391 protein-coding genes, 6 tRNA genes, 9 other RNA genes and 10 pseudogenes (2 of these 416 running past the window's edge) are annotated in these 455,779 nt (G+C 65.7%); 248 read left to right on the forward strand and 168 right to left on the reverse strand.

What is annotated here, in order from left to right:
- From mgtE to ACCQ05_RS06840, 4 genes are all read right to left on the reverse strand, one after another.
- Positions 1-1,026, reverse strand: partial view of a magnesium transporter gene (mgtE, locus tag ACCQ05_RS06825; RefSeq protein ID WP_228963931.1) — the 5' portion only. Its footprint begins 336 nt before the window's first position; the window shows 1,026 of its 1,362 coding nt (coding positions 1-1,026); the start codon lies at positions 1,024-1,026; the stop codon falls past the left edge of the window.
- Positions 1,027-1,323: 297 nt separating this feature from the next.
- A complete protein-coding gene (gene ptsP, locus ACCQ05_RS06830) occupies positions 1,324-3,063 on the reverse strand; it encodes a phosphoenolpyruvate--protein phosphotransferase (protein ID WP_372393318.1) in 1,740 nt (579 codons plus the stop codon).
- Between the two features lie 58 nt (positions 3,064-3,121).
- Positions 3,122-3,391, reverse strand: a complete 270-nt coding sequence (locus ACCQ05_RS06835) for an HPr family phosphocarrier protein (protein WP_104541854.1) — start codon at positions 3,389-3,391, stop codon at positions 3,122-3,124.
- Positions 3,384-3,719 (reverse strand): PTS sugar transporter subunit IIA, encoded by a 336-nt coding sequence (locus ACCQ05_RS06840; RefSeq protein WP_372393976.1) that lies wholly within the window; start codon positions 3,717-3,719, stop codon positions 3,384-3,386. Before ACCQ05_RS06840 ends, ACCQ05_RS06835 begins: the two co-directional genes overlap by 8 nt.
- Between ACCQ05_RS06840 and ACCQ05_RS06845 the strand changes: the two are divergent.
- A pseudogene (locus tag ACCQ05_RS06845) lies at positions 3,600-3,848 on the forward strand (GNAT family N-acetyltransferase); the annotation flags it as partial. The gene ACCQ05_RS06840 and the pseudogene ACCQ05_RS06845 overlap by 120 nt on opposite strands.
- A gap of 430 nt (positions 3,849-4,278) precedes the next feature.
- Here the strand turns inward: ACCQ05_RS06845 and rapZ are convergent.
- The 10 genes from rapZ to ACCQ05_RS06895 all read right to left on the reverse strand — a co-directional run bounded on the left by rapZ (position 4,279) and on the right by ACCQ05_RS06895 (position 11,893).
- A complete protein-coding gene (gene rapZ, locus ACCQ05_RS06850) occupies positions 4,279-5,151 on the reverse strand; it encodes an RNase adapter RapZ (RefSeq protein ID WP_372393319.1) in 873 nt (290 codons plus the stop codon).
- Positions 5,148-6,098, reverse strand: coding sequence for an HPr(Ser) kinase/phosphatase (hprK, locus tag ACCQ05_RS06855; protein ID WP_064507316.1), 951 nt, complete (start codon positions 6,096-6,098; stop codon positions 5,148-5,150). The genes rapZ and hprK overlap by 4 nt, the downstream gene beginning before the upstream one ends.
- The gene (locus tag ACCQ05_RS06860) at positions 6,095-6,553 is read right to left on the reverse strand and encodes a PTS sugar transporter subunit IIA (protein ID WP_228963922.1); all 459 of its coding nucleotides are present in this window, start codon (positions 6,551-6,553) and stop codon (positions 6,095-6,097) included. The genes hprK and ACCQ05_RS06860 overlap by 4 nt, the downstream gene beginning before the upstream one ends.
- 21 nt (positions 6,554-6,574) lie before the next feature.
- Positions 6,575-6,892: a ribosome hibernation-promoting factor, HPF/YfiA family gene (gene hpf, locus ACCQ05_RS06865; protein WP_011037930.1), complete on the reverse strand. Its 318-nt coding sequence runs from the start codon at positions 6,890-6,892 to the stop codon at positions 6,575-6,577.
- A gap of 87 nt (positions 6,893-6,979) precedes the next feature.
- On the reverse strand, positions 6,980-8,413 hold the full coding sequence (locus ACCQ05_RS06870) for an RNA polymerase factor sigma-54 (protein ID WP_506191545.1): 1,434 nt from the start codon (positions 8,411-8,413) through the stop codon (positions 6,980-6,982).
- 40 nt (positions 8,414-8,453) lie between these two features.
- A complete protein-coding gene (gene lptB, locus ACCQ05_RS06875) occupies positions 8,454-9,173 on the reverse strand; it encodes an LPS export ABC transporter ATP-binding protein (RefSeq protein ID WP_104541860.1) in 720 nt (239 codons plus the stop codon).
- A complete protein-coding gene (gene lptA / locus ACCQ05_RS06880; RefSeq protein WP_372393321.1) occupies positions 9,173-9,745 on the reverse strand; it encodes a lipopolysaccharide transport periplasmic protein LptA in 573 nt (190 codons plus the stop codon). The genes lptB and lptA overlap by 1 nt, the downstream gene beginning before the upstream one ends.
- The gene (gene lptC / locus ACCQ05_RS06885) at positions 9,723-10,298 is read right to left on the reverse strand and encodes an LPS export ABC transporter periplasmic protein LptC (protein ID WP_372393322.1); all 576 of its coding nucleotides are present in this window, start codon (positions 10,296-10,298) and stop codon (positions 9,723-9,725) included. The genes lptA and lptC overlap by 23 nt, the downstream gene beginning before the upstream one ends.
- On the reverse strand, positions 10,295-10,843 hold the full coding sequence (locus ACCQ05_RS06890; RefSeq protein ID WP_372393323.1) for a KdsC family phosphatase: 549 nt from the start codon (positions 10,841-10,843) through the stop codon (positions 10,295-10,297). Before ACCQ05_RS06890 ends, lptC begins: the two co-directional genes overlap by 4 nt.
- 48 nt (positions 10,844-10,891) lie before the next feature.
- Positions 10,892-11,893: a KpsF/GutQ family sugar-phosphate isomerase gene (locus tag ACCQ05_RS06895; protein ID WP_228963916.1), complete on the reverse strand. Its 1,002-nt coding sequence runs from the start codon at positions 11,891-11,893 to the stop codon at positions 10,892-10,894.
- Positions 11,894-11,947: 54 nt separating this feature from the next.
- Between ACCQ05_RS06895 and ACCQ05_RS06900 the strand changes: the two genes are divergently transcribed.
- The 3 genes from ACCQ05_RS06900 to ACCQ05_RS06910 all read left to right on the forward strand — a co-directional run bounded on the left by ACCQ05_RS06900 (position 11,948) and on the right by ACCQ05_RS06910 (position 14,024).
- Entirely contained in the window at positions 11,948-12,175 is a 228-nt protein-coding gene (locus tag ACCQ05_RS06900) for a BolA family protein (protein WP_057679285.1), read from the forward strand.
- Positions 12,176-12,429: 254 nt separating this feature from the next.
- On the forward strand, positions 12,430-13,704 hold the full coding sequence (gene murA / locus ACCQ05_RS06905; RefSeq protein ID WP_228963915.1) for a UDP-N-acetylglucosamine 1-carboxyvinyltransferase: 1,275 nt from the start codon (positions 12,430-12,432) through the stop codon (positions 13,702-13,704).
- Positions 13,701-14,024 (forward strand): EF-hand domain-containing protein, encoded by a 324-nt coding sequence (locus ACCQ05_RS06910; protein ID WP_372393325.1) that lies wholly within the window; start codon positions 13,701-13,703, stop codon positions 14,022-14,024. Before murA ends, ACCQ05_RS06910 begins: the two co-directional genes overlap by 4 nt.
- A gap of 498 nt (positions 14,025-14,522) precedes the next feature.
- Here the strand turns inward: ACCQ05_RS06910 and ACCQ05_RS06915 are convergent, their stop codons facing one another.
- The 6 genes from ACCQ05_RS06915 to purM all read right to left on the reverse strand — a co-directional run bounded on the left by ACCQ05_RS06915 (position 14,523) and on the right by purM (position 19,022).
- Positions 14,523-15,206 carry a DUF3108 domain-containing protein gene (locus tag ACCQ05_RS06915; protein ID WP_372393326.1) on the reverse strand — a complete coding sequence of 228 codons (684 nt, stop codon included), beginning with the start codon at positions 15,204-15,206 and terminating at the stop codon, positions 14,523-14,525.
- Between the two features lie 2 nt (positions 15,207-15,208).
- Entirely contained in the window at positions 15,209-16,054 is an 846-nt protein-coding gene (locus ACCQ05_RS06920; RefSeq protein WP_372393327.1) for a DUF3108 domain-containing protein, read from the reverse strand.
- 65 nt (positions 16,055-16,119) lie between these two features.
- A complete protein-coding gene (purN, locus tag ACCQ05_RS06925) occupies positions 16,120-16,788 on the reverse strand; it encodes a phosphoribosylglycinamide formyltransferase (protein WP_372393328.1) in 669 nt (222 codons plus the stop codon).
- A complete protein-coding gene (locus tag ACCQ05_RS06930) occupies positions 16,775-17,407 on the reverse strand; it encodes a DUF2238 domain-containing protein (RefSeq protein ID WP_372393329.1) in 633 nt (210 codons plus the stop codon). The genes purN and ACCQ05_RS06930 overlap by 14 nt, the downstream gene beginning before the upstream one ends.
- A 7-nt stretch (positions 17,408-17,414) precedes the next feature.
- Positions 17,415-17,873 carry a hypothetical protein gene (locus ACCQ05_RS06935; protein WP_372393330.1) on the reverse strand — a complete coding sequence of 153 codons (459 nt, stop codon included), beginning with the start codon at positions 17,871-17,873 and terminating at the stop codon, positions 17,415-17,417.
- A 15-nt stretch (positions 17,874-17,888) separates the two neighbouring features.
- Positions 17,889-19,022, reverse strand: coding sequence for a phosphoribosylformylglycinamidine cyclo-ligase (purM, locus tag ACCQ05_RS06940; protein ID WP_372393331.1), 1,134 nt, complete (start codon positions 19,020-19,022; stop codon positions 17,889-17,891).
- A gap of 22 nt (positions 19,023-19,044) precedes the next feature.
- Between purM and ACCQ05_RS06945 the strand changes: the two genes are divergently transcribed.
- From ACCQ05_RS06945 to hda, 3 genes are read left to right on the forward strand one after another with little or no spacing between them, the layout of a single operon-like run.
- On the forward strand, positions 19,045-20,157 hold the full coding sequence (locus ACCQ05_RS06945; protein ID WP_372393332.1) for a DUF2066 domain-containing protein: 1,113 nt from the start codon (positions 19,045-19,047) through the stop codon (positions 20,155-20,157).
- The gene (locus ACCQ05_RS06950) at positions 20,154-21,320 is read left to right on the forward strand and encodes an AI-2E family transporter (protein ID WP_372393333.1); all 1,167 of its coding nucleotides are present in this window, start codon (positions 20,154-20,156) and stop codon (positions 21,318-21,320) included. Before ACCQ05_RS06945 ends, ACCQ05_RS06950 begins: the two co-directional genes overlap by 4 nt.
- Entirely contained in the window at positions 21,317-22,042 is a 726-nt protein-coding gene (gene hda / locus ACCQ05_RS06955; RefSeq protein WP_372393334.1) for a DnaA regulatory inactivator Hda, read from the forward strand. Before ACCQ05_RS06950 ends, hda begins: the two co-directional genes overlap by 4 nt.
- Positions 22,043-22,272: 230 nt before the next feature.
- Here hda and murU read toward each other — a convergent pair whose 3' ends face one another.
- From murU to ACCQ05_RS06975, 4 genes are all read right to left on the reverse strand, one after another.
- Positions 22,273-23,034: an N-acetylmuramate alpha-1-phosphate uridylyltransferase MurU gene (gene murU / locus ACCQ05_RS06960; RefSeq protein WP_372393335.1), complete on the reverse strand. Its 762-nt coding sequence runs from the start codon at positions 23,032-23,034 to the stop codon at positions 22,273-22,275.
- On the reverse strand, positions 23,031-24,050 hold the full coding sequence (locus tag ACCQ05_RS06965; RefSeq protein ID WP_372393336.1) for an aminoglycoside phosphotransferase family protein: 1,020 nt from the start codon (positions 24,048-24,050) through the stop codon (positions 23,031-23,033). Before ACCQ05_RS06965 ends, murU begins: the two co-directional genes overlap by 4 nt.
- 38 nt (positions 24,051-24,088) lie before the next feature.
- Positions 24,089-24,361, reverse strand: coding sequence for a GlsB/YeaQ/YmgE family stress response membrane protein (locus ACCQ05_RS06970; RefSeq protein WP_372393337.1), 273 nt, complete (start codon positions 24,359-24,361; stop codon positions 24,089-24,091).
- A 427-nt stretch (positions 24,362-24,788) separates the two neighbouring features.
- Positions 24,789-26,282, reverse strand: coding sequence for a M20 family metallopeptidase (locus tag ACCQ05_RS06975; RefSeq protein ID WP_228964585.1), 1,494 nt, complete (start codon positions 26,280-26,282; stop codon positions 24,789-24,791).
- Between the two features lie 157 nt (positions 26,283-26,439).
- On the opposite strand from ACCQ05_RS06975, the gene ACCQ05_RS06980 reads away from it, so the two are divergent.
- The 3 genes and pseudogenes from ACCQ05_RS06980 to ACCQ05_RS06990 form a co-directional block, all read left to right on the forward strand.
- Positions 26,440-26,814 carry a ComEA family DNA-binding protein gene (locus ACCQ05_RS06980; protein WP_005993268.1) on the forward strand — a complete coding sequence of 125 codons (375 nt, stop codon included), beginning with the start codon at positions 26,440-26,442 and terminating at the stop codon, positions 26,812-26,814.
- A gap of 412 nt (positions 26,815-27,226) precedes the next feature.
- Positions 27,227-27,505, forward strand: a pseudogene (locus tag ACCQ05_RS06985) (HutD family protein); the annotation flags it as partial.
- A 132-nt stretch (positions 27,506-27,637) separates the two neighbouring features.
- Positions 27,638-28,054: pseudogene (locus ACCQ05_RS06990) on the forward strand (HutD family protein); the annotation flags it as partial.
- Positions 28,055-28,354: 300 nt separating this feature from the next.
- Here the strand turns inward: ACCQ05_RS06990 and ACCQ05_RS06995 are convergent.
- The 15 genes from ACCQ05_RS06995 to ACCQ05_RS07065 all read right to left on the reverse strand — a co-directional run bounded on the left by ACCQ05_RS06995 (position 28,355) and on the right by ACCQ05_RS07065 (position 44,115).
- Positions 28,355-30,016 (reverse strand): sulfite reductase subunit alpha, encoded by a 1,662-nt coding sequence (locus ACCQ05_RS06995; protein WP_372393338.1) that lies wholly within the window; start codon positions 30,014-30,016, stop codon positions 28,355-28,357.
- Complete coding sequence (locus ACCQ05_RS07000) at positions 30,013-30,987, reverse strand: FAD:protein FMN transferase (RefSeq protein ID WP_372393978.1); 975 nt, start codon at positions 30,985-30,987, stop codon at positions 30,013-30,015. Before ACCQ05_RS07000 ends, ACCQ05_RS06995 begins: the two co-directional genes overlap by 4 nt.
- 361 nt (positions 30,988-31,348) lie before the next feature.
- The gene (locus ACCQ05_RS07005) at positions 31,349-32,152 is read right to left on the reverse strand and encodes a DUF4198 domain-containing protein (RefSeq protein ID WP_228964582.1); all 804 of its coding nucleotides are present in this window, start codon (positions 32,150-32,152) and stop codon (positions 31,349-31,351) included.
- A gap of 163 nt (positions 32,153-32,315) precedes the next feature.
- The gene (locus ACCQ05_RS07010) at positions 32,316-32,831 is read right to left on the reverse strand and encodes a DUF2271 domain-containing protein (protein ID WP_104541903.1); all 516 of its coding nucleotides are present in this window, start codon (positions 32,829-32,831) and stop codon (positions 32,316-32,318) included.
- A gap of 20 nt (positions 32,832-32,851) precedes the next feature.
- Positions 32,852-33,490: a PepSY-associated TM helix domain-containing protein gene (locus tag ACCQ05_RS07015; RefSeq protein ID WP_372393339.1), complete on the reverse strand. Its 639-nt coding sequence runs from the start codon at positions 33,488-33,490 to the stop codon at positions 32,852-32,854.
- Positions 33,491-33,497: 7 nt separating this feature from the next.
- Positions 33,498-34,244 (reverse strand): tetratricopeptide repeat protein, encoded by a 747-nt coding sequence (locus tag ACCQ05_RS07020; protein WP_372393340.1) that lies wholly within the window; start codon positions 34,242-34,244, stop codon positions 33,498-33,500.
- Positions 34,237-34,923, reverse strand: coding sequence for a Fe2+-dependent dioxygenase (locus ACCQ05_RS07025; protein ID WP_372393341.1), 687 nt, complete (start codon positions 34,921-34,923; stop codon positions 34,237-34,239). Before ACCQ05_RS07025 ends, ACCQ05_RS07020 begins: the two co-directional genes overlap by 8 nt.
- A 48-nt stretch (positions 34,924-34,971) precedes the next feature.
- Complete coding sequence (locus tag ACCQ05_RS07030; protein ID WP_104541911.1) at positions 34,972-37,290, reverse strand: TonB-dependent receptor; 2,319 nt, start codon at positions 37,288-37,290, stop codon at positions 34,972-34,974.
- 350 nt (positions 37,291-37,640) lie between these two features.
- Positions 37,641-37,970: a non-heme iron oxygenase ferredoxin subunit gene (locus tag ACCQ05_RS07035; RefSeq protein WP_104541913.1), complete on the reverse strand. Its 330-nt coding sequence runs from the start codon at positions 37,968-37,970 to the stop codon at positions 37,641-37,643.
- Entirely contained in the window at positions 37,967-38,506 is a 540-nt protein-coding gene (locus ACCQ05_RS07040; protein WP_104541914.1) for a GNAT family N-acetyltransferase, read from the reverse strand. The genes ACCQ05_RS07035 and ACCQ05_RS07040 overlap by 4 nt, the downstream gene beginning before the upstream one ends.
- A 300-nt stretch (positions 38,507-38,806) precedes the next feature.
- Positions 38,807-40,051, reverse strand: a complete 1,245-nt coding sequence (locus tag ACCQ05_RS07045; RefSeq protein WP_372393342.1) for a cysteine desulfurase — start codon at positions 40,049-40,051, stop codon at positions 38,807-38,809.
- Entirely contained in the window at positions 40,048-41,310 is a 1,263-nt protein-coding gene (gene sufD / locus ACCQ05_RS07050) for a Fe-S cluster assembly protein SufD (protein ID WP_372393343.1), read from the reverse strand. Before sufD ends, ACCQ05_RS07045 begins: the two co-directional genes overlap by 4 nt.
- Positions 41,310-42,074, reverse strand: coding sequence for a Fe-S cluster assembly ATPase SufC (sufC, locus tag ACCQ05_RS07055; protein WP_372393344.1), 765 nt, complete (start codon positions 42,072-42,074; stop codon positions 41,310-41,312). Before sufC ends, sufD begins: the two co-directional genes overlap by 1 nt.
- A 109-nt stretch (positions 42,075-42,183) precedes the next feature.
- On the reverse strand, positions 42,184-43,641 hold the full coding sequence (gene sufB / locus ACCQ05_RS07060) for a Fe-S cluster assembly protein SufB (protein ID WP_228962838.1): 1,458 nt from the start codon (positions 43,639-43,641) through the stop codon (positions 42,184-42,186).
- A gap of 15 nt (positions 43,642-43,656) precedes the next feature.
- Entirely contained in the window at positions 43,657-44,115 is a 459-nt protein-coding gene (locus ACCQ05_RS07065) for an SUF system Fe-S cluster assembly regulator (RefSeq protein ID WP_104603997.1), read from the reverse strand.
- A 174-nt stretch (positions 44,116-44,289) separates the two neighbouring features.
- On the opposite strand from ACCQ05_RS07065, the gene ACCQ05_RS07070 reads away from it, so the two are divergent.
- A complete protein-coding gene (locus tag ACCQ05_RS07070) occupies positions 44,290-44,757 on the forward strand; it encodes an SET domain-containing protein (RefSeq protein WP_104543498.1) in 468 nt (155 codons plus the stop codon).
- Between the two features lie 104 nt (positions 44,758-44,861).
- Complete coding sequence (locus ACCQ05_RS07075; RefSeq protein ID WP_104543500.1) at positions 44,862-45,404, forward strand: type 1 glutamine amidotransferase domain-containing protein; 543 nt, start codon at positions 44,862-44,864, stop codon at positions 45,402-45,404.
- Between the two features lie 108 nt (positions 45,405-45,512).
- On the opposite strand, the gene ACCQ05_RS07080 is transcribed toward ACCQ05_RS07075, so the two are convergent.
- The 7 genes from ACCQ05_RS07080 to ACCQ05_RS07110 form a co-directional block, all read right to left on the reverse strand.
- Complete coding sequence (locus ACCQ05_RS07080) at positions 45,513-46,109, reverse strand: DUF1439 domain-containing protein (protein ID WP_372393345.1); 597 nt, start codon at positions 46,107-46,109, stop codon at positions 45,513-45,515.
- A 55-nt stretch (positions 46,110-46,164) separates the two neighbouring features.
- Positions 46,165-46,512, reverse strand: a complete 348-nt coding sequence (locus tag ACCQ05_RS07085) for a hypothetical protein (RefSeq protein WP_104543573.1) — start codon at positions 46,510-46,512, stop codon at positions 46,165-46,167.
- A gap of 249 nt (positions 46,513-46,761) precedes the next feature.
- Complete coding sequence (locus tag ACCQ05_RS07090) at positions 46,762-47,064, reverse strand: DUF3861 domain-containing protein (protein WP_372393346.1); 303 nt, start codon at positions 47,062-47,064, stop codon at positions 46,762-46,764.
- Positions 47,065-47,154: 90 nt separating this feature from the next.
- Positions 47,155-47,736: a M23 family metallopeptidase gene (locus tag ACCQ05_RS07095; RefSeq protein ID WP_372393347.1), complete on the reverse strand. Its 582-nt coding sequence runs from the start codon at positions 47,734-47,736 to the stop codon at positions 47,155-47,157.
- 149 nt (positions 47,737-47,885) lie between these two features.
- Entirely contained in the window at positions 47,886-48,308 is a 423-nt protein-coding gene (locus tag ACCQ05_RS07100; RefSeq protein WP_104543508.1) for an HU family DNA-binding protein, read from the reverse strand.
- Between the two features lie 544 nt (positions 48,309-48,852).
- Positions 48,853-49,704: a pyrroline-5-carboxylate reductase gene (gene proC / locus ACCQ05_RS07105; protein WP_372393348.1), complete on the reverse strand. Its 852-nt coding sequence runs from the start codon at positions 49,702-49,704 to the stop codon at positions 48,853-48,855.
- Between the two features lie 48 nt (positions 49,705-49,752).
- Complete coding sequence (locus tag ACCQ05_RS07110; protein WP_228962842.1) at positions 49,753-50,445, reverse strand: YggS family pyridoxal phosphate-dependent enzyme; 693 nt, start codon at positions 50,443-50,445, stop codon at positions 49,753-49,755.
- A 341-nt stretch (positions 50,446-50,786) separates the two neighbouring features.
- On the opposite strand from ACCQ05_RS07110, the gene ACCQ05_RS07115 reads away from it, so the two are divergent.
- The 4 genes from ACCQ05_RS07115 to ACCQ05_RS07130 all read left to right on the forward strand — a co-directional run bounded on the left by ACCQ05_RS07115 (position 50,787) and on the right by ACCQ05_RS07130 (position 54,601).
- Positions 50,787-51,824, forward strand: coding sequence for a type IV pilus twitching motility protein PilT (locus ACCQ05_RS07115; protein ID WP_372393349.1), 1,038 nt, complete (start codon positions 50,787-50,789; stop codon positions 51,822-51,824).
- Between the two features lie 105 nt (positions 51,825-51,929).
- Positions 51,930-53,060, forward strand: a complete 1,131-nt coding sequence (locus tag ACCQ05_RS07120; RefSeq protein ID WP_029218821.1) for a PilT/PilU family type 4a pilus ATPase — start codon at positions 51,930-51,932, stop codon at positions 53,058-53,060.
- Positions 53,057-53,650: an MFS transporter permease gene (locus ACCQ05_RS07125; RefSeq protein WP_372393351.1), complete on the forward strand. Its 594-nt coding sequence runs from the start codon at positions 53,057-53,059 to the stop codon at positions 53,648-53,650. Before ACCQ05_RS07120 ends, ACCQ05_RS07125 begins: the two co-directional genes overlap by 4 nt.
- Positions 53,651-53,926: 276 nt before the next feature.
- Entirely contained in the window at positions 53,927-54,601 is a 675-nt protein-coding gene (locus ACCQ05_RS07130; protein WP_228962871.1) for a YitT family protein, read from the forward strand.
- Between the two features lie 129 nt (positions 54,602-54,730).
- Here ACCQ05_RS07130 and ACCQ05_RS07135 read toward each other — a convergent pair whose 3' ends face one another.
- Positions 54,731-55,270, reverse strand: coding sequence for a DNA-3-methyladenine glycosylase I (locus ACCQ05_RS07135; RefSeq protein ID WP_228962845.1), 540 nt, complete (start codon positions 55,268-55,270; stop codon positions 54,731-54,733).
- A complete protein-coding gene (locus ACCQ05_RS07140) occupies positions 55,267-57,120 on the reverse strand; it encodes a DUF4153 domain-containing protein (RefSeq protein ID WP_372393352.1) in 1,854 nt (617 codons plus the stop codon). The genes ACCQ05_RS07135 and ACCQ05_RS07140 overlap by 4 nt, the downstream gene beginning before the upstream one ends.
- A gap of 78 nt (positions 57,121-57,198) precedes the next feature.
- Here ACCQ05_RS07140 and ACCQ05_RS07145 point away from each other — a divergent pair, with 78 nt between their 5' ends.
- The 5 genes from ACCQ05_RS07145 to ACCQ05_RS07165 all read left to right on the forward strand — a co-directional run bounded on the left by ACCQ05_RS07145 (position 57,199) and on the right by ACCQ05_RS07165 (position 60,870).
- Complete coding sequence (locus ACCQ05_RS07145; protein WP_372393353.1) at positions 57,199-57,765, forward strand: YqgE/AlgH family protein; 567 nt, start codon at positions 57,199-57,201, stop codon at positions 57,763-57,765.
- Complete coding sequence (gene ruvX / locus ACCQ05_RS07150; protein ID WP_372393354.1) at positions 57,758-58,225, forward strand: Holliday junction resolvase RuvX; 468 nt, start codon at positions 57,758-57,760, stop codon at positions 58,223-58,225. The genes ACCQ05_RS07145 and ruvX overlap by 8 nt, the downstream gene beginning before the upstream one ends.
- 13 nt (positions 58,226-58,238) lie before the next feature.
- Positions 58,239-59,186, forward strand: coding sequence for an aspartate carbamoyltransferase catalytic subunit (locus ACCQ05_RS07155; RefSeq protein ID WP_104543523.1), 948 nt, complete (start codon positions 58,239-58,241; stop codon positions 59,184-59,186).
- Between the two features lie 498 nt (positions 59,187-59,684).
- On the forward strand, positions 59,685-60,119 hold the full coding sequence (locus ACCQ05_RS07160) for an OsmC family protein (protein ID WP_064507262.1): 435 nt from the start codon (positions 59,685-59,687) through the stop codon (positions 60,117-60,119).
- 151 nt (positions 60,120-60,270) lie between these two features.
- Positions 60,271-60,870 (forward strand): glycine zipper 2TM domain-containing protein, encoded by a 600-nt coding sequence (locus ACCQ05_RS07165; protein ID WP_372393355.1) that lies wholly within the window; start codon positions 60,271-60,273, stop codon positions 60,868-60,870.
- A gap of 287 nt (positions 60,871-61,157) precedes the next feature.
- On the opposite strand, the gene ACCQ05_RS07170 is transcribed toward ACCQ05_RS07165, so the two are convergent.
- Both ACCQ05_RS07170 and ACCQ05_RS07175 read right to left on the reverse strand, forming a co-directional pair.
- Positions 61,158-62,039, reverse strand: a complete 882-nt coding sequence (locus ACCQ05_RS07170; protein ID WP_104543527.1) for a PhzF family phenazine biosynthesis protein — start codon at positions 62,037-62,039, stop codon at positions 61,158-61,160.
- Positions 62,040-62,069: 30 nt separating this feature from the next.
- A complete protein-coding gene (locus ACCQ05_RS07175) occupies positions 62,070-62,948 on the reverse strand; it encodes a PhzF family phenazine biosynthesis protein (protein ID WP_372393356.1) in 879 nt (292 codons plus the stop codon).
- A 178-nt stretch (positions 62,949-63,126) separates the two neighbouring features.
- Here ACCQ05_RS07175 and ACCQ05_RS07180 point away from each other — a divergent pair, with 178 nt between their 5' ends.
- The 4 genes from ACCQ05_RS07180 to murD are packed head-to-tail and all read left to right on the forward strand — an operon-like array spanning position 63,127 to position 68,917.
- Positions 63,127-65,736 (forward strand): bifunctional aspartate kinase/diaminopimelate decarboxylase, encoded by a 2,610-nt coding sequence (locus tag ACCQ05_RS07180; RefSeq protein WP_372393357.1) that lies wholly within the window; start codon positions 63,127-63,129, stop codon positions 65,734-65,736.
- Positions 65,720-66,178, forward strand: coding sequence for a hypothetical protein (locus ACCQ05_RS07185; protein ID WP_372393358.1), 459 nt, complete (start codon positions 65,720-65,722; stop codon positions 66,176-66,178). Before ACCQ05_RS07180 ends, ACCQ05_RS07185 begins: the two co-directional genes overlap by 17 nt.
- Positions 66,175-67,530: a UDP-N-acetyl-alpha-D-muramoyl-L-alanyl-L-glutamate epimerase gene (gene murL / locus ACCQ05_RS07190; RefSeq protein ID WP_372393359.1), complete on the forward strand. Its 1,356-nt coding sequence runs from the start codon at positions 66,175-66,177 to the stop codon at positions 67,528-67,530. The genes ACCQ05_RS07185 and murL overlap by 4 nt, the downstream gene beginning before the upstream one ends.
- On the forward strand, positions 67,511-68,917 hold the full coding sequence (murD, locus tag ACCQ05_RS07195) for a UDP-N-acetylmuramoyl-L-alanine--D-glutamate ligase (protein ID WP_372393360.1): 1,407 nt from the start codon (positions 67,511-67,513) through the stop codon (positions 68,915-68,917). Before murL ends, murD begins: the two co-directional genes overlap by 20 nt.
- On the opposite strand, the gene ACCQ05_RS07200 is transcribed toward murD, so the two are convergent.
- Positions 68,918-69,112 carry a hypothetical protein gene (locus ACCQ05_RS07200; RefSeq protein WP_372393361.1) on the reverse strand — a complete coding sequence of 65 codons (195 nt, stop codon included), beginning with the start codon at positions 69,110-69,112 and terminating at the stop codon, positions 68,918-68,920. It abuts the gene before it with no gap.
- 302 nt (positions 69,113-69,414) lie between these two features.
- Between ACCQ05_RS07200 and ACCQ05_RS07205 the strand changes: the two genes are divergently transcribed.
- The gene (locus ACCQ05_RS07205; protein ID WP_372393362.1) at positions 69,415-70,215 is read left to right on the forward strand and encodes a dienelactone hydrolase family protein; all 801 of its coding nucleotides are present in this window, start codon (positions 69,415-69,417) and stop codon (positions 70,213-70,215) included.
- Positions 70,216-70,416: 201 nt separating this feature from the next.
- Here ACCQ05_RS07205 and ACCQ05_RS07210 read toward each other — a convergent pair whose 3' ends face one another.
- Complete coding sequence (locus tag ACCQ05_RS07210; RefSeq protein WP_228962856.1) at positions 70,417-71,415, reverse strand: polyprenyl synthetase family protein; 999 nt, start codon at positions 71,413-71,415, stop codon at positions 70,417-70,419.
- 271 nt (positions 71,416-71,686) lie between these two features.
- Between ACCQ05_RS07210 and ACCQ05_RS07215 the strand changes: the two genes are divergently transcribed.
- Positions 71,687-72,220: a single-stranded DNA-binding protein gene (locus ACCQ05_RS07215; protein WP_228962857.1), complete on the forward strand. Its 534-nt coding sequence runs from the start codon at positions 71,687-71,689 to the stop codon at positions 72,218-72,220.
- 451 nt (positions 72,221-72,671) lie between these two features.
- Here ACCQ05_RS07215 and ACCQ05_RS07220 read toward each other — a convergent pair whose 3' ends face one another.
- The gene (locus ACCQ05_RS07220; protein WP_228962858.1) at positions 72,672-73,610 is read right to left on the reverse strand and encodes an alpha/beta fold hydrolase; all 939 of its coding nucleotides are present in this window, start codon (positions 73,608-73,610) and stop codon (positions 72,672-72,674) included.
- A gap of 115 nt (positions 73,611-73,725) precedes the next feature.
- On the opposite strand from ACCQ05_RS07220, the gene ACCQ05_RS07225 reads away from it, so the two are divergent.
- From ACCQ05_RS07225 to ACCQ05_RS07250, 6 genes are all read left to right on the forward strand, one after another.
- Positions 73,726-74,622 (forward strand): LysR family transcriptional regulator, encoded by an 897-nt coding sequence (locus ACCQ05_RS07225; RefSeq protein WP_372393363.1) that lies wholly within the window; start codon positions 73,726-73,728, stop codon positions 74,620-74,622.
- Positions 74,623-74,766: 144 nt separating this feature from the next.
- Complete coding sequence (locus ACCQ05_RS07230; RefSeq protein WP_372393364.1) at positions 74,767-76,125, forward strand: alkyl sulfatase dimerization domain-containing protein; 1,359 nt, start codon at positions 74,767-74,769, stop codon at positions 76,123-76,125.
- A 442-nt stretch (positions 76,126-76,567) separates the two neighbouring features.
- Positions 76,568-77,464: a hydroxypyruvate isomerase family protein gene (locus tag ACCQ05_RS07235; RefSeq protein ID WP_372393980.1), complete on the forward strand. Its 897-nt coding sequence runs from the start codon at positions 76,568-76,570 to the stop codon at positions 77,462-77,464.
- Between the two features lie 30 nt (positions 77,465-77,494).
- Positions 77,495-79,180, forward strand: a complete 1,686-nt coding sequence (locus tag ACCQ05_RS07240) for a GMC oxidoreductase (protein ID WP_228962861.1) — start codon at positions 77,495-77,497, stop codon at positions 79,178-79,180.
- On the forward strand, positions 79,180-79,755 hold the full coding sequence (locus ACCQ05_RS07245; protein WP_228962862.1) for a gluconate 2-dehydrogenase subunit 3 family protein: 576 nt from the start codon (positions 79,180-79,182) through the stop codon (positions 79,753-79,755). The genes ACCQ05_RS07240 and ACCQ05_RS07245 overlap by 1 nt, the downstream gene beginning before the upstream one ends.
- A 44-nt stretch (positions 79,756-79,799) precedes the next feature.
- Positions 79,800-80,543: a 3-keto-disaccharide hydrolase gene (locus ACCQ05_RS07250; RefSeq protein ID WP_372393365.1), complete on the forward strand. Its 744-nt coding sequence runs from the start codon at positions 79,800-79,802 to the stop codon at positions 80,541-80,543.
- A gap of 259 nt (positions 80,544-80,802) precedes the next feature.
- On the opposite strand, the gene ACCQ05_RS07255 is transcribed toward ACCQ05_RS07250, so the two are convergent.
- From ACCQ05_RS07255 to ACCQ05_RS07275, 5 genes are read right to left on the reverse strand one after another with little or no spacing between them, the layout of a single operon-like run.
- A complete protein-coding gene (locus ACCQ05_RS07255; RefSeq protein WP_208622771.1) occupies positions 80,803-81,099 on the reverse strand; it encodes a c-type cytochrome in 297 nt (98 codons plus the stop codon).
- An 18-nt stretch (positions 81,100-81,117) separates the two neighbouring features.
- Positions 81,118-81,987 carry a sugar phosphate isomerase/epimerase family protein gene (locus tag ACCQ05_RS07260; RefSeq protein WP_372393366.1) on the reverse strand — a complete coding sequence of 290 codons (870 nt, stop codon included), beginning with the start codon at positions 81,985-81,987 and terminating at the stop codon, positions 81,118-81,120.
- A 19-nt stretch (positions 81,988-82,006) separates the two neighbouring features.
- Positions 82,007-83,131, reverse strand: coding sequence for a Gfo/Idh/MocA family protein (locus tag ACCQ05_RS07265; RefSeq protein ID WP_372393367.1), 1,125 nt, complete (start codon positions 83,129-83,131; stop codon positions 82,007-82,009).
- Positions 83,132-83,142: 11 nt separating this feature from the next.
- A complete protein-coding gene (locus ACCQ05_RS07270) occupies positions 83,143-84,360 on the reverse strand; it encodes a nucleoside permease (RefSeq protein WP_228962866.1) in 1,218 nt (405 codons plus the stop codon).
- A gap of 27 nt (positions 84,361-84,387) precedes the next feature.
- Positions 84,388-85,440: a sugar phosphate isomerase/epimerase family protein gene (locus ACCQ05_RS07275; protein WP_372393368.1), complete on the reverse strand. Its 1,053-nt coding sequence runs from the start codon at positions 85,438-85,440 to the stop codon at positions 84,388-84,390.
- Between the two features lie 94 nt (positions 85,441-85,534).
- Between ACCQ05_RS07275 and ACCQ05_RS07280 the strand changes: the two genes are divergently transcribed.
- Both ACCQ05_RS07280 and ACCQ05_RS07285 read left to right on the forward strand, forming a co-directional pair.
- Positions 85,535-86,545 carry a LacI family DNA-binding transcriptional regulator gene (locus ACCQ05_RS07280; protein WP_228962868.1) on the forward strand — a complete coding sequence of 337 codons (1,011 nt, stop codon included), beginning with the start codon at positions 85,535-85,537 and terminating at the stop codon, positions 86,543-86,545.
- Positions 86,546-86,659: 114 nt separating this feature from the next.
- Complete coding sequence (locus ACCQ05_RS07285) at positions 86,660-86,878, forward strand: hypothetical protein (RefSeq protein ID WP_228962869.1); 219 nt, start codon at positions 86,660-86,662, stop codon at positions 86,876-86,878.
- Between the two features lie 204 nt (positions 86,879-87,082).
- Here ACCQ05_RS07285 and ACCQ05_RS07290 read toward each other — a convergent pair whose 3' ends face one another.
- Complete coding sequence (locus ACCQ05_RS07290; RefSeq protein WP_372393369.1) at positions 87,083-87,307, reverse strand: hypothetical protein; 225 nt, start codon at positions 87,305-87,307, stop codon at positions 87,083-87,085.
- 192 nt (positions 87,308-87,499) lie between these two features.
- Between ACCQ05_RS07290 and ACCQ05_RS07295 the strand changes: the two genes are divergently transcribed.
- The 3 genes from ACCQ05_RS07295 (at position 87,500) to ACCQ05_RS07305 (ending at position 90,752) form a co-directional block, all read left to right on the forward strand.
- Complete coding sequence (locus tag ACCQ05_RS07295; RefSeq protein WP_372393370.1) at positions 87,500-88,306, forward strand: MipA/OmpV family protein; 807 nt, start codon at positions 87,500-87,502, stop codon at positions 88,304-88,306.
- A gap of 389 nt (positions 88,307-88,695) precedes the next feature.
- Positions 88,696-89,379, forward strand: coding sequence for a response regulator transcription factor (locus ACCQ05_RS07300; RefSeq protein ID WP_372393982.1), 684 nt, complete (start codon positions 88,696-88,698; stop codon positions 89,377-89,379).
- Entirely contained in the window at positions 89,376-90,752 is a 1,377-nt protein-coding gene (locus ACCQ05_RS07305) for a sensor histidine kinase (protein WP_372393371.1), read from the forward strand. The genes ACCQ05_RS07300 and ACCQ05_RS07305 overlap by 4 nt, the downstream gene beginning before the upstream one ends.
- Before the next feature lie 98 nt (positions 90,753-90,850).
- Here the strand turns inward: ACCQ05_RS07305 and ACCQ05_RS07310 are convergent, their stop codons facing one another.
- Positions 90,851-92,260, reverse strand: a complete 1,410-nt coding sequence (locus tag ACCQ05_RS07310; protein WP_372393984.1) for a GGDEF domain-containing protein — start codon at positions 92,258-92,260, stop codon at positions 90,851-90,853.
- Positions 92,261-92,618: 358 nt separating this feature from the next.
- Here ACCQ05_RS07310 and ACCQ05_RS07315 point away from each other — a divergent pair, with 358 nt between their 5' ends.
- Complete coding sequence (locus ACCQ05_RS07315; protein WP_372393372.1) at positions 92,619-93,626, forward strand: zinc-dependent alcohol dehydrogenase family protein; 1,008 nt, start codon at positions 92,619-92,621, stop codon at positions 93,624-93,626.
- A 4-nt stretch (positions 93,627-93,630) separates the two neighbouring features.
- On the opposite strand, the gene ACCQ05_RS07320 is transcribed toward ACCQ05_RS07315, so the two are convergent.
- Positions 93,631-93,694, reverse strand: a non-coding RNA gene (locus ACCQ05_RS07320) — sX9 sRNA.
- 408 nt (positions 93,695-94,102) lie between these two features.
- Here ACCQ05_RS07320 and paoA point away from each other — a divergent pair.
- The 7 genes from paoA to ACCQ05_RS07355 all read left to right on the forward strand — a co-directional run bounded on the left by paoA (position 94,103) and on the right by ACCQ05_RS07355 (position 102,505).
- A complete protein-coding gene (gene paoA, locus ACCQ05_RS07325) occupies positions 94,103-94,753 on the forward strand; it encodes an aldehyde dehydrogenase iron-sulfur subunit PaoA (protein ID WP_228962781.1) in 651 nt (216 codons plus the stop codon).
- Entirely contained in the window at positions 94,750-95,700 is a 951-nt protein-coding gene (locus ACCQ05_RS07330) for an FAD binding domain-containing protein (RefSeq protein ID WP_228962780.1), read from the forward strand. Before paoA ends, ACCQ05_RS07330 begins: the two co-directional genes overlap by 4 nt.
- Before the next feature lies 1 nt (position 95,701).
- Positions 95,702-97,909, forward strand: a complete 2,208-nt coding sequence (gene paoC / locus ACCQ05_RS07335; protein ID WP_372393373.1) for an aldehyde oxidoreductase molybdenum-binding subunit PaoC — start codon at positions 95,702-95,704, stop codon at positions 97,907-97,909.
- Positions 97,906-98,931, forward strand: a complete 1,026-nt coding sequence (locus ACCQ05_RS07340) for an XdhC family protein (RefSeq protein ID WP_372393374.1) — start codon at positions 97,906-97,908, stop codon at positions 98,929-98,931. Before paoC ends, ACCQ05_RS07340 begins: the two co-directional genes overlap by 4 nt.
- A 601-nt stretch (positions 98,932-99,532) precedes the next feature.
- On the forward strand, positions 99,533-100,141 hold the full coding sequence (locus ACCQ05_RS07345; protein WP_228962777.1) for a nucleotidyltransferase family protein: 609 nt from the start codon (positions 99,533-99,535) through the stop codon (positions 100,139-100,141).
- A gap of 531 nt (positions 100,142-100,672) precedes the next feature.
- Entirely contained in the window at positions 100,673-100,888 is a 216-nt protein-coding gene (locus tag ACCQ05_RS07350; RefSeq protein ID WP_104540075.1) for a hypothetical protein, read from the forward strand.
- Positions 100,889-101,254: 366 nt separating this feature from the next.
- Positions 101,255-102,505 (forward strand): DUF819 family protein, encoded by a 1,251-nt coding sequence (locus ACCQ05_RS07355; protein WP_228962776.1) that lies wholly within the window; start codon positions 101,255-101,257, stop codon positions 102,503-102,505.
- A 168-nt stretch (positions 102,506-102,673) separates the two neighbouring features.
- Here the strand turns inward: ACCQ05_RS07355 and ACCQ05_RS07360 are convergent, their stop codons facing one another.
- Positions 102,674-103,870: a Tle-like phospholipase domain-containing protein gene (locus ACCQ05_RS07360; protein WP_372393375.1), complete on the reverse strand. Its 1,197-nt coding sequence runs from the start codon at positions 103,868-103,870 to the stop codon at positions 102,674-102,676.
- Positions 103,871-103,906: 36 nt separating this feature from the next.
- Positions 103,907-104,716, reverse strand: a complete 810-nt coding sequence (locus ACCQ05_RS07365; protein ID WP_372393987.1) for an ankyrin repeat domain-containing protein — start codon at positions 104,714-104,716, stop codon at positions 103,907-103,909.
- Positions 104,717-104,911: 195 nt separating this feature from the next.
- Between ACCQ05_RS07365 and ACCQ05_RS07370 the strand changes: the two genes are divergently transcribed.
- Positions 104,912-105,616 (forward strand): HAD family hydrolase, encoded by a 705-nt coding sequence (locus ACCQ05_RS07370; RefSeq protein ID WP_372393376.1) that lies wholly within the window; start codon positions 104,912-104,914, stop codon positions 105,614-105,616.
- Positions 105,617-106,424: 808 nt separating this feature from the next.
- Here ACCQ05_RS07370 and ACCQ05_RS07375 read toward each other — a convergent pair.
- Together ACCQ05_RS07375 and ACCQ05_RS07380 are read right to left on the reverse strand one after the other, a co-directional pair.
- Entirely contained in the window at positions 106,425-106,649 is a 225-nt protein-coding gene (locus ACCQ05_RS07375; RefSeq protein ID WP_005926176.1) for a YbdD/YjiX family protein, read from the reverse strand.
- The gene (locus tag ACCQ05_RS07380) at positions 106,649-108,721 is read right to left on the reverse strand and encodes a carbon starvation CstA family protein (RefSeq protein WP_372393377.1); all 2,073 of its coding nucleotides are present in this window, start codon (positions 108,719-108,721) and stop codon (positions 106,649-106,651) included. Before ACCQ05_RS07380 ends, ACCQ05_RS07375 begins: the two co-directional genes overlap by 1 nt.
- A 232-nt stretch (positions 108,722-108,953) precedes the next feature.
- Here ACCQ05_RS07380 and ACCQ05_RS07385 point away from each other — a divergent pair, with 232 nt between their 5' ends.
- Together ACCQ05_RS07385 and ACCQ05_RS07390 are read left to right on the forward strand one after the other, a co-directional pair.
- Complete coding sequence (locus ACCQ05_RS07385) at positions 108,954-109,808, forward strand: pirin family protein (RefSeq protein ID WP_372393378.1); 855 nt, start codon at positions 108,954-108,956, stop codon at positions 109,806-109,808.
- Between the two features lie 157 nt (positions 109,809-109,965).
- Positions 109,966-110,397 (forward strand): OsmC family protein, encoded by a 432-nt coding sequence (locus ACCQ05_RS07390; RefSeq protein WP_104540082.1) that lies wholly within the window; start codon positions 109,966-109,968, stop codon positions 110,395-110,397.
- Positions 110,398-110,539: 142 nt separating this feature from the next.
- Here the strand turns inward: ACCQ05_RS07390 and ACCQ05_RS07395 are convergent, their stop codons facing one another.
- The 3 genes from ACCQ05_RS07395 to nfi all read right to left on the reverse strand — a co-directional run bounded on the left by ACCQ05_RS07395 (position 110,540) and on the right by nfi (position 112,991).
- Positions 110,540-111,001, reverse strand: a complete 462-nt coding sequence (locus ACCQ05_RS07395) for a hypothetical protein (RefSeq protein WP_228961415.1) — start codon at positions 110,999-111,001, stop codon at positions 110,540-110,542.
- Positions 111,002-111,250: 249 nt separating this feature from the next.
- Positions 111,251-112,141: a pirin family protein gene (locus ACCQ05_RS07400; protein ID WP_372393379.1), complete on the reverse strand. Its 891-nt coding sequence runs from the start codon at positions 112,139-112,141 to the stop codon at positions 111,251-111,253.
- A 142-nt stretch (positions 112,142-112,283) separates the two neighbouring features.
- On the reverse strand, positions 112,284-112,991 hold the full coding sequence (gene nfi / locus ACCQ05_RS07405) for a deoxyribonuclease V (RefSeq protein ID WP_372393380.1): 708 nt from the start codon (positions 112,989-112,991) through the stop codon (positions 112,284-112,286).
- A 103-nt stretch (positions 112,992-113,094) separates the two neighbouring features.
- Here nfi and gpmA point away from each other — a divergent pair, with 103 nt between their 5' ends.
- From gpmA to ACCQ05_RS07425, 4 genes are all read left to right on the forward strand, one after another.
- The gene (gene gpmA, locus ACCQ05_RS07410; protein WP_372393381.1) at positions 113,095-113,844 is read left to right on the forward strand and encodes a 2,3-diphosphoglycerate-dependent phosphoglycerate mutase; all 750 of its coding nucleotides are present in this window, start codon (positions 113,095-113,097) and stop codon (positions 113,842-113,844) included.
- A 141-nt stretch (positions 113,845-113,985) separates the two neighbouring features.
- Positions 113,986-114,300 (forward strand): hypothetical protein, encoded by a 315-nt coding sequence (locus tag ACCQ05_RS07415; RefSeq protein WP_228961419.1) that lies wholly within the window; start codon positions 113,986-113,988, stop codon positions 114,298-114,300.
- Between the two features lie 289 nt (positions 114,301-114,589).
- Positions 114,590-116,692: a M13 family metallopeptidase gene (locus ACCQ05_RS07420; protein ID WP_372393382.1), complete on the forward strand. Its 2,103-nt coding sequence runs from the start codon at positions 114,590-114,592 to the stop codon at positions 116,690-116,692.
- A 433-nt stretch (positions 116,693-117,125) separates the two neighbouring features.
- Positions 117,126-118,688 (forward strand): phospholipase D family protein, encoded by a 1,563-nt coding sequence (locus ACCQ05_RS07425; protein ID WP_372393383.1) that lies wholly within the window; start codon positions 117,126-117,128, stop codon positions 118,686-118,688.
- Between the two features lie 48 nt (positions 118,689-118,736).
- Here ACCQ05_RS07425 and ACCQ05_RS07430 read toward each other — a convergent pair whose 3' ends face one another.
- The 9 genes from ACCQ05_RS07430 to ACCQ05_RS07470 all read right to left on the reverse strand — a co-directional run bounded on the left by ACCQ05_RS07430 (position 118,737) and on the right by ACCQ05_RS07470 (position 128,516).
- Positions 118,737-119,060 carry a hypothetical protein gene (locus ACCQ05_RS07430; protein ID WP_372393384.1) on the reverse strand — a complete coding sequence of 108 codons (324 nt, stop codon included), beginning with the start codon at positions 119,058-119,060 and terminating at the stop codon, positions 118,737-118,739.
- Positions 119,061-119,465: 405 nt separating this feature from the next.
- On the reverse strand, positions 119,466-120,599 hold the full coding sequence (locus ACCQ05_RS07435; protein ID WP_372393385.1) for a protein-glutamate methylesterase/protein-glutamine glutaminase: 1,134 nt from the start codon (positions 120,597-120,599) through the stop codon (positions 119,466-119,468).
- Complete coding sequence (locus ACCQ05_RS07440) at positions 120,596-121,402, reverse strand: CheR family methyltransferase (protein WP_372393386.1); 807 nt, start codon at positions 121,400-121,402, stop codon at positions 120,596-120,598. Before ACCQ05_RS07440 ends, ACCQ05_RS07435 begins: the two co-directional genes overlap by 4 nt.
- A gap of 3 nt (positions 121,403-121,405) precedes the next feature.
- On the reverse strand, positions 121,406-122,689 hold the full coding sequence (locus ACCQ05_RS07445; RefSeq protein WP_372393387.1) for an EAL domain-containing response regulator: 1,284 nt from the start codon (positions 122,687-122,689) through the stop codon (positions 121,406-121,408).
- A 25-nt stretch (positions 122,690-122,714) separates the two neighbouring features.
- Positions 122,715-123,230 (reverse strand): chemotaxis protein CheW, encoded by a 516-nt coding sequence (locus tag ACCQ05_RS07450; RefSeq protein ID WP_372393388.1) that lies wholly within the window; start codon positions 123,228-123,230, stop codon positions 122,715-122,717.
- Positions 123,231-123,241: 11 nt separating this feature from the next.
- The gene (locus tag ACCQ05_RS07455) at positions 123,242-125,395 is read right to left on the reverse strand and encodes a methyl-accepting chemotaxis protein (protein ID WP_372393389.1); all 2,154 of its coding nucleotides are present in this window, start codon (positions 125,393-125,395) and stop codon (positions 123,242-123,244) included.
- 91 nt (positions 125,396-125,486) lie between these two features.
- Entirely contained in the window at positions 125,487-127,490 is a 2,004-nt protein-coding gene (locus ACCQ05_RS07460; RefSeq protein ID WP_372393390.1) for a chemotaxis protein CheA, read from the reverse strand.
- A gap of 19 nt (positions 127,491-127,509) precedes the next feature.
- Positions 127,510-127,839 (reverse strand): STAS domain-containing protein, encoded by a 330-nt coding sequence (locus tag ACCQ05_RS07465; protein ID WP_104540096.1) that lies wholly within the window; start codon positions 127,837-127,839, stop codon positions 127,510-127,512.
- A gap of 491 nt (positions 127,840-128,330) precedes the next feature.
- Positions 128,331-128,516, reverse strand: coding sequence for a hypothetical protein (locus ACCQ05_RS07470; protein WP_372394245.1), 186 nt, complete (start codon positions 128,514-128,516; stop codon positions 128,331-128,333).
- Here ACCQ05_RS07470 and ACCQ05_RS07475 point away from each other — a divergent pair.
- From ACCQ05_RS07475 to ACCQ05_RS07505, 7 genes and pseudogenes are all read left to right on the forward strand, one after another.
- Positions 128,494-129,339, forward strand: a pseudogene (locus tag ACCQ05_RS07475) (hypothetical protein); the annotation flags it as partial. The gene ACCQ05_RS07470 and the pseudogene ACCQ05_RS07475 sit on opposite strands and share 23 nt — an antisense overlap.
- A gap of 97 nt (positions 129,340-129,436) precedes the next feature.
- The gene (locus ACCQ05_RS07480; RefSeq protein ID WP_372393391.1) at positions 129,437-130,093 is read left to right on the forward strand and encodes an imm11 family protein; all 657 of its coding nucleotides are present in this window, start codon (positions 129,437-129,439) and stop codon (positions 130,091-130,093) included.
- A 319-nt stretch (positions 130,094-130,412) separates the two neighbouring features.
- Positions 130,413-131,048: pseudogene (locus ACCQ05_RS07485) on the forward strand (hypothetical protein); the annotation flags it as partial.
- A 292-nt stretch (positions 131,049-131,340) separates the two neighbouring features.
- Positions 131,341-131,997, forward strand: coding sequence for a DUF1629 domain-containing protein (locus tag ACCQ05_RS07490; protein WP_372393393.1), 657 nt, complete (start codon positions 131,341-131,343; stop codon positions 131,995-131,997).
- 315 nt (positions 131,998-132,312) lie between these two features.
- Positions 132,313-134,527: pseudogene (locus ACCQ05_RS07495) on the forward strand (hypothetical protein); the annotation flags it as partial.
- A 1,277-nt stretch (positions 134,528-135,804) separates the two neighbouring features.
- A pseudogene (locus ACCQ05_RS07500) lies at positions 135,805-136,194 on the forward strand (hypothetical protein); the annotation flags it as partial.
- Between the two features lie 41 nt (positions 136,195-136,235).
- Positions 136,236-136,874 carry a hypothetical protein gene (locus ACCQ05_RS07505; RefSeq protein WP_372393394.1) on the forward strand — a complete coding sequence of 213 codons (639 nt, stop codon included), beginning with the start codon at positions 136,236-136,238 and terminating at the stop codon, positions 136,872-136,874.
- A 176-nt stretch (positions 136,875-137,050) separates the two neighbouring features.
- Here the strand turns inward: ACCQ05_RS07505 and mfd are convergent, their stop codons facing one another.
- From mfd to ACCQ05_RS07520, 3 genes are all read right to left on the reverse strand, one after another.
- Positions 137,051-140,518: a transcription-repair coupling factor gene (gene mfd, locus ACCQ05_RS07510; protein WP_372393395.1), complete on the reverse strand. Its 3,468-nt coding sequence runs from the start codon at positions 140,516-140,518 to the stop codon at positions 137,051-137,053.
- A gap of 801 nt (positions 140,519-141,319) precedes the next feature.
- Entirely contained in the window at positions 141,320-141,862 is a 543-nt protein-coding gene (locus ACCQ05_RS07515; RefSeq protein ID WP_047697449.1) for a GNAT family N-acetyltransferase, read from the reverse strand.
- A gap of 410 nt (positions 141,863-142,272) precedes the next feature.
- A complete protein-coding gene (locus tag ACCQ05_RS07520) occupies positions 142,273-143,181 on the reverse strand; it encodes a 23S rRNA (adenine(2030)-N(6))-methyltransferase RlmJ (RefSeq protein WP_372393396.1) in 909 nt (302 codons plus the stop codon).
- A 152-nt stretch (positions 143,182-143,333) separates the two neighbouring features.
- Here ACCQ05_RS07520 and creB point away from each other — a divergent pair, with 152 nt between their 5' ends.
- Complete coding sequence (creB, locus tag ACCQ05_RS07525; protein ID WP_372393397.1) at positions 143,334-144,038, forward strand: two-component system response regulator CreB; 705 nt, start codon at positions 143,334-143,336, stop codon at positions 144,036-144,038.
- A gap of 49 nt (positions 144,039-144,087) precedes the next feature.
- Entirely contained in the window at positions 144,088-145,536 is a 1,449-nt protein-coding gene (gene creC / locus ACCQ05_RS07530; RefSeq protein WP_372393398.1) for a two-component system sensor histidine kinase CreC, read from the forward strand.
- Positions 145,537-145,654: 118 nt separating this feature from the next.
- Here the strand turns inward: creC and ACCQ05_RS07535 are convergent, their stop codons facing one another.
- Positions 145,655-146,467: a C1 family peptidase gene (locus ACCQ05_RS07535; protein WP_372393399.1), complete on the reverse strand. Its 813-nt coding sequence runs from the start codon at positions 146,465-146,467 to the stop codon at positions 145,655-145,657.
- 435 nt (positions 146,468-146,902) lie between these two features.
- Between ACCQ05_RS07535 and creD the strand changes: the two genes are divergently transcribed.
- The 8 genes from creD to ACCQ05_RS07575 all read left to right on the forward strand — a co-directional run bounded on the left by creD (position 146,903) and on the right by ACCQ05_RS07575 (position 154,445).
- Positions 146,903-148,222 (forward strand): cell envelope integrity protein CreD, encoded by a 1,320-nt coding sequence (gene creD / locus ACCQ05_RS07540; protein WP_372393400.1) that lies wholly within the window; start codon positions 146,903-146,905, stop codon positions 148,220-148,222.
- An 8-nt stretch (positions 148,223-148,230) separates the two neighbouring features.
- The gene (locus ACCQ05_RS07545; RefSeq protein ID WP_372393401.1) at positions 148,231-148,650 is read left to right on the forward strand and encodes a hypothetical protein; all 420 of its coding nucleotides are present in this window, start codon (positions 148,231-148,233) and stop codon (positions 148,648-148,650) included.
- Between the two features lie 43 nt (positions 148,651-148,693).
- Positions 148,694-149,305, forward strand: coding sequence for a GNAT family N-acetyltransferase (locus tag ACCQ05_RS07550; protein ID WP_372393402.1), 612 nt, complete (start codon positions 148,694-148,696; stop codon positions 149,303-149,305).
- A gap of 86 nt (positions 149,306-149,391) precedes the next feature.
- Positions 149,392-150,288, forward strand: a complete 897-nt coding sequence (locus ACCQ05_RS07555; RefSeq protein WP_372393403.1) for a carbon-nitrogen hydrolase family protein — start codon at positions 149,392-149,394, stop codon at positions 150,286-150,288.
- Between the two features lie 144 nt (positions 150,289-150,432).
- Positions 150,433-151,524, forward strand: coding sequence for a DUF3616 domain-containing protein (locus ACCQ05_RS07560; protein ID WP_372393404.1), 1,092 nt, complete (start codon positions 150,433-150,435; stop codon positions 151,522-151,524).
- Positions 151,525-151,594: 70 nt separating this feature from the next.
- Positions 151,595-152,998, forward strand: a complete 1,404-nt coding sequence (gene gltX / locus ACCQ05_RS07565; protein ID WP_372393405.1) for a glutamate--tRNA ligase — start codon at positions 151,595-151,597, stop codon at positions 152,996-152,998.
- A gap of 13 nt (positions 152,999-153,011) precedes the next feature.
- Positions 153,012-153,533 carry a transcriptional repressor gene (locus ACCQ05_RS07570; RefSeq protein ID WP_372393406.1) on the forward strand — a complete coding sequence of 174 codons (522 nt, stop codon included), beginning with the start codon at positions 153,012-153,014 and terminating at the stop codon, positions 153,531-153,533.
- A gap of 423 nt (positions 153,534-153,956) precedes the next feature.
- The gene (locus tag ACCQ05_RS07575) at positions 153,957-154,445 is read left to right on the forward strand and encodes a (R)-mandelonitrile lyase (protein ID WP_372393407.1); all 489 of its coding nucleotides are present in this window, start codon (positions 153,957-153,959) and stop codon (positions 154,443-154,445) included.
- A gap of 145 nt (positions 154,446-154,590) precedes the next feature.
- Here the strand turns inward: ACCQ05_RS07575 and ACCQ05_RS07580 are convergent, their stop codons facing one another.
- Entirely contained in the window at positions 154,591-155,499 is a 909-nt protein-coding gene (locus ACCQ05_RS07580; RefSeq protein WP_372393408.1) for an AraC family transcriptional regulator, read from the reverse strand.
- Between the two features lie 212 nt (positions 155,500-155,711).
- On the opposite strand from ACCQ05_RS07580, the gene ACCQ05_RS07585 reads away from it, so the two are divergent.
- The gene (locus tag ACCQ05_RS07585) at positions 155,712-155,915 is read left to right on the forward strand and encodes a hypothetical protein (protein WP_104540112.1); all 204 of its coding nucleotides are present in this window, start codon (positions 155,712-155,714) and stop codon (positions 155,913-155,915) included.
- A 205-nt stretch (positions 155,916-156,120) separates the two neighbouring features.
- Here the strand turns inward: ACCQ05_RS07585 and ACCQ05_RS07590 are convergent, their stop codons facing one another.
- From ACCQ05_RS07590 to ACCQ05_RS07625, 8 genes are all read right to left on the reverse strand, one after another.
- Positions 156,121-157,902 (reverse strand): S8 family serine peptidase, encoded by a 1,782-nt coding sequence (locus tag ACCQ05_RS07590; RefSeq protein ID WP_372393409.1) that lies wholly within the window; start codon positions 157,900-157,902, stop codon positions 156,121-156,123.
- A gap of 167 nt (positions 157,903-158,069) precedes the next feature.
- Entirely contained in the window at positions 158,070-158,696 is a 627-nt protein-coding gene (locus ACCQ05_RS07595) for a hypothetical protein (RefSeq protein ID WP_372393410.1), read from the reverse strand.
- Position 158,697: 1 nt separating this feature from the next.
- Positions 158,698-160,512 carry a S8 family peptidase gene (locus ACCQ05_RS07600; protein ID WP_372393411.1) on the reverse strand — a complete coding sequence of 605 codons (1,815 nt, stop codon included), beginning with the start codon at positions 160,510-160,512 and terminating at the stop codon, positions 158,698-158,700.
- Between the two features lie 355 nt (positions 160,513-160,867).
- The gene (locus tag ACCQ05_RS07605) at positions 160,868-161,113 is read right to left on the reverse strand and encodes a hypothetical protein (protein WP_372393412.1); all 246 of its coding nucleotides are present in this window, start codon (positions 161,111-161,113) and stop codon (positions 160,868-160,870) included.
- Between the two features lie 244 nt (positions 161,114-161,357).
- Positions 161,358-163,733, reverse strand: coding sequence for a TonB-dependent receptor (locus ACCQ05_RS07610; RefSeq protein ID WP_372393413.1), 2,376 nt, complete (start codon positions 163,731-163,733; stop codon positions 161,358-161,360).
- Positions 163,734-164,131: 398 nt separating this feature from the next.
- Positions 164,132-165,355, reverse strand: coding sequence for an MFS transporter (locus tag ACCQ05_RS07615; RefSeq protein ID WP_372393414.1), 1,224 nt, complete (start codon positions 165,353-165,355; stop codon positions 164,132-164,134).
- A complete protein-coding gene (locus tag ACCQ05_RS07620; protein ID WP_228962255.1) occupies positions 165,352-165,780 on the reverse strand; it encodes a MarR family winged helix-turn-helix transcriptional regulator in 429 nt (142 codons plus the stop codon). Before ACCQ05_RS07620 ends, ACCQ05_RS07615 begins: the two co-directional genes overlap by 4 nt.
- Before the next feature lie 285 nt (positions 165,781-166,065).
- Positions 166,066-168,132 carry a TonB-dependent receptor gene (locus ACCQ05_RS07625; RefSeq protein ID WP_372393415.1) on the reverse strand — a complete coding sequence of 689 codons (2,067 nt, stop codon included), beginning with the start codon at positions 168,130-168,132 and terminating at the stop codon, positions 166,066-166,068.
- A 161-nt stretch (positions 168,133-168,293) separates the two neighbouring features.
- On the opposite strand from ACCQ05_RS07625, the gene ACCQ05_RS07630 reads away from it, so the two are divergent.
- Positions 168,294-168,710, forward strand: a complete 417-nt coding sequence (locus ACCQ05_RS07630) for a MerC domain-containing protein (RefSeq protein WP_228962253.1) — start codon at positions 168,294-168,296, stop codon at positions 168,708-168,710.
- A gap of 250 nt (positions 168,711-168,960) precedes the next feature.
- The gene (locus tag ACCQ05_RS07635; RefSeq protein WP_003487537.1) at positions 168,961-169,143 is read left to right on the forward strand and encodes a 30S ribosomal protein THX; all 183 of its coding nucleotides are present in this window, start codon (positions 168,961-168,963) and stop codon (positions 169,141-169,143) included.
- Positions 169,144-169,404: 261 nt separating this feature from the next.
- Here ACCQ05_RS07635 and ACCQ05_RS07640 read toward each other — a convergent pair whose 3' ends face one another.
- The 4 genes from ACCQ05_RS07640 to ACCQ05_RS07655 are packed head-to-tail and all read right to left on the reverse strand — an operon-like array spanning position 169,405 to position 174,127.
- Positions 169,405-170,742 carry a chloride channel protein gene (locus ACCQ05_RS07640; protein ID WP_372393416.1) on the reverse strand — a complete coding sequence of 446 codons (1,338 nt, stop codon included), beginning with the start codon at positions 170,740-170,742 and terminating at the stop codon, positions 169,405-169,407.
- Between the two features lie 34 nt (positions 170,743-170,776).
- A complete protein-coding gene (locus ACCQ05_RS07645) occupies positions 170,777-172,084 on the reverse strand; it encodes an alkaline phosphatase family protein (RefSeq protein WP_372393417.1) in 1,308 nt (435 codons plus the stop codon).
- Between the two features lie 37 nt (positions 172,085-172,121).
- The gene (locus ACCQ05_RS07650) at positions 172,122-172,667 is read right to left on the reverse strand and encodes a methylated-DNA--[protein]-cysteine S-methyltransferase (protein WP_372393418.1); all 546 of its coding nucleotides are present in this window, start codon (positions 172,665-172,667) and stop codon (positions 172,122-172,124) included.
- Positions 172,664-174,127: an AlkA N-terminal domain-containing protein gene (locus ACCQ05_RS07655; protein WP_372393419.1), complete on the reverse strand. Its 1,464-nt coding sequence runs from the start codon at positions 174,125-174,127 to the stop codon at positions 172,664-172,666. The genes ACCQ05_RS07650 and ACCQ05_RS07655 overlap by 4 nt, the downstream gene beginning before the upstream one ends.
- 162 nt (positions 174,128-174,289) lie before the next feature.
- Here ACCQ05_RS07655 and ACCQ05_RS07660 point away from each other — a divergent pair, with 162 nt between their 5' ends.
- From ACCQ05_RS07660 to ubiM, 5 genes are all read left to right on the forward strand, one after another.
- Entirely contained in the window at positions 174,290-175,471 is a 1,182-nt protein-coding gene (locus tag ACCQ05_RS07660) for a COG3904 family protein (RefSeq protein WP_372393420.1), read from the forward strand.
- A gap of 76 nt (positions 175,472-175,547) precedes the next feature.
- Entirely contained in the window at positions 175,548-175,802 is a 255-nt protein-coding gene (locus tag ACCQ05_RS07665; RefSeq protein WP_104540125.1) for a hypothetical protein, read from the forward strand.
- 355 nt (positions 175,803-176,157) lie between these two features.
- Positions 176,158-176,733: a DUF4019 domain-containing protein gene (locus ACCQ05_RS07670; protein WP_104540126.1), complete on the forward strand. Its 576-nt coding sequence runs from the start codon at positions 176,158-176,160 to the stop codon at positions 176,731-176,733.
- Between the two features lie 25 nt (positions 176,734-176,758).
- On the forward strand, positions 176,759-177,160 hold the full coding sequence (locus tag ACCQ05_RS07675) for an MAPEG family protein (protein ID WP_372393421.1): 402 nt from the start codon (positions 176,759-176,761) through the stop codon (positions 177,158-177,160).
- Positions 177,161-177,319: 159 nt separating this feature from the next.
- Positions 177,320-178,498 (forward strand): 5-demethoxyubiquinol-8 5-hydroxylase UbiM, encoded by a 1,179-nt coding sequence (gene ubiM / locus ACCQ05_RS07680; protein ID WP_372393422.1) that lies wholly within the window; start codon positions 177,320-177,322, stop codon positions 178,496-178,498.
- Here ubiM and ACCQ05_RS07685 read toward each other — a convergent pair.
- The 4 genes from ACCQ05_RS07685 to ACCQ05_RS07700 all read right to left on the reverse strand — a co-directional run bounded on the left by ACCQ05_RS07685 (position 178,455) and on the right by ACCQ05_RS07700 (position 180,230).
- Positions 178,455-178,682 carry a hypothetical protein gene (locus ACCQ05_RS07685; RefSeq protein ID WP_372394247.1) on the reverse strand — a complete coding sequence of 76 codons (228 nt, stop codon included), beginning with the start codon at positions 178,680-178,682 and terminating at the stop codon, positions 178,455-178,457. The two genes, ubiM and ACCQ05_RS07685, sit on opposite strands and share 44 nt — an antisense overlap.
- Positions 178,679-178,921 (reverse strand): RNA-binding S4 domain-containing protein, encoded by a 243-nt coding sequence (locus tag ACCQ05_RS07690; RefSeq protein ID WP_104540129.1) that lies wholly within the window; start codon positions 178,919-178,921, stop codon positions 178,679-178,681. Before ACCQ05_RS07690 ends, ACCQ05_RS07685 begins: the two co-directional genes overlap by 4 nt.
- A gap of 139 nt (positions 178,922-179,060) precedes the next feature.
- Entirely contained in the window at positions 179,061-179,705 is a 645-nt protein-coding gene (locus ACCQ05_RS07695; protein WP_104540130.1) for a hypothetical protein, read from the reverse strand.
- Between the two features lie 24 nt (positions 179,706-179,729).
- Entirely contained in the window at positions 179,730-180,230 is a 501-nt protein-coding gene (locus ACCQ05_RS07700; RefSeq protein WP_372393423.1) for an RNA polymerase sigma factor, read from the reverse strand.
- Positions 180,231-180,402: 172 nt separating this feature from the next.
- On the opposite strand from ACCQ05_RS07700, the gene ACCQ05_RS07705 reads away from it, so the two are divergent.
- The 3 genes from ACCQ05_RS07705 (at position 180,403) to ACCQ05_RS07715 (ending at position 186,158) form a co-directional block, all read left to right on the forward strand.
- Positions 180,403-182,301: a DEAD/DEAH box helicase gene (locus tag ACCQ05_RS07705; protein ID WP_372393424.1), complete on the forward strand. Its 1,899-nt coding sequence runs from the start codon at positions 180,403-180,405 to the stop codon at positions 182,299-182,301.
- Between the two features lie 405 nt (positions 182,302-182,706).
- Positions 182,707-185,109, forward strand: coding sequence for a putative bifunctional diguanylate cyclase/phosphodiesterase (locus ACCQ05_RS07710; protein ID WP_372393425.1), 2,403 nt, complete (start codon positions 182,707-182,709; stop codon positions 185,107-185,109).
- Positions 185,110-185,435: 326 nt separating this feature from the next.
- Complete coding sequence (locus ACCQ05_RS07715; RefSeq protein WP_228962238.1) at positions 185,436-186,158, forward strand: pseudouridine synthase; 723 nt, start codon at positions 185,436-185,438, stop codon at positions 186,156-186,158.
- Positions 186,159-186,337: 179 nt separating this feature from the next.
- Here the strand turns inward: ACCQ05_RS07715 and ACCQ05_RS07720 are convergent, their stop codons facing one another.
- On the reverse strand, positions 186,338-187,285 hold the full coding sequence (locus ACCQ05_RS07720) for a DMT family transporter (RefSeq protein ID WP_104540134.1): 948 nt from the start codon (positions 187,283-187,285) through the stop codon (positions 186,338-186,340).
- A 492-nt stretch (positions 187,286-187,777) separates the two neighbouring features.
- A complete protein-coding gene (locus ACCQ05_RS07725) occupies positions 187,778-188,623 on the reverse strand; it encodes a DUF72 domain-containing protein (RefSeq protein ID WP_372393426.1) in 846 nt (281 codons plus the stop codon).
- Between the two features lie 293 nt (positions 188,624-188,916).
- Between ACCQ05_RS07725 and rraA the strand changes: the two genes are divergently transcribed.
- The 4 genes from rraA to ACCQ05_RS07745 all read left to right on the forward strand — a co-directional run bounded on the left by rraA (position 188,917) and on the right by ACCQ05_RS07745 (position 195,213).
- Positions 188,917-189,417 carry a ribonuclease E activity regulator RraA gene (rraA, locus tag ACCQ05_RS07730; protein WP_372393427.1) on the forward strand — a complete coding sequence of 167 codons (501 nt, stop codon included), beginning with the start codon at positions 188,917-188,919 and terminating at the stop codon, positions 189,415-189,417.
- Positions 189,418-189,437: 20 nt separating this feature from the next.
- Positions 189,438-191,033 carry a serine hydrolase gene (locus tag ACCQ05_RS07735; protein ID WP_372393428.1) on the forward strand — a complete coding sequence of 532 codons (1,596 nt, stop codon included), beginning with the start codon at positions 189,438-189,440 and terminating at the stop codon, positions 191,031-191,033.
- A 577-nt stretch (positions 191,034-191,610) separates the two neighbouring features.
- Positions 191,611-192,876, forward strand: a complete 1,266-nt coding sequence (locus ACCQ05_RS07740; RefSeq protein ID WP_372393429.1) for a cation:proton antiporter — start codon at positions 191,611-191,613, stop codon at positions 192,874-192,876.
- Positions 192,877-193,380: 504 nt separating this feature from the next.
- Positions 193,381-195,213 (forward strand): ABC transporter ATP-binding protein, encoded by a 1,833-nt coding sequence (locus ACCQ05_RS07745; RefSeq protein ID WP_372393430.1) that lies wholly within the window; start codon positions 193,381-193,383, stop codon positions 195,211-195,213.
- A 264-nt stretch (positions 195,214-195,477) separates the two neighbouring features.
- Here ACCQ05_RS07745 and ACCQ05_RS07750 read toward each other — a convergent pair whose 3' ends face one another.
- Positions 195,478-197,286, reverse strand: a complete 1,809-nt coding sequence (locus ACCQ05_RS07750) for a DUF885 domain-containing protein (RefSeq protein WP_372393432.1) — start codon at positions 197,284-197,286, stop codon at positions 195,478-195,480.
- 227 nt (positions 197,287-197,513) lie between these two features.
- On the opposite strand from ACCQ05_RS07750, the gene ACCQ05_RS07755 reads away from it, so the two are divergent.
- On the forward strand, positions 197,514-197,870 hold the full coding sequence (locus ACCQ05_RS07755; protein ID WP_372393433.1) for a GFA family protein: 357 nt from the start codon (positions 197,514-197,516) through the stop codon (positions 197,868-197,870).
- A gap of 8 nt (positions 197,871-197,878) precedes the next feature.
- Entirely contained in the window at positions 197,879-198,670 is a 792-nt protein-coding gene (locus tag ACCQ05_RS07760; protein ID WP_372393434.1) for a DUF4349 domain-containing protein, read from the forward strand.
- A 197-nt stretch (positions 198,671-198,867) separates the two neighbouring features.
- Here the strand turns inward: ACCQ05_RS07760 and ACCQ05_RS07765 are convergent, their stop codons facing one another.
- From ACCQ05_RS07765 to ACCQ05_RS07780, 4 genes are all read right to left on the reverse strand, one after another.
- Positions 198,868-199,161, reverse strand: coding sequence for a hypothetical protein (locus ACCQ05_RS07765; protein ID WP_029220654.1), 294 nt, complete (start codon positions 199,159-199,161; stop codon positions 198,868-198,870).
- A 78-nt stretch (positions 199,162-199,239) separates the two neighbouring features.
- Positions 199,240-200,574, reverse strand: coding sequence for a DUF2867 domain-containing protein (locus tag ACCQ05_RS07770; RefSeq protein WP_372393991.1), 1,335 nt, complete (start codon positions 200,572-200,574; stop codon positions 199,240-199,242).
- A gap of 112 nt (positions 200,575-200,686) precedes the next feature.
- Positions 200,687-201,001, reverse strand: coding sequence for a metalloregulator ArsR/SmtB family transcription factor (locus tag ACCQ05_RS07775; protein ID WP_104540140.1), 315 nt, complete (start codon positions 200,999-201,001; stop codon positions 200,687-200,689).
- Between the two features lie 280 nt (positions 201,002-201,281).
- Positions 201,282-202,274, reverse strand: coding sequence for a LysR substrate-binding domain-containing protein (locus ACCQ05_RS07780; protein ID WP_104540141.1), 993 nt, complete (start codon positions 202,272-202,274; stop codon positions 201,282-201,284).
- A 171-nt stretch (positions 202,275-202,445) separates the two neighbouring features.
- Between ACCQ05_RS07780 and ACCQ05_RS07785 the strand changes: the two genes are divergently transcribed.
- The gene (locus ACCQ05_RS07785; protein WP_372393435.1) at positions 202,446-203,333 is read left to right on the forward strand and encodes a DMT family transporter; all 888 of its coding nucleotides are present in this window, start codon (positions 202,446-202,448) and stop codon (positions 203,331-203,333) included.
- A gap of 67 nt (positions 203,334-203,400) precedes the next feature.
- On the opposite strand, the gene ACCQ05_RS07790 is transcribed toward ACCQ05_RS07785, so the two are convergent.
- The 4 genes from ACCQ05_RS07790 to trxA form a co-directional block, all read right to left on the reverse strand.
- Positions 203,401-203,476: non-coding RNA, sX9 sRNA (locus ACCQ05_RS07790), on the reverse strand.
- 163 nt (positions 203,477-203,639) lie between these two features.
- Complete coding sequence (locus ACCQ05_RS07795; RefSeq protein ID WP_372393436.1) at positions 203,640-204,545, reverse strand: peptidylprolyl isomerase; 906 nt, start codon at positions 204,543-204,545, stop codon at positions 203,640-203,642.
- A gap of 172 nt (positions 204,546-204,717) precedes the next feature.
- Positions 204,718-205,167, reverse strand: a complete 450-nt coding sequence (locus ACCQ05_RS07800) for a DUF4442 domain-containing protein (protein WP_372393437.1) — start codon at positions 205,165-205,167, stop codon at positions 204,718-204,720.
- A 224-nt stretch (positions 205,168-205,391) separates the two neighbouring features.
- Complete coding sequence (gene trxA / locus ACCQ05_RS07805; protein ID WP_372393438.1) at positions 205,392-206,252, reverse strand: thioredoxin; 861 nt, start codon at positions 206,250-206,252, stop codon at positions 205,392-205,394.
- 151 nt (positions 206,253-206,403) lie between these two features.
- Between trxA and ACCQ05_RS07810 the strand changes: the two genes are divergently transcribed.
- The 7 genes from ACCQ05_RS07810 to ACCQ05_RS07840 all read left to right on the forward strand — a co-directional run bounded on the left by ACCQ05_RS07810 (position 206,404) and on the right by ACCQ05_RS07840 (position 214,508).
- Positions 206,404-207,021 (forward strand): DUF998 domain-containing protein, encoded by a 618-nt coding sequence (locus ACCQ05_RS07810; protein ID WP_372393439.1) that lies wholly within the window; start codon positions 206,404-206,406, stop codon positions 207,019-207,021.
- A gap of 67 nt (positions 207,022-207,088) precedes the next feature.
- On the forward strand, positions 207,089-209,746 hold the full coding sequence (gene leuS / locus ACCQ05_RS07815) for a leucine--tRNA ligase (RefSeq protein WP_372393440.1): 2,658 nt from the start codon (positions 207,089-207,091) through the stop codon (positions 209,744-209,746).
- A 334-nt stretch (positions 209,747-210,080) separates the two neighbouring features.
- The gene (locus tag ACCQ05_RS07820) at positions 210,081-210,722 is read left to right on the forward strand and encodes an LPS-assembly lipoprotein LptE (protein WP_104540146.1); all 642 of its coding nucleotides are present in this window, start codon (positions 210,081-210,083) and stop codon (positions 210,720-210,722) included.
- A 168-nt stretch (positions 210,723-210,890) separates the two neighbouring features.
- On the forward strand, positions 210,891-211,919 hold the full coding sequence (holA, locus tag ACCQ05_RS07825; RefSeq protein WP_372393441.1) for a DNA polymerase III subunit delta: 1,029 nt from the start codon (positions 210,891-210,893) through the stop codon (positions 211,917-211,919).
- Positions 211,916-212,872: a nicotinate-nucleotide adenylyltransferase gene (gene nadD / locus ACCQ05_RS07830; RefSeq protein WP_372393442.1), complete on the forward strand. Its 957-nt coding sequence runs from the start codon at positions 211,916-211,918 to the stop codon at positions 212,870-212,872. The genes holA and nadD overlap by 4 nt, the downstream gene beginning before the upstream one ends.
- Before the next feature lie 56 nt (positions 212,873-212,928).
- The gene (rsfS, locus tag ACCQ05_RS07835; RefSeq protein WP_228963963.1) at positions 212,929-213,339 is read left to right on the forward strand and encodes a ribosome silencing factor; all 411 of its coding nucleotides are present in this window, start codon (positions 212,929-212,931) and stop codon (positions 213,337-213,339) included.
- A 122-nt stretch (positions 213,340-213,461) separates the two neighbouring features.
- On the forward strand, positions 213,462-214,508 hold the full coding sequence (locus ACCQ05_RS07840; protein WP_372393443.1) for a J domain-containing protein: 1,047 nt from the start codon (positions 213,462-213,464) through the stop codon (positions 214,506-214,508).
- A 196-nt stretch (positions 214,509-214,704) separates the two neighbouring features.
- Here the strand turns inward: ACCQ05_RS07840 and ACCQ05_RS07845 are convergent, their stop codons facing one another.
- Positions 214,705-216,240 (reverse strand): alkaline phosphatase PhoX, encoded by a 1,536-nt coding sequence (locus ACCQ05_RS07845; protein WP_372393444.1) that lies wholly within the window; start codon positions 216,238-216,240, stop codon positions 214,705-214,707.
- Positions 216,241-216,360: 120 nt separating this feature from the next.
- On the opposite strand from ACCQ05_RS07845, the gene rlmH reads away from it, so the two are divergent.
- Positions 216,361-216,831 carry a 23S rRNA (pseudouridine(1915)-N(3))-methyltransferase RlmH gene (rlmH, locus tag ACCQ05_RS07850; RefSeq protein WP_228962672.1) on the forward strand — a complete coding sequence of 157 codons (471 nt, stop codon included), beginning with the start codon at positions 216,361-216,363 and terminating at the stop codon, positions 216,829-216,831.
- Positions 216,832-217,243: 412 nt separating this feature from the next.
- Here rlmH and ACCQ05_RS07855 read toward each other — a convergent pair whose 3' ends face one another.
- From ACCQ05_RS07855 to ACCQ05_RS07875, 5 genes are all read right to left on the reverse strand, one after another.
- On the reverse strand, positions 217,244-217,918 hold the full coding sequence (locus tag ACCQ05_RS07855) for an energy transducer TonB (protein ID WP_104540153.1): 675 nt from the start codon (positions 217,916-217,918) through the stop codon (positions 217,244-217,246).
- A gap of 118 nt (positions 217,919-218,036) precedes the next feature.
- Positions 218,037-219,596, reverse strand: coding sequence for a tetratricopeptide repeat-containing sulfotransferase family protein (locus tag ACCQ05_RS07860; RefSeq protein ID WP_372393445.1), 1,560 nt, complete (start codon positions 219,594-219,596; stop codon positions 218,037-218,039).
- Between the two features lie 5 nt (positions 219,597-219,601).
- On the reverse strand, positions 219,602-221,191 hold the full coding sequence (locus ACCQ05_RS07865; RefSeq protein WP_372393446.1) for a tetratricopeptide repeat-containing sulfotransferase family protein: 1,590 nt from the start codon (positions 221,189-221,191) through the stop codon (positions 219,602-219,604).
- 52 nt (positions 221,192-221,243) lie between these two features.
- Positions 221,244-224,171 (reverse strand): TonB-dependent receptor, encoded by a 2,928-nt coding sequence (locus ACCQ05_RS07870; RefSeq protein WP_372393448.1) that lies wholly within the window; start codon positions 224,169-224,171, stop codon positions 221,244-221,246.
- Between the two features lie 904 nt (positions 224,172-225,075).
- Positions 225,076-225,810, reverse strand: a complete 735-nt coding sequence (locus ACCQ05_RS07875; RefSeq protein ID WP_228962676.1) for an SIMPL domain-containing protein — start codon at positions 225,808-225,810, stop codon at positions 225,076-225,078.
- A gap of 129 nt (positions 225,811-225,939) precedes the next feature.
- Here ACCQ05_RS07875 and ACCQ05_RS07880 point away from each other — a divergent pair, with 129 nt between their 5' ends.
- The 3 genes from ACCQ05_RS07880 to ACCQ05_RS07890 all read left to right on the forward strand — a co-directional run bounded on the left by ACCQ05_RS07880 (position 225,940) and on the right by ACCQ05_RS07890 (position 232,069).
- Positions 225,940-226,512: a Maf-like protein gene (locus ACCQ05_RS07880; RefSeq protein ID WP_372393449.1), complete on the forward strand. Its 573-nt coding sequence runs from the start codon at positions 225,940-225,942 to the stop codon at positions 226,510-226,512.
- Entirely contained in the window at positions 226,512-228,011 is a 1,500-nt protein-coding gene (gene rng, locus ACCQ05_RS07885; RefSeq protein WP_104540156.1) for a ribonuclease G, read from the forward strand. Before ACCQ05_RS07880 ends, rng begins: the two co-directional genes overlap by 1 nt.
- Positions 228,012-228,151: 140 nt before the next feature.
- A complete protein-coding gene (locus ACCQ05_RS07890) occupies positions 228,152-232,069 on the forward strand; it encodes a YhdP family protein (RefSeq protein ID WP_372393450.1) in 3,918 nt (1,305 codons plus the stop codon).
- Between the two features lie 158 nt (positions 232,070-232,227).
- Here the strand turns inward: ACCQ05_RS07890 and ACCQ05_RS07895 are convergent, their stop codons facing one another.
- Positions 232,228-232,983, reverse strand: a complete 756-nt coding sequence (locus tag ACCQ05_RS07895) for a DUF6065 family protein (RefSeq protein WP_372393451.1) — start codon at positions 232,981-232,983, stop codon at positions 232,228-232,230.
- 99 nt (positions 232,984-233,082) lie between these two features.
- On the opposite strand from ACCQ05_RS07895, the gene tldD reads away from it, so the two are divergent.
- The gene (tldD, locus tag ACCQ05_RS07900; protein WP_372393452.1) at positions 233,083-234,528 is read left to right on the forward strand and encodes a metalloprotease TldD; all 1,446 of its coding nucleotides are present in this window, start codon (positions 233,083-233,085) and stop codon (positions 234,526-234,528) included.
- Between the two features lie 256 nt (positions 234,529-234,784).
- Here the strand turns inward: tldD and yjgA are convergent, their stop codons facing one another.
- Positions 234,785-235,363 (reverse strand): ribosome biogenesis factor YjgA, encoded by a 579-nt coding sequence (gene yjgA / locus ACCQ05_RS07905; protein WP_372393453.1) that lies wholly within the window; start codon positions 235,361-235,363, stop codon positions 234,785-234,787.
- A gap of 145 nt (positions 235,364-235,508) precedes the next feature.
- Between yjgA and pmbA the strand changes: the two genes are divergently transcribed.
- Positions 235,509-236,876, forward strand: coding sequence for a metalloprotease PmbA (pmbA, locus tag ACCQ05_RS07910; protein ID WP_372393454.1), 1,368 nt, complete (start codon positions 235,509-235,511; stop codon positions 236,874-236,876).
- A 588-nt stretch (positions 236,877-237,464) separates the two neighbouring features.
- Entirely contained in the window at positions 237,465-237,854 is a 390-nt protein-coding gene (locus tag ACCQ05_RS07915) for a DUF4870 domain-containing protein (RefSeq protein WP_104540160.1), read from the forward strand.
- A gap of 68 nt (positions 237,855-237,922) precedes the next feature.
- Here the strand turns inward: ACCQ05_RS07915 and ACCQ05_RS07920 are convergent, their stop codons facing one another.
- From ACCQ05_RS07920 to ACCQ05_RS07940, 5 genes are all read right to left on the reverse strand, one after another.
- A complete protein-coding gene (locus ACCQ05_RS07920) occupies positions 237,923-239,020 on the reverse strand; it encodes a M35 family metalloendopeptidase (protein WP_372393455.1) in 1,098 nt (365 codons plus the stop codon).
- A gap of 876 nt (positions 239,021-239,896) precedes the next feature.
- Complete coding sequence (locus ACCQ05_RS07925) at positions 239,897-240,772, reverse strand: polyprenyl synthetase family protein (RefSeq protein WP_372393456.1); 876 nt, start codon at positions 240,770-240,772, stop codon at positions 239,897-239,899.
- 1 nt (position 240,773) lies between these two features.
- A complete protein-coding gene (locus ACCQ05_RS07930; protein ID WP_104540163.1) occupies positions 240,774-241,037 on the reverse strand; it encodes an exodeoxyribonuclease VII small subunit in 264 nt (87 codons plus the stop codon).
- Between the two features lie 31 nt (positions 241,038-241,068).
- The gene (tilS, locus tag ACCQ05_RS07935; RefSeq protein ID WP_372393457.1) at positions 241,069-242,370 is read right to left on the reverse strand and encodes a tRNA lysidine(34) synthetase TilS; all 1,302 of its coding nucleotides are present in this window, start codon (positions 242,368-242,370) and stop codon (positions 241,069-241,071) included.
- Positions 242,371-242,577: 207 nt separating this feature from the next.
- On the reverse strand, positions 242,578-244,275 hold the full coding sequence (locus ACCQ05_RS07940; protein ID WP_372393458.1) for an alkaline phosphatase: 1,698 nt from the start codon (positions 244,273-244,275) through the stop codon (positions 242,578-242,580).
- Between the two features lie 148 nt (positions 244,276-244,423).
- On the opposite strand from ACCQ05_RS07940, the gene ACCQ05_RS07945 reads away from it, so the two are divergent.
- The 3 genes from ACCQ05_RS07945 to ACCQ05_RS07955 all read left to right on the forward strand — a co-directional run bounded on the left by ACCQ05_RS07945 (position 244,424) and on the right by ACCQ05_RS07955 (position 247,357).
- Positions 244,424-245,764 (forward strand): dicarboxylate/amino acid:cation symporter, encoded by a 1,341-nt coding sequence (locus ACCQ05_RS07945; protein ID WP_372393459.1) that lies wholly within the window; start codon positions 244,424-244,426, stop codon positions 245,762-245,764.
- A 9-nt stretch (positions 245,765-245,773) separates the two neighbouring features.
- The gene (locus tag ACCQ05_RS07950; RefSeq protein ID WP_372393460.1) at positions 245,774-246,610 is read left to right on the forward strand and encodes a class I SAM-dependent methyltransferase; all 837 of its coding nucleotides are present in this window, start codon (positions 245,774-245,776) and stop codon (positions 246,608-246,610) included.
- 255 nt (positions 246,611-246,865) lie between these two features.
- Positions 246,866-247,357, forward strand: a complete 492-nt coding sequence (locus ACCQ05_RS07955; protein ID WP_104540169.1) for an acyl-CoA thioesterase — start codon at positions 246,866-246,868, stop codon at positions 247,355-247,357.
- 233 nt (positions 247,358-247,590) lie between these two features.
- Here the strand turns inward: ACCQ05_RS07955 and ACCQ05_RS07960 are convergent, their stop codons facing one another.
- Positions 247,591-248,340, reverse strand: coding sequence for a C40 family peptidase (locus tag ACCQ05_RS07960; RefSeq protein WP_104540170.1), 750 nt, complete (start codon positions 248,338-248,340; stop codon positions 247,591-247,593).
- 109 nt (positions 248,341-248,449) lie between these two features.
- Positions 248,450-248,992 carry a C40 family peptidase gene (locus ACCQ05_RS07965; RefSeq protein WP_372393993.1) on the reverse strand — a complete coding sequence of 181 codons (543 nt, stop codon included), beginning with the start codon at positions 248,990-248,992 and terminating at the stop codon, positions 248,450-248,452.
- A gap of 110 nt (positions 248,993-249,102) precedes the next feature.
- Here ACCQ05_RS07965 and ACCQ05_RS07970 point away from each other — a divergent pair, with 110 nt between their 5' ends.
- The 7 genes and pseudogenes from ACCQ05_RS07970 (at position 249,103) to ACCQ05_RS08000 (ending at position 254,497) form a co-directional block, all read left to right on the forward strand.
- Entirely contained in the window at positions 249,103-249,582 is a 480-nt protein-coding gene (locus ACCQ05_RS07970; RefSeq protein ID WP_228962689.1) for an FKBP-type peptidyl-prolyl cis-trans isomerase, read from the forward strand.
- A gap of 61 nt (positions 249,583-249,643) precedes the next feature.
- Positions 249,644-249,718: non-coding RNA, sX9 sRNA (locus ACCQ05_RS07975), on the forward strand.
- Positions 249,719-249,951: 233 nt separating this feature from the next.
- Entirely contained in the window at positions 249,952-251,196 is a 1,245-nt protein-coding gene (locus tag ACCQ05_RS07980) for a DUF418 domain-containing protein (protein ID WP_372393461.1), read from the forward strand.
- Positions 251,197-251,385: 189 nt separating this feature from the next.
- Positions 251,386-251,676: pseudogene (locus tag ACCQ05_RS07985) on the forward strand (FAD-dependent oxidoreductase); the annotation flags it as partial.
- Complete coding sequence (gene gorA / locus ACCQ05_RS07990; RefSeq protein WP_228962691.1) at positions 251,673-253,043, forward strand: glutathione-disulfide reductase; 1,371 nt, start codon at positions 251,673-251,675, stop codon at positions 253,041-253,043. The pseudogene ACCQ05_RS07985 and the gene gorA, both read left to right, overlap by 4 nt.
- A 337-nt stretch (positions 253,044-253,380) precedes the next feature.
- Positions 253,381-253,767: an MGMT family protein gene (locus tag ACCQ05_RS07995; protein WP_372393462.1), complete on the forward strand. Its 387-nt coding sequence runs from the start codon at positions 253,381-253,383 to the stop codon at positions 253,765-253,767.
- Positions 253,768-253,807: 40 nt separating this feature from the next.
- Positions 253,808-254,497 carry a rhomboid family intramembrane serine protease gene (locus ACCQ05_RS08000; protein WP_104540219.1) on the forward strand — a complete coding sequence of 230 codons (690 nt, stop codon included), beginning with the start codon at positions 253,808-253,810 and terminating at the stop codon, positions 254,495-254,497.
- Positions 254,498-254,672: 175 nt separating this feature from the next.
- On the opposite strand, the gene ACCQ05_RS08005 is transcribed toward ACCQ05_RS08000, so the two are convergent.
- Positions 254,673-256,685 carry a M13 family metallopeptidase gene (locus ACCQ05_RS08005; protein ID WP_372393463.1) on the reverse strand — a complete coding sequence of 671 codons (2,013 nt, stop codon included), beginning with the start codon at positions 256,683-256,685 and terminating at the stop codon, positions 254,673-254,675.
- Between the two features lie 170 nt (positions 256,686-256,855).
- Positions 256,856-258,955, reverse strand: coding sequence for a M13 family metallopeptidase (locus ACCQ05_RS08010; RefSeq protein ID WP_372393464.1), 2,100 nt, complete (start codon positions 258,953-258,955; stop codon positions 256,856-256,858).
- Between the two features lie 267 nt (positions 258,956-259,222).
- Here ACCQ05_RS08010 and ACCQ05_RS08015 point away from each other — a divergent pair.
- Positions 259,223-259,298, forward strand: a non-coding RNA gene (locus ACCQ05_RS08015) — sX9 sRNA.
- A 146-nt stretch (positions 259,299-259,444) separates the two neighbouring features.
- Here the strand turns inward: ACCQ05_RS08015 and ACCQ05_RS08020 are convergent.
- Both ACCQ05_RS08020 and ACCQ05_RS08025 read right to left on the reverse strand, forming a co-directional pair.
- The gene (locus ACCQ05_RS08020) at positions 259,445-261,547 is read right to left on the reverse strand and encodes a M13 family metallopeptidase (RefSeq protein WP_372393995.1); all 2,103 of its coding nucleotides are present in this window, start codon (positions 261,545-261,547) and stop codon (positions 259,445-259,447) included.
- Between the two features lie 462 nt (positions 261,548-262,009).
- A non-coding RNA gene (locus ACCQ05_RS08025) (sX9 sRNA) lies at positions 262,010-262,085 on the reverse strand.
- Positions 262,086-262,230: 145 nt separating this feature from the next.
- On the opposite strand from ACCQ05_RS08025, the gene ACCQ05_RS08030 reads away from it, so the two are divergent.
- On the forward strand, positions 262,231-263,826 hold the full coding sequence (locus tag ACCQ05_RS08030; protein ID WP_372393465.1) for a phytoene desaturase family protein: 1,596 nt from the start codon (positions 262,231-262,233) through the stop codon (positions 263,824-263,826).
- A 289-nt stretch (positions 263,827-264,115) separates the two neighbouring features.
- On the opposite strand, the gene ACCQ05_RS08035 is transcribed toward ACCQ05_RS08030, so the two are convergent.
- From ACCQ05_RS08035 to ACCQ05_RS08045, 3 genes are all read right to left on the reverse strand, one after another.
- Positions 264,116-264,481 carry a DUF6289 family protein gene (locus ACCQ05_RS08035; protein WP_228964567.1) on the reverse strand — a complete coding sequence of 122 codons (366 nt, stop codon included), beginning with the start codon at positions 264,479-264,481 and terminating at the stop codon, positions 264,116-264,118.
- Between the two features lie 459 nt (positions 264,482-264,940).
- Entirely contained in the window at positions 264,941-268,000 is a 3,060-nt protein-coding gene (locus tag ACCQ05_RS08040; protein WP_228964568.1) for a TonB-dependent receptor, read from the reverse strand.
- Positions 268,001-268,386: 386 nt separating this feature from the next.
- Positions 268,387-271,377 (reverse strand): TonB-dependent receptor plug domain-containing protein, encoded by a 2,991-nt coding sequence (locus tag ACCQ05_RS08045; protein WP_372393466.1) that lies wholly within the window; start codon positions 271,375-271,377, stop codon positions 268,387-268,389.
- A 324-nt stretch (positions 271,378-271,701) separates the two neighbouring features.
- On the opposite strand from ACCQ05_RS08045, the gene apbC reads away from it, so the two are divergent.
- Together apbC and dcd are read left to right on the forward strand one after the other, a co-directional pair.
- Positions 271,702-272,553 carry an iron-sulfur cluster carrier protein ApbC gene (gene apbC / locus ACCQ05_RS08050; RefSeq protein ID WP_228964570.1) on the forward strand — a complete coding sequence of 284 codons (852 nt, stop codon included), beginning with the start codon at positions 271,702-271,704 and terminating at the stop codon, positions 272,551-272,553.
- Positions 272,554-272,648: 95 nt separating this feature from the next.
- The gene (dcd, locus tag ACCQ05_RS08055) at positions 272,649-273,218 is read left to right on the forward strand and encodes a dCTP deaminase (protein WP_005912996.1); all 570 of its coding nucleotides are present in this window, start codon (positions 272,649-272,651) and stop codon (positions 273,216-273,218) included.
- Between the two features lie 22 nt (positions 273,219-273,240).
- Here dcd and ACCQ05_RS08060 read toward each other — a convergent pair whose 3' ends face one another.
- The 4 genes from ACCQ05_RS08060 to ACCQ05_RS08075 form a co-directional block, all read right to left on the reverse strand.
- Positions 273,241-273,426, reverse strand: a complete 186-nt coding sequence (locus ACCQ05_RS08060) for a LiaI-LiaF-like domain-containing protein (protein WP_372393467.1) — start codon at positions 273,424-273,426, stop codon at positions 273,241-273,243.
- A gap of 384 nt (positions 273,427-273,810) precedes the next feature.
- Positions 273,811-273,978 carry a LiaI-LiaF-like domain-containing protein gene (locus ACCQ05_RS08065; protein WP_003486900.1) on the reverse strand — a complete coding sequence of 56 codons (168 nt, stop codon included), beginning with the start codon at positions 273,976-273,978 and terminating at the stop codon, positions 273,811-273,813.
- A gap of 28 nt (positions 273,979-274,006) precedes the next feature.
- Positions 274,007-274,435: an HIT domain-containing protein gene (locus ACCQ05_RS08070; RefSeq protein ID WP_372393468.1), complete on the reverse strand. Its 429-nt coding sequence runs from the start codon at positions 274,433-274,435 to the stop codon at positions 274,007-274,009.
- A complete protein-coding gene (locus tag ACCQ05_RS08075) occupies positions 274,432-275,094 on the reverse strand; it encodes a dienelactone hydrolase family protein (protein WP_372393469.1) in 663 nt (220 codons plus the stop codon). The genes ACCQ05_RS08070 and ACCQ05_RS08075 overlap by 4 nt, the downstream gene beginning before the upstream one ends.
- A gap of 181 nt (positions 275,095-275,275) precedes the next feature.
- On the opposite strand from ACCQ05_RS08075, the gene rimO reads away from it, so the two are divergent.
- Positions 275,276-276,649 (forward strand): 30S ribosomal protein S12 methylthiotransferase RimO, encoded by a 1,374-nt coding sequence (gene rimO, locus ACCQ05_RS08080; protein ID WP_372393470.1) that lies wholly within the window; start codon positions 275,276-275,278, stop codon positions 276,647-276,649.
- A gap of 271 nt (positions 276,650-276,920) precedes the next feature.
- Here the strand turns inward: rimO and ACCQ05_RS08085 are convergent.
- Positions 276,921-276,996, reverse strand: a non-coding RNA gene (locus ACCQ05_RS08085) — sX9 sRNA.
- Between the two features lie 60 nt (positions 276,997-277,056).
- Complete coding sequence (greB, locus tag ACCQ05_RS08090; RefSeq protein WP_104540185.1) at positions 277,057-277,563, reverse strand: transcription elongation factor GreB; 507 nt, start codon at positions 277,561-277,563, stop codon at positions 277,057-277,059.
- Between the two features lie 108 nt (positions 277,564-277,671).
- Between greB and ACCQ05_RS08095 the strand changes: the two genes are divergently transcribed.
- Positions 277,672-279,138 carry a rhomboid family intramembrane serine protease gene (locus ACCQ05_RS08095; RefSeq protein WP_372393471.1) on the forward strand — a complete coding sequence of 489 codons (1,467 nt, stop codon included), beginning with the start codon at positions 277,672-277,674 and terminating at the stop codon, positions 279,136-279,138.
- 145 nt (positions 279,139-279,283) lie between these two features.
- Here the strand turns inward: ACCQ05_RS08095 and ACCQ05_RS08100 are convergent.
- Together ACCQ05_RS08100 and ACCQ05_RS08105 are read right to left on the reverse strand one after the other, a co-directional pair.
- Positions 279,284-279,358: non-coding RNA, sX9 sRNA (locus tag ACCQ05_RS08100), on the reverse strand.
- 148 nt (positions 279,359-279,506) lie between these two features.
- A complete protein-coding gene (locus ACCQ05_RS08105; RefSeq protein WP_228963523.1) occupies positions 279,507-280,781 on the reverse strand; it encodes a hypothetical protein in 1,275 nt (424 codons plus the stop codon).
- 456 nt (positions 280,782-281,237) lie between these two features.
- On the opposite strand from ACCQ05_RS08105, the gene nudK reads away from it, so the two are divergent.
- Positions 281,238-281,837 carry a GDP-mannose pyrophosphatase NudK gene (gene nudK / locus ACCQ05_RS08110; RefSeq protein ID WP_372393472.1) on the forward strand — a complete coding sequence of 200 codons (600 nt, stop codon included), beginning with the start codon at positions 281,238-281,240 and terminating at the stop codon, positions 281,835-281,837.
- Positions 281,838-281,984: 147 nt separating this feature from the next.
- Here the strand turns inward: nudK and ACCQ05_RS08115 are convergent.
- From ACCQ05_RS08115 to ACCQ05_RS08125, 3 genes are all read right to left on the reverse strand, one after another.
- Positions 281,985-282,051, reverse strand: a non-coding RNA gene (locus ACCQ05_RS08115) — sX9 sRNA.
- 120 nt (positions 282,052-282,171) lie between these two features.
- Positions 282,172-282,693, reverse strand: a complete 522-nt coding sequence (locus ACCQ05_RS08120) for a hypothetical protein (RefSeq protein WP_372393473.1) — start codon at positions 282,691-282,693, stop codon at positions 282,172-282,174.
- A 25-nt stretch (positions 282,694-282,718) separates the two neighbouring features.
- Entirely contained in the window at positions 282,719-284,224 is a 1,506-nt protein-coding gene (locus ACCQ05_RS08125) for a helicase HerA-like domain-containing protein (protein ID WP_372393474.1), read from the reverse strand.
- A 281-nt stretch (positions 284,225-284,505) separates the two neighbouring features.
- On the opposite strand from ACCQ05_RS08125, the gene ACCQ05_RS08130 reads away from it, so the two are divergent.
- Positions 284,506-286,086 (forward strand): transglycosylase SLT domain-containing protein, encoded by a 1,581-nt coding sequence (locus tag ACCQ05_RS08130; protein ID WP_372393475.1) that lies wholly within the window; start codon positions 284,506-284,508, stop codon positions 286,084-286,086.
- 339 nt (positions 286,087-286,425) lie between these two features.
- Here ACCQ05_RS08130 and asd read toward each other — a convergent pair whose 3' ends face one another.
- Positions 286,426-287,274 carry an archaetidylserine decarboxylase gene (gene asd / locus ACCQ05_RS08135; protein ID WP_228963513.1) on the reverse strand — a complete coding sequence of 283 codons (849 nt, stop codon included), beginning with the start codon at positions 287,272-287,274 and terminating at the stop codon, positions 286,426-286,428.
- Positions 287,271-287,921, reverse strand: a complete 651-nt coding sequence (locus ACCQ05_RS08140; protein WP_104540189.1) for an SCO family protein — start codon at positions 287,919-287,921, stop codon at positions 287,271-287,273. Before ACCQ05_RS08140 ends, asd begins: the two co-directional genes overlap by 4 nt.
- A gap of 80 nt (positions 287,922-288,001) precedes the next feature.
- Between ACCQ05_RS08140 and prmB the strand changes: the two genes are divergently transcribed.
- From prmB to ACCQ05_RS08180, 8 genes are all read left to right on the forward strand, one after another.
- Entirely contained in the window at positions 288,002-288,928 is a 927-nt protein-coding gene (prmB, locus tag ACCQ05_RS08145) for a 50S ribosomal protein L3 N(5)-glutamine methyltransferase (RefSeq protein WP_228963511.1), read from the forward strand.
- 10 nt (positions 288,929-288,938) lie between these two features.
- Positions 288,939-290,042 (forward strand): chorismate synthase, encoded by a 1,104-nt coding sequence (gene aroC, locus ACCQ05_RS08150; RefSeq protein ID WP_228963510.1) that lies wholly within the window; start codon positions 288,939-288,941, stop codon positions 290,040-290,042.
- Positions 290,035-291,093, forward strand: coding sequence for a 2-hydroxyacid dehydrogenase (locus tag ACCQ05_RS08155; RefSeq protein WP_372393476.1), 1,059 nt, complete (start codon positions 290,035-290,037; stop codon positions 291,091-291,093). The genes aroC and ACCQ05_RS08155 overlap by 8 nt, the downstream gene beginning before the upstream one ends.
- Before the next feature lie 85 nt (positions 291,094-291,178).
- Complete coding sequence (locus tag ACCQ05_RS08160; RefSeq protein WP_228963506.1) at positions 291,179-292,204, forward strand: aspartate-semialdehyde dehydrogenase; 1,026 nt, start codon at positions 291,179-291,181, stop codon at positions 292,202-292,204.
- Positions 292,205-292,472: 268 nt separating this feature from the next.
- Positions 292,473-294,440, forward strand: a complete 1,968-nt coding sequence (locus ACCQ05_RS08165; protein WP_506191546.1) for a motility hub landmark protein FimV — start codon at positions 292,473-292,475, stop codon at positions 294,438-294,440.
- Positions 294,437-294,820 carry a VOC family protein gene (locus tag ACCQ05_RS08170; RefSeq protein WP_372360370.1) on the forward strand — a complete coding sequence of 128 codons (384 nt, stop codon included), beginning with the start codon at positions 294,437-294,439 and terminating at the stop codon, positions 294,818-294,820. The genes ACCQ05_RS08165 and ACCQ05_RS08170 overlap by 4 nt, the downstream gene beginning before the upstream one ends.
- A gap of 197 nt (positions 294,821-295,017) precedes the next feature.
- Positions 295,018-295,791 (forward strand): tRNA pseudouridine(38-40) synthase TruA, encoded by a 774-nt coding sequence (gene truA, locus ACCQ05_RS08175; protein WP_104540196.1) that lies wholly within the window; start codon positions 295,018-295,020, stop codon positions 295,789-295,791.
- Complete coding sequence (locus tag ACCQ05_RS08180) at positions 295,788-296,456, forward strand: phosphoribosylanthranilate isomerase (RefSeq protein WP_228963502.1); 669 nt, start codon at positions 295,788-295,790, stop codon at positions 296,454-296,456. Before truA ends, ACCQ05_RS08180 begins: the two co-directional genes overlap by 4 nt.
- A gap of 66 nt (positions 296,457-296,522) precedes the next feature.
- Here the strand turns inward: ACCQ05_RS08180 and ACCQ05_RS08185 are convergent, their stop codons facing one another.
- Positions 296,523-297,434: a LysR family transcriptional regulator gene (locus tag ACCQ05_RS08185; RefSeq protein WP_228963500.1), complete on the reverse strand. Its 912-nt coding sequence runs from the start codon at positions 297,432-297,434 to the stop codon at positions 296,523-296,525.
- A gap of 107 nt (positions 297,435-297,541) precedes the next feature.
- Between ACCQ05_RS08185 and trpB the strand changes: the two genes are divergently transcribed.
- From trpB to ACCQ05_RS08235, 10 genes are all read left to right on the forward strand, one after another.
- Positions 297,542-298,759, forward strand: a complete 1,218-nt coding sequence (trpB, locus tag ACCQ05_RS08190) for a tryptophan synthase subunit beta (protein ID WP_228963498.1) — start codon at positions 297,542-297,544, stop codon at positions 298,757-298,759.
- An 11-nt stretch (positions 298,760-298,770) separates the two neighbouring features.
- Positions 298,771-299,271, forward strand: coding sequence for a hypothetical protein (locus tag ACCQ05_RS08195; protein ID WP_228963496.1), 501 nt, complete (start codon positions 298,771-298,773; stop codon positions 299,269-299,271).
- Positions 299,268-300,086, forward strand: a complete 819-nt coding sequence (trpA, locus tag ACCQ05_RS08200) for a tryptophan synthase subunit alpha (protein ID WP_372393479.1) — start codon at positions 299,268-299,270, stop codon at positions 300,084-300,086. The genes ACCQ05_RS08195 and trpA overlap by 4 nt, the downstream gene beginning before the upstream one ends.
- A 397-nt stretch (positions 300,087-300,483) precedes the next feature.
- Complete coding sequence (gene accD / locus ACCQ05_RS08205; protein ID WP_228963490.1) at positions 300,484-301,368, forward strand: acetyl-CoA carboxylase, carboxyltransferase subunit beta; 885 nt, start codon at positions 300,484-300,486, stop codon at positions 301,366-301,368.
- Positions 301,369-301,492: 124 nt separating this feature from the next.
- The gene (gene glmM, locus ACCQ05_RS08210) at positions 301,493-302,842 is read left to right on the forward strand and encodes a phosphoglucosamine mutase (protein WP_228963489.1); all 1,350 of its coding nucleotides are present in this window, start codon (positions 301,493-301,495) and stop codon (positions 302,840-302,842) included.
- Positions 302,843-302,961: 119 nt separating this feature from the next.
- Positions 302,962-303,900 (forward strand): isopenicillin N synthase family dioxygenase, encoded by a 939-nt coding sequence (locus ACCQ05_RS08215; protein WP_372393480.1) that lies wholly within the window; start codon positions 302,962-302,964, stop codon positions 303,898-303,900.
- Between the two features lie 241 nt (positions 303,901-304,141).
- Entirely contained in the window at positions 304,142-304,828 is a 687-nt protein-coding gene (locus ACCQ05_RS08220; RefSeq protein ID WP_228963487.1) for a methylamine utilization protein, read from the forward strand.
- Positions 304,825-307,191, forward strand: a complete 2,367-nt coding sequence (locus ACCQ05_RS08225) for a putative bifunctional diguanylate cyclase/phosphodiesterase (protein WP_104542588.1) — start codon at positions 304,825-304,827, stop codon at positions 307,189-307,191. Before ACCQ05_RS08220 ends, ACCQ05_RS08225 begins: the two co-directional genes overlap by 4 nt.
- Positions 307,188-308,060, forward strand: a complete 873-nt coding sequence (locus ACCQ05_RS08230) for a DUF3034 family protein (protein WP_372393481.1) — start codon at positions 307,188-307,190, stop codon at positions 308,058-308,060. The genes ACCQ05_RS08225 and ACCQ05_RS08230 overlap by 4 nt, the downstream gene beginning before the upstream one ends.
- Positions 308,060-308,488: a group I truncated hemoglobin gene (locus ACCQ05_RS08235; protein WP_104542584.1), complete on the forward strand. Its 429-nt coding sequence runs from the start codon at positions 308,060-308,062 to the stop codon at positions 308,486-308,488. The genes ACCQ05_RS08230 and ACCQ05_RS08235 overlap by 1 nt, the downstream gene beginning before the upstream one ends.
- Positions 308,489-308,570: 82 nt before the next feature.
- On the opposite strand, the gene ACCQ05_RS08240 is transcribed toward ACCQ05_RS08235, so the two are convergent.
- On the reverse strand, positions 308,571-309,371 hold the full coding sequence (locus ACCQ05_RS08240; protein WP_372393482.1) for an SDR family NAD(P)-dependent oxidoreductase: 801 nt from the start codon (positions 309,369-309,371) through the stop codon (positions 308,571-308,573).
- Between the two features lie 112 nt (positions 309,372-309,483).
- On the opposite strand from ACCQ05_RS08240, the gene tpiA reads away from it, so the two are divergent.
- From tpiA to pnp, 25 genes are all read left to right on the forward strand, one after another.
- Complete coding sequence (gene tpiA, locus ACCQ05_RS08245; RefSeq protein WP_104542580.1) at positions 309,484-310,239, forward strand: triose-phosphate isomerase; 756 nt, start codon at positions 309,484-309,486, stop codon at positions 310,237-310,239.
- Between the two features lie 33 nt (positions 310,240-310,272).
- Positions 310,273-310,746 carry a preprotein translocase subunit SecG gene (secG, locus tag ACCQ05_RS08250; protein WP_372393483.1) on the forward strand — a complete coding sequence of 158 codons (474 nt, stop codon included), beginning with the start codon at positions 310,273-310,275 and terminating at the stop codon, positions 310,744-310,746.
- A gap of 49 nt (positions 310,747-310,795) precedes the next feature.
- Positions 310,796-310,880, forward strand: a tRNA-Leu gene (locus ACCQ05_RS08255).
- Between the two features lie 105 nt (positions 310,881-310,985).
- Entirely contained in the window at positions 310,986-311,342 is a 357-nt protein-coding gene (locus ACCQ05_RS08260; protein ID WP_011037659.1) for an NADH-quinone oxidoreductase subunit A, read from the forward strand.
- Positions 311,333-311,887 carry a NuoB/complex I 20 kDa subunit family protein gene (locus ACCQ05_RS08265; protein ID WP_016944318.1) on the forward strand — a complete coding sequence of 185 codons (555 nt, stop codon included), beginning with the start codon at positions 311,333-311,335 and terminating at the stop codon, positions 311,885-311,887. Before ACCQ05_RS08260 ends, ACCQ05_RS08265 begins: the two co-directional genes overlap by 10 nt.
- A gap of 36 nt (positions 311,888-311,923) precedes the next feature.
- Entirely contained in the window at positions 311,924-312,676 is a 753-nt protein-coding gene (locus ACCQ05_RS08270) for an NADH-quinone oxidoreductase subunit C (RefSeq protein WP_104542576.1), read from the forward strand.
- Positions 312,673-313,980 carry an NADH-quinone oxidoreductase subunit D gene (locus ACCQ05_RS08275; protein WP_228963475.1) on the forward strand — a complete coding sequence of 436 codons (1,308 nt, stop codon included), beginning with the start codon at positions 312,673-312,675 and terminating at the stop codon, positions 313,978-313,980. The genes ACCQ05_RS08270 and ACCQ05_RS08275 overlap by 4 nt, the downstream gene beginning before the upstream one ends.
- Positions 313,977-314,504, forward strand: a complete 528-nt coding sequence (gene nuoE, locus ACCQ05_RS08280) for an NADH-quinone oxidoreductase subunit NuoE (protein WP_372393484.1) — start codon at positions 313,977-313,979, stop codon at positions 314,502-314,504. Before ACCQ05_RS08275 ends, nuoE begins: the two co-directional genes overlap by 4 nt.
- A gap of 3 nt (positions 314,505-314,507) precedes the next feature.
- A complete protein-coding gene (nuoF, locus tag ACCQ05_RS08285; RefSeq protein ID WP_039407431.1) occupies positions 314,508-315,842 on the forward strand; it encodes an NADH-quinone oxidoreductase subunit NuoF in 1,335 nt (444 codons plus the stop codon).
- Complete coding sequence (gene nuoG / locus ACCQ05_RS08290; protein WP_372393485.1) at positions 315,839-318,073, forward strand: NADH-quinone oxidoreductase subunit NuoG; 2,235 nt, start codon at positions 315,839-315,841, stop codon at positions 318,071-318,073. Before nuoF ends, nuoG begins: the two co-directional genes overlap by 4 nt.
- The gene (gene nuoH / locus ACCQ05_RS08295; RefSeq protein WP_372393486.1) at positions 318,070-319,161 is read left to right on the forward strand and encodes an NADH-quinone oxidoreductase subunit NuoH; all 1,092 of its coding nucleotides are present in this window, start codon (positions 318,070-318,072) and stop codon (positions 319,159-319,161) included. Before nuoG ends, nuoH begins: the two co-directional genes overlap by 4 nt.
- A 3-nt stretch (positions 319,162-319,164) precedes the next feature.
- Positions 319,165-319,653 (forward strand): NADH-quinone oxidoreductase subunit NuoI, encoded by a 489-nt coding sequence (gene nuoI, locus ACCQ05_RS08300; RefSeq protein ID WP_014508211.1) that lies wholly within the window; start codon positions 319,165-319,167, stop codon positions 319,651-319,653.
- Positions 319,654-319,657: 4 nt separating this feature from the next.
- Positions 319,658-320,320 (forward strand): NADH-quinone oxidoreductase subunit J, encoded by a 663-nt coding sequence (locus ACCQ05_RS08305; protein ID WP_208622759.1) that lies wholly within the window; start codon positions 319,658-319,660, stop codon positions 320,318-320,320.
- Positions 320,317-320,622, forward strand: a complete 306-nt coding sequence (gene nuoK / locus ACCQ05_RS08310; RefSeq protein WP_005914274.1) for an NADH-quinone oxidoreductase subunit NuoK — start codon at positions 320,317-320,319, stop codon at positions 320,620-320,622. Before ACCQ05_RS08305 ends, nuoK begins: the two co-directional genes overlap by 4 nt.
- A gap of 7 nt (positions 320,623-320,629) precedes the next feature.
- Positions 320,630-322,804: an NADH-quinone oxidoreductase subunit L gene (gene nuoL / locus ACCQ05_RS08315; RefSeq protein ID WP_372393487.1), complete on the forward strand. Its 2,175-nt coding sequence runs from the start codon at positions 320,630-320,632 to the stop codon at positions 322,802-322,804.
- A gap of 20 nt (positions 322,805-322,824) precedes the next feature.
- Complete coding sequence (locus ACCQ05_RS08320) at positions 322,825-324,327, forward strand: NADH-quinone oxidoreductase subunit M (protein WP_372393488.1); 1,503 nt, start codon at positions 322,825-322,827, stop codon at positions 324,325-324,327.
- 36 nt (positions 324,328-324,363) lie between these two features.
- Complete coding sequence (gene nuoN / locus ACCQ05_RS08325) at positions 324,364-325,824, forward strand: NADH-quinone oxidoreductase subunit NuoN (RefSeq protein WP_372393489.1); 1,461 nt, start codon at positions 324,364-324,366, stop codon at positions 325,822-325,824.
- A gap of 199 nt (positions 325,825-326,023) precedes the next feature.
- A tRNA-Met gene (locus ACCQ05_RS08330) sits at positions 326,024-326,100 on the forward strand.
- 197 nt (positions 326,101-326,297) lie between these two features.
- A complete protein-coding gene (gene rimP / locus ACCQ05_RS08335; protein WP_228963462.1) occupies positions 326,298-326,888 on the forward strand; it encodes a ribosome maturation factor RimP in 591 nt (196 codons plus the stop codon).
- 4 nt (positions 326,889-326,892) lie between these two features.
- Complete coding sequence (gene nusA, locus ACCQ05_RS08340; RefSeq protein WP_104542558.1) at positions 326,893-328,404, forward strand: transcription termination factor NusA; 1,512 nt, start codon at positions 326,893-326,895, stop codon at positions 328,402-328,404.
- A 95-nt stretch (positions 328,405-328,499) separates the two neighbouring features.
- Complete coding sequence (infB, locus tag ACCQ05_RS08345; RefSeq protein WP_167394674.1) at positions 328,500-331,211, forward strand: translation initiation factor IF-2; 2,712 nt, start codon at positions 328,500-328,502, stop codon at positions 331,209-331,211.
- A 116-nt stretch (positions 331,212-331,327) separates the two neighbouring features.
- The gene (gene rbfA, locus ACCQ05_RS08350) at positions 331,328-331,720 is read left to right on the forward strand and encodes a 30S ribosome-binding factor RbfA (protein WP_372393490.1); all 393 of its coding nucleotides are present in this window, start codon (positions 331,328-331,330) and stop codon (positions 331,718-331,720) included.
- 80 nt (positions 331,721-331,800) lie between these two features.
- A complete protein-coding gene (gene truB / locus ACCQ05_RS08355; protein ID WP_372393491.1) occupies positions 331,801-332,727 on the forward strand; it encodes a tRNA pseudouridine(55) synthase TruB in 927 nt (308 codons plus the stop codon).
- 156 nt (positions 332,728-332,883) lie between these two features.
- Positions 332,884-333,144: a 30S ribosomal protein S15 gene (gene rpsO / locus ACCQ05_RS08360; protein ID WP_003485583.1), complete on the forward strand. Its 261-nt coding sequence runs from the start codon at positions 332,884-332,886 to the stop codon at positions 333,142-333,144.
- A 167-nt stretch (positions 333,145-333,311) separates the two neighbouring features.
- Positions 333,312-335,426: a polyribonucleotide nucleotidyltransferase gene (pnp, locus tag ACCQ05_RS08365; protein WP_372393492.1), complete on the forward strand. Its 2,115-nt coding sequence runs from the start codon at positions 333,312-333,314 to the stop codon at positions 335,424-335,426.
- A gap of 398 nt (positions 335,427-335,824) precedes the next feature.
- On the opposite strand, the gene ACCQ05_RS08370 is transcribed toward pnp, so the two are convergent.
- The 3 genes from ACCQ05_RS08370 to ACCQ05_RS08380 all read right to left on the reverse strand — a co-directional run bounded on the left by ACCQ05_RS08370 (position 335,825) and on the right by ACCQ05_RS08380 (position 338,091).
- The gene (locus tag ACCQ05_RS08370) at positions 335,825-336,877 is read right to left on the reverse strand and encodes a DUF2272 domain-containing protein (protein WP_372393493.1); all 1,053 of its coding nucleotides are present in this window, start codon (positions 336,875-336,877) and stop codon (positions 335,825-335,827) included.
- Positions 336,878-336,940: 63 nt separating this feature from the next.
- Positions 336,941-337,813 carry a carboxylating nicotinate-nucleotide diphosphorylase gene (gene nadC, locus ACCQ05_RS08375; RefSeq protein WP_372393494.1) on the reverse strand — a complete coding sequence of 291 codons (873 nt, stop codon included), beginning with the start codon at positions 337,811-337,813 and terminating at the stop codon, positions 336,941-336,943.
- Positions 337,814-337,821: 8 nt separating this feature from the next.
- Entirely contained in the window at positions 337,822-338,091 is a 270-nt protein-coding gene (locus tag ACCQ05_RS08380; protein ID WP_372393495.1) for a Trm112 family protein, read from the reverse strand.
- A gap of 58 nt (positions 338,092-338,149) precedes the next feature.
- Here ACCQ05_RS08380 and purE point away from each other — a divergent pair, with 58 nt between their 5' ends.
- Entirely contained in the window at positions 338,150-338,653 is a 504-nt protein-coding gene (gene purE, locus ACCQ05_RS08385; protein WP_101361418.1) for a 5-(carboxyamino)imidazole ribonucleotide mutase, read from the forward strand.
- Entirely contained in the window at positions 338,650-339,795 is a 1,146-nt protein-coding gene (locus tag ACCQ05_RS08390; protein ID WP_372393496.1) for a 5-(carboxyamino)imidazole ribonucleotide synthase, read from the forward strand. Before purE ends, ACCQ05_RS08390 begins: the two co-directional genes overlap by 4 nt.
- A gap of 144 nt (positions 339,796-339,939) precedes the next feature.
- On the opposite strand, the gene ACCQ05_RS08395 is transcribed toward ACCQ05_RS08390, so the two are convergent.
- Entirely contained in the window at positions 339,940-340,518 is a 579-nt protein-coding gene (locus tag ACCQ05_RS08395) for a superoxide dismutase (RefSeq protein WP_104542542.1), read from the reverse strand.
- Positions 340,519-340,638: 120 nt separating this feature from the next.
- Between ACCQ05_RS08395 and grxD the strand changes: the two genes are divergently transcribed.
- From grxD to ppnN, 5 genes are all read left to right on the forward strand, one after another.
- A complete protein-coding gene (gene grxD, locus ACCQ05_RS08400; protein ID WP_104542540.1) occupies positions 340,639-340,959 on the forward strand; it encodes a Grx4 family monothiol glutaredoxin in 321 nt (106 codons plus the stop codon).
- Positions 340,956-341,696 (forward strand): SDR family NAD(P)-dependent oxidoreductase, encoded by a 741-nt coding sequence (locus tag ACCQ05_RS08405; RefSeq protein ID WP_372393497.1) that lies wholly within the window; start codon positions 340,956-340,958, stop codon positions 341,694-341,696. The genes grxD and ACCQ05_RS08405 overlap by 4 nt, the downstream gene beginning before the upstream one ends.
- Positions 341,693-342,292 carry a YhgN family NAAT transporter gene (locus tag ACCQ05_RS08410; RefSeq protein ID WP_039407493.1) on the forward strand — a complete coding sequence of 200 codons (600 nt, stop codon included), beginning with the start codon at positions 341,693-341,695 and terminating at the stop codon, positions 342,290-342,292. The genes ACCQ05_RS08405 and ACCQ05_RS08410 overlap by 4 nt, the downstream gene beginning before the upstream one ends.
- A gap of 639 nt (positions 342,293-342,931) precedes the next feature.
- A complete protein-coding gene (locus tag ACCQ05_RS08415; RefSeq protein WP_372393498.1) occupies positions 342,932-346,177 on the forward strand; it encodes a TonB-dependent receptor in 3,246 nt (1,081 codons plus the stop codon).
- A gap of 106 nt (positions 346,178-346,283) precedes the next feature.
- Positions 346,284-347,669 (forward strand): nucleotide 5'-monophosphate nucleosidase PpnN, encoded by a 1,386-nt coding sequence (ppnN, locus tag ACCQ05_RS08420; protein WP_104542534.1) that lies wholly within the window; start codon positions 346,284-346,286, stop codon positions 347,667-347,669.
- A gap of 161 nt (positions 347,670-347,830) precedes the next feature.
- Here ppnN and ACCQ05_RS08425 read toward each other — a convergent pair whose 3' ends face one another.
- Positions 347,831-348,811: an IS5 family transposase gene (locus tag ACCQ05_RS08425; protein ID WP_372392214.1), complete on the reverse strand. Its 981-nt coding sequence runs from the start codon at positions 348,809-348,811 to the stop codon at positions 347,831-347,833.
- A 303-nt stretch (positions 348,812-349,114) separates the two neighbouring features.
- Between ACCQ05_RS08425 and ACCQ05_RS08430 the strand changes: the two genes are divergently transcribed.
- From ACCQ05_RS08430 to ACCQ05_RS08460, 7 genes are all read left to right on the forward strand, one after another.
- Complete coding sequence (locus ACCQ05_RS08430; protein ID WP_228964069.1) at positions 349,115-349,630, forward strand: GspH/FimT family pseudopilin; 516 nt, start codon at positions 349,115-349,117, stop codon at positions 349,628-349,630.
- The gene (gene pilV / locus ACCQ05_RS08435) at positions 349,630-350,109 is read left to right on the forward strand and encodes a type IV pilus modification protein PilV (RefSeq protein WP_228964068.1); all 480 of its coding nucleotides are present in this window, start codon (positions 349,630-349,632) and stop codon (positions 350,107-350,109) included. The genes ACCQ05_RS08430 and pilV overlap by 1 nt, the downstream gene beginning before the upstream one ends.
- On the forward strand, positions 350,106-351,362 hold the full coding sequence (locus tag ACCQ05_RS08440) for a PilW family protein (protein ID WP_372393499.1): 1,257 nt from the start codon (positions 350,106-350,108) through the stop codon (positions 351,360-351,362). The genes pilV and ACCQ05_RS08440 overlap by 4 nt, the downstream gene beginning before the upstream one ends.
- A gap of 2 nt (positions 351,363-351,364) precedes the next feature.
- Positions 351,365-351,838, forward strand: a complete 474-nt coding sequence (locus ACCQ05_RS08445) for a pilus assembly PilX family protein (RefSeq protein WP_228964066.1) — start codon at positions 351,365-351,367, stop codon at positions 351,836-351,838.
- A gap of 2 nt (positions 351,839-351,840) precedes the next feature.
- Positions 351,841-356,265 carry a PilC/PilY family type IV pilus protein gene (locus ACCQ05_RS08450; RefSeq protein WP_372393501.1) on the forward strand — a complete coding sequence of 1,475 codons (4,425 nt, stop codon included), beginning with the start codon at positions 351,841-351,843 and terminating at the stop codon, positions 356,263-356,265.
- Positions 356,266-356,872: 607 nt separating this feature from the next.
- Positions 356,873-357,304 (forward strand): type IV pilin protein, encoded by a 432-nt coding sequence (locus tag ACCQ05_RS08455; RefSeq protein WP_228964064.1) that lies wholly within the window; start codon positions 356,873-356,875, stop codon positions 357,302-357,304.
- 59 nt (positions 357,305-357,363) lie between these two features.
- Positions 357,364-357,440, forward strand: a tRNA-Asn gene (locus ACCQ05_RS08460).
- A 47-nt stretch (positions 357,441-357,487) separates the two neighbouring features.
- Here ACCQ05_RS08460 and ACCQ05_RS08465 read toward each other — a convergent pair.
- Entirely contained in the window at positions 357,488-357,988 is a 501-nt protein-coding gene (locus ACCQ05_RS08465; RefSeq protein WP_372393502.1) for a GspH/FimT family pseudopilin, read from the reverse strand.
- A 182-nt stretch (positions 357,989-358,170) separates the two neighbouring features.
- Here ACCQ05_RS08465 and uvrB point away from each other — a divergent pair, with 182 nt between their 5' ends.
- The 16 genes from uvrB to ACCQ05_RS08545 all read left to right on the forward strand — a co-directional run bounded on the left by uvrB (position 358,171) and on the right by ACCQ05_RS08545 (position 373,656).
- Entirely contained in the window at positions 358,171-360,192 is a 2,022-nt protein-coding gene (uvrB, locus tag ACCQ05_RS08470) for an excinuclease ABC subunit UvrB (RefSeq protein WP_372393503.1), read from the forward strand.
- Positions 360,193-360,290: 98 nt separating this feature from the next.
- Positions 360,291-360,365: transfer RNA gene (locus tag ACCQ05_RS08475), tRNA-Val, on the forward strand.
- Between the two features lie 454 nt (positions 360,366-360,819).
- Positions 360,820-361,062, forward strand: coding sequence for a hypothetical protein (locus tag ACCQ05_RS08480; protein ID WP_372393504.1), 243 nt, complete (start codon positions 360,820-360,822; stop codon positions 361,060-361,062).
- A 489-nt stretch (positions 361,063-361,551) separates the two neighbouring features.
- The gene (locus ACCQ05_RS08485; RefSeq protein ID WP_228964072.1) at positions 361,552-361,965 is read left to right on the forward strand and encodes a TcpQ domain-containing protein; all 414 of its coding nucleotides are present in this window, start codon (positions 361,552-361,554) and stop codon (positions 361,963-361,965) included.
- A 123-nt stretch (positions 361,966-362,088) separates the two neighbouring features.
- Positions 362,089-363,132 (forward strand): VirB8 family type IV secretion system protein, encoded by a 1,044-nt coding sequence (locus ACCQ05_RS08490; protein ID WP_372393505.1) that lies wholly within the window; start codon positions 362,089-362,091, stop codon positions 363,130-363,132.
- On the forward strand, positions 363,129-363,896 hold the full coding sequence (locus ACCQ05_RS08495; protein WP_228964058.1) for a TrbG/VirB9 family P-type conjugative transfer protein: 768 nt from the start codon (positions 363,129-363,131) through the stop codon (positions 363,894-363,896). The genes ACCQ05_RS08490 and ACCQ05_RS08495 overlap by 4 nt, the downstream gene beginning before the upstream one ends.
- Entirely contained in the window at positions 363,893-365,062 is a 1,170-nt protein-coding gene (locus ACCQ05_RS08500; RefSeq protein ID WP_324250842.1) for a TrbI/VirB10 family protein, read from the forward strand. Before ACCQ05_RS08495 ends, ACCQ05_RS08500 begins: the two co-directional genes overlap by 4 nt.
- A 5-nt stretch (positions 365,063-365,067) precedes the next feature.
- Positions 365,068-366,117 (forward strand): P-type DNA transfer ATPase VirB11, encoded by a 1,050-nt coding sequence (gene virB11 / locus ACCQ05_RS08505; protein WP_372393506.1) that lies wholly within the window; start codon positions 365,068-365,070, stop codon positions 366,115-366,117.
- Between the two features lie 62 nt (positions 366,118-366,179).
- Entirely contained in the window at positions 366,180-367,010 is an 831-nt protein-coding gene (locus ACCQ05_RS08510) for a lytic transglycosylase domain-containing protein (RefSeq protein ID WP_372393996.1), read from the forward strand.
- Between the two features lie 58 nt (positions 367,011-367,068).
- The gene (locus ACCQ05_RS08515) at positions 367,069-367,476 is read left to right on the forward strand and encodes a TrbC/VirB2 family protein (protein ID WP_372393507.1); all 408 of its coding nucleotides are present in this window, start codon (positions 367,069-367,071) and stop codon (positions 367,474-367,476) included.
- Positions 367,469-367,780, forward strand: a complete 312-nt coding sequence (locus tag ACCQ05_RS08520) for a VirB3 family type IV secretion system protein (protein ID WP_228964055.1) — start codon at positions 367,469-367,471, stop codon at positions 367,778-367,780. The genes ACCQ05_RS08515 and ACCQ05_RS08520 overlap by 8 nt, the downstream gene beginning before the upstream one ends.
- A gap of 100 nt (positions 367,781-367,880) precedes the next feature.
- Entirely contained in the window at positions 367,881-370,334 is a 2,454-nt protein-coding gene (locus ACCQ05_RS08525; protein WP_372393508.1) for a VirB4 family type IV secretion/conjugal transfer ATPase, read from the forward strand.
- Positions 370,327-371,151: a hypothetical protein gene (locus ACCQ05_RS08530; protein WP_228961558.1), complete on the forward strand. Its 825-nt coding sequence runs from the start codon at positions 370,327-370,329 to the stop codon at positions 371,149-371,151. Before ACCQ05_RS08525 ends, ACCQ05_RS08530 begins: the two co-directional genes overlap by 8 nt.
- Before the next feature lie 88 nt (positions 371,152-371,239).
- Positions 371,240-372,301: a TrbL/VirB6 family protein gene (locus tag ACCQ05_RS08535; protein WP_372393509.1), complete on the forward strand. Its 1,062-nt coding sequence runs from the start codon at positions 371,240-371,242 to the stop codon at positions 372,299-372,301.
- 24 nt (positions 372,302-372,325) lie between these two features.
- Entirely contained in the window at positions 372,326-372,817 is a 492-nt protein-coding gene (locus tag ACCQ05_RS08540; protein ID WP_218553197.1) for a DUF4189 domain-containing protein, read from the forward strand.
- 80 nt (positions 372,818-372,897) lie between these two features.
- A complete protein-coding gene (locus ACCQ05_RS08545; RefSeq protein ID WP_372393510.1) occupies positions 372,898-373,656 on the forward strand; it encodes a hypothetical protein in 759 nt (252 codons plus the stop codon).
- Positions 373,657-373,926: 270 nt separating this feature from the next.
- On the opposite strand, the gene ACCQ05_RS08550 is transcribed toward ACCQ05_RS08545, so the two are convergent.
- Positions 373,927-374,751 (reverse strand): IS3 family transposase, encoded by an 825-nt coding sequence (locus ACCQ05_RS08550; RefSeq protein WP_228964733.1) that lies wholly within the window; start codon positions 374,749-374,751, stop codon positions 373,927-373,929.
- Positions 374,751-375,065: a DUF1153 domain-containing protein gene (locus ACCQ05_RS08555; RefSeq protein WP_104544392.1), complete on the reverse strand. Its 315-nt coding sequence runs from the start codon at positions 375,063-375,065 to the stop codon at positions 374,751-374,753. Before ACCQ05_RS08555 ends, ACCQ05_RS08550 begins: the two co-directional genes overlap by 1 nt.
- Positions 375,066-375,123: 58 nt before the next feature.
- Here ACCQ05_RS08555 and ACCQ05_RS08560 point away from each other — a divergent pair, with 58 nt between their 5' ends.
- The 9 genes and pseudogenes from ACCQ05_RS08560 (at position 375,124) to ACCQ05_RS08600 (ending at position 383,340) form a co-directional block, all read left to right on the forward strand.
- Positions 375,124-375,990 carry a type IV secretion system protein gene (locus ACCQ05_RS08560; RefSeq protein ID WP_372393511.1) on the forward strand — a complete coding sequence of 289 codons (867 nt, stop codon included), beginning with the start codon at positions 375,124-375,126 and terminating at the stop codon, positions 375,988-375,990.
- Positions 375,991-376,012: 22 nt separating this feature from the next.
- Positions 376,013-376,531: a DUF4189 domain-containing protein gene (locus ACCQ05_RS08565; protein WP_372393512.1), complete on the forward strand. Its 519-nt coding sequence runs from the start codon at positions 376,013-376,015 to the stop codon at positions 376,529-376,531.
- A complete protein-coding gene (locus ACCQ05_RS08570; protein ID WP_372393513.1) occupies positions 376,528-377,328 on the forward strand; it encodes an XAC2610-related protein in 801 nt (266 codons plus the stop codon). Before ACCQ05_RS08565 ends, ACCQ05_RS08570 begins: the two co-directional genes overlap by 4 nt.
- 105 nt (positions 377,329-377,433) lie before the next feature.
- Positions 377,434-378,735 (forward strand): XVIPCD domain-containing protein, encoded by a 1,302-nt coding sequence (locus ACCQ05_RS08575; protein ID WP_372393514.1) that lies wholly within the window; start codon positions 377,434-377,436, stop codon positions 378,733-378,735.
- 122 nt (positions 378,736-378,857) lie between these two features.
- A pseudogene (locus ACCQ05_RS08580) lies at positions 378,858-379,713 on the forward strand (type IV secretion system protein).
- 22 nt (positions 379,714-379,735) lie between these two features.
- A complete protein-coding gene (locus tag ACCQ05_RS08585; protein ID WP_372393515.1) occupies positions 379,736-380,227 on the forward strand; it encodes a DUF4189 domain-containing protein in 492 nt (163 codons plus the stop codon).
- Between the two features lie 48 nt (positions 380,228-380,275).
- Entirely contained in the window at positions 380,276-380,866 is a 591-nt protein-coding gene (locus ACCQ05_RS08590) for a hypothetical protein (RefSeq protein WP_372393516.1), read from the forward strand.
- A 373-nt stretch (positions 380,867-381,239) separates the two neighbouring features.
- Positions 381,240-381,609: pseudogene (locus tag ACCQ05_RS08595) on the forward strand (transposase); the annotation flags it as partial.
- Positions 381,610-381,720: 111 nt separating this feature from the next.
- Positions 381,721-383,340 (forward strand): alpha-glucosidase, encoded by a 1,620-nt coding sequence (locus ACCQ05_RS08600; RefSeq protein WP_228961213.1) that lies wholly within the window; start codon positions 381,721-381,723, stop codon positions 383,338-383,340.
- A 352-nt stretch (positions 383,341-383,692) separates the two neighbouring features.
- Here ACCQ05_RS08600 and ACCQ05_RS08605 read toward each other — a convergent pair.
- From ACCQ05_RS08605 to ACCQ05_RS08615, 3 genes are all read right to left on the reverse strand, one after another.
- A non-coding RNA gene (locus ACCQ05_RS08605) (sX9 sRNA) lies at positions 383,693-383,767 on the reverse strand.
- Between the two features lie 333 nt (positions 383,768-384,100).
- The gene (locus ACCQ05_RS08610) at positions 384,101-386,875 is read right to left on the reverse strand and encodes a TonB-dependent receptor (protein WP_372393517.1); all 2,775 of its coding nucleotides are present in this window, start codon (positions 386,873-386,875) and stop codon (positions 384,101-384,103) included.
- Positions 386,876-387,189: 314 nt separating this feature from the next.
- Positions 387,190-389,271 carry a glycoside hydrolase family 97 protein gene (locus ACCQ05_RS08615; RefSeq protein ID WP_372393518.1) on the reverse strand — a complete coding sequence of 694 codons (2,082 nt, stop codon included), beginning with the start codon at positions 389,269-389,271 and terminating at the stop codon, positions 387,190-387,192.
- A gap of 242 nt (positions 389,272-389,513) precedes the next feature.
- On the opposite strand from ACCQ05_RS08615, the gene ACCQ05_RS08620 reads away from it, so the two are divergent.
- From ACCQ05_RS08620 to ACCQ05_RS08630, 3 genes are read left to right on the forward strand one after another with little or no spacing between them, the layout of a single operon-like run.
- Positions 389,514-391,700 (forward strand): glucosidase family protein, encoded by a 2,187-nt coding sequence (locus ACCQ05_RS08620; RefSeq protein WP_372393519.1) that lies wholly within the window; start codon positions 389,514-389,516, stop codon positions 391,698-391,700.
- On the forward strand, positions 391,697-393,175 hold the full coding sequence (locus tag ACCQ05_RS08625) for an MFS transporter (RefSeq protein WP_372393520.1): 1,479 nt from the start codon (positions 391,697-391,699) through the stop codon (positions 393,173-393,175). The genes ACCQ05_RS08620 and ACCQ05_RS08625 overlap by 4 nt, the downstream gene beginning before the upstream one ends.
- The gene (locus ACCQ05_RS08630; RefSeq protein WP_372393521.1) at positions 393,175-394,848 is read left to right on the forward strand and encodes an alpha-amylase family glycosyl hydrolase; all 1,674 of its coding nucleotides are present in this window, start codon (positions 393,175-393,177) and stop codon (positions 394,846-394,848) included. The genes ACCQ05_RS08625 and ACCQ05_RS08630 overlap by 1 nt, the downstream gene beginning before the upstream one ends.
- 196 nt (positions 394,849-395,044) lie before the next feature.
- Here the strand turns inward: ACCQ05_RS08630 and ACCQ05_RS08635 are convergent, their stop codons facing one another.
- Entirely contained in the window at positions 395,045-396,166 is a 1,122-nt protein-coding gene (locus tag ACCQ05_RS08635) for a LacI family DNA-binding transcriptional regulator (protein WP_372393997.1), read from the reverse strand.
- Positions 396,167-396,486: 320 nt separating this feature from the next.
- Here ACCQ05_RS08635 and thrS point away from each other — a divergent pair, with 320 nt between their 5' ends.
- From thrS to ACCQ05_RS08780, 29 genes are all read left to right on the forward strand, one after another.
- Positions 396,487-398,391, forward strand: coding sequence for a threonine--tRNA ligase (gene thrS / locus ACCQ05_RS08640; RefSeq protein WP_104542878.1), 1,905 nt, complete (start codon positions 396,487-396,489; stop codon positions 398,389-398,391).
- A 48-nt stretch (positions 398,392-398,439) separates the two neighbouring features.
- Positions 398,440-398,982, forward strand: a complete 543-nt coding sequence (gene infC / locus ACCQ05_RS08645; protein ID WP_228961220.1) for a translation initiation factor IF-3 — start codon at positions 398,440-398,442, stop codon at positions 398,980-398,982.
- A gap of 241 nt (positions 398,983-399,223) precedes the next feature.
- The gene (rpmI, locus tag ACCQ05_RS08650; RefSeq protein ID WP_002811096.1) at positions 399,224-399,421 is read left to right on the forward strand and encodes a 50S ribosomal protein L35; all 198 of its coding nucleotides are present in this window, start codon (positions 399,224-399,226) and stop codon (positions 399,419-399,421) included.
- A gap of 10 nt (positions 399,422-399,431) precedes the next feature.
- Complete coding sequence (gene rplT / locus ACCQ05_RS08655; RefSeq protein ID WP_003484828.1) at positions 399,432-399,791, forward strand: 50S ribosomal protein L20; 360 nt, start codon at positions 399,432-399,434, stop codon at positions 399,789-399,791.
- A 285-nt stretch (positions 399,792-400,076) separates the two neighbouring features.
- The gene (gene pheS, locus ACCQ05_RS08660) at positions 400,077-401,072 is read left to right on the forward strand and encodes a phenylalanine--tRNA ligase subunit alpha (RefSeq protein WP_228961207.1); all 996 of its coding nucleotides are present in this window, start codon (positions 400,077-400,079) and stop codon (positions 401,070-401,072) included.
- 115 nt (positions 401,073-401,187) lie between these two features.
- Positions 401,188-403,566, forward strand: a complete 2,379-nt coding sequence (pheT, locus tag ACCQ05_RS08665; RefSeq protein WP_228961206.1) for a phenylalanine--tRNA ligase subunit beta — start codon at positions 401,188-401,190, stop codon at positions 403,564-403,566.
- A gap of 21 nt (positions 403,567-403,587) precedes the next feature.
- Positions 403,588-403,887 (forward strand): integration host factor subunit alpha, encoded by a 300-nt coding sequence (locus ACCQ05_RS08670; protein ID WP_002811076.1) that lies wholly within the window; start codon positions 403,588-403,590, stop codon positions 403,885-403,887.
- Positions 403,868-404,224: a MerR family transcriptional regulator gene (locus tag ACCQ05_RS08675; protein ID WP_005995911.1), complete on the forward strand. Its 357-nt coding sequence runs from the start codon at positions 403,868-403,870 to the stop codon at positions 404,222-404,224. The genes ACCQ05_RS08670 and ACCQ05_RS08675 overlap by 20 nt, the downstream gene beginning before the upstream one ends.
- A gap of 61 nt (positions 404,225-404,285) precedes the next feature.
- Positions 404,286-404,362: transfer RNA gene (locus ACCQ05_RS08680), tRNA-Pro, on the forward strand.
- A 471-nt stretch (positions 404,363-404,833) separates the two neighbouring features.
- Positions 404,834-405,532: a polysaccharide biosynthesis/export family protein gene (locus tag ACCQ05_RS08685; RefSeq protein WP_167394692.1), complete on the forward strand. Its 699-nt coding sequence runs from the start codon at positions 404,834-404,836 to the stop codon at positions 405,530-405,532.
- The gene (locus ACCQ05_RS08690) at positions 405,514-406,953 is read left to right on the forward strand and encodes a GumC family protein (protein ID WP_228961205.1); all 1,440 of its coding nucleotides are present in this window, start codon (positions 405,514-405,516) and stop codon (positions 406,951-406,953) included. The genes ACCQ05_RS08685 and ACCQ05_RS08690 overlap by 19 nt, the downstream gene beginning before the upstream one ends.
- Before the next feature lie 243 nt (positions 406,954-407,196).
- Positions 407,197-408,651 carry an undecaprenyl-phosphate glucose phosphotransferase gene (locus ACCQ05_RS08695; protein ID WP_372393522.1) on the forward strand — a complete coding sequence of 485 codons (1,455 nt, stop codon included), beginning with the start codon at positions 407,197-407,199 and terminating at the stop codon, positions 408,649-408,651.
- 94 nt (positions 408,652-408,745) lie between these two features.
- Positions 408,746-410,032, forward strand: a complete 1,287-nt coding sequence (locus ACCQ05_RS08700) for a polysaccharide biosynthesis protein GumE (protein WP_372393999.1) — start codon at positions 408,746-408,748, stop codon at positions 410,030-410,032.
- Positions 410,029-411,117, forward strand: coding sequence for an acyltransferase family protein (locus ACCQ05_RS08705; RefSeq protein ID WP_372393523.1), 1,089 nt, complete (start codon positions 410,029-410,031; stop codon positions 411,115-411,117). The genes ACCQ05_RS08700 and ACCQ05_RS08705 overlap by 4 nt, the downstream gene beginning before the upstream one ends.
- A gap of 13 nt (positions 411,118-411,130) precedes the next feature.
- Positions 411,131-412,213 carry an acyltransferase family protein gene (locus ACCQ05_RS08710; protein WP_372393524.1) on the forward strand — a complete coding sequence of 361 codons (1,083 nt, stop codon included), beginning with the start codon at positions 411,131-411,133 and terminating at the stop codon, positions 412,211-412,213.
- Positions 412,214-412,280: 67 nt separating this feature from the next.
- Positions 412,281-413,423 carry a glycosyltransferase family 4 protein gene (locus ACCQ05_RS08715; protein ID WP_104542894.1) on the forward strand — a complete coding sequence of 381 codons (1,143 nt, stop codon included), beginning with the start codon at positions 412,281-412,283 and terminating at the stop codon, positions 413,421-413,423.
- Entirely contained in the window at positions 413,420-414,457 is a 1,038-nt protein-coding gene (locus ACCQ05_RS08720; protein WP_372393525.1) for a glycosyltransferase, read from the forward strand. Before ACCQ05_RS08715 ends, ACCQ05_RS08720 begins: the two co-directional genes overlap by 4 nt.
- Positions 414,454-415,956 (forward strand): lipopolysaccharide biosynthesis protein, encoded by a 1,503-nt coding sequence (locus ACCQ05_RS08725; RefSeq protein ID WP_372393526.1) that lies wholly within the window; start codon positions 414,454-414,456, stop codon positions 415,954-415,956. The genes ACCQ05_RS08720 and ACCQ05_RS08725 overlap by 4 nt, the downstream gene beginning before the upstream one ends.
- A gap of 64 nt (positions 415,957-416,020) precedes the next feature.
- Positions 416,021-417,223, forward strand: coding sequence for a GumK N-terminal domain-containing glycosyltransferase (locus ACCQ05_RS08730; RefSeq protein ID WP_372393527.1), 1,203 nt, complete (start codon positions 416,021-416,023; stop codon positions 417,221-417,223).
- A gap of 46 nt (positions 417,224-417,269) precedes the next feature.
- On the forward strand, positions 417,270-418,064 hold the full coding sequence (locus ACCQ05_RS08735) for a polysaccharide pyruvyl transferase family protein (RefSeq protein WP_104542902.1): 795 nt from the start codon (positions 417,270-417,272) through the stop codon (positions 418,062-418,064).
- 4 nt (positions 418,065-418,068) lie between these two features.
- The gene (locus ACCQ05_RS08740) at positions 418,069-418,860 is read left to right on the forward strand and encodes a WecB/TagA/CpsF family glycosyltransferase (RefSeq protein WP_228961197.1); all 792 of its coding nucleotides are present in this window, start codon (positions 418,069-418,071) and stop codon (positions 418,858-418,860) included.
- Positions 418,861-418,894: 34 nt separating this feature from the next.
- Positions 418,895-419,356 carry a cupin domain-containing protein gene (locus ACCQ05_RS08745; RefSeq protein ID WP_228961196.1) on the forward strand — a complete coding sequence of 154 codons (462 nt, stop codon included), beginning with the start codon at positions 418,895-418,897 and terminating at the stop codon, positions 419,354-419,356.
- A 91-nt stretch (positions 419,357-419,447) separates the two neighbouring features.
- Positions 419,448-420,464, forward strand: coding sequence for a TraB/GumN family protein (locus ACCQ05_RS08750; RefSeq protein ID WP_372393528.1), 1,017 nt, complete (start codon positions 419,448-419,450; stop codon positions 420,462-420,464).
- A 255-nt stretch (positions 420,465-420,719) separates the two neighbouring features.
- The gene (locus ACCQ05_RS08755; protein WP_372394001.1) at positions 420,720-421,718 is read left to right on the forward strand and encodes a 3-oxoacyl-[acyl-carrier-protein] synthase III C-terminal domain-containing protein; all 999 of its coding nucleotides are present in this window, start codon (positions 420,720-420,722) and stop codon (positions 421,716-421,718) included.
- Positions 421,718-422,566 (forward strand): MBL fold metallo-hydrolase, encoded by an 849-nt coding sequence (locus ACCQ05_RS08760; RefSeq protein ID WP_372393529.1) that lies wholly within the window; start codon positions 421,718-421,720, stop codon positions 422,564-422,566. Before ACCQ05_RS08755 ends, ACCQ05_RS08760 begins: the two co-directional genes overlap by 1 nt.
- Positions 422,563-423,522 (forward strand): NAD-dependent epimerase/dehydratase family protein, encoded by a 960-nt coding sequence (locus tag ACCQ05_RS08765; RefSeq protein WP_372393530.1) that lies wholly within the window; start codon positions 422,563-422,565, stop codon positions 423,520-423,522. Before ACCQ05_RS08760 ends, ACCQ05_RS08765 begins: the two co-directional genes overlap by 4 nt.
- Positions 423,513-424,664 (forward strand): glycosyltransferase, encoded by a 1,152-nt coding sequence (locus tag ACCQ05_RS08770; RefSeq protein ID WP_372393531.1) that lies wholly within the window; start codon positions 423,513-423,515, stop codon positions 424,662-424,664. Before ACCQ05_RS08765 ends, ACCQ05_RS08770 begins: the two co-directional genes overlap by 10 nt.
- The gene (locus ACCQ05_RS08775) at positions 424,642-425,253 is read left to right on the forward strand and encodes a hypothetical protein (RefSeq protein WP_228961192.1); all 612 of its coding nucleotides are present in this window, start codon (positions 424,642-424,644) and stop codon (positions 425,251-425,253) included. Before ACCQ05_RS08770 ends, ACCQ05_RS08775 begins: the two co-directional genes overlap by 23 nt.
- Positions 425,243-426,496, forward strand: a complete 1,254-nt coding sequence (locus ACCQ05_RS08780) for a glycosyltransferase (protein WP_372393532.1) — start codon at positions 425,243-425,245, stop codon at positions 426,494-426,496. The genes ACCQ05_RS08775 and ACCQ05_RS08780 overlap by 11 nt, the downstream gene beginning before the upstream one ends.
- 4 nt (positions 426,497-426,500) lie before the next feature.
- Here ACCQ05_RS08780 and ACCQ05_RS08785 read toward each other — a convergent pair whose 3' ends face one another.
- The 6 genes from ACCQ05_RS08785 to ACCQ05_RS08810 form a co-directional block, all read right to left on the reverse strand.
- Positions 426,501-426,695: a hypothetical protein gene (locus ACCQ05_RS08785; protein ID WP_372393533.1), complete on the reverse strand. Its 195-nt coding sequence runs from the start codon at positions 426,693-426,695 to the stop codon at positions 426,501-426,503.
- Between the two features lie 32 nt (positions 426,696-426,727).
- On the reverse strand, positions 426,728-428,644 hold the full coding sequence (dxs, locus tag ACCQ05_RS08790; protein ID WP_228961218.1) for a 1-deoxy-D-xylulose-5-phosphate synthase: 1,917 nt from the start codon (positions 428,642-428,644) through the stop codon (positions 426,728-426,730).
- Positions 428,645-428,957: 313 nt separating this feature from the next.
- Complete coding sequence (locus tag ACCQ05_RS08795) at positions 428,958-429,614, reverse strand: HNH endonuclease (protein ID WP_372393534.1); 657 nt, start codon at positions 429,612-429,614, stop codon at positions 428,958-428,960.
- Positions 429,615-429,821: 207 nt separating this feature from the next.
- On the reverse strand, positions 429,822-431,615 hold the full coding sequence (locus ACCQ05_RS08800; protein ID WP_372393535.1) for an acyl-CoA dehydrogenase C-terminal domain-containing protein: 1,794 nt from the start codon (positions 431,613-431,615) through the stop codon (positions 429,822-429,824).
- 37 nt (positions 431,616-431,652) lie between these two features.
- Complete coding sequence (locus ACCQ05_RS08805) at positions 431,653-432,129, reverse strand: LEA/WHy family protein (RefSeq protein WP_228961189.1); 477 nt, start codon at positions 432,127-432,129, stop codon at positions 431,653-431,655.
- A gap of 231 nt (positions 432,130-432,360) precedes the next feature.
- Positions 432,361-432,897, reverse strand: a complete 537-nt coding sequence (locus ACCQ05_RS08810; protein ID WP_228961188.1) for a lipocalin family protein — start codon at positions 432,895-432,897, stop codon at positions 432,361-432,363.
- Between the two features lie 180 nt (positions 432,898-433,077).
- On the opposite strand from ACCQ05_RS08810, the gene ACCQ05_RS08815 reads away from it, so the two are divergent.
- From ACCQ05_RS08815 to ACCQ05_RS08825, 3 genes are all read left to right on the forward strand, one after another.
- Positions 433,078-433,153: transfer RNA gene (locus ACCQ05_RS08815), tRNA-Phe, on the forward strand.
- 263 nt (positions 433,154-433,416) lie between these two features.
- Complete coding sequence (locus tag ACCQ05_RS08820; RefSeq protein ID WP_228961187.1) at positions 433,417-433,692, forward strand: hypothetical protein; 276 nt, start codon at positions 433,417-433,419, stop codon at positions 433,690-433,692.
- Positions 433,693-434,012: 320 nt separating this feature from the next.
- The gene (locus ACCQ05_RS08825) at positions 434,013-435,638 is read left to right on the forward strand and encodes a hybrid sensor histidine kinase/response regulator (protein WP_372393536.1); all 1,626 of its coding nucleotides are present in this window, start codon (positions 434,013-434,015) and stop codon (positions 435,636-435,638) included.
- A gap of 145 nt (positions 435,639-435,783) precedes the next feature.
- On the opposite strand, the gene ACCQ05_RS08830 is transcribed toward ACCQ05_RS08825, so the two are convergent.
- The 4 genes from ACCQ05_RS08830 to ACCQ05_RS08845 form a co-directional block, all read right to left on the reverse strand.
- A complete protein-coding gene (locus tag ACCQ05_RS08830) occupies positions 435,784-436,062 on the reverse strand; it encodes an oxidative damage protection protein (RefSeq protein WP_104542932.1) in 279 nt (92 codons plus the stop codon).
- Positions 436,063-436,081: 19 nt separating this feature from the next.
- On the reverse strand, positions 436,082-437,155 hold the full coding sequence (gene mutY, locus ACCQ05_RS08835; RefSeq protein ID WP_372393537.1) for an A/G-specific adenine glycosylase: 1,074 nt from the start codon (positions 437,153-437,155) through the stop codon (positions 436,082-436,084).
- Positions 437,156-437,589: 434 nt separating this feature from the next.
- The gene (ftsY, locus tag ACCQ05_RS08840) at positions 437,590-439,266 is read right to left on the reverse strand and encodes a signal recognition particle-docking protein FtsY (protein ID WP_372393538.1); all 1,677 of its coding nucleotides are present in this window, start codon (positions 439,264-439,266) and stop codon (positions 437,590-437,592) included.
- A gap of 171 nt (positions 439,267-439,437) precedes the next feature.
- Entirely contained in the window at positions 439,438-440,154 is a 717-nt protein-coding gene (locus ACCQ05_RS08845) for an AraC family transcriptional regulator (protein WP_104542937.1), read from the reverse strand.
- A 161-nt stretch (positions 440,155-440,315) separates the two neighbouring features.
- On the opposite strand from ACCQ05_RS08845, the gene ACCQ05_RS08850 reads away from it, so the two are divergent.
- The 11 genes from ACCQ05_RS08850 to ACCQ05_RS08900 all read left to right on the forward strand — a co-directional run.
- Entirely contained in the window at positions 440,316-441,254 is a 939-nt protein-coding gene (locus tag ACCQ05_RS08850) for a proline racemase family protein (protein ID WP_372393539.1), read from the forward strand.
- Positions 441,254-442,498, forward strand: coding sequence for an NAD(P)/FAD-dependent oxidoreductase (locus ACCQ05_RS08855; protein WP_372393540.1), 1,245 nt, complete (start codon positions 441,254-441,256; stop codon positions 442,496-442,498). Before ACCQ05_RS08850 ends, ACCQ05_RS08855 begins: the two co-directional genes overlap by 1 nt.
- Positions 442,495-442,740, forward strand: a complete 246-nt coding sequence (locus ACCQ05_RS08860; protein WP_064508952.1) for a 2Fe-2S iron-sulfur cluster-binding protein — start codon at positions 442,495-442,497, stop codon at positions 442,738-442,740. The genes ACCQ05_RS08855 and ACCQ05_RS08860 overlap by 4 nt, the downstream gene beginning before the upstream one ends.
- Entirely contained in the window at positions 442,733-444,046 is a 1,314-nt protein-coding gene (locus tag ACCQ05_RS08865) for an FAD-dependent oxidoreductase (protein ID WP_372393541.1), read from the forward strand. The genes ACCQ05_RS08860 and ACCQ05_RS08865 overlap by 8 nt, the downstream gene beginning before the upstream one ends.
- Entirely contained in the window at positions 444,043-444,951 is a 909-nt protein-coding gene (locus ACCQ05_RS08870; protein WP_372393542.1) for a dihydrodipicolinate synthase family protein, read from the forward strand. Before ACCQ05_RS08865 ends, ACCQ05_RS08870 begins: the two co-directional genes overlap by 4 nt.
- Before the next feature lie 192 nt (positions 444,952-445,143).
- The gene (locus tag ACCQ05_RS08875) at positions 445,144-446,736 is read left to right on the forward strand and encodes an aldehyde dehydrogenase family protein (RefSeq protein ID WP_228961178.1); all 1,593 of its coding nucleotides are present in this window, start codon (positions 445,144-445,146) and stop codon (positions 446,734-446,736) included.
- Complete coding sequence (locus tag ACCQ05_RS08880) at positions 446,733-447,932, forward strand: M24 family metallopeptidase (protein ID WP_228961177.1); 1,200 nt, start codon at positions 446,733-446,735, stop codon at positions 447,930-447,932. The genes ACCQ05_RS08875 and ACCQ05_RS08880 overlap by 4 nt, the downstream gene beginning before the upstream one ends.
- A 97-nt stretch (positions 447,933-448,029) precedes the next feature.
- Complete coding sequence (locus ACCQ05_RS08885) at positions 448,030-449,847, forward strand: DUF885 domain-containing protein (protein ID WP_228961176.1); 1,818 nt, start codon at positions 448,030-448,032, stop codon at positions 449,845-449,847.
- Entirely contained in the window at positions 449,844-451,682 is a 1,839-nt protein-coding gene (locus tag ACCQ05_RS08890) for a DUF885 domain-containing protein (RefSeq protein WP_372393543.1), read from the forward strand. The genes ACCQ05_RS08885 and ACCQ05_RS08890 overlap by 4 nt, the downstream gene beginning before the upstream one ends.
- Positions 451,683-452,142: 460 nt before the next feature.
- Positions 452,143-453,714 (forward strand): APC family permease, encoded by a 1,572-nt coding sequence (locus ACCQ05_RS08895; protein ID WP_372393544.1) that lies wholly within the window; start codon positions 452,143-452,145, stop codon positions 453,712-453,714.
- A 22-nt stretch (positions 453,715-453,736) separates the two neighbouring features.
- A protein-coding gene (locus ACCQ05_RS08900; protein ID WP_372394003.1) for a S9 family peptidase crosses the window boundary here: on the forward strand, positions 453,737-455,779 show its 5' portion. It continues 273 nt past the right edge of the window; only the first 2,043 of its 2,316 coding nucleotides appear in the window; it begins with the start codon at positions 453,737-453,739; the stop codon falls past the right edge of the window.

The following is a 455,779-nucleotide window of genomic DNA, read 5'->3' on the forward strand; positions in this document are numbered from 1 at the left end:
CACCATCAGCGCCAGCACCTGGGTGCCGGCGTTGCCGCCCATGCCGGCCACGATCGGCATCAGCGCTGCCAGCGCCACCAGTTTCTCGATGGTGCCTTCGAACTGGCTGACCACGCTGGAGGCCACGAAGGCGGTGCACAGATTGATGCCCAGCCAGATCAGGCGGCGCCGGAACGCGCGCCGTGCCGGGCTGAACATGTCCTCGTCCTCGTCCAGGCCGGCAGCGCTCAAGGCCTGGTGCTCGGCCTGCTCGCGGATGATGTCCACCACGTCGTCGATGGTGATGCGGCCGAGCAGGATGTTGTTGTCGTCCACCACCGGCGCGGAGATCCAGTCGTGGTCGGAGAAGCGGCGTGCCACCTCGTCCGAGCCGTCGCCCACGTCGATGGCCGGCTGCTCGTCGTCGATCAGCCGGTTGACCGGGGTGCTGTCCTCGTGGGTGACCAGCGCTGCCAATGGCACGCGGCCCAGATACTGGTGGCGGCGGCTCACCACGTACAGGTGGTCGGTATGATCGGGCAGCTCGCCGCGCAGGCGCAGGTAGCGCAGCACCACATCGACGTTGACGTCGGCACGCACCGTCACCACGTCTGGATTCATCAGGCGGCCGGCGGTGTCCTCCGGATACGACAGCACTTGCTCCAGCCGTTCGCGGTTCTCGCGATCCATCGACTTGAGCACTTCGTCGATGACGGTGTCGGGCAGGTCCTCGACCAGGTTGGCCAGGTCGTCGATGTCCAGGTCTTCGACCGCGGCGACGATTTCGTCCGGGTCCATGTCGGCCAGCAGGCTTTCGCGCACCTCATCGCCGACGTGCAGCAGCACCTCGCCATCGTCTTCCGGGTCGACCAGCCCCCACACCACTTCGCGCTTGCCCGGCGGCAGCGATTCGAGCAGGTTGCCGATCTCCGCCGGCGCCAGGGTGTTGACCAACCGGCGCACCGGCCCCAGGCGTCCGCTGTCCAGCGCGTCGGACAGCAATCGCAGCTGGCGCGCGGTCTTGTCGTGGCGGACGGCTTCGGCCATGCGCGGCTCCCGGAAGAGTGGACGCGCCGTCAGTGGACGCGGTGCTGGGTCAGCACGGCATTATCGCTTGCGCGCGGTGACGAAACATACAGTGCCGGCGCGCTTGCGGACGATCGATGGGGCGCCGCCGGCGTGCTGGCGCGCTTGGCAAACGCTGCGTGCAGCCACGACGAACCCGAGTGCTCTGTGAGCATTGACCGGGTGATCGATTGCCAGGTCGATGATCGGCGCAGCGCGCCCATCCGCCCTGCGGGCAGCTTCCCCGCAAGCGGGAGAAGGATGTGCAGCAGCGCTGTTCTAGCTGCTTTTGCCGCTGCCGCCTTGCGCGATGGCCGCCAGCCATTTCTCGATGCCCTTGCGGTCGCGCGCGCGCAGCAGTTTGTCGCCATGCGTGCGCAACTCGCCCAGATGGCTGTCGCGAATGGCGCGGCGTACTTCCAGCAAGGTGGCCGGATGCAGGCTGAACTCGGTGAGCCCCAGCGCCAGCAACATCGGCACGAAGCGCGGGTCGCCGGCGATTTCGCCGCACACCGCTACCGGCTTGCCGTCCCTGCGTCCGGTGGCGATCACCTGCCCGATCAGTCGCAGCACCGCCGGATGCAAGGGCGAATACAACTCGCCCAGTGCCTCGTTGTTGCGGTCCACTGCCAGCAGGTACTGCACCAGATCGTTGGTGCCGATCGACAGGAAATCGATATCGTCGATGAAGCAGTCCAGCGCCAGCGCCGCGGCGGGCACTTCGATCATCGCACCCAGCGCAATGTGCTCGGCGATCTCGTGGCCTTCGGCGCGCAACTGCGCGCTCAGCTTCTTCAGCTGCTTGCGCAGCAACTGGATCTCTTCGCGGCCGCTGACCATGGGCACCAGGATGCGCACCGGCCCGTAGCCGGAGGCGCGCAGGATGGCGCGCAGCTGCGTCTGCGCCACCGTCGGCCGGGCCAGCGACAGGCGCACCCCGCGCAGGCCCAGCGCCGGGTTGTCCTCGTCGCTCAGCGTCAACCCGGTGCGGTCGGCCTTGTCGGCGCCCAGGTCCAGCGTGCGGATGGTGACCGGCCGGCCGCTCATGCCCAGCACGGTGTCGCGGTAGGCCTGGAACTGCTCGTCTTCGTCGGGCAGCTCGTTGCGCTGCAGGAACAGGAATTCGGTGCGATACAGCCCCAGCCCGCTGGCGCCCAAGGCATGCGCGCGCGCCACGTCTTCCAGCGATTCGGCATTGGCCAGCAGGATGATGTCGACGTTGTCGCGTGTGCGCGTGGGCTTGGAGCGCAGCCGCCCCAGCTCGCGCTGTTCCTTGGCCAGCGCGCGCAGGCGCTCGCGGTAGTCGCGCAGATGCTCGGGCGTGGGATCCACGATCACCTGGCCGGAGCCGGCATCGACGATCAGCACATCGCCATCGTCGATCTTCTGCACTGCATCGCTGACGCCCACCACCAGCGGCAGGTGCAGGCTGCGCGCCAGGATCGCGCTATGCGACAGCGCGCTGCCGGCGGTGGTGACGATGCCGACCACGCCTTGGGCCTGCAACTGCGCCAGTTCGGACGGGGCGACGTTGTCGCAGACCAGGATCTCGCCGGCCACGCCCTTGAGGTCGGGTGCGCGCTTGTGCAGGAACGCGTGGATGCGACCGATCACATGGTCCAGGTCGTCCATGCGGCTCTTAAGGTAAGCGTCTTCCATGCCGTCGAACACCGCCGCCAGCCGGTCGCGTTGTACGCGCAGCGCGTAGTCGGCGCTGTAGCGATGGGTGCGGATCAGCTCGTCCAGGCCCTGCAACAGTTCCGGATCGTCCAGCAACAATGCATGCAGCTCGAGAAATTCGCCGACCTCGCGCGCCAGCGCGCCATGCAGGCGGTCGCGCAATTGCTGCATCTCGCCGCGTGCCGCCTCGATGGCGGTGTGCAGGCGCTGCAACTGCGCCTCCACCTGGCTGGCCGGCACGCGCTGCTCGGCCACTTCCAGCGTGTGGCTCTGGCGCACGCGCGCGCGCCCGAGTGCATTGCCGCGTGCGGCGCCGTGTCCGCGCAGGCGCAGACTCATGCGTGCCCCGGGCGCAGCCGCGCCGTGTCGGCCGCCCCGGCACCGACGCCGCGCATGCTCAGCTGTCCTCGTCGAAACGGCGCTCGAACAACTCCACCAGCGCCTGCAAGGCCTCGGTCTCGTCTTCGCCATCCAGCCGCACCACCACGCTGGTGCCCTGGCCGGCGGCCAGCAGCATCACGCCCATGATGCTCTTGGCGTTCACTTCGCGGCCCTTGGCCGCCAGCGTGGCGTTGCTGCGGAAGGACGACAGCGTCTGCACCAGCTTGGCGGTCGCCCGCGCATGCAGTCCGAGTCGGTTGGACACAATGAGTTCGCGTTCAAGCATCGTCGATGATCGCTCCGTTGCGGGTACCTGCCGCCGCGGTGGCGGGCAGTTCCTGCAAACCTTGTTCGGGGTAATTCATCACCCGCAGCAGCATCGGCAGGCTCAGTGCGGACACGCGACGAACCGGCGTACCGAGCTTTGCCAACCGGCTGGCGAGATTGCTGGGGCTGGCGCCGTACAGGTCGGTCATGACCAGCACGCCGTCGCCGCCGTCGACCCGCCGCATCGCCGACGAGGCCTGGGGCAGCAAGGCGTCCAGGTCTGCATCGAACGGTACGTCGAACGCTTCGGTCTTCAGCGGCAGCTGCCGCAACAGCCCCGTCGCCACGTTCAACAACGCCGCGCCGATGCCGGGATGAGTAATGAGGAGAATGCCACAGGCCATGTCGAAACGTTAACAGGTCGGCATGACCGCGCGATAGCGTTTGCCCGCACCGATGTGTTGCGAACTGAATAGCCGTTTAGCTCCATCGCGGCGACCGGCGTGGCCCTGTGCAGCGATCGCGTTTTTCAGCCCTGCGCGCGCCGATCCGTGACATGGGCGGTATTGCCAATGCAGATCAGCTCGCAAGCGAGCGCTGCAATGCCTGCGACAGAGGCAGTGGAGCAGGGCAACGCATGACCCATGCCACCAGCCACACTTTGAACGCAACGTCGCGAGCACGTAGCGCGAAAGCGCAGAGCGACGTTTCAGGCACATCAGCAATCCAGCAGCGCCGGATGCAGAGCGGCGACGCTCCAAAGCACCCACCCAACCAAAGCCATCCACAAACAACCAGATTCAAAAAAGATCATGCATCCGCCACTTCTCCACGGATGCATGCAGCCGCAGCCCCCCGGATACCGCTTTGACGATTCCCGAATCCCGAATCCCGAATCCCAGCCCCTCAGTCCTGCTCGCGATGAAACGTCGCCACTTCCGGCCAGCCCTGCTCGCGCGCATGCCGGGCCATGCGCTCGGCCATGTACACCGAGCGGTGCTTGCCGCCGGTGCAGCCAAAAGCAATCGTCACATAGCTGCGGGTGTCGTTGCGCAGGCGCGGCAGCCAGGTGTCCAGCAGGTCCACGATCTGCGCGCTGTAGCGCTGCACGTCGGCTTCGTTGTCCAGGTACTCGCGCACGCCGGCATCGCGGCCGGTGAGCGGGCGCAGCTCCGGATCCCAGTGCGGGTTGGGCAGCACGCGCGCATCGAACACGAAGTCGGCCTCGGCCGGCACACCGCGCTTGTAGGCGAACGATTCGAACAACAGCGACAGGCGGTCGTTGGAGCCGAGCGCGAATTCGGTGACCACGCGGCGGCGCAACTGGTGCACGTTGAGCGTGCTGGTATCGATGATGGCATCGGCCTGCAGGCGCAGCGGCTCGGTCAACTGACGCTCGCGGGTGATCGCCTCCGGCAGCGCCAGGCCGAGATGGCTCAGCGGATGACGGCGGCGGGTGTCGGCATAGCGCTTGATCAGCGCCTCGTCGCTGGCTTCGAAGAACAGCAGGCGCGCTTCGATGCCGTATTCCTGGGCGGCCTGGCGCCACTGCGCAAGCTGGGTCAGATCGCTGCGGCTGCGCACGTCGATGCCGACCGCCAGCCGCTGGTCGCCCAGCGGATTGCCGCGCAGGCGGCTCTTGACGAAATCCGGCAGCAGCTCCACCGGCAGGTTGTCCGAGCAGTAGTAGTCCAGGTCTTCGAAGGTCTTCAGCGCGACCGATTTGCCCGAGCCGGACAGCCCGCTCACGATCATCAGCGAGGAGGGCGCAGTGCTCATGGCGTGCGCCGCTCCAGCAGGTTGCTGTGGCGGGCGATGAACATCGCCGCCGGGTCGATGCCCTTGGTGCGCAGGATATGCAGCCGGGTGGCCGCCTCGGTCAGCACCGCCAGGTTGCGCCCGGGCATCACCGGCAGGGTGATCAGCGGTACATCCAGGTCCAGCACGTGGCGGCTGCCGGAATCGCCGGTCAGGCGTTCGTAGCCGGACGGGGTGGGTTCGGTCATCGGCCGGGTCAGGTGCACGATCAGGCGCAGGTACTTGTTCTTCTTCACCGCAGTGTCGCCGAACATGTCGCGCACGTTCAGCACGCCCAGGCCACGCACCTCCAGCAGGTCCTGCAACAGTTCGGGGCAGGTGCCGTCGAGCACGTCGGGGGCGATCTGGGTGAACTCGGGCGCATCGTCGGCCACCAGGCGGTGGCCGCGGCTGAGCAGCTCCAGCGCCAGCTCGCTCTTGCCCGAGCCGGCTTCGCCGGTGATCAGCACGCCGATCGAGTAGATCTCCATGAACACGCCGTGCAGCGTGACCCGCGGCGCCAGCGTGCGCGCCAGGTGGTAGGAGAGGTGGTTGAGCAGTTCGTGGCCGCGCTTGGGCGAGATCCACAACGGGGTATTGGATTCGTCGGCGGCCGCGCGCAGGTCTTCCGGGCACGACTGGTTCTTGCTGATCGCCAGCGCCAGCGGCTGTACCTGGATGATCTTTTCGATGGTTTCCCAACGCTGGCGCGCATCCAGCGAATCCAGCCAGGCCAACTCTTCGGTGCCCAGGATCTGCACCTTGTTCGGGTAGATCACATTGAGGTAGCCGGCCAGCGAAGGACGGCGCGCGTTATTGCTGCCGGCCTGGATCTCGCGGTGCTCGCCCTTCTGGCCGGCGACCCAGCGCAGCGCCAGCTTGTCGCGCTGCTGGTCGAACAGTTCGCGTGCGGTGATGGCGGTATTCATGCCGCGCTGGCCTGTGGCGGCGGGGCATCGGTGAGCAGGGCCATCAGCGCCTCGGCATCCGGCGCGGCGCGCAGTTGCTGACGGAACTGCGCATCGGAGAAGCGTTCGGCCAGTTCCGACAACAGCATCAGGTGTTGATGGGTGTAGTGCGCCGGCACCGCCATGGCGAACACCAGGTCCACCGGTTCCTCGCCGCCGAAGGCCACCGGAGCATCCAGGCGCAGCAAGGCGCCACGGGGCTCGGTCAGGTTGGGGCAGCGTCCATGCGGGATGGCGATGCCGTGGCCGATGGCGGTGCTGCCCAGGGCCTCGCGCTCGCACAGATTGGCGTAGAGCTCGTCGGCGCCGGCCTGGCGGCAGGACAGCAGGTCGGCGGCGGTGTGCAGGACGGTGTCGCGATCGGCGGCCGGCGACACCACGGTGCGCACGGCCGCCATCAGATCGGTTAAGGGCATGAGGGCATCAAGCGGGAAGCGTCATGCGGGATTGTCGCGCACCTCGCGTGCATGGTGGTTACATTTCTTTTCTTTGTGCTTCAGGACCAGACGGTCGAGCTTGTCGACCAGCAGGTCGATGGCGGCGTACATGGTGGAGCCGCTGGCGTCGGCGTGCAGCGTGCGACCGGGAAGGTTGACGGTGGCGACCACATGGTGGTCCGGCTTGCGAACGGCCAGCTGCGTTCGGACTTCGCAGTGCTGGTCGAAATGGCGCTGCAACCGCTGCAGCTTGCTTGCCACGTAGTCCCGCAGGGCGGGGGTCACTTCAAGCTGGTGGCCATACGTCTCGATGCGCATCGGATACCTCCATTGGTCGGTGGGCCAATGAACCGTTCCGGTACTCCGACAAACCCGGCCCAGGCCGGCGTTGCGGTGGTTGCAACGTCAGGCGATGCGCACGCGTTCGTGGGAGGCGGAAATGTTCATGGCCTCACGATACTTCGCGACGGTGCGGCGCGCCACTGGTACGCCGGAAGTTTTCAAAAGATCTGCCAACTTGGCGTCGGACAGCGGCTTGCGGGGGTTTTCTGCCTCGATCAGGCGCCGGATCATGTCCTGGATCGCGGTGCTGGAGGCCTCGCCGCCGCCGTCGGTGTCGATGCCGGAGGCGAAAAACGAACGCAGCGCGATGGTGCCGCGCGGGGTGCGCACGTACTTGCGGGCGATCGCGCGGGAAATGGTCGATTCGTGCAGGCCGAGCTCGCCGGCGATCTCGCGCAGGGTTAACGGCCGCAGCGCCTGCGCACCGAATTCCAGGAACCCGGCCTGGTGCTGCAGCAGGCAGCGCACCACTCGCAGCAGGGTCTCGCCACGCGCCTCCAGGCTCTTGAGCAGCCAGCGCGCCTCCTGCAGCTGGCCGCGCAGATAGCCGGCATCGGACTCGCCGCAGCTGCGGATCAGGCTCTCGTAGCCGCGGTGGATGGTGACCTTCGGTTGTGCGCGGCCGGCCAGCGATGCGCGCCAGACGCCACGCTGGCGCCAGACCACGCAATCGGGCACCACGTAGGTGTCCTGCGACAGCTCGCCGATCTGCTTGCCAGGACGCGGGTCCAGCGAGCGCACCAGTTGCACGGCCTGTTCGACATCGGCGGCCGAGCGCTTGAGCTCGTGCGCCAGGCCGGCCACGCCGCTGCGTGGCAGCCGTTCCAGCGGGCCGGCCACGATCTGCAGCGCCAGCTCACGGCCCGGCGTGGCCGGGTCGAGCACCGCCAGTTGCAGCGCCAGGCACTCGCCCAGCGTGCGCGCACCCACGCCCACCGGGTCGAAGCGCTGGATCTGGTGCAGCACGGTCAGCACTTCGGCCTCGTCCACGGCTGCGCCCAGCGCAAGGGTTTCGAGAATCGCCGACAGCGGTTCGCGCAGATACCCGTCCTCGTCCAGCGCGTCGATCAGGGTGGCGCCGATCTGGCGGTCGCGTGGCGACAGCGGCGACAGGTGCAACTGCCACAGCAGGTGGTCGGCGAGGGTTTCGGATTCGGCAACGCGCTCGGCGGCATCGCCGGAGTCGTCGTCGTCGAAGCTGCCGCCGCTGCCGGTGCCGGACCATTGCAGTTCGTCCTGCGACCAGTCGTCATCGCGCTCGGCCGGTGCGGCGTCCTCGCGCGGGGCGTCCTCGCTGGAGGACGATGCCGAGGCCGGGGGCTCGCTTGCCGCATGCGCGGCTTCGTCGGCCCATTCCAGCAGCGGGTTGGTCTCCACCGCCTCGGCGATCTCCAGTTCCAGTTCGGTGGTGGACATCTGCAATAGCTTGATCGCCTGACGCAATTGCGGCGTCATGACCAACTGCTGTCCTAGCGATGTCTGGAGCCGGGCTTTCATGCGGGCACTGACTGAAGAAAACGTTGGCGCGGCGACGCGCTCAAAGGCGGAAAGTTTCCCCCAGATATACGCGACGGACGTCGGGATTGGCGAGCAGCGCGTCCGGTGCCCCCTGCGCCAGCACGCCCCCCTCGGCGAGGATATACGCGCGGTCGCAGATTCCCAAGGTCTCGCGCACGTTGTGGTCGGTGATCAGCACGCCGATGCCGCGTTCCTTGAGGTGGATGACGATGCGCTGGATCTCGCCGACCGAGATCGGGTCCACGCCGGCGAAGGGCTCGTCCAGCAGCATCATGCGCGGCTTGGCGGCCAGCGCGCGTGCGATCTCGCAGCGGCGCCGTTCGCCGCCGGACAGGCTGGCGCCGAGCTGGTCGGCCACGTGGGTGATCTGCAATTCCTCCAGCAGCGAGGCCAGCTCCTTCTCGCGGCCGGCGCTGTCCAGTTCCTCGCGCAGCTCCAGCACCAGGCGGATGTTGTCGGCCACGCTGAGCTTGCGGAACACCGATGGCTCCTGCGGCAGATAGCCCACGCCGAGCTTGGCGCGGGCGTACATCGGCTCGGCAGTCAGGTCGCGGCCGTCCAGTTCGATCCGCCCGGCATCGGCTTCGACCAGGCCCACGATCATGTAGAAGCAGGTGGTCTTGCCGGCGCCGTTGGGGCCGAGCAGGCCGACCACTTCGCCGGCTTCCAGCGTCAGGCCGAACTCCTTGACCACTTCGCGCTGCTTGTACTTCTTGCGCAGACCGGTGGCGACCAGCATTACTTGTTCCCCTGCGGCTTGGCTGCAGGCTTGGCGGCCGGCGCCGGCGCCGGTGCCGGTGCCGGGGTAGACGCGGCGGGGGCGGCGTTCTTGGGCTGGATGATGGTGCGCACGCGGCTGCCGTCGCCGCCGCTCTGCATGTTGCCGGTCTTGGTGTTGTAGACCATGCGCTGGCCGGCGTTGGTGCCCTTGGGCGAGTCGACCTTGTAGTTGCCGGTCAGGATGATGATCTCGTCGGCGACCTTGTATTCGATGTTGTCGGCCTGGCCGTGCATCATCGCGCCGTCGTCCATCTGCTGCTTGAGCGTGGCCTGCTTGCCGGTCAGTACCACCCGATCGGTCTGGCCGTTCTTCTGGAAGATGTCGGCGGTGTCGGCATGGATCTCCAGCGTGCCCTGGGTGATCACCACATTGCCGCTGAAGCGGCATTTGCCGCTGTCGTCGAGCATGTTGCAGTCGTTGGCATTGGAGTCGATCGCCATCGGCTGGTTGCGATCGCTGGTCTTGGCCATCGCCATCGCAGGCAGCAGCAGCGCGGCAAACGCCAGTTTAGCGGGCAGCATTCGGTTCATAGCGGGTCTTGACCTGGGAAAGAAGCTTGTACTGGCGCGATTTGAGGTCGGCCTCGAAGCCGACCCCGCTTTGCATGATACCCGGCCGGGTCATGGTCACCGGCGCTGCGGTCTTGGCGAGGCTCTGCTGCGGGAACACGTCCAGGCTCTGGGTGCGGAAGGTGGTGGGCGGAGTAGGGCCGGTGGTGGGGCTGTCGCCTTCGACATCGCCGCGCAGCCGCAGTTCGTCGCCCTTGGGGCTGACCCAGCCGGTCTTGGCGCGCAGCGTCCAGGGCTGGTTGGCGTTGTCGGGCAACAGGAACACCGGCGTGGTGATCTCCGAGGTCTGGTCGGCGCGGTTGCGGTGCATTTCCGGCGCGCGCAGCGTCATCGACTCCTTGCCGCTGCGCTTGTCCAGCGCGATCAGCTCGAAGTCGCGCAACACGTAGTCGGCCTTGGACTCGTCCACTGCCGTCTCGACCGGACGCGCGCGCTGCTGCCATGCCGACCAGCCGGACACGACCGCAGCCACGAACAGCACCAAGCCCAATGTGCTCCGCCAGTTCCAGCTCATGCCGAGAACCTGTCGATGATGCCTTCGACCTGGCCTTGCGCGGCCAGCACCGTGTCGCAGACCTCGCGGGCCGCACCTTCGCCGCCGCGGGCGCGGGTATGCCATTGCACGCGTTCGGCGATCCACGGGTGCGCGTTGGCCGGCGCGACCGGCAGGCCGACCGCCAGCAGTGCCGGCAGGTCCGGCAGGTCGTCGCCCATGAACAACACCTGGTCCAGCGACAGGCCATGTTCCTGGCACAGCGCCAGCACCGCGAGGCGCTTGTTCTTGACCCCGATCTGCACATGCAGGCCCAGGTCCTGGCCGCGTTTTTCCGCCGACAGGCTGGCGCGCGCGGTGATCAGCGCGACCTGGATGCCGGCGTGTTCGAGCTGCTTGAGGCCCTGGCCGTCGAGCACGTTGAAGGCCTTGCTCTCGTTGCCGGCGTGGTCGTAGTACAGGCGCCCGTCGGTCAGGGTGCCGTCGACGTCGAAGCAGGCCAGGCGGATCCGCGCGGCGCGCTCGATCAGCTCGGCGGGAAGATGCTGCAGGGGGGAATAGGGCATCGGCACGAATCGGTGGGAACGGGGTCCGGCGGTTGAAAACTGAACCTGTTAAACCACCTTGGCGCGCAACAGGTCGTGAATGTTCAATGCGCCGACCGCGCGCTGCTGTGCATCCACCACGATCAAACCGTTGATCTTGTAGTCCTCCATCAGCCGGGCGGCCTCGGCGGCGAGCTGGTCGGCGCCGATGGTGCGCGGGTTGCGCGTCATCACCTGCGCGATGCCGGCGCTGCGCACGTCGATGTCGCTGTCCAGCGCGCGGCGCAGGTCGCCGTCGGTGAACAGGCCGATCAGGCGGCCGTCATCGTCTACCACCGCGGTCATGCCCAGCCGCTTGCGGCTCATTTCCATCAGCGCCTCGCTGAGGCTGGCGTCTCGGTGTACCCGCGGCAGATCGTCGCCGGCATGCATCACGTCGGTGATGTGCAACAGCAGGCGCCGGCCCAGGCTGCCGGCCGGGTGCGAGCGGGCGAAGTCGTCGGCGGTGAAGCCACGGGCATCCAGCAGGGCGACGGCCAGCGCGTCGCCCATTGCCAGCGAGGCGGTGGTGCTGGAGGTCGGGGCCAGGTGCAACGGGCAGGCTTCGGCGGAGACGCTGACGTCCAGGTGCACGTCGGCAGCCTGGGCCAGGGTGGAGTTCGCCCGCCCGGTCATGGCAATGATCGGGTTGCCCTGGCGCTTGAGCACCGGCAGCAGCATGCGCACCTCGTCCGATTCGCCCGAATACGACAGCGCCAGCACGATGTCGGCCTCGGTGATCATGCCCAGGTCGCCATGGCCGGCCTCGCCAGGGTGCACGAAGAAGGCCGGGGTGCCGGTGGAGGCCAGGGTGGCGGCGATCTTGCGCGCCACATGGCCGGACTTGCCCATGCCGGTGGCGACCACCCGCCCGCGGCAGGCCAGCACCAGCCGGCAGGCCGCGGCGAAGTCGCTGCCGATGCGTGCGCCCACGCTGGCCAGCGCGTCCTGCTCGATCTGGAGCACGCGCTGGCCGCTGGCGACCAGGCTGGCGTCGCTGACGGTGGCAGAAGGCAGGTGCGAGACAGCCATGCGGGAACTCGGGTGAAGAGTAGAATGTGCGCTCATTTTATGAGGAAACGCCCTTTGGACGCCGAAACCATCCGTAAACTCATCGAATCCGGCTTGCCCGAAGCCCGCGTCGACGTGCACGGCGACGACGGCGTGCACTTCGAGGCCACCGTGGTCAGCCCGGCCTTTGCCGGCAAGGCCCCGCTGGCGCGGCACCGCATGGTCTACGCCACCCTGGGCGATCTGATGGGCGGGGCGATCCATGCGCTGCAGCTGAAGACCCTGACGCCCGAGGAAGGCTGAGCGCAGCCGCCGCGCTCGCCATCAGGCGGGCTGGGCCGAAAGCGGTGTGCAGGGCAGGGGCGGTAAGCGGTACGCACCTGTATCGCCTCAGCTGGCGCCGTTCACGCTCACTCAGTAACGGTATCTAGCGCCTACCGGGCCGTGCCCGGCGCCGCTCGCCCCCGGTTCCACCGCGCACTGCGAGTACCACGGTCGGCACGTCCCTCACTTCATTCCCCCGACATCCCTTCTACTTTCGGATTTCTCAGATTCCCATGGCAAAAATCGTAGTGACCGGCGGCCAAGCGCTGCATGGCGAAGTCAATATTTCCGGCGCCAAGAACGCCGTGCTGCCGATCCTGTGCGCCACCCTGCTGGCCGATGCGCCGGTGGAAATCAGCAACGTGCCGCACCTGCACGACGTGATCACCACGGTGAAGCTGCTCAGCGAGCTGGGCGCGGAGGTCACCATCGACGAAGGCACCCTGGCCAAGGGCCGCTCGATCCTGGTCGACCCGCGCTCGGTCACGCACCAGATCGCGCCCTATGAATTGGTCAAGACCATGCGCGCCTCGATCCTGGTGCTGGGCCCGCTGCTGGCGCGCTACGGCACCGCCGAAGTGTCGCTGCCCGGCGGCTGCGCGATCGGCTCGCGCCCCGTTGACCAGCACATCAAGGGCCTGCAGGCACTGGGTGCCGAGATCAGCGTGGAGAACGGCTACATCAAGGCCACCAGCAACGGACGCCTGAAGGGCGGCCGCTACGTGTTCGACATGGTCAGCGTCACCGGCACCGAGAACGTGTTGATGGCCGCGGTGCTCGCCGAAGGCACCACGGTGCTGGAGAACGCGGCGATGGAGCCGGAAGTCACCGACCTGGCCGACTGCCTGATCGCGCTCGGCGCGCAGATCGAAGGCGCCGGCACGCCGCGCATCGTGGTGCAAGGCGTGCAGCGTCTGGGCGGCGGGCACCACGCGGTACTGCCGGATCGCATCGAAACCGGCACCTTCCTGGTCGCCGCGGCAATGACCGGCGGCAGCGTCACGGTGCGCCGCGCACGCCCGGACACCCTGGATGCGGTGCTGGACAAGCTCACCGAGGCCGGCGCCAGCATCACCACCACCAGCGACAGCATCACCCTGGACATGCGCGGCAAGCGCCCGCGCGCGGTCAACCTGACCACCGCGCCGTATCCGGCGTTCCCTACCGACATGCAGGCCCAATTCATGGCGCTCAACTGCGTGGCCGACGGCGTGGGTGTGATCAACGAAACCATCTTCGAAAACCGTTTCATGCACGTCAACGAGCTGCTGCGCCTGGGCGCGGACATCCAGGTGGAAGGCCACACCGCCATCGTGCGCGGCGCCGAACGCCTGAGCGGCGCACCGGTGATGGCCACCGATCTGCGCGCCTCGGCGTCGCTGATCCTGGCCGGCCTGGTGGCCGAGGGCGACACCACCATCGACCGCATCTACCACCTGGACCGTGGTTACGAAAACATCGAGGAGAAGCTGGGGGCGCTGGGCGCGACCATCCGGCGTACCGCATGATCCTGCGCGGACGCTTCACCACCCGGCGCAAGATCCTGCTGGGCGTGATCGTGCTGATCCTGGCGTGGCTGGCCTACGCCTGGAGCGTGGGCATGGCCATCACCCAGGGCGTGGAGTTCAAGGACATGGACTGGAATGGCGACGGCACTGCCAGCCGCGACGAAATCGCGCAGTCGTTCTACGCGGTAGCAGTGAAAAAGACCGTCGAGGGCAAGCGCCATTGCGATCTTTTTTATTGGCGCAAGAATGACGAGCAGATCCGCGTGGACTGCCGCACGGTATTCACGACCGGCGATGACAAGGCCGCAGCAAAGCCCTGATAGGTCGCGGCCCGGTCTGGCTCCGATCGGTGCGTGAAGAGCGGCTGGGCTGCGGCTTGGCCGCAGGGCCCTTGCCCGCCCACCATCGCAGGACACGCCGCAAGTACGTCCCTGTAGGCTCTTATGCGGCATCCATGCCGCATAAGGTCCTGCGACGGTAGGCGGGCAAGGACCAGTCGAGAGGGTCGGTGTGCATCGTAAGAGCAGGCACCGTGCCCTGCAGTTCTGACAAGCAAGCGTCCGCTAATCTCCCAACCCGAGCCGATCAATACGCAAGCCGATCAACGGACAAGCTTTTAAGCAAACAACCGACCAATTGTCTGGTGCGGTGTCCTCGCCGATTGCGGGACCGTGTGGCGGCATGGATGCCGCCACCGAGCCTACAGGGAAGTACTTGCGGCGTGTCCCGCGAGCGGTGAGGGCACCGCGCACTCGACCCACTGGCTCCTTTAAAGCCTTGCGCCTTGGCGCGCTCTTAAAATGGCAGCTGCATCTCGCTCAGCGCAGCGACTTGATGGTCAGGTCCAGCGCGTCCTGGCCCTTTTCCTTCTGCAGCAGACGCGCCGGCACCGGCAGGTCCTTGACCACCCAGGCGATCAGTTCCTTGTCGCCATCCACGCGCGAGACCTTGGTGGCCTGCTCCTGCTTGCCGTTGACGGTGATGGTTTCCTTGCCGATCACCTTGTAGCTCATCGGTTTGATACGGCCTTCGTCCACCATGCGGTAGTTCAACGGTTTGCCGGCGGCCAGGTCGCGGGTGATCGCCAGGTTGATCAGCAGCGCGTCCATGTCGCCGGGCTGCAACTTGACCGGCCCGCGGCGGTCAGGCTTGATGTCGCCGCTCCAAGTGGCCTGGCTGGTCTTCCAGTCGTAGTTGGCGGTGACATTGCGGCGCTTGACCATCATCGAGGAGGTGTCGTTGCTGCTGACCGGGCGCAGCTGGCCGCCGGCTTCCTCGAACACCGTGCTCTGGGTGAGGTTGGCCAACTGGTTCTGGATGGTCAGCGTATAGCGCCACTGATTGGCGCCAGCGGACGCCAGGGTCATGGTGCCGTTGGCCAGCATGCCCATGTAATTGGCGGAGTAGTCGGCCTGGAATGGCTGGACGGCAAACGCCGGCAGGCTGGCCACGGCCAGTGCGGCGGCGGCGATCAGGGCGCTGGTGCGGGGGAGGATCTTCATGGTCAGGTTCCTTGGTATTGGACCAGGCGCAGATCGACCTGATCCTCGTTTTTGTCACGTTGCAGGATGCGCACCGGGGTCGGGACTCCGTTGGCGATCCACAGGATGGTTTCGTTGTCGCCGCTGTTGACGCGGTACACGCGCAAGGCGTCGTAACTCAAGTCGCCGACCTGCACCACCTCGGTGGTGTCTGCGGCGCGGTAGTCGTACTTGCGCACCCGGCCCACGTCGACGTAGCGATAGCTCAGGCTGCGCCCGGGCTGCGCATCTCGCATCAGCGACAGATTCAGCGACAGCGCGCTTTGGTCGCCGGGCTGCAATGGGATCGGTTGCTGGCGCTCCTTCTTCAGATCGCCATCCCACTGCGCGGTGCCGGCCTGCCAGTCGTACACACCGGTAACCTTCTTGCCGAAGAACACTGCCTTGCGCACCGTGCTCTGGCTCAGCGGCACGTAGGTGTCGCCGTCGACGCGGAACACCGTGCTCTGTTCCAGGTTCAGCCCCAGGATGCTGGCGAACCCCTTGCGGCCACGCACCGACATGTCGATACGCCACTGGCTGCCGTCGCCATGGCTGACCTGCATGGTGGCATCGCCTGCCTCCTTGCCGCGGTAGAACGCCTGATAGGTCGCCACGAACGGTTCCAATGGCGGCGGGGTCCAGATGCTGGCGGGCAACGTGGCGGCGGATGCCGGCGCTGCCTGGGACGCGGTAGCTGCGGCGGGCGCGGTCGGCGTGGGCGCCGCAGCTGGCGCAGGCGCGGTGGGAGGCTGCTGCGCGCGACCGCTGCCTGCCGGGGCAAGCAGGGCGATGGTCAACAGCGCGGTGGCGATCGGGGCGACGTTCATGCGCTGATGGTGGGCACGGGGGCCGCAAGGATGTCCGAGACGGGATGAGGAGAATGTCTCCGCATTCAGGTCAATGCGGTATCAGCGGACTCTAGTCGCAGTGGCGTAAACAGGCACTGACCGTCGACGTGGACGGCGTCGCCGTGGATCTGCACGCGGCCAGCGGCGAGCAGTTCCAGGGTGGCCAGCAGCAGCGGATGCTCGCGTGCAAGCACGCGTGCGGCCAGCTGCTCGGCGCTGTCGCCTGGCAGGACCGGCACGCGCGCCTGCGCGATCACGCTGCCGGCATCCAGCTCCGGCACCACCAGGTGCACGCTGGCGCCGTGTTCGGTGTCGCCGGCCTCCAGCGCCCGCGCGTGGGTGTGCAGGCCGCGGTACTTGGGCAGCAACGACGGGTGGATGTTGAGCATGCGCCCGGCAAAGCGGCGCACCAGCGGCTCGCCCAGGATGCGCATGTAGCCGGCGCAGACCACCCAGTCCGGCTGCGTGGCGGCGATGGCATCGCCCAGCGCGGCATCGAAGGCGTCGCGGTCGGCGAACGCGCGTGGGCTGGCGCTCCAGCGCAGCGCCTCATCCACCTTGTGCAGCGCCGGCGCCTGCGAGCGATCGGAAAATACCCCAACCACCTCGGCATGGAGGCGCCCGCTGGCGATCGCATCCAGGATGGCCTGCAGGTTGCTGCCGCGCCCGGACGCGAGCACGGCAAGGCGCAGACGCCGGTCAGTAGCGTGCATTGAACATTGTCCTTACAACGGGGTAGGCCGCCACGCTGCCGAGTGTCGCAAGCAGCATGTCGGCATGCGCGTCCCAAATGTCGCCCTGCTGGCCGTTGTAGGCTTCGGCCGCCTGCGGCGACAGCAGCAGCGCGATGCCCCATTCGAACCATTCGTACACCAGGCTGACGCACATGATGGTCATCACCGTCAGGGCGAAGGCTTGCCGCAGCGTCAGGCGTGGCCATCGCTGCATTGCCAGCTGCGCAATGGCCGGCGTGAAGCACAGCCCGAACAGCAGATGGATCAGCCGGTCGAAATGGTTGCGCGTCCAGCCGAAGGCGGCATTGGGCGACCACTGCAGCCATTGCTGGCTCCAGCTGTCATAGGGCACGTTGGAATACAGCCAGCGTGCGCCAATGCAGTGCATGGCGATGAACACGCAGATGGCCACGAATGCGCCCGTGCCCAGCGGCCAGCGGCGGTCGGCCCACACCAGCGCGATCAGCCCCAGCACCGTCAGCGAACTGTGCAGCGCCTGTTCCACCGGCCACAGCGGTGAGATCCAGCTCACCGAAAAGACCGCGACCGTGACGAGCAATGCCGCCAGCTTGGGACGGCGCCACGCAGGTGTGCTCACGTCGCTCTCAGGTGGCGGGTGCAGCGGCGCCGAACAATGCCTTGACCTGCGGACGCAGCAGCACCACCAGCGTAAACACGCCGACGACGGTGCCGAACGGCATGAACGAGCAGGAGATGCCGGCCACGATCAGGCACAGCAGATGCCGCCTGCGCTGGTCGATGCAACGGCCGGCATAGGCGATGAACCCTGCCAACGTCAGGCCGCAGCAGATGAAACCGGCCGCAAAGACCACGAAAAACCAGCCGAACCAGCGCGGGTCCACCGGCGGCGCATCCGGAGTGGTGGTCTCCATCGGCAGATGGCCGGTGACGATGGCCAGGCCCATGAACAGGTGGATCAGCGGAAACAACGAAAACAGCCCGGTGATGCCGGCCAGCACGTAATGGAAGATCGACAGCAGCTTGAGGTGCTGGATGTCATCGGCGCTGGCCGGCGTCGGCAGTGCAGGTGGGGAAGCGTCCATGCGGGTCTCCTTGGCTCAACCGATCCGCACGCGTTCGTCGCCGTGCGCGGCGACCACCTGGCCGATGCGCCAATGCGCCAGCGACTGCGCATCCAGCGCCTGCTCCAGCGTGGCCGCCTGCTCGGGCGAGGCGATCAGCACGAAGCCGATGCCGCAGTTGAAGGTGCGCCACATTTCGGCATCGGCCACCGCGCCTTCGCGCTGCAGCCAGGCGAAGACCGGCGGCAGCGTCCAGGCGCTGGCGTCGATGTCCAGGCCCAGGCCGTCCGGAACGACGCGGATGATGTTCTCGGTCAGCCCGCCACCGGTGATGTGGGCCATGGCGTGGATCGCCTCGCCATGCGCCTTGAGCAGGGCCAGCACCGGCTTGACGTACAGCGCGGTCGGCGCCATCAGCGCATCGATCAGCCGGGTGCCATCGTCGAGCACATGCTCTGCCGGTGCGCCGGCACGCTCGTAGATCTTGCGGATCAGCGAATAGCCATTGGAGTGGGGGCCGGAGGACGCGATGCCGATCAGCACGTCGCCTTCGCGCACCTGTGCGCCGTCCAGCAGCTGCGATTTTTCCACCGCACCCACGGTGAAGCCGGCCAGGTCGTATTCGCCCGGCGGGTACATGTCGGGCATTTCGGCGGTTTCGCCGCCGATCAGTGCGCAACCGGAGAGTTCGCAGCCGCGCGCGATGCCGCCCACCACCGCTGCGGCGGTGTCCACGTCCAGCTTGCCGGTGGCGAAGTAATCCAGGAAGAACAGTGGCTCGGCGCCCTGCACCAGCACGTCGTTGACGCACATGCCCACCAAATCGATGCCGATGGTGTCGTGCCGGCCCAACTGCTGGGCCAGCTTGAGCTTGGTGCCGACGCCGTCGGTGCCGGAGACCAGCACCGGCTCCTTGTACTTGCCCGACAGGTCGAACAAGGCCCCGAAACCGCCCAGTCCACCCATCACCTCCGGCCGGAAGCTGCGCTTGACCAGCGGCTTGATGCGTTCGACCAGGGCATTGCCGGCATCGATGTCGACGCCCGCATCGCGGTAGGTCATGGGCGAGGGAGTGGAAGGCGTTGGGCTGGTCACGGGCGTGGGTGGCTCGGCAGTAAAGGCGGCGATTTTAACAGCCACGTTGGCGCTAGCGTCCCATTCGGGCAACAATTCACCCGGATACGCTTACGCCATGGAACCGTCGATGCGCCGCAGTCTCGCTTTCTTTCTCGCCCTCGTGGTCGCCATGCCGGTCGTTCCGGCCTTTGCGCAGGCGGACCTGCGCACCGAGGGCGATGTCGCCAAGGCGCAGAGCGCCTACGATGCCGAAGTGCCGGTCAACAGCCAGAGCGAGTCCGATCGCCCCGGTGCCCTGGCACGCGCGCTGGGTGCGGTGCTGGGCAAGGTGTCCGGCGACCGCAGCGTCATGAGCCGCCCCGGCGTGCCGCAGGCGCTGCGTAACGCGCCCAACTACGTCGAACACTACGACTACCGCCAGGATCAGGGCACCTCGCGCACTGGCGCGCCCACCTTCCGCACGACCCTGGTCGCGCGGTTCCGGCAGTCCGATGTGGATGGCCTGATCGCCGCGCTGGGCTTGCCGGTATGGCCATTGCCGCGGCCCAAGCCGGTGCTGTGGCTGGCCATCGACGATGGCAGCGGCCCGCGCCTGGTCGGCGTGGCGCAGGCCAATGCCGCGCGCAGCGTGCTCGACCGCGCCATCGAGCGCGGCTACCGGCTCGGCCTGCCGGGCGGCGCGGCCGCCGAACAGGCGTTGGCCGGCGCGATCTGGCGCAAGGACACCGCCGCGGTGGCGCGCGCCTCGGCCAAGTACAGCCCGCCGATGCAGCTGATCGGCAAGCTCTACCGCAGCGACGCCGGCTGGACCGCCGATTGGGTGTTCGTGGACAACGGCAACGTGCTGTCCAGCTGGACCAGCAGCGATGGCGATGCCCGCCGCGCGATGGCCGCCGGCGCCGATGGCGCTGCCGACGCACTGGTCAAGCGCTATGCCAAGCGGGTGGATTCGGGCGTGCCGGGCGTGTATCGCGCGGTGATCACCGGGATCCACAGCGCCGATGACTATCTGCGCGTGGCCGCTGCCCTGCAGGGCGTGTCGGTGGTGCGCAGCATCCGCCCGGTCAGCGCCAATGGCGATCGCATGGAAGTGGATCTGGAACTGCTCACGGGCATTTCCGGGCTCAACCGTATGCTCGGCGACAACAGTCCCCTAGTCTCGGTATCGGTCCCGACCGAGGGCCCGATCATCCTCGACAACGAGCACGCCGAGTACCGCCTGAAATGACCCTGACTCCCGAAGCCGAAATCGCCATCTTCCTGCGCCGCCTCAAGTGGGCGGCGGTGATCGTCGGCGTGCTGTGGGTGATCTCGCTGCTGGCACCGATCCTGACCCCGTTCGTGCTGGCGCTGCTGCTGGCCTGGCTGGGCGACCCGCTGGTGGACCGCATCGAACGTGCCGGGCGCTCGCGCAACATGGCGGTGGCGCTGGTGTTCGTGCTGGCGACGCTGCTGTTCGTGCTGGCGCTGATGATCCTGGTGCCGATGATCGAACGCCAGATCATGACCCTGATCGATGCGCTGCCGCAGATGCGTACCTGGGCGATCGGCACCGCCATCCCGTGGCTGGAAGCCAAGACCGGCGTGCAGCTGATGGCCTGGCTGGACCCGGAGCGCCTGATCGACTGGATCCGCAGCCATTGGGAACAGGCCGGCGGCGCCGCCAAGACCTTCTTCGGCTACGTCTCGCGCTCCGGCTTTGCGATGGTGACCTGGGTGATCAACCTGGCGCTGCTGCCGATCCTGGCGTTCTACTTCCTGCGCGACTGGGACAGGCTGGTGGAGCGGGTGGCAGCGGTGGTCCCGCGCGCCTATATCGGCACCGTCAGCCGGCTGGCGCTGGAATCCAACGACGTGCTGGGCGGCTTCATCCGCGGCCAGTTCCTGGTGATGCTGGCGCTGGGCGCGATCTATGCCACCGGCCTGTCCATCATCGGGCTCAACCTGGGTTTGTTGATCGGCATCATCGCCGGCTTCATCAGCTTCATCCCGTACCTGGGCGCCACCACCGGCATCGTGCTGGCACTGCTGGCCGCCGTGGTGCAGGCGCAGGGGCTGGACCTGAAGCTGCTGATCGGCGTGGGCGTGGTGTTCACTGTCGGCCAGTTGCTGGAAAGCTACGTGCTCACTCCACGCATCGTCGGCGACAAGATCGGCCTGCATCCGGTGGCGGTGATCTTTGCGGTGATGGCCGGCGGCCAGCTGTTCGGTTTCCTCGGCATGCTGCTGGCCTTGCCGGTGGCCGCAGTGGCCAACGTGTTGCTGCGCTATGCGCACGAGCAGTACACCCGCAGCGATCTGTATGCGGGCGAGCGGGCCGGCATCGTGCTGCAGTCCACGCCCGAACGCAGCGTCATCATCGACCCGGGCAAGGACGCAGACCGGTTGTGAGCGTCCCGCAGTTGCCGCTGGCGTTGCGCGCCCCGCCCGACCAGCGCTTCGACAGCTACATCGCCGCGCCCGAGGGCCTGCTTGCCCAGTTGCAGGCCCTGGCCACCGGGCAGGTGAACGATTGGCTCTACCTGGCCGGTCCCGCAGGCACCGGCAAGACTCACCTGGCGCTGGCACTGTGCGCGGCGGCCGAGCAGGCCGGGCGCGCGTCGGCGTACCTGCCGCTGCAGGCCGCTGCCGGCCGCCTGCGCGATGCGCTCGAAGCGCTGGAAGGCCGCAGCCTGGTGGCGCTGGACGGTGTGGACAGCATCGCCGGGCAACGCGACGACGAAGTGGCGTTGTTCGATTTCCACAACCGTGCGCGTGCAGCCGGCAGCACCTTGCTCTATACCGCGCGGCAGATGCCCGATGGCCTGGCGCTGGTGCTCCCCGACCTGCGGTCGCGGTTGTCGCAGTGCATCCGGATCGGCTTGCCGGTGCTGGACGACGCGGCGCGCGCAGCGGTGCTGCGCGATCGCGCACAGCGACGCGGGCTTGCGCTGGACGAGGCGGCGATCGACTGGCTGCTCACCCACAGCGGGCGCGAACTGGCCGGCCTGGTGGCCTTGCTGGATCGGCTGGATCGCGAATCGCTGGCGGCCAAGCGCCGCATCACGGTGCCGTTCCTGCGGCGGGTGGTGGGAGGCGCGGGACTCGGGACCCGGGACCCGGGACCCGGATAACGCAGAAGCGAGGTGGATCGCGGTGCAGTAGTGTGCCGCGCATGGGTACGCTCCGGTGGATCGGCAGCGGGCAATGCCCACACTCTGGCGCGTCAGCTTTTCTTGGGTCCAGGGACCCAGGGCCCGGACAATGCAGAAGCGAAGCGGATCGCGGATCGCGGTGCCGTGGTGTGCCGCGCATGGGTACGCCCCGGTGGATCGGCGCCAGGTAGCGCCCAGGCCCCGGCGCGTCAGCTTTTCCCGGGTCCCGGGTCCCGGGTCCCGGGTCCCGCCAGCTCCCCCAGCTCCCCCAGCTCCCCCAGCTCCCCCAGCAGGTCGGCCAGCCGCTGCGGCGTGCCCACATCGGTCCAGCGACCGGCGTGATAAAGGCCATCGACCAGGCCCTGCGCCATCTGCGCACGCAGAATCGGCGCCAACGCAAACCGCGGTGCCGTGCCAGTCTGTTCGGGCAATGGTCCGATCACCGATTGCCAGTCGTGCAGCAATGCCGGCCGGTACATGCCAATGCCGGCGTACGTGTGGGTTGCCGGCAGATCCGCGCGCACCTTGCCATCGGCCTGCAGGGCAAAGTCGGCGTTGGCCGCATAGGCAGGCTTGTCGACCAGCACCAACTGCGCCAGCCCGGCTGGTTCGTCGGACAGGCGCGCAAAGTCGAAGTCGCTCCAGATATCGCCGTTGACCAGCAGAAACGGCGCATCGCCCAGCAGCGGCAACGCGTGCAGCATGCCGCCGCCGGTCTCCAGTGGTGTGGCGCCTTCGAAGGAATAGGTCAGGCGCAGGCCGAACGCGCTGCCGTCGCCCAGCACCTGTGGAAATTGCTCGGCCAGCCAGGAGGTATTGATCACCACCTCGTCCACGCCCAGCGCGGCGAGTCTGCGCAGATGCCAGACGATCAACGGCGTGCCGCCGACCGGCAGCAAGGGCTTTGGGGTGCGCTCGGTCAGCGGGCGCATGCGCTCGCCCAATCCCGCGGCAAAGATCAGCGCCTTCATGACGTGGCCTGCGAGGTTCGCGCGGCCAGGGCCGGCTTGATCACCTCGTCCAGAACGCCGATCAATGGCGCCAGCTCGGCGTAGCGCGGCAGCACCTCGTCCAGGTAGGCGATGAAGCGCGGCACGTTGTCCAGATACCAGTGCTTGCCATCGCGGTGGCTCAGGCGCGAGAAGATGCCCAGATTCTTCAGGTGCCGCTGCACGCCCATCCAGTCCGCATCGCGCAGGAATTGCGCCAGCGGCGGAACCGGCAATCCGGCTGCAACGGCGCGCGCATGGTAGCGCTGCAGCCAGCCATCCACGCGGGCGATCGGCCAGCTCACCGAAGTGTCCTTGAACAGGCTGATCGGATCGTAGGCGATCGGGCCGATCACGCAGTCCTGGAAATCCAGCACCGCCGGACCATCGGGTACCGGCATCAGGTTGCGCGGCATGAAATCGCGATGGGTGAACACGCGCGGCTGCGCCAGCGCGTTGTCCATCAAGCGGCGCTGCACCAGCTGCAACTGCTCGGCATGCGCGCAGCCCAGCTGCACGCCCAGGTGCTGGCCCAGGAACCAGTCCTCGAACAAGCCGGCATCGCGCTGCAGCAAGGCTTCGCCGAAAGTGCCGCTATCGGCGGGGGGCGGAATGCGCTGCAGCACCAGCAGTTGCGTCATCGCTCCGTCCAGCAGTTCGTCAGCATTGGCATCGCTCAGCACCTGTGCCAACGTCGGCACGCCCAGGTCTTCCAGCAGCAGGAAACCGGTCTGCAGATCCTGCGCCAGCACCTGCGGCACGCGCACGCCATGCGCGCCCAGCAAGGCCTGCATGCGCAGCCATGGCGCCACGTTTTCCAGCTCCGGCGGCGCATCCATCAGGATGCGATCGGCACCGCGCCCGTTGGTGCGCCAATAGCTGCGAAATCCCGCATCGACCGAGGCGCGTTGCAGGCTGGCATGCGGATCGTCGAGCGCGTGGCGCGCCCATTGCAGGCGAAGCGCGTCGCGCGCGGTCTCTGAAGGCGAAGACATCATGGTTCGTTGCTGCGTAGTGAGTGATGGAAATGCCGCGTTCAGCGCTTGCTGCCGCTGAACAGTCGCAGCAGCGCGAGGATGGCGATGGCACCGAGCAATGCACCGAGGAATCCGGCAGGCTCGCCCGGACGGTACCAGCCCATGTAACGGCCGAACCCGCTCGCCACCACCGCGCCGGCAATGCCCAGCACGATGGTCAGCAGGCAGCCCAGGCGCTGCGTGCCGGGCGTGATGAAACGCGCCAGCAACCCGACCACGAATCCGACCAGCAGGATGTAGAGCCAGCTGTCGCTACCAAACAATGTGTTCATCGCAGCACCAGAGCGAACGGGATCGGCAGACTAGCATTTCGGATGCCGGCCACCCGCGCTGCGCGCACAACGCTGGCGACCTTGATCGAGTACGTGCAACAAGCTGGCGTTCGCGCCGCGCGATTCCGGATGGGATGCAGCGAAACGCTGATTGAAGACGCAGAAGTCGTCGGCAGGAGGGACTATCGGAACAACACCGCCAAAAGTTCCTCTCCCTGCGGGGCCAGAAGGCACAGCTTGCGCGCCACTCGCGCGTGCCTTGGAGCGCCCGCGCCGCGGAGCAGGGTGGGGGTGAGGGGACGGAGTGTGAGAGTTGGGGTATGCCCGCCAGGCACCCGGGCTCCACGGCTTCTCGTCCAAATCCCGAACAACACGGCGCATCCGACGACCCCTGCACCCGACTGCATGCAAGGGCCAACCCCAGGGCTCAGCAGCAGCCGTGCCCGCCATGCCGGGTGCCGCTATCGGCGGCCACCGGCGAGCCGCTGGTCTCCCCGCGCAGGCAGGCGGCGTGATGCTCGGCGATCACCTTCGACACGCAGGCAGTCACCCGCTTGCCCATCGGGATGTGCAGGAACTCGTTGGGCCCATGCGCATTGGAATGCGGCCCCAGCACGCCGGTGATCATGAACTGCGCGCCCGGGAACTTCTCGCCCAGCATGCCCATGAACGGGATCGAGCCGCCTTCGCCCATGTACATCGCCGGCTTGGCGAAGAAGGCCTGGCTGGCATCGTCGATGGCCTTTGCCAGCCACGGTGCCATCGCCGGCGCATTCCACCCCGACGAGGCCTTTTCCAGCTCCAGGCTCACCTGCGCGCCATTGGGCGGGTCGCGCAGCAGGGCGGCCTTGAGCAGTTCGCCGCAGGCCTTGCCGTCTGCCGTCGGCGGCAATCGCAGCGAGAGCTTCACTGCGGTGTGCGGGCGCAGCACGTTGCCGGCCGAGGCCAGCGGCGGCATGCCATCCACCCCGGTGATCGACAGCGCCGGGCGCCAGGTCCGGTTCAACACCAGTTCGGTCAGCTCCTCATGCATCGGCACCAGGCCCTCGACCATCGGGAACTTGTCGAAGATCGCGGTATCCAGTGTCGCCGCTGCCGCCTTGGCCTGGGTCAGCCGCTCGGCGGGCACTTCCACATGCAGGCCGTCGAGCAGGATGCGTCCGGTGGTTTCGTCTTCGATACGCGACAGCAGCTGGCGCAGCAGCCGGAAGCTGGATGGCACCACGCCGGAGGCATCGCCGGAATGCACGCCTTCTTCCAGCACCTTCACGCTGAGGTTGCCGCCGGTCAGGCCACGCAGCGAGGTGGTGCACCACAGCTGCTCGTAGTTGCCGCAACCCGAGTCCAGGCACACCACCAGCGACGGCTTGCCGATGCGCTGGGCCAGGTGATCCACGTAGGCCGGCAGATCGTAGCTGCCTGACTCTTCGCAGGCCTCGATCAGTACCACGCAACGCGCATGCGGCAGGCCCTGGGTCCGCAGCGCCAGGATCGCGGCCAGCGAACCGAAGATCGCGTAGCCGTCGTCGGCACCGCCGCGTCCATACAGCTTGTCGCCGCGCAGCACCGGCTCCCACGGGCCGAGGTCGGCGTCCCAGCCGGTCATCTCCGGCTGCTTGTCCAGGTGCCCGTACAGCAGCACGGTGTCGTCGCCGGACTCGGCGCCGGTGGCCGGGATCTCGATGAAGATCAACGGCGTGCGGCCTTCCAGGCGCACCACCTCGACCTGCATGCCGTCGATGGCCTGCGCCCGCGCCCAGGTTTCCATCAGGGTCACGGCCTGTTCCATATAGCCGTTGGCCACCCAATCGGCGTCGAACATCGGCGACTTGTTGGGGATACGGATGTAATCGACCAGTTGCGGGACGATCTCGCGGTCCCAGGTGTCGCTGATGAATTGGTCGATCTTGGCGCTGTCCATGAAGGCTCCGAATGCGTGACGTAGCAGCACATTCTACGCCCGTGACATGGGGTAGGGATTTCCCTACAAGGCGGCGCGCAGTTCACCGGCTGTGTGAAAAGTTCGTTGGCGATAGGATTGCTGCATGTGGCGCGGGACACTGGCTCCGCCGGCAGGAATGCTGGCTAGGACCATCACCCAAGCCACAAGGAGCGTTGCAATGAAGTCATTTACCGTAGTCCTGAAGTCCCTGCTACTGGCGTTGCTGTTGTCCTCGAATGCGTACGCGCTGGAAAAGGTCGATATCAACACCGCGTCTGCTGAGGAATTGGACAAGGTGCTGACGAATGTCGGGCGATCAAAAGCCGAGGCAATCGTCGAGCACCGTCAGGCAAACGGTCCCTTCAAAAGTGCCGAGGAGCTGGCACTGGTCAAGGGCATCGGACTCAAGACGGTCGAACGGAATCGCGACCTGATCGAAGTGGGGGCCACGATGGCGCCCGCCAAGAAGGCTGCCAAGGGGGCGGCGGTGAAACCGGTGGGGCGGCGTTGAGGGGAAGGGATCCGAGATACGGTTCGACGCGAGGATGCGTGGCCGCAACCTAACTGGACAGGATGTCTGGGGGATGGCTGGAAGCCGACAAGGACGTGGAATCGCCCGGTGTTGCACTTGGATGTGCAGCCGGGCGTTTTTCGTTGGGCGGATCTGAGCCAGACGCAGCGCGGTGCTGCCGGTGGAAAGCGCTGGCCCGGACAGTGGGGGCTGGAACGGCTTGTGGACGTCGAGACGTGGAGGCGTCGATCCGCTTCGGGAGCCTTGGCCCGATGTCGGCGAAGTCGGACAGGGTCTTGTGGCGTGGCAGTGGTGAATGCCTGTGCAGGAGCCAGATCGCAACGCAGGCACGGCGTGCACGGAGCCAGGATTGGGCCGCGACCGGGTATGGCGCTTCGGGCACAATGCGCCGATGCAGCTAACAGACCTGAGCAGCCGGGTGATTCCGGCCAATGAGTACCGCCGGGAGCGGTGGCGCAATCAATTGGGCTGGACGCGCGAGATCCTCCGGTTGGGCGATACGCCGGAATGGGCCTTGCGCCTGTCGATTGCCGAGATCGAGCAAGATGCCGCGTTCTCCGCATTTCCTGGCATCGATCGTGAGCTGGTATTGCTACGCGGCAATGGCATGCGTCTGCAGTTTGGCGATGTTGATGTCGATACCGATACAAGTATCGATGCCGACTCCGACTCCGGCTCCAACTCCAACCCCGACGCTGATGTAGACATCGACACCGACACCGACACCGCAATCCTTGCAGGTGACGGGACCGGTGGTAGTGCAGAGGCGAGTGGGGCGGCGCGTGTCGGCGCACGTTCGGTGGGCAGTGGAGTATTGAGCAGCGCTGGGCATCCTGTTGCGAATCCTGCGCATCGTGGCCGATGCGTCGATGTCATGCCGCCCCATCAACGCGTGCGATTTGCCGGCGAAGATGCAGTGAGCGCGGTGCTGCTGGACGGGCCGACGCAGGATTTCAATCTGATGTGGCGACGCGATCTGTTGCAGGCCGAGCTGCTGCATCGGCCGTTGGTCGGCACCATGCTGTTCTTCGCAGAACCGGGCAGTGCCTGGGCGATCCATCTGCTTGCCGGGCAAGCCAGCTTCGGGCGCGAAAGTGGCTTGCCGGCCATGGCGGCCGGCGATACCGCCTGGCTAAGTGCGTCGACGCGGACCCGCTATGTGCTGGATGGCGGCGGCGAATTGCTGGCGATCCGGGTTGGTGCGGCCGGTAGTGCGTAGCGAGCCGTCGTCGTGTGAGGTTGCGCGCGTGGACCGCGTAGACCGCGGGATGCGCGGTGGTGAGGGTTCTGAGCGCCGGCCGTGAACGCTTGGCCGCTACACAGCAACCGCTTGCTGGCCGGTGCGGTGGCTGGCCAGATGTCGTCCTGTCGGCTGCTCGTGGTCCGTTGCAATAGGTTGGCAGCTGCAGGCATGCACGCTCACTGAAGAACCCTGCACGGCGTGGGTTCCATCCCAAGATAGATCCCGGCAGAACTGCTGCTTGATCAGGACGCCTGCCTGAGATCTGGCGGCGTCCGCTCAGTACACGTCGCGGCGGTAGCGCCCTCTTTGCAGCAGCTCCTGCCTGGTCGCCGGGCCCAGAATGGCGTCGAGTGTAGTGTCCACTTCGGGTGCCATGCCGCGCAGGCTGCCGCAGAGATAGAGGCAGGCGCCGCGATCGATCCATTGGCGCAGGGTGTCGGCCTCGGCGGCAAGCGCGTGCTGCACATAGCGTGCCGGAGAGGCGTGGTCGCGCGAATACACCAGGTCCATGCGTGCAATCCAGCCGGCCTGCTGCCACTGCTGCAACTCGTTGGCGTAGAGCGCATCGCATGCGGCGTTGCGTTCGCCGAAGATCAGCCAGTTGTCGCGCGCGCCGGCGGCGATGCGCGCGCGCAGATGTGCGCGCAAACCGGCGATGCCGGTGCCGTTGCCGATCAGCAGCATGGGTTGCTCTGGCGCGGGGGGATGAAACCCCGGATTGCTGCGCAATCGCAGTGCGATGGTGGCGCCGACAGGCGCATGCACGCAGAGCCAGCCGCTGCCGATCCCCAACCGTCCATCGTCATGCAGATGCTGGCGGACCAGCAGTTCGGCATGCCCTTCTTGGCTGATCGACGCCAGCGAATACTCGCGATGCGGCAGCGCGACCAGGTGATGCACCAGTGCCGCCAGTCCTGCAGGCTGTAACGTTGTTTCCGTTTCCGCTCTTGCATCGGCGCATGCAGCTGGCTCTGCACATGCATCCGGATCTGCAGGCAGCTGCGCGCCGGCGAGCCAGTCGCGCAAGGTACGCCCATCGACCATCTGCGCACCATCGCAGCGGTGCCGCTGCAACCAGGCCTCCACCTGCGCAGGCGCGTTCTGCGGCGCGATCTCGGCGATGTCGCCGGCGCTCCATTGCGGCAGCGCGCCGTCGTGGGGTGCGAGCCGTAGCCGATAGATCGGTGCGCCGGCGCTGCCGGGATTGACATGCACACGCTCGCGCAGCTGCCAGCTCGCATAGGTCGGCACGCTCCACGCTGGCTGGCTCGCCAGCGCAGGGGTGAGTGCAGCCAGGCGATGTTGCCACTGAAGCAAGGCGCGTGGGTCGGCATTGTCGACGTCGATGCGCTCGAACAGGCGCGTGCCACCGCGCGCTTGCAGGCCGGCATCGATGCGACGGCCGAACGCGCAGAACTGCGCGTAGCGGCGGTCGCCCAGGGCCAGGACCGCATAGTGCACGGCAGCCAGGTCCCGCGCATTGTCGGCAAGCCAATGGCGCTCGGCTGCCTGTGCATGGTCGGGTGGATCGCCTTCGCCGGTGGTGCTGACGATGCACAGCAGACGCGGCACGCGGGCGAGTAGATCGGCATCCACCGCGTCCAGCGGCAGCGGATACGCTGCGAGGCCGGCTGCTTGCAGTGCGGCCGCGCTGCGCTCGGCAAGCTCGCGGGCGAATCCGGTCTGGCTGGCCCAGGCGATCAGCGTGCCGCTACTGTCTGCATTCCTCACGCCGGCCCGCTGACGGCTGCGGATGAAAATGACAGCGCAGACCGCGGCATACAGCGTCAGACCCAGTGCTGCCCACTGCCAGCGCTGCGGCGTCGGCGCACTCCACCATGCGCCTTCGTGCAGGCTGGCAAGCCATGCAGCGATGGCGGCAAGGGCGAGCAGCAGCGCGCCATTGCCCAGCCAGACCCGTGCGCGTGCCACTGTCATGATGCGGCCAGATGCCGCTCGAATGCGGGGCTCATGGCTTCGTGCAGACTGCCGTCGTGTCGGGTCAGAAAGCGCACCGCAAGGCCGGCCTGCTGCGCGTAGGCGAGCCCGGCGTCGGTCCCGAGCACGGTCATGGCGGTGGCCCAGGCATCGGCATGCATGGCATCGGCGGCGAGGACGGTGACCGCGGCGGGCGCATGCGGAATCGGTGCGCCGGTGCGCGGGTCGAAGGTGTGGGCGTAGCGCAGGCCGTCGCTCTCGAAGCGGTGCCAGCGGTCGCCGGAGGTGGCCACGGCCACGCCATCCAGGGCGAGCACCCGTGGCGGCAACGCCGAGCCGGCGTCTTCGTCGGGGGCGGATTCGACCAGTACGCGCCAGGCGCTGCCGTCGGGCTTGCGTCCATAGCCGAACAGTTCGCCACCGACATCGATCAAGGCGCTGGCGATGCCGGCCTGTAGCAGGGCGTGGTGTACGCAATCCACCCCATAGCCCTTGGCGATGCCGGACAGGTCCAGCGCCACCGCGCCCGGTTGCAGGACACGCGGGCCATCCAGTTCCAGGCGCCGCCAGCCGCAGCGCAGGCTCACCAGCGCGATCTGCTCGGGCGATGGCACCCGTCGCCGACTTCCGCTGGCGCCAAAGCCCCATAGCTCGACCATCGGCCCGACGGTGGGGTCGAAGGCGCCGTCGCTGGCCTGGGCGATGTCCAGCGCGGTGCGCAGCACGGTATGGAACTCTGTCGGCAGGGTCTGCCAGTGGCCGGCGGCCATACGGTTGTAGCGGCTGATATCCGAGTCCGATTCCCAGGTGCTCATCTGTGCGACTACGCGGTCGAGCGCGGCCTGGATGCGCGCGTGCAGCGGATGCAGGTCGTAGCTGCGTGGCGCCACCAGCTTGACGCTCCAGGTGGTGCCCATGCTGCGGCCGCCCAGGGTGGCAAGCGGGGTGTCTGCGGAAGCAACTGAGTTCATACGTGGATTGGTGAGCGGGCGCTGCGGCAGGTGCATGATGGTGACGTGCGGCGTTGCCGATTGCATCAGCGTCTTGGTGGTTCGGCGGTCGATGCCGTCGGCAGTGCGGACCATCCCGGCCATGCCGGCGTGGTCGGTCGCCGCACGCAACGCAGGACGGTGCGACGGCGCCGTCGTGCAATGGCCCTGGAGCGTCTCCAGGACCGTTGCATGCGCTGGCGTTACTTGCCGGCCAAGAAACGTAGCCAGCAGTCGCCAGTGGATGTGGACGGTGCTCAGAAGCCGGAGCGCACGCGGGACGCGCCGATTCCGGGCACCGACCGCGCCTGCCTGGCGGCTGCGCGGCAGTGGTCGGCCGCTCTTATTGCGGCAGCACTTCCAGCGTCACCACGTAGCCCAGGCGACGCTGCTTGGCCTGCGGCAGCGAGGTCTTGCTGTCTTCGCTGCTGGTTTCCAGCCAATACATGCCGGGCTCCGGCCAGGTCACGCTGAAACTGCCCTTGGCATCGGTGGTGAGCTTGATCTCGTTCTGCGCATCGCGGTAACGGGTGCCGCCGCGCACGATCTCGATCTCCAGCCCGGCGGCCGGCTTGCCATCCAGTTGCAGGGTGAACTGTGCGGCTTCGCCGGCGACCAGGTCGTTGGGATGGGTGACCGGCACCAGCTCGATGCCCTTGCCGCTGGGCTTGAACACGGTGGTGGTCGGTGCGCCACGGGTGACGAAGGTTTCCACGCGGCTGAGCGATTGCGACACCTGCAGGTCCTGCGCGTTCTTGGGGACTTCGGTGGCGAAGCTGGCTTCGTTGCCGCGCCAGCGCTTGGGCTTGCCGTCTTGCTTCCAGCTGGCGAACAGGCCGGCATTGACGATGCCGAGCTTGTAGGTGCCGGGCTGGGTGAGCTGCAGGTCGAACACGCTGCGGTATTTGCCGGTGGCCGGGTTTTCCGGCTTGAGCGCGCTGCCATCGGGTGCGGTGATGCTGAGGTTGTCCAGCCGCAGCGGCACATGGTTGAAATAGAACAGGTCGTTGGACACCGCGGCATCGACGGTGATCCACGGCGCTTCGCCGGCGATGACGGTCTGCGAGGGCAGCAGCCAGGCCTTGTGCGCGAGTGCGGTGGCCGGCACTGCGGCGAGCAGGGCGATCAGGACGAGGGAACGTTGCATGACAACTCCTTGAGAATGCGAAAGGCGGTGGGCGCGTGTCTGATCAGCGCGCGTTGTGGCGCTGGCTGGATGCGTGATGATGAACAATGCGCAAGACGCGCTGCAGTTTGCGCCGGCCGGGGCAGGGATGAGGGCGGCTGCCGCCCCGTGCCGACGCCCGGTATCAAGGCTTGGCGCTCAGGCTGATCGCACCCAGTTCGCTGCTGCCGCTGGCCTTGGCGCTTTGCGGCGCTGTCGCCGGCCAGGTGAAAGGCACTTTGACCAGTTCGCGGCCGCCCACTTCGCGCGCGGCCTCCACCACCAGCGTGTACTGGCCGGCCGGCAGCGACTTCAATGCGCCCTTGGTGTCGCTGAAGGACAGCGCATGCGCGCCAGCCGGGCGGGTCGGGCCGGTGACGCCATCGACCGGCACCTGCAGCGTGCGGCCGCTCTTGCGCCACCACTGGCGCAGATCCGGCAACCACTTGGTGCCGTGGCCCTCGGCGGTGTCCTTGGACTGATACCAGACCGCCAGGTTGGCGGCGACCTTCTGGTCGGCGCCTTCCAGCCAGATCGCCACGTAGGGGCGGTGGTATTCGGCGACGTTGAGCTTGGGGATCTCGACGTTGATATCGAGCGTGGCCGCATACGCCGGCATGGCGAGCAGGCCGCTCAGGGCGATGGTCAGGGTGGCGCGCATGGTCGTCTCCAAGGAAAGGGTCAGTGGATCAACAGCAGGGCAAGCAGCAGCGGGATCAGCAGGCCCAGGCCGACCAGCGGCCAGGTCATGCGGCGCTGACGCGCATGCAGATGCAGCAGGAACAGCCCGGTGATGCAGAACACCAGGCAGGCGATGGCGAATACGTCGATGAACCAGCCCCACGCCGGCCCGGCATTGCGGCCCTTGTGCAGGTCGTTGAGATAGGCGATGGCCCCGCGCGAGGTGCGCTCGTACTCGATCGCACCGGTGCCGCGGTCCAGGCTCAGCCAGGCATCGCCACCGGGGCGCGGAAGCGCGACATACACTTCGTCCGGCGACCATTCGCCGCTGCGCGTGCCGATGCTGATATCCAGTTCGCGCCCCAGCCACTGCGCCACGCGTGGCGGCAGCGGTGCATTGCCGTCCTGCCGGCTGCCCAGGGTTTTCAACAATGCCGCTGGCAGGGTGAGCGTGCGTTGCTCGGTCGATGGGCTGGCTTCGATCCGCGCAGCGTGATTGAGGGTCAGCCCGGTGATGGTGAACAGCAGCATGCCGATCAGGCACAGCGCCGAGCTGATCCAGTGCCATTGATGCAACATGCGCAGCCAGAATCCGCGGCGTTGCTGGTTACCGGCGATTGCGGAAGCAGGCAGCGACATGCCGGGCTCAGGCCGGGTCCGCGGCGGCGGTTGCCTGCAGCCGCGATTGCCGCGCCGCCACCTCGCCCAGCAGTGCGCGCAGGCGCGGCTGCGGTGCGTTGCCGAGCAGGGCGGTCAGCTGGGCCAGGAAGCCGGCATGCCCACCGGCGATGGCGCGGCGCATCCACTGCTCGGCCTGATCGAGCGCGCCCGCATCGGCCAGCAAGGTGGCGTAACTGGCCTGGCCGCGGAAGTCGCCGGCTTCGGCAGAGCGGCGATACCAGTGGCGCGCGGCATGCGGATCGGCACTGCAGGCCAGGCCCTGGTCGAGATAGCGGGCCAGGAAGTTCATCGACTTGGCGTGCCCGCGTTCGGCGGCCTGGCGATACAGCGCCAGGGCCTGCGCCTGGTCCTGTGCCACGCCGCGCCCGGAGGCGTACAGATGCGCCAGGTTGTACATGCCCCAGTCCAGTCCATGCTCGGCGGCGCGGCGGTACCACAGCGCGGCCAGCGCTTCGTTGACGGGGGTGCCAAAGCCCAGTTCGTGGCAGCGGCCGAGTTGGTTCATGGCCGCCGGCTGCCCGGCATTGGCAGCCACTTCGTACCACAGCATCGCCATGGCCGGATCGGCCGGGATGCCGCGTCCTTCGGCATACAGTTGTGCGAGCAACAGCTGCGCATGGCTGTCCTGTCCGGCCGCGGCCTTGCGCAGCGCCGCGATGGCCTGCTCGGGCTGCGTGCGTCGCAGTGCGGGGTCAAGCGCGGGCTCAGACATCGGCCCACTGCCGCAACAGGTTGTGGTACACGCCGGTGAGCTGGATCAGCGACGGATGGCCCGGGGTGTCCTGCGTCAGCCGTCGGATCGAGACGTCCAGTTCGAACAACAGCCGGCGTTGGGCGGCGTCGCGCAGCATGCTCTGGATCCAGAAGAAGGCGGCCACACGCGTGCCGCGGGTGACCGGAGTGACCTTGTGCAGGCTGGTGCCGGGGTAGATCAGCAGATGCCCGGCCGGCAGCTTCACCGATTGCGTGCCATACGTGTCTTCGATCACCAGCTCGCCGCCGTCGTAGCTATCCGGGTCGCTGAGGAACAGTGTGGCGGAAACATCGGTCCGCACCGGCTCGGCGCCACCACGGCTGCGGTCGTAACGTACCGCGTTGTCCACGTGATACCCGAACGACTGCCCGCCGCTGTAGCGATTGAACAATGGCGGATAGATCCGCCGCGGCAGCGCCGCGGAGAAGAAGGTGCTGCTGCGCGACAGCGCGTCCAGCACCAGCGCGCCGGCATCGCGCGCGATGGGGCTGTCTTCGGGCAGTTGCGCGTTGTCCTTGGCCTGCGCGGATTGATGGCCGGCGGTGATGCGGCCGTCGGCCCAGTCGGCCGCGTCCAGACGCGCCCGCAACGCGCCCAGTTGCGCGGCATCGAGGACATCGGGAATGGGCAACAACATGCGGCGGTCTCCACGCCATCCGCACGGGGCGGATGGCGCCTGGCTGAGTCAGAAGCTGAAGGTGGCGTTCAATACCGCCGAGCGGCCTTCGCCCGGGATCGCCCAGCCATTGCCTGCAGTGACCGTGCCGGCGGCGTTGACGGTGAGGTTGTTGCGCACGCTGGTGTAGTACTCCTCGTCGAACAGGTTGTTGACGTTCAACTGCAGGCTCAGCCACTCGTTGACGCGCAGGCCGACCATCGCGCGATGCACCCAGTAATCGTCGGTCTTGATGTAGGCCGCGGTCGAGGCATTGTTCGGATAGAAGCCGCCCTGGTAGGTGACGCCATAACCGAAGGTCCACTGGTCGAGCGTGTAGGTGGTCCAGATGTTGCCTGCATTGCGCGGGGTCTGCACCAGCTCGCGTCCGGCCACCGGGTCGCCGGTGAGGCCGGCGGTGCGATTGGACACGCTCTGCAGCACCTCGCTGTCCAGGAAGGTGTAGTTGGCGAAGATCGACCAGCGGTCGGTCAGGTAGCCGGCCGCGCCCAGCGCGACGCCGTCCACGCGCGCCTTGCCGTCCAGCACCTGCTCGGGGATCAGCGGGTCGCCGCTGTTGACCTTGTAGTTCTGGCGCTCGTTGCGGAACACCGCTGCAGTCAGCGCCAGGCGCTCGTTGAGCACATCCCACTTGCCGCCCAGCTCGATGTTGACCGCCGTTTCCGGCGCCACATTGCAGTTGGCGCCAGCGGTGGCGGTGGCGATCGGCGTGCACGAGCCGTTGACCGAGGCCTTGGACGGCGTCTTGCTGTTGGCGTAGGACAGATACAGGCTGGCGTTGTCCACCGGCTTGAACACCAGGCCGGCGCGATAGGAGAACAGATCTTCCTCATTGCCGGCCGGAAAGCCGGCGGCCACGCCAGTGACGTTACCGGCGGCATTGACGGTATAGGTCGTGCTGTCGCCTTCATTGTGTTCATAGCGGCCGCCCAGGTTGAGCAACCACTGCTCGTTGAACTGCAGCGTGTCGAACAGGTAGACGGCCTGATTGGTCAGGCTGCCCTTGCTGTGGCCGGTGCGCACATAGTTCTGCGGGCCGGTCCAGATGTTGTACGGGTTATCGAAGGACTGCTGCGGATAGGTGATGCCGGTGGTGGAGCCGTCGGCATTGCGGAAGCTGGTGCCGCTGTCCAGTTCGAAGTCTTCCTTGCTGATCGCCACGCCGGCGACCACCCGGTGCTCGATCGCGCCGGTGTGCAGGGTGGCGGTCAGGTCGGTCTGGCTGTGCGCGATGAAGTTCTCGGTATCGCGCACCAGCCCGCGTGGGCCGCTGCTCGGGTTCCAGGTGGCCGGCGGCTGGCCGACGCAGGCGCGCCCGGTGTACGGATCGGTGCCGTTGGGCAGGCACCAGGTGCCCTGGAGCGCGGTGGCGTTGAGGAACTGGTCCACCCGCTGCAGGCGCGCCAGGCTGCGCAGCTTGAAGGTGTCGCTGAAATCCATGTCCAGCACCCCGGTCAGCATGTCCACGTCGATCTCCTGACGCGAGGTGTTGCGGTAACCGAAGTAGGTTTCCGGATCCACGCCCGGCAACGGACCATCGTTGAACGGACTGAGCGCGAACGGCACGCCATACTGCGGCAGGTTGTTGTCGTGCTGGTGCAGGTAGCTCAGGGTGAAGCGCGTGTCCGAGCCCAGGCCGAAGGTGACCGACGGCGCAAAGCCCCAGCGGTGGCGGAACTCTTCATTGCGGCCCGGCACGTCCTGGGTGTGGCCCATGGCGTTCAGACGCACCGCGGTGCCGTTGTCGAAATCGTGGTTGCTGTCGACGGTAAGGCGGCCGTAGCGGTCGCTGCCGCCGCCGATCAGCACGTTGGTGAAGTCGCCCTGGCCGGCGGTCTTGGTGACCAGGTTGATGTTGCCGCCGACCGAGCCGGCGCCGGACATCGCCGAGTTGGCGCCGTTGATCAGCTCCACTGCCTCGAGGTTGAAGGTGTCGCTGCGGCTGTACTGCGCGCTGTCGCGCACACCGTCGGTGGTGATATCGCTGCTGGCGGTGAAGCCGCGCAGGTTGATGCTGTCGCCATAGCCGCCGCCGCCTTCGCCGGCACCGAAGGTGATGCCGGGCAGGGTGCTGAGCACGTCACGCAGCGAGAGCAGGTTCTGCTGGTCCATGGTCTGCTTGGTGACCACGGTGATGGTCTGTGGCGTGTCGCGCAGCGCCTCGGTGTACTTGGGCGAGGACGGTTTTTGCGCGCGTTCCTGCTGTACCCGGATCGCATCCAGATCCACCGCACCGGGAGGCGCGGGCGCGTCGCCGGGCTGGGCGATGGCAGGAGCGGACAGCGTCAACAGCACGGCCGACGCGAGCGGGGAAATCCTGGGAGTCATGGAGGGTCTCGAAGAAGGAAACGATGCTCCGGCCTGGCGGCGGCTCGGCGGATGCGGGATGGGATGACGACAGAAAGGACGCGCCGGCTAGCCCGACGCTGTGCGCCGCCGCAGCGGCCCCTCCGGTACGCCAAGGCGCAGCGCCGCCGGGCGCAGGCGCGATGACGGGGTGGAGCAGGGGCTGTGCAGGGCTGGGTGCATGGGATCGCAGAAGGCCAGTTGTTAAGAAGGCCTGAAGAAATGCGATCTTAAATGCAAATCATTCTTCTTTGCAAACCCGCCCGACAGGCGGCGTTCGTCGGCCGGGCGCACCGCCCTGTCGCGTTGCCTGCGTCTGGCCGACGGCGCGTTTAGCGGTCGTCGCGGGTCCAGATGCCGTCGTGTTCGCGCTTGACGGGAAACTTGGGTACGGCGGTATAGGCGGGCGCGCACAGCGGGCGGCCGTCGCGGATATCGAACCGTGCGCTGTGCAGCTGGCATTCGATGGTGCCTGCCACCGGGTCGAAGCTGCCGGGCGACAGCTCGTAGTCTTCGTGGCTGCAGCGGTCTTCCAGGGCATACAACGCGCCGTCGAGGTTGAACACCACGATCGGGGTGTCGGTCACCTCGTCCCAGACGGTCTGCAATTCGCCTGGCAGCAGTGCGTCGCTGGCGCAGACGAAGGTCCAGGTTTCGCTCACGGCGTGGCGTGCTCGAAGCGTTTTTCCAGGACTTCGAAGCGCAGATCCTGGCGCAATGGCACGCCGAACCGTTCGTCGCCATAGGGGAACGGCTTGAAGACACCGGTACGGCGGTAGCCGCGCCGTTCGTAGAACGCGATGAGCTCGTGCCGCACGTCGATCACGCTCATGCGGATCAGCGGCAGCTTCCACTCGCTGGCCACGATGCGCTCGCCCTCTGCCAGCAGAGTCTTGCCCAGCCCGCTGCCCTGGAGCGAGGGATCCACTGCGAACATGCCGAAATACCCGGCGCCGTCATCGTCGGCGATATGCGCGCAGGCCTGCAGGCGGCCGTCCTGCTCGACCAGCAGCACCAGGCTACGCTCGCGCAGGATGTCCTGACGCAGCACGGCCGGATCGATACGGGCGCCATCGAGGATATCGGCCTCGGTGGTCCACCCCACACGGCTGCTGTCGCCGCGATAGGCCGAGGTCACCAGCTGGACAAGGGCGTCGATGTCATCGACGGTGGCGGTGCGGAAGGTGGTGGTCTGCATGTGGGGCAGTTTAGCGAGAATCGGGGGGCGGGAGTCGGGAGTCGGGAGTCGAGATTCGGGATTCGCTGGTGCTTGGTCTGCTGCATCAGATATGCACGCCGGTCAGCTCGGTGCGCGCAGGATCCGCTGAGCAAGCCCCTCTCCCGTCGGGAGAGGGGTTGGGGTGAGGGTACGGAGCGAAGCGCTCGCGCAGTCGAACAACGCCAGGCTTCGCGCGTGCCCTCATCCGCCCCTTCGGGGCACCTTCTCCCGGCGGGAGAAGGGAGCTGCAACGGCGCAGAGAACTGAAGGGTCCAATACTTACCCGAGCAGCGTCCGCACCTTCTTCAGGGCAGCAACAAACCGCTCGATCTCGTCGTGGGTGTTGTAGAACGCCAGCGATGCGCGGCAGGTGGCGGCCACGTCGTAGTACTGCAGCAGCGGATGCGCACAGTGCTGGCCGGAGCGGATGGCCACGCCTTCCAGGTCGAGCAGGGTGGCCAGGTCGTGCGCGTGGGCGCCTTCGACCAGGAACGACACCACCGCCGCCTTGTCCGGCGTGGTGCCGAAGATGCGCAGGCCGTCGATGCGCTGGAGCTCCTCGGTGAAGTGCGCCAGCAGTTCCGCCTCGCGCGCTTCCACATGCGCAAGACCCAGGGTGTCCAGATAGTCCACTGCCGCACCCAGGCCCACGAAGCCGGCGATATTGGGCGTGCCGGCTTCGAACTTGTGCGGGGCCTCGTTGAACACGGTGCCCTCGAAGCTGACTTCCTTGATCATCTCGCCGCCGCCTAAAAATGGCGGCATCGCCTGTAGGTGCTCCCGGCGCGCCCACAGCGCACCGGTGCCGGTGGGGCCGCACATCTTGTGGCCGGTGATGGCGTAGAAGTCGCAGCCGATCGCGGCCACGTCGATGCGCCGGTGCGGCGCCGCCTGCGAACCGTCCACCACGGTGACGATGCCGCGCTTGCGTGCGTCGCGGCAGATCTCGCGCACCGGATTCACCGTGCCCAATACGTTGGACACATGGGTGACGGCCAGCAGCTTGACCTCGGGCGTCATCGCCTTGCGCAGGGCGTCCAGATCCAGCGCGCCATCGGGGGTGATCTCGGCCACGCGGATGCTGGCGCCGGTACGCTGGGCCACCAGCTGCCACGGCACGATGTTGGCGTGGTGCTCCATGCGCGAGACCAGGATCACATCGCCCGGGCCCAGCCGCGGCAGCGCCCACGAATAGGCCACCAGGTTGATCGCGAACGTGGTGCCGCTGCACAGCACCAGCTCGTCGGCGCGCACGTTGAGAAAGCGCGCCAGCTTGCTGCGCGCGCCTTCGAACGCATCGGTTGCTTCGGTTCCCAGCGCATGCACTGCACGGCTGACGTTGGCGTTCTGCCGACGATAGAACTCGTCGGTAGCCGCAATCACCTGGAGCGGCTTCTGCCCGGTGTTGGCATTGTCGAAATAGATCAGCGGCTTGCCGTGCACCTGCCGCATCAGCAGCGGGAAATCGGAGCGCACGCGGTCCCAATCTGGCGCCGCGTGCTGCGGAACGGCCGGCATGCTCATGCCACGCCCGCCGAATTCAAGGCGCGGTCCAGCTGCAGCGCCAGCACCGCGGTCAGCGCGTCCGGCAGTCCTCGCAACGGCTCGTGGCAGAACGCGGCGCTCAGCAAGCGCTGCGCCTGCGCCTGCGGCAAGCCGCGCGAGCGCAGGTAGAACAAGGCGTTGTCGTCGAGCTGGCCGACGGTGGCGCCATGCGCGGCCTGCACTTCATCGGCGTCGATCACCAGCACCGGCTGGGTATCGATTTCGGCATTGGACGAGAGCAGCAGGTTCTTGTTGGACAGCCGCGCATCGGTGCCGTCGGCGCCGGGACGGATGCGGATGCCGCCATGGAAGACCACGCGGCTGCGATCGGCACCCACGCCGCGCCATAGCAGCTCACAGGCGGTATCGCGGGCGATGTGTTCGATGCCCAGGCGCGTGTCGACATGGCGGCGGCCATTACCCAGCAGCACGCCGTTGGCGGTGAGCCGGGCATTGCTGCCTTCCAGTCGCACGTTGAGTTCGTGCCGCGACAGGCCGGCGCCCAGTTCCAGATCCACGCGCTGGTAGCGCGCATCGCGCGCGAGCACCGCATCGGTGCGCAGCAGCGAGGTGGCCTGCGCGCTGTCGGCCTGCACGCGTGCGTGCGACAACACCGCGTTCTGCGCCAGGTGCACGTGCATCAGGCTGTTGGCCAGGTGCGCCGCATCGCCGACATGCAGGTGATGCTCGACCACGTTCAACGACGCGCCGGCACGCAACGCGATCAAATGCCGGTGATGCCAGGCCAGATCGTGTTCGCCGGCCACGCTGACGAACACCAGGTGCAGCGGCAGCGCGACCTGCGCGCCATCCTGCACCTGTACCAGCACGCCTTCGTCGGCCAGTGCGGCATTGAGGCGGGCGAAGATCTCGTCGCTGCCGTCGAAGCGCCGGCCAAGCAGTTGCTGCGCCTGGCCGTTCTCGGCCAGGGACGCGGACAAGGTGTCCAGTTGCACACCGTCGGGCAAGCTAGACAGATCGCTCAGCGCCTGCGATGGCCGCCCGTTGACGAATACCAGGCGCGGCGAGGGAATCTCGTCCAGCGCGGCGGCGTCGACCAGCGTCGGCACCAGCGGCGCGGGCTGGAAGCTGCGCCGCTCCAGCTGCCGCAGCGAGGTGTATTTCCAGGCTTCGGCACGCGGGCCGGGCAGGCCGCTGTGCAGGGCCGCATCGAGTTCGACGCGTCGGCTGTCGTCGCCGCAGAAGCCGCGCGCCAGGGAATCGAGCAAGGCGCTCATCAGGCGGCAACCTCGGGCACCACACGGTCCTTCAGGAAGTGGTAGCCGTGCTTTTCCAGCTCCAGCGCCAGCTCCGGGCCGCCGCTCTGCACGATGCGGCCTTCGGCCAGCACGTGCACCACGTCCGGCTTGATGTAATCGAGCAAACGCTGGTAGTGGGTGATCACCAGGAACGAGCGCTCCGGCGAGCGCAAGGCGTTGACGCCATCGGCCACGCTCTTGAGCGCATCGATGTCCAGGCCCGAATCGGTCTCGTCCAGGATGGCGAGCTTGGGTTCGAGCACGGCCAGCTGGAAGATCTCGTTGCGCTTCTTTTCGCCGCCGGAGAAACCTTCGTTGACGCCACGGTGCAGCAGCTCGTCCTTCAGATGCAGCACGGCCAGCTTCTGCCGCACCAGCTTGAGGAACTGCATCGAATCCAGCTCGTCTTCGCCGCGCGCCTTGCGCTGTGCATTGAGCGCGGCGCGCAGGAAATAGGTGTTGTTGACGCCGGGGATTTCCACCGGGTACTGGAAGGCCAGGAACAGGCCGGCGGCGGCGCGCTCTTCCGGCGGCAGGTCGAGCAGATCCTTGCCGTCGAACTGCACGCTGCCTTCGCCGACCTCATAGCCATCGCGCCCGGCCAGCACATTGCCCAGCGTGGACTTGCCGGCACCGTTGGGGCCCATGATGGCGTGCACCTGGCCGGGTTGGATATCCAGCGACAGGCCCTTGAGGATGTCTTTGCCGGCGATGCTGGCGTGGAGGTTGGTGATCTTGAGCATGGGGATTGGGGATTCGAAATTTGGGATTGGTAAAAGCGGGTCAGCCGGTCGGCATCGGTGCGGGGTTCTGCGAATCCCCAATCCCTAATGCCGACTCTCGAAGGCAGCGTCAGCCGACGCTGCCTTCCAGCGAGACTTCCAGCAGCTTCTTGGCTTCCACGGCGAACTCCATCGGCAGTTCGCGGAAGACCTGCTTGCAGAAGCCGTCGACGATCAGCGACACCGCATCTTCCTGGCTGATGCCGCGCGCGCGGCAGTAGAACAGCTGGTCGTCGCTGATCTTGGAGGTGGTGGCCTCGTGCTCGACGGTGGCGCCCGGGTTCTTCACCTCGATATAGGGGAAGGTATGCGCGCCGCATTGCTTGCCGATCAACAGCGAATCGCACTGGGTGTAGTTGCGCGCGCCATCGGCATTACGGTCCACCTTGACCAGGCCGCGGTAGGTGTTCTGGCCGCGCCCGGCGCTGATGCCCTTGCTGACGATCTTGCTTTTGGTGCGCTTGCCGATGTGGATCATCTTGGTGCCGGTATCGGCCTGCTGGCGGTGGTGGGTGAGTGCCACCGAATGGAATTCGCCCACCGAATCGTCGCCGAGCAGCACGCACGAGGGATACTTCCAGGTGATCGCCGAGCCGGTTTCGACCTGGGTCCAGGTCACCTTGCTGCGCGCGCCACGGCATTCGGCGCGCTTGGTGACGAAGTTGTAGATGCCGCCGCGGCCTTCCTCGTCGCCCGGGTACCAGTTCTGCACCGTGGAGTACTTGATCTCGGCATCTTCCAGCGTCACCAGCTCCACCACGGCGGCGTGCAGCTGGTTCTCATCGCGCATCGGCGCGGTGCAGCCTTCCAGATACGATACATAGGCCTTGTCCTCGCACACGATCAAGGTGCGCTCGAACTGCCCGGTATGGCCGGCATTGATGCGGAAGTAGGTGCTCAGTTCCATCGGGCAGCGCACGCCCTTGGGGATGAACACGAAGCTGCCATCGGAGAACACCGCCGAGTTGAGCGCGGCGAAGTAGTTGTCGCCGACCGGCACCACGCTGCCCAGGTACTGCCGGACGATCTCCGGATGCTCCTTGATGGCCTCGGACATCGAGCAGAAGATCACGCCCTTTTCGGCCAGTTCCTTGCGGAATGTGGTGCCGACCGAGACCGAATCGAACACCGCATCCACCGCCACCCCGGCCAGCTTGGCGCGCTCGTGCAGCGGCACGCCGAGCTTGTCGTAGGTGTCGAGCAGCTCCTTGGGCACCTCGTCGAGCGAAGCGTACTTCGGGCCCTTGGGTGCGGAGTAATAGCTCAGCGCCTGGAAATCGATCGGTGCGATCTGCAGCTTCGCCCACTCCGGCATCGGCATCTTCAGCCAATGGCGGTAAGCGTCCAGGCGCCAGTCGGTCATCCACTGCGGCTCGTCTTTCTTGGCCGACAGCGCACGGATGACATCTTCGTCCAGGCCGGGCGGGAGCGAATCGGATTCGATCTCGGTAACGAAGCCGGCGTCGTAACGCCGGCCCAGCCGTTCGAGGATCTGCGCATTCTGCGGAGGAGCAAGTTCGGTGGCCATCGGGCTGCCTACAGGTCAGGTGGTCGCGACACGCGCGGCGATGGAACGCCGGCGGCTGTCGCCAGGGAGGGAGAGGGGCTGCAGCATCTGCGCCAGCGTCACGCGGCGCAGGGCATCGCCCACCACGTCGTTGATCAGGCGCCAGTTGGAGCGCACGCCGCAGGTGTGGGCGATGCCGCACTGGCTGTGGTCCTGGCTGCATTCGGTGATCGCCAGCGGGCCTTCCATCGCCTCGACGATCTCCACCAGGGTGATGTCGCTGGCTGCGCGCGCGAGCCGGTACCCACCATGCACGCCACGCAGGCCTTCGACCAGCCCGGCCTGCGACAGCGGCTTGAGGATCTTGCTCACGGTCGGCGCTTCCAGGCCGGCCTGCTCGGCCAGCTCGCTGGCACTGAGCACCTGTTCGCTGCGCGCGGCCAGCACGGTCAGCACCACGGTGGCGTAATCGGTGAGTTTGGTGACGCGCAACATGGGCGGGCGGGCAAATCCGAAAGCGGACCGAAATTGTACTCTTTTGGGCGCGACAGGGCCAATCGCCCGGTTCAGCCGCCGGCAAGGGCCAGCCGTTGCCGACAATGGCGCGCTTGTGCTTGGCGCATCGGCGCGCTGCAGTCACAATGGGCGGCCCCCTCACCGGACCCTTACATGTCGCGCAAAGTTGCCGCCCGCAAGTCACGTATCCACGGCAATGGCATGTTCGCCCTCGCCCCGCTCCGCAAGGGCGAGCGCATCATCCAGTACAAGGGGCGCCTGCGCACGCATGCCGAGGTGGACGCCGACGACACCGGCGATGTGGAAAGCGGGCATACCTTTCTGTTTACGCTCAGCGACGATTACGTGCTGGATGCGAACTACGAAGGCAATGTCGCGCGCTGGATCAACCACAGCTGCAATCCCAATTGCGAAGCGGTGATCGAGGAGGCCGAGGGCGACGACCGCAGCAAGGACAAGATCTTCATCGAGGCCAAGCGCGCCATCAAGCCCGGCGAAGAACTCACCTACAACTACGGCATCACCCTGAGCGAACGGCATACGCCGCGTCTGAAGAAGATCTGGGAATGCCGTTGCGGCTCGAAGAACTGCACCGGCACGATGCTGCAGCCCAAGCGCTGAGCATGTGCAGGCGCGTTGCGCGCTGACGCGACGCAGACATCGGTTCACGGATGCGCAACGCCGCGCTGCCTACGGTGCGTGCTTCTTTCAGTGAGGAGCCCCGCATGTCGTATTCGCTTTCTGGCAAGACCGTCGCCGTGCTGGCCACCGACGGCTTCGAACAATCCGAACTGCAGGAACCCAAGCGCCTGCTGGAATCCTGGGGCGCCAAGGTCGAGGTGATCGCGCCGGGCGATGCGGCCAAGATCCGCGCCTGGAATCACACCGATTGGGGTGATTCGGTGGCGGTGGACCGTCGGCTGGACAAGGCGACGGCGCAAGACTACGACGCCCTGGTACTCCCCGGCGGCGTGCTCAATCCCGACACCTTGCGCACCGACCAGCAGGCGATCGGCTTCATTCGTGCATTCGCCGCGGCGAACAAGCCGGTTGCCGCGATTTGCCACGGGCCGTGGCTGTTGCTCGAAAGCGACCTGGTTCGCGACCGCAACGTCACGTCGTGGCCGTCGGTCAAGACCGATCTGAGCAACGCCGGCGCACGTTGGCAGGACGCGGAAGTGGTGGTGGACGGCCAGCTGATCACCAGCCGCAAGCCTGACGATATTCCTGCCTTCAGTGCTGCGGTCGCAAAGGCGCTGGCAGCCTAACTGCGCATCCGATGAGGGAAGGCCCGGCGCTGTCGCGTCGGGCCTTCGTGCAGGCGCTGATTGCCTCGCACCTGGGGGGCTGCCTGATGCACCTGTGATGCGAGCGGGCTATTTCCCAGATAGCGCCGCTGCCGGTACCAGTTGCTCGATGTTCTGGTTGAAGTTGACGGCCACGCGTCCGTTCTGGATTCCCACCGACTCCACCTGCACCGCGCCCATGGCGGCAGCGATCGCCGGGTCGATGCGGTAGATCGGCTCCTTGCGCGCATAGTCGGCCAGCCAGGTATTGAGCAACTGCCGGGTGCTGTGGTCGAGCTTTGCGCCGGCATTGGCCGGGCGGAAATCGTCGATGCTGGGTTGGTCCAGATAGAAGCCTTGCTTGGCAGCGTCGTAGCGCAGCGCGCTGGTCAAGGTGACATTGCCCACTGGCGCCGGCGCAGCGCCGGCGGTGGCAACCGCCAGGTCGAAGGCCATCTTCATCCGGTCGCCCGGCGGCAGCGACAGCGCCGGGTTGCTGACGGTCATTTCGATCAGGCCGCCGAGCGCGTCATGCGTCTGCGGGAAGCGGCCACCCAGATACTGCTGCAGATCGCTGGCCTGCACGCTGATCTGGTGTCCCTGGATCTGAGGCGCCGCCCAGGCGCCGCTGGCAGGCAATCCCAAGGCGAGGGCGAGCGCGGATCCGGCAAGCGAACGCAGTTTCATCGAGTGACTCCGGCTACAGGTGAGACAACCTTAGCCAGCGTCGGTGAACCACGGGTTAGCGCAATACCGGCTGCAGCGTGGCCGAGTAGATCTCCCAGGTGTCGCTGCCTGCGCGCGGCTGCAGGCGATAAGCGCCAACCAGCTGCTGCGTGCCCGATGCGCCGCGCACGATGATGCGTACCGGCACTTCGATCCGCCGCTGCGGATTGTCCGGGTCCAGCAGGACCGGTGGGTCGTTGTTGATGCGCATCGACTGGATGCCGGTCATCGCGCGCAGCACGGCGTCGTCAGGCACCGGTGGCGGACGCCCACCTGTCCACAGTGCATCGGCATCGGCACGTGCGGCGCCGGGCAGGGCGCCCAGATAGCGTTGCACGGTGGCGCTTGCTTCGGCCAGATCGATACGCGCTTGCGCAGCAGCGGGCGAATCGGCCGTGGCAGGCGAAGATGCGTCGCGATCGGCTGCACCAGTCGATGGTGGCGGCGCGGTGGCGGTGGACGCGGGTGTTGTCGCGTCGATCGCGCGATCTGCGGTGCGTTGACAGCTGCAACCGACCAATGCGGCCAGCGATATGGCAATGGCGATCCAGCGCATGGCACCTCTCCGTCCGCGAAGCGCGCAGTGTAACGGCGCCAGCAGCCAGCTGTGCGCTCAGGGCGCGGGATGCACGCGCTGCAGGCGCTCGAGCAGCACCTGCAGCCTGGGCCGCAAGGCGTCCAGCGCATCGCTGGGCCGTGCGCGTGGGCGTGCGGCCAGGTCTTCCAGTAACTGCGAGCCGACCGTCAGTGCAGCGCACTCGTCGCTGCTGAGGTCGCGACGCAGGTGCAGTTCTTCGAGCAGGCGCATCCAGTCGGCGCGCGAGCGCTGTTCGAACTCGATGGTGCAACGGTCGTCGCAGGGGCGGCCGTCGTTCTCGATGGGCGTGACCGTAATGCGATAGCGTTTTCGGGACATGGTGGTCGCGTCACTTCAGGATAGGGCCACCATAGGCGCAGCCCGCGACGCGCTCGATAGGGCGGGCCATGACGCAGTGTTCCAGCGTGCTCAGTCGACCGGAGAAGCCGCGCTCTTGCGTAACAACGGCAGCGGATCGTACGCACCGTTGCGCCCGTACACACCATAGTGCAGGTGCGGCGGCGTGCCGCGCGCGTTGCCGGTGGTGCCAACCATCCCCAACGGCGTGCCGGGCTCGACCACGTCACCAACGGCCAGGCCTGCCGCCCAGGCGTCCAGGTGCGCGTAATAGTGTCGCTCCATCGCCGGGCCGAGTACCCAGACCTGCTTGCCGCCCAGGCCACGATCGCGAATGGCGCTGACCACGCCGCGTGTCGATGCCACCACCGGAGTGCCACGCGGCGCGAAGATGTCGACCCCGGCATGCGTACGGTCGCGTCCCCGCGGCGCGCCGAAGGTATCGGCGATCTGCCGGGCACGCACGTTGTGCACCGGCACCCGCAGCGCTTGCGGCGGCGGCATCCGTGACAACTCCCAGCTGGTGCGTAGGCGTTCGGCCATCGGCGACTGCCAGGCCCAGCGCACTGCCACGCCCAAGGCGCACAGCAGGGCGATCGACACCAGCAGCCGGCGCACACGTCGGGCAGGGCTGCGGGGGGAGAGTGCGGTCATCGGGGACTCGGGTGCGAACTCGCTGCCATGGTAGGCAAGCGGCGATGAGTGCGATGTGGTGTGTCCAATCGCACCGCTTGCAAGACGGCAGGGAAACACAAAAAAAGACGGCCCGCAGGCCGTCTCGATGACACCGGATGCAGGCGCGATTACAGCGCTGCGTCCTTCAGCCGCTTCATCGCGCGCACCTTGATCTTGCAGGTTGCGGGCTTGGCGGCAAAGATCTGCTCTTCCTTGGTGAAAGGGTTGATGCCCTTGCGCTTCGGCTTGGCCGGCACGTTGACCGAGGTGATCTTGAGCATGCCCGGCAGGGTGAAGCTGCCAGCGCCCTTCTTGCTCAGCGACGCATGTGCGGTGGCTTCCAGCGAAGCCAGCACGGCGCGGACGTCCTTCGGAGCCAGCTGGGTGGATTCGGCGATGTGCGCGACCAGGCCGGTCTTGCTCAGGGCTTCCTTGATCGGCTTCGGCGCGGCGGTCTTGGTAGCGGCCTTGGCCGGCTTCGCGGTCTTGGTGGCGGCGACCTTTTTCACTGCCTTCTTGGGGGCAGCCTTCTTAGCGGCGGTTTTTGCCATGGGTTATGCGTTCCGTATTCGTTGGTGGTGTTGGGTCTGCCGACCCGGTCGGCAACGCGAAATGTAGGGCAACTGCTGCGCGCCGCCAATAGGTAAACGATGAAACCGCCGAAAAAAAGCGTCTTTCGACCGGGATTCGTTCACCGGCGGCGCAGAACGCGGACAAAACAGCGTGCCCAACACGTACGACGCGCAGGTCTGCCTCGCATCTGCCGCAAAGCAGCAGGCGGGTTGCGCGAGCAGGCGCGCGCTCGCACAGATACCCTCAGCCCGTGGCGCGATGTCGGTGCACGCATTGGTGGGCGATGGCAACGCCGCGCCAGGACGTTGTCGGCGCGACAGTGCCTGGCATCGATTGCACTGTCCGCATGCGAGCTTTGCATGGAGGCGCTGCAGTGCGGCGGCGGCACTGCGCCAGTGCGCTGCACCCCCGCATCGCCGCGCGGTTTTGCTTGCAGGTGTGCGCTCGACCGATGCTTGGTCCGGGACTGCGTAGTGCTGCCCGTCTGCATCGACCGTCGGCCTTGCAGCCGGCACAGCTCGCCTAATCGTTGGCAGCCGACAGGCTGCGGCCGCGTTCGGTGGCTGCGGCAATCGCCTGCGCGGTCAACGCTTCGAAACCGCCGGCCTGGAATGTCTCGATGGCCGCCTGGGTGGTGCCGTTGGGCGAGGTCACCCGATGGCGCAGCACTTCGGGCGACTCGCCCGATTCGGTGAGCATGCGCGCCGCGCCCAGCAGGGTCTGCAGCACCAGCGTGCGGGCGCTGTCGGCCGGCAGCCCTTGCGCCCGTGCCGCCGCTTCCATCGCTTCGGCCAGCAGAAACACATAGGCCGGTCCGCTGCCGGAGACGGCGGTCACCGCGTCCATCTGGGTTTCCTCCTCGATCCACACGGTGACGCCGGCACTCTGCAGCAACCGACTGGCCTGCGCGCGCTGGGTCGTGGAGACGCGCCCAGTGGCGTACAACCCGGTGACGCCGGCACCGAGCAGGGCAGGGGTATTGGGCATCGCGCGGACCACGGCCACATCGCCGCCGCACCAACGCTGCAGCTGCGTTGCGGTGATGCCGGCCGCGATCGACAGCAGTAGCGGCTGCCGGGCTTGAGCGAGATCGGCCAGCTGCGTGCACACCGCAGGCATGACCTGCGGCTTGACCGCCAGCACCCAGATGTCCGCTCCGTCGGCAGCCTGGCGCGCGTCATCCAGCGTCTCCACGCCGAAGTCGCGCGACAGTGACGCACGTAGTTCGGCCACCGGCTCGGCGACGCGGATGCCTGCAGCCGGCACGCCCTGCCGGATCAGCCCGGCGATCAGGCTGCGCGCCATGTTGCCTCCGCCGATGAAGGCGATGGATCCGGCATTGGCGGACGATGCAGACGCAGGGGGCAGGGTCATCGGTGACTCCAGTAGACAGGAATGGATAGTGCCGGCACGCAGCGCGGATCAGGCGGATGCCTCGGGCGAGGACATGCGCGCGCCGAACAGTGCCGTGCCCACCCGCACCATGGTGGCACCGGCCGCGATCGCTTCGGCGAAATCCGCGCTCATGCCCATCGACAAGGTGTCCACCTGCGCGAAGCGCTGCTTCAGTTGTTGGAACAGCCCCTGCATGCGGCTAAACGCTTGTGCGCGCCGCGCCGCTTCGGGAAACGGTGCAGGGATGGCCATCAGTCCGCGCAGGCGCAGCGTCGGCTGCAGTGCGATGGCGTCGGCCAGCGCGTCGATCGTCTCCGGCGCGCAACCGTGTTTGCTGTCCTCATCGTCGATATTGACCTGGATCAGCACATTCAGTGGTGCGCGATCGTTGGGGCGATGGCGCGCCAGCAACGGGATCAGTTTGGGGCGGTCCACTGTCTGCACCCAGTCGAAGCACCGGCTGGCCAGCTCGGCCTTGTTGGATTGCAGGTGGCCGATCAGGTGCCATTCCAGCTGCAATGCGCGGAGCGCGGCGACCTTGGTCTCGGCTTCCTGTACGTAGTTTTCGCCAAATGCGCGCTGTCCCTGCGCGGCCAGCGCGGCGATGGCCTCGGCAGGCTTGGTCTTGGAGACTGCGAGCAGGCGGACCTCGCTACGGGCATGCTGGGCTGCCGCGGCCTGGATGGCATCGAGAATCTGCTGCAGCGACGAAACCGGCACGGGAATATCCAAAGGACGGGGACGCTAGTGTGCCGCTGCCGGTGGCTGGCTTCCAGCGCACAGCGGCAGGCGGCGTATATAGAAGAAGGAGGCGGACGTGCACGCAGGCGTATCGGGCGGCAGGTCGGCGCGCATGTGCGGCGGTTGCCGGGCGCGGTTGGCGCTACCTGCGTCCGGATGCGGGCAGGGGCCGTGCCGCTCATGCCCGAAAAACAACGCCTTCAGTCCTGCACGGGTCTGCCGGCCTGAACCGGCGGCCGGCCGCTTCCCGCGCGCTGCCAGAACGCTATACTGCCGGCCGGGGAGTACCTTCCAATCGCAGCCTAGGGGAAAAGCAGCGCATGGATATCGCTGAACTATTGGCGTTTTCTGTCAAGAACAAGGCATCGGACCTGCACCTGTCTGCAGGGCTGCCGCCGATGATCCGTGTCGATGGCGATGTCCGTCGCATCAATATTCCGGCGCTGGACCACAAGCAGGTGCACGCGCTGGTATACGACATCATGTCGGACAAGCAGCGCCGCGACTACGAAGAATTCCTCGAGGTCGATTTCTCGTTCGAGATTCCCTCGCTGGCACGTTTCCGCGTCAATGCGTTCAACCAGAACCGCGGTGCCGGTGCGGTGTTCCGTACCATTCCCTCCGAAGTGCTGACGCTGGAAGACCTGGGCTGCCCGCCGATCTTCCGCCAGCTGATCGACCAGCCGCAGGGGCTGATCCTGGTGACCGGCCCGACCGGGTCGGGCAAGTCGACCACCCTGGCCGGCATGATCGATTACATCAACAAGAACGAATACGGCCATATCCTCACCGTCGAGGATCCGATCGAGTTCGTGCACACCTCGCAGAAGTGCCTGATCAACCAGCGCGAAGTGCACCGCGACACGCACGGCTTCAACGAGGCGCTGCGTTCGGCACTGCGCGAAGACCCGGACATCATCCTGGTCGGCGAATTGCGCGACCTGGAGACCATCCGCCTGGCGCTGACCGCCGCGGAAACCGGCCACCTGGTGTTCGGCACCCTGCACACCAGCTCGGCGGCCAAGACCATCGACCGCATCATCGACGTGTTCCCGGCCGGCGAAAAGCCGATGGTGCGCTCGATGCCGTCCGAATCGCTGCGCGCGGTGATTTCGCAGGCGCTGCTGAAAAAAGTCGGCGGCGGACGCACGGCGGCGTGGGAGATCATGGTCGGCACCCCGGCCATCCGCAACCTGATCCGCGAGGACAAGGTGGCGCAGATGTATTCGGCGATCCAGACCGGCCAGCAATACGGCATGCAGACCCTGGACCAGCATCTGCAGGACCTGGTCAAGCGCAGCCTGATCACGCGCAACCAGGCGCGCGAATACGCCAAGGACAAGCGGATATTCGAGTAGCCGGGATTCGGGATTGGAGAATCGCAACGGCGACTCCCATTCCAGACCCCGCTCTTGCCACTCCCGAATCTCCACTCCCGAATCCCTGCTCCAGAGGAGCACGCCATGAGCACCATCGACTTCACTTCCTTCCTCAAGCTGATGGCGCATCAGAAGGCGTCGGATCTGTTCATCACCTCCGGCATGCCGCCGGCGATCAAGGTGCATGGCAAGATCAGCCCGATCACGCAGACGCCGTTGACCGCGCAGCAGAGTCGCGACCTGGTGTTGAACGTGATGACGCCCTCGCAGCGCGAGGAGTTCGAAAAGACCCACGAGTGCAATTTCGCCATCGGCGTGTCCGGGGTCGGGCGCTTCCGTGTCAGCTGCTTCTACCAGCGTAACCAGGTGGGCATGGTGCTGCGCCGGATCGAGACACGCATTCCCACCGTGGAAGAGCTGAGCCTGCCGCCGGTGATCAAGACGCTGGCGATGACCAAGCGCGGCATCATCATCTTCGTCGGCGCCACCGGTACCGGTAAGTCGACCTCGCTGGCGGCGATGATCGGCTACCGCAACCAGAATTCCACCGGGCACATCATCACCATCGAGGACCCGATCGAATTCGTGCACAAGCACGAGGGCTGCATCATCACCCAGCGCGAGGTCGGCATCGACACCGACAGCTGGGAAAACGCGCTGAAGAACACCCTGCGCCAGGCGCCGGACGTGATCATGATCGGCGAGGTGCGCACCCGCGAAGGCATGGACCACGCCATCGCCTTCGCCGAAACCGGCCACCTGGTGCTGTGCACGCTGCACGCCAACAACGCCAACCAGGCGATGGACCGCATCATCAACTTCTTCCCGGAAGACCGCCGCAACCAGCTGCTGATGGATTTGTCGCTCAACCTCAAGGGCGTGGTCGCGCAGCAGCTGATTCCGACCCCGGACGGGCGCGGCCGCCGCGTGGCGATGGAGATCATGCTGGGCACGCCACTGGTGCAGGACTACATCCGCGACGGCGAGATCCACAAGCTCAAGGAGATCATGAAGGAGTCCACCAACCTGGGCATGCGCACCTTCGATCAGAGCCTGTTCGAGCTCTACCAGGCCGGTGAAATCAGCTACGAGGACGCCTTGCGCTACGCCGATTCGCAGAACGAGGTGCGTTTGCGCATCAAGCTGTCGCAGGGCGGCGATGCCAAGACCCTGGCGCAGGGGCTGGATGGCGTGGAGATCGCCGAGGTTCGGTGAGGCCTTCGGACATAACGCAAGCCCCCGTTGCAGCCACCAGCAACGCGCACGCTGCCGCCGATCCGCTGGCGCAGCGCTGGGAGGACGAGCCGCTGGCGCTGCTGTTTGCACCGTCCAACTGGAAGCTGGTTGCGATGTTTGTCAGCACCTTCGGGGCTTACGGCGGCTACTGGTTCTACCGCAACTGGATCGCACTGCGGGCGATCACCGCGCGCCCGCGAATCTCGCCGGTGTGGCGGGCAGGGCTGGCGCCGCTGTGGGTGATGACCTGCTTCCGGCTGCTGGGAAACAGCATTGGACTGAAGGCGCGATCCGGGTGGATGTTCCAGCTGGCCGCCCTGGTCTTCATCGCCTTGTTGCTGCTGACGTTCTCCGAAAGGTCGCGCCCGTTCTTCCTGGTGCTGGGTTGGCTGCCGATCGCTGTGGTCAATCTGCGTCTGCGGCGCTTCAAGCGCGCGCAAGGCATCCCGGAATGGCGCCGCGAGCGCTTCACCGTGCTGAGTATTCTCTGGCTGCTCAGCGGCGGGCTGTTGTTTACGCTCAGCGCGCTTGCTGCGCTGGCGATTGCGCTGCTACAGCTGGCTCGCTAGAGCGCCGATCCGGCGTGGCGGACGGCAGGGCGCGGGTTGCCAGGTGACCGCGTTCACGGGCCTGTAGCGGACATGCTGCACCGCCGGTGGCGCGCAGTGCTCAGCGCCTGGTCCACACGGCGTGCCGGCTGTTCCGATACCGCCTGGCCCTTGCATGGCATTCGCCGTGGTTTCAGATGTAACCGGGGCGGCCGATAGTGTCTAATATCGCACCCCACTGCAGTGCCCCTGCCCGTGAGCCTTCCCGATTCCGATCTGCGTCCGGAGCAAGAGCCGTTGCCCGATGATGGCGCCGTGGTCACCTCCGGCCCGTTGACGCCACCACCGGATTCGGCCGGCACCCCGGCCGACGATCACGCGTATCACCACTCGGTGGCCGAGGATGTGCAGGGCATGGTGCTGGCCACCCTGGTGGCGTCGCTGGGTCTTGCGATCTTCGCCAAGGGTGGGTTGATGATCGGCGGCATGGCCGGTGTGGCGTTCTTGCTGCACTACGCGCTGGACTGGAATTTCGGCCTGGTGTTCGTGCTGGTCAACCTGCCGTTCTACTGGTTGAGCGTGCGCCGGATGGGCTGGGAATTCACCCTGAAGACCTTCACGGCGGTCGCTGCCTGCGGCGCGCTGACCAATCTGCTGCCGCGCTGGGCCGATTATGCGCATATGGACACCGCGTTTTCGGCCATTGTCGGCGGCGCGCTGTCCGGCCTTGGCATCCTGTTCTTCATCCGCCACCGCGGCAGCCTGGGCGGCATCGGCATCCTGGCCGTCTACCTGCAACGCGAGCGCGGCTGGAGCGCGGGGAAGGTGCAGATGAGCTTCGATGCGATGCTGATGCTGGTGGCGTTCTTCGTATTGAAGCCGGACAAGGTGCTGTATTCGGCGATCGGCGCATTGATGCTGAGCCTGGTGCTGATGTTCAATCACCGCCCGCATCGCTACATGGGCGTGTGATCTGCGCGCGTTCGGCGCGTAGTGCGCTGGTCGCTACCGTGGCCGTTGATTGCGCAGGCCGGCACGATGACGCGTGCCCGCCCGATCAGCATCGGCCAGGCGCTGCATCCGAGCCGCGTCTGCGCCGGCTCACGCGTGCTGCATCCATGCCGGTTTCAGCCTGGCGATCTTCCTGTAGACCGGGCACTGCGCGTGATGCGCGCCAGGCAGGTAGCCCAGGCTCATCAGGAATTCGCCGGTGATTTCGCCGCCGGTGAAGCGGAAGGTCTTCTTGAACAGTTTGATCCAGGCCGGCTTGTCCAGCGTGTGATGCGCGTCCAGCCATTGCGCGAAGCTGCCGTGCGAACGGCGTAGCGTCTGGATGACCTGCGCATTGTGGATGGCCGCCAGAATCTTCAGGCGATTGCGGATGATGCCGGCATCGCCCAGCAGGCGGTCGATCTCTGCATCGCCATAGGCCGCCACGGTATCCACGTCGAAGCCGTCGTAGGCCTGCCGGAAATTGGCGCGCTTGCGCAGGATGGTCTCCCAGCTCAGGCCGGCCTGGTTGATTTCCAGCACCAGGCGTTCGAACAACTCGCGTTCGTCGCGTTGCGGGAAGCCGTATTCGTGGTCGTGGTAATGGCCGTGCACCGGGTGGCCCGGGGCGATGCTGCAATAGCCGCTCATGGGGTGCGCTCCGGTCTGATGCCCTCTTCGCTCGGTTTGATGCTCATGCGCCTGTCGCCCGGCAGCACCAGGTCCGGCCAGCGGCTGGGACGTGCCTGCACCTGGCCGTCGCGCAGTGCCTCGCGTGCCAGGGTTTGGGTATCGCTGCTGCCGGAATAGAACCGGGTCGTGCCTGCCTGATACCAGCCGCCCTGGTTGCGCGCATACAGCACGCATGCGATCGAGTATTCGCCTTTGACATCGCAGAGCAGCACATCGGGCCGGCCGTCCTGGTCCAGGTCGTCGCTGCTGACGATGCAGCGGCTGTCGTTCTGCGTGCACTCTCCCCGATCCTGCAGGCGCGGCGCGGACGTCAGCAGATAGGTCCACCAATCGGCCGGCGGTTCGCTCTTGCCGGCAGCCACGGCGATCCGCTGGCGGATCTGCTCCAGGTCGGTCAGTTCCTTGTGCGTTGGCTCCTGGGGCTCTTCATCGTGGCCCCAGCGCGTGGTGCGCGCCAGCAGCCGTTCCAGCCGCTGCCTGCGCGCGGCATCACCGGCAAATGCCGGGCTCTGGCGCAACGACTGCACGGCCAGGTAGCCGCGGCGGCCATTGTCGAAACGCAGGAACTCCAGGTTCGCCTTCTCGCTCTCGGGCGTGCCGGTCGCCAGCCGCTGGATCTGGCTGTGCACGGTAATGCGGTAAGGATCCAGCAACGGGCTGTTGATCAGGATCGCCAGGCCGATCACCACCCACGACAACAGCATGTTGCCGCTGGCCAGGTGCGTCAGCCAGTGGCCCGCACGCGGCCGCAGCACCGCGAACGCATAGGCCAGGGCGTACGCCAGTGCCAGGGTCGCCAGCACGGCTGCGCAGAAGCGCTCGCCGGTCCAGCCATGCTGCGCAATGCGCAAAACCAGGGCGTAGGCGGCCAGCGCCGCGTGCAGGGGCAGGCTGAGCAGGCCGGCCTCGACCACCCGGCGCAGCCAGCGCGGATACGGCGGCTGTACGTCGCCATCGCGATAGACCGCATTGGTGAACAGCACCAGCCCGAACACCAGGCTCAGCAGGATCGTCGCCGCCGAACGGGTCTGCCAGAGCGCCTGCAGGCCGGTGAACGGAAGCACCAGCAAGAACAGCACGCTCACCGTGGCCAGCAGCGGCAGCAGGCCCGTGCACAGCGAGAACAGGATCTGCCGCATCACCTGCACGGCGCGGTGCTGGGTGCGCCCGATCAGGATGCCCAGCCCCGTCATCACGCCCGTGGCCAGATAGATGAAGGCCTGTTCGCGGAACAGCTCGCGAAAGACCATGATCCTCACCAGGGCGAACAGACTGGCCCACAACCACAGCACCATCCAGCACACCCAGACGAACAGCAGCGCCAGCGCAAGGGTCAACGCGTTCTGCCAGGCATGGTCGAACAGGGTGCGGTAGTCCGCCCGCCAGTGGCCGTGCTGCTGGCGATACTGCAACCAGGGCAGGGCGACGAACCACCCGACCGCGACGGTGAAGCCGAATGGCCACAGGACACTGGCGATCTGCAGGGCTGGTGCGCCGGTGGCGCTCCACGCCGCCCAGCTGCCCAGTGCGGCCAACACCAGCGTGGTGCCTGCCACGTGCTGCCACAGGCGGCGATCGCGCAGCTGCTGCAGGCTCAGCAGCAGCATGCTGGGCACTGTCATCACCAGGGTGTACCAGCAGATGCGCACGCCCAGTTCGGTGAACGGCCGCACGCCGTGCTGCGCGCCCAGGGCCGCCAGGTACAGCAGTCCGCCCTGCAACAGCGCGACCAGCACGATCAAGGCTCGGGTCTGGCGTGGCAGGGGCATCTCGGGGCCGAGGCTGTCGGTGCTGGGGAGGGTTTGCATGTACGGTCCATGTTCGCGGCAAGGGGCCAGTATGGCAGCGGCTCTGCGCGCGGCGAAACGAACGGCTAGAATGCGGCCATGTCCGTTTTACCCACGCCGCTGGCCAACCAACTGCTGATCGCGCTTCCGGCGCTGTCCGACCCCACGTTTTCCCGCAGTGTCGCGCTGATCTGCCAGCACGACGAGAACGGTGCGATGGGGGTGCTGGTGAATCGCCCGTCCGAGTACACCCTGGGCGAAGTGCTGTCGCAGATGGGGATCGAGACCGAAGACGCGCAGTTGTGCGAGCAGATCGTGCTCAGTGGCGGGCCGGTGCATCCGGAGCGCGGCTTCGTCATCCACGACGATGCGCGCGAATGGGATTCCAGCCTGGAAGTGGGGCAGGGCGTGTTCCTGACCACCTCGCGCGACATCCTCGAAGCCATGGCCGCCGGCGAAGGCCCGCGCAACGCGCTGGTGGCGCTGGGCTGTGCGGGCTGGGGAGCGGGGCAGCTGGAATTCGAGCTGGGCGAGAACAGCTGGCTGACCGCGCCTTCCGATGCCGACGTGCTGTTCGATACCGCCCTGGAAGATCGCTGGCAGGCTGCCGCCGGACGCATCGGGGTGGACCTGTTCCGGCTGACGGATTATTCCGGGCATGCCTGAGGCGGGCACCATCCGCCCCGATGGCACGGTGCTGGGCTTCGACGTGGGGTCGCGCCGGATCGGCGTGGCGGTCGGCACCGCGCTGGGTGCCGGCGCACGCGCGGTGGCGGTGGTCAACATGCACGCAAGCGGTCCGGACTGGGTGGCGCTGGATCGCGTGCACAGGGAATGGCGGCCCGACGGCCTGGTGGTCGGCGACCCGCTCACCCTGGACGACAAGGACCAGCCGGCGCGCAAGCGTGCCCATGCATTCGCCCGCCAGCTGCGCGAGCGCTACGCGCTGCCGGTGGTATTGATCGATGAGCGCTCCAGTTCGGTCGAAGCCGCGCAGCGTTTCGCGCGCGAGCGCGCCGATGGGCGCAAGCGTCGCCGCGATGCCGAGGCACTGGATGCGATGGCCGCGGCCGTGATCGTCGAACGCTGGTTGGCCGCGCCCGACCAGGCCACTCCTCTTCCCTGATTCCCGACCTGCGATGACCGCCATGCAACTCGATTCGGATGGACGTTTGCGTCACCTGCTCACCCTGGAAGGATTGCCGCGCGCCACGTTGCTGCAATTGCTCGATCGCGCAGGCCAGATCCGCGATGCCGCGGTGGGCCGCGTCGGCAAGCGCAGCGTGCTGGCCGGCACCGCGGTGTGCACGCTGTTCTTCGAGCCGTCCACGCGCACGCGCAGTTCGTTCCATCTCGCCGCGCAGCGCCTGGGCGCGGATGTCCTGAATTTCGATGCGTCCACCTCATCCACCCGCAAGGGCGAGACCGCGCGCGACACCCTGAAGAATCTCGAGGCCATGGGTGTGCGCGGGTTCGTGGTGCGCCACCCCGACGACGGCGCGGTGGAAGCGCTGGCCGCCGCCGCCGGCGAGGGCACCGCGCTGATCAATGCCGGCGACGGCCGCAGCGCGCACCCCACCCAGGGCCTGCTCGACATGCTTACCCTGCGCCAGGCCAAGGGCACCGATTTCTCCAGGCTCAAGGTCGTCATCGTGGGCGACGTGAAGCACTCGCGCGTGGCGCGTTCGGACCTGCATGCGCTGCGCACCCTGGGCGCTGGCGAGATCCGTGTCTGTGGCCCGGCGAGCCTGCTGCCCGATGACGACATGCTGGACGGCTGCGTGGTCGGCCAGGACTTCGACGCCATGCTGGAAGGCGCCGATGCGTTGATGATGCTGCGCCTGCAGCGCGAGCGCATGGAAGAGGGACTGGTGCCCTCGCTGGAGCAGTACCACACCGAATACGGCCTCACCCGCGAGCGCCTGGCGCGTGCCGGACGCGATGCGGCGGTACTGCATCCGGGCCCGATCAATCGCGGCGTGGAAATCACCGACGAGGTCGCCGATGGCGCGCAATCGTGCGTGCTGCGCCAGGTCGCCAACGGCGTGGCGGTGCGCATGGCGGTGCTGGAAACCCTGCTGGGCTGATGCCACCAGCAGAACGCCCGCGTCCGCCACCAGGCGGGCGCGGACGTGAAGCGATCCAGTCAGGTCGCGCGAATCGATACGGAAAGTGCGCGCCTGAGCGCTGCGTCATCGAGCCAAGTGCGCCGTGTCGCCTGCTATCAGTGCAGCTGAAATACCCACATTGGCAAATGAAGCGCCGCATCACCGTGTGCACTGTGTGCCAGGTGCAGCCACGCCGTTGCATCGTATCGACCGCATAAATCATGAAGCTCGCCATGCACGTGTGCTGCGCCAGATTTGCAGCAGTCTCTAGTGCGTCGCCGGTTGAGTGGCGAAGCAATAACGCAATAACGGCATTTCCGGATCACAGGTTTTCATTGCCGATGGCCCAGCGCGCGGCCAACAAACCCGACCCACGGCCCGCTCTTGCGATTCCCAAATCCCAAATCCCAAATCCCAGCACCACCACGTAACACCCGCTCCCCTATCGTGAGGTCCCTTTCATCGCAGGAGTCCGCAATGGGTATTTCGCGTCACGCCACCGCACACTGGGAAGGCGACCTCAAGACCGGCAAGGGTCAGCTCAGCACGCCGCAGAGCGGGCTGATGGACAACACCCGCTACGCCTTCAGCAGCCGCTTCGGCGACGAGAAGGGCACCAATCCGGAAGAGCTCATTGCCGCGGCGCACGCCGGCTGCTTCACCATGGCGCTGTCGGCGCAGCTGAGCGAAGCGGGCTTCCCGCCGGCCTCGCTGGATACGCGCGCCGACGTCGACCTGTCGATGGAAGGTGGCCCGCAGCTGTCGCAGATCCGCCTAAAACTCAAGGCCGTGGTGCCCGGCATCGACGAAGCCAAGTTTCGCGAGCTGGCCGATACCGCCAAGAAGAATTGTCCGGTGTCCAAGGCATTGAGCGCAGTGCCGATCAGTCTGGATACCGAATTCTCCAACTGACGCCTTGCGGGTGCATGGCGTTGGCGCACGCGCCGGCGCCATGCAGCTGGCGACAACCTGAATAGGACTTTTGACGGCCCGTCCGGTTCAGGGCGGTTTCACTGCCACGAGCCGAGCATCGGCAGCGTGTCCTCCCTGTGAAGCTGCCGCAATGAAAACTCTTGTGCTTGGTGCTCTGGTAATGGGTCTGGCCGTGGCGGGCAACGCAACGGCGCAGCGCTACGACAGCGGCTACCGCGACACCTATCGCGGCGGCTACGAGGACGGTCGCTACGAATACGCGCGCGTGGTACGCGTGGATCCGATCATCGTGTCGGACTCCTACAGCGAGCGCACCAACGAGCGCTGCTACAACCGTCCCTCCGATGGCTACTACACCAGTAACGACGGCTACTACCGCGACGGTGGCTATGGTGCGCCGAATGAGTCCAATCGCGGTGTCGCCAGCGTGATCGGCGGTATCGCCGGCGCGGTGCTGGGTAGCCAGGTGGGTGGCGGCAATGGACGTCTGGTCGGTACCGCGGTCGGCACCATGGCCGGCGTCGCGGCCGGTCGCTCGATCTATGAAGCCAATCACCGCACCTACCAGGGCAATGTCAGCGTCTGCGAGCCGGTGTCGTACCGCACCACGCGCGAACGCGTGGACGGCTATGACGTGACCTACGAATACGGCGGCCGCATGTATCACACACGCAGCGACTACAACCCGGGCGACCGGATCCGCGTGCGCGTGGATGTACGCCCCGACTGATTGACTGCATCTGGACCGTTTGTAAAAAACGCTGCGGGAGACCGCAGCGTTTTTTTGTGTTGGAAGCCATGCAGTAAGCGAGCGTTGTGCGATCGTGCCCGATGGCACGGCGCATGCGAAAGACTGCAAAAATTTCTGGATTCGATAGCCAAACGCAGGCGCGCCGCGCGTGGGATGGCGATCGGGCTGAGCTCCAGCGCAGAAGAATTTTGATCGGGTTTGCTTTTGAACCAGCCGTCTCGGATTTGGCGCAGACAGTGACGCCGCAGCCCTGCAGCCCACAGCGCTCAACTCCAGTCCAAGGTCCCGCGAATCACCGTCTGCACCTGGCCGCCGGACCACACATCGCCGCCTGCGTCGATACGCAGCTCCAGCAATGCATCGAAGCCGATTTCGCGGCCCTGGCTGACCACATAGCGGCGGCCGCTGCCGGGCAGCGCATGGCGGCTGTCCAGCCATGCGGCCAGCACGGCATTGGCCGCGCCGGAGGCGGCGTCCTCGAAGCGCCGTCCGTTGCCGACAAAGGCGCGCACGGCCAGGTCGTAACTGCCTGCGGTCGCGGCGCGCGCATAGGCGAACACGCCCATGCTGCCGGTGGATTCGGCCAATGCGGCGATTGCGTCCCAATCCGGTTGCAGGCTGCGCAAGGCAGCTTCGCTGGCCAGTTCCACTACCCACCAGGTGCGGCCGCCGTCCATCAGCGCGGGTGGCAGGCTGCCTAGCGGCCAGCCATGCAGCACGGCGTGCAGACGTGGGTCGTCGGCGGCGACCTGTTCGGCGATGCGGGCACGCGGCGTACGGATGGCGATGCTGCGGTGGCCATCGATCTGCTCCACCCGCAGCGGCAACTGCCCGGCGATGCCGTCCTGCACCAGCAGACCGTCGTCCGGCGCGGCCAGCCCGGCGTCGAGCACTGCATGCGCCGTGCCCACGCTGGGGTGGCCGGCGAACGGGACTTCTTTTTGCGGCGAGAACATGCGCAACCGGTAACTGCTGTGCGCATCGGCCGCAGGGAACACGAAGGTGGTCTCCGGCAGCTTGGTCCAGCGCGCGATCGCCTGCATCGCCGCATCGTCCAGCCCCTGCGCATCCAGCACCACTGCCAGCGGGTTGCCGCTGCCGGGGCGGGCGGAGAACACATCCAGTTGCAGGAAACGGCGGGTGGTCATGAGGGGCGATCCGCGGGCAGGGCGCGCAGCTTACCAATCGATGCGGCCGTCGATCACCTGCAGCGTCGTTCCGCCGATCCAAACCTCGCCCTGCGCGTCCAGCTCCACCTGGATGCGTCCATCGCGGCCGACCTCACGGCCCTGGCTGGCGACATAGCGCGAACCCTCGCCCGGCAGGCGTCCCTCGCCGTGCAGGCGTGCGGCGATGCAGGCATTGGCGCTGCCGGTGACCGGGTCTTCCGGGATGCCATCGCCGGGGCAGAACGCGCGCACGACCAGGTCTTCGTCGCCGCCATCGACGGGCGCGTAGATGGCCAGCCCGGTGGCCGCACTGGCCTGGGTCAGACGCGTGATGGCGGCAAGATCGGGCAGTGCCTGACGCACCGCGTCGGCATCGGCCAGTTCCAGCAGCCACCAGTTGGGGCCGTTGTTCCACAGCGCCGCCGGATGCGGGGCCGTACGCAACCCGGCGCAGGCGGCCTGCACGGCCGCCGTGTGGTGATCCCCGGTCGCCACCAGGCGCGCGCGCGGGGCGCGCAGCCGGACCTGCAATGCGCCGTGCCGGTCGAATACCTCCACCGGCAGCACGCCGGCCGCGCATTGCTGGCGCAGGCGGCCGTCGGCCTTGAAGCTGGTTAACCCGTGCGTCGCCGCTGCCCACGCCGCACCCACGCTGGGGTGGCCGGCAAACGGCAACTCCGCGCGCGGGGTGAAGATGCGGATGTGGTAATCGGCGTCCGGCACGCTGACCGGCAGGAAAAAGATCGTCTCCGACAGGTTCAGCCATGCGGCGATCTGCTGCATCTGTTCGCCCGACAGCGCACCCGCGTCGAACACCACGCCCAGCGGATTGCCGGAGCCGGTGCGGCTGGCAAAGACGTCCAGTTGCAGGTAGCGGTGCTTGCTCATCTGTGTGCGGTCTCGGGTCAGGCGTTCATGCGGATGGTTGCAGCGCAAACCGTTGCGGTGCGGCGCTATCACACCGGGGACTGCGACCACTGACGAGGTCATGCAAGGGATATTGGCAGTAGAATCGGGGGTTCCGCCCGGCATACCGGCTTTTCCCCCAATCCTAAACGCCTATTCCATGTCAGCTTCCCACTCTACCGATCGTTGGATCGTCCTCAAGTTCGGCGGCACTTCGGTGTCGCGTCGTCATCGCTGGGACACGATTGGAAAACTGGCGGGCAAACGGGCGAAGGAAACCGGCGGCCGCGTGCTGGTGGTGGTGTCTGCACTGTCGGGCGTGACCAACGAGCTCACTGCCATTGCCGATGGCGCCGCCGACAGCGCGCAGCGCGTGGCCGCGCTGGAACAGCGTCATCGCGAGTTCGTTGCCGAGCTCGAACTCGATGCAGACGCGGTGCTGGGCGAGCGGCTGGCCGCGTTGCACGCCTTGCTTGCCGATGCGCGTGCCGCAACGCGCACGCTGGATTGGCAGGCCGAGGTGCTGGGGCAGGGCGAGTTGCTGTCCTCCACCATCGGTGCGGCGTATCTGCATGCCAGCGGCCTGGACATGGGCTGGCTGGACGCGCGGCAGTGGCTGTCGGCGTTGCCGCCGCAGCCCAATCAGAGCGAATGGTCAAAGCGCCTGTCGGTATCCTGCCAGTGGCAAGCGGATGCGGACTGGCGCGCGCGTTTCGATGCGCAGCCCACGCGCCTGCTGATCACGCAAGGCTTCATCGCGCGGCACGCCGACGGCGGCACCGCGATCCTGGGCCGTGGCGGTTCGGACACCTCGGCGGCGTACTTCGGCGTACTGCTCGGCGCCAGCCGCGTGGAGATCTGGACCGACGTGCCCGGCATGTTCAGCGCCAATCCGAAGGACGTGCCGGACGCGCGCCTGCTGACCCGGCTGGACTATTACGAAGCGCAGGAAATCGCCACCACTGGTGCCAAGGTGTTGCATCCGCGCTCGATCAAGCCGTGCCGCGATTCCGGCGTGCCGATGGCGATCCTGGATACCGAACGCCCCGATCTGCCCGGCACCAGCATCGACGGCAGCGCCGAGCCGGTGCCCGGGGTCAAGGCGATCAGCCGCCGCAACGGCATCGTGCTGGTGTCGATGGAAGGCATCGGCATGTGGCAGCAGGTGGGCTTCCTGGCCGATGTATTCGCGCTGTTCAAGAAGCACGGCCTGTCGGTGGACCTGATCGGCTCGGCCGAGACCAATGTCACCGTGTCGCTGGATCCCTCGGAAAACCTGGTCAATACCGACGTGCTGGCGGCGCTGTCGGCGGATCTGTCGCAGATCTGCAAGGTCAAGATCATCGTTCCCTGCGCGGCCATCACCCTGGTCGGACGCGGCATGCGCTCGCTGCTGCACAAGCTCTCCGACGTGTGGGCCACGTTCGGGCAGGAACGTGTGCACATGATTTCGCAGTCCTCCAACGACTTGAACCTGACCTTCGTCATCGATGAAGCCGATGCCGATGGCCTGCTGCCGATCCTGCACGCGGCGCTGATCGACAGCGGTGCGATGCCGGTCAGCGAAGGCGAGGTGTTCGGCCCGCGCTGGCGGCAGATCATCGGCTCGGTGCGTGCGCGCCCGACCCCGTGGTGGCATGCCGAGCGCAGCCATCTGCTGTCGCTGGCCAAGGCCGGCACCCCGCGCTACGTCTATCACCTGCCGACGGTGCGCGCGCGTGCGCATGCGCTGGGCCAGATCGCGGCGGTGGATCAGCGCTATTACGCGATCAAGGCCAACGCGCACCCGGCGATCCTGATGGCGCTGGAGCAGGCCGGCTTCGGGCTGGAATGCGTCTCGCACGGCGAACTGCGTCGCGTCTTCCAGACGCTGCCCGAGTTGTCGCCGCGCCGCGTGCTGTTCACGCCGAGCTTTGCGCCCAGGGCCGAGTACGAAGCGGCGTTCGCGCTGGGGGTGACCGTCACCGTGGACAACGTCGAGGCGCTGCGCAACTGGCCGGAGGTCTTCCGTGGCCGCAACGTATGGCTGCGTATCGACCTGGGCCATGGCGATGGCCACCACGAGAAGGTCAACACCGGCGGCAAGGCGTCCAAGTTCGGCCTGTCGTCCACGCGCGTGGACGAGTTCGTGGAGGCCGCGCGCCTGCTCGATGTCACCATCACCGGCGTGCATGCGCACCTGGGCAGTGGCGTGGAGACCGGCGAGCACTGGCGGATGATGTACGACGAACTGGCCGGCTTCGCGCGCCGCATCGGCACGGTGGAGACCATCGATATCGGTGGTGGCCTGCCGATTCCCTATAGCGCCGAGGATGAGCCGTTCGATCTGGAGGTGTGGGCCAAGGGCCTGGCCGAGGTCAAGGCCGTGCACCCCGGCTACCGCCTGGCGATCGAGCCGGGCCGCTACCTGGTGGCCGAGGCCGGCGTGCTGCTGGCCCAGGTCACCCAGGTGATCGAAAAAGATGGCGTGCAGCGCGTCGGGCTGGATGCGGGCATGAACAGCTTGATCCGCCCGGCGCTGTACGACGCCTGGCACGATATCGAAAACCTCAGCCGGCTCGATGCACCGGCCGATGGCAGCTTCGATATTGTTGGGCCGATCTGCGAATCCTCGGACGTGTTCGGCAAGCGTCGCCGGCTGCCGGCCACCACCGCACCGGGCGATGTGATGCTGGTCGCCGACGCCGGCGCATACGGCTATTCGATGGCCAGCACCTACAACCAGCGCGAGTTGCCGCGCGAAGAGGTCATCGATGCGGCCGCTGGCTGAGTTCGTGGCGCTCAGCACGCTGGCAGGCGCTGCGTCGATGGCGATGTCCACTGCCATCGACATGGCCGGTCTGCGCATGCCCTGGACCGACAGCCTGAAGTGGGTGCTGCCTGCAGTGCTTGCCGCCGGCACCGGCGCATGGTGGTCCGGCCGCCGGCAGCAGCGTCGCCAGGCGCGCACCCCGGCACGGCAGGCCGGCGGCATGGCGCTGCGCACGGTGCTGTTGAGCGGGCTCGGCTATCTGCCGGCACTGTTGGTGTACCTGCTGGTAGCGCTGGCGGTGAGCGGCGATGCCAAGGTGATCGGCTCACAGCCCATGCTGCTGTTGTTCGCGGTCGGCTGCCTGCCGCTGCTGTGGGCCGCGGTGCCGTTTTCCATGATTGAATATGTCCTGTGCCGACGTTATCTGCGTCGTTTGCACGTTCCTGCAGGTAGTCCATGAGCGCTTTCGACAAACACCAGATCTCCACATTCCGTTTCGTGCGCTGCGCGCTCGACGCGCAGACCGGCGTGGCGACGCTGGTGTATGCCTTCGACCGGGGCCCGGAACTGGTGGAAACCGTCGCCATACCGGGCGCACCGTTCGTGCTGGAGGGCGCGCACGCCGCGGCCGTGCAACAGGCCCTGCGCCTGCTGCACCTGATCGCGGGCGTGAGTTACTACAAGGCCGCGGTGCCGCCGACCATCGCCATCGACAGCTACGGCATCGATGCGGACACCGCCGCCCTGGTGGAAAGCGTGTATCTGCACGGCCTGGGCGAATTCGCCTACCGCAATGGCTTGAACCTGCACGGCAAGATCACCTTTCCGGTGGCTGCGCAGGCCGCTGCCGAGGCGTCTGCGTTGGGCTTGCGCGAGCATGCCTTGGTCGCCATCGGCGGCGGCAAGGATTCGCTGGTCAGCATCGAGGCACTGCGCCAGGCCGGCGTCGACCAGACCGTGAGCTGGATCGGCGGCTCGCAGCTCATCCGCGCCTGCGCCGAGCGCACCGGCCTGCCGATGCTCAACATCGGCCGTGTGCTGGCGCCGGAGCTGTTCGAACTCAATCGCCAGGGCGCCTGGAATGGGCATATCCCGGTGACTGCAGTGAACTCGGCCATCCTGGTGCTGTCGGCGCTGCTGACCGGTGTGGACCAGGTGGTGTTCTCCAACGAGCGCTCGGCCAGCTACGGCAGCCAGATTCCGGGGACCGGCGAGGTCAATCACCAGTGGTCCAAGGGCTGGGCGTTCGAACATGCTTTCGGCGAGTACGTGCAGCGGCACGTGGCCGCCGATCTGCGCTACTACTCGTTGCTGCGGCCGTTGTCGGAGCTGGCGGTGGCGCGGCAGTTCGCCAAAACCGATCACTACGACGCGCATTTTTCCAGCTGCAACCGCAACTTCCACATCATGGGCGAGCGCCCGGTGCACCGCTGGTGCGGGGTGTGCCCGAAGTGCCACTTCGTGTTCCTGGCGCTGGCCCCGTTCATGCCGAAGACGCGGCTGGTGGGGATCTTCGGGCGCAATCTGCTCGACGATGCCGCGCAGGCCGGCGGCTACGACGCGCTGCTGGAATTCCAGGACCACAAGCCGTTCGAATGCGTGGGCGAAGGCCGTGAGTCGCGCGCGGCGATGGCGCTGCTGGCAACGCGTGCGGAGTGGAAGGAAGACGCGCTGGTGATGCGTTTCATCCGGCAGATCCAACCGCAACTGGACCCGCAGGAGTTGCAGCTGGAGCCGTTGATGGCCCTCGATGGCGAGCACCGCATCCCGGCGGCGCTGTGGGAGCGCGTGCGTGCGAATTTCGCAGCTTGAGGGCAGGGCGGTTGCGTTATGGGGGTGGGGGCGCGAGGGGCGTGCGGCGTATCGCGCGTTGCGCAGCGCGCTGCCTGCCCAGCCGCTGACGGTGTTCTGCAATGCCGAGGAGGCGCGCGAGGTCGCGGCGCTGGACGATGCGGCATTGCATGTTGCAACCGACGCCAGCGCGCAGGCGCTGGGCCGGTTCGAGATCGTGCTGAAGTCGCCCGGCATCAGCCCGTATCGCGCCGAGGCGCTGGCCGCCGCCGCGCAGGGCACGCAGTTCATCGGCGGCACCGCGCTGTGGTTTGCCGAGCATGCGCAGGCCAGCGGCGATGTGCCCGGCGCGATCTGCATCACCGGTACCAAGGGCAAGAGCACCACCACCGCGCTGTTGGCGCACCTGCTGCGCAGCGCAGGGCAGCGGACCGCGCTGGTCGGCAATATCGGCCAGCCCCTGCTGGAAGTGCTGGCACCACAGCCGCCACCGGCCTACTGGGCGATCGAGTTGTCCAGCTACCAGACTGGCGAGGTCGCGCGCAGCGGTGCGCGCCCGCAACTGGCGCTGGTGCTGAACCTGTTTCCCGAACATCTGGACTGGCACGGCGATGAGGCGCGCTACGTGCGCGACAAGTTGTCGCTGGTCACCGAAGGCCGCCCGCGGATCGCCCTGCTCAACGCGGCAGACCCGCTGTTGCGCGGCCTGCAGTTGCCCGATAGCGACGTGCGCTGGTTCAATCATCCCGACGGCTGGCATCTGCGCGGCGAGGTGGTGTATCGCGGCGAGCAGGCCATCTTCGATACCGCCAACGTGCCGCTGCCCGGTGAGCACAACCGCCGCAATCTGTGCGCGGTGCTGGCCGCAGTGGAAGCGCTGGGGCTGGATGCCGCGGCACTCGCGCCGGCCGCGTCGAGTTTTCGCCCCTTGCCCAACCGGCTGCAGTTGCTGGGCAGCGTGGACGGCATCAGCTACGTCAACGATTCGATCAGCACCACACCGCATGCCTCGCTGGCCGCGCTGGCCTGCTTCGCGCAGCAGCGCGTAGCCTTGCTGGTCGGTGGGCATGACCGCGGGCTGGATTGGCAGGATTTTGCCGAGCACATGGCGCAGCAGGCACCGCTGGAAATCGTCACCATGGGTGCCAATGGCCCGCGCATCCACGCCTTGCTGGCACCGGTTGCCGCGTCGGGGCATTTCGGCCTGCATGCCGCCAACGATCTGCAGCACGCGATGCAGCTGGCACGCGACGCGTTGGGCGAACAGGGCGGCGTGGTGCTGCTGTCGCCGGGCGCACCCAGCTTCGGCGCCTATAGCGACTACGTGGCACGCGGTCGGCATTTCGCCCAGCTGGCCGGGTTCGACCCGGCGGCGATCAGCGCGATTCCGGGCTTGGGCGTGCAGTAGTCAGGCGTTGCCGGCCGCACTGCGACGGCAATCGGCTGCTGGCAGCGGTGGAAGGTGCGAGTCGATCTTGCGCAGTTGGACGCGTTCGGTCTGGCTGCTGTCGATGGAACTCCTCGACAGGTGCGCGATAAGAGGTTTTGCAAGAGACTGGCGCTGGATCAGGATGCCCGTGCTTGCCTTCTCCCACCGGGACATTGTCCTCCTTCATGGAGGAGAAAGTGGCGCGCAGCGCCGGATGAGGGTGCGCCTCAAGCATCTGACAACGCCCCCAATGACAAACGCCTCGCCACGCCCCTTCAAAGGTGAGGCTTCGACTGCTTCGCCCGTACCCTCACCCCGACCCCTCTTCGGCGGGAGAACAACTGTGCCTGCGCTGATGCGAACGCGAACGCTGCCAGCCGATGGTCTGGCTGCTGGTTCTGCCCCCGGTGCGCATCGCGACCGCTTCTGCACGCCGGCTCGGCCTACACTGCGCGCACATCCCCGGGAGCAAGCGCATGCACAAGCAATGGTCGTGGAGCGGTGTGGGTCTGGTCGGCGTCCTGGCGTCGCTGGCGTTTCCGGCAATGGCCGCGATGCAGGCCAAGCCACTGGAATGGAAGGTCGGCAAGGACACCTACAGCGGCGTGCTGGTCTACGACGATGCCGGCGATGCCAGGCGCCCGGGCTTGGTGATGGTGCCCAACTGGCGCGGCGTCAACGACTCTGCCGTGCAGAAGGCCAAGCAGCTGGCCGGCAACGATTACGTGGTGCTGGTGGCGGACGTGTACGGCAAGGGCAAGCGCCCGGCCAATGACAGCGAGGCGGGGCAGTTCGCCGGTGCCCTGAAGAAGGATCCGCCGACGTTGCGCGCTCGCGCGCTGAAAGCGGTGGACGTGCTCAAGGCGCAAGCCGGCAAGACGCCGCTGGACGCGACGCGGATCGGTGCGGTGGGCTTCTGCTTTGGCGGCACCACGGTGCTGGAACTGGTGCGCGGCGGCGCGCAGCTGGCCGGTGTGGTCAGCCTGCATGGCGGCATCGCCACGCCCAGCCCGGCGTCAGCCGGCTCGGCAAGGACACCGGTGCTGGTGCTCAACGGCGCCGACGACAAGAGCGTGAGCAAGGCCGACATCGCCGCGTTCGAAACCGAAATGAATGCCGCTGGCGCGGATTGGCAATTCGTCAACTTCAGCGGCGCGGTGCACTGCTTCGCCGAAGCCGATGCCAATAGCCCGCCCGGTTGCGTGTACAACCCGCGTGCCGCCAAGCGTGCCTATCGCATGTTGGGTGACTTTTTCGACGAGCGCTTTGGTTTGTAGCCGGGATTGGTGATTTGGGATTCGGGATTTGCAAAAGCGTGGTCCCGTCCTCCGGATCCTTCGTGAGGTGTGCTCATGGATTTGCACTGGCCTTATCGCCGGGCGATCGAATGCCGGGATTCGTAAAGGCGCGACCGAGCCGCCGTTGCGAATCCCCAATCCCGAATCCCAAATCCCGTCCGGCGCGCACAGCGCGCCGGATCAATGCGTCCGTTCCACCGCGTAACGCGCCAGGCCGCGCAGTGCGGCTACCGCCGGGCTGTCGGGAAGGGTTGCCAGCGCCTGCTCGGCGGCAGCGGCGTATTCGGCGGCGCGCTGGCGGCTGTAGTCCAGCCCGCCGGTCGCGTGGATGGCGGCCAGCACTTCCGGCATCGCCGCCGCATCGCCCTGTTCGACGATGGCGCGCAGGCGCTGTCGGGTGGCCTCGTCCGAGTGCGCCATGGCGTGGATCAACGGCAAGGTGGCCTTGCCTTCGGCCAGGTCGTCGCCCAGGTTCTTGCCCAGGTCTTCGGCCTCTGCAGCGTAGTCGAGCACGTCGTCGGCGATCTGGAAGGCGAAGCCCAGCTGCATGCCGTAGTCGTACAGCTGCTGCTGCACCTGCGCATCCGCACCCGAGGCCAGCGCGCCCAGGCGGGTGCCGGCGGCGAACAGTACCGCCGTCTTGCGTTCGATGACGCGCAGGTAGGCGGCTTCGTCGGTGTCGGGGTTGTGCACGTGCAACAGCTGCAGCACTTCGCCTTCGGCGATGCGGTTGGTGGTATCGGCCAGGATCTGCATGACTTCCATGCGGTCGAGCTCGACCATCAGCTGGAAGCTGCGCGAGTACAGGAAATCGCCGACCAGCACGCTGGGCGCATTGCCCCACAGCGCGTTGGCGGTGCTGCGCCCGCGGCGCAGGTCCGACTCGTCCACCACGTCGTCGTGCAGCAGGGTCGAGGTGTGGATGAATTCGATGATGGCCGCCAGCTGGTGGTGCTCCGGGCCGGAGCCGCCAGCCGCGTGGCCGGCCAGCATCACCAGCATCGGCCGCAGGCGTTTGCCGCCGGCGGAGATGATGTGATCGGCGATCTGGTTGATCAGCACGACGTCCGACGCCAAGCGACGGCGGATCAGCGCATCCACCGCGGCCATGTCGGGCGCGGCGAGGGACTGGATCTGGGGCAGGCCCAGGACGGTGGGGAGGTCTTCGGCGATGGTCATGCGCAGGCGTTCGTGATGTGCATCGATTATAGGTGCCCGGGCCGGATCCGTCCCGCCGCGTGTGCCGTGGCCGCCGGGGCAGGGTGAAAACCGTTGCGGGGCCTCACATGCGGGGCCGCCAGCCGATGCCGATTCCCACCCGCCGGCGCGGGATTTCCCGGCCCGGAGGCGGGCCGTGCGGGGGCGCCCGGGCCGGGCAGGTGCGGTAACATTGGCCCCAAGACATTCACCGCCGCGCCTCTTCGGCGCTGGCGCACCATCGGAAGCATTTATGGCCCGCGGCATCAACAAAGTCATCCTCGTCGGCAACCTCGGCAACGATCCCGACACCAAGTACACCCAGGCCGGCATGGCGATCACCCGCGTGAGCCTGGCCACCACCAGCGTGCGCAAGGACCGCGACGGCAACAACCAGGAGCGCACCGAGTGGCACCGTGTGGTGTTCTTCGGCAAGTTGGGCGAAATCGCCGGCGAATACCTGCGCAAGGGCTCGCAGGTCTACGTCGAAGGCGAGCTGCGCTACGACAAGTACACCGGCCAGGATGGGGTGGAGAAGTACAGCACCGACATCGTTGCCAACGAAATGCAGATGCTCGGCGGCCGTGGTGAAGGCGGCAGTGGCGGCATGGGCGGCGACCGTCCGCAGCGCTCGCAGGCTCCGCGCCAGCAGCAAGGTGGTGGCGGTCAGGGCGGCGGCGGATACGGCGGCGGTGGCCAGGACTATGCCCCGCGTCGTCAGCAGCCGGCCCAGCAGCAGTCGGCTCCGCCGATGGACGATTTTGCCGACGACGATATTCCGTTCTAATTTTTAGTAGTTCTTCGATGCAGATAAACCCCAGTAGCCCTGCGCTGACTGGGGTTTCTTGTTTGCGTGTGGATTCTTGCCCCGTCCAAACCTGGGACCAATTGTCTGCCGGTAGCGGTTGTAGCCATGGGGCCGGGATTTCAGGTCCGGATCGTCGTATTCGCCTCTTGCGAGCGCTTTACCGGTGTTGCTGGATGAGTGTGGATGTCTGCTTTCGCCCCACCTTGCGTGCACTTACTCAGGTTCGCGGTAAAAATCTTTCAACTCATACGATCAGCAACGTGCTGCGTGCGATCGTGCCTCTCGAAGTTACGACCATGCGCCCAGGCCACCATTCAACATTGGGGGGAGGGTGGCTCAGACTTTCTCCTAGGGCCAGATGCACCAAGGGCTTGCTGAGCGCTATCGAAGAAAACCCCACGTGTGGGGGCTTTCTTCCCGACTGGTGCAGCTACTTGCTTTCAAGGAACTCAGTGACTTCGCCTGCAAAGCGGATCGGGTTCTTCAGATGCAGGAAATGATCGCCGTGTTCGTCCCTGCCGTAGATGATTGCCCGACCGTCCGGCACCACCTTGGCGATCCAGCGCTGGCTCTGCACCCAGTCGCTATGCTCGCCCGACACCACCAGAGTTGGGCGATCGATCTTGTGCTGGATGACATCGCGCCAATCGTTGAGGATGTGATCGAAGAGCACCCGGCGTAACGCAACACGATCCTGGGGAACCATCGCCTCCATGAATCCGTGCGAGTTCTCGAATGCCGGTGCTCCGTCGCTGTTGTAGAAGTCGAACAGATCGGTATCGACAATGAGGCGGCTGGCCGGCGTCTCGCCGTAGTACATGGCGATCATGCGCTCAGCCGAGGTAGAGAACGCACCAGCCTGCACGCGTTGCTCTTCAGTCCAGTCGCTGTGCGAATAGATCGACGGTGCTTCATCGATGAAGATCAGCTTCCTTATGCGGTCCGAGCCGAAGTCATCCAGGTAACCCCAGATCACGGCGCAGCCCATCGACCAGCCACACAGATGCGCGCTGGAAATGCACTGGGACATCAAGAAGTCATTCAGATCGGCTGCGAAGCGGGAAATCCGGTTGCCAAACTCGACCTTGTCCGACAGCCCGTGATTGCGCTGGTCGAGCACATAAACCTTAAAGCTGCGGCTGAGCAGATGAATGATGTTGATGTAGTCGGCACCGCCGGCGGACCAGCCAGGCAGGAAGACCAGGGGGATGCCTTCGCCAGCGGTCCAATATGACAGCTTTACGCCGTCGCTCGTGTGGAACTGGCCAATCTCCAGGCCTTCCACTTCCGAGAGCTTTGTCGGCAGGCCGCAAACCTGGTTTGGGAAGCTGTAATCGCGGCCAAAGTAGTCCAATGCGGATGTGTTCATGTTCGTTCTCCGAATAAATGTCGTCGATCAGCGCCTGTCATCGCGAGCTTGGTGATAGGATGGCCTCCCACAGATCGGGGCGCTAGACGAATTTTTTGGAGTTTCAATCTCATTTATGAGATCTATTAAGCTGGATTTTAACTCTCTGCGGATATTCGTGGCCTCGGCTCAGAAGGGCAGCTTCACCTTGGCAGCGAAGAGCCTGGGTATCCCCTTGCCGACCGTCAGCCGCAGGATGCTTGAACTGGAAAAGGATCTGCAGACTCAACTCTTCGAGAGATCGACGAGGGGATGCTCCGTTACCGAGGCCGGGACCAGGTTGCTGGCTCAGGTGTCTCCCGGAATCGAGATGTTGAGCGAATTCGAGAGCACTTCACTGCTGGAGAGCCCGACGCTCAGTGGGCGCCTGCGTCTATCGCTGCCACAATCGTTCAAGCCGGTCTGGCAACTACTGGGTAGATTCCAGCGCGAGAACCCGAACATCAGGGTGTCGGTCCACTCGACTGAGCGGCGTGTGGACCTGGTGGCCGACGGCATCGACGTTGCATTGCGCGTGGGCGCGATATCAGACGACACCATCGTCGCGCGGCATGTCGCCGATTTCCGTCATGTTCTGGTGGCCAACCCAGAGATGGCCCAACGACTGACACACGTCAAGCAGCCTCAGGACATCGGAGCGGTTCCTTGCGCGACGTGGGGCTCGGGGATCGACGATCGGCCGATCTGGCGCCTGGGAGGCATGGCCGTCGCTGTAGAGCCAAGCCTGATGGTTAACGACTACCTTCAGTTGCTGGACAGAGTGCTGGCCGGCGATGTACTCACTGAGCTTCCGTCGTTCTTGGCGGCTGAGCATCTGCGCAATGGCAGGCTGGTAGAGATGCTGCCGAATCATCCTTTCTCCCCGTCGCCGATCCATCTTGTCTACCGAAGGCTTCGACATCCGCGCAATACGGTTCGGACCTATGTGGACTTCTGTGCGGATCACCTACCTGAATACATCGCTGCTCAGTAGCCAGTGTCAGACTCGCTCTCGATTTCGAGAAGGCAAGTCTCACTATTCGCAGTTCTCACTCTGACTCATAGGCAAGAGCATTAGGTCCTTGAAACAGGCCTTTGGCGGCAATCCGGCCGCGGGCCGCGATGAAGGAGGCCATGCATGAATCAACGGCACACTATTCTAGGCAGGGCGGCACTGGGGCTGCTGCTGGGCGCAGTTGCAGTTGTGGCAAGCGCAAGTGAGAGCCCGCAACAGGCCCGGCAAAGTCTTGTCGATCACAATGCAGAATTCAGAAAGAGGGTCGAAGAGCCCGCTCCGGGCATCTTCGTTGCCATTGGCTACTCTGCCAGCAATGTGACGCTTGTGCAGACCCGCAACGGATCAATCATCGTGGATACCGGCGCCAATCCTGTCGACGCCAGGGCGATCGTCGAAGCGTTCGGTGACAGGCTGACGCGACCGGTGCAGGCGATCATATATACCCACGCCCATCCTGACCACACCGGCGGCGCGAAGATCTTCGCGGGTACCGATCATCCTGACATCTACGCACATCGCTCGATGCTGGAAGCAGGTCCGGTTATTGGGCGAGGGATGCGCGAGGGCGGTGACGCCTTCGGCACGAGGCTTCCAGATAGCGAGTTCATCAATGCCGGAACCCAGCTCGAGTACGGTCGGATTACGGCTCCAACCAGTGAGGGCTATCTGCCTCCCACGCGTGCTATCGATGGCCAGCAGCAGAATGTTGAGATCGGCGGAATACAGATACAGGCGGTCCATACGCCGGGCGAGGCGGACGAGAACCTGTCGCTGTGGTTACCTGCCAGCCGCACATTGATTGCCGGAGACGTCATTCTGAAGACGTTTCCCAACATCGCCCCTCTGAGAGGCTTGCCTACCAGACCGGTTGCCGCTTGGGTGAAGAGTCTCGATAGGCTTATCGCACTTTCTCCGGCGCATCTGGTGCCAGGGCACATGGGCACCGTGGATGGTACCGACAAGGTCACCGACGTGCTGACTGCCTATCGGGATGGCATCAAGTCCGTCTACGATCAGACGATTGCAGGTCTCAGCTCCGGCGCGACGCCCGACGAGCTGGTAGAGCGGATTCGACTCCCTGCGCACCTGGCCGGGCATCCCTATCTCCAGGAAGTGTACGGAACGGTTCCGTGGGCAGTGCGAGGAATCTACGCACAGCACGCTGGATGGTTCGATGGGCAGCCAGTGAACATTTTTCCTCTCCCCCCGGCCCAGCATGCATCGCGGCTTCAGGCACTGGCAGGCGGTACGGACGCGCTGATGAAAGCCGGCCAGGCGGCCCTTGATGAGGGGGACTACCAGTGGGCGCTGGAACTGGCCACTAATGTCCTGGTTCTCACTCCCCAAAACCGCCAGGCCTTGCAGATCAAGATCAGTGCATTGCGCGAGCTGGGTCTGCGCCAGAGCAACGCCACTGCGCGGAACTACTACCTCACTGTCGCTCAGGCGCTACAGCGGCAGCGCGATGAAGTGCGTTGAACCTTCGCGTGTCAACCTTCCCTGGACCTCTTGCGCAGCGGCGACAGCCCTGACCCCACGTTGGAGCAATGCGCAAGAGCGACCCTCCGGCGCTCGACATGCAAGCGGCAGTTACGCGAAGCCGCTGGTGATGGTCATCGACCGGCCACGCTGACCGTCATCCAGACAATCATTGCCATCGCCTCATCGAGGAGGGCCGGTTGCACCGTTAGCGCGCCATGCATCGCGGCCATGTCCACGGATGCCTCCTCCTGCTGTGCATCAGGTAGCCGCCCTTACGCGTCGCCCGATCTTCCATCACCCGATACAGCGGGTGCGTGGCCAGCGGGATAAGTTTCGTGCACTGCGTCTTGCAAAAACGCGATTGCCTACTCTATGGTGCAATCGATTGAATGGCCGCGAATTTTCAGCATTTGAGACTGGTCGGGAGGCCGGAGAACGGATGTCTATCAGATCGAGCGGGCCGGCACCGGCCACGGGGTTCACGAGGCGAGACGCGCTGCGCGTTGCTGTTGCCGGGAGCCTGGGCCTTGGCGCTGCGAGCGCGCTGCCGGCGTTCGCCGCTGTCGCGCCGCGCGAAGGCAAGCTGAAGCATTCGGTAGCGCGCTGGACGTTTCCGCAGCAGTCGGTTGCCGAGCTGTGCCAGACGGTCAAGCGCATCGGGTTCGCTGCCATCGATCTGGTCGGCCCGGCGGATTGGCCCACGCTCAAGGCCAATGGTGTGTACAGCTCGATGTGCAACGGCGCGGAGATGGGCCTGGACAAGGGCTTTGCCGGTCGCCAGTTCCACGACCAGCTGGTCGAGCGCTACACGCGGCACATCGATCTGGTGGCCGATGCCGGCTATCGCAACCTCATCTGTTTTTCCGGCAATCGCAATGGCACCGATCCCCAGGACGGCATGGCCCACGCCGAAGCCGGACTCAAGCGCATCCTCGGACATGCCGAAAAGCGCGGCGTGGTACTGGTAATGGAACTGCTGAATTCCAAGGTCGATCATCCCGACTACCTGTGCGACCACTCGGCCTGGGGCGTCGAGCTGTGTCGGCGGATCGGTTCGGAGCATTTCGGCCTGCTGTACGACATCTACCACATGCAGATCATGGAGGGCGACATCATCGCCACCATCGGCAAGCATCACGCGTGCTTCAAGCATTACCACACCGCGGGCGTGCCTGGACGGCACGAGATCGGAGACGCCCAGGAACTCCACTATCCCGCGATCTGTCGCGCGATCCGCGATACCGGTTTCGATGGCTACCTGGCGCAGGAATTCATTCCTACCGCGCCCGATCCCGTCGGCTCGCTGCGCGAGGCGATCCGCCTCTGCGACGTCTGAAACCAGATCCACCCAGGTGAAGTAGAACCCATGGCAGACAATCACTACGACGCGATCGTCGTCGGCTCAGGAATCAGTGGCGGTTGGGCGGCGAAGGAGCTGACCGAGAAAGGCCTCAAGGTGCTGATGCTCGAACGCGGACGCAACATCGAGCACGTCAAGGACTATGTCAACGCAATGAAGGAAGTGTGGGATTTCCCTCACTACAACCGGCCAACCCAGGCGATGAAGGCCGACTATCCGGTGTTGAAGCGCGACTACGGCCTGGTCGAGAACCTGCAGGGCATGTGGGCCAACGAAACGGAATCGCCCTATACCGAGATCAAGCGATTCGACTGGTACCGCGGCTATCACGTGGGGGGGCGTTCGCTGCTGTGGGGACGACAGAGCTATCGCCTGTCGGACCTGGATTTCCAGGCGAATCTCAAGGACGGCATCGCCACCGATTGGCCGATCCGCTACGCCGACATCGCGCCCTGGTACGACTACGTGGAGAAATTCGCCGGCATCGCCGGCACGCGCGAGGGCCTGGACGTCTTGCCCGATGGCCAGTTCCTGCCGCCGATCCCGTTGAACATCGTCGAGAAGGACGTGGCCGCGCGGATCAGGAAGGCCTTCGGTGGAACGCGGCACCTGATCCACTCGCGCACTGCGAACATCACCCAGCCCATGGTCGAGCAGGGCCGCGTCAACTGCCAGTATCGCAACAAGTGCATCCTGGGCTGTCCCTTCGGCGCCTACTTCTCGACCCAGTCGGCGACGCTGCCGGCGGCGATGAAGACCGGCAACCTGACCTTGCGGCCGTTCTCCATCGTCAAGGAGGTGCTCTACGACAAGGACCGCAAGCGTGCGCGCGGCGTGGAGATCATCGATGCCGAGAGCGGGCAGACCTATGAGTACACGGCCAAGGTCGTCTTCCTCAACGCGTCCTCCTTCAACTCCACCTGGCTGCTGATGAATTCGGCCACCGATGTCTGGGAAGGCGGGCTGGGGTCTTCGTCCGGCGAGCTTGGGCACAACGTGATGGATCATCATTTCGGCGCCGGCGCCTCCGGCCGGGTCGAGGGCTACGAGGACAAGTATTACTTCGGCCGTCGTCCGTGCGGCTTCTACATTCCGCGTTTCCGCAACGTGGCGCAGGACAAGCGCAGCTATCTGCGCGGATTCGGCTACCAGGGCGGCGCCAGCCGCACCGGCTGGTCGCGCGAGATCGCCGAGTTGAACATCGGCGCCGACCTGAAGGATGCGCTGACCCAGCCGGGCGATTGGCGCATCGGCATGACCGGATTCGGCGAAATGCTGCCTCATCACGACAATACGATTCGCCTGGATCCGCAGCGCAAGGACAAATGGGGCTTGCCGGTACTGGCGATGGATGTGTCGCTGCGAGCGAACGAAAAGGCCATGCGCAAGGACATGGCGGCCGATGCCGCCGAGATGTTCGAGGCCGCCGGCGTCAAGGATGTGCAGATGCACGACGACGACTACGCCCCGGGCAAGGGCATCCATGAGATGGGCACCGCGCGCATGGGCCGCAACCGCAAGAATTCCGTACTGAACCAGCACAACCAGGTCTGGGACGCGCCGAACGTCTACGTGACCGACGGCGCCTGCATGACCTCCAGCGCCTGCGTGAATCCCTCGCTGACCTACATGGCGCTGACGGCGCGGGCCGCCGACCATGCCGTGCGCGAGCTGAAAGCGGGGAACCTGTGATGGACCGCCGCGAACTGTTGAAGATGATCGTCGCCGCCACGGGCGCGGCCATGGTCGGCCTGCCTGCGCTCGCCCATGCACAGGCACCTGCCGCGGGGGCGAAGACGCTCTTCTCCGCCGCCGATGTCGCCACGCTGGACGAGATCGCAGACACCATCCTGCCGCGGACCGCAACGCCGGGGGCCAAGGACGCCAGCGTTGGCCCGTTCATGGCGCGATTCGTCACCGACTGCTACACCGCCCGGCAGCAGGCGACGTTCCGCGCCGGCCTGCGCGAGATCGACAAGCGCGCCGGCGGCCGATTCGTGTCGCTGACGCCGCAGGCGCGCACCGAGCTGCTGCGCGGCCTGGATGCAGAGGCCAGGAAACAGCTCGTCGAAACGACCGAGATCGGCACCGCCGAAAGTGCGGCAGCGATGCCGCATTACTTCACGATGATCAAGCAGCTGACCCTCTTCAGCTTTTTCACCTCGAAAGTCGCCGCGACCGACGTGCTGCGCTACGTCGCCGTGCCGGGACGCTACGACGGCGACATGGCCTATGTTCCCGGCACGCCCGCCTGGGCGACGAACTGATGGACCGCAGCGACTCGCCCATGCATCCAGTCCCCGGGACCAAGATGACCAGACCCTTCCTGACCGCGGCCTGCCTGTTGGCCGCAGCGCCTGCGTTCGCGCAGACCAGCGGCGATGCGTCGCGCGACCCGGCCACGACCGAGGCGTGGACGCCCGTGCCCGCGATCGTGGCCACGCCTGCGGGCCGCGCGCCCTCCGATGCGATCGTGTTGTTCGACGGCAAGGACCTCTCCGCCTGGGAGTCGGAGCAGGGCGGGCCGGTGCCCTGGCGCGTGGCCGACGGCGCGCTGACCGTGGTCCCTGGGAGCAAGGGCATCCGCACCAAACAGCGCTTCTGCGATATCCAACTGCATGTGGAGTGGCGTACGCCCACCGCGACCCGCGGGTTCGAGGGCCAGCAGCGCGGCAACAGTGGCATCTTCCTGCAGGAGGTGTATGAGCTGCAGGTGCTCGACAGCGACAACAACCCGACCTATGCCAATGGCCAGGCCGGCGCGATCTACAAGCAGGCGATTCCGCTGGTGAACGCTGCGCGTGCGCCGGGGCAATGGCAGGCCTACGACATCATCTGGAAGGCGCCGCGCTTCTCGAAGGGGGGAGGGCTCATCGCTGCTGCGCGCATGACCGTCCTCCACAACGGCGTTCTGGTGCAGGACGACACCGTGCTGTCGGGCAAGACCGAATATATCGGCGCGCCGTCGTATTCGCCACATGGATGCGCGCCGATCCTGCTGCAGGAGCACGATTCCAGGGTCAGCTACCGCAACATCTGGGTGCGCGCGCTGTAGCGCCGGCGCAACTGTGCCGCCGGCATCTTGGGGCGTGCATCAATCCCCGGGCAGATCTCGCCGCTCTTGCGCATGCATGCAGGCAAGAAACGCACGCATGTGTGGCGGATGCGATTGGGGTGATGGCGTGGCGCCAGGCGCGCAAGAGCTGACCTGCGGTTTGGGACTGTCAGGCGGCAGCCAGCCGGTGTCGCGCGGCGTGGCCTGACTGGCAATCCGACAAACCCAACGCAAGTTGCTCGGGCATCGATGGCACGCCCTATTGCGCCAGGAAGCTGGCGATATCGTCGAGCTGCTGTTGCGACAGCTGCGGAAAGGGCGGCATCAACCCGCCGCCCTTGCCGATCTTCTCCTTGATCTGCGCGGGCTGCAGTCGCTTGCCCACGTCGGTGAGCGCGGGGAACGTGGGCGGCATGCCCGCGCGATTGGCGCCGTGGCAGGCCGTGCAGTGTTGCGCGTAGAGCGCCGCGCCGGCCGCCGGGTCGTCCTTGGACCACGCCGTGGTCGCAAGCGTCGCCCCAAGCAGCGCCACGGCCAGTGTCAGGATGATCTTCAAGCGGGGCTCCTTGGCGCGTTAGCGCTGCGCGCTGGCGGACGGGCTGACGGGCAGGTGTTCGCGCAGGTAGTCGGCACCGATGCGGACCACCTTGGCCGGATCGCGTGGCTGGTCGTGCTCGATGATGTACCAGCGCACGCCGACACCCGCCGCGGCCGGCAGGATCGCGTTCCAGTCCAGCACGCCCTGGCCCAGGGCGGCGAAGCCACCCTCGTCCTTGGCCTGGCCTTTCGGGGCATTGTCCTTGGCATGCACCGCGAACATGCGGCCCTTGAACTTGCCCAGCATCGTCGCCGGGTCGTAGCCTGCGCGCGCAACCCAGGCCAGGTCCAACTCGGTCTTGAGATCGGGGCCGGCCGCTGCGAACAGCAGCTCCAGCCCGGTCTTGCCGTCGAAGTCGACCAGTTCGAAGTCGTGGTTGTGGTAGGCCAGCTGCATGCCCTTGGCCCGCGTGCGCTTCGCGATGCGGCCCAGTTCCTGGCCCAGGGCGGTCCAGCCCGCGGCATCGGTTGGCCGATCCTTCTGGTCCAGGTACGGCACCACCAGGGTCGTGTTGCCGATCGAGCGGTTGAACGCCACCACGCCGTCCAGGTCCTTGCGCAGCTCGGCCAGTTGCACGTGCGAGGAGATCGCCTTGATCGCATACCTGTCCAGCAGCTGCTTGAGTTCGGCCGCGCTGACGTTCTGGGTGCCGACCGTTTCCACCGCGCCCACGCCGGCATCGTGGACGATCTTCAGCTGTTGATCGAGCGAGCCGGCGTTGCGCAGCGTGTACATCTGCACCGCGATGGGTTTGTGCGGAGCGGCGGCGTCGCGAGCGAAGGCGGGCAGGGCAACGAGCAGCAAGAGGGCGAGGGTGGTGGTGGTCCTGCGAGTGGGTGCATGCATCAGGAAGTCCTCCGGGGATTCAATCGATGGGTGTCCAGCCGCGCGTTCTGGCCGAGGTGATGACGCGATCGACGATCAGCGCCGAGCGCAGCCCGTCTTCGAAGGTGGGCAGACCTTCCGGCCGCGCGCGGTCGATGGCGCGATAGGTGTCGGCGACGAATGCCTCGAAGCAATCGCCATAGCCCTGCGCATGTCCGGCCGGCAACGTCGACAGCCGGCGTTGTTCGTCGCTGCCGGCACCGGGGCCGCGCACGAAGATTTCCTCGCGCTGGTCGGGCCGGCCGATCCACAGCCGTTCGGCGTCCTCCTGGTCGAACGCCACGCTGGCCCTGGCGCCGTCGATCTCGAACCAGAGGCGATTGCGGCGCCCGGCCGAGACCTGGCTCACCGTCAACGAGGCCAGCGTGCCGGCGCCGGTCCTGAACATCGCCGCGGCCACGTCCTCGCTCGACACCGCCTGGGTTGCGCCGCCCGCCGCCGGCGTGCTGAAGCTCTGCCCGGTGACGGCGCCGCGTTCGGCGATCACGGTCGCGAACGCTGCACTGACCTCGACGAAACGTTCGCCGCCGACCCATTCCACCAGGTCGCACCAGTGCGAGCCAATGTCGGCGAACACGCGCGATGCGCCGCCCAGGGCCGGGTCCACGCGCCAGTTGTTGCTGGCGGGGTCCAGCAGCCAGTCCTGCAGATAGCTGCCGTGGATCAGGCGCAGCGGCCCCAGTTCGCCCTGCGCGATACGTGCGCGCGCCTCGCGCACCACCGGGTGGTAGCGGTAGACGAAGGGGACCGTGGCCACCAGCCCGGTGGAGGCGGCCAGTGCCGCCAGTGCCTGGGCGTCTTGCAAGGTCGTGGCCAGGGGTTTTTCGCAGATCACGTGCTTGCCGGCGTCCAGCGCCGCCTGCGCCATGGCGCGGTGCAGATGGTTGGGCGTGCACACGTGCACGACCTGTACCTGCGGATCGGCGACCACCTCTTCGATGTCGCGATAGGCGCGCGGCGCATCCCAGGCCTGCGCCACCTCGTGGGCGCGTTGCGGGGACGAGGCGGCGACGCCGCGGATCTGCGCACCGGCCAGCAGCGCCGCGCGACGATGCACGGCGCCGATCATGCCCGTGCCGACAATGGCGATTCCAAGCTTGCTCATCGAACCGGGCCTCAATGCGTGGAAGAAGCGGCGGCGACGGCCGGCCGCTCGCGGAACAGCAACAGGAAGGCGACCAGCACCACCAGCGCCACGCCTGCCGGGAACAGCCAGATCTGCTGCCAGTCCGGACCGGCCGCGGTGGTGTAGTGCTCGACGACCGCGCCGGACAGGAACGTGCCGATCAGCATGCCCACGCCGTAGGTGGCCAGGGTGATGAACCCCTGCGCGCTGCTGCGCGCGGCGGGGCCGGCATGCGCATCGGTGTAGATCTGGCCGGTGACGAAGAAGAAGTCGTAGCAGATGCCATGCAGCACGATGCCGATCACCAGCAGGGAGAAACCGCCGCCCGCATCGCCAAAGGCGAACATCACGTAGCGCAGCACCCATGCCGCCATCCCCAGCGCCAGCATCGTCTTGACCCCCAGCCGCACGAACAGCAACGGCATGGCCAGCATCAGCAGCACTTCGGACACCTGGCCCAGCGATTGCAGGCCGGCTGCGCCGCGCACGCCCAGAGCGTTGAGATACGGGTTGGTGAAGTTGTAGTAGAACGCCAGCGGGATGCAGATGGCGATGGATGCAAGGAAGAACACCAGATAGGAGCGCGACTTCAGCAGCCGCAGCGAGTCCAGTCCCAGCACCTGCCCCAGCCCGGCATCGCGCTGCCGCGCCAGCGGCGGTGTGTGCGGCAGGGTGAAGGCATACAGGCCCAGCGCCAGCGATGCCATCGCCGCCATCCGAAACGTCAGTTCGAGCCGGTGCGCCTGTTCCCAGCCCAGCCAGCCGATCAGCACGCCTGCCACGATCCAGCCGACGCTGCCGGCCACCCGCACAGGCGGGAACTGCTTTTCAGGCGATGGCATGTGCCGCATCGCCACGCTGTTGGCCAGCGCCAGCGTCGGCATGAACAGCAGCATGTACACCATGACGCAGGCGGAGAACATGCCGAAGCTCGTCGCCGTGGACGCCAGCCACAGGAGCACCGCGCCGGCGATGTGCAGCACCGCAAGGATGCGCTGCGCCGCGAAGTAGCGATCCGCCACCAGGCCCACCAGGAATGGCGCCAGGATGGCGCCGATGGACTGGCTGAGGAAGGCGGTCGCCACCTGGCTCGCGCTGGCCTGCAGGGGCCCCTGCACCAGGTAGGTGCCCAGGGTCACGAACCACGCCCCCCAGATGAAGAACTGCAGAAACATCATCGCGCCCAGGCGCGACATGGTGTGCGTCATGGCTTGCCCTCCCGGGGCGGTAGTGGCTCAGATCCCCAGCACGCGGCGCAGCGATGCCGGGTCGGCGCCACTGTCGGCGAAGTCGTCGAAGGCGCGTTCGGTCACACGGATGATGTGGTCGCGGATGAACGCGGCACCTTCGCGTGCGCCGTCTTCCGGATGCTTCAGGCAGCACTCCCACTCCAGCACCGCCCAGCCCGGAAAATCGTACTGCGCGAACTTGGAGAAGATCGCCTTGAAGTCGATCTGGCCGTCGCCCAGCGAACGGAACCGCCCCGGACGATCGATCCAGTCCTGATAGCCGCCATAGACGCCGCTGCGCGCACTGGGGAGATATTCCGCGTCCTTGACGTGGAAGATGCCGATGCGCGCGTGGTACCGGTCGATGAAGCCCAGATAGTCCATCTGCTGCAGCAGCAGGTGGCTGGGGTCGTACAGGATCTTCGCGCGCGGGTGGTGGTCCACGACATCGAGGAAGCGCTCGAAGGTCGCGCCGTCGTGCAGGTCCTCGCCCGGGTGGATCTCGAAGCACAGGTCCACGCCGCAGGCGTCGAAGGCATCCAGGATCGGGCGCCAGCGGCGGCCGAGTTCGGCGAACGCGGCATCCACCAGCCCGGGCGGGCGTTGCGGCCAGGGGTAGAAATACGGCCAGGCCAGCGCGCCGGAGAACGTGGCATGCGCGGTCAGGCCCAGGCGCTGGCTGGCCTTGGCGGCCAGCAGCAACTGCTCCACCGCCCAGGCCTGGCGGGCGGACGGATCACCGCGCTTGTCCGCCGGTGCGAATCCATCGAACAGGTGGTCGTAGGCGGGGTGGACGGCCACCAGCTGCCCCTGCAGATGGGTGGACAGCTCGGTGATCTGCAGGCCATGTGCGGCCAGCATGCCGGCGATGTCGTCGCAGTAGGCCTGGCTCTGTGCGGCCTGGGCCAGGTCGAACAGGTGGGGCGCGCTGGTGGGAACTTGCACACCGCGGTAACCCAGGCCCGCGGCCCAACCGGCCAGTGTGTCCAAGCGATCGAAGGGAGGTGTGTCGCCAATGAACTGCGCGAGGAACAGCGCTGGACCTTTGAGCGTCTTCAACGTGATTCGCCCTGATTCAATCGATTGAATTATCCTAGCATGGACTTCCCGCAAGACCTGTTGTGCACTGCACAGCGGAAACAAGAACCAAGCCATGGCAACCACCATCTACGACATCGCAAAACACGTTGGCGTCACCGCCGGCACCGTGTCGCGGGCGCTTTCCCGGCCGGACAAAGTCCTGCCGGCCACGCGTGCGCGCATCGAGCAGGCTGCCGCGGCGCTGGGCTATGTCCCCAATACGGTGGCCAGGACGCTCAAGACCCACCGCAGCGGCAAGCTGCTGGTCACCGTTCCGGATATCGCCAATCCCTTCTTCGCCCAGATCCTGCAGGGCGCGGAGGACGCCGCGCAGGCTGCCGGCTACGCGGTGCTGCTCGGCGATACCCAGCACCAGGCCGATCGCGAGGAGCGTTACGCGCAGATGCTCCGGCGCAACGAGGCCGATGGCCTGATCGTGCTGGGGCATCGCCTCCCGCCCACGGCGCGTCACATCGTCAAGCAGCTGGGCGCCGCCGCGCCGGTGGTCAACGGCTGCGAATTCGACCCGGCGCTGGGCATTCCCAGCGTCCATATCGACAACGCGGCCGCCGCGCGCGCGGTGATGGAACACCTGTACGGATTGGGGCACGAGCGGATCGCCGTGGTGGGCGGCCCAGCCGACAATCCGCTGCACCGGCAACGACTGGAAGGGGTGCGGGCTGCCGGCAAGGCGCGCGGCCGTGTGCGCAAGCTGACCCTCGTGCCGGGCGATTTCTCCGTGGAATCCGGCCATGCGGCCGCGATGGCGCTGTTGGCCCGTGCGCCTGCGCCGACGGCGATCTTCTGCTTCAGCGATCAGATGGCGCTGGGCGCCCTGGCGGCCTGCCGGGACCTGGGCATCCGCGTGCCGGATGCGCTGTCCATCGTCGGCTTCGACGATCTGGCGTCGTCCAGCTACCTCACCCCTCCATTGACGACCGTCAGGCAACCCATGCGAGAGATCGGTGTCCGTGCGGTCAATCTGCTGCTTGCCATCATCGAACGAGTGGATGTGCCGCTTCAGCAGACGCTGGATTTCAGCTTGATGTTGCGGGGTTCCACTGCTGCGCCGCAGGGCAGGTGATGCAGGGGCGGGGCGAATGGCCTCCGGACTCTGGCTGACCAGGATGAGGGACCTCACCCGCACGAGGCGCAGGCCGCAACCCAGGATGGCGGTCGGTCCGCGATACCGATCGCCGTGACCGAGAAACAAACAAGGATCGATATGCCGGATTATTACTCGCTCGTGCTCGGTCACGGACGTCCGGTCGAGGCCGGCGACCGGCGGGCGCGCTGGCTGTCGGCTGGGAGCGGCGACCAAACCGTGGCGAGCAGGCCTCGGGTGGGCAAGAACAGCGCGCTCGGAACCTGGGTCTGCATGCCGATCGCGAGCGCCGGCCACGGCGCCAGGCGGTAAGCGCAGTCATCGTGGCGGCTCCAGGCCGACACGAGAACTTCGTGTGATGCGGGCGCGGCGTGTGTATCGCGCTGGACTCGTCTCCGCAGCTCACCGAAGCGCCTGCGCGGTACACGCGTAGGCCCTCACGCACCGCTGCATTCGATCATCCAGCGGGCAGGCTGGCGCGCTCCGGTGAGCCGGTGATGGCTCCCGATGGGAGCCTCAATCGCGCTCGCCGCGCAGCACCGCCTGCAGAAAGGCAATCACCTGCGTCTGCCGCTGCATCCGGCTCAGTTGTGCGGCGGTCCAACCGCCCAGTTCTTGGATGGGGTCGTGGTGGAACCAGTGGGCCGCTTCGTGCGATGGCACGAGCAGGCCGGCTAGTCGAAGGATGGCGGCGTCCAGGCCGGGCGCCGGTGCTGGGTGCGAGGGCAGAGGGATGGGCATGCAGGGTCTCCGTGGCGGCAACCGTGCCACATCGATGTCGGCGTCATGTCGCAGGCCTACGCTGGCGCTGCCGGTGCAACGCCGACATTTGGCCGACATCGCTGCGGCACGCTGCCGCCGCACCGCTGCTGCAGGCGCCGATCGTATCGTTCGCTGCGCCGGCGGGGCTCTCCTCCTCTCGAAGGCATGCCCATGATCCGTTTCCACCTTGCGCTCGCTGCGCTGTTCGCACTGCCCGCCACCGCCATCGCCCAGACCACTCCGCAAACCGACCCAGCGTTGTCCGAGCAGGGGCCCTATCGCTGGGGTATCGGGTTCGGCGCAGTGGCCCTGGACAGCCCGTTCGCGGGCGAAGGCACGCGCATCAATCCGATCCCGCTGGTGCTGTTCGAAGGCCAGCGTTTCTTCTTCCGCGGCATCAGCGGCGGTGCCCATCTAGTGAACGGCGACAGCTTCGGCCTGGATGCCATCGTGGCGCTACGCCTGGATGGCGTGGATGCGAAGGATCTTGGCGCAGCAGAGCTTGCTCGCAACGGGATCGACCGGGCGTTGCTAGAAGACCGCGATCACGGCGTGGACGTCGGGCTGGCCGGCGTCTGGCGGGTTGGCGCTGGCGAGCTGGAGCTCACCGCAAAGGGCGATGTCACCGGCACCAGCGATGGGTACGAGCTGACCGCACGCTACGGCTACGCCATCGATATCGGGCGCGGCCAGCTGACGCCGAGCATCAGTGTCAGTCATCTGTCCAAGGATCTGGCCAACTACTACTACGGCACGCGCGATGCCGAAGTCGCACGCGGGGTGGTGGACTACGCACCCGGTTCGGCCACGGTGACGTCGGTGGGCCTGACCTATCTGCGCCCGATCGGCCAGCGCTGGCAGTTGCTGACGCGCCTGCAGTACAGCGTGCTGCCCGGTGCACTGAGCGACAGTCCCTTGCTGGAACCGGATCGCGACGGTGTCGGCTCGGTCCTGGTCGGCGTTTCGTGGGGCTTCTGATGGCCGGGCGCATCCGGCGCATGCAGTGCCGTGTCACCCGGGACGCGTCGCCATGATCGGGGCCGCTCTGGTCTGCGTCCCGGCCCGATGGATTGCGGCGATGGAACACATCTGCCGATTTCGCTGGCAGGCGCGCGATGCCGCCGGCTGTCCATGCCGCTCCAATGGACGATCGATCCGGGCCTGTTGCAGACGAGGCCCGCAGTGGTTGCCCGTGGTGGCCGCACTGCACTGGCTGCTGCATGGCCGAGTGCAGGCGCTTGCTGACAAGATCGCGGCGGTCGGGCCTGCATGCGCTGGCCGATGTGCTGGACCGCGTGCTGCGTATGATGTTCCCCTTCCCGAGAGTTGCCATGTCGATAACGCACCCGGTCGCGACCACGCAGGTTCTGCAAGTCCTCATCATCGAAGACAACCGGGCGCTGGCGGCCAATATCTTCGATTATCTGGAAGCCTGCGGGCACCTTCCCGATGCGGCGCCGGATGGGCAATCCGGACTGAATCTGGCGATCGGCAATCGCTACGACGCGATCATCCTGGACTGGATGCTGCCGCGCATGGATGGCATGAGCGTGTTGCGCAAGTTGCGCGAAGAACATGCCTGCCGCACGCCCATCATCATGCTCACCGCCAAGGATCAACTGGAAGGCAAGCTGCTGGGTTTCGAGAACGGGGCCGACGACTATCTGGTCAAGCCAGTTGCGCTGCCGGAACTGGAAATCCGACTGCGCGTGATGGTGAGCCGTGCCCGCGCCAGCGCAGCGGCCGGCAATGTGTTGCAGGTGCACGACCTGCGTTACGACCTGGACCGCCTGGCGATAGCGCGCGGAACACGCAGCGTGGTGCTGTCGGGCACCTTGCGCGGAGTGCTTGAACTGTTGATGCGCGAATCGCCACGGGTGGTAAGGCGCGACCGGCTGGAGCGGCTGATCTGGGGCGATGCCTTACCCGAGGGCGATCTGCTGCGCTCGCATATGCACGTGCTGCGGCGCGCGCTGGATCACGAGGGCGAGCAGAAATTGCTGCACACCGTGACCGGCACCGGCTATCGCCTGGGCGGGGCCGCCGAATGAGCCGCGGCACCCGCCTGCGCAGTCTGCAATGGCTGATCAGCGCCAGCTTGCTGCTGTCGTGCGTCGTGCTGGCATTGGGAATGTCGGTCCAGGGCTTTTTGAGTCAGGAGTTGATCGAAGACCCGATCTGGCGGCAATTGCTGACGGTAAGCACGCAGAACCTCACTCGCCTGCCACCGGAAGACCTGCCGCAGGCGGTCCCGCGCAGCGGCCCGGTCAAGGGCTGGCTGCTGCAGCCGGGCGCGCCGCTGCCCGCGGACATGCCCGCGTTCTTCGCCGATCTGGCGCCTGGTTATTACGGCGAAGGGCAGCTGGACACACAGGGCGACCCGTCCCTGCTGGCGAAACTGCTGTCCATCGTGCGGCCGCACTGGGGGCCCTTCGCCTCCGACGCGGACAGTGTCCGTCACGACCGCACTTACTCGGCATTGGTGACCGCCGTGCCGCAGGGGCGGCTGGTCATGAGCATCGAACTGACCGCGCTGGAGGACAAACAGAATGGCGGCGTGCAGCTCAGCGTGCTGTTCTTCATCTGCAACCTGGCGATGATCGGCTTGGTGATCTGGTGGCTGTTTCTGGGTTTTGCGCGCCCGGTGCAGGATCTGGCCAGACGCATGCGCCTGCTGGATCCGCTGCAACCGGCGCAGCGGCTGCCCACCGATTACCGCAAGAGCGAGCTCAACACCATCGCGCGCGAGGCCAATGCGCATCTGGAGCGTGTGGAGCGCGCGATCGAACGCGAGCGCAGCCTGCTGGATCAGGCCAGCCACGAGTTCCGCACGCCGCTGGCGGTGATTTCCGGTGCGGCCGATGTGCTGCACAAGCAGCAACTGCCGGAGCGCGCGCAAGGGCCGCTGCACCGCATCGACGAGGCGGTGGACAACCTCACCCGCATCATGGAAGCGCTGCTCTACCTGTCGCGCGAACCGACGCCTGCCGAGCGTCGGCAGGTAACCATCCTGCACGGGCTGCTGCCGGAGCTGGTGCAGGACCATCTGTATCTGGTGTCTGCCAAACCGGTGGAGTACTGCATCAGCGCGCTGCAGCCGCTCACGTTGCACGCGCCCGAATCGATGGTGCGCATCGCGGTCGGCAACCTGCTGCGCAACGCGGCAGATCACACCTATGTGGGCCAGATCGAGGTGAGTCTGCACGGCCATCGCCTGAGCATTCGCGATTCCGGCGATGGCTTCGATACCGCGCTGGCGGCGCAACGCTATACGGCTTCGTTGAAGCAGTCGGTCAAGCAGGGCGGTGGTGCGGGGCTGGGCCTGTTCCTCACCCGTCGGATCTGCGAACGCTTCGGGTGGCGGCTGCATCTGGAGTCCTCCACTACCCAAGGCACGCTGGCCATCATCGATTTTCAGCCGTAGATGGTGTGCGACACGCACCTCCATCGCACTCGATGCCTACGCACCGATCGGCAGGAGTGCCGGCGCGCGCGCCAGCGGGCACCGGGCCTGCTGGCGACTCACGCAGAGGTCCGATCGCGCCCGCCCTGCTTGGCGCGATACAGCGCCGAGTCGGCGTCGTGCACGATGGCGTCCGGGGTGCGGGGAGCTTCACCCGGTTCGAAGGTGGCAGCACCCACGCTGACGGTGACGTGCGCGCTGGTCGGGCTGGTCAGATGCATCAAGCCGAGCTCGGCCACGGCGCTGCGGACCGCGTTGGCCAAGCGCAGCGCACCGGCGGCGTCGGTATGCGGCAGGATCATGGCGAATTCTTCGCCACCGTAGCGCGCGGCGACATCTTCGCTGCGGCGCGAGCAGGCGGCGATGGCACCGGCAATCAGGCGCAGGCAGGCATCGCCGTTCACATGCCCGTAGGTGTCGTTGTAGAGCTTGAAATGATCGACATCGATCATCAGGACCGCTAGCGGCGCCTGTTGGCGCACGGCGTCCTGCAGGGCCTGCGAGAGCCGGTGGTCGAATGCGCGACGGTTGGCGATGCCGGTGAGCGCGTCCACCCAGGCCTCGGAGCTGAGCCGGTCCTCGTTGCGATGCATGCGACGCAGCTGCAGGTCCAGCCAGATGCCGACGCCGAGCAGCAGCATGCAGCCGAGCGCGGCGATCACGATGCGCTGGCGGGCTGCTTGCCGCCAGCTTGCCAGTGCATCGTCCACCGAAACGCCGGTCAACACGGTCAGCGGATACGGACGCGCCGGCGCGAAGCTGGAGATGCGCTCCACGCGATCGATCGGCGAGCGATAGGTGACGGTGCCGTGCTTGCGTGCGCGCATGGCCACGTAGAGGGAGGTGCCGGCGATCGAAGAACCCACCACGCCCTGGCGATTGGGCCGGCGTACCAGCACGATGCCCTCGTCATTGATCATGCCGATGGTGCCATGCGGCCCCACGTCGAAGGTGCTGTAGTAGTGCTGGAAATACTTCAGCTGCAGCGTGACCAGCACCACGCCGGCGAATTCGCCATCGGCTGTGTTGAGCCGGCGGCTGAGCGTCATTACCCAGCTGCCGTCGGAGCGGCTGCGCACCGGTGGGCCGACCAGCGACAGCGCATCGCGGTGGTCGCGGTGACATCTGAAATAGGCGCGGTCGGCGTTGTTATGCGTTCGTGGCGTGCTGTCCAGCGACGAGCTCACCCAGCTGCCGTCGGCGGCATAGATGAAGATGCCATGCAGTCGGTCCGAGCGACGTGCCTCGCGCATCAGGAATTCATGCATCGCCGCGCCTGCGCGGGCGGAGCCCTGGTCGTGCTCGACACGCGCCACCAGCCCCGACAGCACGGCATCGGCGATCGACAAGGTGTCGCTGGCATGCTGCGCCAGCGAATTGGCCAGATTCGACGACTGTCTTTCCGCGCTGCGCAATGCGCTCGCACGCTCTTCGCGGATGGACCAGTATTCGGACCCGAGCAACAGCATCCACGACACGACCAGCACGAAACACAACGCGATGCGCTGTGCACATTGCCGCCGCCGCTTTGTGCTCGAACTCACTGTGGCTCCCTGTCTGTCCAGCAGGGTGATGCAACCGGTGTGCCAGCCTACCCGCGCGTCTTGCGGCAATTGCGTGCAGGCGCCGGCGCAGCATGCGGATCTGTGATTTGCGACTCACCACGATGCAACAGTTCGGTTGGGCACCGCTCAGAAGAAACCTGCGAACCCCGCCACGCCCCGCGGCGCAGCACACACTCGCCGCGTCGATGCAAGCCAGCTCGACTGCATCCGCGTCACGGCATGCATGTTATCCAGGCATCAGGTCACACATCAGGAGCCCGCAATGCGCGCCATCCGTCTATCGCATCCCGCTGGCCTGAATGCCTTGCATTCGGTCGACTTGCCAGATCCAGGTCAGCCTGGCCGTGGCCAGATCCGCGTGCGCCTGCAGGCCAGTTCGCTCAATTTCCACGACCTGGGCATCGTGCTCGGGCAGATGCCGACAGCCGACGGGCGCATTCCCATGTCCGACGGTGCCGGTGTGGTGGAAGCGGTGGGGCCGGAGGTGGACGAGTTCGCGGTGGGCGATCATGTGGTGTCCACTTTCTATCCGCAGTGGCTGGACGGCGAGCCACTGCAGGCCGGCTTTGCGACCACGCCAGGCGATGGGGTCGATGGATATGCGCGATCTGCAGTCGTAACGGCCGCGACTGCGTTCACGCATGCGCCAGCCGGTTACAGTCATGCGCAGGCCGCCACCCTGACCACCGCCGGCGTCACCGCCTGGCGTGCGCTGGTCGTCAATGGCGGGCTGAAGGCGGGCGACACGGTGCTGGTGCTGGGCACCGGCGGCGTGTCGATCTTTGCGTTGCAGTTCGCCAAGGCCATGGGCGCCAGCGTGATCGCCACCTCCTCGTCCGATGAGAAGCTGGAAAAGGCGCGTGCGCTCGGCGCCGACCATGTCATCAACTATCGGCAGCATGCCGAGTGGTCCGCGCAGGTGCTGGAGATCACCGACGGCCGAGGCGTGGACCATGTGGTGGAAGTCGGCGGGCCGGGAACGCTCGCCCAATCGATCCGCGCCGCGCGCGTGGGCGGGCATATCGCCCTGATCGGCGTACTGACCGGCGCTGCCGGCCCGGTGCCGACCGCCGAAATGATGGGCCGCCAGCAGCGTCTGCAGGGGCTGGTCGTCGGCAGCCGGCGGCACCAGCAGGACTTGGTACGCGCATTGAACGGCCTGCCGCTGCGCCCGGTGATCGACCGCGCGTACCCGCTGGAGGCCATCGCCGATGCATTCGCTCTGCAGAAGGCCGGCGGCCACTTGGGCAAGATCGTGCTGGAGTTCTAGGAGCGGCTGACAGAACGTGGCAAGCGGCCGTCAGGTGGGCGCGGAGGAATCGGAGTCTACGAGTGGATACATGAGGATTCCGGGTAGCGGCCGCATCCGCCTGACGACTGCGCAGCCGTTCTGTCAGCTGCTCCGAGGCACGCGCTGGCGTCGCGCCGGCACACGATGCGCGGCACATGTGCACTGGTACCGCGCTGCCACACTGATGTGTTCCAGGTCCCGGTTCGCAGGTGACTGCGCACGTACCGCATGCAGCATCGCATCGACATGGAGGTACAACGACACAGCCGCACACTCCAATGATGAGCACGTTTCATAACCGCATGCAGACCTCAACTTCAATGCTGGTGCAGGCGATCCCTAGAATCGGGTGACCCCAGGCTCGATCGCGCATGGCTGCACTCACGCGCCTGTGACCGGTGGCCCTGCACATTGATAAAGAACTGTACAAGCCAGCATTGTTGGAGATGCCAGCCATGAGAGACATCAAGATGACCCGTCGCGAGGTATTGATCGCTGGCACGGCGTCCGCAGCCAGCGTTGCCGCAACCCAATCGATGGCTGCCACCGCTGCCAATGCGGTGGCGCAACGGCAGGCGGTGGAGCCGGCCAATACGTCCAGCCAGGTTGCGTTCGAGGTCAACGGCAAGCCGGTGACGCTGACCCTGGATAACCGCACCACCTTGCTGGATGCGCTGCGCGAACATCTGCAACTCACCGGCACCAAGAAGGGCTGCGATCACGGGCAATGCGGTGCCTGCACGGTGATCGTCGACGGGCAGCGCATGAATTCCTGTCTGTCGCTGGCGGTGATGCACCAGGGCGCCAAGGTCACCACCATCGAGGGTCTGGGTACGCCGGAAAAGTTGCATCCGATGCAGGCCGCCTTCGTCAAGCACGACGGGTATCAATGCGGCTACTGCACGCCCGGCCAGATCTGCTCGGCAGTGGCTGTGCTGGATGAGGTCAAGCGCGGCATTCCCAGTCACGTGACAGAAGACCTCACCGCCCGGACAAAACTCACCACCTCGGAGCTGCAGGAGCGCATGAGCGGCAATATCTGCCGTTGCGGTGCGTATTCCAATATCGTCGAAGCGATCAACGATGTGGCAGGAGAACGCGCATGAAGGCTTTCAGCTATGAGCGCGCCACATCGCCCGCCGATGCTGCGGCCAAGGCCGCGCGTCAACCCGGAGCCAAGTTCATTGCCGGCGGCACCAACCTGCTGGACCTGATGAAGCTGCAGATCGAGACCCCATCGCATCTGATCGATGTCAATGGCTTAAGCCTGGACACCATCGAGGCGACGGCGGAAGGCGGATTGCGCATCGGTGCATTGGTGCGCAATACCAATCTGGCCGCCGATGCGCGCATTCGCCGCGACTATGCGGTGTTATCGCGCGCGCTGCTGGCAGGTGCGTCGGGCCAATTGCGCAACCGTGCAACAACCGCAGGCAACCTTTTGCAGCGTACGCGCTGCCCGTATTTCTACGACACCAACCAGCCCTGCAACAAGCGCCTGCCCGGCAGTGGTTGCGCGGCGATCGGCGGCTTCAATCGGCAGTTGGCGGTGATCGGTACCAGCGAGTCGTGCATCGCCACCCATCCCAGCGACATGGCAATCGCCATGCGCGTGCTGGATGCCGTGGTGGACACCGTGCGTCCGGATGGGCAGACCCGCGCGGTGCCGCTGGCGGAGTTCTATCGCGCGCCGGGCAGCACGCCGCACCTGGAGACGGTACTGGAGCGGGGCGAGTTGATCACCTCGGTGACACTGCCCAAACCGCTGGGCGGAACGCACGTCTATCGCAAGGTGCGCGATCGCGCGTCCTACGCGTTTGCCCTGGTATCGGTGGCTGCCGTCGTGCAGCGCGACGGCACTGCACGGGTCGGCGTCGGTGGCGTAGCGCACAAGCCGTGGCGCAGCGAGGCTGCCGAAGCGCAGTCGCGCCAGGGTGCCCGCGCCATCGCTTCGGTCCTGCTGGACGGCGCACAGCCCACCGAACACAACGCGTTCAAGCTGCCACTGGTCGAACGCACCTTGACTGCGATCCTGGCCGACGCGAGGACCTGATATGAAATTCGATACTCCTGCAGGTACCAACCCGACCGATCAACTCAGGATCGTCGGCAAGCCCGTGGACCGCATCGACGGGCCACTCAAGACCACCGGCCAGGCGCCGTATGCGTACGAGCATCACGATCTGCCCGGCCGTGCCGCCTATGGTCACGTCGTGGGCGCGGCTATCGCCAAGGGCACCATCCGCAGCATCGATCTGAGCGCAGCGCGCAGCGCCCCCGGCGTGCTGGGCATCGTTACCGCACAGAGCGCAGGAAAATTGCAGAAGGGCAAGCTCAATACCGCCAGATTGTTGGGTGGGCCGGAGATCCAGCATTACCACCAGGCCATTGCCGTGGTGGTTGCGGAGACCTTCGAGCAGGCACGCGCCGCCGGCCAGTTGATCAAGGTGGACTATGGGCGCCACGTGGGTACCTACGATCTGGAAAAGGCGCGCGGCGCTGCCAAGGTCGCCAAGTCCGGCGGTGCACCCAATAGCACCGTAGGCGACTTCGCGGGTGCATTTGGCGCGGCACCGGTGCAGCTGGACGCCGAATACACCACCCCGGATCACTCGCACGCGATGATGGAGCCGCACGCGTCGATCGCGATGTGGGAGGGCGACAAGCTCAGCGTCTGGACCTCCAACCAGATGATCGCCTGGGGCGCGCGCGATCTGGCCACCACGCTCGGCATCCCGCGCGAGAATGTGCGGATCATGTCGCCTTATGTGGGTGGCGGATTCGGCAGCAAGTTGTTCCTGCGTGCCGACGCGCTGCTGGCGTCGCTGGCCGCGCGCGAGGTCGGGCGGCCGGTGAAGGTGATGCTGCCGCGGCCGCTGATCGCCAACAACACCACGCATCGCCCGGCCACCATACAGCGCATCCGCCTCGGCGCCGGGCGCGATGGCAAGCTCACCGCGATCGCCCACGAAACCTGGTCTGGCGACTTGCCCGACGGCGAGCCGGAGATCGCCGCCGCGCAGACGCAGTTGTTGTATGCCGGTGCCAATCGCCTGATCGCCACGCGCCTGGCGGTGCTCGATTTGCCCGAGGGCAATGCGATGCGCGCGCCTGGCGAAGCGCCCGGGTTGATGGCGCTGGAAGTCGCCATGGACGAGATGGCCGAGAAACTGCAGATGGATCCGGTCAAATTCCGTGTCGTCAACGACACCCAGGTCGATCCGGAAAATCCGCAGCGTCCCTTTTCGCAGCGGCAGCTGGTCAAGTGCCTGGAAGAAGGTGCCAAGCGGTTCGGGTGGTCCAGGCGCAATGCCAAGCCCGCCAGTACGCGCGATGGTCGCTGGCTGGTAGGAATGGGCGTGGCCGCGGCGTTTCGCAATGCGCCGGTGATGACATCCGGCGCGCGCATGCGGCTGGAGCAGGGTGGACGCGTGGTGGTGGAAACCGACATGACCGATATCGGCACCGGCTCCTACACCATCATTGCGCAGACCGCCGCAGAGATGCTGGGCGTGCCGCTGGACTGGGTGGACGTGCGGCTGGGCGACTCCAGCTTTCCGGCATCTGCCGGTTCGGGCGGGCAGTGGGGCGCGAACAGTGCCACCGCCGGCGTCTACGCGGCAGCAGTGAAACTGCGCGAGGCCATTGCCGCCCGGCTCGGACTGGACCCGGCCAGGGCCGAGTTCGCCGATGGCCATGTGCGTGCCGGCGGCAAGCGCATTGCGCTTGGCGATGCTGCCGCCAATGGTGCATTGGTGGTGGAAGACAAGATCGAGTTCGGCGATCTCGCGAAGAAGCAACAGCTGTCCACCTTCGGCGCGCACTTTGTCGAGGTTGGCGTGGACATCGCCACCGCGGAAATACGCATCCGCCGCATGCTTGCGGTGTGCGCGGCCGGCCGCATCCTCAATCCCAAGTCTGCGCGTAGCCAGGTCATCGGCGGCATGACGATGGGCGCGGGTGCGGCCTTGATGGAGGAGCTGGCGGTGGACAAACGCTTCGGATTCTTCGTCAACCACGATCTGGCCGGATATGAAGTGCCGGTGCATGCGGATATTCCGCACCAGGACGTGGTGTTCCTGGACGAGAGCGACCCGATGTCCTCGCCGATGAAGGCCAAGGGCGTGGGCGAACTCGGCATCTGCGGAGTGGCGGCGGCGATCGCCAATGCGGTCTATCACGCCACCGGAGTGCGCGTGCGCAATTACCCGGTCACGCTCGAGAAGCTGCTGCCGCACCTGCCCGAGTCGCTGCGCGCGTGAGCGCGGTGGTCGCACCGGTCAGCCAGGCGGCACCGGCCCAGTCCGCGTGGCCCGCGTGGCCGGGCTACGCCTTGCATGAGGATCTGTTGCCCATCCTGACGGCATGGCAGCGCGCCGGGCAGCGCGTTGCGATGGCGACCCTGATCGATGTGCAGGGATCCTCGCCGCGACCGCTGGGCAGCGAGATGGCGATCAGCGCCGATGGCAGGGTGGCCGGTTACGTGTCCGGCGGCTGCGTGGAAGCGGCGGTGGCGCACGAGGCCGCGGCCGCCCTGCGCGATGGGCAGCCGCGTTGGCTGGACTACGGCGAAGGCAGCCAGGTGCTGGATATCCAGCTCAGCTGCGGTGGACGCATCGGCGTGCTGGTGTGGCCGGTGCCGGATCTGGCGGAGTACTTGGCGCGCTGGCGCAATGCGCGCCAGTACCGGCGTGCATTCCATGTCGCGCTCGACCGCGTGACCGGGGCCGTACGCTATCCCGCCAGCGCCCAGGACGCACGTGCGAGCGAATTCGTGTGTGTGCATCGCCCTCCGTTGCGGATGGTGGTGGTCGGCGCCGATCCGGCGCTGTTGGTGCTGGTGTCGTTGGCCAGCCAGATGGGCTTCGAACTCCGCGTCTTGCGGCCGCACGGCCCCAGCGAACCGCCGCCCGGTCTGGCGCCGGAGCATTACGATCGCCGTGCGCTGGGCGATGCGCTTGCAGCCTTGCAGCTGGATGCGAACACCGCGTTGTACAGCCTGGCGCACGATGGCGAGATCGACCTGCAGGTCGCCTGCCGCGGCCTGGCGTCCAACGTCGCGTGCATCGGGATCCTGGGTAGCCGGCACAAGCGCCAGGCGCGCCTGCAGGCACTGCGCGCCCTGGGGCACGACGATGCGGCGCTCGCGCGCCTGCGGCTGCCTGCCGGCTGGCGCATGGGGCGGTCATCGCCGCATACCATCGCGCTCGGCATCGTCGCCGAAGCCACGCAGGCCGTGGCAGACGCGCAGGTCAGTTTCGGAGCCGAACAGGCGCACAGGTAACGTTCGGTAGGGTGGCTTGCCGCATCCGGTGCCCGCGTTGCTTCACGAACAGGCAGCAGACCTGTGCCCACGCCGCGCATCTGACGTGCCCGCCCGGCCACGATTCGATGGGAGACTGGCCACGCGCATCCGGGGACGGTGTCGCTGCCGACAAGCGGATCGTCGTGAGTGAGCGGCGCCAACGCCATTGCGCTCGATCCATGCTTCTCGCACATCTGCGCAACCCCTCCACTGATGTCTGCGAAGCCCGTGCGTGACAGCTGGCAGGACAGGGCATCACGAACGCAGAACATGCTGGCGCTGCAGTCAGTGCGCGTCATGCGCGTACTACGCGCGCACGTGACGCAGCAGTGCCGTGTGCAGTCACCTCGCACGCACAGTCCGATCTCTACGCTGGGGCCGTCTCCACTGTGTAAGACGTCGGCATGTCTCTTGTTTCTGTCTCAAATGACGACGTGCTCTGCGAGCGATGCGCCATCGACTCGCATGCATCAGCCTGCCACACGCGCCGCTCGCGCGACCGCGCACGCTCTACGGCAGCCTCGGCCTTGTCACGACGCCACAGGCAAGCGCCCAGGTCCATGCAACGCGGCCTTTGCGCATGAACAACGATCACGCGGCGTTGGTACTGGCGGCCGGTGCCGGACGGCGGCTGGGACGTTCCAAGCAATTGCTGATGCGCGATGGCGAAACCTTGCTGCGCCGTGCGGCGCGTATCGCATTGCAGACCGCGCCACGCCGTTGCGTGGTGGTACTGGGGGCGGACGCGGACAGGCTTGCCGAGGTGCTGCACGGCCTCGACGTGGAAGTGCTCACGCACGCGGACTGGTCCGACGGCATGGGGTCCAGTCTTGCGGCATTGCGCCGGCATATCCAGGGTGACGCCAGCGTGCGCCGCAGCCTGATCCTGGGCTGCGACCAACCGGCGCTGGACGCGCCGCACCTGCGCGCCCTGCTGGAGGAGGCCGATCGGGCCAGCTCCGGATGCGCCACCAGCGGCTATGCCGGCGTTCGCGGCATCCCAGCTGTGGTCACGCATGCCGCCTGGGCAGAGGTGGCGCTGACCGCAGACAGCGGCTTGCGCGGCCTGTTCGCAGGCCTGGATGTAGAAACCCTGGGCTGCATCAGCGCGCCGGCACTGGCGCTGGATGTGGACACCCCCAGCGACCTGGAAGCGGCACGGCAGCGCGGCTGGGTGGATCGGGAGTGAGACGCAACGTCGGGTAGCGATCGGCGATACCCGGCAGCTTACGTCTCGGTACGGCGAGGCCCGATCAGGACCACAACACCAGGGCTTCCCTGATCACCAGGACATAGCCCACGACCATCGCGGTCTTGACCGGAAATTGGAACCTTCTGAGCAGATGCATGCGAAAACCCTCCCCCGAGGCGATGTCTATGAGCGCCGGTTTCCCCTGGCGCGCCGTCCACGCTCTGAATGACGGCCGCCTGTGACGATGTCTTCACTCCGTTTGTCGGAATGTAGCTCTGGATGTGACCTATGTCACGTAAGAATTTTCCTACTTCGCCGCCAGTGTCCGCCCGACGGTGCCGCCATTAGGAATTCTGCATGCTGGCTATGCCAAACGCGGAGCCTTCGGCCACTCTCCCGCGGCCCCTTGAGTAAGGGCACGTTGGCTTGACGACAACGCTGGTTTCCCCCGGATCCCCGGTGCGATGCGCTTCTCCCGCGCGGCGTCGCACCATCGTTCGAGCGCGGCACCTACTGGCCGGAGGCCATATGGACGAATCTCGCTACGTCGTACGCATCCACCCCGAGCAGGACGGCTGGTGGGTCACCCGCCCGCAATGGTCGCCGCTGCGCTACCTGCGTGAGCAGGGTGCCCTGGAAAATGCCGAACTGATGGCCAAGCTGCACTGCCTGACCACCGGGCAGCCCAGCGGCGTGGTGCTGGATACGGCCGACGGCGAGCGGGTGGTGCGTCGCTACGGCTGAGCGTCGGTACTGCTGGCCCGCGTCGCTTGCGATGGCGGGCCAGCAGGGGTCTGGCCGTGGTCGGAAAGACGGTTTGTCCACTGTTGCCGTGGGTCTGCAACTGCTGGTCGGCTGGCGTGCAGCCGCCGGCCGCGAGCCACTGAGCGCTCGACAGCTCCATCTTTCGAACAGATACACCGCACTTTTCAGCGTGCTGGCGGCGCCCTGCCCAAGGTCCGGTAGCCGTTTGCGGACCCGGTGGCCCCTGTCACACGGGGCAGGGTATGTCCAGGGTTTGCGTGATCGTCAGGGTCGGTTAGATTCGCTGGCATCGGCCACCCTGGTCCGATCCGCATCGGCGGCCCTCCTGCCGGATCACCGCCTTTCGTGACTGCACCTGCGACCGCCCTGATCCAGAACGACATCGTGGTCTTCGGCCTGATCGCCGCCACCCTGGGCGCCGTATTCTGGACCGCGTCGCGCGAGCACGGGCTTTGGCGTCGGTTCTACGCCGTGGTGCCGGCCTTGCTGCTGTGCTATCTGCTGCCCGGCATCTACAACACCGTCGGGCTGATCGACGGTGCCACTACCCGGCTGTACAACCCCATCGCCCGCGACGTGCTGCTGCCGGCCGCGCTGATCCTGCTGACCTTGAGCATCGATCTGCGCGCGATCCTGGGCCTGGGCCCCAAGCTGGTGGCCATGTACCTGGGCGCGTCGCTGAGCATCATGCTGGGCGCCGTGGTGGCGTTCTGGGTGATGCGCTGGCTGCATCCGGCCACCGTGGCGGGCGATACCTGGGCAGGCATGGCGGCGCTGGCGGGGAGCTGGATCGGCGGCGGCGCCAACATGCTGGCGATGCGCGAGGTCTTCGACGTGGACGCCACCACCTTCGGGCAGTTCGCAGTGGTCGATGTCGGGGTGGGCTATGTCTGGATGGCGGTGCTGATCTTCATGGCCGGGCGCGCCCGCGCGATCGATACGCGCAGCGGCGCCGACACGCGCGCGCTGGATGCGCTGCAGGAGCGCATGGCGCGCTTCCAGGCCGAGCAGGCGCGGATTCCCAGCCTGACCGACCTGATGGTGATCGTGGCAGTGGCCTTTGGCGGCGTCGGCCTGGCGCATGCGCTGGCCAACCCGTTGGCCGCGTGGTGCAAGGCGCACCTGAGCTGGGCCAGCCAGTTCAGCCTGGACGCGCCGTTCGTCTGGGTGGTGGTGCTGGCGACCAGCCTGGGGCTGCTGCTGAGCTTCACCCGCGCACGCAACCTCGAAGGCGCCGGTGCCTCCAGGATCGGCTCGCTGCTGCTGTATTTTCTGATCGCCTGCATCGGCATGCAGATGGACCTGCTGGCGTTGCTGGACCGTCCCTGGCTGTTCCTGCTCGGCCTGATCTGGATCGCGGTGCATATCGCCCTGCTGTGGGGGCTGGGCCGCTGGCTGCGGGTACCGTTGTTCTACTTCGCGATCGGCTCCCAATCCAATATCGGCGGCCCGGCTTCGGCGCCCGTGGTTGCCGCTGCCTTCCACCCGGCGCTGGCGCCGGTGGGCGTGTTGCTGGGCACGATGGGCTATGCCACCGGCACCTACCTGGCCTATCTGGTCGGGATCACCTTGCGCGCGATGGCAGGTGCCGGGTAGCGATGCGGCAAAGCCGCCGCATGCCGTGGAGCTGTTCGACCGAACAGCTCCACGTTTCCGAGCGACAAGACACGCGCGGGCACCACGCTCGAGTGCGATGCGAAGAATCCCCCGCGCCGGCAGTCGCCATGCTGCGAAGCCTTCTGCCTGCGCGCTTCGGCTGCCGGACTACTGCTGGAGCATGCGGCGCTGCTCTTCCTGCTGCTGCACAGGCGGCTGGGCCTGCTGCTGATTGTGCTGCTGCAGCTGGCTGACATTGCCTTGCGCCGGCTCGTTGGCGGCGGAAGCCGTCTGCACATGGCTGCGCAGATGGGTGGGGTCGTCCATGCGTCCCTGCACCGCGATCAGGCTGTCGCCGGTGCGGTTGGGCACCAGATGATCGATGCGCTGCAGGCCGTCATTGCCCGCACGTGCCGCCACGCTGGCTGCCGTGTTGATGAACGCGGTGTCGTCGCGCAGTCCGAGCCGCTCGCGCTGGCCATCCAGCTGCACCACCGCATCGTTGAACAGCTGGCTGCCGGGCTTCAGGGCGGTGCCACGGGCCTGCTCCGACGCCTGCATGTCCTGCGCCTTGATGACCGAATCCATGCCATGCAGATCCAGGCGATGCTTGAGCATCATGCCGGGCACCAGGCGTTGGCCGAACGATAACGGGTCTGGCTCCGGCAACTCGATCTGATGGCCCGCCGCGTTGGGCATGGTCCACTTGAGCGGAATGCTGTCTTCCTGCAGATGGGTCAGGATTTCGTTCTTGACGTGATATCCGCGGATCAACTCGCTGCTGGCGTAGTCCTTGGCTGCCGATGCATCCAGACCCTGGCGTTCGAGCGTGCGGTCGTTGACGCCGGCTGCGTTGTAGGTCACGGCCGGGATGTCATTGACCATGGCCGAGGCTGCGGCCAGGCCACCGCCCAACGAATGGCCGGAAATGACCACCTGATCGCCGAATGCCTGCCTGGCCTGGCTGCCGAGCTGGATTGCCGACGCGTATTGCGCGTCGTCGAACCCCAGGCCCTGGCCGATGTTGTGTTTCCAGTCCTTGCCTTCGTCGGTGCCGCAGAAGCCAAGTACCACCTGGCCCTGATCGTTGCGGTAAAACGCGGCATCGAAGCCGCTCTTGGCATCGTGCAGCAACGCCGGATCGATGCCGGCCTGCTGCAGCGCGCTGTCGTCCATGCGCGACCAGCCGTTGCCTAAGGGGGCGAAGGTTTCGGCGCCGCCCTCGCGGCGCTGGTTTGCGGTGGCGTAGAGGTCTTGCAGCAGTTCGGGAAACTGCCGGTCCTGCGGTTGGGGATGTTGCCCCCGCATCGATTCTGCGAATGGCGTGGATACGGGATTGGAAGACGATGTGTCTGGCGGGCTCATGCGCGGCTCCTTGCGTTCGTCGTACGGAAAGCGCGCTTAGCGGCTGCTTTCCACAGGAATGTCGTGCGCGCTCAACCATGCGCGCACGTCCGATCTGACCTGTTGGCCAGCTGCATTGAGCAGGCGATCCGGCGTGGTGAAGAAATACGCTTGGAAGGTCTTGTGTTGCGCATTGCGGACGCTGGGGTCCACACCGGCTTCGAGCAGTTGCAGTACCACGGGGCTGGCAGCGCCGCTCTGGGCCGCCACATGCAACAGGCTGTTGCCGGTATGGTCGAGGCGCTGCACATCGGCGCCGGCATCGAGCAGCAGGCCGATCTGTGCATCGCGCTTGCTTTGCACCGCGCGGAATATCGGTGTCCAGCCGGCGCGCGCGCTGACCACGTCGATCGGCGCCTTGTGCTGCAACAGGATCTTCAGATAGTGCGGGTCCTGCGCCATTGCGGCCATGTGCACGACCGTTTCCTGGTCCATGCCGGGCAGCGACGGGTCTGCGCCCGCATCGAGCAGCGCATCCAGTGCATGGGGTTGTTCGTTCCAGATCGCCCATTCCAGCAGGGTCACGTTCTGATCGCCGCGTGCGGCGAGATCGACGATGGGGGCGAGGGTCTTGATCCGTGCGACATCGCCACGTGCGATGGCACCGGCAATATCGGTCAGGCCCGGGTCGCGAAAGGCGACGATATGGTCCTTGAGCGTAGCTGACATGGTGGTTTGCTCCTTGGCACCGGGTGAAGCGGTGCATGAGACCGCGAAAAACGAGGTCGCAAGAACGAGCAGGGTAGGGAATCGCGTCTGCATCGAAATCTCCTTGTCCTGATCGCATTCCTGGTGATGCCGCGGCACGTCCCGCCGCAGCGCGGCCGATCCTACCAGTTGCAAGAATCGGGCGCGGTAAGATTTCGTAACCTGCGCCTGCAGTGCCGTTGTACGGCCCGGCTTGCTTGCCGGGTTGCGCAGCCACCCGGGGGGAGGCCGATATCTCTCACAGCGTCACGCATGCGCTGCGCCACAGCCAAGGGTCACAACGCGGCCGGCATAATGGTGCTTTGCGAGCAGATGGGTGTAATGGTCTACGAATTACTGATCAGCGACTGCGATGGTGTTCTTGTCGACAGCGAGATACTGGCCGACCGGGTGATGCGCGAGGAGCTGGCGGCCTTCGTGCCGGCCGAAGCATTGGAGCATCTGCTCGGCACGACGTTCGGGCAGACCACGCGTGAGGTGTTGCTGCGCGTGCAGGAACACTTTGTAGTACAGCTGCCGGAGACCTTGCTGGCACAGATCCAGGCGCGCAGCGAAGCCTTGATCAAGGCCGAGGTGCAGCCGATTGCCGGCGTGCGCGACGCACTGGAGCAGATTCCGTTGCCGCTGGCGGTGGCCTCCAACAGCCGCCGCCATAACGTGATCGCCTCGGTCGAACGGGTAGGGCTCACCGCGCGCGCGGCGGGGCACATCTTCAGCGCCGACATGGTGGAGCGGCCCAAGCCGGCCCCGGACGTCTATCTGTTGGCCGCACGCACCCTGGGCGTTGCGCCGGAGCGTTGCCTTGTGATCGAAGACAGCCCCACCGGTGCCACTGCCGCATTGGCGGCCGGCATGCAGGTGCTGGGGTTTACCGGCGCCAGCCATATTCCGCAGGGTCACGCCGACACCTTGCGTCGCATCGGTGTGCTGGCGGTGTTCGACGATATGCGCGCGCTGCCTGCGTTGTTCGGGCAGCTGGCGCAAAAACGCGCTGGCTGAAAGCTGCCGGCATGAGGTCTTGGGCGCGGTGTCGATGTTGGCGGAATCGCGCCTCCTCGTTGTGCAACTGACTGGGCCAGACCGTCCAATCGACCTGCAATGACAGGGCTGTCGAGTCCTAGCGTCGTTTGAGTGCAGTCGAATGCCGGATCAAAAGCTCGTTGGTTCGAGCGCGCGGTGCCCTCACCGCTTGCGGGACACGCCGCAAGTACGTCCCTGTAGGCTCGGTGGCGGCATCCATGCCGCCAACGGTCCCGCAAGCGGCGAGGACACCGCACCAGGAAGTTGGTCGGTTGCTTTGCTGAGAGCTTGTTGCCCGGCTTGGGTGGCAGACGAGACGTTTGTGGGTTGCGTGCTGCATTCCGTCCACCGCTCGGTTTGCGATGGGGTGATGAGACGCTGGTCGACGCACAGTGATGCGACAAATGCACAGCTTGCAACCATGCACACCTGCCATCTCGATAGGTCCTTGCCCGCTCACCGTCGCGGGACCTTACGCGGCATGGATGCCGCGTAAGAGCCTACAGGGACGTACTTGCGGCGTGTCCCGTGATGGTGGGCGGGCAAGGGCCCTGCAGCGAAGTCGCAGACACACTGCTCTGCCGCGGATCTATCCGCAAAGCCGCAGATCAGCCGCTCTGCCTTGTGTCGCGTCTCGCGATGGTGGGCAGGCAAGAACCCTGCAGCCAGGTCGCAGATCTGCCGCTTCAAAATTCGAGCCATCAACGCAACAGGGCGCGATTCGCATCGCGCCCTGTTGCGTTTTCGACTGCTTGATCAAGCGATCGACCAGTGAATCGATCGCCAATCAACAACAGCGGAACCCGCTCTTGCCACCGTAGCGCGCGTCCTGGCGCTCGCGGAAAAACGCCGGGTAATCCATCACCGGCTTGTCGGGATGTTTTTCCAGCATGTGGCGCACGTAGTTGTCGTAGTCGGGAATGCCGCAGCACAGCCGCGCGGTCTGGATCAGGCGCCGCCAGATACGGCGATGCACCTGGTACTGGCTGGCCAGGACGAGTTGGGTACCCATTACAGGTCCGCCATCTGGTGGGGCTGCAGGGCCACGTACGGGGTTTCGCGGTCGCTGCGTTGCGGGTTGCGGCGTGCCACCACGATCGTCTTGATCGAGTAGATCAGGATCGCGCCCACCACGAACAGGAACAGCACCGTCAGCCCGGTGTTGACGTAGGCATTGGTGACGATCTGCTGCATCTGCGGCACGGTCTTTGCCGGTGCGGTGATGGTGTTGCTGGCGATGGCGGCCTGAAACTTGTGCGCCTGCGCCAGGAAGCCCTGCGCCGGGTTGCTGTCGAAGATCTTGATCAGCCCGGCGTAGGTCGTGCACAGCAGCAGCCATAGCGCCGGCACGATGGTGACCCAGGCGTAGCGGTCGCGCTTCATCTTGAACAGCACCACGGTGCCCAGCATCAATGCGATCCCGGCCAGCATCTGGTTGGAGATGCCGAACAACGGCCACAGCGTCTGGATGCCGCCGAAGGGATCGATCACGCCGGTGTAGAGCAGGTAGCCCCACAGCGCCACGCAGCCGGCGGTGGCGATGATGTTGGCGGCCCAGGATTCGGTCTTCTTCAGTGCCGGAATGAAGTTGCCCAGCAGGTCCTGCAGCATGAAGCGGCCCGCACGCGTACCGGCATCCACCGCGGTGAGGATGAACAAGGCTTCGAACAGGATGGCGAAGTGGTACCAGAACGCCATGGTGTCTTCGCCCGGCAGCAGCTGGTGCAGGATCTGCGCGATCCCCACCGCCAGCGTGGGCGCACCGCCGGCGCGCGCCAGGATGCTGTGCTCGCCGATATCGCGTGCGGTGGCCTCGAGCACCTGCGGGGTGATCGAGAAACCCCATTCGCTGATCTTGGCGGCCACCGCCACCGTGTCGGTGCCGACCAGCGAGGCCGGGCTGTTCATGGCGAAGTAGATGCCCGGCTCGATGATCGAGGCGGCCACCAGCGCCATGATCGCCACGAACGATTCCATCAGCATGCCGCCGTAGCCGATGTAGCGCATATGGCTTTCGTTGGCGAGCAGCTTGGGCGTGGTGCCGGAGGAGATCAGCGCGTGGAAGCCGGAGACCGCGCCGCAGGCAATCGTGATGAACAGGAACGGGAAGATACCGCCCTTCCACACCGGGCCGTCGCCGGTGGAGGCGAACTGGGTCAGCGCCGGCATTTTCAGGTCGGGCATCACGACCAGGATGCCGATTGCCAGCGCCAGGATGGTGCCGATCTTGAGGAAGGTGGACAGGTAATCGCGCGGCGCCAGCAACAGCCACACCGGCAGCACCGAGGCGACGAAGCCGTAGCCGATCAGCATCCAGGTGATCTGCTTGGCGGTGAAGGTGAAGGCCGGGCCCCAGGTGGGATCGGCGGCGACCTTGCCGCCCAGCCAGATCGCGGCCAGCAGCAGGATCAATCCGACTACCGAGATCTCGCCGATCTTGCCGACGCGGACGTAGCGCATGTACACGCCCATCATGAGCGCAATGGGCATGGTGGCGATCACCGTGAACATGCCCCACGGGCTTTCGGCCAAGGCCTTGACCACCACCATCGCCAGCACCGCCAGGATGATGATCATGATCAGGAACGCGCCGAACAGCGCGATGGTGCCGGGCACCTGGCCCATTTCCTCGCGCACCAGATCGCCCAGCGAGCGGCCGTTGCGGCGGCTGGACAGGAACAGCACCACGAAGTCCTGCACCGCGCCGGCGAACACCACGCCCACCACCAGCCACAGCAGCCCGGGCAGGTAGCCCATCTGCGCGGCCAGCACCGGGCCGACCAGCGGTCCGGCACCGGCGATGGCGGCGAAGTGATGGCCGAACAGCACGTGCTTGTTGGTGGGGACGTAGTCCAGGCCGTCGTTGTTGGCGACTGCAGGCGTGGCGCGGGTGGGGTCCAGCTGCATCACCTTGTCGGCGATGAACAGGCTGTAGAAGCGGTAGGCGATCAGGTAGATCGACACCGCGGCGACGACGATCCATAACGCATTGATGTGTTCGCCACGCCGCAGTGCCACGGTGCCCAGGCAGAACGCGGCCAGCAGCGCCAGCGCGCCCCAGGCCAGCTTCGAGAACCCTTTCATGCATGCCCCTCGGAAACGATTCGCCCAAGGGTCCCCCCACGCTCGCCTGCGGTCAATGGCAGCCTCGGGCGGCAGGGTAAAACTTTGGTCGTAGGGTGTTTGGGTGCAAGGTGCGCTAGCGCCATTGCGGCCAGGCCGGCGTTTGGAACGATCGGTTGCAACCGTCGCGATTGGGTGCTGCGCCATGCGCACCCATGATGTCGGCATCCACACACTGCACAGGGACACTGCAATGAGCACCATCACCACCCCGGCGCATGTGCTGCGCACCATCCGCGGCATGCCCACCTCCGACGGCGCCGGCGTCAAGCTGACCCGCGTGATCGGCACCCAGCAATTGCCCGAGCTCGATCCGTTCCTGATGCTGGACGAGTTCGGCACCGAACAGGCCGAGGACTATCTGGCCGGCTTTCCGAGCCATCCGCATCGCGGCTTCGAGACGGTGACCTACATGCTCGACGGGCGCATGCGGCACAAGGACAACCACGGCAACGAGGGCCTGCTGACGCCGGGCAGCGTGCAGTGGATGACCGCCGGGCGCGGCCTGATCCATTCGGAAATGCCCGAGCAGGAATCCGGGCGGATGCGCGGTTTCCAGCTGTGGGTGAACCTGCCGGCACGCGAGAAGATGACCGACCCCAAGTACCAGGAATACGCACCCGACCGCATCCCGGTGGCGCATCCGGCACCCGGCGTGACGGTCAAGGTCATTGCCGGCGCGGTGGATGAGGTGGTCGGGCCGATCGTGCAGCCGGCGACCAGCCCGGTGTATCTGGACATCGCCCTGGATGCCGGCGCGGGGTGGGATTACCTGCTGCCCGAGGGCCACAACGCCTTTGCGTATGCCTTCGAGGGCGCGGTGGCGGTGGGCGAGGGCAATGCCGCGCGCAGCCTGCCGGCGCAGGAGCTGGCTGTGCTGGGCGGTGGCGAGCGCCTGGTGCTGCACGCCGGCGCCGAGGGCGCGCGCCTGATCCTGGTGGCCGGACGCCCACTCAACGAGCCGGTGATGCGGCACGGCCCGTTCGTGATGAACACCAAGCAGGAGCTGATGCAGGCCTTCGTCGATTTCCAGGAAGGGCGCTTTTGAGGCGTTTGAGTGGCGAAGCTGCATCGTCGCGCGTGCACCGGCAGGCGCGTCCTGCAGCACGCGCGCTACAGATCGCGCACAGCCGCTGCGGGATGCAGTTCGAGGGCAACCCGAAGCGGCAGCTGTCGTCAGCCCCCCCTTGGATCAGGAGAATGTCATGAGTGACCGCCCCGTCAGTGTCAGCACCGGCAGCGTGCCGTACACCGTCACCATCCACGATGGGCAACACCGCTGGTTGGGCGATGCCCAGCCCGCCAATGGCGGCGCCGATGCCGGGCCGGATCCGGAATCGCAGGTGCTGGGCGCCCTGGGCGCCTGCACGGCGATCACGGTGTCGATGGTGGCGGCGCGCAAGCAGTGGCCGCTGACAGGCGTGCACGTGCATCTGCACTACACCCAGCGCGGTGCGGGCGGGACGGAGATCGGCCGCGAAATCGTGCTGGACGGGGCGCTGGACGACAGTCAGCGCGCACGCCTGATGGAGGTGGCCGACAAATGCCCGATTCATCGGCTGCTGACCGGCGAGGTGCGCATTGCGACCCGGCCACAGATCCAGGCTGCGGCCGATTCCGCTGCTGTCACGCCGTAAGATTGCCGGCCCGGCCTCGCCTGGGGCATGCAGGTGCGAAGCGCCTGGTCTTGCATCCGGCCAAGGCGCAGCCGCGCTGGTTCACTCGGTTGCACCTGCACGGCACTGCCTCGAAGCGAGGCACGGCCGCGAACTCAAGGTATCAGCGCTGCAACGCCAGGCTGGCCGGCTGCAGGTCCATCGTCTGCACCAGCGATTGCATCGAGGTCAGTTCCTCGCTGTTGGCACCGTCGATCCACAGCTGCGCATAGCGCTTCTTGCCCAGCTCCACAACGGTGACGCGGCGCGATTCCATGCCCGGGATCTCGCGGCCGCCCAGGTCGAGCTTGTACCAGTAGAAGTCCTCCTGCTGGATCTGGCCTTTTTCGGCGCGGCGATCGCGCGCCAGCACCATGGCGGGGTCGCGGGTGGTCAGCATCACGCCGACCACCTGGCGGCCCTCGGCGTTGACCGCCTTGCAGACCAGGTAATCGGCACCGGCCAGTTCGTTCCACTGCAGTCCCGAGGCCGGTGGCAGCGGCGGGCAGACCGGCGCGGTCTGGGCGTGGGCGGTGGCAGTGGCCAGCAACAGACTCAGGCCGACAAGGCAGAATGCAGACTTCATCGAAGGTTCCCCGGCATTGGATGACGATGCGGGACGACGCCAACTCCGTGCCGCTGCAGCGCCTCAAGCTCCCCGCTTCAAGGCTGCCGTCCACGACGCGCGCTCCGCTCATGCCTGCATCACTACCACAGCTGTGCGAGCAAGCTCAAGCCCTGTCGCACTTGCACGCGGCACGCCTTGTGCAGTGCGGCACTTCCGTAACGAGACCTGGTGGCCGATCGCGCGGGACGCCGCATTTCGCGCATGGTTTCAGGGGTAATTAACGGGCTTCGGGGCAGGCGTTTCCGGCAGTGGAATGAACTCCTGATCGTCGCCGGGAATGCGGCCGAAGCGCCCGGCCTGCCAATCGTCCTTGGCCTGCTCGATACGTTCCTTGGAACTGGAGACGAAGTTCCACCAAAGGTGACGCGGGCCATCCAGCGGCTCGCCGCCGAGCAGCAGTGCCTTCAGCGGGGTCCTGGCGCGCAGCCGGCCGCGGGCACCGGTGGCGGGCACGATCAGGTGGCGGGCGGGCACGTCGGCGCCATCCAGTTGCGCCTCGCCTTCGAGGATGTACAGGGCGCGCTCGGCGTGGCCGGTGTCCAGGTCGATCTCCGCCTCCGGCGCCAGGTCCAGCGCCACGTTGAGGGTGCCGCTGAACACCTGTACCGGCGATTCCTCGCCATAGGCGCGGCCGGCGATCACGCGCAGCCACAAGCCATCGCGGCGCTGCTGCGGCAGGCTGGCGGCGGGGTGATGGTGGAACGCCGGCGCGGTTTCCTCGGCCGAGCGAGGCAGCGCGATCCAGGTCTGCATGCCATGCAACGCATGTTCGCGCGCGCGCTCGGGGCCGGGCGTACGTTCGGAATGGGCGATGCCGCGCCCGGCGGTCATCCAGTTGACGTCGCCGGGGCGAATCACCTGATCCGAGCCCAGCGTGTCGCGGTGGCCGATCTCGCCCGCCCACAGGAAGGTGACCGTGGCCAGGCCGATATGCGGATGCGGGCGCACGTCGATGCCGTGCTCCGGCTCCAGTACCGCCGGACCCATATGGTCGACGAACACGAACGGGCCCACGCTGCGCGCCTGCAGGGTAGGCACCGCGCGCCGTACTTGCAGTCCGCCGATGTCATGCACGCGTGGGGCGATCAAGGTGGTCATGGCGCTGGCTCGTGACGGAAGGGGAGCCAAAGCTTCGCACGCGACCTGCGCGCGGCGCGCGGCGTTGGCCAAGACGGAATGTTCTGACCGCCACGGTCGCGTCCGGCCAGGTGCCATGGGCCGGACGTGCGCAGGGCACGTGTTACAGCAGGCTCGCCTGCACAGGCAGCGCAATCTCGCCGCGGCGCGACGCCAGGCGATCTGCAAGGCGTGTCGGTTCCGGCAGGCGATACGCACGCAGGGTGCGCAAGGTCCAGTCGAGTGCGCCTTGCATGGAGACACGGTGACCGGGCGAGACGATCAACGGATTGCAGCGCGGCTTGCTGCGCAGTGCCCAGCCGATCTGCGTGCCGCCCAGCAGGATCGGGCTGTGGTCGCCGCGGTCGGCCCCCGGCTCCACGAAGGTGCCGGCCAGCCGTTGCTTGGCCACGCCGATGCTGGGCAGCCCGGTCACCACGCCGAAGTGCGCGGCGATGCCGAGCCCGCGCGGATGGGCGACGCCCTGGCCGTCGACGAACACAAGATCCGGCGTGCGCGACAACAGCGCCAGTGCCTGCAGCAAGGCCGGCAATTCGCGAAAGCTGAGCAGGCCAGGCACGTACGGCATCGAGGTCGCCACGCGTGCCACCTGCATTTCCAGCGGCAACAGGCTCTGTGCGTCCAGCAACACGGCGGCCGCGCGCGTGGTCTGGCCGTCGTCCTCGAAACCGACATCGAAGCCGGCCAGCAACTGCAGCGTTGCGGCAACGGTGTCCTGCAGCACGACCTGCCGTGCCAGTTGCCGCTGCAACTGTCGCGCCTGGGTGACACTGCCGTCCCAACCGGCGAATACGGGAGCGATGTCGGGCATGGCGGCAGCATCGCGTGCAGCGCGTGGGCAGCTCGTGCACGCCAGCGATGCGCTGGCTGCCGCTACAATCGCAGGCTGATCGGCCCCCAATCGGAGAACCGTAGTGACCCGCAAACTCGTACTGCTGCGCCATGGCCAGAGCCAATGGAATCTGGACAACCGTTTCACCGGCTGGGTGGATGTGGACCTTACCGAGCAGGGGCGCCAGGAGGCTGCCGCTGCCGGCAAGCTGATGAAGGACGAGGGCCTGCAGTTCGATGCCGCCCATACCTCGGTACTCAAGCGCGCCATCCATACGCTGCAGGGCGCCTTGAAGGAACTCGACCAGGACTGGCTGCCGGTGTCCAAGAGCTGGCGCCTCAACGAGCGCCACTACGGCGGGCTGCAAGGCCTGGACAAGGCCGAGACCGCGGCCAAGCACGGCGAGGAGCAGGTCAAGATCTGGCGCCGCTCCTACGACATCCCGCCCCCGGCGATGGACGTCGCCGACCCGGGCCACCCGTGCCACGACCGCCGCTACGCCACGCTGGACCGCAATGCCCTGCCGGGCACCGAGTCGCTGGCGACCACGCTGGTGCGCGTATTGCCGTACTGGCACGACGCCATCGCGCCGCAGTTGAAGGCCGGCCAGACCGTGCTGGTGACTGCGCACGGCAACTCGTTGCGCGCGCTGTACAAGTACCTCAACGACGTTTCCAACGAGCAGATCCTGGAGCTCAACATTCCCACCGGCATCCCGCTGCTGTTCGAACTGGACGACAATCTGACGGTACAAAGCTACCGCTATCTCGGCGATCCGGAAGCGGCCAAGCGTGCGGCCGAGGCAGTGGCCAACCAGGGCAAGGTCAAGTAAGCGCCGCTGCATGGTTGAAGCGCTGCGTGCGCTGTGCGCAGCGCCTGTCTTTTGCACGCTGCAAAGCGCCGCGTGCTGTAGTGAATGGAAGCGGTGCGTGGGCGTGATGCATGCTCCGCGCTGTCATGTAGGCGAGACACGATGTCCGGCAAACGTAAAACCCAGCAGATGACCGCTGTTTACTGTCGCGCGTACCTGGTGACGCTGGGCGTGCTGGTGGCAGGCGGCGCTTCCTTCGTCGCGGTGGCCGCTGGCGACATCTCCGACGCCGGGCTGGTGCTGGCGCTGCTGATCTGCGCGGTGGGCGTGCTGCTGCTGGGGTTCGGCATCGTCGGGCCGACGCGACAGATGGAAGCGTTGGCCGATGCGACATCCGGGCATGATGCAGCCCTGGTGCTGATGGTGTTGGCGTACCCGGTGTACCTGTTGATGGCGCCGTTCTACGCGCAGCGTTGACTGCATGCGATGGCGCGCGTTGCGCCGGGATGCAGGTATTAGGTGAAACAGGCGGTCGCGGCGTCAGTGGCAGACGTGCCAGCAGCCTGTCGTTGCACTGATGTTGGCGAAGGCGTGGTAGCGGACGTCATGGCGTTGCGGTGCCGCTGCGGTGATCTTGGTGTGGCCGGTTGCAGAGTAGCTGACGAAGAAGCGAGCGCGGTCTGATGCGCTGATCTTCGCTGGCGGCTCCCGACCGGTTGCCGACTTTTTTCGACCGCGCAGGCGCGGTCATGGTTTGGAGAATTCAATGACGTTGAACAAGTTCGCGCCGCTGTCGCTTGCGCTGGCCATTGCGGGCGCGCTGTCGGCCTGTGGTGCCTCCGACGATGCCCCCAGGGCCGCGCCCGCCGCGCCGCAGGCCGCACCGGCCAGGGTGGATGTGTCCAAGCTGGATGCGCCGATCGTGGCGTTCGGCAGCGGCGACCTGGATCCGGCCATCAACGCGTGCCAGGACCTCAACGGCTTCGTCAACGCCAAGTGGCTCAAGGCCAACCCGGTGCCGTCCGACCGCAGCAGCTGGGGCAGCTTCGAAGTGCTGGCCGAGCGCTCGCTGACCATCCAACATGCGCTGGTGGAGCAGTTGGCGCGCGGCAATCTGTCGGCCGGTTCGGTGGATGCCAAGATCGCCGACCTGTGGCGCACCGGCTCGGACGAGGCGGCCATCGACAAGGCCGGCATCGCCCCGTTGCAGCCGCAATTGCAGGCCATCGATGCGCTGGCCGATGCGCCGGCCATCGCGGCGTGGCTGCGCGACAGCTACGCCAAGGGCCAGGGCTTCGTGTTCTCGTTCGGTGCCAATGCCGACTACAAGAATTCCGAACAGATGATCGCCTACGCGGGGCAGGGCGGTCTGGGCCTGCCCGAGAAGGGCTATTACAGCGATCCGGCGCAGGCCAGGATCCGCGAGCAGTACGTGGCCTATGTCGCGCGCGTGCTGGAGTTGTCGGGCATTCCCGCCGCGCAGGCGGCCACGCAGGCCAAGGCGGTGATGGCATTCGAGACGCGGCTGGCCAACGCCTCGCTGTCGCGGATCGAGTTGCGCGACCCGGCCAAGCGCTACAACCCGGTCGATGTGGCCGGCGCCAACGCGGTGACGCCGCACTTCGACTGGCAGGCGTTCTTCAGCGCGCTCAAGGTGCCGGCCGGGACGTTCTCGCTGAGCCAGCCCGGTTACTTCGCCGAGCTCGATGCGATGCTTGCCGACACGCCGGTGGACACCTGGAAAGCTTACTTGCGTTTCCACAGCATTGATGAAGCAGCGCCGTATCTGGCCAAGCCGTTCGAGCAGGCCAACTTCGATTTCTATGCGAAGACGCTGCGCGGCCAGCAGGACATGCTGCCGCGCTGGAAGCGCACCTTGAACGCGGTCAACCAGGCGATGGGCGAAGCGCTGGGCCAGCTCTACGTGCAGTCCGCATTTCCAGCCGAATCCAAGGAGCAGATGCAGCAGCTGGTAGAGAACCTGTCCAATGCGCTCAAGGCGCGGCTGGAACAACTGGACTGGATGAGCGACCAGACCAAGCAGCGCGCACTGGAAAAGTGGGCCAGCTTCACGCCCAAGATCGGCTACCCGGATCAATGGCGCGACTGGTCGGGCCTGGAAACGCGTGGCGATGGATTCCTGGCCAACATGCAGGCCGCGCAAGCATTCAACTACCGCTACATGCTGGACAAGATCGGCAAGCCGGTGGACAAGCGCGAGTGGCATATGACGCCGCAGACGGTGAACGCGTACTACAACGCCACCCGCAACGAGATCGTGTTCCCGGCGGCGATCCTGCAACCGCCGTTCTTCGATCCCAAGGCCGATCCGGCACTGAACTACGGCGGCATCGGTGCGGTGATCGGGCACGAGATGATGCATGGCTACGACGACTCCGGCAGCCAGTTCGATGCCAAGGGCAATTTCGCCACCTGGTGGACCGATGCGGACCGCAAGCTGTTCACCCAGCGCACCGATCAGCTGGTGGCGCAGTTCGACGGCTATGAAGCCATCCCCGGCGTGCACGTCAAGGGCAAGCTGACCCTGGGCGAGAACATCGGCGACCTGGGTGGTTTGACGGTGGCCTACGATGCCTTGCAGATGGCGCTGAAGGAACAGCCCGATGCCAACAGGCAGATCGATGGCTATTCGCAGGACCAGCGCTTCTTCATGAACTGGGCCACGGTGTGGCGCCGCAACTTCACCGACGGCGAATTGCGTGTGCGCTTGAACACCGATCCGCACGCACCGGCCAACTTCCGCGCCAATGGTGCGCCATCGAACATGCCTGCGTTCGCAAAGGCGTTCCAGTGCAAGCCGGGCGATGCGATGGTGCGCGGCGACAAGGAGCGTGTCGCGATCTGGTAAGCGCCGCGGTTTGAATCGCCGCGCGCGCTCCGGCGTGCGCGTCGCTGGCGGCTGCGGTGTGCAGCAGGCGCGTTGCCGGCGGTCTGGCCTGCACGCCGCACAGCCGAGCCTGTCGCGGCCGGTTGGACCATGGCCAACACGCGACCGTGAAACCAACAGGCGGATACGGTGTCGGGCATCCGTCCTGCGGATGCTGTCTTGCGGCCATCCCGGCGTTCGTTACCCGTGCCGTTTGCCAGGCCTGTTCGGCTGCGCCAGATTGTCGTCCTGGCAATGGACAGGTGGGCGCGCATGCCGGACGGCGAGACTCGTGCGGCAGTCTGTGGTCCCGGCAGGAATGCCGAAACGCGTTTCAGCACGGGCGATCGCCCGTGCACATGGAGTTGCGTGGCCAAGCTCTACACTGCCGCGCTGGCAGGCCCTGGGGGCGGCGGTGACCAAGCGGAACATCTTCAACTGGATCGGCATCGGCATGCTGGTGCTCGTGCTGGGCAGTGCGTTGTCGCTCTACGGCTACGGCCGTTTTGCCGACCGCCAGCGTGGGCAGGTCAGCCATGCGTTGCCCGCAACGGCGGTGGCCACGTCCATCGACAAGGTCGTGGCGCCGCTGCAGCAGGCGCATGCCGCGCAGACCGGCGTGGTGATCGTGTCGGACAACACCGATGCCTTTGCGGTGCGCGCGCTCACCGCGCGTGCGGCCGGGCGCAGCCTGGATCTGCAGTACTACATCTGGCACGCCGATTTCACCGGCAACCTGTTGCACAACGAGTTGCTGCGCGCGGCCGATCGCGGCGTGCGCGTGCGGTTGCTGCTGGACGACATGAATATCCACGGCAGCGACTCGGTGCTTGCCGCGCTCGACAGCCACCCGTTGATCGAGATCCGCCTGTTCAATCCGACCCGCGCGCGCGAAGGCACGCTGATGCGTGGGGTGGAGATGGTGCTGCGCATGGTCAGCATCAATCGGCGCATGCACAACAAGGCCTGGATTGCCGATGGGCGGATCGCGGTGGTGGGCGGCCGCAACGTGGGCGACGAGTATTTCGACGCCGCGCGCGAGACCAATTTCATGGACATGGATGCGGCCGTGGTGGGGCCGGCGGTAGGCCAGGCCGAGCAGGTGTTCGACGCCTACTGGAACAGCCCCAACGCGCTGCCGCTGGCCGCCTTGGTCACGGCCAGGCCGCAGGCGCTGGACGCACTGCGCGGCAGCCTGGATGCCGGGCTGGACTCCGCGCGGGCGCGGCCCTATGTGCAGCGCCTGCAACAGGCACCCAGCGTGCAGGCCTTGATGCAGGGCGATCGCCCGGTGCACTGGCTGGACCACGCACGCATCGTTTCCGATCCGCCGGAAAAGGCCGACGGCGCGCCGCCGCAGGCGGACTGGATGACGCCGATACTGATCGGCGAGATGGCCCACGCGCAGCGCGAGCTGAAGGTGATCTCGCCGTATTTCGTGCCGGGCGAGGAGGGCATGCGCTGGATCGGCGAGCTGCGCCAGCGCGATGTGCGCGTCGACATCCTGACCAATTCGCTGGCCGCCAACGACGTGGTGGCCGTGCACAGCGGCTATGCCGACTACCGCGTGCCGTTGTTGCAGCAGGGCGTGCGCCTGCATGAGCTCAAGCCGATGGGCGAGCCCGATGGCAGCCTGTTCGGTTCCAGCGGCGCCAGCCTGCATACCAAGGCGTTCGTGGTGGACGATACACGCGGCTTCATCGGTTCGTTCAACCTGGACCCGCGCTCGATGAACCTCAATACCGAGATGGGCTTGCTGTTCCATGACCGCGCCGTGACCGCGGAGCTGGAACGCCTGTACAACCACAAGGTGAGCGCGCCGGTCAGCTACCGGGTGACGCTGGAACACGGCGAGCTGCGCTGGCACGACGATGCGGCGCAACCGCCGCAGGTGTGGGCACGCGAGCCGGCGGCCAGTCTGTGGCGGCGCAGTGCTGCCACGGTACTGGGATGGTTGCCGCTGGATTCGCAGCTGTGAGGGCTGCCGGCGCACGCCAGTGGCGCGCGTCGGCAGCGCAGGCCAGTGTCAGTGCAGGCGGTCGCGTGGTGAGCTATCAGGCGATTCAGGCGCGTTGGATGCATCGCCCTGCCGATGGCCCATCGCAAGCAAGACGGCGCGTGCCTGTGCCCATTCCGGACGAAGGGCAGGCTGCGAGTGCGGATCCCGCACGGCCAGCGTCTGCTGCAGGTGCTGCTGCCGGAAACGTTCTTCTTCGGTGGTGCCAGCCGGCGGCGCTGTCGTGGCAGCGCAGTGGATATGGGTACCTGCGTCGATGACGGGGTCGACGAATAGCGTGTCGACGCTGACCGGATCGATGAACAGGCTGTCGGTGAGATCGCGTGTGGCCATGCTGCACCTCCTGTCCCGGGGGCGACGATCGCCGCCGCATCGGGTGACCCGCGCAATGCTGGGTCTTCAAGCAAGATAGCGGCAGCGGCGGTGGATCTTTAGGGCCAGGCGACCAAGGGTTTCCATGGCCCGGAAGGACGGATACCGCGCACACAGCCGCCTGGCGTGCGGCTGGGGCCTGGCGAATGCCGTGGGCAGCGGGCCGCCGCGCTGGCGATGCCCGGACGGCGCAGTGCCGGTGTCCTGCGCGCCGTGTCGTGACCGATGCGCCGATCACGCTATCTGGTACCGGTCCGACTGCGTCGCCAACCAGGCCCGGTGCAGTGCGGGCTGGCTGCGCACTGTGCGCCGGATGACGTTTGCCGGACTGCTGCCAATGCGGTCGCCACGACTGGTGGGCGATGCCTAGTGCAACTGCGTGACGATCTCGCGCGCCATCGCGCCCAGCGGCAGGATGCGGTCGGCGCCGCCGCGCTTGATCGCTTCCTTGGGCATGCCGAACACGATGCTGGTGTGTTCGTCCTGGGCCACCGTGCGTGCGCCGGCCTGGCGCATCTCCAGCAGGCCGGCGGCGCCATCGTCGCCCATGCCGGTCATGATGATGCCCAGCGCATTGCTGCCGGCCGCGCGTGCGGCCGAGCGGAACAGCACATCCACCGACGGACGGTGCCGGTTGACCGGCGGGCCTTCCATCACCTCCACGAAATACTGCGCGCCGCTGCGCCGCAGCAGCAGGTGCTTGCCGCCGGGGGCGATCAATGCGCGGCCGGGCATCACCCGGTCGTTGTTGGCGGCTTCCTTGACCGCGATCTGGCACAGGCCGTTGAGGCGCGCGGCGAAGGCCGCGGTGAACTTCTCCGGCATGTGCTGCACGATGACGATGCCCGGGCACACCCGCGGCAAGGCGGTGAGCACTTCTTCCAGCGCCTGGGTGCCGCCGGTGGAGGTGCCGATGGCCACGATGCGCTCGGTGGTCTGTGCCAGCGCACGCCCGCTCTGGGCGGGGAGGATCACATCGGCGGTGTGCTTGACCTCGGCTTCCAGCGGCGCTGCGGTGACGCGCGCGGCCAGCCGTTTGACGTTGGCGCGTGCGGCGCTGCGTACCGTGGCCACCAACTCATCGGCCGAATCGGTGAGGAATTGCTTGAGCCCCAGCCGCGGCTTGGTCACCACCGCCACCGCACCGGCGGCCAGCGCATCCATGGTCACGCGTGCGCCCTTCTCGGTGAGCGTGGAGCAGATCACCACCGGGGTGGGGCGCTCGCTCATGATCTTGCGCAGGAAGGTAATGCCGTCCATACGCGGCATTTCCACATCCAGCACGATCACGTCCGGCCACTGCTGGCGCATCTTCTCGATCGCCAGCAACGGGTCGGCGGCGGTGGCGATGACCTCGATGCCCTGCGCATCGTTGAGCACGCCCACCAATACCTGGCGCACCACCGCCGAATCGTCGACCACCATCGCCTTGATGGTGCTGGTGCCAGGTGTGGCGGCGGGGCGGGTGAACGCTGTCGGCACGACGGATCCTTGGCTCACGCTTTGCGGAAGATCGAGGGTGCCACCTGGACCAGATCGATGTCGAGTTCGCTCAGGCTCTCCGAATGGCCGATGCAGAAATAGCCACCCGATTTCAGGTTGGCGAGCACGCGCAGGATCACTTCACGCTTGGTCTGGCCATTGAAATAGATCATGACATTGCGCAGGAAGATCGCATCGAAGCTGCCCAGCGGCGGCAGCGCGGTGTTGAGGTTGGCATGCACGAACTGCACGCGCTCGCGCAGGCGCCGTTCCACCAGCAAGGTGCCGGCGTACTCGCCCTGGCCGCGCAGGCAGTAGCGCTTGAGATACGGCTGCGGAATGCCGTCGATGCGCTGCAGCGCGTAGTGCCCGGTGCGCGCCTTGGCCAGCACGCGGGTACTGATGTCGGTACCTACCACCTCGAACGGGCGCCCCTGCAAGCTGTCGTCCAGCACCATCGCCATGCTGTAGGCCTCTTCGCCGCTGGAACTGGCCGCGCTCCAGCAGCGGAACGGCAGCCCGCCGCGGTGCTCGCCGGCCAGCCTGCGCAGCAGATCGAAATGCTTGGGCTCGCGGAAGAAATAGGTTTCGTTGGTGGTCAGCAGGTCGATCGCGGTCTGGATCTCCACGCGGTCCTGGCGGCTTTCTAGCAGCTGCAGGTATTGGGTGTAGCTGTCGAACTGGTACTCGCGCAGACGCTTGCCCAGGCGGCCGCATAGCATGGCCTTCTTGCCGGAGGAAATGCTGATGCCGGCCGCTTCGAAGATGAAGCGCTGGAAGCGGCCGAACTCCTGTTCGGTGATGGCAGTGGCGGTACTCATGGTTCAGGCCACGTCCGCATCGGCAGAGAAGGCGCCTTCGCTCAGGCGCGCGATGCGGACGGCGTGTTCGCGCCACCAGTCCGAGAGCATCGGCCCGGGCATCGGCGAACCCATCAGATAGCCTTGCGCCAGATCGCAGCCCAGCTCGCGCAGCAGACGCCAGTCGTCCGGGGTTTCCACCCCTTCGGCCACCGCGGTCAGCTCCAGCCGGTGCGCCAACTCCAGCGTGGATTCGAGCACGGTGCGCTGGCTGCGGCTGCGATGGGCAGCCTGCACGAAGCTGCGGTCCAGCTTGAGTTCGGTGAACGGAATGCTGGCCAGGCGCTGCAGCGACGAGAAACCGGTGCCGTAGTCGTCGATGGACAGCCCAAACCCATGCAGGCGCAGGCGCGCCAGCATGCTCAGCGCATTGGCCGGCTCCACGATGGCACTTTCGGTGAGTTCCAGCACCAGGTCGGCCGGGCTCAGGCCGTTGTCGCCCAACTTGGCGCATAGTTGCTCGAGAAAATCCTCTTCGCCCAGCAGGCGGGGCGACAGGTTCAATGCCAGGCTCAGCTCGAAGCCTTCGGCGCGCCAGTCGACCAATTGCGCGATGGCCTTGTCGATCACCTGCTGGGTCAACGCGTGGATCAGCCCTTCGCGTTCGGCCAGCGGGATGAAGCGGTCCGGGCCGATCATGTCGCCCTGCGGGCGGCGCCAGCGGGCCAGCGCTTCCACCCCGCGCAGCCGGCCGTCCTTCAGGTCGAGCTTGGGTTGGTAAGCCACGCGGATCTCGCCGCGGCGCATGGCGCGGTCCAGGCGCGAGGCGGCCGCGCCGCCGCTGGACATCAGCGGCGAGATCGCCGTCGGCGATGCGGCCGGCGCGGCAGCGCTGGATCTGGGTTCGCACTCCAGCACGTTGGCCAGATCCTGCAGATTCATCGGTTTTTCGATACCGCCGAGCACGCGCACGCCTGCGCTGCGGCTCAGTTGCATCACCGCGTCGATCAATGCGCCGCCGCGTTGCGATACCACCACCACGGGAACGCCGTACTGGCCGCGTGCCAGCGCATCGAGCAGCTGCACGCCGTCCATGCCGGGCATTTCCAGGTCGATCAACAGCAGCGACGGTGCACTGGCGCGGCCCAGCCACTCCAGCGCGGCGTGGCCATCGGCGGCGCCATCGACCACATTGGCGCCAAGCTGGCGGCACAGCGCCATGGCGTGTTCGCGCTGGACCACGCTGTCGTCGACGACCAGCACCGGGCCGGCCAGCGTGCAGTTGCAGGAAAGAAGGGCGGGGCGCATGGGAATCCTTGCGTACAGGCGGCTGTCAGGCCGCCAGTGCGGCGGTGGGGGGCTGGGCCAGGGCATCGTGGCCCAGCACGGCATCGGCATCGAGCAGGATCACGAAGCGTTCGCCGATCTTGCCCATGGCATGGATGAAGTCGCGCGGGATGCCGGCACCGAAGCTGGGCGTTTCCACGATGTCTTCGGCTGCGATGTCCAGCACTTCGCTCACCGCATCCACCAGCAGGCCGAGCACCTGATGCCCGTCGCCATGGGCGATCTCCACGATCACGATGCAGCTGCGCTTGGTGATCGGGCTGGCGGTGCGGCCCACGCGCTGCTGCAGGTCCACCACCGGCACCACCGCGCCGCGCAGGTTGATCACCCCGCGCAGGGCCGGCGGCATCATCGGCACATCGGTAGGCACACGGTATTCGATGATTTCCTTGATGCCGAGAATGCCCAGGCCGAACATTTCCTTGCCCAACGAAAAGGTCAGGTATTGCTGCGGCGCCGTGGACGACGGCGCGCCGGTGACTGCGCTGCTGTGCGGTTGCATCGTCGGCTCCTTCAGAAACTGGCGAACTGCGATTCGTCGATGGCATCGGCGGTCGCGGCCAGCGCGCCGATCTGGCGCACGTTGGTGCGCCGCGCCGGTGCGTGGATGGCCGTGGCCTGGCTGGCCTGTACCACCCGACGCGGACCCGGACGGCTGGCCTGGCTTGCGCCACGCCCGCCATTGCCCAGCCGGAAGAAGCCCATCAACTGCTGCAACTGCTCGGCCTGCGCGCTCATTTCCTCCGAGGTGGCGGCCAGTTCTTCGGCATTGGCCGCGGCCGACTGCGTGGTCTGGTTCAACTGGCCCACGGCGGTGTTGATCTGGCTGACGCCGGCGGTCTGTTCTTCGGAGGCGGCGGCGATTTCCTGCACCAGGTCGGAGGTGCGGCGAATCGAGGGCACCATCTCGCCGAGCACGCGGCCGGCGCTTTCGGCCAGATCCACGCTGGAGCCGGCGACCTCACCGATTTCCTGCGCGGCCACCTGGCTGCGTTCGGCCAGCTTGCGCACTTCGGCGGCCACCACCGCAAAGCCCTTGCCATGTTCGCCCGCGCGGGCCGCTTCGATCGCAGCATTGAGCGCTAGCAGGTTGGTCTGGTAGGCGATGTCGTCGATGATGCCGATCTTCTTGGCGATGTCCTTCATCGCCACCACCGTGGCGCGCACGGTGTCGCCGCCGTCGGCCGCTTCGCTGGCGGCCTTGGCGGCCATGCTGTCGGTGACGCGCGCGTTCTCGGTGTTCTGCGCGATGGAGGCGGTCATCTGCTCCAGCGAGGCGCTGGTCTCTTCCACGCCGGCGGCCTGTTCGCTGGCGGCCTGGGCCAAGGCCTGCGCGGTGGCGCTGACTTCCTCGGAGGCGCTGGCCAGGTTTTCGGCGTTGCGGTTGACCTCGTCGACGATCTCGGTGAGGCGGCTCATGGTGGTGTTGACGTAACGCTGCATGTCGGCGAAGGCGCCTTCGTAGCGGCCTTCCACGGTGTGGGTGAGGTCGCCTTCAGCCATCGCGCCCATCACCTGGATCACTTCGGAGATGCTGCGCAGGTTGCCGCGCGCGCGCTCCACGGTCTCGTTGATGAAGGCCTTCTTGCCCGGCAGCTGTGCCAGCGGCGCATCGAAGTTGCCGCGGCCGAATTCGGCCATCACGCCCATGGCCAGTTTCTTCACCGCGATATGTGCACCCACCATCTGGTTGATGCCGACCGCCATGCTGCGGAAGTCCCCATCGAAGCGGGCGGTGTCGATGACCACGTCGATGTCGCCGGCCTCGTGTTCGGCCGACATGTGGTTGATCTCGGCGATCAGCCCGGTGAGATTGCCGCGTACCTGTTCGATCGTGTCGTTGATGAAGCGCTTCTTGCCCGGCAGCAGCGGCAGCTGCGCGGTGAAATTGCCGCGGCCGAACTCGCCCACGCAGGCGATGGCCTGCTTCTTCACCGCGATGTGGCCGGCCACCATGGCATTGATGCCTTCGGCCATGCGGCGGAAATCGCCGGTGAAGCGCTGGGTGTCGATGACCACGTCGATATCGCCGGCATCGTGTTCGGCCGACATGCGGTTGACCTCGGCGACCATGCCGGTGAGGTTGCCGCGGATCTGGTCGACGATCTCGTTGATGAAGGCCTTCTTGCCCGGCAGCCGCTCCAGTTCGGCGGCGAAGTTGCCGCGGCCGAATTCGGCCACGCAGGCCATGGCCTGCTTCTTGACCGCGATGTGGCTGGCCACCATGCGGTTGATGCCATCGCCCATGGTGCGGAAATCGCCATCGAAGCGTGCCACGTCGATACGCGCATCGATGTCGCCGGCGTCGTGTTCGCGCGATACACGGTTGATCTCGTCGTTGACGTGGCGGATCCCGCTCTGCACCTTGCGCAGTCCGCGCAGGACATCGCTGGCCTGTTGCTCGCCCACCTGCGGCAGGGCGACATCGAAATTGCCGCGGGAGAAGGCGTCCAGGGTCGTGGTCGCCAACTCCAGCGAAGCGCCGGCGCGGCTGATGGCCCAGGCCAGCAGGGCGGCGCTGATCAACGCGGCGACCACGCTGGCGGCCAGCAGGGCGGCGTGCGATAGCGTCAGCGCGAAACCGGCGACGATGACCAGGATGGGCAGGGCGACGGCAAGCGCGGCGGTGAACCACAACTGCGTAGCGATCGGAAGACGGTGTGACATGGCGGTAGCTTCCTGGGGTCAGGGAACAACGAAACGAACGATGCGATTGGCGAACGACGACGCCGGCGATATGCAGGGATGACGCGGGCGCTCAGGCGGCCAGCGTGTCCTGCGGCGGATGCAATTGCTGGACCAGGCTGGGCACGTCCAGGATCAGCGCGACATCGCCGCTGCCCAGGATGCTCGAGCCGCTGATGCCCTTGACCTGGGCGAACACCTTGGACAGCGGCTTGATCACCGTCTGCCATTCGCCCAGCAGGGTATCCACGACCAGGCCGAAACGCTGCGTGCCCTGGCGGATCACCACGATGCTCTCGCGTGCCGGCGTCTTGCCGCCGAGCGCGAACAACTCGCGCAGGCGCACATACGGCAGCACCCGGCCGCGCAGGTCGATGTAGTCGCTGGCATAGTCGGGCGTGAACTCCACGCACTCTTCCACCACATCCAGCGGTACCACGAACACCGACTTGCCCACGCCGACCTGGAAGCCATTGATGATGGCCAGGGTCAACGGCAGGCGTACCGAAATGGTGGTGCCCAGCCCGGCGGTGCTGTCGATGTCCACCGTGCCGCGCAGCGCAGTGATGTTGCGCTTGACCACATCCATGCCGACGCCGCGGCCGGACAGGTTGGTGACCTTTTCGGCGGTGGAAAAACCCGGCTCGAAGATCATCGCGAACACTTCGCGGTCGCTGAGCTGGCGGCCGGGTTCGACCAGGCCGCGTTCCAGCGCCTTGGCCAGGATCTTGTCGCGATTCAGTCCGCCACCGTCGTCGGTGATCTGGATGACGATGCTGCCGGAGTCGTGATAGGCGTTCAGGCCCACGGTGCCGCGTGCCGGCTTGCCGCGCGCCACGCGCACCTCGGCCGGTTCGATGCCGTGGTCCATCGCATTGCGCACCAGATGGGTGAGCGGGTCGCCGATCTTTTCCACCACCGACTTGTCCAGTTCGGTGTCTTCGCCGGCCACTACCAGTGCGATGTCCTTGCCCAGCTCGCGTGCCACGTCGTGCACCACGCGCTGGAAGCGGCTGAAGGTGCCGCCGATCTTGACCATGCGCAGTTGCAGCGCGCTTTCGCGCACCTCTTCCACCAGCCCGGCCAGGATCGAGGCCGATTCCAGCAACTGCGCATCGCCGCTGCGCTGCGCATTGGCGTTGGTGCTGGCCACGGCAATGATGAGTTCGCCGACCAGGTCGATCATGCGATCAAGCTTGTCGGCATCGACGCGAATGGAACGCGCATCGGCGCCGCCGCGTGCGCCGCCGTCGGCTGCCGCGCGCGGCGGCGTGGCGGCCGGCACCGCGGCGAGTGCGCTGGCCGGTGCAGCCGTCACCGGCGCGCTGGCCACCACGGCTGCCACATCATTCGGTGCCGGCACGGCGGCGATCTCCAGCGCGCAATCGTCCCGCACGAACTCGAACACGTCGTCGATGGCGGCGCGATCGGCATCGCTGCGCAGCAGGATCTGGAAGCCGAGATAGTTGGCCTCCGGATCGAGCTCTTCGAAGGTGGGCAGCTGGCTGTAGTCGGTGCTGATCGATTCCACCGAACCCAGGCTGCGCAGATTGCGGATCAGCTTGAGCGGCGAGTTGCCGAAGCGCAGCGCATCGGCAAACAGCGTCAGGCCGATGCGCCAGTAGCCGCTCTGTTTTTCCGGCGTGGCGTGTTGCGCAGGGGCTGCGGTGACGCCACAGCCGCTGCCTTGCAGGTAGGTCTGCAACTGCGCCAAGAGCGGTTCGGCTTCGGCGGCGAGCGCGGCCGGATCGGCATGGCTGGGGTCGGCCGCGGTTTCCACCAATGCGTGAATGTGGTCGCAGCACACCAGCAGCAGCGCGATCAGTTCCGAACTCAGCTTCAGCGCTTCGTCGCGCACCAGATCCAGCACGCTTTCCACCACATGGGTGAAGCCCACCAGCTGCGGCAGATCGAACAGGCCGCCCGAGCCCTTGATGGTATGCGCGGCGCGAAAGATCGCGTTGACCGCATCCGGCGAAGACTCGCCGCGCTCGGCTTCGAGCAGGTGGCGTTCCATGTCTTCGAGCAGATCCCGGCTTTCGGCCAGGAACGTCTGCATCAGCTGATTCATGTCCATGCGCGCGTCACCGGGTCCGTTAGTGAAGTCGTGCGTCGAGACTTGCGACCGCATGCGGATACAAGGCTTCGAGCAGGCCGAGCAGTTCGATCACATCGACCACCGCGCGGCTGGAATCGGTGAGCGAGAACGGCCGTCCATCGGCCTGGATCGCCTGCTTGGTGGCCAGAAGCAACTGCAGGCCGGTGGTGTCGATCTCGCTGACTGCGCCCAGGTCCAGATGCAATCCACCCGGATGCGCCAGTGCCGGTTGCAGCAGTGGCTTAAGTTCGGCGGCGCGACGGATCGTCATCTCGCCCTCGAGGGCAAGCGTCAACGGCGCGGGGAAATCGGACGATAGGGTGGTCATGGGTGCCTCGAGCGATGCGGTGCGCAGCGTGCGCGATGACGCGGGGAAGGTCGCTGTGGCGTGATCGGCGTGGGCGGGGTGCGCACGCCGGGCATGCCGGTCTATGCAGGTATCGGCGCCCGGCCGGAATATTTAGGTCAAATTCAGCGCGATGACGGAAATGCGAAACCTGTCACTGCATGGGAATTAACTGCTCAGGTTTGTCGCAGACGGGCTCAGGGGCCGGATGTCCTGGACAGTCCCGGGGACAAAAGTGCCTGCAAGAGCCGGGCTCGGGCTCACGAAGTGCGCTGCCGCAGAGGATGCATCTGCCGCGGCGGACGCGAGTGATGCGGTCCATCGCGCATCACCGCAGTCGTTGGCGGCATGGAGATCCTCAAACCTGCGCAAGCAAGCGCAGCGATAGCTGCGAGCAGGCACTGCGCTGCCTGCGCTCATCACCGCGCTTGAGCCTGATCTCATTGCGCCACGGCGCGGCGCAATGATGTGCCTCAGCCGGATACCAATGCCGCCAGCAGGCAGTGTGCGGCATTGAAGCGGTCCGCACCCTCGGGCAGCGGCAACTTGATGCGCAGTTTTTCCTGGCCATCCATTGCGTAGATCTTCGGCAGTTTCTGGATCGTCACGGCCACTTCGAACACCACGGATACTGCCACCACTGCCGATGGCTTGGACAATCCCACCGCCACGCCCATCGTCGCCAGCTACAAAAAGGCGCGCGAACTCAATTACCAGGCCACCAATGCCGCCGCCGCACTCGCTCTCAAAGATGCGCCTGCGCCCGTTGATCCGTATCGCCAGCCGGCCAACGCCACCGACCGCCCGAGCCTGAGCAACGCCGACTGGCGGCGCGACCCGGCAGACGGACAATGGCATCGCCTGGTCAAGACCGCGATCTCCGGTGCCAACGAGCGCGGCAGCTACGTGCAGGAGACAGCATTGCCGCCTCGCGCGGCGGAACTGGAGGCGCAGGCGCAGGCCACCATCGCTCGCAACATCGCCAACAGCCCAGGGGCGATCGCCGCGCGTTATGAACTGGCCTGCCACCGCAGCGGTTGGGCGGCCGATGGGTTGCCGATGTCGCCAGCCGTGCAGCAAGCGTTGCCCGATCCGGATGCGCTGACCGCCTCGGACGGCCAGCGCTACTACCGGAACATGGAGGGCCAGTGGACCAGCCACGGCGCTCCGCCCGATGGCAACCGGGTGCTGGAACTGGAGACCACGCGCGCCATGCTGCAGCCGGCGCTTGCCGAGCAGGCCCAGGCAATTGCCGCCATCAGGCAGTCGCCGCCGTCGCCGCAGGACGTGCAGCGCGAGCAGACGCTGTATCGCTACCGCATCGTAGGCACCGAGTTGCAGCCGCAGTGGCGCGAAGCAATCGAACTGGCGACACAGCGCACCCGCGAGGCGGAAGGACTCGCAGGCGATGGCGCCATGCAGCTGCAGCGCGGCCCCGGCGGTCAGTATGGCGCCGACAGCCCGGTCGCCCATCTGCAGCGCGATGTCAGAACATACAAATCGCGTATGCTGGCGGCGCCCGCTTGATAAAAGCGGATATAGCATTTTGCTTATATGCAGGGTCGATCGGAGAACACCCATGAACCAGTCAAATCAAGCGCAAGCGATAAATCCGAATGCACCCAGGAAGGGCGAGTTCTACATTCTCAGGTCCGATATCGGGGGGGGCGGTCGCGGCCCTGGTTTGAAGCTTGAGAACCCAGATGCGGTGCCATTTTCCATTGCTGAAAGCCTGCCGGGAGAGGATGCGGGGCTGGCCGCATTGAAAGAGACCCCGCGCCTGCGCTACGACAGCCGCATCGGTGATATGCCCGATGATCTGGAGAGTGGTTTGACGGACTACTGGCTGGTCTCCGAGCCGCTGAAGCAGGTTCTTGAAGCTGCTGACCCGGAGGGCTTTGCCTTCGCGCTATGCGACTTCCGATTGGAAGACGGCACGCCCGGGGCACCGCACTATCTTTGCGAAGTGGTGCGGATTATCGACGCCATCGACGAGGAAGCATCCACGGTAAAGGTGCTGACCGGGTATCCAAATGGCAAGTACTACAGCCTTGTGGGGGGGGCTGAGTTGGCATTTAGGAAAGACGTGATCGGGGCCGCGCATGTCTTCAGAACACCGCATACAGCCGACGCCTTTTGCGATCGTTTCTTGCGCAACACCCTGGTTTCCGAGGGGTTCGGCAGATCATCCAAGAGGCGTGGCGTTCAGCTAATCGACGCTGCAAATTACGGATAAAGATTTCTCTGCATGGATTTTGGAGTAAAAGCAGATGCCCTCCGGTAACGTCATCCTTCAAAGTCACCACATTATTGAAAATAGTACTTTTCTCAGAAATCGGCTTCTTAATAAATTGGTCGAGCATGGCTTGATCGACAAGGATGTGTCGACCAATCGCCTGTATCTTCCGGTAGATGGCAAGCTGGCTGACGAAATCGAAACATCCCCCCACCGAGGACGCACGCGTAGCTCCTACACGATGGGAATTGCGGGTTATCTTGACGATCTAGGTAAATCCCCAGACGGCCGCGCCGCCATGCGCAACGACGCTGCAGCATTGAAGCGCGTCGCCGCCCAGGTCCACGACCTGCAAGACACCCTCAAAGTCGCCCTGATCAACGGCGACATGTTCGCAACGACCCCGGATCACTTGACCAAGGCCGAGACCAACGCGCAAAGCCGCAGAACCCTCTTCGAGATTGATCAGTACCGCGCCATCCACGCCGACCAGCTGAAGACGCTGCGCTCGATGAGCACTGTCGAATCCGAATGGGCCGCGATCACGCACTCCGAACAGCGGATCGCAACGGTGATCGAAGCAGCACGTACGACCGGCAAAAATCTGGTCGCTGTCCCTGATGAACGCGATGCCGTGATCCGCGAAATCGCTGGACGCGAAGAATTTCGCATGGCCATCGCGCACGCCGAAGAGGCCTGGCGTGTCACGTTGTCCGAGTCCAACGCGGCAATGATCAGGCGGGTATTGGACGACACGCCACTGACCATCCGCGCGGCTCGCAGCATTGCTCATCTTCCAGGTACCTCACCACATCCGTACATGCTACTGTCGCAACGCGGCTTCGCCACCGCCGAGCTACTGGCAGGCGAGCTGTCCGCCGGCCAGGTAATGCGCACCGCCGGCCCGCGTGCCACCGCCGCAGATGCGGTGGCCTCCGGTCCTGCGGAGGAGCAGCGAAAGCCACGCATGAAGACCGCAGGCGTGGCGGGGCGACGATCGCGCGCGCCAGGGCCGGCGCTGTCCGGAAGCGTCGGGGTTTTCCTACTGCGTTAGTCGAAGAAGACAGGCAAGATAGAAAGCTGCTTCCCGTTCCAACAGGAGCCACAGCATGCCCAGCACTCGCCGCCGGTCCCGCTTCCATAGCTGGCGGTCACGCGCAGAGGCGGGCATTTGTTGAAGAGGCAGCGAAGCGACTTGCTTGTGGGCGCCTGTTCCACGCGTGTTGGATTGTTGAGAGAAAGTACCTATGAACGAAGCAAAAGAAGCCCGCGAAATACTTGACAATGCACCTCACGAAGGTGAGTTCTACATCTTCAGGCCTGATATGCGCGGCGGTGGGTCTGGACATGGGGTGGTCTTCGAAAACGAGAAGGCGCTTCGCCCAGAAGGCAGGGGAATCATTCGACCAAAGGACGGAGGGTTCCCGCCTTTCAAAGAAGCTCCGCGCCTTCGATATGACGAAAGCCGAGGTCGGATGCCGAATGATCTGCAAGATGGCTTCAGCGGGTACTGGCTGACCTCGGACCCACTAAAAAAATTGCTTGAATCGATTGATCCCGAAGGATTCGAGTTCGTATCCTGTGAGTTTATTTTGGAAGACGGGTCGCAGGGCCAAGCACATTATTTGTGTGATGTTGCCAGAGTGATTGATGCGATCGACGAGCATGCTTCGACGGTCAGGGTTCTGACACAGGGATATTCGAAAGGAAAATACTTCGATCTGACTGGCGGCGCCAGCTTGGCCTTTAATAAGGAAGTCATTGCGTCAGCCCACGTCTTTCGGACGCCTTACACGGCTGACGTGTTCTGTGATCGCTTTTTACGTGATGCGCTGATCAAAAATGGATTTGGAAGATCACCAAGGACACGCGGTGTCCGACTTATCGACGCTTCGGCTTATTGATTGCCTATTGCGAACGAAGAGCCCAAAATCATGCCTGCCAGTCAAGTCATTCTTCATAGCCACCATGTAATCGAGCAAGATATTTTCAGCAATAATCTTTTGCTAAAAAAGCTGATTGAACATGGCATGATCGATGAGCATTCATCCGCAAATCGCTTATATTTACCGGTGGACGGAAAGCTGGCCGACGCACTTGAAATATCGCCTCATCGTGGACGGACTCGAAGTTCTTATACAGATGGCATCACGGACTTTCTGAATCGGCTTGAGAAAAGTGACAACGGCCAGGCAGCTCTGGATAATGATCAAGTAGCACTGAGAAAAATTGCCACTCAAGTGCACGACCTGCGAGACACGCTAAAAGTCGCCCTCATCAATGGCGACGCATTCGCAACTACTCCTGATCGCCTGAGCAAGGCCGAGACCAACGCGCAAAACCGCAGAACCCTCTCCGAGATTGATCAATATCGCGCTACCCACGCCGACCAAGTGCAGGCGCTGCGCTCCATGAGCACTGTCGAATCCGAATGGGCCGCGATCACCCACTCCGAGCAGCGGATCGCAAAAGTGATCGATGTCGCACGCACAACTGGGCGCAATCTAGTCGGGGTCCCACGTGAACCCGATGTTCTCGCCCGCGAAATCGCCGGCCGCGAAGAATTCCGCATGGCCATCGCGCACGCCGAAGAAGCCGGGCGCGTGAGGTTATCCGCGTCCAACGCGGCCTTGGTCCAGCAGGTCTTGGATGACACGCCAACAACCATCGGCGGTGCTGCGCGCAGCATCCGCCAAGGCGCAGGCGCCACACCGCAGCCGTCGTACACACCAGTATCGCAACGCGGCTTCGCCACCGCCGAATTGCTGGCAGGCGATCTATCGGCAGGCCAGGCACTGCGCACCGCCGGCCTGCTCGCCACCGCCGCTGACGCGGTCGCCTCCGGCCAACGCGCCACGCACTTGCTCGGCCAGGACAACCCGCTGGCCGCGCAATCGGAGCTGGCGCATTTCGCCGGGCGCAATATCGGTGGCTGGGCCGGCGGCACGACGGCCGCCTACGCGCTGGGCAGCTCCGGCGCCGGACCGATGGTGTTGATCGCCGCCGACGCGTACTTCATGAGCGTGGCCGGCGAAAAAGCCGCCGCGTTGCTCGATAACCGCGCCATCTATACCCAGACCGATCGCGATGGCACGCAGTGGTCCTTCGATGGCCGCGCCTGGGCGCGCGAGGGCAAGGCCGACACCACTGCCGATGGCGTGGACAATCCCACCGCCACGCCCATCGTGGCCAGCTACCAAAAAGCACGCGAACTCAATTACCAGGCCACCACTGCCGCCGCCGCACTCGCTCTCAAAGATGCGCCTGCGCCCGTTGATCCGTATCGCCAGCCGGCCAACGCCACCGACTGCCCGAGCCTGAGCACCGCCGACTGGCGGCGCGACCCGGCAGACGGGCAATGGCATCGTCTGGTCAAGACCGAGATCTCCGGTGCCAACGAGCGCGGCAGCTACGTGCAGGAGACCGCCTTGCCGTCTCGCGCGGCCGAACTGGAGGCGCAGGCGCAGGCCACCATCGCCCGCAACATCGCCAACAGCCAAGGGGCCATCGCCGCGCGTTATGAACTGGCCTACCATCGCAGCGGCTGGGCCGCCGATGGACTGCCGATGTCCCCGGCCGCGCAGCAAGCATTGCCGGATCCGGATGCGTTGACCGCCTCAAACGGTCGGCGCTACTACCGCAACATGGAGGGCCAGTGGACCAGCCACGGCGCTCCGCCCGATGGCAATCGCGTGCTGGAGCTGGAGACCACGCGCGCCATGCTGCAGCCGGCGCTCGCCGAGCAGGCCCAGGCAATTGCCGCCATCCGGCAAATCCCGCCGTCGCCGCAGGACGTGCAGCGCGAGCAGACGCTGTACCGCTATCGCATCGTGGGCACGGAACTGCAGCCGCAGTGGCGCGAAGCGATCGAACTGGCGACACAGCGTACCCGCGAAGCGGAAGGACTCGCAGGCGATGGCGCCATGCAGCTGCAGCGCGGCCCCGGCGGTCAGTATGGCGCCGACAGCCCGATCGCCCATCTGCAGCGCGGCGCCGATGGCGTGGAGCGCATTGCAGCGGTGACCAGCACCGAGGACATCCGTCAGGCGCTGCAGGAGGTACGTGCGCAGCAACGGCCGCAGCCATCATCGCCCGACCAACCAGGCCGCCACGTCGCATCCGCGGCGCGCCCATCTGACGGCGCTGCCGATGCCGATACGTCTGGCGCCTCTGCCGCGTCCAGCCCGCAGTTGCTGCTGGATGTGCAGGCGCGCACGCAGGCCGCCCACGCGGCCCAGGAGCGTCAGGAGCGCATCCAGCAGGATCGCCTGGCGCAGGAGCAGCATGCCGCGCAGGTGCGCGAACACCTTCAGCAGGCACCATCGGAGCACGACGACCGCGGTCGCGCCGAGCAAGCACTCCAGGCACGCGCGGTGTTGGCCGCTCAGCACGACACGCAGGAGCAACGCGAGCAGGCAGAGCGCCTGCTGCAGGAGCGCCAGGCACAGACCAGCCAGCAGCGCGAGCTCCAGCAGCGTGAAGAGAAGGACATCCAGCAGCGTCACACGCAGCACGCCCGACACCACGAGCAGGAGCAACGCAACACCCAGCGTGCGCAGCAAACCGATCTGGCGCGCAACGCCGAAAAGCACCAACAGCCGCCGGAGCAGGACCCGCAGCAACGTGCATCGGGATTCCCTCAGGCCCAGGACGTCGAGAAACCGGTTCCCGCGGGGCAACACGTCCAGCGGGTTCAAGCGAAGGATGTGCCTCCTGGGCAGGCACAGGAATCCTCACTGGGCCACGCGGCGGCCGCTGAGGCACAGCGAGCCCCGCTGCAGGCCGCAGAGCAGGAGCAAGCAGCCGTCTCCCCTGCGCCATCGGAGCGCTTTGTCGCAGAGGCACTGCCAGTTCCGGCCCGGCAGCAGGCACGCGAGGACGCTGTACCGACCACACCCGACATGCCGGCCGCGCACACGTCGCTGCTCGAGACCGAGACCGCACAGCAAGTCACGCTGGATGGGCCCGCACAGGAGTCTGACGCCCAACACGGCCGGAAGGCGTTTGCCCAGGACACGGCGGTGTCGCATATCACGCCCACAACCGCGTGGCGCGATGCGGACCTGCGCAACCCCGAACCGCAAGCCCCGGCCCCGCCGCAGGGGCCATTTCCTGCGGAGCCGCCGGACGCACAGAAACATCCACCACGGGTCGCGCTCATGCATCCGCAGGTGCCATCCACTGCGTCACTGGCCGACGAGCGCTACGAGACGGCGCCCGCGCAGGACCTGCAGACACGAGCGCCGACTGTAGCGGAGGAGCCAGCTCGGCCGCCTCCCTCCACCCGCTTGGAGGACACCACGGTGCGGTCACCGGAGGCAGGTGGCACCGATCGCGCTGTGGCGCTGCCCGAACATGCACACGCTGCGGTCCAGGCGCCTTTGGCGTCGCAGGTCGCCGCCGCCGCTGTCGATGGTGCCGATGCGCCCGCCCGCCCCGGCCCCGCGTCGCCAACGCCGCCGACGATGCGTGCACTGCGGGCGCAACTCGAGCAGGAGTTCGCGCGAAACGCCCGGATTGCCGAACAACGGCAGGCACGGGTGGCGCGCGGAGAACTGCCGTTCACAGAGCTGGAACTACGCGGCGAGCACGATCCCAATGGCCCTGCGGCGAAGGTGGACGCAGCCTATCCGCCGCGCGAGGCGATGGCACAAGGAAGTACGCCCGACACCGCCAGTGCTGCCACGACGCAGCCTGGCAACGCACACGGGGATCTGCAGCCGCCGCTGCGCAAGGACATCAGCGCAACCCCGGACGTCAACGATCTGCTGTATGCCCTCCACTCCAAGAACGATCTGGCCATCGACGAAGCGCTCAGGCGGATTGCCGGCAACCCGGTCGCCAATGCGCTGGCCCAACGTGGCCGCGACCATCTGCAAGCCAATGCCCAGCAGGAGGCGCAGGAGCAGGTGACTGCACGTCAGGCGTTGGGAATGGACGTGACCGCGGAAGTACAGACCAGCCGTGGCCCGGTGATGGTGTTGACGCTGCCGCAGTTTGCCACCGGCCCCATGATGCACTATGGCCCTCAAGGGGACGGCGGTGGCGGTGGAGACGGTGGCGGAGGTGGAGGTGGCGGAGGAGGCGGTGGTGGTGGATAGTCCACGCAAGATGCGCTGCATCGACGCTTTGTAGAGAGACGATGAACGGTCAGAACATTCCCGAACTGTTGCAAGCCAACGCCATCCTTGGGGCGTCGAATCAGAAGTTGCAGGAAACCATCGATGCCATGGCCGTGCTGATTGCGACCATGCAGCAACGCGACGACCGCATGCATGAGCAGGTGCGGCAGCAGTTGCAGCGGTTGCAGGATGCGGTCAACAGTGCCGATCTGCGGGTCAACCGGATGGTGGAGAGCGCGCTGCCGCGGCTGGTGCAACTGAGCCAGCAGGCGTTGGCCCCGGCGGTGGAGCGATTCGACGCGACACTGGCCGCGGCCGGGCAGAGGCTTGGGCAAACCACGCAGCGTTTTGCGCATGCGCAACAGTCTCTCGAGACCACCGTCACGCGGCGCATGTGGGTCGCTTCAGTCAGCCTGCTTGCGGCAGGCGCCCTCAGCGTGATGGTGGCAGGCTACGCGCTTTACACCGCCAAGGCGGCGGCTGCCGAAGTAGCGCAATACCGTGCAGAAGTGGCGTATCTGGACCGGGTCATGCGCGCGGACCTGGTGCCCTGCGGCAAGGATCGGCTATGCGCGGTTTTCGAGAAGAAAGCCACACGCTATGGCGATCGCGCCCAATACCGGGAGATTGCACTGCGCGCTCCCGCGTCGCAGCCATAAGGGCGGCTAGAGCAGAGCAACGGCGCCTCGGTCTTGGATGTATGCAGACGGTGCGCGGCATCGAGCAGAACATGTCGCGCTTGGTTGCAACATCGCTGGTCTGCGCCAACGGCCATTTCCGATCATTCGCGGCTGCCACAGGCGTGCTGCCGGTGTGACGAGAAACGCCGCCGTCGTCAGCCCGGTGCCAGCGCCGCCAGCAGGCCGCGTGCGGCATTGAAGCGGTCCGCGCCCTCGGGCAACGGCAACTTGATGCGCAGTTTGTCCGGGCCATCCATCGCGTAGAGCTTCGGCTGCTTCTGGATCATCTGGATGATGGTCATCGGGTCGATCGACGGCTTGGCTTCGAACACCAGGCGCCCGCCGTTCTCGCCCAGATCCAGCTTGCGGATGCCCAGGACATTGGCCTGCAGCTTGAGCTCGGCGATGGCGAACAGGTGTTTGACAGGGTCCGGCAACAGACCGAAACGGTCGATCATTTCCACCTGCAATTCGCGCAAGGCCTCGGCATCGCGCGCGCTGGAAATGCGCTTGTACAAGGTCAGGCGGGTGTGCACGTCGGGCAGGTAATCCTCGGGAATCAGCGATGGCACGTGCAGTTCCACCTCGGCACCGCGCACTTCCTCGCCGGCATCCAGGTCGGGCAGCTTGCCCTGGCGGATGCTGCGCACCGCGCGTTCCAGCAGCTCGGTGTAGAGGCTGAAACCGACCTCGGCCATCTGCCCGCTCTGGTCCTCGCCCAGCAACTCACCGGCACCGCGGATTTCCAGGTCGTGCGTGGCCAGCGTGAAGCCGGCGCCGAGCTCGTCCATCGATGCGATCGCTTCCAGGCGCTTCTCGGCATCGGAGGTCATCGAGCGCCGGTCCGGCACCACCAGATACGCATAGGCGCGGTGATGCGAACGGCCGACGCGGCCGCGCAGCTGGTGCAACTGTGCCAGGCCGAAGCGGTCGGCGCGGTTGATGATGATGGTGTTGGCGTTGGGGATGTCGATGCCCGATTCGATGATCGTGGTCGACAACAACACGTTGAAGCGTTGCTTCTGGAAATCCAGCATCACCCGCTCCAGCTCGCGCTCGGGCATCTGCCCGTGCGCGATGCCGATGCGCGCTTCGGGCACCAGTTCGGACAGATCGCGCTGCATGCGCACGATGCTTTCCACATCGTTATGCAAGAAGTACAGCTGCCCGCCGCGACTGAGCTCGCGCTGGAACGCTTCGCGCAGCAGGGTGTTGTCCCAGGCGGTGATGAAGGTCTGCACCGCCAGCCGGTTCGGCGGCGGGGTGGCGATGATGGACAGGTCGCGCAAGCCGGCCATGGCCATGTTGAGCGTGCGCGGGATCGGCGTGGCGGTCAGCGTGAGCAGATGCACATTGGCGCGCATCGCCTTGAGCGCTTCCTTCTGCCGCACGCCGAAGCGTTGCTCCTCGTCCACGACGACCAGCCCGAGATCCTTGAACTTCACGTCCGGCTGCAGCAGCCGGTGCGTGCCGATGATCACGTCGATGTCGCCGCTGGCGACCTTCTCCAGTTCGGCCTTGATCTCCTTGGTGCTCTTGAAGCGCGAGAGCACTTCTACCTTCATCGGGTAATCGGCGAAACGGTCGCGGAAATTGCGGTAGTGCTGTTCGGCCAGCAATGTGGTCGGCACCAGCACGGCGACCTGCTTGCCGGCGCTGGCGGCGGCAAATGCCGCACGCACCGCCACTTCGGTCTTGCCGAAACCCACGTCGCCGCAGACCACGCGGTCCATCGGCTGGCTGCTGGCCAGATCGCGCAGCGTTGCATCGATGGCAGCCAGCTGGTCGCCGGTTTCCTCGAACGGGAATCCGGCCGCAAACGGCTCGTACATCGCACGGTCCACCTGCAACGCCAGGCCGGCGCGCGCGCGGCGACGCGCCTGTATTTCCAGCAGTTCGGCAGCGACGTCGCGGACCTTTTCGGCCGCCTTGCGTTTGGCCTTGGTCCATTGCTCGCCGCCCAGCGAGTGCAGCGGCGCGGTCTCGGCCGAGGCACCGGAATAGCGGCTGATCAGGTGCAGCTGCGCCACCGGCACATACAGCCGGTCGCCCTTGGCGTATTCGATTTCCAGGAACTCGCCGGGCATGCCGCCGGCGTCGAGCACGATCAGGCCGCGGTAGCGGCCCACGCCGTGGTCTTCGTGCACGATCGGCGCGCCTTCGGACAGCTCGCCCAGGTCGCGGATGATCGCTTCCGGTTCGCGTCCCACCCGGCGCGTGCGGCGCGGCTGGTTGGCCCGTTCGGGAAACAGCTGGCGCTCGGTGAGCACCGCGATCTGCGGGTCGTCCAGCGCAAACCCATCTTCCAGCGGCGCCACGGTAATGCCGAAACGCAGCGTTGTGGCAGCCAGGAACGCAGGCAGGTCGGCGACCACCTCCGGCTTGAGCTGTGCGGCAGCCAACACTTCCATCAAGGCTTCGCGACGGCCGGCCGAATCGGCGGCCACCAGGACGCGGCCAGGATAGTGGCCCAGGAAGGAGGCCAGCGCCTGTCCGGCGGGCGCGTCCTTGGCCGCCACCGGCAACGGCGGCAACGGCTGGTCGCCGAGCGCGGATGCCTCGTCGATGCGCGGGTGGTCGGCTGGCCACACCTCGATGCGCGCCAGCTTGTTGAGCCGCTCGCGCAGCGCATCGGGGGACTGATACAGCTCGTCCGGCGGCAGCAGCGGGCGCTCCACATCGTGGCGACGCTGTTCGTAGCGGTGTTGGGCCTGGGTCCAGAACGCGTCGGCGGCGTTGGACACGCCGGTGGCGATCACCGGCAGCACGCGCTTGTCCAGGTAGTCGAACAAGCTGGCGGTCTTGGCGAAGAACATCGGCAGGTAATACTCCACGCCCGAGGGCGCGATGCCGGATTTCAGGTCCTGATACAGCGCACTGCGGCGGGTATCCACGTCGAAACGTTCGCGCAGGCAGGCCAGCACGCGTTCGATGCTGGCATCGTCCATCGGCACTTCGCGGCCGGGCAGCATCTTGACCGCGTCCACCTTGTCCAGCGAACGCTGCGACTCGGGGTCGAAGGCGCGGATCGAATCGATGTCCTCGTCCAGCAGTTCGATGCGCAGCGGCGTGTCCGCACCCATCGGGAATACGTCCAGCAGGCCGCCGCGCACCGCGAAATCGCCTGGATCCATCACCTGCGGCACGTTGCGGTAGCCGGCGCTTTCCAGACGGCGTTTTTCCGCCTCCAGATCCAGCCGTTGGCCAACGGTGAGATCGAAGCTGCCGCCCACGATATAGCTCAGTGGCGCCAACTGCTGCAGCAAGGTCTGCACCGGCACGATCACCACGCCGCGGCTCAGGCCGGGCAGGCGATGCAGCGCCGCCAGCCGCTGGCTGATGATCTCCGGGTGCGGGCTGAACTGGTCGTAGGGCAGGGTTTCCCAGTCGGGAAACGGCACCACCGGCAGCGACGTCGATTCACCCAGCAGGGCATGCAGATCGGCTTCGATCTGGTGCGCGCTCTGGTTGTCGCGTGCGATCACCAGCAGCGGCCCGGCATGCGCCTCGGCAGCCCGCGCGATCGACCAGGCCAATGCAGTGGGAGACGACGGTGCGCGCCAGTAGGCGCGGAGCTGGCCGGACTTGGGCAGCGGCGGAGAGGGGTAGGTAGGCGACGGCATCAGCCGGCGATTTTATCAGAGCCCCCGCAATGCTCGGTCCATCTGGCGTGAAAGCGGGCAGTGGGCCGTGCGCGAACAGTTTCGCCATGTTCTGCTTGGCTTGCCGCTGCCGTGACCGGCCGACGTTGGAGTCACAGCTGGGTGGTTCGAAGGCGCGGTGCCCTCACCGCTTGCGGGACACGCCGTGAATCCGTCCCTGGAGGCTCGGTGGCGGCATCCATGCCGCCACACGGTCCCGCAAGCGGCGAGGACACCGCGCCAGACGGTTTTGCGTGGCGCCGTGGTATGAGCCAAACACAGCGCGCCCGTCAGCACCGCGATCCTCTCGGCGGGTTTCGCAGCGCGCCGTCGAGGAACGTCGGGCCTCCGACTGGCGTGAAAGCGGGCAGTGGGCCGTGCGCGAACAGTTTCGCCAGGTTCTGCTTGGTCTGCCGCTGCCGTGACCGGCCGACTGTGGAGTAACAGCGGGGTGGGTCGAAGGCGCGGTGCCCTCACCGCTTGCGGGACAAGCCGTAAATCCGTCCGTGGAGGCTCGGTGGCGGCGTCCATGCCGCCACACGGTCCCGCAAGCGGCGAGGACACCGCGCCAGATGGTTTTACGGGGCGCCGTGGTATGAGCCAAACACAGCGCTCCCGTCAGCACAGCGATCCTCTCGGCGGGTTTCGCAACGTCCCGTCGAGGAACGCCAGGCCGCCCCGGAAAGTGGATTTCCCGTGATGCAGCAAAACCTGAGCCCCGATCATCCATAACCGCGATCCGCTTTCACGAATCCCCAATCCCGAATCCCGAATCCCAGCCCCTCAGGCATCCAACTCCAGCACCATCCGCACCAGCTCCGGAGAGTCCGGATGCGCCTGCGGCTTGAAGCCCAGCGATTCGGCCAGCTGCAGCATCGGCACGTTGCTCTGCAGCACGTCGCCGAACAGGCAATCGAGATATTTGCGGCGCGCCCACTTGACCAGCTTGCGCATCAGCTGCCGGCCCAGCCCCTGGCCGGCGACGAAGCTGCTGACCAGGATGGTGTACTCGGCCTGGCGGGTGCCCGGCACCAGCGCTGCCCGCGCCACCGCGCCGACCAGCGCTTCGCCCGGCGGCAGCTGCTCGGCGGCGACCAGCACGATCTCGCTCTTGGGGTTGGGATGGGTCAGGCGTTGCACCATCTCCGGGGTGATCTCGGCGGAGGAGCGCACGAAGCGCGCGCGGATCTCCTCCGGTCCCAGCAGGCTGAATGCCCCTTGCAGCGGCGGGCCGTCCTCTGGACGGATCGGGCGGAGCAACAGGGTGCGGCCATTGGGCAGGCTGAAGTTTTCATGCCAGGGAGGCATGCGATTGCGGATGGCCATGACCGGTATTCCTTAAAGATCGGAAGATTCTGGCACCAGCCCGGCGCGCGACCGTGAATGAATCCGGTGCGTCGCTGAGAGCCAACGAGGGGTGGCAGTGCTTCCCACGCAACTGTAACGAGCCGAGCCGTGAGCCAGTCGTGAGAGTGCCGGGACCGGCGTTGGCAGGGGCGTGGCCCGTCGACGCGTGGCCTGCCACGCCGCACTGGTACTATCGCCGCGCAGCATCCTCGCGGCCGCGCGGGCAGCCCAGCGGCCGGGTACACCGGTGGTGCCGTGCAGCGCATGCAGGGGAGTCTGCGTCACCTGCCTGGCGCGGTGACAGCCGGCAGCCGACCGCCGACCGCCGACCGCAGCACAGCGTCCAGCCGTTCCGGCTGCCATCGGCCACCACCACGGCCGGCGGCCGATCAGGCGTCCTGGCGCAGCCACTCCAGCCGGGTGGAGGCGCCGGGTTCGCCCAGATGCTGCTTCAGTACGGGCAAGGCCGGCGCCAGCACCTGGTCGAACTGCCAGGGCGCGTTGACGATCAGCAGCCCGCTGCCGGTCAGGCGCAACGGCGAGTCGTCCGGGTGCACCTGCAGCTCGGCCACCAGCACCGATTTGGCCGGCAGCGCGGCGGCCTTGCGCATGAACGGCTGCAGGCTGCGGCGCAGCTTGATCGGGTACCACACCATGCAGATCGCCTGCGGCCAGCGCGCCAGCACCTCGCGCACGCTGTGGATGATCTGCGGATACTCGGCATCCTGCGCTTCGTAGGGCGGGTCGATCAGCACCAGCCCGCGGCCGATCCTGGTGTCGCCCGCGCGCGGCGGCAGGAAGGCGCGGATCGCCGCATAGCCGTCGCCGGCGTGCACGCGTACGCGGCTGTCCTTGTCGAACAGGTGCTTCAGTGCCTGGGCTTCGTCCGGCTGCAGCTCGCAGAACGCCATGCGGTCCTGCTCGCGCAGCGCTTGGGCGGCCAGCAGCGGCGAGCCGGGGTAATGGTTGAGCTGGATGCCGGCGGTGGGGCGCGCCGGCTTCTGCCCGGGGGCGGCGGCGCGCGCGGCGGGCTGGTTGTCGGCCTGCACCGCGCGCAGGTAGCGCTCGACCACCTCCGGCAGGGTGGATACGGCCATCAACCGCATCACCCCCGCATCGGCTTCGCTGGTCTTGCGGCTTTCCTCGCCACCGAGCAGGTAGCGGCCGCGCCCGGCGTGGGTGTCGAGCACGAAGAACGGGGTGTCCTTGCGCTTGAGCGAGTCGATCAGCGCCAGCAAGGCGATGTGCTTGAGCACGTCGGCATGGTTGCCGGCATGGAAGGCGTGGCGATAGTTCATCGCGGCAGTGTAAGCGGGCGCGGGGGTTTGCGCTGGGATGCGCGGTCGCCTGCGGTCTGCTGCAGCCGGCGAGGGCGGCGCCGGCGAAGGGTTGCGCTGGCGGGGAACCGCGCGCGCTGCGTCGGCGCTATAGATCGTGCACGCCTGCGGCTATGCTGCGCGCCATGTCCGACACTCCCGTCCGCGTGCTCGTCGTCGAAGACGAGGCCGCCATCGCCGATACCGTGCTGTATGCGCTGCGCAGCGAAGGCTATGCGCCCGACCACTGCCTGCTGGGCCGCGAGGCGCTGGCGCGGCTGCGTGCCGAGCCGGCCGATCTGGTGGTGCTGGATGTGGGCCTGCCGGACATCAACGGCTTCGAGGTCTGCCGCAGCCTGCGCAGCTTCAGCGAGGTGCCGGTGATCTTCCTCACCGCGCGCAACGACGAAATCGACCGCGTGCTGGGGCTGGAGCTGGGCGCCGACGACTACATGGCCAAGCCGTTCTCCCCACGCGAGCTGGTGGCGCGGGTGCGGGCACGGCTGCGTCGCCGCAGCGTGGCAGCGGCGGCCGAACCCGGCTGGCAACCGCATGGCGCCTTTGCGATCGACCGCGAGGGCAGCCGCATCCGCTATGGCGATGCCCTGCTGCCGCTGACCCGCTACGAATACGCGTTGCTGGCGGCATTGCTGCAGCGTCCCGGCGCCATCCTCAGCCGCGCGCAGTTGATGGACCGAGGCTGGGACGCCAGCGCCGACAGTGCCGACCGCACTGTCGACACGCATATCAAGACCCTGCGCGGCAAGCTGCGCCAGGCCGGCGTGCCGGCCGATCCGATCCGCACCCACCGTGGCCTCGGCTACGCGCTGGAGCTGTAGCCGATGACCTTGCGCAGGGCAGCGTGCATCACCCGGGCGGTGCGCTGAGATGCGGCTCGGGCTCAAGCTGTTCCTGGGGTTTTTCCTGATCGTCGGGCTGGCCGCGTTCTTCGTGATGCGGGTATTCGTCAACGAGGTCAAGCCCGGCGTGCGCCAGGCGATGGAATCCACGCTGGTGGATGCGGCCAATGTGCTGGCCGAAATGGCCGGCCCCGAGCTTGCGCAAGGCACGATTGCCAGCGGCAGTTTCGCCCGCCATCTGGCGCAGGCGCAGCAGCGCGACCCCAAGGCCTGGGTGTGGCGCTTTCGCAAGAACAACGTGGACTACCGCGTCACCGTGACCGATGCGCGGGGCGTGGTGGTGTTCGATTCGCTGGGCCGCGATGTGGGCCGCGACAATTCTCGCTGGAACGATGTCTACCGCACCTTGCGCGGCGAATACGGTGCGCGTTCCAGCCCGGAGATCGATGGCGACCCCACCGCGACGGTGATGCATGTGGCCGCACCGATCTATGCGCCGGACGACCGCAAAAGACTGATCGGCGTGCTGACCCTGGCCCAGCCCAATCGCAGCATCGATCCCTTCATCGAGGCCAGCCAGCGCAACATCCTGCAGCGCGGCGCCTGGCTGATCGGCATTTCCGCAGTGATCGGCATCGCGATGACCTGGTGGCTGATGCGCGGCATCGGCCGGCTCAATCGCTATGCGCAGGCGGTGAGCGCCGGCATCCCGGTGCCGCCGCCCAAGCCGCGCGGCGACGAGATCGGCGACCTCGGCCAGGCGCTGGAAACCATGCGCCGCAAGCTGGAAGGCAAGGCCTACGTGGAGCAGTACGTGCAGTCGCTGACACACGAGATGAAAAGCCCGCTGGCGGCGATCCGCGGCGCCTCGGAACTGCTCACCGAGCCGTTGCCGGAGGCCGACCGCCAGCACTTCGTCGCCAGCATCCGCGCGCAGGAACAGCGCCTGACCGAAACCATCGACAAGCTGCTGGCGCTGGCCGAAGTGGAACAGCACGGCTGGCTGCAGACGCGCGAGCGCATCGCCGTGTCCGGCCTGCTGCAGGCGGCGGTGGATGCCGTAGCGCAACGCGCTGCCAGCGCCGGGGTCCAGGTCGAGATCGATGCCGCAGGCCTGGCGGCCGGCAGCCAGGCCGTGCACGGCGATGCCTTCTTGCTGCGGCAGGCGCTGATCAACCTGCTGGAAAACGCCATCGCGTTCTCACCGGCGGGCAGCAGCGTGTCCCTGCGCACGCAAGTGCAGGACGCGCAGCTGCAGCTGCTGGTCGAAGACCGCGGCAGCGGCGTGCCGGACTACGCGATCGAACGCGTGTTCGAGCGCTTCTACTCGCTGGCCCGCCCGCAGACCGGGCAACGCAGTTCCGGTCTGGGCCTGCCGTTCGTGCGCGAGGTGGCGCGCCTGCACGGCGGCGAGGTGGCCTTGCGCAATCGCGACGGCGGCGGCGCGGTGGCGGCACTGCGCCTGCCTCGTGGTTGAAGCGCATCGCGTGGCGTGCGCACCAGGCCGGCGGACGATTGCCGCAGTCTGGCAGTTGCGGCATGCGTGGTGGCACATGCCGCATGTGGATCAACGATGGATCGTCGCGCGCGGCGCGTCAGTGCACCACGTCTGCCCCGGTGACGTCCTTGGCCACCACCGACCACGCCAGCTTGCCGAAGCCCTTGGTGCCCCACTCGGTGCCCCAGCTGTTTTCGATCAGCAATCCCTCGCTGTCGTAGCCCAGCGCAATCACTGCATGCCTACCCAGGAGCGGCGTGGTGATGTCGTAATCGACCTGGTTCTTCGGCGAGAGATCCTCGAAGCCTTGCCGGACATTGAAGCCGATCACCACCGGCGTGGACGCAGCCAACGCAAGCTTGATCTGCTCGATCAGGGCACGCCCACCGTTGCCGTTGCCCGAATACAGCACCGTGTACTTGCGGTACGGCGTCGGGTTCCTGGCCGCGTTGGCGCGGTCGGTGGCGGTGGGCGGGTTCTTCCAGTTGTAGTTGCCCCACGAATAATGCTGCTCGGTGTCGATGCCCTGCGCCAGCGCCACGTCCAACGGCGCTTCCAAGCTGGAACCGTCATCGACGCCGCCATTGACCTGGCTGTAGAGATACATCGGGGCAAAGCGGGTCTGCGCCTGTTTGTTGGCGGTGGCATACCAGCCGGTGAGGGTGTGGGCAGTGGCCCACGATACGCAGGAATTCACCTGGCCCTGGTCGCCCGGCGGGATCGCCCAGGCGGTCAGGTCCACCGTCGCAGGCAGCGATTTGGCGGCGCTCGCCGTGCCGAACAGCGGGGTGACCGGCTGCATCAACGACGATGGTTTCAGGCCCATGCCGTGCGTTGCCGCCTGCGCGACAGCAGACGACAGGCTCAGGGACACGAGCAGGCAGAGCACGAGCGAACGTTGGGTGTTCATGGCTGACAAACTCCAGGCTAAGAGAGGAATGCAGTCGACGCAGGGGTGGAGCCACGGGCGGCCAGTGGGCAGACGGATACGACGGCGCCGATGTGGCGCGCGCGAAGTAACGAACGTCTGGAAAAGGACGGGACTGGAAAGCCGTGCTCAGAACAACATGAAAACCGAAGATACGAACCTGCAGCACGCAACTGCAGGCGCATCGTTGCGCCTGCCGCTGCCACGCGCAGTGGCGATGCGAAGTGCCGTCGAGGAAACGGAAGCAGGTTGCGGGCCTGGGTTGCACTTGCGCCGATGGATCTTCGTATTCCCTCACTGCGTCACAGTGCCGGCGCGTATCAGCGCAGCGGCCACTTCACATTCGCTTCAAATTCGCCTCAAACCCCCATCACCGACACGGCGCAGTCTGAGCACCTTCCAGACTGAGGACGGTCGATGAAATCCCTGAAACTGTTGTTGCGCTTCGCCACCATCGGCGGGTTGATCCTGCTGTTGCTGATTCCCTTGTTGCTGATTCGTGGCGCGGTACAGGACCGTGCCCGCTACCGCGACGAGGCGGTGGAGCGGGTGGCGCAGAGCAAGGCCGGCGAGCAGCAGTTCATCGCGCCGGTGCGCGTGCTGCCCTACACAGAGGAGGTCCAGGTGACCGAGCCGGACGAGCAGGGCAACCAGCGCAAGGTGTGGCGCAAGCGCGAGGGTGCGCTGTTGCAGACCCCGCGGAGCCTGAAACTGAGCGGTGAGATGGTGCCGTCGGTACGCGAAGTGGGCCTGTACCGCGTGCAGGTGTATTCCTGGAAAGCGACGCTGCACGCCGAATACGAACCGCTGGACTACGCCGCCGTGCCCACCCGCGTCTACGGCCAGCCGCATCTGGCGGTGGGCATTTCCGATGTGCGCGGGCTGGTCGGCACGCCGCGGCTGCAGGTGGACGGGCGTGCGGTGGCGCTGCAAAGCGGTGCCGGCGCGCTGGCGGATCGGTCGGCGGGCGTGCACGCCGAACTGAGCCCGCTGGCCGATCCGGTGGCCGGGCGGCTGCAGGCGGGCAATGTGGTGGACATGCAGTTCGTGCTGGACGGCACCCGCCGGCTGGCCATCGCACCGATCGCCGACAACAACGAGATCGCCTTGCGCTCCACCTGGCAGCACCCGTCCTTCGGTGGTCGGTTCCTGCCCAACGCGCCCAGCATCGGGCCGAAGGGTTTCGATGCCAGCTGGTCGCTGTCCTCGCTGGCGACCGGCGCACAGACCCAGCTGCAGTCCAGCCAGTCCGGGCTGGACATGCTGGAGGTGCGCCTGGTCGATCCGGTGGACGTCTATACCCAGGCCGACCGCGCCAGCAAGTACGGCATCCTGTTCGTGGTGCTGACCTTCGTGGCCTTCGTGCTGTTCGAGCTGATCAAGCGCCTGCCGATCCATCCGTTGCAATACCTGCTGGTCGGCCTGGCGCTGGCGATCTTCTTCCTGCTGCTGCTCAGCCTCTCCGAACACATCGCGTTCTGGCAGGCGTATCTGGTGTCGGCGGCCGCGTGCATCGGGCTGCAGTTCTTCTACCTGTCCGGGGTATTGCGCAGCTGGGGGCGGGCAGCGGGATTCTCGGCGATGCTGACCGCGCTGTATGGCGTGCTGTACAGCCTGTTGATCTCCGAAGACAACGCGCTGCTGATGGGTTCGTTGCTGCTGTTCGGCATCCTGGCCAGCATCATGTGGGTGACCCGCAAGCTGGATTGGTACGAGCTTGGCAACAGCCTGCGCTGAGGTCGGTAATGAGGACGCAGGGACAGCTGGTCCGGCGGGCGCAGCGGCTGCTGCCCGCCGGGATCGAGACGGTGGCGCTGCTTCCCGCAGCGCCACCGCTCGCGTGGGAATGCTCGGCGCTGTCGGCCTTGCCGTTGGCCGGGCAGGGGCGCCGCGGCGTCATTGGCCTGCGCTTGCACCAGGGCACGGTACAGGCGGTACGTAGCGGCGGTTGCGCGTTCTTGCAGGCCTCGCGGCAACAGCTGCAGGCCGGAGCCACGGTGCAGCGTCGCTACGGGCCATGGCAGCGCCTGAGCGATGGCAGTTACTGGGCCCGCAGCAGCGATGCGCTGCTCGGGGTGCTGGTGGCCGCGGAAGAGGCCGCGGTGTGGTTGATGTGGCAACAGCCGGTTGCCACGCAGCGTCGCCACCCTAGCTGGTTGCGCTGAGCCGCGGTGGCGTGGGGGGCACGATGTGCTCGGCTCGCTTACCATGGCCGGCATGACCGGTGCTTCCCTCAGTGTTGAAGCGGTGAGCGGCAACGCGGTGTTGCCGTACCTGGATGCGGTGGCGCAGCTGCGCATCGCGGTGTTTCGCGCATGGCCGTATCTGTACGACGGCGATGCCGATTACGAACGCGGCTATCTGGCGGCGTATGCGGCCTCGCCGGACAGCGTGTTCGTGCTGGCGCGCGATGGCGATGCGGTGGTCGGTGCGTCCACCGGCCTGCCGCTGCTCGACGACAGCGATGCCTTCCACGCACCGTTCCGCGCAGCCGGCATCGACCCGGCCAGCGTGTTCTATTTCGGCGAGTCGGTGCTGCTGCCTGCGTATCGCGGGCGTGGCATCGGCCACGCGTTCTTCGATCGCCGCGAGGCACATGCGCGGGCGCTGGGACGCTTTGCGCTGACCGCCTTCTGCTCGGTGGATCGTGCGCCAGACGATCCGCGCAAGCCGGCCGATTACCGTCCCAACGATGCGTTCTGGCGCAAGCGCGGCTATGCGCCGCAGCCGCACATGCAGGTGCGGCTGGCGTGGGCAGAGTTGCAGTTGGGCGAGATCGACCACAGCTTGAGCGTGTGGACCCGCGCGTTGGCAGACTAGCCGCGCTCGCACCGTCTGCGTCGTCGCAGGCCGCTACCGTGCCGGCCTGCATGTGTCTCCGCACTTGCCGCCACAGGACCCCGCCCATGAACACGCCGCTCACCATCGCCGTTGCCAAGTATCCGATCGGCAAGCCTGCGGATTTCGACGCGTTCGCCGCGCGCATGTCGGCCCTGATCGGCGAGGCGGCGTCGGCCGGTGCCCGTGTGGCGGTGCTGCCGGAATACCTGTCGCTGGAGCTGGGCGCGACCTTCGGCACGCAGGTGTCTGCCGGTCTGCCGGAATCCTTGGCCGCCATCCAGGCCTTGCGCGCGCCATGGCTCGAACTCTTCGCCGGCCTGGCGCGCCAGCACCGGCTGCACCTGGTACCCGGCAGTTTCCTGCTGGATACGGGCCAGGGCCGCTACCGCAATCGCAGCGACTGGTTCACCCCCGATGGCCGTCACGGCTGGCAGGACAAGCTGCAACTCACCGGTTTCGAAAAGGCCACCGGGCTGATCGAGCCGGGCGATGCGCTCAAGGTGTTCGACGTCGATGGCGTGCGCGCGGCGATCGCGATCTGCTACGACAGCGAATTCCCGCTGCCGGTGCGCGCGCAGTACGAGGCCGGTGCACGCCTGCTGATCGTGCCCAGCTGTACCGACACCGCCGCTGGCGCCACCCGCGTACGCATCGGCTGTCTGGCGCGCGCGCTGGAAAACCGCATGTTCGTCGCCCAGTCGGTCACCGCCGGCCAGGCGCCCTGGAGCCCGGCGCTGGATATCAATACCGGCGAGGCGGCGGTGTTCGCGCCGATGGACGTGGGCTTCCCGGATGACGGCGTGTTGGCACAGACCGCAGGCGAGACGGTGTGGGCGTATGCGGCGTTGGATGTCGATGCCTTCGAGGCCAGCCGCGCGCAGGCGCAGGTGGCCAACGACCGCGATTGGCCCGGGCAGTGGGCGGCGGATCTGGCGCGTGCCCGGCTGGCCGCGTGGGAGTGAGCCTGCGTCGATCGCGGCGGTGGAGTGGGCCAGGGACTGGCTTCAGCGCCACATCGCCTCTGTCCGCACTGTCACGCCAGCGCCCACCAATGCCGCGGTCGTGGTGTACTGGCGGTCTTCTCCCGTAAGGTCGCCCACCCGCTCATGGCCAAGAAAACCCTGATTCCGCGCAGCGTCCGGCTGGAGTTCACGCCTGGCGCACTGGTGCACAGCAATCTTTCCGGCGCGGCGTTCACCGACGACTGGCTGTGGGTGGCCGGCGACGAAGCCTGCGCGGTGGACCGGTTGCGCAGGCTGCCGCCCGGCCAGCGCGAGACCTTGCGCTTCGGCCAGGGGCAGAGTTTTCCGCTGGCCGAGCTGCTGGACCTGCCGGGCGAAGACGCCGAGGAAGCCGACCTGGAAGGCATGGGGTTGTCGGATGGGTATCTGTGGGTAGTCGGCTCGCATGGGTTGAAGCGCAAGAATGCCAAGCCCGGCCGCGACGACGCCGACAACGCCAAGCGCCTGACCAAGCTCAAGCTCGATGCCAACCGCCGCCTGCTGGCCTGCCTGCCGGTCGAACGCGACGACGACGGCACGCCGCGGCTGGTGCGGCAGACCGCCGACGGCCGCCGCGCATTGCGGCTCAAGGGCGATGCCAAGCACAACCAGCTCACCGAGCTGCTGGCCGACGATCCGCATTTCGGCCCGTTCCTGAAGATTCCCGGCAAGGACAACGGCTTCGATATCGAAGGCATCGTGGCCGATGGACAGCGCCTGTTGCTGGGCCTGCGCGGGCCGGTGCTGCGTGGCTGGTCGGCGCTGCTGGAAATCCAGGTGGAGGCGCATGGCGATCATCTGCGCCTGGCGCCGCTGGACGAAGACGGCACCCTGCTGCGCAAGCACTTCCTGCAACTCGGTGGCCTGGGCGTGCGCGACCTGCATTACTCCGGCGACGATCTATACCTGCTGGCCGGGCCGACCATGGTGTTGAACGGCGAGATCCGCCTATTCAAATGGCCGGACGCGCGCAAGCAACTGGCCGCCAACCGGGAACCGGTGCGCTTCCAGCACACGCTGCTGGAGGCGGCCGTGCTGCCGCACGGCACCGACAGCGACCGCGCCGAGGCGATCTGCAACCTGCCGCCGCAGCTGGCCGGCAAGACGCCCAGCTGGCTGGTGCTGTACGACGCACCCGGCCCGGCGCGCAGCGGCGGCGAGTGCGTGGTGTACGGCGACCTGCTGCGCAACCGCTGAACCGGCGGGCCGGGCAGGGCCGCGCCGCGCAAGGTAAAATCGGCCCATCCCACGTTTGCCCGAGCGCTCCATGACCTGCCGCACCCGCTTTGCCCCCAGCCCCACCGGTTACCTGCATATCGGCGGCGCCCGCACCGCCCTGTATTGCTGGCTGGAGGCACGTCGTCGCGGCGGGCAGTTCGTGCTGCGCATCGAAGACACCGACCGCGAACGCAGCACCCAGGCGGCCATCGACGCCATCCTGGAAGCGATGGACTGGCTGGGCCTGGACTACGACGAAGGCCCGATCTACCAGACCCAGCGCATCGCGCGCTACCAGGAAGTGGCCGAGCAGCTGCTGGCGCAGGGCAAGGCGTATTACGCCTACGAGACCCGCGAAGAACTCGACGCCATGCGCGAGGCGGCGATGGCCAAACAGGAAAAGCCGCGCTACAACGGCGCCGCCCGCGAGCAGAACCTTCCGCACCGCGACGACCCCAACCGCGTCATCCGCTTCAAGAATCCGCTCGACGGCAGCGTGGTGTTCGACGACCTGATCAAGGGCCGCATCGAGATCGCCAACAGCGAGCTCGACGACATGGTGATCTTCCGCCCGGACGGCTACCCCACCTACAACTTCGCAGTGGTGGTGGACGACTGGGACATGGGCATCACCGAGGTGATCCGCGGCGACGACCACATCAACAACACCCCGCGCCAGATCAACATCTACCAAGCGCTGGGTGCGCCGGTGCCGCGTTTCGGCCACATGCCGATGATCTTGGACGAGGAGGGCGCCAAGCTCTCCAAGCGCACCGGTGCGGCCGACGTGATGCAGTACAGGGACGCCGGCTACCTGCCGCACGCCCTGATCAACTACCTGGCCCGCCTGGGCTGGTCGCATGGCGACCAGGAGCTGTTCAGCCGCCAGGAGCTGCTGGACCTGTTCGACATCACCGACGTCAATTCCAAGGCCGCGCGGCTGGACATGGCCAAGCTCGGCTGGGTCAACCAGCATTATCTCAAGACCGACGACCCGGCCAGCATCGCGCCGCAGCTGGAATACCAGCTGGGCAAGCTCGGCATCGACGTGGCCGATGGCCCGGCCGCTGCCGATGTGGTGGTGGCGCTGCGCGAGCGTGTGCAGACGCTCAAGGACATGGCCGAAAAGGCCGTGGTCTGGTACCGGCCGCTGGAGGTCTACGACGAGGCGGCGGTGATCAAGCACCTGAAGCTGGGTGCCGAAGTGCCGCTGGGCAAGGCGCGCGAGCTGCTGGCGGCACAGCGCGAATGGACCGTGGAGAGCGTCTCGGCCGCGCTGCACGATGCCGCCGCGGCGCTGGAACTGGGCATGGGCAAGGTGGCCCAGCCGCTGCGCGTGGCCATCACCGGCACCCAGGTCAGCCCGGACATTTCGCAGACGGTGTACCTGGCCGGCCGCGAGGGTGCCTTGAAACGCATCGATGCGGCACTCATCAAGATAGGAGCGGCCTGACGCCGGAGCCTGTATGACCAAGCACACCCACACGCAGGAGCATGCCTGCACCGAACCGCATCACCACGTCGACGACGCCAACAGCTTCGTGCGCGCGGTGGAGCGCGCCTGCAGCGAGCGCGGCCTGCGGCTGACGCCGATCCGCGCCAACGTGCTGCGGCTGATCGCCGATGCCGGCAAACCGGTCAAGGCCTACGAACTGCTGGACTGGGTGCGCGAAGGCAAGGGCGTGGGCGCCGATGCGCCGCCAACGGTGTACCGCGCGCTGGATTTCCTGATGGCCAACGGCTTCGTGCACAAGCTCGAGTCGGTCAATGCCTTCGTCGCCTGCCATCACCCCAACAGCGCCCAGCATTCGGTGCCGTTTTTGATCTGCGACCGCTGCCATAGCGCGGTGGAGCTGGAAGACCGCGACGTGGTGTCGCAGCTGGAAGCGCGCGCCAAGGCGCTGGGTTTCCAGCCGCAGGCGCAGACGCTGGAAGTGCATGGCCTGTGCGCCAAGTGTGCAGTGGTGGAGTCGGCGCTGCCGGCCTGACGCCAGCAGTGACGCGTGGCGCGGCGTCGGCGCGTTGCATGGAGCCGGTGATGCGTGCGCGCGGGTGCGGCAACAGGTCGGTGACCAGGCCCGGCATCGTAGTTGCCACGGGTGGATGAAGCGCGCGCGCCGGTGCGGACAGTCCAGCCCGCGTGTGCCTCGAACGCGCGGCGGCCGGCAGCGCATGGTCGTCGCGCCTGCATTGATGCATGCTGTTTCTAACGGCATGCGTGATTGGGGGATAACTGCCGGATGCCATGCGCGCTACAGTGCAGGCAGCTGGATCGAAGGCCTCGTGCAATCCCCTTGACCCGCACGTCGGGCATCGCTTCCGGCTGCCGTCGGCGATATCGATCATGGCCTTGACCGTGGTCGGAAGACACATGGTCGACGCCGCGCACATCACACTCTAGGAGCACTGCAATGCATCTGTCCGCCACGGTCATGTCGTTGACGATGATGGCCGCCACCACGCCGGCCCTCGAGGCCCCTGCCGCCGACAAGAGCGCGCCGATCCGCGTGAACAAGGCCGGTAGCGCCGCATCGGCGGTGGGCCCGGCCGCGTATTTCACCGGCAAGGTGCGCATCGATGCACCGTTCCAGGCCGATGCGCCAGCGCGGGTCGGCGGCGCCACCGTGACCTTCGAGCCGGGTGCGCGCACCGCATGGCACACGCATCCGCTGGGGCAGACGTTGATCGTCACTGCCGGCGCCGGGCGTGTGCAGGAGTGGGGCAAGCCGGCGCAGGAGCTTCGCCCCGGCGATATCGTGTGGATTCCGCCGGGCGTCAAGCATTGGCATGGCGCCAACGCGACCGTGGCGATGTCGCATATCGCCATCGCCGAGGCCGTGGATGGCTCGCCGGTCACCTGGCTGGAGCAGGTAACGGATGCGCAGTACGCCGCCGATTGAGCGAGCCGCCCGCCGATAGCGCGATGCCGCGATGCGGGCGACGTGGCGGCCAGCGCACTGGCGCCGCGTGCGCGACCACCGCGCGGGCGCGCCGCAACCCGAGTGTGGTTGGCGCGCTATCTTCGCGCAGGGCGGCTGGCCGTGCTCACGCCAGCTCGGTGGCCGTGGGCGTGCTGGCGCGCAGCCGTTGCGCATCGCGCGCTGGCGGCTCGCCCAGGATGCGCGCGTAGTCGCGGCTGAACTGCGAGGCGCTTTCGTAGCCCACCCGGAAGCCGGCATCGGCAGCGGTGAGCGCTTCGGCCACCATCAGCCGGCGCGCCTCGTGCACGCGCAGGTGCGAGCGATATTCCAGCGGCGTCATCGAGGTCACTGCCTTGAAATGCGCATGGAAGGTGGAACGGCTCATCGCCGACAGGTCGGCGATTTGTTCGATGCTGAAGCGCTGCGCATAGTGTTCGCGCAGCCATACGATGGCCTTGGAGATCTGGTTGAGCCGGCTGTCGGCGACCGCCATCTGCCGGACCACCGCGTTGGCGGGATCGGCCATCAGGCGGTACAGCAGTTCGCGCGTCACCAGCGGGGCCAACGCGGCGATTTCGTGCGGCTGGTCGAGCAGACGCGCCAGCCGCACGGCGGTGTCCTGCAGCTGAGGCGTGCTGCGGTTGAGCAATAGCCCGGCGGGCGCGGCTTCGCGTTGCGGCTCGGCGAGCTCGGGATGGTGGATGGCCAGCTCGCTGAGGATTGCCGTGTCCAGGTCCAGGCAGAAGCACAGATACGGTTGCTCGGCGCTGGCTTCGATCACCGAGCCGACGATCGGCAGGTCCACCGAGGCCACCAGATACATCTCGGGGTGATAGTGGAACGCCTGCGCGCCCAGCATCGCCCGTTTGCGCCCCTGCGCCACCAGGCACAGCATCGGCGTGTAGATGGTAGGGATGGACACTGTGCGGGTGGAGCTGCGCATGATCTGCAGCCCGGCGATCGGGGTGGCATGCATCCCGTCGGCAGGTGCGTGGCGCAGTAGCAGGGTGCTCAGCTCGGTCAACGAAGACATGCGGAACCCGTCGATGGTCCAAGGCGGCCTGGCCGCGATGGGCCGATCGTACAAGAGCGCCGGTCATGCAGACGCCAAGGAACCCACCGCCGAGCCGGGCACGCGGCCGGTGTCGGTCAACGGCGCGGCCCATGCAATGCCCGCGGCGGCGATGATAGGGCGCTCACGTACGGGCCGTATCATGGCCTTCCCGCCAGTGTCTGCAGCGCCCAATGCCCGCCAAACCTTCGATCCTGCCGACGCCGACCAGCCCCGCCGAGTGGAAACGGCTCGAAGCCGCTGCCACCGCCGAGCTCGCCCGCCGCACCGAGCAGGCACATCTGCAGATCGTTGGGCTGTTGACCACGCACGGCCACCTGCTGAGCGATGCGCAGCGTCGCAGTCTGCACAAGCGGCTGCGGCGCGCCGGGCGCTGACGGTTCGGCGCGCAGGGATAGCGCGCGATCCTGATCCCTGCGCGTGGCGCAGCCCGTAGAGCCTGGCGCTCTGATCGAAGCGGGCGTGCTCGTCGCAGACGCCGGCCTGCAGGAGGTGCCGATCCAGCCGGAGCTCCAGCTGCGACAGGATGCCTTCGCCTGTTCGGACCTGGCATGGATACGACAGGGCCGCGCGGCCGCCGGCTCAGTGTCCCAGGATGCGGAGTTTGAAGTTTTGCAGCGCGGCCTCGGTCGTTGGGTCGCTCATGTCGGCGACTTCCAGCGTCCACGCCCCTTGCGCCTGCTCGTCGAGAAACGCGTTGCTCGAGGTCAGGTCGACATAGAAGCCGGTCTGGGCGTAGGCGCGGGCATCCAGCGCCGAAAACGGCGTGAGTACATAGCTGCGCGTACCGCTGGGCGACTGCAACACCACGCGTAGGTCGGTCGGGTTGCGATGCGATGTGGCAAAGGAGAGTTGCGCGCCTTCCACCGTCATCGCCTGTGTGATGTGGACGCGGTGTTTGGCCGGACGCGCAGGGCCGCCGATCTGGCTGGGAGCGACTGTCGATGTCACCCATTGGGTATCGCGTACGGCAGGCAACGGCGTGAAGTAGCGGGCTTGGTAGACGGCAGCCGCAGCATCGGCCAAGCCGAAGCCGTACCAATTGCTGAAACGATGGCCGGCGGCATTGGTGATCCAGCCTGGATCGATCACGCTGCCCCGATAGACCGCCGGTGGTTGCCACGGATCGACCTGGCGTGCGGTCGTGGCCAGGATGTACTTGACGTCACGTGCGCTCAAGCGCGGATTGACGCTCAGCATGAGCGCAGTGACCCCTGCCACCGTGGGAGCGGCGGCCGAAGTCCCTGTCATGAGCGCGCTGTAGTTGCACGTTGCATCGATGGCCGAGGTACTGGTGTCCAGTGCATTGACAGCCGGGCCGTTGCTATCGGCATTGGAGCCTTGATCGCAGCCGGCCAAGTCGGTCGTGACGATGGCAGGATCGTACGCAAACCGGCCCCGCAGCGGGCCCAGCTCTTGCTCCGCGTTGGGAGCATACTGACGTTGATACCCGACAAGCCCGCCGATACCCGAGATCCAGATCGCCGACCCCGGCGACGAGTAGACGGCGCGCTTACCTTGGGCATCAATACTGGCAACCGCGATCGTGCCTGGAAGGTTTGCGAGAATCTCCAGGTTGGCCAATGCGCAACCCACTTTCAACGCGCGCGCAATGTCCTGACACAGGTCGATCGGGTTTCCGCCAGCATCACTGCCGAACAGATTGTTGAAGCTGTTGCCTGCAGCCTTGGTGTAAACGCCGCCCAGGCCATGACGGGTCGAGCGCATCAATGCTTCCCACATGCGTTGGTCTTCGACGGGGAAGTCCTGATAAAACGGTGTAAAGCTGCCCCAGCTATTGTTGAAGACGTCGATGCGTTTCGACTCGGGTCCGTCTCCCCAAAAGTAGCGAACCGACGCCGGACCGGTGACCGACCACTCACCGAAGTCGAACCCGGCCAACGAAGCCTCCGGTGCGACGCCGCGCCCGCCGCGGCCATTCCATCCAACCGCTGCGATGATGCCGCCAACGGCAGTGCCGTGATCGTCCCCGTTGGTGGGAGTGGGGTCGTGCGAGCCGTCCCTGAAGCTGTAAGAGCCATTCTGAATCACGTTTGCTGCCAGGTCTTCATGGCGAATGTCCAGGCCGATGTCCACGACGGCAACCTTGACGTGCCTGCCACGGATGCCCAAGGCATGCAGGAGATCCACATCCATGTCGACTCCTGGCACGGGGCGGCTATCGCCGATGACGGCCTGCCCGTGATTGGAAATGTGCCATTGGTATCGCAGCAGTGGGTCGCTCCCCTGGGAAGTTGCCGCTGCGCTGCCTGCAGGATTCGCGGCGGCTGCCGGCTGGGAAGCAGTCACGATGAAGCCACCGCCGATCAGCAGCGAAAGCGCGTGTCTGGGTGAAATACGCATGGGTGGCTCCAGTCAATGCCGGGGAAGGCTTGTCGATCACAGCAGCGCGCATGGCAGATCGTGGCCGGCTCGCCTGCAGTGCAAGCCAGCCATGCTCGGCGGTCGCCGTCGTGGCGTTGAACGGTAGGGCAAGGTTGCAGGTATGGATCTGCGCTTGAGAAAGGCAGCTACATTGGTTGCATGACCGACTGCGCCACCACCATCGAGATCTGCACGCTGCCGCTAATGCCCTGCAGTCGGCTCAATGCCTGTTGCGTTTTCTCGATTGAGGGGTAGGCGATCACCGCGCTGTGATCGATCGTGGAGGTGTAGACGATGCGTCCACCGGAGCTGCTTGCCAACGCAGTAGCGCTGGTTGGCGTGGTGTTGGTCAGTCTGAGTTGCGGTTGCACGAGCACCACGCGTCCGTTGCGCTCGTTCACCGCCGCGGCGAGTGGACGTTCCGCGGCGGCTGTGGACGGGGAGGCCAGCGTGGACGCGTTGCGTGCAGCACTGCTGGACGGAAGGATCACGGCATACGGGCCGATCCGCGCGGCGACCTTGCCATCGATGGTCGCTGCGCTGGCGGTGCGCGCCTGTGCGGCAAGCCGGGGGGCAACGTCGGTGGGGTCATTGGCGACCGGGTCCGACACCACCGTGCCGGGCAGCATGCGGTACGTATCGCGTCCGGATTTGAAGCGCTCGCCAGTGGCCGCGGCGCTAAGCGCCTGCGCATCCATGTATTGGCCAGCGTAAGCGACACCGCAGGTAGCCAATGATGCGATCAATGCCGAGCTGAGAAATGTGGTCTTCATGTCAGTGCCCCAGGATGCGAAGTTTGAAGTTCTGTAGTGCTGCGGTGGATGTCGGCTCGGTCATGTCCGTTACTTCCAGGGTCCAGACGCCTTGCGCCCGCTCATCGAGAAATGCGTTGCTGGAGGTGAGATCGAGATAGAACCCGGTCTTCGCATAAGCGGCCGGGTCCAGTATCGAGAACGGCGTGAGGACGTAGCTACGCGTTCCGCTGGGAGATTCCAGCACCACGCGCAGATTGGTCGGAGTGCGATGCGATGTGGCAAGCGACAGTTGCACGCCTTCCACCTTCATGGCCTGGGTGATGCGGATGCGTTGTTTGGCTGGCCGGGCGGGGCCGCCGATCTGGCTTGCGGCAGCAGTGGATGCGACCCATTGGGTATCGCGGACCGGAGGCAGTGGCTTGAAGTACCTTGCTTCATAAACGGCTGCGGCGCCATCGACCAGGCCGAAGCCGTACCAGTTGCTGAAACGGTGTCCTGCCGCATTGGTGATCCAGCCTGGGTCGATCACGCTCCCCTGGTAGACCGCAGCAGGCTGCCAGGGGTCGACCTGCCGCGCGGTCTTGGCCAGGATGTACTTGACGTCGCGCGCGCTCAGGCTCGGGTTTGTGCTCAATATCAGGGCCGCGACGCCAGAGACGGTGGGTGCAGCAGCCGATGTGCCGTTCATGATGGCGTTGTAGTTGCATGACGCATCGATCTTGGACTTGCTGCCGTCCAAGGCATTGTCGACCAAGGAGTCGTCCACGTTGTCGCCCGCGTTGCAGCCGCTGAGATCGGTGGTGACGATGGCCGGATCGTAGGCGAACGGCGCCGTATCGGCGCCGAACAGCAGCGCCGCGTTGGGATAGAACTTGCGCTGACGTCCGAACTCGCCACCCAGGCCTGAAATCCACAATGCGGAGCCGGAGGACGAGTACGAGGCGCGATGCCCGCTGGCATCGACGCTGGCGACAACGATGGTGCCAGGCAGATTGTTTGTTGAGTCGACATTGCTCAGCGAACAGCCAACGTTCAATGAACGCGAAAGTTCGCTGCAGATGTTGACGATGCGTCCATCCGTATCGCGTATGCGAAAACGCTTGAAGCTGTTGCCTGCGGACTTGATGTAGATGCCGCCGAGGCCGCCGCGCGTCGAGCGCATCAAGGCCTCCCAGGACCGCTGTTCCTCGACCGGAAAATCGGGGTAGGACGGCAGCAGCGATCCCCAGCTATTGTTGAAGATATCGATGGTGCGCGCTTCCGGCCCATCGCCCCACCCGTAGCGGACGCTTGCATCATTGTTGGACGATGCTCGGGCCAGAAAGTCGAACCCGGCCAGCAAGGCGTCGGGCGCAACGCCGCGCCCGCCACGTCCATTCCAGCCGACCGCCGCGATGATGCCTGCAACAGAAGTGCCGTGGCCGTTATCCGGATCGACGGGCGTAGTGTCGTGGGATCCATCGCCAAAGTTGTACGACCCGTTTGGCAGGATGTTGTCGGCCAGGTCTTCATGGCGTAGCTCCAGCCCGTCGTCCACCACACCGACCCGCACGCCGCGGCCGGGGATGTTCAAGCCGTGCAGGATATCCACGTCCAGATCCACGTCGGGCACCGGACGTCTGTCGCCGATCACGGCCTGGCCCTGGTTGGAGAGATGCCACTGATAGCGATACAAGGGGTCGCTACCCTGGGATCTGGCGGAAGCGGTAATGGCATTGATTGCATTGCTGGTGGCGGCCGTGACCGGTGGTGTAGCCAGCGCCGAGAGTGAGCTGCTACCGATCAACAGGGCGCCGATCGACAGTGCGAGGGATTGCCTGCGAAAAGAGTTCATTCCGTTTGATTCCAGTCAAGGGTAGGCGCGGTCGAAGCGACACGGTCCTCCGTTCGGTCGATCGCACGATCGGCCGTTGCAGCTGCGCCACTCCCTCGGGACGCGCCCGTGAGGCCCGAGTCGTTGGAGCCGGAAGATGTGGTTTCGGTCGAAAGGCCCGGCGCGATCGCCCGGGTCAGGAAACGCTCGTCAGGCAACCTCGCCTGCAGGCGGGTTGCACCACAGGATGGCCGCCGGCGTGCGGCGATGACGGGATGCGAGAAGAAGCAGTCCAGCAGCGGCAGCGACAGGAGTCATGTCCGTTTATCCCAAGAGAGCTACACAGCGCATCGGTCCGGCGATGGAGTGGATGCAGTCAGATGGTTCGTCGGCTCCCCTGTGCGCCGCGACGCAGCCGATGTTGGCGATGCATCTGCAGCGTCAACGCCTCGATTAAAGATGGGGAAATCATTGCCTGCAAGGCACGCGACGTACGCCGCCTGCGTGACACATCGCGCAGTTTATGGTTGGCATGCAGATTTGTGCGGTGCATGCGAAGTTTTTCGCACAGATGCCGTCGAAGAATTTTCCAGATGCGATCGTATCGATCGAAATAATACATCGCGAGGCGTCGTTCTGCTTCGCAGCGGCTTCCGCTGCGAGACAGTGGCCATCACCTGACTGCACTGCACGCGTCATACAGAAGCTGGCAGGCTCGCTGCGCAGGGTGTTTCGCAACCACTGCAACGACCGTCGCCGATACCTGGCTCAAGACAAGGATGCATGGCGACAACCGCAGCGCGAGGCCTGTTGCGAGGCTCCGCGCAGTGGCATCGCGTCACTGCGCGGGCCAGTCGCCGATGGACCTACCAGCGATACGCCACCGACATCTGGTATTGCCGCCCGGCGATCGGCCGGCCCATGAACACGCCGCCGGTGGCCGCGCCGGGCACCCGCACATTGCCTTCGGTCAGGCCCAGCGTATCGGTCACATTGCTGCCGCTGGCGGTCACTTCCCAATGGTCGCCTACGTGCAGGTTGGCGCCGATATCCAGCATGTCGTAGGAGGGCAGGCGCTGGCTGTTGGCCAGGTCCGCGAAGCGGTCGCCGATGTAGGAATAGGTGGCAAACACTTTCAGGTCGCCGAACGGCAGCATCCAGTAGTAGCTCGGCGTCAGCCGGAACTGCCGCTTTGGCTGGCGCATCACCTGGTTGCCGGTGAACTCGCGATAGTTGCGATATTTCGCATCCAGCCACACGCCTGTGCCGGCCAGCTCGAAGCCACCGAACGGGCGGATGGCTGCTTCCACCTCCAGGCCGCGTGCGCGCGAATCGCCCACCGCAGTGAAGTTTTCGCCATTGGCCAGGAATGCCTGGAACGGCGAGTTCTTGAACGTGTTGTGGAACGCGGTCAGATACAGGTCGTAGCTGCTGGCGCCCGATTTCAGGCCCAGCTCGTACTGGTCCACTTCCTGCACGCGGGTCTGTCCATCGCGCAGATTGTCGAAGCCGGGAAACTTCACCCCGGAATTGACGCGCGCGAACAGGCTGTTGCTGTCGTTGAGCTTGAAGTTCAGGCCCGCCGTCCACGAGAACGCCTCATCGTCCTGATCGATGCGGCGGGTGGTCGCCAGCGCCAGCGATGTGGCGTTGTCGTAGAGCGTGGCCGGGTTGCCGTCCAGATCCACGGTGCGGGTGTCGTGCACATTGCCGGTGACGCTCTGGCGCTGGTAGCGCGCGCCCAGGTCCAGGCGCAGGCGTTCGTTGAGTTCCCATTCGTCGGCAACGAAGGCGGCGATGTTCTCGCCGTCGTAGTCGGCGCGCAGGTTGAAGAACGCAGTGCTGGTGAAACCCTGGCGCGTGGCCTGGCGGCCATCGGCCAGATCCACGTCGATGCGGCGCGCGTTGTTCTGTGCGGTGAGCAGCATGGTGTTGCCCAGGTACCAGGTGTCGGCCGAGGAATACTTGGCGTAATACGTGCCTACGGTCAGCGTGTTGCCGGCGAACAGCTCGCGGCTCAGGCGCAGATCGTTGGTGACCGAATTCAGGCGCTTGTCCACCGACCACCAACCGGCTTCCAGCACTTGCTGATCCGGATCGACCGCGCCGCCGCCGTTGCTGAATCTGCCACTGCCGGTGGTGCCGTAGCCGGCAATGAAGTCGCTCAACCGCAGTGGTGCGTCGCCGGTGAACAGCGCATGGGTCGGCGCGCTGCCACTCATCACGTTGAAGCGATCGGCGATGGTCCAGTCGCCCACTTCCCAATTCAATTCGCCGCCGAACACATCGATGTTGACGCCGCGCCCGTCGGCCAGGTCGCGTTGCAGGCTCTGGCCGTTGGGGCCGACCAGCAGATCCACGTTGCGGAAATCGCGGCCAAGCAAGGTGCCGGTCTGCGCGTTCAGACCGGGAAAGCTGGACAGGTCGTTGCCGTTGTTGCGCGACAGCAGCGGGATCGCGGTGTAGAAGGCGTTGTTGTCGTCGGTGTGGCGCGCGTAGAACGACAGCTCGCCGCTGTCCCAGCGCTTGCTCAAGGTGGCACTGAACTGGCCGCCCTTGTCGGCGGAGAACTGCGGGGCGCGCACGCCATCGGTCTCGCGGAAGAAACCGCCTACGCTGTAGTACCAGCCATTGCCCATCGGGCCGCTGTTGAACACATCGATGCGGCGCAGCGCGTTGTTGCCGCCAGTCAGGCGCACACTGCCTTCCGGTTCGTCCTGGCCCTTCTTCTGGATGAAGTTCACCGTCAAGCCGGGCTGGCCGTTGGAGAAGATCGGGCTGGAGCCGCCGCGCAGCACTTCCATGCGCTCGACGGTATCGTCCACCCGGAACAGCGTGGAATTTTCCAGGAACGACAGCGTGGGCGGCGGAAACAGCGGCGCGCCGTCCAGTTGCATGGTCACGAATGGCGCATCGCCTTCGGAGGGCATGCCGCGCACGAAGATGTTGGCGCCGGTGCCGCCACCGCTGGGCTCGGCCCACACGCCCGGCACGATCTTCAACAGGTCGGCGGTACTTTGCGGGACGGCCTGCTGGATCTGCTCGGGACTGGCGGTGGTGATCGAAAAACTGGCATCGCGCTTGGCCAGGCCCTTGAAGCGCGCCGTTCCGCTGACGATCACCGCATCCAGCGTGGTGGCGTCGCTGCGCGGCTCGGCGGTGGACGTCTGCGCGTGCGCGGCAGGCGCAAGCAGGGCGCCGATGGCAAGGGACAGGGCATAGCGGGGCATCGATGCGGTCATGAAAGCTCTCCTGGGATGACGTCGCAGCTGGCGGCAGTGCGCGCACGCGTGCAAAGGGTGACCGCCAGCACATGGCGGGATCAGTCGTGCGACATCGCGACCCATGCCGCTCCATCGTTCTAACGGAGTTGCCTGCAAAACCTGTTGTGCGCTGCGGCACTCGGCGCGGGCGATATGCTCGCCATCGATCAACGCGGCAAGGCGCCAGGTAGCACCTGCGCAGTGCGCGCGTGTCGCTATCGGGCGGCGTGTGGGGCCGTTCAGCGCGAACCATAGCGGCAGCCGATGGATCCATCCCGGCGGCATGATCGCCTTTGCGCAGGCGCTGCCAGGCATCATGCGATGGCGCAGCGATGTCGCTGCACGCAGGCCGATAGGCAGGCGCGCTTGCGCCTGTTTTACGCCGCTGCGCGGACCGGAGCCGCCTCCCGGATCGGCAGGTTGATCAGTGCGGCCACTACTGCCAGCAGCATGTCGGCGTACCACATCCAGCTGTAATCGCCGAAGCGCTCCAGCGCCAGTCCACCCAGCCAGGCACCGAAGAAGCCGCCGATCTGATGCGACAACAAGGTCAGCCCGAACAAGGTGCCCAGGTAGCGCGGGCCGAACAGTTTGCCGATCAGGCCGGCTGTCGGCGGTACCGTGCCCAACCAGGTGAAGCCCAGTGCTGCGGCGAACAGATAAAAGGTCAGCGGCGTCGGCGGCGCGACCAGGTACGCACCGATCAGCAGCGCACGGCTGGCATACAGGGCGCACAGCAACCACTTCATGCGCACGTATTCGCCGAGTTTGCCGGCGACCAGGCTGCCGGCCACATTGAACAGGCCGATCAAGGCGATCGACAGCGCCGACACGCTGGCAGGCAGGCCGCACAGGGCGATTTCCCCGGGCAGGTGCGTGACCAGGAACGCGATATGCACCCCGCAAGTGAAAAAGCCCAGGTGCAGGCACCAGTAACTACGATCGCGCATGGCCAGATGCAATTGCGCAGGCAAGCCGATGCCCTCGTTTGCGATCGATGTGCGCGCGTCGATCGCAGACGAGCGCCGTCGCAGCGGCCACGCCAGCGGCAATGTCAGCAATGAAATCATTGCCAGTCCGGTCATCGCCCTGGCCCAGCCGGCGGCGCCGATCATCGATTGCACCAGTGGCGCGAACACGAACTGGCCGAGCGAACCGCCGGCATTGATCAGCCCGGCCGCGAACGAACGCCGCTCCGGCGCAATACGGCTGGCCGTGGCGCCGATCAGCACCGAAAAACTGCCGGCACCCGCACCGGCGGCGGCCAGGACCCCCAGCGAGACGATCAGTCCCCAATCGCTGGCCATCCACGGACTCAGTCCCAGGCCCAGCGATAGCAGCACGCCGCCCACCAGCAACACCGGCAATGGACCGCGCGCATCGGCAATCGCGCCGAACACCGGCTGCACCGCACCCCAGACCAGTTGGCCCACCGCCAGCGCGAAGCTGATCGAGGCGATGCCGATCCCGGTCTGGCGATGGATCGGCTCCACGAACAGGCCGGTGGTCTGGCGCGCGCCCATGGTCAGCATCAGCATGGCCGAGGCGGTGAGCAGCAACCCCCACTGCGCGCTGGTGCGTGCGCTCGCAGATGTGTTCATGCGGCCGCCCCTGCGTCCAGGGCCGCATCCAGCTGCATCAGGCTGGCATGCAGCTGTTTGGTAGCCGCGCTACCGAACAGCGTTTCCAGCTGCGTTTGCGCGCGCTGCCAATGCGGTAACGCGCGCACCAGCAGCCCGCGCCCGCTGCGACTCAAGGCCACCAGCTTCAGGCGCGCATCCTCGCCGCGACGTGACTGCACCCAGCCCGCTTCCAGCAGCGGCTTGAGGTTGCGGGTCAGCGTGGTCCGATCCATGCCCAACGAGTGCGCCAGAGCCCCCAGCGACTGCGGCTCGATGAGCCGGCGCAGGATCGAATACTCGTTGAGGCTCAGTCCCACCTGCGCCAACGCGTGGTCGTACACCTGCGAAGTGCGCCGTGCGGCGCGGCGCAAGTGGAAGCAGGTGCAGCGGCTGGTCTCGGACATGGGGTGCTCCACGCGGATACCCTGCACTTTGCGTGCATATGCACGTATTGGCAAGCGCGGCTGGGAGCGAATCCGCCACACAGGCCGCGCAGGCACGGTGGTCGGCAGCGCGAGGCGGTGCGCTCGCCTGGCGTGCACCAGTCCACTGCCGCAGCGGAACCGGGGCCGTCGCCGCCCAAATCCGTTCCTGGCCGCCGCGCACCGGGGCGCAAGCGGCATCGCCAGAAATGACGAGGCCGCCCGTGGGCGGCCTCGCTTCCAGTCGGCGGGGGAGAGAGTCCGCCGTCAGAAGAACAACCGCACGCCGAACGAGGCGTTGCGGCCAGGAAGCATCACATCGTCCTTGAGGAAGGATGTGTGCACGCGTGCATCCTGGTTGGTGAGGTTGTTGCCATCCAGGAACACTTCCCATGCGGTGCTGCCATGGTCGATGTGATACGCCAGATGCGCATCGACGAAGGTGTAGCCGTCGGTCGGGGTTTCGTTCACGGCCACCTTGTCCTGCTTCATGGTGCGGGTGGCGCCGATCGAGGCGCGCCATGCATCGGCATTCCAGCGCATCTGCGCGCCGAAGCGGCCGGGCGCGATGCGCGGCAGGTTGCCGCCATCGCTCAGGCGCGCACGCACGGTGTCGCCGAACACGCGCAGGTCCCAGGCGCCGGTGTCGTTGTTGGCCAGGTGGAAGGTCGCTTCGCCTTCGAAGCCATGGAAGATCGCATCGGCCTGCGTCCACTGGCGGATCGGCAGGAAGTCGTTGTCTTCCTCGTTGAACCACTGGCCGCCGGTGTCGACGATGTAGACGAAGTCGTTGTAGCGGTTGTAGTACGCCGCCACCTTGGCATCCACCCAGTCGTTCTGGAAGTTCAGGCCCAGCTCGGCCTGGTTGGCCTTCTCGGTCTTCAGGTCGGCGTCGCCGATCTCGAAGGCGAGGGTGGCGATGTGCGGGCCGTTGGCGAACAGTTCTTCCTCGGCCGGTGCGCGTTCGGCGTGGTCCAGGTTGGCGGTAAGGCGCCACTGTTCGTTGAAGCGGAAGCTGCCGCTGGCCGAGAAGCTGGTCGGGGTGAAATCGCGGTCCACGCCGATGTCGGTCTGGTACTTGACCTTGTCCACGCGTGCGCCGACCTCGGCGCTCACCCGTTCCCAACTGTTGCGCGCCACCGCGAAGGCGCCGAGCGAGCGGGTATCGGTCTTGGGCACGAAGGACTCTTCGCCGATCGCCTGGAAGGTGGTGTCGCTGCCCTGCAGGCCGAACGCGGTTTGCCAGCCGCCGCCGAAGGTGAAGGAGGCTTCCACGCGGCCTTCGTTGGCGCGCTTGGTGAACACGGTGCCCACTTCGTCGCCTTCGAACTCGGTATGCGCGTAGTCGGTGTGGCCGAAGCTGTAGCGCAGCGCACTGCCTTCGCCCCATGGATCGGTGAGCCCGCCCTTGAGGTCGTAGCGGTCCTGCTGCAGCTTCAACGACACGCCGCGCTCGCCGATGGACGGGTCGCCCGGCTCGCCCGGATTGCCGTAGTTGTCGCGGAAGCGCGATGCGGACACGCCGACGAAACCCCAGTCGCCGGACAGCGAGGCGCCGATCGAGCCGACCTTGGAATCGATCCAGCTGTTGAGCTGGCGGCCCTGCGGCGTGTCGTAGTCGTTCTGGTTGCGGTACACGCCGTCGGCGTGGATCGACAAGCCGCTGCCGTTGCCGGCATCGACGCGGAACATGTCGGTATTGCCGTCCTTGTCGCCGCCGTCGAAGCGCACTTCGGCGCGCCCGCTGAAGCCGTCCACCGGGGTCTCGGCGATGCGCCCGTCGACCACGTTGACCACGCCGCCGATCGCGCCGGAGCCGTAGAGCAGGGTGGATGGACCCTTGAGCACTTCAATCTGGTTGGCCAGAAACGGCTCGATGGCCGGCGAATGGTCCTGGCTGACCGTGGACACGTCCTGAGTGGACAGGCCGTCGCGCAGCACCGCCACGCGCGGGCCATCCAGGCCGCGGATGATCGGCCGGCCCACGCCCGGGCCGAAGTTGGAACTCTGCACGCCCGGCAGGCTGGCCACGGTTTCGCCCAGGCTCTCGCTGCGCACTTCGTCCAGACGCTCGCCGGCAAGTACCTCGACCGGGCGGCTCAACTCGCCGGCGGCATCGCGCAGCGGGCTGGCGGTCACCACGACCTTGTCCAGATCCTTGATATGGCGGCCGCTGGACGGGCTGGCGTCGTGCCGCGTATCCGACGACGGCGGAGTCTGTGGATCGGGAGATGCCGGGGCATCCTCGGCCATGGCCAGGGCGGGCGTCAGCAGGCTGGTCAGTGCCAGCGACAGGGTGGAGCGGCGCAGCGAGGTAGCGAGGGAGGGGGACATATCGACCGAACTCTCGGAAATGTTACTGTATATCAATGGGATGGCGCAGCTTGCCTGCTGTGCCGACGGACAAGTCCCACGCTGCGCGATGCAGTGGTGCGGGCCTGGGACGAGGAAGATGTTATATTATTCCACGTCGCTGCGAGCCCCTGCTGGAAGTCATGCCGTTACCTACCCTTCGCCACTTTTTGGATCGCTTCGGTGCCACCGGCTCGCTGCTGTGCGCCGTGCACTGCGCGGTATTGCCGCTGGTGCTGGCCCTGGCACCGTCGCTGGGCCTGTCGTTCTGGCTGGGCGATGGAGTGGAGCTGGCCATCGTCGTGTTCGTCAGCCTGCTGGGCTTGTTCAGCCTGGTGCTGGGCTATCGCCGCCACAAGGCCTTGCACGCCCTGGCGCTACTGCTGCCGGGCCTGGCGCTGCTGTGGCTGGGCCTGCTGTACGACCCGCTGCATCATTCGGTGGTGCCGCATGCGGTGGTGATGACACTGGGCGGTGCGCTGGTCGGCATCGCGCACCTGGTCAACCTGCGTCTCAACCATGGGCATGGCCATGTCCACGATGCCAGCTGCGCGCACTGACACGCGTTGAAGCACCGCCGCGCCGTGGCTTGCTTGGGCGCCGACATCCGCTGCAACAATGCACCCGGGTTCCGGCGGTCGTTGCTCCTTCCCCGGGGCCGGGCGGTCGCCGAAGCAGGGCGGAGCAAGCTGCGCCGCCCGCGGGCGACGTGATAGTCTTGCCGGCCTTGCGCGAGGGCGCCGCTCGGTGCAACCCTCGCCAGACCCGTGCCAGCACGGGAATTTGTATTCACATTCAGGAGTCGACGAAATGGGTAAGGGTGACCGTAAGACCGCCAAGGGCAAGCGCTACAACGCCAGCTACGGCAATTCGCGTTCGCACGCGGTGAGCAAGGTTGTCGTGGGTGCAGCTGCGCCGGTTGCCAAGAAGGGCGTGGTCAAGGCCCCGGCCAAGAAGGCTGTTGCCAAGAAGACCGTTGCCAAGGCCAGCTGATTCCAGCCCGCTTTGCGACCTGAAGAACGCGGCGCTTGCGCCGCGTTTTTTTATGTCCGAGGTCAGCGCAACATGCTGTTGGTCTGCCTGCTGGCGAGCCTGGAGCGAGGATGCTCCGCGTGGACCCGCTGGCGCGTCAGCGCCATCGGCCGCCGCTGCGAATCGGCGCAAGACACTCGATGGTGGCTCGCGCCATGGCATCCATCGCTGCTGTCCGTGATGCATCGGGCACAGCCTGCGCGCCTCAATGGCGCGGCGTCGCTAGTGTGCTGGGCCCGCTGCCGGCATTGGCTGCTTGGCCGCCGGGGTGAGCAACTGTTCGGCCAGCCCGCGATAGATCGGCGTCTTGCACACCAGCCCGGATACCGCACGGGCGATCAGCACCGTGGCCAGGATCGGCAGCAGCATCTGGCCAGTGTCGGTGAGCTCCAGCGAGATCACCGCCGAGGTCAGCGGTGCCTGGGTCACGCCGGTCAGGTAGGCGCACATGCCCAGCAGCACGAAGGTGCGTGGGTCCACGCCGGGCATCAGCACCGACAGGTTGTGGCCGATGCCCGCGCCCACCGCCAGCGCCGGCGAGAACAGGCCGCCCGGGATGCCGGCCAGGTACGAGACCAGATTGGCGAGGAGCTTCATCAGGCCGAATTCGTGGCCGACCACCGCATGCCCCTGCACCAGGCTGCGCGCCTGCTCGTAGCCGGTGCCGAAGGCGCCTTGCCCGAACACCAGCGCCAAGCCGACCAGCGCCAAGCCGCACACGGCGGCCAGCAGCACCGGATGGCGCCGCCGCAATGCACCCAGCCAGCGCGGCTTGCCGCTGACGCTGGCCAGCACCAGCCGCGCGAACACGCCGCCGAGCAGGCCGGCCACACTGCCGCATAACCCGATCGCCAGCCATGCACGACCCAACGGCAGCGCCACCGCCACCTTGCCGAAATACGTGTAGCTGCCCAGCAGGCCTAGCGAGACCACGCCACCGACGATCACCGCGGTGAGCAAGGTGCCGGAGAAGCGGTGCTCGAAGCGCCCGCTCAGTTCCTCGATCGCAAACACCACCCCGGCCAGCGGGGTGTTGAACGCCGCCGCGATGCCGGCCGCACCGCCGGCCAGCAGGAAGTGCGAGAGCTCGCGCGGATCGTGGAAGCCGAACCAGCGCCCGAACACATGCATCAGGCTGGCGCCCACATGCACGGTGGGGCCTTCGCGCCCGACCGAGGCGCCGCCCAGCAGCGACAGGGTGGTCAAGGCGAGTTTGCCGACCGACACGCGCAGCGACAGGTTGCTGTCGCGAAACGCCGGGTCCGGATGCTCCAGCGCGGCGATGACCTGCGGAATGCCGCTGCCGCGGGTGGGCCGCAAGGCGCCGGAGGTGAGCCAGGCGAGCAGGGCGAAGATACCTGGGGTCAGCAGCAGCGCCCACCAGATCGAATGCGCGCTGATGCGCTGGAACAGGTGGAAGGCGGCATCGCTGGCCTTGGCGAACACGATGGCGACCAAGGCCACCGCGATCGCGCCGCCCCACAATGCGGCGCGGCGACGCCAGCCTTCGCTGGACAACAACGGCCGCAGGCGACGCGGCAATGGGTCGGGAGCAGACATCGCGCCATTGTCGCACCGACGCGGCGGTGGCGGGTCAACGCGCCGGAGGTGGCTGCACGCGCAATGCCGGCAACAGTGCGGCCGGGTCGCCGTCGTTTGGCGCGGCCTCGATGCCCAGCAGGCGCGTCATCAGCGGATACGCATCGACATTGTCCAAGCCCGGCAAGGCCTTGCCCTGCGCCAGATCCGGGCCTTGCGCTACGAACACCGCGCGCATCGACGGCAGCGCCGGATCGAAGCCGTGCGAGCCGCGCATGCCCTGCTGCGGACGCTTGGCCAGTTTGTCCGGGAACAGTGCATCCCAGCCTTCGTGCATCTGGCACACGATGGGCGCAATGCGCGGGTGCGTGCCGTAATGCCAGCGCGCCGGCAATTGCGCCTTGCGCCAGCAGTCGTAGTGCGCATGCGCGCCGAGCAGGTGTGCTTCGGCCTTGGCCTGTTGTCCCGGCAGTGGCACGAAGCCGATCACCTGGCCGTCGGTGGTGGCGGTGGCCAGGCTGGGCGGCGCCATGTCCTCCACGCCGATGGCATGGCCGGGCGGCACCTCGGACATGCCGTGGTCGGAGACCACGATGACGTTGGTGCGCGCGCGGGTGCCGTCGCGCTGCATGCCGTCCAGCAGCCTGCCGATGGCCGCATCCACTGCGCGCACGCTGTCGGCGTATTGGTGCGATTCCGGGCCGTGGTCGTGGCCGGCTTCGTCCACGTGTTCGAAGTACAGCGTGACCAGGCGATTGCGCTGGGCACCGTCGGCCTTGAGCCAGCCGCGCACCGCGTCCACGCGTGCGTCCAGGCTCACGCCTTCTTCGTAATGGCGCCACTGCGAGGGGCGCACGCCTTGGATCGCCGCTTCGCTGCCCGGCCATGACCAGGTGGCCGCACGCAGGCCGGCGCGCTCGGCGCCCACCCACAGCGGTTCGCCGCCCCACCAGCGTGCATCGCCCACCGCCTCCTGGTTGCTCAGCCAGAAGCCGCCCAGGGCAGGGTCGCGCATGCTGTTGTGCACGATGCCGTGGTGGTCGGGCCGCAGGCCGGTGATCAGCGTGTAGTGGTTGGGAAACGTCAGCGACGGATACGACGGCGTCATCCAGCGCGCACGCACGCCATCGCGCGCCAGCTGCGACAGCGTCGGGGTGATGCCGCGATCGAGCATGTCCGCACGCAGGCCATCGATGGAGATCAGCAGCAAGGTGCGCGGGGCATCATTGGCTGCCGCCGTGGCGGCCGGCGGCGCCGATGCGCTGGCGGGCGGCGCATCGGCGTCGCGCTGGAGGGGCTGGCTGGAACAGGCCGCGAGCAAGGCCGTGGCCGCCGCGGCGAACACAAGACGTCGTTGGATCATGCCGGCCAGTTTACGGCGCTGCGATGACGTCGCGAAGTCATCGCGAGTGTGCGGCGGGAGCGTCGGCGAACAGATCGCCCGCGCGTGCGATCGGCTGCGGCGACCAGCCTTCCAGTTGCAGCAAGGCCTGCTTGGTCGGCAGTCCGCCGCCGAACCCGGTCAACGCCCCGTTGGCGCCGATCACGCGGTGGCAGGGCAGCACGATCGGCAGCGGATTGCGCCCGTTGGCCGCGCCTACCGCGCGGCTGGCAGCGGGGCGGCCCACCGCCTGCGCCAGCTGCGCATAGCTCCAGGTCTGGCCGAACGGAATCTGCGCCAGCGTGTGCCAGACCTCGAGCTGGAAGGGCGTGCCCAGCGGCGCCAGCGGCAGGTCGAACCGGCGCCGCCCGCCATGCAGGTAATCGAGCAATTGCTCGCGTGCCTCGCGCACCAGCGCGGCGTCCGGATCGTGCACCCAGCGTGCGCGTCCGGCGGCGTCGTAGCGGTTCTGTGCGAACAGGATATGGCGCACGCCGGCCTGGTCGGCGGCCACGGTGAGCGCGCCGATCGGCGACGGGAAGAGGTCGTAATGCACGGTGCTCATGGGCGGGATTCCTTGCGGTCGGCGGCGAGATGCCACAGGTGCAGCACGGCGTAGGCGCGCCACGGGCGCCAGGCCTGCGAGCGCGCTTCGGTAGCACGTTCGCTCAGCCGCAGCGGCGCGCCGAGCACCTGCTGCAGGATCAGGTCGCCGGCCGGAAACGCATCCGGGTGCGAGAGCGCACGCATGGCGATGTAGTGCGCCGTCCACGGCCCGATCCCGGGCAGGGCGACGCATGCGGCGACGAACTCGGACAGGCGCTGGCCGGCGCCGAAATGCAGCCGGCCCTGCGCGCAGGCGCAGGCCAGTGCGCGCAACGTGGCGGCGCGTGCGCCGGGCAGCCCGAGCTGTTCCAGCGGCGCCTCGGCCAGTTGCTCGGGCGTGGGAAAACTGCGATCCAGACCCGGCGGCATGTCGGCGTGCCGGCCGCCGTGGCGCTCCACCAGCCGCGCCGCCAGCGTGGCCGCACCGGCCACGCTGATCTGCTGGCCCAACACCGCGCGCACCGCGGTCTCGAAACCATCCCAGCCGCCGGGCACGCGCAGGCCGGGTCGGCGTTCGATCGCCTCGGCCAGCAGCGGCTCGGCCGCAAGCGTGGCGTGCACCGCATGCAGATCCGCGTCCAGATCGAAGATGCGGCGCACCCGGCGCACGATCTGCGGAATCCGGCGCGGATCGGTGGCGCCGATGCGCAGCAGCAGTTCTGCGCGTTGCGGCGCCGGCGCGACCTCGATCGAGGTCGCGTGGCCGGGCGCGCCGATCACCCGCCGGTAGCTGCCGGCATCGACCTGCTCGATCCCCGGGATCGCCCGGCGTTGCAGAAATGCCAGCATCGCCGGCCAGTCCAGCGGCGGCCGATAGCTCAGGCGCAGCGTGAGTTCGCCGCCCGGCACCTCGGTGCGCTGCTTGCGTAACGCCGACGGCGGCATCCCGCACCCTTCCAGGAACGCCGCGTTGAAGCGACGCAGGCTGTTGAAGCCGGCTGCCAGCGCGACCTCGGTCACCGGCAAGGCGGTCTCGGTGAGCAACTGCTTGGCCAGCAGCAGCCGGCGCGTGCCGTGCACCTGGATCGGCGTGGCGCCGAGCTGCTGCACGAACTGCCGTTGCAGCTGCCGTGCGCTCACCCCCACCGCTTCGGCCAGGCGCTGCACCGGCTGCTCCTGCAGCACGCCGTCGGCGATCATCGCCAAGGCGCGCTGCACGCTCTCCTCGCCCAGGTGCTGCTGCGCCTGCGGCGACAGCTCCGGCCGGCAGCGCAGGCACGGCCGGTAGCCGGCCGCGCTGGCTGCCGCAGCGGTGGGGTAGTAACTGACATTGGCCGGCTTTGGCGGCGGCGCCGGACACACCGGACGGCAATAGATCCCGGTGCTGCGCACCGCAGTGAAGAACAGCCCGTCGAAGCGCGCATCGCGCGCCAGGCGGGCGCGGTCGCATTGGGTCCGGTCGGGCGAGAGCATCTGCATGGCGCAAGTCTATGCCCTCGCCACCGCGCCGGCTGGCCGTTTTCGGACAGGGTTGCGCGAGCGTGGCGTGCTCCCAATGGAGCATGTTCATGGCGCGGTCAAATCCTTGACCGCTTCAGCCATAGACTGAAAGTGATCTCCGTCGCGTTCCCACACCCGCTCATGCTCAAACCGTTTTGCCTGTCACTTGCCTGCGTGTTCCTGCTGGTTGCCTGCGACCGCGGCGGTACGTCCGCCGATGCTGCCGGGGCGCAGCAGACCGGAGTGACGCAGGTCGGCGACGGCGACCATATGGTGTCGGTGGATACGCCCGAGCCGGTCGCGCCGCCGCGCCTGCGTGCGCAGGTTGGCGAGGCGGGTTGGCCGAAGGCGGAACTGGAAGCGGGCCAGGCCTGGATCAGCTGCGCCACCGATTACGGCAAGGAGGCCGGCGATGGCACCTTACTGCCGGCGCTGGACCGCGCCAGCGTCGAGGCGGCGCTGGCGCCATGCCGCGAGACCGGTCTGGTGCGGGTGCGCTACGCGGGCAAGATCAATGCCGGTTTCGCGGCGCTGGTGTGGCGGCTGGCCGCGGTGGCCGAGCAGTGGAAATTGCCGCATCGCATCCTGGACCTGGATTCCAGCGGCGGCCAGGTGGAAGCGGCGATCCGCGCTGGCGACACCATCGGCGAATCCAGCTGGACCATCTGGGTGCGCGAAGGCTCGATCTGCCACAGCGCCTGCGTGTTCGTGCTGGCGGCCGGCGACAACCGCCTGGTGGCGGGCAAGGTGGGCATCCACCGGATGATGCGGATCAGCTCCAAGGCGACCTCGCGGGCGGAGCTCAATCGCGAGCTGCGCGAGGTCTACGGCAACGTCAAGGATTATCTGGAGCGCAACGGCGTGGCGGTGGCAGTGGCCGATTTGATGATGACCGTACCCAACCGCAGCCTGCGCCTGCTCACCATGGAAGAGTTGCGCGAATACGGCCTGGACGGCACCAATGCCGTGCAGGACGATCTGGAACGCATCCGCCAGATGCGCAAGTGTGGCGATGCGTTCGTGCGCCGCAAGGACGCGTTCCTGGTGGCGTTCGACCAGAAGTGCAAAGGCGAGGGTGCGGATCTGGATGCGGTCAACGCCTGCGGTCTGGCCCTGAAACAGCGCTTCGGCTTTCCCGATGCGGCCTGCCCGGAAGAAAGCCCGCTGGCCGAAACCGATGCGGCGGCCCTGCCGGTCACCCCGGCGCTGGATACGCAAACTGGGGCGCCGGCCGATGCCATGCAGCCGCCCGCGCCGGCCGCCGAACCGGCCCGGGATGCTGCACAGGCAGATCCTTCGACGCCTGCGCCCGCCGACGGTTGAGGCCGCTGCAGCTTTCACGCGTATCGCACTGGGCGCTGCCTATGGTCGCCGCATACAACCGGGTCGGGGGGGCAGTATGCGAGGCAAGACCAAAGGCGTTTTACTGGCGTACCTGCCATCGGCGTTGCTGGTGCTGGTCGGTTTCGGCGTGGCCGAACTGCTGCGTCTGGCCGCCGAGGCGATGCGCGAGCAATGGCCGGCCACGCTGGCGATGTGGCTGAGCCTGGCGGCATTGATCGCGGCCATTGCGCGCGCGTTCTGGGTGAGCTGGCGACTGTGGCGGCCGCGCGGCGTGGCGGCGGTACCACCGGCACCCGGAGGCGAGGCCTAGGGCGGTTGCCACACCGGCTGCACAGGTCTCGGGCCGATGCGGCAGCGGCTTGAAATCCTCACGTATCACCGTGCGCTCCAGCCCCTGCGCGCCGTCCAGGCATTGATGACGGCTGGCGATGTTTCATCAGCCATGCTTGCGCACCTCCAGCGGCAGCGGCACTCGACCGTTCCCCGAACGCATTGGTCCTGAGTCCGCCACCCGTCCGATTCGACCGGCGATCTGCCGGGTGTGTCGCTCATTGCAGGTGATCGCACTCGTTGCTTGTTTTGCACAGGGCGCGGCATAGACTGCGCCACTGGTCGCACGGTGTGCGGCTCACCCTTTCATCCGATCCAGTACAAGGTGCTTGTCCATGCGTCGTCCTCGTTTGCTTGTTGCGCTGGTGTTCGCTCCAGCGCTGGTGTTTGCGCAACAACCGCAGCCTTCCAGCCGCGCCGCCACCGCAGCTGCGGCACAACCGGCACCTGCCACGCGGACTGCGGCGACGCCGCAACCAGCAGCTGCGGCGAACACGCCGGCAGCGCCGGCGCTGAGCCCCGCTCAACAGGCACAGGTGGCCAAGCAGGACGTGGAGATGACCCAGGCCGCCTTGCGGGTGGCGCAGATGGTCGACACCAACAAGGCCGACGCGATCTGGGATGGCGCCTCCCGCGTGGCCAAGACTGCGGTCAAGCGCGATGCCTTCGTGGCGCAGTTGGGCGGCGAGCGCGCGCGCCTGGGGGCAGTCGTCGGGCGCGGCCAGAGCTCGGTGACACGGGTGAAATACGGTCCTGGCGCACAGGTGCCCGAAGGGCTGTACGTCAACGTCAGTTTCCCGACCCGGTTCGCCAATGCGCCGCAGCCGGTGCGCGAGCTGGTGTCGTTCCGTCTGGACGAGGACAAGACCTGGCGTGTGGCGGGCTACAGCCTGCGTACGGCGGTGAAGTGATGCGGCATTCGGCCGGGAGACGCGCATGCAACTGACGATCGAACTGCAGATGCTGGGCTGGGCCATGGTGCTCGGCCTGGTGCAGCTGCTGGCCGCCTCGGCCAGCATGACCGCCCAGCGCGGCACCAAGTGGAACGCGAGCGCCCGCGATGGCGACGCCAAGCCGCTGACCGGTGTGGCGGCCCGCCTGGACCGCGCATTCCGCAACTATCTGGAGACCTTTCCGATCTTCGCAGCTGCGGTGCTGGCGGTGAGCGTGGCGGGGCGTACCAGCGCGGAGACTGCACTGGCGGTGCAGCTGTACCTGTGGGCGCGCGTGGCCTATGTGCCGGTCTATGCGGTCGGGATTCCCTACCTGCGCAGTGCGATCTGGGTGGTGTCGTTCTGGGGCATCATCAAACTGGTGCGTGCGCTGCTGGGTATCTGATCCGACGCCGGCCGCGATGCTGGCGCTGCCTGGCCAGCGCTGGCGGCGCGGGTCGACGGGCTGCAAACACGCCTGGGCGATGCAGCGCTTGATCTGGATCAAGCGCTGCGCAGGCTGCCGGCTCTAGACTTTCTGCATCGGCAATCACGGATGCACAGCATGCAGAGGGTGGATATCGCGATCGTTGGTGCAGGGCCGGTGGGTCTGAGTTTTGCGCGCACGCTGGCTGGCACCGGCCTGTCGGTGCTGCTGGTCGATCAGCAGCCGTATGCGCAGCTGGCCGACCCCGCCTTCGATGGGCGCGAGATCGCGCTGACCCATGCCTCGCGCGCCCTGCTGGAGCAATCTGGCAGCTGGCAGCGATTCCCGGCTGAAGCAGTGTCGCCTCTGCGCGATGCGCGGGTCATGGACGGGCACTCGCCATTCGCGTTGACCTTCGCTGCGTCTGCGCCCGGCGCGGGCGACCTCGGCTGGCTGGTGCCCAATTACCTGATCCGGCGCGCGGCGTGGCAGGCAGTGCAGGGGCAGGCCGGGCTGGAGCTGCGTTGCGGTTGCAGCGTGCGCGCGATCGAGCATGGCGGCACCCGCGTGCATATCGAACTCTCCGATGGCCAGCGACTGTCGGCGCGACTGTTGGTGGCTGCCGATAGCCGCTTTTCCAGTACCCGGCGCCTGCTTGGCATCGGTGCGCAACTACGCGACTTCGGCAAGACCATGCTGGTGTGTCGCATGCGGCATGCGCTGCCGCATCATCACGCGGCGTGGGAATGGTTCGGCTATGGCAAGACGCTGGCATTGCTGCCGCTGCATGGCCAGCGTGCTGGTGCGGTACTGACCTTGCCGCCGCGACGGATCGAGGCCTTGCTCGCGCTCGACGCCGTGCGATTCGGCGCTGCGATGACCGATGCGTTCGAGCACCGCCTGGGTCCGATGGAGCAGGAGGGCAGCCGGCATGCGTATCCATTGATCGCCAGCTATGCACAGCGCTTCGTGAGCGCGCGCGCGGCGTTGATCGGCGATGCGGCGGTGGGCATGCATCCGGTCACCGCCCACGGATTCAACTTCGGACTGCAGAGCCAGGCACGCCTGGCCGAGCGCGTGCGTCGGGCGGCGGCCAGCGGGCGGGACATCGGCAGCGCCGCGCTGCTGCACGACTACGAGCGCGCGCATCGCTTCGCCACCCGCCCCTTGTACGAGGCCACCAATGCCCTGGCGGCGCTCTACACCGACGATCGCCTGCCGGCGCGGCTCGCCCGCAGTGGGGCGCTGCGGGCCGCGCACGCGGTGGCGCCATTCAAGCGGGCGATTGCTGCACATCTGACCCAACGCAGCGTTTGATGCCATCACGCGATTGCAGGGCCAGCATGCTGCAGCCGCCACGTTCGGCATGGCCGCCGCGCAGGGAGTGCTCCAACCAGAACGGCGTTGCCGAGCCGATGGCGATCGAAACTACATGGATGTCGTGCTCGGGAGCGTCGGCCGAGGGGGCGATGTTGCGCCGGCCGATCTCCACCACCTTCATTCGCTCGGCGCCGCGTCCGGGTCCATCGCCATCACGCGAATTTCCACATCTTCCAGCTGCACCACCTGGCCGGGCCGGATCTTGGCGGTCTTGCGCAGCTCCTGCGCACCGTCGACGTTGACCGCACCGCTGGCGACGATCGCCTTGCCCTGGCCGCCACTGTCGGCCAGGCCGGCCAGCTTGAGCAACTGGTGGAGCTCGATGTACTCGCCATCGATGTCGAATTCCAGGATCTGCATGCTGCGCTTCTTGACCGAAAGAGGGCAATTATCCGCCTGCGGCAGCCGGCAATACCACCACGAAGCAGGGCCGCGATGCGCAGCGAAGATGGCCGTGGCGCGCTACGGGTGCGGGCGCGCGCGCCGCCACCACTTCCGCTCACTCGCGCCGGAAGCGCGCGATCTCCTCCAGCAGGCGGGTTGCACGGGTGATGCCGGGCCCGGCATGTGCGTCGTCCAGGCGATCCAGCCAGGGATGGCGCGCGCGCTGCAGACGCCGGTAGCCATACCAGGTGCCGACGATACCGATCACCCCGAAGACCCCGTTGAGCAGCAGCCACCCGTGAGGCAGGCCGACACCGGTGAACCTGCGCCAGAGGCTGTCTGCCACCGCCACCCACAGGACCCAGAACGCTACTCCCAGCCAGGGCGCCACCCGCGTGCGCCAGCGGCGCAACTGCGCCAGCGCCTGCTGGGTCTGCAGCAGCGGCCCGGCAAAGTCCAGCCGCGCCAGCAACTGCAGTTGCCGCACTGCCGACAGCGCCAGCGCCACGCACCACAGCTGCAGCAGTACGCCGCCGATGACCGCCGCGACGCCGTCGCTGCCGCCCCAGCTGTGTGCCACCACGCTGCCCAGCGCGACGGCGCACAGCAGCTGCGCCGATTGGCTCAGCCACAGCGGGCGCAGGCTGCTGCGCGCGGCGTGGCCGTGCAGCGCGCCACGCAGGTGGCCGATCTGCGCGGCCTGTTGGTCCAAGCGGTGTTCCAGGGTGGTCCAGGCGTGTTGCATGTCATCCAGTTCCATGACGGCTCCGGTGCGGTGGTAGGGTCAGAGGTCGGCGCGAATGCGCGCCTTCAGGCGGCTGAGTTTGGTGGCGACATTGGTCTCGCTGATGCCGAGCACCTCGCCGATCTCGCGGTAGCTGTGCTCGTCCAGATAGAGCAGCAGCAACGCACGGTCCAGCGGCGGTTGTTGCGCGATGAAGGCATAGAGCGCGTGCACCCGCTGCTCGTGGGCGGGATCGTGCGCCAGCGGATCGGCGATGCCATCGACCACCGCATCCAGCGCGACCGGTTCGCCGGGCATGCGGCTGCGGCCGCGCAGGTCGCTGATCGCCACGTTCAACGCGATGCGATACATCCAGGTGGAAAAGCGCCGGCCCGGGTCGTAGCTGGGGAATGCCCGCCACAGCTGGGCGGCGATTTCCTGGGCGAGCTCGTCGCGGTCGTCGCGGTCGCGGCAATAGCTGGCCGCCACTTTCAGCACGATGCCGCGATGCTGCTGCAGCAGGCTGCTGAAACGGGCTTGGAGGTCTGTGTCCAGGGGCATGGGGCAGGGCGTGAAGAGGAGAGAGGGACGGTTTGAAGGGATGATTCGCCGGCGCGGGCAAATCCTCACAACCTGAACGGACTGTCACGGCCCTTCGACAGCAGGGGGGGTAAGGGCGCACACTATGCTGCTTTGCGCCTGCCGGCTCCGTGCGGCGCCTCCGGAGTTACCCATGACCCAAGAATCTTCCGCGCCGCTGCTGTTTGCAGATCTCGGCCTCTCGGACGCTGTGATGAAGGCCGTTGCCGCCGTCGGCTACGAGTCCCCGTCGCCGATCCAGGCGGCCACCATTCCGGCGCTGCTGGCCGGCCGCGACGTGCTCGGCCAGGCCCAGACCGGTACCGGCAAGACCGCCGCGTTCGCGCTGCCGGTGCTGTCCAATGCCGACCTGAACCAGGTCAAGCCGCAGGCGCTGGTGCTGGCCCCCACCCGCGAGCTGGCCATCCAGGTCGCCGAGGCGTTCCAGAAATATGCCGAAGCCATTCCCGGCTTCCGCGTATTGCCGGTCTACGGCGGCCAGCCCTATGCCCAGCAGCTCAGTGCGCTCAAGCGCGGCGTGCACGTGGTGGTGGGCACCCCGGGCCGGGTGATCGATCACCTGGACCGCGGCACCCTGGACCTGTCGCAGCTGAAGACGCTGGTGCTGGACGAGGCCGACGAAATGCTGCGCATGGGCTTCATCGACGACGTCGAGGCCGTGCTCAAGAAGCTGCCCGAACAGCGCCAGGTGGCGCTGTTCTCGGCCACCATGCCGCCGGCCATCCGCCGTATCGCGCAGACCTACCTGCAGGACCCGGCCGAAGTCACCATCGCCGCCAAGACCACCACCTCGGCCAATATCCGCCAGCGTTACTGGTGGGTGAGCGGGCTGCACAAGCTGGACGCGCTGACCCGCATCCTGGAAGTGGAGCCGTTCGACGGCATGATCATCTTCGCCCGCACCAAGGCGGCGACCGAGGAACTGGCGCAGAAGCTGCAGGCGCGCGGCATGGCCGCAGCCGCCATCAACGGCGACATGCAGCAGGCAGCCCGCGAGAAGACCATCGCCCAGCTCAAGGACGGCAAGCTGGACATCCTGGTCGCCACCGACGTGGCCGCGCGCGGCCTGGACGTGGAGCGCATCAGCCACGTGCTGAACTACGATATTCCGTACGACACCGAAAGCTATGTGCACCGCATCGGCCGTACCGGCCGTGCCGGCCGCAGCGGCGAGGCGATCCTGTTCGTCACCCCGCGCGAGAAGGGCATGCTGCGGTCGATCGAGCGCGCCACCCGCCAGCCGATCGAAGAAATGCAATTGCCCAGCGTGGATGCGGTCAACGACACCCGCGTGGCGCGCTTCATGAGCCGCATCAGCGAGACCCTGGCCGGTGGCCAGATCGAGCTGTATCGCGATCTGCTGCAGCGCTTTGAGGCCGAAAACAACGTGCCGGCGATCGACATCGCCGCCGCGCTGGCCAAGCTGCTGCAGGGCGATGCGCCGTTCCTGCTGACCCCGCCGGTGCGTGCTGCGCGCGAGGACGCTGCGCCGCGCGAGCGTCATGAGCGTGCCGATCGTGGCGATCGCCCGCGGTTCGAGCCCAAGTTCGAGCGCGGCCCGCGCGCCGACGGCGAGCGCGCGTCGCGTCCGCCGCGTGGCGACGTCGCCGGCGAGCGTCCGCGCCGCGAGCCGGCGCCGCGTGGCGAGCCGGAGTTCGGCATGGAGAGCTACCGCATCGAAGTGGGCCACAGCCATGGCGTGAAGCCGGCCAACATCGTCGGCGCGATTGCCAACGAGGCCGGCCTGGAAAGCCGTTACATCGGCCGCATCGACATCCAGGACGATTACTCGATCCTGGACCTGCCGGCCGACATGCCGCGCGAACTGCTGCAGCACCTGAAGAAGGTCTGGGTATCCGGCCAGCAGCTCAACATGCGCAGGCTGGAAGACGGCGAGGCGGCCGCAGCGCCGTCCAAGCCGCGCTTCCCGCGGGGCGGCAAGCCCTCCGGCCGCCCGAATGGCCCGGGGCGTCCGATGGACCGCGCTGGCGCGCCGCACCGCAAGGGCCCGCCCAAGCCGCGCGGCGAGTAAGCGCGGGTCACATGCCGGCTGCGCCGCCGCCAGGCGCACGCGGCTGGTACCGGAGATCGGCATGCACTGCGCGTGCCTGCGGTTCCGAGTGCGTCGGCCACATACACCCCGACGGCTGCTTGCGAGGTGGTATTGGCCGCTTAAGGCCGCCACCGGCAGTGGCATCGTGGGCCGGGTCCGCAGCGCATCGCCGGAATCGCTATGTTCTCAAGGACATAGCAGCGCCGGCGCGCCGTCCCTCGTCCCGAGGCGGTCGCGCGGACCCAGGATCGACCGCCTCCGCCATCTGTACCCGCGTCCCGCCAAGCGGGCCCGGCCATACAGACTGCGCCGTGGCGGCCGCTACTGCCTACAGGCGCCCACTGGGCGCCTGAATCGCACTGGGGCAGTGAAGGACGTATGGCAATGGCACAGTCAGCGCGCAAGAGTGGTGGGCAGACCCTGCACCTGGTCCGCGGCTGGCTGACGTTGCCGCTGGCGCTGCTGATCGGCATGGCGGTGGTCATGGCAGTGGGCTCGGCGCTGGTGATCGAGATCCAGTCCGGCGCAACCGCCTGGATCGTTGGCGAAAGCCAGTGGTCCAAGGCCCAGCAGGAATCGGTCTACTGGCTGGAACGGTACCTGGGCAGCGGCGATCCGGCCGACCTGCAGGCAGCCTGCCGCGCGTTGGAAGTGCCATTGGGCGATCGCTCTGCGCGTATCGCGGTCGAGCAGCCGGTGATCGATTGGGACGCGGTGCATGCCGGCCTGGCCGCTGGCCGCAATGCCCCTGAGGACATGCCGCAGATGGTGCGGCTGTACCGCTATGGTCAGGGCGTACCGTATCTGGGCGAGGCGATTGCGCTGTGGAAGCGCACCGACGCCGACATCCTGCAACTGAGTGCGCTGGCCGACCGTGCCGCCTCGGCGCAGGCCACCGGCAAGCCGGACCCGCGCACGTTGCAGGCGCTGCGCGAGGAGTTGCACCTGCTGGACGCGCGCATGCGCAGCGACGCGGCCGAATTCCTGGTCCTGCTGACCCGTTGCGCGCGCCTGCTGCACGACGTGATGGTGATCTGCAGCCTGGCCACCTTGTTGCTGGTGCTGATCACCTGCGTGCTGGCGATGCGCCGCATCCGCGATTACCTGCTGTCGCACGAGGGCCGCTTTCGCACCGCGTTCCAGCAGGCCGCGCTGGGCATGGTCAAGTTCGACCTGCGCGGCCACGTGCTGGACGCCAATGCGTCGCTGGCCAACATCCTGCGCTACCGCCCGGACGAACTGCGGGGCTGCACGCTGGCGCAGGTGATGCATCCGGACGACATCGTGCTGGATGGCCGCGGCATGCTCGACTGGCCGCGCCTGATGCAATCGGGCGAGCTGCGCTTTCTGCGCGCCGATGGCGGAGTGATGTGGGGCCGCTGGAGCGCCTCGCTGGTGGAGCCTGGCCCGGAAGAGCCCACGCTGGTGCTGGCGGTGATCGAGGATGTCTCGCACGCGCACGAACTGGCCGACGAGGTCGCCTTCCACGCGCGCCACGATGCCTTGACCGGCCTGATCAACCGCCGCGAGATCGAGCGCCGCCTGCTGCGGCTGATCGAGCCGCCGCAATCGCCGCAGCTGTGCCACGCGCTGTGCTTCGTCGACCTGGATCATTTCAAGCTGGTCAACGACACCTTCGGGCATGCGGTCGGCGACAAGTTCCTGTGCCACTTCGCCGATGTCATCACCATGCAGTTGCGTCCCGGCGATTGGCTGGGGCGGCTGGGTGGCGACGAGTTCGCGATCCTGCTGGCCAATACCGACCTGGTGCGGGCGCAAGCGCTGCTGGAGCGCATGCATGGCGTGCTCGGGCAGCCGTGGAGCCACCAGGACGGCCGGCCGCTGACGCCGAGTTGCAGCTTCGGCGTGGTGGAGATCCGCCAGGGCGCCAGCGACGTCAATGCCTTGATGACCGCGGCCGACCTGGCCTGTTTCGCGGCCAAGGAGGAAGGCCGCAACCGCATCCGTTGCCTGGACGAAAACGATCTCGCACTGGCGCGACGTCGTCACGATGGCGGCTGGATCAGCGCCGTGCAGCAGGCCATCGCCGAGGAGCGCCTGCTGCTGTATGCACAGAAGATCCAGGTGCTGAGCGATCCCGCACGGCTGCAGTACGAAGTGCTGGTGCGCATGCGCGCGCGCGACGGGCGGGTGCTGAGTCCAGGCGAATTCCTGCCGGCGGTGGAGCGTTACGGGCTGGGGCGCATGGTCGATGCCTACGTGCTGGAAACCCTGTGCGCGCAACTGGCCGCCAACCCGATGCATGTGGCCACGCTGGACCTGTGCCACGTCAACCTGTCCGCGCAGTCGATCGCGCAGCCGGATTTCCTCGATTTCGTCTGCGCCCTGTTCGAGCGCTATCCCTCGCTGGTGCCCAAGCTGTGCATGGAAATCACCGAAACCGCGGTGATCGGCGACCTGGAACATGCGCAGCGCTTCGTGCAGAGCGTGCGCGCGCGCGGCTGCCATGTGGCGCTGGACGACTTCGGTAGTGGCCTGGCCTCGTTCGGTTATCTCAAGCAGTTCACCGTGGATGTGCTGAAGATCGATTGCGGCTTCGTGCGCAACTACGCACACGATGCGGTGGACCGCGCCGCGGTGCATTCGATCGCCCAGGTCGGCCTGGCGTTGGGCATCGAAGTGGTGGCCGAGGGCGTGGAGTCGGAGTCGGATATTCCCGGCCTGCGCGAAGCGGGGGTGGGTCAGGTACAGGGATTCAGCCTGCATCGCCCGTGTCCGCTGGAAGAGCTGTTCGTGCCGCAGCCACTGCTGATGGTGAATGGCTAGGGCGGGTCATTGCCGTCGCCGGCGGGCGATCCGGCTCTTGAGATGCCGGCAGCGGATGGGTCTGGGGAAAGCCTTTCGCGCCCGGGTGCGCTCCTGCCCGAGGCGGCGGCGCGCGACGCATGGCAGTGAGCACGCAAACCTGCGTAGGAGCGGCCCAGGCCGCGAACGCGTTACCGACAGACGTCCCGACGCGTGCGGTTATCTCGGGAACGCACGCGTTGTTTGGGTAATGCGCCACTGCCGCGCAAGCCGGCACGCATGCAGGAAATGTGCTGGCGCCTGCAGCCGACGGCGCACGGCCACCGGGAATCGCCGATAATCGGCAAATGACCAACCGACTCAACAAACATATCGCCGATACCGGCTTCTGTTCGCGCCGCGAGGCCGACCGCCTGATCGGCGAACGCCGCGTCACCGTCAATGGCGTGGTGGCCGGCACCGGTGCGGTGGTGGGCGAGGACGACACCGTGCTGGTGGACGGCCAGCCGCTGCGCGCGCGCGAGGCCAGGAAACCCGGCGGCCGCAAACACGTCTATATCGCCCTCAACAAGCCGGTGGGCATCACCTGCACCACCGAGAGTTCGGTCAAGGGCAACATCGTGGAATTCGTCGGCCACGAGCAGCGCATCTTCCCGATCGGCCGGCTGGACAAGGATTCCGAAGGGCTGATCCTGATGACCAGCAACGGCAATATCGTCAACGAGATCCTGCGCGCGGAGAACCGCCACCAGAAGGAATACCTGGTGGCAGTGAACAAGCCGGTCACCGACGAGTTTTTGCGCGGCATGGCGCGCGGCGTGCGCATCCACAACGAAACCACCTTGCCGTGCCGCACGGCGCGAATCGCCAAGTTCGGGTTTCGCATCGTGCTGGAGCAGGGCTTGAACCGGCAGATCCGCCTGATGGCCGCCGAGTTCGGCTACCGTGTGACGCAGCTGCGCCGGGTGCGGATCGACAACATCAAGCTGGCCGCGCTCAAGCCCGGGCAATGGCGCAATCTCAGCGACGCCGAATTGCGCGGGCTGCTGCCGCAGCGCACCGATTGGTAAGCGTCCGGCTGGATGAACCGCAACAGCTGCGAGCAGCTGCCCGCTGGTCGCAGGCATGGCCCGGGCGATAGGGCGCCGGCATAGATGTAGGCAGCGCGGAGCAAACCGGGCATGCGCCTGCCGCTGCCGCACGCGTCGTCGTGTCGGCCCCCGGAGTGGCGGGCTGTCGGGGCGCGGACTCAGTCGACGATGTTCTTGGCTTCGGCGGTGCCCAGCAGTTCCGGGTGCACCACCTTGCGCCGCCGTTCCAGCACAGGATGCAGGAACACCGCGCCGAGGATGATCGCCACGCCGAGATAGAACTGCAGGGTCAGCTCGCGCTGCTCGCCCAGCAGCGCGATGGCCAGCACGATGGCATAGACCGGTTCCAGGTTGGTCACCAGCTGCACCGAATACGCGCTCAGATGGCGCAGTGCGACCAGGGCCAGGGCGAATGGCAGCAGGGTGCAGGCCAGCGACAGTGCCAGCAGCAGGATGCCATCGCGCAGGCCGGGAATGACCAGCAGATCGCCATGCAGCGATGGCAGCAGCAACGGCATCGCCGGCGCCAGCAGGGTCAGGGTCAACGTGCCGGCGCCCAGTTCCAGCGCGGTGACGGTAAGTGGGTCGGCATGCGCCACCATGCGCTTGTTGAGCGAACCGAACAGCCCGACGAAGACGGCGGAGACCGCGCCTACCACCACGCCCGCACGCATGCCGTCCGGCACGCCGCCCACCACCAACGCTACGCCGGGCAGCACTGCCAGGCCGAACAGCAATTCGCGCGGGCGGAACGGCCGCTGTGTCACCCAGGGCTCGATCACCGCGGTGAACACCGGCGCCAGCGCGATGCAGGTGGCCGCCACCGAGGCATTGGCCAGCTTGATCGCGCCGTAGAAGGTGAGCCAGTGCAGCGCGACCAGGGCACCGATGCCGCAATAGCCCAGCACCACCTTCCCGGACAGGCCACGCAGCCCGCGCCACACGCGCGGCCACAGCGCCAGCGCCGCGACCACGATCAACATCCGCCACCACACCAGCGGCAACGCCTGCAGCGTGATCAACTTGCCCAGGATCGCGGTGATTCCCCAGAGCAGGACGCAGAAGTGGATTTGCAGTTGCGCCTTGCGCAGGTCGGAGGTGGGCATGCGCCATTGTCGCCGAAAAGCATCGTACCGGCGCCGGGCGGCGCGGCAATCCTGCGGCGACAAGCCCCGCGCACGGAAGCCGCACCGAACCCGCTCTCCTGCCGGGCGAGGAGCTTGCCGCTGCATGGGTCCTGCTGCAGGCGACCTGCTGCAGGCGAACGAAGGACTGCAGCTCTTCCTTCTCCCGCGCGCGGGAGAAGGTGCCCCGCAGGGGCGGATGAGGGGGCGCCTCGCAAAGTTGTCACCGCCTGCGAGATCGAACGCGTCGCTGGGCGCCTCCAGAAATGACACACCCAGTGGCTTGGTCTACTCCCCTACAACCGTGCCGCAATGCCATGGGTTATGCACAGCACAAATCCCCGTAAGCACGCCGCGCGGTCCGCCCGGCAGCAGCGACCACACAGAGCAAGGGCAAGCCGCAGACGCGTGCAGTCATCGCATCCGTCCTCAATCCGCCACGCACCATGGTTAAAAACGGTTGCCGCACGCACGTCAACGAGGTGCCTGATCTGCCGACAGTGACTTCAACAGCGCCATCGCCGCTGCCGGATTGCGCTCCTTCGCCGCACTGATGAAGAACACGAACACCTCGCGCGCCGCACCGCGCGCGTTCGATGGGTCCTGGATGTGCGGCAGATCGTCCGGATCTTCCCCGCGCCGCCAGGCCTGGATGCGTTGGGCCCAGCGTGCGAGCGCAGGCGCGGGGTAACCCGCATGCAGGCGCGCCTGGCTGCGCATCAGTCGTGCGTAGACGAAGTCGGTGGACAGGTCGGCGAAGGAGGGGTATTGGTCCGAATCGGTGAACACGGTCGCGACGCCATGGCCACGCACCAGCGCCAGCAGCGATGCATCCACCGCGTGCGGATCGCGGATTTCCAGCACATGGCGCAGCGTACGATCGCCCGCGCGCCTGGGCAGCAGTGCCAGGAAGGCATCCAGATCGTCGGCCTGCAGGCGATGCCCGTGCTCGAACTGCCATACGAGCGGGCCCAGCGTGTCGCCGAGCTCGACAATCCCGCCGATGAAGTCCTCCACCTGGGCCTTGGTGCCTGCCAGTTTGCGCGACTGGGTGATGCGCCGCGGCGCCTTGGCGGAGAATACGAATCCCGGTGGCACTTCGTCGCGCCATTTCGCATACGTCGCCGGCTTCTGCGCGCCGTAATAGGTGCCGTTGATTTCGATGGCGTTGACCTGGCGGCTGGCGTATTCCAGCTCGCGCCGCTGCACCAACCCTTCCGGATAGAACATGCCGGCGCGCCACGGCGCGTACACCCAGCCGCCGATGCCGACGTGGATGCCCTCCAGGGCGGATGGGGTGGAAGCGAACAGATCGGTCATCGTGGTGGTACTCGCTGGCAGGGATTGCACGATTGCGACGGTGCCGGGCAACCCGGTCGAGGCCGCGGCTCATAGCCTTGCGCATCCGGACTGGATGGGACGTGAGAATGAGGGCACTGGGCGCGATTGTCCGCCTGCCACCGACCGCAGCGGGCGCAACCCTGGTCGCGCCCGCCATGGACGGCGCGCCACCTGGTGCACACGTCACATCGCATCGCGACAGCGCAGGTGCCAGCGTCCGCACGCCGGCGCAGCCGGCTACCATGCCTGCAATGCCGCATGAGACCGTATCGATGACCTGGACCACGCCCGATCTGTGTGACCGTTTTCCGGAAGCGAGCATCGCCGAGCCGCTATTTCGGCACTTTGGTGGGCGCGATGCGTTTTTCGGGCCTATTGCGACAGTGCGCTGCTTCGAAGACAACTCGCGGGTGCGCGAACTGGCAGCCACGCCGGGCGAGGGTCGGGTACTGGTGGTGGACGGCCAGGGCTCGCTGAAACATGCCTTGCTGGGCGACCGGATCGCAGCGCAGGCGGTTGCCAACAGCTGGGCTGGCGTGCTGATCCACGGTTGCGTACGCGACGTCGAAATCCTGGGCAGCTTGGCGTTGGGTGTGCTGGCGCTGGCGGCCTGCCCGCGCCGTACCGAGCGGCGCGACCTCGGTGAGGTGGATGTACCGGTGAATTTCGCCGGGGTGGCGTTCGTGCCGGGGCATTGGCTGTACGCCGATCGCAACGGGGTGCTGGTGACGCCGCTGCCACTGGCGCTGGACAGTGGCGGCGGGCTGCTCTGATCGATCCAGGGGGAGTGGCAATGCGTGTGAACCAATGGCTGACGGGAGGCGTGCTGATGCTGGCGACCCTGGTGACAACGACGCAGGCAGCGGAGCTGCCGGCCGGCATGCAGCAGTTCGATGCGCAGATGGAGCGCGTGCGCAAGCAGTTCGACGTGCCCGGCATTGCGGTAGCCATCGTCAAGGACGGGCAGGTGGTGCTGGAGCGCGGCTATGGCGTGCGCGAGATCGGCAAACCCGAGCCGGTGCAGGCCGACACCTTGTTCGCGATCGCCTCCAACACCAAGGCGTTCACCGCGGCCTCGCTGTCGATCCTGGCCGATGAAGGCAAGCTCTCGCTGGACGACAAGGTCATCGACCACCTGCCGTGGTTCCGCATGTCCGACCCGTACGTCAGTGGAGAAATGCGCATCCGCGATCTGCTGGCGCACCGCAGTGGCCTGGGCCTGGGGGCGGGCGACCTGTTGTTCTGGCCGGCCACCAGCTACACCACAGAAGAAGTGGTGCAACGGCTGGCCAAGGTACCGCTGAAGAGCGGGTTTCGCGATCGCTACGCCTACGACAATATCCTGTACGCGGTGGCGCAGAAGGTCATCGAACAGGTGTCCGGGCAAACCTACGACACATTCCTGCAGCAGCGCATCTTTACGCCGGTGGGCATGCGCGGCACGCGCTTCAATGCCGACCACCTGCAGCCCGGCGACCAGGCCGCGGTGGGGCACGCCAAGTACGACTTCACGCAATTGCGGACCGTGGCGCCGTTGACCTGGTCCAACAACTCCGGTGCCGGCGGCATCTACGCCAGCGCGCACGACATGGCGCTGTGGATGAAGGTGCAACTGGCCGGCGGCGTGTTGCCGGATGGCCAACCGCTGTTCAGTGCCAAGCGGCAGCAGCAGATGTGGTCGATGATCACGCCGATCAACGTCGCCGAGCCGCCTGTGCCCGAACTGGCCGGCGCGCGCCCGAATTTTGCCGGCTATGGCGAGGGGTGGAGCCTGAGCGACTACCGCGGTCATTGGCTGGTGTGGCACACCGGTGGCTGGCCGGGCATGGTGTCGCGGTTGACCCTGGTGCCGGATCGGGCGCTCGGTGTGGTGGTGCTGACCAACCAGGAAGTGGGCGCGGCCTTCAACGCGGTGACGATGCAGGTGCTGGACGCGTTCTTGGAGGTGCCGCCCACCGACTGGATTGCGGCCTATGCGAAGGCGGTGGACAAGGCGGCCGGTGATGCCGACACCAGCTGGAAGCAACACCTGGAGGCACGCGCCGCACGCTCCACGCCGTCCTTGCCGCTGCGCGGCTACGCGGCCACCTATCGCGATCCATGGTACGGCGATGTGGTGATCCGCCAGGATGGCAAGCGGCTGCGCCTGCAGTTCTCCAAGACCGCGCAATTGGTCGGCACGCTGGAGCACTGGCAGCACGACAGCTTCATCGTGCGCTGGGACGACCGCTCCTTGAATGCCGATGCCTTCGTCAATTTCGCGCTGACGCCCGATGGTGCGGTGCGCGAGATGCGCATGGAAGCGATCTCGCCGCTGACCGATTTCAGCTTCGATTTCCAGGACCTGGTGTTGACGCCAGTGCAGGCGAAGGCTGCTGCGCCGCAGTGATCTGGGTGGGATGGACTGCGCACAGGAGAGTCCTGTGCGCGGCAGCTGCACCGTGATCTGCGCCGATGCCTCAACTGCCCGGAATCCGTGGCCGGCCGCTGTATGGCACTGGTAAATGAAACGATTTGCGCAAGCCGTGCCCACGCCGGATCGGGCAGGGCACGGAGCGTGCGGACTGGCGTTGGTGATGGAGATCGCTGGTGCCACGCCGAACCCCGGTTCGACACCGCTATCTGTGCCAGGCCACATTGGTGCATTGGCCTGAGGCCTGTGGCAGCCGACGAACCGGCTGTGCAGCCACCAGGCGGGCGCGGCCGGTGCCGGGAATCGGTATGGACCACGCCCACGCTCCGCTTATGAGCGCGCTGTCCATAACCCGTCTCACCGCTGCTCGCTTGGTGCTGTCGCAATCTCGCGCAGCGGCAGCCAAGCGCTGTGCTTGCGCCCGGGACGGCGAGCGTCCGCATCCGGCAGGGCGCGTGCAACCTGTGCGCACACGCCGCGTCCCCCGTCGGGCTACCGTCCACTGGCTAGGCTCGCTATGATCCGCGCACTTCTCAGGGATGTCGCCCGACGCATGACCACTCCGCAGATGTCGGTGTATTTTTTTCTGCAGGCCGCAGTGATCCTGCTCGTCTGTCGGTTGGTGGGCATGCTGGCCAAGCGGCTGGGACAGCCGCAGGTGGTCGGCGAGATGATCGCCGGCGTGATGCTGGGGCCTTCGTTGTTCGGCCTGATGGCGCCTGCGACGCAGGCGGCGCTGTTTCCCAAGCAGACCATGGACGTGCTGTACGTGTTCGCGCAATTCGGCGTGGGCCTGTACATGTTCCTGGTCGGCACCGATTTTCGTGGCGATCACTTCCGCGCGCGCTACCGCAGCGCGATGAGCGTGTCGCTGGCCGGCATCGCGGTGCCGTTCGCGCTGGCCTTTGCGCTGTGTCCGTGGCTGCTCACCGTGGAAGGCCTGTTCTCCGACAAGGCCAAGCTGATGGAGGCGTCGCTGTTCCTGGGCGCGGCCATTGCGATCACGGCATTTCCCATGCTGGCGCGCATCATCCACGAACGCGGTCTGACCAATAGCCCGCTGGGCACGCTGGCGTTGACCGCCGGTGCGTTCGACGACGCGGCAGCCTGGTGCATCCTGGCCGTGGTGCTGGCCAGCTTCGGCGGCAGCTGGGGGAGCGCGTACCTGGCCATCGGCGGCGGCGTGGCGTACGCGGTGTTCATGCTCTTCGTCGGCCGGCATCTGCTGCGCCGGCTGGCCGACTACGTAGTGCCGGACCAGCCGCTGGGCAACGGCGTGCTGGCGGTGATCCTGATGCTGTTCTGCGTCAGCGCCTGGGCGATGGATGCGATCGGCATCCATGCAGTGTTCGGCGGCTTCCTGCTCGGCGTCTGCCTGCCCAAGGGCGCGCTGACCGAGAAGCTGCGCGAGATGCTGCAGCCGTTCGTGGTGGTGTTGCTGTTGCCGTTGTTCTTCACCTATTCGGGCCTGAAGACCCAGCTCAGCGTGCTGCTGCAGCCGCAGATCATGCTGGCCGGGGTGGCGATCCTGCTTGCCTCGTTCGTGGGCAAGGGCGTGGCCTGCTGGGCCGCGGCGCGTGCCAGCGGCGAGAACAACCGCGACGCGATGGCGATCGGGTCGCTGATGAACGCGCGCGGGTTGATGGAGCTGATCATCATCAACATCGGCCTGCAGGCCGGGGTGATCGAGCAAGGCCTGTTCTCGGTGCTGGTGCTGATGGCGATCCTGTCCACCCTGATGGCAACGCCCTTGTTCAACTGGACCATGCGCCGGCATGCCCACGTGAGCGATGCGGTGCCGAGTCTGCAGGGACGTTGAGTCCGATCCTGCCGCCCGGCCGCACACGCCAGACGTGTGCGGACCCTCCGCATCCGAGTCGCCCCGACGGGCTGCAGAACACGCCCGCGCGCAACGCCGGGCAGGCACCGATGCCGATCCATCGGCTGCAGCTCGCGCAGATGGGCAGCGTGCTGCGCCTGTCCACCACGCATCGAGTGGTGCAGACGGCGATCGATGACCGGGCTGTGCTGCAGATCATCGCCATGCGAGCCATCGACCACTTGTGACAGGAACTGGCAGAGCGCCTGGATGCAGCGCACTCGATGCGAGCGAGATCGATCGATCGCGCGTGCGATCGATCTTGCGGCGACGGGATCGAGCCGTGGATGTCGGTCTACCGGCTCAGCCTGCTCAGGCGGCGTCCCGGATTGCAACACGGTGACCTGGCACCACGCTATCCAGTCGGCAGGACATCGCCCCAGACACTGCGGCGTGACGCCCGATCGGCTAGCCTGACGGCCCGGTAGTAGCGAAGTACGTGCAATGTTCCGCTGGTTCGAATCCCTGATCGATATCTTTCCGCCCATCGAGCGGGAGATGCCGCCACGCAATGTGTGGCGGTTCTATCTGCATTACCTGCGGCCGCTATGGCCGATCCTGCTGGCCACGCTGATCGCCGGGCTGTTGCTGGCGCTGGTGGAAGTGGCGATGTTCGACTTCCTGGGACGCATCGTGGACATGCTCAGCGAGCGTCCGGGGCCGGACTTCTTCCGCCGGCATGCCGGCGAACTGGCGTGGATGGCAGGGATCACCCTGATCGCGCGCCCGTTCTTCACCGGGCTGCACAACCTGCTGGTCAACCAGGCCATCGTGCCCGGCCTGAGCAACCGTTCGCGCTGGCTGATGCACAACTACGTGGTGCGGCAGAGCCTGGGTTTCTTCAACAACGATTTTGCCGGCCGCATCGCCAACCGGGTGATGCAGACCGGCACCTCGTTGCGCGAGTCGGCGGTGCAGATGGTCGATGCGCTCTGGTACATCGTGGTCTATACCGGCAGCGCGTTGTGGCTGTTCGCCCAGGCCGACCCGTGGTTGATGGCGCCACTGCTGATCTGGCTGGTGGTGTATGTCGCGTTGATGGCGTTCTTCGTGCCGCGCATGAAGGCGCGCGCCTGGGTGGCGTCGGACGCGCGTTCCAAGGCGACCGGGCGCATCGTCGATGGCTACACCAATATCTCCACGCTCAAGCTGTTCGCCCACGCCGGCCGCGAAGAAGCCTACGTACGCGATGCCATCGACGAGCTGGCGGTCAAGCACCGCCGGCAGACGCGGGTGACTACCGCGATGGACACCGCCATCGCCATGGCCAACGGCTTCCTGATCGTGGGTACCTGCGCATTGGCGTTGTGGCTGTGGAGCCGTGGCCAGATCAGCGTGGGCGCGATCACCCTGGCCACCGGCCTGGTGATCCGCATCCACAACATGTCCGGCTGGATCATGTGGACGGTCAACGGAATCTTCGAAGATATCGGCAGCGTGCAGGACGGCATGCAGACCATCTCCCAGCCGGTGCAGGTGCAGGACGCGTCCGATGCGGTGCCGCTGCGCGTGACGCAGGGGCAGGTGCGGTTCGAGCAGATCCATTTCCATTACGGCAAGCGCGGCGGGGTGATCGCCGGGCTGGACCTGCAGGTGCGCGCAGGCGAGAAGATCGGCCTGGTAGGGCCCTCCGGCGCCGGCAAGTCCACCCTGGTCAACGTGCTGCTGCGGCTATACGACCTGGAACAGGGACGCATCCTGATCGACGGGCAGGACATCGCGCAGGTCACGCAAGAGAGCTTGCGCGGGCAGATCGGGCTGGTGACGCAGGACACCTCGCTGCTGCATCGCTCGATCCGCGACAACCTGCTGTACGGCCGGCCGCAGGCCAGCGACGCGCAGATCCTGGATGCGGTGCGCAAGGCGCGCGCGGAAGGCTTCATCGAGACACTGGTGGACGGCGAGGGGCGGCGCGGCTTCGATGCGCATGTAGGCGAGCGCGGGGTCAAGCTGTCCGGCGGGCAACGCCAACGCATTGCCATCGCCCGCGTGCTGCTCAAGGACGCACCGATCCTGATCCTGGACGAGGCGACCTCGGCGCTGGATTCGGAAGTGGAAGCGGCGATCCAGGACAGCCTGGACGCACTGATGGGCGACAAGACGGTGATTGCGATCGCGCACCGGCTCTCGACCATCGCACGCATGGACCGATTGGTGGTGATGGACGCCGGACGCATCGTCGAGACCGGCACGCATGCGGAGCTGATCGCGCAGGGCGGGCTGTATGCACGCCTGTGGGCGCGGCAGACCGGTGGATTCGTTGCCGCGGATGCGTGACGGGACGCTGTGTGCGAGAGCCGCGTGACTGGCGAGCGCAGATTCGCAACTCGTCAGAAGGACGTTAGCAACTGCGGCGGCAAGCCCCTCTCCCGACGGGAGAGGGGTTAGGGTGAGGGTACGGGCGAAGCCACTTGGTGTGTCATTTCTGAAGGCGCGTGGCGACGCGTTGGACCTCGCAGGCAGTGACGACTTCGCGAGGCGCCCCTCATCCGCCCCTGCGGGGCACCTTCTCCCGCGTGCGGGAGAAGGAAGAACGATTCATCACTCGATCGGCTGATCCAGCATCAGTTCGCGTGCGAACCGCACCGGCGGCGCGCCGTAAGACAGCATCTTGTCGTGATATTCCTTGAGGTTGAACTTGTCGCCCAGCTTCTCCTGCACCGCCTTGCGCGTATCCAGATGCTCCTGCACGCCGACGAAGTAGGTCGGCAGCTGTGCCGACGACAGCTGCGCGCGCACCCATTTGCCGGCCGCCTCGCTTTCCTGCTGGAAGGTGTCGTGGGTCATCAGGTGCATCGCCTTGTCGCGATCCCAGCCGTCCACATGCACGCCCTGGTCGAGGATGGCATTGGCGATGGTGCGCAGGTAGAACTTCAACTGCACCAGGTGGAACAGCGGGTCGTTATCCAGATAGCCCTGTTCCTGCATCATGCGCTCGGTGTACACCGCCCAGCCCTCGGCGAACATGCCCGAGCGCAGCACCGCGCGCAGCGTGGATGGGAACTTGGCCGAATGCCAGCCCTCCAGGTAATGGCCCGGCGTGCCTTCGTGGATGCTCAGCAGGTGGATCATGCGGGTGTTGTATTCGCGCAGGAACGAGTCGACCTGCTTGTCGTTCCAGTCGTCGGGAATCGGCGACACTGCGTAGAAGGTCCTCAGGTTCTTGTCGAGCGGGCCGGGCGAATCGCAATAGGCCACCGCCACGCCACGTTGGAATTCCGGCATCAGGATGATGTCCACCGGCGAATCGGGCAGCGTCATCAAATCCTTCTGGCGCACGAATTCGGTGGACTGCGCCAGCGCGGCCTTGGCCTGGTCCACCACCTTGTCGCGCGCGGGCTTGTCGGCATAGGCCAGTTCCAGCGCGGCCTCGATCGCGGCCTGCTGCTGCGCGTCGGTCGGCGTTTCGGGCAGCTTGGGAGCGCCGGGCTTGTCCTTGAGCACGCTGCGCGCAATGCCATACATCTCGCCCCGCACGCGCTTGAGTTCGGACTCGGCACGCTGCTTGATGTCGGCACGCGACAGCGACGACAGCAGGGCGAATTTCAGCTTCTGGTCGTACTTTTCCGCGCCGATACGGAAATCGCCCTTGGCGTTGGGCACCAGCACGGTGTCCAGCCAGGTCTGCTGCTCGGCGACTGCCTTCTTCAGGTTGTCGATGGCCGCTTGCGCGCGCGCCGCTTCGATCGGGCCCAGCTGGCTGATGTTGGGCGCGATGAAGGTGTCGACGATGCTGAGGATGCCCTTGTTCTGTTTGGCCACCGTCTCTGCGTGGATCTTCGGCACGCGTGCCGGGTCCAGGTTGGCACGCGCCTGCGCGAAGATGCTGGGAATCTTTTCCATGCGATGCGTGGCCGCGCTCAGGCGCTCGGGCAGCGGTGCGAATTCGCGCGCCATCAGGCCATACAGGGCGCTGCCGGCCAGGCTGTTATAGACCTGCGGGTCCCAGGCCCAGCTCTGCAGCACCTCGGTGTTCCAGATCTCCGATTGCAGCTGGTTGCGCAGGATGGCGGCGTCCACCTGGTTCTCGCGCGACAGCCTGGCGACATCGACCGCGTCCAGTTCGGTCAACAACGTCTTGTTGGCTTCCAGGCTGCGCTGGCGGCCGCCGTCGCTGAGGTCGTCGATCTGAGCGTCGAAGCGGTGGTCGCCAGTCTGCGTGGCCGTGACCGGCGACAACTGCATCCAGGTGTCGAGCGCACGCTTGGACAGCGCGGTGAACCGCGCATCCGGGGTCTGCGCATCCTGCGCGCCGGCAGCCGGGGGAGCGTCGGCGCGCGGGGATTCGGGCTGCTGCTGGCAGGCAGCGAGGCCGGCAAGCAGGGCTAGGACAAGCAGGCGTTGACGCATCGTGGATCCTGGATGAGAGCAAACCGCCAGCATAGGCATCTGTGCGCCCGTTCGCATCCGCCATTGGTTTAGAGTGGCCGGCGAGCGGTCTCCGACCCGATCAGGCGGGCGCGACCGCACGCTGGTGCCGGGACGGCGCTGTCGCTGGCCGCACGCAGGGCCGGAGGCGCATCGGCAACGGTCCATGAGTCACGCCCGACTCGCACTGTTTTCCAAGGAGGAAACCCATGCAGTACGCCGGCAGCTGTCATTGCGGACGCATCGCGTTCGAGCTCGAGACCGATGCGCCGATCACCGAAGTCTACGATTGCAACTGCTCGTTGTGCCGCCGTCGCGGCGGGCTGCTGTGGTTTGGCGCACGCTCGCAGCTGCAGCTGCAAACGGCCGCGCAGGAGATGGGCAGCTACCGCTTCAATCGGCAGCATATCGCCCATCATTACTGCATGGACTGCGGCATTGCGCCGTTCAGCGAGGGCGCCAATCCCAACACCGGGGAAGCCAATATCGCCGTCAACGTGCGCTGCATTCCCGACCTGGATCTGTCTACGCTGAGCGTGCAGAAGGTCGATGGAGCGCGCCTGTGAGGCCCGGCATGCCGCGTTACGCGGCGCTATTGCTGATCGGGTGGATGGTGGCGGGCTGTGCGCGGCCGCAGGGCGAGATGGCTGCGGACGGCGGCGCCGCAGCACCGCCGGCGCCGGTTCCATCCGGTGCGTCATTGGCCTACGAACACGATGTCCGCATCGAACTGCCTGTCGATCAGATCGGCGAGCGCATCGCCGCGGTGCGTAGCGCCTGCCAGAGCGCGCAATACGGCAGCTGCGCATTGCTGGCGGTGGAACAGAATGGCGGGCGCACTCCTGGCGGCAGCGTCAGCGTGCGGCTGGTGCCCGAGGGCGTCGAGCCGATGGTGCAACTGGCTGGCCAGCAGGGCGATGTGGCCGCGCGCAGCACGCGCGCCGAGGATCTGGCCGAGCAGATCGCCGATACCGGCCTGGCGCAGGCGCGGTTGCAGAAGGAACATGCGCGCCTGCTGGAGTTGCAGCAACGCCGCGATCTGGCGGTGGGTGACCTGCTGGCGGTATCCAAGCGCCTGGCCGACATCGAGGCCGAGGCGCAACAGACCCAGCAGGAAGCCGCGCAACAGCAACGTCGCGTGCGCACCCTGTTGCTGACCCTGCACTTCAGCAGTACCGGGGGCGAACAGGGCAGGGGTGAGATCGCCGAGGCGGCAGCCGAGTTCGGCCAGGTGTTCGCGGCCAGCGTGGCGTTCGTGATTCGCGCGGTGGCGGCGCTGCTGCCGGTGGGCGTGGTCGCCGCAGTGGCCGGCTGGCTGGCGCTGCAGGCCTGGCGCTGGCGTCAACGGCGTCGCAGGATGTCGTAAACACCCGCGGGGCGATCTGCAACGCCACCGAGAGGGCGCCTGCGCATCGGCGCCATGCAGGGCCGCTGCGACGATACCGGGCGTTTCAAGCGAATGCGCCGCCTGCACCCTGCAGGCGGCGCGAGGCAAGCGCGATCGAAGTCGCTATCGCATGCGGCACGGCGACGCGCGCATGCGGCGATGGCCAGGTGCAGTGCTCAGCCTTCGTCGTACTCGTATTCGACAAACACATCCAGTTGCAGCGCCAGCTCCTGCACTGCGTCGCGCACCTTCTGCGCGGTGGCTTCGTTGCCGGCATCCACTTCGAACTCGTGGCTGCCCGGACCTTCGTCGTCCGACAGGCCGGCCGAGCTGGAATCGTCGTCGTCCAGGTGCGGCATCAGGTCGTCGACCTCTTCCACGTGCTCGATGCCTTCGATGCTCTGCAGCAGGTTGGCGATGGCGCGCGCGTCGTCGTCGGTACCGGTGATACGCAGGCGAAGAGTGGGCATGGACGTGTCCTGGGGATTGGGGACCCCAAGCCTAGGCAGCGCCAGGACAAAACGAGGTGATGGCGCCGCCGTCTCCGTTCACGGCGAATGCGCCAGCCAGGCATCGCTTGCCGCCTGTTCTGCATGCAGCAGGCGCTGCGCTGCGGCGCGCAGCATGCTCGGCACGATGTAGTGGTGATGCACGTGATGGATGGACGCCATGTACATGCGTCCCAGCCAGTTGCGGCAGCTGACCTGGGTGGCCATGGTCAGTGCGATGCGATGCTCGCCGATGCGGCGCAACCCGATCGAGGAACGAAAGCGCAGGTGCTTGTCGTCGGCACCGAGGACGACCTGGACCTGCTGCCCATCGGCATCGCTGCGTTGCGCCAGCACCGGAAAGCGCCCGGCAAACCGCTGCGTTGCAGACCGATCGAGCAAGGACGACACCGGGCAGCCCAGGCGCGAGGTACGCAGCCCCAGCGGCTTGACCATCAGGTTGCGCAGCCGCATCAACCCGCTCACCCCGCTGGGCGGCTGATCCACGAACGCCTGCAGCAGATCGCAGAGCACGCCCTGCAGGCTGTCGCTGCGCAACCGGCGCGTGTCCAGCTGCAGCTGGTGGCTGTCTTCGAAATGCACGGCGCTGCCCAACTGGCCGTGCAGCAACGCATCGGCAGGCAGGCTTGGCAGCGGACGGATCGGCGGTATGCCCAGACGGGTAGCCACGAAGCCCGGCCCAGGAGCGTGCGGCAAGGCCTGCCGCAGCCGGCCGCTCCAACGGCGCACGCGGCTGCAGGCGCGTTGTTTCCAGCTTTCCGGCCTGACATGCAGCGACAGCGACACGGTGGGAATATCGCTGTCAGCAGGCGGCGCAGCCTGCAGCAGTGCCGTCACCGAGGCCGGCAGCAGTTCGGTGAGGCTGGCGATGGTGGCCTGGCCCTGGCTGACCAATGCCTGCTGCGCGTCGCTCAGCGCGCCGCCGGTTTCGTCCGGGTGGCAGGACAACGCAAAGAAGGCCGAATGCGCGGCATCGCCCTGCGCCGGTGCGAACTGATGCCAGGTGCCGCCGCCGAAGCGCACGGTGAACAGGCTGTCGCCGGGCAGGTTCACATGACGCAACGCGCGGATGAACGCATGCGGGTCGGCTTGGATCTGCTGCGGCGAGGCGGTGGAAAAGCGCAGCTGCGCACCGCCGCTTCCGGTGATGGCGGTGAATACGCGGTTGCCGGCGTGGCAGTGGAACGGGTGTCCGTGCGGGCCCACCGAAAACGAGAACAACGAGGTGGGGTCGCCATGACGCAGGTCCGGTGCCGACAACTGCGCGGAGGGTTCGTCCAGCGCGTCGTGATGCGCCGGGTGCTGCCGCTGCCGTTCTACCGTCTGCGCGATCAGGCTGTCGCCTGCGCCGGGATCGAGCTGGGCGATCAGCATCACTTCCACCGGCCGGCCGCCGCTGTACGAGGGCAGCGCGACGCGCGGAAAACTGCGGTCGGAAACAATCCGTTGGTGGTCCATGGCAACTCCTTGCGGCGGGAGGCGGGCGTCAGCTGGATTTCTTGGCCAATCGGCGCGATTCGCGCTGCAGCGGGCCGGCGACCGGGCAAACCTCGAAGGCAAACCCGCTGAGCGTATTGACCATGTTGTCCGGGGTCAGCCGGTACACCACGAACTGCCCGCGCCGCTCGCTGCTGACCAGGCCGGCCGCCAACAGCACCGACAGGTGGCGCGAGATGGCCGGGGCGCTCATCGCAAAACGTTCGCCGATCTGACCGGCGGTCAGTTCCTGCGCGGACAGGTAGGCCAGGATTTCCCGGCGCGGGCGCGAGGCGAGGGCTTCGAAGATGCGGTCGGCGGACATGGTTGTGCTTAGACAATTAACGAATTAGCTAATTAATGGTCTTGATGGGTGCGGCTGTCAAGCGATTTCTCCTCGGCCTGCTGCCAGACTTTCTGAAAGCCCCTTGCAGCGCGATTCTCTTGCAAAGCCCCTCTCCCCACGGGGCGAGAAGGCACAGCTTGCGCGCCACTGGCGCGCGTGCCTTGGAGCGCCTGCGCCGCAAGCGCGGGCCGGGGCGCGGAGCGGGGGTTGGGGTGAGGGTACGGACGAAGCCACACGCCTACCCTGACTCCACCAGGCTTCAATCCGCTGCCGATGCCTTGCGCGAATTCCGACGCCCCCGCAGTTCCCGCACGCTTTCGCTCGGCGGCAAGGTCACCAGTTCGGCGGGCAGCGCCGGCATCGGCGTGCGCTCGTCCAGGGCTTCGCGCTTGAGCCAGTCGATGAACACCGCGGCCGCGGGGCTGGGCTCGCGATGGCTGGGATGCACGATGTAGTAGGCATAGCGCGCCTTGAGCGTGGGCCCGGGCAGGCGCACCAGCTCATAGCGCTGCAGATAGGGCTGGGCGATGTGCTTGCGCGCCAGGACCGCGCCCAGGCCGTAGACGGCGGCACGCATGGCATCGGTGCTGTCGTTGAAGGTGTGCATCGGCGGCAGCGTGGTGCCGCGCACCTGCGCGGCGCGGAACCAGTCGCGCCAGCCCTGCGGGGACATGTCGCTCAGTAGCGGCAACTGCGCGATCTGCGCGGCGGTACGCAGCGCGGCCACTTCCGGCAGCGATGGCGATGCCACCGGAAACAGCTCGTCGTCCATCAGGTGATGCGAGGTCAGGCCCGGCCAGGCGCCCTGTCCGTAGCGAATGCCCAACTCGGGGCCGCCTTCTTCGAAACGGGAGAACGCCGGGTCCGACTGCAGGTCCAGGCGGATATGCGGATGCGCGCGGCAGAAGCGCGGCAACCGCGGCAGCAACCAGCAATACGACAGCGAGCGCAGCGTGGTCACGCGCAGCGGAATGGCGTCTTCGCGCGGATGCAGGTTGCCGGCCACCGCCGCGATCTCGGCCAGTGCGGCGGAGGCGGCATCGGCCAGCTGGCGCCCCTCGGCGGTGAGCTTGACCCCGCGCGGCAGCCGCTGGAACAGGGTGACGCCCAGCAGCGCCTCGAGCTTGCGCACATGGTGGCTGACCGCGCTGGCGGTCAGGTGCAGCTCTTCGGCCGCGTGCGCGAAATTCTGGTGGCGGGCGGCGGCGGCGAACACGCCCAACGCGGGCAACAAGGTGGGGCGCAGATTCATCGCAGACATGAGTCAGATTTGTGGCTGACTGCGATACTACGCGCTTGTCGCGCCTGCGGCCGCAGCCGATGCTGCACCTTCCCATCGCGACGATCGTGCCATGCCTGCGTACCTGCCGGATGTTGTCCCTTGCCTTTGCAGCAAATCACGGCATGCCACCGGAGCGCGGCGATGAGCGCGCAGCCGTCGATGCAGCCGGCCGTCGCTGCGCGTGACTGGCGCACTCCGCTGGAGCTGACGTTCCTGGGGGTGGTGTGGGGGTGCTCGTTCCTGTTCATGCGCGTGGCCGCACCCAGGTTCGGCACGGTGGTGCTGGTGGAAATTCGCCTGGCGCTGGGCGCGCTGGTGCTGCTGCCGTTCCTGTGGCTGGCGCGCGGACGCTTCCCGCTGCATCGGTGGCCGATGCTGGCCGCCATCGGTGTGTTGAACTCTGCACTGCCGTTTCTGTTGTTCGCCTGGGGCGCGCAGCACGCGCCCGCCGCCATCGGTGCGATCTGCAATGCGATGACGGTGTTGTTCACCGCGCTGATCGCGTTCCTGTTCTTTGGCGAGAAGATCGGCACGCGCCGCGCGCTGGCCTTGCTGGTGGGCTTTATCGGCGTGCTGGTGCTCGCCACCGGCAAGTCGGCCGGCCTGAGCGTGGGCCCGGCCGCACTGGCCGGTGCGACGGCCTCGCTGTTGTACGGCATCGGCTACAACCTGGTGAAGCGCCACATGGGCGACCTGCCACCGGCGGCATCGGCGGCCTCCACGCTGGGCTGCAGTGCGTTGCTGCTGGCACCGTTGGCCTGGTGGCAGTGGCCGACCACACCGGTGCCGGCAGTGGCCTGGGCCTGCGCGACCGCGTTGGGCGTGGTCTGCACCGGGTTGGCATTCCTGATGTATTACCGCCTGATCCAGCGCATCGGCCCGGCGCGTGCATCCACCGTGACCTACCTGGTGCCGGTGTTCGGCGCGCTGCTGGCGTGGTCGCTGCTGGGCGAACCGCTGACCTGGACCATGCTGGTCGCCGCAGTGCTGATCCTGGGCAGCGTCGCCTTCAGCCAGCGCGCCCGTTGATAACAGCGAACAAGGCCCGCGCGCGCGGCACTCGGTACCCGCTGGGGAGAGGACCAATCGCCACTGCGGCTCCGAAAGCGTGGCGAGCAGTCATCAGGCGAGTGCAGGCGTCGCGGAGGAATCGGAGTGTGCGAGTGGTACATGCCAATTCCGAGCACCGGCCGCGCAGTAGTCTGTTAGCCGCTCCAAACCGTACATACCCGCCTGACGACGGCTCGCGACCTCTCTGAACCGCGCCAAGCCACGCGCCGCCGCGTTCATGAATCTCCAATCCCCAATCCCGACTCCCGACTCCCGACTCCCGATTCACCCAGCAGGCGGCGTCCGCACCGGCAGCGGCACGTTACACAGATCGATATGCCCGGCGGGGCGCTTGTAGAAATCGTCTTTGCGGTTGCGGCGCGCCTCGGCCACCTCGCGGAAGGTGGGGCTGTCGGTACGCAACAGCTGCAGCGGCGTGCGTTCGGGTGCCGGCACTTCGCTGGCCAGGCGGATCGCGCGGATCGGCGAGCGTTGCGCCGCATCTGCATAGAAGCCCATCGGGTCCGGCCCACGCGGGATCACGCTCAGCAACTCCATGCCCTTGACCACGCGGCCGACCACGGTGATGTTGCGATCCAGCTGGCGCGGCGACTGCCCGGTGACCACATACAGTTCGGCACCGATGCTGCTGTCTTCGTCGTTGTTGCGTCCCGCGCCCAGGGTGCCGTAGCAATGCGCCAGCCAGGTCTTGCCGCTGGCGGGGTCGCGCCCGACCGGGAAGCCGTCGACGAAGCCGACCTGCGGTGCCCAGCCATCGCTGTCGGGCAGGCGCTGAAACTCCAGGCCCTGCGAAGCGCGTTCGAACTCGGCCGGCAGATGCGTCCTGGCCGATCCGAGCGATTTGGCCTTGCCCGGGGTCTCGCCGTCCGGGTCGCCGAACTGCACCACGAAATTGTCCTGCGAGCGATAGATGCTCAGCCCGTCCCAGAAACGCTCATGCGCCAGCGTGCGGATATTGGCGACATGCTGGGGTGCGAACTGCGGCGCCAGCTCGATGATCACCCGCCCGCTGTCCAGTTCCAGGTACAGGGTGCGCTCGGGATCGAGCACGCGCCATGCGCTGGCCGGCGAACTGTCCAGTATCTGTTGCGGGCTGCGATAGGCCGCGTCGGCGGCGGCAGGCAGGAGCAGGGCGAGCAGACAGGCAGAAGCAGCGGTGCGCAGCGGCATGAAGGCGACCAGTCGGGAAGATGCGCGATTCTTGACCAATGCGCGCAAGGACGCAAAGCGCGGTTTCGCAGCGTGCGCCATCGGCGGCATGCGCACAGCGGACGCCGGTCCAGGCGTGCCTGTCTGCGGCGGTGTCGGGTTCCGCGCCACGCTGGCGCTGCAACTGTATCGGTCAGCGCGCCGGCTTGCGTTTGACGTAGAGCTGCTTGCGCACGCGTGCCACGACTTCGCCATCGCGGTTGTGCACCTCGTTCTCGAACCAGCGCAGGTGCTTCTCGCCGCCGGCGGTGGCCTCGCGCAGCTCGCTCAGCAGGCTGTCGTCGATCACGAAGTCCGCGCTCACCGTGCCGCGGCCGGGTTTGACGAAATCGATGCTGCCGGCCTTGTCCCAGACGTAGTAGTCGCGGCCCAGGTTCTGCATCACCAGCAGCATCCAGAACGGATCGGTCATGGCGAACAGGCTGCCGCCGAAATGGGTGCCGACGTAGTTGCGGTTCCAGGGCCGCTGCCGCAGTTCCACCCGTGCGAAGCGATAGTCGGCCGAAAGCACGGTGACGTGGATGCCGGCGAACAGGTACGGCGGCCAGAGGTTGATACCGAGCTTGAACAGTGGGGCGCGCATGCGGGCCGGAATCCGTGGCGGGGCGGGATGCGCAGCATAACATTCGCATGCGTATGGTGGGCCGGCCGCCAGGGGGCGTAGGAGCGGCCCGGGCAGCGACAGCGCGTTACCACGGATGCGTCGTCACGACCGCGCGTGTCGCGTCGCGGCCGGGGCCGCTCCTACCCATGCAGGAGGTGGCGTGTGCCCGGACCCGCGATCGACACGCTGCAGTGCCCGTGGCGTCAGAACACCAATGCCGACATCTTGCGGCGATAGCGGCCTACCAGGTCTTCGTCCTCGATCACGCGGAACGCGTCGATCAGGCTGCGGCGCGGCAGGTTGTCGTCGAAGCTGCGGTCCTGGCGCAGCATCTCCAGGAACTGTTCCAGCGCCGCTTCGTCGTTGCCGTCGAGCAGATGGCGCACGCCCAGCAGGTGACGTGCGCGCAGGTCGGCGCCGTTGGCATCCACGCTGGCCTGCAGTGCGCCCGCGTCCGGCGCATCCTTGAGCACGTTGGCGAAGCCCAGCCGGGCCTTGGCGCGCACCGCGCGGTCGTCGGTGGCCAGATTGGCGGGCAGCGCATCGATCAGCTGTTCGGCCTCGGCGGTATCGCCGGTCTTGAGCAAGGCCAATGCCAGGTCCAGCTTGAGTTCGTCCTTGTCCGGCTCGGCGGCGATCGCCTCGCGCAGCGCGGCGGCCTGCGCCTGCGGGTCCAGCGGTGCCGCGGGCGGCAGCGCTTCGGCAATCTGCGGCTTGGCCGGCAGCACGCCGTGCTGGGTCAGGAATTCGCGGATCTGGCCCTCGGGCATCGCGCCCGGGAAGCCGTCCACCAGCTCGCCGCCCTTGACCAGGAATACCGTTGGCACCGAGCGGATCTGGAAGGCGGCGGCGATCTGCTGCTCCTTGTCCACATCGACCTTGGCCAGCTCGAAGGCGCCGTGGTAGTCGGCGGCCAGCTTCTCCAGGATCGGCGTCAGGGTCTTGCATGGCCCGCACCAGGTGGCCCAGAAGTCCACCAGCACCGGTGTCGTCAACGATTTCTGCAGGACCTCGGTCTCGAAGGTGTCGGTGGTGACATCGAATACATGCGGTTTGTCGGACATGGGTTTCCTGGAAGGTGAGAACGCGACAGTGGACCGTAATGGTGGCAAACCCGGCCGACACAAGGCCGGGGCGGGGGGTTCACGCCACGCCCGCCCGGCCCGACAATGCCGCGTCCTGGTGGCGCACGGCGCCCCGATGCGGAGCAGCACAATGGGAAGTACCGACGGCGCGCAGCGCTACCTGGGCCTGGTCGCGGCGAGCGTGTTCGTGCTGGCGGTCGCCGGTTTCGGCGCCACGTTGCCCGGCTATCTGCAGGCCAGCCACCCGGTCGCGTTGCTGGGCGCCGCGGGGGTGCCGCATGCCCTGGGCTTCAACCTGCTGGCCTTCGTGCTGGTCGGCGCGCTGGGCATGGTGACGGGGGTCAGCCTGTTGGCGCGCATGCCGCCCAGGGCCGGCTGGGGCCAGCGCGTTGGCGGACAGCTGGTGGTGTTGGCTGGCCTGGCCTTCCTCGGCATGGGCATGTTGCCGCTGGATCCCACCGACCTGGATGGCCGCGCCAGCCAGGCGCATGCCACCGCCTGGCTGCTGTGGGCGGTGGCCTTCGTGCCGGCCATGCTGCTGATCGCCGCCGCGCTGCTCAACGCCCCCGGCACCCGTGGCCTGGCCTGGCTCAGCCTGGCCGCCGGCCTGCTGGTGGCGGTGCTGGCATTCGGCCCGCCCGGGCTGCTGCGGCAGGCCATCGCCCAGCGCCTGGCCTTCCTGGCCTGGGTCGGCTGGCTGGCGGCGGCGGCGTGGAGTTGGCCGGCCAAGTCGCCCGCGCTGCGGTAACGGTTTGGAGCACCTGCTGCACTGCGGTACCCTGTACCGCTTTGCACCGCCCGAGCATCCGCTCCCAATGTCCACCGTCGAACCGAACGCCTACGACCCGCAGCAGGTCGAATCCTCCGCCCAGCAGTTCTGGGACGCCACCCGCGCCTTCCAGGTCGACGAAACTTCGGACAAGCCGAAGTTCTATTGCCTGTCGATGCTGCCGTACCCGTCCGGTGCGCTGCACATGGGCCATGTGCGCAACTACACCATCTCCGATGTGGTCAGCCGCTACAAGCGCATGACCGGCCACAACGTGATGCAGCCGATGGGCTGGGACGCGTTCGGGTTGCCGGCCGAAAACGCCGCGATCAAGAACAAGACCGCGCCGGCCAAGTGGACCTACGCCAACATCGACCACATGCGCGGCCAGCTGAAATCGCTGGGTTACGCCATCGACTGGTCGCGTGAGTTCGCCACCTGCACGCCGGACTACTACGTCCACGAGCAGCGCATGTTCACCCGGCTGATGCGCAAGGGCCTGGCCTACCGCCGCAACGCGGTGGTGAACTGGGACCCGATCGACCAGACCGTGCTGGCCAACGAGCAGGTGATCGACGGCCGCGGCTGGCGCTCCGGCGCGCTGGTGGAAAAGCGCGAGATTCCGCAGTGGTTCCTGCGCATCACCGATTACGCGCAGGAACTGCTGGACGGCCTGGACCAGCTGGAGGGCTGGCCGGAGTCGGTCAAGACCATGCAGCGCAACTGGATCGGCCGCTCCGAAGGCCTGGAGATCCAGTTCGACGTGCGCGATACCGACGGCGCCGCACTGGACCCGCTGCGTGTGTTCACCACCCGCCCGGACACGCTGATGGGCGTGACCTTCGTGTCGATCGCTGCCGAGCACCCGCTGGCGATGCATGCGGCCAGGTCCAATCCGGAACTGGCGCGCCTGCTGGAAGAGCTCAAGCACGGCGGCGTGTCCGAAGCCGAGCTGGAAACCCAGGAAAAGCGCGGCATGGCCACCGGCCTGACCGCGGTGCACCCGATCAGCGGCGAGCAGGTGCCGGTATGGGTGGCCAACTTCGTGCTGATGGGCTACGGCACCGGCGCGGTGATGGCCGTACCCGGCCACGACCAGCGCGATTTCGAATTCGCCAACAAGTACGGCCTGCCGATCGTGCAGGTGGTCAAGCTGCGCGAGCCGCGCAACGATGAAGAACAGAGCTGGGACGCCACCCAGTGGCGCGACTGGTACACCGACAAGAGCCGCGAGCTGGAGCTGATCAATTCGGCCGAGTTCGATGGCCTGGATTTCGGCGGCGCCTTCGAAGCGCTGGCCGAGCGCTTCGAGCGCAAGGGCCAGGGCCAGCGCCGGGTCAATTACCGCCTGCGCGACTGGGGCGTGAGCCGCCAGCGCTACTGGGGCTGCCCGATCCCGGTGATCTACTGCGCCAAGTGCGGCGCAGTGCCGGTGCCGGAAGACCAGTTGCCGGTGGTGCTGCCGGAAAACGTGGAATTTGCCGGCACCGGTTCGCCGATCAAGACCGATCCGACCTGGCGCCAGACCACCTGCCCGGACTGCGGCGGCCCGGCCGAGCGCGAGACCGATACCTTCGACACCTTCATGGAATCGAGCTGGTACGTGGCGCGCTACACCAGCCCGAATGCACGCGACATGGTCGACCGCCGCGCCAATTACTGGATGCCGGCCGACCTTTACGTGGGCGGCATCGAGCACGCGATCCTGCACCTGATGTATTTCCGCTTCTATCACAAGCTCATGCGCGACGCGCGGCTGGTGGACAGCGACGAGCCTGTGACCAACCTGCTCACCCAGGGCATGGTCATCGCCGACACGTTCTATCGCGATGCCGATAACGGCGGCAAGGACTGGATCAACCCGGCCGACGTGGAGATCCAGCGCGACGAGCGCGGCCGCGTCACCGGCGCGGTGCTGATCGCCGACGGCCAGCCGGTGCATATCGGCGGCACCGAGAAGATGTCCAAATCCAAGAACAACGGCGTGGACCCGCAGTCGATGGTGGCCAAGTACGGCGCCGATACGGTGCGCCTGTTCTCGATGTTCGCCGCACCGCCCGAGCAATCGCTGGAGTGGAACGAGGCCGGCGTGGACGGCATGGCGCGCTTCCTGCGCCGGCTGTGGGTGCAGGTGCACAAGCATGTGGGCGAGGGCATCGTCGATGAGCTGACTAAGGTCACGATGCTGTCCGGGCCGTTGAGCGCCGAACAGAAGGCCGTGCGCCGCAAGACCCACGAAACCATCGGCAAGGTCGGCGACGACTATGGCCGCCGCCACAGCTTCAACACCGCCATTGCCGCGGTGATGGAATTGTCGAACGCGCTGGCCAGGTTCGACGACGCCAGCGACCAGGGCAGGGCGGTGCGCCAGGAGGCGCTGGAAGCGATGGTGCTGCTGCTCAACCCGATCACCCCGCATGCCAGCCATGCGCTGTGGCAGGTGCTGGGCCGCGGGCAGACGCTGCTGGAAGACGTGCCGTTCCCGCAGGCCGACGCCAGCGCGCTGGTGCGCGATGCGTTGACCCTGGCGGTGCAAATCAACGGCAAGCTGCGCGGCACCATCGAGGTGGCGGCGGACGCGGCGCGCGAGCAGGTCGAAGCGCTGGCGCAGGCCGAACCCAACGCGGCGAAATTCCTCGACGGGCTGACGATCCGCAAGATCATCATCGTGCCGGGCAAGATCGTGAACATCGTGGCAGGCTGATGCCGGCGCCTGTCGGTGCGGCTACCACCCGGTAGCGCACTGCACAGGCGTGCGCCCATGCGTCGGTCCGTCGTCCGGTGTCGCGGCATCGGTAGCACCGGCGCGTGGCAACCTGCAGGCAGGCGTGCGTGATGCGTCATTGCCCATGGCGCGGCGACGCGCGGGCGGACCGCTGCGACAGTTGCTGGCGATCGACCGTCATGGCGCGTGGCGACGCGTTTGCCATCCCTGGGCACCGCGTTTTTTCGCGGCGCCCTATCAAGCCCCGTTCACGCGGGCTGCGTCAGGCTAGCCGCCTGTTGCCGCCACCGGGGCGCTCCTCCAGACTGTGCCCATGATCCGATTTCCTACTGCCTTCGCCGCCTCCCTCGTGCTGGTTTCGAGCCTCACCGCCTGCGGCTTTCACTTGCGCAATTCGCTCGCGTTGCCGCCGGACACTCCCGCGGTGAAGGTGCAGTCCACCGTGCAGTACAGCGAGCTGGCCAAGCTGCTGCGTCGAGGTCTCAAGGCCGCCGGTGCCACCGTGGCCGACGAAGATGCCAAGACCGGCTTTGCGCAGTTGCAGGTATTGTCCGAACGCTGGGGCGACCTGCCGATCGCCATCGACAGCCAGGGCCGTGCGCAGGAATACAGCCTGCGCTACGCCGCTATCTTCACCCTCACCACCGCCAACGGTTCGGTGCTGGTGCCGCAGCAGGTGATCGAACTCTCGCGCGACTACGTGTCGCCGCCGGTGGACGCCACCGGTACCGCGACCGAGCGCGAGATCCTCGCCGACGAGCTGCGCAAGGACATGTCCGCCTCGATCCTGCGCCGGATCGACAGCGTGGTGCGCGCGCGCGTGCAGCGGGGCGAGGGCCTGGAAAGCACGCCGACCGCGCCGCTGCCACCGGCCACCACCCCGCCGGCGCAGCCGTCCACGCCCGAGTCGAGCGTGCCGGCCTCGCTGCCGCCCGTCTCTTCGTCGAACAATTGAGCCGGTGGTGGGCAGTCCTTCCGCGCAGTTGCCGGGCAGCCGCGCCCGGTGTCCGGAATCGGCCTGTGCGGAACGCGGGTGGCAGCTGCCGCATGGCGATGACGGCATGTCGATCGCTACCGCCGCCGTCCTGTCGGTAATGTTTGACTCGCACGCGCATTCCTAGTCATGGAACTTCGCCCCGAACAGCTGGCCGGCCAGTCCAACCAGCCCTTGCAGCCGGTCTACCTGATCGCCGGCCCGGAAACCTTGCGGGTGCTCGAAGCGGCCGACGCGGTGCGTGCCCGCGCGCGCGCCGAAGGCATCAGCGAGCGCGAGGTGTTCGATGCCGATGGCCGCGAGTTCGACTGGAACCAGCTCGACGCCAGCTTCAACGCGCCCAGCCTGTTCAGCCCGCGCCGGCTGGTGGAAGTGCGCCTGCCCAGCGGCAAGCCGGGCAAGGACGGCGCCGAGGTCATCACCCGGTTCTGCGCCAACCCGCCGCCGGACGTGGTGCTGCTGATCACCGCCAACGACTGGAGCAAGGCGCACCAGGGCAAATGGGCCGATGCGGTGGGCCGTCGCGGCACCATCGCGGTGGCCTGGGCGATCAAGCCGCACGAACTGTCCGACTGGATCGAACGCCGTCTGCGCAGCCAGGGCCTGCGCGCCGACGCCGCCGCGGTGCAGCGGTTGAGCGAGCGGGTGGAGGGCAACCTGCTGGCCGCCGCGCAGGAAATCGACAAGCTCGCGCTGCTGGCCGACGGCAAGACGCTGGATCTGGACGCGATGGAATCGCTGGTGGCCGACGCGGCGCGTTACGACGTGTTCCGGCTGGCCGAGACCGTGTTTTCCGGCCAGCCGGTCGCAGCGGTCCGCATGCTGGCCGGCCTGCGCGCCGAGGGCGAGGCGGTGGCCGCGCTGATGCCGATCCTGATCAAGGAGCTGCTGCGCACCGCCGCGCTGGCCAAGGTGCAGGCCAACGGCGGCAACCTGGCCGCCGAAATGAAATCGCAGGGCATCTGGGAATCCCGCCAGGCCCCGTTCAAGCGCGCGCTGCAGCGCCACCCCGAACCACGCCGCTGGGAGCGTTTCGTCGCCGAGGCCGGGTTGGTCGACCGCATGGCCAAGGGCCGTGCCGACGGCGATGCCTGGGTCGGCCTGGAACGCCTGCTGGTCGCGGTAGCCGAAGCGCGCGCGGTGAGATTGCTGGCGTGAGGGCGGGGAGAGCCGGGGGAGCCGGGACCGGGGACCGGGGACCGGGGACCGGGGAAGGGCAGAAGCAACGGCAGCAGCAACCGCAGCAGCAACCGCAGCAGCCGCAACGCGATCAGCGTGCGGCCTTCGGCGCTGCGCCTGGCTCGTCCGGGTCCCCGGTCCCGGGTCCCCAGCCCCCATTCGAGCAAGGGCTAGCGCAGCACCAGCAGCCCGACCAGCGTGCGGCTGCCGATTCCGCAACCGACTCTCCCGGGTCCCCGGTCCCCGGTCCCCGGTCCCGGCTCCCCCAGCTCCATCTTTACTACGGCGGCACCTTCGACCCGGTCCACCTGGGCCACCTGGCCATCGCCTGCGCGGCGCGCGACGAACTGGACGCAGTCGTGCACCTGGTACCGGCCGCCGATCCGCCGCATCGCCCCGCACCCGGTGCCAGCGCTGTGCAACGCGCGCAGATGCTGGCACTGGCGCTGGCCGGCAAGCCTGGTCTGGTGCTCGATGAGCGCGAGTTGCAGCGCGCCTGCGCCGGTGGCGCGCCGTCGTATACGGTGGAGACACTGCGCGAGTTGCGCGCAGCGCTCGGCCCGCAAACGCCGATCGCCTGGTTGCTGGGCGCCGACGCCTTCGTCGAGTTGAGCCAATGGCATCAATGGGAAGCGCTGTTCGGGCTGGCGCATTTCGTGATCGCCGCGCGCCCGGGCACTGCGCTGGATCTGGCCCACTCCCCGGCGCTGGCAGCGGCGGTGCAGGGCAGGTGGGCGGCCCGCGTGGACGAATTGGCCACTTCAGCGGCCGGCCGCCTGTGGCGGCTGCGGCAGCCGTTGCGTGGCGAGTCGGCCAGCGCGGTGCGTGCCCGCATCGCCAGCGGCGCCGAGTGGCAGGCGCTGGTGCCGGCCGCCGTGGCCGGTTTCATCGGCCAGCATGGCCTCTATGGGTGTGCCCGCCCGGCTAGCTGAACACGCGCTCGCCCGGACCGGCCTATAATTCGCGCCAATTCCATCGAGTTGCCGCTTTGACCAGTCCAGCCCAAGTCATCAAGACCTCCATTCCGAATCCGCCGCCGTCCGTGCCGGCCCTGTTGGCTACCGTGCGCGACGCCGTCGAGGAACTGAAAGCCAAGGACGTGGTCGAGATCGATGTGCGCGGCAAGTCCAGCGTCTGCGATTACATGGTGATCGCCTCGGGGACCTCGACCCGTCACGTCAAGTCGATCGCCGACGAAGTGGTCAAGTTCGCCAAGCGCCTGGACGTGATGCCGCTGGGCGTGGAAGGCGAGCGCGAGGCCGAGTGGGTGCTGGTGGACCTGGGCGATGTCGTAGTGCACGTGATGCTGCCGCGTGTGCGCGAGTTCTACGCGCTGGAACGCCTGTGGACAGTGGGCGACCAGCGCCCTGACGAAGCGTCTTCTGCCGATTCCGAGTAAGCGATCCACCAAGTCATCGATCCTCCATGCCTAAAACTACGGCTGCATCTCCTTCCAACGCACCCGCGTCCACGGCATTGCAGCAACTGAGTCGGCAATCCGGTGATGCCGGTGGTCAGGAAATGTCGCCCGCCCGCAAGCGCTTCGACCGGCTGTTGCGTGATCTGCAGCGCCATCGCACCGAGCTGCATGACTGGCGCGAGGCGGTCGAGCAGTGGCGCGCACGCTATCAAGCCGAAGTGCTGCCGCTGTTCGAGCAACAACGGGTGCTGGAGATCGAGCAGATCCATCTGCTCGATCGCATCGATGCCACGGTCAAGCTGAGCAGGATCGATCGGGACTTCGTGTCCGATGAGATCTGCGATCTGGCCGCTCCGCTGATCGAGGCCGGTCATGTCGAGCTCAAGCCCATCTACGAACGCCACAACGAGGTCGGCTTCGACGAGGAGCTCGATGAATCGGATGCGGTGATGAAACAGGTCATCGGTCAGCTGTATGGACTGGATCCGGAGGAGCTGGCCTCGGTCGATTCGCCCGATGCACTCTTCGAACGCATCAATGCGCGCCTGGACCAGGCGCAGGCAGATGCCGACGCTGCCGGCGAACACGCCAAGCAACCAGGCGCCGGTGAGCGGCGGCGTCGCCCAGAGAAAAAAGCCGCCAAGGCCAAGGCCCAGGCCGAGCCGCCGCCGCTGCGCGAGCTGTATCGCAAGCTGGCGAGCAATCTGCATCCGGATCGCGCCAGTGACCCGGGCGATCACGCCACGCGCACCGAGCTGATGCAGCGGCTCAATGCCGCTTACAAGGGCAACGACCTGCTTGGCCTGCTCGAACTGCAGGCGGAGATCGGCCTGCTCGATGCCCAGGGCGTGGACGCGATCAACCCGACGCGTCTGAAAGAGTACAACCGCGAGCTTGACCGCCAGTGCAAGGAACTCAAGTACCAGCTGACCCAGCACGCAATGGATTTCTGCTACGCCTACGATCTGGATCTGCCGACGCAACCCAAGCCCGAGGGGCTGGACAAACTGTTGACCAAGTTCAAGCGTCAGGTCGCCAACGAGGTCATCTACCGGCAGCAGCAGCTGCGCGAGATACGCGAGTTGAAAGACACAAAAGCGATCAAGCGCTGGATCAAACTGCAGCGCGACAGCGTCGGGTTCTACTGACTGCCGCGGCAGCCAGGTGGCCTACCCGCGGTGGGTAGCCGCTGGCCTGGACCAAGCCATGGCGTGTGCGACGTTGTGACAGGAATGCAGACGCCCGTTGCCTGAGCGTCTCGACTTGGGCAAGCGTTGCCGGCAGAACGCCAGCGGGGCGGCCGCTGCCTGAAGGGTGCCCGGCCTTCAGGCAGCGGCCACTGCCTTACAGCGGCCCGCGCTCCCACGGCCCGGTGATCGCCAGGGTGATGCCCGGGGTCTGGATGTTGACGAACAGCGTGCGCGCCAGCGGGTCCCAGCAGGCGCCGCAGAACTCGGTGTCGCGGTAGTCGCCTTCGGCGATGGTCTTGCCGGCGTCGGCGATCTGCTGCGAGGTCAGCTGCACGTTGTTCTTGGCCAGGTAGAACGACTCGCCCTGGCGGGTCAGGCCCAGCAGGCGTGCGCCGGGACCGTATTCGTCCGGGCTTTCGCCGCCGTCCTCGCACAGCACCACGCCGCCGCGTGCGCTGACGGTGACGTTGTCCGGGTTGTGCGCGGCCAGCTGGTTGCCGCTGACGAACAGCGCGCTCAGGCGCTGGGTGAACAGGTCCAGCACCCACACCGCGCCATTGCCGTAGCCGCGCCGCCCCTGCGCATCCACCCCGGTGCTGGTGTCGACGATGAACAGCTTGCCGTAGCTGTACCAGATGCCCTCGCCGCGGCTCATGCGCAGCGCGCCATCGGCCCAGGCCTGCGCGAACGGGCCGCTCAAGGTGTCGTTGGCGCCGATATCGGCAAAGCCTGCCGGCGCGGCGATGCCGTCCAGATCCGGTTCTTCGATATCCACCCATTCCAGCTGGAACTGCTGGCCGATGCTGGCCACGGTCAGGTCGGCATTGCGACGCCCGCGCACGCGTGCGGCCTGCAGCCGGCCACCGTTTTCCAGCGACCCGTTGCGGCCACGGCGGTCGTTGGGGATGAAGCGGTACAGGCCCGACTTGTTGCGGTCGTCCTCGGTGAGATAGACGATGCCAGTGCGCGGGTCGATCGCCACCGCCTCATGGCTGAAACGGCCCAGGCCCACCAGCGGCCGACCGGTGGTGCGCTGGCTGTCCGGGTCCACTTCGAACACATAGCCATGCTTGCGGCCGGTGCTGGACACCGCATTGGTCTTGATCTCTTCGCAGCTCAGCCAGGTGCCCCACGGGGTCGGGCCGCCGGCGCAGTTGACCAGGGTGCCGCCCAGGCTCGGTTCCAGGCTGCCCCAGCCGCGCCGGCCGTAGCTCAGCGTGGTGGTGCCGCCGCCGGCCTGCTGGGTGCCGCTGACGATACCGGTGTCGTACATGGCGGGGGCGCGGAACGGGCTGCCGGCGCCGCGTTCGTGATTGCGGATCAACACGTATTCCAGGCCGCGCAGCGGGTCGCTGCCGGGGCGCCAGTCGGGTCGGCGCAGGCCGACCACGGCCATGCCGTCGTGACGGTCGGGGCAGGGCTGACCATCGTCCATGCGGTCGCCGCTCCAGCCGAACGAGCGGTAGCTGAAACCGCGCGGCAGTTGCAGCAATGGCAGCCCGGTGCTCTGGTCGGCTACCGGTGCCAGCGGGCCATAGCGGCTGGGAACCGGGGCAAGCCGCGCAGACGGGACGCTGGCGGCCTGCGCCTGGCGCGATTGCAAGGCACTCAAGCTGCCAAGGGCACCGGCGGCCATGACGGCGGCGCTTCCCTTGAGAACCTGGCGGCGGGCGGGATCGAAAATCGGCATCGAACGACTCCTGCGGGCTGGGTGGTCGAGCGACACTAATTGCCGGCTGTAACCACACCATGACACCCGGCGACAAACCGTCGCGCGATGCCCGGGCTGTGACGCGGATATCATGTCGCGATGAAATGCCGATTGATCGCCACCGGCGAACGCGCTCCGTCCTGGGTGGCGCAGGGGTTTGCCGAATATCAGAAACGTCTCTCGCACTGGATGCCGCTGGAGCTGGTCGAGATCGAACCCGGCCTGCGCGGCAAGGGGCGCGACGGGCAACGTGCCATCGACGACGAAGGCCGCCGCGTGCTGGCGGCGTTGCCGAAGAACGCGCATGTGGTGGCGCTGGACGTGCCGGGGCGCCCGCTCAGCTCGGAGCAGCTGGCCCAGCGCATGGAGCATTGGCGCAGCCAGGGGCGCGACTTGGCGTTGCTGATCGGCGGCCCGGACGGCCACGCCGCCGATGTGCTGAAAAGCGCCAGCGAAAGCTGGTCGATCGGCCCGCTGACCCTGCCGCACATGCTGGTACGCCTGATCGTGGCCGAGCAGCTGTACCGCGCGGCCGCCATGTTGGCCAATCATCCCTACCACCGCGCCTGAGTGGCCGGCGCGCGGTGACGCAGCGCATGGCTGCAGCAGGGCGTCGCAGGTGCCAGCTCGTCAGGACGGTCGGGCCGCGCGGGAACGATCATCCACTCTGATTGCAGCTGGCCATACGCCCGTCGCCGGTCACGCATCTGCATTGGCGACGAAGGAACAACCGTTGCGCGCCTTCCGGCGGTTTCGGGCATGACGCGATCGCGGCATCGTGATCGGAAGGACGCCGAGGCTGCGACACCAGCGTCAGTGGACGATCGCTCGCTGTGTCGCCGTCAGGATCTGCGCCGTTGCAGGGAGCTTGTCGTTGGCGCTCGCTCCACACCACGACCTTGTGCAGGGGATGGGGGGATGGCTTGCGCAGCGCCCGAAGAGGCGGCGGCCCGGGAACCGGGCCACCGCAGTGGACCGCTCATCAGTTCAGCGAAAAACTCACCGGCACCAGACCGTAGGCCTGCACCGCCTGGCCGTTCTGCATCGCCGGCTGGAAGCGCCAGCTGCGCAGCACCTGGCTACGCGCTGCCAGGTCGAGCGCGCGATGCCCACTGCTGGTCTGCACGCTGACCTCGGTGGGACGCCCGTCGGTGCCGACCAGCACCCGCAGCAGCACCGTGCCCTGCTGTCCCGCACGCAGCGCCGCCACCGGATAACTCGGTGCCGGCGAACTCAGGTACTGCAGTTGGCCTGCCTCGACCGGTCCGCTGCTGGGTGTCGTTGCCACCGGTGCAGTCTCGCCCACCGGATCGGCTGCGGCAGGAAGTGCCACCGATGCGGTGTCCACCACCGGCGCTTCACTGATCACAGGGGTCTGCACCTGCACAGTCACCGGCGTGGACGGGACATGCGTCTTCGGAGTGAACTCCACCTCGACCGGAATCACCTTTGGTGGCTCCGGCGGGGTCTCGATGGTGATCGGCATGACCCAGCGCGGTTCCGGCGCGGGCTGCGGAACCGCCCGATACGACAGCGGAATCAACAACAAACCGCCGGCCAGCAAATGCAAGGCCACGGCGGTACTCATCGCCAGAACGCGCGAGACATCGATGCCTGTGGGACGGAGGGAAACCTGCGATTGCGTGCGAACCATCATCCACCTCCAGAACGGAACTGCGGAAAGGACCAGCGCGGCCCGGACGCACTACACCATCCGGTAGCGTAGGTTTACCGCAGCCGGGCCTGCTGCACAAGCGGCAGTCTCCGGCATCGGCTCAGGATGCGAGGCCGCGTTGCAATGGCAGCAACTGAGACTCGTAGGCTCGCCATTTTGCCTGCGGTGATTTGGACACGTTTGCGCGGACCTGGACAGCGCTGGCGGTCACGACGCCGCGCACCCGCGCACCGATATCCAGCATTGCCGGCTCGAACGGGATGTCGCAGAAATTGCAAACCGCCCTCAAGGTCTGTTCGGGAACATCAACCAGTTGATCGTAGTGAACGTCGAGAATGCGACCCGGCAACGCGCGATGCCAATGCTGCATGAGTCGCGCGTAGTGCCTTTGAAACGCGGCCAACTCTTGCATGTCATAACTGTGAGGATTTGCGTCGGAAAACAGTTCCCGCAAGTTTGAAAAGCAGGTTTCCATCGGGTCGCGCACCATGTGAAGAATACGCGCCTGCGGCAAGGCTTGCGCGATGAATCCGACATTGAAAAAATTCGACGGCAGTTTGTCCGTGAAACAGCGCTGCTCTTGCAGGCGCCAGGCGATGCCATCCAGATAGCGGGCACCTGCCTGGGCCATATCCAGGCCTGCCGCGCGTTGCACCAGGGCGGTATCGATCACGCCACGGCAATGGTGGTCGGTGAGATAGCGCATTGCGGAGGTGAAGTCGTACAGTTCACCCAGGCCTTTCACGTCGTTGGAGCCGGATAGCATTTGTTCCAGCAGGGTGGTTCCGGAGCGATGCATGCCGACGATGAAGATCGGTGTTCGGCCTGGCTGTTCGCCCTTCGTGTCCGGTGTACTTGCGCCAAGCTGGTGCCGAAGCAATGCATCCACCAGTGCTTCGGTATCACTCGATTGATAGTGCAATGTGGAGCGCTTTGCACGGCATCCGGCGAGCAAGGCATCCCAGGCAGGCATGACTTCGCCGAGATCGTCCAGCGACTTGTGCAACGCGTAATACAGCAACGCGCGTTCATTCGGGTTGCGCCCAGGTCGCTGCAATTGACGTCGAATGGCATCGATCTGATGGTGCTGGATGTCCTGTTTGCGCAGAAAAGCGAGCAGCCAATAGGTCTGGGCAATCTCTGGGGCACGCCGGAGGACGCGTTGCAGATCGTCTTCCGCCTGTTGGGAGCGTCCCAGGTAGATAGCGACCTGGGCGCGGGCAAGGCAGGTGGGCGGGTACTCCGGATCGGCCAGGAATGCCTCATCCAGAAACGTGATTGCTTGCTCGGGTAAGTTGAAATACGTCAGCTGCGCAGCGATGGCCAGCAACAAGGGGATAGGAATGCGCGACATCGGAAGCAGGCGCTGCACGCAGGCCAGCAGTGCTGGTCCTTCGTTGAAGGTACGCAATCGTGGCAGCAGCTCGGCCAGCACGGCGGGCAGCGATGTCCCGCTGCCGAGAGCCTGCAGCGTGTAGTCGCGCGCTTGTCGGTAACGGCCACGCATCGAGTGCAGGTATGACAATTGAATCAATGTGCCCGGATCGCCGGGACGCAACGCGAGCGCCTGGACATAGGTGGCGATGGCCTCCTCAAGTGCACCGGTTGCGGCACAGCGTTCTGCCAGTGCACTCAGCGTGGCGAAAGTATCTGGAACCATAAACGTCAGGAGTGTGCTGGATGCAGGAGAGCACGTAGCGGAGCAAGCTGTTGCGCGTAGCGCTGCCACGCGCCTATGCCGCGTGCATGCAATGGCTGGCGTACCTGGGTGCTGCTGGCCGTGGTCACCGGCGCCGTATTGCGGGTGATATCCGACAGGCCTGGCAGGACGGGGACGCCGATGAACTCGAAAATGGACGCCAGTGTCGCTTCTGCATCGGTGACGAGATCCTCGTAGCGCACTTCGAGCACACGATCCGGCGCGCAATGCGCCCAGAAGGCTGTCCAGCGTTGCGCGAGTTGAACGTGAGTGGCCAGCGTGTCGATGCTGTAGCTGTATCCATACGCGCCGCCATGGAAGAATTCCTTGAAGTTGGAAAACGCTGCATCCATGCCTGCACGACTCAGACACAGGATCTTTGCGTGCGGCAGGGCTTTCAGGATCAGCGGAATGTTGAATAAATTCTGCGGATGCTTGTCGGTGGCGAATGCGGTCGCCGATGCCGCGCGGCGCAGACGTTCCAGGTAGCGTTGACCCACCCCCCGGGCATCGATCGGCCATTCTGTTTCGATTTCATCTGTCGAGCCAGGCCCGTAGAAAAAGCGACCGGACACTTCGCTCACCGCTGCATTGAAGTCGTTTCGCTCTCCGGCGCTACTGATCCATCCATGGTTGCCGAGCATGCGGTCGAGCAATGTGGTGCCGGTGCGAGGCAGTCCGACCACAAAAACGGGCGCCGGCTGCGTCGTCGTGACAGGGGCATGCGTGGGATCGGCTACTGCGGTATCCATCAGTTGCTGCAGCTGATCCGCCAAGCGATCGCCTCGATAGTGAACATGCGGTCGCATGCTGGCGTTTGCCCGCGTGAGCGCCTGCCAGGCTGCATCGGTTTCTGATCTGGCATCCAGGTGGTGGAAGAGCGCGCATCCCAGTTGCGCGGATCCCGGCGCGTTATTGGCATGCGCCTCAAGTACCTTTCGCAGGGATTGCTCGATAGCTGCATCGCCGGCGAGTGCCGGATGTTTGGCTGCAGTCCAGTGTGCATCGATGAAATCAGGCTTGAGCGTTAGCACATGTCGCAATAACGCTGCGGACTCATCGATCTTTCCCGAGAATTGCAACACGTTTGCGCGTGTATAGAGCAATAGCGGGTTTGGCCCAAGGATGCGATTGGCCTGATCCATCAGGCGCAGGGCATCATCGAACCGTCCGGCGAGCCAAAGATGCTGCGCCAGCACCGGCGACTGCCGGATGATTTCGGGATGTGTCCAGCTGGCGCTCAAGATCGATGACGCAAGTTCGGCGTCCTCGGAAAAGTCGAGCAATCGCAGCGTGACATAGCCCAGATGTCTGGGGCTGCTGCCGAGACGGACGGCATCTGCGGCGCGGAGCGCGAAGTCGTGCGCGCGACCATATTGATCGTGCCGTTGCGCGTAACGCGACAGGCGCAGGAGTGCAGGCACATGGTGTGGCTGTTCTTCGACGAGCGCGCTGTAATGGTGTTCAGCCTGCTCCCAATCCCCCATGGATTCCGCCTGCTGGGCGGCCTTCCATCGTGCATCGTGCGAGTGAGGTGTATCGCTGTGTTTTGCCATCGGTCTCGATTACACCATGGAGTCGCCCTGGGGCGACTCCATGGCCTTTCGGTCAGAAATCGTACTGCACCATAAAACGGAAACTACGCGGTGCCTGTGTCGAACGGATCAGCCCGTAGGTGCGCAAGGGCGAGCCGGTGGTGGCATCTTCGGCAACTTCACTGACCGCCGTCTCCTTCTGATTGTCGAACACGTTGAAAACGTCCATCTTCAACTGCAGACCCTGCGCCCAGTTGGGCGTGTAGGCCAGGCTCAAATCGATTGAATTGGTCCACGGCAGACGTCCGGCAGTACCACGGGGCACCGCCACCGACGGGCCGTCGGCACCGCCGGCCTGGGTAGTGCCGCAACGGAAGAACGAAGATCCGTAGGGGTGAATGTCTCCGTTGTATGGGAACAGCACGCCAAGGCAATTCTTCGGACGGCCCGATTGCACCAGCAGGTTCGCGCCCAGCGACCATTCGTCGTTGAACTCGTAATTGGCGAACGTCTTCAGGCTATGACGGCGATCGTTGGGCAAGTAGCCGTAGGCATCAACCATCAGTTCCTTGTAGTCGAAATCCTGGGTCACGCTGGTATCGGCTTGCCCGATATCCGACTTCACGCCGCCTTCGGTATTGCCCTTGTTCCAGGCAATCGTCCAGGACGTCTGGAAGAAGAAATGATCCCAGACGCCATCCCAGAACAACTCAACTGCCTTGTAGGAGCGCTTGGCCTTCGGCGACAGCAGGTCGGCATCGACGGTGTAACGCGTCAGCGTGCCGTTGTCTTCCACGTCGGTCAGGAAAATCGAGTCTTCGCCCGGGTTGAACATGCGGCAGTAGGGGAACCCGCTGTTGGGCAGTACCGGATCCAATCCGTCGGCAACCGCCTGGTTGAAGATCGGCGTGTAGTCGCAATTGTCATCGATCGCGGCTTTCAGCTTGCGATAGATGCCGCGCGCACCGATGCTTTGGTGATCGGTGATCTGTGACTGGAAGCCCAGGATGAATTCATCCTGGTACATCGGATCGAGGTTGGTTGCTGCGATGGTCGCGGGATTCTTCGGCTCACCGAACTCACCATTGACGTAGCTCAAGGCGCCGCGTGGGGTCGTGTTGAGTGGTGCGTTGGTGACCGGGTCCACGCCGGCGAAATTGAAGTTCTGGCGTGTGAACAGCGATGCGCTGGCGCCACGCACGGCGACACTGGGCGTCAACGGAAGCGAGTAGCGCCCCGCGTTGCCGTAGATCTTCAGCGAAGAGTCGCCGTTGACATCCCAGGAAAAGCCGAGTCGCGGTGCGAATTGCTTGTCGATCTTGACGTAGCTCTGTCCATCGCCATTCAAGTTCTCGAAGGTATCCCAGCGTGCGCCCAGGTAGGTTCTGAAACGATCGGTGATGCGCCAGCTGTCTTCGACATAGACTGCCCACTGCTTGAGCTTGACGGTCGAGCCCTGATTGACGATCTGCTCGCGCACGATATCCACTTCGTCGCCGGAATTGACCACGCCATCAGGATTGACGGTCGAATAACGCCATGTGCGACCACCCTCGATCGAGGTACCAGCGATCGACTCGTAGTCGTCGCGGTCGTAGCCGAATCGGATCAAGTGATCGCCAATCGCCCACTCGGCATCCAGGCGGAACTGGTCGCGCTTGTCCTCGGCATCGTTGCGGTCGATCGAGCCCGCGGTGATGTTGCATTCCGAACTGTACTGACCGGTGAGCTGCTGGCGATAGGTGGGGCGCACATCGACGATGTTGGGGCAGCCCGTGGCCGGAGTGTTCAGATCGCCGCCGTATTCGACCCGGCGACCATCGGCGGTACGCAGGTGGGTGGCCCGCGACGAGGTGCTGTGCCCATAAAGCGCGGAGACGGTGAAGCTGTCGGTGAGATAGCCGGTGTACTTGCCGATGTAGACATCGCCGCCACCATCATTGAATTCGGTGCCGATGTATTGATTGCTGCCGTAGCGATAGTAGTCGGTCTCACTGTCGCTCTTGTCGCTGAAGGTGGTGAATTCGAGCTTGTTGTAGTCGTTGATGTCCCAGTCCACTTTCAGCAGCCAGTTTGGCCGCTTTCTGGTGGTGTCGAAGCCGTTGGCCTCGTTGTACAGCACAGGGCCGGCGGTCGTCTTTGTATCGTTGTACTGCAACAACCCATAGGCAAAGAGCTTGTCCTTGATCAGCGCGCCACTGGCCCACACCGCGCTGACGAACTCGTTGGTCGAATCACGGGAGTTGTCCTGTGCCAGCTGTCCATTGGATTCGGGGTCCAGCGGGTTGCGGAAGGTGTAGCTCGTTTGCTCGGACTGCAGCCCCTTCGGCGACCAGAACACGTTTCCGCCAGCGTGGAATTCGTTGGTGCCGCGCCTGGTGATCTGATTGACCACGCCACCGAGCGAGCGGCCGAACTCGGCGCCATAGCCACCCGTCTTGACCTGCTGCTCTGCAATTGCCTCGAACGGCACTTGCGCGAAACTCAGGTTGCGGAAGGTATTGGTGACGTTGAAACCGTTGAGGTAGTACTGATTCTCTGCAACCGAGGAGCCGCCGAACGAGGCGAGGTTGCCGAACGCCGAGTCGCCGCGAACAGTGCCAGGCGCCAGCAATGCCACTGCGGTGGTGTCGCGGGCAACCGGGATCTTTGCGATCTGCTCGGCGGTCAGGACCGTGGTGGATTCCACGGAAGACACGTCGATTGGATTGACTGAGCCGCTGGCCCGCACTTGCACGGTATCAAGCGTGGATGCGGCAGTGAAATTGACCGGTGTACCAGTACCGAGGCTGACGCTGACACCCTCGCGCACGATCCTGGTGCCGTCGCTCTCCTGCGAAGTGACGGTATAGGTTCCGATGGGTACTGCCGAGAAGCGATAGCTGCCGTCGTTGCCGACGGTGATACTGCGCGAATAGCCAGTTGCGCTGCTTTGAACCTGAATCGTCGTTCCGGCTGAGGCCTGACCAAAGATGGCGCCGGAGGTGTTTGACTGCGCCAAAGCGACGCCGGAAATGCAGAACCCTAGGGCAAGGGTCAGTGCGCTGCGTTGGAGTGCCTGTCTCGTACGGTGTGCTGAAGCCACGATCTCTCTCTCCTGCAATGTGGTGAACAACAATGTCAAGGCTCAATTGGCCTGCGCCGAGCCCGAGATTCAGACTCTAATCAGCTTTGGGGCGTGAGTCACGAAATATTCACAAACAGGAGCATGAATACTTAACATTGAAACTAAATTCGTTAATTTTCATCGAGGTTCCGCGGTTTGGCGCTGGGTGTCGCCCATTCATGTTCGCCGAGGCAATTGAGTTATACCGAGCAAGCCGGTGGTAGCTGATGCACTGAGCGTGGGACTCAAATTTGATGGCAGATAGTCATATAGGCGAGGCATACGCCGAGATTGGCGCCGGTGACATTCGATCACGCAGTTCGGCCGGCTCAGAACGAATTTGACTCCGCTCGGAGGCCGATCGCTCGTGCCCCAACAGGAGGTCGACGGCTAAGAGTGTTCAGCAGGACGTGGTGGGTAGCGGGCAGGTGAGTGTTTTGTCGGGGCACTCATCGTCGGGGCGGGCGCGTGGTCCACGCAATTCCCAGGCGGCCGCGTCCGCCTGGCGGCTGCGCAGTCGTCTTGTCATCTGCACTCACTGGCCTGCCGCTAAGCTGACGCTGAGGGTAGGGCGATTGCATAGTGCGCTACCCATCGGGACTAAGGGCCCAACTATCTCGGCCAGGGTGCCCATCTGACACTCGCGCATTCTGAAAAGATCGACTGGCGCGCGGCCGCAATGAGCAACGGCGACTCACTGAGTCGCCGTTGTTTTTGGCTGCCGGATTGAACAAGAGTGCTGGAGCCGCTCAGCGGTGGACCCCATTCTGCGATGGGGGCGCGGCAGTTGTCGGCTGGGTCAACGTCCCAATTCGAACGTCACATCCAGGTTGACCGACAGCGTGCTTTCGCCCGGAGACACCGGTGTGTCCATCTCGGCCTTGGCCGAGCGCATCGAGGCGGCCATCATCATCGGGCGCACGCCGCCGCCACTGCGTCCTTCGGAGATGCTGACGATGCGGCGTACCTTCAGGCCCAGCGACTTGGCGTAGGTCTCGGCGCGGGTCTGGGCCTTCTTCAGTGCGGCCACGCGGGCTTCGTCGTAGACCGGTTCGGGCTGGTCGATCGAGAAGCTGGGGCCGTTGATGTCGTTGGCGCCATTGGCGACCAGGGCGTCGAGCACCTTGCCCAGCTTGGCGATATCGCGCACCTTCAGGCTGACGGTGTTGCTGGCCTGGTAGCCGTTGATCTTCGGCGCCTCGTTTTCCTTGTAGGTGTACTGCGGACTGAGGTTGATACCGCTGGTCTGCACGTCCTTGTCGGCGATGCCGGCGGCCTTCACCGCGCTCATGACCTTGCTCATCTGCTCGGCGTTCTGGCGCAGCGCGGCGTTGCCGTCGGTGGCCTGGGTGACTACGCCGGCCGACAACGTGGCGATGTCCGGTACGCGCTTGGCCTCGGCCTCGGCCGAGATGTTGAGCAGGGTGCCGTCATTGGGAAGAGCGTAGCTCGGCGCGGGTTGGGCGTGGGCGGTCATGGCGGTTCCGGCAGCGAGGGACAGGGCCAGCAGCAACGGCTTGAAGGTGGTACGCATGGGATCTCCTTGTCTGTGCTGCGAGCGTGTTGGGAGGTCGATGAACATGTTGTGAGTCGCACGTGGCACAGCGGCGACACCCCTGCGCGGAGCAAGCGGGCGAGGACGGGCAACAGGTATGCTGGGCGGATGCTCTATCTCGCCTCCCGTTCGCCCCGTCGACAAGAACTGCTGCAGCGCCTGGATGTGCCGTTTCAGACCCTGGAACTGGACGTGCCCGAGCTGCGCGCGCCGGGCGAATCGCCCGACCACTACGTGCAGCGCGTGGCGCTGGACAAGGCGCGTGCCGGCCTGGCGCAGGTGCAGGCCATCGACCCGGATGCGATCGTGCTGGGCTCCGATACCGAGGTGGTGCTGGGCGAGCGGGTGTTCGGCAAGCCGGCCGATGTGGACGATGCGATCGCCATGCTGCGCGCGTTGTCCGGACGCACCCACCAGGTACTCACGGCAGTGGTCCTAGTCTGCGCACAGCGCGCCCCGGCGCAGGCGTTGGTGGTGTCCGAGGTGACCTTTGCCGCCCTCGACGACGCGCAGATCGCCGCCTATGCCGCCTGCGGCGAGCCGATGGGCAAGGCCGGCGCGTATGCGATCCAGGGACGCGCGGAACGTTTCATCACCCACCTGTCCGGCAGCTATTCCGGCGTGATGGGATTGCCGTTGTTTCATACCTCGCAGTTGCTCACAGCCTTCGGAGCGCATTGATGTCGGAAGAGATTTTGGTCAACGTCACCCCGCGCGAGACCCGTGTGGCGGTGATCGAGAACGGCATGCTGCAGGAACTGCATATCGAGCGCGGCTGGCGCCGGGGCGTGGTGGGCAATATCTACAAGGGCAAGGTGCAGCGGGTAATGCCGGGCATGCAGGCGGCCTTCGTCGAAGTGGGGCTGGAGCGCGCGGCGTTCCTGCACGCCAACGACGTGGTGCGCCCGGTGCCGGCACCGGCCAGCGTGGTCGACACCGAAGAAACCCCGCTGCCGCCGCCGCCGGCCACCTCGGTTCCCATCGTCGAGCTGTTGCGCGACGGCCAGGACATCGTGGTGCAGGTGGTCAAGGACCCCATTGGCACCAAGGGTGCGCGCCTGACCACCCAGATCAGCATTCCCTCGCGCTATCTGGTGCTGCTGCCGCAGTCCAAGATCGTCGGGGTGTCGGCGCGGATCGAGGACGAGGCCGAGCGGCTGCGCCTGAAGACCATCGTCAGCGAGGTCTCGGCCCAGCATGGCGGCTTCGGCTACATCATCCGCACCAACGCCGAAGGCCAGCCGGCCGAGGCGCTGGCCGAGGACATCGCCTATCTGTCGCGGGTCTGGAACGTGGTCGAGCGGCGCGGCCGCGAAGCGCCGCCGTGCAGCATCATCTATGAGGACCTGAGCCTGCCGCTGCGGGCGGTGCGCGACCTGATCCGCAAGGACGTGGAGAAGGTCAAGGTCGATTCCAACGAGACCTTCGTGCAGCTGCAGGCCTTCGTGGCCAAGTACATGCCGGTGCTGGCCGAGCGGCTGGAGCTGTACACCGGCGACCGGCCGATCTTCGACCTGTACGGCGTGGAGGACGAGATCGGGCGCGCCTTGAACAAGCAGGTGCCGCTCAAGTCCGGCGGCTACCTGGTGATCGACCAGACCGAGGCGATGACCACCATCGACGTCAATACCGGCTCGTTCGTGGGGCAGCGCAACCTGGAAGAAACCGTGTTCCGCACCAACCTGGAGGCGGCGCAGGCGGTGGCGCGGCAGCTGCGGCTGCGCAACCTGGGCGGCATCATCATCATCGACTTCATCGATATGGACGATGCGGAGCACCGCCGGCAGGTGCTGCGCACGCTGGAAAAGGCGCTGGCGCGCGATCATGCCAAGACCACCGTGTACGAGTTCTCGCCGCTGGGCCTGGTGGAGATGACCCGCAAGCGCACCGTCGAAAGCCTGGAGCGGCAGCTGTCGGAAACCTGCGGCCACTGCGGCGGGCGCGGCACCATCAAGACCGCCGAAACGGTGACCTACGAGATCTTCCGCGAGATCACCCGCGCGGTCCGCCAGTTCGATGCCGCCCGGTTGCTGGTGATCGCCTCTTCGAAGGTCGTCGCCCGCATCACCGACGAGGAGTCGGCGGCGGTGGCCGAGCTGGAAGAGTTCCTCGGCAAGAGCATCCGCTTCCAGTCCGACGACCAGTACCTGCAGGAACAGTTCGATGTGGTGCTGCTGTGAGTTCGGGATTGAGGAGTCGAAATTCGGGATTTGTAAAAGCCGGCGCCGTCATGATGTACGGCAAGCAGGGACGTTGACGTTGCCGTGCTTGGACAAGCTGTGACCAATCCCCACTCCCCAATGCCCAATCCCCGCCCCTGATGCCGACCCCGCTGCGCCGCCGTCTGCGGCTGTTCCGCCGCTATGCGATCACTGCCGCCGCGCTGGCGGTGGTGGCGATTGCGTTGCTGGTCGGTGCGGCCAGTCAGGCGTTGCCGCTGGCGGAGGAGCATCCGCAGCAGATCGCCGATTGGTTGAGCCAGCGCGCCGGGCAGGCGATCGCTTTCGATCGGCTGGACACCGAATGGACGCGGCGCGGGCCGTTGCTGCGGCTGGATGGCCTGCGGATCGGGCCGCATGGCGAGGTGCGGGTGGGGCAGGCGGAAGTCCTGCTGGCGCTGTATGCCGGGCTGTTGCCCGGGCATTCGCTGACCGAAGTACGCCTGCGCGGGCTGGCGCTGACCCTGCAACGCAGCGACGACGGCGTCTGGTCGGTGCAGGGCTTGCCGGCCGGGCGGCGTTCTGACCCGTTGGAAGCGCTGCGCCGTCTCGGCGAAATCCAGGTAGCGGAGGCACGTCTGCGCGTGGCCGCGCCGTCGATCGGCGTGGACACCACGCTGCCACGCATCGACCTGCGCCTGCGCGTCAGCGGTTCCACGGTCAAGGTGGGGAGCCGTAGCTGGATCGATCTCGAGCGCGCGCCGCTGACCACGGTGCTGGAGTTCGACCGCGACAGCGGCGACGGCAGCGCCTATGCGCAGGCCGATCCGGCCGACCTGGCGGCCTGGGCGTCGTTGCTGCAGCTCGGCGGCATGCGCCTGGATGGCGGCGGCGGGCGGTTGCAGGCCTGGGCGCAGCTGCGGGCGCGCCGGGTGACCGCGGTCACCGTGGATGCCGATCTCGCCCGGCTGCAGTTGTCCGGTACCGCACTGCCGGACGAAACCGCCCGCCGCACGTTGCGTTGGGAGCGGCTGCAGACGCGTGCGCGCTGGCAGACCATCGACGGCGGCTGGCGGCTGGATGCGCCGCTGCTGCGGCTGGGTGATGCGGCAAACCTGCAGCGCCTGGATGGGCTGAGCGTTGCCGGCGGGCGTCGCTATGCGATGGCCGTCCGCCAGGCGGATGTCTCGGGGCTGATCGCCGCCGCCGCGCTGAGCGACCAGCTATCGCCGGGCCTGCGCCGCTGGCTCACCCTGGCCAGGCCGCAATTGCGGGTGGCCGATCTGCAGCTTGCCGGCGAGCAGGGCGGGCCGGTCCGCGCGCAAGGCCGCATCGACGAGCTCGGCTTCCTGCCGGTGGGCAATGCGCCGGGCATCAGCGGCCTGCGCGGCCGTATCGATGGCGATGCGCAGGGCGGCGAACTGGAAACCGCGCCCGATGCCACGGTGCGCTTCGACTGGCCCACCGGCTTCGGGGTGGTGCATCAGATCCAGCTGGCCGGCAAGATCGTCGGCTGGCGCGAGGGCGCCGGCTGGCAGGTGGCCACCCCGGCGTTGCGTGTGCAGGCCAGCGACTACGGCGCCAACGTGCGCGGCGGGCTGTGGTTCCAGAACGACGGCAGCCGCCCGCGCATGCAACTGGCCGCGCAGCTGGACGAGGTGGCGCTGCCGGTGGCGCGCAAGTTCTGGATCCGCTCCAAGATGAGCAAGGCCGCCATCGACTGGCTGGACATGGCCGTGGCCGGCGGCGTGGTCACCGGCGGCACCGGCCTGGTCAGCGGCGATCTGGACGACTGGCCGTTCGACAACAACGATGGGCGCTTCGAGGCGTTCGGGCACATCCGCGATGGCGTGATCCGCTTCCAGCCGGATTGGCCGGCGATGGAGCAGGTGCAGGCCGATCTGAGCTTTATCGGCAACGGCTTCTCGTTGCAGGGGCAGGGCGATCTTGCCGGCACCCCGATCGCGCAGCTGGACGCGGGAATCCCCAGCTTCAAGACCTCCGAGCTCTACGTGCGCGCCTCCACCCAGGCCGACGCGGCGCAGCTGCTGGGCATGCTGCGACAGAGTCCGCTGGAGCGCCGTTATGGCGACACCTTGCGCAACCTCACCGTGTCCGGCCCGGCGGCGGTGAGCTTCGACCTGCTGCGCCCGTTGCGCACCAAGGGCGTGGGCGGGCATCTGCAGGGCACGGTGGCGCTGCAGGGCGCAAAGCTGGCCGATGCGCGCTGGAACCTGGCCTTCGACCAGGTCAGCGGGCAGGCCGAGTACCGCGACAGCGGCTTTGCGGCCGAGCAGTTGCGCGTGCAGCACCAGGGCCGCAGCGGCGAGCTGGCGCTGCGTGCCGGCGGCTTCGTGCAGGACCCGGCGCAGGCCTTCGAAGCACGCTTCAACGCCACCGTGGACGCCAGGGAGTTGTTCGACCGCGCGCCGCAGATGGAATGGCTACGCCCCTACGTGCATGGCAGTGCGCCATGGCAGGTGGGGGTGGACGTGCCGCTGCCCAGGCCGGGCCAGCCGGATGCGCAGGCGCTGCTGACGCTGCGCTCGAACTTGGTCGGCACCACGCTGGACCTGCCGGCGCCCCTGGACAAGCCGGCCCCCCGCCCGCTGGACACCCAGGTCAAGGTGGTCTTGCCGGTGGGCGATGGCGATATCGATGTGGCGTTCGGCAAGCTGGTGGCATTGAAGGCCAGCAGTCACGGCGAGCAGACCGGCGTGCGCGTGGTCATGGGCACCGACACGGTGAGCGAGCGCCCGCCCGCCAATGGACTGGTGGTGACCGGCCGCACCGCCTCGCTGGATGCGATCGACTGGATCAGCCTGGCACGCGGCAGCAGCGATCCGGACATGCCGCCACTGCCGGGCCAGCCGGTACCTGCCAGGAAGGATGCGGTGCCGTTGCAACAGGTCGACGTGCAGGCCGACCGGCTGTTGATGATCGGCGGCGTGTTTCCGCAGACGCGGCTGCGGCTACGCCCGACCCGCGATGCGGTGGCGGTCACCCTGGACGGCCCCTCGCTGGCCGGCCAACTCACCGTGCCCAATGCCGAGGGCGGCACGGTGCAGGGCAAGCTCAGCACCGTGCGCTGGCAGCCGGTGGCCGATGCGCCCCAGCCCGCCGCGCCCGAGCCGGGCGACCCGCTGGCCGGCGCGCTGCCCGAACCGGCACGCCGCGCGGTGGCCGAGTTCGACCCGGTCTCGATCCCGCCGCTGGCGCTGGACATCGACGACCTGCGGGTCGGCAAGATGACGCTGGGCGCGGCGATCCTGCGCAGCAGCCGGCTCACCGACGGCATGCAGGTGGATCAGTTGCAGTTGCGCTCGGACGACCAGAGCATCGGCCTGACTGGCGCCTGGCGCGGCAAGGGCGAGGCCGCCAGCACGCGGCTGTCGGCACGCGTGGACAGCCGCAACCTGGGCAACCTGCTGCAGAACCTCACCCTGGGCGGGCAGTTGCGCGGCGGCGAAGGCCAGCTGGAACTCAACGCCGGCTGGCAGGGCTCGCCGACCGGCTTTGCGCTCGGCTCGCTGGACGGCAATCTCAAGGTGGACATCCGCAACGGCCAGTTGCTGGAAGTGGAGCCGGGTGCCGGGCGCGTGCTCGGCCTGCTCAGCGTGGCGCAGCTGCCGCGCCGGCTGATGTTCGACTTCCGCGATTTCTTCTCCAAGGGGCTGGCCTTCAACACGCTGGACGGCGAGGTGCGCTTTGGCGAGGGCTTCGCGCGGACCGATGCCATCCGCATTGCCGGACCGGCGGCCGATATCGCCATTCGCGGGCAGACCGATCTGCGCGCGCAGACCTTCGACCAGACCGTGGACGTCAACCCCAAGGCCGGCAACCTGCTGACCGTGGTCGGCGCGGTGGCCGGCGGCCCGGTGGGTGCGGCGGTGGGCGCTGCTGCCAACGCGGTGCTCGGCAAGCCGCTGGGTGCGATCGGCGCCAAGACCTATCACGTCACCGGGCCTTGGAAGGACCCGCAGGTGGATGTGGTCGAACGCGAGCGTGATCGCGAACGTGCGCCGAGCAAGCCGGCGCCTGCCGGCAAACCTGCTACGCCTGCTGGACCGGCGCGCTGACGCCACCTGGCGCTGTAGTGCAGCGTGCGCGGATGGCCTGACAGGCGTATTCCCAAGCGATACGGAGCTGGGCTGCCGAGCTGCCGGCGTGGCTGCCAGCAACGGCCGGCCGGTCCGCCACCGGCCGCCTCGCACGCGCCTCGATGCGCAGCGTGCGCTCAGCCGCCTGCTGCGTCCTCGTCGCTACCGGCGCGGGTGAACATCGGCAGGCGCAGACGGGCACGGTGGCCCGGTTGCGGCGTCTGGTCTGCTCCGGCGACGCCGCGGAAATAGCCGCGCTGCCACTTTTCGCGCGCCGCCGCCGATTGCGCGTCGGGCAGTTCCTGCAGAAAGCGGGTGCGGCTGTGCGTCCAGTCGGCATGCTGCTGCGCCAGTTGCGGCGCTTCGGACAGCGGCTTCCACTGCGGTTGCACCTGCTCGATCAACTGCCGCTGCAGCGGGAACAGATGGCAGAACGGCTCGCCGGCCGCAAAGCGCACCTTGCCGGGCCGGGTGAAACGCCAGTTCATGGTGAAGGTGGAGGGGCTCCAGTCGGTTTCCACCAGGCCGCTCAATGCGCCGATACCATCCTTGGGCCGGTTCAACGGGCCGGTGACGAACAGGTCGACCCCGCTGTCGGTGCGGAACAGGCAGGGCACATGGAAGGTCAGCACGCCGTAGCCGAAATGGCTGATCGCCGGCGCGGCAGTGCCGGCATCGGCGCTGATGGCAATGGCGTCCAGCCCATCGCTGCCATCCCACTGCGCCTGGAAGCCGGACTGGCACAGCAGCTCCCAGCCATGCGCATTGGCGATCGCCAACGGCAGGCAGCGGTAGGCGTAGCGCTGGTCGGTGGCATCCATCCAGTCGCGCGCGTGCGGGGCAGGGCGGATGTCCAGCGTGTGGCCGTCCAGGACGTGGGCGATGAGCTTCATGCGCAGGCGCAGCGAAAGGAACGATCCGGCGATGATAGCGGCGCGCCCGATTCAGCCGGACGACTTGTCTCCCCGGCGCGCGGGCCCCATCCTGATCGCATGACCGATAACGCTCTCACTCTGGCCGAAACCCGGCTGCTGCTTCCTTCCGGCCTGGACGCCGGCCATCTGGACCGCACCTTCGGTGCCCTGCTGGGCCCCGGTATCGACTTCGGCGACCTGTATTTCCAGCATTCGCGGCGCGAGAGCTGGAGCGTGGAAGACGGCATCGTCAAGGACGGCGCGCATTCCATCGAACAAGGCGTGGGCGTGCGCGCGATCGCCGGCGAAAAGACCGGCTTTGCATACTCCGACGATATCCAGCGCGACACCCTGCTGGAAGCGGCGCAATCGGCGCGCGCGATTTCGCGCGATGGCGGCGCGCACCCCAGCCGCGCGCTGGTGCGTGGCAATGGCCGTGCGTTGTACCCGGCCACCGACCCGATCGACGACATGGACAGCGCCACCAAGGTGGACCTGCTGCGCCGCATCGACCAGTTCCTGCGCGCCGCCGACCCGCGCGTCAAGCAGGTGATGGTGAGCCTGTCCGGCGGCGTGGATACCGTACTGATCGCGCGCAGCGATGGCGTGCTGGCGGCCGACGTGCGCCCGCTGGTACGGCTGAACGTGCAGGTCATCGTCGAGCACAACGGCCGCCGCGAGTCCGGCTACTCAGGTGGTGGTGGCCGCTATGGCTATGCCGAACTGTTCGCCGATGGCCGCCCGGAAGGTTTTGCGCGCGAGGCCCTGCGCCAGGCGCTGGTCAATCTGGATGCCATCCCCGCACCGGCCGGCGTGATGCCGGTCGTGCTCGGCCCGGGCTGGCCCGGCGTATTGCTGCACGAGGCGGTCGGCCACGGGCTGGAAGGCGATTTCAATCGCAAGGGCACCAGCGTCTACGCCGGGCGCATCGGCGAGCGCGTGGCCTCGCCGGGCGTGACCATCGTCGACGACGGCACCCTGGATGGGCGTCGCGGCTCGCTCAACATCGACGACGAGGGCACGCCCAGCCAGTGCACCACCCTGATCGAGGACGGCGTGCTGGTGGGCTACATGCAGGACAGCCACAACGCCCGCCTGATGGGCGTGGCGCCCACCGGCAACGGCCGCCGCGAATCGTTCGCGCACCTGACCATGCCGCGCATGACCAATACCTACATGCGCGCCGGCCAGCACGACCCGCAGGAAATGATCCGCTCGGTCAGGAAGGGCATCTATGCAGTGAACTTCGGCGGCGGCCAGGTCGACATCACCAGCGGCAAGTACGTGTTCTCGGCCACCGAGGCCTACCTGATCGAAGACGGCAAGGTCACCGCGCCGGTGAAGGGTGCCACCCTGATCGGCAACGGCCCGGAAACCATGCAGAAGGTGCGCATGATCGGCAATGACCTGGCGCTGGACGAAGGCGTGGGCGTCTGCGGCAAGGACGGCCAGAGCGTGCCGGTGGGCGTGGGCCAGCCGTCGCTGCTGATCGACGGCATTACGGTTGGCGGAACGCAGGCCTGAGATGCGGGGATTTGGGAGCCGGGATTCGGGAGTCGTAACGGCAGGAGCGGGGCGCCATGTGGCCATGCCCTGTGCTGCGTCGGGCTTGATACCGGGAATCGGGATCAGAGCATCGGGCGGCGCAGCGGTAGAGGCGCGTAGCGTCCTCGGCGCTCAGGTGTCGCCTACCCAGGTTGCTGATGCTGGACGCATGCTGCCGCGGCTGGCTGCGGCGGAGGCGCTGGTTGAGCTGCTCCGCGATTGTGGCCGCCAGGCGCTATTCGTCGTCTTCCAGATCCTGCTCGTCGTCCAATCCCGAATCCCCACTCTCCACTCCCTGCGCTCGAGACAGATCGCGCAGCACCTGGAACAGCTCGCGATAGGCGCGCGGGGGTTTGTTCTTGGCGCGTTCGTGGATCGCGTTGCGCACCAGCTGGCGCAGTTGCTGGCGGTCGGCGTCCGGGTAGGTTTCCAGCAGTTCGGCCAGCGCGGTGTCGCTTTCGGCGAGCAGGCGTTCGCGCCAGCGCTCGACACGGTGGATCGCGGCCACTTCGCGGCGCGCGGTGTCGCTGTTGGCATCCAGCGCCTCGCGGATCGCGTCCAGGGTTTCGTCGTCCTCGCGGCGCATGTGCTTGGCCAGAAACGCCAGCTGCCGCTTGTGGGCGATATGCGAGGTGATGCGCTTGCTTTCTTCGATATGCGGAATCAGCGATTCGGGCACCGGCAGCTTGGCCAGCTGGGCCGGCGTGAGCGCGACCAGCTTTTCGCCCAGCGCAAAGATCTCCAGCGCTTCGCGCCGCTGCTGGCTGCGGCTGGCGCCACGAAATTCACCGGTGTCTTCATCACGTCCGCGCATCGCCACTACATCCCGAAACTTGGTTGATAAACATCTCCGGCCATGAACGGCCGGGTTCTTGCGGACGGATCCGCATCCAAATCAGACAGTCCGGCCAGGGATGGCCGGGTTCTTGCGGATGGATCCGCTGCCAAAGGATAAAGCATTGAACGCACTTGCCCCCGAAACCCGTGTCACCGACGACAGCCTGCAGCGCCTGGATGCGCTGACCGAGATCTCCCAGCGCCTGCTCGAGCGCGCCCGTGCGGCCGGCGCCACCCAGGCCGAAGTGAGCTGTAGCGAAGAGCGCGGACTGGATGTGAACGTGCGCCTGGGCGAGGTGGAAACCGTCGAATCCACCCGCGACCGCGGTATCGCGGTGACGGTGTATTTCGGCAAGCGCAAGGGCAGCGCCAGCACCGCCGATCTGCAGGAGGCGAGCCTGGAAGCCACGGTGGCACAGGCCTGCGCGATCGCGCGCTATACCGAAGACGATCCGGCCGCCGGCCTGGCCGACCCGGAGCTGATGGCGCAGGCGTTTCCCGAGCTCGACAGCTGGCACCCGTGGGCGCTGGATGCCGACACCGCGGTGGACCTGGCCTTGGCCTGCGAAACCGCCGGGCGCGATGCCGATGCGCGCATCAGCAATTCCGACGGCGCTTCGGCCAGCACCGGTCTCAGCCTGTCGGTATATGCCAACTCGCATGGCTTCGTGGGTCGTGAGCGCGGCACGCATCATTCGATCAGCTGCGCGCTGATCGCTGGGCAGGGCGACGGCATGCAGCGCGATGGCTGGTACAGCAGCGCACTGGCACGCGAAGACCTGGAGGCGCCGGATGCCATTGGCCGGCATGCCGCCGAGCGTACCGTGGCGCGGTTGCAGCCGCGTTCGCTGCCCACCGGCCCGTTGCCGGTGCTGTTCGCGCCGGAAGTGGCGCGCTCGCTGGTGGGGCATCTGCTGGGCGCGGTGTCCGGCGGCGCGCTGTATCGCCGCGCCAGCTTTCTGCTCGACAGCGTCGGCACCAAGCTGTTCCCGGACTGGTTCAACATCGAGGAACTACCGCATCTGCGCCGCGGGCTGCGCTCGGCCGCATTCGATGGCGAAGGCGTGGCGACGCGGCGCTCGGCCCTGATCACCGACGGTGTGCTGCAGCGCTACGTGTTGGGCAGTTATTCGGCGCGCAAGCTGGGGCTGCAAACCACCGCCAACGCCGGCGGCGTGCACAACCTGCAGGTCAGCGCCAACGCCGGCGATCTGGCATCGATGATCGCCGGCATGTCGCGCGGTCTGCTGGTCACCGAGCTGATGGGCAATGGCGTGAACCCGGTGACTGGCGATTACTCGCGCGGCGCCGGCGGCTTCTGGATCGAGAACGGCGCCATCGCCTATCCGGTGGACGGGCTGACCATCGCCGGCAACCTGCGCGAGATGTTCGCCGGCATCGAAGCGGTGGGCAGCGACGTGGACCCGCGCTCGCACGTCAGGATCGGCTCGGTGCTGGTCGGCAGAATGACGGTGGCTGGTAACGAATGACCGAAGCCATGCGCCAACGCCGACCCATGACGATGGTGCAGCCAACACCAGGACCGGTAGTCCTGCGTCGATAGAACAGCGCACTTTGCGGCAGTACACATTTCGACGCGGGTCGGCCGCTTCCCACTATTGGCACGGTGCACCTGGGAGGCTGTGCGCTGTGGTGGCTGGTGTGCCATGGCTGCTACCGGCTGCGGCGCGGAGGGCGAGGCGGGATAGGTGGCTGCTCTCCGCGTAGCAGGCCCGGAAGGCAGTGGTGCTGGGCATCGGGTCGTTGGTGGCGAGCGCGCTGCTGTCGGTGCCGATGCTGGGGATCGCTGGCGTCGGGTGGTTGGTCCGACCGATCCCGATCTCATCCGGATGCTGCTGGCGGCGGCGTAATGCACTTGCGACAGCAGCAGGTTGCGACATTATCGTTCCCGCTACTGACCGCCATCACCCCGCCTCGCCGCCGGCGTGAGCGTGCGGCCCGGGCATACGCATCGCCCCGAATGCAGGGGATGAAGCGGGGACCATGTCTTCCCACACTGGTGGCTGGCTGAATCGTTGTTATAGTCCGCCGCACCACAATCATGTTTGGGGAGACAGATGAGCGAATTCGAGACACACACCGCACCACCGCCGCCGCCGATCGGAACCGGTGCGCCGTCCGGGGAGCGCACCCTTGCCCTGGCAGCGCATCTGCTGGGCATCCTGACCTATTTCATCGGTGCCCTGGTGATCTGGCTGATCAGCAAGGATGCGAGTCCTTCCAAGCCGTTCGCCACCGATCAGGCCAAGGAAGCGTTGAATTTCCAGATCACGGTGACGCTGGCGATGATCGTGGCGGTGGTCATCGCCACGGTGACGTTCGGTCTGCTGTTCTTCCTGCCGACCCTGGTGTGGATCGCCAGCCTGGTGTTCTGCATCCTGGCCGCGGTCAAGGCCAACAACGGCGAGCACTACCGCTATCCGTTCGCGCTGCGCCTGATCAAGTAATCGCGTACTGCGTAAATACAAAGGCCCGGCAGCAATGCCGGGCCTTTGTCGTTTCAACGCCTGTGCACTCAGTTCTGCGCCGGAGTGTTTTCGGCGAAGTACTCGTGGCTGTCGGCATTGATGATGGCCTGGGCCGGATTGGTGCGGGCCAGGTTGCGCGCGCCGCTCTGGCCGTAGACCACGTCGTCGGTGCCTGCCACCACGGTGAAGTGGCTGGTTTCGTGCACCAGCGTGCCGGCCTTGGAGTCGGTACCGGTCGTGGCCGCACTCCAGAACGCGTTGCACACGTGGATCTCGTACGGCTGGTTCGGATAGACGTAGGCGAAGGCATCGGCCAGATCCGCCTCGCAGCTGCAGTTGATCGTCAGCTGGCCGTTGTTCTGGTCCAGTGCGTTGTCGATGTTGACGAAGTTGGAGCTGACCCGGCTATAGCGCGAGGCGTTGTAGGCACCGAACCAGGTGGTGTAGCGCGCGCCGGTGCTGCCGGCATTGAGATAGTTGCGTGCGTTCTGCGAATAGTTGCGTGCGGCAGTGACGGCGCTGGCGGCCTGGTTGGTGCGGGTGGTGCTGCAGTTGAGGTAGTTGATGCCGTTGACCACGGCGGTCGGGCCAATGGCCAGCTGGCGCTGCACGCCGCGATTGACGCCGTCCAGCCAGACGGTGAGCGGGGTGCTGGTGGCCACGGCCGGCTGACCGTTGGCGGCCTTCATCAGGCTACCGTCCGACAGCGAGGCGTACTGCAGCGACGAGCGCACCTGGATGGTGTAGTTGCCGCTGGTGGACAGGTCGTAGGCGCCGGCGAGATCGACCTGGCCCTTGACGCTCTGGCCCGGCTGCAGAATGGTGAAATCCGCGGCCTTCGGCAGGCCACGCTTGACCAGGCGTCCGGTGTACTTCACCGGCGCGCCGTCACGGCTGACTTCCAGGATGCCGTTGTCCAGCGACTTCAGCGGTAATTGATAGGTCGGCACGCGGGCGATCTGGCTGCCGTTGTTGGTGACCGTGACGGCGATCTTGCCCTGGTGTCGACCGGCCTGGTCGGCCACTGGCGACAGTTCGATGGTCAACGGAACCGGGCCGCGCAACGACTGCGCCTGCGCCGAACCGAGCACGCCAACGACGGCGAGCGTGCCTGCTGCAAACGATGCAAGAAAAACATTCTTCACCAGTGACTCTCCTTGGTCGGGGGACGCCCGCGAGCGCGGGCGATCCAAACCTAGGCAGAGCGAGCGGGCGCGACAAGTCGTTCAATTAGCGATATTTCTGAATGTCGTGCATCGGTTATGCCTGCTGATACATCACCGATGCATATAATTCAGCAATAAAGCGTGCCGGAGGTCATGAAATGGGCTCGGTCATGTGTCGCCGGCTGACACAAACGCTGGCGACCAATGTGTCGTTTTGTGACCAGGCTCGCCTGTTGCATGAATGAACCCAGGTGATGGACCGTGCGGTGGCGCACGGAATGCGCAAAGGTGTCGTGTAACGCGAACTTGGGGGTGCATGCGGCACACGCTGTCCATGCGCTGGCAGCCTGGCATTGCCGTGAGCTGGCACGGAGCCATGCATTGGATTGGATGCAGCCACACGGCATGAGTACCGGGCAACGGCGGGCCGAGGTGCGCTGGGGCGTCTGGCATACCGCGTACGGCGACGTTTTCGGCCTCGGACTCCCGGCACGTGCAATCGCGGCCGGAATCAGGCGCTCAATCCGCTTTGGATGCAGCGATGGTCGTCAGTCCTGGCCTGTTTGCATGCGCACCCGGGCGGTAGGCGAAGGTGGGAGCGGCTGTCGGTGAGTGTGGGAAGGGCCGGGAAGCGTGACCTACGAATGCACGGCATGAGATCCAGGCAACGGCTGCCCCGCATGTCAGGAACTGGCGTCTTTGTCTGTTGCGCATGCAGCCATTCCCAACCCCTCTGCGCGACCAACCGACAACAGACCGGCGCAGCCGCGATTCGGAATCGGCATGTGTCGCTCAGCACTGCGCCCTTGCACCGTCAAGCGCCTGGCAGCCGCTCACACGCTCGGTCAGCCGCGCCTAGTGCGCGCGGTCCACCGCAAACCGGCCCAGGGTCGCCAGGGTCTCACCGGGCGGACCGTAGGGCTGCAGCACGTCGTGCATGCGTGTCGCCAGCTCGGCCAGCTTGGCCTTGGCACCGTCCATGCCGAGCAGGGCGGGGTAGGTGGATTTGGCTTGCGCGGCATCCTTGCCTGCGGTCTTGCCCAACTGCGCCGAACTCGATTCCACGTCCAGGATGTCGTCGCGGACCTGGAACGCCAGCCCCAGCGCATCGGCGAAGTCGTCCAGGCGCTGCTGGTCGGCCGGCGTAGCCGCACCGCTCAGCGCGCCCATGCGCACCGCCGCGCGGATCAGCGCGCCGGTCTTGAGCGTATGCATGCGTTGCAGTTCGTGCAGGGATTGCACCTGGCCGGTGGCGTCGATATCCAGCGCCTGGCCGCCGCACATGCCGGCGGCGCCCGCGGCGGTAGCCAGACTCTGCAACCAGCCGACCCGCAGCTCGGCGCCCACCGGTGCCATGGCCAGCAGTTCGAACGCACGGGCCTGCAGGGCGTCGCCGGCCAGGATCGCGGTGGCTTCGTCGAAGGCGATGTGCACGGTGGGCTGGCCGCGGCGCAGGGCATCGTCGTCCATGGCCGGCAAGTCGTCGTGCACCAGCGAATAGGCGTGGATCAGTTCCACCGCCACCGCAGGCGTATCCAGCAGGTCTTCCGCAGCGCCGAACAGTGCGCCGCTGGCGTACACCAGCAGCGGCCGCATGCGCTTGCCACCGCCCAGCACCGCATGCCGCATCGCCGCGTGCAAACGCTGCGGCGGTAGCGTTGCCATGGGCAGGCAGGCATCCAGATTGCGCTCGGTGCGAGCGATCCAGTGGTCGAACACGCTGGACCTCACCTCAGCCGCCGTCCTGTGCGGGCGGTTCGAAGGGTTCGGCGAGCTCGGGACGTGCGGGGTCGGTCAGCATGCGCACGCGCAGTTCGGCGTGTTCCAGCGCCTGTTGGCAATCGCGGTACAAGCCGATGCCGCGTTCGTAGGCGCTGAGCGACTGCTCCAGGCTCAGGTCGCCGACCTCCATTTTCTGCACCAGTTGCTCGAGCTCTTCCAGCGACTGTTCGAAGCGGGCAACCGGGGACGTTTCGTTCAAGGACTTCTTGGCCATCGTGGAAGTGTGCGGGGCGCAGCCAGGGCGGTCAATTCGCCTGGCTGCTTGCCTGCCAGTGCAGGCTGGCGTGGTTGTCCTGCAGCCAGGCGTGCAGGGCGCCCGAAACGATGCGATCGCCGGCGGCCAGCACTTGCGCACCGTCGCACAGGATGGGCAGGCGCTCGCGTTGCCACGGCGGCAGGTCCGAGGCCTGCAGCAGGTGCTTGAGCCGATGCGAGTGACTGCGCTGGGGCAGCACGATGCGCTCGCCGCCGTGACGGGCGCGCACCAGCAACGGGTGGGCGAAGCGCAGCGCTTGCGGCGCGTGCAGGGCCAGCGTTGCACCATCGGGCAGTTGCAAGGGCCGGGCGCCGTCCCAGTAAGCGGACCACTGTGCTGGCCACGTGGCCGTGGGGCGGAGCAGATACAGACACTGGCGCCAGCGTCGCACCTGGACTTGCTGCCAAGCGAAGCAGGCCTGGCGGTCGGGCGCGGGGAGGTCGATCTCCCGCAGCAACGCTGCCACGCCTTGCGCAGGGAGCGGCGGCGCGCCCGCCGCGTTCGCCCAGGCGCGCAACAGGCGCGGCTGTCGTGCGGTGGGCTGCGCCGCGAGCAACTGCAGATCCAGCGCGCCACGTCGGGTGAGCAGGGCGGGCAGCAGCGCCAGATCATCGTGCAGCAGCAGGTCGCCGGCGTCGGCGCTCAGCTGCGCGCTGCGTGCCAGGGCCTCGCTGGCCTGCGGCCACCGGTGCTGCAGCAACGGCAGGATGTGGGTGCGCAGGAAATTACGGTCGTAACGCGGATCGGCGTTGCTGGGATCGTCGATCCACTGCAGGCCATGTTCGTATGCGTAGGTCTGCAGCTGGTCGCGTGCGTGCGCCAGCAACGGGCGCCACAAGGTACCGGCGGCGAATGGCCGCTGCGCGCGCATGGCCGCCAGCCCATCCGGGCCGGAGGCACGCAGGGCGCGCAGCAGGAAGGTCTCGGCCTGATCGTCGCGATGATGCGCCAGTGCCAGCCATTGGCCGCATGCAAGGGCGTCGGCAAAGGCGGCGTGGCGCGCCTGGCGGGCGGCCGCTTCCAGCCCCAGGCCGCTGTCGCGTGCGACCTGCACGTGCACGATCTGCAGCGGGACGTCCAACGCTTGGCAGGTCCGCCGGCAGTGCGCCGCCCAGACATCGGCATCGGCGTGCAGGCCATGATGCACGTGCAGCGCGCGCAGGCCGTGGTCGCGATACGCCTGCAAGGCGGCCAGCGCATGCAGCAGCACCGTCGAGTCCATGCCGCCGCTATAGGCGATGAGTACCGGGCCGGGGGGTGTGACAGGCAGCAGTGACAACGTGGCAGTCATCAAGGCCTCGTGCTGCGCAAGGATCCCATGGTGCAGACGACACGCGGCCGGCCGGCGATCGATTGCATCCCGCGGGCTGACTGAGTCCGCACACCCGCCTTGCAACGACGTGCACCGATGGCGTGCCGGCCGCCGCCAATGGCCAAGCACCGATCCGCCCATCGCGCGGCGCGCGCGCCTGTCCGTTGCCGCACTCCGGCCGGCATCTCAGCGCCTGCCCGCCGCCTCGAACGTGGCCGGCTTGGGCAGTTCCACCGGTACCCCGGCGGCATCGCAGGTGCCGGCCCTGCACAGGCGTTCGCGCAGCCGCGGGGTGGCCTGCACGATCACGTGGTAGATCACGTTCTCCTCCAGCGTGCCGCGGAACGCGGCGCTGCCCGGGCCGGTGGCCCAGATGCCGACGTCTTCGCCGCCGTGGGTTTCGGACTTGGTCGCCACCAATGCTTCCTGCATGTAGCCGGGCGCTTCGGTGTCGACATGGGTCAGGTCCGGGCGGCCTGCAGCCGGCTCGCTGCTGCTGGGTTCATGCGGGTATTTCTTGGAGCCGGCCGGCTGCGCGTTGCTGGCGCCGGTGTAGCCGGGGCCATTGGCGTAACTGAGCGTGGTGTAGGGCTGGCCGGCCATGTCGGTGGCCAGCTGGGTGCGGTCGCCTTCCTCGCCACCGGTGCCGCGCACCTTGCCCAGGATCGGGTTGCCGCGCACCGGATAGCCCACGAAATTGAGCGTGTGCGAATGGTCGGCGGTGACGATGATCAAGGTGTCCGGCGGTGCGGTCTGCACGGCAGTGCGTACCGCATCGGACAGCGACACCGTTTCGTCCAGCGCGCGATACGCGTTGCCGGCGTGGTTGGCGTGGTCGATGCGTCCACCTTCGACCATCAGCACGAAGCCGTTGGGGTCGCGCGACAGCGACTGGATGGCGGTGCGGGTCATCTCGGTCAGGCTGGGCTCGCCCTGCGGTGTGGGGTTGCGGTCGTGGTCGAACTGCATGTGGTCCGGTTCGAACAGCCCCAGCAATGCCGGTGCGCCGGCTGCGGCCTGCAGCTGCTGCTGGTTCCACACATAGGCGCCCTGCGGGTGCGCCTGCTTCCACTCGGCGACCAGATCGCGCCCGTCCAGGCGCAGGCCGACCTTGTCGTCGTACTCGGGGTCGCGCTCCTGCACGGTCTGGAACTGGCTACGGCCGCCGCCCAGCACCACCTGCGGGCCGCGGCCGTAGCGTGCGGTGGACAGCAGCTGCTGGGCGATGTCCTGGCAGCCGGCAGTGCGCGCGGTCTCGGGCAGGTCGGTGTCGTTTTCCCAGTTGCGCTCTGGCGAGTGCGCGTAGGTGGCCGCGGGGGTGGCATGAGTGATACGGGTGGTGGTGACGATACCGGTGGCCATGCCGGCGCTATCGGCCAGCTGCAACCAGCTCAGCAGGCCCTTGTTCAAGCTGTCGGCGCAGTCGCTGCGGCTGCCGCTGCTGACGCCGATCGCGCCCATGTGCGACTTCACGCCAGTGGTGATGGAGGTCATGGTGCCGGCCGAATCGGGGGTCTGCGAATCGGTGTTGTAGGTCTTGCTGAAGGCGGTGGCGGGGAACTGTTCCCACGACAGCAGATTCTCTTCGCCCGGGCCGCCCTTGCGCTGGCCATCCAGGATGCGCGCGGCCGCCACCGTGGTCAGGCTCATGCCATCGCCCAGGAACAGGATCACATTGCGTGCCTTGCCGGCCATCGCGCCGTTGCCGGCCGCACGCGCCGCGCCGGAGCGGTACCACCACTGCGGGGTCTCGCCGGCTGGATGCGTCACCGGCGGCACGTCCACCTTGATCGCAGCAGGTGCGGAGGCGGTAGTGCCGGAGGAGGCGCAGGCGGCCACGCACAGCGTGGTCAGGGTGGCGAGGACGGGCAGGCGGTAACGCATCGGGTTCGAACTCGTGACTGAATCAGTGCGCATTATGCCGGCCCGCGTCCGTCGCACAGATGACACGCCGCTGTTCCAGTCCTGGCCTCGCGGGCAAGGCGCCCCTGCGATAAGGTGCATGCACTCTCCCCCCGGATGATTCGACGACATGAGACTGGTTGCGGCCTGGTTGCGCATTCCGTTCTGGCAGCGCGTGGTGGCCGGCTTCGTCCTGGGCGCGCTGGCTGGCTGGGCCATGGGGCCGGCGGCCGAGGTGTGGTTCGGTCCCCTGGGCGATCTGTACGTCACCTTGATCAAGATGATCGCCGTGCCGCTGGTGTTCTTCGCGGTGATCAATGCGATCTCCTCGCTGCACGGGCAGAAGTCGGTGGCGGCGCTGGGCGGGCGCACCTTCGTGTGGTTCGTGATCACCGCGGCCTTGGCCGTTGGCGTGGGGCTGGCGGTGGGCACGCTGCTGCAGCCGGGCGCCGGCCACTTCAATCTGAGCGTGGACTCCAGCTGGAAACCGCGCGATGTGCCCAGCCCGATCAAGGTGCTGCTGGACGTGGTGCCGTCCAATCCGTTCTACGCGCTGACCGGCATCGGCACCAAGAGCAATGCCGCCGGCGAAACCGTGCTGGCGGCCGGGCGCGGCTCGATCCTGCCGGTGATCTTCTTCGCCGCACTGTTGGGCTTTGCGATGGTCAAGCTCGGCGAGCGCGTGGCCGATGCCCGCAAGCTCACCGCGCAGATGAGCGACATCATGATCCAGGTCACGCGCTTCGTGCTGGAGATGACCCCGCTCGGCACCTTCGGCCTGATCGCCGGCCTGGTCGGCAGCTATGGCTTCCAGAAGCTGCTGCCGTTCGGCAGTTTCGTATTGGCGCTGTACCTGGCCTGCGCCATCCACATCGTGGTGGTCTACAGCAGCCTGTTGCTGGTGCATGGGCTGAATCCGTGGAAGTTCTTCCGCGGCGCGGCGCCGGGCATGCAGGTGGCCTTCGTCAGCTCGTCGAGCTTTGCCGCGATGCCCGTGGCGATGCGTTCGATCACGCATAACCTGGGCGTGAGCAAGGACTACGCCGCGTTCGCGGTGCCGCTGGGCGCCAGCATCAAGATGGATGGCTGCGGGGCGATCTTCCCGGCGCTGTGCGCGGTGTTCATCGCCCAATACACCGGCGTGCCGTTGACCGCCAATCAATATTTCGTGGTGCTGATCGCCTCGGTGCTGGGCAGCTTCGGCACCGCCGGCGTGCCGGGTACGGCAGTGATCATGGCCACGGTAGTGCTGAGCGCGGCCAACCTGCCGCTGGAAGTGATCGGGTACCTGTACGCGATCGATCGCGTGCTCGACATGATGCGCACCATGACCAACGTGACCGGGCAGATGCTGGTGCCGGTACTGGTGGCCAAGGAAACCGGCCTGCTCGACAAGACCGTTTACGACGCCGCTTCCACCAATGTGGGGCTGGAAGATCCGCCTGCGGACAGCGCCAAGCCGCTTCGCTGAGCGCGGCCGATGACGGTTGGATTTCCCGTGCTGCGCGAGCGCCTGGCGCAAGTGAACGAGCTGGAGATGGTCGACGGCGTGTTCGTGCAGCGCAGCCTGGCTGCGGATCCGTTCGAGGACCGCTACCTGCAGGTGCGGCGGCAGGAAGGCCGGGTGTATACCGATGCCCAGGTCCGCAGCCTGCCGCATCCGGGCGGCACATTGGGTGCCAGCCTCGAATGGCAAGTGCGCGCGCTGTCCAGCGCGTTGCTGGTGCAGCACCTGCGCACGCAGGCGGGCGAGGGCGCCATCCTGGAACTGGGCTGTGGCAACGGCTGGCTGTCGCACCTGCTGGCACGGGCGCTGCAACGCGATGTCTGCGGCGTCGACGTCAACCGCACCGAGCTCGCCCAGGCCGCACGCGTGTTCGGCCACGAGCAACGTGTCAGTTTCGTCGCCGCCGATATCCAGACCGTGGCGCTGTCACGCGACGCATTCGATGTGATCGTGGTGCCTGCCTGCATCCAGTACTTCCCGGATCCGGCCGCCCTGATACGTCACCTGCTCGCCCAGCTACGCGATGACGGCGAACTGCATATTCTCGACAGCCCCCTGTATGCGGATCGACAGCGCGCCGCCGAGAGCGCCGCGCGCAGCCTGCGCTATTTCACCGGGCTGGGTGTGCCGGCGTTGGCCGGGCAGTACCACCAGCACACCTACGCCACCTTCGACCCATTCCAGGTGCACTGGCTGTTCGATCCGCGCCGGCCCGCCGCGCGACTTGGGCGATTGCTCAGACGGCGACAGCCGCACTTTCCCTGGCTATGTCTTCGCAAGCAGGACAACGTGGGCGCTGTCGCCCGCTGATCGTGGCGCGCCCCGGCCGACCGTCCCTCCGTGGTCTGTGGCACGGCGCCGCTGAAGATCCTGGCCCAAGCGGGCAGCGATGGAAGCGCGTTATCGGTCCGACTGTCTGCAGGGCAGATCGCGCGCGAGCCGCGATCTGCAATGTCCGCCGCGAGCTGTTCTTCGACCGACGCAGCCGCATTGCGCATCGACGCGTAGGCGAGCCGGGGTGCACATGGCACACTTTCCAGCCCATCAACCTGGTGAGAGCGTGCAGTGATTGGCCAACAGCGTGATCTGACATTTCGTTTCCTGGCCGAGCCCAGCGACGTCAATTTCGGCGGCAAGGTGCACGGCGGGGTGGTGATGAAATGGATCGACCAGGTCGGCTTTGCCGCGGCCAGCGGCTGGAGCGGGCATTACTGCGTGACCGTGGCGGTGGGCGGTATCCGCTTCGTGGCGCCGGTGCGTATCGGCGATCTGGTCGCGGTGTCGGCCAAGCTGGTCTACACCGGGCGCAGCAGCATGCATTTCGCCATCGACGTGCGCGCGCGCAGCCCGATGGGCGGCGACTCGCGCCTGTGCACCCACTGCATCATCGTGTTCGTGGCGATGGATCCGGACGGGGTCACGCCGGTGGAAGTGCCTTCCTGGCGGCCGGATACGCCCGAAGATCAGCGCCTGGCCGAGTACGCGCTCAAGGTGATGGAGCTGAGCAAGGGCATCGAGGACACCATGGCCCATTACAAGGCCGATGCCTCGGGTTGATCGATAGGTTGCGGGGCTGGCGATGCTCTGGCCGGCGGCAGCCGAGCGATGGATGCATCGCTCGACTGCCTGGCCCGCTTTGCTCTACTGGCAGGGGGCGCCAGCGATGGCAGAGGGCGTTGCCACATGGCAGTCACATGACCGATGTCGCGCCTGCATTGCGCCGCGCAACGCATAAAAAAGGCCGCGGGAGTGCCGCGGCCTTCTATCGTCGACGCAGAGCGCTCGGGACGTTACAGCACCCGGCGCGCCTGGATGAACTTCTCGCTCCAGTAGCCGCTGGCGAGCGAATCCACGCGCACGTCCTTGCCGCGGCTGGGCGCATGCAGGAACTTGCCGTCGCCGACCACCAGGCCGACATGATCGATGCGGCCGCGCTTGCCGAAGAACACCAGGTCGCCAGCCTTCAGCGCGTTCGGGTCCTTGATCAGTTCGGCCGATTCGTCGCGGGCGATGTCACGCGAGACGCGTGGCAGGTCGATGCCCAGCGCGGTCTTGAACACATAGCCGACCAGGCCGCTGCAGTCGAAGCCTTCGGTGGATTCGCCACCCCAGACGTACGGGGTGCCAAGCAGGGCCATGGCACGCTGCAGGATCACCTGCACGCGGCTATCGGCCACGGCGTTCTGGGCAGCGTTGGCTGCGCTCTGCGACACGTCGTAGTTGGCGAGCAGGCGGCTGAGGTCGCCGGCGAACATCGCCGAACGGTCCATCAACGGAATGGCGTCGTTGGCAGCAAGGTGCGGAAGCAGGGCTGCCAGGGTAGCGGTGGCAGCGGCGTCGGCGCGGCTGCGGGTAGCGGCTTTCTCGGCGGCGACGGCGCTGTCTGGCGTGGTCGTCTGCGGAGCGGATGGGGCGCTGTTGGCGGTTTGCGCCAGAGCGGGCAGTGCGGCAATCCAGAGGGCGGTGGCGCAAAGCAGGCGGAGCGGTTTCCGGAGCGGAAGCGGGGCGGCGCCAGGGTTGATCTGTTCGTCGTTCGTCACGCGGGAATCACAATTCTGCTGTCGATGCGGGATGATGCCCTGGTGAACGAATCGTTACGTTCAAAAAAAGTTAACTTTCCGTTTTATGACTTGTGATTTGCGTCACAGTTCAGTGCAAAACCCGCTTCGAACCTGAATAATGGTCACGCCAGTAAGCTCCGTCGAGAAAATCCAAGCGGACCGTACCGCCAGTGGTCGGGGCGTGCACGAAGCGGCCTTCCCCCACATAAATTCCGACGTGGGTCACGCTGCCACCGGAGCCGAAAAAGACCAGGTCGCCGGTTGCCAGCTTCTCGGGTGAAATCCGCGGTCCCTGGATGGCGGCAAGGTCGCGCGAGGTGCGCGGCAGCGACAGCGCCAGCACGTCCTTGTAGACGTAGGTGACCAATCCGCTGCAGTCGAAACCGGTGTCCGGCGTGTTGCCGCCGTAGCGGTAGGGCGTGCCGACCAAGCCAAGGGCACGCATCAGGATGTCGTTGGCGGCGGCCGGGTTGGCCGGCGTCACCTGCGGCCACACCCGCGCCGACGGCGGCGGAGCGGACGGACGTCGCACCTGCGGCTTTGACGAACAGCCGCCCAGCAGGAGCAGGCCCAGCAGCAGACAGGCCGTCGCGCGGTGCGTGCGAGCGGCGAAAACTGGCGTGATATGCATGGAGCCGGGATAATGGGCGGTTCGGAAGGTCGCCATGATGGCGGCGCACCCGGCGGCCGACAAGCCGTCCTTCACCCTCTGCCACCGGGCAGCCTCATCCAGAGCCACGCATGAAGATCGAAAAAGACAGCGTCGTCCGCTTCCACTACACCGTTTCGGAGATCGGCCAGGAGCCGATCGAAAGCTCCAAGGAGCGCGATCCGTTGGCGATCCTGATCGGCCACGGCAACATCATTCCCGGCCTGGAAGCGGCCATGATGGACAAGCAAGCCGGCGAAAGCTTCGGCGTCGACGTCAAGGCTGCCGAGGCCTATGGCGAATACCGCGAAGGCCTGAGCCAGCGCGTGCCCAAGAAGCACTTTGGTGCCACCAAGCTGGTGCCGGGCACGCAGGTGGTGCTGCAGACCAATTTCGGCCCGCGCGCGGTCACCGTGCAGAAGGTCGGCATGAGCGTGGTCGACGTCGACCTCAATCATCCGATGGCCGGCAAGGACCTGCATTTCGATGTGGAGATCATCGAAGTGCGCGAGGCCTCGCAGGAAGAGCGCGACCACGGGCATGTCCACGGCGACGGCGGACATCACCACTGACAGCGGCCGCCAAAGCGACTGCGCAGCCGCCAGGCGGGCGTGGCCGGTGTCCGGAATCGGCAGGTGCCCTCGTTCACACTGGTTCCGCCGCGCCGCCGGCACCCACCTGGCGACTGTTGACGACGTCTTGTCAGCTTTCCCGAACACCGCGAACAGCACGCCTGCGCCACCATGCGTGGGCGACGGCGGCTGGTCCGGTTCGGCCGGTGCCACGCCTGCATCCAGGCGCCCAGGCTTGGCCGATGCCCGCTGCTTGCTGCGCAACGCCCGATTGACGCGCTCGATAAGGGCCGTGTCCCCGACGGCCCGCCATTCGGCGGGCCGTCTGCATTGTGCGCGGCCACCGTGCGCCCTGATGTCTGAGCTGCGATGACGCCACGCGACCTGCTGTTACCCACTGCCGCACACGAACGCATCGCCGTGCTGGATGTGCTGCGCGGGTTTGCGCTGCTCGGCATCCTGCTGATGAATATCGAAGCCTTCGTCGGCCCGCTCGACCTGGCCATCAGCGGCGTGGAGCCGCACTGGCACGGCGCCGACCGCCTGGCCGATGCGCTGGTCTACTTCTTCGTGCAGGGCAAGTTCTACACCTTGTTTTCGCTGTTGTTCGGCATGGGCTTTGCGGTGATGGCGCAGCGTGCCGAACAGGCCAGGCGCGGTTTCTACGGAATGTATCTGCGCCGCACCGCCGGCTTGCTGGCGATCGGCCTGGTCCACGCGCTGCTGTTGTGGTCCGGCGACATCCTGGTGACCTACGCGCTGTTGGCGGTAGTGCTGCTGAGCACGCGCAGCGCACCGGTGGCGGCATTGCCATGGCTGGCCGCGCTGGTCTACGCCGGCGCGCCTGCATTGGCGTTGGTGTCCGGTCTCGTCAGTGCGATGTTGCAGGCCGACCCGGCATCGGCGGCGGAGTGGAAGGCCGCCATGGCCGACGTGGCGCAGCAGAGCGTGGCCAACGTGCAGGCGCAACGCGCCGCATTCGGCAGCGGCAGCTATCTGCAGGCCACCGCGCAGCGCTGGCAGGATCTGCGCCATGCACTGAGCGGGCTCAGCATCAACGGCCCGGCCATGCTCGGCATGTTTCTGCTGGGCGGCTGGTTCGTGCGCAGCGGTGCGATCGCCGCGCCCGACCGCTTCCCGCGCCTGTTCCGCGTATTGCGCTACGGCGCCTTGCCGTTGGGATTGGGGGTGATGCTGCTGAGTTACGCGCTGGCGCCGTGGATGGACCCGGCGGACCTGGGCATGCGGGTGTGCGCGGCCTTCGCGCTGGCACTGGTTGCAGGGCCGTTGATGAGTCTCGGCTACGCGGCGTGGGTGATCCGTTTCGCATCGCATCTGGACTGGCTTGCGCCTGCCGGGCGCATGGCCTTGAGCAACTACCTGCTGCAGTCGCTGCTGTGCACCTGGATTTTCTACGGCTACGGGTTGGGCTATTTCGAACAGCTGCCGCGCGTGTGGCAGCTGCCGTTCGCGGTGGGGTTGTTCGCCGTGCAGGTGGTGGTGAGCCGGTGGTGGTTGCGTTGGTTCCGCTTCGGGCCGGTGGAATGGCTGTGGCGCAGCGCAACCTATCTGCGGGTTCCGCCGATGTGGCGCGGCCAGGCGCGTAGCCAGTAGCGGCTGGCGGGCGCGAGAACGTGGCGGTGATCGGTGCCGGTGGAAGTGGGCCGGCGGTGCGTGTCCTTGCTGCGCTTTGTGCACCGGTGAGTGCGTGCGACTGGCAGTCCAGCGCGCAGGCGTGCGGCGTTGCTGCGCGATAGGCGCCAGCGCCTGGAGGACCAGGCGGCGCGCTTCCTGCCATGACGCCAGCTCACTGTCACGCGCCTGGCGGCGCTGGAGCGTGCGGCGGACACGTACCTGCACGTGCCCTGCGAGCTGGTGGTGATCGGGCGTCGGCAAGGGTGGCGGCCGACGACCTGGAACGATGCACCGGTGCTGGGCGCGATAGTGGGCCGTCCTCACGTCTGGCTCGCAGCCGGACATGGCATGCTCGGAATCGGCAAGAGCACTGCAAGCGGACAACTGATGACCGATCTGATCACCGGCCGCGCACCTGCGCTGCATCCGCATCGCGACCGGGCGGGGCGTGAGGCATGAGTGCGCGTTACGACTACGACGTGCTGGTTCTGGGGGGCGGCTCCGGCGGTCTGGCCGCAGGATTTCGTGCCGCCAGGCATGGCGCACGAGTGGCGATCATGGAGCCTGGCGAGCTTGGCGGCACCTGCGTCAATCTCGGATGCGTGCCGAAAAAAGCCATGTGGCTGGCGGCTGACCTGGCCGGCAAGATCGAACTGGCCAGCGCCCTCGGCTTCGACGTGCCGCGGCCGACACTGGCGTGGGAGGAGCTGGTCACGCACCGGCAAGGCTATATCGCCAACATCCACGCCAGTTATCGGCGTCGCCTCAACGAAGACGGCGTGGTGCTGATTCCGCAGCGCGGCGTCCTGCAGGACCGCCATACCGTGATGGGCGGCGATGGCATCGCAGTGACCGCCGAGCACATCGTGATCGCAACCGGCGCGCATCCCGTGCGCCCGGACGTGGACGGTGCCGAACACGGCGAGGTATCGGACGATTTCTTCAATCTCTGCCATGCACCGGCGCAGGTGGCGATCATCGGCGGTGGTTACATCGCGGTGGAAATCGCCGGCCTGCTGCAGGCGCTTGGCAGCCGTGTGCATCTCTACGTGCAGGGCGAGCGCTTGCTGGAGCGCTTCGACGCCGAGCTCACCCTGCAGTTGGCCGACAATCTGCGCCACCTGGGCGTGCGCCTGCACTTCGGGTTCACCACCACCGGCCTGGAACGCGATGCGCAGGGCGGGTTGCGTGTGCACGGCCATCCGCTGCACCCCCGCGAGCAGGGCAACGACGTTTTCGACAAGGTGTTCTTCGCCGTGGGCCGGCGCGGCAATACCGCTGGCCTGGGGCTAGAGGCAGTCGGCGTGAGAGTGGGCGACAAGGGCGAGGTACTGGTGGACGATGCGCAGACCACCAACGTGCCCACGATCCACGCGATCGGCGATGTGGCGGGCAAGGTCGGGCTGACGCCGGTGGCGATCGCGGCAGGGCGCAAGTTGATGGATCGGCTGTTCGGCAATCAGCCCGATGCGCGCATGGATTACGAGAACGTACCGAGCGTGGTGTTTTCGCATCCGCCGCTCGGCCACGTGGGATTGACCGAAGAGCAGGCGCGCGCACGTTACACCGGTGCGGTGCGCGTGTACCGCAGCAATTTCCGTCCGATGCTGCATGCGCTGGCCGACGCTCCGCAGCGCAGCCTGTTCAAGCTGGTCTGTGTGGGCGACGAAGAGCGCGTGGTCGGTGTGCACCTGCTGGGCGAAAGCGCCGACGAGATGCTGCAAGGGTTTGCGGTGGCGGTGAAGATGGGCGCCACCAAGCGCGACTTCGACGAGACGGTGGCCATCCATCCCACCTCGTCCGAAGAGATCGTGTTGATGCATTGAGTGGGTGTGGACGGTAGCGGGGAATCAAAGCCCCTTTCCCTGCGGGAGGGATAAGGGGCTCGAACGACACCCCTTCTCCCTGCGGGACATTGTCCTCCTTCATGGGGAGAAGGTGCCCCGAAGGGGCAGATGAGGGTACGGGCGCAGCCTCGTGTCCTTTCCACCCTGGGCAGCTTCGCCGCCACTTACCCTCACCCCCAACCCTCTCCCGAGTGGAGAAGGGCTTGCAGTTCTTCCATTGCGAGGCTTGTCACCTCCCTTCGCGCGGAAGGATTCGATACGCACACCCATGCCCGTCAGCTGGCATGCTTGCGCGATGTCTACCTCTCACCGTTCAATGCCGCCCCCACCTGCCAGCCCGGCCAGGCGAGCCGCCTCCAAGGGAGAGGCACTGTCCGGTGAGCAGGCGCGGCTGCGCATCCTCGAGGTGATCTGCGCGATTCCCGCAGGCGAGGTCGCCGGATACGGGGAAGTCGCCCGGCGCGCCGGCCTGCCGGGCCGTGCGCGGTTGGTGGCGCGCGTACTCAGCGGCAACGAGGACCCGCAGCTGCCCTGGCACCGCGTATTGCGCAGCGATGGGCGGATCGCGCTGCCCGAAGGCTCGGCAGGCTATCGCGAGCAATGCCAGCGCCTGCGTGCCGAAGGCGTGCAGGTGATGCAGGGGCGGGTGCGGCGCGCCACGGCCGCGCAACGGCTGGATGCGGCCGTGTGGGGGCCTTCATAAGCCTGCCGCTATCATGGGCAGCCTTCCGAAGGATGCCGCCATGCCTCAATTGCCGCCCGTCACCAAAGCATTGTTGATCGCCAACATCGGCCTGTTCCTGTTGCAATGGGCTGTGGGCGACCTGGGCGCTGGCGTTCTGCCATCCGATAGCGTCCTGTCATGGCTGATGCTGTGGCCGCTGTCCAATGGCTTCGACGCGTTCTCGCCGGGCGCCAGCTTCATGCCCTGGCAGTTGTTGACCTACGCGTTTTTGCATGGTGGCTTCAATCATCTGTTCTTCAACATGCTGGCGCTTTTCATGTTCGGTGCGCCATTGGAGCAGACCTGGGGCCAGAAGCGCTTTCTGACCTACTACCTGGTGAGCGTGGCCGGCGCCGGTGTGTGTCAGTTGCTGATGGCCTGGTTCACCCAGAGCGGTGCGCCGGTGGTCGGAGCATCCGGTGGCGTGTTCGGTCTGCTGCTGGCCTACGGCATGCTGTTCCCCAATCAGCGCGTGATGCTGCTATTTCCGCCGATTCCGATGAAGGCACGCACCTTCGTCATCGTGTTCGGTGCGATCGAATTGTTCCTGGGCGCAACCGGCTGGCAGCCGGGCGTGGCGCATTTCGCGCACCTGGGCGGCATGCTGTTCGGCTGGCTGATGATCCGCTACTGGCGCGGCCAGCCGCCGTTCGGTGGTGGCAAGGGCGGCCGTAAGGGGCGCAAGCCGCCGCTGCGCGTGGTGCGCTGAGCGAAGCGGCACGCTGCCGGAATCCACATAACCCCGTAAGAGCGGCCCAGACCGCGATGGGGCTCTACCGGTGGTGCCTGTCGCGGCCGGGGCCGCTCCTACGGAATTTCGCCGGCGGTGGACACAAAAAAAAGCGCGGATTCCGCGCTCTTTCTGTTGCCACCTGCGAGATGGATCAGCGCCAGATCTTGATCTGCTCCGCATCCACGCGCTGCATCGGCTGGCCGGCCTTGCAACTGAAGGCCGCACCGAATTCCGGCAGGTTGGACAGCGGGCCGTTGGTGCGCCACTGGCCGGGTGCGCGGATGTCGGCGCTGGCGCGCTGCACCGCTTCATTCGGCGACAGCTGCTGCGCCCACAGGCCGGCCCAGGCGGTGAAGAATGCCTGCTTGTCGGCCTCGGTGGCCGCCGGCTGCGCCTTGCTGAAGGCCTGCCAGGCCAGTTCGACGCCGGCCAGGTCGGCCAGGTTCTCTTCGGCCGTCTGGGTGCCATTGACCTTGGCATTGGGCACGCCCGGGTACGGGTAGGCAGCGAACTGGTTGGCCACCTTGCCGGTCAGCTGGGTCCACAGTGCCTTCTCGGCCGGGGTCCACCAGTTGCGCAGTTCGCCCTTGGCATCGACCAGCGCGCCCTTGGCATCGATGGCACGGGTGAGTTCGTGCGCCACCAGTGCGCCGTAGGCGCCGTATTGGGCGGCCGGGGTGCTGCCGGCTCCCAGCACCGGGGCCTGCAGGACCGCGGCGGTGACGATCAGCCGGTTCTGCGCGATGTCGTAGGCCACGGCGGGCTGCTGCGGCAGCGCGTCCCAGCGCCGGTCGGCATTGCCCTTGCCGATGCGCTTCATTTCCTCGCGGTGACGCCAGGTCGAGGCGATCAGCATGTTGCCGCCGAAGCTGCCGCGGCCCATCGGCTGCACGGTGTAGTCCAGATCGCGGCGCGGCGCGCCGACTTCGATCTTGGTCGCGGCCAGCTTGGCCTTGGCTTCGGCAACCGCCTGGCCATTGCCCCAGCCGGTGCGGTCCAGCGCGGCCAGCTGCGCATCGCGCACCTGGTCGGCGATGGCCTCGGCCTGGCGGCGGGTGTCGCTGCTCAGGTAACGCGCCACGTACTCGCGGCCGAGCATCGGGCCGGCAGCCACGTTGATCGCGTCCAGCACCTGCTGCCAGCGTTGCGGCGGCACCGCGTCGCCACGCAACAAACGGCCGCGGAACTGGTATTCGGCATCGTGGAAGCTCTTGGACAGGTACGGCGCCATGGCATCGCCCACGCGCCAGCGCAAGTAGGCCTTCCACTGTTCCGGCTTGATGCTGACGATCATGCTGTCCAGCTGCTTGAACATGGCCGGGTCGGCCATGGACACCAGGTCGTCCTTGACGCCCTGCGCTTCCAGGAAGTCGGCCAGGCGCAGGTTCTTGTACTGCTTGGTCAGCTCCTTGGTGGCGATCGGGGCGTAGTTGTTGAACGGGTTGTTGATGCCCTGCACCGACTGCGCGCTACGTGCCAGTGCGGTTTCGATCTGCAGCACCGAAGCGGCGTCGGCGTCGAGCTTGTCGGCGGCGGTGCCGGTGAGCGCCAGGATCTGCTTGACGTAGGCGCGGTAGCGGCCCATCAGCGCCTGGGTGTCGGCATCGGTGCGGGTGTAGAAGGCCGGGTCGGGCAGGCCCATGCCGCCCTGCATGAAGTAGCCGATATGACGGTCCAGCGCCTTGAGGTCCACGTCCGGGCCGAAGTTGAAGCCGACCGGGATGCCCACCTGGTGCAGCGCAGCGATCGAGGCAGGCACGTCCTTGGCTTTCTTGATCGCGTCGATGCGCGAGAGCAGCGGCGCGATCGGATTGGAGCCGTCCTTTTCGACGCCTGCTTCGTCCAGGCCGCTGGCCCAGAAATCGCCCAGCAGTTTCTGCACATTACCCTGCGGCGTTTTCATCGCGGCGTCCAGCAACTCGCGTTGCTGCTGCAGCGCTCGGTCGGACAGCTGGCCCAGTGCAGTTACCGCACCGGTCTGCGGCACCGGGTTGGCCTTCAGCCAGCTGGCATTGGCGTAGTCGTAGAAGTTGGTGCAGGCGGCGGACACGGCCGGCGCCTTGGGGGCGGCCTTCTTCTTGCGAGCGGCGTCGGCGTCGGGGGCGGACAGCAGCGCGATCAGGCTGAAGCCAAGAGCGAGGGCAAGCGGGCGAATGGTGGGCATCGAGAAGAAGGGTGGCCAGAGTAAAGTCGGCGGAGTTTAGCAAGGCCGGAGGCTGCGCAGGCAGGCCGCAACGCCCGCTCGTCCGTGTCGCGCGCCGTCGGCATGAACGCGACAGGCCCGCGGATGCGGGCCTGTGCGGACAGCGCGTTGGTGGAAGCGCTTGCAGCCGCTTACCAGATCACCACGCGGTCCTTGTCCGGGCGCACCATCGCATCGCCTGCCTTGCAGGAGAATGCCTGGGCGAACTGCGGCATGTTGGAGGGCGAGGCATTGGCACGCAGGTGATCGGGCGCATGCGGGTCGCTGGCCAGATAGACCAGTTGCTGCTGCTTGCGCACCTGCCCGCGCCAGCTCAATGCGAAGCTCAGGAAAAAGCGTTGATCCGGGCTGTAGCCGTCGATGGTGACGGCCTGCTCCGGATGCGCACGCAATGCGCTCTGCAGGGCGTCGTAGGCGACATTGATGCCGCCCAGGTCTGCGATGTTTTCGCCCAGGGTGAGCTTGCCATTGACGTGCAGGTCGGGGCGGTCGGGCAGTGGGGTATAGGCATCGAACTGTTTGACCAGTGCTTCGGCCCGCTGCTCGAAGGCCTTGCGATCCTGCGGCGTCCACCAGTTGACGTTGTTGCCTGCGCCATCGAACTGGCTGCCCTGATCGTCGAAGCCATGCGTGGCTTCATGCCCGATGACGGCTCCGATGCTGCCGTAGTTCAGCGCATCGTCGGCCTTGGCGTCGAAGAACGGCGGTTGCAGGATGCCTGCCGGAAAGTTGATGGAGTTGGTGCTGGGGTCGTAATAGGCGTTGACGGTCTGTGGCGTCATCATCCAACGCGTACGGTCGGTGGGCTTGCCGATCTGAGCGATGTCGTAGCGATAGTTGAACTTGGACGCCGCCTGCAGATTGCGGTAGTACGCGCCGGGAACGATCTCCAGCCCGGACCAGTCGCGCCAGGTGTCGGGGTAGCCGATCTTGGGAAGGAAGGTTTCCCACTTGGCGAGCGCCTTGGCCCTGGTTTGCGCGCTCATCCAATCGACATTCTCGATACGCGCCTTGAGCGCAGCGCGGATGTTGTCGACCAGTTCGCCGGCGCGCTGTTTGGCCTCGGGCGTAAAGACCTTGGCCACGTAGAGCTGGCCCAGGCCTTCGCCCATGCTGCTGTTGACGCTATGCAGCACACGCTTCCAGCGTGGCTGTTGTTCCGGTTGGCCGGACAAGGTCTTGCCGTAGAACGCGAAGTTGTTGTCGACGAAGACCTTGCTGAGCTGTTTGGATGCGTCGTCGATGGTATGAAAGCGCAGATAGGCCTGCCATTGCGCGATCGGGGCGCTGGCGAGCTGGCGGTCGAATTCTGCGAAGAAGCGCGGCTGCGATAGCGAGAAGCCGGAACCTGCGTCCACGCCCTGGGCGGCGAAGAACCGCGTCCAGGAAAAGTGCGGCGTCAGCTTGTCCGCCTCGGCCAGGCTGACGAAGTGGTACTGATTCTGTGGCTTGCGTGCATCGACCCGGCTCAATGATGCGGCCGCCAGACGCGTTTCCAGCGCAAGCACATCGTTGGCTTGCGCCAGCGCTGCGTCCTTGGCGCTGCCGGTGAGTTCGAACGACTTGGCGATGTAGTCCAGATACGCCGCACGGATGGGCGCGTACTCGGCGGCGCTGTAGTACTCCTTGGTCGGCAATCCCAGGCCGGCCTCGGTGGCGAAGGCGATCTGCATGTCCGCCTTGCGGAAGTCTGCGCCGGCGCCGAAGTTGAAGACCTGCCCGTCGCCTTCGACGTAGCGGCTGGTGATGTACTCGGCCACCTGCTGGCCGGAGCTCAGTGCGGCGATGGCCTGCAGTTGCGGCCGGATCGGTTGATCCCCCGCGGCCTCGATTGCGGCTTCGTCCATGCCCGCCGCGTACAGCATGCCGATCTTGCTGGCTACCGGATCGGTGTGTGCGCCGGCCTGTTTGGCTGCGTTCTCGACAAGCTCGCGCTGCGTGAGCAGGCTTTGTTCCACCAGCACGTCGCTGACGCCCCAGCTGACGCGATCTGCCGGAATAGGATTGGCCTTGCGCCATTTTTCGTTGACGAAGTCATCCAGGTCCTGGCACGCGCTGGTGGACGCATCCAACGCGCTGACGTCCAGCGTCGGCACCGCCGCCGCCTGCGCGTGCGGCGCTGCGGCCGGCGTGGTCGCTTGCTTGGGGGCGTGGCTCTCATTGGCGGGCTTGCAGCCGGCCAGAGCGACCAGCAGGGCCAGGGCGAGGGTGGAGGTCTTGAGCGGCGGCATGCGGATCGCTTCGATGAAAGAGCCAGGAGCATAAGCGTGCGCCACCGTGGCGGGGCGCGGGTTGAGATTTATTGAGACTTATCGGTCGCTGCGCGGCGACCTGCGTGGCGTGATCGGCACTGTTGAGGCTTTGGACGCCACCGACGTGTTTCATGGGTGCGGCGCTACGGGCGCGCAGGAACTACCGGGCGTGGCGCACGGCACCTAGAGCCGCTAGCAAAACGACTGCGCGGCCGCCAGGCGGGCGCGGTCGGTGCTCGGTGCGGCATGTACCACTCGTATATTGCGGTTCCTACGCGCCGTCCGCACCCAGCTGACGAGCGCTCGCTACGTTTTGTTAGCCGCTATCAGGCTGGTCGGCGACCAAGCCGATGTCTGATCGCTGGCGCTTTGTACGGCCACAGCCGCCGGCACTTGCGCCGACCCGCGCACCGCAAAAAAAAAAGCGGCGCTCCTTCGAGCGCCGCCCGTCATTGCATCACGTGGCAATTACCAGATCACGACCTGCTTGTCGCCCTGGCGCACCATCGCATCGCCCGGCTTGCACGAGAACGCGGCGGCAAAGGCCGGCATGTTCGACGGCGCCCCGATGGCGCGGAAGTTGGCCGGTGCATGCGGGTCGGTCTTCAGTCGCACCACCAGTTCTTCCGGGGTGAAGTTGCGGCGCCACACCGTGGCCCAGTTGAGGAAGAAGCGCTGGTCGCGGGTGATGCCGTCGGTCTTGGGATCGTCCTTGCCGGCGGTGGCGGTCTTCATCGCGTCGTAGGCGGTGTTGAGGCCGCCCAGATCGGCGATGTTCTCGCCCAGGGTCAGGTCGCCCTTGACCTTGTCGCCGGCCGGCGTGCGGTAGCTGTCGAACTGCGCCACCAGCTTGCCGGTGCGGGCCTTGAACGCGTCTAGGTCCTTCTGCGTCCACCAGCCCGGATCCGGGATGAAGTTGCCATCGGCACCGAAGCGGCTGCCCTGGTCGTCGTAGCCGTGCGTCATCTCATGGCCGATCACCGCGCCGATGCCGCCGTAGTTCATTTCCTCCGGCGCGTCCGGGTCGAAGAACGGCGGCTGCAGGATGGCGGCCGGGAACACGATCTCGTTCTGCAGCGGGTTGTAATAGGCGTTGACCGTCTGCGGGCTCATGCCCCATTCGGTCCTGTCCACCGGCTTGCCGATCTTGGACAGGTTCCACTTGTAGTTGAATTCCTGCGCCGCCAGCACGTTGCCCAGGTAGCTGTCGCGGCCGGTGCTCAGGCCGTTCCAGTCGCGCCATTTTTCCGGGTAGCCGATCTTGGGCGTGAAGCTCTCCCACTTGGCGATCGCCTTGGCCTTGGTCTCCGGGCTCATCCAGTCCAGCTTTTCGATGCGGGCCTTGAGCGCGGTGCGCAGGTTGGTGACCAGGGTTTCCATCTTGGCCTTGGAATCGGCCGGGAAGGCCACCTTGACGTACATCTGGCCCAGCGTCTCGCCGGCCTGGTTGTTGATGGTGGCCAGCACGCGCTTCCAGCGCGGCTTGATTTCCTTCTGACCGCGCATGGTCTTGTTGTAGAACGCGAAGTTCTCGTCCACGAACGGCTGGCTCAGGAACGGCGAGGCGCCATCGACGGTGTGGAAGCGCAGGTACGCGCGCCAGATCGCCGGGTCGGTGTCGGCGATCATCTTGCTCACTTCCTGGTGGAAGGCCGGGATCGCCAGCGAGAACATCTCCGGCGTGGCCACGCCCTGAGATTTGAAGAACTCGGTCCACGACCAGTTCGGGGTCAGCTTGTCGGCTTCGGCCGGGGTGACCGGGTTGTAGGCCAGCTTGGCGTCGCGCGACATTTCGGTGCTGGTCTTGGAGACCTTGGCCAGGCGGGTTTCGAAGGCCACGACCTGCTTGGCCTGGGTGGCGGCATCGGCCGCGGCCACGCCGGACAGCTCCAGCACCTTGGCGATATGCGCCTGATAGGCCTCCAGCTTGGCCTTGTTGCCGGCGCTGGTGTAGTACTCCGGATCCGGCAGGCCCAGCCCGCCCTGCATGGCGTAGGCGATGTTCTGGCTGGACTTGTTGAAGTCCGCCTCGGCGCCGAAGCCGAACAGTTCGTTGTTGCCCTTGGCGGCGCTGCTGCGCAGGTAGGCGACCAGCTTGGCCTGGTCGCTGATGGCGTCGATGGCGGCCAGTTCCGGCTTCAGCGGCTCGATGCCCTGTGCATTGATCTTGGCTTCGTCCATGCCGGTGGACCACAGGTCGCCGACGATCTTTTCCACGCCGGTGGCGCCGGTATCGGCAGCGGCCTGTTCGGCCAGCTGTTGCTGGATCGCATTGGAGCGCTCGTCGAGCATTTCGAATGCGCCCCAGCTGGTGCGGTCGCCCGGCACCGGGTTGGCGGCCAGGAACTTGGCATTCGCGTAGGCGTTGAGGTCGGTACAGGCATTGCCGTTGGGGTCCAGATCGGCCGCGCTGAAGCGGTTCACCGCCGGCAGCTTGCTCTGGTCCAGGGTCAGGGTCTTGGGGGCCGCCGGGGTGGTGGCCGCAGCGTCGCTCGCAGGGGCCGCAGGCGCGGTGTCTTCAGGCTTCTTGCAACCGCTCAGCGCGGCGGCCACGGCCAGGGTCAGCGTCAGTAGATGAGGTGTGCGAATCACAAAGGCTCCGGGAGCAACAGTCGATTGGGAGGCTCCGTCACCACAGAGCCGTGCCGGCACTCTACCGTTCTGTACGATTCGGCGCATGGGTGTCGAAGGTCATGGATGCCGCGTGCAGAAGCCATCTCTGCGAGGGTGACGATCCCGGCGCAGACCCATGCAGCATTGGCCACGTTCCGCCCGAGCGGGCAGGCAGCAGCGGGCGCAAGGCACTGACGTTGCCTGGCGCCGAGCCGCTCATCGTGGGTCGGCTATCGCAACGGTTGCTACTCGCGGAGCCTGGCCGGGTTGGCAACTGGCCCTGCGGCGCGTCAGCCTGGGCAGGTCTGGTAGACCCGGCGCCGACACTTGGCGCTGCCAGCGCCAACGGGGGCGCTGCGCATCGCCTGACGCGGCGGCGTGTGCTCGCAGCGCACGGGCCGCGGTGGGCAGTCTTAGAGCGGCTAACAAAACGTAGCGAGCGGTCGTCAGGTGGGTGCGGACGGCGCGGAGGAACCGCAGTGTACGAGTGGTACATGAGGATTCCGAGCACCGACCGCGCCCGCCTGGCGGCCGCGCAGTAGTTTTGCTAGCTGCTCTTAATGATCTGTCACCCCTGCACAGCTCGGCGAGCTAGGCCCGACGCGTGGCCCGCGGGGACTGGCGATGCTATATACACGCGCATGTCGACCCGCAACCCACCCCTGGATGCGCTGATCATCGGCGCCGGGCACAACGGCCTGGTGTGCGCCGCCTATCTGGCGCGCGCCGGCAAACGCGTGCTGGTGCTGGAGGCGCGTGAGGTGGTCGGCGGTGCGGCGGTCACCGAGCAGTTCCATCCGGGCTTTCGCAATTCCGTCGCGGCGTACACGGTGTCGTTGCTGCAACCCAAGATCATCGACGAACTGGCATTGGAACGGCACGGCTTACGCGTGGTGCCGCGACGCATCAACAACTTCCTGCCGCTCCCCGATGGCCGCTATCTGCTGGCCGGCGCGGGGCGGACGGCGCAGGAAGTCGCCAAGTTTTCCGCGCGCGATGCAGCGGTATTGCCCGCCTACGAAGCGCGGCTGGAACAACTGGCCGATGTCCTGCGCGCGCTGGCTCTGCAGGCACCGCCGGAGGTGACCGAGGGCGGATGGTTGCAGGCATTGCCGCAGCTATGGCGTGCCGGCAAGGTCGGCATGCGGCTGCAGGGGTTGCCGTTGGCACTACGACGCGAGTTGCTCGACCTGTTCACCATCTCCGCTGCCGAGTATCTGGAGCGCTGGTTCGAGAGTGCGCCGATCAAGGCGCTGTTCGGCTTCGACGGCATCGTCGGCAACTACGCCAGCCCGTACACGCCGGGCACCGCCTACGTGTTGTTGCATCACGTGTTCGGGCAGAGCAATGGCGTCAAGGGCGCCTGGGGACACGCCATCGGTGGGATGGGCGCGATCACCCAGGCCATGGCGGCCAGCGCCCGTGCAGCCGGCGCGCAGATCCGCACGGCGTGCGCAGTGGACCGCGTGCTGGTGGAGCGCGGCCGCGCCGTGGGCGTGGTCACCGCCGATGGCCAGACCCTCCGCGCGGCGTGCATGGTAGCCAACGTCAATCCGAAACTGTTGTACCAGCGGCTGATGCGCACCGAAGACGTGCCTGAGGACACGCGCGAGCGCATTGCGCATTACCGCTGCGGCTCGGGCACCTTTCGCATGAATGTCGCGCTGGCGCGCTTGCCGGACTTCACCGCGTTACCGGGTGAGGGCGACCATCTCACCGCCGGCATCATCCTGGCACCGAGCCTGGACTACATGGACCGCGCCTGGCAGGACGCGCGTGCCTTCGGATGGTCGCGTGAGCCGGTGGTGGAACTGCTGATTCCCAGCACGCTGGACGACTCGTTGGCACCGCCTGGGCAGCACGTGGCCAGCCTGTTCTGCCAGCACGTAGCGCCAGTGCTTCCGGACGGCCGCCACTGGGGCGACCATCGCGAGGAAGTGGCCGATCTGATGATCGCCACGGTGGAGCGCTATGCCCCTGGATTTGCCGCATCGGTGCTGGGCCGGCAGATTCTGAGCCCGCTCGATCTGGAACGCATCTTCGGCCTGGTCGGTGGCGACATCTTCCACGGCGCCCTCAGCCTCAATCAACTCTTCAGCGCACGCCCGCTACTGGGGCAGGGCGCGTATCGCGGCGCAGTTCCCGGGCTGTACCTGTGCGGGTCTGGCACGCATCCGGGCGGCGGTGTGACCGGCGCGCCTGGGCATAATGCGGCGCGGGTGATTTTGGGCGGATGATGCCTGTACATGAGGACATGTTTCGCTGCGCTTGCGAGTAAAAAAGAGGCCCTGGAACCAGGGCCTTGGAGCAACTGATATCCGGACATATCAACGCTGTTGTGCTGTTTCGCACTCAAAGTGCTTCACGGCAACGCTTAGGCTTCACGGCAACGCTTAGCTCGACGGAGTTCAGTAAATGGTAATAACTCAGACTAAATCAGGTTGGTCCAGAAGCATTAAGGTATCGCAGTGACCGGCGATCCGCCTTGTCAGCTTAATTTGGTCGGCTATAGCAACCCAGCTGTGATCAATTGTATAAGCCGCGCTGCCAAGGGCTGGTCAGGTAGCCATTTGGCCATGGGCCGCTGTCGCACATGCCCTGTCCCCAAGTGTCACAGAAGTCAGAGCGCAACTGAGGCGACACTCCGGTGTAGGCGATTGAGTTGACTTCACGGGTATCACACGCATAGACGATGACGACGCGCTTTTCCGTCGATGTCGTACCTTGATGTTCTGTCTGATTGCTGCAATACAGGATGCTCTGGCCAACGAGGTTCTCGTTTGCATCAAACCACATCCAGGTTCGACCATATTGAGTCGCTGCGCTTGCCTCTTGCGTGACGGTGACTGCGCTCATTGCTGCAAACAGTGCGACAAAAATTGCTGTTTTCATTCAACAATCTCCTTGTGTTGCCCCAATTCCCTGAGGCGGGGGTGCAATCCTTTTCTTATTGGGCTGTAAATTTCTTATTGGAGCGTAGATCCAATTGCGCGCTGGAAAACACCCTTGCGCGTCCGTATTGCCTATTGCTTGGTCTTCCGGATGAGATGAATTTTCTGCAAATTCTTTCAGCCAGAAGGCCATTTCTGCCTGCAGCAAACCAGGCTATTAGAGATAAAGTCATGCTTGCCCAGCAAGCGGCGGAGGTCAAAAGATACCGGAAGCGTCTATGCGATGCTTCCGGTATAGGTGCGATCAAAAATCGTAAGATGCAGATAGACGCACGTAGCGTGGAGTGTTGTAGCTATAGTTTTCCAGTCCAATCCCATATGTGTTTGAAACCAGGCCCGGATCGGTCTCGTAAAGCGACTTCTTAACCCGAGCGCCGTAATGGCGCCCGGGTTCCTGCCATCAGAAATCGTAGGCTGCGGTGAGGCGAACAAAGCGCGGTGTGTTGTAGTTATAAGGTTCCGTGCCAATGCCGTAGGTGTTACGTACGGTGTAGGGCGCGGTGTTATAGCGGCTTTCGACACGGTTTACCGAGCGGTCGTTCAATACGTTGAAGACCTGAAGGCCCAGTGCCAACTTGTGGTCGGCAAAGGACGGCCGGTATGTAATGCCGAGATCCAGGTTCTTGATCCACGGAGTACGTCCGGCGTCGCCCGGGGGCGAGGCCTGACCACCGCAGTAGTGATATGCGGAACCGTAGCCGATCGGGTTACCTTCATTCGATCCGAAGTAGCCCAGGCAGGAGATCGGTGTTCCCGACATGACACGTAAGGTTGCAGACGCCATCCATTCCGGCGTGAGCTGATACGCACCAAAGGCCTTGAGCTGATGCCGGCGATCATTTGCCAGGCTGCCACCCGCGTAGTACATCAACTCAGCTGCATCCCAGTCCTGAGTCTTGGACACATCGGACTGACCGATATCGGACTTCACCTGACCTTCGGTATTTCCATAGCTGCGCGACCAGGTGTAGTCCACGCGGCCGTACCACTTTTCGTCGAACGGGTGTTCCAGGAACAGGTCCACCGCGACGTAGTTACGGCGTGCCTTATCGGTAAAGCCCCAATCGGACTGGCTCATACGCAACTGCGTGTAGCCAGAGCCGTCAACGTTGGCAAGATTGTATGTATTGGTCTGGCCGGGATTGAACATGACGCAGCCGGGAATACTCACGCTGCTGACATCGCCTCCGCTTGCAGCCAACTTTGCAGACATCTTGCCGGGATCGCAAACGTCGTCGATGGCGCTCTGCAGCTTTCTGTAGGTCACCTTCGCACCGGAATTCCAGCTCTCGCCAAGAGTCTTTTCGAAGCCGAGGATGATCTCATCCTGGTATTGCGACTTCAGGTCACTCGGCGCGAACGCGTTGGGATCCGGAGCCTGACCATACTCGCCATTGCTGGAAACGGGCCCGGGACCAATTGCGCCAAGGCCTGTGGGCTCGCCGTTGGCATCGATGCCGCTGTAGGTGAAGTATTCGTCTGTGTAGGTAGACGCGGAGGCACCACGAATGGCGACGCTGTTCGGCAATGCAAGGTAGTAGCGTCCCAGATTGGCAAAGACCTTCAGCGATGAGTCGCCAAAGACATCCCAGCTTGCGCCCAAACGCGGCGCCCACTGGTCGCCACTATCGACATATGCAACATGGTCGCTATTGTAATTGGTGAATTTGTCATTGCGGATGCCGAGCGTCAGCAACCAGTTGTCGCTGACCTGCCAGCGATCCTCCAGGTAATAGGCCTTCTGCTCGACCGCCATGCTGGTGGTGGTGGTAAAGATACGACGCTGCGCGTAGTAGCCTTGCCCTCCCGGTGCGCCAACGCCCAATTCGGGGTTGATGCTTTCAGCGGGGTTGTCCTGCCTGCCGTAGATCCATTGATAGCCCGGACCGGTGGTGCGAACACCTTCGTCATAGGCATTGAAGTACATATTGTCCACGCCAGCGGTAATGTCGTGGTTACCGAGGCGATACTCGAGCTCGAGGCGGAGGCTGCGCGACTTGTTGATCGGATCGTCAGCCTTGGCCCGATTGGTGGCCTGATTGTTGCGGATCGGCGTGTTACCGACAATCGCCGGATTCTGCTCGGTAACACCGTCCAGGAACGGCAGCTCCGAGATATTCGGATTGAACTGACGATTGTGTTGCGTGCTGCGGCCCCACGTCGCATTCAAGGTCAAGTCATCGGTGAGATAGCCGGTGTATTTGAAAATGTCGTATGTATCAGTGATCTTGAACGTGTCCGGGAAAGTCCCGGTCGCACCGCCTGTACTCAAATCGCTGTAATCGAATTCGGTGTAGTAGCCGCCGCGGCGGTCGGTGTTCTGGATGCGCGTGTATTCGAGGATGTTGGAATCGTTGATGTTCCAATCCAACTTTCCGTAAAACTTTGGAGAGCTGTAACCGTAGTTGTTTTGACCCTGTATGGAGCTGGTGCGTGCATTGGTCGTCACGCCGTCTGTCTTGTCGGTCTCACCAGCAACAAAGATGAAGAGTTTGTCTTCGATTAGCGGGCCACCAGCATAAGCGCTGTAGACAGTGCGAGTTTGGTTATTGTCCTTGCCGCTACGATAAAGCGTGCCAGGCTGGGTACGGTTGGTATAACCATAGTTTGCCGGCAGCGTCTTGTTTGGGAACCAGACATCTCCCGTCGAACTCGCTAGCGAATCCGGCTCCCACACCGCCTGAGCACCGAAATGCCATTCGTTGGTGCCGCGCTTGCCCAACTGATTGATCACGCCGCCGGTCGAGCGGCCGTACTTGGCGCTGTAGCCACCCGTGTAGGTTTCCTGCTGGTCGATGGCGCCGTAGGGCAGGCTGACGCCGCCCAGGTTGCTGAGCGGATTGCTGACGTTGAAGCCATTGATGTAGTAGGCGTTTTCGGTGACGCCCGAGCCACCGAACGACACTACCGAGCGCGAGCCGTTATTGAATGCGCCGCTGCCAGCCACCGCACCTGGCGCGAGCAACGCGATCGCTTCGGCACTACGGCCCAGCGGCAACGTTGCCAGTTGCTCGGAGGTGATCACCGAGCGCGAGCTGGTGGAGCTGACGTCGATCTTGGGTGCGTTTGCGGCTGTGACGGTGATTGCACCGAGCGTGGTCGCGTCCGTATTGCCGCCCGCGGCGCTGGCGCCAGCGAACGAGACTTCTGTGCCGGAACCCACGCGCAGTTGCACATTCTTGCGGGTATCGATGACCTGGTCGCCGCGCTTCAGGGTGACGGTGTAGGCGCCCACTGGCAGCGAGCCCAGGTTGTAACGGCCATTTGCATCGACAGTGATGGTGCGGCTCAGGCCGGTATCGCTTTGCACAACGATGGTGCTGCCGGCTTCGCTGGGTGCGCTGCCGTAGATGGTGCCGGTGGTGCTCTGTGCATAGACCGCGCCATTGCTGAGGCAGGCGCTGAGAACGGCGGCGAGGGCGGTGCGTTTTAGAACGTTACGACGAAATTGCTTGCTCATTGCTGACCTTTCAACTGAACCGACTAAGGGACGGTCATCGGGGAGACAGATGGCCTTAACCAGAACGTAATGAAAAAGTGCTTTTACGTGCAAGCAGTTACCGCTATTCATTAATAAATTAGGTGAGATCCGCACGAGAAGCGTGGAAGTCCGCACATTTGCCGGGTGGGTTTGCCCTATTAAAGCGACCCCTGCCGCAACGGTGGCGTTTGGGTCTCCATTAGGTGAGGATTGGTTCTGGATGAAACCAAGCCAGTAGTGAATGCGCCGCCGGAGCGGCGTACTAGTGTCGGCAAGGATATTCCCAGTGCGGAGCGAAGACCTGTGAGGCCGTGCAGAAAGAAGCCCCGACCAGCGGGGCTTCTTCGACTGCGATCCACCTCGGATCAGAACCTGACCGTGGTGCCCAGGTAGAAGAACCGGCCGATGTTGTCGTACAGGGCCGAATTGAAATCCGAGCCGAAGTAGTTGCGTGGCGGATCCTTGTCGAAGGCGTTGTCGATGCCCAGGTACACATCGATCTTCGAGCCGGGGAACTGATAGCCGAACTGGAAGTTGTGGTAGGTGTACGAGCCATTCTTGATCGGGCTGGCCGAACCCGGGTTGCTGTTGTAGCTCTCCGGGGTCACGCGCAGGTTGCCGTCCACGTAGTTCATGTCCCACGAGGCGCGCCACTCGTTCCAGTTGTACTTGGTCTGGAACTGCGCACGCCAGCGCGGATCGGTCACGTAGGTCACGTACTCGTCGTATTCGGCCGGAAAATCCTGGAACACCCATTCGCGCGACTGGATCAGGCGGGTGCCGACCAGGCGCAGGACGGTGTTGCCTTCGCCGAGCTGGAAGCGGTAGTCCATTTCCAGATCCACGCCGACGCGACGCGAGCGGGCCAGGTTCTCGTTGAGCGCCTGCCAGCCGATGATGCTGTGCTCGGGGTAGATGCGGCCCTGCGGGTCGGTGAAGCCCCCAAGCGGGGCGCGCTGCACGAAGCCGCAGAAGCTGTTGTTGATGCCGCCCGGGTTGTCCACGCAACGCGTGGCATTGGTTTCGGCCGTCACGGTGCCGATGGCGTCGCGCAGATCGATGCGCCAATAGTCGATCGACATGCCGAAGCCCTCGAAGAACTCCGGCTGCCACACCAGCCCGTAGGACAGGCTGCGTGCGCGCTCCGGCTTCAACTCCGGATTGCCGCCGCTCACGCCCGGGCGGGTGGCGGTGTAGGTGTCGATCCAGCCCACCGGAATGCCCAGCGCGCTGCAGTTGGCCTGGCGCAGTGCCACATCGCCGGCTGTGCCGGGGCGATTGCTGTTGGTGGGCAGGTAGTTGCAGGGATCGGCGATGGTGGCGAAGTTTTCGCTCTGCGAGTCGTACAGCTCGCCGATGCTGGGCGCACGCACCGACTGCGCCAGCGTGCCGCGCAGGCGCAACGACGGGAGGATGGTCCAGTCCAGACCGATGTTCCAGGTCTTGGTCGAGCCGATGCTGCTGTAGTCCGAATAGCGCCCCGCCAGGTCCAGCGCCAGGCGGTCCACGCCCGGCAGCCCGGCCAGCAGCGGAATGGTGCTTTCGACAAAGACTTCCTTGACGTTGTACTCGCCGCCGCTGTTGGGAATGGCGTTGAGGAAGGTTGCCCCGGAGGCGGCCAGCGGATCGGTGATCTCCTCGCTCTGTTCCTTGCGGTATTCCACGCCACCGGCAACGCCGATGTCGCCGGCCGGCAGCGAGAGCAGGCTGCTGTTGGCCACCGAGGCGTTGAACACGGTCTGCTGGATCTTGGCCTTGGAGCGTGCGGTGGTGTTGAACCAGGCGGCTGCTTCCGGCGTGACCGCGCCGTTGCCGAAGATGCTGAACGGCACGCAGCCTTCGCGCGCCAACGCCGAATACACGCGGTTGGTGTTGGGGTTGATCGCGGTCGGGTCCAGCGTGGTGCGGCAGACGATGTTGCCGCTGGCATCGCGCGCGGCATCGATACCGGCCTGCCAACGCTCGTTGATGCGGTTGTTGAGATTGAGGCGGTCGACGGTGGTCTTGCCGTAGTTGGCCGACACCTCGTAGGTCCAGTTGTCGGTGAAGTTGCCTTCGGCGCCGAGCACGGCGCGGTAGGTCTTGCGTTCGATGTTCTCGCCGCGGCGTCCAGCATCGACGTTGAAGCGGTTCATCAGGATCTGGGTGGCGCCGCGCGAATCCATCAAGGCGCCGAGCTCGGGACTGACATAGGGGTTCTGGCGGCGCACGCGTAGCGAGCTGTCGAACGCCGGTTGGCCGAAGAACTCCGAATCGGTCTCGCTGTATTTGCCTTCGAAGAACAGGCGATGGTTTTCGCTCAGCTCGAAGTTCACCATGGTGTTGACGCTCTTGCGATCGAAGCCGGGCTGCAGGTCGGCCACGGCGTTGAGATCGACGAAATCGCAATCCACGCACGAGGTATTGCTCACCACGGTGCCGCCGTAGCGATTGCGACGGAAGCTGCCGTCCTCGTTGAACAGATAGCGGTTGCCGTAGCTGGCCGGGTTGCGGAAGTCGAACGTGCCCAGGTTGAAGGTGCCGCCGTAGGAGGTGCTGTGGTTGCCGCCCGGGCCGCTGAGCACGTTCTGCGGGTTGCTCTCGCTCGGCGGGCGGGTGCGGTCGAAGCCGGGGTTGGGCACGCTGACCAGATACTCGCGGCCGATGGCGCGGTTGCCGCGGCCGAAGCGGTCCTGCTTGCTGTACTCGGCCGAGATCGCGACGTTGCCGCGGCCTTCGGCGAAGTCGGTGCCGGCGGAGAAGCTGGCGAACGAGCGGTTGTAGTTGCCCTCGTCGGCCAGGCCGGTCTGCGCGCGCGTTTCGAAGCCGGTGAAGGATTTCTTGAGAATGAAGTTCACCACGCCGGCGACGGCGTCGGCGCCGTACACCGCCGAGGCGCCGCCGGTGATGACCTCCACGCGCTCGACCCATTCCACCGGAATCGTGTTGACGTCCACCGAGGTGGAGCCGGGGCTGGAGCCCACGTGGCGGCGGCCGTTGACCAGCACCAGGGTACGGTCCACGCCCATGCCGCGCAGGTCGAGCAGGCCCAGGCCGGCGGTACCGATGAAGCGGGTGGAGTTGCCCAGGGTGTAGCTCGGTGCCAGGGCCGGCATGCGCGCCATCAGGTCGCTGATGGTGGTGGCGCCGGTGGCGCGGATTTCTTCGGCGCTGATCGCGGTGACCGGCGATGGGGTCACGAAGCCGGTACGCGCGATGCGCGAGCCGGTGACGGTGACCTTGTCCAGATCGGTGGTTTCGGGCGCGACGCCATTTTCCGATTGCGCGGCAACATGGCCGGCGGGAGCAACCAGCACCGCCAACAGGGCGGCGCTCAAGCGATGACGACGGGTGCCTTGCGGGTTACGACTCGACATGACCTTGCGAATTCCTTGCAGAGATTAGGCGAACCAGCCGAACTCGCTGAGTGGCGGCTGAACTGATCTCCGAACGTAACAAGTCCTTAATCATGTGTCCACATTTGTGAAATATGTCGGAATTTGGCATGACTGCTCTGGTCCTGTATCGCCAATGCGGCAAACGCGGACGCGTGGACACCAGCCGGTAAACTGGGAGGCTTCGCGGCTGCATCCACGGGCGTCATCCCTCGCAGCCGCCTACGAAAACACTGGATAAGCAATGGCAACGATGATCGAGAACGATTGGTGCCCAGGCACCGTTGGCGCCCAGGGCGGCGAGGCATGAGCGCGGAACGCAGGATTCCCGCGCACGCGGTGCAGGGCGCATTGGCGCCACACACGCGCATTCGCAATGTGATTGCGGTGGGCTCGGGCAAGGGCGGGGTGGGCAAGTCGACCACTGCGGTAAACCTGGCGCTGGCCCTGCAGCGGCAAGGGGCCCGCGTGGGCGTGCTGGATGCCGACATCTATGGTCCCAGCGTGCCGGCGATGCTGGGCCTGAGCGGGCGCCCGGACAGCCCGGACAACAAGTCGATCGAGCCGTTGCGCGCGTTTGGGATCGAGGCGATGTCGATCGGCCTGCTGGTCGACCAGGACACCCCGATGATCTGGCGCGGACCGATGGCGACCTCGGCGCTGACCCAGCTGTTCAACGACACGCTCTGGGACGATCTGGATTACCTGCTGATCGACCTGCCGCCGGGCACCGGCGACATCCAGCTCACGCTCTCGCAGAAGATCCCGGTCGCCGGGGCGGTGATCGTCACCACCCCGCAGGACATCGCCACCCTGGATGCGCGCAAGGCCTTGAAGATGTTCGAAAAGGTGGAGGTGCCGGTGCTGGGCATCGTCGAGAACATGGCGGTGCATACCTGCAGCAGCTGCGGGCACCGCGAGCACCTGTTCGGCGAAGGCGGTGGCGAGCGCATGGCGGCGCAGTACGGGGTGCCGTTGCTGGGATCGCTGCCGCTGGAGATCGGTATCCGCGAGCAAGGCGATGCGGGCCGGCCGATCGTGGTGGCAGCGCCGGACTCGGCCGCCGCCCAGGCGTATCTGTTCGCCGCGGCCCGGCTTGCGGAAGAATTGGCCAAGCGCCCGCGCGCCAGCATCCCGATCTCGGCCTCCTTGCTCTAGCCGCGCGGCCGGCCGTCAGCGGCGGCCGCTGCTAGAATTGCCCGTCTTTCGCGCGGGCCGCCCGGCCTGCCGCCTTCCGTCTTCAAGGAACACGCATGAGCATCAAGAGCGACCGCTGGATCAAGCGCATGGCCGAACAGCACGCGATGATCGAGCCGTTCGAACCCGGCCAGATCAAGCACGATGCCGCCGGGCAGCGCATCGTCAGCTTCGGTACGTCCAGCTATGGCTACGACGTGCGCTGCTCGCGCGAGTTCAAGGTCTTCACCAACATCAACTCGACGATCGTCGACCCCAAGCATTTCGATCCGGGCAGCTTTGTCGATATCGAATCGGATGTGTGCATCATTCCGCCGAACAGCTTTGCACTGGCGCGCACGGTGGAATACTTCCGCATCCCGCGCGATACGCTGGTGGTGTGCCTGGGCAAGAGCACCTACGCGCGCTGCGGCATCATCGTCAACGTGACCCCGCTGGAGCCGGAGTGGGAAGGCCACGTGACCTTGGAATTCAGCAATACCACGCCGCTGCCGGCGCGCATCTACGCCAACGAGGGCGTGGCGCAGATGCTGTTCTTCCAGTCCGACGAAGTCTGCGAAACCTCGTACAAGGATCGCGGCGGCAAGTACCAGGGCCAGACCGGCGTGACCTTGCCGCGGACCTGATGGGCTGGCGCGGCCGTGGCCTTCAGCAGGTCGCGGCCGCCTTCTCGCGGTAGCGCAGCAATTGGCGCACACCGGCGGCGATCAGGAACACCGGCCACCAGGTTGCGATCAGGTGGCCCACATCCATATGCGCTAACCCCAGGTTGTCCAGCAGAAACAACGCGCCCAGGACGATCAGGAACAGGGCAGGAATCAGACGGTAGTTCATGGCGACATCCTCGGTTGGTGTGAGGCCATGCTGCGCCCGCGGCGCCCGTCGATCAGGTGCCGGAAGTCAACAGTTGCCGATGACAGTCGTCATGTTGCCTCGCCAGTGAGCGCCTCGATTGCGGTGATGCGTGATCAGGTCAGGCGATGCGGGTCTGGGCTGTCAGTGTTCGGTTATCTGGGCCGGAAGTGCTGGCTCAGACTAGCCGTCGGTAAATGCGCTAGGCTTCGCCCGTACCCTCATCCGCCCCTTCGGGGCACCTTCTCCCCAGGGGGAGAAGGAAGCATGCTGCATGCCACCGCAGAAGATGGGTCGTGAGAGTCATCAGCAGCCAGATACCGCTGTTGCGATTCCCCAATCCCGATTCCCGAATCCCAGCCCCAGCTACTTGCCGCGCCCGAACAGCATCCCGATCCCGCAGGCGACCAGCGCCGCCGGCCACCAGGTGGCGATCAGCCGGCCGAGGCTGAGGTTGGTCCAGCCCAGGTTGTTGGCCAGGAACAGCAGGCCGACGAGGATCAGGATCAGCGCGGCGACGACATTGGATTTCATGCGAGAGAGGCAGTTGGCGAACGGGCGCCTATCGTAGCCGCTGCGCCCACGCAGCGACATGCCGTTGCAGGGCGTCGGGCTCAAAGCGCTGCGCACTGCCGCTGCCCCACACCGGCCCCGGCCAGGCGGCATCGCCCGGGTGGCGGCCGACCAGGTGCACATGCAGCTGGCGCACGATATTGCCCAGCGCGCCGATATTGAGCTTGCTCACCGCCGGCTCCACCCGCAGCAACTGCGAGAGCTGGTTGATCTCGGCCAGCAACAGACGCTGCTGGCCGCCATCCAGGTCGATCCACTCGCTGACATCGGCCACCCGCGGCACCAGCACCAGCCACGGGAAGCGGCTGTCGTCCATCAGGCGCACCTGCGACAGCGGCCCGTCGGCGACGAACACGCTGTCGGCCGCCAGGCGCGTGTCAAGCTCGAAACCGGCGGCCGCCGGTGCCGGCGCGCTCATCCCAGGTGCGCCTGGAAGAAGCCCAGCGTCCGCTCCAGCGCACGTTCGGCGCTGTCGGCATCGTAATGGGCCGGATCGATGCTGCGATTGAAGGCGTGGCCGGCGGGATACACGAAGGTTTCCATCTGCGGCAGTTTCTCGCGGTGCGCCTGGATCGCCTCCGGCGGGATGCTGGAATCGCGCTCGCCGAAGTGGAACACCACCGGCGCCTTGGGCGTTTGGTCCAGCAACTGGGTGTTGCGTCCACCGTAGTAGCTCACCGAGGGCAGCCCCAGGCGGATGGCCGACAGCAGCGCCACCGAGCCGCCCCAGCAGTAGCCCACCGTGCCCACCTTGCCGGCGCGGGTCAGCAGGGTGGCGGCGGACTTCACCACCTCCACCGCCCGCTCCAGGCCGACGGCATTGGCCAGTGCCAGGCCGCGCTGCAGGCTTTCCTGGTCGTAGGGCAGCTGCACGTCCTTCTCTTCCAGGTCGAAGACGGCCGGTGCCAGCACCTCGTAGCCGCGCGCGGCATAGTCGTCGGCCACCGCACGGATATGCGCGTTGACGCCGAAGATTTCCTGGATGACTACCAGGCCGCCGCGCGGGCTGGAGGCGGGGGGGGCGTGCCAGGCGGCGACCTGGCCGTCGGGGGTGTCGAGCGTGGTCCAGTGACCCATGGGGATTCCTGATGTGCAGCGAGGGAGGCGCGCATTATCGGCCGGACCGGCATCGTGAAAAGTGAGGGTTTCGCAAAGCCGGCCGGGCTGGTGCGGCGCGGCGGTTCAGAGCGCTGCCCGCGCGCCGCTACAATTGTCCTGCTCAGGCCCAAGGCCGCTCCGTTCCCAGGCTCCTGCTTCCATGTCCCAGCTGAACCCCAAAGTCGGCTTCGTCAGCCTTGGCTGCCCGAAGGCGCTCGTCGATTCCGAACGCATCCTCACCCAGCTGCGCGTGGAGGGCTACGACATCGTGCCCAGCTACGACGCCGCCGATGTGGTGGTGGTCAATACCTGCGGCTTCATCGATTCGGCGGTGACCGAATCGCTGGACGCCATCGGCGAGGCGATGAACGCCAACGGCAAGGTGATCGTCACCGGCTGCCTGGGCAAGCGACCGGAGCAGATCCGTGAAAGCTATCCGGATGTGCTGGCGGTCTCGGGACCGCAGGATTACCAGAGCGTGATGGAGGCCGTGCACGCGGCGCTGCCGCCGCGCCACGATCCGTTCGTGGATCTGGTGCCGGACTACGGCATCAAGCTGACCCCGCGGCATTACGCGTACCTGAAGATTTCAGAGGGCTGCAACCACCGTTGCAGCTTTTGCATCATTCCCTCGATGCGCGGCGACCTGGCTTCGCGCCCGGTGGACGAGGTGCTGCGCGAGGCCGAGCGGCTGGTGCGTGGCGGGGTCAAGGAATTGCTGGTGGTGTCGCAGGACACCTCGGCCTATGGCGTGGACCTGAAATACGCCGAGCGCCCGTGGCGCGACCGCATGTACCAGACCCGCATGAAGGCGTTGTGCGAGGGCCTGTCGGAACTGGGCGTATGGACGCGCCTGCATTACGTGTACCCGTACCCGCACGTGGACGACGTGATCCCGCTGATGGCCGAAGGCAAGCTACTGCCGTATCTGGATATCCCGTTCCAGCACGCCAGCCCGCGCATCCTCAAGCTGATGAAGCGGCCCGGCGCGGTGGAGAAGACCCTGGAGCGCGTGCAGCGCTGGAAGGCGATGTGCCCGGAGATCACCGTGCGTTCGACCTTCATCGTCGGCTTCCCCGGCGAAACCGATGCCGAGTTCGAATCGCTGCTGGAGTTCCTGGATCACGCACAGCTGGATCGCGTCGGCGCGTTCGCGTATTCGCCGGTGGAAGGCGCCAGCGCCAACGCGTTGCCCGACCCGGTGCCGGAAGAAGTGAAGCAGGAGCGTCTGGCGCGCTTCATGGCCAGGCAGGCGGAGATTTCCGCCGCGCGGCTGGAAGCCAAGATCGGCAGCGTGCAGCAATGCCTGGTCGATCTCATCGAAGACGACATCGCGGTGGCGCGCTCGCGCGCCGATGCGCCGGAGATCGATGGCCTGGTGCATATCCAGAACGGCGGCGAGCTCGGCCTGAAGGTGGGCGACCTGGTCGACGTGGAAATCACCGATAGCGACGAACACGACCTGTTCGGCGATGCGCTGCGGGCTGATCGCGCAGTGCAGCCAGGCCGCGCGTTGAACCTGCAGATGATCTAGCCGCCGCGGCCTGCCAGCGGCGGGCCCTGCCGCCGGTCCTCCCGAGTGTGCCGAGCCATCGGCGCACCATGCCGAGTCAACGCGCCAACTCGCAGGAGCGTGCCCGCGCGCAATGCGGCGTGCCAGGCAGAGCCGGCCCGGCTCGGCACGGCGCACCATCGCCAACAGAAACCCCTGCACGCCGAATCAGCAGACAGGCTGTGCAGGCGCTCTGGCGCGGCGGGGCGGTACGCCCGGCCACCTGTGCCCAGGGCAGCAGCGGCCTAAGAGCGGCTAACAAAACGTAGCGAGCGGTCGCCAGGTGGGTGCGGACGGCGCGGAGGAACCGCAGTGTACGAGTGGTACATGCCGATTCCGAGCACCGACCGCGCCCGCCTGGCGGCCGCGTAGTAGTTTTGCTAGCTGCTCTAAAGCGCCGCGTAGTCCACCGACACCACCACGAACGTCTGCCTGCCCGCCGGCAGCTGCGCCTCGAATTCGTCGTCCACCCGCTTTTTCAGCAGTGCGCGGGCCAGCGGCGAATCGATGCTGATCCAGCCGCGTGCGGCATCGGTTTCGTCCGGGCCGACGATGCGATAGCGCAGCAGCTCACCGCTGTCGGCATCTTCCAGTTCCACCTGCGCACCGAAGAACACCGCCTGCGGGTCGGTGGGTGCGGTGTCCACCACCCGCAGCGCTTCCAGGCGCTTGCTGAGGTAACGCACCCGGCGGTCGATCTCGCCGAGCTGCTTCTTGCGGTAGGTGTACTCGGCATTTTCCGAGCGGTCGCCCTCGGCGGCCGCCGCGGCCAGGGCGCGCACCACCTCCGGCCGCCGCACGCGCCACAGCTCTTCCAGCTCGGCCTTCAGGCGGGCGTGCCCTTCGGGGGTGATCAGCGCAGTGCTTTTTTCGGCGGGCGGGCGCCAGCGGCTCATGGGCAGGCTTGGAGGAGGAAGGTGCGCGATGCTAGCGCGCATGGTCCACTTGCGCATCCGTCGCCGCACGGTGAAGCTTTGCGCCATTCCTAAGACACGGACGTCGTCATGTTGATCATGCCGCTGCACAAACCCTGGTCGCGCCACAACATCCCGTGGGTGACGCTGCTGCTGGTGCTGATCAATGTCGTGGTCTATGTGGGCTATCAGCGCAAGGACGATGAGCTGGTCGAGAACGCCGTGCGGTACTACGTCGACTCCGGGCTGGGCACGCTGGAAGCGCAGGCGCATGCGCGCTATCTGGAGCGCACCGCCGATGCCAGGCTGTGCAGCGCGCGCCAGGCCAGGCTGGAGGCGGTGCCCGCAGCGCAGCGCATCGCGTACCTGGCGCACCTCACCCTGCACGATGTCGCCTTCGTGCAGGCACTGCGCGACGGCGCGCTGTTCAAGGACGACGAGCAGCGGCGCGAATGGCACGGTCTGCGTGCGCCCTACGACGCGCGCCTGGCGCGGGTGTTCACCCTGCGCCATCTGCAACGCAGTTCGGAGTGGTCGCCGCAGCGGATGCTCTCGGCCACCTTCCTGCACGCCAACGCCGATCACCTGTTCGGCAACATGGTGTTCCTGCTGGCGCTGGGCACCTTGCTGGAAGGGGCAATCGGCAGCGGCTGGTTCCTGCTGCTGTATCTGCTGGGCGGCTTCGGCGCCAGCGCGGCCAGTCTGTGGTGGCGCTGGGGCGAGCCCGGTGGTGGGCTGGGGGCCTCCGGCGCGATCGCCGCCCTGATGGGCGCGTTCTGCGTGGTCTGGGGGCGGCGACGGGTGCGGTTCTTTTACTGGTTCTTCGTGGTGTTCAACTACGTGCGCGGGCCGGCCATCCTGCTGCTGCCGCTGTGGCTGGGCTGGGAGCTTTACAGCCTGCTGGGCAGCGATGAGGGCGGCGTCGCATTCGAAGCGCATGCCGGCGGCCTGGTCAGCGGTGCAGTGCTTGGTGCCTTGCTGGTGGCCGTGCGGCAGACCCGGCCGGCCTTCATGGACGAGCAGGACGCTACGCAGCGCGACGACCGCTGGGAGCGCGCGCAACGGCATCTGGGACGCATGGAAAACCAGGAGGCCGAACGCCTGCTGGCCGAGCTGGCCAGCGAGAGCCCGCACAGCCTGGAGATCGCGCTGGCCCGCTATCGCGTGGCGCGCAATGCCGGCCGCCAGCAGGAAGCCATGCGACACGCCCACATGCTGGTGTGCCTGCCCACGCACAACGCCGAGCAGACACGCCTGCAACTGGGCGTGGCCGCCGAGCTCGCCAAGGACCGCGTGGCGCTGGAGTTGCCGGCGCGCCTGGCGCTGGTGGATGCGTGTCTTCGCAACGGCTTGCTGGCCGATGCCGAGCGCCTGTTGAAGGAGTGCGACAGCACCGCGCCACGCGCCGAGCTGGCGCAACGCTGGTTCGTGCTGGCACTGCGCCACGGCGAATTGCAGGCCGGCGAACAACGCGCACGCCTGCTACGGCTGGTGCTGGAGCAGTTCCCGGAGCAGGGGCAAGCGAGTAAGGCGCGGTTTCTGCTGGAAAACGGCTGAGTCGACGGCGCAGCTTGAGCGACGCGTCCAGGCGGCGGGACGCCTGCAGGGTGTCTCGCTCAGGGCAGGTCTGCAGCAGCGGCGACCATGACAACCGCAGCTCGAAGGTCGCTGCAGATGCACGAAGTCGCAGGCCAGTGGCAGCGCCTCACAGCCCATGGCGAGCGATCGTCAGGCGGGTGCGGATGGCGCACCGGAACCGAATGTACCAGTGCTACATCCAAGCATCCGCCGCGACCGCCTGGTGGCTGCGCAGTCGTTCGATGAGCCGTTCCTTGTCGTCTTCCCGGGCCGCTGCCGTCCTTGCAGCGTCCTGCGGATGCCAGTGCTGTGCACCGTGCTGGTCGGTTACGGATCGGACCAGCCAATCAAGCCGGCTGGATTGCCACCGCACGTAATGCCGCTTCCAGCTTGGCGCGCTGGGCATCGTCGTCGCACTGCTCCAGCGCCTGCTGCAGCACAGCACGTGCCTGCTCATCGCGACCAAACCGCTCGGCCAGCATCAGGCCTGCGTCCAGCGACCAGCTCGGCAGCATGCGGTCGCGCGGCCAGGCGGCGATGGCGGCCAGCAGGCCATCGGTGGCCAGCTGGAACTGGCCGGCCATCTTGGCGCGCTCGGCCAGCAGGGTGGCCTGCTCCGGCGTCAACGGCGTAAAGGTCGCATCCAGATCCAGCGCCTCGCGTTGCAGCGCCAGTGCGCGGCGTTCCTGTTTTTCCTGCAGCAGGCGGTTGATGTACTGGCGGGTGTGTTCGCGCAACTCGTCGTTGCGGTGATGCTGGCGCAGCAGGCGCTGATACAGCTCGTGCACCGCCAGGCTCACCGCACGCGAGCGCACCGCGCCGCGCAAGGCCTGGAAGGCTTCGTCGGAATGGCCGTCGCGCAGGTACTGGTCTGCCTCGTCGAGCAGGCGCTGGTCCGGGTCGATGCGTTCGTGTGCAACCCCGCCGCTGGGCACATAGCCGAGCTCTTCGTGGTACTGGTACACCAGGTAGCCCATCAGGTGGAAGCTGGCGAACAGGGCCCAGATCGAGGTCATCATCACTGCTGCCTCGCGCACCAGCGGGGGCAGGAATTTCAGGGCGAAGAACACCGCGGCGGTGCCGCTGCCCTGGATCACGTAAAGCAGACCGTAGGCCGCCAGATACGGCCAGCCGATGCGCAGCGCCATGTCGATCGAGACAGCCGGGTTGAGCGCGCGACGCAGGCTGCCGTCGATGGCAAGCGAGATCAGCATGCCGGGCAACAGCAGCATGGTGCCCAGATAGGCGAGGGTCAGCCCGAACGGGCCGGCGATCGCGGCGGCTACGCCGATCACGATGCCCAGTGCGATGGCCAGCAGGATCAGGCGCAGCACCGCGCTGTCGAAGCTGTCGTAGCCCAGCCTGGGAGCGTCGGGCTGACCGTCGGCGGTGTGGCGCAGGATGTCGAAGGCGTAGGTGTAGGTCGCCATGCCCAGCACGCCCATGACCACGAGCGTCAGGATGCCCGGCAGCACGAGCAGTGCGCTGCACAGCGTCAGCGCGATCAACGCATACAGCGCCGAGCCGCGCAGCGGGTAGGTGGCGATGGACGGAATGCGGGTCCAGAATGGTGCGGGTGCAGCCTGCGCGGCAACCTTGCGTGCGCGAAAACGATCTTCCATGACGCTCCCCAAGCGTGTGATGTGAAGGGATTGTGCGGTGCCGCGTGGCGCCACGCAATTGCGGCTTGCCGCCGCGGACAGCGGGGCCTGGCGACGCCCGGTCATCGGCGGAGGCGCGCCGGTTGCGGCAGCGCCCGGCCTGGGCTGGTGACCGGGTTGCCTGGTGCCCGGAGGTGGGTGCGGCCTGTCGCAGGCAGGGGCGATGCTGCACGTCGCCGCCAGGGCTGTTTGCCGATGCTGCACGCCTTGATCGGCCTGCGAGAACGGGTGTGTCCGTCGTGCCCTCATGTCGCATCGAGCACGGGAGGGGCGATGGCCCGCGTAAGCTTCGTCTCCCGTTGGTGCCGTTTCGCATTTGCCGGCGATGGCATGTTTCTCTCGACAGTCGTTCCGGTTGGCGCCAGCGGCAGCAGTGCCGCGCCGCACGACACCCACTTATTCCACAAGGAGTCTTGTTTGGATCCCACCGCTACCGGCAATTCCCGGGTCCGCCTGCGCAGCATCGATGTGCTGTCCGACAATTGGTACGTGCTGCGCAAGGTCACCTTCGATTTCCAGCGCAAGGACGGCCGTTGGCAGACCCTGTCGCGCGAGGCCTACGATCGCGGCAATGGCGCCACCATCCTGCTCTACAGCCGCGCCAGGCAGACGGTGATGCTCACCCGGCAGTTCCGCCTGCCCACATTGCTCAACGGCAACCCGGACGGGATGTTGATCGAGGCCTGTGCCGGCCTGCTCGATAAGGACGATGCGCTGACCTGCATCCGCAAGGAAACCGAAGAGGAGACCGGCTACCGCATCGAGAATGTGCGCAAGGTCTTCGAAGCCTTCATGAGCCCGGGCTCGGTCACCGAGCGGCTGTACTTCTTCGTCGGCGAATACGTCGACGGGGACAAGGTGGGCGAGGGCGGTGGCGTCGAAGAGGACGGCGAGGAGATCGAGGTGCTGGAACTGTCGCTCGACGATGCGCTGGCAATGATCGGCTCCGGCGAGATCGCCGATGCCAAGACCATCATGCTGCTGCAGTACGCCAAGCTGCATGGCGTGCTGGTGTAGGCAGCGTATGCGCATCCTTTGAGCGCAGAGTTGCTAGACGGTGCGTGTACTGTGTTAGCGCCAGTAAACGCTGCGAAATCCCGAGCGTTGCGTGTCACGGTGGCAGATCCGTAGAAGTGGAGCGGTAACGGCCAAGCCACTAAGAACGGCTAACAAAACGTCGCTAGCGGTCGTCAGGTGGGGCGGCGTGGAGGAACCGGAGTGCGTAAGTGATAAACGCCGATCCCGAGCACTCACCGCGCCCACCTGGCGGCGCAGTAGTTTTGTTAAATGCTCAAAGAAGCACGCTTATCACTTGCCGTAGTCCTTCGCGCAAACAGAAGGCGCGTCGTAATTAGTGCAATTTTCTAAGCACCTTGTCGTCGTATTCTGGTGATCTGCCACTGTGGCAGTTATTGCCGTCCTGAGCGAGAAGGTAAATGGGGTGTTTATGGTCTGAAGTGAGTTGATCTTCTTCAACGGCAAACCCGTAAATGTTCGGTCCGACCATCGGATCGTTGACGTCCATGAAGTTGAGTGTCAGACAGCTACCGCTGCTCTCGTCCAGGTCCCAGAAACCGGTAATCGTCCGCGGTGGATCATTCAATTGGCCGCCAGCGATGCAGATGGTTTTCAACGTATATCGCTGCATTTCTCTGCTCGGCGTCGGCATCGAAAGAAAAAGCTCGGCGCTGACAGTCTGGCAGTCTTGCGTATAGGAGCTGAGTTTCCCTGTGTACGTACCGGTCAGCAGCTGCTGACGCTGTAGAGGCCACAGGTCATTCGGGTTTGTCTGTTCAGCTGAGGCCGTGCTGGCGACGCCAATTGCGATGGCGATCGTGCAGGCCAGTAGGGTCTTCATTGCATCCTTGCTCATGGCGCTTCCTCTTTCAGTGTTGAACTTAATGCTTCCCACCAAAAATACTGCCAAAAATCCCGCGCACGATCTGCTGCCCGATCTTGCTGCCGATGGTGCGCGAGGTCTGCTTGGCCATCGTTTCCAGCATGCCCTGGCGACGCCCGGTGCCGAACACGGCGTCCTTGACCGCTTTTCCGAAACCGCTGTCCTGCGTTTCCTCGTCCTCGCGGGTGCGGGCAGGCGGGGCGGCGGTTTGCTCCGCAACCTGTTCGACGCGACGTGCCAGCAGTTCGGCGGCCGATTCGCGGTTGATCGCGGCGTCGTAGCGCGTGCCGACCGGGCTGGTCGCACGCGCCTGTGCGCGTTCGGGCGCGCTGATGGCACCCATGCGGCAGCGCGGCGGGGCGATCAGGGTCTGCTGTACCGGTGCCGGCACGCCCTTGCCCTGCAAGGGCGACACCAGTGCTTCGCCGGTGCCGAGGCTGGAAATGGCCGAGGCCACATCGAGCCTGGGATTGGCAACGAAGGTCTGCGCTGCCGTCTTGACCGCCTTCTGGTCGCGCGGCGTGTAGGCGCGCAGTGCGTGCTGCACGCGGTTGCCGAGCTGGCCGAGGATGCTGTCGGGAATGTCGTCTGGAAACTGCGAGCAGAAATAGATGCCCACGCCCTTGGAGCGGATCAGCCGCACCACCTGTTCGATGCGCTGCACCAGCGCGGCCGGCGCATCGTCGAACAGCAGGTGGGCCTCGTCGAACACGAACACCAGCTTGGGCTGCTCCAGGTCGCCCACTTCCGGCAGGCCCTCGAACAGCTCGGACAACAGCCACAGCAGGAAGGTGGAATACAGTTTCGGCTTGAGCACCAGTTGATTGGCCGCCAGGATGCCGATCACGCCGCGGCCGTCCGGTGCCACGCGCATCAGCTCGGCAAGCTCCAGCGCCGGTTCGCCGAAGAACTGCTCGCCGCCGTCCTGCGCCAGCCGCAGCAGTGCGCGCTGGATCGCGGCCACCGACTGCGCCGACACCAGCCCGTAACTGGTGGACAACTCCTTGCGTTCTTCCACCACCAGCGCCAGCAGCGCACGCAGGTCGTCCAGATCCAGCAGCAACAGGCCGCGGTCGTCGGCAAGTTTGAACACGATGTCCAGCACGCCGGACTGGGTGTCGTTGAGTTCCAGGATGCGCGCGAGCAGGGTGGGGCCCATCTCGCTCACGGTGGTACGCACCGGGTGGCCGAGCTGTCCATACAGATCCCAGAACACCACCGGGCTGGCGGCCGGCGCGTAGTCGGCAATGCCCACATCCGTGGCGCGCTGCAGCACGCCGGGCGCGCCGTCGCCGGCCACCGCCAGTCCCGCCACGTCGCCCTTCACGTCGGCCAGGAACACCGGCACCCCCAGCCGCGAGAAGCCTTCGGCCAGGGTCATCAGGGTCACCGTCTTGCCGGTGCCGGTGGCGCCGGCCACCAGGCCATGCCGATTGCCGAAGCGGCCTTCCAGGATGACCGGGATGTCGTCGGTGATGCCTTTGCCGAGCAGGAACGAGGCCATTGCGCTGATCCGGTGGAGAAAGACCCCGATTCTAGCGGGCAACGTCGGTGGGCCAACCGCCGGGCGATACCGAAGGGATCCCCGAACGTGCGGCCGAAGCTACAGCCCGGCCAGCGTCTATCGACCTGCCCAGCGCGTGTCGAATCACACCCATCCGCAGGCGATCGTTTCGGCCAGGATGCTCGCCAAGCTAACGGGCCACTGACCCTGACGGCCGCCGCGCCTTGCCCCGGTGTCGCCCCGGCGGCTACCCTGCCTGCCTTTCCGCTGTACTGCCGACGATGCCGCTCGCTCATTCTGGTTTGCGCCCTTGGCCTGTTCTGGCCGTGCTGGCGCTGTTGTCCCTTGCTCCTTCCGCCCAGGCGCTGTCCAAGCGCGATACCGAAAAGGTCGCCGCGCTGGACGCACGCATGGTCGCCGCCGAGAAGCGCTACCGCGACGCGCTGGTGCTGGTGAACAATTCCGACCCCAAGGGCACCGCCGAAGGCGATGCCGCGCTCGAGGACATGGAAGATGTGATCGACGCCTGCATCAAGCAGCGCGGTTGCCTGGTCTCCAACCAGCTGGCGACCTACAAGCGGCTGCTCAAGGCGCGCGCCGATGCCGAGGCGCCGGCTGCAGAAGATCCGGAAGACGACGACACCTTGCTGCAGGCCGACCCTGACCATCTGGGTCCGGCGGCCAACGGCGTGCCCGAGGCCGCGCGTGCAGCCTCGCTGCTCAACGACCAGCGCCATGCCTTCGACAAGATGGTGCAGTACAACCCGGCGGTACAGGCCGGCATCCGCCGCTGGTTGACCGACATGCGGCCGGCGCTGATGACCAGCTACGAGAACTACAGCAACCTGCGCGGAGTGATGTGGCCGGAGTGGCAGAAGCGCGGCCTGCCCGAGGCGCTGCTGTTCGGCATCATGGCCAAGGAGTCCAACGGCAAGGTGCACGCCAGCTCGCGCGCCGGTGCGGCCGGGCTGATGCAGTTCATGCCGGCTACCGGCCGGCGTTTCGGGCTGGGCCCGGATGGCACCGGCTTCGATACGCGGTTCGATGCGCGCAGCGCGGCCGAAGCCAGCGCCGCCTACCTCAACGAACGCATGGCCGAGCTCAATCGCAATATCGAGCTGGCGCTGGCGGCCTATAACGGCGGCGAGGGGCGCGCCGCGCGCGTGTTCGCGCAATCCGGCGGCCGCGGTTTCTGGGAGCAGGACGTCTACAACCAGTTCCCGGCCGAAACCAAGGACTACGTGCCGATGGTGATCGCCGCGGCGTGGATCTTCCTGCACCCGCGCCAGTACGGCGTGGACTTCGCCAAGCTCGACGCGCAACCGGCCACGATCAAGCTGGCCAAGTCGACCTCCATCTACGAGCTCACCATCTGCCTGGGCAGCATGGGCACGCGCGATGGCTATATGCGCGCGCTGCGCAACCTCAACCCGCGCTACGAACCCGATGGCTGGATGCCCGCAGGCACCGTGATCAATGCCACCAGCCGCATCGCCAGCCTGTACACGCGCTACTGCGTGAACGGCCCGCGCGCGGATCTGGCGCGCACCCTGATCACTGCCGATCTCAACAGCGCCATCGTGCGCAGCAGCGCCACCGAATACACGCCCAGCGTGGCGGTGGGCGATGTCAGCCCGATGGCCGGCGTGCCGACCACCGTGGCCACCGGCCAGCCGGCGGTCGCCAAGCCCAAGGCCAGGCAGGTGCGCAGCTATACCATCGTCCGTGGCGACACGCTGGGCCGCGTCGCGCAGAAGTACCAGTGCGAGATCAAGGAACTGGCCAAGGCCAACGGCCTGAAGGCGCCGGCCTACGCGCTCAAGCCGGGACAGAGCATCAAGCTGGCCGGTTGCGACCGCTGACCGTCGCAAGCGATGCCGGATCGACGAAGCAGGCCGGCGCTCCCCGTAGGAGCGGACCCGGCCGCGACGAAGCTCTCCCGACAGTTCCAATGGACCAGCGCGCGTGACATCGGAGGCTTGAAGAGGGTGCGTGGATGTCCGACGCATGGTCGGGAACGCCCGTCGCGGTCAGGCCCGCTCCTACAACGGCGAGGCTGCGTGCCGTAGGAGCGGACCCGGCCGCGACGAAGCCTTCCCGACAGTTCCAGACAAAAACGTCCAGCCGGCGAAAGACCGGAAACCACAAGGGGCCGTTGTTGTTTGCGCGACGGGCCGTGGAGAGCGGCGCCCCGCTGCGCGTCAGCCCGGCTGACGGCGCGCGAGTGCTTGGCCGAGGCGGACGGCTTTCTCGGCCGCAAGTCCACCCTCAAGCGTGGCCACGCCCGGCGGCAGCAACACGATCACGGTCGAGCCGTAGTTGAACCTGGCCATCTCCGCAAACTTCTCCAGCACGATCCCCTTGCCGCGATAATCCTTGCGCGTGATGCGATCGCCGTAGCGCGGAATCTCCACGCCGCTCCATACCGTTTCCACGCCCGACACCAGCAACGCACCCACCATCACCGAGGCCATCGGGCCGAACTCGGTATCGAAGTGGCACACCAGCCGCTCGTTGCGCGCGAACAGGCGCGGCACGTTGCGTACCGCATCCGGGCCCACGCTGAACAGCCGGCCAGGCACGTGCAAGGTTTCGCGCAAGGTGCCGGTCCACGGCATGTGCACGCGGTGGTAGTCCTTGGGCGACAGATACACGGTGGCGAACAGGCCGTTGTTGAACGGCGCTGCGGCTGCCTCGTCGCCTAGCAGCTCGGCGGCAGTGAACGACTGGCCCTTGGCCTGGAAAATGCGGCCGTTCTCGATCGGGCCGAGCTGGCTGATACGGCCATCGGCCGGCATCAGCAAGGCGGCCGGGTCGGGGTCGGGCACGCGGGCGCCGGGCTTGAGCGCGCGGGTAAAGAAGGCATTGAACGTGGGGTAGGCGCGCGGGTCCGGCTCCTGCGCCTCGCTCAGGTCCACGCCGAACTTGCGCGTCACCGTGTCGATCAGCCATTGCTTGGTGGACGGTGTCTGCGAGTACGCCAGCGCGCGCGCCATCGACGACAGCAACCGATGCGGCAGCACGTAGGTCAGGGAAGTGACGAAACTCACGGAGCGGTTACCTTGGTCAGCTGTTGGAGGTCGGCGGCGATCGCCTTCGGGTCGAGCGGGGGACGGATCAGGCCGGCCAGGCGGCCCTGCGGATCGAGCACGGCGATGCCGGCCGAATGATCCATGCTGTAGTCGTTGGGATTCTGCTCGAAGCCCTTGCCCGGCACCTTCTGGAACACGAAGCCCAGCGCGGTGGCAAAGCGCTGCAGCGCCGGTACGTCGGCGGTGGCGGCCAGGGTGTCCTTGTGGAAGGCGTGCGCGTATTCGCCCAGCCGCGCCGGCGGGTCGCGCTGCGGGTCCACCGAGACGAACAGCACCCGCGGGCGCAGGCCATCGGGAATGCTTTCCCACTGCTGCTGCGCCACCGCCAGATCGGTCAGCGTGGTCGGGCAGACATCCGGGCAGAAGGTGAAGCCCAGGAAGACCAGGGTCCAGTGGCCCTTGAGTTCACCGGGCACCAGCTGGGTGCCGTCGGACTGGCGCAGGCTGAACTGCGGCAGCGGGCGTGGCTGCGGGTAGAAGGTGATGGTGCGGGTGGGTGGCCAGGGCGAACTGGGCGTGCTGCCGAAGAACTTCTGGCCCAGCAACAGCCCCAGGCCGGCGGCCAGCGCCACCAGCAGCACGATGCCGGTATTGCGATTGAACATGGCGGTTTCCAGTGCAACGGACGCTCATGATACCGATCCGACCTCTATAATCGGGGGCCGATTCCTCTTTAGTTGTTGCCATGACTGCCGCCGCGGCCGACGAACTGCACACCATCATCGACCTGATCCGCTACGGCACCAGCCGTTTCAACGAAGCCGGTCTGACCTTCGGCCACAGCTACGACAACGCGCTGGACGAGGCCACCCAGCTGGTGTTGCACAGCCTGCACCTGCCGCACGACCTGGGCCCGGCGTATGGCCAGGCGCGGCTGCTGCGGGCGGAGAAGGAACAGGTGCTCGGCCTGTTCGAACGCCGCATCAGCGAGCGCGTGCCGGCGGCCTATCTCACCGGAGAGGCCTGGTTCGCCGGCCTGAGTTTCAAGAGCGATGCGCGCGCGCTGGTGCCGCGCTCGCCGATCGCCGAGCTGATCGAAGCCGGCTTCGAGCCGTGGCTGGGCGGGCGCGAAGTGACCCGCGCGCTGGACCTGTGCACCGGCTCGGGTTGCATCGCGATTGCGATGGGCCACTACAACCCGCAGTGGGACGTGGACGGCGTGGACATCAGCGACGAGGCGCTGGCACTGGCCGCCGAGAACAAGGCGCGCCTGCATGCCGACAATGTCAGCTTGCTCAAGTCGGACCTGTTCAACGGGCTGGGCGGCCGCCAGTACGACCTGATCGTCACCAATCCGCCCTACGTCACCAACGACGAGACCGATGCGCTGCCGCAGGAATACTCCTACGAGCCGGAACTGGGCCTGCGTGCCGGCGACGACGGCCTGGATCTGGTGCTGAAGATCCTGCGCGATGCGCCGCAGCACCTGAGCGAAGACGGCCTGCTGATCTGCGAGGTAGGCGAATCCGAGCAGCACCTGGTCAAGCTGCTGCCGGAAGTGGATCTGGCCTGGGTCGAGTTCAAGGTCGGGCAGATGGGCATCTTCGCGGTGGAGTGCCGCGAGCTGGTCGCACACCACGCGCGTATCAGCGAGCTGGCCGCGCAGCGATGAGCCTGCGCGCATGAGTGCCAATTCGTTCGGCAAGCTCTTCACCGTCACCACCTTCGGCGAGTCGCATGGGCCGGCGATCGGCTGCGTCGTCGACGGCTGCCCTCCGGGCCTGGAGCTGGCGCCGGAAGAATTCACCCACGATCTGCAGCGGCGCGCCACCGGCAAGAGCCGGCATACCTCGGCCCGACGCGAAGCGGACGAAATCGAGATCCTCTCTGGCGTCTACGAAGGCCGCACCACCGGCACGCCGATCGGGTTGCTGATCCGCAATACCGACCAGCGCAGCAAGGACTACACCAACATCGCCCAGCAGTTCCGCCCCGGCCATGCGGACTACAGCTACTGGCAGAAATACGGCATCCGCGATCCGCGCGGTGGCGGGCGCTCGTCGGCGCGCGAGACCACCATGCGCGTGGCTGCAGGCGTGATCGCCAAGAAGTGGCTCAAGCAGCGCTACGGCGTGCTGGTGCGCGGTTTCCTGTCGCAGCTGGGCCAGATCCGCCCGACCGGTTTCGACTGGGATGCGGTGGAAGACAACCCGTTCTTCTGGCCGCATGCGGCGCAGGTGCCGGAGCTGGAAACCTACATGGATGCCTTGCGCAAGTCCGGCGACTCGGTCGGTGCGCGCGTGGACGTGGTGGCCGGCGGCGTGCCGCCGGGCTGGGGCGAGCCGATCTACGGCAAGCTCGATGCCGAACTGGCCGCCGCGTTGATGAGCATCAATGCGGTCAAGGGCGTGGAGATCGGCGACGGCTTCGCCAGCGCCGCACAAAAGGGCACCGAGCACCGCGACCTGATCACCCCGGAAGGCTTTCTCAGCAACCACGCCGGCGGCATCCTCGGCGGTATCTCTACCGGCCAGGCGGTCACCGCCTCGATGGTGCTCAAGCCGACCTCCAGCCTGCGCCTGCCCGGTGCCACCGTGGATGCCGATGGCAGCGTGGTCGATGTGATCACCACCGGCCGGCACGACCCCTGCGTGGGCATCCGCGCCACCCCGATCGCCGAGGCGATGATGGCGCTGGTGCTGATGGATCAGGCGCTGCGTCACCGCGCGCAATGTGGCGACGTCGGCGAGGTGGCGCCACGGATTCCCGGACAGGTCGATGTCTGAGGCGCGTCGCGCCAGGGTGTGGGTCAGCCAGCCGTTGTTCGACGAGGTCGTCGCGCAACTGGGCGAGTATTTCGAGCTGGCCACCACCGAACGCGTCACCGCCTGGTCGCCGGCCGCGCTGGCCGCGCAGCTGGCATCGCTGGACGGCGCGCTGATCACGCTCAACGAGCGGGTCGGTGCGGCAGAAATCGCTGCGGCGCCACAGCTGCGCGCCATCGCCAACGTCGGCGTGGGCTACAACAATCTGGACATCGACGCCTTGAGTGCGGCCGGCATCCTGGCCAGCAACACGCCGGACGTGCTGACCGAAACCACTGCCGATCTCGGCTTCGCGCTGCTGATGGCCACCGCACGCCGCATCACCGAATCCGAGCGCTGGTTGCGCGATGGGCAGTGGGGGCAATGGTCGTTCAAGACCATGCTCGGCGCCGATATCCACGGCAGCACGCTCGGCATCCTGGGCATGGGCCGGATCGGGCAGGGCATCGCGCAGCGCGGCGCACACGGCTTCGGCATGCGCGTGCTCTATCACAACCGCAGCCGATTGCCGGCCGCCACCGAGCAGGCGCTGGGCGCGCAGTACGTCGATTTCGAGACGTTGCTGGCGCAGTCCGATCATCTGGTGCTGGTGTTGCCGTACAGCAAGGACTCTCACCACATCGTCGATGCCGCGGCGCTGGGCAAGATGCGCGCCACCGCTACGCTGGTGAACATCGCGCGTGGCGGGATCGTTGATGAGCTGGCGCTGGCCGATGCGCTGGCCAACGGCCGCCTGGCCGGCGCCGGCCTGGACGTCTACGAAGGCGAGCCGCGTGTGCGCCCGGAACTGCTGGCGCTGCGCAACGTGGTGCTCACCCCGCATATCGGCAGCGCCAGCCTGGCCACCCGCCGCGCCATGGTGCAGCTGGCGGTGGACAACCTGATCGCCGCCCTGGGCAAGGGCCCGCAGGCCGGGCGTCCGCCGAGCGCGCTCAATGCCGATGCGATTGCCGCTGCCAAACACGGCGGCGCGATCGTGGGCGCGCGCAAAACCGTGTCGACCAAACGATAGGGAACCTCCGCGGCCAGCTCTGGAGGTTCCCCGAACCCAGCCCGCAGTGTTCCCTTTCCATCCCCCTTTCGATAAAGACATTCTCATGAGCAACGAAAACCGTCGTTTCAACGTCGCGGTCGTGGGCGCCACCGGCGCCGTCGGCGAGACCATGCTGAGCATCCTGGCCGAGCGCAACTTCCCGGTCGCCACCCTGTACGCGCTGGCGTCCTCGCGCTCGGCGGGCGGGCAGGTCGAGTTCAACGGCGGCAAGGTCGATGTGCAGGACCTGGCCGAGTTCGACCCCACCGGCGTGGACATCGCGCTGTTCTCCGCCGGCGGCAGCGTGTCCAAGGAATATGGTCCGAAGTTCGCCGCGGCCGGTGCGGTGGTGATCGATAACTCCTCGGCCTTCCGTTACGACGACGATGTGCCGCTGGTGGTCTCCGAGGTCAATCCCGAAGCGCTCAAGCAGCGCCCGCGCGGGATCGTCGCCAATCCCAATTGCTCGACCATGCAGATGCTGGTGGCGCTGGGCCCGATTCACCGCACCTACGGCATCGAGCGCATCAACGTGGCGACCTACCAGTCGGTGTCCGGTGGCGGGCGTTCGGCGATGGAAGAACTGGGCAAGCAGACCAGCGAGTTGCTGAGCTTCCAGGACATCGACCCGCAGCGTTTCCCGGTGCAGATCGCCTTCAACCTGATCCCGCACATCGACGACTTCCAGGACAACGGCTACACCAAGGAAGAGATGAAGCTGGTCTGGGAGACCCGCAAGATCCTCGGCGACGACAGCATCCAGGTGAATCCCACCGCGGTGCGCGTGCCGGTGTTCTACGGCCACTCCGAAGCGGTGGCGATCGAGACCCGCGACAAGATCACCGTCGAACAGGCGCGCGCGCTGCTGCAAGCATCGCCCGGCGTGGAAGTGGTGGACGAGCGCAAGCCCGGCGGTTATCCGACCCCGGTCACGCATGCCTCCGGCAAGGACGCGGTGTTCGTCGGTCGCATCCGCGAAGACTTCTCGCATCCGCGCGGCCTGAACCTGTGGATAGTCTCGGACAACATCCGCAAGGGCGCCGCGCTCAATGCGGTGCAGCTGGCCGAACTGGTCGCGCAGGAGGGCTGAGCAGCGGTTCACCCGTAGGAGCGCGCCCGAGCGCGACGGGCGTTACCGATAACGCCTCGTCGCGCTCAGGCGCGCTCCTACGCTGGCGTGCGCGCACTGCCGGTCTGCATCGCGGTTGCGCCGCCGGCTGCGTGCCGCGCCATATGCCGGGCCGCATCTTGCTTGGTCCTATCGGCAGCGCGCCATTGCCGTGGGTGTCGCATGGCGGCGACTTTTTACTCAGTCAGCGGCTATATTGATGCCCATGAAACATAGGGGCAGGGGCGCGATGCGTCCGATACAAGGGATAGGTGCGTTGCTGCTGATGGCGTGCAGCGGCGCAGCCATGGCGTTGGGGCTGGGCGATATCCGGGTGCTGTCCAAGCCCGGGCAACCGCTGGTGGCAGAAATTCCGGTCATCTCCAACGAGCCGGGCGAGCTCGACAACGCACGCGTGGCGCTGGCCTCGGCCACCACCTTCGCGCGCGTCGGCCTGGAGCGGCCGCAGGGGCTGGTCAGCAACCTGCAGTTCCAGTTCGCACAGGATGCGCGCGGGCGCGCGGTGATCCGCGTGACCAGCAGCCAGCCGGTGGATCGGCCGGCGATCAATTTCTTGATCGAAGTGGAGTGGGCCCAGGGCCGCCTGGTGCGCGAATACGCCGCACTGGTGGATGCGCCCAATACCGCTGCAGCCATTGCCGAGCCGGCCATCGACGCGCCGCAGGCCGGCGCCAGCAACACCATCGCCCGCGAACCCGCTGCCGCACCCGTGGCGGCAGGCGAGCGCAGCGGCACCGATGGCGGCGGCGCCGCGCCCTCTGCGCGCCCTGCGGCCGGTGCGCCCGCGGCCACGCAGGCCGCCGGCGATACGCTGCCGGCGGTGCGCGCGGGCCAGACCCTGTCCGAAATCGCCGCATCCGTGGCGCGCTCCAGCGGGCACTCGCTGGATCAGGCCATGCTGGCGCTGTTGCGCACCAATCCGGATGCCTTCATCAACGGCAACATCAACCGCCTCAAGCAGGGCGCAGTCCTGCGCACGCCGCAGGAAGATGCATTGGCGCAGGTCGGTGCAGCAGAAGCGGCGGTGATGGTGCGCGAGCAGGCCGCGCAGTGGCGGCAGGAGCGTTCGGCCATTCCGCAGCCGGCCGACGCCGGTGCCGCGGCCGCAGCGACGCCGGCCCCGGCGAAACCTGCCGCATCCGCCGCCGCCGGCAATGGCGCGCGGCTCGAAATCGCCCCGGCAGTGGCGAGTCAGACCAACACCGCCGGCGCCACGTCCGGCACCAGTGCCGAAGGCGAGGGCGAGATGGCGGCCAACCAACAGTTGCAACAGGCCAAGGAAGACATCGCCACCCGCGATGCGGAACTACAGGACCTGCGCTCGCGCGTGGCCGATCTGGAAAAGCTCAAGCAGCAGCAGCAAGCCTTGATCGCGATGAAGGACACCGACCTGGCTGCGGCGCAGAAGCGCCTGGCCGAGGCGCCGCAGGCCGCACCGCAAGGCGGCGGCTTCCCGCTGTGGTTGATCGGTGGCCTGGTGCTGATCGTGGCAGCGGTGGTCGCGTGGCTGGCCGCACGGCGCCGCAAGCCATCGCCGCTGCCGCCGTTGCCCCGGCGCCAGTTCGACTTCATGCCGCCGGCCGCGGCGGTCGCTGCCGACCCCGCGCAGGACGACGCGCCGGCCACCGAGCCCAGCGAGCGCGAGGTGCTGCACGAGACCGAGTTCGAACAGGCCGATCTGCGCGAAGACGAGCGTCCTCACGAGCCGCAGCCGCCGTTGTCGGAAGTGCTGCGCCGCGAACCGCAGTGGGCCGAACCGGTGGCTGCGCCCGTGGTGGTCAACAGCGACGAATGGCGCGCGCTGCGTGCCGCCCCGCCGGCGACGCTGGCCGAACCCGAGCCGGCAGATCGGCCATCCGAGACGCAGCGCGATGCCGCGCATGCAACGTTCGCCGAGCCTGCGCCAGTGGCCACTGGCGTCGATGAGAGCCGCGTGGAGCCGGACCAGGCTGTGCAATACCAGGCGCCGCAAAGCCAGCTGGATTTCGATCCGGCACCGGTAACCCCGGTGGCCGCGCCGAATCCGGTTGCCGCCCGGCAATTCGCCTCGGCCGGACGCGATCGCCTGGAACTGGCGGTGGCCTACATGGACCTGGGCGACAAGGACACCGCGCGCGGCCTGCTGCTGGAGGTCGCCGCCAGCGGCGACGACGCCACCCGCGCCGAAGCGGCCCAGCTGCTGGAGCGTCTGGCATGAGTCCGGCTATGGACAGCATGGCCGTGCGCGAGCGCCGTATCGATTACGTGGAGTTCGGCTCCACCGACCCGGATGCCAGCCGTGCCTTTTTCGAGGCCGTGTTCGGCTGGCAGTTCCAGGCCTATGGGCCGGATTACCTGGCTTTCAACGACGGCCGCCTGGACGGTGGCTTCTACCGCACTGCGGTCCCGGCCCCTGCCGAGGGTGGCCCGCTGGTGGTGCTGTATGCCGACGATCTGGCGCCGATGCTCGAACGCGTGCGCGCGGCCGGCGGCGAGATCGTCAAGCCGGTGTTCGGTTTCCCGGGTGGCAGCCGGTTCCATTTCCGTGAGCCTGGCGGTTCCCCGCTGGCGGTGTGGTCCGAGCGATCCGCCGCATAGGGCAGGCCGTTGTGGTGCCGCGCCGGTGGAGTGGCCAGGCATGCGTGCCGACCGAGGCGTGGTGGGGATGCCGAGGCCGGCCGCCTGGCATCGCATGCGCCGTTGCCGAGAATTGAATTGCTGCGCACCGATGCCGGTCAGCGCGCGTTTGCCGCCGGTGCGGCACGTTTCCCGATCGAACACACAGGCAGGTACCGATGCGTTACGCGCTGGGCGTGGAATATGACGGCAGCGACTTCCAGGGCTGGCAGCAGCTGGGCGAACACGGCGGGCCGAGCGTGCAGGCCAGCCTGCAGGCGGCCTTGTCGTCGGTGGCCGATGCGCCGATCCAGGTGGTGTGTGCCGGCCGCACCGATGCCGGGGTCCACGGGCAATGCCAGGTGGTGCACTTCGACAGCGATGCGCGGCGCGAGCCGCGAGGCTGGATGCTGGGTACCACCGCGCGGCTTCCCGCGTCGATCGCAGTGCGCTGGTGCGTGCCGGCTGCCGACGATTTCCATGCGCGCTTTTCCGCGCGCGCGCGGCGCTACCGCTACCGTTTGCTGAATCGCCAGATCCGTCCGGCCCTGCATCGGCAGACCCTGAGTTGGGAACGTCGCCCGCTCGACGCCGAGGCCATGCATGTGGCCGCACAGGCGCTGCTGGGCGAGAACGATTTCAGCGCGTTTCGCAGCGTGCAATGCCAGGCGCTGCACGCACGTCGCAACCTGCAGGCGATCAGCGTGCGGCGCGATGGCGAGGTGGTGGAAGTGGAGGTCCAGGCCAATGCATTCCTTCATCACATGGTGCGGAATATTGTTGGCTCGCTGATGTTGGTCGGGTCCGGCGAGCAGCCGGTCGACTGGATCGCGACGTTGCTGGCCGGACGCGACCGCACGGTCGCCGGCCCGACGGCGCCGCCACAAGGCCTGGTGTTTATCGGGCCTCTGTATCCTGCAGAGTGGCATCTGCCTGCCGAGGTGACCCAATGAATCGATCGCTGTACCGCACCCGTATCAAGTTCTGCGGCATGACCCGCGCCGGTGATATCCGACTGGCCGGGGAACTGGGTGTGGACGCGGTAGGTTTCATCTTCGCGCACGGCAGCCCGCGCCGCGTGGCGCCGGCCGAAGCGCGCGCGATGCGCCAGGCCACGGCGCCGATGGTCGATGTGGTGGCCTTGTTCCGCAACAATTCCAAGGAAGAAGTGCGCGAGGTGGTGCGCACCGTGCGCCCGACCCTGCTGCAATTCCACGGCGAGGAGGACGACGCGTTCTGCCGCAGCTTCAACCTGCCGTATCTCAAGGCGGTGCCGATGGGGAGCGCCGGCGTCAACGGCGAGGAGGCCAACGCACGCACCTTGCAGCTGGCCTATCCCAACACCGCCGGCTTCCTGTTCGACAGCCACGCGCCGGGTGCCGGTGGCGGCACCGGCAAGACCTTCGACTGGTCGCGCCTGCCCACCGGCCTGCACCGTCCGTTCCTGCTCGCAGGCGGCATCACTGCCGACAATGTGTTCGATGCCATCGTCGCCACCTTGCCGTGGGGCGTGGATGTGTCCAGCGGCGTCGAGCTGGCACCTGGCATCAAGGACGGCCACAAGATGCGCAAGTTCGTTGAGGAAGTGCGCCGCGCCGATTGCCACGAGTTGGGGTGAATCGGGAATCGGGATTGGGGAATCGAGGGGCGGTGAGCGCTGCTGGTCGATAGCTTCGATGGCAGCTCAGGTGCCCGATGACTCTTGCTGATCTTCGGCAAGTGCGCTGCGCAGCCAGTTGGCCAGTCGCTCGATGCGCGGGTCCGGGTTGCGTCTTGCGGCGCAGAGCACCCAGCGTCCGTTGGTCGGGGTGAATCCCCACGGGGCCAGCAGGCGCCCGGCCGCCATGTCCGCGGCCACCAGCGGTTGCGGGGCGATCGCCACGCCCAGGCCGGCGGCGGCGGCCTCCAGCAGATAGACCAGGTGTTCGAATTCGGTGCCCGGGCGCAAGGTGTCGGGCGCCATGCCGTATGCCTGCGCCCATTCCGGCCATGCCTGCGGGCGCGAGCGGGTGTGCAGCACCGGGTGATCGCGCAGGGCCGTGGGGCCGTGGCGATCGAGCTGCAGGCTCGCAGCCAGCTGCGGGCTCAGTACCGGGCCGATCCATTCCACGCCGAGCTCGTGCACCTGCCACTCGCCCGGCCAGGGGGGCGACTCCAGCAACAGGGCCGCGTCCAGGCCGTCCAGGTCCGGGCCGGGCGGTTGCTCGTTGGCGGACAGGTGCAGGCGCAGGTCGGGCAGGTCGCGTTGCAGCCGGCCCAGGCGCGGAATGACCCAGCGCGCCAGCAGGCTGCCCGAGCACCCCAGCACCAGCGGCGCCTCGCTGGCCGGGTGGCGCAGCGCCGCCCAGGCATCGCCGATCAGGGCGAAGCCTTCGCCGGTGGCGTCGCGCAAGCGTGTCCCGGCGGCGGTGAGGACCAGGCCGCGGCCCTGGCGGGCGAACAAGGCCGTGCCCAGCGCCTGTTCCAGCGCACGCACATGGCGGCTGATGGCGCCATGGGTCACGTGCAGCTCCTGCGCAGCCCGGCTGACGCTCTGCAGGCGGGCGGCGGCCTCGAAGGCGCGCAGGGCGGCCAGCGGCGGGAGCGAGACCATCATGTGTGAGTCCAGATCACAGGTTGCGGCCATCTTATCGATTTATCGCGCTGCCGGCCTGCGGTAGAGTTGCGGCTTCGCGTATGACCGCATTGCTGCAGAGGATTTCCATGTCGGCCCAGCCCATCAGTGACTTTTACGCCTATCCGGATGCCGCCGGCCATTTCGGCAGGTTCGGCGGCCGCTTCGTCGCCGAAACCCTGATCGGCCCACTGCAGGAATTGGCCGCCGCCTACGACCAGGCGCGCCAGGACCCGGCATTCATCGCTGCCTACGACAAGGACCTCAAGCACTACGTGGGCCGTCCCAGCCCGATCTACCATGCCGAGCGGCTCAGCCGCGAAGTGGGCGGGGCGCAGATCCTGCTCAAGCGCGAAGACCTGAACCACACCGGCGCGCACAAGATCAACAACACCATCGGCCAGGCCCTGCTGGCCAGCCGCATGGGCAAGACCCGCATCATCGCCGAGACCGGCGCCGGCCAGCACGGCGTGGCCAGTGCCACGGTGGCGGCGCGGCTGGGCCTGGAGTGCGTGGTCTATATGGGCGCCACCGACATCGAGCGGCAGAAGATCAACGTCTACCGCATGAAGCTGCTGGGCGCGACGGTGATTCCGGTGACTTCCGGCTCGGCCACGCTCAAGGATGCGCTCAACGAAGCGATGCGCGACTGGGTCACCAACGTGCGCGACACCTTCTACATCATCGGCACCGTGGCCGGCCCGGACCCGTATCCGCGCATGGTGCGCGACTTCAACGCCATCGTCGGCCGCGAAGCGCGCGAGCAGATGCTGCAGGACTACGGCCGGCTGCCGGATGCGATCAGCGCCTGCGTCGGCGGCGGCAGCAATGCCATCGGCCTGTTCCACGCCTTTCTCAACGACCCCGGCGTCAGGATCTACGGTGCCGAGGCGGCGGGCGACGGCATCGCCACCGGCCGCCATGCGGCGTCGATCGCTGCCGGGCGCCCCGGCGTGCTGCACGGCAACCGCACCTACGTGATCTGCGACGACGACGGCCAGATCATCGAGACCCATTCGATCTCCGCCGGGCTGGATTACCCGGGCGTTGGCCCGGAGCACGCGTTCCTGTCCGACAGCGGTCGCGCGGTGTATCAGGGCATCACCGACGACGAGGCGATGGCGGCCTTCCATCTGCTCGCGCATACCGAAGGCATCCTGGCCGCGCTCGAATCCAGCCATGCGGTGGCGCAGTCGATCAAGCTGGCCCGCGAACTGCCCAAGGATGCGTTGGTGCTGTGCAACCTGTCCGGGCGTGGCGACAAGGACGTGCACACCATCGCCGCGCGCGAAGGGCTGGCGCTGTGATCCAACGGCGCATGCGCAGCGTCGTCGGCGGCTTCGCGCTGCTGTGTGCGTCTGCGCTGGCCATCGCCGCGGCCGCCCCCGCGCTGGATCGCAGCGGCCCGGTGCGCGTGGGCCAGCACTTTGCCGAACTCGCGCCGCAAGCGGCCTGGAAGCGCTTCAATGCTGGCCCAATCGAGAGCTGTGACTATGTGGAGGGCGGGCTGCTTCCCACCGGCGTGTCGATGATGTTGCAGGACGGGCGTGTCGCCCGCTTCGACGTCGCCGATGAGACGACGGTGGGTCCGTTCGGCATCTTCGTCGGCGACAGCGAGGCCACTGCGCGTGCGCAACTGCCGGCAGGCCATCGCGTGGAGCCACATCATTACGGCAACGGTGATGGTAAAGAGACCTATTTGACCTGGCACGATCCGCACAGCGGGTTTGCGGTTCGCTACGAAATTGGAGAAGGCAGCGTGAGAGCGATGTATTGGGGAACCTGGGATGCCGTGCAGTTGGTGGAGGGATGCGCATGAGCCGCCTGCCCAACCGCATCGACGCGTGCTTCGACGCGTTGCGCCGCTCCGGCCGCAAGGCACTGATCCCCTTCGTCACCGCCGGCGATCCATCGCTGGAAGCCACCGTGCCGGTGATGCACGCGCTGGTGCGCGCCGGTGCCGACGTCATCGAACTGGGCGTGCCGTTCTCCGACCCGATGGCCGACGGCCCCACCATCCAGCGCAGTTCCGAGCGTGCGCTTGGGCGTGGCGCCGGCCTGGCCTACGTGCTGGAAGCGGTGCACGAGTTCCGCCGCGAGGACGCAGTCACCCCGGTGGTGCTGATGGGTTACCTCAATCCCATCGAGATCCACGGCACCCGGCGTTTTGCCGAGGCCGCGGTCGCGGCAGGCGTCGATGGCCTGTTGCTGGTCGACCTGCCGCCGGAAGAAGCCGACGAAACCCGCGACATCTTCAGCGAAGTCGGGCTGGCGCTGATCGCGCTGGCCTCGCCGACCACCAGCGAGCAGCGCCTGGACATGCTGTGCAGTACCGCGCAGGGCTATCTGTACTACGTGAGTTTCGCGGGTGTCACCGGCGCCTCGGATCGGCTCGATACCCACGCCGCCAGCGATCGCCTGCGCCAGTTGCGACAGCGCGCCGGTGCGCCGGTGGTGGCCGGCTTCGGCATCAAGGACGCCGCCAGCGCCGCAGCCATGGCCGTGGATGCCGACGGCGTGGTGGTCGGCAGCGCCCTGGTGGCGGCCCTGGCCGAAGCGGGCGACGTCCGCAGCGCCCGCGAACGCGCCGAAGCCTTCCTGGCCCCGCTGCGACAGGCGCTGGATCGCCGCTGACGCCAGACCGAGGGCCTTCTCGCGCAGATGCATGGGGCTTCGTCCGCACCCTCATCGGCTCCTTCGGGGCACTTTCTCGCACAAGAAGGGCAACAATCTCCCGACCGGGGAAGGAATCAAAGCCCCTCTCCTGCGGGAGAGGGGTTGGGGTGAGGGTACGGGCGAAGCAGCGCCGTGCTGAGCGAAGGTGTTGACGGCCACTGAACAAACGGCATCCCACAGCAAGCCAACCTGCTGCACATCGCCCGACAGCCTGCACCACAGCGCTTTACCACAACACTCCGCCACAATGGCAACCCGCCGTGTCGGGCGCGCGCTGCACCAGCCCGGGGCGCTGCGTTAGACTGTCGCCCCTCTGCGGCCCGCAAGGCCGCCCTGCATGGATTGTCATACACGCATGAGCTGGCTCAGCAAATTGATGCCCTCCGGCATCCGCACCGAGAACACCCCGGCCAAGAAGCGCAGCGTTCCCGAGGGTCTGTGGGAAAAGTGCAGCAACTGCGGCAGCGCGCTGTACGGTCCGGAGCTTGAGGAGAACCTGGAGGTGTGTCCGAAGTGTGACCACCACATGGCCATTCGCGCCCGCGCGCGCCTGAACTCGCTGTTCGATCCGGAAACGGCCACCACCGAAATCGCCGCCCAACTGGGCCCGGTCGACGTGCTCAAGTTCAAGGACCAGAAGCGTTACGGCGAGCGCATCAAGGCCAGCCAGAAGGCCAGTGGCGAGTACGACGCGCTGATCGCCATGCGCGGCACGCTCAAGGGCAATCCGCTGGTCGCCGCTGCCTTCGACTTCGCCTTCATGGGTGGCTCGATGGGTTCGGTGGTCGGCGAGCGCTTCGCGCGCGCGGCCGAAGTGGCGCTGGAAGTGGGCTGCCCGTTCGTGTGCTTTTCCGCCAGTGGCGGTGCGCGCATGCAGGAAGGCCTGTTCTCGCTGATGCAGATGGCCAAGACCTCGGCGGCGCTTGGGCGCCTGCGCGAAGCCGGCCTGCCGTACATTTCGGTGCTGACCCATCCCACCACCGGTGGCGTGTCGGCATCGTTCGCGATGCTGGGCGATATCAATATCGCCGAGCCGCATGCGTTGATCGGCTTCGCCGGCCCGCGCGTGATCGAGCAGACCGTGCGCGAGACCCTGCCGGAAGGCTTCCAGCGCTCGGAGTTCCTGCTCGACCACGGCGCCATCGACCAGATCTGCGACCGTCGCCAGATGCGCGACCGCATCGCCGAGCTGAGCGCGATGATGATGCGCCAGGCGCGCCCGCAGGAGGTTGCGGCGTGAGGTTGGTGACGATGCCGGCGGGACCCGGGAGGAACAACCTTCGGACGTCCACAGGCACCAGGCAGCGCTTTTCCCGGGTCCCCGGTCCCCGGTCCCGGGTCCCGGCTTCTCCGGTCCCGGCTCCATGAGTGCCCGCAAGTATTTCGGTACCGACGGCATCCGCGGTCGGGTCGGGCAGGGCGTGATCTCGGCCGATTTCGTGCTGCGCCTTGGCAATGCGCTGGGCCGCGTGCTCACCCAGGGCCGCAGCAAGCGCCCACTGGTATTGATCGGCAAGGACACGCGCATTTCCGGCTACATGTTCGAAGCGGCGCTGGAGGCCGGCCTGGTCGCCGCCGGTGCCGACGTGCAGATGATCGGGCCGATGCCGACACCGGCGATCGCGTTTTTGACCAGCACCCTGCGCGCCGATGCCGGGGTGGTGATCAGTGCCTCGCACAACCCGCACTACGACAACGGCATCAAGTTCTTTTCCGCCGAAGGCGAGAAACTCGACGACGCCACCGAAGCGGCGATCGAGGCGGCCCTGGACGAGCCGTTCCAGACCGTGGACTCCGAGCGCCTGGGCAAGGCGATCCGCACCCGCGACGCGATCGGCCGCTACATCGAGTTCTGCAAGGCCAGCGTGGCGCGCGGCTTCACCCTGCACGGGCTGAAGATGGTGCTGGACTGTGCGCATGGCGCCACCTATCACATTGCGCCGATGCTGTTTCGCGAGCTGGGCGCCGAGGTGGTGGTGATCGGCGCCGCACCGGATGGGCTCAACATCAACGACGGCGTCGGCTCCACGCATATCGACAATCTCGCCGCCAAGGTGCGCGAGAGCGGGGCGCATCTGGGTATCGCCTTCGATGGCGACGGCGATCGCGTGCTGATGGCCGACGACCAGGGCAACCCGGTCGATGGCGACGACCTGCTGTACGTGCTGGCCCGTTCATGGCAGGCCAGCGGCCGGCTGACCGGCACGGTGGTCGGCACCTTGATGACCAACTACGGGCTGGAACCGGCGCTGGCCGCGCTGCAGATTCCGTTCCAGCGCGCCAAGGTCGGCGACCGTTACGTGCACCAGGCCCTGGTCGAAGGCGGCGGCACGCTGGGCGGAGAAACCTCCGGCCACCTGCTGTGCCTGGACCGCGCCAGTACCGGCGATGGCATCGTCAGCGCGCTGCAGGTGCTCGAAGCGCTGGGCCGCGATGGGCATAGCCTGCGCGAAGCGCTGAGTGGTCTGACCAAGGTGCCGCAGAAGACCGTGAACGTGCGTCTGGATGGCGGCGCCGCCAAGGCGATCGTGGAGGCGCCCGGTGTGCAGCAGGCGTTGCAGCAGGCGCAGGCGGCAGTGCAGGGGCGTGGACGCGCCTTCCTGCGGCCCTCCGGCACCGAGCCGGTGGTGCGCGTGACCGTGGAAGCCGACGATGCCGGCCTGATGCAGGACACGCTCGACCGTCTCTCCGGAGCCGTGCGTGACGCGGCGTGAGTCGCTGATCATTGGCGTGTGCGTGGTGTTCGCCAAGGCCGCGACGTTCTACCTGTTGTATCGCCTGCTGTCGTGAGCGGCAGGCATCTCCTTTCCCGACTTCGACCGCAGATACCCGTATGAGCGCCCGCATCCCGACCCTGGACATCACCCGTTTCGACAGCGACCGCGACGCCTTCGTCGCCGAGCTCGGTGCGGCCTATCGGCAGTGGGGCTTTGCCGGCATCCGCAATCACGGCATCGCCCAGGCCGACATCGATGCCGCCTACGAGGTGTTCAAGGCGTTCTTTGCCTTGCCCGAAGAGGTGAAGCGCCGCTATCACCTGCCCGGTAGCGGTGGCGCGCGTGGCTATACCGCCTTTGGCGTGGAAACCGCCAAGGACTCCAAGCATTTCGATCTCAAGGAGTTCTGGCATATCGGCCGCGAGATTCCCGACGATTCGCCGTACCGCGAGGTGATGCCGCCGAACCTGTGGCCGGACGAAGTGCCCGGCTTCCGCGAGCGTGGCTACCAGCTGTATCAGCAGCTGGATCGACTCGGTTCGCGCGTGCTCTCGGCGCTGGCGCTGCATATCGGTCTGCCGCAGGACTATTTCGTCGACAAGACCAACAACGGCAATTCGATCCTGCGCCCGATCCATTACCCGCCGATCACCAGCGACGATATCCCCAACGTGCGCGCCGGCGCGCATGGCGACATCAACTTCATCACACTGCTGGTCGGTGCCAGTGCCGCCGGGCTGGAAGTGCGCTCCAACGACGGCGAGTGGGTGCCGTTCACCGCCGACGCCGACACCATCGTGGTCAACATCGGCGACATGCTGCAGCGGCTCACCAACCACGTGTATCCGTCCACCATCCACCGCGTGGTCAACCCCCCGGGCGAAGCCGCGCGCAAGCCGCGCTACTCGGTGCCGTTCTTCCTGCATCCCAATCCTGACTTCCTGATCGACGTGCTGCCCTCGTGCATCAGCGCCGACAATCCCAGCCGCTATCCCGAGCCGATCACCGCGCATGGGTTTCTGGAAGAGCGCCTGCGCGAGATCAAGCTGAAGTAATCGTCTCGGCAGTGGCGCTGTGGCGTGTTTCAGTGCCATTGCAGAAGCGGTAGAGGGCGCTGCACGCATTGCCGCGCCCGCAACATAGCCATGACACATGCCACACTTCTATTCATAAAATTCCGCTCGTGTCTGGTTAAAGCTTGCGTTCACCTGCGCCGATAAATCAGTCTGATCGCTAGCGCGACGTCGGACTCGCCTGGCGCCCGCTGCCGATTGCACGAGGTGGGGGCGCATGCGGATGCGGTGGATCAAACAAGCGGGTGCGGTATCGGTGCTCGCACTCGGTGGCGCGATGGCGCCTGTTGCGGCAACGCCGGTCAGCGTGACCGTCACCGATGCCAGCGGTGTACTGGTCGATGCGGTGGTCAGCCTGGAATCGCCGCGGCCTGCTGCCGCCGCTGTCGGCAAGACCGTTGAGATGGATCAGGTCAATTCGCAGTTCGTACCTGCAGTGCTGGCGGTGCGCACCGGGACCTCGGTGCGATTTCCGAACAACGACCAGATCCGCCATCAGGTGTATTCGTTCTCTCCCGCCAAGCGGTTCGAATTGCCGCTGTTCCAGGGCACCACCGCGGCGCCGGTACGCTTCGACCAGGCGGGTCTGGTGACGGTGGGCTGCAACATCCACGACTGGATGCTGGGCTACATCGTGGTGCTGGATACCCCGTACTTCGGCAAGACCGGCAGCGATGGCCGCGTGCAGCTCGATGCGCCGGCAGGTGCGTACACGCTGCGCGTCTGGCATCCGCGCATCAAGGGGGCGGCGGCTGTCGAGCCGCTGCAGATTGCCCGCGACGCGGTGCAGCGCCGCGTCACCTTGCAGACCACGGGCGCTGCCCCGGCGGTGGCGCCCGCGGACGATCGGGTGCGCGCGCTGCAGGACAAGTTCCGCCGCGCCGCCGAGCCCAAGAAGCCGCACCCATGAAAGCGATGCGGCTGCATACGCGCATTGCGGCCTTGCTGGTGCTGGTGGTGCTGGCCACGCAGGCGCTGACCTTCATTGCGGTGCAATTGGCCACCGAACGCAGCGTCAAGGCGCAACTGGGCGAAGAACTGCAGATCGGCGAGCGCGTCTGGCAGCGCATCAACCTGCGCCGCGACGAACAGCTGCTGCAGTCGGCATCGGTGCTGGCCGACGACTTCGGATTTCGCGCCGCGGTGGCCAGCGGCGATGTCCCGACCATGCAATCGGCGCTGCGCAATCATGCCGCGCGCATGTCCGCGCAGACCGCCCTGCTGCTCTCGCCGGACGGGCAATTCCTGACCGGGCTGGCCGACCTGCCGCAGGCCGAACAACTGCGTGCCGTGCAGGCGCTGTTGCAGCAAGCGCAGCGCGACGGGCGCGCGGTCGGCGTGGTCGCGCTGGATCAGCACATCGTGCGGCTGGCGGTGGTGCAGGTGCTCGCACCAAGCCGCGTGGGCTGGATCGCGATCGGCAACGAGTCCGGCGAAGGACTGGCGCAGGATTTCCGCAGCACAACCGGATTGGATGCCACCTTCTTTACCGGTGGGTCGCCCATCCGCGTGCTCGCATCCACCCTGGAGCCGGCTGCGCGCAGCGCTTTCGCGCAGCAGCTGCCGGCGGCCGAGCGCACGCCGGGGGCGGCGATTCCGCTGACGCTGGGCCAGTCGCGCTACCTGGTCAAGCTGCAATCGATCCAGGGCGATAGTGACGTGCGGGTGGCCTTGCAGGCGTCGCTGGACCGCGCCGTGGCGCCTTACCGCATTCTCAAGCTGCGCATCCTGTTGCTCGCCGGCCTGGCGACGGCCGCAGCGCTGGGGGTGGCGCTTTTTCTCGCGCGCAGCGTCAGCAAGCCGGTGGCGCACCTGGTGCAGGCAGCGCGGCGCATCCAGCAGGGCGATTACCAGACCGCGGTCGAGGTCCCGCCGGGCCGTGAGCTGGCCGAACTGGCCGACAGCTTCGCGCGCATGCAGCAGCAGATCGCCAGCCGCGAGCAGCACATCCTGCATCAGGCCCGGCACGACGCATTGACCGGTCTGCCCAACCGCCTCTGGCTGCTGGAGTGTCTCGAGGACGTGGTGGAACAGACGGTGGCATCGGGCGGTACGGCGGCGGTACTGATCCTGGATCTGGAGCGGTTCAAGGAACTCAACGACAGCCTCGGCCACGATTTCGCCGACCAGGTGCTGGTCGAAGTCGGGCAGCGCCTGGCCGATGTGGTGCAGGCGCCCAATCTGGTGGGGCGGCTGGGCAGCGACGAATTCATGGTGGTGGTGGCGCAGGCCGACGCCTCGACCGTGCAGCAGGATGCGCAGCGTCTGCTGCTGCAGCTGCGTCGTCCGCTGGTATTGCCGCAGGCGCGCATCCAGCTCGAAGCCAGCATCGGCATCGCCTTGATTCCCGAACATGGCGCCGACCCGGACACCTTGTTGCGCCGCGCCGACATCGCGCGGCGTCAGCTGGGCGACGCCACCACCGTCGGCGCCAGCGTCTACCGCATGGGGCAGGACGAACAGCATCTGCGGCGGCTGCGACTCACCGGCGATCTGCGCCAGGCCATCGGCGGCAATGAGTTGACCTTGCGCTTCCAGCCCAAGATCTGCCTGCGCAGCGATCAGGTGGAGCAGGTCGAGGTACTGGTGCGCTGGCATCACCCCACGCTGGGCCCGATCGGTCCGGATGAATTCATCCCGCTGGCCGAGCATTCCGGCGTGATCCATCCGCTGACCCGCTTCGTGCTGGACGAGGCGCTGCGCTGCCAGGCGCAGTGGCGTACGCAAGGCCTGCAACTGGGCATGGCGATCAACCTGTCCGCGCTGGATCTCTCCGATCCCGGCTTGCCCGACTACGTGCGCGCGCGCCTGGAGCAACACGCCGTGCCGGCGCAGACGGTGACCCTGGAACTGACCGAAAGCGCCTTGATGCGCGATGTCGAATCTGCGCTGCACATGCTGCATCAGTTGCGCAGCGTCGGCGTGCGCCTGTCCATCGACGACTTCGGCACCGGCTATTCCTCGCTGGCGCAACTCAAGCGCATGCCGGTCGACGAATTGAAGATCGACAAGAGCTTCGTCATGCAACTGGCCGAAGGCACCGACGACGCCTTCATCGTGCGCAGCACCATCGATCTTGGGCACAACCTCGGTCTGAGCGTGATCGCCGAAGGCGTCGAGAACGTCGTGGCACTGGAACTGCTGCGCGGCTATGGCTGCGACATGGTGCAGGGCTATCTGTACGCGCCGCCGCTGGAGCAGGCGCCGCTGGTGGCCTGGTGCATGCGTCAGCTCGGCACGTCTTCGCCAGCGCAATCGGGAGCGCATCGATGAAATTCAGCATCCGTGGCTCGGTCATCGTTGCGGCGGTGGGTATCGCGCTGATCCCGGTACCGGCCATGGCCGGAGACGGCCGCCTGCTGGCCACCGGCGGCGTGTCGATGATCGAAGGCAGCAGCGGTGGCGGCATCGTGCCGTGGGCGACCTTGTCCGGCTACGGCACCCGCGATGAGCTCGGCGGCGTGCTGTTCGCCACCCATGTCGACAGCGGCGACTACCGGCTCGATGTGCAGGGCGCCGCGCTGACCGTCGGCAACCGGCTGGAGCTGTCGCTCGCGCGTCAGCGCCTGGACCTGGGCACCTTGCAGGACCGCCTGGCGTTGCCGTGGAATGCGCTGGGCCAGGATGTGTTCGGCGCCAAGCTGCGCGTGTACGGCGATCTGGTCTACGGCCGTGGCCCGCAGGTCAGCGTGGGCGTGCAGTACAAGCGCCTGCGCGATGGCACGCTGCCGCTGGCGATCGGTGCCCGCGACGATCACGGTACCGACGTCTACGTCAGTGCCAGCCGCTTGCTGCTGCAAGGCGCCGGCGGCTACCAGTTGCTGCTCAATGGCACCCTGCGTGCGACGCGCGCCAACCAGGCCGGTCTGCTCGGCTTCGGCGGCGATCGCCGCGACAGCTATCGGGTGGTGGCCGAAGCCAGTGCGGCCATCGTGCTCTCGCCGTCGTGGGCGGTGGGGGTGGAATATCGCGACAAGCCGGACAACCTGGGCTTTGCGCGCGAGCAGGCCTGGATGGACGGGTTCGTGGCCTGGTTTCCCAACAAGCATGTCTCGCTCACCGCCGCCTGGGCCGATCTGGGCGACATTGCCACGTTGACCGATCAGCGCGGCCCGTATCTCTCACTGCAGGTGGCGTTCTGATGAATCGATGGCTGCGGGGTTGGCTGATCTGCATGCTGTGCCTGCTCGGTGCCTGCGCCACCACGCGCACGCGGCCGACCTTGTACGACGAGCTCGGCGGGCAGGCCGGTATCGAGGCCCTGGTGGAGACCATGTTGTCGCGTGTCGCCGACGATGAGCGCATCGTCGACAAGTTCGCGCGCGTCAACATCGTCATGCTCAATGCCCGACTGGTGCAGAAGTTCTGTCACGTTGCCGATGGCCCGTGCCCGGACACCGCAAAGTCGATGCAGCAGGCGCACCAGCATCTGGCCATCCGCGAGGGCGACTTCAATGCCCTGGTGGAAGACCTCAATTGGGCGATGGATCAACGCAAGATCCCGCGTCGCACCCAGAACCGCCTGCTGGCGCGGCTGGCCGCCATGCACGGGGAGATCGTCAATCACTGAGCTGTGCGTTGCGCTGCCGCCGGATGCTTGCACGGTTCCTGCGCCTGCGCTGCAGCACGATGAACCACCGGCCATCGCCGGCTCAGTCCAGCGGACGTACCCGATGCGAGCCGCGCGCCATCAGGCGCAAGGCCAGCGCATGCGGCAACACGCGCAGGCCAGCATTGACCAGGCGATAGCGCCAGCCAGGCACCGCCAGCACCTGCCCGCGCTCCAGCGCGGCAATGCCGTACTCGGCCACCGCATCGGCCTGCAGCCAGGCCCAGCGGGGCAGGGTGGACATCGCTGCACGGGTGCCGGTGACTTCGTGGAATTCCGACCATGCAAAGCCCGGGCACAGCGCGCAGACCTTCACCGCGCAGTCGGCGTTTTCCAGTGCCAGCGATTCGCTGAAGCGCAGCAGGAAGCTCTTGCTGGCCGCATACAGGGTCTGCCCGTCGGCACTGGGCGTGAGCGCAGCGAACGAGGCCACGTTGAGAATGCGCCCCTGGCCGCTGGCGCGAATCATCGGCAGCAACCGCCAGGTGAGTTCGCATACCGCGCCGATCATCACCTGCAGGAAGCGCGCATGGGTGGCCCAGTCGTTGTGCAGATAGCGGCCCGGCACGCCGTAGCCGGCATTGTTGACCAGGGTGCCCACGGTCCAGCCCTTGCGCTGGATCTGCGCCACCAGCGTCTGCGCCGCGGCCGGGTCGGCCAGGTCGGCGGGCAGGATTTCCACCCGCACCCGCGTACCCAGTTCGGCGGCCAGCGCCTGCAGCCGGTCCACCCGCCGCGCGGTCAGGATCAACGGCACGCCCCGCCTGGCATACGCCCGTGCGATCTCGCGGCCGATGCCGCTGGAGGCGCCGGTGATCAGGGCGAAGACAGGCGAATCGGACATGGTGGGTTCCTGTTGAGGGAGGCATAGGACAGTTGTTGGACACAAGTGTGCCGGTTGCCGACAGGCCATGGGCTATTCTGTCGCCCGTCTTCAACTCAGGAACCTGCGCCTGATGCGTCGCAAACTCGTTGCTGGAAACTGGAAGCTGCATGGCAGCCGCACCTTCGCCACCGACCTGGTGGCCAAGGTGGCCGCGCACATGCCCCTGGAGGGTGTCGATGTCGTCATCCTGCCGCCACTGCCTTACCTCGGCGACCTGATCGAGGATTTCGAGGCCAACCACCTGTCCTTCGGAGCCCAGGACGTCAGCAGTAACGAGAAGGGCGCCTACACTGGCGAGGTCTCGGCCACGATGCTGGTGGATGTCGGCGCCGAGTACGGCCTGGTCGGCCATTCCGAGCGCCGCCAGTACCATCAGGAGAGCAGCGAGCTGGTGGCGCGCAAGTTCGCCGCCGCCATCCATGCCGGGTTGATCCCGGTGCTGTGCGTGGGCGAATCGCTGGAACAGCGTGAAGCCGGTCAGACCGAGGCAATCCTACGTGCCCAGCTCGAGCCGGTGATTGCCCTGGTCGGTAGCCAGGGCTTCGAACGGGCCGTGCTCGCGTACGAGCCGATCTGGGCGATCGGCACCGGGCGCACCGCAAGTCCCGCACAGGCCCAAGCTGTGCACGCCTTCCTGCGTGGCGAAGTCGCGAAAGCGGATGCTAGAATCGCCGATTCCCTGCCCATCCTGTACGGGGGCAGTGTCAAGCCCGACAATGCGGCCGAGCTGTTCGCGCAGCCCGACGTCGACGGCGGGCTGGTCGGTGGCGCATCCTTGGTTGCCGAAGACTTCCTGGCCATCGCGCGTGCGGCGGCCGCTCGTTAACCCATTAAGTTTTGTCCGGGGACGGATTTCGAAATGCTGATGTTGATCCTCAATGTGGTCTACGTACTGGTCGCGCTGGCGATGATCGCGCTGATCCTGATGCAGCGCGGCGCCGGTGCTGCGGCCGGGTCCGGCTTCGGCGCGGGTGCATCGGGCACGGTGTTCGGGTCGCAGGGTGCGTCGAACTTCCTGTCCAAGTCGACCAAGTGGCTGGCCGTGGTGTTCTTCAGCATCAGCCTGTTCATGGCCTGGTGCGCCACCCATGGCGCCCGTCCCACCGACCAGAACCTGGGCGTGATGTCGCAGGCGGCAAGCCCGGCACCGGCCGCCGCCGGTGAGCTGGCCCAGCCGCTACCGCAGGCGCCCGCAAGCGGTGCGGTGCCGACCGCTCCGTCGCAGCCGGCGCCCGTCGCGGCACCGGCCGCAACGCCTGCACCGCCCGCGGCTACGCAGCCGACGCCTGCGGCAGGCGAAGAAAACGCTTCAGAACCAGCACAAAAACGCTGAAGCCGGTTACAATACGCTGCGCACTGGGATGCCCAGCGGCGCAACGTATGCCCAGGTGGCGGAATTGGTAGACGCACTACCTTGAGGTGGTAGCGACTTAGGTCGTAGGGGTTCGAGTCCCCTCTTGGGCACCATTGTTTGGCTGCAGTTCCTGCGCATTGCGGTTTGCCGCGCGCGGGGCCTGCCTATACCCCATGCCGGCACGCGGCGCGTGCGGGCAGAGGCAAGAGAGAATCGCTGTGCTGGCCGAATATTTGCCGAGTCTGCTGTTTCTGGTTGTCGCCACTGGCATCGGCATCGTGTTGATGCTGATTGGCCGGTTCCTCGCTCCGCGCAGCCCGGACGCGCGCAAGCTCTCGCCGTACGAGTGTGGCTTCGAGGCATTCGAAGACGCGCGCATGAAGTTCGATGTGCGCTACTACCTCATCGCGATCCAGTTCATCGTGTTCGACCTGGAAATCATCTTCATCGTGCCGTGGACGCAGGTGTTCATGGAGATCGGCGCGCGTTCGCTGGTCACCATGGGCCTGTTCGTCGGCATGTTGTTCCTCGGCTTTATCTACGTGTGGAAGAAGGGAGCGCTGGAATGGGAGTGATTCAGACCCTGGATCGTCTGATGACCAACCCGATGCCGGAAGGCCGGGTGGAAGACATCCTGCGCCCGGAAGGCGAAAACCCGCTGCTGGAAAAGGGCTATGTGACCACCAGTGTCGATGCGCTGCTGAACTGGGCACGCACTGGTTCGATGTGGCCGATGACCTTCGGCCTGGCCTGCTGCGCGGTCGAGATGATGCATGCCGGCGCCGCGCGCCTGGACCTGGACCGCTACGGGGTGGTGTTCCGCCCGTCGCCGCGTCAGTCCGACGTGATGATCGTGGCCGGCACCCTGGTCAACAAGATGGCCCCGGCGCTGCGCAAGGTCTACGACCAGATGCCGGACCCGAAGTGGGTCATCTCGATGGGCAGCTGCGCCAACGGCGGCGGCTACTATCACTATTCGTATTCGGTGGTGCGCGGTTGCGACCGCATCGTGCCGGTGGACATCTATGTCCCGGGCTGCCCGCCGACCGCCGAGGCGCTGGTCTACGGCATCCTGCAGCTGCAGAAGAAGATCTGGCGAACCCAGACAATCGCACGCTGACACCCGTCTTCTCCTATCGAGAGCAGCCAAGCCCCCATGGCAGAGCAAGCATCCTCCTTCACTGACCGACTTGCGGCACGTTTCGCCGGTGCGCAGATTGCCGTGGCTCTGCCGCGCGGCGAAGTGACGCTGGAAGTCGCTGCCGCCGATTGGCACGCGACCTGCCTGGCCCTGCGCGATGAGCTCGGTTTCGAGCAGCTCAGCGACCTGTGCGGCGTCGACTACCTGGGTTATGGCAGCGACGAATGGGACACCGCCGATGTGTCCTCGCAGGGCTTCAGCCGTGGCGTCGAAGGCAAGGCCGTCGGCCGTTTCGCCTGGGGCGAATTCCCCAGCCAGGAAAGTTCCAATGGCGCCCAGCCGCAGCAGCTGCCCAAGCAGCGCTTTGCGGTGGTCGCCCAACTGATCTCCTACCAGCACAACCAGCGTCTGCGCGTGCGGTGCTTCGCACCCGACGAACAGGTGCCGGTAGTGAAGTCGGTGACCGATATCTGGCCGGGCGTGAACTGGTTCGAGCGCGAAGCCTTCGACCTGTTCGGCATCGTCTTCGACGGTCACCCGGACCTGCGCCGCATCCTGACCGACTATGGATTCGTCGGCCATCCGTTCCGCAAGGATTTCCCGCTGATCGGCAACGTCGAAGTGCGCTACGACGAAGAGCGCAAGCGTGTGGTGTACGAGCCGGTGACATCGGTCGAGCCGCGCGTCGGTGTGCCGCGCGTGATCCGCGACGACGCCCGTTATGAGACTGCCGCCGGTGAAGTGGGCAAGTCGGAGACTGCCAAGTGAGTGAGTTCCGCCAGGCAACCGATGCCTTCGCGAGCAATCCTGCCGAAAGCAAGCAGGAAATCCGCAATTACACGATGAACTTCGGCCCGCAGCACCCTGCGGCGCACGGCGTGTTGCGCCTGATCCTGGAAATGGACGGCGAGACCGTGGTGCGTGCCGATCCGCATATCGGCCTGCTGCACCGTGGCACCGAGAAGCTGGCCGAGTCCAAGCCGTTCAACCAGTCGGTCCCGTACATGGACCGGCTGGACTACGTGTCGATGATGTGCAACGAGCACGCCTACGTGCGCGCCATCGAGTCGCTGATGGGCATCGAGGCGCCGGAGCGTGCGCAGTACATCCGCACCATGTTCGACGAGATCACCCGCATCAAGAACCACCTGATGTGGGTGGGTTCCAACGCCCTCGACCTGGGCGCGATGGCGGTGATGCTGTACGCGTTCCGCGAGCGCGAAGAACTGATGGACGTCTACGAGGCGGTCAGTGGCGCGCGCATGCACGCGGCCTACTACCGTCCGGGCGGCGTCTACCGCGATCTGCCCGATCGCATGCCGCAGTACAAGGAATCGCGTTGGCACAAGGGTGGGGCGCTGAAGAAGCGCAACGCCGGCCGCGAAGGCAGCATGCTGGACTTCCTGGAAGAGTTCACCAACACCTTCCCGGCGCGCGTGGACGAATACGAAACGCTGCTGACCGACAACCGCATCTGGAAGCAGCGCACCGTGGACGTGGGCATCATCAGCCCGGACCTGGCGCGTGCCTGGGGCATGACCGGTCCGATGCTGCGGGGCTCGGGCATCGAGTGGGATCTGCGCAAGAAGCAGCCGTACGCCAAGTACGACGCGGTGGAGTTCGACATCCCGGTCGGCACCAACGGCGACTGCTACGACCGCTACCTGGTGCGCGTGGCCGAGATGCGCGAGTCCAACCGCATCATCAAGCAGTGCGTGAAGTGGCTCAAGGCCAACCCAGGCCCGGTCATGGTGCCCAATTTCAAGGTCGCTCCGCCCAGTCGCGAAGGCATGAAGGACGACATGGAAGCGCTGATCCATCACTTCAAGCTGTTCAGTGAAGGCTACTGCGTGCCGGCCGGCGAGACCTATAGCGCGGTCGAGGCGCCCAAGGGCGAGTTCGGCTGCTACCTGATGTCCGACGGCGCCAACAAGCCGTTCCGCGTGCACCTGCGCGCGCCGGGCTTTGCGCACCTGTCGTCGATGGACGCGGTGGTGCGTGGCTATCTGCTGGCCGACGTCGTGGCGATGATCGGTACTTACGATTTGGTTTTCGGTGAGGTTGACCGATGAAGGCGACGGGTAATTTCGAAGCGGCGCGCGACGTCGATCCGCAAGTGGTGCTGAGCGACAAGACGCGCGCGCACATCGATCACTGGCTGACCAAGTTTCCGCCCGACCGCAAGCGGTCGGCGGTGCTGCAGGGCCTGCACGCCGCGCAGGAGCAGAACCAGGGCTGGCTGACCGACGAGTTGATCGTGGGCGTGGCCAAGTATCTCGAATTGCCTCCGGTGTGGGCGTACGAGGTGGCCAGTTTCTACTCGATGTTCGAGACCGAAAAGGTCGGCCGCCACAACGTGGCGTTCTGCACCAACATCAGCTGCTGGCTCAACGGCGCCGAAGATCTGCTGGCGCACGCGGAAAGGAAGCTGGGTTGCAAGCTGGGTCAGTCGACGGCCGACGGCCGCGTCTACCTCAAGCGCGAAGAAGAGTGCCTGGCGGCCTGCTCCGCAGCGCCGATGATGGTGATCAACGGCCACTACCACGAGCACCTGACGAAAGAGAAGGTCGACGCGCTGCTGGACGGGCTGGAATAAGACATGGCACATCATCACGCACCTACAGGTCCGGTCGGTCCGGCGCCGTTGCCGCATCAGGTCGTCTACACGACCCTGCACTACGACACTCCGTGGTCGTACGAGAGCTATCTCAAGACCGGTGGCTACGCGGCGCTGCGCAAGATCCTGGAAGAGAAGATCCCGCCGGCCGACGTCATCGAGATGGTCAAGGCGTCGAACCTGCGCGGCCGCGGCGGCGCGGGCTTCCCGACCGGTTTGAAGTGGTCGTTCATGCCCAAGGGCACGATGCAGAAGTACATCCTGTGCAACTCGGACGAATCCGAGCCGGGCACCTGCAAGGACCGCGACATCCTGCGTTACAACCCGCATTCGGTAGTGGAGGGCATGGCGATCGCCTGCTACGCCACCGGTTCGACGGTGGGCTACAACTACCTGCGTGGCGAGTTCCACCATGAGCCGTTCGAGAACTTCGAGCTGGCGCTGGCTGACGCCTATGCGAACGGCTGGCTGGGCAAGAACATTCTCGGCAGCGGCGTGGATATCGATATCTACGGTGCGCTGGGTGCCGGTGCCTACATCTGCGGCGAAGAAACCGCGCTGATGGAATCGCTGGAAGGCAAGAAGGGCCAGCCGCGCTACAAGCCGCCGTTCCCGGCGAACTTCGGCCTGTACGGCAAGCCGACCACGATCAACAACACCGAAACCTACGCGTCGGTGCCGGCGATCATTCGCAACGGCCCGGAGTGGTTCCTCGGCCTGAGCAAGACCAAGAACGGCGGCCCGAAGATCTTCTCGGTGTCCGGCTGCGTGCAGAAGGGCGGCAACTTCGAGGTGCCGCTCGGCACCACCTTCGACGAATTGCTGGAAATGGCCGGCGGTCTGCGCCCGGGTCGCAAGCTCAAGGGCGTGGTGCCCGGCGGCGTGTCGATGCCGGTGCTGAAGGCCGACCAGGTCGCTGGCCTGCAGATGGACTACGACACCCTGCGTGCACTGGGCACCGGCCTGGGTTCGGGCGCCATCGTGGTGCTGGACGACAGCGTCTGCTGCGTGCGTTTCGCCTGCCGCATCTCGCAGTTCTTCCACAAGGAATCCTGCGGCCAGTGCACCCCGTGCCGCGAAGGCACTGGCTGGATGCATCGCGTGCTGGAGCGCATCGTCGCCGGCAAGGCCACGATGGAAGACCTGCACCAGCTGCGCACCGTCGCCGGCCAGATCGAAGGCCACACCATCTGTGCGTTCGGTGAAGCGGCGGCATGGCCGATCCAGGGCTTCCTGCGCCAGTTCTGGGACGAGTTCGAGTACTACATCGTCAACGGTCGTTCGATCGTCGACACGCAAGTCGGAGTGGCCGCATGAGCGCCCAACCAGTGAACCCGAACGTGCCGCCGGATCATGTGACCGTCGAGATCGACGGCCAGAGCCTGGTCGTGCCGAAGGGTTCGATGATCATCCAGGCCGCCGACAAGGCCGGCATTCCCATCCCGCGCTTCTGCTACCACGAGAAGCTGCCGATCGCCGCCAACTGCCGCATGTGCCTGGTGGATGTCGAAAAGTCGCCCAAGCCGTCGCCGGCCTGCGCCACGCCGGTGATGGATGGCATGAAGGTCACCACGCGTAGCGAAAAGGCGCTGAAGTACCAGCGCAGCGTGATGGAATTCCTGCTGATCAATCACCCGCTGGATTGCCCGATCTGCGATCAGGGCGGCGAGTGCGAACTGCAGGACGTCTCGCTCGGTTACGGCCGCTCGGTGAGCCGCTTCAACGAGCGCAAGCGCGTGGTGCCCGACGAGGACATCGGTCCGTTGGTCGCCACCGAGATGACCCGCTGCATCCAGTGCACGCGCTGCGTGCGCTTCACCGCGGACATCGCCGGCACCTACGAGCTGGGCGGCATGTATCGCGGCGAAAACCTGCAGATCGGCACCTACGACGGCAAGCCGCTGACCACCGAGATTTCCGGCAACGTCATCGACGTCTGCCCGGTGGGCGCGCTGACCAACAAGGTGTTCCAGTTCCGCGCCCGTCCGTGGGAGCTGACCGCACGCGAATCGCTCGGCTATCACGACGCGATGGGCTCGAACCTGTTCCTGCACGTGCGTCGCGGCGAAGTGCTGCGCACCGTGCCGCGCGAGAACGAGGCGGTCAACGAATGCTGGCTGTCCGATCGCGACCGTTACTCGCATCAGGGGTTGTATTCGGAAGACCGCGCTGTCAAGCCGCTGAAGAAGATCAACGGGCAGTGGGCCGAGGTGAGCTGGGCCGAAGGCCTGGCTGCCGCGACGCAGATCCTGCGCGACAACGCCGGCGACCAGCTTGGCGTGCTGGTGCATCCGTCCACCTCGAACGAGGAAGGCGCGCTGCTGGCACGCCTGGCCGAGGGGCTGGGCAGCGGCAATCTGGATCATCGCCTGCTGAACCGCGATTTCTCCGACGCGGCAGTGGCTGAACCGTTTGCCACGCCGCTGGCCGAGATCGAGCAGGCCGAGGTGGTGGTGCTGTTCGGCAGCAACGTGCGTCATGAGTTGCCGCTGCTGCATGCGCGCCTGCGCAAGGCGCATATCCAGAACCGCACGCAGATCCATTCTGTCAATCCGGTCGATTTCGATTTCGCCTTCACCCAGGCAAGCCGCACCGTGGTCGCGCCCTCCCAGCTGGCGGCTGCACTCGACGATGCCACGCTGCGTGATGCCGTCAAGGGTGCGACACGCGCGGTGATCGTGGTCGGCGCACTGGCCGAGAATCATCCGCAGGCGGCGGCGCTGCGTGCAGCTGCACGTGACTTCGCTACTGCAACCGGCGCCTCACTGTGCCGCATCCCGCAGGGTGCCAACGCGGTGGGCCTGGTGTCGCAAGGCGTGCTGCCGACCGCGCGCGATGTGGCCGGCATGCTGGCGCAGCCGCGTCAGGCGTATGTGCTGTACGGCATCGAGCCGGGCCTGGATTTTGCCGAGGCCGCGGCTGCGCGTAGCGCGCTGGCCGGTGCCAAGGTCGTGGCCTTCAGCCAGTTCGCCTGCGCCTCCACGCGCGAGGTGGCCGATGTGATCCTGCCGATCGGTGCATTGCCGGAAATCGATGCATCGCTGACCAACCTCGACGGTCGCGTACAGACCGCACGTGCCGCAGGCCGCCTGCCGGTCGAGGCGCGCGAAGGTTGGCGAGTGCTGCGTGCGCTCGGCGGCGAGTTGGGCCTGGCCGGTTTCGAGTTCATCGATCTGGTCGGCCTGCGTGCCGGCATGCAGAACCGCTCGGTGAGCCCGGTCGCTTCGGCGCAGCCGGTTGTCTCCGGCACGGGTCTGGAAGTGGCGGCAACCGCGGCGATCTATCGCACCGATGCCGTCGTGCGCCGCGCTGCCGCACTGCAGTCGCATCCGCTCAATCTTGCCCCGTGCGTGGCGATGCATCCGGAGCAGGCCGCGCAGTTGCAGGTCGGCGAAGGGCAGATGGTCAAGGTCGGTACCGACGCCGGTAAGGCGACGTTGCCGGTGGTGCTGGACAAGCGCGTCGCACCGGGCACGGTGTGGATCGAATCCGGCCATGGCGCAACCGCGCCGCTCGGTGCCGGTCGCGTAACGGTGGTGGCTGCATGAACGAATTGCTGTTGAACGTGGTCGATCCCCTCCACCAGTGGTTCGTCGGGCTGGGCGATGGCGGCGTGGTGCTCTGGACCGTGCTGAAGATCCTGCTGATCGCCGTGCCGGTGATCGTGGCAGTGGCCTTCTACGTGGTGTGGGAGCGCAAGCTGATCGGCTGGATGCACGTGCGCCACGGGCCCATGTACGTGGGCATGGGCATCTTCCAGGCCTTCGCCGACGTCTTCAAACTGCTGTTCAAGGAAATCCTGCAACCAGCCAGCTCGCACAAGGCGATGTTCGTCATCGCACCGCTGCTGACGCTGGCGCCGGCCTTTGCCGCATGGTCGGTGGTGCCCTTCGATGCGCAGCTGGTGTTGTCCAATGCCAACGTGGGCCTGCTGTACCTGCTGGCGATGACCTCGCTGGGCGTGTACGGCATCATCCTGGCGGGCTGGGCCTCCAACTCCAAGTACGCGTTCCTGGGTGCGATGCGCTCGGCCGCACAGGTGGTCAGCTACGAAATCGCGATGGGCTTTGCCCTGGTCGGCGTGATGATCGCCTCCGGCAGCGTCAACCTGAGCCAGATCGTGTTCGCACAGGCAGGCAATTCCGGCTTCCTCGACTGGTTCCTGCTGCCGCTGTTCCCGTTGTTCATCGTGTACTGGGTCTCCGGCGTTGCCGAAACCAATCGCGCGCCGTTCGACGTGGTGGAAGGCGAATCGGAGATCGTTGCCGGCCACATGGTGGAGTATTCGGGCGGTGCGTTCGCGCTGTTCTTCCTGGCCGAGTACGCCAACATGATTCTGGTCAGCTTCCTGATCTCGATCTTCTTCCTCGGTGGCTGGCTGAGCCCGATCCAGGGCTGGGTCGCTGCGGACGTCTCGCCGTGGATCGACTGGGTCTGGAAGGGCGGTTGGCCGTGGCTGCTGATGAAGGTGTTCTTCTTCGCCAGCGCCTACATCTGGTTCCGCGCCAGCTTCCCGCGCTACCGCTACGACCAGATCATGCGGCTGGGCTGGAAGGTCTTCATTCCGCTCACGATCGTGTGGATCGCAGTGACGGCATTGATGGTGTTTTACGGCGTGATCCAGAAGGGCGTGTAACCGATGAACAAGATCACCCACTACTTCAAGAGCCTGCTGCTGCTCGAACTGCTCGGCGGTTTGTGGCTGACGTTGAAATACACGTTCAAGCCCAAGTACACCGTGCTGTACCCGATGGAGAAGTTCCCGCAGTCGCCGCGGTTCCGTGGCTTGCACGCGCTGCGTCGCTATCCCAACGGCGAGGAGCGCTGCATCGCCTGCAAGCTGTGCGAAGCGGTCTGCCCGGCGCTGGCGATCACCATCGACTCGGCCAAGCGCGAGGACGGCACCCGTCGCACCACGCGCTACGACATCGACCTGTTCAAGTGCATCTTCTGCGGCTTCTGTGAAGAAAGCTGCCCGGTGGACTCGATCGTCGAGACGCACATCCTCGAATATCACTTCGAGAAGCGTGGCGAGAACATTGTCAACAAGCCGCAGCTGCTGGCGATCGGAGACCGGCTGGAAGCCGAGATCGCCGAGCGTCGCGCTGCCGATGCCGCCTTCCGTTGAGGTCATGATGGACTGGGTCTCTATTGCTTTCTACGCCTTCTCCGCCATCGCGGTCGTTTCCGCCGGCGCGGTGATCAGCGTGCGCAACCCGGTGTACGCGGTGTTGTGCCTGATCCTCACCTTCTTCTCGATGGCCTGCATCTGGCTGCTGGTCGGTGCCGAGTTCCTCGGCGTCACCCTGGTGCTGGTCTACGTCGGCGCGGTGATGGTGCTGTTCCTGTTCGTGGTGATGATGCTCGACATCGACACCAGCCGCCTGCGCGAGGGCTGGGTCAAGTACATGCCGGTCGGTGTCATCGTGGCCGTGGCGATGCTGGCGCAGATGGTCACCCTGATCGGCGTCAAGGCGCGCAGCGCAGCGCCGTTCCCGGCCGACAACGCTGCGGCGCAGGCCGCCGATAGTTCCAACCTGACCTGGCTGGCCAAGAGCCTGTACACCGAGTTCCTGCTGCCGTTCGAATTCGCTGCGGTCATCCTCACCGTGGCGGTGGTGGCGGCAGTGATGCTGACCCTGCGCAAGCGCACCGGCGTCAAGATGCAGAATGCGTCCGAGCAGTCGCGGGTCAAGGCTGGCGATCGCCTGCGCATGGTCAAAATGGCGGTTGAAAAGCCGGTACCGGTCGCTCCGCAGCCGGATGCGATCGACGGACAGGAGGCGAAGTCTTGATTACCTTGGGCCACCTGCTTGGACTGGGTGCGGTGCTGTTCTGCATCTCCCTGGCCGGCATCTTCCTCAACCGCAAGAACGTCATCGTGTTGCTGATGTCGATCGAGTTGATGCTGCTGTCGGTCAACGTCAATTTTATTGCGTTTTCGCGCGAGCTCGGCGACACCGCCGGTCAGCTGTTCGTGTTCTTCATCCTGACCGTTGCCGCCGCGGAGGCCGCCATCGGCCTTGCGATCTTGGTGACTCTGTTCCGTACGCGCCGCACGATCAATGTGGCCGAAGTCGACACGTTGAAGGGCTGACCCGTAGATGGAAATCACTCTCTCCAAGAGTCTGCTGATTGCAGTGGTGCTCGCACCGCTGGTCGGTAGCATCATCGCCGGCCTGTTCGGTCGTCAGGTGGGGCGCAGGGGCGCACAGTACGTCACCATCCTCGGTGTGGCGGTCAGCTGCGTGTTGTCGTGCCTGACGCTGTACCAACTGGTGGAGCAGGGCGCCAGCCCGTTCAACCAGAACCTGTATACCTTCTTCGACGTCGGCAACTATTCCGCACACGTCGGTTTCATGGTCGATCGCCTGACCGCGATGATGATGGTGGTGGTGACCTTCGTGTCGCTGCTGGTGCACATCTACACCATCGGCTACATGGAAGAAGACCCGGGCTACCAGCGCTTCTTCAGCTATATCTCGTTGTTCACCTTCTCCATGCTCACGCTGGTGATGAGCAACAACTTCCTGCAGCTGTTCTTCGGCTGGGAAGCGGTGGGTCTGGTGTCCTACCTGTTGATCGGTTTCTGGTTCAAGCGTCCGACCGCGGTGTTCGCCAACATGAAGGCGTTCCTGGTCAACCGCGTCGGCGACTTCGGCTTCATCCTGGGTATCGCCGGTGTGCTGCTGTGGTTTGGCTCGCTGGATTACTCCACCGTGTTCGCCAACGCCACCACCATGGCCGGTGCCAAGGTGCAGCTGTTCGCCGGCCACGAATGGAGCGTGATGACGCTGATCTGCATCTGCCTGTTCATCGGTGCGATGGGCAAGTCGGCGCAGGTGCCGTTGCACGTGTGGCTGCCCGACTCGATGGAAGGCCCGACCCCGATCTCGGCACTGATCCACGCCGCAACCATGGTCACCGCCGGCATCTTCATGGTGGCGCGCATGTCGCCGCTGTTCGAGCTGTCGGAGACCGCGCTGAACTTCATCCTGTTCATCGGTGCGACCACGGCCTTCTTCACCGGCCTGATCGGCATCGTGCAGAACGACATCAAGCGCGTGGTCGCATATTCGACGCTGTCGCAGCTCGGCTACATGACCGTGGCGCTGGGTGTGTCGGCCTATTCGGCAGCCGTGTTCCATCTGATGACCCACGCCTTCTTCAAGGCGCTGCTGTTCCTGGCGGCCGGCTCGGTCATCATCGGCATGCACCACGAGCAGGACATGCGCAAGATGGGTGGCCTGCGCAAGTACATGAAGGTGACCTACTGGACCAGCGTGATCGGTACCCTGGCCCTGGTCGGTACGCCGTTCTTCTCCGGCTTCTACTCCAAGGACACCATCATCGAGGCAGCTGCGCACCACGCGCATGAGTCGCATAGCTGGGTCGCGACCTATGGCTACTGGGCGGTGCTCGGCGGCGTGCTGGTGACCAGCTTCTACAGCTTCCGCCTGCTGTTCCTGACCTTCCACGGCAAGGAACGTTTCCGTGATGCGCATGCGCACGACGCCCATGCCCACCACGACAGCGCGCATGCGGATGCCGAGGCTCAGGTGCACGCGCACGACAGTCATGCACATGACGCGCATGCCCACGTGACGCATAGCCACGATGACCACGGCCATGGCCACCACGGTGCGCACGAGCCGCACGAGTCCAAGTGGGTGGTCACGCTGCCGTTGATCCTGCTGGCGATCCCGTCCATCGCGATCGGCTTCTTTACCATCGGCCCGATGTTGTTCGGCACCGATTGGCAGGGGCATCACGCGGCGCATGCGATCCAGGGCCAGGCAGTCTCGTTCTTCACCGGCATCGTCGATTTCTACGACCCGGCGCGCGATACCGTTGGCGCCCTGGCCGAGGAATTCCACGGCCCGGTGGCCTTCGCACTGCACGGCATGACGGCGGCGCCGTTCTTCCTGACCGTTGCCGGGCTGTTGCTGGCGGCGCTGTTCTACCTGTGGAAGCCGGAATTGGCCACCAGGTCGCGCAAGGCGTTCGCACCGCTCGTGTGGCTGCTGGAGAACAAGTACGGCTTCGACAAGCTCTGGATCAATGGCTTCGCCGGTGGCGGCGTTGTCCTTGGCAAGGCGTCACGTGCGGTCGATACCCATGTGGTCGACGGTGCGGTCGTCAATGGTTCTGCCCGACTGATCGACCTGGCTGCAAATGTGCTGCGTCGCACGCAATCCGGTTTCCTCTATCACTACGCCTTCGCAATGATCATCGGTTTGATCGCCTTGTTGGCGGTACTGATGCATTTCTGGCGTTGACCTGTACGGAATAAGAAAACGTGTCGAACTGGCCTTTACTGTCTATCTTGATCTGGCTGCCGATTATCGGTGGCGCCCTGATCCTTGCGTTGCGCAACGCCGAGACTGCCCGCTGGGCAGCGCTGGCGGTGGCGGTGGCGACCTTCGTGCTCAGCCTGCCGCTGCTGGGCTACGACACGGCCAACGACGCCCTGCAGTTCGTCGAGCTGCATGCCTGGATCCCGGCCTACAACATCGGCTACAACCTGGGCGTGGACGGCATTGCGGTCGCGTTGATCGTGCTGACCACGCTGGTGACGGTACTGGCATTGATCGGCGCCTGGCGCTCGATCGACAAGCGCGTCAATCAGTACGTGGCTGCGTTCCTGATCCTGGAGGGCGTCACCGTCGGTATCTTCGCTGCCACCGACGCGATGCTGTTCTACGTGTTCTTCGAAGCCATGCTGATCCCGATGTTCCTGATCATCGGCGTCTGGGGCGGCCCGCGGCGTATCTACGCGGCGATGAAGTTCTTCCTGTACACCTTCCTCGGCTCGGTGCTGATGCTGGTCGGCCTGGTCTACCTGTACCTGAAGGGTGGCAGCTTCCAGCTGGCCGACCTGTATGCGCTGCAGCTGACCGCCAAGGAACAGACCTGGATCTTCTTCGCGTTCCTGATCGCCTTCGCGGTCAAGGTGCCGATGTTCCCGGTGCACACCTGGCTGCCGGATGCGCACGTGGAAGCGCCGACCGCCGGCTCGGTGATCCTGGCAGCGATCGCGCTGAAGATCGGTGGCTACGGCTTCCTGCGCTTCAATCTGCCGATCGTGCCGGATGCCAGTCATGAGTTTGCCTGGCTGGTCATTACGCTCTCGCTGATCGCGGTGATCTACGTCGGCCTGGTGGCGTTGGTCCAGGACGACATGAAGAAACTGGTGGCCTATTCGTCCATCGCACACATGGGTTTCGTCACTCTCGGCACCTTCATCGCCTTCACCCTGGTGCGCGAGTACGGCAGCACAGACGCTGCCCGCCTGGGCCTGCAGGGTGCGATGGTGCAGATGATCTCGCACGGCTTCGTCTCCGGCGCGATGTTCTCCTGCATTGGTGTGCTGTACGACCGCATGCATACCCGCCGCATCGCCGATTATGGCGGCGTGGTCAACGTGATGCCGTGGTTCGCCACCTTCGCCATGCTGTTCTTCATGGCCAATGCCGGCCTGCCTGGTACCAGCGGTTTCGTCGGCGAGTTTATGGTGATCCTGGCCAGCTTCCAGAAACACCCGCTGGTGGCCCTTGCCGCCGCCACCACGCTGGTGATCACCGCCGCCTATACGTTGTGGCTGTACAAGCGCGTGTTCTTCGGTGAAGTGGCCAATGCGCACGTGGCCGAGTTGAAGGACATCAACGGTCGCGAGGCCTTCGTGCTGGGGGTGTTCGCCGCTGGCGTGCTGGCCCTGGGCGTGTATCCGAAGCCGCTGACCGATCTGATGGAACCATCGATCGCCAAGCTGGCGACCCAGATTGCTGCGACCAAGCTTTAACGGCTTGCCGTCCGTTTTGATTTCCAGGATTTGATGATGACCACGCCAACGCTCGCGCCGTTGACCACCGCTGACCTGGCTCCGCTCGTACCGGAGCTGGTGTTGATCGGCGGCGCCTTCGCCCTGCTGATGCTCGACCTGTTCGTGAGCCAGCGGAACAAGGTCTGGACCCACCTGTTCTCCGTTGCCGTCCTGGCCGTGGTGCTCGTACTGCTGGCGACCGGTACGGGCGGGCAGGGCGAGATCTTCAGTGGCATGTTCGTGCGCGATACCGCCGCCGACGTGATGAAGACCGTGATCGTGCTCGTCGGTGGCCTGAGCCTGGTGTACGGCTGGAGCTACCTGCGTGAACGCAATCTCTATCAGGGCGAAATCCCGGTGCTGGTGCTGTTCGCCACTGCCGGCATGATGCTGCTGGCCTCGGCCGGCAGCCTGCTGATGGTGTATCTGGGTCTGGAGTTGCTGGCGCTGTGTTCGTATGCGCTGGTCGCGTCCAACCGCGACAACGGGCTGGCCACCGAAGCGGCGATGAAGTATTTCGTGCTGGGTTCGCTGGCCTCGGGCCTGCTGCTGTACGGCATGTCGCTGGTCTACGGTGCCACCGGCACCTTGAGCCTGGCCGGCATCCGCGACGCCATCGAAGGCTCGGGCGAGCGTACCCTGTTGCTGACCGGCACCATCTTCATGATTGCCGGCGTGGCCTTCAAGCTGGGCGCCGCGCCGTTCCATATGTGGCTGCCCGACGTCTACCAGGGCGCACCTGCGCCGATCGCGCTGTTCATCAGCTCGGCGCCCAAGCTGGCCGCGTTCGGGATGGCGTATCGCCTTCTGGAAGTGGGCATGGGCCCGTTGTCGCCGCAATGGCACCTGTTGATCGGCGGTCTGTCGGCGGTGTCGCTGGTGATCGGCAACCTGATGGCCATTGCGCAGAGCAACCTCAAGCGCATGCTGGCCTATTCCACCGTTTCCCACATCGGCTTCCTGCTGATGGGTGTTGCCGGCGGCGGGGAAGAGGGCTATTCGGCCGCGATGTTCTATGCGGTGAGCTACACCATCATGTCGACTGCCTCGTTCGGCGCCATCATTGCGCTGTCGCGCAACGGCTTCGAAGCCGAGAACATCGACGACTTCAAGGGCCTCAACGCGCGTAACCCGTGGATGGCCGGCCTGGTGCTGTGCATCATGGCGTCGCTGGCAGGCATCCCGCCGTTCCTCGGCTTCTGGACCAAGCTGGCCGTGCTCGGCGCCGCGGTGCGGGGCGACATGTTGTGGCTGGCCCTGGTCGGTGTGATCTGTGCAGTGATCGGCGCCTACTACTATCTGCGCGTCATCAAGGTCATGTACTTCGATGAGCCGGTCGGCGAGCCGCTGCCGGCCAACAACGACCGCGTGCTGGGCACCGTGCTGGGCGTCAATGCGCTGGCCTTGCTTGCACTGGGCGTGGCATGGAACCCGATCATGGTGTGGTGCCAGCGCGCATTCGCAGGCCTCGCATAGCGTCTTGCGTGCGCATCCGGCCATGCGCGTCGTGCTTGGCCGATGTATGGCGCACTGAATCGATGTCGTGATGAGTGTTTCGTTTTTGTTGCATTGCGGTTATCATGTGCCGCGACGTTGAACAGCCGCCACGGTGTCCAACAGATGAAAAACTAGGGCTTGCAATTGCCGCTCAAGTTCTTCATAATTCCGCTTCTGCTGCGGGGTGGAGCAGTCTGGCAGCTCGTCGGGCTCATAACCCGAAGGTCGCAGGTTCAAATCCTGCCCCCGCTACCAAGTTTCGAATTGTTGCTTTACCGCAGTGATTCAATGTCTTGGATCGTAAGGACGCATGTTCCCGTCCTTGCGCCGACCCTGAGAGGTCGGGCTTTTTTCACGCAAGGGGCCCATCGGGCCCCTTGTTTTTTCCGGAACCGGAAAGTTTGCTGCCGGTTGCCGGGGTATTACTGGCAATCATCTGATCAGGGCAGTCTGTGAGCGAAAAAGCGACCGAAATCGCCAATCTGCTGAGTCCAACGGTTGAGTCCCTGGGCTTGGAACTGCTGGGCGTGGAATATCTTCCCGCTCCGGGTGGCGCGACATTGCGTCTGTACATCGATGTGCCGCTGGCCGAACAGCCCGAGCGCGTGATCAACGTCGACGACTGCGAGCGCGTGAGCCGGGAAGTGTCTGCCCAGCTCGATGTCGAAGACCCTATCAGCGGCAACTACACCCTGGAAGTGTCCTCGCCGGGTGTCGATCGTCCCCTGTTCACCCTCGAGCAGTTCGGCCGCCATGCAGGCGAGTCGGCCAAGATCGTGTTGAAGCTGGCGCAGGATGGTCGGCGCCGCTTCCAGGGCCAGATCGTGCGGATCGAGCCCGCCGCCGATGCGGTGGTGTTCGCCATCGACGGCAAGGACGTGCAGATCGGCTTCGACAACATCGACAAGGCGCGCATCGTGCCGGATTGGGTCGCGCTGGGTCTGGCACCGCAAAAACCGAATAAGCCCGGCCCGAAAAAACCCGGGCACGACAAGAAGAAACCATCCAACGAGTCGGCGGCCGGCAAGCCGCGCGCGGAGTGACGAAATGAGCAAGGAACTTTTGCTGGTAGTGGATGCGGTGGCCAACGAGAAGGGCGTGCCGCGCGAAGTGATCTTCGATGCGATCGAGGCCGCACTGGCGTCCGCAGCGAAGAAGCGCTATCCCGACCAGGACGTGCTGACGCGCGTGACCATCGATCACAAGGACGGTAACTACGAGACCTTCCGCCGTTGGGAAGTGGTAGCCGACGATGTCGTGATGGAGTCGCCTGACCGCCAGGTGCGCCTGATGGATGCCGTCGACGAAGCCGACGGCGTGGAAGTGGGCGACTACATCGAAGAGCAGATCGAAAACCCGGATTTCGGCCGTATCGCCGCCCAGGCCGCCAAGCAGGTGATCGTGCAGCGCGTGCGCGAGGCCGAGCGCCAGCAGGTGGTCGATGCGTGGAAGGATCGTGTCGGCGAGCTGATCACCGGTGTGGTCAAGCGCGCCGAGCGCGGCAACATCTTTGTCGATCTCGGCGGTAACGCCGAAGCCTTCATCCCGAAGGACAAGGGCATTCCGCGCGACGTGCTGCGCCCCGGCGACCGCGTGCGCGGCTACCTGGCCGAAGTGCGCTCCGAGCCGCGTGGACCGCAGCTGTTCATCAGCCGCGCCGCACCTGAATTCATGATCGAGCTGTTCAAGCTGGAAGTGCCGGAAGTGGGGCAGGGCCTGGTCGAGATCAAGGCCTGCGCACGCGATCCGGGCGATCGCGCCAAGATCGCGGTGATTGCGCACGACACCCGCACCGATCCGATCGGCGCCTGCATCGGCATGCGCGGTTCGCGCGTGCAGGCGGTGTCCAACGAGCTCAACGGCGAGCGCGTGGACATCGTGTTGTGGAACGAGAACCCGGCCAACTTCGTGATCAATGCGATGGCGCCTGCCGAAGTGCAGTCGATCATTGTCGACGAAGAGAAGCATTCGATGGACCTGGCCGTGGCCGAGGACCGCCTGGCCCAGGCGATCGGCAAGGGTGGCCAGAACGTGCGCCTGGCCAGTCGCCTGACCGGCTGGCAGCTCAACGTGATGACCGCCGACCAAGTGGCCGCCAAGTCCGAGGCTGAACAGGCATCGGCGCGCCAGCTGTTCATGGACCGCCTGGAAGTGGACGAGGAAATCTCGGCCATCCTGGTGTCCGAAGGCTTCAACACGGTCGAAGAAATCGCCTACGTGCCGGTCGGCGAACTGCTGGCGGTGGAAGGCTTCGACGAGGACATCGTCGAGGAACTGCGTGCCCGTGCCCGCGATGCGTTGCTCAACGCCGCGCTGGCCGAGGAAGAAGGCCTGGAAGGAACTCAGCCCACCGAGGACCTGCTGGCGCTGGAGGGGATGGACGAGGAGACGGCCTTTGCTCTGGCCGAGCACGGCGTGCGTACCAGCGAGGACCTGTCCGACCTGGCCGCGGACGAGATCGTCGACTTCGGCATCGAGGGCATGACCCAGGAGCGCGCCGCGGCGCTGATCCTGGCGGCCCGCGCCGAGGAGATCGCCCGTTTGGAGCGCGGCGAATGAGCCGGCAATGAACCGCGCCCTGACCCCATCAGGGCTTAGAATCAGCGTATCCCTTGCTCTGGGCGAGGGGGCGCCAACCAGATCATAGGATCCGAATGTCGCAGCAAACCACCATCCGCAAGCTTGCCGAACTGGTCAATACGCCGGTCGATAAACTGCTGGTTCAACTGGCCGAGGCCGGAATGAAGTTCAGCGGTCCCGACCAGGTCGTGACCAGCACCGAGAAGATGAAACTGCTTGGCTTCCTGCGCCGCACGCATGGCAAGGCCGACACGCCGGCCGAAGCGGCGAGCGAAGCAGCCAAGAAGATCACGCTCAACCGGCGCAAGCTGCAGGAAGTCACGGTCAACGCCGGCCGCACCAAGACCACGGTCAACGTGGAAGTGCGGCAGAAGCGCACCTACGTGAAATCCGAGAACGAAGGCAGCGGCCGCGCAGCGCCGATGACGCCGGACGAAGAGCGCGCCGACATTCTGCGCAAGCTCGAGGAATCGCGTAAGCGCAACCTCGACGAGCAACAGCGCCTGGCCGAAAGCGACCGTGTGCGCGATGAAGCGATCCAGCGCAAGCGTGACGAGGAACAGGCCGCAAAGGACCGCGCAGAAGCCGAGCGCAAGGCTGCCGAGGAAGCCGCTGCGGCTGCCAGCGCGCCGGCCCCGGTGGCTGCCGCGCCGACACCGTCTGCGGCGCCTGCCGCACGTGCGCCGTCGTCACCGTCTTCCGCTCCGCGTCCGGCTCGCCCTACAGGTGCGTCGCCGGCTTCGCGTCCGGCCACGCCGGCACGTCCGGACGATCGCAACAACGCGGCCAAGCACAAGACGCGCGGTTCGCACGTCATGGTGGCCGGCGTCGAAGACGACGATGCGACCAAGCGTTTCGCTGGCCAGCTGCATCTGTCGGCAGCCGACCGTGCGCGCCGTTCCAACGTGCGCGGCAAGCCGACCGGTCGCCCGGGTTCGTCGTCGTCGCGTCGTGGCAACGACGGTGGTCGTGGTGGCAACCAGGCCAACAGCGGTCCGCACGGGTTCGAGCGCCCCACCGCGCCGGTGGTGCGTGAAGTGGCGATCGGCGAGACCATCACCGTGGCCGATCTGGCGCAGAAGCTCGCGCTCAAGGGCGGCGACGTGGTCAAGGCGCTGTTCAAGATGGGCGTCATGGCGACCATCACCCAGACCATCGATCACGATACTGCTGCATTGGTGACCGAAGAACTCGGCCACAAGGCCGTGCGCGCCGACAATGCCGACTTCGAGGATGCGCTGCTGGCGCACGCCGAAGACGCGCAGGGCGATGCCACGCCGCGTCCGCCGGTGGTGACCATCATGGGTCACGTCGATCACGGCAAGACCTCGCTGCTGGATTACATCCGTCGCACCAAGATCGCCTCCGGCGAAGCCGGCGGCATCACCCAGCACATTGGTGCGTACCACGTCGAAACCGGCCGTGGCGTCATCAGCTTCCTGGATACGCCCGGCCATGCCGCGTTTACCTCGATGCGTGCCCGTGGCGCCAAGATCACCGACATCGTGGTGCTGGTGGTTGCCGCCGATGACGGCGTCATGCCGCAGACCAAGGAAGCGGTGGCGCACGCCAGGGCGGCGGGTGTTCCGCTGATCGTGGCGGTGAACAAGATCGACAAGACCGGCGCCGATCCGCTGCGGGTCAAGAACGAATTGCTGGCCGAAAACGTGGTGGCCGAAGAATTCGGCGGCGACACACAGTTCATCGAAGTGTCGGCCAAGCTCGGTACCGGCGTGGATACGCTGCTGGACGCGATCTCGTTGCAGGCCGAAGTGCTGGAACTCAAGGCGGTGGCCGAAGGCCGCGCCAGCGGTACCGTCATCGAATCCTCGCTGGACAAGGGCCGCGGCCCGGTTGCCACGGTGCTGGTGCAGCAGGGCGCGCTGAAGCGTGGCGATTACCTGGTGTGCGGCATCCAATATGGCCGCGTGCGTGCGCTGTTCGACGAAACCGGCCACCAGCCGGCATCGGCCGGTCCGTCGATTCCGGTGCAGGTGCTCGGCCTGTCCGGGGTGCCGGAAGCCGGCGACGACTTCGTGGTGGTGGACGACGAGCGTCTGGCCAAGGACGTGGCGCAGCAGCGCGAAACCAAGCGCCGCGAATCGCGTCTGGTCGCCTCGGCCACCAACCGCATGGAAGACATCCTGGCCCAGATGGGCAAGGGCGAAGGTCAGCAGGTGTTGAACCTGGTGATCAAGGCCGACGTGCAGGGCTCGGTGGAGGCGTTGAAGCAGTCGCTGGTGGCCTTGTCCAACGACGACATCCGCATCAACGTGATCCACTCCGGCGTGGGCGGCATCACCGAATCGGACGCCAACTCGGCTGCGGCCTCCAAGGCCACGGTGATCGGCTTCAACGTGCGCGCCGATGCGTCGGCACGCAAGATCGTCGAATCCAACGGCATCGATCTGCGCTACTTCTCGATCATCTATGACGTGATCGACCAGGTGAAGCAGGTGGCGTCCGGCTTGCTCGGCGTGGAGATCCGCGAAGAGATCATCGGTATCGCACAGGTGCGCGATGTGTTCCGCAGCTCCAAGTTCGGCGCGGTCGCAGGCTGCATGGTGGTCGAAGGCGTGGTCAAGCGCAGCAAGCCGATCCGCGTGCTCCGCGACAGCGTCGTGGTGTTCGAAGGCGAGCTGGAATCGCTGCGCCGCTTCAAGGAAAACGTCGAGGAAGTGCGCAACGGTACCGAGTGCGGTATCGGCGTGAAGGCCTACAACGACGTCAAGGCCGGCGACCAGATCGAGTGCTTCGAGCGTATCGAAGTGGCGCGCACGCTGTAACGAAGACGGGACCGGGGACCCGGGACCGGGGGCCCGGGAGAAGCGAAAGCGAAGGCTCTTGCTCTTCCGGGTCCCCGGTCTCCGGTCCCCGGTCCCGAACCAAAAGGTTCCAGGCCATGCCAACCAAATCATTCCATCGCACCGACCGGGTCTCCGCGCAGGTGCGTCGCGACCTCGGCACGATCGTGCATGCGGCAGTACGCGACCACGGCCTGCCGTCGGTCAGCGTGTCCGATGTCGAAATCAGCCGCGACCTGGCGCACGCCAAGGTGTTCGTCACTGCGTTGCAGCAGGAACGCTCGGCCGAAGCGGTCAAGGGGCTGAAGGAAATCGCCGGGCAGCTGCGCACGCAACTGGCGCGCGCGATGAAGCTGCGTCACGTGCCCGAGCTGCATTTCCACTACGACGACTCGGTCGACCGTGGCGAACGCATCGACAACCTGTTGCGTGACCTGGACGATGTCGGCCCCGACGCCGCGCCCAGCGACGACGACGCCGACCAGCGCTGAGCGCGGCGTCGCATGGGCCGCCCACGCGGCGGTCCTGATTTTTCGCAGGCGCGTCATGCGCTGATTCGAGCACCGATCCTTTGAAACCCCGCATCGTCTATCGCCCGTTGCACGGCATCCTGTTGCTGGACAAGCCGGCCGGGCTCAGCTCCAACAACGCCCTGCAGGCCGCGCGCCGGCTATTGCGGTCAGAGAAGGGCGGCCACACCGGCAGCCTGGATCCGCTGGCCACCGGTTTGCTGCCGCTGTGCTTCGGCGAGGCCACCAAGATCGCCGGACTGTTGCTCGGCGCGGCCAAGGCCTACGACGCCGAGGTGGTGCTGGGCGTGACCACCGACACCGACGATGCCGACGGCCAACCGTTGCGCGAACGCGTAGTGCCGGAATTGAGTCAGGCGCAACTGCGTGCTGCCCTGCTGCCATTGACTGGCCGCATCCGGCAACAGGCGCCGATCTACTCGGCACTCAAGCAGGGCGGCGAGCCGTTGTATGCCAAGGCGCGCCGCGGTGAAGCGATCGAGGCGCCGGTGCGCGAGGTCGATGTGCATGCCATCGAGTTGATCGGCTACCAGGCGCCGCGCCTGCAGTTGCGGGTGACCTGTGGCTCGGGCACCTACATCCGCAGCCTTGCCCGCGATCTGGGCGAGGCGCTGGGCTGCGGCGCCCATATCGCCTCGTTGCGACGGTTGTGGGTGGAGCCCTTCCGCACACCGCAGATGATGACGCTGGAGGCCCTGGCCGCTGCGCTGGAGGCCGGTACGCCGGCAGAACGGTTGCTGCTCCCGATCGAGGCCGGGCTGGCCGATTTTGCGCAGATCACCCTGGACCACGTCCACGCAACCCGGTTCCGGATGGGCCAGCGCCTGCGAGACGAGGCCTTTCCGGTCGGCCAGGTCGCCGTGTTCGGTCCGGACGGAACGCCCTCGGGGCTAGGCCTGGTGGACGAGCAGGGGCGGCTGTCGCCGCAGCGCTTGTTCAACGGACTGAACCAGGATCCGGGTTGTTAAGGTTTAGTCAACTTGTTCCCCGCGCTGTGCAACGGTACAATTTCGCGGCCCCGATCGGGGCACCTCAGCGCCAAGCGCGCACATTCCTAGCAAACGGCGAGTCCGGCGGTGCGTCATGCACGTTCCTGTCGACCACGCATCTATCGAGAACACATCATGTCCGTCGACACCCAGAAAGTTATTGAAGACAACAAGCGCAGCGCCCAGGACACCGGTTCGCCGGAAGTGCAGGTCGCGCTGCTGACCGCGCGCATCGAGCTGCTGACCGGTCACTTCAAGACCCACAAGAAGGATCACCACAGCCGTCGTGGTCTGCTGCAGATGGTCAATCGTCGCCGCAGCCTGCTCGACTACCTGAAGAAGAAGGACAACGAGCGTTACAAGTCGTTGATCGAGAAGCTCGGCCTGCGCCGCTGATCGAGTCCTACCGCCGCGGCGCAGCGATGCGCCGCGGTTTTGTTTTGGCCTTTCGCAAGATGTCATTGCACCGTTAGTTTCAAGGGCCGGAGCCTCCCGGCCGCCCGTTCTCGGCATGGGTCGACGACGGTCCAACGCAGACAGTTACACCTAAGGAAAAAACCTCCGTGGCAAAAATCACCAAAACCTTCCAGTACGGCAAGCACACCGTCACCCTGGAGACGGGCGAAGTCGCTCGCCAGGCGAGCGGTGCCGTCATCGTCAAGATGGACGACACCGTACTGCTGGTCACCGCCGTCGCCGCAAAGACCGCGCGCGAAGGGCAGGACTTCTTCCCCCTGACGGTCGATTATCAGGAGAAGTTCTATGCCGGCGGCCGCATCCCGGGCGGCTTCTTCAAGCGCGAAGGACGTGCGACCGAGAAGGAGACGTTGATCTCGCGCCTGATCGACCGTCCGATCCGTCCGCTGTTCCCGGAGGACTACAAGAACGAAGTACAGATCATCGCGACCGTGATGTCGATGAACCCGGACATCGACGGCGATATCGCCGCGCTGATCGGCGCATCGGCGGCGTTGTCGCTGGCCGGTACCCCCTTCAACGGCCCGATCGGCGCCGCCAAGGTGGGCTACAAGAACGGCGAATACATTCTCAACCCCACCGTCACCGACCTGAAGGATTCGCAGCTGGAGCTGGTGGTCGCCGGTACCGCCAATGCGGTGCTGATGGTGGAATCCGAAGCGGCGCTGCTGTCCGAAGAAGTGATGCTGGGCGCAGTCACCTTTGGGCATCGCGAGATGCAGAAGGTCATCAACGCGATCAACGAGCTGACCGTCGAAGCCGGCACCAAGCCCAGCACCTGGGTGGCCCCGGCCAAGAACACCGCGCTGATCAACGCGCTGAAGGAAGCGGTCGGCACCCAGCTGGCTGGCGCCTTCCAGGTGCGCGACAAGCTGCAGCGTCGCGACGCCATCTCGGCGATCAAGAAGGACGTGCTGGAGTCGCTGGCCGGCCGCGTTGCTTCCGAAGGCTGGAACGCCGCCGAGCTGTCGAAGGAATTCGGCGAGCTGGAATACCGCACCATGCGCGACTCGGTGCTGGACACCAAGGTGCGTATCGACGGCCGTGCACTGGACACCGTGCGCCCGATCTCGGTGCAGGCTGGCGTGCTGCCGCGTACTCATGGCTCGGCGCTGTTCACCCGCGGCGAGACGCAGGCGATCGTGGTCACCACGCTGGGCACCGCCCGCGACGGCCAGGTGATCGATGCGGTCAGCGGCGAGTACAAGGAAAACTTCCTGTTCCACTACAACTTCCCTCCGTACTCGGTGGGCGAGTGTGGCCGTTTCGGTGCGCCGAAGCGTCGCGAGATCGGCCACGGCCGTCTGGCCAAGCGCGGCGTACTGGCGGTGATGCCGAGCCTGGAAGAATTCCCGTACACCATTCGCGTGGTCTCGGAAATCACCGAATCCAACGGTTCTTCGTCGATGGCTTCGGTGTGCGGCTCCTCGCTGGCGCTGATGGACGCCGGCGTGCCGGTCAAGGCGCCGGTGGCGGGTATCGCCATGGGTCTGGTGAAGGAAGACTACCGCTTCGTGGTGCTGTCGGACATCCTGGGTGACGAAGATCACCTGGGCGACATGGACTTCAAGGTGGCCGGTACTGCCGAAGGCGTGTCCGCGCTGCAGATGGACATCAAGATCGAAGGCATCACCGAAGAGATCATGAAGCAGGCGTTGCAGCAGGCCAAGGCCGGCCGTCTGCACATCCTGGGCGAGATGTCCAAGGCGCTGACCACGCCGCGTCAGGAGCTGAGCGACTACGCGCCGCGTCTGCTGACCATCAAGATCCACCCGGACAAGATCCGCGAAGTGATCGGCAAGGGCGGCTCGACCATCCAGGCGATCACCAAGGAAACCGGCACCCAGATCGATATCCAGGACGATGGCACCATCATCATCGCCTCGGTCAATGCGATCGCTGCGCAGGCGGCGAAGTCGCGCATCGAGCAGATCACCTCGGACGTGGAGCCGGGCCGCATCTACGAAGGCAAGGTCGCCAAGATCATGGACTTCGGCGCATTCGTCACCATCCTGCCGGGCAAGGACGGCCTGGTGCACGTTTCGCAGATCTCCAGCGAGCGCGTGGAGAAGGTCGGCGACAAGCTGAAGGAAGGCGACGTGGTCCGCGTCAAGGTGCTGGAAGTGGACAAGCAGGGCCGCATCCGCCTGTCGATCAAGGCAGTGGAAGAAGGCGAGGGCGTGCAGGCGTCGGCCGAGTAATCGCCACTGCAGTGCACTAAAAAAAGCGGGCTTCGGCCCGCTTTTTTTTGCCGATGATTTTTGCAAACAGCAAACAGCAAACAGCAAACAGCAAACAGCAAACAGCAAACAGCAAACAGCAAACAGCAAACAGCAACAGCAAACCGGATGTCAGGCAAGAAAGGCGCATGCGATCAGGCGGCGCAACGTGCGCGCCGGCCACCTGTCATCGCCGCAACCGGGAGCTTGTCCCTTCTCCCATGCATGGGAGAAGGTGGCGCGCAGCGCCGGATGAGGGCGCATCGGCATCGAGCGTGCTCAATACCCACCATGCGCCCTGCAAGGTCTGCCGAGTCACCGGTGGATTCGCCGCCGACCCAGCCATGCCACACCCTCACCCGGGACGTGGCTCTCGCCTGTCATTGAGACGGTGGCGTCGGTGCCGGCTGTGCCTCCGGGCGCGCTGGCACGACACGCGGAAAACCTGGCGGCATTGCCTGTTCCCTCGGCGATGCAGGCGGTGTGGGCACCGCCTCGATTGGCGTGGGCGCCATCATGGCCGCATCCGGCCTGAGCTTCAGCAAGGCCGCCCAGTCGCGTCGGTTGAAATCGCACAGCTCTTCCTTGGCCGGCGTGCATTCGCTGGCAATGCCCAGGCTGTCCTCGTTCTGATCCTGGTTGCTGTCCGACTGCGGCGTCGGCAGGACGATGCGGCCAGCGCGGTCCAGCGGCATCTTGCGCATCATCACCGTGTTGAACACGTTGCCGCCGATCAGATACAGGGTGCGATCGCCGCCCACGTTTGCGGCGATCACCACATCGCAATGCGATTGCCACGGCATCGGTGCGCTGCCGCCCAGTGCGGCTTTCAGGCCCGCGTGGCCGAGCGCCACGCTGCGCCCGCGCAGCAGGCACAGCATGTCGCCGGGCGCAGGTTTTTCCACGGTCGGGTCGGTGAACCGATAGGGGCCGGTGGCGCCGTCGTTGTAGGCGCTGCGGATGTAGTCCAGATGACGCGCCGAACGATGGAAGCCGCTCAGCCCGGCTTGCGTCATCACCCAGGAGATGAAGGCGGCCGACCATGGGTTGTCGATCAGGAACGCGCGGCAGTCGCTGGCGGTGTAACGCGTGCCGTCCAGTGCGGCGCAACTGGAGGCACCCGGGCGCCCGCCCATCGAGTCGAGCGTGCCGCTGTCGCGCCAGTAACCTGCAACGCGCTGCCAGGCCACCACGCCGTGGTCGGCCAGATAACCGGATTCGGCTTCGGTCACACCCAGGCTGGCCAGCCGGCCCTTGGCATCGATAAACGGACGCTGCCACAGACGATGTTCGTTACAGGCGCTGCGCACGATGGCGATGGCTGCCGGGCTGGTGCCGAAGCGTGGTGGCACATCGCACACTTCGGCAGCAGTAGCGGCGCTGCCCCATCCGGCAAGCAACAGACAGATCCACGGCCAAGGTCTTGCAGTCATCGAACATCCCGCACGCAATCAATCGTGGCAGGCTGCCAGAGCGGCCGGCGTGCAGGCGTGAAATCAGTGCGGCGGCGGTCCGAGCTTGAGCGACAGATCCACCGCCTGCACGTGCTTGGTCAACCCGCCGATGGAAATGCAGTCCACACCGTCTTGCGCGATGGCGCGGATGCCGGCCAGATCCACGCTGCCGGAGACTTCCAGCGGAATGCGCTGTTGGTGCGGTAGCGCAGCCACCAACTGCACGGCAGCGCGCCGCATCGCCGGATCGAAATCGTCGATGAGGATGCGCGTGCAGCCCACCTGCAAGGCTTCGCGCAGCTGCTCCAGCGTTTCCACTTCCACCACCAGCGGCAACTGCGGCTGTTGCGCACGTGCCGCGTGCACCGCCGCGCTCAGCGAGCCGGCGGCGTGGATGTGGTTTTCCTTCAGCATCACCGTGTCGAACAGGCCGATGCGGTGATTGTCACCGCCGCCGCAACGCACCGCGTACTTCTGCGCCGCGCGCAGGCCCGGCAGGGTCTTGCGCGTATCCAGGATGCGCGTGCCAGTGCCGGCCACTGCGGCAACATAGGCTGCGGTCGTGGTGGCGGTGGCCGAAAGCGTCTGCAGGAAATTCAGCGAGGTGCGCTCGGCGCTGACCAGGCTGCGGCTGTGGCCCTGCAGGATGGCCAGCACGGTGCCGGCGCTCACGCGCTGGCCTTCGTGGACGTGCCAGTCGATGCGCACCTGCGGATCGAGCGCGCGGTGGGTGGCATCGAACCAGGGGCGGCCGGCGATCACCGCCTCCTGCTTGCACAGCAGATAGGCGCTGTCGGCCTGGTCGGGCAATAACGCGGCGGTGACGTCGCCGCTGCCGATATCCTCGGCCAGCGCGCGCGCCACATCGGCGTCGACCACGGCCGCCGGGGGCGCCTCTGGCGCGCTGGTACGCACGGGCGAACTCACTTTTCGGGGAAGTCGGCGATCTGCGCGGTGGCGATGGCTTCTTCGGCCAGCAGCACCGGAATGCCGTCGTCGACGCGGAAGATCTGCTTGCGGTCGTGGGTGATCAACGCCTCGCGCAGCGGCTGCGACTGCGCGCTGCCATCGGCGCGCTGCAGGGTTCCGCCTGCGATGGCGGTGTTGAGTGCGTCCAGCCCCTTGCCATCCAGCAGCGAAAGCGGCTGGCGGGTGTCGGGCGAGCACAGCAGGTCGAGCAGTTTGCGATCCATCGAAGTCTTGTCTTGCGTGGAGATTGGCTAGAATACGTCTTTACCGCAGGGCAGGGCCATGACCTCCAACCACTCCGCGCCGCTGGTCGGCATCGTGATGGGCTCCCGTTCGGACTGGGAGACCATGCAACACGCGGCTCAGAAGCTCGATGCGCTGGGCGTGCCCTACGAAGTCAAGGTGGTCTCGGCGCACCGCACGCCGGATGTGCTGTTCACCTACGCCGAGCAAGCGGGCGAGCGCGGCCTGCGCGCGATCATTGCCGGCGCCGGCGGCGCGGCGCACCTGCCGGGCATGCTGGCGGCCAAGACCGCGGTGCCGGTACTGGGCGTGCCGGTGCAGTCCAAGGCGCTCAACGGCATGGATTCGCTGCTGTCGATCGTGCAGATGCCGGCCGGCATCCCGGTGGCGACGTTTGCGATCGGCAACGCCGGCGCCGCAAACGCGGCCTTGTTCGCGGCAGCCATGCTGGCGCCCGAGCAGGCGCAGATCGGTCAGGCGCTGGCGCAGTTCCGAGCCAAACAGACCGACGATGTCATGGCCAGCGACGACCCGCGCCAATGACTACGGTCGGCATTCTGGGCGGCGGCCAGCTGGCGCGCATGCTGGTGCTGGCCGGTGCGCCGCTGGGCCTGCGCGTTGCGGTGTTCGACCCGGCCGCCGATGCCTGCGCAGGACAGCTGGCGCCCCTGCAGGTTGGTGGGTTCGACGATACCGCAGTGCTTGCGGCCTTCGCCGCGCAGGCGGAGGTGATCACCTTCGATTTCGAGAACGTACCGGCGGCCAGCGCGCAGCATCTGGCCGCGCAGCTGCCGGTGTTTCCGCGACCGCAGGCGTTGGCGGTCGCGCAGGACCGGCTCAGCGAAAAGACCCTGTTTCGCGAGCTCGGCATCCCGGTGCCGGAGTTCGCTGCAATCGACGATCGTGCCGGCCTGGATGCCGCGCTGGCGCATATTGGTGCGCCCTGCGTGCTCAAGACCCGCCGCTTCGGCTACGACGGCAAAGGCCAGTACCGCATCAGGACGCTTGCCGATGCCGATGCCGCCTGGGACGCGCTCGGCGCGCAGGCGCAGACGGTGGGGCTGATTCTTGAAGCGTTCGTGCCGTTCCAGCGCGAAGTCAGCGTGGTGGCGGTGCGTGGTCGCGACGGCGAATTCCGCGCCTGGCCGCTGACCGAGAACTGGCATGTGGATGGCGTGCTGTCGGCGAGCCTGGCACCGGCCAGGGTGGATGCGGCCATGCAGGCGCTGGCCGAAACGCATGCGCGCGCAATCGCCCAGGCGCTGGACTACGTGGGCGTGTTCGCGCTGGAGCTGTTCGTGCGCGATGGCGAACTGCTTGCCAACGAGATCGCCCCGCGCGTGCACAACTCCGGCCACTGGACGATCGAGGGTGCCGAGACTTCGCAGTTCGAAAATCACCTGCGTGCGGTGCTTGGCCTGCCATTGGGCAGCACGGCGATGCGAGGGCATGCCTGCATGCTGAACTGGCTGGGCAGCATGCCCGAGGCTGGCGCGTTCCTGGCCGTGCCGGGTGGCCACTGGCACGACTACGGCAAGCAGGCGCGCGAAGGTCGCAAGGTGGGGCATGCCACCGTGCGTGCGGATACGCCGCAGGCGCTGGCGGCTGCATTGGCGCAGGCGGGCAAGGCATTGCAGCGCACTGCGCAGGTCGCGCCGGTTGTCGGGCGTCTGCAGGAAGGTTGAGTGATCGCGCTGCCGCCTGCGCGGCGGCGCACCAGCCAAGCGGTGTCGGGGATGGCTCGCAGGCGAGGGTGTGCGCTGCTGAGGCGCGTGGGCTGCGCCGCACGCGGGAACCGGTTCGGTTGCCGCTTCGATGGTCAGCTCAGCTCAACCCAATCGGCTGGCCACGAAATCCCAGTTGATCAGCTTCCAGAACGCGTCCAGGTACTGCGCGCGGTCCTGCTGGTAATCCAGGTAATACGCATGCTCCCAGATGTCGCAGGCGAGCAGCGGCGTGTCCGGGCCGGTCAGTGGGGTTGACGCGTTGGGCGTGGCAACGATGGCCAGGGTGCCGTCCGGGCGTTGCACCAGCCAGACCCAGCCCGAGCCGAAGGTGCCTAGCGCCACGCGGTTGAATTCCTGCTTGAAATGCGCGAAATCGCCGAACGATTTGCCGATGCGCTCGGCCAGCCTGCCCAGCGGTTCGCCACCGCCGCGCGGGCGCAGGCATTGCCAATAGAAATTGTGGTTCCACACCTGTGCTGCAAGATGGAACAGGCTGCCCTGCGCCTGCCCGATGATCTCGTCCAGGGTCAGCTCGGCGAACTCGCTGCCTTCGATACGGGCGTTGAGTTGCTCGACCTCGCTGCGGTGGCACACATCATGGTGGGCTTGCAGCGTCGCGGCCGATAGATGCGGCTCCAGGGCCGCGCGGGAGTAGGGCAGGGCAAGGTGTTCGATCGGCATGGTGTGCAGGGCAGCGAAGGGAGTCCGGCGGCAGGTCGCGTGAAGGCTTACAATGCGCGCCTTTGCGGAAGTCTATCCGACCCGGCGGTCGGGCCTGCCGCTCCCAGTCAGGAGAGTTCAATGCCGGTGATGGAACGGATCCAGGCCGAAGTCGAGCAGCACCCGATCGTGCTGTTCATGAAGGGCACCCCGCAATACCCGATGTGCGGTTTTTCCAGTCGCGCGGTGCAGGCCCTGGTGGCCGCCGGCGCCGACCAGCTGCGCACGGTCAACGTACTGGAAGAGCCGGAAATACGCGCCAACCTGCCGCGCTATTCCAACTGGCCCACCTTCCCGCAGTTGTTCATCCACGGCGAGTTGATCGGAGGCTGCGACATCACGTTGGAACTGTTCGAAGCCGGCGAACTCAAGCGCATCGTCAGCGAGGCCTACCAGCCGTGAGTGCAGCGCAGTCCGCCGCTTCGGCCGGCCTGACCGGGCGCGTGGTGCTGATCACCGGAGCGGCCGGCGGGCTGGGCAGCGCCGCAGCGCGGGCGTGCGCACAGGCCGGTGCCACGGTGGTGCTGCTGGGGCGCAAGCTGCGCCCGCTCGAACGCGTGTACGACACGGTCGCCGCGCTGGGCGTCGAGCCCTTGCTGTATCCGCTGGACCTGGTCGGCGCCACGCCGGACGACTATGCCGCGCTCGCGCAGCGCCTGCAGGCCGAGCTGGGAGGGGTGTCCGGCGTGCTGCATTGCGCAGCCGACTTCGCCGGGCTGACGCCGGCCGAGCTGGCGGCGCCCGATGCCTTCGCCCGCAGCATCCATGTCAACCTCACCGCGCGCGCCTGGCTCACGCAGGCCTGCCTGCCGCTGCTGCGTCAGCAGCACGACGCGGCGGTGGTCTTGGTCGTGGACGACCCGGCGCGCGTCGGCCAGGCCTATTGGGGCGCCTATGGCGCCGCCCAGCATGCGCAGCGTGGTCTGCTCGCCAGCCTGCATCACGAAACCGCCGCTGGCCCGGTGCGTCTCCACGGCCTGCAGCCGGGCCCCATGCGCACCGCCCTGCGTGCGCGTGCCTTCACCCACCAGGAAGACGCCGACGCAGCCGACCCCGCGCGCTATGCCGCTGCCTGCGTCACCTTGTTGTCCATGGCAGGTGCTCCGCACCGCGGTGCGATCTGGAGCCCTTCGGTATGACCATTCTGTCGGCAGCCCTGCTGCTGTTCCTGATCCTCGACCCGCTGGGCAACATCCCGGTGTTCCTCAGCGTGCTCAAGCCGCTGCCGCCCAAGCGACAACGCTTCGTGCTGGCGCGCGAACTGCTGATCGCCCTGTGCGTGCTGATGGCCTTCCTGTGGGGTGGCAAGTACGCGCTGGAGCTGATGCACCTGCGCCAGGAGTCGGTGGCGATCGCCGGCGGCATCGTGCTGTTCCTGATCGGTATCCGCATGATCTTCCCGCGGCCGGAAGGCCTGATGGGCGAGATTCCCGATGGAGAGCCCTTCATCGTGCCGCTGGCCATCCCGCTGGTGGCCGGCCCCTCGGGCATGGCGGCGGTGATGCTGATGGGCAGCAACGAGCCCACCCGGCTGTGGGACTGGAGCCTGGCGCTGATGATCGCCTGGATCGGCGCCTCGTCGATCCTGGCCTCCGCACCGCTGCTGTACAAGCTGCTGGGTCACCGCGCACTCACCGCGGTCGAACGCCTGATGGGCATGTTGCTGGTGGCGATCTCGGTGCAGATGTTTCTGGATGGCCTGGGGACGTATTTCAAGTTGCCGGTATCGATCTAAGGCGCCGGAGCAGGGCATCGCCAGGCTGGATGCGGCGCGCTGAGGAGGGGGTAAGTGCGCTGTGGATGGCGAGGCGCCTGGCTTGAAGTAATCGCCATCCATGCCTTGTGCGCCGCGCGCGTCTCGATGGCGAGCCGGTCTGGCGGGGCAATGGCGCGTAGCCCAACCCAACCAGCAGTCGCTGGGCGAGAAGGCTTCTACGCCTGCCGATGCGTCCGGCGGATCCTGGCCTTGCGATGCGAACTCTACGCACGCGATAAATTATCGCCTCAGGTCGGCGCAACTTGTCACAATCGGGACGATTTCCTGGCCGGGAGGTCTGCGCATCTGGGACACACAGGGGACTCTTGCCCAGGCCCATCCCGGGAAACGCTCCGAAGTCGAGACGCGTATCGCGTTACCGCTGCGACCTTGCGCAGCCTTGCCTGTCGGACGCCGCAAGTGCAGTTCATGTTGCAGTGCGCGAAGTTTGTCACGCCGCCGTCACAATCAGGCTTTAGCGTGTTAATCTGTTGTTAACCGTTGCGGCAGCAACCAGCCGCGCGGCGAGGGACCCCAGATCATCGGCAGCCCAACCCCGGGAACGGTTGGGCTGACTGCGCTTTTTGTCACTGCCCAACCTGTATCGAGGCCACCGAAATGACCCACCCCCGTTGTCTCCGCATGTCCAAGCTCACGCTTGGCCTTGTCGCCGCGCTCGCCGCCGCTCCTGTGTTTGCGCAAAGCACCTCGGCTGGCGTTGCCGGCCTGGTGACCGGCAGTGGCGGCCAGCCCGTCCCGAACGCCGAAGTCACCATCACGCACGTGGAGTCCGGGACGGTCAGCCGTGCCACCACCGATGCCAGCGGACGCTACAACGCGCGCGGCCTGCGTGTGGGTGGCCCGTACACCATCACCATCACCAAGTCGGGCGAAGGCACCAAGACCGAAGAGGGCGTGTACCTGAACCTCAATCAGGTCAACAACGTCGATGCTTCGCTGGGCGGTGATGTGACCACGCTGGGTGCGGTGCAGGCGATCGGCGGCGATTACGGCTCGGCGCTGTTCAGCGCCAACAAGATGGGCACCGGTACCAACGTGACCCGCGAGCAGATCGAATCGCTGCCCTCGATCAACCGCAACCTGCAGGACTATGTGCGCCTGGATCCGCGCGTGGCGCAGACCGACAAAGCACGTAACGAGATCTCGGTGGGCGGCCAGAATCCACGCTTCAACCTGATCCGCGTGGACGGCATCAGCACCAACGACGCCTTCGGCCTGGAATCTAACGGCTTGCCGACCCCGCGTCAGCCGTTCTCGATGGACGTCATCGACGAAATCTCCGTCGACGTCGCCAATTACGACGTCACCATCACCGGCGCGACCGGCGGCGTGATCAACGCGGTCACCAAGTCCGGTACCAATGAATTCCACGGCTCGGTCTACGGCACCTACCGTGAGAACGACTGGTCGGGCAAGAATCAGAACGATATCCGTCCGCAGCTGTTCGATAACGAAACCACCTACGGTCTGACCCTGGGCGGCCCGGTCATCAAGGACAAGCTGTTCTTCTTCGCCAACTACGAGAAGTACAAGGGCAAGGGCGTGTTCACCGGCGCTTCCGGCTACGGCCCGATCGGGTCGGGCGCAAGCAACATCGTGCAGATCCAGCAGGCGGACGTCGATCGGATCATCGACATCTCGCGCAACACCTATGGGTTCGATCCGGGAACCCTGGCGCTGCCGGCCCTGGATTCGGACTCCGAAGAGAAGGGCTTCAAGCTCGACTGGAACATTTCCGACAAGCACCGCGCCTCGCTGCGCTACGGCGAGAGCGAGCAGAGCACCGCCAACCTCAACGGCTTCGGCAATCAGGCGCTGTCGCTGAACTCCTTCCATTACGTGCGTGACTTCAGCCTCAAGACCTATACGGCACAGCTGTTCAGCGACTGGACCGATACCTTCTCGACTGAAGCCAAGGTGTCGTATCGCGATTATTCGGCAGTACGCACTGCCGCGTCTCAGCTGCCTGCGGTAGCCGTGCGTATTGGCAACAACACCGTCAATCTGGGCACCGAGCAGAGCACCCAGGCCAACGAGCTGCGCACCGAGACCTGGAATGCGTTCTTCGCAGGCACGCTGTTCTTGAACGACCACACCGTCAAGTTCGGCTTCGATTACGAAGACAACGACCTGTTCAATCTGTTCGGGCAGCGCGTCTTCGGTTCCTATACGTTCAACTCGATTGCCGACTATGCGGCCAATCGTCCGCTGAACTATCGCTATTCGCGTTCCAACAGCGGCAACATCGACGATATCGCCGCGGATTGGGGCATGCGCAATGTCGGCGTGTTCCTGCAGGATACTTGGGCGGTCAACAACAATCTGACCTTGACCTTCGGCGTGCGTTACGACGAGCCGATGGTCAAGAACAGCCCTGCCTACAACGCCACTGCATCGACGCTGTTCGGCTTCCGTAACGACCAGACCATCGACGGAAACGGCCTGTTCGAGCCGCGCTTCGGTTTCAACTACACCTTCGACAGCGATCGCCCCACTCAGCTGCGTGGCGGCGTGGGCCTGTTCCAGGGTGCCGCGGCAACCGTGTGGCTCTCCAACCCGTACTCCAACACCGGTCTGGCGTATACCGATTACAACTTCTCCAGCCAGGCGCTGGTGAACGCCAACGGCATTCGCTTCACGCCTGACATCAACAATCAGCCGACCGGTAATGGTTCGGTGAATGGCGCGACCCAGTCGGTCGACTTCGTCGACAGCAAGCTGGGTCAGCCGTCGGTGTGGAAGGCCAATCTGGCATTCGATACCGAACTGCCCTGGTACGGCATCGTGGCATCTGCCGAGGCGGTGGTAACCAAGGTCAACGAGGCGATCTACTACCAGCAGCTCAATCTGGGCAACACCACGCGTGTCGGTCAGGACGGTCGTAATCTGTACTGGAATACTCCGGGCCTGAATCCGGCCTGCTGGATGGCCGATGGTCGCAACCCGACCGGTACAGGTGCTCCGGCGGCATGTCTGCGTGGCACCGGTTCGTCGGTTGACGCTCGCGGCTCGCGCGACACGCGCTTCAACGATGCGATCATCGCGCGTCCGACCGACAAGGGCGGTAGCGAGAGCTTCACCATCGGCCTGAACAAACCCTTCAACGGCGGCGACTGGTCGTGGGGCCTGTACTACACCTACACCGATGCCGACGAAGTCAGCGGCCTGACCAGCTCCACCTCCGGGTCGCAGCTGGGCAACAATGCGGTGTTCCAGGCTAACGAGAATGTCGCCTCGACCGCCGCGTACGAAGTCAAGAACAGCATCCTCGGTACCTTGAACTGGAAGCATGCGTTTTTCGGCGATTACGAGACCAAGGTCGGTCTGATCTACCAGGGTCGTAACGGTCGCCCGTACAGCTATGCGTTCGACAACGACGCCAATGGCGATGGTCGCTTGAACGACCTGCTGTACATCCCGGCCGGTCGCGGCGATGTGCTGTTCGGTACCGCGGCAGAAGAACAGGCGTTCTGGAACTACATCGAAGGCAACGAGTATCTGGCCGCCCGTCGTGGTCAGGTTGCCGAGCGTAATGGCGCACGCAACTCCTGGATCAACCAGTTCGATCTGCATATCGAGCAGGAAATTCCTGGCTTCTTCAAGGACAACAAGGCCTCCATCTGGCTGGACGTCATGAACGTCGGCAACCTGCTCAACAAGAAGTGGGGCCGTGTCGACGAATATGGCTTCCCGGGCATGCGCGGCATCGTTGAGTACGGCGGTGTCGACGCGGCCAGCGGCAAGTACGTGTACCGCTTCAATACACCGGACCAGTCCACGATCTACGACGATCGCGGCATTTCCCGCTGGGCGCTGCAGCTGGGCTTCCGCTACCAGTTCTGATCGCGGTTAGCGTGGCATGTGTTGCGGAAACGGCCGGGGCAACCCGGCCGTTTTCTTTTGGGCGGGTGAGTGCGCTAAAGTCCTGCGCAGACGACAGGAGCAAGCTATGGAACTCAGCAGTACGGCGGCACGGGCGCTGCCGGTAGTGGATGCGCGGATCTATCCGCGTGGTGGCCTGGACGTGCTGTCCAAGGCGGAAGTGGCCCGGCTGCGCGATGCCTCCAGTGGCGGCATGCACGAGTTGCTGCGCCGCTGCGCACTGGCCGTGCTCACCAGCGGCAGCGCTTCGGACGACCCGCGTGCCGCACGCGATCTGTATCCGGATTTCGACATCCAGGTGAACCAGCAGGACCGCGGCATCCGCATCGATCTTATCAACGCCCCGGCGATGGCGTTCGTCGATGGCGAGATCATTCGCGGCGTGGCCGAGCTGTTGTTCGCCGTGGTACGCGACCTGGCCTACATGGCCATCGAACTCGAAGCCCAGCGCGGCGACCTGGATACCAGCGAAGGCATCACCAACGCCGTCTTCGGCCAACTGCGCAATGCACGCATCCTGCAGCCGTCGGACCCGAACCTGGTCGTGTGCTGGGGCGGGCACTCGATCTCGCGCGACGAATATCTCTACACCAAACAGGTGGGCTACGAGCTCGGGCTGCGTGGCCTGGACATCTGCACCGGCTGCGGCCCGGGTGCGATGAAGGGTCCGATGAAGGGCGCCACCATTGCGCATGCCAAGCAGCGCAAGCACCACACACGCTACATCGGCGTGACCGAGCCCGGCATCATTGCAGCCGAGTCACCGAACCCGATCGTCAATCATCTGGTAATCATGCCGGACATCGAAAAACGCCTGGAGGCGTTCGTCCGCATCGGTCACGGCATCCTGGTGTTCCCGGGCGGCGTCGGCACGGCAGAAGAGATTCTGTACCTGCTCGGTATCCTGCTGCGCGAGGAAAATGCCAGCCTGCCGTTCCCGCTGATCCTCACCGGCCCGACCATCGCCGCGCCGTACTTCGAGCAGATCGATCGCTTCATCCGCCTGACCCTGGGCGATGCGGCCGCCTCCCGCTACGAGATCATCGTCGGCGACCCGGTCGCCGTGGCACGCCGCATGGCCGAAGGCATCCACGAGGTGCGCGCGCACCGCAAGGACCAGAAGGACTCCTATTACTTCAACTGGTCGGTGCACATCCCACTGGAGTACCAGCAGCCGTTCGTGCCCAGCCACGAAGCCATGGCCGCGCTGGACCTGCACCACGGCCGCCCCGCGCCCGCTCTGGCGGCCGACCTGCGCCGCGCCTTCTCCGGCATCGTCGCCGGCAACGTGAAGGAAGACGGCATGCGCCGCATCGAGGAGTTCGGCCCGTTCGAGATCCACGGCGACCCGGACATCATGCAGGCCCTGGACGAGCTGCTACGCGGCTTCGTCGAACAGCGCCGGATGAAGATCTCGGGCGATTACCGGCCTTGTTATCGGGTGGTGACCTGAAGACAGCCGCCGTGCCTGGCTCCGGCCAGTGCACGGCAACGGCCTAGGGATGGTCTGATCAATGAGGCCTGAGGACGCGGGAGGTGCATTTCTCCAAGGATCTGCGTTTGAATAGTCGAAACTTGCACCATTTTCGGCGCGATCCGAACATCATCTCCCGATCACAGGCGCACGCTCCCCGCAGCGGACAGTAACTGCTTTCGCTTCATCCACAGGTTGGACAGCGCAAACAACGTCAGCACCTGCGCGGTGTTCTTGGCCAAGCCGCGATAGCGGACCTTGGTGTAGCCAAACTGGTGCTTGATCACCCGGAATGGATGCTCCACCTTTGCGCGCACGCTGGCCTTGAAGTGTTCCCAACGTTCTGCCCCAGCACGCTCGCGCTTGTTGCCTATGGCCTGAATCGTGGAGCGCTTGGCGGCAATGAAAAATGCAGCCTCGCAGCGCTGTAGCTCGTCGCGCTTTTCCGCACCGGTGTAGCCGCTGTCGCCGAACACGCTGTCTTCCTTCCCGTGCAGCAATGCATGCGTCACTGTGACATCGGCTACGTTGGCTGCGGTGCACTGCACGTGATGTACCAGACCGGAAAACTCATCCACACCAATATGCGCCTTCATCCCGAAATACCACTGGTTGCCCTTCTTGGTCTGATGCATCTCAGGGTCGCGCGCATGGTCGGCATTCTTGGTCGAACTGGGCGCAGCGATCAGCGTCGCATCGACGATCGTGCCCGACCGCAGGCTCTGGCCCTTGCGCGCCAGATGCGCGTTGACCACTTCCAGCATCCGTGCGGCAAGGCCATGGGTCTCCAGCAGGCGCCGAAAGTTGAGAATCGTGGTCTCGTCGGGAATGTCGTCCAACCCACCGAGCTGGGCAAAACGCCGCAAGGTCGGGATCTCGTGCAGCGCTTCTTCCATCGCCGGATCACTCAACGCATACCATTGCTGCAGCAAATGAATCCGCAACATCGTCGCCAGTGCGTACGGCTGCCGACCTGGCCGCCCCGACGTAGGATAGTGCAACGCGATCAGCCCGAGCAGTTGCTGCCACGGAACGACCTGCTCCATCTCGGCCAGAAATATCTCGCGCCGGGTCTGCTTACGCTTGCCCAGGCCCTCAGCGTCACCGAACGTCAGCTGCATGGATGAGTCCTCTACATGAGACGCTAGTGTCGCGCATCTGTGGTGAGTTGATCAGACCTTCCCTAGACGGCCGTAAGCGCGGTGCATAACCAAGGATGTGCTGATGACAGGCATCTACGCAGCTGAAGCATGATGGTTGCCTGTTGAAAGAAGTTGCTTGATCTAACGAAAACGCGGCCTCCGGCGATCTCGGGTCTGCCAGCGCTGACGTTTGTCTGCCGTTTCCTGCCGCTCGTCAGTGAGTGGTTGCGGCATTACTGAATGTCTCTCACTCTGTCTCCATCAACGCTGGGGAGCGTATAGATGAAACAGTTGCGTGCCCGGGGTTTCACTCTCGTGGAACTTCTCGTCACGATTGCGGTGGTGGCCGTGTTGGCCGTCATCGCGCTGCCGTCCTTTCAAGGTGTCATCCGTTCCAATCAGGCGGCCACGACAGCGAATGAACTGGTCGCATCCTTGGCGCTCGCGCGCAGCGAGGCGATCCGTAGCACCCGCGGAGGGGGAATCTGTCCGAGTTCGGACGGGACAACCTGTAGCGGCCAATGGTCCAACGGCTGGATTGCCTGGTCTGACGCCAATGCAAACGGCACTTTTGATTCGGGCGAGACGGTTCTGCGTTATACCAAGGTCAATCCGAACATGACCATCGACGGTACGGGGATCACTGCGATCGCATTCGATGCTAGGGCGCGGCGCATTGCCACTGCCGATCAGGTTCTGACCCTGCGTCCGGCGAGGTGCCCTTCACGCCAGCAATTGGTGCGAACGTTGACGGTGACCAGTACCGGCCACACCCGCATCGTGAAGGGCAACTGCTAATGACCAGACTCAATCCTCCGCCCTTTTCCAATCGCCGGATTTCGGGCTTCTCCCTTATAGAAGTGCTTATCGCGCTGTTGATCCTCGGCGTAGGCCTGCTGGGCTTCGCGCTGTTGCAGACGAGCAACGTTCGTTTTACCAAAAGTGCGCAGCAACGAACGATTGCCAGCAATCTCGCCTACGAGGTAATCGATTTGATGCGTGCGCAGCGCAGTATGGTTGGGTACTACACCGCAATCACCTACGGTAGTTTCGATAATGTCAGCGGCACCGACTGCGCCAGACCTGTCGACAGTTCTCCTGCCAAGGCGATGGAGCGCTGGAGATGCGATGTAGTGCGAGCGCTTCCAGATGGCAAAGCGCAGATCGTTCTTTCATCCAGCGGCGAAGTGACGGTCACGTTGCGGTGGGGGGATCAGATCTGGCTCACCGACGTCGACAAACAAGTCACCGCATTCACCGTGACGAGCCGCCTATGAAGAGCAACGCAAGGCATTCGGCTGCCGCGAAAAGTGCCGGCCTTTCGCTTATCGAATTGATGATCGCGCTGCTGATCAGCTCCCTGCTCTTGCTTGGAGTGATTCAGGTGTTTTCGGCGTCGCGGACGGCCTATCAGCTCTCCCAGGGGATCGCGCGTAACCAGGAGAATGGTCGTTTTGCCATGGATTTCCTTACTCGGGATATCCGCATGGCCGGCCATGCGGGATGCGTCAACGACCAATCCCTGCTGAGTACTGATTCCAGTGGCAATCCCACTGGCGGCAATATCCGCTCGCTATTCCTGACGGCCGCCGATCGCAACAGCAACACCGTTGCCAATCAACCGTTTCCATTGCGATTCGATGTCTCTATCCAGGGCTTCGAAGCCGCCGGGACTAAGAACGGGGACAATTTGACCTTGCCTGCGACGCCGGTTGCTGGCCAGTCCAGCGACTGGAGCCCGGAATTGCCGACCGAATTGGCGGGCTTGAGTCCGATCAAGGGGAGCGACATCATCGTGCTGCGCTACTTTTCGCCGATCGAGGAGATGGTGACCGGATTCGCACCGGGCAGTAATCCGGCGATTTCCTATCCCGACGAGTCGGCAGCTGGCAGCACCAAGGTGGCCACTGGTGGTGGTGGACTCTATGCGATCGCGGACTGCAAGGGTGCAACTGTCTTTCAGGCAAGCGCGGCACCCACGGCTACCGGGATGCATGTGGCCGTGGGTGGACTGAATAAGACGAGTCTGGCGTTCTTGGGTACGTACGATGGTGCGCTTGCATTTCGTCCCGGCAATGCCTCGCTCTTTCGCGCGGAGTCGGTAGCCTATTACATCGCCCTGAACGCGCAGACCAATATGCCCTCGCTGTACCGTGCGAGGTGGACGTCGGTACCTGCGGCGACCAGCCTGACCACGACGGTGGAAGAAGTGGTGGAGGGCGTGGAGCTGATGCAGTTTGCGTATGGCGAAGACAGCGCGCCATTGACCGGGCCACCATCTGGCTACATCAGCAACACCAACACCGCCAATACCCTAGGCGGGATTACGAATGCGCCGCGCTGGCGCCGTGTTGGCGCCGTGCAGATCGGCCTGCTGGTGCGCGGAGCAAATTCCGAGACGGCGGCCACTCGGCAGGCCTCCGTGGCGCCGTCGGTGCTCGCAGTGACCGTCACGCCCCCCGGCGATGGACAGTATAGGTCCGTCTACGAAACCACGGTCGCACTTCGCAACAGACTATTCGGTAATTAGTGATGAAGACACCCACCTTCAACAGCGTTTCCGCGCAGCGAGGTGCCGTACTGTACGTGGCGCTTATCATGCTGATCCTGTTGGCGCTGATTGGCGTTGTCGGAATGCAGGTGGCGACCATGCAGGAGCGCATGTCTGCAAACTATCTGGCGGCCAACGCCGCTTTTCAGCAAGCCGAGCGTCGGGTGCGGGAACGCGAAGCCACGATTAACAGCGGCACCGAATACACCTACGAAAATTGCCAGGTTCCCTATGATCCGGCGGCCTGGGCACAGGCAGTGGGAGATGACGTGGTGTTCGTTGCCCGTACCCGTAATATCAGTATCTGCACCCAGCAGTGCAGCGCCGGCAGCGGCGTGGACCAGTCGGAAAGCGGCTGCAATATGTTTAGAACCACGGTATTCAGTCGCGATCGTGACTCGGTGGATGCTTCTTCGTCCCTGTCAGCCGTCGATACGATCTTCGTTAGGCCTTGATCATGAAAATCAATTTCCTGAAGTACCTCGTCCCAGTCGGCGTCCTGGCTGCTGCGGGTTTTCTTATCCAGGCCGGCATCTCGGCGCCAGGTCCGCTGGATATTGCCCAGGCGCCACTATTCACGCGCAATGTCATCCCGCCACTCAACATGCTTGTCATGGGACGGGATCACAAGCTGTATTACGAAGCGTATAACGACGCGTCCGATTTGAATAACGATCGCGTATTGGATGTCGGTTACAAGCCGGATCAGATCACCTATTACGGCTACTACAATTCCAATGTGTGTTATCGGGCCACTGGTGCACGTTTTCAGCCGGTATCGGCAGCGACTGGCTCTAATCGGAAGCAATGTTCCGGGGCGTGGAGTGGGGACTTTCTGAATTACGTCACGACCTCGCGCATGGATGCCTTGCGCAAAGTGCTATTCGGCGGGTATCGCGTTACCGACACCCCGACGCAAACGATTCTGCAGGCTTCCTTTACCCCCCAGGACGCGCACAGTTGGGGTAAGGAATATGCCAGCGTCGCGCGCGATGGCTACGATATCTCTAGCTACACCCCTCTGAGCCTGCCTGTTTCTGGGCGCTATCACTTGTTTGCGGTCACCACTACGAGTGATAACGGCATACCGCAGATGCGCGTCCTCAGCAATTCGTCTTACCGGATCTGGAACTGGGTATCTATCGAGCGTCCGGTGGCCGGTGACGACTGTTTTACTACCAACAGCACCAGGGTCAATTGTCTGGCCTCTACTGAAAGCTGGGAGCTGGTTCCTGCGTCCAATTATAATAACCTCACGATAACAACTTGGCGTTCCATTACCGTTGCTAATAACTCAACGGAGATGGAGAATAATTTTAACGGGTTTACGAGCAATCAGCGGTGTGGTAGCGGTTCGATTAGTGTCATCGATAGAAGTGGTGGCAATAATAATCCGTTCGTTACCAACCGTAATGGCTGTCAACATGACAACTATTCGACACAGATTTCCGGGAATATAGTCATTCCAAGCGCGGGAACGTATGAGTTTGCGGTCAATGGAGATGATGCTGTCGAGGTCCAGATCGGGAGCACAGTTGTTGCTGGCTGGTATGGCGGGCACGGGCAAAACAATAGTTCCGCCTCGCTTACGTCGCATTCGGGTTCGATTTCGCTAGCGCGTGGCACTTATACGGTAAGGTTTCGTCATCAGGAAGGCGCCGGAGACGATAACTGGCAGCTTTATTGGCGACGGACGCCACAGGGTGGCTCAAGTGCGCTGAACAACTATCCGTTACAAGTGGAGGTTTGCCCGAGCGATGCCGCGTTGCGCGATCCCACTTGCAAGGTTTACGCGAACAATTCCTCATACAAGCCGACCGGCATCCTGCATGACTACGGTGAGACCGATCGGATGTATTTTGGTTTGTTGACTGGCTCTTATGCCAAAAATACAACCGGCGGCATACTGCATAGCAATATGTCGAGTTTCTCCCGTGAGGTGAACCCCAATACAGGGCAGTTTTGCCTGAATGGCGGCTGTGCCGGCGGCGACATCAAAGGAATCGTACATACCATCAGCACGTTCCGCACCCTGGATTTCAATTACGGCAACTACACCTATGGCTGCGGATGGATCGTCAATCGTCCTGTCAATGCCGGCGAGTGCTGGATGTGGGGTAATCCGATCGCCGAGATGATGTATGAAACGCTTCGATACTTCGGGGGCGCGAATGGGCCTCGTCCGGAATACGAGATTGGCACTGCATCGCAGGACTTCGCCACGCTTCAGCTCTCCAATCCAACGTGGCGGTCGCCTTACAAGGCGACGTCGGACGGCGGTGGCGGTTATCCGATCTGCGCGCAGCCGACCATGACCGTGCTGAGCGACATCAATCCCTCCTACGATTTCAAGGTGCCTGGGTCGCAGTGGTCCAGTATTAGTGCTGCGGGGGATCCGACGTCTCTGCAAGGACTAAATGTATCAACAGAGGCAGATGCCATCTGGCAAGCGGAGGGAGGCGGGAGCCGTCAAGTGTTCATTGGTGAGTCCAATGGGGTGGCCGACAACGCGCCCACTCCCAAGCTCGCTACCAATATGTCCACGCTGCGTGGTCTTGCGCCCGAGGAGCCCAGCAAGCAGGGTACCTATTATTCGGCTGCCGTCGCGCGTTACGGTGCGAACAACAAGATCGGCGGGGACAAGCGTGTCCGTACGTATTCTGTGGCGCTGGCTTCGCCGTTGCCCAAGTTCGACTTTCCGGTGGGTAATGGGCGCGTGACCTTGGTGCCGTTCGCCAAATCGGTTGGGGGCGGCGACATCTCGGCGACAAGTGCCTTCCAGCCAACCGACCAGATCGTCGATTTCTACGTACAGCGTGTGGCCAATACCTCTGGTACGTCCGGTCGAGATTACGATGCGAGCGTCAATGGCGGACGCCCCTATGCAGAGTTCCGGATCAATTATGAAGACGTGGAGCAGGGCGCCGACCATGACATGGATGCCATCGCGCTCTATACGCTGGCGGTAGATGCTACCAATCAGCTGCAGGTGACGCTGAGGTCGGAATATGCAGCCGGCAGTTACGACCAGCACATGGGCTATGTCATCTCCGGTACGACCCAGGATGGCGTCTACCTCGAGGTCTGCGACTTGCGGGACGGAACGGCGAATGACGGCACGCGTACCAGCTGTGCCAATCAGACGGCGTACCGGTTCAATACGCCCCCAGGGCGTCGTCCGGGCTATTGCAACACAGCATCCATGCCTTCCGATTGCACCGGGTTGCCGCCGACGACGACTCGCACGTTCTCGGTAGGAACGACCCCTGGCGCCACGCTGCTCAGAGATCCACTTTGGTATGCCGCCAAGTATGGTAACGACCAGGGTGTGACGGTGGATTCCGATGGCAATCCGACCAATTATTTCCTGGTCAGCAATCCGCTCGATCTCAGGAATCAGCTCGGCAAGGCCTTCGACTCCATCCAGAATCAAGCAGGCAGCAGCGGCTCGATCGCCATCGCGGGAACGCGCGTTTCGTCGGGCTCCTTCGGTGTTGTTCCCACCTATTCCACGACCAACGACGGGCAGGACTGGGTGGGCAATCTGACGGCCTATCAGGTCGACCAGAGCGGAACTCTGGGCAATGCTTTGTGGTCGGCAAGCACAGCGATGCCCACCGACAGCACTGGAGTTGCTGCGAAGACTATCTTTACCGCGCTCTCCAATGTGACTAGTACCAATCGCGCCACTGCGGTGCGGCCCTTCGAGGCGTCCCGGTTGGTGGCGACGTCAAGTGGAAATGCGGCAACGGATGCGTCGGAGATTTTTAATCGACTTGGCTATACGGCCGGGCAGGTCACCGCGAATTTCGGTGGTTCGGTAACGCCTGCTCAGTTGGTCGGTTACTTACGCGGCGAAAAGTCGATGGAGGGAACGACGCTCAATACTGCGCCGTTCCGTCGTCGTAGCGGGCCACTGGGCGACATCATCAATTCGTCGCCGGTGATCGCCACGCGTCGTGCAAACTACGGCTGGGCGGCTGCCATTGGGCTTTCGGATACGGCGCGGAGCAGTTACACCGCGTTCGTAAGCGCCCGTACCGCTTCATCGGCGCGCGAGCACGTGTTCGTGGGCGCGAATGACGGCATGCTGCACGCATTCGACGATACCGGCGCCGAGAAATTCAGCTATGTTCCAAATGGTGTGCTGAACCGCATGGCGTACTTGGCCGATCGTAGTTACCAGCACCGCTACTACGTGGATGGTAAGCTCACGCTGGGCGACGCGTACATCAGTGATAGCTGGCGCTCTGTTCTACTGGGCGGAACTGGCGCGGGCGGGCGCTCGATCTTTGCGCTCGACGTCACTTCCCCTAGTACGTTCGCGGCCTCTAATGTTCTCTGGGAGTTCAATAGCACCAGTGACGCGGATATGGGCTTCACTATGGGCCGTCCGCAGATTGTTCCATTGCAGGACGGTACTTGGGCTGCCATTTTCGGAAATGGCTATAACAGTGCCAGCGGCAAGGCGGTGCTGTTCGTGGTCAATCTTGCCACTGGTGCCTTGATCAAGAAGATTGAGGCAGTCGGAGACTCTGATCCAACCGAGGCCACCACTGTCAACTTGGGCTACAACGGGCTAGGCAATCTTGCGGTCGTCGATACCAATGGCGACGGATTGGTGGACACCGTTTATGGCGGTGATCTGCACGGCAATATGTGGAAGTTCAATCTTGGCGGCACCGCCGCGAGTGGGTGGGGGTTGCCTATGCCGATGGATTGGGAAATCGGCGACCGTTGTTCATCGCACGCGACAGTCTTGGCAATCGTCAGCCGATTACAGGTGGTATCGAAGTGGCGGTTGGGCCCGGTACCGGCTATATGGTCTACTTCGGAACAGGGCGTTATTTCGTTGTGGGCGATAACAGTAGTAACAACGTAGGAGCGTTCTATGGCATCTGGGACAACGGTACAGCCGTAACTGGGCGCGCCGATCTAGTCGAGCAGACAATTTCTGCGAGCACGGCGACCAGCCGCGATATCACACGTAATCCGGTGAGCTATCTGAGCAAGCGCGGGTGGTACATTGATCTGGTCGTGGATAGGCTGAATCCGAAGGGAGAGCGTTTCATCGGCACGCCCTCGATCCAGGGTGGTCGTGTGTTCTTCCCCACTTACGTGCCCGGGGTCAGCGTCAACTGCAATCCCGGGGGCACGAACTGGCTTTACATCCTCGATGCAACGACGGGCGGTGCGGCGGTCGGTACTGTCACCCTTCCCGATGGAAAGACTGGAGGCGGAAGTGGGGCAGGGGCGATCGCTGCCGGTGGCGACGCGCCCAACCAGGGGGTTGGGATCACGCGTCCAATTCCCGCGGGGCCGGCCTACTGCACTCCAGGGGCGCCGGGTTGCCCGCTTCCGTTGACACCAGGGACGCCGACCGATTCACGCTGCAGCGAAGTGATCCTGGATCCTAGCGATCCAACCAAGTCGATTTCCATGTTGCGCGCCTGCGGGCGTCAGTCCTGGCGACAGTTGAGGTGATACGGATGTTTAAGACGACGAAGTTGTGGTCTCTCAGGACGCGATCGGTGCAGGGATTCACCTTGATCGAGCTAATGATCGTGGTTGCGGTCATCGCAATCCTGGCAGCAGTGGCGTATCCGTCCTATCAGGAACAGGTGCGCAAGGCTCGGCGAGGGCAGGCGAAGGCCGACCTTGTCGAGTATGCGCAGCTGGCCGAGCGTTTCCGAACGGTCAACAACACGTACGTTGGCTACGAACTGCCGAAGAGCTGGTCGCCGCGGGAAGCTGCCTCCGAAGCAGTCTCTCACTACACGGTGTCGTTCGACGGTAATGTGGGCCGGTCGACGTTCAAGATCCAGGCCGTCCCACGTGCCGGGCAGGCAAGGGACAAGTGTGGGACGCTGACTATCGATCAGGCTGCTCGCAAGACTGGAGCGCAGTCCGATTGCTGGTAACGCCGATTGCAGGTGGGGTGTTGCACCTCCCACCGAAGGTCGGTACAATTCGCCTCCCCGCCCGAATAGCTCAGCCGGTTAGAGCACTTGACTGTTAATCAGGGGGTCGTTGGTTCGAGTCCAACTTCGGGCGCCAAGATGTTGAAAAAGCCGCGACATGTCGCGGCTTTTTCGTTTTGTGCGTCAGCGTGGTCGGCAGCTGGAGGACGTGGTGTAGCGGACTGTCCGCGTGCGTCCCGTGTTGTTCACGATGACGTCGGCCAGACGCCGGGCGTTGCTGCAGAGGCTGATGGTGATGTTGGTACCACTGTTTAGGCCGCTGGGCAGGAACCGCACGACAGGTCTGCCAAGCGTGGCCGTGGCTTCGATATCATTGGTCAGCGGATAGTGTTCGACCTTGAGAATCGAAGACGCATCCACTGGCTGCGCGTTGCGGTCCGGGTCCTTGAACACGATCCAGCCGTGGCTCCAGTTGCCATCCGTTCGGCAACTCGCGCCATCGGCCGATGGGCACACGCTCACGGGCATGCGCTGCGCGACGGCCATACTTCGTGCCATCGCCAGACAGGTCGTCAACAGATGCACGCGCGTTGTCGCCCGATGCCACCCCAGAACGCCCTGGAAGCTCGGTAAGCCGATGGCTGAGGTGATGGCGATGACTGCCATCACGACCAACAACTGCACTGCGGTGTACCCTCTCGCGCTCGAACGAGTCACTGTTCTCATCGCGCTTCTCCTTGAGGTCGAGCGAGCAGTCTCCGTACTGGCCGCATGCCAGGAAACGCTTGCTTCACTCAAGTGAACGTCAGACTTTTACCGGCATCGACCTACGAGATTTCGTACCGTCCTCCCCCGAGATCCGCTCCATGACCGACCGCTTTGAACTCGTCTCCCCGTACTCTCCAGCCGGCGACCAGCCCGCTGCCATCGAGAAGCTGGTGGCCAACTTCGAGGCTGGCCTGGCCAAGCAGACCCTGTTGGGGGTGACCGGCTCGGGCAAGACCTACACCATCGCCAATGTGGTGCAGCAGGTGCAGAAGCCGACCCTGGTGATGGCGCCCAACAAGACGCTGGCGGCGCAGTTGTACGGCGAATTCAAGTCGTTTTTTCCGAACAATGCGGTCGAGTACTTCGTCAGCTACTACGACTACTACCAGCCCGAGGCTTACGTGCCGTCGTCGGACACCTTCATCGAGAAGGACAGTTCGATCAACGAGCACATCGAGCAGATGCGGCTGTCGGCGACGAAGACCTTGCTGTCGCGGCGCGACTCGCTGGTGGTTGCAACGGTGTCGGCGATCTATGGCCTGGGCGCGCCGGAAGATTACCTGTCGCTGCGTCTGATCCTGTCGATCGGCGAGCATATCGATCAGCGCCAGTTGATCCGGCATCTCACCGACCTGCAGTACACGCGCAACGAATTCGAGCTCACCCGCGGTGCGTTTCGCGTGCGCGGGGAGGTGGTGGACGTGTTTCCGGCCGAGTCCGATACTGAGGCGTTGCGGATCGAGTTGTTCGATGGGGATGTCGAGCAACTGACCCTGTTCGATCCGCTGACAGGCGAAACCCTGCGCAAGCTGCAGCGCTACACCGTGTATCCGAAGACGCACTACGCCACTACGCGCGAGCGCACGCTCAGTGCCGTCGATACCATCAAGGAAGAGCTGAAGGAGCGGCTGGAGCAGTTGTATTCGCAGAACAAGCTGGTGGAAGCGCAGCGCCTGGCACAGCGCACCCAGTTCGATCTGGAGATGATGGCCGAGGTGGGCTTCTGCAACGGCATCGAGAACTACTCGCGACATCTCACCGGCAAGGCGCCAGGCGAGCCGCCGCCGACCCTGTTCGACTACCTGCCGCCGGACGCATTGCTGGTCATCGATGAATCCCACGTGACCATTCCGCAGATCGGCGCGATGTACAAGGGCGACCGCTCGCGCAAGGAGACGCTGGTGGAATTCGGCTTCCGGCTGCCGTCGGCGCTGGATAACCGACCGCTGCGCTTCGAAGAGTGGGAGGCGCGTTCGCCACGCAGCATCTACGTGTCGGCCACGCCGGGCCCTTACGAGATGCGCGAGTCGGCGGGCGAGGTGACCGAACTGGTGGTGCGCCCGACCGGCCTGATCGATCCTGTGGTCGAGATCCGCCCGGTCGGCACGCAGGTCGACGACCTGATGTCCGAGGTGCACGAGCGCATCAAGCTCGGCGACCGGGTGCTGGTCACCACGCTGACCAAGCGCATGGCGGAAAATCTCACCGAATACCTGGGCGAGCACGGCATCCGCGTACGCTACCTGCACTCGGACATCGACACCGTGGAGCGCGTGGAGATCATCCGCGACCTGCGCCTGGGCAAGTTCGACGTGCTGGTCGGCATCAACCTGTTGCGCGAAGGCCTGGACATGCCGGAGGTGTCGCTGGTGGCGATCCTGGATGCGGACAAGGAGGGCTTCCTGCGCTCGACTGGCTCGCTGATCCAGACCATCGGTCGCGCCGCACGCAATCTGCGCGGCAAGGCGATCCTGTATGCCGACAAGATCACCCGCTCGATGCAGGCCGCGATCGACGAGACCGATCGCCGTCGCGAGAAGCAGGTCGAGTACAACCTCGAGCACGGCATCACGCCCAAATCCGTGGCGCGTCCGATCGAAGACATCATGGAAGGCGCGCGCGAGGATGCGGCCGAGAAGAAGGCGGGCAAGGGCCGTTCGAAGTCGCGCCAGATTGCCGAAGAGACTCCCGACTATCGCGCAATGAAGCCCGCGGAGATCGCCGGCAAGCTCAAGAGCCTGGAACAAAAAATGTACCAGCACGCCAAGGACCTGGAATTCGAGGCCGCAGCGCAGATCCGCGACCAGATCCAGAAGTTGAAGTCTGCCAGCCTGGGATAGGGCGGGTCACTCGCCCTGCAGGTGCAGTGGGGCTTGTGGTCGGTAAAACCCTGCGCTAGAATGCGCGCCCTGCACAGCGCAATGCTGACGCAGGATTCGGGCGGTTAGCTCAGCGGTAGAGCACTACCTTGACATGGTAGGGGTCACAGGTTCGAACCCTGTACCGCCCACCACTCCAAGTCCAGATGGTATGACGACTTGGGTGGCATGAAGAACGCAACGACACTGCGTACTGAATTTTTGCGCGGAATATGTACTCCGTGCGGCGTGCAAAGCAACTTCTATTGGAGTCTTTGCGGATCCCACCTGTCTCGCACAGCGTCCAACGCCTCCACTTGCCTTGGCGCGAACGCGATCACCGTGGGTGCTGTCAGCATGAGCACCGCAGCGCCTCTCTCGTTCTCTTGATGCGTCCTATGGTTCGTGGATGGCGCAGTCGACCACTTCCAGTCGCGTGCGTTGGACCTCTCCTCGACTTACCTGGTTGATCGTCAAGGCTGGGCATGCGACTGGCTGTTTGCCATGCAACGTTTGGCCGCGACGTAGGGCCAGGTAATGTGTTGCGTCGTTTTTTCTTCACACGCACTGCGTTAGCATCTCGTGACGTCAGGCATGGAGCGCACAGCGATGGATGAGTATCAACATACTGTGCTTGCCAGAGGGGGGTACCGCGTCGTAGCGATTTCCCGTGAAAGGGTCTACACGCCGGATGCGGTGCTTGGGTACGCAGTTGTGACGGATGCGGGAACGCGGCTGACGCCTGACCTCTCCTACGACCAGGCAGCGATTTGGATCAATTCGCTGGTGGAAAGTGAGGGCGATGCGCGTGAACCTGGGTTGCCGGTCAAGCGATCTGCGCTGGGGCGATGACGATCGATCGCATGATGGCGGGAAGTAGTTGCGCGCGCGATTGGTTGCAGGGCTCGAGTGCGATGCAGGACCTACCTTCGGGGGCGAGCGACCAGGGTGGCGACTGCTCGCAGTGCAGGTGAGAACGTTTTCAAGAAGTGTGCTGCAAGTCACGTAAAACGTGTGAAGATGTGCAGCGATCGTTGACTCGCCTGGTGGTTAAGGGCAGAGTTATCAAGAATTTGCGGTTGGTAGAGCTTGGTTAAGGGGCGCGGCGCCGGAAGGGCCGTACAGGAGCGACACTATGGATGGTTCTCAAACGTATTCATTTTTTTCCCGCATGTCCTCGTCTGCGCCTGCAATGCGCTTGCGCGTCGGCCTTTCTGTGAACGAGTGGCTGGGTAATTTTTAAGAGACTGCCTTGGCTCCGCCGCTTACGAGTGCGTGGGATCGAGGCTTTTTGCGTTTTCAGGCCCGAAATTTACGAGTTGGAGAGTCAGAGTGAATTCGATGTACGCGTCCAAGCTATCGCTGGTCTTCGTGGTTGCGGGGTTGATCGGCGCCTGCGCGACCAAGCCTGCTCCTGACTTTGGTGGACGTTGGAAGCACGTCAATCATTTCGACGAAGCTCCAACCGAGATCCCGCTCTACACCTCCTATACCTACCAGGCCACGCCCATGGACGGGACGTTGAAAACCATGCTGGAGCGATGGGCGGCCGATTCGAATATGCAGCTGTCCTACAACCTGCCGTCGGACTACACCCTCATCGAGCCGGTTTCAAACATCAGCACAACCAGCGTCCAGCAGGCCGCCACCGAATTGAGCGCGGCGTACGCGGCACAAGGCGTTTCGGTAACCGTATCTGCCAACAAGCTGTTGGTGCAGCCGGTACCTGTTGCATCCGGAGCCAAGCTGCAATGACTGATCGCCGGTCGGGCGCCAGGGTGCGCGCGTCCAGCAGACAACGCAAGTCTCTCAAGCATCCGCGTGTCGTCGCGGCAATAGTTTTAGGCCTGTCAAGGCCTTCCGGTGATGGATCTCGACATGTTGCGTAAAAAGATCAGTGAAAAGGATGGATCCGCACAGGTGGGTGCGGCCGTCCAGAAAGCGGTGAATTACGAGGTGAGCATCGCTGATCTCGCGCGCCGCAGTGAAAAACGTGCGTGGATGGTGGCTGGTGTGTCCATGGTGATCACGGTCATGACTGCTGGCGGCTATTACTACATGCTGCCGCTCAAGGAAAAAGTGCCGTACCTGGTCATGGCAGATGCGTACTCCGGTACCAGTACTATCGCCAAACTCGAAGCCAATTTTGGCGGGCGGACGATCAGCACGAGCGAGGCGCTGGCACGCAGCAATATTGCGCGTTTCATCATCGCGCGTGAATCGTTCGACCTTTCCATCATCGGCCAGCGCGACTGGAACACGGTCTCGGCGATGGGGGCAACGAATGTCGTCAGCGAATATCGCGCACTGCATTCGTCCAACAATCCGTTGCGTCCCCTGAATACCTACGGCAAGCTCCGGGCGATTCGCGTCAACATCTTGAGCATTACCTTGATCGGCGGGCAGGGGCAGCCTTACAAGGGGGCGACCGTGCGCTTCCAGCGGACGGTGTATGACAAGAATTCCACTGTCTCCACGCTGCTAGACAACAAGATCGCGACCATGGCATTCGTCTACCAGGACAACCTGGAAATGAGTGACAGTCTGCGGGTGGAAAATCCCCTGGGCTTCCGCGTGACAGATTATCGGGTGGATAACGACTATTCCTCGCTACCGGTCGCCCCGGCTGCTGGCGCGGTGATCAACGCGCAGCCGCAGGCAGCAGTACAGCAAGCGGCGCCTGCCGTGGTCGACCCCAATGCGGCGAATATGACTGGTGCGGTACCGCAAGGCGGGGTGCCACTGCAGCAGGGAGCGGCACCGCAGGGCGGTGTGCCATTGCAGCAGGGAATGGTGCCGCAGGGTGGGGTGCCCCAACAGCAGACTCAGCCTGCATTCCCGGATCAGATGCAGCCGGCAGGTCAGCCTGCGGTACAACCTCAGAGGATGCCGAATAATGTCAATGGAGCAAGCGGTCGATGAAACTTTTTAATCGGTACAGGGCTGCGTTATTTTCAGCACTGCCACTTGCACTATGCGCTTTCTCGGCAGTTGCTCAAGTGGTGCAGGAGTATGAATACGCACCGGATCGTATCTATCAAGTGCGTACAGGCCTCGGGATCACCACCCAGGTCGAGCTGAGTCCGAACGAAAAGATCCTGGACTACAGTACCGGTTTCACTGGGGGCTGGGAGCTCACGCGGCGTGAGAATGTCTTCTATCTCAAGCCGAAGAATGTCGATGTCGATACGAACATGATGATTCGTACGGCAACGCATTCTTACATTCTCGAGCTCAAGGTGGTTGCGACCGATTGGCAGCGCCTGGAGCAGGCGAAGCAGGCAGGTGTCCAGTACAAGGTGGTCTTCACTTATCCGAAGGACACGAGTTTCAACAACGTCGAAGACGCTGATACATCGAAGAAAGGTCCCTTGCTGAATGCCAAGATTCTCAAGGATCGGCGTTATTACTACGACTACGATTATGCAACGCGCTCCAAGAAGTCCTGGCTGATTCCAAGCCGGGTCTATGACGACGGCAAGTTTACTTACATCAACATGGATTTGACGCGCTTCCCAACCGGGAATTTCCCCGCGGTATTTGCCCGGGAGAAGGAACATGCAGAGGATTTTCTCGTCAACACGACCGTAGAGGGCAATACCCTGATCGTGCACGGGACTTACCCTTTCCTGGTGGTTCGCCATGGCGATAACGTCGTCGGTCTGCGAAGGAACAAGCAAAAGTGAACTCGAATACTCCAAACAGTCCTGATGAGCGCTCCCCGAACAGTGGCGGGGAGGAGCAGCGCAACGGCGAGTACAACGAGCGCAGCAATCCGTATTTTGCCCGCCAGCAGGCAGGTGCAGAGCCGGATCTGGACGCCAATGAACCGGTGTTGCGCTCCAGCGACATCAAGCGGTTGAACCGAAAGGCGCTGGTATTCCTGGCTGCCATCGCGGCGCTGTTGATTCTTGCAATCTTCTGGCTTGCATCTGGAAGCGGTGAAGATTCTGCGCCTCCGAAGCCTCGCACAGAAACCGTGGTTGCACCGGCGTTGCCGCAAAACATGACCGCACCCGTCGAGGAGGCGCCGGTTCCGCTCGCGCAACAGCCGAGCTTGCCGCCCCTGCCGCCGATGCCGACCGATGAGACCGACGAGGTCAGCTCGGCTCCGGAGCGTCAGCGCGGTCCAACCTTGCTGGAGCGGCGCATTCTCGCCGAGTCATCCACGAATGGGGCAGGCTTGCCCGGTCAGGCTGGGGCGCAGCCTCCGCAGAGTCCAGAAGAGAGCCAGATCACGTTGGCCAAGCCGATCAGTAATCCTGATGGTCTGCTGGTGCGCGGGACCTATATCCGCTGCATCCTGGAAACCCGGATCATCTCCGATTTCGGCGGCTATACCTCGTGCATCGTCACCGAGCCGGTGTATTCCATCAACGGACACAACCTGCTTCTGCCCAAGGGGTCCAAGATGCTTGGGCAGTACGGCGCAGGGGAGCCGACGACTCGCCGTCTGCAGGTCGTGTGGGATCGCGTCACCACCCCGACCGGACTGGATGTGACCCTGGTAGGCCCTGGCATCGACACGCTCGGCAGCGCGGGTCACCCCGGCAATTACAACGCTCATTGGGGTAACAAGATCGCGTCCGCGCTGTTCATCAGCCTGTTGAGCGATGCGTTCAAGTATGCAGCTGCAGAGTACGGCCCGGAGACGACGACGATCGGCGTCGGTAGCGGAATCATCACGCAGCAGCCGTTTGAAAGTAACACCGCACGCAGCATGCAGCAGCTCGCGGAGCAGGCGGTCGAGAAATCCGGACGTCGTCCTGCCACCCTGACCATCAATCAGGGCACGGTACTGAACGTTTATGTTGCCAAGGACGTCGATTTCTCGGCTGTCCTGCCGAAGTGAATGAAGTGGTTGCCATGACGATCGACGATTCCCCGACAGCGCGAATTTCCAATGACTTCCTGGATTACCAGTACTCGGTCCTGGGCATCCTGGATTACTTGAACTCGCCGGACGTCACCGAAATCTGCATCAACCGTCCTGGCGAGTTGTACCTGGAAACCATCCATGGCTGGCAGCGTGTCGACGTGCCGTCTCTTACGTACGACCGTGCGCGCCAGTTCTGTACGGCAGTCGTCAATGAGAGCAATACCGGACAGCGCATCACCGATGCCGATCCGGTGGTGTCGTTGACCTTTCCAACCGGTCAACGCGCACAATTCGTGATACCTCCCGCCTGCGATGCGGGCAAGGTGTCCATCACGATCCGGCTTCCTTCCAAGCACACCAAGTCGCTGGAGCAATACAAGCACGACGGCTTCTTCGACGAGGTGCTGGAGCAATCGGCCGATGTCAGCGACCACGATCAGGAGCTGTTGGAGTTGCGTCGCAAGCGCGATTACGCGGAATTCTTCAAGAAGTGTGTGCTGTACAAGAAGAACGTGGTCGTTGCTGGAGCCACAGGTAGCGGCAAGACCACCTTCATGAAGGCGCTTGTCAACCACATTCCAAGCGAAGAGCGCCTGGTGACCATCGAGGACGCACGCGAGCTGTTCATCAGCCAGCCCAATGCCGTGCACCTGCTGTACTCCAAAGGCGGGCAGAGCACCAGTAACGTGACGGCCAAAAGCTGCATGGAAGCCTGTTTGCGCATGAAGCCGGACCGCATCATCCTGGCCGAGTTGCGTGGCGACGAGTCGTTCTACTTCATTCGTAACTGCGCCTCAGGGCACCCGGGTTCCATTACCAGTTGCCATGCAGGCAGTGTCGAGCAGACCTGGGACCAGCTGGCCTTGATGGTGAAGGCGTCCAATGAAGGCTCGGGCCTGGAGTTCGAGGTGATCAAGCGCCTGCTGAGGATGACCATCGACATCGTGGTTCACATCAAGGCGCACGCCGGGCGACGCTTCATCACGGGCATCGATTTCGACCCCTTGAGAACCTTGCGTGGTGGTTGAGGCGCCGGTTCTGCGGCGGAAGTTGATCTGATTCTGGAAGGAGGAATGACATGTTGCCTGGCATGGAATTGATGGGATGCACTGGACTGGCCGTTCCCGGCGAGGTGATGCAGCACGTTGTCCGTGTCGAGTCCTCTCGTAATCCCTATGCCATTGGCGTGGTCGGTGGCCGGTTGGTACGCGAGCCTCGAGGTTTGGCAGAGGCGGTTGCTACCGCCAAGATGCTGGAGCAGAAGGGCTACAACTTCTCCTTGGGGCTTGGCCAGGTCAATCGGTACAACCTGCAGAAATACGGCCTGACCAGCTACGAGATGGCATTCGAGAAGTGCCCGAATCTCGTCGCCGCCTCGCGCATCCTGGCCGAATGCCATTCCCGCTCCGGTGCCAACTGGGGTAAATCGTTCAGCTGTTACTACTCCGGAAACTTCGAAACCGGCTTCAAGCACGGCTACGTGCAGAAGATCTATGCATCGATCCGCCAGTCGGTAGCGTCTGCGGGCTCCGGGGCGGAGGCAATTGCAGTGGTGCCCACGCGCCAGGTGCAGTTGCGTCCGGCCAACCCACTGCGGCAGGCCGCTGCAGAATTGGCGGACGCAATCGTGGCCCGTCGCATTCAGGATTTTTCGGGTGTCGGCCACACGACGGCTTCACCCTCAGCGCCTATGCTAGCGCCATCTGCAGCACCTTATTCTCTGCCGAGCCGGACCACTCCCGTGGCTCCTGCGGCGGAGAACGAGCTGTACGTGGTAAAGCCGACGGGCCAGGGGCGTGGCGTGGCCTTGCCCGCCGTTGCTCCGCAGGCTGCTGTATCGCCAGATCAACCTGCTGCGCCCGTCGCTGAACAGCGCGCGCCGCAGACGACTCCGCAAGTCGATAGTGCATTTGTTTTTTAGGATGAAACATTGCCAGGGATATGGCTGCTGGACCCCCTCTGTTCCCAAGGAGTTAGACATGAAGTTTGAAATCGACAAGAAGACAGTTGCTGATGCCAAGATGGTCGGCACGCAGGCGATGAAAGCGGTGGTGTTTACATCGCTGTTGCTGGTAGCCGGTGGTGCCTTTGCGGGTAACACCGAACTCGGCGGCACGGACACCCGGGTCTGCGGGTTCCTGAACAATGTGACCAGGCTGCTTAACATGGGCTCGATCGCCGTGGTCACCATCGCCGTCATCGTCGCAGGCTATCAGATTGCCTTCGCGCACAAGCGCATTTCCGAGGTTTCCCCAATCCTTATCGGTGGTGTTCTGATTGGAGCAGCTGGCCAGATCGCCAACATGATTCTTAAGAACAACGAGAGTGATGGGAACACTTGCGAGGGAGTCAGCGCGTTGATGCAGATCGTTCAATACTATGCATAAAGATGTCCTCTTCCGCGGCTGCACCCGCCCGGCGATGTTCCTGGGGGTGCCGTACATCCCCTTCTTCATCGGTGCCGGCGGTGGCCTGCTGTTGGGGATGTACATCAACCTGTGGTACCTGTTCACCATTCCCGTCATCATCTTTGTCATGCAACAGATGGCCAAGCGTGACGAAATGATTTTCAGGTTGCTCGGGCTGCGTTGGCAGTTCCGGATGCGTGCACGAAACCGCGAACGTTATTCGGGCATGTGGGTGTTCAGTCCCAACGAATATCGCAAGACTCCCCCGGGCAAACCGCGATAGGCACGTGAACCGTTCAACCAACCCCACGCTCGAAGCCCGCGTGGGGTTGGTGTTTTCGATGATCCTTGGTGTGATGCTTCCTTCTTAACTTGGTAAGACCATGTTCAGCCCAGATAGTCCTATCAGCGAATTCGTTTCCGTTTCGACACACGTCGCGCCCTCCGTCGTCAAGACGACAGGTGGCGACTATCTGTTGATCTGGCATCTGGCTGGCTTGCCGTTCGTTGGGCGCGACGAATTCGAGTTGGAGCAGCGGCACAATACGTTCAACCGGTTGCTGCAGACCCTGCGCGCCCCGGACTTCGCCAATGTGGCGTTCTGGGCGCACGATGTTCGCCGCCGGCGAAGGATTGGAACCGGTGGGCGCTTCAAGCAATCGTTCAATCAGTCCCTGTCCGACGAATACTACGCTGCGCTGTCCTCGCAGAAGATCATGCAGAATGAACTGTATCTCAGCATGATCTATCGACCGGTTGTCACTGGCCGCCGGTTGGTCGAAAAATCCGCCAACCCAGACAAGATTCGGGCCGAGGAGGAGCAGGCCGCCGCCAAGCTCGTCGAACTCGCGACCAACGTCGAGGCGGTGCTGAAGGATTATTCGCCCTACCGTCTTGGAATGTACGAGGCCAAGAACGGTGTGGTTTTCTCCGAGACGCTGGAGTTTCTCGGCTACCTGCTCAACCGCATCGATGAGCCTGTCCCGGTGCTGCAGGCGCCGGTACCCGCATATCTGCCTGTCAGCAAGCATATGTTTGCCAACAAGACGGGCGATTTTGTCATCCGTACGCCGGACGGCATCAATCACTTCGGTGCGATCCTCAATGTCAAGGAATATGCCGACGGAACCTATCCCGGCATTCTCAATGGCCTGAAGTATCTGGATTTCGAGTACGTCATCACCCACTCCTTCAGCCCGGTCGGTCGTCACGATGCGCTGAAGGTGCTGGAACGAACCAAGGGCATGATGATTTCGTCGGGCGACAAATCGTCCAGCCAGATCCGCGATCTGGACCTGGCGATGGACGACGTGGCCTCCGGCAACTTCGTGCTGGGCGAATATCACTTCACCCTGGCGGTGTATGCCGATAGCCAAGAGAAGTTGGCCAGGCAGATCGCCACCACGCGTGCCGAGCTGTCCAATGCCGGTTTCGTCTCGGCCAAGGAAGATCTGGCGATTGCCTCGTCGTTCTACGCGCAGCTGCCGGGCAACTGGCGCTTCCGCACGCGCATCGCCAACCTGAGCTCGCTCAATTTCCTCGGCTTGTCGCCGCTGCATAACTTCGCCCAGGGCAAGCAGCACAACAATCCCTGGGGCGATTGTGTCACCACGTTGCAGACCACCAACGGCCAGCCGTACTACTTCAATTTCCACGCCACACACCCCGCGGAGAATTCGCTGGGTGAGAAGGCGATCGGCAATACGATGGTGATCGGTAAGTCCGGTACGGGTAAGACGGCGCTGATCAACTTCCTGCTGAGCCAGGTGCAGAAGTTCGATCCGATCCCGACCATCTTCTTCTTCGACAAGGACCGCGGCGCGGAGATTTTCGTGCGCGCCTGCGGCGGCAATTATCTGGCGCTGGAGAACGGTGTGCCGACCGGCTTCAACCCGTTCCAGTGCGAGCGCAATGAAGCCAACACGCAGTTCCTGGCCGAATTGATCAAGGTGCTGGGCGGCAAGGCCGAATACAGCGCTCGCGAGGAGGAGGACATCTATCGTGCGGTGGAGGGCATGCTGGACACGCCAATGCACCTGCGCAGCATGAGCAACTTCCGCAAGAGCCTGCCCAATATGGGCGACGACGGCCTGTACGCGCGTCTGCGCCGTTGGACGGCGGGCAATTCGCTGGGCTGGGTGTTCGACAACCCGGTCGATACCGTCGACCTGACGCGCGCGTCCATCATCGGCTTCGACTACACGGATGTGATCGACAACGCCGAAGTGCGCGTGCCGGTGATCAACTACCTGCTGCACCGTCTGGAGGCCTTGATCGACGGCCGCCCGCTGATCTACGTGATGGACGAATTCTGGAAGATCCTGGACGGCAAGGGCGGCTTGAAGGAATTCGCCAAGAACAAGCAGAAGACGATCCGTAAGCAGAACGGTCTGGGCATCTTTGCCACCCAGAGCCCGGAAGATGCGCTGGCCAGCGACATCGCTGCGGCCCTGATCGAACAGACCGCCACGATGGTGTTGCTGCCCAACCCCAATGCCAGCCGCGACGACTACATCGACGGCCTCAAGCTCACCGATGCCGAATACCAGGTGGTGGTCTCGCTGGACGAGCGCTCGCGCTGCTTCCTGGTCAAGCAAGGCCACGCCTCGGCGGTGTGCCAGCTCAACCTGCGTGGCATGGACGATGCCTTGTCGGTGATTTCGTCCTCGACCGACAACATCGAGATCCTGCACCAGGTGTTGGCGGGCAAGGCCAGCAAGCTGGGCGTCACCGTCGACCAGCTGACGCCCGAACAGTGGTTGACCGATTTTTATGCCAACCGTAAGGGCTCGGGCAAGCGCAAGTCGGTCAAGGACAAGGAAGTCGAAGATGCATAGGCAATCCACTCATCCGCAATCGTTTCATTCCGCACCAACTTCATCTGTGTCACAGGAGGCGAAGAACACCATGGCAACCACGTTCAGACATTTTTCCCAGCTCTTCATGGGACTGGTGCTGCTCAGCATGGCGGGAGCGGCCAGTGCGCAGTGGGAGGTCATTGACAACAAGTTGATCGAAAAGGTGGAGCAGATTCGCAAGAATCAGACCATCAAAAATGGCGATGGCAAGGAATCCAGTGGCAAGGAAGTCGAGAAGCCTAAGGAAAAGATCGAGAAGATTCCCGATGACCAAGGTGTGGCAGCGTGTGCTGCTTCAACGAAGGGAACGCCAGTTTCTGATTCGCAGAAGGAATCATGCGAATTGATTCAACGCACTCTCAATTCGCAGTACAACTACATGGTCGCCATGTATGAGATCACGACCAAGCGCCTTGAACGGTTGCGCAAAATCGAGGACGAGCGCAAGAAGATTGGCGACCAGAAGATCGGCGAATTGGAGAGCAATACCAACAAGCTGCTCGCATTGAAGGCGATGATGGATATCGACCGTCAGCAGATGGAATCGGCAATGTTTGCTTACGACAAGCGCATTGCATACCTGACTGGGCAACAGACAGCAGCAGCCAAGGCGGCAATGGCTGGCAAGGAACCGCCTAAAAGCAATCGTTGGAGTTGGGTGCCGGACTGGGTGCCGGACGATGTGTTGAGCTTGGGTAAGACGCTCGTGGCCGGTGCAGTAATGAAGGGCGCGTTTGAGGCCATCAAGTCGGACACGCCAGCCGGCATGGAAAGGCTGGAGATTGACAAGAACTGATGGAGCCGGATCCCCTCTTTAGGCAACATACTCAAACCCGGGGCAGCGACTGCCCCACGGCGCAGCCGTCTAGTGGATGTGGTGACATATGGATTTTTTGACGAACATCGCCAACTACGAATTTTTTCGTCTGATTAATGACTACCTGCGCGATGAGATTGCGATCTTTCAATGGGAGTTGTTGCAGCGAACGACGGCCTGGGTGGGGATGGTGTCATTGACGGTGTTGACGCTTTGGATCTTCATCCAGGGTTATCGCATCGTGACCGGCCAGTCCCGCGAAGCGGCGATGGGGTTGGTGGTAACGGCGCTGCGTGCCGCGCTGATCATCGGGCTGGCGACCAGCATGGCCCAAGGCTCGCCGCGATTGTATTGGACGCTGACGGATGGGATTAGTCAGGCAATCACCAAGACAGTGACTGGCAGTTCAAAAAGCCCCTACGAGGCAATCGACAAGAATCTGATGCTGATGCAGGTGGCGATGTCGGCCTTGGATCAGATCAAGACAGGCGGCGATGAAGAGAGCAAGGATGAAAAAGATAGGGCTCGTTGGTTCACTGGGATCGGTATGGCAGGTCCCGGAGTCGTTGCAGGCTCAATGCTTTTGCTGAACAAGCTGGCGATGGCGCTGGTGGTGGGCTTTGGTCCACTGTTCATCCTGTGTCTGCTATTCCAGGCGACGAAGTCATTGTTCAGCAAATGGCTACTATACGGACTGGGTACTGTGTTTTCGCTGTCTGTTTTGACCTTCACCGTGGGTTTGGCTACCAAGGTGGTCGGTGCAGTAGGTGCAGCGTTCGTCGCGAAGTGGGCGATGAATGGGTTTACGGGCGAGGGCATCAGCAGCATGGCGCTGCAGCAGGGAGGATTGGGACTGGTGTTAACGACGTTGATCATCACCGCGCCCCCCATGGCCGCAGCTTTCTTCCAGGGCACGCTGGGCCAGTTCACCGCGTACTCCGCGCTGGGGCAGCTGGATCGGGCAGGCCAGTCGCCGGGTGCTGGGCGGCCTTATGAGCCGGGTGCGCCGGAGCGTGAAACCTCAAGGCCCAGTGAGCAAAGAGAGGCGCGCACTACTGCTGGGATGCGTACAGAAGCATCGTCAAGTCAAGAGAACATTAGCGGCAGTCGTGGCCTTGCGAAAAATTAATTTTTCCTTATTAAGGGCGTTCCCATGATTCGTTTTGGTTTCTTGTTTGTGCTGAATTTATTTCTATCTGGCGTTGCATTTGGGCAGACTGCATGTCCTGTTGGAGTGGCACCAGGCAGTCCGCAATGTGGGCCAGACTCTGGTACATCAAGGGGGGATATTCCGGATCCGCCACCTAGACCTACTGGCGAGTGGCTAAAAACATGGGGCGCAATTGCAGGCTCCAACGCAACTGGAGAGAGCGGTGCTGTCACAGGTAAGTTAAGTCGTCAAGAGGCGGAAAGAAAAGCCGTTCAACTGTGCGCTGAAGGTGGGGCTACAGATTGTAAGGTGGATTTAAGTTATAAAAATCAGTGCGCAGCATCGGTTTCTTCAGATAAGAAAAGTTTTCTTCAGGGTGCCGAAAGTAAAGATATTGCAATCAATCTTGCTATGAGAGATTGTAAAGATCATGGTGGTGGCGAGTGTAAAGTCATCTACTCGGGGTGTTCGGATCCAATATTTAAGAAGTACTAAGATGATTTTATCTAAATCTTCTTGCTCGTGATGTAGGGGCGGAAGCTAAAGTGTACGATTTGGTGTAAATGGGATTTTTCATGTCGCCGAAGAATATATGGGTATTTTTTTTGGCTTTGGGGTTTCTGATGCTAGGCGCTTGCCGGCAAGACGCCACTTCCGCGAAAAAGAATGAAGGCATCAAGGAAGAACGCAGAGATATGCGAAAAGACAGTTCTGAATCGTCGCCTCAGCCTAAAAATTCGGAAGGAGTGGCCCGAGTGACATCGCTTTATCAAGTCGTCTCTCTACTTGTTTTCAACGATGGCGCTTCTTGGTCGAGCTTCGACAGCACTCCAGGCGTGCAGTGGCGGGAGTCTTCTCCGCAGCCCAATCCTGACAGCAGTGATCCCGAAAACTCAAAGTCCCGTAGCGGAATACTTGTTCTCGATGGCTTTGGCATGGTTGACGTACCTGACGGGAATCAAGGGGCTGATGCGGGAGTGAAGAAGGTCAATGAAGGTGAGTCAGGCCTTACACTCATAGGGGATGCGCAGAATGTGCACTCGATTGCGGTAAAGAAGTTTTATGTCAGCCCCGAATATGCTGATGTAGTGAAACGTCAGCTCCCTGATACAGCCTCGGTACGTCTCTTTGCTGGAGACTGTGCTCAAGACATAGAGGATGGTCCCGACACTCAGACGAAATTTTACGTGGTAGAACTCGAGGGCCGTCAGCTGTTCCTGGAGGCGTACGTTGACGACGGCGAGGGCTCACGTGGACCTGGCTACACAACTTTTCTTTTTACCAAGGCAAAGCCCGATAAGAGAATAAAAGAGTTGCAATGTAAGGTGTTCTAAATGCGCAACATCCGGCGCCACTAGAAGGGTGGTGCTTTACCCAACCGTCATATCCAGAGGACATGCATCATGGCTGATAGACGAGAAAAAGCGGCGGCCACCGCTCAGGCTTATAGCCAAGGGAATATCGCAGGGCTGGACGACGCAACGACGCGTCGATTGATTGCGTCAACTGTCATGACCGAGAGCAATGGCGGCGACCTCTCGATCACCAATAGACAGGGATACGTGGGTCGCTATCATGTAATGACCCACCGGTTTCTGCACAGGTCATGCGGTTAATGTAGCGGCATAGGCCGCATCCGGGGTCATCATCTTCAGCGCCTGGTGAGGGCGCTGTTGGTTGTAGAAGGCGATCCAGTCAGCAATCACTCGCAGCGCGTGTGTGTGGCTCTCAAAGCGATGTCGGTGCACGCACTGTTCCTTCAAGGTCCGGATCACACGCTCCACCATCCCGTTCTGCTGTGGGCAATGCGGGGTGATGAACTCCTGCATCAGCCCATAGCTGCGAACCAGTCGGGTGTAGTCGCGGCTGGTGAACACCAGACCATTGTCTGAGCGAAGCAGAAATGGCTCCTGCACTCGGCCCAGCGTGCCGTAGCGTGTGATGAGCGCCTGCTCCAGTGCGGCAGATGCGGTGCTGGCTTTACCGGTCCGTGACAGGTGCCAGCCGAGCAGTTGCCGCGTGCTGCAGTCGATCACCAGCGCCAGACTCAGCCAGCCGTCCTTGCCGCCCCAAACGCGACACAGATCAGTGGCCCAGCGTTGATCCGGCTTCTCGGCGCGGGAGACCTTGGCTTCAATGCGCGGGCGCTGGCCAAGGGCACGCTTGCGCACCTGCCAGCCCTTCAGCTGGAAGATCCGCTGCACCGTGTTTTTGTTCATACCAAGCAGCGCAGCGACCGTGCGATAGCCGAAACTCGGCTCCGTCTCGATCATCTTCTTGATCGGTTCGGCCAGCTCCGGCTTCACTTTGGCTGGCGATCTGGTCGGCTTGTAGTACGTCGTGCGACGTGCCACACCGAACCATTGGCACAACTTGGTCATCGGAACCGAAACACCTTCGTCCTTCAGGCCCTGCTGGACCGAGAGCATCAGCTCTCGTCCTTTCCCAGCAGGGAGGCCAGCTTTTTTCGGGCGCGGATCTCCAACATCGCCTCGCCGTAGGCCTCCTGCAAGTCCTTCAGCTGCCGCTCGTACTGCTCGCGCACGTCCTCGGGCTTCGCCCGCAGGGCGTTCTCCATGCCTCGCTTGCCCTCCTCAACCCAGTTCTCGATCTCAGCCGGGGTCAGGTCGAACTGCCGGCTGGCCGCTGCTACCGTCGTCTTGCTCTGGATGATCTCAAGCACCAGCGCTGACTTGCGCCGGGCGGTCCAGCGCTTGATCTCTTCTTCCATCACTTCGCTCATCGGTGTCTCCTTCGGGGAAAGTAACACCTGAGCAGGAAATCAGTGGGTCATTACAGCGATGGGGTTGGTGGTCACGGCGCTGCGGGCGGCGCTGATCATCGGTTTGGCGACGAGCATGGCCAAGGGTTCGCCGCAACTGTATTGGACTCTCACCGATGGCATCAGTTCGGCGATCACCAAGACAGTGACAGGTGACTCCGATAGCCCCTACAAGTCGATCGACCAGAACCTGATGCTGATGCAGATGGCGCTGGCTGGGTTGGATCAGATCAAGACCGGCGGCGATAAAGAAAGCGAAGACGCCAAGAACCGTGCGCGCTGGTTCACTGGCATCGGCATGGCGGGCCCAGGAGTCGTTGCAGGCTCGATGCTGTTGCTGAACAAGCTGGCGATGGCGATGGTGGTCGGGTTTGGCCCGTTGTTCATCCTGTGCCTGCTGTTCCAGGCCACGAAGTCGTTGTTCAGCAAGTGGCTGCTATATGGGTTGGGCACCATGTTCTCTCTGTCGGTGCTGACGTTTACAGTGAGCTTGGCGACCAAGGTCGTGGGTGCGGTAGGCGTGGCGTTCCTGGCCAAATGGGCGGTCAGCGGCGGCAACGGCGAGGGCATCAGCAGCATGGCGCTACAGCAGGGAGGGATTGGCTTGGTTTTGACGACGTTGATCCTAACCGCACCACCAATGGCCGCAGCCTTCTTCCAGGGCACGCTGGGCCAGTTCGTCCCGTACTCGGCGGTTGGCTCGTTGGGCTCGTCGGATGCGGCGTCTAACGCTAATAGGCAGGGGCCGAATGCGCAGATGCATCCGCCGGCTAGAGATTCCGTTAACACTACCGGTCAAACAGTAAATGCAACCCCTAGGTCCATACAATCTGATTCGCAGTCTCAAGATACAGCCGCAGGAGTTCGCGGGCTCGCGCAAAAGTAGTTAATAACCTTAGGTGGTTACAATGATTCGTTTTTGGATATTTTTACTTGCTTCGCCGGGTCTGGCTTTATGTCATGTGGCCTTAGGGCAAACTAGATGCCCTATCGGTACTCAGATGGGGAGTATGCAGTGCATTCCTGATACTCCTGAAATGCAGGGAGGGAGCGGAGACCCCGCGCCGACAGGCGAATGGGTCAAAACGTGGGGGGCCATTGCGATGTCGGAGTCCACGGGGGATGTTGGTACTACGAAAGGAAAGCTATCTAAAGGCGACGCGAAGAATTCAGCTATCCAACAATGTTCTAAAAATGGTGCCGATGACTGTAAGGTGACTTTGGTGTATCGCAACCAATGTGCAGCTCTGGCGGCCTCGCAGGTTAGTACTTTTTTTCAAGCCTCTGCGAGCAAGGATGCTGCAATTAGTCAAGTAGTTAAGATGTGTGAAAGTAGCGGGAGAGGGGGGGGTGTGAGGTCATGTTTTCAGAATGCTCTGATCCAATATTTAAAAAATATTAATTTGAATTATAAGGATTTCCTATGATGGCGCGTGCATTGGCAAGAGCCGTGGTGGGGATGCTGTGTTTAGCCTGCGTTGTCTCGCTTACAGCGTGCAGTTCTGGCAATGCTCCGTCGGCAGAGGTTGGGACGAAAATTCCCGCTGAAGCTCAATCTGGCAAAAAGTCTGAATTCTCGTCGCAAAAGGAATTGAAGATGTCATCTGCTGCGAATGCGAAACTGAACGATCAGGGTGAGATACACACAAAAATCAACGGCATCGCTGTTTCAGTCAAAGCGCAGGGTTGCAACGAAAGAAGTCCCGGCATTTTTTTATGTAATAGGTCTGTGATTGTGGAAGTTATATTTCCAGGTGGCAAGCCCATTGCTGTCGAGCCAGAGGCTTTATATTTAGACAGTAATGCTACGCTCTATCACGGTCCCTTGGATGATAGTTATAAGAAGAATGGCCACTCGATCATTTTGACTGACATCAACAGCGATGGGCACGAGGATCTTGTGATTTGGTCTGGCAAGGAAGGCAACTATGGCGGATCTTCTTACAGTGTCTATCTCTATGACTCAACCCAGCAACGCCTCGTTTTTAATCAGTCGCTATCCGATATAACAGTGATGGCAAATGGGCTGTTTTCCGTGAAAGGGAACATGCTTACGTCCTCATCTGGTGATGGGTGTTGTCTACATGTGTTTGATACCTATGAGCTCAAGAACGACGAAGCAGTGCTGGTTGAGCGAGTAACCGAAGACACGAACGATCCTGCTAATCCTAAGACAGTAACAGAGAGGCTTCAAAACGGCGAAATGAAGGAGGTGGCTAACTGACAAGCAGATTTTTCTGATGGCGAGTACATGCAATGCATTTTCGGACAATAAAGCTGCCGGGAATGCAACAACAAATTCTAATGACATGCACGTACGGAGAAAAGAATGAGTAACGGATATGGCCGCAGTACGGAAGGCTTTGGCATAGATCGGGAATCTTCTGTTAGATTGATAGTCAAGACAGCTCTTGAGAACGGTGTGTCGGATCCAAAGCAAATCTCCTATATGCTGGCGACCGCTCAGCATGAGACACGCAACTTTCAAGCGCCAGACGAGGATTTCGGACGTAGTCAGGCACGTAAGCTAAAATATCGTGGCGGTGAAGAGTTTTATGGCCGCGGCTATGTGCATCTTACGCATGATGACAATTACGAACAGTTTGATCGTTTGCTGGGCCTCAACGGTGAGATGGTCCGCAATCCAAACTTGGCAAAAGACCCGGAAATCGCTGCCAAGGTATTAGTTGTTGGTATGCGCGACGGCTTGTTTACTGGCAAGCCTCTTGACCGTTATATCGATAGCGATAGCCATGATGTCTATAACGCTCGACGTGTGGTGAACGGTGTTACGCCTAGCAGTCCTTGGAGTATCAAGGCCGCCAAACAGTGCGCAGAGCTTTCAGCAACGTGGGAGCGTCGTGTTCCTGATTTGATTGAAAGCGTTAAACGCGACGGTGTAGATCTCAAGCATAGCGTGACATCCAGTTTGACTCCCCATCAGCCCTCGAAATCCCATGACGCAAAAATCGAACAAGGCGAGCGCGGCGAATCTGTAAAACAGCTGCAAGGCCAGCTGGCCCAACTCGGCGCAACCGGTCGCGACGGCAAGCCGCTACAGGCCGACGGCGACTTCGGCGGCAACACCAGATACGCCGTCGAGCAATTTCAGCGCGAGCATGGCTTGCAGGTAGATGGTGTAGTAGGTAATCAGACGCAAGCTGCCTTGGCTCAGGCGCTGTCGCAGAAAACGGCGAAGCAAGCCGAGCAAACGGCCGCTCCCGCGGTGCCGGTACAGGCAGCATCCAGCCCCCTGCTTTCCGACCCTCGTCATCCCGACAACGCCATGTTCGTGGGTGCGGTAAGCAAGTTGGAAGCCCTGGGCGAGCGTGGTGGGTTTGCTAACCATAAGCAACTGGAGCAGGCCGCAGGGCAGGCGGTGTTTGAGGCCAAGGTCAGTGGTCTGCAACGCATCGACCATATCCTTCCCAACAAGAGCGGCGACGGTTTCTTTGCAGTCCAGGGCGAGCTGAGTGACCCCTCAATGCGTCGCGTCTTTATCGATCGCGAGCAGGCGCAAGGACAGTCGCTCGAACACAGTAGCCGACAGGTGGCTGAGGAAAGCCAACATCAGGCAACGCAAGTCCAGGGACAGGTACAGCAAACGACTTCTCCTACGATGTCGATGTAGCAGCGTCTCGTGTCTTGGCTTGACCCGATTGATGAGAGGCCGAGGTTACTGAGGTAATCTCGGCCTCTTCGAATTTCATCCAGGGTTATCACATCGTGACCGGCCAGTCCCGCGAAGCGGCGATGGGGGGGGATGGCGCTGCGTGCCGCGCTGATCATCGGGCTGGCGACCAGCATGGCCCAAGGCTCGCCGCGATTGTATTGGACGCTGACGGATGGGATTAGTCAGGCAATCACCAAGACAGTGACTGGCAGTTCAAAAAGCCCCTACGAGGCAATCGACAAGAATCTGATGCTGATGCAGGTGGCGATGTCGGCCTTGGATCAGATCAAGACGGGCGGCGATGAAGAGAGCAAGGATGAAAAAGATAGGGCTCGTTGGTTCACTGGGATCGGTATGGCAGGTCCTGGAGTCGTTGCAGGCTCGATGCTGTTGCTGAACAAGCTGGCGATGGCGCTGGTGGTGGGCTTTGGTCCACTGTTCATCTTGTGTCTGCTATTCCAGGCGACGAAGTCCTTGTTCAGCAAATGGCTGCTATACGGACTGGGTACTGTGTTTTCGCTTTCTGTTTTGACCTTCACGGTGGGTTTGGCTACCAAGGTGGTCGGTGCAGTAGGTGCTGCGTTCGTCGCGAAGTGGGCGATGAATGGGTTTACGGGCGAGGGCATCAGCAGCATGGCGCTGCAGCAGGGAGGATTGGGACTGGTGTTAACGACGTTGATCATCACAGCACCCCCCATGGCCGCAGCCTTCTTCCAGGGCACGCTGGGCCAGTTCACCGCGTACTCCGCGCTGGGGCAGCTGGAGCGCGCTGGCCAGTCGCCGGGTGCTGGGCGGCCTTATGAGCCGGGTGCGCCGGCTAAAGATTCCAAAATTGGCTCTACTCAAACAACTAGTGGTAACACTACCGTGATGCGTAATGATTCTTCGCCTTCTCAAGAGCCTAATAGCGGTAGTCGGGGTCTTGCGCAAAAATGATAAATAAATTTCTGAGGGTTCTATGACTCTTGCGCGATCAATGATTTTTTTGAGTTTTTTCTTCGCTGGTGCTTCACTGGCACAGACAGCCTGTCCAAGTGGCGTAGCGCCGGGAAGTCCCCAGTGTGGACCTGATTCAGGTACTTCTAGGGGCGATATTCCGGCGCCGCCGCCTAGACCCACGGGGGAGTGGATTAAAACTTGGGGGGCAATTGCTCACTCCAGCGTAACTGGTGAGGCTGGAAGTGCGGTAGGTAAATTGTCTGAAAATGAAGCGAGGGATAAAGCTACTCGCCAATGTGCTGCAGGTGGTGCTACTGACTGTCAAGTGAAATTGGTGTATCGAAATCAGTGTGCTGCTTTAGTTACGTCGCAGGGTAATAGTTTTTTTCAGGCATCTGCTAGTAAGCAAAAATCCATTGAGTTAGCGACTAAAGTTTGCGAAGAAAGTAATTCCGGTGTTTGTAAAGCGGTGTATTCTGAATGCTCTGAACCCATTTTTAGAAAATATTGATTTTCTTAATTTTGCTTCGAATGATTGAATATCAAGACGAGGTGCGAGGTGATGGAATTTTTGCGAAATACATTTTTCTCTCTGGTATTCATGTCGCTCCTTTCGCTATCAGCATGCGATCAAGAGGCTAAGTCGCAAGGGTCAACAAGTCAATCGCAAAGTTCACAGAAAACAACCGATGAATTTGCGCGTCAGGAAGATGGCTCAAAAAGAGGTGAAGCTTCGGAGCTAGGGGCTGCCCCTAAGGCGCGCGCAACTCTAACGCCGGGTCCTGAATCAGTTGATATCCATAAGCTCGCAGATGGATTTAAAGAAGGCATGCCTTACGGTGATCTTCGAAAAAAAGTTATTGCCGGAAACTGGAGGCCGGTAATAAGCGCTGATTGCAAGAAAAATGTCGTTGGTGATGATTATGAGAGTGTGTGCTCGAGCGATCCAAGACGGTGTGCAATCTGTGATGAGGTGCCAGAGCTGAATATTTGTAGTGGGGATGGGCATTGCATAACCGAGTTTTCTAGTGCTGATCATCAACAATTACTTAAAGTCTCCACGTATGGGGAAATCCAGGACGCGCTAGTGGAGGGTGAAAAATCTAGGCTCTTCGTTTCTTGGTGGGATGTGTCCGCCAAAGCTAACTGATTAATTTGTACTTAATTTCACAGGAGATGCTAGATATGAGCAGTCCTTTGGCAGACCTAATCCAGCGTGGAGAGTCTGGGCGAAATAACTACAATGCTTACAATCGAGGTACATATATCGGCGCAGACGGGCGGGAGCATATTCGTGGGAGCACTGGTCCCATAGAATTTTCGTCTATGACTCTTGGCGATGTCATGGATGCGCAGGCCCTGCCGAGGGGTGATCAAGAACCGCTTTTCGCAGTCGGGCGCTTCCAAGTCATACCTGCGGCGAATGAGTTGTGTCTTTAGCGGTCTCGGTGGCAGTATCCCGTAAAGTCAAGCCAGCCATAATCAGAGGTCTCCGGGCACACTAGCCACCGAAGAGACCAACAATGCCTAATGGCCAGATTACCGAAAGCCAGATTATTCCCAGGCTGAAGTAAGTCGAGAGAAGCCGTCAGGTCAAAGATGTGTGCCGCTAGCTGGGCGTCTCCGAGGCGACATATTTCGTCTGGAAGTCCAAGTGCGGCGGCGTGGATGCCGCTGATGTGCAATGCCTTCATGATCTGGACGCCGAGCACAGCAAGCTCCAACGCATACATGCCGAACTTGCGATGAAGACTCATGCTCTGACGGATGTCATTGCCCAAAAACTGTAGGCCTGGCGCGCAAGCGTCCGCTTCTTGCCAGGCTGATCGAGCGCATTGTAGGAGCGAGCACCGGGCATGTTCGGTGGTTCGCGTCGCTCGCTCGACAGCACGCTTGGCGATGAATACGTATGCACGCGTGCGCCCGATGCGCGTTGCGCCGCTAGGCTAACGCCCTTGGCTGGCGGCCGTGTTGGCCGCCCGCAGTGGCCCGGGAGGGGCGTGCATGTTGCAGACACCATGGTGGCGCGGGGCCGTCATCTATCAGATCTATCCGCGGAGTTTTCTGGATTCCAATGGCGATGGGGTGGGCGATCTGCCGGGCATCATCGCCAAGCTCGACTACATTGCCGGGTTGGGTGTGGATGCGATCTGGATCTCGCCGTTCTTCAAGTCGCCGATGGCCGATTTCGGCTACGACATCGCGGACTATCGGGCGGTGGATCCGCTGTTCGGCACGCTGGAGGATTTCGATCGCCTGCTCGACAAGGCGCATGCGCTCGGGTTGAAGGTGATGATCGACCAGGTGCTGAGCCACACCTCGATCGAACATGCGTGGTTCCAGGAAAGCCGGCAGGACAAGACCAACGCGAAGGCGGATTGGTACGTCTGGGCCGACCCGCGCGAGGACGGCACGCCGCCCAATAATTGGCTATCGCTCTTTGGTGGTGTGGCGTGGCAGTGGGAGCCGCGGCGCGAGCAGTACTACCTGCATAACTTTCTGGTGGATCAGCCGGATCTCAATTTCCACAACGCCGACGTGCAGCAGGCGACCCTGGACAATGTGCGGTTTTGGCTGGATCGCGGGGTGGATGGCTTCCGTCTGGATGCGATCAACTTCTGCTTCCACGATGCGCAGCTGCGCGACAATCCGGCCAAGCCGGCGGACAAGCGGGTGGGGCGCGGTTTCAGTGCGGACAATCCGTACGCGTACCAGTACCACTACTTCAACAATACGCAGCCGGAGAATCTTCAGTTCCTGGAGCGCCTGCGCGCGTTGCTCGATCGCTACCCGAATGCGGTGAGCCTGGGCGAGATTTCTTCGGAAGATTCGTTGGCCACCACCGCCGAGTACACCGCCAAGGGCCGCCTGCACATGGGCTACAGCTTCGAGCTGTTGGTGCAGGACTACAGCGCGGCGTACATCCGCGAAACGGTCAGCCGGCTCGAGGCGACCATGCTGGAAGGCTGGCCGTGCTGGGCGATTTCCAATCACGACGTGGTGCGTGCGGTGACGCGTTGGGGCGGCGACGATGCGTCGCCGGCATTTGCGCGGATGGTGGTGGCGCTGCTGTGTTCGCTGCGTGGTTCGGTCTGCCTGTACCAGGGCGAGGAGCTTGGGCTGGGCGAAGCGGATGTGGCGTTCGAGGATCTGCAGGATCCATATGGCATCACGTTCTGGCCAACCTTCAAGGGGCGCGATGGTTGCCGCACGCCGATGCCGTGGACCGATGCGCCGTCGGCGGGGTTCACCAGTGGCAAGCCGTGGCTGCCGTTGGCCGAGCCGCATCGTCTGGCGGCGGTCAGTGTTCAGCAGGGCGATGCACAGTCGGTGCTGAGCGCGGTGCGCGCGTTTCTTGCCTGGCGCAAGCGCATGCCGGCCCTGTGCGAAGGAACGATCACGTTTTACGACACCGCCGAGCCGGTGCTGATGTTCCGGCGTGAGCATGCAGGTCAGGTGATGCTATTGGCCTTCAATCTGTCGTTGGATGCTGCCGAGCCTGCGCTGCCTGAAGGTGCATGGGGACAGATCGATGTGCCGGGGGTGGAGCAGGGCGTGATCGAGGATGGACGCGTGAGCTTGGCTGGGCACGCGGTGGTGTGCGCCACGGGCAAGGGTCGATAGCACCGTTTCACAAGCGGTGTGCTGTGATTGAGTGAGACAGGCGAGACATTCCAGTGGGGTGCCTCGCTTTTTTGTATGCGGTGTCAGCTACCAATCAGTGCTTGCGCCAGGCGCTGTGCCTGGCAAGCGACTCAAGATACGTCACATGGGTGGTGCTGTTGCAGGAAACGGCAATGCAGCTGCGCCGTCCTGATCAAGCTGCAGTAGCCGGTTGCCTGATGAAGCCGAGTGCGATCGCGACACGGTCAGTCGAGGCACTGGCTCGTGTGTCACGGCGTGTGCTGCGAGTGGAAACGGCGAGACGTCAGGTGCGCATGTGGAGCCCAGCGCCCGATTGCCTTGGTTTGAAAGCGGCTGACAGAACGTAGCGAGCAGTCGTCAGGCGGATGTGGATGCCGCGGCCGAAATCGGAGCGCGTGAGCGGCATGCCCATTTCGGGCTCCGGCAGCGGCGGCGTGGCCGGCGCGCGGTCGTGTCCCTGGCTACTCTTGTGGTGATCGTGCTTACTCGAGTGGGGATGGTGTTCATTCCAAAGAAAAGCCGCCGGTCTTCAGTCGGCGGCTTTTCAATGGGCGACATCTTGAGGTTCTGGAGCAGCGCCTGTATTGCGTTGCGCGGATTGGGCCATGCCCTTGCTGGAAGATCTGGAGAATTACGAAAGCTGGAGCTGACGGTGTCTCCTTGCCCCCCCGTACCCTCACCCCAACCCCTCTCCCGGGGGGAGAGGGGCTCTAGGGCCGCTATTTGTTGCTGCAGGAGGTCAGAACTTGTAGTTCACACCCAGCACGAAGGTGCGGCCCCATTCGATGTATTCGAGCGGGCGGTCCTTGGACTCTGCGTAGGTGCGATACGGTGAGTTGCTGAGGTTGCTGGCCTGCAGCAGCAGGGTCAGGCCGGACAGGCTGCTGGCCTCGCTGAAGTTGTAGCTGATCTGTGCGTCGGTGATGTTCTCGCCGACCACGTAGCGCAAGGTGCGGTTGCCGTTGAAGTTGCCGATCTCGCCGATGAAGTCCGAGCGGCGACGTTGGCTCACGCGTGCCTCGAAGCCCTTGTGTTCGTAGTAGGCGGTGAGGTTGTAGACGCGTTCTGACAGGCCGGGCAGGCTGATTTCGCCATCGCCCACGCTGGAGGCGCTTTCCGGGTCGCGGATCTTGACGTCGCTGTCGTTGAAGGTGGCGCTGGCCTGGATGCCGAAGCCTTGCAACGGGGCGAACAGCAGGTCCAGCGGCAACGAGGCGGTGAGTTCGAGGCCGCGCAACGTGCCGCCCTTGCCGTTGAACGGTGCGCTGAAGGTGCCGGTGGTCAGCACCGGTGCGGAGCCCGGCGGCGGCACATAGCCGGCAACCAACGCCGAGAAATCGTAGTTGTCGCGGCTCTGGGTGTAGATATAGCTCTTGAGATCCTTGTAGAAGAACGCCGCGGCCACGTAGGCGCGGTCGGCGAAGTACTTCTCATAGGAAATGTCCAGGGCGTTGGCACGCCATGGGTCGAGCATGGGGTTGCCGCCACTGGCGCCGGGGCGGCCGGTGGAGGTGTCCACGCCGAACTCCAGCGAGGCGCGCAGTTGGTCCACACGCGGGCGCGCCACCTGCTTGGCCATCGCAAACCGCAGCGTCTGCTCGTACGGGAACTGGAAGGCCAGGTTCAGGCTGGGCAACCAGTCGCGGTATTTCTTGCCATCGTCGATGGGGCGCACTTCGCTGCCGGCAGGCTGCGAGGCATCCCAGTAATTGGCCTGCGAGGACTGATCGGCGCTCTGCAGCTGCACGCCGATGTTGCCGCGCACGCCCACTTCGCCCCAGTCGGTATTGATGTTGGCGCGCAGCCAGGCTGTGGTGATCTTTTCTTCGACCGTCCAGGCCTTGGAGACCAGGAACGAGGCGTCGTCGCTGGGGTTGAACAGCATGTAGCGCGATACGGTGGCCGGCACATTCCAGGCCGGCAGGGAGCCGAGACCGGCAAAGCCGAGATTGACCGGGGCATATTGCAGGTCCGCCGCCACCGTGGCGTCGCCCTGCGCGCCCAGCGTGATGTTGCCTTCCGGCTGGGTCTTCTGCTTTTCGCGATTGGCGTAGTTGACGCCCACGTCCAGATCGGAAAACCAGCTCAACGCTTCGGGCATGGGAAAGCTGGCCTGCAGGCGCGCGCCTTTCAGCACGTCCTTCACGCTCGGCACCTTGCCGTAGCCCGAGCCGTAGATGGTGTTGGTGAGGAACAGCTCGTCCGGATTGGAATAATTCATGCCCGGCGTAATCTGCGAAAAGCCATTGCCGACGACCGACACGCCCACCGTGTCCAGCTGCGGCATGGGAGCGCGCTGGAGATTGTTTTCCAGGTTCAGTTCGTCGCGGGTGGCCCTGGAGTAGTTGAGGTCGGCGACGATCTTGACGGCGCCGGCCGAGATTTCGTTGTTCCAGCCGAAGGCGTCGATCTTGTCTTCGCGCTTGTTGTACATGCCGCGCACCAGCGGATAGACGCCACTGGCGGTGCCGCCGATGAAGCTGCCGTTGTCGTTGACCCGCACATCGGTGATGTTCAGGCCCGGCGTGTAGCCACCGTTGTAGTTGCTCAGGTTGAGCTCGAACTGGTTGGCGGTATCGATCTGCTCGGCTTCGGTATGGAAGGCATCGAGCGTGCTGGTCCAGGCGTTGGACGGGCGGTACTGCAGCGTGGCCATGACACCGTCGCGCTTCTGGTTGCCGGTGCGGCGCAAGGCCTTGATGCCGTCGGAGAAGTACACACCATCGGCAACGCCGGGGCGTTGGCGCTGTGCGTTGACCGGCTGCCAGGGCTCGTACAGGCCCACCTGGTTTTCCTGGATCGGCATGTCGGTATGTGCGTAGCCGATGGTCAGGCCGATGGTGCGGTCGGCGAACTGGTCGATGTAGCTGACGTTGAAGCGGTTGCCGTAGGGGTCCACGTTTGCCGCCTTGCCCAGCGAATTGCGCTGGTAGCGGCCGCCGATGGCGATGACGCGCTCGTTGTAGCTGAGCGGGCGCGCGGTCTGCATGTCCACCGTGCCTGAGAGGCCCTGTCCGACCAGGCCGGCATCGGGCGTCTTGTAGACGGTGACGCCGCTGACCAGTTCGGATGGATATTGGTCGAATTCCACGCTGCGGTTGTCGCCGGTGCTGACCACTTCGCGGCCGTTGAGCAGGGTGGTGGAAAAGTCCGGCGACAGGCCGCGCACGCTGATCACCTGCGCGCGGCCGGCCACGCGCTGGGCGGCCAGGCCGGGCAGGCGCGCCAGCGATTCGGCGATGCTCACGTCCGGCAGCCGGCCGATGTCTTCGGCGGAAATGGCTTCCACGATCGAAGTGGAATCACGCTTGACCGAAATGGCGCCTTCGATCGCGCGGCGCAGGCCGGTGACCTGGACCTTGTCCAACTCGGTGACCTCGCCGGCGGCCGGCTCGGATGCGGTCTGTGCGGTGGTGGCGGTTTGCGCAGGCGTTGCCGATTGCGCGGCTGCCAACGTCGGTGCCATGGCGACGGCCAGGGCGATACTCAGCGCGGAGCGCTTGTGCTTCAACATTTTCCCCTCCCAGGTACATGTTGTTCTTTGAATTTTGATCCGGCAGATGCCTGGAGATGCTGCGTCGTGCGTCATGCAAGGCGTCGCGACTGCAACGTATGGTAGACATCGCGCCTGCGTGCAAACGGCCGCTGCATACGTATTCAACCGCCACGATGGCGATGAAATCGATTCCATGTGTGGCTTGCGGCCATGCCATGTCGCCTGCCAGGGGTGCCGGGCGGCTGGAATGCATCATCCGCAGCGGCACGCAGCCGCGATCGCGTGCAATCGTTGGCGACGACCCTGCGTGCGGGTCGTCGCAACGGCCTCGCTCAACGCGCGCCGTCCACCGGCACGAAGCGGATCGCCTGCCCGCCGCCCGGAGCCAGCCGCAATTCCAGGCTGTCGCTGCTGCTGACCTGGCGCTCTTCGCGCACGAAGGCGAACGGGTTGCTCACATAGTCGGCGCCATCGCCGTCGCGATAGATCTGCGCGGTATAGCGCACGCCCGGTTCGAGAAAGCCCAGCGGCACCTGCAGCAAGCGGCCGTGTTCGTCGGTGATGCTGCCCAGAAACCAGTCGCGGCTATGGCGGTCCTTGCGCGCGATGGTGACGTAGTCGCCCACCTCGCCATTCAATGCGCGGGTCTGGTCCCAATCCACCGCCACGTCCTCGATGAAGCGGAACGCATCGCGGTGCTGCAGATAATGCTCGGGCAGGTCGGCGGCCATCTGGATCGGGCTGTACAACGTCACATACAGCGCCAGCTGACGGGCGAGCGTGCTGGGAATCGCCTGGCCGTTGCGGCCTTTCAGGCTCACGATGCCCGGCGTGTAATCCATCGGCCCGGCCAGCAGTCGCGTGAACACTAGGTTGACCTCGTGCTCGGGAGGATTGGGGGGCTGGCCCCAGGCGTTGTATTCCATGCCGCGCGCGCCTTCGCGCGAGATCCAGTTGGGATAGGTGCGGCGCAGGCCGGTATCCTTGATCGGCTCATGTGCGTTGACGGCGATATGCCGCTGTGCTGCCTCGCGCACCACGCGCAGGTGGTGGCGTGCCATCCACTGGCCGTCGTGCCACTCGCGTAGCGGCGCGCCACCGGCCGGATTGCGTCGCTCCACCTGGCCGTCGTCGCAGACATAGCCGGTCTTGACCGAATCCACGCCGAAACGTGCGTACAGGTCCATTGCCTCGGCGATCTGGTCTTCGTAATGGTCCACTGCGCACCCCGTCTCATGATGGCCGATCAGATGCACGCCCTTGCCGGCGGCGTACTTGCTCAATGCGGGCAGATCGAAATCCGGTGTGGGTTTGGTGAAATCGAAGCTGCCGCCATTGCCGAACCATTCGCCGTCCCAGCCCGGATTCCAGCCTTCCACCAGCACGCCGCGAAAGCCGTGCGCAGCGGCAAAATCGATGTAGCGCCGGGTCGTGGCCGTGGTTGCCGCGTGCTTGGGGCCGGTGGCCCAGGTCTGCTGGTCGAGATGCATCGACCACCACACGCCGACATACTTGGACGGCTTGACCCAGTCCACATTGCCCAACGCATTGGGCTCGTTGAGGTTGAGGATCAGATTCGATTCCACCAGGCCGGTGGCCTGATCGGCGATCTGCAGCGTGCGCCACGGCGTATCGAAGGGCAGGGTGCGACGTACCTTCCAGCCTTCGGCCGCCGGCGACAACTGCGCGCGCAGGCGCTGGTCGTCGCTACGGCGCAGCCACATGCCGGCATAATCCACCAGCGCCGCTTCGTGCAGCGCGATATGCAAGCCGCTGTCGGTACGCAAGGTGAGCGGGGTGTGCGCCAGGGTGAGTTGATTCAGTGGCGTGCGGTTGTAGAGATACTCGTAATGGATCGGTTCGCCCGCCGGGATCCACCAGGCATCGGCACGCTGGGCGATGGCGAACTCGGTGAGTTCGTCGTCGATGATCGCTTCGCGCAGGCCGGCTTGTTCGGGAAAGTGATAGCGCAGGCCCAGCCCGTCGTCGTAGACGCGGAAGACCACCTCGAAGCTGCGCTGCGCACCGTCACGCTCGCCCAGGCGAACACGCAATTCGTTGTAGTGGTTGCGAACCAGGCGGGCCTCGCCCCAAGGCTGCTCCCACGTGTCGTCATGACGTTGGCGTGCCTGCGACAGCACCACCAGTCCGCGGTCCAGGCGCCCGTCGCGCAGATTGAAGCCCAGGCGTGAACGCTGCAGCACCGGCTGGCCCAGGCGTTGCACGCGGTAATACGGGGTGCCGCCATCCAGCTCCAGGCTCACCTGCAGGATCTTGCCGGGCGAGGCGACGTCGATCGTGGTGACTTCGGCATGCAGCATTGGCGCCACGCTCGCGATGCAGGCCAGCAACAGCAGGCGCGCGATCCAGCGCGCGCCCAGCGTCGAGCGTGCTCGACATGAAGACAGCGGCATATCCCCTCCCAAGGTGGCCGTTGCGTAAGCGACGACTATGCAGCGCTACGCCGGCACCGGACCATGCTGCGTACCGGCGTCGGCCATGAATACGTATGCAGGCGTGCGGAACGGCAAGGCGCGCGTCTACCATGGCGGCACGGCACCTGGGAGGGTCCGCGACCGTGGCGCAGTTGTGCCACGCACCACAACGCGTGCAACGAGGGAGGAAGGCCGACGGCGCAAGCCGTTTCGCCGCGTCGATGCTGAAGACGATCTGCATGGCTGCAACGCTGGGCGTTGCGGCAAGCTCGCCGGCATTGGCCGATGAGCTGGAATTTCAGGGGCGCCGCGCACAGGCGCAGGTGCTGGACGATGGCGGTTTCGTGCTGCGATGGCCGCAGGGCGAGCGCCGCATTGCGGCGCAGCCGATGCGCACGCACACCGCCAGCCCGATGTTCGATGCCTTGTTCGCGCTGGCGCAGCAGGAGCTGGCCGACGACCGCGTCGATGCGATCCGCGATCCGGCCTTCAATGCCGGCAAGCCGGTGCCGTGCCAGTGCTTCGAAACCGGCGAGCGCTGGCCCTACGTATGGACGCGCGATGTCAGTTTCGCGGCCGATCTGGCGCTGGCGCGGCTGGAGCCGCAGCGCACACGCAATTCCCTGCGTTTCAAGCTCTCCACCGCGCGCGATGGCCGTACGCCGGGCCTGTTCGTGGCGCAGGACACCGGCTCCGGTGGCAGCTGGCCGATCAGCAGCGACCGGGTGGTGTGGTTCCTGGCCGCGCGCGGTCTGCTGGACGACCAACCGTTTGCCGACGAGGTGTGGCAGGCGCTGCAGGCCACGCTCGCGCAGGATCGCGATGCGGTGTTCGATGCGCGCATCGGCCTCTACCGCGGCGAAACATCGTTTCTGGACTGGCGCGAGCAGACCTATCCGGACTGGACGCGCGAGGACGTGCGCTTCATCGCCGAGTCCTTTGCGCTGTCGACCAACGTGTTGCATTACCAGGCGCTGCGCTTGGCCGAACAGATGGCGCGCCAGCGCGGCGATGCGCGTGCCGCGCAGTACGCGCGATGGGCCGACACGCTGCGGCAGGCGATCGATGCGCGCTTCTGGGATGCGTCCCGCCAGCAGTATGTGAGCTACCTGGGCACTGCCGCGCATCCGGTGCGCTATGCCAAGGTCGATCTGCTCGGCTTGTCGCTGGGCGTGCTGGCCGATGTGTTCCCGGTGGAGCGCGCACGCCTGGCGCTGCGCAACTACCCGGTGGTGGCCGGTGGCAGCCCGGTGGTGTGGCCACAGGAAACCGCACAACCGATCTACCACAACCGGGCCATCTGGCCGTTCGTCAGCGCCTATGCCTTGCGCGCGTCGCGTGCGCTGGAGGATGCACCGCGCATCGCGCTGGAGTTGCAGTCGTTGATGCGCGGCAGCGCGCTGGCCGGCTCCAACATGGAGAACTACGAAATGCAGCGCCTGGCGGTGCATGTGGAAGAGGGCGCGCGCAGTGGCCCGGTAGTCAATTCTCCGCGCCAGTTGTGGTCGGTTGCCGGCTATCTGTCTGCAGTGCTGGAAGGCGTGTTCGGCCTGTCTGCCGATGGTGGCGTCACGCCGAAGTTGCCGCGCAGCCTGGTGCCGCTGTTGTTCGGTGCACGCCAGCAGATCGTGCTGGAGCAGGGCACGCGTCGGTACGTGCTGCAGCGTCCGGCCGACGACCAGGGCGAGTTGCTGATGGCCGGGCGTGTCGAGCGGCAGGGCCAGACCACGCAGGTGCAGCTGGTGGGGCGCAAGGCCGACCTGGCCGCGCCACCGCAACCGGCGCAGGTGTTTGCGCCGGCAACGCCGGCGCCGCCTAAGGTGCAGGCGTATGCCAACCGGTATCGGGTTGCGATTCCGGCCGGCACCACGCTGTACATGGACGGCCGGGCCCTGGACGCCACCGAACACTACGCGTTGCCAGACGATGGGCTGCAGCATGTGGTCAGCCTCACCCAGCGCGTGGATGGCCTTGAGTCGCTGCACAGTGCGTCGCTGACGCTTGGCCCATCGCAGACCTTGCCCGGCAGCCAGACCTGGGCATGGCACGCCGCGTCCACGGGGCGGCATCGCGTGGCGCTGCGCTATCGCAACGCCAATGGCCCGATCAATACCGGCATCACCGCCGCGGTGAAGCGGCTGGTGCTGGAGTGCCCGGGCAGGCCGCCGCAAGCGCAGGCGATCGTGATGCCGCATAGCGTGGGCGAGCAGCTGTCCACCCAGGTGAGCTTCGATGCGGTGGCAGGGCAGGCCTGCGTCTTTCGCCTGGAAGACGGCTTCAACATGAGCGCCCTGGCGCATTTTGCCCAGTACACCGGTGGCCGGGGCGGCCGCGACGGTGTGGTCAATACGGCGCAGGTGACTGCGTTGATGATCGGGCCGGCAGCCGACACGGAGGCCGCGCCATGACCGCGAAGCCACGCCTGAGTTTCTGGCAGATCTGGAACATGTGCTTCGGCTTTCTCGGCATCCAGTTCGGGTTTGCGCTGCAGAACGCCAATGCCAGCCGCATCTTCCAGACCCTGGGCGCGCAGGTCGACGACGTGCCGGGGCTGTGGATCGCCGCACCGCTGACCGGGCTGATCGTGCAGCCCATCATCGGCTATCTGTCCGACCGCACCTGGACCTCCTGGGGCCGTCGGCGCCCGTATTTCATGGTCGGTGCGGTGTTCACCACGCTTGCGTTGCTGGTGATGCCCAACGCACCGCTGCTGTGGATCGCTGCCGGCACGCTATGGGTGCTGGATGCCTCGATCAATATCTCGATGGAGCCGTTCCGCGCCCTGGTTGGCGACCAGCTGCCGCCGGCGCAGCGGCCCACCGGTTATGCGATGCAGAGCTTTTTCATCGGCATCGGCGCGATCGTCGCCAGCTTCCTGCCCTGGTTGCTGGCCCAGTGGGGCGTGGGCAATACCGCACCGCCGGGGCAGCTGCCCGACAGCGTACGCTACGCGTTCTACCTGGGTGCGGCCGTGCTGTTCCTGTCGATCGGCTGGACGGTGCTGCGCACCCGCGAGTACAGCCCAGGCCAGCTGGCCGGATTCGACGATACGCATCCGCCTGCCGCGGCAGCGCCCATCGCCGGCGTGCTGCCATCGACCGCCGCCAGCGCGATGTGGTGCGGTGCCGGGGGGCTGCTTGCCGTCGCCATCGCCTGGCACCAGGGCGACCGCATGCTGTACGTGCTGGCCGGCCTGTGCATCGCCTACGGCGCACTGCTGGCGCTGGCGCGGGTGCTGCCAGCGGGCAGCATGCTGGTGGCGATCGTGCAGGACGTGCGCAGCATGCCGGGCACGATGCGGCGGCTGGCCTGGGTGCAGTTCTTTTCCTGGTTCGCCCTGTTCGCGATGTGGATCTACACCACCGCCGCGGTAACGCAGGAGCATTTCGGCGCAACCGATACCGCATCGGCGGCCTACAACGATGGCGCCAACTGGGTGGGCGTGCTGTTCGGTGCCTACAACGGTTTCGCCGCGCTGGCCGCGCTGGTCATCCCGTTGCTGGTGCGCGCGATCGGGCTGCGCTGGAGCCATCTGTGCAACCTGTGGCTGGGCGCTGCCGGGCTGCTGTCGATGCTGGCGATCCGCGACCCGCACTGGTTGCTGCTGTCGATGCTGGGCGTGGGCTTTGCCTGGGCCTCGATCCTGTCGCTGCCGTACGCCTTGCTGTCCGACAGCGTGCCTGCCGCCAAGATGGGCGTGTACATGGGCATCTTCAATTTCTTTATCGTGATTCCGCAATTGGTGGCCGCCAGCGCATTGGGCTTCGTGCTCCGCGCGTGGCTGGGCGGGCAGCCGATCTACGCATTGGCCATCGGCGGGCTCAGCCTGCTGGTTGCCGGCGTCTGCGTGGTGCGGGTTCCAGTCGCCTCGGGAGGGCAGTGATGCGTAGTGCGATGTGTGTGGCGTTGACGATGTACGCAGGCGTGGCGTTCGCGGCGCCTGCGGCCAAGGAGTACTACGGTACCCTGGAGCCATTCGCCGCCGATGCGGTGTACTTCGTGGTCACCGACCGTTTTGTCAATGGCGATACCGGCAACGACCAGCGCGCGCAGGGCGGTGCGCAGCGCAGCTTCGACGTGCCCACGCCCTGCGCCGATGGCAGCGACGACAACATCGGCTACCTGGGCGGCGACTTCAAGGGCATCGTCGACCATGCCGACTACATCCGCGACCTGGGGTTTGGCGCGGTGTGGATCACGCCCATCGTCGACAACCCCGACCAGGCGTTCACCGGCGGCAAGCCGATCACCTGCGGCAGCACGCTCAGCGACCACGGCAAGACCGGCTACCACGGCTACTGGGGCGTCAACTTCTACAAGTTGGACGAACACCTGCCCAGCCCAGGCCTGGATTTTGCCGGCTTCACCCGCGCCATGCACGCCAACCAGCTGAAAGTTGTGCTGGATATCGTGGGCAACCATGGTTCGCCGGCCTACACCATGCCGGAAGCGCAACCGGGCTTCGGCAAGCTCTACGACGCGCAGGGCCGTCTGGTCGCCGACCACCAGAATCTGCCGCCCGCGCAGCTGGATCCGCAGCACAACCCATTGCATGCCTTCTACAACACCGGCGGCGGGCTGGCGGAACTGTCCGATCTCAACGAGAACAATCCGGCCGTGCTCGACTACCTGGCCGGTGCGTATCTGCAATGGATGGAGCAGGGCGCCGATGCATTCCGCATCGACACCATCGGCTGGATGCCGGATCGTTTCTGGCATGCCTTCGTGGCGCGCATCCGCGACAAACGCCCGGGATTTTTCATGTTCGGCGAAGCCTTCGACTACGACGCCGACAAGATCGCCGGGCACACCTGGGCGCGCAACGCCGGTTTCAGCGTGCTGGATTTTCCGTTGAAGCAGCAGCTGTCTGCAGTCTTCGGTCGTGAGCAGGCGGGCTTTGAAAAGCTCGCCAAGCCATTGTTCCTGCGCCAGGGGCCGTACGCGAACCCTTACGAGCTGATGAGCTTCTACGACAATCACGACATGGCGCGGCTGGATGCCAGCGATACCGGCTTCATCGATGCACACAACTGGCTGTTCACCGCGCGCGGCATTCCGGTGATCTACTACGGCTCGGAGACCGGCTTCATGCGCGGGCGCGCCGAGCATGCCGGCAATCGCAATTATTTCGGCGTCGAGCGTATCCGTACGGCGCCGCAGAGCCCGATCTTCGCGCCGCTCCAGCGCATCGCGCGCCTGCGCCGCGAGACCCCGGCATTGCAGCGCGGCGTGCAGGTCGATATCAGCCTGCGCGGTCAGCAGGCCGCGTTTCTGCGCGTGTATCAACATGCCGGTACGACCCAGACCGCCCTGGTGCTGCTCAACAAGGGCGATGCGGCAGCCAGCATCGAGGTTGAACGCTTCCTGCAACCCGGCATTTGGCGCGACGCGGTCAGTGGCGAGCAATTGCAGGCGCAGCGGCGGCTGGTCACGCAGGTCCCGGCGCACGGCGTGCGGGTGCTGCTGTCGGATGCGCCGGTCACCGATCCCGCATTGCGCACGCAGCTGGATGCACAGATGGCCGACCAAGTCGCCCGCGACGCCCACAACCTGTAGGGGCGTCCACCCGCGCGCAATGGGGCATCACCGGTATCGGTAACGCCCCGTCGCGGCCGGGTCCGCTCCTACGACGCCATCAGCGGTTCGCCACAGATCGCAGCACACCGTGCATGCTGTCCCGATTCCCGATTCCCGATTCCCGATTCCCGAATCCCGATTCCCGAATCCCGAATCCCGAATCCCGAATCCCGAATCAGCGCCTTGCAGCTCCATCCGCCGCCAGGTCGACCGCTGCCTCGCCGGTCTCCGCGCCGGATCGGTTCCAGCCCAGCGGCGGCTGCAGGCCGTTGCTGCGCGAGGAATCGCGCACCGCCAGCTTCACCGGAATCGTGCGGCTCTGCGCCGCTTCGCCGCGGATCAGCGCCACCAGGCTCTCTACCAGCAGCGTGCCGGCCTGCTTGGTGTCCTGCTGCACCGTGGACAAGGCCGGCGCCACCGAGGCGGCCAGCGCGATGTCGTCGAAGCCGCTGACCGCCACGTCCTGCGGCACGCGCAAGCCGCGTTCGCGCAGGGCGCGCATCGCGCCAATCGCGATCAGGTCGCTGGCTGCACACACCGCATCGAACCCCTGGCCACTATCTAGCAAGGCCAGGCATGCCGCGTAGCCGGACGACTCGGTGGTGATCGCATCGAACTGCAGCGCCGCGTCGGCAACCAGGTCCTGCTGCGCCAGCGCGGCGACGTGGCCGCGGTAACGTTCCTCGAATTCGGGATAGTGATTGGAGGCATGGCCCAGGAAGGCGATGCGCCGGCAGCCCTGCGCCAGCATGTGCTCGGTGATGTCCAGCCCGCCCTGGTAGTTGTCGCTGCCGATCGAGATGCCCGGCTGGCCCGGCAGCGCCGCGCCCCAGCGCACGAAGTGCGTGCCTTGCTCCACCAGCAACTGCAGCCGCTGGCGCGACTGCTGGTAGTCGCCGTAGCCCAGCAGGATGATGCCGTCGGCCTTGTTGCTGTCTTCGTAGTCGGCTTGCCAGTCCTTGGATAGCTGCTGGAACGACACCAGCAGGTCGTAGCCCTGCAGCGCGCAGGCGCGGGTGATCGAGCCCAGCATCGAATGGAAGAACGGGTTGATCAGCGAATCGTCGGCCGTGGGGTCTTCGAAGAACAGCAGCGCCAGCGTGCCGGCATTGCGCAGCCGCAGCGAGGAGGCGTTCTTGTCGACCTTGTAGTTCAGCTCGCGGGCGATGCGCAGGATGCGCTTGCGGGTTTCCTCGTTGACCATCGGGCTGCCGCGTAGTGCACGCGAGACGGTCGGTTGCGACACCCCGGCCAGGTAGGCGATATCCAGCGAGGTGGCTTTACCCTTGATGGTCATGGTCGGCAGCGGCAGGACGATGGCCGGCATCATGCCATGCGCCCGCCGGCCCCGTGCCGGCCTGCCCGGCGGCCGCCTGATTGGTTTACCATTCACGCCCGAGACCCCTTGCGAGAAGGTGGCCCGCGCCCCGCGCCGGCCGAGCGTGCGACATGAGCACTACCACCGCCCACCGCTGATCCCGACCGGCGCCCGTGTCCGTGGCGCCCGCGACGCGGTCTTCCGCATGACCTTTCCCGCTTCTCCCCGAGCCTGTCCGCAGTGGACAGGCCTCCCATGGCAGCCGCCGGCTGCAGCCAGACCAGACTTCATTCTTGCCCATGATCAACATCACGCTCCCCGACGGCAGCCGCCGCGAATTCGAATCCCCCGTCTCGGTGATGCAGGTCGCCCAGTCGATCGGCGCCGGCCTGGCCAAGGCCACCATCGCCGGCCAGGTCGACGGCCAGCTGGTCGATGCCAGCGACGTCATCGACCATGACGCCAGCCTGCGCATCATCACCGCCAAGGACGCCGAAGGCGTGGAAATCATCCGCCACTCCTGCGCCCACCTGGTCGGCCATGCGGTCAAGCAGCTGTATCCCGAGGTCAAGATGGTGATCGGCCCGGTGATCGCCGAAGGCTTCTATTACGACATCTACAGCGAGCGCCCGTTCACGCCCGAAGACATGGCCGCGATCGAGCAGCGCATGCAGGAGCTGATCGCGCAGGACTACGACGTCATCAAGAAAGTCACCCCGCGCGCGGAGGTGATCGAGGTATTCGCCCAGCGCGGCGAGGAGTACAAGCTGCGCCTGATCGAGGACATGTCCGAGGACATCACCGCGATGGGCCTGTACTACCACCAGGAATACGTGGACATGTGCCGCGGCCCGCACGTGCCCAATACGCGCTTCCTCAAGGCGTTCAAGCTGACCCGCATTTCCGGCGCCTACTGGCGCGGCGATGCCAAGAACGAGCAGCTGCAGCGCATCTACGGCACCGCCTGGGCCGACAAGAAGCAGCTGGATGCCTACATCCTGCGCATGGAAGAGGCCGACAAGCGCGACCACCGCCGCATCGGCAAGGCGCAGGACCTGTTCCACCTGCAGGAAGAGGCGCCCGGCCTGGTGTTCTGGCACCCCAAGGGCTGGTCGCTGTGGCAGGTGGTCGAGCAGTACATGCGCAAGGTCTATCGCGACAGCGGCTACGGCGAGGTGCGCTGCCCGCAGATCCTGGACGTATCGCTGTGGCAGAAATCCGGCCACTGGGACAACTACCAGGACGCGATGTTCTTCACCGAATCGGAGAAGCGCACCTACGCGGTCAAGCCGATGAACTGCCCGGGCCACGTGCAGGTGTTCAACCAGGGCCTGCACAGCTACCGAGACCTGCCGATCCGCTACGGCGAATTCGGCGCCTGCCACCGCAACGAGCCCTCCGGCGCGCTGCACGGCATCCTGCGCGTGCGCGGCTTCACCCAGGACGACGGGCACGTGTTCTGCCTGGAGTCGCAGATCGAGTCCGAGGTCACCGCCTTCCACCAGCAGGCGCTGGCGGTCTACACCGCGTTCGGTTTCGACGACATCCAGATCAAGATCGCGCTGCGCCCGGAAAAGCGCCTGGGCGACGATGCCACCTGGGACAAGGCCGAGGCCGCGCTGCGCAGCGCGCTGGGCGTGTGCGGGGTGGAGTGGCAGGAGCTGCCGGGCGAGGGCGCCTTCTATGGTCCCAAGATCGAATACCACCTCAAGGACGCCATCGGCCGGACCTGGCAGCTGGGCACCATGCAGGTCGACTTCATGATGCCGGGCCGTCTGGGCGCCGAGTACGTGGACGAGAACAGCCAGAAGAAGCATCCGGTGATGCTGCACCGGGCCATCGTCGGCTCGATGGAGCGTTTCATCGGCATCCTGATCGAGCACCACGCCGGCGCCTTCCCGTCCTGGCTGGCCCCGGTCCAGGTCGTTGTCGCCAACATCACCGACGCTCAGGCCGAATATGTCGACTCGGTTCGGAAAACCCTTGCAAATCAAGGCTTCCGTGTCAGCGCCGATTTGCGTAACGAGAAGATCGGTTATAAGATTCGCGAGCATACGCTGCAACGCGTGCCGTATCTGCTCGTCGTCGGCGACCGCGAGAAGGAAAATGGCGCGGTTGCCGTGCGGACGCGATCGGGAGAGGACCTCGGGACCATGTCGGTTTCGGCCTTCATCGAACGTCTGCAGGCAGAGCAGGCAGCGTGAGCCAACCCCGGCCGGTCTGGATGATCCGGATGCGCCGGTTCGATTCCCCTGGGAGATTGCAATATCAGTACCCCTGACAACAAACAGAACCGCAAGAACCAAGAAATCCGTGTGCCGCGCGTCCGCGTGATCGGCAGCGACGGAGAGATGGTCGGCGTGTTGTCGCGCGACGAAGCGCTCGCCAAGGCCGAGGAAGAAGGCCTGGATCTGGTCGAAATCCAGCCGCAGGCCGATCCGCCGGTCTGCAAGATCATGGACTTCGGCAAGTTCAAGTTCGAGCAGCAGAAGAAGGCCAACGAGGCCAAGAAGAAGACCAAGCAGGTCGAGATCAAGGAACTCAAGTTCCGCCCGGTCACCGACGAGGGCGACTACCAGATCAAGCTGCGCAACATGCGCCGCTTCCTGGAAGAAGGCGACAAGGTCAAGGTCAACATCCGCTTCCGTGGCCGTGAAATGAGCCACCAAGAGCTGGGCCGCGAGATGGCGGCCCGGATCGAGGCCGATCTGGGCGACGAGATCGTCATCGAGTCCCGTCCGCGCCTGGAAGGGCGTCAGATGGTGATGATGATCGCGCCCAAGAAGAAGGTCTGATCCTGCGCCGTGGCGGTCCCGGTCGGGGCCGGTCACGGCGGCAATCGCACCGATTTGCAAGAATTCCCGGCAACGGGTAGACTGCGCGGCCCGGTTTTGCCGGGGCGCCGCGCAAGCGGCACCAGGACCTGTCCGGATCGTGTTCGATCAAGGACTTACAAGCAGGCAAGGGCAAGGATGGAAAGCGTGGTCGCAAGACTGCCGCCCGTGTCAGTGACAAAACACCATCAAGGACATAGCAATGCCCAAGATCAAGACCAACCGGGCGGCGGCCAAGCGTTTCCGCAAGACCGCCTCCGGCAAGTACAAGTGCGGCCACGCAAACCGTAGCCACATCCTCACGAAGAAAGCGACCAAGCGCAAGCGCAACCTGCGGCAGACGAACCACGTCCGTGCCGAGGACGCTGGCCGTCTCGATCGTATGCTTCCCTACCTCTGAGGACTGACCCATGGCACGAGTAAAGCGTGGCGTACAGGCGCGTCGCCGCCACAAGAAAATCCTGACCCTGGCGAAGGGTTACTACAACGCTCGCCGCAAGGTCTTCCGCGTTGCCAAGCAGGCCGTCATCAAGGCACAGCAGTACGCCTACATTGGCCGCAAGCAGAAGAAGCGTAACTTCCGTTCGCTGTGGATCACCCGCATCAATGCGGCTGCCCGCATCAATGGCCTGAGCTACAGCCGTTTCATGAACGGCCTGCTCAAGGCTGGTATCACCCTGGACCGCAAGGTGCTGGCTGATATCGCCGTGCACGACGCCGCCGGCTTTGCCGCGCTGGCCGAGAAGGCAAAGGGCGCGCTGGCGGCATAGGTGCGAGTCCCTCGCAAGAGCCCGCACGCTGTACGTGCGAGTCCCTCGCAGGAGCCCGCACATCCATGTGCGGACTGCTAAAGAAGCGGGTCATCGGCAGTAGTCACACCTCGGTGCGGATGCTTTCGATGCGTGAAACGCAGAGATGCAGGGGGAAGGGCGCGAGTCCTTCCCCTTTTGCGTTTTTGCGAAGCCACCCAGTGGGTGATGGCAGGTTGGTCCAGTGACAATGCGTTCCGGTGCATCCGGAAACACCGTTCGGCTAGCAGTTGAGGCGCGAGTGCAATGAGTGAGATTCAATCCCTGACCGAGCGCGCGCTGGCCGATGTCGCCGCCGCGCAGACGCCGGAGCAACTGGAGGCGTTACGGGTCGCCTTGCTGGGCAAGAGCGGCAGCATCACTGCCCAGCTCAAGCAGCTCGGCACGCTGCCGGCCGACCAGCGCAAGGCTGCTGGCGAGGCGATCAACCAGACCCGCGACGCGTTGACCGCCGCACTGGCGCAGCGCAAGAACACCCTGGAAACCGCTGCATTGGACGCCCGCCTGGCCGGCGAGCGCATCGATGTGACATTGCCCGGCCGGCGCGGCGAGCGTGGCGGCCTGCATCCGGTCACGCGCACGCTCGAGCGTATCGTCGAGATCTTCGCGCGGCTGGGTTACGAGTTGTCCGATGGTCCGGAAATCGAGGACGACTGGCACAACTTCGAAGCGCTGAACTTTCCGCCGCATCATCCGGCGCGCGCGATGCACGACACCTTCTACTTCGGCGACGGTCGCCTGTTGCGGACCCACACCTCGGGCGTACAGGTGCGTTACATGGACGCGCATAAGCCGCCGCTGCGCATGATCGCCGCCGGCAAGGTGTATCGCTCCGACTCGGACCAGACCCACTCGCCGATGTTCCATCAGGTCGAAGGCCTGCTGGTGGACGAGCATTCCACCTTCGCCGATCTCAAGGGCACCTTGTCCGAGTTCGTGCGCGCGTTCTTCGAGCGCGATTTCGAAATGCGCTTTCGTCCCAGCTATTTCCCGTTCGTGGAGCCGGGTGCGGAAGTGGACATCGCCTGGCAGCAGCCCGATGGCAGCACGCGTTGGCTGGAAGTGCTGGGTTGCGGCATGGTGCACCCGAACGTGCTGCGCAGCGTCGGCATCGATCCGGAGCGCTACACCGGTTTCGCCTTCGGCCTGGGCGTGGAGCGCTTTGCGATGCTGCGCTACGGCGTCAACGACCTGCGCGCCTTCTTCGAAAACGACGTGCGTTTTCTCAGGCAGTTTGCCTGATGGCAGGGATTGGTGATTCGGGATTGGGGATTGGCAACAGCGCCCCTGTTCCGCACCGTCCCGGCCTGCTGCTTTATACGAATCCACAATCCCGATTCCCGAATTCCGGCATCCCATGAAATTCTCAGAAAATTGGCTGCGTAGCCACGTTCCGATCCAGGCCAGCCGCGAGGAGTTGGCTGCGACGCTGACGGCGATCGGTCTGGAAGTGGAAGAGGTGACGCCGTTGGGCGAGGCGCTGGGCCAGGTGGTGGTGGCGCGCATCGTCGAGGCGGTGCGGCACCCGGAAGCCGACCGTCTGCAGGTCTGCAGCGTCGATGCCGGGCAGGGCGAGTTGCTGCAGATCGTGTGCGGCGCGCCCAATGCGCGTGCCGGCCTGGTGGCGCCGTTGGCGCTGGTCGGTGCGCAGATCGGCGAGCTGACCATCAAGGCGGCCAAGCTGCGCGGTGTGCCCTCCAACGGCATGTTGTGCTCGGCCAGGGAGCTGGGCCTGGACAGCGATGCCTCCGGCCTATTCGAACTGCCGGACGATGCGCCGGTGGGGCAGGCGCTGGCCGAGTATCTTGGCCTGCCCGACGCCAGCATCGAGATCAAGCTCACTCCCAATCGCGCCGATTGCTTCAGCGTGCGTGGCATTGCCTTCGATGTGGCGGCGGCCTGCGCCAGCGAAGTGGTGGCCTTCGACGCGGCTGCCGTGGCGCCGGTGTCCAGGCGGACATTGGCGGTGGAACTGGATGCCGGCAAGGAAGCGCCGCGCTATTGCGGCCGCGTGATCGAAGGCATCGATCCGGCTGCGACCACGCCGGTGTGGCTGGCCGAGCGCCTGCGCCGCAGCGGCGTGCGCCCGGTGTCGCTGCTGGTGGACATCACCCAGTACGTGATGCTGGAACTGGGCCAGCCGATGCACGCCTTCGACCTAGACAACTTGCAGGGGCCGATCGGCGTGCGCCGTTCGCGTGCCGGCGAGCAACTGGCGCTGCTGGATGGGCGACAGGTGACGCTGGACGACAGCTTCCTGACCATCACCGATGCCGGCCGTCCGGTGGCGCTGGCCGGGTTGATGGGCGGGCTGGACACGCGGGTCACCGAGACCACCCGCAACGTGTTCCTGGAGTCGGCGTATTTCGATCCGGCCGCGATCATGGGTCGTGGCCGCAAGCTCGGCCTGCACACCGATGCCGGCCATCGCTTCGAGCGTGGCGTGGACCCGGCGCTGGCGCCGCAGGCCATCGAAGTGGCCACGCGCCTGGTGCTGGATCTGGCCGGCGGTACGCCGGGCCCGGTGGTGCATGCACAACTGCCGCAGCATCTGCCGCAGGCCGCGCCGATCCTGCTGCGTCGTGCGCGCATCGCGCGCGTGCTCGGTATCCGGATCGACGATGCGGAAGTGGTGCGCATCCTGAGCGCGCTCGGCATGCAGCTGGAGGCCGTGGGCGAGGGCTGGCAGGTGCTGGCGCCGAGCCGCCGCTTCGATATCGCCATCGAAGAGGACCTGATCGAAGAGCTGGCGCGCATCCATGGCTACGACCGGGTGCCGACCACGCTGCCCGGCGGTGCCAGCCGGATCGCGATGCCGAGCGAGACCCAACTGGACGAACTCACCGTGCGCCGCCAGCTGGTGGCGCGCGAACTGCAGGAAACCATCAACTACGCCTTCGTCGATGCCGACCTGCTGCAGCGGTGGCAGCTCAGCGAAGGATTGGTGCCGCTGGCCAATCCGCTCAGCGCGGAGCTGGCCGTCATGCGTCCTCGGCTGCTGCCGGGCCTGGTGGCGACCCTGGGCCGCAACGCCGCGCGTCAGGCCGGGCGCGTGCGCCTGTTCGAGCTGGGCAAGGTATTCGCTGCCGCGGCCGATGCGGGCGCCGCGCCGCGCGAAGCGCAGCATGTCGCCGCTGCGGTGTGCGGCGATGCGCTGGCGCTGCAATGGGGCGAACCGGCGCGCAAGGTGGACTTCCACGATGTGAAGGGCGACCTGCTGGCGTTGGCGGCGGCCAGTGGTGCGGTGCTTGAGTTCCGGCCGTCGGCGCAGCCGTTCGGGCACCCGGGCCGTTCGGCGGACATCTATCGCGACGGGGTGTGCATCGGCTGGATCGGGCAGGTGCATCCGCGCCTGGCCAAGGCGATGGACATCGACGTGGATGTGATCGCGTTCGAACTGGAGCTTGCGCCGCTGGTGCAGCGCGCCTTGCCGCGTGCCGGCGAGCTGTCGCGGTTCCCCTCGGTGCGCCGCGACCTGGCCTTCCTGGTACCGGAAGAGGTGAGCTGGGCGTCGCTGTCGGCCAGCGTGCAGACCGCGGTCGGCCCGTTGCTGCGCGAGGTGCAGTTGTTCGACCGCTATGTCGGGCAGGGGGTCGAGCCAGGTTTCAAGAGTCTGGCTATGGGCTTGATTTTGCAGGATAACTCGCGCACTCTCACCGACCGGGACGTGGATGCGGTCGTTACCGACGTGGTGGCGGTGGTCGAGCGCGAGCACCGCGCCCGGATCCGGAGTTGAGGCGGTAACCAGGGGATTGGCATGGCATTGACGAAAGCGGAGATGGCCGAGCGTCTGTTCGACGAGGTCGGTCTGAACAAGCGCGAGGCAAAGGAATTTGTCGATGCGTTCTTCGATGTGCTGCGCGATGCGCTGGAGCAGGGCCGTCAGGTGAAGCTGTCGGGTTTCGGCAACTTCGATCTGCGGCGCAAGAACCAACGGCCCGGTCGCAATCCCAAGACCGGTGAGGAAATTCCGATCTCGGCCCGCACGGTGGTGACCTTCCGCCCGGGCCAGAAACTCAAGGAACGGGTGGAGGCTTATGCTGGATCCGGGCAGTAATCGCGAGCTACCGCCGATTCCGGCCAAGCGCTATTTCACCATTGGTGAAGTGAGCGAGCTATGTGACGTCAAGCCGCATGTGCTGCGCTACTGGGAAACGGAATTTCCGAGCCTGGAGCCGGTCAAGCGGCGCGGCAACCGGCGCTACTACCAGCGCCACGACGTGCTGATGGTGCGGCAGATCCGCGGCCTGCTCTACGAGCAGGGCTATACGATCGGCGGTGCGCGCCTGCGTCTGGAGGGCGACGGCGCCAAGAGCGAGTCGGCATTGAGCAACCAGATCATCAAGCAGGTGCGGATGGAGCTTGAAGAAGTGCTGCAACTGCTGCGGCGCTAGGAAAACGCTTCACAAAGCCGCTATAATCGCAGGCCGCCCTCGCGGCGGGACGCAACATCTTCGGGGTATAGCGCAGCCTGGTAGCGCACTAGTCTGGGGGACTAGTGGTCGTCGGTTCGAATCCGGCTACCCCGACCAAATACGAAAGCCCATGTCGTCGCGACATGGGCTTTTTTGTTGCGTCGCAACATTGCATTTTTGTGTCTTCACTCAGCCTGATGGCTATGCAGATCGGCATATCGCAGTGCAGCATGAACAGTCCGCTAGCGGCTGGTTTTTGCGGTCCGGTTCGCTATGGACCTGGATCACGGAATGATGCTAAGTGCGCGGAAACGCTCCAAATCACCGATCCCGGAATCGAACGTGGATCACGGTTCGTTAACGCGGTTTCGACGAACTTGAATCAATAGGCCAACGCCGTCAAAAAAATGACGTGCTGCGCCTTGCGGTGCGATCTTTCTGTGCCATAGTGCAGTGCAACACGTCATACCCGTCGTGATCCCGATGTTCCGGGATGAATCCTCTGTCGTACGTTCGTGCTGGCATGTTTGGCCGGTTGAATGCTGCGCGAGCTCCTGTCCCACCCAACCGAGGCAGCCAGCCACACGCATGAAGAAACTGATCGGACGATTTTGCCAAGCCTTGAGCCTGGCGTTGATCTGCTCGATGACACTGGGCGCTTGCAGCACCGGGAAGGACATGGCGACGTCGTTGCCGCTGCCCGATCCGCTGGCAATGTCGGCGGTGCAGCCCGAGTATAGACTCTCTCCAGGCGACTTGTTGTTGGTCAAGGTCTTCCAGATCGACGATCTGGAGCGGCAGGTGCGTATCGATCAGAACGGTCACATCTCGCTGCCGCTGATCGGCGACGTCAATGCCGCCGGCATGGGCGTCGGCGAGCTGGAGAAGATGGTTGCCGACCGCTATCGCAACGGATATCTGCAAAACCCGCAGGTGTCGGTGTTCGTGCAGGAATCCAATGGCCGCCGCGTCACCGTGACCGGTGCCGTCACCGAACCCGGCATCTATCCCGTCATCGGCGCCAACCTGACTTTGCAGCAGGCCGTCGCGCAGGCCAAGGGTGTCAGCACCGTGGCAAGCCGCGGCAACGTCATCGTGTTCCGGATGGTCAACGGGCAGAAGATGATCGCGCGCTTCGACCTGACCGAGATCGAGAAGGGCACCAATCCGGACCCTGAGATCTATGGTGGCGACATCGTCGTGGTGTATCGCTCGGATGCGCGCGTCTGGTTGCGCACCATGCTGGAACTGACCCCCTTGGTGATGGTGTGGCGCGCTTACCGATGAGTATGAATTCCGACAATCGTTCCTCGCCGTCGCAGCGTCACGGACATCTTGAGCTGGCAGACGTGAGCTTGCTCGACTACTGGCGCGCGCTGGTGTCGCAGCGCTGGCTGATCATCCTGATCACCATCGGCGCGACGCTGCTGGCGCTGGTGATCACCTTCCTGATGCCGGAAAAGTATCGCGCCACCAGCACGCTGCAGATCGAGCGCGACTCGCTCAACGTGGTGAACGTCGACAACCTGATGCCGGTGGAGTCCCCGCAGGATCGCGACTTCTACCAGACCCAGTACCAGTTGCTGCAGAGCCGCTCGCTGGCGCGCGCGGTGATCCGCGAGGCCAAGCTCGACCAGGAACCAGCGTTCAAGCAGCAGGTGGAAGATGCGCTGGAAAAGGCCGCGGCCAAGAACCCGGAAGCCGGCAAGTCGGTGGACTCGCGCCAGGCGATCATCGAGCGCAGCCTGACCGATACCTTGCTTGCGGGCCTGGTGGTCGAGCCGATCCTCAATTCGCGTCTGGTCTATGTCAATTACGAGTCGCCGGACCCGGTGCTGGCGGCCAAGATCGCCAACACGTATCCGAAGGTGTTCATCGTCAGCACGCAGGAGCGCCGCATGAAGGCGTCCTCGTTCGCGACCAAGTTCCTGGCCGAGCGTCTGGAACAGCTGCGTTCCAAGGTCGAGGACTCGGAGAAGAACCTGGTGGCGTATTCGACCGAAGAGCAGATCGTCTCGGTGGGCGACGACAAGCCCTCGTTGCCGGCGCAGAACCTGACCGACCTCAACGCGATGCTGGCGTCGGCGCAGGATGCGCGCATCAAGGCCGAGGCCGCCTGGCGCCAGGCAGCGAGCGGCGACGCGATGTCGCTGCCGCAGGTGCTGAGCAGCCCGCTGATCCAGACGCTGCGCGGCGAGCAGGTGCGCCTGACCAGCGAGTACCAGCAGAAGCTATCGACCTTCAAGCCGGATTACCCGGAAATGCAGCGCCTGAAGGCGCAGATCGAAGAGTCGCGCCGGCAGATCAACGGCGAGATCGTCAACGTTCGTCAGTCGCTCAAGGCCACCTACGACGCGTCCGTGCATCAGGAGCAATTGCTCAACGAACGCATTGCCGGCCTGCGCAACAACGAACTCGATCTGCAGAGCCGCAGCATCCGCTACAACATGCTCAAGCGCGACGTCGACACCAACCGCCAGCTCTACGATGCGCTCCTGCAGCGTTACAAGGAGATCGGTGTTGCGAGCAATGTCGGCGCCAACAACGTGACCATCGTCGACACTGCAGATGTGCCTACGTCGAAGACTTCGCCGAAACTCAAACTGAACCTCGCTTTGGGCTTCATCTTTGGCGTATTCCTTGGCCTGGCCGTGGCGCTTGTGCGCTACTTCCTGCGGGGCAATGGGCCGGAGCCACGATTGAACTGACATCGTGGTGTTGCAAAACGGTGGTTAATTAAAGTGACAACCGATTCAGCGTGGAAAAGGTCGGATCCCGTATGTTTCGGGCTCCTTCGTTTGAAAGTTTGTCTCTGTTGAAACAAAGGGCTGTCGGGTGATCTGGGGTCGGTAGGTATTACCGCGGTGATCATGCGACGGAGATGATTGAAAACTCGCGTGCGATTCGTATGTTCCCCCGCATGCGCCGTATCGAGTTTGGAGGACATCCCCATGCTTTTGGCAGACTTGAGTAGCGCGACTTACACGACATCCTCGCCACGATTGTTGTCCAAGTATTCGGCCGCAGCCGACCTGGTGCTGCGCGTTTTCGACCTGACCATGGTGGTCGTCTCCGGCCTGGTCGCCTATCGCGTCGTGTTCGGCTCCTGGGTGCCGGCGGCACCGTACCGGGTCGCCATCGCCACCACGCTGTTGTATTCGGTGATCTGCTTCGCCCTGTTTCCGCTGTATCGCAGCTGGCGCGGTCGTGGATTGCTGAGCGAGCTGATGGTGCTGGGTGGCGCCTTCGGCGGCGTGTTCGCCCTGTTCGCGGTGCATGCGCTGATCGTGCAGGTGGGCGAGCAGGTCTCGCGCGGCTGGATCGGCCTGTGGTTCGTCGGCGGCCTGGCATCGCTGGTGGCGGCACGTACCTTGCTGCGCGGTTTCCTGAACCATCTGCGCGCGCAGGGCGTGGACGTGCAGCGCGTGGTGGTGGTCGGCCTGCGCCACCCGGTGATGAAGATCAATCACTACCTGAGCCGCAACTCGTGGGTGGGGATGAACCTGGTCGGTTACTTCCGTACTCCCTACGACATCGCCGTGACCGAACAGCGCCAGTCGCTGCCGTGCCTGGGCGAGCCGGATGCGCTGATCGACTACCTGAAGGAAAACCAGGTGGAACAGGTGTGGATTTCGCTGCCGCTGGGCGAGCGCGACCATATCAAGCAGCTGCTGCAGCGCCTGGATCGCTATCCGATCAACGTGAAGCTGGTGCCCGACCTGTTCGACTTCGGTCTGTTGAACCAGTCCGGCGAGCAGATCGGCAATACGCCGGTGATCAACCTGCGCCAGGGCGGCGTCGACCGCGACAATTACTTCGTGGTGGCCAAGGCGTTGCAGGACAAGATCCTGGCCGTGATCGCGCTGATGGGTTTGTGGCCGCTGATGGCTGCCATTGCAGTCGGCGTCAAGCTCAGCTCGCCGGGCCCGGTGTTCTTCCGCCAGCGCCGCCATGGCCTGGGTGGCCGCGAGTTCTACATGTACAAGTTCCGCTCGATGCGCGTGCATGACGATCATGGCACCACCATCCAGCAGGCGACCAGGAACGATACGCGTATCACCCGTTTTGGCGCGTTCCTGCGTCGCAGTAGCCTGGACGAGCTGCCGCAGATCTTCAACGTACTGGGCGGCAGCATGTCGATCGTGGGTCCACGTCCGCATGCGGCGCAGCACAACACGCACTACGAAAAGCTGATCAACCACTACATGCAGCGCCACTACGTCAAACCGGGCATCACCGGCTGGGCGCAGGTGAACGGCTTCCGCGGCGAAACCCCGGAGCTGCGGACGATGAAGAAGCGCATCCAGTATGACCTCGACTACATCCGTCGTTGGTCGCTGTGGCTGGATATCCGCATCATCGTGCTGACTGCGGTGCGCGTGCTCGGACAGAAGACCGCGTACTGATGATGGCGGCAAGCGTGCGAGCTGGCGCGTCCGGCGCCGCGGGCGGCTGCGTTGCAGCCGCCCCTTCCAGGCAGGCGTTTGCATGCTGATCCGAATGAGCGAAGAGACCCGCGTTCGCTGGCACAACCTGCTCATCGAGCTGACCTTGCTGGTGGGCGTGGGTTACAACCTGGTGTTGGCACTGATCAATGCGAACGTGTTCACCGTCCGGCCGGTGGTCACCTATGCGGTCGAGTTCATGGTCTATGCGGCGTGTTTCCTGCTGGGCCTTGGCTCGCTGAGCCGCAAGCGGCTCGCCCTGATCATCAGCGGCCTGGGGTTGATCGTTCTGCTGATGTTTGTGCGGTTTCTGGTGAATTGGCAGATCGACCCGAAGTTCTTCCGCGATGCCTTGGTGGTGTTTGCGTTCGTGGTGCTGGGCTCGGCGTATACAGGCTCGGTGCCCAAGTTGTTCATCCGCATGACCATCATCGTTTCGTTGGTGGCGGCCTTCGAATTGGCGATGCCGACCGCGTATGGCGACCTGGTCAACCCGAAAAGTTTCTTCGTCAACGCCCGCGGCATGAGCGCGGAAGGGTTCTGGAACGAGGACAGCAATCTGTTCGTCAGCGCCACGCGTCCGGGCGAGCGCAACTTCCTGCCTGGTTCCAATCTGCCGCGTGCTTCGTCGTGGTTCATCGAGCCGGTGACGATGGGCAACTACATCTGTTTCTTTACCGCCATCGTGCTGGTGTTCTGGCGCTGGATGCGTCCGGCTGCATTGATCCTGTCGGTGGGCTTGATCGGTTTCATGATTGTGGCCTCGGATGGGCGACTCGCGGCGGGTACCTGTGTGCTGATGGTGTTGCTGACACCGCTATTGAAACGCCTGGATCAGCGCCTGGCGTTTCTGGTGTTTTTGCTGGTGATCATGAGCGCATGGTTGCTGGTGTGGGTCACCGGGATTACCGCTTACCAGGACACGACGATGGGCCGGGTATTCTTCACCGTGTATTCGATGAACAATCTTTCGTTCGAGTCCTGGATGGGGCTGGATTTCGCCCAGGCATACCGCTACTTCGACAGCGGCATCTCCTACTTCATTGCATCGCAGTCGATCGTCGGGGTGCTGGCGTTCCTGCTGTCGTATTCCTTCCTGCTGTTGATGCCGAGCAAGGAAGGCCAGTTGTTCAAGAACCTGGCCATCTTCGCCTTCGCGCTGAGCCTGCTGGTCTCCAACGGCTACTTCTCGATCAAGACTTCGGCGCTGTGGTGGTTCGTCTGCGGCTGTCTCTGGCACATGCGTCCGACCTGGTCGGCGGCGAGCTCGCCGGCGTCGGTCAACGACGATCGAGCCGATGACGATGCGCGGCTGGCCTTGCCGGCGGGAGCGTCGAGATGAGCGCGCTCGCCACTCCCGCATCGACCGGCGTGCATGACGCTGGCGTGCGCATCGCCGCTGGCGGGCGCGCCCGCGATCCGCGGATCGATGCCGCCAAGGCGATCGCGATCCTGCTGGTGGTGTTCTGCCATGCCAAGGGCGTGCCGCATGGCATGACCCTGTTCGCCTACAGCTTCCACGTGCCGTTGTTCTTCCTGGTGTCGGGATGGCTGGCGGCAGGCTATGCCTCACGCACCACCAGCCTGTCGCAGACGATGACCAAGCAGGCGCGCAGCTTGTTGCTGCCGTATGTCACCTTCTACCTGCTGGGCTATGCGTACTGGTTGCTGACCCGCAATATCGGGGAGAAGGCGGCACGCTGGGGCAGTCATCCCTGGTGGGAGCCCATCGTGTCGCTGTTGACCGGCATCGGTCCCGACTTGTACGTACAGCCGCCGCTGTGGTTCCTGCCGGTGATGCTGGTGACGGTGATCGGCTACGTATTGCTGCGTCGCGTGTTGCCGCCGCTGGCAATCGCTGCAGTGGCGCTGGTGGCGGCGTGGTTCTGGATGAACTGGTTCCCTGCGCAGGGGGTCCGGCTTTTTTTCGGGCTGGATGTGCTACCGGTGTCGCTGTGTTTCTATGCGCTCGGCGCACTGTTGATCCATGTGTCGCCGCGCCTGCCCACGTCGTTGCCGGTCAGCGCGCTGGTGACCGTGGTGCTGGCGCTTGCGGTTGCCTGGCTGGCGCAGCTCAACGGACGTATCGACGTCAACATGCTGCAGTTCGGACGCAACCACGCGGTGTTCCTGCTCAGCGCCGTGCTGGGCTCGCTGATGGTGATCTGCGCCGCGCGGCTGGTACAGGGCTGGGCATGGATACAGTGGATCGGTCGCAATACGCTGCTGATCCTGTGCACGCACATGTTGGTGTTCTTCGTGCTGTCCGGCGTTGCGGCGCTTGCCGGCGGGTTCGGCTCGGCGCGCCCGGGGCTGGGTTGGGCGATCTTCGTCACGCTGTTCGCCCTGGTTGCCTGCGTCCCGATGCGCTGGATCCTGATGCGCTTTGCTCCGTGGGCACTGGGTGCACGCGCGGTGACGGCATGACCGGCGCGGTGGCATGAGGACGGCGTCGTATTCGCCCGCGGCGGAGTCGGCCAGGACGCTGGCCCGGCCTGCGGCCGCAGCCACGCGCGATTGGCAGATCGATGCCGCAAAGGCGCTTGCGATCGTGTTGGTCGTGCTCGGTCATGCGAGCGGGATGCCGCCGGCCTACAAGTTGTTTGCCTACAGTTTCCATGTGCCGCTGTTCTTCGTGCTGTCTGGCTGGGTGGGCGAGCGTTTCGGGCACCGCGCATTGAACGTGGCGACGGTCAAGAAGCTGGCGCGGACGCTGCTGATCCCGTACCTGGGATTTTTCCTGGTCGCTTACGGCGTGTGGCTGTTGATGGCCGTGCTCAACCATGCATTTCAGCAACCGGGTGCACGCCCGTGGTGGCACCCCTTCACCGGTGTGGTGTGGGCCAACGGAACACGTTTGTATGTGCTCCCGGCATTGTGGTTTCTGCCTGCCTTGTTTGTCGCAACGCTGAGCTACATTGCACTGCGCGCACGGTTGAGCGCCACCGTGGTGGCGGCGCTCGGCCTGCCGCTCGCACTGGCCTGGGCGAGCTGGTTCCCGTCGCTGCAACTGCGCCTGCCGCTTGCGCTGGACGTGTTGCCGGTTGCGCTGTTCTTCGTTGCCGTCGGCGGTGCGCTGTCGCGCATCGCCGATGCGCTGCGCTCGGTCCCGGCGCTGGCGTGGGCACTGGCCCTGCCGGTCCTGGCGGCCACGTGGGGAACGCTGGCCGCGTGGAACGGCCAGGTGGATGTCAACAACCTGCAGTTCGGGCATTGGCCGGCGCTGTTCCTGCTGGTCAGCCTGCTTGGCACGGCGATGACCTTTTGCGTGGCCTATTTCCTTCGCAACTGGCACTGGGTGCAGTGGATCGGCACCAATACCTTGCTGATTCTCTGCACGCACACGCTGGTGTTCCTGGTGGCGACCAGCGTGGTTGCGCGGACCGGATTGGCGGATCGCGCACTCATCGGTACGCCGATCTGGGCGATGGGGCTGAGCGCGCTCGCGATCGCCTGCGCCGTGCCGATGCGCGCGGTACTGGTGCGTCTGGCGCCATGGATGTTGGGGTTGAAGGGCCAATGACGAGTTGCAGAATCATCAGCCGTCGCAGCACTTGCGTGCATGTTGCCGGCACAGGAGATTGGCGTAAATGAAAGTGGTGCATGTCGTCCGCCAATTCCACCCGTCGATCGGGGGTATGGAGGAAGTCGTTCTCAATGTGGCCCGCCAGCATCAGGCCATCAGTGCCGATACGGTGGAGGTGGTCACGCTCGATCGCGTGTTCACCGACCCGGGCGCACGGCTGGCGCCGCAGGAAACCTACCAGGGCCTGCCGATCCGGCGGATCGGCTATCGCGGTTCGTCGCGTTATCCGCTGGCGCCGTCGGTGCTGGGTGCGATCCGCTCCGCGGACCTGGTGCATCTGCATGGCATCGATTTTTTCTACGACTACCTGGCACTGACCAAGCCGATGCATCGCAAGCCGATGGTGGTGTCCACGCATGGTGGCTTCTTCCACACCGCTTACGCCTCGCGCATGAAGCAGCTGTGGTTCCAGACCCTGACGCGTACCTCGGCTCTGGCATATTCGCGAGTGATTGCAACCAGCGAGAACGACGGCGAGCTGTTCGCCAAGGTGGTCTCGCCGGCGCGCTTGCGCGTGATCGAAAACGGCGTGGATGTGGAGAAATATGCGGGGCAGGGCGCAGCGACCCCGGGCCGGACGATGCTGTATTTCGGCCGCTGGTCGGTCAACAAGGGTCTGATCGAAACCCTGGAGTTGCTGCAGGCGGCGCTCAAGCGCGACCCGCAGTGGCGTCTGATCGTCGCCGGCCGCGAGTACGATCTGAACGAGGCCGATTTGCGCAAGGCGATTGCCGAGCGCGGATTGCAGGACAAGGTGCAGCTGAGCATGTCGCCGTCGCAGGAACAACTGTGCGCCCTGATGCAGCAGGCGCAGTTCTTCGTCTGCCTGTCGCGTCACGAAGGCTTCGGTATCGCCGCGGTGGAGGCGATGAGCGCAGGATTGATCCCTATCCTCAGCGACATCCCGCCGTTCGTGCGGCTTGCCACCGAGTCGGGGCAGGGCGTGATCGTCAACCGCGACCGTATCGAGGCCGCAGCCGACCAGGTACAGGCGCTGGCGCTGACGGCAGATACGGACTTCGCCAGCCGTCGCGCAGCTACCATGGCCTACGTGGGCCGGTACGACTGGAAACACGTGGTCGGGCGCTATGTCGACGAGTACCACATGGCGTTGGGCACGCCGCGCCCGCAGGAGACGCGGCGATGAGCGCTCCGGTAGCCACCGCGGCGGCGAAGCCGCGGCTCACGGTGCTGTTCTCGACCGAGCAGCCCAACGCCAACACCAATCCCTATCTGACCCAGCTGTATGACGCGCTGCCCGACGCGGTGCAGCTGCGCTTCTTCTCGATGCGCGATGCCTTGCTGTCGCGCTACGACGTGCTGCACCTGCATTGGCCGGAGTACCTGCTGCGTCATCCCAGCGCCGCGGGGACGCTGGCCAAGCAGATCTGTGCGGCCCTGTTGCTGCTCAAGCTGCAGGTGACCGGCACGCCGGTCGTGCGGACCTTGCACAACCTGGCACCACACGAGGATCGCGGTTGGCGCGAGCGCAGTCTGTTGCGCTGGATCGACCGTCTCACACGTCGCTGGATCCGCATCAATGCGACCACGCCGCCGCGTCCGCCGTTTACCGACACCATCCTGCATGGGCATTACCGCGACTGGTTCGCGCCCATGCCCCAGGGCAGCACCGTTCCCGGGCGGCTGCTGCACTTCGGCCTGATCCGCCCGTACAAGGGCGTGGAAACGTTGCTGGAAGTGATGCGGCAGGTGGCCGATCCGCGCCTGAATCTGCGTATCGTCGGCAACCCGGCCACCCCGCAGATGCGGAGCCTGGTGGAAGACGCGTGCGCGCAGGATCCGCGCATCACCGCGTTGCTGGCCTACGTGGAAGAGCCGGTGCTGGCGCGCGAGGTCAGTGAAGCCGAACTGGTGGTGCTGCCGTACCGGCAGATGCACAACTCCGGCACCTTGTTGCTGGCGTTGTCGCTGGCGCGGCCGGTGCTGGCGCCGTGGAGCGAATCCAATGCGGCGATCGCCGAAGAAGTGGGGCCGGGCTGGGTGTTCCTCTACGAGGGCGACTTCGACGCGGCGCTGCTGACCGGCATGCTGGACAAGGTGCGTGCGGCACCGCGCGGACCCGCTCCGGATCTGTCGCAGCGCGACTGGCCGCGGATCGGCCAACTGCATTACCGCACCTATCTGGAAGCGCTGGGCAAGGATGGAGACGCCGCGCTGTGACCGCCCAAACGCCTACACCGCCGACTCCCGCGCCGCCGCAGCGCAGTCTCGGTTCGCGTGCCGCCGGCGGCGCTGCAGTGACCATGCTGGGCCAGTCGGCCAAGATGGTGGTGCAGTTCGGCGGCATCATCCTGCTGGCGCGATTGCTGACACCTTACGATTACGGCCTGATGGCGATGGTCACCGCCATCGTCGGCGCCGCGGAGATCCTGCGCGATTTCGGCCTGTCGGCCGCTGCGGTTCAGGCCAAGCACGTCAGCCGCGAACAGCGCGACAACCTGTTCTGGATCAATAGCGGCATCGGTCTGGCGCTGTCGGTGCTGGTGTTCGCATCGGCGCATCTGATCGCCAACTTCTACAACGAGCCGGCGCTGGTCACCATCTCCCAGGCGCTGGCAGTGACCTTTCTGATCAATGGCATGACCACGCAGTACCGCGCGCACCTGAGTCGCGGGCTGCGCTTCGGGCAGGTGGCGTTGAGCGATGTCGGCTCGCAGGTGCTGGGCCTGGGCGCGGCGGTGGTTGCCGCCTTGCTGGGGTGGGGTTACTGGGCGCTGGTGGTGCAGCAGGTGGTGCAGGCGGTGGTCAACCTGGTGATCGCTGCCAGTTGCGCGCGCTGGCTGCCGGGCGGCTATCAACGCGCCGCGCCGATGCGCGACTTCATGAGCTTCGGCTGGAATCTGATGGCGGCGCAATTGCTGGGATATGCCAGCCGCAACGTGGGACAGGTGATCATCGGCTGGCGTACCGGACCGGATGCGCTGGGTCTGTACAACCGCGCATTCCAGCTGTTGATGATGCCGTTGAACCAGATCAACGCGCCGGCCACCAGCGTGGCGTTGCCGGTGCTGTCGCAGCTGCAGGACGATCGCGAGCGATTCAGCGCTTTCCTGCTGCGTGGGCAGACGGTGATGGTGCATCTGATCGTGGCGCTGTTCTCCTTCGCCTGTGCGCTGGCGATGCCGCTGATCGTGCTGGTGCTGGGCGAACAATGGCGCGAGGCGGTGCCTCTGTTTCAGGTGCTCACTCTGGGCGGCATCTTCCAGACCGCGTCTTACGCCACCTACTGGGTGTTTCTGGCCAGGGGATTGATGCGCCAGCAACTGGTGTACTCGCTGGTCAGCCGCCTTGTGTTGATCGCCTGCATCTTCGTCGGTTCGCGCTGGGGTGCGATGGGTGTGGCGATCGGTTATTCGTTCGGCCTGCTGGTGACCTGGCCGCTGTCGTTGATCTGGGTCGGCAGGATCTCCGACACGCCGGTGGGCGCGCTATTCGTCAATGCAGTGCGCGCGATGACGGCCTATGGGCTCGCCGGTGCCTGCGCGTATTACGCATCGATCGCCGTCGGCGGCCCGTTGTGGCAGCAGTTGGGCGTTGGCGCTGCAGTGATGGCTGCTGCCTGCCTGCTGATGCTGGGCATCTGGTCGGCGTTCCGTCGCGACGTGATTTCCATCATCAATATCCGCAAGTTGCTGACCCAGGCCAAGGCGCGCCGATGAGATCGACATCGTCTTCGCCTGTCGTCGGGCATGCTTTTTCCCACTCATTCATAGGACACGGCCCATGAGCGATACACCTGCCGCCGCTGCTTCCGGTATTCGCCGGCCTTGCTATCTGGTCTTGTCCGCACACGATTACCGCACGCCGCGCCGCGCCAACATCCACTTCATCACCGACCAGCTCGCGCAGCGTGGCACCACGCGGTTTTTCTCGCTGCGTTACAGCCGCCTGTCGCGGATGAAGGGCGATATGCGGTTGCCGCTGGATGAAACCGCCAACACCGTGGTGTCGCACAAAGGCGTCGATTGCTATCTGTGGCGCACCACGGTGCACCCTTTCAACACGCGCAGGAGCTGGCTGCAGTCGGTGGAGGATGCGATGTTCCGCTGGTATGCGGCCCATCCGCCGCGCCAGTTGCTCGACTGGATGCGCGACGCCGACGTGATCGTGTTCGAAAGCGGTATCGCGGTGGCGTTCATCGAGCTGGCCAAGCGCACCAATCCTGCGGCAAAGCTGGTGTACCGCGCCTCCGACGGCCTGAGCACGATCAACGTGGCGTCCTATATCGAACGCGAGTTCGATCGGGTGGCGCCCACGCTGGATGTGATTGCGCTGGTATCGCCGGCCATGGCGGAGGAGATCGCCAGCCGCGACAACGTCTACCACGTAGGCCATGGCGTGGATCACAACCTGGATCAACTGGGAGACCCATCGCCGTATGGCGAGGGTATCCATGCAGTGGCGGTGGGATCGATGTTGTTCGATCCGGAGTTCTTCGTAGTGGCCAGCAAGGCGTTTCCGCAGGTCACCTTCCATGTCATCGGCTCCGGCATGGGCCGGCACCCGGGCTATGGCGACAACGTCGTGGTCTATGGTGAAATGAAGCACGCCGAGACCATCGGCTACATCAAGCACGCGCGTTTCGGTATTGCGCCGTATGCATCGGAACAAGTGCCGGCCTACCTGGCCGACAGTTCGATGAAGTTGCTGCAGTACGATTTCTTCGGTTTGCCGGCGGTGTGCCCCAACGCCGTGGTCGGGCCCTACCAGTCCCGCTTTGGATACACCCCCGGCAATGCGGAGTCGATCGTTGCCGCGATCGGCCTGGCGATGGATGCGCCGCATGTGCGTTACCGCCAGTGCCTGAACTGGTCGGACACCACCGACCGCGTGCTCGACCCGGCCGCGTACCCGGAAACCCGTTTGTATCCGCAGCACACCGGCACCGCCGCGCGTGCTTCCTCGGAGGCGGCGCTTTCGCATTGAGCGATGCGGCGCACCTCGCACGTTTGTACACAGGAGACCCTTGGTAATGGCCAACGCTTTGCTGCAGAAGTGGATAGAGCACGCAGAACGTCGCGCATTGTTCTGGTGGCAGCCGAAAAACGCTGGCGTCAACATGGGCGATCATCTCTCCAAGGTGATCGTGTCCTGTGTGCTGTCGTTGCAGGACAAGACGCTGATCGAAAAACGCGATCTCAGCAAGAAGCTCATCGCGATCGGGTCGGTGCTGCATTTCGCCAAGGACGGCGACACCGTCTGGGGTAGCGGCATCAACGGCAAGATTCCCGCAGAGCGCAATAGCTTCAGCACGCTGGACGTGCGCGCGGTGCGCGGGCCCAAGACCCGGCAATTCCTGCTGGATCGCGGCATCGCGGTACCGGAAGTCTATGGTGACCCAGGGCTGCTGACCCCGATGTTCTTCCCGGCCGACGCATTGGGCCCGGTGGAGAAGCGGCCATTTGCGATCGTTCCGCATTTCAACGAGCCGGTCGAAAAATACAGCGCCTACGCCGACCACCTGGTGTTTCCCAACGTCAAGCCGGCGACCTTCATGAGCCGCCTGCTGGGTGCCGAGCTGGTGGTCAGCAGTTCGCTGCATGGCCTGATCCTGGCCGAGGCCTACGGCATCCCGGCGGTGTATCTGGACTGGGGCAATGGCGAAGATCGCTTCAAGTACGACGACTACTACTACGGCACCGGGCGCACCCAGTGGCATTCGGGCAATACCGTGGAAGAGTGCCTGGCGCTGGGTGGCAATGGCAGCTTCGACCTGGAAGCGCTGCAAGCCGGCTTGCTGGCGGCCTTCCCTTACGACCTTTGGTGATTCGATGATGCAGGGCCAGCGCATGGATGTGGACACAACTGCCGCCGCGGTGGAGGCGCCGCCGGGCGTGGTGATTGCGCTGGGTGGCTTTCCGGTGCTGTCCACCACCCAGGAAGCCTTCGCGCTGGACCTGTTCCATGCATTGGCGGCGCAGCAGCCGCGCCGGGTGTTCTTCGCCAACACCAATTTCGTCGTGCAATGCCAGGCGTTGCGGATGCGCATGCGCGAACCCAGCGTGCGCATCGTCAACGATGGAATCGGAATGGATCTGGCGGCACGGCTGATTCATGGACGCCGCTTTGCCGGCAACCTCAACGGTACCGACCTGATTCCCTACCTGTGCCAACAAAGCGCACAGCCATTGAAGTTCTTCCTGTTGGGCGGGCGTCCCGGCGTCGGCGCAACGGCAGCGGCAACCTTGACCGGAACCTTGGGACAGCAGGTGGTCGGCATGTGCGACGGCTATGGCGAGTTTGCCGCCGCCGGCGAAGGCCTGGCCGAGCGCATCAATCGATCCGGCGCCGATGTGCTGCTGGTGGCGTTCGGCAACCCCTTGCAGGAGCGCTGGATTCTGGACCACAGCCACGCTTTGCGCATCCCGTTGGTGTTCGGCGTCGGTGCGCTGCTCGACTTCCTGTCCGGCACTGCCCGGCGCGCGCCGGAGTGGGTGCGCCGCCTGCACCTGGAGTGGCTGTACCGCCTGCTCAACGAGCCGCGTCGCCTGCTCAAGCGCTATAGCTGGGACCTGCTGGTGTTCTTCCGCACCTGTCTGCGTGCGGGCAAGCAATTGCCTTGATGCACGGCGCCGGCTGCTGGCCTAGCATGCGGGCATGCATCCGACTGCCGCTGCCCTGATCCGCTCGCTCGCGCTTGCCCCGCACCCGGAAGGCGGGCATTTCCGCCGCATCTACGCCTCTGCCCGTCAGGTGATCGACGCCGGACGCGCCCGCCCGGCGCTGACGGCCATCCGTTTTCTGCTGGCTGCGGGCGAATGCAGCGCCTGGCATCGCGTCGATGCCGAGGAAACCTGGCACTGGCAGCAAGGCGACGCGCTGGAGCTGCTGGTCTATGACGAAGCCAGCGGACAACTGCAGCGCCTGATCCTGGACGCGGCCGAACGCGGCGAGCCGATGCAGGTGGTTCCCGCAGGGCAGTGGCAGGCGGCGCGCTCGCTGGGCGATTTCACCCTGGTGGGATGCACGGTCTCGCCGGGCTTCATTTGGGACGGGTTTGCATTGCTCGACGCCACCTCTCCGTTGGCAGCGCATCTGGCGACGCTGGCCCCACGCTGACGGCATGCCTTGCCGGCACAGCCCAACGCTTCCCTAACGCGGCCGGTGCGGGCTTCACGTAATGTCCGCCCCACACAGGGGGCGATGCGCGATGCGACACAGGGCAGCGGGATGGGGAGCGGGTTTGATGCTGGTGTCGCTGCTGGCGGCCGCCAGCGAAACGACACCGCCGAAGACGGCGCCGGCACCGCCGCCGGTGGTGGACCTGGAAGCGATGGTGGTCCGCGGCGTGCAGCCCGGGCCTGGCCTGTGGAAGGTCAGCAAGGGCGACCATGTGTTGTGGATCCTGGGCACGCAGTCGCCGTTGCCCAAGCGCCTGCAATGGCAATCCAGTGAAGTGGAAACCATCATCGGCCAGTCCCAGCAGGTGCTGATGGCGCCGACCGTGCAGCTCGATGCGGACATCGGGTTCTTCGGCAAACTCACCTTGCTGCCGTCGGCGATGAAGGCGATGAAGAACGCCGATGGCCGCGAACTGCAGCAGGTGCTGCCGCCCGATCTGTACGCGCGCTGGAGCGTGGCCAAGGCCCGCTACATCGGCAACGATCGCGGCGTGGAGCGCAAGCGCCCGATGCTGGCCGCTGGCCAGTTGTACCAGGCGGCGCTGAAACGGTCGGGCCTGGCGCGCTCGCCGGTGATCTGGTCGGTGGTGGAGCGCGCCGCCAAGCGCGCGGGCATCAAGCCGACACCGACGGCGCTGGACTACAAGATCACCGACCCGCGGCAGGCGCTCAAGGAATTTCGCGCCGGCGGCATGGACGATACGGCGTGTTTTCGCAGCATCCTGGTGACCGTGGAGCGCGACCTGCCCACCATGGTCGAACGCGCCAATGCCTGGTCGGTGGGCGACATCGAAGCGTTGCGCCAGTTGCCGCGCGAAGACCCGCAGGCGGCGTGCATGAGCGCGATGGCCAGTTCCGATGCAGCCAGGAAGCGCGGCATCGACGATCTGGAGCGGCGCATGCGCGAGCATTGGCTCGGCATCGCCAGCGCCGCCTTGCAGCGCAATCGCAGCACCTTCGCGGTGTTGCCGATCAGCCGCTTGACCGCGCCCGACGGCTATGTGGCCCGCCTGCAGGCCCTCGGCTATCAGGTAGAGGCGCCGTGATCGCCTGACGCGGGGAGCGGCGCGCGTCCCGGGCAACCTGCACGTGCCAGTGCTTGCCGCAGTTCGCCTGCGATGTCGGTCGCGCAACGCCTTCTGGCGTTTGAAGCGGTGCTTGCCGCGCCCGGTTGCCGGAGCTGTGTCGCGCGCCGGCCGGATGGCATTGCGGTCGCGCAGGGCGACTGGCCATCCGGGTGGGTTAGGCATGCTGTTCCTGCCACTGTATGCTGCGCGCCTTGTTTGCCGAGAGCTTTCGTGTTGAACGCATTGCCGCTGCGCATCCTCGGCACCGGACGCCATGTCCCGGCGCGCGAAGTCACCTCGGGCGAGTTGGATGCGCGCTGGCAGTTGCCGGCTGGAACCACCGCCGCACGGCTGGGTGTCGTCAGCCGCCATTACGTGGGTGAGGGCGAAACGGCATCGTCGATGGGAGCGGGCGCGGCGCGGCAGGCGCTGGACAATGCCGGCATCCACGCCAGCCAGATCGATTGCCTGATCTCGGCCTGCGCGGTGATGGAGCAACCGATTCCCTGTCAGGCGGTGCTGATCCAGCGCGCATTGGGGCTGGGCGATTCCGGCATTCCCGCATTCGATGTCAATGCCACCTGCCTGAGTTTCCTGGTGGCGCTGGACATGGCCGCCAGTGCGCTGGCCCTGGGCCGCTATCGGCGCGTGTTGATCGTCTCCAGCGAAGTGGCCTCGGCCGGGCTGGACGATGCCACCCCCGGCACGGCGGGATTGTTCGGCGATGGTGCTGCCGCGGTCATGGTCGGGCGCAGCAGCGCAGACCAGGACTCGGCGCTGCTGTCCAGCCGCCTTGCCAGTTACGGCAGCGGCGCGGACCTGTGCCGCATCGGTGGCGGTGGCACTCGCGCACCATACGGAGAGGCCAGCGCGCCTGCGGCCTCGCGGCTGTTCTGGATGGATGGCCGTGGCGCGTATCGCTTTGCCGCGCGTCACCTGCCGGCGTTCTGGACGCAGCTGCTGGACGAAGCGGGAGTTGCGGCCACTGCTTTGCGCTGGCTGGTACCGCACCAGGCCTCCGGTGGCGGCCTGGATCATGTGGTGCAGGCGCTGGGGCTGCCTGCCGAACAGGTGGTACGCATCCTGTCGACCACCGGCAACCAGGTGGCCGCCTCGTTGCCGCATGCCTTGCATCATGCCGTGGTGGATCGGCAACTGCAGCGCGGCGAACTGGTCGCCTTGCTCGGCACCGGGGCCGGCCTGGCGATCGGCGGCATGGTGTTGCGCTACTGATGGCACCGCGCGTTTCGCTCGAGCTGCTGCGCATCGGCCATTGCCGGCATTGCGAGCGCATGGTGCGCGCCGATGGGCATTGGCATGCGGTCGAGTTTCCGGCCTTGAGCGTGCTGATCCGGCACCCGCAACGCGGCGCGCTGCTCTACGACACCGGCTATGCGGGGCATTTCTTCCGCGCCACCGATCCGTGGCCGGAACGCCTGTATCGCTGGACCACGCCGGTGACGCTGCCGGCGCACGAGACCCTGGGCGCGCAACTGGCGCGTCGTGACGTGCAGCTGGACGAGATCGCCTGGTGCTTGATCTCGCACTTCCACGCCGACCATATCGGCGGCCTGCGCGATTTGCCGAACGCGCGTTTCATCTGCCTGCGCGCGGACTATCAACAGATGCGCAGCTGTTCGCGCCTGGGCGGGTTGCGCCGCGCGCTGTTGCCGCAGCTGCTGCCGGCCGATTTCGATCGGCGCCTGCAGTTTGCCGAACAGGCGCCGCAGCGCGCATCGACCGGTGCCTGGCAGGGCCTGGGCGCTGCCTACGATCTGTTCGAGGACGGCAGCGTGCTGGCCGTGTCGTTGCCTGGCCATGTGCCGGGACAGATGGGGCTATGGCTGCGCGATCAGCAGGACCGCGAGGTGTTGTTGTGCGCAGATGCGGTGTGGTCGTCGGCGACCTGGAAGTCACTGCAATGGCCAGCCTGGCCCACCCGCCTGGTGATGCACGACTGGCCCGCTTTCCAGCGCACCGTGCGGCAGCTGCACGGCCTGTCGCAGGCGCATCCGGAGCTGGTCATCCTGCCTTCGCACTGCCAGCCCAGTCTCGACCGTTATCAACCGGAGTGGCGATGAGCCTGCGCATTCTCGTGACCGGTGCGTCCGGTTTTGTGGGTGGTTCCTTCCTGCGGCGTTTCCAGGGGCGGCCCGGTGTCGAGATCCACGGCATCGGCCGCCGCGCCTGCGCGTTGCCCAACTATCACCGCATCGATTTGAGCCAGCCGTTCGTGCTGGACTGGCAGCCGGACGTGGTGATCCATGCCGCTGCGCTGGCCTCGCCGTGGGGAACGCGCGCGCAGTTCCACCAGCACAACGTGCAGGCCACCGCCAACGTCATCGACTTCTGCAGGCGGCACGGTTGCCCGCGCCTGCTGTATGTCTCGTCCAGTTCGGTGTTCTACCGCGAGGAACATCAGTACGACCTGGATGAGGACAGCCCGATCGGCCCGTCCTTCGTCAACACCTATGCGCAGACCAAGTACCTGGGTGAAACGCTGCTGGACGCGTATCCAGGCCAATGGTCGGTGTTGCGCCCGCGTGCGGTGTTCGGCCCCGGCGATACGGTGCTGTTCCCGCGCGTGATCGCGGCGGCCCGCAAGGGCGCGCTGCCGCGCTTCGTCGGACAGACCCAGCCGGTGATCGGCGACCTGATCTACATCGATGCGCTGTGCGATTACCTCTACCGCGCCGCCACCGCGCCGCAGTTGCAGCGCGCCTACAACCTCACCAATGCGCAGCCGGTGGACCTGCAGCAGCTGTTGCTGGATGTGCTGTCACGCCTGCGCTTGCCGCTGCCGCAGCGCCAGGTGCGCATCGGCACCGCGCTGCGCATGGCCAGCGTGGTGGAGGGCGCGTATCGCCTGTTGCGGTTGCGCAGCGAGCCGCCGATCACGCGTTTCGGCGTGGGCGTGTTCGCGTATTCCAAGACCTTCAATCCGCAGCGCACGCTGGCCGATCTGGGCCCGCCCAGTGTCGGCCTGGAGGAGGGGCTGGAGGCGTTCGTCCGCTGGCAGGCGGCGCAATGGGCCTAGTGGCGGCCCTGGCTGCGCTCTATCTGGCCTTGCTGATCGTCAAGACCGCAGCGGTGTTGTGGGTGATGCGTCGCGCACCCAGGGCGCCGTTGCATGACGTTGCAGCCAGCCAGGCGGATGTGGCGATCCTGCAGCCCATCCTGGGCGGCGACGCGCATCTGCAGCAGGTGCTGGCCGCCAACCTGCAGGCGCTGCCGCAGGCGCACTTCCTGTGGCTGCTGGATGCGGATGACCGCGCCGGCAACACGGTGGCCGATGCGCTGGTGGCGCTGTATCCGCAGTTACGCATTACCCGCATGCAGGTGCCCGCCGCGCCGCCTGATCTCAATCCGAAGGCGTGGAAGCTGCAGGCGGCGCTTGCGCAGGTGCAGGCGCCGATCAGCCTGGTGCTGGATGACGATGCGCAGTTGAGCGCCGCTGCGCTGGCGCAGTTGCTGCGCGATCTGCAGCATGCCGATCTGGTCACCGCGTTGCCGCATTACCGCGACAGCGACACGCTGGCCGGGCGGCTGCTGGCGCAGTTCGTCAACAACAATGCCGCGCTCACCTATCTAGGCTGGCTACCGTTTGCCGCGCCGCTGACCATCAACGGCATGTGCTACGCCGCGCGCACCGAATGCCTGCGTGCCTGGGGCGGTCTTGGCGGCGTGCTGGACCAGCTTACCGACGATCTGGCCGTGGCCGCCCTGGTGCGCGAACGAGGTGGCCGTCTCTGGCAATCCATCGCCCCGGTGGCGATGCGTACCGCCATGCCGGATCTGCCCAGCTATGCCCGCCAGATGCACCGCTGGATGCTGTTCGCATCGATCCTGCTGCGCCGTCAACGCATCGGTATCGCCGTTGCCATCGCGGTGCTGCAGGGGGTGCCGCCGGTTTTGCTGCTGGCCCTGTTGCTCGCCATCTGCGTGCAACCCGGAGGCTGGTCCATCGCCTGCGGGGCGACGACCCTGCTGCTGCGCGCGCTGCTGCTGTGCGTGGTGCAGTGGCGCAGCAGCGGTGCGGTACGCCACCGGCCGCTGCTGTCGGTCCTGGCCGAATGCCTGCAGCCGCTGCACCTGCTGCACGCGGCTTGCGTACGCAGCATCGCCTGGCGCACGCGGCGTTACCGCGTGCTGGCGGATGGTCGCTTCCGTGCGCAGTGACGTGCCGTCCCTGCAGATCGCTTTTTTCACCGGGCAAAGCGATCCGGCGAGCTGCGCCTTGAGCGCGCAGCAACGCGATTTCCTGCAGCAGCTGCATGGCGATGGCCGGCAGTTGATCGCATCCAATTACCCGTACCGCAGCGACATGGCGCCGCATCGTCGCGTTGCGCTGTGGCGCGCCAGCGTCTGCAACGCGCGCCAGTACCTGGCCGCGCGTGCGGCGCGCGTGGCGCACAGCGACCGCATGAGCGTGCAGGCCTTGCTCGCGCAGGCGCCGATGACGGTGCTGCTGGCCGGCAGCTGCGGGTTGCAGCTGCTCACCGCGCTGCAGCTGCCGCAGGACCTGCGCGCGCGTCTGGCGGTGTTCGCCTACGGCCCGGTCTGCCACGAACCGGCCACGTTCGCGCAGTTGCACAGCGTGCAAGGGCGCGGCGACTGGATTTCGCGTGCGCTGTTTCGTGGGCCGGTGCAGCTGGCGCCGGCCTGCGGGCATATGGATTACCTGACCACTGCGGACGTGCTGTCAGCCTGCCAGGCTTTCGTCGCTACGATCCAACAGACGTTGCGGGGCAGGGTGCATGCGCATTGACCTGGTCGCCCCGCCGTACAGCGGGCATCTGCATCCCATCCTGGCCATCGCCCGGCAGCTGGCGCCGCATCACGACGTGCACGTGATCAGCACGCCGGCTGCGCAGGCGCGTATCCAGGCATGTGGCTTGCGCGGCGCAGGCGTCCTGGATGCGCACGCCGACCGCGTGTTGCTGGAGATCGCCAATCCGCCGCATGCGGTGGGCCACAATCCGCTGCGGCTGCGCCGGCAGCTGCACAACGCGCTGGGATTGATGGCGCAGGTGGGCGATGCGCTGCAGGCGCGTTGGCGCACGCGGCGGCCGGACCTGGTGATCGCCGATTTCACCCTGCCCAGTGCCGGGCTGGCGGCGCAGGCGATGGGCATCGCCTGGTGGACCAGCATGCCATCGCCCTGCGTGATCGAAACCGGCGACGGGCCGCCGGCGTACTTCGGTGGCCTGCTGCCTGTGACCACGCTGCGCCAGCGTGCCTGGCATGCGATCGCCCGGCGGCTCACCCGCGGCTTCAAGCGCAGCCTGCATGCCTGCTACCGGCGGCAGATGCGGGCCTGCGGCTTGCCGGCGCTGTACCGCAACGATGGCAGCGAGGCGGTGTATTCGCCGCAGTGCATCCTGGCCCTGGGAGTGCCGTCGTTCGAATTCGCACAGCGCTGGCCCGCCGCACTGCGCTTTGTCGGGCCGCAGTTGTGCACGCCCCCGTCAGCCGTGCAGGCACCGGAGTTTCTCGCCGGGCGGCGGCATGTGCTGGTGACCCTGGGTACGCACCTGCAATGGGTCAAGCAGCGCATGGATGCGGTGTTGCGCGCGCTGGCGCCGCAGTTTCCGGAGGTGGTGTTCCACTTCAGCGATGGCGATACCGCCGCACCGCCGCGGCCGGCATGCGGCAACTACCGGCGTCTGCCCTACGTGGACTATGCGCAGCACCTGCATCGCTACGCGCTGGTGGTTCACCACGGCGGTGCCGGCATCCTGTACGCCTGCCTGGATGCGGGGCTGCCGTCCATCGTGTATCCACTGGACTACGACCAGTTCGACCACGCCGCACGGTTGCAGGCCGCCGGTGCGGCATGGTGGCTGCGGGAACTGGATGGGCTGCCGGCGCTGTTGCGCCAGGCACTGGCGTCTCCCGAGCCGGGCCGGGGTGTGCGTCGGTTGCAGACGGAGCTGCATGCCTTGCACGCGCGTGGCCGCATCGTGGAGCTGGTGGACGCGTTTCAGTGCAGCGGCGCGGTGCCGGCGTAGCGTCTCAGGCGAGTGGCATGATCTCGCGCTGCAGCCGCACGCGGCGGCAATGCAACCATGCGCCTGCGATCGCGCGAGACAGCGCCACGGTGCGGTGCGTCTGGTGCGACTGCGCAGCGAGGTTGACGGGCCGGTAGATCGGCCAGAGAAAAACCGGCATACGCAGGGCGTCTGCCGGTTCCTGTGCAACTGCCGTCACCGGGTGGTTGCGGCGTGACGGGTCGGTCGCGCTCAGCCCGCGGCAGCGTTCAATGCCGGTGCGCTGGTGGCCATCAGCTGTGGCCAGCGCTTGAGCACCGCGGCACGGATGCCGGCCTGGTCGATGCCGGCTTCGGCCAGCAGGTCTTCGCGGCTGGCGTGCTGCTGGAAGCTGTCCGGCAGACCCAGGTGCAGCATCGCCATCAGCACGCCTTCGGCATTGAGCAGCTCGGACACGCCCGAGCCTGCGCCGCCGGCCACTACGTTGTCTTCGATGGTGACGAAGCCGTCGTGGGTCCGGGCAAGTTCCAGCAGCATCGCCTTGTCCAGCGGTTTGACGAAGCGCATGTTGACCACGGTGAGGCCAAGTTCGCGGCCCACCGCCTCGGCGGCGTCCACGCATGCGCCGAAGCCCAGCAGGGCGATGCGCGTGCCGCTGTGGCGCAGCTGCGCCTTGCCGATCGGCAGGGCGGTCAGCGAGGCATCCAGTGCTACGCCCGGGCCGGTGCCGCGCGGGTAGCGCACCGCGGCCGGGCCTGCGTAGTGCACGCCGGTGCTCAACATCTGGCGGCATTCGGCTTCGTCGGCTGGCGCCATCACCACCATGTGCGGCACGCAGCGCAGGAAACTCAGGTCCAGGTTGCCGGCATGGGTGGCGCCGTCCGGGCCGACCACGCCACCGCGATCGATCGCGAACAGCACGTCGAGCTTCTGCACCGCCACGTCGTGCACCAGCTGGTCGTAGCCGCGCTGCAGGAAGGTGGAATAGATCGCCACCACCGGTTTGGCGCCTTGCGTGGCCATGCCGGCGGCCAGCGTCACCGCATGCTGTTCGGCAATGGCCACATCGAAGTAGCGCTGCGGATACTCCTTGCTGAAGCGCACCAGCCCCGAGCCTTCGCGCATCGCCGGGGTGATCACCAGCAGCCTGGGCTCGGCGGCCGCCATGTCGCAGACCCAGTCGCTGAAGACATCGGTATAGGTCGGCTTCCTGGCGCCGGTCTTGGCGACCAGGCCCTTGCTCGGGTCGAACGGGCCGACCGCGTGATAACCGATCTGGTCGCCTTCGGCCAGCTCGTAGCCCTTGCCCTTGGTGGTGATGACGTGCAGCAGCTGCGGGCCCTTGAGGGTCTTGAGCGTCTTCAGCGCGCCGACCAGGCCGGGCAGGTCGTGGCCATCGATCGGGCCGGTGTAGTGGAAGCCCATTTCCTCGAATAGCGTGGACGGCACGAACATGCCCTTCCAGTGTTCTTCCCAACGCCGCACGAAGCGTGCGGTGGGATTGTTCTTCTTGTCGCCGAGGATCTTCTTGCCGCCCTCACGGATGGCATTGAGGGTACGGCTGCCGCTGGCACGGCCGAGCATCTTGGTCAGCCCGCCCACCGCCTCGGAGATCGACATGCGATTGTCGTTGAGGATCACCAGCAGGTTCGGCTCCGGGTCCATGCCGCCGGCATGGTTGAGCGCCTCGTACACCATGCCGGCGGTCATCGCACCGTCGCCGATCACCGCCACCACCTTGCGGTCGTCGCCATTGCGCTGGGCGGCGATCGCCATGCCGAGCGCGGCCGAGATCGAGGTCGACGAATGACCGACGCCGAAGGTGTCGTAGAGACTCTCCTCGCGCTTGGGAAACGGCGCCACGCCGTCCTTCTGCTTGACCGTGTGGATCTGGTCGCGCCGGCCGGTGAGGATCTTGTGCGGGTAGGTCTGATGCCCGACGTCCCACACCAGCTGATCGACCGGAGTCTGGTAGAGATAGTGCAGGGCCACGGTGAGTTCGATCACGCCCAGCCCGGCCGCGAAGTGCCCGCCGCTCTTGCCCACCGATTCGATGAGATAGGCGCGCAATTCGTCTGCGATGGCCGCAAGCTCGGCCTCGTCGAAGCGGCGCAGGTCGTCGGGGGTCTGGATGCGCGACAGGCGCGGATAGCGGGTGGAGTCGATCATCATCGTGTCAATGTGCTGAAACCATATTGTCCTCCCCATGCGAAGGCCCGGCAAGCAAACCGGTTCAGCTGTCAGCGGGCGGTGAGGACGATGCGGCCCCGGTGCTGCTGGCCTGTGCCCTGCACGCAGGCGCCTGCGGCAATCTGCCGCACCCTGCGCGATGCATTCCTGGCAGTGATGGGGGGCCAGACGCGGCGGCTGCACGGTGCTTGCGCGCGGCATGCCTGGCTGGCGGACGAGCGACTTGCCGACGCGCCGGGTCGGCCGAAGATCGGCGCGGTCGCGGTGAAGATCAGAAGCGGCCCGATGCGCCTTACAGCGACAATTTCGAACGTTTCGGCAACTGGGCGCGCAGGAACGCCATCTGGTCGGAGAGGATGTTGCGGTTGGACAGGATCAGGTGCTCGATCCAGCTTGGCCGGTACGGCACCGCCAGCAGCGGCATGTGCGCCTGCTGCGGGGTGCGGTTGGCCTTGCGCGAATTGCACTGGAAGCAGGCGGTGACCACGTTCTCCCAGGTGTCGCGCCCGCCCTTGGAGACCGGCATCACGTGGTCGCGGGTCAGATGCGGGCGACTGAAATGCTGGCCGCAATACATGCACAACTGCGCATCGCGCGCGAACAGCGCGGTGTTGCTGAGCGTGGGGGTGGGGTCCAGCGCGCGCGAACGGGCATGGCCGCGTGCGGCGATGATGGGATGCAGGTCCAGCGTGCTGCGTTCGCCGGTGAGCCGCGAGATGCCGCCGTGGATCTGCATGCAGGGCTCGCCCAGCGTCCAGGACACCGCATCGCGTGCATACAGGCAGGCAGCGTCCTGCCAGTTGATCCAGTCCAGTACCCGGCCATGCGCATCGAGCGAGAGCAGGCGCAAGGTGGGCAGTTGCTGGATCGCAGCGACAGCGCTGCCCGCGACCGGAGCAGTGCTGCCTCCGGGGAAGATCACATCACCTGCGTGCGTGTCTGTCTCCATCGGGAAAACAGCTTATACCCGATCGTTGACAGTTTGTGTATCGCAGCGAACGGCCTCGTCGCGGCCAGGTCCGCTCCTACGACAGCGGGGGTCGTGATGGTTATCTGTAGGAGCGCCCCCGGGCGCGAGGCTTTGCCGATCTGTGTCGGCTTGTCGCGGCCAGGTCCGCTCCTACGACGGCGGCAGCCTGCCGCGATGCGCTGGCGCTCAGGCGTCGCCGAACAGCTCCGCCTCCAGCGTCATCAACGGTGCGGCGCCGCTGCGGATGGTAGCGGCGTGGGTCAGCGTGCGCGGCAGGATGCGGGCGAAATAGAAGCGTGCCGTCTCGCGCTTGGCGCGCTTGAACTCCTCGCCCTGCGCCGAGGCATCGGCGGCGGCCACGCTGCGCGCCCACCAGTACGCCAGCACCACGTAGCCGGAATAGAACAGGTAGTCGTAGCTGGCCGCACCCAGTTCGTCCGGGTTGCGCGCGGCGCGGTCGAGCACGTCGCGGGTCAGCATGGCCCATTCGCTGGCCTTGTCGCGCAGCGGCTTGATGAACTCGGCCAGTGCCGCATTGTCTTCCTGTGCCTTGGCGAAGGTTTCCACGTCGGCCAGGAACAGCTTGAGCCCGGCGGCCTGGCTGGCGGCGGTCTTGCGGCCGATCAGGTCCAGCGCCTGGATGCCGGTGGTGCCTTCGTAGATGGTGGTGATGCGGGCATCGCGCGCCAGCTGCTCCATGCCGTACTCGCGGATGTAGCCGTGGCCGCCGAAGCACTGCAGCGCGTGGTAGGTGTTCTCGATCGACCACTCGGTCTGGCAGGCCTTGGAGATCGGGGTGAGGAAGCTCACCAGGGTCTCGGCATCATTGCGTTCCTGCTCGCTGGCACCACGGTGGGCCAGGTCGACCAGGCTGGCCGCGTGCAGGGCCAGCAGTCGGCTGCCTTCGGTCAGCGACTTGATGGTCAGCAACATGCGGCGCACGTCCGGGTGCACGATGATCGGGTCTGCAGGCTTGTCCGGTGCCTTGGCGCCGCTGAGTGCGCGCGACTGCAGCCGCTCGCGGGTGTAGCGCAGGGCGTTCTGGTAGGCGCGCTCGGACAGGCCGATGCCTTGCAGGCCCACACTCAGGCGCGCAGTGTTCATCATGGTGAACATCGCCTGCAGTCCCTTGTGCGGCTGGCCGACCAGATAGCCCTGGGCGCCCTCGAAGTTCATCACGCAGGTCACCGAGCCCTTGATGCCCATCTTGTATTCGATCGAGCCGCAATGCAGTGCGTTGCGTTCGCCCACCGTGCCGTCGCGGCCCACCTTGAACTTGGGAGTGACGAACAGCGAGATGCCCTTGGCGCCAGCCGGGGCATCGGGCAGCTTGGCCAGCACCAGATGCACGATGTTGTCGGTGAGGTCGTGCTCGCCGGCGGTGATGAAGATCTTGGTGCCGGTGATGGCGTAGCTGCCGTCGGCATTGGGCTCGGCGCGGGTCTTGAGCAGGCCCAGGTCGGTGCCGCAGTGCGGTTCGGTCAGGCACATGGTGCCGGTCCAGCGGCCGTCGATCAGCGGCTTGAGGAAGACCTCCTGCTGCCAGGCCTCGCCGTGCTGGCGCAGCGCCTCGGTGGCGCCATGCGAGAGCAGCGGGAAGTTGCCCCAGGCCAGATTGGCGGAGTTGATCATTTCGTTGAGCGGCACGCCCAGCAGATGCGGCATGCCCTGGCCGCCGAATTCGGGCTCGGCGGTCAGCCCGTTCCAGCCGCCTTCCACGAACTGATCGTAGGCGGCGCGGAAGCCGGGCGGGGTGGTCACCGCGTGGGTGCTCTTGTCGAAGGCGCAGCCGATTTCGTCGCCCACGCTGTTCAGCGGCGCCAGCACCTGGGTGGTGAAGCGGCCGGCCTCTTCGAGCACGGCATCGATGATGTCGGCGCTGGCCTCGGTGTAGCCGAGCCGGGCGAACAGGGCTTCGGCGCCCAGGACGTCGTGCAGGGCGAAACGGAAGTCGGTCAGCGGGGCGGTATAGCTGCTCATGCGGGATCCTTCGAAGACGGTACGGGAGGCGTGCGCGTCAGCGCAGCACGCCGTTGAGGCCGGGGGCCGGGCTGAGCGTGTTGCGCGATTCCACCGCGAACTCGCGTTGTTTCTTGTCCTGCGGGGTCGCCCACACGGTGCCCTTGAGGGTATAGGGCAGCGAGCGGCCGCCGGCGAGCACGTCGGCCACGGTAATCCGGCCCAGCGAGGTGGGTTGCAGGTTGACGGTGACCATGTCGGCGGTTTCCGGGCCGATCGAGATGCCCACGGCCTGGTCGAGCTTGCCGGCCACCTGATCGCCGGCGGAGATCTCCAGCGCCACGCGCTCGAACTGCATCGGAATGCTGCTGTAGTTCTGCAGGCGCAGATCCACCGACCACGAGCCGTCGGCACGCACGGTGAGTTGCTGGATGCTGGCTGCCGGCTCGGACACACGGCGCACCGCGCCGCCACAGCCGCTCAACAGCAGCCCGCAGGCCAGCGACACGATCAGAAGGCGATAGGCACGACGCATGTACTTGGGTCCTTGGCGATGAGGCGGCGCCAAGAATACTACGCAGTACGGATGGCGCCTTGCTGCCTGGAGCGGCCAACAGAATGTCGCGAGCAGTCGCAAGGTGGGCGAAGACGGTGAGCTCGGAACCGGCGTGGGGCTGGCACCGGCGCGTCTGCCCGGCGGCGGCGCCGGAGGTGTGCTGGCCCATCCAGGGCGACGTCGCCGTCAGCGGTTGTCAGGCGGCCTGATTCACAGCAATGGCGCAGCCACTATCAGTGGCGACAGGTCGTAGCCCATGCGGGTGGCCTGCGCCTTGAGCTGCTCGAACTGCGCGCGCGGCATCTGCGGCGAGCGCGACAGGATCCACAGGTACTTGCGGTCCGGCTCGCCGACCACCGCCCATTGATAGTCCGGATCCAGCGCGATCACCCAGTAGTCGGCCCACACCAGCGGCAACCAGCCCAGCCATTCGGGGGCGAAACGCACCTGCAACTGACCGGGTTGGCCCTGGACCGGGCGCGCCACGCCGTCGGCCTGGGCCAGCTCGCCGTTGACGGTGCGGCAACCATTGCGCACCCCGATCAGGCCATCGTCGCGCAGCGTGTAGCTGGCGGTGATGTCGCCGCGGCACTTCTTCTGAAACGACACCGGCAGATGCGCGATCTCATGCCACTGCCCGGCGTAGCGTGACAGATCCAGCTGCGGCACCGCACGCACCGGTTGCTGCGCAAGCGCCGTCAGCGGCAGCAGGGCAATGCACGACAACAACAGGCGGGGCAGGCGCATGAGGATCTCCGGTGGACGCGCGCAGGCTAGGCCATGCACCCCGCCGCGCGGCGTGAACCGGCGCAAGAAACCTTCCTAAAACCTGGCCTGGCAACAAAGTTGGCCGCAACGCTTGCCCAAACTTCGCCTGCTCGCTATGATGCGCGTCCTCGCAACGCAGGCATCGTGTTGCAGGCAAGTGGCCGAGTAGCTCAGTTGGTAGAGCAGGGGATTGAAAATCCCCGTGTCGGCGGTTCGATTCCGTCCTCGGCCACCATTTTCTGCAAGCCTTCGTTCGCAAGGCTTTCCGGCGTCTCCCGGTTCCGTGATTTCTCCTTCGCATGGCTGCTGATCCGACCGTTCGTTGCGGCGGTGTCGATGGCGTTGCTCGCTCGATTGGCGCTGGTGTGTGATGGATGGGTGCCGCGGTGGAGACAGCTTGATCACTGCTTCTGCAGCGCACGCGGCAAGTGGCCGGTGCCGTTGTTCGCGGCCTGGTTTTCCACGCGATCTTCAGCCCGGCGTGGCGATACTTTGCGCATGACCCACAACACCCTTCGACGCACATTGATCCACGGCTACTGCGGCGAATTTCGCGTGGAAACGATGGAAAGTCAGGCACCCGGCGAAACCCGGTGGTTTTCGACTGCGTTCGTCTATCACCGCGACCGCAGCGCGCCGATCGCCACGATCGAAGGTGCCGGAGAGGGCGACTATCGCGGCGATGCGCGCGAGCAGGCCTTGCGGGTGGGCTCGTGCCTGGCGGAATTTCTGGATCCGAAGGAATACCGCCTCGGCGAAACCGCAGGCGAGTAGCTGCGCCCCGCGCGGTATGTGCCATGGCTGCAGTAGCAAATCAGTCGATTCGATGAGCAACCTGGCGTCAATGCGTGTCTCCTCGACATGGACCAGGTAATGGCAATGATGCGTCCATGCCGAAAGCCGAGAGCGCCTGCAGATGGATGCTTGTGAGCGTTGCGTGCATGCGATGCCGTGGATTCGGCTGTGCGGGGCAGCGGCCGATTCGGTTGCATGGATGGGCGTGGTCGTATGGGAAAGGCTCATCGATGTGAGGAATCGACTCACTGCAGCCAACTAAACTGCGGGAACGGGAATGGCCCCGCGGAGAACACCACTTGAACGATTCCCGTCACCAGGAGCTGCGAGCGCCCATGATCAGCAAAACTCGCAGCCTGCCGGTCGAGAAGCACCGCTCGGACATCTTCTTTGCTGCGGTGGAAACCACGCGCATGCCGATGACGGTGACCGACCCGCATCTGCCGGACAATCCGATCGTGTTCGCCAACCGCGCCTTCCTGGAAATGACCGGATATTCGGCCGAGGAAATCATCGGCAACAACTGCCGTTTCCTGCAGGGCCCGGAGACCGATCCGGCCAGCGTGCAGGACGTACGCGAGTCGATCGAGAACCGCCGCGAATTCGCCACCGAGGTGCTGAATTACCGCAAGGACGGCTCCTCGTTCTGGAATGCGCTGTTCGTCTCGCCGGTATTCGACGATCAGGGCAACCTGGTGTACTTCTTCGGCTCGCAGCTGGATGTGAGCCGACGCCGCGATGCCGAAGACGCGCTGCGCCAGGCGCAGAAGATGGAGGCGCTGGGGCAGTTGACTGGCGGAATCGCGCACGATTTCAACAACCTGCTGCAGGTGATGTCCGGGCATCTGGAGGTGATCCAGATGATGGCCTCCGGCGATGCCGCAAAGAATGCCGAGCGCATCGCCTTCAGTGCCGAGCATGCCGCAACCGCGGCCGCCAAGGCCGCCACGCTCACCCAGCAGTTGCTGGCGTTCTCGCGCAAGCAGAAGCTGCGCGGGCGGGTGGTCAATCTCAATGGCCTAGTGTCGGGCATGAACAACATGGCCGAGCGCGCGCTGGGCGGCGGCATCAGCTTGCGGCAGTCGCTGGAAGAGGGTTTGTGGAATTGCCAGATCGACACCACGCAGGCCGAAGTGGCGCTATTGAACGTGCTGATCAACGCGCGCGATGCGATGGCGCAGTCCGAGCGCAAGGAAGTCACCGTGCAGACGCAGAACGTGGAGATCACCAATCACGATCTGGCGATGCACCACCAGCTGGCACCCGGCCGCTACGTCAGCATTGCGGTCAGCGACACCGGTTCGGGCATGCCGCCGGAAGTGGCCAGCCGGGTGATGGAGCCGTTCTTCACCACCAAGGACGAAGGCCAGGGCACCGGCCTGGGGCTGTCGATGGTGTACGGCTTCGTCAAGCAATCCGGCGGCACCGTGCGCATCTACAGCGAAGTGGGCGAGGGCACCACGGTGCGCCTGTATTTCCCGGCGTCCAGCGAGTTCGAGAACGATCTGCAGCTGGCCAAGAGCCGTGCGATCGACAAGGGTGGCAACGAGACCATCCTGGTGGTGGAAGACAAGCAGGACGTGGCGGTGGTGGCCAGGATGTTCCTGGAGAACGCCGGTTACCGCATCCTCTCTGCATCGAGCGGGCGCGAGGCGGTGGAGCTGCTGGAGCAGCACCCGGAGGTGGATGCCTTGTTCACCGACCTGATCATGCCCGGTGGCATGAACGGGGTGGTGCTCGCGCGCGAGGCGCGACGCATGCTGCCAAGGATCAAGGTATTGCTGACCACCGGCTATGCCGATGCCAGCATCCAGCGAACCGATGTGGGCGGAGCGGAGTTCGACGTGGTCAACAAGCCGTACACGCAGAAGGAATTGCTCAAGCGCATCCGCATGCTGCTGGATGGGCCCACTGGCGTGGGTTGAGGCGGCGACAGCCGGCGCGAGCGACTTGGCAGATCTTCTCAGCAAGAGATTCGCTTGCCGCGGTTCCGCCCCATCGCGGCCGACGTCTTCAATCCCAAATCCCGAATCCCGAATCCCGAATCCCGAACCCCGAATCCCTGCCTGACTATTCCTCGCCCAGCGGCGCGACATAGCCTTCCGGCTTGTCGGCGTTGCGCTCGAACAGGAACTTCTGCAGCTCGGTCTCGAGAAAGGCGCGGTGCTTGGGGTCGCGCGGCGACAGCCGGTTTTCGTTGATCAGCATGGTCTGGTGCGCCAGCCACGCCTGCCAGGCGGTCTTGCCGATCTGCGCGAACACGCGCTGGCCAAGTTCGCCGGGGTAGGGCACGAAATCCAGGCCTTCGGTATCGCATTGCTGGTACTGGCAGAACACGGTGCGGGACATGCGATTTCCTTCGAAGCGATTAGAGCGTAGCGAGCAGCTTGCGGATCGGTGCGGGAAGGCCCAGCGAAGCGAGATCGGCGCGGGCCACCCAACGCAGGTCGTCATTGTCGCGCACCGCTGCGCGCAGCGCGACCTTGCGCAGGCGCAAGGGCTGCAGATGCAGGCGGTAATGGCTGAAGGTATGCACCAGCAGCGGTAGCGCGTCGGCGCGTTCGTAGTCGCCGTCGATATGGCTGGCGAACCAGGCGCGCATGCCGCTGTCGGTGTCGGCCTGCGGCAGCGTCCATAGCGAGGCCCAGATGCCGGTGGGCGGGCGGCGCTGCAGCAGGATCTCGCCCTGCGTGTTTTCCAGCAGCAGCGCCGTGGCTTCGCGCTCGGGCAACACCTTGCCCGGTTTGGGGGTGGGCAATGCGTCCACCAGCCCTTCGCGGCGCGCGACGCATGCCTGCTGCAGCGGGCACACGATGCAGGCCGGTCTGGCGCGCGTGCACAAGGTGGCGCCGAAATCCATCTGCGCCTGCGCGTAGTCGGCCAGGCGACCGTCGGGAACCTGTGCAACGTGCATGCTCGCCAGCTGCCAGAGCTGCTTTTCCACCACCGGCAGCCCGGGGTAGCCGGCAATGCCGTGGAAGCGCGTCAACACGCGTTTGACGTTGCCGTCCATGATCGGGAAACGGTCGTTCCAGGCCTGGCTGAGGATCGCGCCGGCGGTGCTGCGGCCGATGCCGGGCAGCGCAAGCAAGGCATCGAGATCGCGCGGCAGCTCGCCGCCGTGCAAGGCGACGCATTGCCGGGCGGCGGCATGCAGATTGCGCGCCCGCGCGTAGTAGCCCAACCCGGCCCAGTGCGCCATGACGCTGTCGTTATCGGCGGCGGCCAGATCGGGCAGGGTCGGGAAACGCGCGACGAACTTCTGGAAGTAGGGAATGACCACCGCAACCTGGGTCTGCTGCAGCATGATTTCCGACAGCCAGACCCGGTATGGCGCACGCGGATGCTGCCAGGGCAGATCGTGGCGGCCGTGGTCGTCGAACCAGTGCAGCAACGCAGCGACGAAGCTGTCTGAAGAAGAAGCGGCGGGATCGGCGGGCATGAGGTCTGCTGGCTGGAAAGAGAGAGGCTTGGGGGCGTGCTTGAACCGTCGGACGATGACATACCTTGCCGGCCATCGTGGCCGGCCGGGCGATGGTGCGGAGTGCAGGGCCGTCGCCGTCGCCCGGCGATCTGCGGGGCCTGGAGCGGCCAACGGGACGTCGCGCGCAGTGGCCAGGTGCAGACGGTCCGCCGTGACTACCTCCCGCGAGCGCAAAAGTGCAACGTGGGCAGCAGCCATGCTGTACAGCGCCCTTGTCACCGTGCTGTATCCGCGCCGACGTTGTTGGTGCCTGCAGCAACCGCCGCAAGCCAAGCGAACGGCTTTCAAGAACGTGCCGGGCTGGCATTACGTCGATTGCGTGGTGCGGCGGCGGCGACAGTTACCGCTGCCTGTGCTGTCCCCGGTCCCCGGTCCCGGGTCCCGGCTCTCAATCAACCGCCCAGCGCCTCCGGCAACAAGGCATCCACGAAGGCCACCGGGTCGAACACGCGCAGGTCCTCCGGCCGTTCGCCGATGCCGGCGAAGCGGATCGGGATGTTGAACTCGCGTGCCAGTGCGAATACCACGCCGCCCTTGGCGGTGCCATCGAGCTTGGTCACCACCAGGCCGGTGACGCCGGCCGCGGCATGGAACTGACGCAGCTGCGAAATGGCGTTCTGGCCGGTGGTGCCGTCGATGACCATCAGCACTTCGTGCGGGGCGGCGGCGTCGATCTTGCCGAGCACGCGGCGGATCTTGCCCAGTTCGTTCATCAGGCCGGTCTGGGTGTGCAGGCGGCCGGCGGTGTCGGCGATCAATACATCGGTACCGCGCGCCTTGGCGGCCTGCAGCGCATCGAAGGCCACCGACGCGGCGTCGGCGTTCTGCCCCTGCGCGATCACCGCCACGCCATTGCGGTCGCCCCAGGCCTGCAGCTGTGCCACCGCGGCGGCGCGGAAGGTGTCGCCGGCGGCCAGCATCAGGCTGTGGCCTTCGTCCTTGAAGCGCTTGGCGAGCTTGCCGATGGTGGTGGTCTTGCCGACGCCGTTGACGCCGACGGTGAGCACCACGAAGGGCTTGAGCGAGCGGTCGATCAGCAGCGGCTTGGACACCGGCTGCAGCAGCGCGATGAGGTCGGCGCGCAAGGCCTTGAACAGTGCCTGGGCGTCGGCGAATTCGCGCGATTTCATGCGCTTGCGCAGGCCTTCCACCAGCGCGGTGGTGGCGCCGATGCCGACGTCGGCGGTGATCAGCGCGGTTTCGATCTCGTCGAGCAGGTCGTCGTCGAGCTTGGGGTTGCGCGAGAACAGCCCACCGAAGCTGCGCGCGAAGCTGCTGTTGCGCAGCCGCTCACGCCAGCCGGGTTTGCCGGCCGGCGCAGCGGGCAGGGCATCGTGCTGGCCGACGATGCTGTCGCCAACCTGCGTGGCCGGCGCCGGACTGCTGACGATGGCGGGTGCGGTGACCACCGGAGTGGCGCTTGCGGGAGCGGCGGCAGGGGCAGCGGAGGCCGCTGGGGTTGCTGCCGGTGGCACGATGGCCGGCGCAGCGGCGACCGATGGGATGGCTGCTGGGACGGCAGCAGCAGGTGCGGCACCTGATGGTGTGGTGGCCGGTGCTGGCGCTGCAGGCTGCGTCGGGGGAGCTGCCGCAGGGGCGGGCGCGGCAGCAGGCGCGTCCGGCACATGCTGCCGCTGCACGACCACCGGCGGAACCACCACCACCGGGGTCGGCGGGGTGGGCGCAGCGCTCGGTGCCGGATCCGGCAGGGCCTGCAGGGCGGACGGTGCTGCTGCGGCAGGCGGCGCCGGCGCGCTCGGCACCGCGGCGATGCTCTGCGCCTGGCCGGTGCGTGCCGCGATGTCGCGCGCGAGCGCGTCGGCCGGGGTCACAGCCGACTTGGGGGTGTCCGCCATCGGCGCGGGCGCTGCGGCTGGCGCGGGCGTTACTGGCGTTTCGATGGCCGGCGCTGTGCCGGTCTGCGCAGGCGGCATGGCCTCGAGCGGCGAGCCAGGCGTGGCGGCAGCCGGTGCGGTGGGAAATGCGGCTGCCAGTTCTTCCAGGCTGTAGCGCGAAGTACGCGAGCTGTCGGGCGTGGTGGGCTTGTTGCGGCGGAAAAAGCTGGCCATTGGCAACGCAGTAGGGGAAACCGGGAATTCTACCATCCGGGCCCCGGCGCACCTTGACGCGCCTTTCAGTGCTGCGCTGTCAGGTCGGCGGCCAGGATGACGTCAGCGAGCCCTGCCATGCTGCCGAATTCGGCATTTGTGCCAGCTTTGTGTCAGCGCTTGGATGCAGACTTACAGCTGTCCCTTGAGGGCCCGATAATCGCGCGGCGTCATGCCGACGGTGGCCTTGAACTGGCGCGCGAACGCGCTCTGGTCGGCGAAGCCGCAGCGCTGGCCGATGCTGGCGATACTGTCCTCGCCGTACAGCAGCCGCATCGCCGATTCGATGCGCAGCTTGGTCAGCAGCTGCTGCGGGGTGACCTGGAACACGCGGCGGAAGTGCCGTTCCAGCTGCGCCACCGACAACCCGGCCAGGTCGGCCAGGGCCTGCACGCGCAGGTTGTCGCCGAAGTTGGCCTGCATGTGGTCCATCACCTGGCTGAGGCGTTCGTAGGCCGAATGGCGGTTGTCGGGCTGGCCCAGGTCGCGCGAGATGCCGACCACGCCGATCACCTCGTTGGCCTCGCACAGCGGGCGCTTGAAGGTCAGGCACCAGCCGGGCAACCGGTTGGGATACAGGTGCACTTCCAGCTGGTTGTCGATGAGTTCGCCGAGCAGCACGCGACGGTCCTGCATCATGTAGCTGCCGCCCAGCGGCAGCGGAAATACCTCCAGCGGCGAGCGCCCGATGATCTCGCTGCGCAGCTTGCGCCCGAGCCGGCGCACCAGGGTGAGATTGCAGTGGGTGTAGCGGCCTTCGCCATCCTTGATGAAGAACACCACGTCCGGCAGTGCATCGAACAGCGTCTGCATTTCCAGCGCGGGCAGGTTGAGGTCCATCGGGGTCATGGTGGCAGTCACGGTTGGACGGCTGTACGAAAGGTGCAGCCCGTTATTGATCCTAGCGCAAACGCGCGGCCCTGAAGCAGCTTGTCGATTGTGCGGATTTCCGCATTTTCACTTCGCATTGCACGCTAGTCGTTCGCGGGCCGGCGGTGGGAGCATGGGTCATGCACACCATCGACGTCATCGACTCCCATACCGCCGGCGAACCTACCCGCGTGGTGCTCTCCGGCTTCCCCGACCTGGGCGAGGGCGACCTGGCGCAGTGTCGCGAGCGCTTTGGCCGCGACTTCGATCGCTGGCGCAGCGCCATCGCCTGCGAACCGCGCGGCTCGGACACCATGGTGGGCGCGCTGTTGCTGCCGCCGCGGGACCCGAGCGCCTGCACCGGAGTGATCTTCTTCAACAACGTGGGTTATCTGGGGATGTGCGGCCACGGCACCATCGGGGTGGTGCGCACGCTGGCGGAACTGGGGCGGATCGGGCCAGGGCAGCACCGCATCGAAACCCCGGTCGGCACCGTGGGGGTGGAGCTGGCCGCCGACGGCACGGTGTGGGTGGACAACGTCGAGAGCTATCGCGCCGCCGCCGGGGTGGAGGTGGACGTGCCGGGCTACGGGCGGGTGCGCGGCGACGTGGCCTGGGGCGGCAACTGGTTCTTTATCACCGAGCAGGCGCCGTGCGTGCTGGACCTGGCGCATCAGCGCGAGCTCACCGCGTACACCGAGGCGATCCGGCTGGCGCTGGAAGCGGCCGGGATCACGGGGGAGGCGGGGGGCGAAATCGATCACATCGAAGTCAACGGCGCCGCGCCCGACGGCAGCGGCGTGGCGCGCAATTTCGTGCTGTGCCCGGGGCTGGCCTACGACCGTTCGCCCTGCGGCACCGGCACCAGCGCCAAGCTGGCCTGCCTGGCCGCCGACGGCAAGCTGGGCGAAGGCGAGCGCTGGGTGCAGCAAGGCATCCTGGGCAGCGCTTTCGAGGGCAGTTATCGGCTGAGCGGGCGTGGCATTGCGCCGCGCATCAGCGGGCAGGCGCATATCACGGCGCGCTCGCAGCTGGTCATCGACCCGGCCGATCCGTTCGCCTGGGGCATCGTGGCCTGATGCACGCCGCGCGGCCCGCGCCGGAACCTGCGTCGGTCGCGTCGGCGGCTGGTTCGGCGCCGGCGTCTGCGAACGACAGGCCAGCCGGTGCTGCAACCCGCGCCGAGGGCGGAACCTCTACCGCTTCCACGCGACGCAGTTACGACCTGATCGTGATCGGCGCCGGTATTGTCGGCGCCGCCTGCGCCGAGGCCGCGGCGGGCGAGGGCCTGCGTGTGGCGATCGTGGAGCCGGGGCCGATCGGCGGCGGCTCCACCGCGGCGGCGATGGGCCATCTGGTGGCGATGGACGACGACCCGGCCGAGCTGGCGCTGTCGGCCTATTCGCTGCGCCTGTGGGAGCGCTTCGCCACGTTGAGCGAGGCCGAATTCAGCCGTTGCGGCACCTTGTGGGTGGCCCGCGATGCTCGTGAGCTGGCGGCGGTGCCGGCCAAGATCGCGCGGCTGGCAGCGGCCGGCCTGCACGCTGACGCCATCGATGCGCAGCAGCTGTATGCCCTGGAGCCGCAGCTGGTGCCGGGCCTGGCCGGCGGCATGCGGGTACCCGACGAAGCGGTGGTGTACCCGCCGCGCGTGGCCCGGCATCTGGTGGGGCTGGCCTGCACGGCGGGGGCGCAGTTGTTCGCTGGCCGCCGCGTGGCGCAGTTGCTGGAGCAGGGCGTGCGCCTGGACGATGGGCAGCAGCTGTCCGGGCCGGTGCTGGCGGCCAGCGGCGTGGCGCTGCCGCAGCTGCTGCCGGAGCTGGCCCTGCGCCCGCGCAAGGGCCACCTGGTCATCACCGACCGCCACCCTGGGCTGATCCGGCATCAGTTGCTGGAACTGGGCTATGCCGATTCGGCGCATGGCGCCGACGACACCAGCGTGGCCTTCAACGTGCAGCCGCGGCCCACCGGGCAATTGCTGATCGGTTCGTCGCGGCAGTTCGGCGAGCACGATCGCGCGCTGTCGATGCCGGTGCTGCAACGCATGCTGCAGCGTGCATTCGCCTATTTGCCGGTGCTGCGCGAGCTGCAGGCCATCCGCGTATGGACAGGCCTGCGTCCGACCACGCCGGACGGGCGGCCGTATCTTGGGGCGGTGCCCGGCCGGTGCGATGTCTGGGTGGCGGCAGGGCACGAGGGGCTGGGTGTCACCACGGCGCTGGGGAGCGCACGGGTGATCGTGGACAGCCTGCTCGGGCGCACGCCTGCCATCGACCCGGCGCCGTATGCGCCGGCGCGCGCCGTGCAGGGGCATGCCGCATGAGCGCGACGGTGCGCCTGCAGGTGGATGCGCAGCCGGTGGAGGTGCCTGCCGGTGCCAGCGTGGCGGCCGCGGTGGCGCAGGCCACGCTGCAGTTCCGGCAATCGAGCAGCGGGCAGCCGCGTGCGCCGCTGTGCGGCATGGGCGTGTGTTTCGAATGCCGGGTGCGCATCGACGGGATCGGCCAGCAACGCGCCTGCCTGGTGGAGGCACGCGACGGCATGCAGGTACGCACCGATGGCTGAGCGCGTGCTGCATTTCGATGTGCTGGTGATCGGTGCCGGCCCGGCAGGCCTGGCGGCGGCGCAGGCGGCGGCCAGTCACGGCGTGCGCGTGGGCGTGGTGGACATGCAGCCGCGCGCGGGTGGGCAGGTGTGGCGCAGCGATGTGCGGCACGGCGCATCGCGGGATGCGCGCGCGTTGCTGCAGCAGGTGGGCGATACCGCCGCGATCACGCTGCTGACGCGCACGCAGATCGTGCTGGCGCAGCCCGGATGGCTGCTGGCCGATGGCCCGGACGGCACGCTGCAACTGCATTACGCCGCCCTGGTGCTGGCCACCGGTGCGCGCGAGCTCTTGCTGCCGTTTCCGGGCTGGACGCTGCCCGGCGTCACCGGCGCCGGCGCGGCGCAGGCGCTGGCCAAGCAGGGCTGGCCGCTGGCCGGCAAGCGCGTGCTGGTGGCCGGCAGCGGGCCATTGCTGTTGGCCAGCGCTGCGACCTTGCAACGGCATGGCGCCACGGTGCTGGGCATTCACGAACAGGCATCGGCGGCGGCACTGCGCAGGTTCGCCGCGCAGCTGTGGCGCTGGCCGGGCAAGGCCGCGCAGGCGGTAGCGCTGCGGCTGCAATTGCATCGGGTCGGGTATCGCAGCGGCAGCGTGGTGGTGGCCGCGCACGGCGAGACGCAGCTGCGCGAAGTGGAGCTGGAGGGGCCGGCCGGGCGCAGCCGTCTTGCCTGCGATCAGCTTGCGGTGGGCTACGGCCTGGTGCCCAACACCGAGCTGGCGCAATTGCTGGGCTGCCGGCTGGAGCCCTGCGGCGCACATCGGCAGGTGCAGGTGGATGCCTTGCTGCGCACCAGCGTCACCCAGGTGTTCGCGGCCGGCGAAGCCTGCGGCATCGGCGGGCGCGATTGCGCGCTGGTCGAAGGCGCGATGGCCGGACACATGGCCGCCGGCGCGCCGGACGAGGCGCTGCGGCTGCAGCCGCGCCGACGTGCGGCGCGCGCGTTTGCGCAACTGCTGCAACAGCAATTCGCGCTGGACCGGCGCATCCACGCCCTGGCGCGCCCGGACACCCTGGTCTGCCGCTGCGAAGACGTGCCGCTGGGTGCGCTGAACAACTTCCACGATGCACGCGACGCCAAGCTGGCGTCGCGCTGCGGCATGGGCGCCTGCCAGGGCCGCATCTGCGGCACCGCGCTGGCCGAACTGGGCCGCTGCCTGCCCGATCTTTCCACCGACGCCGGCCGCCGGCCGCCGTTGTTCCCGGTCCGCCTCGCGGCGCTGGCCGACCCGTTTACTTCCGACTCGCAAGGGAATCACCCATGAGCATTGCTGCGTTCTGGCACGGCGTGTTGCCGGCCATCACCACCCCGTTCACCGCCAGCGGCGAGATCGACCACGAGTTCCTCGGCAAGCACGCCAACCAGCTGGTGGACGCCGGCTGCACCGCGATCGTGCCGCTGGGCTCGTTGGGCGAAGCGGCCACCTTGAGCGTGGACGACAAGCTGGCGATCCTGCGCACCCTGGTCACTGCCCTCAACGGCCGCGTGCCGGTGGTGCCGGGTATCGCCAGCCTGGCGACCGGCGAGGCGGTGGCGCTGGCCAAGGCGGCCAAGCAGATCGGCTGCGGCGGATTGATGGTGTTGCCGCCGTACGTGTATTCCACCGATTGGCGCGAGATGGGCGCGCATGTGCGCGCGGTGATCGGCGCGACCGATCTGCCGGTGATCCTGTACAACAATCCGGTGGCCTACAAGACCGATTTCGGCCCGGCGCAGATCGCCGAGCTGGCCGGCGACTTCCCGAATCTGCAGGCAGTGAAGGAATCCTCCGGCGACGTGCGCCGCTTTGCCGCATTGCAGGAATTGCTGGGCGACCGCCTGGCGCTGCTGGTGGGCATGGACGATGCCATCGTCGAAGGCCTGAGCATGGGTGCCAAGGGCTGGATCGCCGGCCTGGTCAATGCGTATCCCAGAGAGTCGGTGCGTCTGTTCGAGCTGGCGCGCGATGGCGGCTACCCGGCGGCCAAGGAGCTGTACAACTGGTTCCTGCCGCTGCTGCGCCTGGATACCGTGCCTACCTTCGTGCAGCTGATCAAACTGGTGCAGGCGAAGGTGGGCATGGGCAGCGAGCAGGTGCGCGCGCCGCGGCTGGTGGTGGCCGGTGCCGAGCGCGAGGCGGCGCTGAAGGTGATCGACCATGCCATCGCACACGCGCCCAAGCTGTCGTGATTGCGCAGGCACCATGACGCTGCACGCCACGACACTCTGTCAGCGTGTCGCGTCGGCACGCAGCCGCCTGCAGGGCGGTCGTGTCCCGATCGATGCGCAGGCCGCACGCAGTGCGACCTGCGCATCGCCTCCCTGCTCAGCCGCTGCGGCACATCGCGCAGCGACCCAGTCCATGCAATCGAAGGTGCCGCAATGAACGACACGCTGCAACCCATCCTGCTCGCCGGCCAATGGCAGCCCAGCCAGGCGAACGGCAGCTTCCGCGCTGCCGATCCCAGTACCGGCGAGCCGATCGGCCCGCTGTTTCCGGTCAGCGGTGCCCAGGACATCGAGGCCGCACTGCGCGCCGCGCAGGCAGTGGCCGCCGAACTGGCCGCCGCACCGGCCGAGCGCATCGCTGCGTTCCTGGAGGGCTATGCCGAGGCGCTGGATGCCGACGCCGACACCCTGGTCGCACTCGCGCATGCAGAAACCGCCTTGCCGGCGCCCACCCGCCTGCGTGGCAACGAGTTGCCGCGCACCAGCGGGCAGCTGCGCCAGGCGGCCAAGGCGGTGCGCAGCTACAGCTGGACCAATCCCATCATCGACACCGCCGCCGACCTGCGTTCGCATCTGGCGCCGCTGGGCAAGCCGGTGCTGGTGTTCGGCCCCAACAATTTCCCGTTCGCGTTCAATGCGATTGCCGGCAGCGATTTCGCTTCGGCGATCGCCGCGCGCAACCCGGTGATCGCCAAGGCGCATCCGCTGCACCCGGCCACCAGCCAGCGCATGGCCCAGCTCGCGCATCAGGCGCTGCTGGCCGCAGGCCTGCCGGCGGCAGCGGTGCAGTTGCTGTATCACCTCGACCCTGCGCTGGGTACGCGCCTGGCCGGCGATGCGCGGCTGGGGGCGATCGGCTTCACCGGCAGCCGCGCCGGCGGGCTGGCCTTGAAGGCCGCGGCCGACGCGGCTGGCGTGCCGTTCTATGCCGAGCTGTCCAGCGTCAACCCGGTGTTCCTGTTGCCCGGCGCGCTGGCCGAGCGCGGCGATGCATTGGCGCAGGAATTCTTTGCCTCGTGCACCATGGGCAGCGGGCAGTTCTGCACCAATCCGGGGGTGGTGGTGGTGCCGCACGGCGACGCGGGCGATGCCTTCGTCGCCGCCACCAGGGCGCATTTCGAGGACGCATTGCCGATGGTGCTGTTCTCGGCCGCGGGGGTTGAGGGCGTACAGCGGGGCGTGGCGAGTCTGCGTGCGGCCGGTGCGGCGGCGCTGGCCGGGGGACATACCGGCGAAGACGGGTTTCGCTATGCGCCGACCTTGCTGAGCGTGGACGCGCAGGCCTTCCTGGCCAATCCGCAGGCGTTGCAGACCGAGGCCTTCGGCCCGGTGAGCCTGCTGGTGCGCGCACGCGACACCGCGCAGATGGCGCAGCTGGCAGCCGCGTTCGAAGGCAACCTCACCGGCACGCTGTACCGCGCTGCCGATGGCAGCGACGATGCCGCCTGGCAGGCGATCGCGCCGGTGCTGCGTGCGCGGGTGGGGCGGCTGATCAACAGCAAGATGCCGACCGGCGTGGCGGTGAGCGCGGCGCAGAATCATGGCGGGCCGTTCCCGAGCACCGGGCATCCGGGCTTCACCGCGGTCGGGATGCCCGGCGCGATCCGTCGTTTTGCGGCCTTGCACAGCTACGACGCCGTGCCCGACGCCTTGTTGCCGATCGAACTGCGCCAGCGCAATCCCGGCGGCGTGGCGCGCCTGGTGGACGGGCGGTGGAGCAGCGCCGACGTGGGAGCGGGCGCATGAGCACCCAGATCGGTGGTCTGTCGCTGGAGCAGGCACAGGCGCAACTGGCGCCCTGGACGCAGCGTGCCGCGCCGATCGCAGCCGATGAGTATGCGCAGCGCATCGAGCGTGCGCGTGGGTTGATGCGTGCGCACGGCGTGGATGCGCTGTTGATCGGCGCCGGCACCTCGCTGCGCTACTTCACCGGCGTGCCGTGGGGGGCAAGCGAACGGCTGGTGGCGATGCTGCTCACCCTCGATGGCGACCCGGCGCTGATCTGCCCGGCCTTCGAGGAGGGCTCGCTGGACGCGGTGTTGCAGATTCCGGTAGCCAAGTTCCTGTGGGAAGAACACGAGGACCCATATGCGCTGGTGGTGCAGGTCATGGACGATCGCCATGCCCACGCGCTGGCGCTGGATCCGGGCATCGCGTTTGCCGTGCACACCGGCCTGCGCGCGCACCTGGGCACCGCCATCCGCGACGCGGGCGGCATCATCGATGGGTGCCGCATGTGCAAGTCGGCCGCCGAGCTGGCGCTGATGCAGCAGGCCTGCGACATGACCCTGCTGGTGCAGCGCCTGGCCGCGGGCATCGCGCACGAAGGCATCGGCAGCGACCAGCTGGTGCGCTTCATCGACCAGGCGCATCGCGCGCTGGGCGCGGACAACGGCTCGACCTTCTGCATCGTGCAGTTTGGCCACGCCACCGCGTTTCCGCATGGCATTCCCGGCGAGCAGCAGCTGCGCGAAGGCGAGCTGGTACTGATCGACACCGGCTGCACCGTGCAGGGCTACCACTCCGATATCACTCGCACCTGGATCTATGGCAGGCCCAGCGACGCGCAGCAGCGCATCTGGGACCTGGAGCAGGCCGCGCAGGCCGCAGCATTCGCGGCGATCCGCCCGGGCGTGGCCTGCGAAGCGGTGGACCAGGCAGCGCGCACGGTGCTGGAAGCGGCGGGCCTGGGGCCGGACTACCGGTTGCCCGGCTTGCCGCACCGCACTGGCCATGGCTGCGGCCTGGCGATTCATGAGGCGCCGTATCTGGTGCGCGGCAATGCGCTGCCGCTGCAGCCGGGCATGTGCGCCAGCAACGAGCCGATGATCGTGGTGCCCGGGCAGTTCGGCGTGCGCCTGGAAGACCATTTCCATGTCACCGACGCCGGCGCGCAGTGGTTCACGCCGCCGTCGCCGGCGATCGACCAACCGTTTGCGTAAGCCTGTACGGGCCCTCGCACGCGCAGGAGCGCCGCCGGGCGCGACCGGCCTTGCCGATAACGCCATTCCGCCGTTTTCGCATTACTGGAGTCACTGCATGAAGCATCTGCGTCCTGTCGCCATCGGCCTGCTGGCCGCCGCCTTGTTCACTGCCTGCAAGCCGGCGCCGCCAGCCCCGCAGACGTCGGCTGCCACGTCCCCGGCCACCAGCAGCGAACAGGCCGCCCAGGCCTTCGATGCGCTGCTGGACAAGCAGTGGCAATACCAGCTGCAGCACAACCCGGAGTTCGCCAGCATCATCGGCGACAAGCGCTACAACGATCGCTGGAGCGATTATTCGCTTGCGGCCGTGCACGCCGAGCGCGCCGCGACCGCCGACCTGCTTGAGCAGTTCGAAGCGGTGGACGCCAAGGCGCTGGACGAGCAACGCCAGCTCAGCCTGCAGATGATGCTGGGCCAGTTGCGCGACAGGCTGGAGGGCATCGAGCTGAAGACCTATGCGATGCCGCTGGAGCCGGTCGGCGGCATCCAGCTGGCGTTGGCCGGGTATGGCGATGCGTTTCCGTTCGAAAACGCCAAGGATTACCAGGACTACATTGCGCGGCTGCAGGCCATTCCGCGCGTGATCGAGCAGGTCATCGAGGTGTCGCGCCAGGGGGCCAGGGACGGGTTGGTGCAGCCGCGTTACCTGCTGGAGCGCCTGCCCGAGCAGATCGACAAGATCGCCGCGCTCAGCGGCGAGCAGAGCCCGTTCGCCTCGCCGTTGAAGAAGCTCGATGCCGCGGTGCCGGCCGAGCAGCGCGCCGCGCTACGCAAGCAGTTGCTGGCCGCGATCGACCAGCAGGTCCGCCCGGCCTACGCCAAGCTGTCCGCCTTCGTGCGCGACGAATACGCCGCGCAGGGCCGCGGCTCCGAAGGCATCTGGTCATTGCCCGATGGCGAGCGCCGCTACCGTTACGCCATCCACACCCAGACCACCACCGACATGGCGCCCGAGCAGATCCACCAGATCGGCCTGCAGGAAGTGGCGCGTATCGAAGCCGAGATGACGGTGATCGCCAAGGCGCAGGGATTCGCCGACCTGGCCAGCTTCCGCAAGGCGGTGGAGACTGACAAGCGCCACTTCGCGACCTCCGGCGAGCAGATCCTGCAGCACTACCGCCAGTACATCGCCGCAATGGAACCGGAGCTGCCCAAGCTGTTCGGGCAGCTGCCCAAGACGCCGCTGGAGGTGCAGGCGATGCCGGCATTCCGGCGCACCGCGCCGGGCGCCGAATACTGGCAAAGCAATCCCGAAGGCACCAAGCCGGCGATCGTGAAGGTCAACACCAGCGACTTCGCCAGCCGCACGCTGGTCAATATCGAAACCACCGCCTATCACGAGGGCGTGCCGGGCCATCACCTGCAGATTTCGCTTGCGCAGACGCTGCCGTTGCCGCCGTTTCGCCAGCAAGCCGGTTACAACGCCTACATCGAAGGCTGGGCGCTGTATGCCGAGCGGCTGGGCAAGGAGATCGGCTTCTTCAAGGACCCCTACAACGATTACGGCCGACTGTCCGGCGAGCTGCTGCGCGCCAACCGCCTGGTGCTGGATACCGGCGTGCACTACAAGCGCTGGAACCGCCAGCAGATGGTGGACTTCTTCCACGCGCATCCCTCCGACGACGAACCCAGCATTCAATCGGAAACCGATCGCTACATCGTCTGGCCGGGCCAGGCGCTGGGCTACAAGCTCGGCCAGCTGCAGATCCTGGCGCTGCGCGCGGAAGCGGAAAAAGCGCTGGGCGATCGCTTCGATGTACGCGCCTTCCACGATGCCGTGCTGGGCGGCGGCGCGATGCCCTTGGCGATGCTGCAGCAGCGTGTGCGGCAGTGGATTGCGCAGGCCAAGGCCGCGCCGGGCGTGGCCAAGTGAGCGCGTCGCCGGCCAGCAGCGTGGTGCGGCTCAGCGCGCTGGGCCTGCTGATCGCCGCCAGCCTGTGGGGTGTGCCGCTGCAGGTGCACGCAGCCGAGCCTGCGCCGACTGCGCAGAACACGGCCGCGGCCCGCTTCAAGGCGCTGTACACGCGCGAATGGCGTTGGCGCCAGGCGCAGTTGTCCGGCGCGGTGGATGAAGACACTCAGGCCACGCAGGACACGCAGTCCGACCATCTGCCCAAGGTCGATGTCGCCACCCAGAACCAGCGCACCGCGTACTGGCAGCAAGCGCTGGCCGAACTGGATGCGATTCCCCAGGCGCAGCTGTCGGCCGAAGATCGGGTGAGTTACCAGGTGTACCGGCAGCAGCTGCAGGTGCTGCTGGACCAACAGCATTTCCGCGCCTGGGAAATGCCGTTCAACAGCGACTCGGCGTTCTGGAGCGACCTTGGCTTCAGTGCCGAGGCCACGTTGCGCACGCGCGAGGACTGCCAGCGCTATCTGAAAATGCTGGCCGATATCCCGCGCTATTTCGCCGAGCACACCGACAACATGCGTGCCGGTCTTGCGCGCGGCTTCAGCCAGCCCAGGGTCACGCTGACCGGGCGCGATCAATCCATCGCCGATGTGGCGCAGGCCAGGGGGGAGGCCAATCCGTTCTACGCGCCATTCAAGCAACTGCCTGCCACGCTGCCGGCTGCGGTGCAGGCGCAGCTGCGGCAGCAGGCGGTGCAAACCATCGACACCCAGGTGGTGCCGGCCTACGCCAGCCTGCTGGACTTCATCCGCAACGAGTACCAGCCGCGCGCGCGCAGCACGCTGGCCGGCGAGGCGCTGCCCGATGGCAAGGCCTATTACCGCGCGCAGATCCGCGAGTTCACCACGCTGGACCTGAGCCCCGAGCAGATCCACCAGATCGGCCTGCGGGAGGTCGCCAAGCTGCGCAAGCAGATGGACGCCACCATCGCCGAGAGCGGCTTCAGGCCGCCGGCCGGGCAGGCCGTGTTCCCGGCATTCCTGCAGTTCCTGCGCACCGATCCGCAGTTCTATGCCAAGACGCCGGAAGAGTTGCTCAAACAGGCGGCGTGGATCGCCAAGCGCGTGGATGCCAAGGTGGGCGATTACATCGGCCGCCTGCCGCGTCGCCGCTTCGCCATCGAGCCGGTGCCGCCGGAGCTGGCGCCGTTCTATACCGGCGGTCGCGGCGGGCCGGGCATCTACCTGGTCAACACCTACAACCTGCCATCGCGGCCGCTGTACAACCTGACCGCCCTGACCCTGCACGAATCCTCGCCCGGCCACGCGCTACAGATGCCGCTGGCGGCAGAAGCGCAGGGCCTGCCGGCATTTCGCCGCTACGGCTATATCTCGGCCTATGGCGAAGGCTGGGCGCTGTATTCGGAGTACCTGGGCCAGGAAATGGGCATGTACGCCACGCCCTACGATCGCTTCGGCTATCTCACCTACCAGATGTGGCGTGCCTGCCGCCTGGTGATCGACACCGGCATTCACCACCAGGGCTGGACGCGCGAACAGGCGCAGGCCTATTTGCGCGACAACACCGCGCTGAGCGAGCACGAAGTCACCACCGAGGTGGATCGCTACATTGCCTGGCCTGGGCAGGCGTTGTCGTATTACCTGGGCGAATTGAAGATCATCGAGTTGCGGCATAAAGCCGAAGCCGCGCTCGGCGAGACGTTCGACATCCGCGCCTTCCACGACGCGATCCTGGAAACCGGCTCGGTGCCGCTCCCGGTGCTGGAGCAGCGCATCGACCGCTTCATCGCCGAGGGCGGGAAGTCGCCTTGGGCACAGGAGGCATCGGAGCAATAGCAATGCTGTGAATCCTCTCTCCCCTTGGGGAGAGAAGGCGCAGTTTGCGCGCCACTGGCGCGCGTGCCTTGGAGCGCCCGCGCCGCAAGCGCGGGGCGGGGTGCGGAGCGGGGATTGGGGTGAGGTACGGAGCGAAGCTGCGCAATGTCGAAAGGACACGAGGCTGCGCCCGTACCCTCATCCGCCCCTTCGGGGCACCTTCTCCCGCAGGGAGAAGGGATGTCGTTCGAGCCCCTCTCCCTTTGGGAGAGGGGGGGGGGTGAGGGTACGGCGCGAAGCTGTGCAATGTCGAAAGGACACGAGGCTGCGCGCGCACCCTCATCCGCCCCTTCGGGGCACCTTCTCCCGGTGGGAGAAGGGCGAGTCGTTCAAGCCCCTTTCCCCCCGGGAGAGGGGTTGGGGTGAGGGTACGGGCTGCAAGAGTTAGGAATCGGCGACAACCTTTTCAACGAGGGACACCATGGCCACACAAGGCAAGTTCCACAAGCGGCTGAGCCTGACCGACCTCACCTTCATCGGATTGGGCTCGATCTTTGGTTCCGGATGGTTGTTCTCGGCCAGCCACGTGTCCTCGATCGCCGGGCCGGCCGGCATCGTGTCCTGGATCGTCGGCGGTGTTGCGGTGTTGCTGCTGGGGTTGGTGTACTGCGAACTGGGCGCGGCCTTGCCGCGCGCTGGTGGAGTGGTGCGCTACCCGGAGTATTCGCATGGCGCGCTGCTGGGATCGTTGACCGGCTTCATCACCCTGATCGCATTTTCCAGCCTGATTGCCATCGAGGTGGAAGCCGCGCGGCAATATGCAGCGGCATGGTTTCCGTGGTTGAGCCAACCGGGCAGCACCCATCCCAGCCTCTGGGGCTGGCTGGTGCAGCTGGCCTTGCTGGTGCTGTTCTTCCTGCTCAACTACTTCAGCGTCAAGACCTTCGCGCTGGCCAACAACCTGGTCAGCATCTTCAAGTTCCTGGTGCCGATCCTGGTGATCGTGTTGCTGATGCAGCACTTCGATGCAGGCAACCTGAGCGTGCACGGGTTTGCGCCGTCGGGTATGGCGGGGGTGGAAGCGGCGATCTCCGCCGGCGGTATCATCTTCGCGTATCTGGGGCTGACACCGATCGTGTCGGTGGCCAGTGAGGTACGCGACCCGCAGCGCAATATCCCCATCGCGCTGATCCTGTCGGTGGCGCTGTCCACGGTGATCTATGTGCTGCTGCAGCTGGCGTTCCTGGGCAGCATTCCGGCCGCGCAACTGGCTCAGGGGTGGAGCGGTATCGACAAGGCATTTTCGTTGCCATATCACGACATCGCTCTTGCCCTTGGCATGGCGTGGCTGGCAGCGCTGGTGATCTGCGACGCGATGGTCTCGCCCAGCGGCACCGGCAATATCTACATGAATGCCACGCCGCGCGTGGTGTATGGCTGGGCGCGTAGCGGAGGATTCCTGCCGGTGCTGACGCGGGTGGACCCGGCATCGGGCATTCCGCGTCCGGCGTTGTGGTTGAGCCTGGGGCTGTCGATCTTCTGGACGCTGCCGTTTCCGTCGTGGGAGACGCTGATCGGGGTGGTATCGGCGGCGCTGGTGCTGAGCTATGCGGTGGCGCCGGTGACGGTGGCCGCATTGCGTCGCAGTGCGCCGGACTTGCCGCGGCCGTTCTTCGTGCGCGGGCTGGGCGTGCTGGGGCCGCTGTCGTTCATGGTGGCCGCGTTGATCGTGTACTGGTCCACCTGGCCGACCCTGTCGTGGTTGCTCGGGCTGCAGGTGCTCGCGTTTGCGCTGTATGTGCTGTACCGGCTGCCCTCGCGCGACGGGCGTGCGCGGCTGCTACGGCAGGTGCGCGCATCGCTGTGGTGGATCGTGTTCTTCGTGCTGGTGATGGCGGTGTCCTGGGCCGGCACCTTCGGCGGGCACGGCTGGATCGCGCATCCGTTCGATACGCTGAGCGTGGCGGTGATTGCGTTGTTCATCTATCACTGGGGCGCACGCAGCGGCCTGCGTAGCGACGAACTGGCGTTGGAGGAAGACGATGGCCAATGACACGTGCGGTGCTGCACGGGTCATGCGGGCGGTGCGCGTCGTGGCCGCAGGCATGCTGTGGCTCACGGCCAATGCGCAAGCCGCGCCCACGGTGGCCGATTACCAGCGCTCGCTCGGCCTGCGCGCGCACTGGAGCACGTTGACCGAAAACGTCGCCTGGCCGGCGCAATGGCAGGACGACGGGACGTTCTACTATCGCAAGACCGTGGCTGGCGGGTTCGCCTTCATTCGCGCGGACGTGGCCACGCTGCACAAGCAACCGGCCTTCGACCAGGCGCGCGTGGCGCAGGCGCTGCAGGCTGCCACCGGGACGCGCTATACGGCGTTGACGTTGCCATTCGAGCAGTTTGCGTATTCGCAGGAAGGCGGACGCGAGGACGGGGCGATCTTCTTCGCCCTCGAGGAGGTTGCGTGGCGCTGTACGTTGACCACCTACCGCTGCGCGCCCGACGAGCCTGGCCGGCAATCGCAGATGCGCCAGCGGCCGCGCGGCTTCGGCGTGGTGCGCGACCCGGACGTGGCGGCCGACATCACCCCGCGCCGCTCGCCCGACGGAAAGTGGGAGGCGCTGGCCGATGGCTGGAACCTGGTCGTGCGCCGGGTGGCCGATGGCCGGCTCGTCCAGCGCACCGACGATGGCCGCGCGGAAGACTATTTCGACCCGGAGAGCATTGCCTGGTCGCCCGATTCGCAGCAGTTGGCGGTGTACCGGGTGCGCCCGGGCACCGCACGCCGGGTGACCCGTGTGGAGGCTGCACCGCCCGGTCGCCTGCAGCCGGTGGTGCATACCCAGCTGTATCCCAAACCGGGCGATGCGGTGGATGTGGAGCGGCCGGTGCTGCTGGCAGTGGACGGCACACGACGCGTGGTGGACAACGCCTTGTTCGCTACGCCGTATTCCTTGTCGCCGCTGCAATGGCGGGCGGATGGGCGCAGTGTGAGCTTCGACTATGTGCAACGCGGTTTCCAGCAGATGCGCGTGATCGCGGTGGATGCCCGCAGCGGGCGTGCGCACGTCGCCGTTGGTGAAGATGCACCCACCTTCGTCTATGCCGACCGCAGCTTTCGTCATGACGTGGACGCGCATGGCGATGAGATTCTGTGGATTTCCGAGCGCGACGGCTGGCGGCATCTGTACCTGTTCGACGGCCACAGCGGCAAGCCCAAGCGCCAACTCACGCGCGGGCCATGGGTGGTGCGCGATGTAGTGAAGGTGGACGACGCACAGCGCCGCATCTGGTTCACCGCCAGCGGCATGGACGCGGGCAAGGACCCGTATTACCGGCAGCTCTACAGCGTGGATTTCGACGGCCGCCAGCTCACCCGGCTGACCCATGCCGACGCCGATCACGATGTGGCGATTGCAGACGATGGCCGGCATTACGTCGATGTCTATTCGCGCCCGGACCTGCCGCCGGTGATGGAGCTGCATGCCATCGATGGCCGTCTGCTGCAGCAGGTGGAGCAAGGCAACATCGACCGGCTGCTGGCGGCCGGATGGCGCGCGCCGCAGACCTTCGTCGCCAAGGGCCGCGATGGCAAGACCGATATCTGGGGCATGGTGGTGCGGCCGCGCGACTACGACCCGCGCAAGCGGTATCCGGTGATCGAGAACATCTACGCCGGCCCACACGATTCCTTCGTTCCCAAGACGTTCTGGCCGTTCGGCTATCACTCCGGCGGCGACAAGCAGATCGGCATGCAGGCGCAGGCGGACCTGGGTTTCATCGTGGTGATGATCGATGGCATGGGCACCGCCAATCGCTCCAAGGCATTCCACGATGTGGCGTGGAAGAACCTGGGCGATTCCGGCTTTGCCGACCGCATCGCCTGGCACCGCGCGCTGGCCGCGAAAGACCCTTCGTACGACATCAGCCGGGTCGGCATCTACGGTGCGTCGGCCGGCGGGCAGAGCACCCTGGGTGCGCTGGAACGCCACCCGGAGTTCTACACGGTGGGCGTGGCGTTCGCCGGCTGCTACGACAACCGCATGGACAAGATCAGCTGGAACGAGCAGTGGATGGGCTGGCCGGTGGATGCCAGCTATGCCGATGCGTCCGGCGTG

The organism is Xanthomonas sp. NCPPB 3582 (assembly GCF_041475735.2).
Lineage (GTDB): Bacteria > Pseudomonadota > Gammaproteobacteria > Xanthomonadales > Xanthomonadaceae > Xanthomonas > Xanthomonas codiaei.

What these genes read in the sequence shown, in the direction of transcription:
- ACCQ05_RS08040 (WP_228964568.1), bottom strand. Translation starts at nt 268,000, where the DNA reads ATGAGCAAGCAATTTCGTCGTAACGTTCTAAAACGCACCGCCCTCGCC.
- purN (WP_372393328.1), bottom strand. Translation starts at nt 16,788, where the DNA reads ATGCACGCTACTGACCGGCGTCTGCGCCTTGCCGTGCTCGCGTCCGGG.
- nuoN (WP_372393489.1), top strand. Translation starts at nt 324,364, where the DNA reads ATGACCACGCCAACGCTCGCGCCGTTGACCACCGCTGACCTGGCTCCG.
- ACCQ05_RS07140 (WP_372393352.1), bottom strand. Translation starts at nt 57,120, where the DNA reads ATGCAAACCCTCCCCAGCACCGACAGCCTCGGCCCCGAGATGCCCCTG.
- ACCQ05_RS08560 (WP_372393511.1), top strand. Translation starts at nt 375,124, where the DNA reads ATGGGGTTGGTGGTCACGGCGCTGCGGGCGGCGCTGATCATCGGTTTG.
- lptC (WP_372393322.1), bottom strand. Translation starts at nt 10,298, where the DNA reads ATGAGCTGGAACTGGCGGAGCACATTGGGCTTGGTGCTGTTCGTGGCT.
- ACCQ05_RS08480 (WP_372393504.1), top strand. Translation starts at nt 360,820, where the DNA reads ATGGATGAGTATCAACATACTGTGCTTGCCAGAGGGGGGTACCGCGTC.
- ACCQ05_RS07610 (WP_372393413.1), bottom strand. Translation starts at nt 163,733, where the DNA reads ATGACCGCATCGATGCCCCGCTATGCCCTGTCCCTTGCCATCGGCGCC.
- rng (WP_104540156.1), top strand. Translation starts at nt 226,512, where the DNA reads ATGTCGGAAGAGATTTTGGTCAACGTCACCCCGCGCGAGACCCGTGTG.
- ACCQ05_RS07020 (WP_372393340.1), bottom strand. Translation starts at nt 34,244, where the DNA reads ATGTCTGAGCCCGCGCTTGACCCCGCACTGCGACGCACGCAGCCCGAG.
- ACCQ05_RS08860 (WP_064508952.1), top strand. Translation starts at nt 442,495, where the DNA reads ATGAGCGCGACGGTGCGCCTGCAGGTGGATGCGCAGCCGGTGGAGGTG.
- ACCQ05_RS08610 (WP_372393517.1), bottom strand. Translation starts at nt 386,875, where the DNA reads ATGTTGAAGCACAAGCGCTCCGCGCTGAGTATCGCCCTGGCCGTCGCC.
- ACCQ05_RS07675 (WP_372393421.1), top strand. Translation starts at nt 176,759, where the DNA reads ATGCAACTGACGATCGAACTGCAGATGCTGGGCTGGGCCATGGTGCTC.
- sufC (WP_372393344.1), bottom strand. Translation starts at nt 42,074, where the DNA reads ATGCTCAAGATCACCAACCTCCACGCCAGCATCGCCGGCAAAGACATC.
- ACCQ05_RS08165 (WP_506191546.1), top strand. Translation starts at nt 292,473, where the DNA reads ATGCGTCCGATACAAGGGATAGGTGCGTTGCTGCTGATGGCGTGCAGC.
- ACCQ05_RS07090 (WP_372393346.1), bottom strand. Translation starts at nt 47,064, where the DNA reads ATGTCCCGAAAACGCTATCGCATTACGGTCACGCCCATCGAGAACGAC.
- ACCQ05_RS08715 (WP_104542894.1), top strand. Translation starts at nt 412,281, where the DNA reads ATGAAAGTGGTGCATGTCGTCCGCCAATTCCACCCGTCGATCGGGGGT.
- ACCQ05_RS08035 (WP_228964567.1), bottom strand. Translation starts at nt 264,481, where the DNA reads ATGAAAACAGCAATTTTTGTCGCACTGTTTGCAGCAATGAGCGCAGTC.
- ACCQ05_RS08735 (WP_104542902.1), top strand. Translation starts at nt 417,270, where the DNA reads ATGGCCAACGCTTTGCTGCAGAAGTGGATAGAGCACGCAGAACGTCGC.
- ACCQ05_RS07180 (WP_372393357.1), top strand. Translation starts at nt 63,127, where the DNA reads ATGTCAGCTTCCCACTCTACCGATCGTTGGATCGTCCTCAAGTTCGGC.
- ACCQ05_RS08495 (WP_228964058.1), top strand. Translation starts at nt 363,129, where the DNA reads ATGAAACTTTTTAATCGGTACAGGGCTGCGTTATTTTCAGCACTGCCA.
- ACCQ05_RS08415 (WP_372393498.1), top strand. Translation starts at nt 342,932, where the DNA reads ATGACCCACCCCCGTTGTCTCCGCATGTCCAAGCTCACGCTTGGCCTT.
- trpA (WP_372393479.1), top strand. Translation starts at nt 299,268, where the DNA reads ATGAGCCGCCTGCCCAACCGCATCGACGCGTGCTTCGACGCGTTGCGC.
- ACCQ05_RS08455 (WP_228964064.1), top strand. Translation starts at nt 356,873, where the DNA reads ATGTTTAAGACGACGAAGTTGTGGTCTCTCAGGACGCGATCGGTGCAG.
- ACCQ05_RS07645 (WP_372393417.1), bottom strand. Translation starts at nt 172,084, where the DNA reads ATGATCCAACGACGTCTTGTGTTCGCCGCGGCGGCCACGGCCTTGCTC.
- ACCQ05_RS07015 (WP_372393339.1), bottom strand. Translation starts at nt 33,490, where the DNA reads ATGTCGCTGCCTGCTTCCGCAATCGCCGGTAACCAGCAACGCCGCGGA.
- creC (WP_372393398.1), top strand. Translation starts at nt 144,088, where the DNA reads ATGCGGCTCGGGCTCAAGCTGTTCCTGGGGTTTTTCCTGATCGTCGGG.
- ACCQ05_RS07770 (WP_372393991.1), bottom strand. Translation starts at nt 200,574, where the DNA reads ATGCTGATCGCCCAGCTCGATCCCGGCGCAGGCGACAGCCTGATCGCG.
- dxs (WP_228961218.1), bottom strand. Translation starts at nt 428,644, where the DNA reads ATGATCGACTCCACCCGCTATCCGCGCCTGTCGCGCATCCAGACCCCC.
- ACCQ05_RS08800 (WP_372393535.1), bottom strand. Translation starts at nt 431,615, where the DNA reads ATGAGCAGCTATACCGCCCCGCTGACCGACTTCCGTTTCGCCCTGCAC.
- gltX (WP_372393405.1), top strand. Translation starts at nt 151,595, where the DNA reads ATGACCTGCCGCACCCGCTTTGCCCCCAGCCCCACCGGTTACCTGCAT.
- ACCQ05_RS07005 (WP_228964582.1), bottom strand. Translation starts at nt 32,152, where the DNA reads ATGCAACGTTCCCTCGTCCTGATCGCCCTGCTCGCCGCAGTGCCGGCC.
- ACCQ05_RS08070 (WP_372393468.1), bottom strand. Translation starts at nt 274,435, where the DNA reads ATGAGCGCGCCGGCACCGGCGGCCGCCGGTTTCGAGCTTGACACGCGC.
- ACCQ05_RS07715 (WP_228962238.1), top strand. Translation starts at nt 185,436, where the DNA reads ATGACCAACCGACTCAACAAACATATCGCCGATACCGGCTTCTGTTCG.
- ACCQ05_RS07450 (WP_372393388.1), bottom strand. Translation starts at nt 123,230, where the DNA reads ATGCAACCGCACAGCAGCGCAGTCACCGGCGCGCCGTCGTCCACGGCG.
- ACCQ05_RS08670 (WP_002811076.1), top strand. Translation starts at nt 403,588, where the DNA reads ATGGCATTGACGAAAGCGGAGATGGCCGAGCGTCTGTTCGACGAGGTC.
- ACCQ05_RS07930 (WP_104540163.1), bottom strand. Translation starts at nt 241,037, where the DNA reads ATGGCCAAGAAGTCCTTGAACGAAACGTCCCCGGTTGCCCGCTTCGAA.
- ACCQ05_RS08695 (WP_372393522.1), top strand. Translation starts at nt 407,197, where the DNA reads ATGCTTTTGGCAGACTTGAGTAGCGCGACTTACACGACATCCTCGCCA.
- ACCQ05_RS08535 (WP_372393509.1), top strand. Translation starts at nt 371,240, where the DNA reads ATGGATTTTTTGACGAACATCGCCAACTACGAATTTTTTCGTCTGATT.
- ACCQ05_RS07655 (WP_372393419.1), bottom strand. Translation starts at nt 174,127, where the DNA reads ATGCAGATGCTCTCGCCCGACCGGACCCAATGCGACCGCGCCCGCCTG.
- ACCQ05_RS08720 (WP_372393525.1), top strand. Translation starts at nt 413,420, where the DNA reads ATGAGCGCTCCGGTAGCCACCGCGGCGGCGAAGCCGCGGCTCACGGTG.
- aroC (WP_228963510.1), top strand. Translation starts at nt 288,939, where the DNA reads ATGAGTGCCAATTCGTTCGGCAAGCTCTTCACCGTCACCACCTTCGGC.
- ACCQ05_RS07010 (WP_104541903.1), bottom strand. Translation starts at nt 32,831, where the DNA reads ATGCGCGCCACCCTGACCATCGCCCTGAGCGGCCTGCTCGCCATGCCG.
- ACCQ05_RS07205 (WP_372393362.1), top strand. Translation starts at nt 69,415, where the DNA reads ATGCACAAGCAATGGTCGTGGAGCGGTGTGGGTCTGGTCGGCGTCCTG.
- ACCQ05_RS08030 (WP_372393465.1), top strand. Translation starts at nt 262,231, where the DNA reads ATGTCGACCCGCAACCCACCCCTGGATGCGCTGATCATCGGCGCCGGG.
- paoA (WP_228962781.1), top strand. Translation starts at nt 94,103, where the DNA reads ATGAGAGACATCAAGATGACCCGTCGCGAGGTATTGATCGCTGGCACG.
- ACCQ05_RS08105 (WP_228963523.1), bottom strand. Translation starts at nt 280,781, where the DNA reads ATGGAAGATCGTTTTCGCGCACGCAAGGTTGCCGCGCAGGCTGCACCC.
- ACCQ05_RS07305 (WP_372393371.1), top strand. Translation starts at nt 89,376, where the DNA reads ATGAGCCGCGGCACCCGCCTGCGCAGTCTGCAATGGCTGATCAGCGCC.
- ACCQ05_RS08240 (WP_372393482.1), bottom strand. Translation starts at nt 309,371, where the DNA reads ATGTCCGATTCGCCTGTCTTCGCCCTGATCACCGGCGCCTCCAGCGGC.
- rbfA (WP_372393490.1), top strand. Translation starts at nt 331,328, where the DNA reads ATGCCAACCAAATCATTCCATCGCACCGACCGGGTCTCCGCGCAGGTG.
- ACCQ05_RS08775 (WP_228961192.1), top strand. Translation starts at nt 424,642, where the DNA reads ATGGTCGCTTCCGTGCGCAGTGACGTGCCGTCCCTGCAGATCGCTTTT.
- ACCQ05_RS08305 (WP_208622759.1), top strand. Translation starts at nt 319,658, where the DNA reads ATGATGGACTGGGTCTCTATTGCTTTCTACGCCTTCTCCGCCATCGCG.
- ACCQ05_RS07295 (WP_372393370.1), top strand. Translation starts at nt 87,500, where the DNA reads ATGATCCGTTTCCACCTTGCGCTCGCTGCGCTGTTCGCACTGCCCGCC.
- ACCQ05_RS08710 (WP_372393524.1), top strand. Translation starts at nt 411,131, where the DNA reads ATGAGGACGGCGTCGTATTCGCCCGCGGCGGAGTCGGCCAGGACGCTG.
- ACCQ05_RS08545 (WP_372393510.1), top strand. Translation starts at nt 372,898, where the DNA reads ATGTCGCCGAAGAATATATGGGTATTTTTTTTGGCTTTGGGGTTTCTG.
- ACCQ05_RS07635 (WP_003487537.1), top strand. Translation starts at nt 168,961, where the DNA reads ATGGGTAAGGGTGACCGTAAGACCGCCAAGGGCAAGCGCTACAACGCC.
- ACCQ05_RS08705 (WP_372393523.1), top strand. Translation starts at nt 410,029, where the DNA reads ATGAGCGCGCTCGCCACTCCCGCATCGACCGGCGTGCATGACGCTGGC.
- ACCQ05_RS08440 (WP_372393499.1), top strand. Translation starts at nt 350,106, where the DNA reads ATGAAGAGCAACGCAAGGCATTCGGCTGCCGCGAAAAGTGCCGGCCTT.
- ACCQ05_RS07370 (WP_372393376.1), top strand. Translation starts at nt 104,912, where the DNA reads ATGGTGCTTTGCGAGCAGATGGGTGTAATGGTCTACGAATTACTGATC.
- pheS (WP_228961207.1), top strand. Translation starts at nt 400,077, where the DNA reads ATGAGTGAGATTCAATCCCTGACCGAGCGCGCGCTGGCCGATGTCGCC.
- gorA (WP_228962691.1), top strand. Translation starts at nt 251,673, where the DNA reads ATGAGTGCGCGTTACGACTACGACGTGCTGGTTCTGGGGGGCGGCTCC.
- ACCQ05_RS07440 (WP_372393386.1), bottom strand. Translation starts at nt 121,402, where the DNA reads ATGAGTACCGCCACTGCCATCACCGAACAGGAGTTCGGCCGCTTCCAG.
- prmB (WP_228963511.1), top strand. Translation starts at nt 288,002, where the DNA reads ATGACTGCCGCCGCGGCCGACGAACTGCACACCATCATCGACCTGATC.
- ACCQ05_RS07245 (WP_228962862.1), top strand. Translation starts at nt 79,180, where the DNA reads ATGGACCGCCGCGAACTGTTGAAGATGATCGTCGCCGCCACGGGCGCG.
- ACCQ05_RS08140 (WP_104540189.1), bottom strand. Translation starts at nt 287,921, where the DNA reads ATGTTCAATCGCAATACCGGCATCGTGCTGCTGGTGGCGCTGGCCGCC.
- secG (WP_372393483.1), top strand. Translation starts at nt 310,273, where the DNA reads ATGCTGATGTTGATCCTCAATGTGGTCTACGTACTGGTCGCGCTGGCG.
- ACCQ05_RS07215 (WP_228962857.1), top strand. Translation starts at nt 71,687, where the DNA reads ATGGCCCGCGGCATCAACAAAGTCATCCTCGTCGGCAACCTCGGCAAC.
- ACCQ05_RS07075 (WP_104543500.1), top strand. Translation starts at nt 44,862, where the DNA reads ATGTCGTATTCGCTTTCTGGCAAGACCGTCGCCGTGCTGGCCACCGAC.
- ppnN (WP_104542534.1), top strand. Translation starts at nt 346,284, where the DNA reads ATGGAACTCAGCAGTACGGCGGCACGGGCGCTGCCGGTAGTGGATGCG.
- truA (WP_104540196.1), top strand. Translation starts at nt 295,018, where the DNA reads ATGCGTTACGCGCTGGGCGTGGAATATGACGGCAGCGACTTCCAGGGC.
- ACCQ05_RS07545 (WP_372393401.1), top strand. Translation starts at nt 148,231, where the DNA reads ATGAGGACGCAGGGACAGCTGGTCCGGCGGGCGCAGCGGCTGCTGCCC.
- ACCQ05_RS08125 (WP_372393474.1), bottom strand. Translation starts at nt 284,224, where the DNA reads ATGGCCTCGTTCCTGCTCGGCAAAGGCATCACCGACGACATCCCGGTC.
- ACCQ05_RS08450 (WP_372393501.1), top strand. Translation starts at nt 351,841, where the DNA reads ATGAAAATCAATTTCCTGAAGTACCTCGTCCCAGTCGGCGTCCTGGCT.
- ACCQ05_RS08770 (WP_372393531.1), top strand. Translation starts at nt 423,513, where the DNA reads ATGGGCCTAGTGGCGGCCCTGGCTGCGCTCTATCTGGCCTTGCTGATC.
- ACCQ05_RS08160 (WP_228963506.1), top strand. Translation starts at nt 291,179, where the DNA reads ATGAGCAACGAAAACCGTCGTTTCAACGTCGCGGTCGTGGGCGCCACC.
- ACCQ05_RS08620 (WP_372393519.1), top strand. Translation starts at nt 389,514, where the DNA reads ATGCTGAAGACGATCTGCATGGCTGCAACGCTGGGCGTTGCGGCAAGC.
- ACCQ05_RS07230 (WP_372393364.1), top strand. Translation starts at nt 74,767, where the DNA reads ATGAATCAACGGCACACTATTCTAGGCAGGGCGGCACTGGGGCTGCTG.
- ACCQ05_RS07460 (WP_372393390.1), bottom strand. Translation starts at nt 127,490, where the DNA reads ATGGACATGAATCAGCTGATGCAGACGTTCCTGGCCGAAAGCCGGGAT.
- ACCQ05_RS08130 (WP_372393475.1), top strand. Translation starts at nt 284,506, where the DNA reads ATGCCGCTCGCTCATTCTGGTTTGCGCCCTTGGCCTGTTCTGGCCGTG.
- ACCQ05_RS08180 (WP_228963502.1), top strand. Translation starts at nt 295,788, where the DNA reads ATGAATCGATCGCTGTACCGCACCCGTATCAAGTTCTGCGGCATGACC.
- creB (WP_372393397.1), top strand. Translation starts at nt 143,334, where the DNA reads ATGCTGCGCGCCATGTCCGACACTCCCGTCCGCGTGCTCGTCGTCGAA.
- rpsO (WP_003485583.1), top strand. Translation starts at nt 332,884, where the DNA reads ATGTCCGTCGACACCCAGAAAGTTATTGAAGACAACAAGCGCAGCGCC.
- ACCQ05_RS07710 (WP_372393425.1), top strand. Translation starts at nt 182,707, where the DNA reads ATGGCACAGTCAGCGCGCAAGAGTGGTGGGCAGACCCTGCACCTGGTC.
- ACCQ05_RS08805 (WP_228961189.1), bottom strand. Translation starts at nt 432,129, where the DNA reads ATGCGTCGTGCCTATCGCCTTCTGATCGTGTCGCTGGCCTGCGGGCTG.
- ACCQ05_RS07785 (WP_372393435.1), top strand. Translation starts at nt 202,446, where the DNA reads ATGAGCGCGCAGCCGTCGATGCAGCCGGCCGTCGCTGCGCGTGACTGG.
- ACCQ05_RS06920 (WP_372393327.1), bottom strand. Translation starts at nt 16,054, where the DNA reads ATGAACGTCGCCCCGATCGCCACCGCGCTGTTGACCATCGCCCTGCTT.
- ACCQ05_RS08810 (WP_228961188.1), bottom strand. Translation starts at nt 432,897, where the DNA reads ATGCGCCTGCCCCGCCTGTTGTTGTCGTGCATTGCCCTGCTGCCGCTG.
- ACCQ05_RS06870 (WP_506191545.1), bottom strand. Translation starts at nt 8,413, where the DNA reads ATGAAAGCCCGGCTCCAGACATCGCTAGGACAGCAGTTGGTCATGACG.
- ACCQ05_RS07310 (WP_372393984.1), bottom strand. Translation starts at nt 92,260, where the DNA reads ATGCTGTTGCTCGGGTCCGAATACTGGTCCATCCGCGAAGAGCGTGCG.
- ACCQ05_RS08630 (WP_372393521.1), top strand. Translation starts at nt 393,175, where the DNA reads ATGCGTAGTGCGATGTGTGTGGCGTTGACGATGTACGCAGGCGTGGCG.
- leuS (WP_372393440.1), top strand. Translation starts at nt 207,089, where the DNA reads ATGTCCACCGTCGAACCGAACGCCTACGACCCGCAGCAGGTCGAATCC.
- ACCQ05_RS08780 (WP_372393532.1), top strand. Translation starts at nt 425,243, where the DNA reads ATGCGCATTGACCTGGTCGCCCCGCCGTACAGCGGGCATCTGCATCCC.
- ACCQ05_RS07270 (WP_228962866.1), bottom strand. Translation starts at nt 84,360, where the DNA reads ATGACGCACACCATGTCGCGCCTGGGCGCGATGATGTTTCTGCAGTTC.
- ACCQ05_RS08585 (WP_372393515.1), top strand. Translation starts at nt 379,736, where the DNA reads ATGACTCTTGCGCGATCAATGATTTTTTTGAGTTTTTTCTTCGCTGGT.
- ACCQ05_RS07865 (WP_372393446.1), bottom strand. Translation starts at nt 221,191, where the DNA reads ATGGCAAAACACAGCGATACACCTCACTCGCACGATGCACGATGGAAG.
- ACCQ05_RS08870 (WP_372393542.1), top strand. Translation starts at nt 444,043, where the DNA reads ATGAGCATTGCTGCGTTCTGGCACGGCGTGTTGCCGGCCATCACCACC.
- ACCQ05_RS08880 (WP_228961177.1), top strand. Translation starts at nt 446,733, where the DNA reads ATGAGCACCCAGATCGGTGGTCTGTCGCTGGAGCAGGCACAGGCGCAA.
- ACCQ05_RS08225 (WP_104542588.1), top strand. Translation starts at nt 304,825, where the DNA reads ATGAAAGCGATGCGGCTGCATACGCGCATTGCGGCCTTGCTGGTGCTG.
- nuoI (WP_014508211.1), top strand. Translation starts at nt 319,165, where the DNA reads ATGAACAAGATCACCCACTACTTCAAGAGCCTGCTGCTGCTCGAACTG.
- ACCQ05_RS07170 (WP_104543527.1), bottom strand. Translation starts at nt 62,039, where the DNA reads ATGACCACCCGCCGTTTCCTGCAACTGGATGTGTTCTCCGCCCGCCCC.
- ACCQ05_RS07700 (WP_372393423.1), bottom strand. Translation starts at nt 180,230, where the DNA reads ATGCCCCTGGACACAGACCTCCAAGCCCGTTTCAGCAGCCTGCTGCAG.
- tilS (WP_372393457.1), bottom strand. Translation starts at nt 242,370, where the DNA reads ATGACTGCCACGTTGTCACTGCTGCCTGTCACACCCCCCGGCCCGGTA.
- ACCQ05_RS08185 (WP_228963500.1), bottom strand. Translation starts at nt 297,434, where the DNA reads ATGATGGTCTCGCTCCCGCCGCTGGCCGCCCTGCGCGCCTTCGAGGCC.
- ACCQ05_RS08220 (WP_228963487.1), top strand. Translation starts at nt 304,142, where the DNA reads ATGCGGTGGATCAAACAAGCGGGTGCGGTATCGGTGCTCGCACTCGGT.
- ACCQ05_RS07740 (WP_372393429.1), top strand. Translation starts at nt 191,611, where the DNA reads ATGACCACTCCGCAGATGTCGGTGTATTTTTTTCTGCAGGCCGCAGTG.
- ruvX (WP_372393354.1), top strand. Translation starts at nt 57,758, where the DNA reads ATGCCTGAGGCGGGCACCATCCGCCCCGATGGCACGGTGCTGGGCTTC.
- ACCQ05_RS07490 (WP_372393393.1), top strand. Translation starts at nt 131,341, where the DNA reads ATGAACGAAGCAAAAGAAGCCCGCGAAATACTTGACAATGCACCTCAC.
- ACCQ05_RS08045 (WP_372393466.1), bottom strand. Translation starts at nt 271,377, where the DNA reads ATGTCGAGTCGTAACCCGCAAGGCACCCGTCGTCATCGCTTGAGCGCC.
- mutY (WP_372393537.1), bottom strand. Translation starts at nt 437,155, where the DNA reads ATGCCCGCCGATCCCGCCGCTTCTTCTTCAGACAGCTTCGTCGCTGCG.
- ACCQ05_RS07915 (WP_104540160.1), top strand. Translation starts at nt 237,465, where the DNA reads ATGAGCGAATTCGAGACACACACCGCACCACCGCCGCCGCCGATCGGA.
- ACCQ05_RS06910 (WP_372393325.1), top strand. Translation starts at nt 13,701, where the DNA reads ATGATCCTGCGCGGACGCTTCACCACCCGGCGCAAGATCCTGCTGGGC.
- ACCQ05_RS07095 (WP_372393347.1), bottom strand. Translation starts at nt 47,736, where the DNA reads ATGACCGCACTCTCCCCCCGCAGCCCTGCCCGACGTGTGCGCCGGCTG.
- ACCQ05_RS07670 (WP_104540126.1), top strand. Translation starts at nt 176,158, where the DNA reads ATGCGTCGTCCTCGTTTGCTTGTTGCGCTGGTGTTCGCTCCAGCGCTG.
- proC (WP_372393348.1), bottom strand. Translation starts at nt 49,704, where the DNA reads ATGACCCTGCCCCCTGCGTCTGCATCGTCCGCCAATGCCGGATCCATC.
- ACCQ05_RS06860 (WP_228963922.1), bottom strand. Translation starts at nt 6,553, where the DNA reads ATGCCCTTAACCGATCTGATGGCGGCCGTGCGCACCGTGGTGTCGCCG.
- ACCQ05_RS08425 (WP_372392214.1), bottom strand. Translation starts at nt 348,811, where the DNA reads ATGCAGCTGACGTTCGGTGACGCTGAGGGCCTGGGCAAGCGTAAGCAG.
- ACCQ05_RS07135 (WP_228962845.1), bottom strand. Translation starts at nt 55,270, where the DNA reads ATGAGCGGCTATTGCAGCATCGCCCCGGGCCACCCGGTGCACGGCCAT.
- nfi (WP_372393380.1), bottom strand. Translation starts at nt 112,991, where the DNA reads ATGCCCGACATCGCTCCCGTATTCGCCGGTTGGGACGGCAGTGTCACC.
- ACCQ05_RS07970 (WP_228962689.1), top strand. Translation starts at nt 249,103, where the DNA reads ATGAAGATCGAAAAAGACAGCGTCGTCCGCTTCCACTACACCGTTTCG.
- ACCQ05_RS07200 (WP_372393361.1), bottom strand. Translation starts at nt 69,112, where the DNA reads ATGTCCCGGTGGGAGAAGGCAAGCACGGGCATCCTGATCCAGCGCCAG.
- ACCQ05_RS08170 (WP_372360370.1), top strand. Translation starts at nt 294,437, where the DNA reads ATGAGTCCGGCTATGGACAGCATGGCCGTGCGCGAGCGCCGTATCGAT.
- ACCQ05_RS06950 (WP_372393333.1), top strand. Translation starts at nt 20,154, where the DNA reads ATGACCCTGACTCCCGAAGCCGAAATCGCCATCTTCCTGCGCCGCCTC.
- ACCQ05_RS07980 (WP_372393461.1), top strand. Translation starts at nt 249,952, where the DNA reads ATGACGCCACGCGACCTGCTGTTACCCACTGCCGCACACGAACGCATC.
- ACCQ05_RS07845 (WP_372393444.1), bottom strand. Translation starts at nt 216,240, where the DNA reads ATGCCGATTTTCGATCCCGCCCGCCGCCAGGTTCTCAAGGGAAGCGCC.
- ACCQ05_RS08230 (WP_372393481.1), top strand. Translation starts at nt 307,188, where the DNA reads ATGAAATTCAGCATCCGTGGCTCGGTCATCGTTGCGGCGGTGGGTATC.
- ACCQ05_RS08490 (WP_372393505.1), top strand. Translation starts at nt 362,089, where the DNA reads ATGTTGCGTAAAAAGATCAGTGAAAAGGATGGATCCGCACAGGTGGGT.
- ACCQ05_RS06965 (WP_372393336.1), bottom strand. Translation starts at nt 24,050, where the DNA reads ATGATGTCTTCGCCTTCAGAGACCGCGCGCGACGCGCTTCGCCTGCAA.
- ACCQ05_RS07315 (WP_372393372.1), top strand. Translation starts at nt 92,619, where the DNA reads ATGCGCGCCATCCGTCTATCGCATCCCGCTGGCCTGAATGCCTTGCAT.
- ACCQ05_RS07780 (WP_104540141.1), bottom strand. Translation starts at nt 202,274, where the DNA reads ATGAATCTGCGCCCCACCTTGTTGCCCGCGTTGGGCGTGTTCGCCGCC.
- ACCQ05_RS07070 (WP_104543498.1), top strand. Translation starts at nt 44,290, where the DNA reads ATGTCGCGCAAAGTTGCCGCCCGCAAGTCACGTATCCACGGCAATGGC.
- paoC (WP_372393373.1), top strand. Translation starts at nt 95,702, where the DNA reads ATGAAATTCGATACTCCTGCAGGTACCAACCCGACCGATCAACTCAGG.
- ACCQ05_RS07395 (WP_228961415.1), bottom strand. Translation starts at nt 111,001, where the DNA reads ATGAAGTCTGCATTCTGCCTTGTCGGCCTGAGTCTGTTGCTGGCCACT.
- ACCQ05_RS07160 (WP_064507262.1), top strand. Translation starts at nt 59,685, where the DNA reads ATGGGTATTTCGCGTCACGCCACCGCACACTGGGAAGGCGACCTCAAG.
- nusA (WP_104542558.1), top strand. Translation starts at nt 326,893, where the DNA reads ATGAGCAAGGAACTTTTGCTGGTAGTGGATGCGGTGGCCAACGAGAAG.
- ACCQ05_RS07520 (WP_372393396.1), bottom strand. Translation starts at nt 143,181, where the DNA reads ATGAACTATCGCCACGCCTTCCATGCCGGCAACCATGCCGACGTGCTC.
- ACCQ05_RS08875 (WP_228961178.1), top strand. Translation starts at nt 445,144, where the DNA reads ATGAACGACACGCTGCAACCCATCCTGCTCGCCGGCCAATGGCAGCCC.
- rimO (WP_372393470.1), top strand. Translation starts at nt 275,276, where the DNA reads ATGTCCCAGCTGAACCCCAAAGTCGGCTTCGTCAGCCTTGGCTGCCCG.
- ACCQ05_RS08390 (WP_372393496.1), top strand. Translation starts at nt 338,650, where the DNA reads ATGACTACGGTCGGCATTCTGGGCGGCGGCCAGCTGGCGCGCATGCTG.
- ACCQ05_RS07875 (WP_228962676.1), bottom strand. Translation starts at nt 225,810, where the DNA reads ATGCGTACCACCTTCAAGCCGTTGCTGCTGGCCCTGTCCCTCGCTGCC.
- infB (WP_167394674.1), top strand. Translation starts at nt 328,500, where the DNA reads ATGTCGCAGCAAACCACCATCCGCAAGCTTGCCGAACTGGTCAATACG.
- ACCQ05_RS08895 (WP_372393544.1), top strand. Translation starts at nt 452,143, where the DNA reads ATGGCCACACAAGGCAAGTTCCACAAGCGGCTGAGCCTGACCGACCTC.
- holA (WP_372393441.1), top strand. Translation starts at nt 210,891, where the DNA reads ATGGAACTTCGCCCCGAACAGCTGGCCGGCCAGTCCAACCAGCCCTTG.
- ACCQ05_RS08195 (WP_228963496.1), top strand. Translation starts at nt 298,771, where the DNA reads ATGCGCAGCGTCGTCGGCGGCTTCGCGCTGCTGTGTGCGTCTGCGCTG.
- ACCQ05_RS07265 (WP_372393367.1), bottom strand. Translation starts at nt 83,131, where the DNA reads ATGAGCAAGCTTGGAATCGCCATTGTCGGCACGGGCATGATCGGCGCC.
- ACCQ05_RS07185 (WP_372393358.1), top strand. Translation starts at nt 65,720, where the DNA reads ATGCGGCCGCTGGCTGAGTTCGTGGCGCTCAGCACGCTGGCAGGCGCT.
- ACCQ05_RS08555 (WP_104544392.1), bottom strand. Translation starts at nt 375,065, where the DNA reads ATGAGCGAAGTGATGGAAGAAGAGATCAAGCGCTGGACCGCCCGGCGC.
- ACCQ05_RS07290 (WP_372393369.1), bottom strand. Translation starts at nt 87,307, where the DNA reads ATGCCCATCCCTCTGCCCTCGCACCCAGCACCGGCGCCCGGCCTGGAC.
- uvrB (WP_372393503.1), top strand. Translation starts at nt 358,171, where the DNA reads ATGACCGACCGCTTTGAACTCGTCTCCCCGTACTCTCCAGCCGGCGAC.
- ACCQ05_RS08685 (WP_167394692.1), top strand. Translation starts at nt 404,834, where the DNA reads ATGAAGAAACTGATCGGACGATTTTGCCAAGCCTTGAGCCTGGCGTTG.
- ACCQ05_RS08855 (WP_372393540.1), top strand. Translation starts at nt 441,254, where the DNA reads ATGCACGCCGCGCGGCCCGCGCCGGAACCTGCGTCGGTCGCGTCGGCG.
- ACCQ05_RS07855 (WP_104540153.1), bottom strand. Translation starts at nt 217,918, where the DNA reads ATGATGGTTCGCACGCAATCGCAGGTTTCCCTCCGTCCCACAGGCATC.
- rpmI (WP_002811096.1), top strand. Translation starts at nt 399,224, where the DNA reads ATGCCCAAGATCAAGACCAACCGGGCGGCGGCCAAGCGTTTCCGCAAG.
- ACCQ05_RS08515 (WP_372393507.1), top strand. Translation starts at nt 367,069, where the DNA reads ATGAAGTTTGAAATCGACAAGAAGACAGTTGCTGATGCCAAGATGGTC.
- rapZ (WP_372393319.1), bottom strand. Translation starts at nt 5,151, where the DNA reads ATGAGCACTGCGCCCTCCTCGCTGATGATCGTGAGCGGGCTGTCCGGC.
- ACCQ05_RS07480 (WP_372393391.1), top strand. Translation starts at nt 129,437, where the DNA reads ATGAACCAGTCAAATCAAGCGCAAGCGATAAATCCGAATGCACCCAGG.
- ACCQ05_RS07465 (WP_104540096.1), bottom strand. Translation starts at nt 127,839, where the DNA reads ATGACCACCCTATCGTCCGATTTCCCCGCGCCGTTGACGCTTGCCCTC.
- ACCQ05_RS07625 (WP_372393415.1), bottom strand. Translation starts at nt 168,132, where the DNA reads ATGTCCCCCTCCCTCGCTACCTCGCTGCGCCGCTCCACCCTGTCGCTG.
- ACCQ05_RS08065 (WP_003486900.1), bottom strand. Translation starts at nt 273,978, where the DNA reads ATGAAATCCAATGTCGTCGCCGCGCTGATCCTGATCCTCGTCGGCCTG.
- ACCQ05_RS08675 (WP_005995911.1), top strand. Translation starts at nt 403,868, where the DNA reads ATGCTGGATCCGGGCAGTAATCGCGAGCTACCGCCGATTCCGGCCAAG.
- apbC (WP_228964570.1), top strand. Translation starts at nt 271,702, where the DNA reads ATGAGCGCGGAACGCAGGATTCCCGCGCACGCGGTGCAGGGCGCATTG.
- ACCQ05_RS08370 (WP_372393493.1), bottom strand. Translation starts at nt 336,877, where the DNA reads ATGACTGCAAGACCTTGGCCGTGGATCTGTCTGTTGCTTGCCGGATGG.
- ACCQ05_RS07250 (WP_372393365.1), top strand. Translation starts at nt 79,800, where the DNA reads ATGACCAGACCCTTCCTGACCGCGGCCTGCCTGTTGGCCGCAGCGCCT.
- ACCQ05_RS08430 (WP_228964069.1), top strand. Translation starts at nt 349,115, where the DNA reads ATGAAACAGTTGCGTGCCCGGGGTTTCACTCTCGTGGAACTTCTCGTC.
- ACCQ05_RS08530 (WP_228961558.1), top strand. Translation starts at nt 370,327, where the DNA reads ATGCATAGGCAATCCACTCATCCGCAATCGTTTCATTCCGCACCAACT.
- ACCQ05_RS07595 (WP_372393410.1), bottom strand. Translation starts at nt 158,696, where the DNA reads ATGAAGACCACATTTCTCAGCTCGGCATTGATCGCATCATTGGCTACC.
- rlmH (WP_228962672.1), top strand. Translation starts at nt 216,361, where the DNA reads ATGAAATGCCGATTGATCGCCACCGGCGAACGCGCTCCGTCCTGGGTG.
- ACCQ05_RS07430 (WP_372393384.1), bottom strand. Translation starts at nt 119,060, where the DNA reads ATGGCCACACGCGATCTCACCGACAGCCTGTTCATCGATCCGGTCAGC.
- accD (WP_228963490.1), top strand. Translation starts at nt 300,484, where the DNA reads ATGAGCTGGCTCAGCAAATTGATGCCCTCCGGCATCCGCACCGAGAAC.
- purE (WP_101361418.1), top strand. Translation starts at nt 338,150, where the DNA reads ATGACCTCCAACCACTCCGCGCCGCTGGTCGGCATCGTGATGGGCTCC.
- ACCQ05_RS07580 (WP_372393408.1), bottom strand. Translation starts at nt 155,499, where the DNA reads ATGTCTTCGTTGACCGAGCTGAGCACCCTGCTACTGCGCCACGCACCT.
- ACCQ05_RS07455 (WP_372393389.1), bottom strand. Translation starts at nt 125,395, where the DNA reads ATGTCACACCGTCTTCCGATCGCTACGCAGTTGTGGTTCACCGCCGCG.
- ACCQ05_RS07725 (WP_372393426.1), bottom strand. Translation starts at nt 188,623, where the DNA reads ATGACCGATCTGTTCGCTTCCACCCCATCCGCCCTGGAGGGCATCCAC.
- ACCQ05_RS07120 (WP_029218821.1), top strand. Translation starts at nt 51,930, where the DNA reads ATGAGCACCATCGACTTCACTTCCTTCCTCAAGCTGATGGCGCATCAG.
- ACCQ05_RS07025 (WP_372393341.1), bottom strand. Translation starts at nt 34,923, where the DNA reads ATGTTGTTGCCCATTCCCGATGTCCTCGATGCCGCGCAACTGGGCGCG.
- ACCQ05_RS06835 (WP_104541854.1), bottom strand. Translation starts at nt 3,391, where the DNA reads ATGCTTGAACGCGAACTCATTGTGTCCAACCGACTCGGACTGCATGCG.
- ACCQ05_RS06945 (WP_372393332.1), top strand. Translation starts at nt 19,045, where the DNA reads ATGGAACCGTCGATGCGCCGCAGTCTCGCTTTCTTTCTCGCCCTCGTG.
- pilV (WP_228964068.1), top strand. Translation starts at nt 349,630, where the DNA reads ATGACCAGACTCAATCCTCCGCCCTTTTCCAATCGCCGGATTTCGGGC.
- rraA (WP_372393427.1), top strand. Translation starts at nt 188,917, where the DNA reads ATGACCTGGACCACGCCCGATCTGTGTGACCGTTTTCCGGAAGCGAGC.
- ACCQ05_RS08265 (WP_016944318.1), top strand. Translation starts at nt 311,333, where the DNA reads ATGGGAGTGATTCAGACCCTGGATCGTCTGATGACCAACCCGATGCCG.
- ACCQ05_RS08885 (WP_228961176.1), top strand. Translation starts at nt 448,030, where the DNA reads ATGAAGCATCTGCGTCCTGTCGCCATCGGCCTGCTGGCCGCCGCCTTG.
- ACCQ05_RS07330 (WP_228962780.1), top strand. Translation starts at nt 94,750, where the DNA reads ATGAAGGCTTTCAGCTATGAGCGCGCCACATCGCCCGCCGATGCTGCG.
- ACCQ05_RS07570 (WP_372393406.1), top strand. Translation starts at nt 153,012, where the DNA reads ATGACCAAGCACACCCACACGCAGGAGCATGCCTGCACCGAACCGCAT.
- ACCQ05_RS07745 (WP_372393430.1), top strand. Translation starts at nt 193,381, where the DNA reads ATGTTCCGCTGGTTCGAATCCCTGATCGATATCTTTCCGCCCATCGAG.
- ACCQ05_RS07760 (WP_372393434.1), top strand. Translation starts at nt 197,879, where the DNA reads ATGCCGCGTTACGCGGCGCTATTGCTGATCGGGTGGATGGTGGCGGGC.
- ACCQ05_RS07720 (WP_104540134.1), bottom strand. Translation starts at nt 187,285, where the DNA reads ATGCCCACCTCCGACCTGCGCAAGGCGCAACTGCAAATCCACTTCTGC.
- ACCQ05_RS07045 (WP_372393342.1), bottom strand. Translation starts at nt 40,051, where the DNA reads ATGAGCATGCCGGCCGTTCCGCAGCACGCGGCGCCAGATTGGGACCGC.
- ACCQ05_RS07390 (WP_104540082.1), top strand. Translation starts at nt 109,966, where the DNA reads ATGAGTGACCGCCCCGTCAGTGTCAGCACCGGCAGCGTGCCGTACACC.
- ACCQ05_RS07550 (WP_372393402.1), top strand. Translation starts at nt 148,694, where the DNA reads ATGGCCGGCATGACCGGTGCTTCCCTCAGTGTTGAAGCGGTGAGCGGC.
- ACCQ05_RS07225 (WP_372393363.1), top strand. Translation starts at nt 73,726, where the DNA reads ATGAGATCTATTAAGCTGGATTTTAACTCTCTGCGGATATTCGTGGCC.
- ACCQ05_RS08850 (WP_372393539.1), top strand. Translation starts at nt 440,316, where the DNA reads ATGCACACCATCGACGTCATCGACTCCCATACCGCCGGCGAACCTACC.
- ACCQ05_RS07585 (WP_104540112.1), top strand. Translation starts at nt 155,712, where the DNA reads ATGCCCGCCAAACCTTCGATCCTGCCGACGCCGACCAGCCCCGCCGAG.
- ACCQ05_RS08615 (WP_372393518.1), bottom strand. Translation starts at nt 389,271, where the DNA reads ATGCCGCTGTCTTCATGTCGAGCACGCTCGACGCTGGGCGCGCGCTGG.
- ACCQ05_RS08005 (WP_372393463.1), bottom strand. Translation starts at nt 256,685, where the DNA reads ATGCCCACCATTCGCCCGCTTGCCCTCGCTCTTGGCTTCAGCCTGATC.
- ACCQ05_RS06915 (WP_372393326.1), bottom strand. Translation starts at nt 15,206, where the DNA reads ATGAAGATCCTCCCCCGCACCAGCGCCCTGATCGCCGCCGCCGCACTG.
- ACCQ05_RS07995 (WP_372393462.1), top strand. Translation starts at nt 253,381, where the DNA reads ATGCCGCCCCCACCTGCCAGCCCGGCCAGGCGAGCCGCCTCCAAGGGA.
- ACCQ05_RS07895 (WP_372393451.1), bottom strand. Translation starts at nt 232,983, where the DNA reads ATGAAGCTCATCGCCCACGTCCTGGACGGCCACACGCTGGACATCCGC.
- ACCQ05_RS07240 (WP_228962861.1), top strand. Translation starts at nt 77,495, where the DNA reads ATGGCAGACAATCACTACGACGCGATCGTCGTCGGCTCAGGAATCAGT.
- ACCQ05_RS08410 (WP_039407493.1), top strand. Translation starts at nt 341,693, where the DNA reads ATGACCATTCTGTCGGCAGCCCTGCTGCTGTTCCTGATCCTCGACCCG.
- ACCQ05_RS08565 (WP_372393512.1), top strand. Translation starts at nt 376,013, where the DNA reads ATGATTCGTTTTTGGATATTTTTACTTGCTTCGCCGGGTCTGGCTTTA.
- ACCQ05_RS07000 (WP_372393978.1), bottom strand. Translation starts at nt 30,987, where the DNA reads ATGAACTCAGTTGCTTCCGCAGACACCCCGCTTGCCACCCTGGGCGGC.
- ACCQ05_RS08550 (WP_228964733.1), bottom strand. Translation starts at nt 374,751, where the DNA reads ATGCTCTCGGTCCAGCAGGGCCTGAAGGACGAAGGTGTTTCGGTTCCG.
- nuoH (WP_372393486.1), top strand. Translation starts at nt 318,070, where the DNA reads ATGAACGAATTGCTGTTGAACGTGGTCGATCCCCTCCACCAGTGGTTC.
- yjgA (WP_372393453.1), bottom strand. Translation starts at nt 235,363, where the DNA reads ATGCGCGGACGTGATGAAGACACCGGTGAATTTCGTGGCGCCAGCCGC.
- ACCQ05_RS07210 (WP_228962856.1), bottom strand. Translation starts at nt 71,415, where the DNA reads ATGACCATCGCCGAAGACCTCCCCACCGTCCTGGGCCTGCCCCAGATC.
- mfd (WP_372393395.1), bottom strand. Translation starts at nt 140,518, where the DNA reads ATGCCGTCGCCTACCTACCCCTCTCCGCCGCTGCCCAAGTCCGGCCAG.
- ACCQ05_RS07515 (WP_047697449.1), bottom strand. Translation starts at nt 141,862, where the DNA reads ATGGCCATCCGCAATCGCATGCCTCCCTGGCATGAAAACTTCAGCCTG.
- lptB (WP_104541860.1), bottom strand. Translation starts at nt 9,173, where the DNA reads ATGCTGGTCGCCACCGGTCTGCGCAAGAAGTACAAGCAGCGCGAAGTG.
- ACCQ05_RS07755 (WP_372393433.1), top strand. Translation starts at nt 197,514, where the DNA reads ATGCAGTACGCCGGCAGCTGTCATTGCGGACGCATCGCGTTCGAGCTC.
- creD (WP_372393400.1), top strand. Translation starts at nt 146,903, where the DNA reads ATGAAATCCCTGAAACTGTTGTTGCGCTTCGCCACCATCGGCGGGTTG.
- ACCQ05_RS08745 (WP_228961196.1), top strand. Translation starts at nt 418,895, where the DNA reads ATGCATCCGACTGCCGCTGCCCTGATCCGCTCGCTCGCGCTTGCCCCG.
- ACCQ05_RS07280 (WP_228962868.1), top strand. Translation starts at nt 85,535, where the DNA reads ATGGCAACCACCATCTACGACATCGCAAAACACGTTGGCGTCACCGCC.
- thrS (WP_104542878.1), top strand. Translation starts at nt 396,487, where the DNA reads ATGATCAACATCACGCTCCCCGACGGCAGCCGCCGCGAATTCGAATCC.
- ACCQ05_RS07640 (WP_372393416.1), bottom strand. Translation starts at nt 170,742, where the DNA reads ATGTCTGCTCCCGACCCATTGCCGCGTCGCCTGCGGCCGTTGTTGTCC.
- ACCQ05_RS08155 (WP_372393476.1), top strand. Translation starts at nt 290,035, where the DNA reads ATGTCTGAGGCGCGTCGCGCCAGGGTGTGGGTCAGCCAGCCGTTGTTC.
- ACCQ05_RS08510 (WP_372393996.1), top strand. Translation starts at nt 366,180, where the DNA reads ATGGAATTGATGGGATGCACTGGACTGGCCGTTCCCGGCGAGGTGATG.
- nuoF (WP_039407431.1), top strand. Translation starts at nt 314,508, where the DNA reads ATGGCACATCATCACGCACCTACAGGTCCGGTCGGTCCGGCGCCGTTG.
- glmM (WP_228963489.1), top strand. Translation starts at nt 301,493, where the DNA reads ATGAGTGCCCGCAAGTATTTCGGTACCGACGGCATCCGCGGTCGGGTC.
- ACCQ05_RS08485 (WP_228964072.1), top strand. Translation starts at nt 361,552, where the DNA reads ATGTACGCGTCCAAGCTATCGCTGGTCTTCGTGGTTGCGGGGTTGATC.
- ACCQ05_RS07685 (WP_372394247.1), bottom strand. Translation starts at nt 178,682, where the DNA reads ATGAAGGTGGTGGAGATCGGCCGGCGCAACATCGCCCCCTCGGCCGAC.
- ACCQ05_RS08750 (WP_372393528.1), top strand. Translation starts at nt 419,448, where the DNA reads ATGCGACACAGGGCAGCGGGATGGGGAGCGGGTTTGATGCTGGTGTCG.
- ACCQ05_RS07965 (WP_372393993.1), bottom strand. Translation starts at nt 248,992, where the DNA reads ATGCATATCACGCCAGTTTTCGCCGCTCGCACGCACCGCGCGACGGCC.
- murU (WP_372393335.1), bottom strand. Translation starts at nt 23,034, where the DNA reads ATGAAGGCGCTGATCTTTGCCGCGGGATTGGGCGAGCGCATGCGCCCG.
- ACCQ05_RS07555 (WP_372393403.1), top strand. Translation starts at nt 149,392, where the DNA reads ATGAACACGCCGCTCACCATCGCCGTTGCCAAGTATCCGATCGGCAAG.
- ACCQ05_RS06890 (WP_372393323.1), bottom strand. Translation starts at nt 10,843, where the DNA reads ATGCCCTATTCCCCCCTGCAGCATCTTCCCGCCGAGCTGATCGAGCGC.
- rplT (WP_003484828.1), top strand. Translation starts at nt 399,432, where the DNA reads ATGGCACGAGTAAAGCGTGGCGTACAGGCGCGTCGCCGCCACAAGAAA.
- ACCQ05_RS07795 (WP_372393436.1), bottom strand. Translation starts at nt 204,545, where the DNA reads ATGCCGCTGCGCACCGCTGCTTCTGCCTGTCTGCTCGCCCTGCTCCTG.
- ACCQ05_RS08760 (WP_372393529.1), top strand. Translation starts at nt 421,718, where the DNA reads ATGGCACCGCGCGTTTCGCTCGAGCTGCTGCGCATCGGCCATTGCCGG.
- ACCQ05_RS07360 (WP_372393375.1), bottom strand. Translation starts at nt 103,870, where the DNA reads ATGAGCCCGCCAGACACATCGTCTTCCAATCCCGTATCCACGCCATTC.
- ACCQ05_RS08010 (WP_372393464.1), bottom strand. Translation starts at nt 258,955, where the DNA reads ATGCCGCCGCTCAAGACCTCCACCCTCGCCCTGGCCCTGCTGGTCGCT.
- ACCQ05_RS07800 (WP_372393437.1), bottom strand. Translation starts at nt 205,167, where the DNA reads ATGCGCGCCCCACTGTTCAAGCTCGGTATCAACCTCTGGCCGCCGTAC.
- ACCQ05_RS07065 (WP_104603997.1), bottom strand. Translation starts at nt 44,115, where the DNA reads ATGTTGCGCGTCACCAAACTCACCGATTACGCCACCGTGGTGCTGACC.
- ACCQ05_RS08600 (WP_228961213.1), top strand. Translation starts at nt 381,721, where the DNA reads ATGTTGCAGACACCATGGTGGCGCGGGGCCGTCATCTATCAGATCTAT.
- ubiM (WP_372393422.1), top strand. Translation starts at nt 177,320, where the DNA reads ATGCAGAGGGTGGATATCGCGATCGTTGGTGCAGGGCCGGTGGGTCTG.
- ACCQ05_RS07615 (WP_372393414.1), bottom strand. Translation starts at nt 165,355, where the DNA reads ATGAACACATCTGCGAGCGCACGCACCAGCGCGCAGTGGGGGTTGCTG.
- hpf (WP_011037930.1), bottom strand. Translation starts at nt 6,892, where the DNA reads ATGCGCATCGAGACGTATGGCCACCAGCTTGAAGTGACCCCCGCCCTG.
- ACCQ05_RS07380 (WP_372393377.1), bottom strand. Translation starts at nt 108,721, where the DNA reads ATGAAAGGGTTCTCGAAGCTGGCCTGGGGCGCGCTGGCGCTGCTGGCC.
- ACCQ05_RS08520 (WP_228964055.1), top strand. Translation starts at nt 367,469, where the DNA reads ATGCATAAAGATGTCCTCTTCCGCGGCTGCACCCGCCCGGCGATGTTC.
- ACCQ05_RS06970 (WP_372393337.1), bottom strand. Translation starts at nt 24,361, where the DNA reads ATGAACACATTGTTTGGTAGCGACAGCTGGCTCTACATCCTGCTGGTC.
- ACCQ05_RS07880 (WP_372393449.1), top strand. Translation starts at nt 225,940, where the DNA reads ATGCTCTATCTCGCCTCCCGTTCGCCCCGTCGACAAGAACTGCTGCAG.
- ACCQ05_RS08765 (WP_372393530.1), top strand. Translation starts at nt 422,563, where the DNA reads ATGAGCCTGCGCATTCTCGTGACCGGTGCGTCCGGTTTTGTGGGTGGT.
- ACCQ05_RS07575 (WP_372393407.1), top strand. Translation starts at nt 153,957, where the DNA reads ATGCATCTGTCCGCCACGGTCATGTCGTTGACGATGATGGCCGCCACC.
- ACCQ05_RS08000 (WP_104540219.1), top strand. Translation starts at nt 253,808, where the DNA reads ATGCCTCAATTGCCGCCCGTCACCAAAGCATTGTTGATCGCCAACATC.
- ACCQ05_RS07750 (WP_372393432.1), bottom strand. Translation starts at nt 197,286, where the DNA reads ATGCGTCAACGCCTGCTTGTCCTAGCCCTGCTTGCCGGCCTCGCTGCC.
- ACCQ05_RS07350 (WP_104540075.1), top strand. Translation starts at nt 100,673, where the DNA reads ATGGACGAATCTCGCTACGTCGTACGCATCCACCCCGAGCAGGACGGC.
- ACCQ05_RS08380 (WP_372393495.1), bottom strand. Translation starts at nt 338,091, where the DNA reads ATGGATCGCAAACTGCTCGACCTGCTGTGCTCGCCCGACACCCGCCAG.
- ACCQ05_RS07860 (WP_372393445.1), bottom strand. Translation starts at nt 219,596, where the DNA reads ATGGTTCCAGATACTTTCGCCACGCTGAGTGCACTGGCAGAACGCTGT.
- ACCQ05_RS07080 (WP_372393345.1), bottom strand. Translation starts at nt 46,109, where the DNA reads ATGAAACTGCGTTCGCTTGCCGGATCCGCGCTCGCCCTCGCCTTGGGA.
- ACCQ05_RS07620 (WP_228962255.1), bottom strand. Translation starts at nt 165,780, where the DNA reads ATGTCCGAGACCAGCCGCTGCACCTGCTTCCACTTGCGCCGCGCCGCA.
- ACCQ05_RS07660 (WP_372393420.1), top strand. Translation starts at nt 174,290, where the DNA reads ATGCTCAAACCGTTTTGCCTGTCACTTGCCTGCGTGTTCCTGCTGGTT.
- trpB (WP_228963498.1), top strand. Translation starts at nt 297,542, where the DNA reads ATGTCGGCCCAGCCCATCAGTGACTTTTACGCCTATCCGGATGCCGCC.
- ACCQ05_RS08625 (WP_372393520.1), top strand. Translation starts at nt 391,697, where the DNA reads ATGACCGCGAAGCCACGCCTGAGTTTCTGGCAGATCTGGAACATGTGC.
- ACCQ05_RS08700 (WP_372393999.1), top strand. Translation starts at nt 408,746, where the DNA reads ATGAGCGAAGAGACCCGCGTTCGCTGGCACAACCTGCTCATCGAGCTG.
- ACCQ05_RS08845 (WP_104542937.1), bottom strand. Translation starts at nt 440,154, where the DNA reads ATGACCCCGATGGACCTCAACCTGCCCGCGCTGGAAATGCAGACGCTG.
- ACCQ05_RS08635 (WP_372393997.1), bottom strand. Translation starts at nt 396,166, where the DNA reads ATGACCATCAAGGGTAAAGCCACCTCGCTGGATATCGCCTACCTGGCC.
- ACCQ05_RS06975 (WP_228964585.1), bottom strand. Translation starts at nt 26,282, where the DNA reads ATGGACAGCGCCAAGATCGACCAATTCATCAGCGACACCTGGGACCGC.
- ACCQ05_RS08575 (WP_372393514.1), top strand. Translation starts at nt 377,434, where the DNA reads ATGAGTAACGGATATGGCCGCAGTACGGAAGGCTTTGGCATAGATCGG.
- ACCQ05_RS06980 (WP_005993268.1), top strand. Translation starts at nt 26,440, where the DNA reads ATGCTGGCTAGGACCATCACCCAAGCCACAAGGAGCGTTGCAATGAAG.
- ACCQ05_RS07385 (WP_372393378.1), top strand. Translation starts at nt 108,954, where the DNA reads ATGAGCACCATCACCACCCCGGCGCATGTGCTGCGCACCATCCGCGGC.
- ACCQ05_RS07115 (WP_372393349.1), top strand. Translation starts at nt 50,787, where the DNA reads ATGGATATCGCTGAACTATTGGCGTTTTCTGTCAAGAACAAGGCATCG.
- ACCQ05_RS07375 (WP_005926176.1), bottom strand. Translation starts at nt 106,649, where the DNA reads ATGGGTACCCAACTCGTCCTGGCCAGCCAGTACCAGGTGCATCGCCGT.
- ACCQ05_RS07040 (WP_104541914.1), bottom strand. Translation starts at nt 38,506, where the DNA reads ATGCAGACCACCACCTTCCGCACCGCCACCGTCGATGACATCGACGCC.
- trxA (WP_372393438.1), bottom strand. Translation starts at nt 206,252, where the DNA reads ATGTCCGACAAACCGCATGTATTCGATGTCACCACCGACACCTTCGAG.
- ACCQ05_RS08235 (WP_104542584.1), top strand. Translation starts at nt 308,060, where the DNA reads ATGAATCGATGGCTGCGGGGTTGGCTGATCTGCATGCTGTGCCTGCTC.
- ACCQ05_RS07535 (WP_372393399.1), bottom strand. Translation starts at nt 146,467, where the DNA reads ATGAACACCCAACGTTCGCTCGTGCTCTGCCTGCTCGTGTCCCTGAGC.
- ACCQ05_RS07175 (WP_372393356.1), bottom strand. Translation starts at nt 62,948, where the DNA reads ATGAGCAAGCACCGCTACCTGCAACTGGACGTCTTTGCCAGCCGCACC.
- ACCQ05_RS08525 (WP_372393508.1), top strand. Translation starts at nt 367,881, where the DNA reads ATGTTCAGCCCAGATAGTCCTATCAGCGAATTCGTTTCCGTTTCGACA.
- ACCQ05_RS08075 (WP_372393469.1), bottom strand. Translation starts at nt 275,094, where the DNA reads ATGGGTCACTGGACCACGCTCGACACCCCCGACGGCCAGGTCGCCGCC.
- ptsP (WP_372393318.1), bottom strand. Translation starts at nt 3,063, where the DNA reads ATGAGTCTGCGCCTGCGCGGACACGGCGCCGCACGCGGCAATGCACTC.
- ACCQ05_RS07695 (WP_104540130.1), bottom strand. Translation starts at nt 179,705, where the DNA reads ATGGAACTGGATGACATGCAACACGCCTGGACCACCCTGGAACACCGC.
- ftsY (WP_372393538.1), bottom strand. Translation starts at nt 439,266, where the DNA reads ATGGCCAGCTTTTTCCGCCGCAACAAGCCCACCACGCCCGACAGCTCG.
- ACCQ05_RS07735 (WP_372393428.1), top strand. Translation starts at nt 189,438, where the DNA reads ATGCGTGTGAACCAATGGCTGACGGGAGGCGTGCTGATGCTGGCGACC.
- ACCQ05_RS07630 (WP_228962253.1), top strand. Translation starts at nt 168,294, where the DNA reads ATGCCGTTACCTACCCTTCGCCACTTTTTGGATCGCTTCGGTGCCACC.
- ACCQ05_RS07420 (WP_372393382.1), top strand. Translation starts at nt 114,590, where the DNA reads ATGACGTTGAACAAGTTCGCGCCGCTGTCGCTTGCGCTGGCCATTGCG.
- murL (WP_372393359.1), top strand. Translation starts at nt 66,175, where the DNA reads ATGAGCGCTTTCGACAAACACCAGATCTCCACATTCCGTTTCGTGCGC.
- ACCQ05_RS06935 (WP_372393330.1), bottom strand. Translation starts at nt 17,873, where the DNA reads ATGGACGCTTCCCCACCTGCACTGCCGACGCCGGCCAGCGCCGATGAC.
- ACCQ05_RS07810 (WP_372393439.1), top strand. Translation starts at nt 206,404, where the DNA reads ATGGGAAGTACCGACGGCGCGCAGCGCTACCTGGGCCTGGTCGCGGCG.
- ACCQ05_RS08830 (WP_104542932.1), bottom strand. Translation starts at nt 436,062, where the DNA reads ATGTCCCGCACCGTGTTCTGCCAGTACCAGCAATGCGATACCGAAGGC.
- ACCQ05_RS07445 (WP_372393387.1), bottom strand. Translation starts at nt 122,689, where the DNA reads ATGCGCCCCGCCCTTCTTTCCTGCAACTGCACGCTGGCCGGCCCGGTG.
- ACCQ05_RS07030 (WP_104541911.1), bottom strand. Translation starts at nt 37,290, where the DNA reads ATGACTCCCAGGATTTCCCCGCTCGCGTCGGCCGTGCTGTTGACGCTG.
- ACCQ05_RS07650 (WP_372393418.1), bottom strand. Translation starts at nt 172,667, where the DNA reads ATGAGCACCGTGCATTACGACCTCTTCCCGTCGCCGATCGGCGCGCTC.
- sufD (WP_372393343.1), bottom strand. Translation starts at nt 41,310, where the DNA reads ATGAGCGCCTTGCTCGATTCCCTGGCGCGCGGCTTCTGCGGCGACGAC.
- ACCQ05_RS08395 (WP_104542542.1), bottom strand. Translation starts at nt 340,518, where the DNA reads ATGCCGATCGAACACCTTGCCCTGCCCTACTCCCGCGCGGCCCTGGAG.
- ACCQ05_RS07690 (WP_104540129.1), bottom strand. Translation starts at nt 178,921, where the DNA reads ATGCAGATCCTGGAATTCGACATCGATGGCGAGTACATCGAGCTCCAC.
- ACCQ05_RS07890 (WP_372393450.1), top strand. Translation starts at nt 228,152, where the DNA reads ATGCCGACCCCGCTGCGCCGCCGTCTGCGGCTGTTCCGCCGCTATGCG.
- tpiA (WP_104542580.1), top strand. Translation starts at nt 309,484, where the DNA reads ATGCGTCGCAAACTCGTTGCTGGAAACTGGAAGCTGCATGGCAGCCGC.
- ACCQ05_RS08095 (WP_372393471.1), top strand. Translation starts at nt 277,672, where the DNA reads ATGTTGATCATGCCGCTGCACAAACCCTGGTCGCGCCACAACATCCCG.
- ACCQ05_RS07100 (WP_104543508.1), bottom strand. Translation starts at nt 48,308, where the DNA reads ATGGCAAAAACCGCCGCTAAGAAGGCTGCCCCCAAGAAGGCAGTGAAA.
- ACCQ05_RS08795 (WP_372393534.1), bottom strand. Translation starts at nt 429,614, where the DNA reads ATGGAGACAGACACGCACGCAGGTGATGTGATCTTCCCCGGAGGCAGC.
- nuoE (WP_372393484.1), top strand. Translation starts at nt 313,977, where the DNA reads ATGAAGGCGACGGGTAATTTCGAAGCGGCGCGCGACGTCGATCCGCAA.
- ACCQ05_RS07400 (WP_372393379.1), bottom strand. Translation starts at nt 112,141, where the DNA reads ATGACCACCTTGATCGCCCCACGCGTGCATGACATCGGCGGACTGCAA.
- ACCQ05_RS07415 (WP_228961419.1), top strand. Translation starts at nt 113,986, where the DNA reads ATGTCCGGCAAACGTAAAACCCAGCAGATGACCGCTGTTTACTGTCGC.
- ACCQ05_RS07605 (WP_372393412.1), bottom strand. Translation starts at nt 161,113, where the DNA reads ATGTATTATTTCGATCGATACGATCGCATCTGGAAAATTCTTCGACGG.
- ACCQ05_RS08865 (WP_372393541.1), top strand. Translation starts at nt 442,733, where the DNA reads ATGGCTGAGCGCGTGCTGCATTTCGATGTGCTGGTGATCGGTGCCGGC.
- ACCQ05_RS07945 (WP_372393459.1), top strand. Translation starts at nt 244,424, where the DNA reads ATGAGACTGGTTGCGGCCTGGTTGCGCATTCCGTTCTGGCAGCGCGTG.
- ACCQ05_RS06895 (WP_228963916.1), bottom strand. Translation starts at nt 11,893, where the DNA reads ATGGCTGTCTCGCACCTGCCTTCTGCCACCGTCAGCGACGCCAGCCTG.
- ACCQ05_RS07505 (WP_372393394.1), top strand. Translation starts at nt 136,236, where the DNA reads ATGAACGGTCAGAACATTCCCGAACTGTTGCAAGCCAACGCCATCCTT.
- lptA (WP_372393321.1), bottom strand. Translation starts at nt 9,745, where the DNA reads ATGAACCGAATGCTGCCCGCTAAACTGGCGTTTGCCGCGCTGCTGCTG.
- ACCQ05_RS08820 (WP_228961187.1), top strand. Translation starts at nt 433,417, where the DNA reads ATGACCCACAACACCCTTCGACGCACATTGATCCACGGCTACTGCGGC.
- grxD (WP_104542540.1), top strand. Translation starts at nt 340,639, where the DNA reads ATGCCGGTGATGGAACGGATCCAGGCCGAAGTCGAGCAGCACCCGATC.
- ACCQ05_RS07590 (WP_372393409.1), bottom strand. Translation starts at nt 157,902, where the DNA reads ATGCGTATTTCACCCAGACACGCGCTTTCGCTGCTGATCGGCGGTGGC.
- ACCQ05_RS07840 (WP_372393443.1), top strand. Translation starts at nt 213,462, where the DNA reads ATGTCGCCCGCCCGCAAGCGCTTCGACCGGCTGTTGCGTGATCTGCAG.
- ACCQ05_RS07145 (WP_372393353.1), top strand. Translation starts at nt 57,199, where the DNA reads ATGTCCGTTTTACCCACGCCGCTGGCCAACCAACTGCTGATCGCGCTT.
- ACCQ05_RS08215 (WP_372393480.1), top strand. Translation starts at nt 302,962, where the DNA reads ATGAGCGCCCGCATCCCGACCCTGGACATCACCCGTTTCGACAGCGAC.
- sufB (WP_228962838.1), bottom strand. Translation starts at nt 43,641, where the DNA reads ATGGCCACCGAACTTGCTCCTCCGCAGAATGCGCAGATCCTCGAACGG.
- ACCQ05_RS08570 (WP_372393513.1), top strand. Translation starts at nt 376,528, where the DNA reads ATGATGGCGCGTGCATTGGCAAGAGCCGTGGTGGGGATGCTGTGTTTA.
- ACCQ05_RS07765 (WP_029220654.1), bottom strand. Translation starts at nt 199,161, where the DNA reads ATGCCCACTCTTCGCCTGCGTATCACCGGTACCGACGACGACGCGCGC.
- ACCQ05_RS08740 (WP_228961197.1), top strand. Translation starts at nt 418,069, where the DNA reads ATGATGCAGGGCCAGCGCATGGATGTGGACACAACTGCCGCCGCGGTG.
- murA (WP_228963915.1), top strand. Translation starts at nt 12,430, where the DNA reads ATGGCAAAAATCGTAGTGACCGGCGGCCAAGCGCTGCATGGCGAAGTC.
- ACCQ05_RS07600 (WP_372393411.1), bottom strand. Translation starts at nt 160,512, where the DNA reads ATGAACTCTTTTCGCAGGCAATCCCTCGCACTGTCGATCGGCGCCCTG.
- ACCQ05_RS08270 (WP_104542576.1), top strand. Translation starts at nt 311,924, where the DNA reads ATGGCAGAGCAAGCATCCTCCTTCACTGACCGACTTGCGGCACGTTTC.
- ACCQ05_RS07260 (WP_372393366.1), bottom strand. Translation starts at nt 81,987, where the DNA reads ATGCATGCACCCACTCGCAGGACCACCACCACCCTCGCCCTCTTGCTG.
- ACCQ05_RS08730 (WP_372393527.1), top strand. Translation starts at nt 416,021, where the DNA reads ATGAGCGATACACCTGCCGCCGCTGCTTCCGGTATTCGCCGGCCTTGC.
- ACCQ05_RS07775 (WP_104540140.1), bottom strand. Translation starts at nt 201,001, where the DNA reads ATGTCCGCCGACCGCATCTTCGAAGCCCTCGCCTCGCGCCCGCGCCGG.
- tldD (WP_372393452.1), top strand. Translation starts at nt 233,083, where the DNA reads ATGACCGATAACGCTCTCACTCTGGCCGAAACCCGGCTGCTGCTTCCT.
- ACCQ05_RS07155 (WP_104543523.1), top strand. Translation starts at nt 58,239, where the DNA reads ATGACCGCCATGCAACTCGATTCGGATGGACGTTTGCGTCACCTGCTC.
- ACCQ05_RS08540 (WP_218553197.1), top strand. Translation starts at nt 372,326, where the DNA reads ATGATTCGTTTTGGTTTCTTGTTTGTGCTGAATTTATTTCTATCTGGC.
- ACCQ05_RS07165 (WP_372393355.1), top strand. Translation starts at nt 60,271, where the DNA reads ATGAAAACTCTTGTGCTTGGTGCTCTGGTAATGGGTCTGGCCGTGGCG.
- ACCQ05_RS07345 (WP_228962777.1), top strand. Translation starts at nt 99,533, where the DNA reads ATGAACAACGATCACGCGGCGTTGGTACTGGCGGCCGGTGCCGGACGG.
- ACCQ05_RS07705 (WP_372393424.1), top strand. Translation starts at nt 180,403, where the DNA reads ATGACCCAAGAATCTTCCGCGCCGCTGCTGTTTGCAGATCTCGGCCTC.
- greB (WP_104540185.1), bottom strand. Translation starts at nt 277,563, where the DNA reads ATGAGCCGCTGGCGCCCGCCCGCCGAAAAAAGCACTGCGCTGATCACC.
- ACCQ05_RS08060 (WP_372393467.1), bottom strand. Translation starts at nt 273,426, where the DNA reads ATGAACTACCGTCTGATTCCTGCCCTGTTCCTGATCGTCCTGGGCGCG.
- ACCQ05_RS06995 (WP_372393338.1), bottom strand. Translation starts at nt 30,016, where the DNA reads ATGACAGTGGCACGCGCACGGGTCTGGCTGGGCAATGGCGCGCTGCTG.
- ACCQ05_RS07820 (WP_104540146.1), top strand. Translation starts at nt 210,081, where the DNA reads ATGATCCGATTTCCTACTGCCTTCGCCGCCTCCCTCGTGCTGGTTTCG.
- nuoG (WP_372393485.1), top strand. Translation starts at nt 315,839, where the DNA reads ATGAGCGCCCAACCAGTGAACCCGAACGTGCCGCCGGATCATGTGACC.
- ACCQ05_RS07220 (WP_228962858.1), bottom strand. Translation starts at nt 73,610, where the DNA reads ATGAACACATCCGCATTGGACTACTTTGGCCGCGATTACAGCTTCCCA.
- ACCQ05_RS07940 (WP_372393458.1), bottom strand. Translation starts at nt 244,275, where the DNA reads ATGCGTTACCGCCTGCCCGTCCTCGCCACCCTGACCACGCTGTGCGTG.
- dcd (WP_005912996.1), top strand. Translation starts at nt 272,649, where the DNA reads ATGAGCATCAAGAGCGACCGCTGGATCAAGCGCATGGCCGAACAGCAC.
- nuoL (WP_372393487.1), top strand. Translation starts at nt 320,630, where the DNA reads ATGGAAATCACTCTCTCCAAGAGTCTGCTGATTGCAGTGGTGCTCGCA.
- pheT (WP_228961206.1), top strand. Translation starts at nt 401,188, where the DNA reads ATGAAATTCTCAGAAAATTGGCTGCGTAGCCACGTTCCGATCCAGGCC.
- ACCQ05_RS07665 (WP_104540125.1), top strand. Translation starts at nt 175,548, where the DNA reads ATGCGAGGCAAGACCAAAGGCGTTTTACTGGCGTACCTGCCATCGGCG.
- ACCQ05_RS08120 (WP_372393473.1), bottom strand. Translation starts at nt 282,693, where the DNA reads ATGAGCAAGGATGCAATGAAGACCCTACTGGCCTGCACGATCGCCATC.
- ACCQ05_RS07235 (WP_372393980.1), top strand. Translation starts at nt 76,568, where the DNA reads ATGTCTATCAGATCGAGCGGGCCGGCACCGGCCACGGGGTTCACGAGG.
- ACCQ05_RS08445 (WP_228964066.1), top strand. Translation starts at nt 351,365, where the DNA reads ATGAAGACACCCACCTTCAACAGCGTTTCCGCGCAGCGAGGTGCCGTA.
- hprK (WP_064507316.1), bottom strand. Translation starts at nt 6,098, where the DNA reads ATGAATACCGCCATCACCGCACGCGAACTGTTCGACCAGCAGCGCGAC.
- ACCQ05_RS07950 (WP_372393460.1), top strand. Translation starts at nt 245,774, where the DNA reads ATGACGGTTGGATTTCCCGTGCTGCGCGAGCGCCTGGCGCAAGTGAAC.
- ACCQ05_RS07560 (WP_372393404.1), top strand. Translation starts at nt 150,433, where the DNA reads ATGGCCAAGAAAACCCTGATTCCGCGCAGCGTCCGGCTGGAGTTCACG.